This is a genomic window from Cellulomonas sp. SLBN-39, from assembly GCF_006715865.1.
Taxonomy (GTDB): Bacteria; Actinomycetota; Actinomycetes; order Actinomycetales; family Cellulomonadaceae; genus Cellulomonas.
In genome coordinates, this window is sequence record NZ_VFOA01000001.1 from 3,661,336 (window position 1) to 4,122,708 (window position 461,373).

401 protein-coding genes, 4 tRNA genes, 3 rRNA genes, 2 pseudogenes and 1 riboswitch (2 of these 411 cut by a window edge) are annotated in these 461,373 nt (G+C 75.4%); of the genes and pseudogenes, 131 read left to right on the forward strand and 279 right to left on the reverse strand.

The window, feature by feature from the left end; genetic code table 11:
* The 12 genes from pdxT to FBY24_RS16740 all read right to left on the reverse strand — a co-directional run.
* Window positions 1-508 carry the 5' portion of a pyridoxal 5'-phosphate synthase glutaminase subunit PdxT gene (gene pdxT / locus FBY24_RS16685; RefSeq protein WP_142162297.1) on the reverse strand. 98 nt of this gene lie to the left of the window's left edge, so 508 of the gene's 606 nt are visible here — the first part of the coding sequence; it begins with the start codon at window positions 506-508; the stop codon falls past the left edge of the window.
* Window positions 509-551: 43 nt separating this feature from the next.
* Window positions 552-1,751, reverse strand: coding sequence for a pyridoxal phosphate-dependent aminotransferase (locus FBY24_RS16690; RefSeq protein WP_142162299.1), 1,200 nt, complete (start codon window positions 1,749-1,751; stop codon window positions 552-554).
* Window positions 1,752-1,841: 90 nt separating this feature from the next.
* Complete coding sequence (locus FBY24_RS16695; protein WP_255432453.1) at window positions 1,842-2,423, reverse strand: NUDIX hydrolase; 582 nt, start codon at window positions 2,421-2,423, stop codon at window positions 1,842-1,844.
* Window positions 2,424-2,443: 20 nt separating this feature from the next.
* The gene (gene pdxS, locus FBY24_RS16700) at window positions 2,444-3,355 is read right to left on the reverse strand and encodes a pyridoxal 5'-phosphate synthase lyase subunit PdxS (RefSeq protein WP_142162303.1); all 912 of its coding nucleotides are present in this window, start codon (window positions 3,353-3,355) and stop codon (window positions 2,444-2,446) included.
* A 148-nt stretch (window positions 3,356-3,503) separates the two neighbouring features.
* Window positions 3,504-4,184, reverse strand: coding sequence for a hypothetical protein (locus FBY24_RS16705; protein ID WP_142162305.1), 681 nt, complete (start codon window positions 4,182-4,184; stop codon window positions 3,504-3,506).
* Window positions 4,181-5,392: a glycosyltransferase family 4 protein gene (locus FBY24_RS16710; RefSeq protein ID WP_142163673.1), complete on the reverse strand. Its 1,212-nt coding sequence runs from the start codon at window positions 5,390-5,392 to the stop codon at window positions 4,181-4,183. The genes FBY24_RS16705 and FBY24_RS16710 overlap by 4 nt, the downstream gene beginning before the upstream one ends.
* Before the next feature lie 11 nt (window positions 5,393-5,403).
* The gene (locus FBY24_RS16715) at window positions 5,404-6,399 is read right to left on the reverse strand and encodes a phosphatidylinositol mannoside acyltransferase (RefSeq protein WP_142162307.1); all 996 of its coding nucleotides are present in this window, start codon (window positions 6,397-6,399) and stop codon (window positions 5,404-5,406) included.
* Complete coding sequence (gene pgsA / locus FBY24_RS16720; protein ID WP_142162309.1) at window positions 6,396-7,004, reverse strand: phosphatidylinositol phosphate synthase; 609 nt, start codon at window positions 7,002-7,004, stop codon at window positions 6,396-6,398. Before pgsA (FBY24_RS16720) ends, FBY24_RS16715 begins: the two co-directional genes overlap by 4 nt.
* On the reverse strand, window positions 6,998-7,582 hold the full coding sequence (locus FBY24_RS16725) for an HIT domain-containing protein (protein ID WP_370511006.1): 585 nt from the start codon (window positions 7,580-7,582) through the stop codon (window positions 6,998-7,000). The genes pgsA (FBY24_RS16720) and FBY24_RS16725 overlap by 7 nt, the downstream gene beginning before the upstream one ends.
* 5 nt (window positions 7,583-7,587) lie before the next feature.
* Entirely contained in the window at window positions 7,588-9,600 is a 2,013-nt protein-coding gene (gene thrS, locus FBY24_RS16730) for a threonine--tRNA ligase (protein ID WP_142162311.1), read from the reverse strand.
* Between the two features lie 161 nt (window positions 9,601-9,761).
* Window positions 9,762-11,810 (reverse strand): NAD(+) synthase, encoded by a 2,049-nt coding sequence (locus FBY24_RS16735; RefSeq protein ID WP_160158531.1) that lies wholly within the window; start codon window positions 11,808-11,810, stop codon window positions 9,762-9,764.
* 104 nt (window positions 11,811-11,914) lie between these two features.
* Window positions 11,915-11,986 (reverse strand) — tRNA-Val (locus FBY24_RS16740).
* 363 nt (window positions 11,987-12,349) lie between these two features.
* On the opposite strand from FBY24_RS16740, the gene FBY24_RS16745 reads away from it, so the two are divergent.
* Complete coding sequence (locus tag FBY24_RS16745; RefSeq protein ID WP_140459034.1) at window positions 12,350-12,778, forward strand: SsgA family sporulation/cell division regulator; 429 nt, start codon at window positions 12,350-12,352, stop codon at window positions 12,776-12,778.
* 101 nt (window positions 12,779-12,879) lie between these two features.
* On the opposite strand, the gene FBY24_RS16750 is transcribed toward FBY24_RS16745, so the two are convergent.
* The gene (locus FBY24_RS16750; protein WP_142162315.1) at window positions 12,880-13,743 is read right to left on the reverse strand and encodes an aminotransferase class IV; all 864 of its coding nucleotides are present in this window, start codon (window positions 13,741-13,743) and stop codon (window positions 12,880-12,882) included.
* A 4-nt stretch (window positions 13,744-13,747) separates the two neighbouring features.
* On the reverse strand, window positions 13,748-14,875 hold the full coding sequence (locus FBY24_RS16755) for a chorismate-binding protein (RefSeq protein WP_142162317.1): 1,128 nt from the start codon (window positions 14,873-14,875) through the stop codon (window positions 13,748-13,750).
* 250 nt (window positions 14,876-15,125) lie between these two features.
* On the opposite strand from FBY24_RS16755, the gene FBY24_RS16760 reads away from it, so the two are divergent.
* The 3 genes from FBY24_RS16760 to FBY24_RS16770 all read left to right on the forward strand — a co-directional run bounded on the left by FBY24_RS16760 (window position 15,126) and on the right by FBY24_RS16770 (window position 15,411).
* Window positions 15,126-15,197: transfer RNA gene (locus tag FBY24_RS16760), tRNA-Gly, on the forward strand.
* Window positions 15,198-15,247: 50 nt separating this feature from the next.
* Window positions 15,248-15,318 (forward strand) — tRNA-Cys (locus tag FBY24_RS16765).
* Between the two features lie 18 nt (window positions 15,319-15,336).
* Window positions 15,337-15,411 (forward strand) — tRNA-Val (locus FBY24_RS16770).
* A 213-nt stretch (window positions 15,412-15,624) separates the two neighbouring features.
* Here FBY24_RS16770 and FBY24_RS16775 read toward each other — a convergent pair.
* The gene (locus FBY24_RS16775) at window positions 15,625-16,662 is read right to left on the reverse strand and encodes a family 43 glycosylhydrolase (protein WP_142162319.1); all 1,038 of its coding nucleotides are present in this window, start codon (window positions 16,660-16,662) and stop codon (window positions 15,625-15,627) included.
* 94 nt (window positions 16,663-16,756) lie between these two features.
* A complete protein-coding gene (locus FBY24_RS16780; protein ID WP_142163677.1) occupies window positions 16,757-17,650 on the reverse strand; it encodes a LysR substrate-binding domain-containing protein in 894 nt (297 codons plus the stop codon).
* 133 nt (window positions 17,651-17,783) lie between these two features.
* Here FBY24_RS16780 and FBY24_RS16785 point away from each other — a divergent pair, with 133 nt between their 5' ends.
* Together FBY24_RS16785 and FBY24_RS16790 are read left to right on the forward strand one after the other, a co-directional pair.
* Window positions 17,784-21,263: a bifunctional proline dehydrogenase/L-glutamate gamma-semialdehyde dehydrogenase gene (locus FBY24_RS16785; protein WP_142162321.1), complete on the forward strand. Its 3,480-nt coding sequence runs from the start codon at window positions 17,784-17,786 to the stop codon at window positions 21,261-21,263.
* Window positions 21,264-21,436: 173 nt separating this feature from the next.
* A complete protein-coding gene (locus tag FBY24_RS16790) occupies window positions 21,437-22,183 on the forward strand; it encodes a PAS and ANTAR domain-containing protein (RefSeq protein ID WP_142162323.1) in 747 nt (248 codons plus the stop codon).
* A 37-nt stretch (window positions 22,184-22,220) separates the two neighbouring features.
* Here the strand turns inward: FBY24_RS16790 and FBY24_RS16795 are convergent, their stop codons facing one another.
* From FBY24_RS16795 to nirB, 7 genes are all read right to left on the reverse strand, one after another.
* A complete protein-coding gene (locus FBY24_RS16795; RefSeq protein WP_142162325.1) occupies window positions 22,221-22,955 on the reverse strand; it encodes a GAF and ANTAR domain-containing protein in 735 nt (244 codons plus the stop codon).
* A gap of 105 nt (window positions 22,956-23,060) precedes the next feature.
* Window positions 23,061-24,233 carry an SLC13 family permease gene (locus FBY24_RS16800; RefSeq protein WP_142162327.1) on the reverse strand — a complete coding sequence of 391 codons (1,173 nt, stop codon included), beginning with the start codon at window positions 24,231-24,233 and terminating at the stop codon, window positions 23,061-23,063.
* A 158-nt stretch (window positions 24,234-24,391) separates the two neighbouring features.
* Window positions 24,392-25,144 (reverse strand): sirohydrochlorin chelatase, encoded by a 753-nt coding sequence (locus FBY24_RS16805; RefSeq protein WP_255432456.1) that lies wholly within the window; start codon window positions 25,142-25,144, stop codon window positions 24,392-24,394.
* Window positions 25,141-26,250 carry a uroporphyrinogen-III synthase gene (locus FBY24_RS16810; protein ID WP_142163681.1) on the reverse strand — a complete coding sequence of 370 codons (1,110 nt, stop codon included), beginning with the start codon at window positions 26,248-26,250 and terminating at the stop codon, window positions 25,141-25,143. The genes FBY24_RS16805 and FBY24_RS16810 overlap by 4 nt, the downstream gene beginning before the upstream one ends.
* A gap of 8 nt (window positions 26,251-26,258) precedes the next feature.
* Complete coding sequence (gene cobA, locus FBY24_RS16815) at window positions 26,259-27,506, reverse strand: uroporphyrinogen-III C-methyltransferase (RefSeq protein WP_142162329.1); 1,248 nt, start codon at window positions 27,504-27,506, stop codon at window positions 26,259-26,261.
* Window positions 27,503-27,976, reverse strand: coding sequence for a nitrite reductase small subunit NirD (nirD, locus tag FBY24_RS16820; RefSeq protein ID WP_142162331.1), 474 nt, complete (start codon window positions 27,974-27,976; stop codon window positions 27,503-27,505). The genes cobA (FBY24_RS16815) and nirD overlap by 4 nt, the downstream gene beginning before the upstream one ends.
* A complete protein-coding gene (gene nirB, locus FBY24_RS16825; protein ID WP_142162332.1) occupies window positions 27,973-30,564 on the reverse strand; it encodes a nitrite reductase large subunit NirB in 2,592 nt (863 codons plus the stop codon). The genes nirD and nirB overlap by 4 nt, the downstream gene beginning before the upstream one ends.
* A gap of 234 nt (window positions 30,565-30,798) precedes the next feature.
* Here nirB and FBY24_RS16830 point away from each other — a divergent pair, with 234 nt between their 5' ends.
* Window positions 30,799-32,406, forward strand: coding sequence for a molybdopterin-dependent oxidoreductase (locus tag FBY24_RS16830; RefSeq protein WP_142162334.1), 1,608 nt, complete (start codon window positions 30,799-30,801; stop codon window positions 32,404-32,406).
* A 10-nt stretch (window positions 32,407-32,416) separates the two neighbouring features.
* Here FBY24_RS16830 and FBY24_RS16835 read toward each other — a convergent pair whose 3' ends face one another.
* The 4 genes from FBY24_RS16835 to FBY24_RS16850 all read right to left on the reverse strand — a co-directional run bounded on the left by FBY24_RS16835 (window position 32,417) and on the right by FBY24_RS16850 (window position 42,213).
* On the reverse strand, window positions 32,417-36,610 hold the full coding sequence (locus tag FBY24_RS16835; protein ID WP_142162336.1) for a bifunctional nitrate reductase/sulfite reductase flavoprotein subunit alpha: 4,194 nt from the start codon (window positions 36,608-36,610) through the stop codon (window positions 32,417-32,419).
* A gap of 61 nt (window positions 36,611-36,671) precedes the next feature.
* Window positions 36,672-38,078 (reverse strand): MFS transporter, encoded by a 1,407-nt coding sequence (locus tag FBY24_RS16840; protein WP_142162338.1) that lies wholly within the window; start codon window positions 38,076-38,078, stop codon window positions 36,672-36,674.
* 227 nt (window positions 38,079-38,305) lie between these two features.
* Complete coding sequence (locus FBY24_RS16845) at window positions 38,306-41,023, reverse strand: multicopper oxidase domain-containing protein (RefSeq protein WP_142162340.1); 2,718 nt, start codon at window positions 41,021-41,023, stop codon at window positions 38,306-38,308.
* On the reverse strand, window positions 41,020-42,213 hold the full coding sequence (locus FBY24_RS16850; RefSeq protein ID WP_255432457.1) for a hypothetical protein: 1,194 nt from the start codon (window positions 42,211-42,213) through the stop codon (window positions 41,020-41,022). The genes FBY24_RS16845 and FBY24_RS16850 overlap by 4 nt, the downstream gene beginning before the upstream one ends.
* A gap of 72 nt (window positions 42,214-42,285) precedes the next feature.
* Here FBY24_RS16850 and FBY24_RS16855 point away from each other — a divergent pair, with 72 nt between their 5' ends.
* The 9 genes from FBY24_RS16855 (at window position 42,286) to FBY24_RS16895 (ending at window position 53,370) form a co-directional block, all read left to right on the forward strand.
* Window positions 42,286-43,116 (forward strand): metalloregulator ArsR/SmtB family transcription factor, encoded by an 831-nt coding sequence (locus FBY24_RS16855; RefSeq protein WP_255432458.1) that lies wholly within the window; start codon window positions 42,286-42,288, stop codon window positions 43,114-43,116.
* Window positions 43,113-43,418: a DUF2249 domain-containing protein gene (locus FBY24_RS16860; RefSeq protein WP_142162342.1), complete on the forward strand. Its 306-nt coding sequence runs from the start codon at window positions 43,113-43,115 to the stop codon at window positions 43,416-43,418. The genes FBY24_RS16855 and FBY24_RS16860 overlap by 4 nt, the downstream gene beginning before the upstream one ends.
* Before the next feature lie 137 nt (window positions 43,419-43,555).
* Entirely contained in the window at window positions 43,556-44,860 is a 1,305-nt protein-coding gene (locus tag FBY24_RS16865) for an MFS transporter (RefSeq protein WP_142162344.1), read from the forward strand.
* A 62-nt stretch (window positions 44,861-44,922) separates the two neighbouring features.
* On the forward strand, window positions 44,923-48,645 hold the full coding sequence (locus tag FBY24_RS16870; RefSeq protein ID WP_142162346.1) for a nitrate reductase subunit alpha: 3,723 nt from the start codon (window positions 44,923-44,925) through the stop codon (window positions 48,643-48,645).
* Between the two features lie 64 nt (window positions 48,646-48,709).
* Complete coding sequence (gene narH, locus FBY24_RS16875; protein ID WP_142162348.1) at window positions 48,710-50,392, forward strand: nitrate reductase subunit beta; 1,683 nt, start codon at window positions 48,710-48,712, stop codon at window positions 50,390-50,392.
* A complete protein-coding gene (gene narJ / locus FBY24_RS16880; protein ID WP_142162350.1) occupies window positions 50,389-51,069 on the forward strand; it encodes a nitrate reductase molybdenum cofactor assembly chaperone in 681 nt (226 codons plus the stop codon). The genes narH and narJ overlap by 4 nt, the downstream gene beginning before the upstream one ends.
* A complete protein-coding gene (narI, locus tag FBY24_RS16885; RefSeq protein WP_142162352.1) occupies window positions 51,066-51,821 on the forward strand; it encodes a respiratory nitrate reductase subunit gamma in 756 nt (251 codons plus the stop codon). The genes narJ and narI overlap by 4 nt, the downstream gene beginning before the upstream one ends.
* 38 nt (window positions 51,822-51,859) lie before the next feature.
* Window positions 51,860-52,201: a cupin gene (locus FBY24_RS16890; RefSeq protein ID WP_142162354.1), complete on the forward strand. Its 342-nt coding sequence runs from the start codon at window positions 51,860-51,862 to the stop codon at window positions 52,199-52,201.
* Window positions 52,198-53,370, forward strand: coding sequence for a ThiF family adenylyltransferase (locus FBY24_RS16895; RefSeq protein ID WP_142162355.1), 1,173 nt, complete (start codon window positions 52,198-52,200; stop codon window positions 53,368-53,370). Before FBY24_RS16890 ends, FBY24_RS16895 begins: the two co-directional genes overlap by 4 nt.
* A gap of 49 nt (window positions 53,371-53,419) precedes the next feature.
* Here the strand turns inward: FBY24_RS16895 and FBY24_RS16900 are convergent, their stop codons facing one another.
* From FBY24_RS16900 to glp, 3 genes are read right to left on the reverse strand one after another with little or no spacing between them, the layout of a single operon-like run.
* Window positions 53,420-53,947 (reverse strand): molybdenum cofactor biosynthesis protein B, encoded by a 528-nt coding sequence (locus FBY24_RS16900; RefSeq protein WP_255432459.1) that lies wholly within the window; start codon window positions 53,945-53,947, stop codon window positions 53,420-53,422.
* A complete protein-coding gene (gene moaC / locus FBY24_RS16905; protein ID WP_140459056.1) occupies window positions 53,940-54,422 on the reverse strand; it encodes a cyclic pyranopterin monophosphate synthase MoaC in 483 nt (160 codons plus the stop codon). The genes FBY24_RS16900 and moaC overlap by 8 nt, the downstream gene beginning before the upstream one ends.
* Complete coding sequence (gene glp, locus FBY24_RS16910; RefSeq protein ID WP_142162357.1) at window positions 54,419-55,666, reverse strand: gephyrin-like molybdotransferase Glp; 1,248 nt, start codon at window positions 55,664-55,666, stop codon at window positions 54,419-54,421. Before glp ends, moaC begins: the two co-directional genes overlap by 4 nt.
* 81 nt (window positions 55,667-55,747) lie before the next feature.
* Between glp and moaA the strand changes: the two genes are divergently transcribed.
* Both moaA and FBY24_RS16920 read left to right on the forward strand, forming a co-directional pair.
* Window positions 55,748-56,845 carry a GTP 3',8-cyclase MoaA gene (gene moaA, locus FBY24_RS16915; protein ID WP_142162359.1) on the forward strand — a complete coding sequence of 366 codons (1,098 nt, stop codon included), beginning with the start codon at window positions 55,748-55,750 and terminating at the stop codon, window positions 56,843-56,845.
* A gap of 1 nt (window position 56,846) precedes the next feature.
* On the forward strand, window positions 56,847-57,113 hold the full coding sequence (locus FBY24_RS16920) for a MoaD/ThiS family protein (RefSeq protein WP_142162361.1): 267 nt from the start codon (window positions 56,847-56,849) through the stop codon (window positions 57,111-57,113).
* Window positions 57,114-57,146: 33 nt separating this feature from the next.
* Here the strand turns inward: FBY24_RS16920 and FBY24_RS16925 are convergent, their stop codons facing one another.
* Window positions 57,147-57,611, reverse strand: a complete 465-nt coding sequence (locus FBY24_RS16925; protein WP_255432460.1) for a molybdenum cofactor biosynthesis protein MoaE — start codon at window positions 57,609-57,611, stop codon at window positions 57,147-57,149.
* A gap of 49 nt (window positions 57,612-57,660) precedes the next feature.
* On the opposite strand from FBY24_RS16925, the gene FBY24_RS16930 reads away from it, so the two are divergent.
* Both FBY24_RS16930 and FBY24_RS16935 read left to right on the forward strand, forming a co-directional pair.
* A complete protein-coding gene (locus FBY24_RS16930) occupies window positions 57,661-58,050 on the forward strand; it encodes a molybdopterin-binding protein (protein WP_142162364.1) in 390 nt (129 codons plus the stop codon).
* Window positions 58,047-58,661: a molybdenum cofactor guanylyltransferase gene (locus FBY24_RS16935; RefSeq protein WP_142162366.1), complete on the forward strand. Its 615-nt coding sequence runs from the start codon at window positions 58,047-58,049 to the stop codon at window positions 58,659-58,661. The genes FBY24_RS16930 and FBY24_RS16935 overlap by 4 nt, the downstream gene beginning before the upstream one ends.
* 16 nt (window positions 58,662-58,677) lie before the next feature.
* Here the strand turns inward: FBY24_RS16935 and FBY24_RS16940 are convergent, their stop codons facing one another.
* The 3 genes from FBY24_RS16940 to FBY24_RS16950 form a co-directional block, all read right to left on the reverse strand.
* The gene (locus tag FBY24_RS16940; RefSeq protein ID WP_142162368.1) at window positions 58,678-58,986 is read right to left on the reverse strand and encodes a DUF6457 domain-containing protein; all 309 of its coding nucleotides are present in this window, start codon (window positions 58,984-58,986) and stop codon (window positions 58,678-58,680) included.
* Window positions 58,983-59,504, reverse strand: coding sequence for a hypothetical protein (locus FBY24_RS16945; RefSeq protein ID WP_142162371.1), 522 nt, complete (start codon window positions 59,502-59,504; stop codon window positions 58,983-58,985). Before FBY24_RS16945 ends, FBY24_RS16940 begins: the two co-directional genes overlap by 4 nt.
* Window positions 59,505-59,570: 66 nt before the next feature.
* The gene (locus FBY24_RS16950) at window positions 59,571-60,782 is read right to left on the reverse strand and encodes a glycosyltransferase family 2 protein (RefSeq protein WP_142162373.1); all 1,212 of its coding nucleotides are present in this window, start codon (window positions 60,780-60,782) and stop codon (window positions 59,571-59,573) included.
* A 182-nt stretch (window positions 60,783-60,964) separates the two neighbouring features.
* Between FBY24_RS16950 and FBY24_RS16955 the strand changes: the two genes are divergently transcribed.
* The 4 genes from FBY24_RS16955 (at window position 60,965) to treZ (ending at window position 68,365) form a co-directional block, all read left to right on the forward strand.
* Window positions 60,965-61,756: a transglutaminase family protein gene (locus tag FBY24_RS16955; RefSeq protein ID WP_142162375.1), complete on the forward strand. Its 792-nt coding sequence runs from the start codon at window positions 60,965-60,967 to the stop codon at window positions 61,754-61,756.
* A 113-nt stretch (window positions 61,757-61,869) separates the two neighbouring features.
* On the forward strand, window positions 61,870-64,065 hold the full coding sequence (gene glgX, locus FBY24_RS16960) for a glycogen debranching protein GlgX (protein ID WP_142162376.1): 2,196 nt from the start codon (window positions 61,870-61,872) through the stop codon (window positions 64,063-64,065).
* Window positions 64,062-66,572 (forward strand): malto-oligosyltrehalose synthase, encoded by a 2,511-nt coding sequence (gene treY / locus FBY24_RS16965; RefSeq protein ID WP_142162378.1) that lies wholly within the window; start codon window positions 64,062-64,064, stop codon window positions 66,570-66,572. Before glgX ends, treY begins: the two co-directional genes overlap by 4 nt.
* Window positions 66,569-68,365 (forward strand): malto-oligosyltrehalose trehalohydrolase, encoded by a 1,797-nt coding sequence (gene treZ / locus FBY24_RS16970; RefSeq protein ID WP_370511007.1) that lies wholly within the window; start codon window positions 66,569-66,571, stop codon window positions 68,363-68,365. Before treY ends, treZ begins: the two co-directional genes overlap by 4 nt.
* 48 nt (window positions 68,366-68,413) lie before the next feature.
* Here the strand turns inward: treZ and zapE are convergent, their stop codons facing one another.
* A complete protein-coding gene (zapE, locus tag FBY24_RS16975) occupies window positions 68,414-69,526 on the reverse strand; it encodes a cell division protein ZapE (RefSeq protein WP_142162382.1) in 1,113 nt (370 codons plus the stop codon).
* A 309-nt stretch (window positions 69,527-69,835) separates the two neighbouring features.
* Here zapE and FBY24_RS16980 point away from each other — a divergent pair, with 309 nt between their 5' ends.
* The 6 genes from FBY24_RS16980 to cobA (FBY24_RS17000) are packed head-to-tail and all read left to right on the forward strand — an operon-like array spanning window position 69,836 to window position 75,956.
* A complete protein-coding gene (locus tag FBY24_RS16980; RefSeq protein WP_142162384.1) occupies window positions 69,836-71,497 on the forward strand; it encodes a nitrite/sulfite reductase in 1,662 nt (553 codons plus the stop codon).
* Window positions 71,494-71,652: a hypothetical protein gene (locus FBY24_RS19145; protein ID WP_170209000.1), complete on the forward strand. Its 159-nt coding sequence runs from the start codon at window positions 71,494-71,496 to the stop codon at window positions 71,650-71,652. Before FBY24_RS16980 ends, FBY24_RS19145 begins: the two co-directional genes overlap by 4 nt.
* Entirely contained in the window at window positions 71,649-72,356 is a 708-nt protein-coding gene (locus FBY24_RS16985; RefSeq protein WP_142162386.1) for a phosphoadenylyl-sulfate reductase, read from the forward strand. Before FBY24_RS19145 ends, FBY24_RS16985 begins: the two co-directional genes overlap by 4 nt.
* Window positions 72,353-73,303: a sulfate adenylyltransferase subunit CysD gene (gene cysD, locus FBY24_RS16990; protein WP_142162388.1), complete on the forward strand. Its 951-nt coding sequence runs from the start codon at window positions 72,353-72,355 to the stop codon at window positions 73,301-73,303. Before FBY24_RS16985 ends, cysD begins: the two co-directional genes overlap by 4 nt.
* On the forward strand, window positions 73,303-74,727 hold the full coding sequence (locus FBY24_RS16995) for a sulfate adenylyltransferase subunit 1 (protein ID WP_142162390.1): 1,425 nt from the start codon (window positions 73,303-73,305) through the stop codon (window positions 74,725-74,727). The genes cysD and FBY24_RS16995 overlap by 1 nt, the downstream gene beginning before the upstream one ends.
* Window positions 74,724-75,956 carry a uroporphyrinogen-III C-methyltransferase gene (gene cobA / locus FBY24_RS17000; protein WP_142162392.1) on the forward strand — a complete coding sequence of 411 codons (1,233 nt, stop codon included), beginning with the start codon at window positions 74,724-74,726 and terminating at the stop codon, window positions 75,954-75,956. Before FBY24_RS16995 ends, cobA (FBY24_RS17000) begins: the two co-directional genes overlap by 4 nt.
* Here cobA (FBY24_RS17000) and FBY24_RS17005 read toward each other — a convergent pair.
* On the reverse strand, window positions 75,946-76,245 hold the full coding sequence (locus tag FBY24_RS17005) for a hypothetical protein (RefSeq protein WP_142162394.1): 300 nt from the start codon (window positions 76,243-76,245) through the stop codon (window positions 75,946-75,948). The genes cobA (FBY24_RS17000) and FBY24_RS17005 overlap by 11 nt on opposite strands.
* A 357-nt stretch (window positions 76,246-76,602) precedes the next feature.
* Here FBY24_RS17005 and FBY24_RS17010 point away from each other — a divergent pair, with 357 nt between their 5' ends.
* From FBY24_RS17010 to FBY24_RS17020, 3 genes are read left to right on the forward strand one after another with little or no spacing between them, the layout of a single operon-like run.
* Complete coding sequence (locus FBY24_RS17010; RefSeq protein ID WP_255432461.1) at window positions 76,603-77,274, forward strand: manganese efflux pump MntP family protein; 672 nt, start codon at window positions 76,603-76,605, stop codon at window positions 77,272-77,274.
* Window positions 77,275-77,297: 23 nt separating this feature from the next.
* The gene (locus FBY24_RS17015; RefSeq protein ID WP_174243509.1) at window positions 77,298-78,095 is read left to right on the forward strand and encodes a dihydrofolate reductase family protein; all 798 of its coding nucleotides are present in this window, start codon (window positions 77,298-77,300) and stop codon (window positions 78,093-78,095) included.
* Between the two features lie 38 nt (window positions 78,096-78,133).
* Complete coding sequence (locus FBY24_RS17020) at window positions 78,134-78,619, forward strand: hypothetical protein (RefSeq protein WP_142162396.1); 486 nt, start codon at window positions 78,134-78,136, stop codon at window positions 78,617-78,619.
* Between the two features lie 107 nt (window positions 78,620-78,726).
* On the opposite strand, the gene FBY24_RS17025 is transcribed toward FBY24_RS17020, so the two are convergent.
* From FBY24_RS17025 to gndA, 3 genes are read right to left on the reverse strand one after another with little or no spacing between them, the layout of a single operon-like run.
* Window positions 78,727-79,434 (reverse strand): aspartate/glutamate racemase family protein, encoded by a 708-nt coding sequence (locus tag FBY24_RS17025; protein WP_174243510.1) that lies wholly within the window; start codon window positions 79,432-79,434, stop codon window positions 78,727-78,729.
* The gene (locus FBY24_RS17030) at window positions 79,431-80,705 is read right to left on the reverse strand and encodes a carboxylate--amine ligase (protein ID WP_142162398.1); all 1,275 of its coding nucleotides are present in this window, start codon (window positions 80,703-80,705) and stop codon (window positions 79,431-79,433) included. Before FBY24_RS17030 ends, FBY24_RS17025 begins: the two co-directional genes overlap by 4 nt.
* A complete protein-coding gene (gene gndA, locus FBY24_RS17035; protein ID WP_142162399.1) occupies window positions 80,702-82,156 on the reverse strand; it encodes an NADP-dependent phosphogluconate dehydrogenase in 1,455 nt (484 codons plus the stop codon). Before gndA ends, FBY24_RS17030 begins: the two co-directional genes overlap by 4 nt.
* A 155-nt stretch (window positions 82,157-82,311) precedes the next feature.
* Between gndA and FBY24_RS17040 the strand changes: the two genes are divergently transcribed.
* The 6 genes from FBY24_RS17040 (at window position 82,312) to FBY24_RS17065 (ending at window position 90,957) form a co-directional block, all read left to right on the forward strand.
* Entirely contained in the window at window positions 82,312-82,893 is a 582-nt protein-coding gene (locus FBY24_RS17040) for a DUF3000 domain-containing protein (RefSeq protein ID WP_140459080.1), read from the forward strand.
* Between the two features lie 157 nt (window positions 82,894-83,050).
* Window positions 83,051-83,509 (forward strand): helix-turn-helix transcriptional regulator, encoded by a 459-nt coding sequence (locus FBY24_RS17045; RefSeq protein ID WP_255432462.1) that lies wholly within the window; start codon window positions 83,051-83,053, stop codon window positions 83,507-83,509.
* A 110-nt stretch (window positions 83,510-83,619) separates the two neighbouring features.
* Window positions 83,620-84,885, forward strand: coding sequence for an HRDC domain-containing protein (locus FBY24_RS17050; protein ID WP_370511008.1), 1,266 nt, complete (start codon window positions 83,620-83,622; stop codon window positions 84,883-84,885).
* A 157-nt stretch (window positions 84,886-85,042) separates the two neighbouring features.
* Window positions 85,043-86,302 (forward strand): thiolase family protein, encoded by a 1,260-nt coding sequence (locus FBY24_RS17055; RefSeq protein ID WP_142162401.1) that lies wholly within the window; start codon window positions 85,043-85,045, stop codon window positions 86,300-86,302.
* The gene (locus FBY24_RS17060; protein ID WP_142162403.1) at window positions 86,299-88,434 is read left to right on the forward strand and encodes a 3-hydroxyacyl-CoA dehydrogenase NAD-binding domain-containing protein; all 2,136 of its coding nucleotides are present in this window, start codon (window positions 86,299-86,301) and stop codon (window positions 88,432-88,434) included. Before FBY24_RS17055 ends, FBY24_RS17060 begins: the two co-directional genes overlap by 4 nt.
* Before the next feature lie 123 nt (window positions 88,435-88,557).
* The gene (locus tag FBY24_RS17065; protein ID WP_142162405.1) at window positions 88,558-90,957 is read left to right on the forward strand and encodes a S8 family serine peptidase; all 2,400 of its coding nucleotides are present in this window, start codon (window positions 88,558-88,560) and stop codon (window positions 90,955-90,957) included.
* 41 nt (window positions 90,958-90,998) lie between these two features.
* Here the strand turns inward: FBY24_RS17065 and pflA are convergent, their stop codons facing one another.
* The 4 genes from pflA to FBY24_RS17085 form a co-directional block, all read right to left on the reverse strand.
* Window positions 90,999-91,883 carry a pyruvate formate-lyase-activating protein gene (gene pflA / locus FBY24_RS17070; protein WP_370511009.1) on the reverse strand — a complete coding sequence of 295 codons (885 nt, stop codon included), beginning with the start codon at window positions 91,881-91,883 and terminating at the stop codon, window positions 90,999-91,001.
* A gap of 119 nt (window positions 91,884-92,002) precedes the next feature.
* Window positions 92,003-94,270 carry a formate C-acetyltransferase gene (gene pflB, locus FBY24_RS17075; protein WP_142162409.1) on the reverse strand — a complete coding sequence of 756 codons (2,268 nt, stop codon included), beginning with the start codon at window positions 94,268-94,270 and terminating at the stop codon, window positions 92,003-92,005.
* A 196-nt stretch (window positions 94,271-94,466) separates the two neighbouring features.
* Window positions 94,467-96,350: a 1-deoxy-D-xylulose-5-phosphate synthase gene (gene dxs, locus FBY24_RS17080; RefSeq protein ID WP_142162411.1), complete on the reverse strand. Its 1,884-nt coding sequence runs from the start codon at window positions 96,348-96,350 to the stop codon at window positions 94,467-94,469.
* A 155-nt stretch (window positions 96,351-96,505) separates the two neighbouring features.
* A complete protein-coding gene (locus FBY24_RS17085) occupies window positions 96,506-97,108 on the reverse strand; it encodes a DUF4126 domain-containing protein (protein WP_142162413.1) in 603 nt (200 codons plus the stop codon).
* 52 nt (window positions 97,109-97,160) lie between these two features.
* Here FBY24_RS17085 and FBY24_RS17090 point away from each other — a divergent pair, with 52 nt between their 5' ends.
* Genes FBY24_RS17090 through FBY24_RS17105 form a run of 4 tightly spaced genes read left to right on the forward strand, consistent with a single transcriptional unit; the run spans window position 97,161 to window position 100,901 of the window.
* Window positions 97,161-98,615 carry a GuaB1 family IMP dehydrogenase-related protein gene (locus tag FBY24_RS17090; protein WP_142162415.1) on the forward strand — a complete coding sequence of 485 codons (1,455 nt, stop codon included), beginning with the start codon at window positions 97,161-97,163 and terminating at the stop codon, window positions 98,613-98,615.
* Window positions 98,612-99,325 carry a type 1 glutamine amidotransferase gene (locus tag FBY24_RS17095; protein WP_142162417.1) on the forward strand — a complete coding sequence of 238 codons (714 nt, stop codon included), beginning with the start codon at window positions 98,612-98,614 and terminating at the stop codon, window positions 99,323-99,325. Before FBY24_RS17090 ends, FBY24_RS17095 begins: the two co-directional genes overlap by 4 nt.
* The gene (locus FBY24_RS17100) at window positions 99,322-100,002 is read left to right on the forward strand and encodes a CoA pyrophosphatase (protein WP_142162419.1); all 681 of its coding nucleotides are present in this window, start codon (window positions 99,322-99,324) and stop codon (window positions 100,000-100,002) included. Before FBY24_RS17095 ends, FBY24_RS17100 begins: the two co-directional genes overlap by 4 nt.
* Window positions 99,999-100,901 carry an aminoglycoside phosphotransferase family protein gene (locus FBY24_RS17105; RefSeq protein ID WP_142162421.1) on the forward strand — a complete coding sequence of 301 codons (903 nt, stop codon included), beginning with the start codon at window positions 99,999-100,001 and terminating at the stop codon, window positions 100,899-100,901. Before FBY24_RS17100 ends, FBY24_RS17105 begins: the two co-directional genes overlap by 4 nt.
* A 61-nt stretch (window positions 100,902-100,962) precedes the next feature.
* On the opposite strand, the gene FBY24_RS17110 is transcribed toward FBY24_RS17105, so the two are convergent.
* From FBY24_RS17110 to FBY24_RS17135, 6 genes are all read right to left on the reverse strand, one after another.
* Complete coding sequence (locus tag FBY24_RS17110; RefSeq protein WP_142162423.1) at window positions 100,963-101,388, reverse strand: DUF1801 domain-containing protein; 426 nt, start codon at window positions 101,386-101,388, stop codon at window positions 100,963-100,965.
* A 38-nt stretch (window positions 101,389-101,426) separates the two neighbouring features.
* A complete protein-coding gene (locus FBY24_RS17115) occupies window positions 101,427-102,701 on the reverse strand; it encodes a serpin family protein (protein WP_222117261.1) in 1,275 nt (424 codons plus the stop codon).
* A 155-nt stretch (window positions 102,702-102,856) separates the two neighbouring features.
* Window positions 102,857-105,616, reverse strand: a complete 2,760-nt coding sequence (gene acnA, locus FBY24_RS17120; RefSeq protein ID WP_142162425.1) for an aconitate hydratase AcnA — start codon at window positions 105,614-105,616, stop codon at window positions 102,857-102,859.
* A gap of 265 nt (window positions 105,617-105,881) precedes the next feature.
* Entirely contained in the window at window positions 105,882-106,100 is a 219-nt protein-coding gene (locus FBY24_RS17125; RefSeq protein ID WP_255432463.1) for a translation initiation factor 2, read from the reverse strand.
* A gap of 60 nt (window positions 106,101-106,160) precedes the next feature.
* A complete protein-coding gene (locus FBY24_RS17130; RefSeq protein WP_142162427.1) occupies window positions 106,161-107,414 on the reverse strand; it encodes a class I SAM-dependent RNA methyltransferase in 1,254 nt (417 codons plus the stop codon).
* Entirely contained in the window at window positions 107,404-109,410 is a 2,007-nt protein-coding gene (locus tag FBY24_RS17135; protein WP_142162429.1) for an APC family permease, read from the reverse strand. Before FBY24_RS17135 ends, FBY24_RS17130 begins: the two co-directional genes overlap by 11 nt.
* Before the next feature lie 190 nt (window positions 109,411-109,600).
* Between FBY24_RS17135 and FBY24_RS17140 the strand changes: the two genes are divergently transcribed.
* Window positions 109,601-110,254 (forward strand): TrkA family potassium uptake protein, encoded by a 654-nt coding sequence (locus tag FBY24_RS17140; protein WP_142163699.1) that lies wholly within the window; start codon window positions 109,601-109,603, stop codon window positions 110,252-110,254.
* Complete coding sequence (locus FBY24_RS17145) at window positions 110,251-110,925, forward strand: TrkA family potassium uptake protein (protein ID WP_142162431.1); 675 nt, start codon at window positions 110,251-110,253, stop codon at window positions 110,923-110,925. Before FBY24_RS17140 ends, FBY24_RS17145 begins: the two co-directional genes overlap by 4 nt.
* Here FBY24_RS17145 and FBY24_RS17150 read toward each other — a convergent pair.
* The 4 genes from FBY24_RS17150 to dut form a co-directional block, all read right to left on the reverse strand.
* Window positions 110,858-111,577, reverse strand: coding sequence for a DUF3159 domain-containing protein (locus tag FBY24_RS17150; protein WP_370511010.1), 720 nt, complete (start codon window positions 111,575-111,577; stop codon window positions 110,858-110,860). The genes FBY24_RS17145 and FBY24_RS17150 overlap by 68 nt on opposite strands.
* A 2-nt stretch (window positions 111,578-111,579) precedes the next feature.
* Complete coding sequence (locus FBY24_RS17155) at window positions 111,580-111,948, reverse strand: OB-fold nucleic acid binding domain-containing protein (RefSeq protein ID WP_140459097.1); 369 nt, start codon at window positions 111,946-111,948, stop codon at window positions 111,580-111,582.
* Complete coding sequence (locus FBY24_RS17160) at window positions 111,945-112,676, reverse strand: DUF3710 domain-containing protein (RefSeq protein ID WP_142162433.1); 732 nt, start codon at window positions 112,674-112,676, stop codon at window positions 111,945-111,947. The genes FBY24_RS17155 and FBY24_RS17160 overlap by 4 nt, the downstream gene beginning before the upstream one ends.
* Before the next feature lie 93 nt (window positions 112,677-112,769).
* Window positions 112,770-113,252, reverse strand: a complete 483-nt coding sequence (dut, locus tag FBY24_RS17165) for a dUTP diphosphatase (RefSeq protein ID WP_142163702.1) — start codon at window positions 113,250-113,252, stop codon at window positions 112,770-112,772.
* A 125-nt stretch (window positions 113,253-113,377) separates the two neighbouring features.
* On the opposite strand from dut, the gene FBY24_RS17170 reads away from it, so the two are divergent.
* On the forward strand, window positions 113,378-113,872 hold the full coding sequence (locus tag FBY24_RS17170; RefSeq protein ID WP_142162435.1) for a DUF3093 domain-containing protein: 495 nt from the start codon (window positions 113,378-113,380) through the stop codon (window positions 113,870-113,872).
* Window positions 113,873-113,939: 67 nt separating this feature from the next.
* Here the strand turns inward: FBY24_RS17170 and FBY24_RS17175 are convergent, their stop codons facing one another.
* The 3 genes from FBY24_RS17175 to FBY24_RS17185 form a co-directional block, all read right to left on the reverse strand.
* Window positions 113,940-114,239, reverse strand: coding sequence for a DUF4193 domain-containing protein (locus tag FBY24_RS17175; RefSeq protein ID WP_135973448.1), 300 nt, complete (start codon window positions 114,237-114,239; stop codon window positions 113,940-113,942).
* Window positions 114,240-114,429: 190 nt separating this feature from the next.
* Window positions 114,430-115,326, reverse strand: a complete 897-nt coding sequence (locus FBY24_RS17180) for an inositol monophosphatase family protein (protein ID WP_142162437.1) — start codon at window positions 115,324-115,326, stop codon at window positions 114,430-114,432.
* A 54-nt stretch (window positions 115,327-115,380) separates the two neighbouring features.
* On the reverse strand, window positions 115,381-116,019 hold the full coding sequence (locus FBY24_RS17185) for a trimeric intracellular cation channel family protein (RefSeq protein ID WP_140459102.1): 639 nt from the start codon (window positions 116,017-116,019) through the stop codon (window positions 115,381-115,383).
* 134 nt (window positions 116,020-116,153) lie between these two features.
* Between FBY24_RS17185 and sepH the strand changes: the two genes are divergently transcribed.
* Entirely contained in the window at window positions 116,154-117,287 is a 1,134-nt protein-coding gene (gene sepH, locus FBY24_RS17190; protein ID WP_142162439.1) for a septation protein SepH, read from the forward strand.
* Window positions 117,288-117,330: 43 nt separating this feature from the next.
* On the opposite strand, the gene FBY24_RS17195 is transcribed toward sepH, so the two are convergent.
* From FBY24_RS17195 to FBY24_RS17210, 4 genes are all read right to left on the reverse strand, one after another.
* Window positions 117,331-117,984: a thymidine kinase gene (locus FBY24_RS17195; RefSeq protein ID WP_142162441.1), complete on the reverse strand. Its 654-nt coding sequence runs from the start codon at window positions 117,982-117,984 to the stop codon at window positions 117,331-117,333.
* Between the two features lie 17 nt (window positions 117,985-118,001).
* On the reverse strand, window positions 118,002-119,174 hold the full coding sequence (locus FBY24_RS17200) for an alkaline phosphatase family protein (RefSeq protein WP_142162442.1): 1,173 nt from the start codon (window positions 119,172-119,174) through the stop codon (window positions 118,002-118,004).
* A complete protein-coding gene (locus FBY24_RS17205; protein WP_140459106.1) occupies window positions 119,171-119,743 on the reverse strand; it encodes a DUF5998 family protein in 573 nt (190 codons plus the stop codon). The genes FBY24_RS17200 and FBY24_RS17205 overlap by 4 nt, the downstream gene beginning before the upstream one ends.
* Before the next feature lie 113 nt (window positions 119,744-119,856).
* Entirely contained in the window at window positions 119,857-122,631 is a 2,775-nt protein-coding gene (locus FBY24_RS17210; RefSeq protein ID WP_142162444.1) for a GNAT family N-acetyltransferase, read from the reverse strand.
* 136 nt (window positions 122,632-122,767) lie between these two features.
* Between FBY24_RS17210 and FBY24_RS17215 the strand changes: the two genes are divergently transcribed.
* Both FBY24_RS17215 and FBY24_RS17220 read left to right on the forward strand, forming a co-directional pair.
* Window positions 122,768-125,257 (forward strand): DNA topoisomerase (ATP-hydrolyzing) subunit A, encoded by a 2,490-nt coding sequence (locus tag FBY24_RS17215; protein WP_142162446.1) that lies wholly within the window; start codon window positions 122,768-122,770, stop codon window positions 125,255-125,257.
* Between the two features lie 28 nt (window positions 125,258-125,285).
* Complete coding sequence (locus tag FBY24_RS17220) at window positions 125,286-126,044, forward strand: hypothetical protein (RefSeq protein WP_142162449.1); 759 nt, start codon at window positions 125,286-125,288, stop codon at window positions 126,042-126,044.
* A 21-nt stretch (window positions 126,045-126,065) separates the two neighbouring features.
* Here the strand turns inward: FBY24_RS17220 and glgA are convergent, their stop codons facing one another.
* The gene (gene glgA, locus FBY24_RS17225) at window positions 126,066-127,295 is read right to left on the reverse strand and encodes a glycogen synthase (RefSeq protein ID WP_142162455.1); all 1,230 of its coding nucleotides are present in this window, start codon (window positions 127,293-127,295) and stop codon (window positions 126,066-126,068) included.
* A gap of 105 nt (window positions 127,296-127,400) precedes the next feature.
* Here glgA and glgC point away from each other — a divergent pair, with 105 nt between their 5' ends.
* Together glgC and serB are read left to right on the forward strand one after the other, a co-directional pair.
* Window positions 127,401-128,642, forward strand: a complete 1,242-nt coding sequence (gene glgC, locus FBY24_RS17230; RefSeq protein WP_142162457.1) for a glucose-1-phosphate adenylyltransferase — start codon at window positions 127,401-127,403, stop codon at window positions 128,640-128,642.
* Between the two features lie 117 nt (window positions 128,643-128,759).
* On the forward strand, window positions 128,760-129,446 hold the full coding sequence (gene serB / locus FBY24_RS17235; protein ID WP_255432464.1) for a phosphoserine phosphatase SerB: 687 nt from the start codon (window positions 128,760-128,762) through the stop codon (window positions 129,444-129,446).
* Between the two features lie 33 nt (window positions 129,447-129,479).
* Here the strand turns inward: serB and FBY24_RS17240 are convergent, their stop codons facing one another.
* The 3 genes from FBY24_RS17240 to fabG form a co-directional block, all read right to left on the reverse strand.
* On the reverse strand, window positions 129,480-130,001 hold the full coding sequence (locus FBY24_RS17240) for a histidine phosphatase family protein (RefSeq protein WP_142162459.1): 522 nt from the start codon (window positions 129,999-130,001) through the stop codon (window positions 129,480-129,482).
* Window positions 130,002-130,124: 123 nt separating this feature from the next.
* Window positions 130,125-130,892 (reverse strand): enoyl-ACP reductase FabI, encoded by a 768-nt coding sequence (gene fabI, locus FBY24_RS17245; protein WP_142162460.1) that lies wholly within the window; start codon window positions 130,890-130,892, stop codon window positions 130,125-130,127.
* A 74-nt stretch (window positions 130,893-130,966) separates the two neighbouring features.
* Window positions 130,967-131,713: a 3-oxoacyl-ACP reductase FabG gene (gene fabG / locus FBY24_RS17250; protein ID WP_142162462.1), complete on the reverse strand. Its 747-nt coding sequence runs from the start codon at window positions 131,711-131,713 to the stop codon at window positions 130,967-130,969.
* Window positions 131,714-131,824: 111 nt separating this feature from the next.
* Between fabG and FBY24_RS17255 the strand changes: the two genes are divergently transcribed.
* Genes FBY24_RS17255 through FBY24_RS17265 form a run of 3 tightly spaced genes read left to right on the forward strand, consistent with a single transcriptional unit; the run spans window position 131,825 to window position 133,360 of the window.
* Window positions 131,825-132,160, forward strand: a complete 336-nt coding sequence (locus tag FBY24_RS17255; protein WP_239072765.1) for a DUF3099 domain-containing protein — start codon at window positions 131,825-131,827, stop codon at window positions 132,158-132,160.
* Window positions 132,157-132,390, forward strand: a complete 234-nt coding sequence (locus FBY24_RS17260; RefSeq protein ID WP_174243512.1) for a hypothetical protein — start codon at window positions 132,157-132,159, stop codon at window positions 132,388-132,390. Before FBY24_RS17255 ends, FBY24_RS17260 begins: the two co-directional genes overlap by 4 nt.
* A gap of 49 nt (window positions 132,391-132,439) precedes the next feature.
* The gene (locus FBY24_RS17265; protein WP_142162464.1) at window positions 132,440-133,360 is read left to right on the forward strand and encodes an SURF1 family protein; all 921 of its coding nucleotides are present in this window, start codon (window positions 132,440-132,442) and stop codon (window positions 133,358-133,360) included.
* On the opposite strand, the gene FBY24_RS17270 is transcribed toward FBY24_RS17265, so the two are convergent.
* Window positions 133,344-134,942: an ABC-F family ATP-binding cassette domain-containing protein gene (locus FBY24_RS17270; RefSeq protein WP_142162467.1), complete on the reverse strand. Its 1,599-nt coding sequence runs from the start codon at window positions 134,940-134,942 to the stop codon at window positions 133,344-133,346. The two genes, FBY24_RS17265 and FBY24_RS17270, sit on opposite strands and share 17 nt — an antisense overlap.
* A gap of 163 nt (window positions 134,943-135,105) precedes the next feature.
* On the opposite strand from FBY24_RS17270, the gene FBY24_RS17275 reads away from it, so the two are divergent.
* The 4 genes from FBY24_RS17275 (at window position 135,106) to FBY24_RS17290 (ending at window position 138,229) form a co-directional block, all read left to right on the forward strand.
* The gene (locus tag FBY24_RS17275; RefSeq protein WP_142162470.1) at window positions 135,106-135,783 is read left to right on the forward strand and encodes a biotin transporter BioY; all 678 of its coding nucleotides are present in this window, start codon (window positions 135,106-135,108) and stop codon (window positions 135,781-135,783) included.
* A gap of 9 nt (window positions 135,784-135,792) precedes the next feature.
* Entirely contained in the window at window positions 135,793-136,518 is a 726-nt protein-coding gene (locus FBY24_RS17280) for an energy-coupling factor ABC transporter ATP-binding protein (RefSeq protein WP_142162472.1), read from the forward strand.
* An 89-nt stretch (window positions 136,519-136,607) separates the two neighbouring features.
* Complete coding sequence (locus tag FBY24_RS17285) at window positions 136,608-137,186, forward strand: energy-coupling factor transporter transmembrane protein EcfT (protein ID WP_255432465.1); 579 nt, start codon at window positions 136,608-136,610, stop codon at window positions 137,184-137,186.
* 170 nt (window positions 137,187-137,356) lie between these two features.
* Entirely contained in the window at window positions 137,357-138,229 is an 873-nt protein-coding gene (locus FBY24_RS17290) for a neutral zinc metallopeptidase (protein ID WP_142162476.1), read from the forward strand.
* Window positions 138,230-138,333: 104 nt separating this feature from the next.
* On the opposite strand, the gene FBY24_RS17295 is transcribed toward FBY24_RS17290, so the two are convergent.
* From FBY24_RS17295 to FBY24_RS17335, 9 genes are all read right to left on the reverse strand, one after another.
* Window positions 138,334-138,675, reverse strand: coding sequence for a metal-sulfur cluster assembly factor (locus FBY24_RS17295; RefSeq protein WP_140459120.1), 342 nt, complete (start codon window positions 138,673-138,675; stop codon window positions 138,334-138,336).
* Complete coding sequence (gene sufU / locus FBY24_RS17300; RefSeq protein WP_255432466.1) at window positions 138,672-139,190, reverse strand: Fe-S cluster assembly sulfur transfer protein SufU; 519 nt, start codon at window positions 139,188-139,190, stop codon at window positions 138,672-138,674. Before sufU ends, FBY24_RS17295 begins: the two co-directional genes overlap by 4 nt.
* Window positions 139,187-140,530, reverse strand: coding sequence for a SufS family cysteine desulfurase (locus tag FBY24_RS17305; RefSeq protein ID WP_142162477.1), 1,344 nt, complete (start codon window positions 140,528-140,530; stop codon window positions 139,187-139,189). The genes sufU and FBY24_RS17305 overlap by 4 nt, the downstream gene beginning before the upstream one ends.
* Before the next feature lie 100 nt (window positions 140,531-140,630).
* Window positions 140,631-141,395 (reverse strand): Fe-S cluster assembly ATPase SufC, encoded by a 765-nt coding sequence (gene sufC, locus FBY24_RS17310; protein WP_142162479.1) that lies wholly within the window; start codon window positions 141,393-141,395, stop codon window positions 140,631-140,633.
* Between the two features lie 19 nt (window positions 141,396-141,414).
* Window positions 141,415-141,747: a non-heme iron oxygenase ferredoxin subunit gene (locus FBY24_RS17315; protein ID WP_142162481.1), complete on the reverse strand. Its 333-nt coding sequence runs from the start codon at window positions 141,745-141,747 to the stop codon at window positions 141,415-141,417.
* Window positions 141,744-143,048, reverse strand: coding sequence for a Fe-S cluster assembly protein SufD (gene sufD / locus FBY24_RS17320; RefSeq protein WP_142162483.1), 1,305 nt, complete (start codon window positions 143,046-143,048; stop codon window positions 141,744-141,746). Before sufD ends, FBY24_RS17315 begins: the two co-directional genes overlap by 4 nt.
* Window positions 143,048-144,505: a Fe-S cluster assembly protein SufB gene (sufB, locus tag FBY24_RS17325; protein WP_140459125.1), complete on the reverse strand. Its 1,458-nt coding sequence runs from the start codon at window positions 144,503-144,505 to the stop codon at window positions 143,048-143,050. The genes sufD and sufB overlap by 1 nt, the downstream gene beginning before the upstream one ends.
* A gap of 68 nt (window positions 144,506-144,573) precedes the next feature.
* Window positions 144,574-145,299 carry a metalloregulator ArsR/SmtB family transcription factor gene (locus tag FBY24_RS17330; protein ID WP_142162485.1) on the reverse strand — a complete coding sequence of 242 codons (726 nt, stop codon included), beginning with the start codon at window positions 145,297-145,299 and terminating at the stop codon, window positions 144,574-144,576.
* Window positions 145,300-145,435: 136 nt separating this feature from the next.
* Window positions 145,436-146,095, reverse strand: a complete 660-nt coding sequence (locus FBY24_RS17335) for a tetratricopeptide repeat protein (RefSeq protein ID WP_142162487.1) — start codon at window positions 146,093-146,095, stop codon at window positions 145,436-145,438.
* Between the two features lie 113 nt (window positions 146,096-146,208).
* Here FBY24_RS17335 and FBY24_RS17340 point away from each other — a divergent pair, with 113 nt between their 5' ends.
* From FBY24_RS17340 to FBY24_RS17350, 3 genes are all read left to right on the forward strand, one after another.
* A complete protein-coding gene (locus tag FBY24_RS17340; RefSeq protein ID WP_142162489.1) occupies window positions 146,209-147,171 on the forward strand; it encodes an ABC transporter ATP-binding protein in 963 nt (320 codons plus the stop codon).
* Window positions 147,168-147,968 (forward strand): ABC transporter permease, encoded by an 801-nt coding sequence (locus tag FBY24_RS17345; protein ID WP_142162492.1) that lies wholly within the window; start codon window positions 147,168-147,170, stop codon window positions 147,966-147,968. Before FBY24_RS17340 ends, FBY24_RS17345 begins: the two co-directional genes overlap by 4 nt.
* A gap of 86 nt (window positions 147,969-148,054) precedes the next feature.
* On the forward strand, window positions 148,055-149,044 hold the full coding sequence (locus FBY24_RS17350) for a heme A synthase (RefSeq protein WP_142162493.1): 990 nt from the start codon (window positions 148,055-148,057) through the stop codon (window positions 149,042-149,044).
* A 36-nt stretch (window positions 149,045-149,080) separates the two neighbouring features.
* Here FBY24_RS17350 and FBY24_RS17355 read toward each other — a convergent pair whose 3' ends face one another.
* From FBY24_RS17355 to argC, 26 genes are all read right to left on the reverse strand, one after another.
* Window positions 149,081-149,704, reverse strand: coding sequence for an NUDIX domain-containing protein (locus FBY24_RS17355; protein WP_142162495.1), 624 nt, complete (start codon window positions 149,702-149,704; stop codon window positions 149,081-149,083).
* Window positions 149,701-151,368 (reverse strand): CTP synthase, encoded by a 1,668-nt coding sequence (locus FBY24_RS17360; protein WP_142162497.1) that lies wholly within the window; start codon window positions 151,366-151,368, stop codon window positions 149,701-149,703. Before FBY24_RS17360 ends, FBY24_RS17355 begins: the two co-directional genes overlap by 4 nt.
* Before the next feature lie 83 nt (window positions 151,369-151,451).
* Window positions 151,452-153,098 (reverse strand): murein biosynthesis integral membrane protein MurJ, encoded by a 1,647-nt coding sequence (murJ, locus tag FBY24_RS17365; protein ID WP_142162501.1) that lies wholly within the window; start codon window positions 153,096-153,098, stop codon window positions 151,452-151,454.
* Complete coding sequence (locus FBY24_RS17370) at window positions 153,095-154,018, reverse strand: hypothetical protein (protein WP_142162503.1); 924 nt, start codon at window positions 154,016-154,018, stop codon at window positions 153,095-153,097. The genes murJ and FBY24_RS17370 overlap by 4 nt, the downstream gene beginning before the upstream one ends.
* On the reverse strand, window positions 154,015-155,040 hold the full coding sequence (locus FBY24_RS17375; protein WP_142162506.1) for a copper transporter: 1,026 nt from the start codon (window positions 155,038-155,040) through the stop codon (window positions 154,015-154,017). The genes FBY24_RS17370 and FBY24_RS17375 overlap by 4 nt, the downstream gene beginning before the upstream one ends.
* A gap of 85 nt (window positions 155,041-155,125) precedes the next feature.
* Window positions 155,126-156,313: a putative cytokinetic ring protein SteA gene (steA, locus tag FBY24_RS17380; protein ID WP_142162508.1), complete on the reverse strand. Its 1,188-nt coding sequence runs from the start codon at window positions 156,311-156,313 to the stop codon at window positions 155,126-155,128.
* A 6-nt stretch (window positions 156,314-156,319) separates the two neighbouring features.
* Window positions 156,320-158,047: a DNA repair protein RecN gene (gene recN, locus FBY24_RS17385; protein WP_142162510.1), complete on the reverse strand. Its 1,728-nt coding sequence runs from the start codon at window positions 158,045-158,047 to the stop codon at window positions 156,320-156,322.
* Window positions 158,044-159,039: an NAD kinase gene (locus tag FBY24_RS17390; protein ID WP_142162512.1), complete on the reverse strand. Its 996-nt coding sequence runs from the start codon at window positions 159,037-159,039 to the stop codon at window positions 158,044-158,046. Before FBY24_RS17390 ends, recN begins: the two co-directional genes overlap by 4 nt.
* Window positions 159,036-160,073 carry a TlyA family RNA methyltransferase gene (locus FBY24_RS17395; RefSeq protein WP_174243513.1) on the reverse strand — a complete coding sequence of 346 codons (1,038 nt, stop codon included), beginning with the start codon at window positions 160,071-160,073 and terminating at the stop codon, window positions 159,036-159,038. Before FBY24_RS17395 ends, FBY24_RS17390 begins: the two co-directional genes overlap by 4 nt.
* A 58-nt stretch (window positions 160,074-160,131) precedes the next feature.
* On the reverse strand, window positions 160,132-160,338 hold the full coding sequence (locus FBY24_RS17400) for a hypothetical protein (protein ID WP_142162514.1): 207 nt from the start codon (window positions 160,336-160,338) through the stop codon (window positions 160,132-160,134).
* Window positions 160,339-160,472: 134 nt separating this feature from the next.
* A complete protein-coding gene (locus FBY24_RS17405) occupies window positions 160,473-161,489 on the reverse strand; it encodes an HAD-IIA family hydrolase (RefSeq protein ID WP_142162516.1) in 1,017 nt (338 codons plus the stop codon).
* Window positions 161,486-162,583: a hypothetical protein gene (locus FBY24_RS17410; RefSeq protein WP_255432467.1), complete on the reverse strand. Its 1,098-nt coding sequence runs from the start codon at window positions 162,581-162,583 to the stop codon at window positions 161,486-161,488. Before FBY24_RS17410 ends, FBY24_RS17405 begins: the two co-directional genes overlap by 4 nt.
* A 1,355-nt stretch (window positions 162,584-163,938) precedes the next feature.
* Window positions 163,939-164,055 (reverse strand): 5S ribosomal RNA (gene rrf / locus FBY24_RS17415).
* Window positions 164,056-164,135: 80 nt separating this feature from the next.
* Window positions 164,136-167,242 (reverse strand): 23S ribosomal RNA (locus FBY24_RS17420).
* 399 nt (window positions 167,243-167,641) lie between these two features.
* Window positions 167,642-169,162, reverse strand: a 16S ribosomal RNA gene (locus tag FBY24_RS17425).
* The 16S, 23S and 5S rRNA genes sit together here, the layout of an rRNA operon.
* A gap of 752 nt (window positions 169,163-169,914) precedes the next feature.
* Window positions 169,915-171,207 (reverse strand): tyrosine--tRNA ligase, encoded by a 1,293-nt coding sequence (gene tyrS, locus FBY24_RS17430; RefSeq protein WP_142162518.1) that lies wholly within the window; start codon window positions 171,205-171,207, stop codon window positions 169,915-169,917.
* 101 nt (window positions 171,208-171,308) lie between these two features.
* Window positions 171,309-172,034 carry a DNA-3-methyladenine glycosylase gene (locus FBY24_RS17435; RefSeq protein ID WP_255432468.1) on the reverse strand — a complete coding sequence of 242 codons (726 nt, stop codon included), beginning with the start codon at window positions 172,032-172,034 and terminating at the stop codon, window positions 171,309-171,311.
* On the reverse strand, window positions 172,031-172,660 hold the full coding sequence (locus FBY24_RS17440) for a uridine kinase (RefSeq protein ID WP_142162520.1): 630 nt from the start codon (window positions 172,658-172,660) through the stop codon (window positions 172,031-172,033). The genes FBY24_RS17435 and FBY24_RS17440 overlap by 4 nt, the downstream gene beginning before the upstream one ends.
* 28 nt (window positions 172,661-172,688) lie before the next feature.
* Window positions 172,689-174,125, reverse strand: coding sequence for an argininosuccinate lyase (gene argH, locus FBY24_RS17445; RefSeq protein WP_142162522.1), 1,437 nt, complete (start codon window positions 174,123-174,125; stop codon window positions 172,689-172,691).
* Between the two features lie 25 nt (window positions 174,126-174,150).
* A complete protein-coding gene (locus FBY24_RS17450; RefSeq protein ID WP_140460562.1) occupies window positions 174,151-175,392 on the reverse strand; it encodes an argininosuccinate synthase in 1,242 nt (413 codons plus the stop codon).
* A 70-nt stretch (window positions 175,393-175,462) separates the two neighbouring features.
* Window positions 175,463-175,975 (reverse strand): arginine repressor, encoded by a 513-nt coding sequence (locus FBY24_RS17455; RefSeq protein ID WP_140460561.1) that lies wholly within the window; start codon window positions 175,973-175,975, stop codon window positions 175,463-175,465.
* Window positions 175,972-176,904: an ornithine carbamoyltransferase gene (gene argF / locus FBY24_RS17460; RefSeq protein ID WP_142162524.1), complete on the reverse strand. Its 933-nt coding sequence runs from the start codon at window positions 176,902-176,904 to the stop codon at window positions 175,972-175,974. Before argF ends, FBY24_RS17455 begins: the two co-directional genes overlap by 4 nt.
* Window positions 176,901-178,277, reverse strand: a complete 1,377-nt coding sequence (locus FBY24_RS17465) for an acetylornithine transaminase (protein WP_142162526.1) — start codon at window positions 178,275-178,277, stop codon at window positions 176,901-176,903. The genes argF and FBY24_RS17465 overlap by 4 nt, the downstream gene beginning before the upstream one ends.
* 1 nt (window position 178,278) lies before the next feature.
* Window positions 178,279-179,286, reverse strand: a complete 1,008-nt coding sequence (argB, locus tag FBY24_RS17470; RefSeq protein WP_142162528.1) for an acetylglutamate kinase — start codon at window positions 179,284-179,286, stop codon at window positions 178,279-178,281.
* Complete coding sequence (argJ, locus tag FBY24_RS17475) at window positions 179,283-180,509, reverse strand: bifunctional glutamate N-acetyltransferase/amino-acid acetyltransferase ArgJ (RefSeq protein WP_142162530.1); 1,227 nt, start codon at window positions 180,507-180,509, stop codon at window positions 179,283-179,285. Before argJ ends, argB begins: the two co-directional genes overlap by 4 nt.
* Entirely contained in the window at window positions 180,506-181,564 is a 1,059-nt protein-coding gene (argC, locus tag FBY24_RS17480; protein WP_222117313.1) for an N-acetyl-gamma-glutamyl-phosphate reductase, read from the reverse strand. The genes argJ and argC overlap by 4 nt, the downstream gene beginning before the upstream one ends.
* An 82-nt stretch (window positions 181,565-181,646) precedes the next feature.
* Between argC and FBY24_RS17485 the strand changes: the two genes are divergently transcribed.
* Complete coding sequence (locus FBY24_RS17485; RefSeq protein ID WP_142162532.1) at window positions 181,647-182,630, forward strand: quinone oxidoreductase; 984 nt, start codon at window positions 181,647-181,649, stop codon at window positions 182,628-182,630.
* Window positions 182,627-183,382 (forward strand): DsbA family oxidoreductase, encoded by a 756-nt coding sequence (locus tag FBY24_RS17490; RefSeq protein WP_142162534.1) that lies wholly within the window; start codon window positions 182,627-182,629, stop codon window positions 183,380-183,382. The genes FBY24_RS17485 and FBY24_RS17490 overlap by 4 nt, the downstream gene beginning before the upstream one ends.
* A gap of 21 nt (window positions 183,383-183,403) precedes the next feature.
* Here the strand turns inward: FBY24_RS17490 and FBY24_RS17495 are convergent, their stop codons facing one another.
* The 12 genes from FBY24_RS17495 to infC form a co-directional block, all read right to left on the reverse strand.
* Complete coding sequence (locus tag FBY24_RS17495; RefSeq protein ID WP_239072976.1) at window positions 183,404-183,910, reverse strand: helix-turn-helix domain-containing protein; 507 nt, start codon at window positions 183,908-183,910, stop codon at window positions 183,404-183,406.
* Between the two features lie 66 nt (window positions 183,911-183,976).
* Window positions 183,977-185,482, reverse strand: coding sequence for a bifunctional hydroxymethylpyrimidine kinase/phosphomethylpyrimidine kinase (gene thiD / locus FBY24_RS17500; protein WP_142162535.1), 1,506 nt, complete (start codon window positions 185,480-185,482; stop codon window positions 183,977-183,979).
* Window positions 185,479-186,192, reverse strand: coding sequence for a thiamine phosphate synthase (locus FBY24_RS17505; RefSeq protein WP_142162537.1), 714 nt, complete (start codon window positions 186,190-186,192; stop codon window positions 185,479-185,481). Before FBY24_RS17505 ends, thiD begins: the two co-directional genes overlap by 4 nt.
* On the reverse strand, window positions 186,189-187,025 hold the full coding sequence (thiM, locus tag FBY24_RS17510) for a hydroxyethylthiazole kinase (RefSeq protein ID WP_142162539.1): 837 nt from the start codon (window positions 187,023-187,025) through the stop codon (window positions 186,189-186,191). Before thiM ends, FBY24_RS17505 begins: the two co-directional genes overlap by 4 nt.
* A riboswitch (TPP riboswitch) is annotated at window positions 187,017-187,114 on the reverse strand. (Overlaps the previous gene by 9 nt.)
* A gap of 168 nt (window positions 187,115-187,282) precedes the next feature.
* Window positions 187,283-192,268 (reverse strand): ExeM/NucH family extracellular endonuclease, encoded by a 4,986-nt coding sequence (locus FBY24_RS17515; RefSeq protein WP_142162541.1) that lies wholly within the window; start codon window positions 192,266-192,268, stop codon window positions 187,283-187,285.
* 276 nt (window positions 192,269-192,544) lie between these two features.
* Window positions 192,545-195,112 carry a phenylalanine--tRNA ligase subunit beta gene (pheT, locus tag FBY24_RS17520; protein ID WP_142162543.1) on the reverse strand — a complete coding sequence of 856 codons (2,568 nt, stop codon included), beginning with the start codon at window positions 195,110-195,112 and terminating at the stop codon, window positions 192,545-192,547.
* A gap of 1 nt (window position 195,113) precedes the next feature.
* A complete protein-coding gene (gene pheS / locus FBY24_RS17525; protein ID WP_142162545.1) occupies window positions 195,114-196,184 on the reverse strand; it encodes a phenylalanine--tRNA ligase subunit alpha in 1,071 nt (356 codons plus the stop codon).
* 106 nt (window positions 196,185-196,290) lie between these two features.
* Window positions 196,291-196,947 (reverse strand): RNA 2',3'-cyclic phosphodiesterase, encoded by a 657-nt coding sequence (gene thpR, locus FBY24_RS17530; RefSeq protein ID WP_142162547.1) that lies wholly within the window; start codon window positions 196,945-196,947, stop codon window positions 196,291-196,293.
* Between the two features lie 34 nt (window positions 196,948-196,981).
* Window positions 196,982-197,839 (reverse strand): RNA methyltransferase, encoded by an 858-nt coding sequence (locus tag FBY24_RS17535; protein WP_255432469.1) that lies wholly within the window; start codon window positions 197,837-197,839, stop codon window positions 196,982-196,984.
* 98 nt (window positions 197,840-197,937) lie between these two features.
* On the reverse strand, window positions 197,938-198,321 hold the full coding sequence (gene rplT / locus FBY24_RS17540; protein WP_140460546.1) for a 50S ribosomal protein L20: 384 nt from the start codon (window positions 198,319-198,321) through the stop codon (window positions 197,938-197,940).
* Window positions 198,322-198,385: 64 nt separating this feature from the next.
* Window positions 198,386-198,580, reverse strand: coding sequence for a 50S ribosomal protein L35 (gene rpmI, locus FBY24_RS17545; protein WP_046528208.1), 195 nt, complete (start codon window positions 198,578-198,580; stop codon window positions 198,386-198,388).
* A gap of 86 nt (window positions 198,581-198,666) precedes the next feature.
* The gene (gene infC, locus FBY24_RS17550) at window positions 198,667-199,794 is read right to left on the reverse strand and encodes a translation initiation factor IF-3 (protein WP_370511011.1); all 1,128 of its coding nucleotides are present in this window, start codon (window positions 199,792-199,794) and stop codon (window positions 198,667-198,669) included.
* Between the two features lie 344 nt (window positions 199,795-200,138).
* Between infC and FBY24_RS17555 the strand changes: the two genes are divergently transcribed.
* The 3 genes from FBY24_RS17555 (at window position 200,139) to FBY24_RS19305 (ending at window position 202,630) form a co-directional block, all read left to right on the forward strand.
* On the forward strand, window positions 200,139-200,552 hold the full coding sequence (locus tag FBY24_RS17555; RefSeq protein WP_142162549.1) for a Fur family transcriptional regulator: 414 nt from the start codon (window positions 200,139-200,141) through the stop codon (window positions 200,550-200,552).
* 83 nt (window positions 200,553-200,635) lie between these two features.
* Window positions 200,636-202,141 carry a catalase gene (locus FBY24_RS17560; protein WP_142162551.1) on the forward strand — a complete coding sequence of 502 codons (1,506 nt, stop codon included), beginning with the start codon at window positions 200,636-200,638 and terminating at the stop codon, window positions 202,139-202,141.
* A 111-nt stretch (window positions 202,142-202,252) separates the two neighbouring features.
* Entirely contained in the window at window positions 202,253-202,630 is a 378-nt protein-coding gene (locus FBY24_RS19305) for a DUF1844 domain-containing protein (protein ID WP_140460543.1), read from the forward strand.
* A gap of 27 nt (window positions 202,631-202,657) precedes the next feature.
* Here the strand turns inward: FBY24_RS19305 and FBY24_RS17575 are convergent.
* Window positions 202,658-204,013, reverse strand: a pseudogene (locus tag FBY24_RS17575) (MFS transporter); the annotation flags it as partial.
* On the opposite strand from FBY24_RS17575, the gene FBY24_RS17580 reads away from it, so the two are divergent.
* The 3 genes from FBY24_RS17580 to FBY24_RS17590 are packed head-to-tail and all read left to right on the forward strand — an operon-like array spanning window position 204,008 to window position 205,888.
* On the forward strand, window positions 204,008-204,694 hold the full coding sequence (locus FBY24_RS17580; protein ID WP_255432470.1) for a hypothetical protein: 687 nt from the start codon (window positions 204,008-204,010) through the stop codon (window positions 204,692-204,694). The pseudogene FBY24_RS17575 and the gene FBY24_RS17580 sit on opposite strands and share 6 nt — an antisense overlap.
* Window positions 204,691-205,449: a S1C family serine protease gene (locus FBY24_RS17585; protein WP_142162553.1), complete on the forward strand. Its 759-nt coding sequence runs from the start codon at window positions 204,691-204,693 to the stop codon at window positions 205,447-205,449. Before FBY24_RS17580 ends, FBY24_RS17585 begins: the two co-directional genes overlap by 4 nt.
* 52 nt (window positions 205,450-205,501) lie before the next feature.
* Window positions 205,502-205,888 (forward strand): spore germination protein GerW family protein, encoded by a 387-nt coding sequence (locus tag FBY24_RS17590; protein WP_140460540.1) that lies wholly within the window; start codon window positions 205,502-205,504, stop codon window positions 205,886-205,888.
* 36 nt (window positions 205,889-205,924) lie between these two features.
* Here FBY24_RS17590 and FBY24_RS17595 read toward each other — a convergent pair whose 3' ends face one another.
* The 6 genes from FBY24_RS17595 to FBY24_RS17620 all read right to left on the reverse strand — a co-directional run bounded on the left by FBY24_RS17595 (window position 205,925) and on the right by FBY24_RS17620 (window position 210,460).
* Window positions 205,925-206,656, reverse strand: a complete 732-nt coding sequence (locus FBY24_RS17595; RefSeq protein WP_142162555.1) for an SseB family protein — start codon at window positions 206,654-206,656, stop codon at window positions 205,925-205,927.
* Window positions 206,653-207,414 carry a bifunctional 1-(5-phosphoribosyl)-5-((5-phosphoribosylamino)methylideneamino)imidazole-4-carboxamide isomerase/phosphoribosylanthranilate isomerase PriA gene (gene priA, locus FBY24_RS17600; RefSeq protein ID WP_142162557.1) on the reverse strand — a complete coding sequence of 254 codons (762 nt, stop codon included), beginning with the start codon at window positions 207,412-207,414 and terminating at the stop codon, window positions 206,653-206,655. Before priA ends, FBY24_RS17595 begins: the two co-directional genes overlap by 4 nt.
* A gap of 52 nt (window positions 207,415-207,466) precedes the next feature.
* Window positions 207,467-208,117, reverse strand: coding sequence for an imidazole glycerol phosphate synthase subunit HisH (gene hisH, locus FBY24_RS17605; protein ID WP_140460537.1), 651 nt, complete (start codon window positions 208,115-208,117; stop codon window positions 207,467-207,469).
* Between the two features lie 77 nt (window positions 208,118-208,194).
* Entirely contained in the window at window positions 208,195-208,713 is a 519-nt protein-coding gene (locus FBY24_RS17610; RefSeq protein ID WP_142162559.1) for a DUF2058 domain-containing protein, read from the reverse strand.
* Entirely contained in the window at window positions 208,710-209,342 is a 633-nt protein-coding gene (gene hisB / locus FBY24_RS17615; RefSeq protein WP_142162561.1) for an imidazoleglycerol-phosphate dehydratase HisB, read from the reverse strand. Before hisB ends, FBY24_RS17610 begins: the two co-directional genes overlap by 4 nt.
* Window positions 209,339-210,460: a histidinol-phosphate transaminase gene (locus FBY24_RS17620; RefSeq protein ID WP_142162563.1), complete on the reverse strand. Its 1,122-nt coding sequence runs from the start codon at window positions 210,458-210,460 to the stop codon at window positions 209,339-209,341. The genes hisB and FBY24_RS17620 overlap by 4 nt, the downstream gene beginning before the upstream one ends.
* 68 nt (window positions 210,461-210,528) lie before the next feature.
* On the opposite strand from FBY24_RS17620, the gene FBY24_RS17625 reads away from it, so the two are divergent.
* Window positions 210,529-212,667: a RecQ family ATP-dependent DNA helicase gene (locus FBY24_RS17625; protein WP_142162565.1), complete on the forward strand. Its 2,139-nt coding sequence runs from the start codon at window positions 210,529-210,531 to the stop codon at window positions 212,665-212,667.
* Window positions 212,668-212,712: 45 nt separating this feature from the next.
* Here the strand turns inward: FBY24_RS17625 and hisD are convergent, their stop codons facing one another.
* Window positions 212,713-214,035: a histidinol dehydrogenase gene (gene hisD, locus FBY24_RS17630; protein WP_142162568.1), complete on the reverse strand. Its 1,323-nt coding sequence runs from the start codon at window positions 214,033-214,035 to the stop codon at window positions 212,713-212,715.
* 98 nt (window positions 214,036-214,133) lie between these two features.
* Here hisD and FBY24_RS17635 point away from each other — a divergent pair, with 98 nt between their 5' ends.
* Window positions 214,134-214,358 carry an RNA-binding S4 domain-containing protein gene (locus FBY24_RS17635; RefSeq protein ID WP_142162570.1) on the forward strand — a complete coding sequence of 75 codons (225 nt, stop codon included), beginning with the start codon at window positions 214,134-214,136 and terminating at the stop codon, window positions 214,356-214,358.
* Here the strand turns inward: FBY24_RS17635 and FBY24_RS17640 are convergent, their stop codons facing one another.
* The 22 genes from FBY24_RS17640 to mraZ all read right to left on the reverse strand — a co-directional run bounded on the left by FBY24_RS17640 (window position 214,359) and on the right by mraZ (window position 240,221).
* A complete protein-coding gene (locus FBY24_RS17640; protein ID WP_142162572.1) occupies window positions 214,359-214,901 on the reverse strand; it encodes an SRPBCC family protein in 543 nt (180 codons plus the stop codon).
* Window positions 214,898-215,272, reverse strand: coding sequence for a helix-turn-helix transcriptional regulator (locus tag FBY24_RS17645; RefSeq protein ID WP_255432541.1), 375 nt, complete (start codon window positions 215,270-215,272; stop codon window positions 214,898-214,900). Before FBY24_RS17645 ends, FBY24_RS17640 begins: the two co-directional genes overlap by 4 nt.
* A 47-nt stretch (window positions 215,273-215,319) precedes the next feature.
* Window positions 215,320-218,859 carry a DNA polymerase III subunit alpha gene (dnaE, locus tag FBY24_RS17650; RefSeq protein ID WP_255432471.1) on the reverse strand — a complete coding sequence of 1,180 codons (3,540 nt, stop codon included), beginning with the start codon at window positions 218,857-218,859 and terminating at the stop codon, window positions 215,320-215,322.
* Window positions 218,860-219,022: 163 nt separating this feature from the next.
* Window positions 219,023-219,955: an RluA family pseudouridine synthase gene (locus FBY24_RS17655; protein WP_142162576.1), complete on the reverse strand. Its 933-nt coding sequence runs from the start codon at window positions 219,953-219,955 to the stop codon at window positions 219,023-219,025.
* On the reverse strand, window positions 219,952-220,590 hold the full coding sequence (locus tag FBY24_RS17660) for a signal peptidase II (RefSeq protein WP_370511012.1): 639 nt from the start codon (window positions 220,588-220,590) through the stop codon (window positions 219,952-219,954). The genes FBY24_RS17655 and FBY24_RS17660 overlap by 4 nt, the downstream gene beginning before the upstream one ends.
* 40 nt (window positions 220,591-220,630) lie before the next feature.
* Window positions 220,631-221,038, reverse strand: a complete 408-nt coding sequence (locus FBY24_RS17665; protein WP_255432472.1) for a TraR/DksA family transcriptional regulator — start codon at window positions 221,036-221,038, stop codon at window positions 220,631-220,633.
* A 242-nt stretch (window positions 221,039-221,280) separates the two neighbouring features.
* Entirely contained in the window at window positions 221,281-221,958 is a 678-nt protein-coding gene (locus FBY24_RS17670) for a DivIVA domain-containing protein (RefSeq protein ID WP_140460527.1), read from the reverse strand.
* 174 nt (window positions 221,959-222,132) lie between these two features.
* Window positions 222,133-222,423, reverse strand: a complete 291-nt coding sequence (locus FBY24_RS17675; protein WP_142162578.1) for a YggT family protein — start codon at window positions 222,421-222,423, stop codon at window positions 222,133-222,135.
* Window positions 222,424-222,428: 5 nt separating this feature from the next.
* Window positions 222,429-222,911 carry a cell division protein SepF gene (locus tag FBY24_RS17680; RefSeq protein ID WP_142162580.1) on the reverse strand — a complete coding sequence of 161 codons (483 nt, stop codon included), beginning with the start codon at window positions 222,909-222,911 and terminating at the stop codon, window positions 222,429-222,431.
* Window positions 222,912-223,091: 180 nt separating this feature from the next.
* Window positions 223,092-223,871: a peptidoglycan editing factor PgeF gene (pgeF, locus tag FBY24_RS17685; RefSeq protein WP_142162582.1), complete on the reverse strand. Its 780-nt coding sequence runs from the start codon at window positions 223,869-223,871 to the stop codon at window positions 223,092-223,094.
* A gap of 43 nt (window positions 223,872-223,914) precedes the next feature.
* Window positions 223,915-225,180: a cell division protein FtsZ gene (ftsZ, locus tag FBY24_RS17690; RefSeq protein WP_140460524.1), complete on the reverse strand. Its 1,266-nt coding sequence runs from the start codon at window positions 225,178-225,180 to the stop codon at window positions 223,915-223,917.
* A gap of 198 nt (window positions 225,181-225,378) precedes the next feature.
* The gene (locus FBY24_RS17695; protein ID WP_255432473.1) at window positions 225,379-226,206 is read right to left on the reverse strand and encodes a cell division protein FtsQ/DivIB; all 828 of its coding nucleotides are present in this window, start codon (window positions 226,204-226,206) and stop codon (window positions 225,379-225,381) included.
* A gap of 290 nt (window positions 226,207-226,496) precedes the next feature.
* On the reverse strand, window positions 226,497-229,268 hold the full coding sequence (gene murC / locus FBY24_RS19825; protein ID WP_370511013.1) for a UDP-N-acetylmuramate--L-alanine ligase: 2,772 nt from the start codon (window positions 229,266-229,268) through the stop codon (window positions 226,497-226,499).
* A complete protein-coding gene (gene ftsW, locus FBY24_RS17705) occupies window positions 229,261-230,511 on the reverse strand; it encodes a putative lipid II flippase FtsW (RefSeq protein WP_370511014.1) in 1,251 nt (416 codons plus the stop codon). Before ftsW ends, murC begins: the two co-directional genes overlap by 8 nt.
* The gene (gene murD / locus FBY24_RS17710; protein WP_142162584.1) at window positions 230,508-231,971 is read right to left on the reverse strand and encodes a UDP-N-acetylmuramoyl-L-alanine--D-glutamate ligase; all 1,464 of its coding nucleotides are present in this window, start codon (window positions 231,969-231,971) and stop codon (window positions 230,508-230,510) included. Before murD ends, ftsW begins: the two co-directional genes overlap by 4 nt.
* Window positions 231,971-233,020: a phospho-N-acetylmuramoyl-pentapeptide-transferase gene (gene mraY, locus FBY24_RS17715; protein WP_370511034.1), complete on the reverse strand. Its 1,050-nt coding sequence runs from the start codon at window positions 233,018-233,020 to the stop codon at window positions 231,971-231,973. The genes murD and mraY overlap by 1 nt, the downstream gene beginning before the upstream one ends.
* A 29-nt stretch (window positions 233,021-233,049) precedes the next feature.
* Window positions 233,050-234,495: a UDP-N-acetylmuramoyl-tripeptide--D-alanyl-D-alanine ligase gene (gene murF, locus FBY24_RS17720; protein ID WP_142162588.1), complete on the reverse strand. Its 1,446-nt coding sequence runs from the start codon at window positions 234,493-234,495 to the stop codon at window positions 233,050-233,052.
* A complete protein-coding gene (locus tag FBY24_RS17725; RefSeq protein ID WP_142162590.1) occupies window positions 234,492-236,072 on the reverse strand; it encodes a UDP-N-acetylmuramoyl-L-alanyl-D-glutamate--2,6-diaminopimelate ligase in 1,581 nt (526 codons plus the stop codon). The genes murF and FBY24_RS17725 overlap by 4 nt, the downstream gene beginning before the upstream one ends.
* Window positions 236,073-236,095: 23 nt before the next feature.
* Complete coding sequence (locus FBY24_RS17730) at window positions 236,096-237,799, reverse strand: penicillin-binding protein 2 (protein WP_255432474.1); 1,704 nt, start codon at window positions 237,797-237,799, stop codon at window positions 236,096-236,098.
* A 359-nt stretch (window positions 237,800-238,158) separates the two neighbouring features.
* Window positions 238,159-238,581, reverse strand: a complete 423-nt coding sequence (locus tag FBY24_RS17735) for a hypothetical protein (RefSeq protein ID WP_140460517.1) — start codon at window positions 238,579-238,581, stop codon at window positions 238,159-238,161.
* Window positions 238,578-239,576, reverse strand: coding sequence for a 16S rRNA (cytosine(1402)-N(4))-methyltransferase RsmH (rsmH, locus tag FBY24_RS17740; RefSeq protein ID WP_142162594.1), 999 nt, complete (start codon window positions 239,574-239,576; stop codon window positions 238,578-238,580). Before rsmH ends, FBY24_RS17735 begins: the two co-directional genes overlap by 4 nt.
* Window positions 239,577-239,747: 171 nt before the next feature.
* Window positions 239,748-240,221 carry a division/cell wall cluster transcriptional repressor MraZ gene (mraZ, locus tag FBY24_RS17745; protein WP_140460516.1) on the reverse strand — a complete coding sequence of 158 codons (474 nt, stop codon included), beginning with the start codon at window positions 240,219-240,221 and terminating at the stop codon, window positions 239,748-239,750.
* Between the two features lie 489 nt (window positions 240,222-240,710).
* Between mraZ and FBY24_RS17750 the strand changes: the two genes are divergently transcribed.
* The 3 genes from FBY24_RS17750 to FBY24_RS17760 are packed head-to-tail and all read left to right on the forward strand — an operon-like array spanning window position 240,711 to window position 245,346.
* A complete protein-coding gene (locus tag FBY24_RS17750) occupies window positions 240,711-241,706 on the forward strand; it encodes a MoxR family ATPase (RefSeq protein WP_142162596.1) in 996 nt (331 codons plus the stop codon).
* Window positions 241,706-242,971 carry a DUF58 domain-containing protein gene (locus FBY24_RS17755; RefSeq protein WP_142162598.1) on the forward strand — a complete coding sequence of 422 codons (1,266 nt, stop codon included), beginning with the start codon at window positions 241,706-241,708 and terminating at the stop codon, window positions 242,969-242,971. Before FBY24_RS17750 ends, FBY24_RS17755 begins: the two co-directional genes overlap by 1 nt.
* Complete coding sequence (locus FBY24_RS17760) at window positions 242,968-245,346, forward strand: DUF3488 and transglutaminase-like domain-containing protein (protein ID WP_142162600.1); 2,379 nt, start codon at window positions 242,968-242,970, stop codon at window positions 245,344-245,346. Before FBY24_RS17755 ends, FBY24_RS17760 begins: the two co-directional genes overlap by 4 nt.
* On the opposite strand, the gene FBY24_RS17765 is transcribed toward FBY24_RS17760, so the two are convergent.
* Genes FBY24_RS17765 through FBY24_RS17775 form a run of 3 tightly spaced genes read right to left on the reverse strand, consistent with a single transcriptional unit; the run spans window position 245,291 to window position 246,956 of the window.
* Entirely contained in the window at window positions 245,291-245,692 is a 402-nt protein-coding gene (locus tag FBY24_RS17765) for a DUF3040 domain-containing protein (protein ID WP_142162602.1), read from the reverse strand. The two genes, FBY24_RS17760 and FBY24_RS17765, sit on opposite strands and share 56 nt — an antisense overlap.
* A 35-nt stretch (window positions 245,693-245,727) precedes the next feature.
* Window positions 245,728-246,513, reverse strand: coding sequence for a hypothetical protein (locus tag FBY24_RS17770; RefSeq protein WP_142162605.1), 786 nt, complete (start codon window positions 246,511-246,513; stop codon window positions 245,728-245,730).
* The gene (locus tag FBY24_RS17775) at window positions 246,510-246,956 is read right to left on the reverse strand and encodes an SAV_6107 family HEPN domain-containing protein (RefSeq protein WP_142162607.1); all 447 of its coding nucleotides are present in this window, start codon (window positions 246,954-246,956) and stop codon (window positions 246,510-246,512) included. The genes FBY24_RS17770 and FBY24_RS17775 overlap by 4 nt, the downstream gene beginning before the upstream one ends.
* Before the next feature lie 187 nt (window positions 246,957-247,143).
* Between FBY24_RS17775 and FBY24_RS17780 the strand changes: the two genes are divergently transcribed.
* Window positions 247,144-247,977, forward strand: coding sequence for a spermidine synthase (locus tag FBY24_RS17780; RefSeq protein WP_222117262.1), 834 nt, complete (start codon window positions 247,144-247,146; stop codon window positions 247,975-247,977).
* A gap of 39 nt (window positions 247,978-248,016) precedes the next feature.
* On the opposite strand, the gene FBY24_RS17785 is transcribed toward FBY24_RS17780, so the two are convergent.
* From FBY24_RS17785 to FBY24_RS17805, 5 genes are all read right to left on the reverse strand, one after another.
* On the reverse strand, window positions 248,017-248,220 hold the full coding sequence (locus FBY24_RS17785) for a cold-shock protein (RefSeq protein WP_140460508.1): 204 nt from the start codon (window positions 248,218-248,220) through the stop codon (window positions 248,017-248,019).
* A gap of 236 nt (window positions 248,221-248,456) precedes the next feature.
* Window positions 248,457-249,401, reverse strand: a complete 945-nt coding sequence (locus FBY24_RS17790) for a proteasome assembly chaperone family protein (RefSeq protein ID WP_142162610.1) — start codon at window positions 249,399-249,401, stop codon at window positions 248,457-248,459.
* A gap of 97 nt (window positions 249,402-249,498) precedes the next feature.
* Complete coding sequence (locus tag FBY24_RS17795; protein ID WP_370511035.1) at window positions 249,499-249,876, reverse strand: response regulator; 378 nt, start codon at window positions 249,874-249,876, stop codon at window positions 249,499-249,501.
* Between the two features lie 59 nt (window positions 249,877-249,935).
* Window positions 249,936-251,522, reverse strand: coding sequence for an ATP-binding protein (locus FBY24_RS17800; RefSeq protein ID WP_255432475.1), 1,587 nt, complete (start codon window positions 251,520-251,522; stop codon window positions 249,936-249,938).
* Entirely contained in the window at window positions 251,519-252,736 is a 1,218-nt protein-coding gene (locus tag FBY24_RS17805) for a PP2C family protein-serine/threonine phosphatase (RefSeq protein ID WP_142162616.1), read from the reverse strand. The genes FBY24_RS17800 and FBY24_RS17805 overlap by 4 nt, the downstream gene beginning before the upstream one ends.
* A gap of 220 nt (window positions 252,737-252,956) precedes the next feature.
* Here FBY24_RS17805 and FBY24_RS17810 point away from each other — a divergent pair, with 220 nt between their 5' ends.
* Both FBY24_RS17810 and serA read left to right on the forward strand, forming a co-directional pair.
* Entirely contained in the window at window positions 252,957-255,206 is a 2,250-nt protein-coding gene (locus FBY24_RS17810) for an AAA family ATPase (protein ID WP_142162618.1), read from the forward strand.
* A 65-nt stretch (window positions 255,207-255,271) separates the two neighbouring features.
* The gene (gene serA / locus FBY24_RS17815; protein WP_142162620.1) at window positions 255,272-256,471 is read left to right on the forward strand and encodes a phosphoglycerate dehydrogenase; all 1,200 of its coding nucleotides are present in this window, start codon (window positions 255,272-255,274) and stop codon (window positions 256,469-256,471) included.
* A gap of 21 nt (window positions 256,472-256,492) precedes the next feature.
* Here the strand turns inward: serA and FBY24_RS17820 are convergent, their stop codons facing one another.
* The 3 genes from FBY24_RS17820 to FBY24_RS17830 all read right to left on the reverse strand — a co-directional run bounded on the left by FBY24_RS17820 (window position 256,493) and on the right by FBY24_RS17830 (window position 258,070).
* A complete protein-coding gene (locus FBY24_RS17820; RefSeq protein ID WP_142162621.1) occupies window positions 256,493-256,678 on the reverse strand; it encodes a DUF5302 domain-containing protein in 186 nt (61 codons plus the stop codon).
* A 109-nt stretch (window positions 256,679-256,787) separates the two neighbouring features.
* Window positions 256,788-257,279 carry a transcriptional regulator NrdR gene (gene nrdR, locus FBY24_RS17825; protein ID WP_142162623.1) on the reverse strand — a complete coding sequence of 164 codons (492 nt, stop codon included), beginning with the start codon at window positions 257,277-257,279 and terminating at the stop codon, window positions 256,788-256,790.
* A 308-nt stretch (window positions 257,280-257,587) separates the two neighbouring features.
* Entirely contained in the window at window positions 257,588-258,070 is a 483-nt protein-coding gene (locus FBY24_RS17830; RefSeq protein ID WP_142162625.1) for a LysM peptidoglycan-binding domain-containing protein, read from the reverse strand.
* Between the two features lie 276 nt (window positions 258,071-258,346).
* Here FBY24_RS17830 and lexA point away from each other — a divergent pair, with 276 nt between their 5' ends.
* Entirely contained in the window at window positions 258,347-259,087 is a 741-nt protein-coding gene (gene lexA, locus FBY24_RS17835) for a transcriptional repressor LexA (protein WP_255432545.1), read from the forward strand.
* A gap of 97 nt (window positions 259,088-259,184) precedes the next feature.
* Here the strand turns inward: lexA and FBY24_RS17840 are convergent, their stop codons facing one another.
* The 4 genes from FBY24_RS17840 to hflX all read right to left on the reverse strand — a co-directional run bounded on the left by FBY24_RS17840 (window position 259,185) and on the right by hflX (window position 266,110).
* Window positions 259,185-260,186: an L-lactate dehydrogenase gene (locus FBY24_RS17840; protein ID WP_142162629.1), complete on the reverse strand. Its 1,002-nt coding sequence runs from the start codon at window positions 260,184-260,186 to the stop codon at window positions 259,185-259,187.
* A gap of 76 nt (window positions 260,187-260,262) precedes the next feature.
* Window positions 260,263-262,407 carry an ATP-dependent DNA helicase gene (locus FBY24_RS17845; RefSeq protein WP_142162631.1) on the reverse strand — a complete coding sequence of 715 codons (2,145 nt, stop codon included), beginning with the start codon at window positions 262,405-262,407 and terminating at the stop codon, window positions 260,263-260,265.
* 51 nt (window positions 262,408-262,458) lie between these two features.
* Entirely contained in the window at window positions 262,459-264,510 is a 2,052-nt protein-coding gene (locus tag FBY24_RS17850) for a S9 family peptidase (protein WP_142162633.1), read from the reverse strand.
* A gap of 88 nt (window positions 264,511-264,598) precedes the next feature.
* Window positions 264,599-266,110, reverse strand: a complete 1,512-nt coding sequence (gene hflX, locus FBY24_RS17855) for a GTPase HflX (protein ID WP_142162635.1) — start codon at window positions 266,108-266,110, stop codon at window positions 264,599-264,601.
* Between the two features lie 110 nt (window positions 266,111-266,220).
* Between hflX and FBY24_RS17860 the strand changes: the two genes are divergently transcribed.
* A complete protein-coding gene (locus tag FBY24_RS17860) occupies window positions 266,221-266,838 on the forward strand; it encodes a class I SAM-dependent methyltransferase (protein ID WP_142162637.1) in 618 nt (205 codons plus the stop codon).
* Window positions 266,835-268,367, forward strand: coding sequence for an MFS transporter (locus FBY24_RS17865; protein WP_255432476.1), 1,533 nt, complete (start codon window positions 266,835-266,837; stop codon window positions 268,365-268,367). Before FBY24_RS17860 ends, FBY24_RS17865 begins: the two co-directional genes overlap by 4 nt.
* Window positions 268,368-268,650: 283 nt before the next feature.
* Here FBY24_RS17865 and dapF read toward each other — a convergent pair whose 3' ends face one another.
* The 3 genes from dapF to FBY24_RS19615 are packed head-to-tail and all read right to left on the reverse strand — an operon-like array spanning window position 268,651 to window position 271,348.
* On the reverse strand, window positions 268,651-269,610 hold the full coding sequence (gene dapF, locus FBY24_RS17875) for a diaminopimelate epimerase (RefSeq protein ID WP_142162639.1): 960 nt from the start codon (window positions 269,608-269,610) through the stop codon (window positions 268,651-268,653).
* Window positions 269,607-270,563, reverse strand: coding sequence for a tRNA (adenosine(37)-N6)-dimethylallyltransferase MiaA (gene miaA, locus FBY24_RS19610; RefSeq protein ID WP_142162641.1), 957 nt, complete (start codon window positions 270,561-270,563; stop codon window positions 269,607-269,609). The genes dapF and miaA overlap by 4 nt, the downstream gene beginning before the upstream one ends.
* A complete protein-coding gene (locus FBY24_RS19615; RefSeq protein WP_142162643.1) occupies window positions 270,560-271,348 on the reverse strand; it encodes a hypothetical protein in 789 nt (262 codons plus the stop codon). Before FBY24_RS19615 ends, miaA begins: the two co-directional genes overlap by 4 nt.
* 59 nt (window positions 271,349-271,407) lie before the next feature.
* Between FBY24_RS19615 and FBY24_RS17890 the strand changes: the two genes are divergently transcribed.
* Window positions 271,408-272,001: a YbjN domain-containing protein gene (locus FBY24_RS17890; RefSeq protein ID WP_142162645.1), complete on the forward strand. Its 594-nt coding sequence runs from the start codon at window positions 271,408-271,410 to the stop codon at window positions 271,999-272,001.
* Entirely contained in the window at window positions 271,998-272,516 is a 519-nt protein-coding gene (locus FBY24_RS17895; protein WP_142162647.1) for a YbjN domain-containing protein, read from the forward strand. The genes FBY24_RS17890 and FBY24_RS17895 overlap by 4 nt, the downstream gene beginning before the upstream one ends.
* Window positions 272,517-272,523: 7 nt before the next feature.
* Here FBY24_RS17895 and FBY24_RS17900 read toward each other — a convergent pair whose 3' ends face one another.
* The gene (locus FBY24_RS17900; RefSeq protein ID WP_142162649.1) at window positions 272,524-274,113 is read right to left on the reverse strand and encodes an aspartate:alanine exchanger family transporter; all 1,590 of its coding nucleotides are present in this window, start codon (window positions 274,111-274,113) and stop codon (window positions 272,524-272,526) included.
* 166 nt (window positions 274,114-274,279) lie between these two features.
* Window positions 274,280-275,875 carry a tRNA (N6-isopentenyl adenosine(37)-C2)-methylthiotransferase MiaB gene (miaB, locus tag FBY24_RS17905; protein WP_142162651.1) on the reverse strand — a complete coding sequence of 532 codons (1,596 nt, stop codon included), beginning with the start codon at window positions 275,873-275,875 and terminating at the stop codon, window positions 274,280-274,282.
* Window positions 275,876-276,131: 256 nt separating this feature from the next.
* On the opposite strand from miaB, the gene FBY24_RS17910 reads away from it, so the two are divergent.
* The 4 genes from FBY24_RS17910 to FBY24_RS17925 all read left to right on the forward strand — a co-directional run bounded on the left by FBY24_RS17910 (window position 276,132) and on the right by FBY24_RS17925 (window position 279,419).
* Window positions 276,132-276,860 (forward strand): amino acid ABC transporter ATP-binding protein, encoded by a 729-nt coding sequence (locus FBY24_RS17910; RefSeq protein WP_203793555.1) that lies wholly within the window; start codon window positions 276,132-276,134, stop codon window positions 276,858-276,860.
* 80 nt (window positions 276,861-276,940) lie between these two features.
* Entirely contained in the window at window positions 276,941-277,780 is an 840-nt protein-coding gene (locus tag FBY24_RS17915) for a glutamate ABC transporter substrate-binding protein (RefSeq protein ID WP_142162655.1), read from the forward strand.
* Between the two features lie 83 nt (window positions 277,781-277,863).
* Window positions 277,864-278,553: an amino acid ABC transporter permease gene (locus FBY24_RS17920; RefSeq protein WP_140460484.1), complete on the forward strand. Its 690-nt coding sequence runs from the start codon at window positions 277,864-277,866 to the stop codon at window positions 278,551-278,553.
* A complete protein-coding gene (locus FBY24_RS17925; RefSeq protein WP_142162657.1) occupies window positions 278,550-279,419 on the forward strand; it encodes an amino acid ABC transporter permease in 870 nt (289 codons plus the stop codon). Before FBY24_RS17920 ends, FBY24_RS17925 begins: the two co-directional genes overlap by 4 nt.
* A 24-nt stretch (window positions 279,420-279,443) precedes the next feature.
* Here FBY24_RS17925 and rny read toward each other — a convergent pair whose 3' ends face one another.
* From rny to FBY24_RS17960, 7 genes are all read right to left on the reverse strand, one after another.
* Window positions 279,444-280,976, reverse strand: a complete 1,533-nt coding sequence (rny, locus tag FBY24_RS17930; RefSeq protein ID WP_142162659.1) for a ribonuclease Y — start codon at window positions 280,974-280,976, stop codon at window positions 279,444-279,446.
* Window positions 280,977-281,137: 161 nt separating this feature from the next.
* Window positions 281,138-283,384 (reverse strand): DEAD/DEAH box helicase, encoded by a 2,247-nt coding sequence (locus tag FBY24_RS17935; protein WP_142162661.1) that lies wholly within the window; start codon window positions 283,382-283,384, stop codon window positions 281,138-281,140.
* Window positions 283,385-283,417: 33 nt separating this feature from the next.
* Entirely contained in the window at window positions 283,418-284,008 is a 591-nt protein-coding gene (locus tag FBY24_RS17940; protein WP_142162663.1) for a regulatory protein RecX, read from the reverse strand.
* A 151-nt stretch (window positions 284,009-284,159) separates the two neighbouring features.
* Window positions 284,160-285,197 carry a recombinase RecA gene (gene recA, locus FBY24_RS17945; RefSeq protein ID WP_142162665.1) on the reverse strand — a complete coding sequence of 346 codons (1,038 nt, stop codon included), beginning with the start codon at window positions 285,195-285,197 and terminating at the stop codon, window positions 284,160-284,162.
* 205 nt (window positions 285,198-285,402) lie between these two features.
* On the reverse strand, window positions 285,403-286,170 hold the full coding sequence (locus FBY24_RS17950; protein WP_142162666.1) for an MBL fold metallo-hydrolase: 768 nt from the start codon (window positions 286,168-286,170) through the stop codon (window positions 285,403-285,405).
* Entirely contained in the window at window positions 286,167-288,317 is a 2,151-nt protein-coding gene (locus FBY24_RS17955) for an alkaline phosphatase family protein (RefSeq protein WP_142162668.1), read from the reverse strand. The genes FBY24_RS17950 and FBY24_RS17955 overlap by 4 nt, the downstream gene beginning before the upstream one ends.
* A 10-nt stretch (window positions 288,318-288,327) precedes the next feature.
* Window positions 288,328-288,570: a DUF3046 domain-containing protein gene (locus tag FBY24_RS17960; RefSeq protein WP_140460478.1), complete on the reverse strand. Its 243-nt coding sequence runs from the start codon at window positions 288,568-288,570 to the stop codon at window positions 288,328-288,330.
* A gap of 99 nt (window positions 288,571-288,669) precedes the next feature.
* On the opposite strand from FBY24_RS17960, the gene FBY24_RS17965 reads away from it, so the two are divergent.
* Together FBY24_RS17965 and FBY24_RS17970 are read left to right on the forward strand one after the other, a co-directional pair.
* Window positions 288,670-293,721, forward strand: a complete 5,052-nt coding sequence (locus FBY24_RS17965; RefSeq protein ID WP_142162670.1) for a DEAD/DEAH box helicase — start codon at window positions 288,670-288,672, stop codon at window positions 293,719-293,721.
* A gap of 18 nt (window positions 293,722-293,739) precedes the next feature.
* Window positions 293,740-294,570 carry a DNA-formamidopyrimidine glycosylase family protein gene (locus FBY24_RS17970; protein ID WP_142162672.1) on the forward strand — a complete coding sequence of 277 codons (831 nt, stop codon included), beginning with the start codon at window positions 293,740-293,742 and terminating at the stop codon, window positions 294,568-294,570.
* Between the two features lie 83 nt (window positions 294,571-294,653).
* Here FBY24_RS17970 and FBY24_RS17975 read toward each other — a convergent pair whose 3' ends face one another.
* From FBY24_RS17975 to FBY24_RS18015, 9 genes are all read right to left on the reverse strand, one after another.
* Window positions 294,654-294,995 (reverse strand): helix-turn-helix domain-containing protein, encoded by a 342-nt coding sequence (locus tag FBY24_RS17975; protein WP_142163735.1) that lies wholly within the window; start codon window positions 294,993-294,995, stop codon window positions 294,654-294,656.
* A 222-nt stretch (window positions 294,996-295,217) separates the two neighbouring features.
* A complete protein-coding gene (locus FBY24_RS17980) occupies window positions 295,218-295,715 on the reverse strand; it encodes a CinA family protein (RefSeq protein WP_142162674.1) in 498 nt (165 codons plus the stop codon).
* On the reverse strand, window positions 295,712-296,320 hold the full coding sequence (pgsA, locus tag FBY24_RS17985; protein WP_140460474.1) for a CDP-diacylglycerol--glycerol-3-phosphate 3-phosphatidyltransferase: 609 nt from the start codon (window positions 296,318-296,320) through the stop codon (window positions 295,712-295,714). Before pgsA (FBY24_RS17985) ends, FBY24_RS17980 begins: the two co-directional genes overlap by 4 nt.
* 104 nt (window positions 296,321-296,424) lie before the next feature.
* Window positions 296,425-298,611: a bifunctional diguanylate cyclase/phosphodiesterase gene (locus tag FBY24_RS17990; protein WP_142162676.1), complete on the reverse strand. Its 2,187-nt coding sequence runs from the start codon at window positions 298,609-298,611 to the stop codon at window positions 296,425-296,427.
* A gap of 1 nt (window position 298,612) precedes the next feature.
* On the reverse strand, window positions 298,613-301,240 hold the full coding sequence (locus FBY24_RS17995) for a DNA translocase FtsK (protein ID WP_142162677.1): 2,628 nt from the start codon (window positions 301,238-301,240) through the stop codon (window positions 298,613-298,615).
* Window positions 301,241-301,307: 67 nt separating this feature from the next.
* Window positions 301,308-302,993 (reverse strand): ribonuclease J, encoded by a 1,686-nt coding sequence (locus tag FBY24_RS18000; RefSeq protein ID WP_142162679.1) that lies wholly within the window; start codon window positions 302,991-302,993, stop codon window positions 301,308-301,310.
* Window positions 302,994-303,031: 38 nt separating this feature from the next.
* A complete protein-coding gene (gene dapA / locus FBY24_RS18005; protein WP_142162681.1) occupies window positions 303,032-303,949 on the reverse strand; it encodes a 4-hydroxy-tetrahydrodipicolinate synthase in 918 nt (305 codons plus the stop codon).
* A 25-nt stretch (window positions 303,950-303,974) separates the two neighbouring features.
* Entirely contained in the window at window positions 303,975-304,457 is a 483-nt protein-coding gene (locus FBY24_RS18010; protein WP_142162683.1) for a dihydrofolate reductase, read from the reverse strand.
* A gap of 4 nt (window positions 304,458-304,461) precedes the next feature.
* A complete protein-coding gene (locus FBY24_RS18015) occupies window positions 304,462-305,298 on the reverse strand; it encodes a thymidylate synthase (RefSeq protein WP_142162685.1) in 837 nt (278 codons plus the stop codon).
* A 63-nt stretch (window positions 305,299-305,361) separates the two neighbouring features.
* Here FBY24_RS18015 and FBY24_RS18020 point away from each other — a divergent pair, with 63 nt between their 5' ends.
* The 4 genes from FBY24_RS18020 to FBY24_RS18035 all read left to right on the forward strand — a co-directional run bounded on the left by FBY24_RS18020 (window position 305,362) and on the right by FBY24_RS18035 (window position 308,551).
* Entirely contained in the window at window positions 305,362-306,831 is a 1,470-nt protein-coding gene (locus FBY24_RS18020) for an NAD-dependent succinate-semialdehyde dehydrogenase (RefSeq protein ID WP_142162687.1), read from the forward strand.
* An 82-nt stretch (window positions 306,832-306,913) separates the two neighbouring features.
* Complete coding sequence (locus FBY24_RS18025; protein ID WP_142162689.1) at window positions 306,914-307,603, forward strand: AzlC family ABC transporter permease; 690 nt, start codon at window positions 306,914-306,916, stop codon at window positions 307,601-307,603.
* On the forward strand, window positions 307,600-307,929 hold the full coding sequence (locus FBY24_RS18030) for an AzlD domain-containing protein (RefSeq protein ID WP_142162691.1): 330 nt from the start codon (window positions 307,600-307,602) through the stop codon (window positions 307,927-307,929). The genes FBY24_RS18025 and FBY24_RS18030 overlap by 4 nt, the downstream gene beginning before the upstream one ends.
* A gap of 70 nt (window positions 307,930-307,999) precedes the next feature.
* Window positions 308,000-308,551, forward strand: a complete 552-nt coding sequence (locus tag FBY24_RS18035) for a GNAT family N-acetyltransferase (protein WP_142162693.1) — start codon at window positions 308,000-308,002, stop codon at window positions 308,549-308,551.
* 48 nt (window positions 308,552-308,599) lie between these two features.
* Here FBY24_RS18035 and FBY24_RS18040 read toward each other — a convergent pair whose 3' ends face one another.
* From FBY24_RS18040 to rimP, 14 genes are all read right to left on the reverse strand, one after another.
* On the reverse strand, window positions 308,600-309,079 hold the full coding sequence (locus FBY24_RS18040; protein WP_142162695.1) for a hypothetical protein: 480 nt from the start codon (window positions 309,077-309,079) through the stop codon (window positions 308,600-308,602).
* Window positions 309,076-309,834, reverse strand: coding sequence for a 4-hydroxy-tetrahydrodipicolinate reductase (dapB, locus tag FBY24_RS18045; protein WP_142162697.1), 759 nt, complete (start codon window positions 309,832-309,834; stop codon window positions 309,076-309,078). The genes FBY24_RS18040 and dapB overlap by 4 nt, the downstream gene beginning before the upstream one ends.
* 59 nt (window positions 309,835-309,893) lie before the next feature.
* On the reverse strand, window positions 309,894-310,727 hold the full coding sequence (locus FBY24_RS18050; protein ID WP_142162700.1) for a hypothetical protein: 834 nt from the start codon (window positions 310,725-310,727) through the stop codon (window positions 309,894-309,896).
* Window positions 310,728-310,833: 106 nt separating this feature from the next.
* The gene (locus tag FBY24_RS18055; protein WP_142162702.1) at window positions 310,834-312,165 is read right to left on the reverse strand and encodes a pitrilysin family protein; all 1,332 of its coding nucleotides are present in this window, start codon (window positions 312,163-312,165) and stop codon (window positions 310,834-310,836) included.
* 1 nt (window position 312,166) lies between these two features.
* Complete coding sequence (locus tag FBY24_RS18060; RefSeq protein WP_142162704.1) at window positions 312,167-314,401, reverse strand: polyribonucleotide nucleotidyltransferase; 2,235 nt, start codon at window positions 314,399-314,401, stop codon at window positions 312,167-312,169.
* Between the two features lie 243 nt (window positions 314,402-314,644).
* Window positions 314,645-314,914 (reverse strand): 30S ribosomal protein S15, encoded by a 270-nt coding sequence (gene rpsO, locus FBY24_RS18065; RefSeq protein WP_140460459.1) that lies wholly within the window; start codon window positions 314,912-314,914, stop codon window positions 314,645-314,647.
* 124 nt (window positions 314,915-315,038) lie between these two features.
* Window positions 315,039-316,043 (reverse strand): bifunctional riboflavin kinase/FAD synthetase, encoded by a 1,005-nt coding sequence (locus FBY24_RS18070; RefSeq protein ID WP_142162706.1) that lies wholly within the window; start codon window positions 316,041-316,043, stop codon window positions 315,039-315,041.
* A gap of 140 nt (window positions 316,044-316,183) precedes the next feature.
* On the reverse strand, window positions 316,184-319,483 hold the full coding sequence (locus tag FBY24_RS18075; RefSeq protein ID WP_142162708.1) for a glycoside hydrolase family 9 protein: 3,300 nt from the start codon (window positions 319,481-319,483) through the stop codon (window positions 316,184-316,186).
* Window positions 319,484-319,629: 146 nt separating this feature from the next.
* Entirely contained in the window at window positions 319,630-320,526 is an 897-nt protein-coding gene (gene truB, locus FBY24_RS18080) for a tRNA pseudouridine(55) synthase TruB (protein WP_255432548.1), read from the reverse strand.
* Window positions 320,527-320,636: 110 nt separating this feature from the next.
* Window positions 320,637-321,077: a 30S ribosome-binding factor RbfA gene (gene rbfA, locus FBY24_RS18085; protein ID WP_142162712.1), complete on the reverse strand. Its 441-nt coding sequence runs from the start codon at window positions 321,075-321,077 to the stop codon at window positions 320,637-320,639.
* 182 nt (window positions 321,078-321,259) lie between these two features.
* Window positions 321,260-324,187 (reverse strand): translation initiation factor IF-2, encoded by a 2,928-nt coding sequence (gene infB, locus FBY24_RS18090; RefSeq protein ID WP_142162714.1) that lies wholly within the window; start codon window positions 324,185-324,187, stop codon window positions 321,260-321,262.
* A gap of 160 nt (window positions 324,188-324,347) precedes the next feature.
* Window positions 324,348-324,725 carry a YlxR family protein gene (locus FBY24_RS18095; protein ID WP_142162716.1) on the reverse strand — a complete coding sequence of 126 codons (378 nt, stop codon included), beginning with the start codon at window positions 324,723-324,725 and terminating at the stop codon, window positions 324,348-324,350.
* Window positions 324,722-325,798: a transcription termination factor NusA gene (gene nusA, locus FBY24_RS18100; protein WP_142162718.1), complete on the reverse strand. Its 1,077-nt coding sequence runs from the start codon at window positions 325,796-325,798 to the stop codon at window positions 324,722-324,724. The genes FBY24_RS18095 and nusA overlap by 4 nt, the downstream gene beginning before the upstream one ends.
* A 1-nt stretch (window position 325,799) precedes the next feature.
* Window positions 325,800-326,342: a ribosome maturation factor RimP gene (gene rimP, locus FBY24_RS18105; RefSeq protein ID WP_142162720.1), complete on the reverse strand. Its 543-nt coding sequence runs from the start codon at window positions 326,340-326,342 to the stop codon at window positions 325,800-325,802.
* Between the two features lie 172 nt (window positions 326,343-326,514).
* Between rimP and FBY24_RS18110 the strand changes: the two genes are divergently transcribed.
* Entirely contained in the window at window positions 326,515-327,708 is a 1,194-nt protein-coding gene (locus tag FBY24_RS18110; RefSeq protein ID WP_142162722.1) for a DUF4439 domain-containing protein, read from the forward strand.
* Window positions 327,709-327,761: 53 nt separating this feature from the next.
* Here FBY24_RS18110 and FBY24_RS18115 read toward each other — a convergent pair whose 3' ends face one another.
* Complete coding sequence (locus tag FBY24_RS18115; protein WP_142162724.1) at window positions 327,762-329,558, reverse strand: proline--tRNA ligase; 1,797 nt, start codon at window positions 329,556-329,558, stop codon at window positions 327,762-327,764.
* Between the two features lie 88 nt (window positions 329,559-329,646).
* Here FBY24_RS18115 and FBY24_RS18120 point away from each other — a divergent pair, with 88 nt between their 5' ends.
* From FBY24_RS18120 to FBY24_RS18130, 3 genes are read left to right on the forward strand one after another with little or no spacing between them, the layout of a single operon-like run.
* Entirely contained in the window at window positions 329,647-330,537 is an 891-nt protein-coding gene (locus FBY24_RS18120; RefSeq protein ID WP_142162726.1) for an Fpg/Nei family DNA glycosylase, read from the forward strand.
* Window positions 330,538-330,595: 58 nt separating this feature from the next.
* Complete coding sequence (locus FBY24_RS18125; RefSeq protein ID WP_142162728.1) at window positions 330,596-331,039, forward strand: hypothetical protein; 444 nt, start codon at window positions 330,596-330,598, stop codon at window positions 331,037-331,039.
* Window positions 331,036-331,386, forward strand: coding sequence for a transcriptional regulator (locus FBY24_RS18130; RefSeq protein WP_142162730.1), 351 nt, complete (start codon window positions 331,036-331,038; stop codon window positions 331,384-331,386). The genes FBY24_RS18125 and FBY24_RS18130 overlap by 4 nt, the downstream gene beginning before the upstream one ends.
* A gap of 5 nt (window positions 331,387-331,391) precedes the next feature.
* On the opposite strand, the gene FBY24_RS18135 is transcribed toward FBY24_RS18130, so the two are convergent.
* The 8 genes from FBY24_RS18135 to FBY24_RS18170 all read right to left on the reverse strand — a co-directional run bounded on the left by FBY24_RS18135 (window position 331,392) and on the right by FBY24_RS18170 (window position 340,810).
* On the reverse strand, window positions 331,392-332,282 hold the full coding sequence (locus FBY24_RS18135) for a GNAT family N-acetyltransferase (protein WP_142162732.1): 891 nt from the start codon (window positions 332,280-332,282) through the stop codon (window positions 331,392-331,394).
* A gap of 86 nt (window positions 332,283-332,368) precedes the next feature.
* Complete coding sequence (gene ispG / locus FBY24_RS18140) at window positions 332,369-333,505, reverse strand: flavodoxin-dependent (E)-4-hydroxy-3-methylbut-2-enyl-diphosphate synthase (RefSeq protein ID WP_174243574.1); 1,137 nt, start codon at window positions 333,503-333,505, stop codon at window positions 332,369-332,371.
* 132 nt (window positions 333,506-333,637) lie between these two features.
* Entirely contained in the window at window positions 333,638-334,960 is a 1,323-nt protein-coding gene (locus tag FBY24_RS18145) for an RIP metalloprotease (protein ID WP_142162737.1), read from the reverse strand.
* Window positions 334,961-335,119: 159 nt separating this feature from the next.
* Window positions 335,120-335,914 carry an ABC transporter permease gene (locus FBY24_RS18150; RefSeq protein ID WP_142163737.1) on the reverse strand — a complete coding sequence of 265 codons (795 nt, stop codon included), beginning with the start codon at window positions 335,912-335,914 and terminating at the stop codon, window positions 335,120-335,122.
* Between the two features lie 5 nt (window positions 335,915-335,919).
* On the reverse strand, window positions 335,920-336,837 hold the full coding sequence (locus tag FBY24_RS18155) for an ABC transporter permease (RefSeq protein ID WP_142162738.1): 918 nt from the start codon (window positions 336,835-336,837) through the stop codon (window positions 335,920-335,922).
* Window positions 336,834-338,009 carry an ABC transporter ATP-binding protein gene (locus FBY24_RS18160; RefSeq protein WP_255432478.1) on the reverse strand — a complete coding sequence of 392 codons (1,176 nt, stop codon included), beginning with the start codon at window positions 338,007-338,009 and terminating at the stop codon, window positions 336,834-336,836. Before FBY24_RS18160 ends, FBY24_RS18155 begins: the two co-directional genes overlap by 4 nt.
* A 1-nt stretch (window position 338,010) precedes the next feature.
* Window positions 338,011-339,222 (reverse strand): spermidine/putrescine ABC transporter substrate-binding protein, encoded by a 1,212-nt coding sequence (locus tag FBY24_RS18165; protein ID WP_174243515.1) that lies wholly within the window; start codon window positions 339,220-339,222, stop codon window positions 338,011-338,013.
* Between the two features lie 151 nt (window positions 339,223-339,373).
* On the reverse strand, window positions 339,374-340,810 hold the full coding sequence (locus tag FBY24_RS18170; protein ID WP_142162740.1) for a gamma-aminobutyraldehyde dehydrogenase: 1,437 nt from the start codon (window positions 340,808-340,810) through the stop codon (window positions 339,374-339,376).
* Window positions 340,811-341,014: 204 nt separating this feature from the next.
* On the opposite strand from FBY24_RS18170, the gene FBY24_RS18175 reads away from it, so the two are divergent.
* The 3 genes from FBY24_RS18175 to FBY24_RS18185 are packed head-to-tail and all read left to right on the forward strand — an operon-like array spanning window position 341,015 to window position 344,261.
* Complete coding sequence (locus FBY24_RS18175; protein WP_142162742.1) at window positions 341,015-341,485, forward strand: Lrp/AsnC family transcriptional regulator; 471 nt, start codon at window positions 341,015-341,017, stop codon at window positions 341,483-341,485.
* Complete coding sequence (locus FBY24_RS18180) at window positions 341,482-342,858, forward strand: aspartate aminotransferase family protein (RefSeq protein WP_142162744.1); 1,377 nt, start codon at window positions 341,482-341,484, stop codon at window positions 342,856-342,858. Before FBY24_RS18175 ends, FBY24_RS18180 begins: the two co-directional genes overlap by 4 nt.
* Window positions 342,855-344,261, forward strand: a complete 1,407-nt coding sequence (locus tag FBY24_RS18185) for an FAD-binding oxidoreductase (RefSeq protein WP_174243516.1) — start codon at window positions 342,855-342,857, stop codon at window positions 344,259-344,261. The genes FBY24_RS18180 and FBY24_RS18185 overlap by 4 nt, the downstream gene beginning before the upstream one ends.
* 96 nt (window positions 344,262-344,357) lie before the next feature.
* Here FBY24_RS18185 and dxr read toward each other — a convergent pair whose 3' ends face one another.
* From dxr to rpsB, 8 genes are all read right to left on the reverse strand, one after another.
* Window positions 344,358-345,512, reverse strand: coding sequence for a 1-deoxy-D-xylulose-5-phosphate reductoisomerase (gene dxr, locus FBY24_RS18190; RefSeq protein ID WP_142162746.1), 1,155 nt, complete (start codon window positions 345,510-345,512; stop codon window positions 344,358-344,360).
* Between the two features lie 129 nt (window positions 345,513-345,641).
* On the reverse strand, window positions 345,642-346,196 hold the full coding sequence (locus FBY24_RS18195) for a DivIVA domain-containing protein (protein WP_140460439.1): 555 nt from the start codon (window positions 346,194-346,196) through the stop codon (window positions 345,642-345,644).
* The gene (gene rlmN / locus FBY24_RS18200; protein WP_142162748.1) at window positions 346,193-347,320 is read right to left on the reverse strand and encodes a 23S rRNA (adenine(2503)-C(2))-methyltransferase RlmN; all 1,128 of its coding nucleotides are present in this window, start codon (window positions 347,318-347,320) and stop codon (window positions 346,193-346,195) included. Before rlmN ends, FBY24_RS18195 begins: the two co-directional genes overlap by 4 nt.
* 101 nt (window positions 347,321-347,421) lie before the next feature.
* Complete coding sequence (locus FBY24_RS18205; protein WP_142162750.1) at window positions 347,422-348,264, reverse strand: phosphatidate cytidylyltransferase; 843 nt, start codon at window positions 348,262-348,264, stop codon at window positions 347,422-347,424.
* Window positions 348,264-348,821 (reverse strand): ribosome recycling factor, encoded by a 558-nt coding sequence (frr, locus tag FBY24_RS18210; RefSeq protein ID WP_142162752.1) that lies wholly within the window; start codon window positions 348,819-348,821, stop codon window positions 348,264-348,266. The genes FBY24_RS18205 and frr overlap by 1 nt, the downstream gene beginning before the upstream one ends.
* Before the next feature lie 49 nt (window positions 348,822-348,870).
* Window positions 348,871-349,638 carry a UMP kinase gene (gene pyrH / locus FBY24_RS18215; RefSeq protein WP_370511015.1) on the reverse strand — a complete coding sequence of 256 codons (768 nt, stop codon included), beginning with the start codon at window positions 349,636-349,638 and terminating at the stop codon, window positions 348,871-348,873.
* A 138-nt stretch (window positions 349,639-349,776) separates the two neighbouring features.
* Window positions 349,777-350,622, reverse strand: coding sequence for a translation elongation factor Ts (tsf, locus tag FBY24_RS18220; protein WP_140460435.1), 846 nt, complete (start codon window positions 350,620-350,622; stop codon window positions 349,777-349,779).
* A 97-nt stretch (window positions 350,623-350,719) separates the two neighbouring features.
* The gene (gene rpsB / locus FBY24_RS18225; RefSeq protein WP_142162754.1) at window positions 350,720-351,658 is read right to left on the reverse strand and encodes a 30S ribosomal protein S2; all 939 of its coding nucleotides are present in this window, start codon (window positions 351,656-351,658) and stop codon (window positions 350,720-350,722) included.
* Between the two features lie 396 nt (window positions 351,659-352,054).
* Between rpsB and FBY24_RS18230 the strand changes: the two genes are divergently transcribed.
* Window positions 352,055-352,717, forward strand: coding sequence for a peptidoglycan DD-metalloendopeptidase family protein (locus FBY24_RS18230; RefSeq protein WP_142162756.1), 663 nt, complete (start codon window positions 352,055-352,057; stop codon window positions 352,715-352,717).
* A 38-nt stretch (window positions 352,718-352,755) separates the two neighbouring features.
* Here FBY24_RS18230 and FBY24_RS18235 read toward each other — a convergent pair whose 3' ends face one another.
* From FBY24_RS18235 to dhaK, 28 genes are all read right to left on the reverse strand, one after another.
* Window positions 352,756-353,718, reverse strand: coding sequence for a FliA/WhiG family RNA polymerase sigma factor (locus FBY24_RS18235; protein WP_142163746.1), 963 nt, complete (start codon window positions 353,716-353,718; stop codon window positions 352,756-352,758).
* 113 nt (window positions 353,719-353,831) lie between these two features.
* Window positions 353,832-354,755, reverse strand: a complete 924-nt coding sequence (locus FBY24_RS18240) for a tyrosine recombinase XerC (protein ID WP_142162758.1) — start codon at window positions 354,753-354,755, stop codon at window positions 353,832-353,834.
* Between the two features lie 133 nt (window positions 354,756-354,888).
* Window positions 354,889-356,160: a DNA-processing protein DprA gene (dprA, locus tag FBY24_RS18245; RefSeq protein WP_142162760.1), complete on the reverse strand. Its 1,272-nt coding sequence runs from the start codon at window positions 356,158-356,160 to the stop codon at window positions 354,889-354,891.
* Complete coding sequence (locus tag FBY24_RS18250) at window positions 356,157-357,677, reverse strand: YifB family Mg chelatase-like AAA ATPase (protein ID WP_142162763.1); 1,521 nt, start codon at window positions 357,675-357,677, stop codon at window positions 356,157-356,159. Before FBY24_RS18250 ends, dprA begins: the two co-directional genes overlap by 4 nt.
* Window positions 357,678-358,034 (reverse strand): YraN family protein, encoded by a 357-nt coding sequence (locus FBY24_RS18255; protein ID WP_142162765.1) that lies wholly within the window; start codon window positions 358,032-358,034, stop codon window positions 357,678-357,680.
* Between the two features lie 159 nt (window positions 358,035-358,193).
* Complete coding sequence (locus FBY24_RS18260) at window positions 358,194-358,517, reverse strand: DUF2469 domain-containing protein (protein ID WP_140460429.1); 324 nt, start codon at window positions 358,515-358,517, stop codon at window positions 358,194-358,196.
* A gap of 54 nt (window positions 358,518-358,571) precedes the next feature.
* Complete coding sequence (locus FBY24_RS18265; protein ID WP_142162767.1) at window positions 358,572-359,387, reverse strand: ribonuclease HII; 816 nt, start codon at window positions 359,385-359,387, stop codon at window positions 358,572-358,574.
* Entirely contained in the window at window positions 359,384-360,277 is an 894-nt protein-coding gene (lepB, locus tag FBY24_RS18270) for a signal peptidase I (RefSeq protein WP_370511016.1), read from the reverse strand. The genes FBY24_RS18265 and lepB overlap by 4 nt, the downstream gene beginning before the upstream one ends.
* 177 nt (window positions 360,278-360,454) lie before the next feature.
* A complete protein-coding gene (rplS, locus tag FBY24_RS18275) occupies window positions 360,455-360,820 on the reverse strand; it encodes a 50S ribosomal protein L19 (protein WP_140460427.1) in 366 nt (121 codons plus the stop codon).
* Between the two features lie 229 nt (window positions 360,821-361,049).
* Window positions 361,050-361,859 carry a tRNA (guanosine(37)-N1)-methyltransferase TrmD gene (gene trmD / locus FBY24_RS18280; RefSeq protein WP_142162769.1) on the reverse strand — a complete coding sequence of 270 codons (810 nt, stop codon included), beginning with the start codon at window positions 361,857-361,859 and terminating at the stop codon, window positions 361,050-361,052.
* Window positions 361,860-361,863: 4 nt separating this feature from the next.
* Window positions 361,864-362,403: a ribosome maturation factor RimM gene (gene rimM / locus FBY24_RS18285; protein ID WP_142162771.1), complete on the reverse strand. Its 540-nt coding sequence runs from the start codon at window positions 362,401-362,403 to the stop codon at window positions 361,864-361,866.
* Window positions 362,404-362,510: 107 nt separating this feature from the next.
* A complete protein-coding gene (locus tag FBY24_RS18290; protein ID WP_140460424.1) occupies window positions 362,511-362,750 on the reverse strand; it encodes an RNA-binding protein in 240 nt (79 codons plus the stop codon).
* Window positions 362,750-363,175 carry a 30S ribosomal protein S16 gene (gene rpsP, locus FBY24_RS18295; RefSeq protein WP_140460423.1) on the reverse strand — a complete coding sequence of 142 codons (426 nt, stop codon included), beginning with the start codon at window positions 363,173-363,175 and terminating at the stop codon, window positions 362,750-362,752. The genes FBY24_RS18290 and rpsP overlap by 1 nt, the downstream gene beginning before the upstream one ends.
* A 190-nt stretch (window positions 363,176-363,365) precedes the next feature.
* Window positions 363,366-364,457: an amidohydrolase family protein gene (locus tag FBY24_RS18300; protein ID WP_142162773.1), complete on the reverse strand. Its 1,092-nt coding sequence runs from the start codon at window positions 364,455-364,457 to the stop codon at window positions 363,366-363,368.
* Between the two features lie 5 nt (window positions 364,458-364,462).
* Window positions 364,463-366,076: a signal recognition particle protein gene (gene ffh / locus FBY24_RS18305; protein WP_142162775.1), complete on the reverse strand. Its 1,614-nt coding sequence runs from the start codon at window positions 366,074-366,076 to the stop codon at window positions 364,463-364,465.
* A 27-nt stretch (window positions 366,077-366,103) separates the two neighbouring features.
* On the reverse strand, window positions 366,104-367,897 hold the full coding sequence (locus FBY24_RS18310; protein ID WP_142162777.1) for a [protein-PII] uridylyltransferase: 1,794 nt from the start codon (window positions 367,895-367,897) through the stop codon (window positions 366,104-366,106).
* A gap of 22 nt (window positions 367,898-367,919) precedes the next feature.
* On the reverse strand, window positions 367,920-368,261 hold the full coding sequence (locus FBY24_RS18315) for a P-II family nitrogen regulator (RefSeq protein ID WP_140460419.1): 342 nt from the start codon (window positions 368,259-368,261) through the stop codon (window positions 367,920-367,922).
* The gene (locus FBY24_RS18320; RefSeq protein WP_142162779.1) at window positions 368,261-369,568 is read right to left on the reverse strand and encodes an ammonium transporter; all 1,308 of its coding nucleotides are present in this window, start codon (window positions 369,566-369,568) and stop codon (window positions 368,261-368,263) included. Before FBY24_RS18320 ends, FBY24_RS18315 begins: the two co-directional genes overlap by 1 nt.
* A gap of 181 nt (window positions 369,569-369,749) precedes the next feature.
* Complete coding sequence (gene ftsY, locus FBY24_RS18325) at window positions 369,750-370,964, reverse strand: signal recognition particle-docking protein FtsY (RefSeq protein ID WP_142162781.1); 1,215 nt, start codon at window positions 370,962-370,964, stop codon at window positions 369,750-369,752.
* 74 nt (window positions 370,965-371,038) lie between these two features.
* Window positions 371,039-371,368: a hypothetical protein gene (locus FBY24_RS18330; protein ID WP_142162783.1), complete on the reverse strand. Its 330-nt coding sequence runs from the start codon at window positions 371,366-371,368 to the stop codon at window positions 371,039-371,041.
* A 107-nt stretch (window positions 371,369-371,475) separates the two neighbouring features.
* Complete coding sequence (gene smc / locus FBY24_RS18335) at window positions 371,476-375,027, reverse strand: chromosome segregation protein SMC (protein WP_142162785.1); 3,552 nt, start codon at window positions 375,025-375,027, stop codon at window positions 371,476-371,478.
* 124 nt (window positions 375,028-375,151) lie between these two features.
* Window positions 375,152-375,586, reverse strand: coding sequence for a nucleoside-diphosphate kinase (gene ndk, locus FBY24_RS18340; protein WP_140460414.1), 435 nt, complete (start codon window positions 375,584-375,586; stop codon window positions 375,152-375,154).
* Window positions 375,587-375,661: 75 nt separating this feature from the next.
* Window positions 375,662-376,054: a DUF4233 domain-containing protein gene (locus FBY24_RS18345; RefSeq protein ID WP_255432552.1), complete on the reverse strand. Its 393-nt coding sequence runs from the start codon at window positions 376,052-376,054 to the stop codon at window positions 375,662-375,664.
* Between the two features lie 15 nt (window positions 376,055-376,069).
* Entirely contained in the window at window positions 376,070-377,779 is a 1,710-nt protein-coding gene (locus FBY24_RS18350; RefSeq protein WP_142162789.1) for an MDR family MFS transporter, read from the reverse strand.
* A gap of 101 nt (window positions 377,780-377,880) precedes the next feature.
* Window positions 377,881-378,501: a TetR/AcrR family transcriptional regulator gene (locus FBY24_RS18355; protein ID WP_142162791.1), complete on the reverse strand. Its 621-nt coding sequence runs from the start codon at window positions 378,499-378,501 to the stop codon at window positions 377,881-377,883.
* 59 nt (window positions 378,502-378,560) lie between these two features.
* The gene (gene dhaM, locus FBY24_RS18360; RefSeq protein WP_142162793.1) at window positions 378,561-379,283 is read right to left on the reverse strand and encodes a dihydroxyacetone kinase phosphoryl donor subunit DhaM; all 723 of its coding nucleotides are present in this window, start codon (window positions 379,281-379,283) and stop codon (window positions 378,561-378,563) included.
* A gap of 28 nt (window positions 379,284-379,311) precedes the next feature.
* Window positions 379,312-379,953, reverse strand: a complete 642-nt coding sequence (dhaL, locus tag FBY24_RS18365) for a dihydroxyacetone kinase subunit DhaL (RefSeq protein WP_142162795.1) — start codon at window positions 379,951-379,953, stop codon at window positions 379,312-379,314.
* Between the two features lie 45 nt (window positions 379,954-379,998).
* Complete coding sequence (dhaK, locus tag FBY24_RS18370; RefSeq protein WP_142162797.1) at window positions 379,999-380,994, reverse strand: dihydroxyacetone kinase subunit DhaK; 996 nt, start codon at window positions 380,992-380,994, stop codon at window positions 379,999-380,001.
* Window positions 380,995-381,371: 377 nt separating this feature from the next.
* Between dhaK and FBY24_RS18375 the strand changes: the two genes are divergently transcribed.
* Genes FBY24_RS18375 through FBY24_RS18385 form a run of 4 tightly spaced genes read left to right on the forward strand, consistent with a single transcriptional unit; the run spans window position 381,372 to window position 387,889 of the window.
* The gene (locus FBY24_RS18375) at window positions 381,372-382,733 is read left to right on the forward strand and encodes a polyketide synthase (protein ID WP_160158532.1); all 1,362 of its coding nucleotides are present in this window, start codon (window positions 381,372-381,374) and stop codon (window positions 382,731-382,733) included.
* Window positions 382,726-386,151 (forward strand): aminotransferase class I/II-fold pyridoxal phosphate-dependent enzyme, encoded by a 3,426-nt coding sequence (locus FBY24_RS18380; protein WP_142162801.1) that lies wholly within the window; start codon window positions 382,726-382,728, stop codon window positions 386,149-386,151. Before FBY24_RS18375 ends, FBY24_RS18380 begins: the two co-directional genes overlap by 8 nt.
* Complete coding sequence (locus FBY24_RS19070) at window positions 386,148-386,876, forward strand: hypothetical protein (RefSeq protein ID WP_160158533.1); 729 nt, start codon at window positions 386,148-386,150, stop codon at window positions 386,874-386,876. Before FBY24_RS18380 ends, FBY24_RS19070 begins: the two co-directional genes overlap by 4 nt.
* Entirely contained in the window at window positions 386,873-387,889 is a 1,017-nt protein-coding gene (locus FBY24_RS18385; protein ID WP_160158534.1) for an NAD-dependent epimerase/dehydratase family protein, read from the forward strand. Before FBY24_RS19070 ends, FBY24_RS18385 begins: the two co-directional genes overlap by 4 nt.
* A 55-nt stretch (window positions 387,890-387,944) precedes the next feature.
* Here FBY24_RS18385 and FBY24_RS18390 read toward each other — a convergent pair whose 3' ends face one another.
* The 3 genes from FBY24_RS18390 to ileS are packed head-to-tail and all read right to left on the reverse strand — an operon-like array spanning window position 387,945 to window position 393,206.
* Window positions 387,945-388,604 carry a helix-turn-helix domain-containing protein gene (locus tag FBY24_RS18390; RefSeq protein WP_142162805.1) on the reverse strand — a complete coding sequence of 220 codons (660 nt, stop codon included), beginning with the start codon at window positions 388,602-388,604 and terminating at the stop codon, window positions 387,945-387,947.
* Window positions 388,597-389,976, reverse strand: coding sequence for a folylpolyglutamate synthase/dihydrofolate synthase family protein (locus FBY24_RS18395; protein ID WP_142162806.1), 1,380 nt, complete (start codon window positions 389,974-389,976; stop codon window positions 388,597-388,599). The genes FBY24_RS18390 and FBY24_RS18395 overlap by 8 nt, the downstream gene beginning before the upstream one ends.
* Window positions 389,973-393,206 carry an isoleucine--tRNA ligase gene (gene ileS, locus FBY24_RS18400; protein WP_142162808.1) on the reverse strand — a complete coding sequence of 1,078 codons (3,234 nt, stop codon included), beginning with the start codon at window positions 393,204-393,206 and terminating at the stop codon, window positions 389,973-389,975. The genes FBY24_RS18395 and ileS overlap by 4 nt, the downstream gene beginning before the upstream one ends.
* A gap of 323 nt (window positions 393,207-393,529) precedes the next feature.
* Between ileS and FBY24_RS18405 the strand changes: the two genes are divergently transcribed.
* Genes FBY24_RS18405 through FBY24_RS18415 form a run of 3 tightly spaced genes read left to right on the forward strand, consistent with a single transcriptional unit; the run spans window position 393,530 to window position 395,793 of the window.
* Entirely contained in the window at window positions 393,530-394,210 is a 681-nt protein-coding gene (locus tag FBY24_RS18405) for an HAD hydrolase-like protein (protein ID WP_142162809.1), read from the forward strand.
* Window positions 394,207-394,884 carry an HAD hydrolase-like protein gene (locus tag FBY24_RS18410; protein WP_142162811.1) on the forward strand — a complete coding sequence of 226 codons (678 nt, stop codon included), beginning with the start codon at window positions 394,207-394,209 and terminating at the stop codon, window positions 394,882-394,884. The genes FBY24_RS18405 and FBY24_RS18410 overlap by 4 nt, the downstream gene beginning before the upstream one ends.
* A gap of 42 nt (window positions 394,885-394,926) precedes the next feature.
* Window positions 394,927-395,793 carry a formate/nitrite transporter family protein gene (locus tag FBY24_RS18415; protein WP_142162813.1) on the forward strand — a complete coding sequence of 289 codons (867 nt, stop codon included), beginning with the start codon at window positions 394,927-394,929 and terminating at the stop codon, window positions 395,791-395,793.
* Window positions 395,794-395,803: 10 nt separating this feature from the next.
* Here FBY24_RS18415 and FBY24_RS18420 read toward each other — a convergent pair whose 3' ends face one another.
* Window positions 395,804-396,319, reverse strand: coding sequence for a phosphoribosyltransferase (locus FBY24_RS18420; protein ID WP_142162815.1), 516 nt, complete (start codon window positions 396,317-396,319; stop codon window positions 395,804-395,806).
* A 72-nt stretch (window positions 396,320-396,391) separates the two neighbouring features.
* On the opposite strand from FBY24_RS18420, the gene FBY24_RS19620 reads away from it, so the two are divergent.
* Window positions 396,392-396,943, forward strand: a complete 552-nt coding sequence (locus FBY24_RS19620; protein ID WP_255432553.1) for a hypothetical protein — start codon at window positions 396,392-396,394, stop codon at window positions 396,941-396,943.
* A gap of 55 nt (window positions 396,944-396,998) precedes the next feature.
* Here the strand turns inward: FBY24_RS19620 and FBY24_RS19625 are convergent.
* From FBY24_RS19625 to FBY24_RS18475, 11 genes and pseudogenes are all read right to left on the reverse strand, one after another.
* Window positions 396,999-397,115, reverse strand: a pseudogene (locus FBY24_RS19625) (DNA polymerase III subunit beta); the annotation flags it as partial.
* Entirely contained in the window at window positions 397,116-398,654 is a 1,539-nt protein-coding gene (locus tag FBY24_RS18430; RefSeq protein WP_142162818.1) for an AMP-binding protein, read from the reverse strand.
* A complete protein-coding gene (locus tag FBY24_RS18435) occupies window positions 398,641-399,318 on the reverse strand; it encodes a hypothetical protein (RefSeq protein WP_142162821.1) in 678 nt (225 codons plus the stop codon). The genes FBY24_RS18430 and FBY24_RS18435 overlap by 14 nt, the downstream gene beginning before the upstream one ends.
* Window positions 399,315-401,057, reverse strand: coding sequence for a hypothetical protein (locus FBY24_RS18440; RefSeq protein ID WP_142162823.1), 1,743 nt, complete (start codon window positions 401,055-401,057; stop codon window positions 399,315-399,317). Before FBY24_RS18440 ends, FBY24_RS18435 begins: the two co-directional genes overlap by 4 nt.
* The gene (locus FBY24_RS18445) at window positions 401,054-402,169 is read right to left on the reverse strand and encodes a hypothetical protein (protein WP_142162825.1); all 1,116 of its coding nucleotides are present in this window, start codon (window positions 402,167-402,169) and stop codon (window positions 401,054-401,056) included. Before FBY24_RS18445 ends, FBY24_RS18440 begins: the two co-directional genes overlap by 4 nt.
* On the reverse strand, window positions 402,166-403,761 hold the full coding sequence (locus tag FBY24_RS18450; RefSeq protein ID WP_255432479.1) for an AAA family ATPase: 1,596 nt from the start codon (window positions 403,759-403,761) through the stop codon (window positions 402,166-402,168). Before FBY24_RS18450 ends, FBY24_RS18445 begins: the two co-directional genes overlap by 4 nt.
* Before the next feature lie 504 nt (window positions 403,762-404,265).
* The gene (locus FBY24_RS18455) at window positions 404,266-404,676 is read right to left on the reverse strand and encodes a hypothetical protein (protein ID WP_142162827.1); all 411 of its coding nucleotides are present in this window, start codon (window positions 404,674-404,676) and stop codon (window positions 404,266-404,268) included.
* Between the two features lie 455 nt (window positions 404,677-405,131).
* Window positions 405,132-405,617 carry a hypothetical protein gene (locus FBY24_RS18460; RefSeq protein WP_142162829.1) on the reverse strand — a complete coding sequence of 162 codons (486 nt, stop codon included), beginning with the start codon at window positions 405,615-405,617 and terminating at the stop codon, window positions 405,132-405,134.
* A gap of 115 nt (window positions 405,618-405,732) precedes the next feature.
* The gene (locus FBY24_RS18465) at window positions 405,733-406,149 is read right to left on the reverse strand and encodes a hypothetical protein (RefSeq protein ID WP_142162831.1); all 417 of its coding nucleotides are present in this window, start codon (window positions 406,147-406,149) and stop codon (window positions 405,733-405,735) included.
* Window positions 406,150-406,329: 180 nt separating this feature from the next.
* Complete coding sequence (locus FBY24_RS18470; protein WP_142162833.1) at window positions 406,330-407,052, reverse strand: hypothetical protein; 723 nt, start codon at window positions 407,050-407,052, stop codon at window positions 406,330-406,332.
* Window positions 407,053-407,266: 214 nt separating this feature from the next.
* Window positions 407,267-407,626 (reverse strand): hypothetical protein, encoded by a 360-nt coding sequence (locus FBY24_RS18475; RefSeq protein ID WP_142162835.1) that lies wholly within the window; start codon window positions 407,624-407,626, stop codon window positions 407,267-407,269.
* Between the two features lie 38 nt (window positions 407,627-407,664).
* Between FBY24_RS18475 and FBY24_RS18480 the strand changes: the two genes are divergently transcribed.
* Window positions 407,665-408,042: a hypothetical protein gene (locus FBY24_RS18480; protein WP_142162837.1), complete on the forward strand. Its 378-nt coding sequence runs from the start codon at window positions 407,665-407,667 to the stop codon at window positions 408,040-408,042.
* Between the two features lie 27 nt (window positions 408,043-408,069).
* On the opposite strand, the gene FBY24_RS18485 is transcribed toward FBY24_RS18480, so the two are convergent.
* Both FBY24_RS18485 and FBY24_RS18490 read right to left on the reverse strand, forming a co-directional pair.
* A complete protein-coding gene (locus FBY24_RS18485; RefSeq protein WP_142162839.1) occupies window positions 408,070-408,255 on the reverse strand; it encodes a hypothetical protein in 186 nt (61 codons plus the stop codon).
* A gap of 123 nt (window positions 408,256-408,378) precedes the next feature.
* The gene (locus tag FBY24_RS18490; RefSeq protein ID WP_142162841.1) at window positions 408,379-408,885 is read right to left on the reverse strand and encodes a hypothetical protein; all 507 of its coding nucleotides are present in this window, start codon (window positions 408,883-408,885) and stop codon (window positions 408,379-408,381) included.
* Between the two features lie 278 nt (window positions 408,886-409,163).
* Here FBY24_RS18490 and FBY24_RS18495 point away from each other — a divergent pair, with 278 nt between their 5' ends.
* Both FBY24_RS18495 and FBY24_RS18500 read left to right on the forward strand, forming a co-directional pair.
* Window positions 409,164-409,922, forward strand: coding sequence for a MerR family transcriptional regulator (locus FBY24_RS18495; RefSeq protein ID WP_142162843.1), 759 nt, complete (start codon window positions 409,164-409,166; stop codon window positions 409,920-409,922).
* 210 nt (window positions 409,923-410,132) lie between these two features.
* The gene (locus tag FBY24_RS18500; RefSeq protein ID WP_142162845.1) at window positions 410,133-410,723 is read left to right on the forward strand and encodes a DUF4291 domain-containing protein; all 591 of its coding nucleotides are present in this window, start codon (window positions 410,133-410,135) and stop codon (window positions 410,721-410,723) included.
* 37 nt (window positions 410,724-410,760) lie between these two features.
* On the opposite strand, the gene FBY24_RS18505 is transcribed toward FBY24_RS18500, so the two are convergent.
* The 3 genes from FBY24_RS18505 to FBY24_RS18515 form a co-directional block, all read right to left on the reverse strand.
* Window positions 410,761-411,324: a suppressor of fused domain protein gene (locus tag FBY24_RS18505; RefSeq protein ID WP_142162847.1), complete on the reverse strand. Its 564-nt coding sequence runs from the start codon at window positions 411,322-411,324 to the stop codon at window positions 410,761-410,763.
* A 117-nt stretch (window positions 411,325-411,441) separates the two neighbouring features.
* Window positions 411,442-413,061, reverse strand: coding sequence for a gluconokinase (locus tag FBY24_RS18510; protein WP_142162849.1), 1,620 nt, complete (start codon window positions 413,059-413,061; stop codon window positions 411,442-411,444).
* A 44-nt stretch (window positions 413,062-413,105) separates the two neighbouring features.
* A complete protein-coding gene (locus FBY24_RS18515) occupies window positions 413,106-414,494 on the reverse strand; it encodes a GntP family permease (RefSeq protein ID WP_142162851.1) in 1,389 nt (462 codons plus the stop codon).
* Between the two features lie 175 nt (window positions 414,495-414,669).
* Here FBY24_RS18515 and FBY24_RS18520 point away from each other — a divergent pair, with 175 nt between their 5' ends.
* Window positions 414,670-415,389, forward strand: coding sequence for a FadR/GntR family transcriptional regulator (locus FBY24_RS18520; protein ID WP_142162853.1), 720 nt, complete (start codon window positions 414,670-414,672; stop codon window positions 415,387-415,389).
* A 51-nt stretch (window positions 415,390-415,440) separates the two neighbouring features.
* On the opposite strand, the gene FBY24_RS18525 is transcribed toward FBY24_RS18520, so the two are convergent.
* The 11 genes from FBY24_RS18525 to FBY24_RS18575 all read right to left on the reverse strand — a co-directional run bounded on the left by FBY24_RS18525 (window position 415,441) and on the right by FBY24_RS18575 (window position 428,845).
* Window positions 415,441-417,258, reverse strand: coding sequence for an ABC transporter ATP-binding protein (locus FBY24_RS18525; RefSeq protein WP_142162855.1), 1,818 nt, complete (start codon window positions 417,256-417,258; stop codon window positions 415,441-415,443).
* Window positions 417,255-419,099, reverse strand: a complete 1,845-nt coding sequence (locus FBY24_RS18530) for an ABC transporter ATP-binding protein (protein ID WP_142163752.1) — start codon at window positions 419,097-419,099, stop codon at window positions 417,255-417,257. The genes FBY24_RS18525 and FBY24_RS18530 overlap by 4 nt, the downstream gene beginning before the upstream one ends.
* Before the next feature lie 123 nt (window positions 419,100-419,222).
* Window positions 419,223-419,987, reverse strand: a complete 765-nt coding sequence (locus FBY24_RS18535) for an SDR family oxidoreductase (RefSeq protein WP_142162857.1) — start codon at window positions 419,985-419,987, stop codon at window positions 419,223-419,225.
* Between the two features lie 120 nt (window positions 419,988-420,107).
* Window positions 420,108-421,448 (reverse strand): aspartate aminotransferase family protein, encoded by a 1,341-nt coding sequence (locus FBY24_RS18540; RefSeq protein WP_142162859.1) that lies wholly within the window; start codon window positions 421,446-421,448, stop codon window positions 420,108-420,110.
* Window positions 421,449-421,563: 115 nt separating this feature from the next.
* On the reverse strand, window positions 421,564-422,706 hold the full coding sequence (locus FBY24_RS18545; RefSeq protein WP_142162861.1) for an ABC transporter substrate-binding protein: 1,143 nt from the start codon (window positions 422,704-422,706) through the stop codon (window positions 421,564-421,566).
* A gap of 105 nt (window positions 422,707-422,811) precedes the next feature.
* Window positions 422,812-423,591, reverse strand: coding sequence for an ABC transporter permease (locus FBY24_RS18550; protein WP_142162863.1), 780 nt, complete (start codon window positions 423,589-423,591; stop codon window positions 422,812-422,814).
* Window positions 423,588-424,430, reverse strand: coding sequence for an ABC transporter ATP-binding protein (locus FBY24_RS18555; RefSeq protein WP_142163754.1), 843 nt, complete (start codon window positions 424,428-424,430; stop codon window positions 423,588-423,590). Before FBY24_RS18555 ends, FBY24_RS18550 begins: the two co-directional genes overlap by 4 nt.
* A gap of 107 nt (window positions 424,431-424,537) precedes the next feature.
* Window positions 424,538-425,509 (reverse strand): ABC transporter permease, encoded by a 972-nt coding sequence (locus tag FBY24_RS18560; RefSeq protein ID WP_142162865.1) that lies wholly within the window; start codon window positions 425,507-425,509, stop codon window positions 424,538-424,540.
* The gene (locus tag FBY24_RS18565; RefSeq protein WP_142162867.1) at window positions 425,506-426,537 is read right to left on the reverse strand and encodes a TIGR03842 family LLM class F420-dependent oxidoreductase; all 1,032 of its coding nucleotides are present in this window, start codon (window positions 426,535-426,537) and stop codon (window positions 425,506-425,508) included. The genes FBY24_RS18560 and FBY24_RS18565 overlap by 4 nt, the downstream gene beginning before the upstream one ends.
* A 12-nt stretch (window positions 426,538-426,549) precedes the next feature.
* Window positions 426,550-427,971 carry a dihydropyrimidinase gene (gene hydA, locus FBY24_RS18570; protein ID WP_142162869.1) on the reverse strand — a complete coding sequence of 474 codons (1,422 nt, stop codon included), beginning with the start codon at window positions 427,969-427,971 and terminating at the stop codon, window positions 426,550-426,552.
* A gap of 25 nt (window positions 427,972-427,996) precedes the next feature.
* On the reverse strand, window positions 427,997-428,845 hold the full coding sequence (locus FBY24_RS18575; protein WP_140460365.1) for a nitrilase-related carbon-nitrogen hydrolase: 849 nt from the start codon (window positions 428,843-428,845) through the stop codon (window positions 427,997-427,999).
* Between the two features lie 277 nt (window positions 428,846-429,122).
* Between FBY24_RS18575 and FBY24_RS18580 the strand changes: the two genes are divergently transcribed.
* The 8 genes from FBY24_RS18580 to cofC all read left to right on the forward strand — a co-directional run bounded on the left by FBY24_RS18580 (window position 429,123) and on the right by cofC (window position 437,445).
* Window positions 429,123-430,463 (forward strand): aminotransferase class I/II-fold pyridoxal phosphate-dependent enzyme, encoded by a 1,341-nt coding sequence (locus tag FBY24_RS18580; protein WP_142162871.1) that lies wholly within the window; start codon window positions 429,123-429,125, stop codon window positions 430,461-430,463.
* A 108-nt stretch (window positions 430,464-430,571) separates the two neighbouring features.
* Complete coding sequence (locus tag FBY24_RS18585; RefSeq protein ID WP_140460363.1) at window positions 430,572-430,835, forward strand: metal-sensitive transcriptional regulator; 264 nt, start codon at window positions 430,572-430,574, stop codon at window positions 430,833-430,835.
* Between the two features lie 156 nt (window positions 430,836-430,991).
* On the forward strand, window positions 430,992-432,671 hold the full coding sequence (locus FBY24_RS18590) for an FAD-dependent oxidoreductase (protein WP_142162873.1): 1,680 nt from the start codon (window positions 430,992-430,994) through the stop codon (window positions 432,669-432,671).
* Window positions 432,672-432,847: 176 nt separating this feature from the next.
* On the forward strand, window positions 432,848-433,867 hold the full coding sequence (locus FBY24_RS18595; protein ID WP_142162875.1) for a putative F420-0 ABC transporter substrate-binding protein: 1,020 nt from the start codon (window positions 432,848-432,850) through the stop codon (window positions 433,865-433,867).
* Window positions 433,868-433,917: 50 nt separating this feature from the next.
* On the forward strand, window positions 433,918-434,967 hold the full coding sequence (locus FBY24_RS18600; RefSeq protein ID WP_255432480.1) for a putative F420-0 ABC transporter permease subunit: 1,050 nt from the start codon (window positions 433,918-433,920) through the stop codon (window positions 434,965-434,967).
* On the forward strand, window positions 434,958-435,857 hold the full coding sequence (locus tag FBY24_RS18605) for a putative F420-0 ABC transporter ATP-binding protein (RefSeq protein ID WP_142162877.1): 900 nt from the start codon (window positions 434,958-434,960) through the stop codon (window positions 435,855-435,857). The genes FBY24_RS18600 and FBY24_RS18605 overlap by 10 nt, the downstream gene beginning before the upstream one ends.
* A complete protein-coding gene (cofD, locus tag FBY24_RS18610) occupies window positions 435,854-436,837 on the forward strand; it encodes a 2-phospho-L-lactate transferase (protein ID WP_142162879.1) in 984 nt (327 codons plus the stop codon). Before FBY24_RS18605 ends, cofD begins: the two co-directional genes overlap by 4 nt.
* Complete coding sequence (gene cofC, locus FBY24_RS18615) at window positions 436,834-437,445, forward strand: 2-phospho-L-lactate guanylyltransferase (protein ID WP_142162881.1); 612 nt, start codon at window positions 436,834-436,836, stop codon at window positions 437,443-437,445. The genes cofD and cofC overlap by 4 nt, the downstream gene beginning before the upstream one ends.
* A gap of 70 nt (window positions 437,446-437,515) precedes the next feature.
* Here the strand turns inward: cofC and FBY24_RS18620 are convergent, their stop codons facing one another.
* The 6 genes from FBY24_RS18620 to FBY24_RS18645 form a co-directional block, all read right to left on the reverse strand.
* Window positions 437,516-438,271: a hypothetical protein gene (locus FBY24_RS18620; protein WP_142162883.1), complete on the reverse strand. Its 756-nt coding sequence runs from the start codon at window positions 438,269-438,271 to the stop codon at window positions 437,516-437,518.
* Entirely contained in the window at window positions 438,268-439,047 is a 780-nt protein-coding gene (locus tag FBY24_RS18625; RefSeq protein ID WP_142162885.1) for a hypothetical protein, read from the reverse strand. Before FBY24_RS18625 ends, FBY24_RS18620 begins: the two co-directional genes overlap by 4 nt.
* Window positions 439,044-440,435: a hypothetical protein gene (locus FBY24_RS18630; protein WP_142162887.1), complete on the reverse strand. Its 1,392-nt coding sequence runs from the start codon at window positions 440,433-440,435 to the stop codon at window positions 439,044-439,046. The genes FBY24_RS18625 and FBY24_RS18630 overlap by 4 nt, the downstream gene beginning before the upstream one ends.
* On the reverse strand, window positions 440,432-440,752 hold the full coding sequence (locus FBY24_RS18635) for a hypothetical protein (protein ID WP_142162889.1): 321 nt from the start codon (window positions 440,750-440,752) through the stop codon (window positions 440,432-440,434). The genes FBY24_RS18630 and FBY24_RS18635 overlap by 4 nt, the downstream gene beginning before the upstream one ends.
* A 3-nt stretch (window positions 440,753-440,755) precedes the next feature.
* Window positions 440,756-441,049 (reverse strand): WXG100 family type VII secretion target, encoded by a 294-nt coding sequence (locus FBY24_RS18640; RefSeq protein ID WP_140460353.1) that lies wholly within the window; start codon window positions 441,047-441,049, stop codon window positions 440,756-440,758.
* Between the two features lie 181 nt (window positions 441,050-441,230).
* On the reverse strand, window positions 441,231-445,628 hold the full coding sequence (locus tag FBY24_RS18645) for an FtsK/SpoIIIE domain-containing protein (protein WP_160158535.1): 4,398 nt from the start codon (window positions 445,626-445,628) through the stop codon (window positions 441,231-441,233).
* 132 nt (window positions 445,629-445,760) lie between these two features.
* On the opposite strand from FBY24_RS18645, the gene FBY24_RS18650 reads away from it, so the two are divergent.
* Window positions 445,761-446,333: an HhH-GPD-type base excision DNA repair protein gene (locus FBY24_RS18650; protein WP_142162893.1), complete on the forward strand. Its 573-nt coding sequence runs from the start codon at window positions 445,761-445,763 to the stop codon at window positions 446,331-446,333.
* 112 nt (window positions 446,334-446,445) lie between these two features.
* Complete coding sequence (locus tag FBY24_RS18655) at window positions 446,446-447,660, forward strand: DUF418 domain-containing protein (protein WP_142162895.1); 1,215 nt, start codon at window positions 446,446-446,448, stop codon at window positions 447,658-447,660.
* A 54-nt stretch (window positions 447,661-447,714) separates the two neighbouring features.
* Here the strand turns inward: FBY24_RS18655 and FBY24_RS18660 are convergent, their stop codons facing one another.
* On the reverse strand, window positions 447,715-448,638 hold the full coding sequence (locus FBY24_RS18660) for an alpha/beta hydrolase (RefSeq protein WP_142162896.1): 924 nt from the start codon (window positions 448,636-448,638) through the stop codon (window positions 447,715-447,717).
* Between the two features lie 123 nt (window positions 448,639-448,761).
* On the opposite strand from FBY24_RS18660, the gene FBY24_RS18665 reads away from it, so the two are divergent.
* Window positions 448,762-449,151 carry a YbjQ family protein gene (locus FBY24_RS18665; protein WP_140460348.1) on the forward strand — a complete coding sequence of 130 codons (390 nt, stop codon included), beginning with the start codon at window positions 448,762-448,764 and terminating at the stop codon, window positions 449,149-449,151.
* A 24-nt stretch (window positions 449,152-449,175) separates the two neighbouring features.
* On the opposite strand, the gene arfB is transcribed toward FBY24_RS18665, so the two are convergent.
* The 4 genes from arfB to FBY24_RS18685 form a co-directional block, all read right to left on the reverse strand.
* Complete coding sequence (arfB, locus tag FBY24_RS18670; RefSeq protein ID WP_140460347.1) at window positions 449,176-449,604, reverse strand: alternative ribosome rescue aminoacyl-tRNA hydrolase ArfB; 429 nt, start codon at window positions 449,602-449,604, stop codon at window positions 449,176-449,178.
* The gene (locus FBY24_RS18675; protein WP_142162898.1) at window positions 449,601-450,419 is read right to left on the reverse strand and encodes a coenzyme F420-0:L-glutamate ligase; all 819 of its coding nucleotides are present in this window, start codon (window positions 450,417-450,419) and stop codon (window positions 449,601-449,603) included. Before FBY24_RS18675 ends, arfB begins: the two co-directional genes overlap by 4 nt.
* Entirely contained in the window at window positions 450,416-451,387 is a 972-nt protein-coding gene (locus tag FBY24_RS18680) for a TIGR03557 family F420-dependent LLM class oxidoreductase (protein WP_140460572.1), read from the reverse strand. The genes FBY24_RS18675 and FBY24_RS18680 overlap by 4 nt, the downstream gene beginning before the upstream one ends.
* A 72-nt stretch (window positions 451,388-451,459) precedes the next feature.
* A complete protein-coding gene (locus FBY24_RS18685; protein ID WP_255432482.1) occupies window positions 451,460-452,482 on the reverse strand; it encodes a DMT family transporter in 1,023 nt (340 codons plus the stop codon).
* A gap of 137 nt (window positions 452,483-452,619) precedes the next feature.
* Here FBY24_RS18685 and FBY24_RS18690 point away from each other — a divergent pair, with 137 nt between their 5' ends.
* From FBY24_RS18690 to FBY24_RS18725, 8 genes are all read left to right on the forward strand, one after another.
* Window positions 452,620-453,183: a CGNR zinc finger domain-containing protein gene (locus FBY24_RS18690; protein WP_142162902.1), complete on the forward strand. Its 564-nt coding sequence runs from the start codon at window positions 452,620-452,622 to the stop codon at window positions 453,181-453,183.
* Between the two features lie 121 nt (window positions 453,184-453,304).
* Window positions 453,305-453,955 carry a DUF3105 domain-containing protein gene (locus FBY24_RS18695; protein WP_142162903.1) on the forward strand — a complete coding sequence of 217 codons (651 nt, stop codon included), beginning with the start codon at window positions 453,305-453,307 and terminating at the stop codon, window positions 453,953-453,955.
* Entirely contained in the window at window positions 453,952-454,677 is a 726-nt protein-coding gene (locus FBY24_RS18700; RefSeq protein WP_255432483.1) for a DUF305 domain-containing protein, read from the forward strand. The genes FBY24_RS18695 and FBY24_RS18700 overlap by 4 nt, the downstream gene beginning before the upstream one ends.
* A gap of 68 nt (window positions 454,678-454,745) precedes the next feature.
* Window positions 454,746-457,409, forward strand: a complete 2,664-nt coding sequence (gene valS, locus FBY24_RS18705) for a valine--tRNA ligase (protein ID WP_142162905.1) — start codon at window positions 454,746-454,748, stop codon at window positions 457,407-457,409.
* Between the two features lie 172 nt (window positions 457,410-457,581).
* The gene (locus tag FBY24_RS18710; protein WP_142162907.1) at window positions 457,582-458,379 is read left to right on the forward strand and encodes a transporter substrate-binding domain-containing protein; all 798 of its coding nucleotides are present in this window, start codon (window positions 457,582-457,584) and stop codon (window positions 458,377-458,379) included.
* Window positions 458,380-458,382: 3 nt separating this feature from the next.
* Window positions 458,383-459,222: an amino acid ABC transporter permease gene (locus tag FBY24_RS18715; RefSeq protein ID WP_174243517.1), complete on the forward strand. Its 840-nt coding sequence runs from the start codon at window positions 458,383-458,385 to the stop codon at window positions 459,220-459,222.
* Window positions 459,219-459,992, forward strand: coding sequence for an amino acid ABC transporter ATP-binding protein (locus tag FBY24_RS18720; protein ID WP_142162909.1), 774 nt, complete (start codon window positions 459,219-459,221; stop codon window positions 459,990-459,992). Before FBY24_RS18715 ends, FBY24_RS18720 begins: the two co-directional genes overlap by 4 nt.
* A 124-nt stretch (window positions 459,993-460,116) precedes the next feature.
* Window positions 460,117-461,373, forward strand: the 5' portion of a protein-coding gene (locus FBY24_RS18725) for a long-chain fatty acid--CoA ligase (RefSeq protein WP_142162911.1). 555 nt of this gene lie beyond the right edge of the window; 1,257 of the gene's 1,812 nt are visible here — the first part of the coding sequence; it begins with the start codon at window positions 460,117-460,119; the stop codon falls past the right edge of the window.

Sequence of the window (461,373 nt, forward strand, 5' to 3'; positions counted from 1 at the left end):
GCACCGCGACGATCCTACCGGCGGCGGGCCCGTCCGCGACGCGCCCGACGACCTGGGCCGCCGGACCGACCTCCTCGACCCACGGTGCGCGGATGAAGACCGCGTGCACCGGGTCGGGCCCGTCGACCCCGTCGATGCGCAGGTCGGTCTCGAACGAGTCGACCTGGCGGCCGAAGGCGTTGCGGCGCACGGTGATGTCGACGCCACCGAGGGTCTGCTGGCCCTCGATGCCGCCGATGATGCGGTCGGCCAGCAGGATCATGCCCGCGCACGAGCCGTAGGCGGGCATGCCTGCGCGCAGCCGGGCCTGCAGCGGCCCGAACAGGTCGAACGCACGCAGGAGCTTGTCGATGGTCGTCGACTCCCCGCCGGGGAGCACGAGCGCGTCGACGGCGTCGAGCTCGCTCGTGCGCCGCACGCCGACGGCGCGCACACCCGCGGCGGTGAGCGCGGCGAGGTGCTCGCGCACGTCGCCCTGCAGGGCCAGGACTCCGATGGTGGGTGTCACGGGCGTCGATCCTAGGCGCGTGCCGCGGGCGCGGGCGTCGCGGTCACCGGGCCGCCGCCAGGCCCGCCCCGCTGCCGGCCGCGGCGCCGGCCCGGCGGGCGAGGACCTCGTCGGCGAGCCGGTCGAGGCCCTCGAGGAGGTCGGCCCGGGGTGCGGCCAGCGAGACACGGACCATGCCGGCGGCGGCGTCGCCGAACGTCGAGCCCGGCGCCACGGCGACGTGCCGGTGCTCGAGCAGGCGCAGCGCGAACGCGTCGGTGTCGGGCTCGCCGACGTCGACCATGAGGTAGAACGCGCCGGCCGGGCGCACGTGGGACACGCCGCGCCGCTCGAGCAGGGCGAGCGCGGCGTCGCGCCGGTCGCGGTAGGAGGCGACCGCGGCGTCGACCACGTCCTGGGGCCCGGTGATCGCGGCGAGGGCGCCGACCTGGCCGGTCGTGGACGGGCACGCGACGGTGGCCTCGGCGAGGTGCCCCATCATCTCGACGACCTCGGGGTCGGGCACGACGGCCCAGCCGGCGCGCCACCCGGTCATCGCGTACGACTTCGACAGGGAGTAGAACGCCACGACCCGACCGTCGGTGTCGTACGCCGTGGGCGAGACGTGCGGGGCGTCGAAGGTGATCGACTCGTAGCACTCGTCGGACAGCACCCACAGGTCGTGGCGGCGGGCCACCTCGACGAGCGCCTCGAGCACGTGCGGCGGGTACACGGCCCCGGTGGGGTTGTTCGGGGAGCAGATGATCATCGCGCGGGTGCGCGGCGTGATGCGGGCCTCGACCTCCGCCGGGTCGGGCACGAAGCCGTCCCGGGCGTGCGTGGCGTAGCGGCGGGGAACCACGCCGGCGGCGACGGCGGCCATCTCCCAGTTGGGGAACGCCGGGTCGGGCACGAGCAGCTCGTCGCCCGGGGCGAGCATGGTGGCCATCGCCATGGCGAGCCCGTGCATCGCCCCGTGGGTGACGACGATCTCGTCGGCCGACGTGGGGCGCCCGTACCGCTGCGCGACGCGGTCGGCGGCGGCCGCGCGCAGCTCGGTCAGGCCCAGGCTCGAGGTGTACCCCGTCCGGCCGGCGCGCGCGGCGGCGGCCGTGGCGTCCACCACGTGGGCCGGCGGCGCGAGGTCGGGCTCGCCGATCTCGAGGTGGATCGCCTCGGGGTCGTGCAGCGCGAGCTCCATGAGCGTGCGGATGCCGCTGCGCGGGATCCGGGCGGCGGGGGACGTGGTGGCGACGCGGGGCATGCCCCGACCGTAGCGCCGTCAGGTCACGCGAAGGTTACCGACCAGTACGTCCGGCGGGTGACGTCGGTCGCCCCGCGCGCGCACCGACCCTCACTCGCGCGCGAGCCCGAGGTGCCGCACCTGGCCGTCCCACACGAGCACGTCGCGCACGAGGTCGGCCAGCCCGGCCGGGAAGACCTCGATCTCGACGGCCGCGAGCGCGTCGAGGTCCCACCAGGCCATCTCGTCGATGACGTCGTGCTCGACGCTCGTCCACCCGTCGCGGCTGAGGTCCGCGACCTCGTCGCGCCGGACCCGGGCCACGAACAGCTCCTCGTCCTGGCGGCACGTGCGGGAGACGAAGTCGAACTCGGCCGAGCGGGTGTACACCGGGCCGACGAGCGCGTCCAGGCCGATCACGATGCCGGTCTCCTCGCGGACCTCGCGGACCGCGGCCTGCCGCGAGTCCTCCCCCGCGTCGAGGCCGCCGCCGACCGTGAACCACCACGACCGCTCGGGCTGGTCGGCGTCGTGCCCGCGCACGAGCAGCACCCGGTCGTCCTCGTCGAGCAGGATCACGCGGGCGGCGCGGCGGAACAGCACCCCGTCCTCGCCGGGCTGCCACTCGGGCCCGAACGCGTGGACGGGCCCACCCCCGTCGGCGCTGGAGCGCGCGACGGGGGTGGCGGGCACGTCCGTGGACCCGGGTACGGTCACCAGCCGCGCTCGGCCAGGCGGTGCGGCACGGGGACGTCGTCGACGTTGATGCCCACCATGGCCTCGCCCAGACCGCGCGAGGCCGTGGCGATGACGTCCGGGTCGTCGAAGAACGTCGTGGCCTTGACGATCGCGGCCGCGCGCTCCGCGGGGTTGCCGGACTTGAAGATGCCCGAGCCGACGAACACGCCCTCGGCGCCGAGCTGCATCATCATCGCGGCGTCGGCGGGCGTCGCGATCCCGCCGGCGGTGAAGAGGACCACGGGCAGCTTGCCGGCCGTGGCGACCTCCTTGACCAGCTCGTACGGGGCCTGCAGCTCCTTGGCCGCGAGGTAGAGCTCGTCCTCGGGCAGCGACGTCAGCCGCCGGATCTCGTCCCGCAGCGTGCGCATGTGCGTCGTGGCGTTCGACACGTCGCCCGTGCCGGCCTCGCCCTTGGAGCGGATCATGGCCGCGCCCTCGGTGATGCGGCGCAGGGCCTCGCCCAGGTTGGTCGCCCCGCAGACGAACGGCACGGTGAAGACCCACTTGTCGATGTGGTGGGCGTAGTCCGCGGGCGTGAGCACCTCGGACTCGTCGATGTAGTCGACGCCGAGGCTCTGCAGCACCTGCGCCTCGACGAAGTGCCCGATGCGGGCCTTCGCCATGACGGGGATCGACACGGCCTCGATGATCCCGTCGACGAGGTCCGGGTCCGACATGCGGGCGACGCCGCCCTGCGCACGGATGTCCGCGGGCACGCGCTCGAGCGCCATGACGGCCACCGCGCCGGCGTCCTCGGCGATCTTCGCCTGCTCGGGCGTGACGACGTCCATGATGACGCCGCCCTTGAGCATCTCGGCCATGCCGCGCTTGACACGCGCGGTGCCCACCTCGCCGGCGGCGGGGGTCTGGGTGTTCTCGGTCACTGCGGGCCTCTTCGGATCCGGGGTTCGGGACGTCCGTCCCGCCCGGCCGCCGCCCGGCGCGAGCCGTCGACGACCGCCGTGGTCCGGACCGGGCTCATCCTAGTTCGTCGCCACCGTGGCACCGGTGCGGCGTCCACGCGGTGCGACGTCAGCGGGCCGGGCGCCCCACGGCGGGCTGCTCGCCGGGTCGCGGCAGCGCGGCGGGCCAGGCGTCGTCCATCTCGAGGGTCTCGGGCTCGGCCGCGTGCCCGGCGAGCCGGAGCAGCCGCACGACCGCCCCGTGGCGCACCCGCTGGGTCTGCGCGACGGCCTCGTTGTGGAACCGGCGCGCGAGCTGCACGCGGTACCAGGCGGCCCCCAGCGCGGCGAGGAGCGCGTCGCCGGCGGGCTCGGCGGCCAGCGCGTCCACCTCGTCGGCGTCGTCGAGCACCTCGCGCAGGGCAGCGGACAGCTCGCTCTCGACGGCACCGCGACGGCCCGGCACGGCGGCGCCGGGCACCACGTCGGGGATGCCGTCGCCGTCGCCGTCGAGCAGGGCCAGGAGCCCGTCGGGCAGCGGGCCGCGGGGCACGTCCCGGCCGGTGCCGGACGCCGCGAGCGCCGCCCAGGCCGCCTCGCCGACGACGACCGAGCTCACGGGGTCGAGCAGACCGCTGGTGGCGAGCTCGGCCGCGACGGTCGCGCGCCGGACCAGCTGGGTCTCCACGACGGCCCGCGACGCGCCGACCTTGCGGTGCAGGCGGTCCAGGCGCGAGGCCCGGACCCACACCAGCCACAGCAGGAGACCGACGACGAGCACCACGACGACGGCCAGCTCGGACCACGTCATGCGTTCACAGCCCCGCTCACGCCGCTGCGGGCCCGGCGCAGCTCCAGCAGGCGGGCCCCGCGCAGCGACGACGGGTCCTCCCCCACGGGTGCGTCGCGGCCGGCCACGGCCATCTCGTACACGGCCAGCACCTGGTCGGTGACGGCGGACCAGTCGTAGCGGCCGACGACGCGCCGGGCCCGGGTGCGCACCCGCTCGCGGACCTGCGGGTCGCCCAGCACGCGCACGAGCGTCGCGCCCAGGTCGTCGCCGTCGCCGGTGCGGAACAGCACGCCCGCCTCGCCGTCGTCGAGGACGCGGGTGAAGGCACCCAGGTCGCTCGCGACGACCGCCGCACCCGCGGCCATGGCCTCGACGAGGACGATCCCGAAGCTCTCCCCCCCGGTCTGGGGGGCGCAGTAGACGTCGACGGACGACAGCAGCCGGGCCTTGTCCTCCTCGCTGACCCCGCCGAGGAACTCGACCGAGGACGCGCGGTCGCCGAGGATCTCGCGGGCCTGCTCCTGGCCCGTCTCCCCCCGGCCGGCCACGAGGAAGCGGGCGCCGGGCAGGGCGTCGAGCACGTGGCCGACGGCCCGCAGCAGCACCGGCAGGCCCTTGCGGCCCTCGTCGTAGCGGCCGAGGAACGCGACGGTCGGCGCCTGCGGCGTGCCCGTCCAGCGGGGGTCCGGCTCGGCGCGGTCGAACGTGTCGACCCACACGCCGTTCGGGATGACGACGGCGTCGCCGCCGAGGTGCTCGACGAGCGTGCGCCGGGCGTCCTCGGAGACCGCGACCCGCAGGGAGATCTTCTCCAGCGACTGGCGCACCAGCGGGTACGCGACCTGGAGCGAGCGCGAGCGCAGCAGCGAGGTGTGGAAGGTCGCCACGACGGGGCCGTCGGCGATCCACAGCGCGAGCATGCTCAGGCTCGGCGTGACGGGCTCGTGCAGGTGCAGGACGTCGAACTCGCCCTGCGCGAGCCAGCGGCGCACGCGCCGGGCGGTGACGGGGCCGAACGTCAGGCGCGCGACGGACCCGTTGTAGTGGACGGGCACGGCCCGTCCGGCGGGCACGAGGTAGTCCGGGACGGGTGTCTCGTCGGCGGCCGGGGCGAGCACCGAGACGGTGTGGCCGCGGTCGATGAGCGCCTCGGCGAGGTCACGGACGTGGAACTGCACGCCACCGGGCACGTCGAACGAGTACGGGCAGACCAGCCCGACGCGCAGCGGCCGGCCGCTCACGCCGGACCTCCGACCGGGACGTCGGCGCCGGGGCCCCCGGCGTCCGGCGCGGACCGCACGGTGGCGTCGCGGGCGGGGTCGAGGTCCTCGACGAAGACGCGCTGGAGCATGTGCCAGTCCTGCGGCGCGGCGTGCACCTGCGCGGCGACCACGTCGACCCAGGCCTGGGTGACCGCGACGAGCCGCTCCGCGCGCGGCAGGTCGTCGGGCACGGGGACGACCGGGGAGAAGGTCAGCACGATGCCCCAGGGGCCGCCGGCGGCGCGGCGGCGCGGGCCGCGCAGGCGCTCGTACCGGATCCCCGTGGCGACGAGCGGCGCACCGACGCCGATGGCCAGCGCCGCGGGCCCGGCGGCGACCCGGGCGCGCCGGCCGAACAGGTCGACCTCGACCCCCTTGGCCGTCAGGTCGCGGTCGGCCAGCAGCGGCAGCAGGCCGGGCCCGGTGCGCGCGACCCGCACGAGCTGGCGGTAGACGTCGCCGCCGCCGGTGAGCGGGATGATCGTCAGGCCGAGGCTCTCGCGGAACGCGACGAACTCCTGGAAGAGCTCCTCGGGGCGCAGCCGCTCGGCCACGGTCGTCACCGGCGCGAGGGCACGCGTGGCCCACGCCCCGGCGAGGTCCCAGTTGCCCGTGTGGCCGAGGACCATCAGGACCTGCCGGCCCGCGTCGAGGTGCGGCTGGACGTGCTCGCGGCCCTCGACCCGCACCCGGGCGTCGACCTGGTCGCGGCTGAGCCGGCGCAGGGTGAACGTCTCGCCGAAGTAGCGCAGGTACGACCGCATGCCGGCGCGGGAGAGGCGGCGCAGGGCGCGGGCGTCGAGCTCGGGGCGCACCCGGGCGAGGTTCGCCTCGAGGCGGCGGACCCCGGACGTGCGGCGCGCCCACGTCACGTCGGCCGCGACGGTCGTCAGGGCACGGACGACGGGGCCGGGCACGCGGTGACCGACCTTCCAGGCCAGGTGGTAGAGGCGGGCGACGTCCACGCTCATGCGTTCTCCTGCACCTGACGGCGGACCGTGGCCATGCGCTGGACGACGGTCACGGCGGACGCCACCGCGAGCAGCGCGAGCACGACGGACATGACGACCGTGGGGGCCCCGGCGCCGACCACCGCGGTCGCGACGAGCACGACGAGGAGCCGGTCGGCGCGCTCGGCGATCCCGCCGCTGGCGGTCATGCCGAGCCCTTCGGCCCGCGCCCGGGCGTAGGGCACGACCGAGCCGAGCACGAGGCAGGCGAGCGCGAGCAGCGCGGCGGTGCGGTCGTCCCCGCCGCCGACGTACCAGACGACCAGCCCCGAGAAGATCGCGGCGTCGCCGAACCGGTCGAGGGTCGAGTCGAGGAACGCCCCCCACGGCCCGGTGCGGCCCGAGCGGCGCGCCATCACCCCGTCGAGGGAGTCGGTGAGCGTGAAGACGCCGATGAGGACCGCGCCGAGCAGCAGGTGCCCGGTCGGGAACGCCCACAGGGCCGTGACGACCACGACGAGCGTGCCGACGACGGTCACGACGTCCGGGGAGACGCCGGCACGCAGCAGGGCGTCGGCCAGGGGCGCCCAGACCTTCTGCGCGAGCCCGCGGAAGCGGTTCAGCACGTCGTCCCCCCGTCGGCGGGCCACGCCGCGGCCAGGCGCGCACGGGTGTCGCCGAGGACCTCCGGCAGGGCACGGGTGCTCGCGACGATCGGCAGGAAGTTCGCGTCCCCGCCCCACCGCGGCACGACGTGCTGGTGCAGGTGCGCCTGGATGCCCGCGCCGGCGACCTGCCCCTGGTTCATGCCGAGGTTGAACCCCTGCGGCGCGTGCACGGCCCGCAGGGTGCGCATGGCGGTGCGGGTCAGGGCGGCGACCTCGACGACCTCCTCGGGGGTGAGGTCCGTGTAGTCCGCGACGTGCCGGTAGGGGCAGACCATCAGGTGCCCGGCGTTGTACGGGTACAGGTTGAGCACGACGAACGCGACGGCTCCGCGCGCGACGACGAGCCCCTCGTCGTCCGGCAGGCCCGGGACGCGGCAGAAGGGGCAGCCGTCGCCGGGGGCGTCGTCGGCCGGCTTGTCCTGCCCGCCGATGTACGCCATGCGGTGCGGCGTCCACAGCCGCTCGTAGCCGTCGGGGTCCCCGGCGAGGCCGTGCGTGCGGGGCACGGCGTCGCCGGGGTCGGCGTGGTCGACCACGGGGGTCAGACCTGCACGCGGTCGCGCACCGCGGCGACGATCCGCTCGACCGCCTCGTCGACGGGCACGCCGTTGTCCTGGCGGCCGTCGCGGTACCGGAACGAGACGGCTCCCGCCTCGGCGTCCTCGCCGCCCGCGATGAGCACGAACGGGATCTTCTGCGTGCTGGCGTTGCGGATCTTCTTGCCGAACCGGTCGTCGGACCGGTCGACCTCGGCGCGGATCCCCAGGGCGCGCAGGCGCTGCACGACGTCGTCGAGGTACGGCTCGAACGGCTCGGCGACGGGCACGGCCAGCACCTGCACGGGCGCGAGCCAGGCGGGGAACGCCCCGGCGTAGTGCTCGGTCAGCACCGCGAAGAACCGCTCGATCGAGCCGAACAGCGCCCGGTGGATCATGACCGGCCGCTGCCGGCTGCCGTCGGGGGCCGTGTACTCGAGCTCGAACCGCTCGGGCAGGTTGAAGTCGAGCTGGATCGTCGACATCTGCCAGGTCCGCCCGATCGCGTCCTTCGCCTGGACGGAGATCTTCGGGCCGTAGAACGCGGCGCCGCCCGGGTCGGGCACGAGGTCGAGGCCCGAGGCCTCGGCGACCTCGCGCAGCGTGTCGGTGGCCTCCTGCCACACCTCGTCCGAGCCGACGGACTTCTCGGGGTTCTTCGTCGACAGCTCGAGGTAGAAGTCGTCGAGGCCGTAGTCCTTGAGCAGGTCGAGGACGAAGGTGAGCAGGCTGGTCAGCTCGTCCTTCATCTGCTCGCGGGTGCAGTAGATGTGCGCGTCGTCCTGGGTGAAGCCGCGGGCGCGGGTCATGCCGTGCACGACGCCCGACTTCTCGTACCGGTAGACCGTGCCGAACTCGAAGAGCCGCAGCGGCAGCTCGCGGTACGAGCGGCCGCGCGCGGCGAAGATCAGGTTGTGCATCGGGCAGTTCATGGGCTTGAGGTAGTAGTTCTGCCCGGCCCGGCGCACGTGGCCCTCGGCGTCGCGCTCCTCGTCGAGCTGCATGGGCGGGTACATGCCGTCGGCGTACCAGTCCAGGTGCCCGGAGATCTGGAAGAGCTGCTCCTTGGTGATGTGCGGGCTGTTGACGAACGAGTAGCCCGCCTGCACGTGCCGGCGGCGCGAGTACTCCTCCATCTCCATGCGGATGATCCCGCCCTTGGGGTGGAACACCGCCAGGCCCGACCCGATCTCCTCGGGGAACGAGAACAGGTCGAGCTCGTTGCCCAGCTTGCGGTGGTCGCGCCGCTCCGCCTCGGCGATCCGGTCGAGGTACGCCTTGAGCTCGTCCTTGGTCGGCCACGCGGTGCCGTAGACGCGCTGCAGCTGCGGGTTCTTCTCCGAGCCGCGCCAGTACGCCGCGGCGGACCGGGTCAGCTGGAAGCCGTTGCCGATGAGGCGGGTGCTGGGCAGGTGCGGGCCGCGGCACAGGTCCTGCCACACGACGGCCTCGGACTCGCGTCCGGCGCCGCGCACGTTCTGGTAGATCGACAGCCCGCCGAGGCCGACCTCGACGGACGCGCCGTCGGTGCTGCCGGCGTCGCCCTTCAGGCCGATCAGCTCGAGCTTGTAGGGCTCGGCGGCGAGCTCCTCGCGCGCCTGGGCCTCGGTGACCTCCCACCGCCGGAAGGTCTGCCCCTCCTTGACGATGCGCCCCATGACCTTCTCGACGGCCTTGAGGTCCTCGGGGGTGAACGGGGTCTCGACGTCGAAGTCGTAGTAGAAGCCGTCGGTGATCGGCGGGCCGATGCCCAGGCGCGCCGACGGGTTGACCTCCTGCACGGCCTGCGCCAGGACGTGGGCGGCGGAGTGCCGCAGCACGGCGAGCCCGTCGGGCGAGCCGATCGTGACGGCCTCCACGACGGACCCGGCGGGCAGCTCCACCGCGAGGTCCTTCAGCTCCCCGTCGACGCGGACGACGACGACGTCACGGCGGTCGGCGAACAGCGTCGTCCCCGTGGTGCCCGCCTCCACCTGGGTCGCGACTCCGTCGACGGTCAGGGCGATGCTCTCGGGCACGTGCGTGGCTCCTCGTGGTGCGCCCGCGCCGCACAGGTCGCGGCGGTGTCGGCGGTCGCCGAGCCGGGCGTGGTCGATGCTACCGACCCGGCCGTCCCCGTCCGCACGGATCGCCGCGCCGGTGGCACGGCGCGACGGCGGCGGCGGCGCACCGCACCGCGTCAGCGGGGCCCGTCGGGGACGTGCGCGACGTCGGCGAGCCAGGCGGCCGCGCTCGCGTCGGAGGGCATCCGCCAGTCCCCGCGCGGCGACATCGTGCCGCCCGCGCTGACCTTCGGCCCGTTCGGCAGCGCCGACCGCTTGAACTGGCTGGCGAAGAACCGGCGCACGAACACCTCGAGCCACCGCCGGACCGTCGGCAGGTCGTAGGCGGCGCGGGCGTCCACGGGGAAGCCGGGCGGCCACGCGCCGGCCTGCGCGTCTCGCCACGCGTGCCAGGCCAGGAACGCGACCTTGCGCGGACGCGTGCCGTGCCGCAGCACCTGGTAGAGCGTGAAGTCCTGCAGCGCGTACGGCCCGACCACGTCCTCCGTGCGCTGCAGCGGCTCGCCCTCGCGGGCCGGCACGAGCTCGGGCGAGATCTCCTGGTCCAGCACCCGGCCCAGCACCTCGTTCGTCTCGGCGCCGAAGTGGTCCTCGGCGATCACCCAGCGGATGAGGTGCTGGATGAGCGTCTTGGGCACGCCCGCGTTGACCGCGTAGTGCGACATCTGGTCGCCGACGCCGTACGTGCACCAGCCCAGCGCGAGCTCGGAGAGGTCGCCGGTGCCCAGCACGATCCCGCCGCGCTGGTTCGCGGCCCGGAACAGGTAGTCGGTCCGCAGCCCGGCCTGCACGTTCTCGAAGGTGACGTCGTAGACCTCGGCACCGGTGCCCGCGGGGTGCCCGAGGTCCGCGAGCACCTGACGCGCCGCCGGACGGATGTCGATCTCCTCGGCGGTCGTGCCGAGCGCCCGCATGAGGGCCCAGGCGCTGCTGCGGGTCGTCTCGCTCGTGGCGAAGCCGGGCATCGTGAACGCGAGCACGTCGCTGCGCGGGCGCCCGAGCCGGTCCATCGCCCGCGCCGCGACGATCAGCGCGTGCGTGGAGTCCAGCCCGCCCGAGACGCCGATGACGACCTTGGCGTCGCCGACGGCCCGCAGCCGCTGCTCGAGCCCCGAGACCTGGATGTTGTAGGCCTCGTAGCAGTCGAGCGCGAGACGCTGCGGGTCGTCGGGCACGAAGGGGAACCGGTCGACGGTGCGCCGCAGCCCGACGTCCCCCGCGGGCGGGGCGAGCGCGAAGGTCACCCGCCGCAGGTCCGTGCCCGCGGGCGCGAGGCCGCTCGCCCGCCGGTTGTCGTCGAACGTGCCCGTGCGCATGCGCTCGGACCGCAGCCGGTCCAGGTCGACGTCCGCGACCGCGGTGCGCGGCCCGTCGGGGAACCGCTCCGTCTCGGCCAGCAGGTCGCCGAGCTCGTAGACCATGGTCTGCCCGTCCCAGGACAGGTCGGTCGTCGACTCCCCCTGCCCGGCCGCCGCGTACACGTAGGCGGCCTGGCACCGGGCCGACGCCGACCGCACGAGCAGCCGGCGGTCCTCGGCGCGGGCCACCGTCACCGGGCTGCTCGAGAGGTTCACCAGGACCGTCGCGCCGGCGAGCGCGGCCGTGGCGCTCGGCGGCACGGGCACCCACATGTCCTCGCACACCTCGACGTGCAGCACGAGGCCCGGCACGTCCTCGGCCTCGAAGAGCAGGTCGGGGCCGACGGGGACCCGCTGCCCCGCGACGGTGGTCGTGCCGCGCACCTCGTCGCCGGGGGCGAACCAGCGCCGCTCGTAGAACTCCCGGTAGGTGGGGAGGTGGGACTTGGGCGCGACGCCGAGCACGCGACCCCGGTGGACCACGACGGCGGCGTTGAGCAGGCGGCTGCCGTGCCGCAGGGGTGCGCCGACCACGAGCACGGGCATCAGGTCCACGGACGCGTCCACCAGGGTGCGCAGGGCGTCCTCGACGGCGTCGAGCAGCACGTCCTGCAGGAAGAGGTCGTCGAGGGCGTACCCGGACAGGCACAGCTCGGGGAAGACCGCGACGGCCACGGCGTCGTCGTGGCAGGCCCGCGCCGCGTCGAGCACGGCGGCGACGTTGGCCGCGGGGTCCGCGACGGTGACCGGGACGGTGCACGCGGCGACGCGCGCGAACCCGTGGGCGTAGGCCGAGAAGAAGTCCACGTCAGGAGTCTTCCACGGGCCAGGCAGGGGCAGCGGGCGAGCACGGAACGAGGGGGAACGCACGACAGCCCCGGCGGGGCCGGGGCTGTCGTGTCCTGCGACGGTGGGCGATACTGGGTTCGAACCAGTGACCTCCTCGGTGTGAACGAGGCGCTCTACCACTGAGCCAATCGCCCGTCGCGCACCACCCGTGGGCGGCGTGCGCAGACGATGCTAGCCCAAGTCGGGACGACTTCCGAACCGGGCGCCGGACGGCGCGCCGACGGGCCGACGGGTGGCCGGCGGGCCGTCGGTCGGGGGCGGCGCCACCCGTCCGGACGACACGCCGGGCGCGGGACAGCCGAACGGCTCTTGCACACGTCCGGGTGAAGCGCAAGGCTCGCACCAGCACGGACACCGTCGTCGCAAACGTTTCAGTCCCCGGGCCCTTGCGTCCGGGCGGGTGAACTCCACCTGCTGGCAGGTCCTAACCGGCCGCTGGCCTGCCATGATGGTCCGGCACGAGCAGCCGCGCTCGCAGCACATGACAGGAGGACCCGATGACAGACTCGTCGTACGACGTCGTCGAGGTCGTCGCCATGCAGCTCATCGGGTCCGACGCGAGCGTCATCCCCGTCTCCGCCGAGCTGTCCTTCCGGACGAGCGACCCGTACACGGTCCGTGCCGTCTTCACCGGTGCCCACACGATGTCGACCTGGCTGCTCGGGCGCGAGCTCCTCGCGCAGGGCGTGCACGCCACGGCCGACGCCCCCGCCGGCACCGGCGACGTGCAGGTCTGGCGAGACGACGACCCCGACTACACGCTCGTGTCGCTGAGCGGCGTGGAGGGCAGCGCCCTCCTGGCCGCCCCGACCGAGCCGTTCGTGCGGTTCCTGACGGCGACCGAGTCGCTCGTGCCCGTGGGGGCCGAGTCCGACCGCATGGAGGGCGAGATCTCCGCCCTCATCGCGGCGCTGCTCACCGCCTGACGCCACCGCACCACGACCCCGGCCGGCCCGCACCTCGTGCGTGGCCGGCTGTCGTGCGTCCCGGCGCCGTCCGCGGACGGCGCCGGGCCCGCCGCGAGGCGTCAGGGGTCGAGGTCGTCCGCCATCCGCGCCTCGACCAGCGCGCGGACCTGCTGCGACAGCTCCCCCGCCGCGACGGGCGTGCCGTCGAGCTCGACCACGGGCGTGACGTTGCGGATGGACCCGGTCAGGGCGAGCCCGGCGCGCCCCGCGACGACCTCGTCGAGGACCGACCAGGGCAGCTCGGTCGGCGCCGCCTCGCGCACGGGCAGGCCCTCCTGCGCGGACCACTCGAGCACGAGGGCCCGCGTGATGCCCGCGAGGCAGCCCGTCTCGAGCGACGGCGTGAGGAGCTCTCCCCCCGTCTCGACGAAGACGTTGGACCCGGTGCCCTCGCTCAGGCGCCCCCGGGTGTCGGCGAGGAGCGCCTCGTCGGCGCCCGCGGCCGTCGCCCGGCCGAGCGCGACGACGTTCTCGCCGTAGGACGTGGTCTTGAGCCCGGCCAGGGGCGACCGCTCGTTGCGGACCCACGGCACGCGGACGGCGCGCGACGTGCGCAGCCCGGACGCCGGGGCGGCCACGACCACGACGGTGGGGCGCTGCTCGGCGGGGGCGAACCGGCCCGAGCCCATCGGCCCGGGGCCGCCGGTCACGGTGATCCGCAGGCGTCCCGCGTCGGACCCGGCCGCCGCTAGCACCGCGTCGACGCCCTCGCGGACCTCGTCGAGCGGCAGCGGCGGCAGGCCCAGACCGCGCGCGGACGCCTGCAGCCGGGCGAGGTGCCGGGTCAGGGCGAACGCACGACCGCCGACGACGGCGCAGGTCTCGAAGACCCCGTCGCCGACGGTGAGCCCGTGGTCGACCGCCGTCAGGACGGGCTCGTCAGGTCCTCGCAGCCGGCCGCCGGCCCAGATCGTCGTCACCACGCGGTCATCCTGCCACCCCGGGCGGGGGTGCCCCGGTCGAGGCCAGGGCGACGAGACGGGAGGCCTTGAGCTCGGTCTCGTCCCACTCCTGCTCGGCGTCGCTGCCCCAGGTGATCCCGGCACCCGTGCCGAACCGGAGCACGCCGTCGGACCACCAGAACGTGCGGATGGCCACGGCGAGCTCGGCGCGCAGGGTGCCGTCCTCGTCGACGCGGGCCCAGCCGACGAGGCCGCAGTAGGGGCCGCGCGGCACGGGCTCGAGCGCGGTCAGCAGCCGCAGGGCCGAGCTCTTGGGCGCGCCGGAGACCGACCCGGGCGGGTACGTCGCGTCCAGCAGGTCGGCCAGCAGGGTCCCGGCCGGGCGACGCGGGTCGAGGAGGTCGCCCGCCACGGTCGAGACGAGGTGCACCAGGCCGGGGTGCTGCTCGACGGCGAGCAGGTGCTCGACGCGCACGGTCCCGGGACGGCACACCTGCTGCAGGTCGTTGCGGACGAGGTCGGTGATCATGACGTTCTCGGCGCGGTCCTTGGCGCTGAGCCCGGCGGGCGTGCGGGCGGTGCCCTTGATCGGCGCCGACGTGACCACGCCGTCCTGGACGCGCAGGAACAGCTCGGGCGACGCCGTGACGACCCAGCAGGCCGGCACGGGCCCGCCGGCCGGCACGTGCACGCCCCCGCCGTAGGGCGCGGGGTTGCCGTCGGCGAGCCGGGCACCGAGGGCCCGCGCGTCCGGGTCCCCCGGCAGCGGCGCGGCCAGCACACGGCAGAGGTTGGCCTGGTAGACGTCGCCGGCGCGGATGCGCGCACGGACCGCGTGGACCGCGTCGACGTAGGCGGGCCCGTCCAGGGACGTGGCCCACGACTCCGGCGCGGGCCCGCGCCACTCCCCCGCCGCCGACGCGCCGGGGAGGTCGGGAGCGCTCCGCACGTCGGCGAACCGCCATGCGTCCACCTGCCCCTCGAACGTGCCCACGAGGGCCCACCAGCCGGGCCCCAGCCGATCGGGGTCCGCCCGCACCTCCACGTGCTCGACGACGCCGCGCGCGTGCACGCCCGCGAACCAGGCCTCCCCCGGGGCGACGGCACCGTCCCCGCCCGGACGGGGACGGAAGGCGGAAGCAGGCTCGGGCACGGCCCCAACCTACCGAGCCGCTCGGGTGCGCCTCCCGCGCCGTCCCGCGGCAGCGGCGCGACGCGACCGTCGCCGCAGACGCCGGAGGCGACCCGCTGACCTGGGCAGAGACCATCAGCAGGGCTCCGCGAGGTACCGCGCAGCGCCCGCGTCACCCCTCTGCCGGGGTCCGGTTGGACTCTTCCCGAGATCGTGGTCTAGAGTCTTCGACGCACCACGGAACGCCGGTGAAACGGCAGGAAGTGGCAGTGCGGACGTGGCTCAGTGGTAGAGCATCACCTTGCCAAGGTGAGGGTCGCGGGTTCGAATCCCGTCGTCCGCTCGGAGGATTTCCTGGTCGGCTCCTGAGCCGTTGAGGACTCCGGTCTCACCGGTGGAGTGGCCGAGTGGCTAGGCAGCGGCCTGCAAAGCCGTCCACACGGGTTCGAATCCCGTCTCCACCTCGGCTTTCACCACCGCATGGGCGATTGGCGCAGCGGTAGCGCGCTTCCCTGACACGGAAGAGGTCACTGGTTCGATCCCAGTATCGCCCACCAGCTCGAATGCATGACAGAGCCCGTTCCGGAGTATTCCGGGACGGGCTTTCTGCTGCCCGCCCGCCGAGGCACGCGGCCCGCGCGACCCCTCGCCGATCACCACGGTGCGGCGCCGGGCTCCCGCCGGGGCTCCGGCGGCCGGGACCCGGTGACAGCCGGCACTCCGCAGCGCGTCACGGGCCGGGTGCAGCACTCCCCGGCCCGTGACGTCGGTCACGCCGGCAGGGGTGCGGCGGCGGGGCTGCCGTCGGGGGCGAGCACCTGCGTCGAGGTCGGGGTGGGGCGGGTGTCGGGCACGGGTGGGCCCCAGACGGGGTTGCCGTCGGCGTCGAAGGGCAGGACCTGGGCGCGGGCGTGCCGGTTGGGGTCGCGCAGGGGGTCGCCGACGATCTCGGTGTAGGTGCGTGCGTGGTAGACGAGCACGACCCGACCGTCGGGGGTCTGCGTGAACGAGTTGTGGCCGGGGCCGTACTGGCCGTTCTCGGGCGAGGACACCACGACCGGGTCGGGGTGCTTGGTCCAGGACGCGGGGTCGAGCAGGTCGGCGTCGGCGGAGGCCGTGAGCAGGCCCATCGCGTAGTCCACGCCCGTCGCGGCCCCGGAGTACGTGAGGAAGACCCGGCCGTCGCGCACGAGCACCGCGGGGCCCTCGTTGACCCAGAAGCCCTTGACCTCCCAGTCGTGCTCGGGGCGGCTGAGCAGGACCGCGGGCCCGGCGAGGGTCCAGGGGTTCGCCATGGGGGCGATGTAGAGGTTGGAGTGCCCGCGGATCGTCACGTCCTGCTGGGCCCACACGAGGTACTGGCGGCCGTCGAGGACGACGCTCGTGGCGTCGAGGGCGAAGGACTCCCAGCCGGTGTCGACCTGCCCGCGCTCGACCCAGGTGCCCGTCAGGGGGTCGGGCGAGGCGTTCTCCAGGACGAAGACACGGTGGTTGAACGTGGGCGCGGCCCCGGGCGCGTCGGCGCGGCCCTCCTCGTCGGGCGCGGCGGCGAAGTAGACGTACCAGCGGCCGTCGACGCGGTGCAGCTCCGGCGCCCAGACCAGGCGGGAGGTCGGGCCGGCGGCCGGCGGCTGCCAGATGGTCGTCTCCGGCGCGGCCTGGAGGTCCTCGAGCCGGTCGGCGACGCGCAGGACGATGCGGTCGTAGTCCGGGTGGGACGCGGTGAACCAGTACCGGCCCTCGTGCCGGAGCACCCAGGGGTCGGCGCGCTGCAGCACGATCGGGTTGACGTCCACGGGATCGCTCACTCTCTCTTCAACGTTGTAGGTGCAACGTTGTAGAACATCCCGCGCCGTGCGGCCGGGTGTCAACCCCGACCGCCGCCACCTGTGGACCCGCAGGTCAGCACCCGGCGACCTGCTCCAGGATCTCGCGCAGCGCGCGCGCCGCCGGCGACCCGAGGCCCGACGTGCGCTGGGCGGTGAACACCGTCCGGCACGGTCTGCCCGGCAGGTCGACGAGCCGGCACGTCGTGGTGCGGCCCCGCCAGACCAGGTCCGGCAGCAGCGCGACCGCGTTGCCCGACTCGACCAGGCGGATCTGCGTCTGCAGGTCCGCGCTCTCGTGACGCACGTCGGGCTCGAACCCCGCCGTCCGGCACAGCTGCTCGGCGAAGTGCCGCGACGCCGTGCCGCGCGGCTCCATCACCCAGGGCACCTGCGCGGCGCCCGCCAGGTCCCGCACGCGCCAGGGCGCCACGCCGACCGGCGGCAGGGTCAGCCGGATCACGTCCGACGTCAGGTCGCGCCGGTCCAGGCCCGGCCACCACGGCGCGGCGTGCGCGGGGTACTGCTCCGCGACCACCATGTCGAAGTCCCGCGCCCACGTCTCGTGCAGGGCCTGCTCGGGCTCGCGCTGGACCATCTCGACGCGGACCTGGGGGTGCGTCTCGGCCATCAGGCGCAGGGCCGCGGGCATCAGCGCGAGCGCCACCGACTGGAACACCGCGACCCGGACCGTCCCGCGGACCTCCGTGAGGGACGCGGCCAGCTCGGCCTCGGCCCGCTCGATCGTCGCGAGCAGCTCGTCGGTCGCCGCGACCAGCACCTCCGCCTGCGGCGTCAGCTGCACGCCCCGGCCCGCCTTGCGCAGCAGCACCATGCCCGTCTCGCGCTCGAGCTGGCTCAGCTGCTGCGAGACGGCCGACGGGCTGTAGCTCAGCGCCTGGGCGACGGCCGCCAGGGTGCCGCGCACCGCGAGCTCGCGCAGGATGACCAGACGACGCACGTCGAGCACGGCGGACCTCCGACTCATCAGCTCAGGTGACGAACACTATGCGCAAACAGTCGCTGTTCCTGACGGCTCGACCCGCCGCAGAATGGCCGCACGCGGCACCGGGCCGCGTCCGCCCAGGTCAGAGCGAGGCACCATGACGTCCCCCAGCACCCTGCACACCCCCGCCGGCGCCGACGCCACCGACCCCGCGCTCGCGCAGGAGGCCGTCGCCCTCGTGCGGCGCTGGCTGCACGAGGCCGCCGCCCACCCCGTCGACCCCTCGGCCGCCCAGCTCGCCGCCGCGCTCAAGGACCCCGAGGGGCTCCCCTTCGTCGTCGGGTTCGTCGACGGCGTCGTGCGCCCCGAGGACCGACGCGTCGCCGCCCGCACCCTGCGCGAGCTGTCCCGCCGCTCCCCCGCGTTCCTGCCCGCCCCCCTGCGGGCCGCGCTGCGCGTCGGCGGTGCCGTGGCACCCGCCCTGCCCGACGTCGTCGTGCCCGTCGCCCGGCGCGTGCTGCGCGAGATGGTCGGCCACCTCGTCGTCGACGCGAGCGACCGCGCCCTGGGCCGGGCGATCGCCCGCGTGCGGCGCGACGGCGTGCGCCTCAACGTCAACCTGCTCGGCGAGGCCGTGCTGGGCCGGCGGGAGGCCGACCGGCGTCTGGCCGGGACGCGGCGCCTGCTGGCCCGCGACGACGTCGACTACGTGTCGATCAAGGTCTCCGCGACCGACGCCCCGCACAGCGCGTGGTCGTTCGACGAGACCGTCGCCGAGGTCGTGGAGCACCTCGCCCCCCTCTTCGCGCTCGCCGCGTCCTCCCCCACCCCGAAGTTCGTCAACCTCGACATGGAGGAGTACAAGGACCTCGACCTCACGGTCGCGGTGTTCACGCGGCTGCTCGACCGCCCCGAGCTCGAGCGGCTCGAGGCCGGGATCGTCCTGCAGGCGTACCTGCCGGACGCGCTCGCCGCGATGCAGCACCTGCAGTCCTGGGCGGCGGAGCGCCGGGCCCGCGGCGGGGCCGGCATCAAGGTCCGCCTCGTCAAGGGCGCGAACCTGCCCATGGAGCAGGTCGAGGCCGAGCTGCACGGGTGGCCGCTGGCCACCTGGGGCACCAAGCAGGACACCGACACGAGCTACAAGCGCGTGCTGGACTGGGCGCTGCACCCCGAGCGCGTGGCCAACGTGCGCCTGGGCGTGGCCGGGCACAACCTCTTCGACGTCGCGTACGCGTGGCTGCTGGCCGGCCGGCGGGGCGTGCGGCACGCCGTGGAGATGGAGATGCTGCTGGGCATGGCCCAGGGGCAGGCCGAGGCCGTGCTGCGCGAGGTCGGCGGGCTGCTGCTCTACACGCCCGTCGTGCACCCCCGCGAGTTCGACGTCGCGATCGCCTACCTCATCCGCCGGCTCGAGGAGGGCGCGTCCTCGGCGAACTTCATGTCCGCGGTGTTCGACCTCGACCGCGACGAGGCGCTGTTCGCCCGCGAGCGCGACCGGTTCCTGGCCTCGCTCGCCGCCCTGGACGGTGCCGTGCCCGGGCCGCACCGGGTCGCGGACCGGTACGCGGCGACCCCGCCGGCGGCGCCCGGGGCGTTCGAGAACACCCCGGACACGGACCCGTCGGTGCCGGCGAACCGCGCGTGGGTGCGGGACGTGCTGGCGCGGGTGCCCGGGTCGACGCTCGGGCAGGCGACGATCGAGCGGGCGCGCGTGGACGACGCCGGGACCCTGGACGACGTGCTGCGGTCCGCGCAGGCCGCGGGCCGGGCGTGGGGTGCCCGTCCGGCGTCGGAGCGGGCCGCCGTGCTCGACCGCGCGGGACGGGCGCTCGAGAAGCACCGGGGGCGGCTGCTGGAGGTCATGGCGGCCGAGGCGGGCAAGACCGTCGACCAGGGCGACCCCGAGGTGTCCGAGGCGGTCGACTTCGCGCACTGGTACGCCGAGCTCGCCCGGGGCCTGGCCGACGTCGACGGTGCACGGTTCGTGCCCGCGGCGCTGACGCTGGTGACACCGCCGTGGAACTTCCCCGTCGCGATCCCGGCGGGGTCGACGCTGGCGGCGCTGGCCGCGGGCTCCGCGGTCGTGCTCAAGCCCGCGGGGCCGGCGCAGCGGTGCGGCGCGGTGCTCGCGGAGGTGCTGTGGGAGGCCGGGGTGCCGCGCGACGTGCTGCGTCTCGTCCAGGTCGACGAGCAGGGCCTCGGCCGGGAGCTGGTCGCCCACCCGGCCGTGGACCGGGTGGTGCTCACCGGGGCGTACGAGACGGCCGAGCTGTTCCGCTCGTTCCGGCCCGACCTGCCGCTGCTGGCGGAGACGTCGGGCAAGAACGCGATCGTCGTGACCCCGTCGGCGGACCTCGACCTGGCGGTGCGTGACGTCGTGCAGTCGGCGTTCGGGCACGCGGGCCAGAAGTGCTCGGCGGCGTCCCTGGTGATCCTGGTCGGCTCGGTCGCGCGGTCGCGGCGGTTCCGCGACCAGCTGCTCGACGCGACCGCGTCCCTCGTGGTGGGCCCCGCGCACGACCCGCGCACGCAGATGGGGCCGTTGGTCGAGCCCGCCGCGGGCAAGCTCCTCGACGGGCTGACCCGGCTGGACGCCGGCGAGCGGTGGGCCCTCGCCCCGCGGCGGCTGGACGAGGAGGGGCGGCTGTGGACGCCGGGGATCCGGACCGGGGTGGCCCGGGGGTCGCGCACCCACCTGACGGAGTACTTCGGGCCCGTGCTCGGGGTCATGACGGCCGCCAGCCTGCAGGAGGCGGTCGCGCTGCAGAACGACGTCGCGTACGGGCTCACGGCGGGGCTGCACTCGCTCGACCGGGCCGAGATCGCGACCTGGCTGGGCACCGTCGAGGCGGGCAACCTGTACGTGAACCGCGGCACGACCGGCGCGATCGTGCGCCGGCAGCCGTTCGGCGGGTGGAAGCGGTCGGCGGTGGGTCCCGGGTCCAAGGCGGGCGGGCCGAGCTACCTGATGGGCCTGGGCTCCTGGGAGCCCGGCACCGCGACGCAGGGGGCGCCGGTGGAGCACCCGGACGTGCGCGCGCTCCTCGACGCCGCCGCGGCCGTGCTCGACGCCGCCGACCTGGCGTCCCTGGGGCGGGCGGCCGCGAGCGACGCCCTCGCGTGGGTGGGCCCGCTGGCCCCGCAGGACCCCAGCGGGCTGCGGTGCGAGCGGGACGTGCTGCGGCACCTGCCGCTGCCGGTCCCCGTGCTGGTCCGCGCCGCCGGGGGTGCGCGGACCGTCGACGTGGTGCGCGCGCTCGCCGCCGCGGCCCTCGTGGGGACGCCCGTCGTGGTCTCCGCCGACGCGCCCCTGCCGGTCGCGGTGCCGGGGACGGCCGACGTGCACGTCGAGGACGCCGACGCGTTCGCCGTGCGCGTGGCGGGAGCGGCCGACGCGCACGGCGGGGCGCGCGTGCGGGTCGTCGGGGGCGACGGGGACGCCGCGCCCGCCCTCGCGCATGCCACGGGCGGGCGGCCCGACGTGGCCGTGTGGCACCACCCGGTGACCGAGGCGGGCCGTGTGGAGATCCTGCCGTTCGTCCGCGAGCAGGCCGTGAGCGTGACCGCCCACCGGTTCGGGACGCCCCACGACCTGGTCGACGGCCTGCTGGGCGCCCCGGCGCCGCAGCGCTGAACCACCACGCCCCGCGCACCGGTGACCGTCGGTGCGCGGGGCGTCGTCGCGCCCGGACCCGTGGTGCTCCGGTGCTGGTGAGGGCCCTGTTTGCGTCGGCCGGGGCGCTCGCCTAAGTTGTCGACCCGGGTCAGGACACGGCCCCGCTCGTCCGCACCGACTGGAGCCCTGCCGTGTCCACGACCACTCGCGCCCCCCGCCCGACCCCGCGCCGCGTCCCGTCCCCCGGGTCCGCGCGCGCGTCCTCCACCGCCGCCGCCCCGCCCGCCGGGGACGCCCCCGCGCGGGGCACCGGTGGGGCGGCGGCCGGGGCCGGCACCGCACCGGCGCCCCGCCTGACGGGAAGCCCCGCGCAGGGGACGTGGTGGTGGTCCGACGGCTGCTACGCGCTGCACGGGTTCACGCCCGGGGACGTCGTGCCCACGACCGAGCTGATGCGCGCGCACGTCCACGCCGAGGACCGGCAGCGGTGGTGGGACGCGCTGACCGACGAGGACACGACACCGCGGCAGACCCGCTTCCGCCTGCGGGACGCCGGCGGGCGCGAGCGCACGGTCGTCGGCGTGTGCCGCGGGCTCGGCGACGGCCGCGTGGAGGCCGTGCTCGTGGACCTCACCTCGGCGGTCGCGGCCGAGGGCGCCCGGCTCGCCACGGAGCAGATCGCGGCGTCGGCGGCGTCGCGGGCGACCATCGAGCAGGCCAAGGGTGTGGTCGCGGCCGCCTACGGGGTCAGCGTGGAGGCGGCGTTCGCCGTGCTGCGCGAGGCGTCCATGCGCAGCAACGTGGGGCTGCGGGCGGTCGCGGCCCGGCTCGTGGCGCACGTGGAGGGGCGGGGCACGCGGGCCGAGGCGCTCGCGGCGGACGTCGCGCCGTTCCTCGTGGAGGTCGCTCCCGCCCGCCCCGGGCAGGACCCGTCCTGAGCCCGGACGGTCGACCCCGAGCGGCGCGGGTCGCCGGTCAGCCCGACCGGGCGACGAACGTCGGGGCGCGCCCCTCGCCACCGACCTGGGCGACGATCTCGCGCGCGAGGTCGCGCAGCTTGACGTTGCGGGTCTGGGACGCGCGGCGCAGCAGGTCGAGCGCGTCGTCGGCGCCGCAGCGGTTCTGCGCCATGACGACGCCGACGGCCTGGTCGATGACGCCGCGGGACTCCAGGGCGGCCTGCAGGTCCGCGGTGCGGCGCGACAGCTCCGTCAGGCGCAGCGAGTAGCCGACGACGCGGCCCAGGTCGGCCGTGAGCCGCTCGATGCGCTCCACGTCGTCCGCGTCCCAGCGGGGCGTCTCGCTGTAGACGTTGATCGCGACGGAGACGTCCGCGTCGACGGGCACGGGGAAGGCCCCCGCGCAGACGAAGCCCGCGTCGACGGCCGCGTCGCGCCACGCCGGCCACCGGTGCTCGGCGGCCAGGTCGGGGATGAGCACGGTCGCGCCCGTGTCCGCCGCCGTCAGGCACGGCCCGGCGTCGGCGGCGTACTCGACCTCGTCGCAGCGGCGCGCGCGGTCGCCGGTCGCCGCGACCGTCGTGGCGTTCCGGCCGCGGCGCAGCGTCACGCTCGTCTCGTTGACCGCGCGCAGCACCGTGGCCGAGGCGTCCGCGAGCGCCTGCACCACGTGCTGCACCTCGGTCGCCCGCACCAGCTCGGCGTGCAGCCGGGCCGTGGTGACCTCGACGGACTCGTCCGTCCCGTCCATCGCCGTCCCTCCCGTGCGCCCGGCGCTGACGCCGGGGTCCTCGGCCCAGACGGTAGCGGAGCGCACGGCCGTCCGCCGCACGGGGGCTGCGCCTCCGGTGGTGCGTCAGGCCGTCAGGACGAGCGCGGTGACGGCGGCGAGCACCACGGGCGCGCACAGCAGCAGGCCCTGCCGGACGACGACGCCGACCGGCACGTGCAGGAGCACCTGCCGGCACCGCTGCCACCACAGGACCGTCGCGAGCGACCCCCAGGGCGTCAGGAGGGGGCCGGCGCCGGTGGCGACGAGCAGCGTCGCGACGCGCAGGGGGTCGCCGCCGGCGACGGGCTCCAGCGCGAGGTAGGCGGGCAGGTTGTTGACGGCGTTCGCGGCGACGACGCCGACGGCCGCGAGCCGCAGCAGCGCGCCGGCGTCGGAGCCGTCGCCGGCCGCGGCGTGCAGCAGGGCGGCCGAGCCCTGCGCGTGCAGGGTCGCCACGACGACGAACAGGCCCGCGACGACGAGGAGGGTGCGCCAGGGCACGAGCTGGGCGGGCGGCACCGGCCAGGGCCGCCGCCGCAGCCGGGTCGCGACCACGAGGACGACCGCCGCGACCCCCGCCGCGAGGAACGGCTCGACGCCCGCGACGAACGCGGCCGCCATCGCCGCGGTGACGACCGCCGCGAGGACCAGCAGCGCACGGTCGGCGGGGACGGGGCCGGGGGCCAGGTCGAACCGTCCCGCGATCGCCGCGCGGTCGCGCAGGCCCACGATCAGCACCGTGACGAGGACCGCGACGAGCGCGGGCACGGCCATCAGGGCGAGGAAGTCCACCCCCTGGCGGCGCAGGGTGCGGTCGGCGAGCAGGTTCGTCAGGTTCGAGACGGGCAGCAGCAGCGAGGCGGTGTTCGCCAGGGCCAGGACGACGAGGGCGAACGGCAGGGGTCGCGAGCCGGTGCGGCGGGCCAGCGCGACGACGACGGGCGTGACCAGCACCGCGGTGGTGTCGAGCGAGAGCACCGCCGTCGAGGCCGTCGCGACGAGGACGACCAGCAGCCACAGCACGGGACGCCGGCCCCGCGCAGCCCGGGCCGCGAGTCCCGCGGCGGCGTCGAACAGGCCGGCGCCGGCGCACATCTCCGCGACGACGGTCAGCGCCGCGAGGAACGCCAGCACGGGCAGGGTGCGCTCCGCGAGGTCCCGGGCGTCGGCGCCGGGCAGCGCACCGGTGACCACGAGCACGGACGAGACGAGGAGGGCGACGAGCCACCACGGGACACGACGCAGGGCGGCGCTCACAGGGCGTGACGGTACGTGCCGCGGCAGACCGCCGCGCGTCGACACCCCCGGTCGGGCACCGTCGGCGGCGCCCGACCGGGACCGGCGACGTCGGGACCGCGCCGTCGGGACCGCGCCGTCGGGACCGGGTCCGCGGACCGGGTCCGCGGACCGGGACGTCAGGTCGTCGCCGCGACCTCGTCCCGGGTCCAGGTCGCGGCGGCTCGGGCGGCGTGCGCGTCGTACCGGTCCAGCACGATCTGGGCGAGCCGCGGGTCGGGCGCGAGGGCGTCCGTCACGACGTCGGCCCCCGCCTCGAGCACCCGGTCGAGGAAGAACCCGGGCGCGAGCAGGTACGACGCGACCACGACGCGCCCGCCGGGCACCACGCCGGCACGGGCCTGCTCGACCGCGGCGGGCACGCGCGGGTGCGCGCCGGCGCCGAAGCCGACGACGACGTCGCGTCCCAGCCGGGCGGCGAGCCCGTCGGCGACGACCCGCACCGCGTCGGCCGCGGCGGGGTCGCTGGATCCCGCAGCCGCGAGGACGACCGCGTCGTCGGCGGCGATCCCCGCCGCGGCCAGCCGGTCGGCGAGGATCTCCACGAGGCGGGGGTCGGGCCCGAGCGGCCCGGAGGCGGCCGCCCCGGGGCGGTCGACCGCGGCCGCGACGTCGACCTTGGTGTGGAACCCGACGGACAGCAGCAGCGGCACCACGACGGCGGGCGCGGCGGTCAGCGCGTCCGTGACGACGTCGCCGACCTCGGGCTGCTGCACGTCGACGAACGCCTCGCGCACGTCCAGGTCGGGGCGGGCGTGGGCCACGTCGACGAGGATCGACGCGATCGCCGCGCGGCCCGCCCGGCTGTCGGTGCCGTGCGAGCAGCCGACCAGCACGGGCGCGGGGGCGTCGGGGCGGGGGGTGCCGGTCACGTCTGCTCCTGGAGCTCGAGGCGGTAGCCGCGCTTGACGACGGTCTTGACGAGGGCGCGCGAGCCCGTGGCCTCGCGCAGGCGGGCGATCGCGACCTCCGCGGCGTGGGGGTCGGCGGAGTCGCCGGGCAGCGCCGCGAGGACCCGCTCGCGGGGCACGACGGATCCGCGTGCCGAGGCGAGCACCCGCAGCACCTCCAGGCCGGTGCGCGACAGCGGCAGGACGTGGCCGTCGAGGACCGCGGCGGCCCGGTGCACCCGGAGGGGCCCGGCGACGGTGTCGAGGGCCTCCAGACCGCCGTAGTGCGTGACGACGGCGCGCACGAGCGAGCCCAGACGGCCACGGTCCGGCAGGAGCGGGTCGATCCCCTCGTCCTGCAGGGGGCGTGCCGTCACCGGGCCGACCGCGGCGAACACCACGGCGCCCGCGCGGTGCCGGCGGACGATCTGCGCCAGCGTCCCGGCGTCCCGCGCGGCGGCGACCCACGCCGCCGCACCCGGCGCCGAGGTGAACACCACGGTGTCGACGTCGCCGTCGGCGACCGCCCGGGTCGAGGCGGCCACCAGCTCGGGGTCCGGCGGCGGCCCCCACCGGTACACGACCAGGTTGCGCACGCGCGCGCCGGCGACGCGGAACGCCTCGTCCAGCCCGTCCGCGCCGGCGCCGTGGTGCTGGATGACGACGTCGCGGCCGGCGACGCCCTCGTCGAGCAGGACCTCGGCGATCTCCGCGGACGTCTCGGACTCCGCGACCCAGTCGGCGCTCAGGCCCGCGGCCTGGATCGCGCCCCGGGCCTTGGGGCCGCGGGCGATGATCCGGGTGCCCTGGAGGGTCTCGACGAGCCGGTCCGCCAGGCCCGCCGCGTCCGCGGCCTCGATCCAGCCGCGGAAGCCGATGCCCGTGGTCACGACGACGATCTCGGGCGGCTGCGCGAGCACGGTGCGGGTCTGGGCGATCAGCTCGACGTCGTCGGTGTGCGGGATCATGCCCAGCGACGGGGCGTGCCGGATCGTGGCGCCGCGCCGCTGCAGGGCGGCGCTCAGCTCGCCCGCACGCCGGTCGGCGGTCACGAGCACGACGCAGCCGGCGAGCGTCTGGTCGATCATCTCGGCGCTCACCCCGCCATTGTGACGGCCGGCACCGGCTCCGCGTCCAGCAGGCCCGGTGCGGCGACGGCACCGAGCACGATCACGGCCGGTGCGCGGACCCCGCGCTCGGCCGCGGCACGCACGACGTCGTCCAGCGGCGCGCGCGTGACGCGCTGCGCGTCGCACGTGGCCTGCTCGACCAGCGCGACGGGCGTCGAGCCCGGCACCCCGGCCGCGAGCGCGTCCGCGGCGAGCCCGGGCAGCGCACCCACGCCCATGAGCACGACCACGGTGCACGAGGCGTCGCGCAGCCCGGTCAGGGCCGCCGACGACCACCCGTCGGTGCCGTTCATCACGTGCACGGCACCGACCACGCCGCGGTGGGTGAGCGGGATGCCCGCCGCGAGCGGCGCGGCGAACGCGCTGGACACCCCGGGCAGCACGCTGACCGGCACCCCGGCCTCGCGGCACGCGAGGACCTCCTCGCCGCCGCGCCCGTACACGAACGGGTCGCCGCCCTTGAGGCGCACCACGACCCGACCGCGCTGGGCCTGCTCGACGAGGATCCGGTTGATCTCGTGCTGCGGCACCGGGTGGTGCCCGGGGCTCTTGCCGACGTCGACGACCTCGACGTCGGCGGGGAGCTGGTCGAGGACCGGCGTGGGGCCGAGGCGGTCGGCGACGACGACGTCCGCCTCGGCGAGGGCCCGGCGGCCGGCGACGGTCAGCAGGTCGACGTCGCCGGGGCCGCCGCCCACGAGGACGACGCGGCCGGAGCCGGGCACGGGCGGGCGGCGGCGACGCAGGTCGGCGCCGCCGCCGCGGAGCCAGTCGGCGACCGCGTCACGGACCTGCCGCGAGCGGTTCGGGTCCGCCGCGCCGGTCGAGACGACGCCGAGCACGACGTCGCCGGCGCGGGTCTGGGCGGGCGTGCGGGCGGACCCGCGGGCGGCCCGGCGCGGCCCGCCTGCGTCGACGCAGAACACGCGGCGCTCGTGCGCCCAGGCGAGGACGGACTCGTCGGTGGCGCGGTCCCCCGTCGCGGTGTGCACGAGCCACGCCCCGTCGAGGTCGCCGGCCTGGACCTCCGCCTCCCGCCAGTGCACCGCACCGACGGCGACGAGGTCGGCGATCTGCTCGCACACGGCCGGTGCGACGACGAGGACGTCGGCGCCCTCGGCGAGCATCGCCTCGACGCGGCGCGCGGCGACCGGCCCTCCCCCGGCGACGACGACGCGCCGGCCGGCGAGCTCGACGCCCAGCAGCGCGGTCACGGGCGCACCTCGCCGTCGCCCGGGACGCCCGCACGCATCGACCCCGCGCCGTGCGCGTCCACGCCGGTCGGCACCGTCCCGATCTCGACCGTCCCGTCGACGACCCGCACCGGCCACGTGCGCAGGTCGGCCGACGCGCCCGGCACGGGCTGCTTGCCGGCGACGTCGAGGCACACGCCGGTGCGCAGGTCGAACACCTGCTTGTACATGGGCGAGGCCACCGTGGGGACCTCGACGCCGTCGACGTCGCGCGAGCCGACGATCCCGCGGGACAGCACGTGCGCGTCGCTGAACGGGTCGTGCTGCTGCACCGCCAGGACGCGGCCGTCCACGAGGCGGAAGACCGCGACCTGCACGAGCGCGGGCCCGTCGGGCACGAGGGCGGCCGCGCCGCGCTCGGTGGCGAGCACGTCGAGGGGGCACACGGCCACCCAGGTCAGGGTGCGCTGCGGGGCGTCGAGGGTCGTCATGACCGCACCTCCAGGGTCGAGCCGGCGACGAGGACGGGTTCGCCGCGCTCGGCGGCGGCGCGCTCGGCGGCGGTCGCTGGGCGGACCTGCCCCCGTTCGGCGACGTACGCGAGCGACGGGTCGGGCGTGTCGGGGGCGTTGACGAAGGACGCGAACCGGCGCAGCTTCTCCGGGTCGTCGAGGGTGGCGCGCCACTCGTCCTCGTAGTCCTCGACGTGCCGGGCCATCTGCGCGTCGAGGTCCGCGGCGATGCCGAGGGAGTCGTCCATGACGACGGCGCGCACGCCGTCCAGGCCGCCCTCGACCTCCTCGATCCACGGCGCGGTGCGCTGCAGCCGGTCGGCGGTGCGCACGTAGTAGAGGAGGAAGCGGTCGATGGTGCGCACGAGGGTCGGCGTGTCGAGGTCCTCCGCGAGGAGCTTCGCGTGCCGGGGCGTGAACCCGCCGTTGCCGCCGACGTAGACGTTCCAGCCCTTGTCGGTGGCGATGACGCCGACGTCCTTGCCGCGGGCCTCGGCGCACTCGCGCGCGCAGCCCGACACCCCGAGCTTGATCTTGTGCGGCGAGCGCAGGCCCCGGTACCGCAGCTCGAGCATCACGGCCAGCGCGACGGAGTCCTGCACCCCGAACCGGCACCACGTCGACCCGACGCAGGACTTCACGGTGCGCAGCGACTTGCCGTAGGCGTGGCCCGACTCGAACCCGGCGTCGACCAGGCGCCGCCAGATCAGCGGCAGCTGGTCGATGCGGGCGCCGAACATGTCGACCCGCTGCCCGCCGGTGATCTTCGTGTACAGCCCGAAGTCGCGGGCGACCTCGCCGATCGCGATGAGCCCGGCCGGGGTGACCTCGCCGCCGGCCATGCGGGGTACCACCGAGTACGAGCCGTCCTTCTGGAGGTTCGCCATGACGTGGTCGTTGGTGTCCTGCATCGCGGCCCGCTCGCCGTCCAGCACGTGCGCGGGCGCCGTGGTCGCCAGGATCGAGGCGACGGCCGGCTTGCAGATGTCGCAGCCGCGCCCCCCGGCCCGGGTCCCGAACCGCTCGACGACCTCGGTGAACGTGCGGACCCCCGCGACGCGCACGGCGTCGTAGAGCTGGGCCCGCGAGAGCGCGAAGTGCTCGCACAGGGCGGTCGACACCGTGACGCCGAGCTTCTCCAGCTCGGTCGCCATGAGCTTCTTGACCAGCGGCAGGCACGAGCCGCAGCTGGTCCCGGCGCGCGTGCAGGCCTTCACGGCACCGAGGTCGTGGCAGCCCTCGTCGGTCACCGCGTGCCGGATCTGCCCGGCCGAGACGTTGTTGCACGAGCAGACCCCGGCGTCGTCGGGCAGCTCGAGGTCGGGGGCGCCGCCGGTGCCCTCGGGCAGCAGGAACGCCGACGGGTCGCCGGGCAGCTCGCGGCCGAGCATGGGGCGCAGGCTCGCGTACGCGCTCGCGTCGCCGACGAGGACACCGCCGAGGAGGGTGCGCGCGTCGTCGGACAGCACGAGCTTCTTGTAGACCCCCGCGACCGGGTCGGCCCAGACGATCTCCAGCGCGCCGGGCGTGCGGGCGAACGCGTCGCCGAAGCTCGCCACGTCGACGCCCGCGAGCTTGAGCTTGGTCGCCGTGTCGGCGCCGGGGAACGCCGAGACACCCCCGAGCAGCCGGTCGACCGTGATCTCCGCCATCGTGTAGCCGGGGGCGACCAGGCCGATGCAGGCGCCCTGGATGCACGCGACCTCCCCGACCGCGGACACGTCCGGGTCGTCGGTCAGGCACGTGTCGTCCACGACGACACCGCCGCGCGGGCCGATCGTCAGGCCGGCGTCGCGCGCCAGCTCGTCGCGGGGCCGCACGCCCGCGGCCACGACGACGACCTCGGCGTCCATCCGCGTGCCGTCCGCGAGCTCGACCCGGCCGACCCCGCCGCGCCGGTGCTCGTGCACGCGAGTCGTCATCGCCTGCGTGCGCACGCCGATCCCGATGCGGTTGATCAGGCGGCGCAGCGCCTCGCCGCCGCCGAGGTCCACCTGCGCGGACATCAGGTGCGTGTCGACCTGCAGCACCGTGGGGAGCGCCCCGAGCGCGTCGAGCGCGCCGGCGGCCTCCAGGCCCAGCAGGCCGCCGCCGAGGACCACGCCGCGCACCGGGCCGGACCGCTCCGCCTGCAGGTCGTGCACGTACCCGCGCAGCGCCGCGACGTCGTCGAGCGTGCGGTACACGAACACGCCCGGCAGGTCCGCACCCTCCATGGGCGGCACCCACGCGTACGAGCCCGTCGCCAGGACGAGGTGGTCGTAGCCGAACGTGCGGCCGGACGCGGTCGTCACGGACCGGGCGGCCCGGTCGACCGCCACAGCCTTGTCGCCGCGGACCAGCGTGACGAGCGGGTCGTCCCACAGCGCCGGGTCGCCGAGCGCGAGCTCCTCGGGCGAGCGGCCCGAGAAGAAGCTGGTGAGCGCGACCCGGTCGTACGGGCGGCGCGGCTCCTCGGCGAGCACGGTGACGCGCCACGCGCCGGCCGTGTCGCGGTCGCGCAGGGCCTCGACGAGCCGTTGGGCGACCATGCCGCCGCCGACGACGAGCAGGTGACGTGCGTGCATGGGGGGCTCCCTCGTGGGGGTCGGACGGGGGAAGGGCGTCGTCGTCGACGGTAGGGAGAGCGTGTTTCGTCCGGGGGTACGCGGCCGTTACCCCGCCGGAACGCTTTGCGCACACCGCGGCGGGCACGGCTGTGAGGTCGCGGGACCTCGGTCCCCCGACCGCACCGCCACCAGGCCTCGCCCACGGGCGACAGCCACCGCGTCCTGCACGCGGCGCCGGGCTAGCGTGGGCCCGTGAGCACCCCCGGCACCCCCCGACGGCCCGGCCCGCTCGCCCCCGGCGCGGGGGCCGCCGCGGCCGCGGGCGTGGCCGCCGGTGCCGTGACCACCGGCACCGGCGCCCTCGTCGCCCTGGTCACCGGGGCCTCGACCGACCCGCTCGTCGCGGTGGGCGCCGCGTTCGTCGACGCCACTCCCCCGTGGCTCAAGGACTGGGCGGTCGCCACGTTCGGCACCGCCGACAAGGCCGTGCTCACGGCCGGGTCGGTGCTGGTGCTCGCGCTGCTCGCGGCGCTCGCCGGGGTGCTGGCGTGGTGGCGGTGGCCCGCCGGCGCCGTCCTCGTGGTCGTGCTCGGCGCCGTCGCCGGGCTCGCCGCGGTGGGCCGGCCCGACGCGGGCGTGCTCGCCGCGCTGCCGAGCGTGGCCGGGGCCCTGGCCGGGCTGCTGGTGCTGCGCGCGCTGCTGGCCCGTCTGCCGTCCACCGACGACGCCGGCGGGACGGGCAGCGCGGGCGGGACCGACGGCGCCACCGCCCCGGACGGCGTGCCGCCGCGTGCCGGCGCGTCGCGCCGCGGGTTCCTGCAGGCCACGGCGCTGGCTGCGGGCGGCGGCGTCCTCGCGGTCGCGCTGGGACGCGTCGGCAGCACCCTCGTCCGCGGCACGGCGGCGCTGCGCGAGGCGGTCCGGCTGCCCGCGCCCGCACGGACCGCTCCCCCGCTCGGCGACGTCGACCTCGCGGTCCCCGGCGCGGAGCCCTGGGCCACGCCCGTCACGGACTTCTACCGCATCGACACCGCCCTCGTCGTGCCCCGCGTCGACCCCGCGACGTGGACGCTGCGCGTGCACGGCCTCGTCGAGGAGGAGGTCGTGCTGACCTGGGACGAGCTGCTCGGGTCCGACCTCGTCGAGGCGTGGGTCACGCTCGCGTGCGTGTCCAACCCCGTCGGCGGCGACCTCGTGGGCAACCAGCGCTGGCTCGGCCTGCCGGTCCGCGAGGTGCTCGCCCGGGCCCGCCCCACGGGCGACGCGGACATGGTGCTGTCCCGGTCCGTCGACGGGTTCACCGCGTCCACGCCGCTGGAGGTGCTCACCGACGACCGCGACGCCCTGCTGGCCGTCGCGATGGACGGGCAGCCGCTGCCCGCCGAGCACGGGTTCCCCGTGCGGATGGTCGTGCCCGGGCTCTACGGGTACGTGTCCGCGACCAAGTGGGTCACCGAGCTGGAGGTCACGCGCTTCGACGCGGTGGAGGCGTACTGGACGCAGCGGGGCTGGTCGGCGCGCGGACCGGTGAAGACCCAGTCGCGCATCGACGTGCCGCGCGCCCTCGCCGAGGTCCCTGCCGGCGACGTGGTCGTCGCCGGCACGGCCTGGGCCCAGCACCGCGGCGTGACCGGTGTGCAGGTGCGCGTCGACGACGGGCCGTGGGTCGACGCCGAGCTGGCCGCGGACGGCGGCGTCGACACGTGGCGGCAGTGGCGCCTGGTCTGGGCTGCCGAGCCGGGCGAGCACACGCTGCGCGTGCGGGCCCTGGACCCGGACGGCCCGCAGACGGGTGTGCCCGCCGAGGTCGTGCCCGACGGTGCCACCGGGTACCACGCGGTGGACGTCACCGTCGTGTGACGCGGGGCCGTCAGTACACGTCACGGGCGTAGCGCTGGTCGGCGGACATCGCCTTGACGTACGCCGCCGCGTCGTCCGCGCTCATCGCCCCGTGCACCTGCACGACCTCGCGCAGCGCCGCGTCCACGTCGACCGCCATGCGGGTCGCGTCGCCGCACACGTACAGGTGCGCGCCGCGCTCCAGCCACGCCCACAGGGCCGGGCCGTGCTCGCGCATGCGGTCCTGCACGTACACCTTGGCCCGCTGGTCGCGCGAGAACGCCGTGTCCAGGCGGGTGAGCAGCCCGTCCGCGTGCCACGCCGCGAGCTCGTCCCGGTACCAGTGGTCGGTGGCGGCGTGCTGCTCGCCGAACAGCAGCCAGTTGTCGCCGGTGTGCCCGCGGGCGCGGCGCTCGGCGAGGAACCCGAGGAACGGCGCCACGCCGGTGCCGGGCCCGACCATGACGACCGGCGCCGACGGGTCCTGCGGCGGGCGGAAGTGCGCGTTCGGCTGCACGTGCACCGCGACCTGCGCGTCGGGCGCGCTGTCCGCGAGGAACGCCGAGCACACGCCCGTCCGGTCCGCGCCCGACGGGCTGGTCCACCGCACCACCGACACCGTCAGGTGCACGCGGTGCGGGTCCACGAGCGGGCTCGACGAGATCGAGTACTGGCGCGGCTGGAGGCGGCGCAGCACGTCCACCCACTCCTGCGCCGACGCCCGCGCGCCGACCTCGGCGACCACGTCGACGGCCTGCCGGCCCCACAGCCAGCGGGCGAGGTCGTTGCGGTTGTCCGGGCGCAGCAGGCGGCGCAGGTCGCCGTGGTCGGCGCGCTCGGCGACGAACCGCAGCAGGTCGGTCGTGGGCCGCGCGGCCTCGAGGTCGGTGCGCAGGGCCGCGGCCAGCGTCCGCTCCCCCAGGCCGTCGACGACGACCGGCGTGCCGCCGTCGAGCCCGGTGGCGTCCAACCACGCGGCCACCAGCGCGTCGGCGTTGACCGGTCGCACCGCGAGCGCGTCGCCGGCCGCGTACGTCACGGGCAGCGCGCTCGCGGAGGTGTCGAGGACGAGCTCGCGGACCTCCTTGGCCGAGCCCGGGCCGCCGAGCCGGCGGTTGCCGACGAGGACGGCGGTGCCGGGGTGGGCCCGGGTCGCGTGCGTCGGCGCGGGACGGGGCGGCGCCTCGGCCCCGACGGGCTGCGTGCGCGCGGGCGCCACGGTCGGCGCGACGTCGGGTGCGAGCGCGGCGACCAGGCCGTCGAGCCAGCGCTCGACGGCGTCGTCGTCGCCGGGCTCGCGCTCGAGCCGCTCGACGAGGCGGTGCGCGCCGAGCTCGGCCAGGCGACCGTCGAGGCGCCGCCCGTGCCCGCAGAACCGGTCGTACGCGGGGTCGCCGAGCGCGAGGACGGCGTAGCGGGCACCCTCGAACGTCGGTGCCTGCGGGTCGGCCAGCAGCTCCCACAGCGCGGTGCCGTTGTCGGGCGCGTCGCCGTCGCCGAACGTGCTGGTGACCAGGACGACGTCGGCGCGGCGCGGGAGCGCGTCGAGGGCGTCGTCCATGGCGACGACCTGGGGGGTGCGCCCCGTGGCCGCGAGCCGTGCGGCGACACGGCCGGCGACGTCCTCGGCCGTGCCGGTCTGGGAGGCCCACAGCACGACGAGCGCGCGCGTCGGTGCCGCGGCTGCCGGTGCGGCGTCAGGGCGTCGCGGGGCGCGCGAGAACATGCCCGCGAGGACGCCGTCGACCCACAGGGCCTGGTCGCCGGTCAGCGGTGCCGTCGCGGGCAGCACGGGGGTGCCGGGGGCGCCGCGGCCCAGGCCCGCGAGGAACCCGGCGAGGTAGCGGCGCTCCGCGTCGCCCAGGGGCGGGGCGGTGACCTGGTCGAGGCCGAGGGCCGCGCCCAGCGCGCGCATCGTCGCGGCACCCTCGGCCGAGGCGTCGTCCGCAGCCGCTCCGTCGACGACGGGCACGGCACCGTGGCGCCCGGCGGAGCCGGCGACGGGTCGCTCGGCGTCCGGGTCGACCGGCACGGGGGTGAGGGTCACGGCGCACGCCTTGAGCTCGGGCTGGAACGACAGCGGGTCGACGGCGTCGTTGGTCACCGCGTTGACCGACAGGTACTCCCCGAACAGGTCGTTCCAGTGGAACGGGGCGAAGCAGGTGCCCGGGAGCAGGCGGTCGGTGACGACGACGGGCAGGACCGCGCGCCCGCGCCGGGACGCGACCTCGACGCGGGCGCCGTCGACCAGCCCCAGGCGCCGGGCGTCGTCGGGGGCGACCTCGACGAACGGTCCGGGGTTGAGCCGGTTGAGGGCCGGCACGCGGCCCGTCTTGGTGAGGGTGTGCCACTGGTGCTGCACGCGGCCGGTGGTCAGCACGAACGGGTAGTCCTCGTCGGGCGCCTCGGCGGGCTCGACGTGCGGGCGGGGGTGGAAGACCGCGCGCCCGTCGGCCGTGGGGAACACGAGGCGGGGCCGGGTGCCGTCGGGGCGCACGTGCAGGGGCTGGTGCACGCCGTCGTTGAGGTAGCGCACGGGGTTGCGGGCGGGGGCGTCCTCGCCGGCGCAGGGCCACTGCACGGGGCCGCCGCGCAGCCGGGCGTGGCTGACGCCGCGCAGGTCGTACCCGGTGCCGGGGTTCGTGGTGCGGCGGACCTCCTCGAAGACCTCCTGCGCGCTGGTGTGCGCGAAGCCCTCGAAGCCCATGGCGGTGGCGACCTGGGCGACGAGCTGCCAGTCCGCGCGGGCCTGGCCCGGGGGGTCGAGCACCCGCCGCGCCAGGGTCATGGTGCGCTCGCTGGAGACCATGACGCCGTCGGCCTCGGACCACAGCGCGGCGGGCAGCACGACGTCGGCGTAGGCGTTGGTCTCGGTCTCGGCGAAGACGTCCTGGGTGATCACGAGCTCGGCCCGCTCGAGGCCCTCGATGACGGTCCGCCGGTTGCCGACCGACGCGACGGGGTTGGTGCAGATGATCCAGCAGGCCTTGATCTGCCCGTCGGCCATGCGCCGGAACATGTCGACGGTGCCGCGGCCGACGCCGTCGGGCCGCAGGGTGCCGGCGGGCAGCTGCCACAGGTCCTCGACGAAGGCGCGGTCCTGCGGGTCCAGGACGGTGCGCTGGCCGGGCAGGCCGGGGCCCATGTAGCCCATCTCGCGTCCGCCCATGGCGTTGGGCTGCCCGGTCAGGGAGAACGGGCCGCTGCCGCGCCGGCAGATCGAGCCCGTCGCGAGGTGCAGGTTGACCAGGGCGTTGGTGCTCCAGGTGCCGTGCGTGGACTGGTTCAGGCCCATCGTCCAGCACGACACCCAGCGCCCCGCGGCCCCGGCGATGAGGGCGGCGGCGGCCCGCAGGTCGTCGGCCCGCACGCCCGTGAGCGCCTCGACGACGTCGGGCGGGTAGTCCGCGACGAAGCCGGGCATCTGCTCCCAGCCCCGCGTGTGCTCGGCGACGAACTCCTCGTCGACGGCGCCGGCCTCGACGAGCAGGTGCAGCAGCCCGTTGAGCAGGGCCAGGTCCGACCCGGGCCGGACCTGGAGGAACAGGTCGGCCTTGTCGGCGGTCGCGGTGCGGCGCGGGTCGACGACGACGAGCTTCGCACCGGCCTTGACGCGGTCCAGCAGCCGCAGCCACAGGATCGGGTGGCAGTCGGCCATGTTCGCGCCGATGACGAGGAACACGTCGGCGTGGTCGAGGTCCTCGTAGGAGCCGGGCGGCCCGTCCGCGCCGAGCGAGAGCTTGTACCCGGTGCCGGCGCTGGCCATGCACAGGCGGGAGTTCGACTCGATCTGGTTGGTCCGCAGGTACCCCTTGGCGAGCTTGTTGGCCAGGTACTGGGCCTCGATGCTCATCTGCCCGGACACGTACAGCGCGACGGCGTCGGGGCCGTGCTCGTCGACGATCGCGCGCAGCCGGCGGGCGACGGTGGCGACCGCGTCGTCGACGGGCGTCGCGACGGGCTCGGCCCCGCGCTCAGGACGGACCAGAGCGGTGCTGAGCCGGCCGGAGGCGGTGATGACGTCGACGCTGGTCGCGCCCTTGGTGCACAGCCGGCCGGCGTTCGAGGGGTGGGAGCGGTCGCCGCTGGCCCGGCGCACCCGCGGACCCGCGTCGCCCGTCTCGACGTCGAGGACGATGCCGCACCCCACGCCGCAGTACGAGCACACGGTGGCGACCTGGGTCGTCCCCGTGCGCTCGTCCTGGGCGGCCGTGACGGCGCTCACTGTGCCTCCGTGGTCGGGTCGTGCCGCACGTGGGGTGCCGTGGTCACGCGGGCCACCGGGCTCAGATGACCGTCGTCCCGAAGGACGACCCGCGGCGGCCGTACACGGCCCACGTGGTGGTCGCCATGACCGCGTAGAGGGCCACGATCACCCAGAGCGCGGACTCGATGGTGCCGGTCGCGGTCGTGGAGACGGCGAACCCGCGCGGGATGAGGAAGCCGCCGACCGCGCCGACGGCACCGGCGATGCCGATGCACCCGGCCGCGGCCTTGGCGCGGCGCCCGCGGTCCGCGTCGTCGGTGGCACCGAACCGGAACACCGCGGGGATCATGCGGTAGACCGAGCCGTTGCCGGCGCCCGTCGCCATGAAGAGCACGAGGAACGAGCCGAAGAAGAGCCCGAACGCGCCGGACCGGAGCGCGAAGATCGCCGAGACCGTGCCGGCGGCCATGACCGCGAACGAGGCGACGGTGACGCGCGCACCGCCGAACCGGTCGGCCAGGGCGCCGCCGGCCGGTCGGGCGACGGACCCGACGAGGGCGCCGAGGAACGCGATCGACAGCGTGACCTCGGGGAACTGGTTCTTCAGCAGCGTCGGGAAGGCCCCGGAGAAGCCGATGAACGAGCCGAACGTGCCGATGTAGACGAACGAGATGATCCACGTGTGCCGTGCCCGTGCCGCGGCGCCGTAGGAGCGGGGGTCGGCCTTCGCGTTCGACAGGTTGTCCATGAACCGCCACGCGAGCACGGCGGCGACGAGGGCCAGCGGCACGAACATCAGCCCCGCGCGCTCGAGCTGCAGGCCGGCCCCCGCGACGATGACGAGCGGCACGGCGAGCTGCACGGCGGCGGTGCCGATGTTGCCGCCCGCGGCGTTCAGGCCCAGGGCCCGGCCCTTCTCCCGCTCGGGGTAGAAGAACGAGATGTTCGCCATCGACGACGCGAAGTTGCCGCCGCCGACGCCGGCGAGCGCCGCGATCGCGACCAGCACGCCGAACGACAGGTCGGGGCGCTGCACGGCCCAGGCCAGGGCACCGGCGGGCGCCAGCAGCAGCAGCGCGGAGATCACGGTCCAGTTGCGGCCGCCGAACACGGGCACCGCGAACGTGTAGGGGATGCGCAGCGTGGCGCCGACGAGGCTGGGCACGGCGATGAGCCAGAACATCTGGTCGGCGGTGAGGTCGAACCCGGCGGCGGGCAGTTGCGGCACGACGATGCTCCACAGCGCCCACACGGCGAACCCGAGGAACTCCGCGAAGATCGACATCACGAGGTTGCGCCGGGCGGTCGCACGGCCCGCGGACTCCCACTGCGCGGCGTTCTCCGGGTCCCACCCGTCGATCCACCGGCCGCGGCGGACGGTCAGCCCGTTCGTGGCGCTCGTGGTGTCTGTGGCGTTCGCGATGCTGGTGTCCGTGGTGGTGCTGGGGGGCGGTGCGTCTGCCGAGGTCGAGGTCGTCTGCGTCACGGGAGCCTCCGGGCGTCGTGCGTCCCGGGCGCGGTCGCGCACGGGTGGGGCGTCCGGCCGTGGGCCGTGGGCCCGGGCCTGCTGGGGCGTCGCCGCGTGGTGCCGGCGTGCCACCGACGCTAGGGAGCCCGTGTTTCGCCCGGTGACGACCGTGCGTAACCCCCCGCGAACGTTTCCCGCACACCCGCCGCGGACGCGCTGTGAGGTCCGCGGCGGGTGGGCGCCGCTCAGGGGTCGGTGACGAGGAACCGGCCCAGGGCCCCGCGCTCGGCGTCGCCCATGACGTGCGTGACGAACGGGTACGTGCCGGCCTCGGGGAACGTCAGCTCGACGAAGCCGCCCTCGGCCGCGCCCAGCGCGAGCACCTGCGCGCCGCCGGTGCCCGTGGACCCGCCGTCGCGCAGGGTCCAGTCGCCCTCGCGGTAGACCGTGTCGAACTGGGCGCCGACGACGTGGAACGACGAGGACCGGTTCGGCCCGGCGTCGAGCACCCAGACCCGGACCCGGTCGCCGGTGGACACCTCGACCGGGCGGTCGCGGTACTGGTTCGCGTACCCGTTGAACGCGACGAGCGTCGGCTCGCCCGACGCGAGCGCGGCCTCGTCCGCGAGGCCGCCCTGGGCGCCCAGGTACAGCTCGTGCTGGACCAGGACGAGCTCGTGGTCGACCGGCGGCAGGCCCGGCGGGTCGACGACCACGGCGCCGAGCATGCCGTTCGCGATGTGCAGGCTCATCGGCATGGTCGAGCAGTGGTACATCCAGATGCCGCTGCGGGTCGCCGTGAACGTGTACGTCAGGCGTTCGCCCGGGGCGATGGTGCGCATGACGTCGTCGGGGGCGAGGGCGCCGGCGTGGAGGTCGACCGAGTGACCGATCGTGCCGTCGTTGACGAGGGTGACGACGAACGTGTCGCCGACGCGCCCGTGCAGGACGGGTCCCGGTGCCGTGCCGCCGAACGTCCAGGCGGTGCGCGTGACCCCGGGGGCGACCTCCTGGACCGTCTCGGTGACGCGGAGCGTGACGCGGTGCGTGGTCGAGCCGTCCACCGGCGGCAGCGCCGGGTCGCGGGCGACGAACCCGGCACCGGGTGCGGCCATGAGGTCGAGCAGGTCGGCGGCGGGCACGCCGTCGCCGGTGCCGCCGTGCCCGTCGTGCCCGGCCTGCTCGTCGCGCCCGTCGTGCCCGGCCTGCTCCTCGTGCCCGTCGTGCCCGGCCTGCTCGTCGTCCTCGTCGTCGGCGGCCGCCGGTGCCGCGGGCGCGCCGACGGCGACGACGTCGAGGGTCATCCCCATGAGCTGGTGCCCGGCCACCGAGCACCAGCCGGCCAGGTCCGCGCCCACGACGCCGACGTCGACCGTGGCGACCTGCCCGGGGGCCAGCCGGCCGGAGGTGGCGCCGCTGTCGAGGACGAGGTCGTGCACGCCCGCGTCGACGTTCGTCACGCGCAGCACGAGGCGGTCGCCGGCGGGGACCTCGACGCGGTCGGGCACGAAGCGCATCTCGTGCGCCTCGACCTCGACCGTCGTGGTGCGCCCCGTCGCGGCCACGCCGGCGGCGTCCGCGGACCGCGCCGTGGCGGCCGTCACCTGCGTGAGACCCGCCGCGACGGGGTCCCCGGCCGCGGCCACGGCGACCGTGACGAGCAGCACGCCGGCGGCCAGGCTCGCGGCCCCGCGCCGCCGGGCCCGCTGCACGGCGCGGACGACCGGGCCCGGTGCGGCGCCGCGCGGGGGCGTCGGCGGCACGGCCGGGGCGGGGACGGCCCGGCGCGCCACGAGGACCGCGCGGACCACGAGGACGAGGAACCACCCGCCCGTGACCAGGGCGAGCACGGACGCGGCCACGCGCACGAGGCTGGGAGCGGGCAGCACGAAGACGGCGAGCGCACCGTTGAGCAGGACGACGCGGACGACGGCCGCACGGTCGAGCTCCGCCGCGACGGCCCGTGCGACGGCCGGCCCGCCGCCGAGGACCACGGGCAGCAGGTACGCCAGCGCACCGCCGAGCACCTGGGCGGCGAACCCGGCCACCGTGGCCGGGGCGAGCGCGGTCAGCCGCGGGACCAGGGCCTGCCAGGTGGGGCCGGACGCGACGACGACGCCGAGCGCGAGCACCGAGGCGCCCCACCAGACGACGGCCGCCCCGACGCTGCCCGCGGCGAAGGTCACCGGGGGCGCGGTGCGCGCCTGCCGCACGAGGACCCGCCCGACGAGCCCGACCCCGACGAGCACGACGCCGAGGCCGGCCCAGGTCACGGCCCGCACGCCGAGCGCCGGGCCGGCCGCGGCGACCAGCACGCCGACGACGAGGACCCGCAGGGACAGCACGGCGGTGCGCTCGGCGACGTCGTCGATGCGGGCGTGCAGGATCGTGGGCCACAGCACGACGAGCGTGCCGGCGACCGTGACACCCACCCAGCCGAGCAGCGTGAGCACCACGTGGGCGACGTACCACCGGGCGTACGCCTCGGGGCCCGGGCCGGCGGCAGCCATCGCGACGCCGCACGCGACGCCCGGCACGAGCAGCGCGCCCGCGGCGACGTAGGCGCGCACGAGGTGCCCGAACCGGGACGGCAGGGCACCGCGTCGCTGCCGGCGGATCCCGACGACCTGGGCCGCGGCGGCGGCGGCCACCGCGAGCGCACCCGCCACGAGCACGGCGGGCCGGCCGGTGAGGTGGCCGACGACGACCGCGAGCGCACCGGCGGTGTGCAGCGCGAGGCGCACGGCGAGCGCGCGGGGCGGCGCGGGGTGGCGCAGCAGCGTGTCGGCGAAGTGCTGGCTCCACACGAGGACGGCGGTGCTGACCGCGCCGAGCAGCGGCAGGTGCACGAGCAGCCAGCCCGGCTCGGGGAGCGCGCGGTGCACGAGGGTGGCGGCGGCCGCGGCGACGAGCCAGGCCAGGACGAGGGCGTTGGCGCGCAGGTGGCGCGAGGCCCGGTTCATCGCGGCCCGCCCGGGGTGAGGGCGACGGCGGTCGTGGCGGCGGCCGCTGGTGCCGCGGACGGTGCGCGGCCCGGTGTCCGGCCTGGCACGCGGCCCGGTGGCGGGGGGGCGGAGGGCCCGCGCAGGACGCTGCCGGCCGCGAGCACGACGAACGCGAGCACGGCGACGACGTTGCCGACGCCGCCGACCTGCACGACGACGTCGAGGCCCCGGGCGTCCCCCACCAGCACCCGCAGCGCGAGGGTCAGGTGCAGCAGCGCGAGGGGCACGTGCAGGACGGGCCGGTACGGCAGGGGGCGGCGCAGCACGGCGGGCAGGATCACCGGCGCGTGGGCCATGACCATGGACATCACGAACCCGAGGAAGACGGCGTGCAGGGTGGCGTCGTAGGCGGGGCCGGCCAGGACGGGCCCGGCCACCAGCCACAGCGCGCCGGCCACCGCGAGCCAGCCGTATCCGGTGAGCATGGCCAGGGCCATGAACCGCGGCAGCCCGGTGCCGCGGACGGTGCGCCGGGCCACGTCGTGCCGCACGAGCACGGCGACGAGCGCCAGCACGACCGCGCCCAGGGCGGTCCACCCGACGGTGGGCGCGGCGAGGGCGAGGGCGGCGGCGAGGGTCCAGCCGAGGCCGAGCGCCCAGACGGCGTCCTCGACGCGCTCCCCGGGGGCGGCGACGCGCAGCAGCTCGAGGCGCTCGCCGGCGACGGTGAGCACCAGGAACCCGGTGAGGCAGGGCACGAGGTGCGGCACGGCGGAGCCCGCGAGCCACAGCAGGGCGGCGGCGAGCCCGTGCACGGCACCGAGCGCCTGCACCGCGAGCGCGGCGGAGCCCTGGCGCCGCCAGACGACGCCGTAGACGGCGACGAGCCCGGCCGCACCCGCGACGAGGGCCCCCTGACCGACCGCGAGCGGGAGGGGCATGAGCAGCGCGAGTCCGCCGAGCCCGAGGAGCGCGGGCGCGGCGAGGGCCGTCCGGCGGCGCACGGCGACGGCACGCTCGAGCGCGACGAGGGTGCCGACGAAGCCGAGCACCATGAGCGGCCCGTGCACGTCGGCCCAGCGGTCGACCCGGACGGGTGCGGGCAGCCCGAGCAGCAGGAGGGCGGCGTCCAGCCCGGCGAGCAGCGCGAGCGCGGCGGGGGCGAGGAGCACGACGTGCCGCGGGACCCTGGTCCCAGTCTTTTCCACGGCACGACGGTATTTAATGACGGGGATGCCACGCGCGGGACCTGGGTCCCGGACGCACCACGGGAGGCTGCCTTGCCCGACGACCTCGGGCCCGACCGGGCCCTGCCCGACCGCGTCGTGCCCGGCCACGACGCGCCGGACGACCTCGACGCCGGGACGGTGGGCCCGGACCGCGTGCGTCGCACCCCTGCCGCCCGGGTGCTCGCCGCACCCAGCCGGGTGGAGCTGCTGCACGTCCTCCAGGACGAGGGGCCGAGCACGACCGCGGCGCTCGCGGCCCGCACCGGCCTGCACGAGAACACGGTGCGCGAGCACCTCCAGCGCCTCGTCGACGCGCGGTTCGTCGTCCGCGAGACCGAGCACCGCACGACCCGCGGCCGCCCCCGCAGCGTCTACCGCGCCACCACCCGCGACGACGTGCGCACCGACCCCGGTGCCGCGCGGCACCTGGCCGAGTCCGTGGCGCGCGCCCGGCTCACCAGCGTCCTGCTCGACGGCTACGGCACCGGCGTCGGCGACGTCGCGTCCGCGGCCCGGCGCGCGGGCCGGGCGATGGTCGACGACCTGCCCGAGCTGCCCGCGGGTGAGGCCGACCAGGTGCTCGCGCTCGAGGCGCACCTGGACCGGCTGGGCTTCGACCCCGTCCTCGACGCCGACCGCACCGCGTTCGACCTGTGGCGCTGCCCCTTCCTCGACCTGGCGCGCGCCCGGCCCGAGGTGGTGTGCAGCGTGCACCTCGGGCTCGCGCAGGGCGTCCTGGAGCAGGTCGGCGGTCCCGTCCGCGCCGACCGGCTCGTGCCGTTCGTCGGCCCCCGCCGCTGCACGCTCCACCTGTCCGGCGCGTCCCGCCGGCCCACCGCCCCGCACGCCGCCCGGCGCGCACCCACCGAGGGAGAGCCATGAACCAGCCCGTCGAGATCCTGCCCGCCGCCCCCGCCCCTGCCGGCCACACCTGCGGCTGCGGCGGCCACGACGAGGCCGACCCCGTCCTCGACGTCCGCACCATCCCGCACGCGATCCGGCACGCGACGGTCTTCGGCGCGTTCGACGCGATCGCCCCGGGCGGGTCGCTCGTGATCGTGGCGCCGCACGCGCCGCTGCCGCTGCTCGCCCAGCTCGCCGAGCGCGCGCCCGTCGACGTCGAGTACCTCACCGAGGGACCGGAGGCCTGGCACGTGCGCCTCACGCGCCGCACCGACGCCTGACCGCGACGGCCGGTCCCGACCCCGGGACCGGCCGTCGATTTTGCACGGTCGTCCGAGTCGCACCGCCTCGGGCGCCCCGGCACAGTGACGAGCAGGAGGCCGCCGGACGGCCGCGCACGACCACGAAGGAGTGTTCGATGACGAGCACCACCCTGGCCCCGGACCTGTCGAACTGGGACCCTGAGAACCCGCAGACGTGGGACAAGCGCCTGGCGTGGCGCACGCTGTGGGTCACCACGTACAACCTGACCCTCGCGTTCGCGGTCTGGTACCTGGTGAGCGCGATCGCCCCGCGGCTCACCGCCGTCGGCTTCGACCTGACCACCGCGCAGCTGTACTGGCTCGTGGCGCTGCCCGGGCTCGCGGGCGGCATCATGCGGCTGGTCTTCATGTTCCTGCCGCCCGTCGTCGGCACGAAGACGCTCGTCGGCGGCTCCGCCACGCTGCTGCTGCTGCCGATGGTCGGGTGGACGCTCGCCGTGCGGGACACCACGACGACGTACCCGGTGCTGCTGCTGCTCGCGCTGGCGTGCGGGATCGGCGGCGGGGCGTTCGCCGGGTTCATGCCGTCGACCAGCTACTTCTTCCCCCGGGCGATGTCGGGGACGGCCCTGGGCCTGCAGGCCGGCATCGGCAACTTCGGGGTCAGCCTCATCCAGTTCCTCGTGCCGTGGGTCGTGGGCTTCGGGCTGCTCGGCACCGCGGCGCTCACCCCGCAGCAGACCGTCGAGGGCGGCGACCTGTGGCTGCACAACGCGGGGCTGGTGCTCATCCCGTGGGTGGTGCTGGGCATCGTGCTGGCGGCGGTCCTGCTGCGCCGCGTGCCGGTCACCGCGAACCTGCGCCAGCAGCTCGACATCTTCCGCGAGCGCCACACCTGGTACATGACCGCGATCTACACGATGACGTTCGGGGCGTTCTCCGGGTTCGCCGCCCAGCTCGGGCTGCTCGTCAACCAGGTGTACGGCGGGTTCGCCGACGCGCCCGACCCGCTGCGGTACGCGTTCCTCGGCCCGCTCCTCGGCTCGATCACCCGGGCCGCCTGGGGTCCGCTGTGCGACCGGTTCGGCGGTGCGGTGTGGACGTTCGTCGCCGGGGTCGGCATGACCGTGTCGACCGTCGTCGCGGCGCTGTTCCTCACCCCGTCGGACGTCGGGGAGTTCACGTGGTTCCTCGTCGCGATGCTCGCGCTGTTCACGTTCGCGGGCATCGGCAACGCCGGCACCTTCAAGCAGATGCCCATGATCTTCCCGCGTCGCCAGGCCGGCGGCGTCATCGGGTTCACGTCCGCGATCGCCGCGTTCGGGCCCTTCCTGGTCGGCATGGCCCTGTCGGTGTGGACGCCCGTGGCGTTCTTCGTCGGCGCGGCCGCGTACTTCGCCGGCTGCACCGTCCTGGCCTGGGCCCAGTACGCCCGCCCCGGCGCCCCGCGCCCCAGCTGAGCCCGCACCCCGGCGCCCGGCCACCGACCGGGTCGTCCCGCACCCGCCCCACGGGAGGTCCGATGACCACCACCAGCCCCCGGCCCGGCACGTCCGACGCCGACGCCCTCGTCCGGCTGGGCTCGCGCCTGCGCCGCGGCGAGGTGTCCCCCGACCTGCGCAGCCTGTTCCTCGAGGGCGGGCGCGAGGGCGACGCGTTCTACCGCGACCGGTGGAGCCACGACAAGGTGGTGCGCTCCACCCACGGCGTCAACTGCACCGGCTCGTGCTCGTGGAAGGTGTACGTCAAGGACGGCATCATCACCTGGGAGACGCAGCAGACCGACTACCCGTCGGTCGGCCCCGACTCCCCGGAGTACGAGCCGCGGGGCTGCCCGCGCGGCGCGGCGTTCTCCTGGTACACGTACTCCCCCACCCGCATCCGCTACCCCTACGTGCGGGGCGCGCTGCTGCGCGCGTACCGCGAGGCGAAGGCCCGCACGGGCGACCCCGTCGAGGCGTGGAAGGCCGTCACCGCCGACCCCGACCCCGCGTACAAGCGCGCCCGCGGCAAGGGTGGCCTGGTGCGCGCGTCGTGGGACGAGGCCGCGGAGATCGTCGCGGCGGCGCACGTGCACACCATCGAGGAGTACGGACCAGACCGGGTCGCGGGGTTCTCGCCCATCCCGGCGATGTCGATGGTCTCCCACGGTGCGGGGGCGCGGTTCGTCTCCATGCTCGGCGGCACGATGCTGTCGTTCTACGACTGGTACGCCGACCTGCCCGTGGCCTCCCCGCAGGTGTTCGGCGACCAGACCGACGTCCCGGAGTCCGCCGACTGGTGGAACGCGGCGTACCTGGTCATGTGGGGCTCGAACGTGCCCGTGACCCGCACGCCGGACGCGCACTTCATGGCCGAGGCGCGGTACCGGGGTCAGAAGGTCGTCACGGTCAGCCCCGACTACGCCGACAACACCAAGTTCGCCGACGAGTGGCTCGCCCCGCACCCCGGCACGGACGGCGCGCTGGCCATGGCGATGGGGCACGTCGTGCTGCGCGAGTTCCTCGTCGAGCGGCGCACGCCCCGCTTCGTGGACTACCTGCGCCGCTTCACCGACGCCCCGCACCTGGTCCGGCTCGTGCCCCGCGGTGACGCGTACGTCCCCGACAAGTTCCTCACGGGCGACCGGCTGCCCGCGCCGTCGGCCGACCGCGACGCGGCCTTCCAGACCGTGGTCCTCGACGCGGACGGCACTCCCGTGGTCCCGCCCGGCACCCTGGGGCACCGGTTCGACCCGGCGAAGGCCGGCACGTGGAACCTGCTGCTCGGCGACGTCGAGCCGCAGCTGTCGGTCGCGGACCTCGGCGCGTGGGACGGCGAGGCCGTGGCGGTCGACCTGCCCCGCTTCGACGTGGCGCCCGACGCCGGGCACGAGCACGAGGGCGGCGCCGGCGTGGTGCGCCGCGGCGTGCCCGTGCACCGCGTCGGCGAGCACCTCGTCACCACGGTGTTCGACCTGCTCCTGGCCCAGTACGGGGTCGGGCGCGACGGCCTGCCGGGCACGTGGCCCACCGGGTACGACGACGCGTCGACCCCCGGGACGCCCGCGTGGCAGGAGGAGATCACCTCGGTGCCCGCGTCCACGGCGGCCCGGATCGGGCGCGAGTTCGCGCAGAACGCCGAGGACTCCGGCGGGCGGTCGATGATCCTCATGGGGGCCGGCACCAACCACTGGTTCCACTCCGACACGATCTACCGCACGTTCCTCGCGCTCGTGCACATGACGGGCTGCCAGGGCGTCAACGGCGGCGGCTGGGCGCACTACGTCGGGCAGGAGAAGTGCCGGCCCGTCACCGGGTGGGCGCAGTACGCGTTCGGCCTGGACTGGGCCCGGCCCCCGCGGCAGATGATCGGCACCGCGTTCTGGTACCTGGCCACCGACCAGTGGCGCTACGACGGCCTGCCCGCCGACGCGCTCGCCTCGCCCCTCGCCCGGGGCACCTTCGCCGACCGCACGACCGCCGACTGCCTCGTGGAGTCCGCGCAGCGCGGCTGGATGCCCTCGTACCCCACCTTCGACCGCAACCCCCTCGACCTGGCCGACGAGGCCGCCGCGGCAGGCGTCGAACCGGCCGCGCACGTCGTCGCCGAGCTCGAGGCGGGGCGGCTGGGCTGGGCGTGCCAGGACCCCGACGACCCCCGCAACTTCCCGCGCGTGCTCAACGTGTGGCGCGCCAACATCCTCGGGTCCTCGGGCAAGGGCAACGAGTACTTCCTGCGGCACCTGCTCGGCACCGACAGCGCGGTCCGCGCGACCGAGGCCGCACCCGACCGCCGGCCCCGCACCATGACGTGGCGGGACGAGGCCCCCCGGGGCAAGCTCGACCTGCTGGTCACCAGCGACTTCCGCATGACCTCGACGACCCTGTTCTCCGACGTGGTGCTGCCCGCGGCCACCTGGTACGAGAAGCACGACCTGTCGACGACGGACATGCACCCGTTCGTGCACTCGTTCAACCCGGCGATCGCCCCGCCGTGGCAGACCCGGACCGACTTCGACGTGTTCGCGACCCTCGCCCGCGAGGTCCAGCGCGTCGGCGGGCAGCGCCTGGGCGTGCGCCGCGACCTCGTCGCCGTCCCGCTCATGCACGACACCCCGGACGAGCTCGCGACCCCGCACGGCAGCGTCCCGGCGGCCGACCACCGGCCCGGGGTGACGATGCCCCGCCTCGTCGTCGTCGAGCGCGACTACACGAGCATCGGCGACCGGTGGGCCGCGCTCGGGCCGCTGACCGCGAGCGCCGGCATGGTCACCAAGGGCGTCGCGTTCTCCCCCGACCAGGAGGTCACGGCCCTGGCCCGGACCAACGGCACCGTGGCCGCGGGCCCGGCGGCGGGACGCCCCCGGCTGGACGAGGCCCGGCAGGTGTGCGAGACGATCCTCGCGCTGTCGGGCACGACGAACGGCCGCCTCGCCGTGCAGGGGTTCGAGCACGTGGAGGCCCGCACGGGCACGTCGCTGGCGGAGCTGGCGCGCGACCACGAGGGCGAGCGGATCCGGTTCGCGGACGTGCAGGCCCGGCCGGTGGCGGTGATCACGTCGCCGGAGTGGTCGGGGTCCGAGCACGGGGGCCGGCGGTACTCGGCGTTCACGATCAACGTCGAGCACCACAAGCCGTGGCACACCCTGACCGGCCGCCAGCACTTCTACCTCGACCACGACTGGATGACCGAGCTGGGCGAGGCGCTGCCGGTGTACCGGCCCCCGCTGGACCTGCACCGGCTGTTCGGCGACGCCCGGCCGGGGTCGACCGACCCGACGGGCGCCCCGGGGTCGCAGGGCCACGCGGAGGTCGCGGTGCGGTACCTGACGCCGCACTCGAAGTGGTCGATCCACTCCGAGTACCAGGACAACCTGTTCATGCTGTCGCTGTCGCGCGGCGGCCCGACGATCTGGATGTCCCCGCAGGACGCCGGGCGGATCGCGGTGCGCGACAACGACTGGGTCGAGGCGTACAACCGCAACGGCGTCGTCGTGGCCCGGGCGATCGTCTCGCACCGCATGCCCGCCGGGACCGTGTACATGTACCACGCCAAGGACCGGACGGTGGACGTGCCGCGGTCGGAGACGTCGGGGCTGCGCGGCGGCATCCACAACTCCCTGACGCGGGTGCTGCTCAAGCCCAGCCACCTCGTCGGCGGGTACGCCCAGCTGTCCTTCGCGTTCAACTACCTCGGGCCGACGGGCAACCAGCGCGACGAGGTCACCACGATCCGCCGCCGCTCGCAGGACGTGGAGTACTGATGGCGGGCGCACCGAGCACGACGACCGGACGACGAGCCGCACGACCGACCGCTGGGGGTGCCCGATGAGGGTCATGGCGCAGATGGCGATGGTGATGAACCTCGACAAGTGCATCGGGTGCCACACGTGCTCGGTGACCTGCAAGCAGGCGTGGACGAACCGCACGGGCGTGGAGTACGTGTGGTTCAACAACGTCGAGACCCGGCCCGGCGTGGGGTACCCGCGCACCTACCAGGACCAGGACCGGTGGCTGGGCGGGTGGGAGCGCACACGGCGCGGTCGGCTGCGCCTGCGGGCCGGGGGGCGCCTGCGCAAGCTCACGCACATCTTCTCCAACCCGACGCTGCCGAGCATCGACGACTACTACGAGCCGTGGACGTACGACTACGACGTGCTGCTGTCCTCGCCGCAGGGCGAGCACACGCCGGTCGCGCGCCCGAAGTCGCTGATCACCGGCGAGGACATGCAGATCCGGTGGTCGGCCAACTGGGACGACAACCTCGGCGGCTCGGGCGAGACGATGGCCGACGACCCCGTGCTGGCGACGATGAGCACGCAGGTCAAGGCCGAGCTCGAGCAGGCGTTCATGTTCTACCTGCCGCGCATCTGCGAGCACTGCCTCAACCCGTCGTGCGTGGCGTCGTGCCCCTCGGGGGCGATGTACAAGCGCGTCGAGGACGGCATCGTCCTCGTCGACCAGGACCGCTGCCGCGGCTGGCGCATGTGCGTGACGGGCTGCCCGTACAAGAAGGTCTACTTCAACCACAAGACCGGCAAGGCCGAGAAGTGCACGCTGTGCTACCCGCGCCTGGAGGTCGGCCTGCCGACGGTCTGCTCCGAGACGTGCGTGGGGCGGCTGCGCTACCTCGGCCTCGTCCTGTACGACGAGGAGCGGGTGCTGGCGGCCGCGTCGGTCGAGGACCCGACCGACCTGCTCGACGCGCAGCGGTCGGTGCTGCTGGACCCCCACGACCCGGAGGTCGTCGCGGCGGCACGCGCCGCCGGCATCCCCGACGACTGGGTCGAGGCCGCCCAGCGCTCGCCGGTGTGGCGCCTGATCAGCGAGCTCGAGGTCGCGCTCCCCCTGCACCCGGAGTACCGCACCATGCCGATGGTCTGGTACATCCCGCCGCTGTCGCCGGTCGTGGACGTCGTGCAGGGCACGGGCGCCGACGCGGAGGACGCCCCGACGCTGTTCGCGGCGATCGACCGCCTGCGCATCCCCGTGGAGTACCTCGCGGGCCTGTTCACCGCGGGCGACGTCCGGCCCGTGCAGGACGTCCTGCAACGGCTGGCGGCGATGCGTGCGCACATGCGCAACGTCAACCTCGGCACCGAGCAGGACCCGCGGATCGCCGCGTCCGTCGGCATGACCGGCGAGGAGATCGAGGCGATGTACCGCCTGCTGGCGATCGCGAAGTACGAGGACCGGTACGTCATCCCCAGCGCGCACGCGGAGGTCGCGCGCGACCTGGAGGAGATCGCGTCGGGCTGCTCGCTCGACGGCGACGGCGGGCCCGGCATGGGGGGCGCCGGACCGTTCGGCTCCTCGAGCGGGCGCCCCGTGCGGGCGACCGTCGAGACGTTCCACGCGCTCGCGGACCGGCAGCGGGCCGACCGCCCGGCCGGCGGGGCGCCCGGGCGGGTCAACCTGCTCAACTGGGACGGCAACGGCACGGCGCCCGGGGTGTTCCCGCCCGCGCCGGGCGAACCGGGCTACGGCGAGGGCCCGGAGGTCGGGCGGTGAGCCGCCGGGCCCCCGCGCTGCCGTTCCTCGACCCGGTGCCCGTGGACGCGGAGCAGCGGGCGACGACGCACATGGCCGCCGCCCTGCTGCTCGCCTACCCCGACGAGGGGCACGCGGACGTGCTGGCCGGCGTGCGCGACGCCCTGCCGACCCTGCCGGCGGCGGTCCGCGACGCGCTGGACCGTCACGTCGGCACCGTCGACGGGTGGGACCTGGCGCAGCGGCAGACCCACTACGTCGAGACGTTCGACCTGCGCCGGCGCTGCGCCCTGCACCTGTCGTACTACTCCGCGGGCGACACCCGCCGGCGCGGCATGGCGCTGGTGACGTTCGTCGAGGCGTTCCGTGCCTGCGGGTGGCAGCCGCCCGACGACGAGCTGCCCGACCACCTGCCCGCCGTGCTCGAGCTGTCCGCGCGCGACCGCGGCGAGGTCCCCGCGCTGCTGCTCGGCGCGCACCGGGAGGGCGTGGAGGTGCTGCGCTCGGCGCTGCACGCCCTGACCAGCCCGTACGCGCACGTCCTGGACGCGGTGTGCCGCACGCTGCCGCCCGTGGACGCCCGCGCGGCGGCCCGGTTCGCCGACCTCGTCGCCGCCGGCCCGCCGCAGGAGACCGTCGGGCTCGCGTCCCCCCTGCTCCCCTTCCCGACCGTGCGACCCTCGGAGGTGCCGGCATGACCAGCACGGACGTCCTGCTGTGGGTCGCGGTCCCCTACGTCGCCGCCGCCGTGTTCGTCGTCGGGCACCTGTGGAGGTACCGCTACGACCAGTTCGGGTGGACGACCCGCTCGTCGCAGGTCTACGAGAACCGGCTGCTGCGCTGGGGGTCGCCGATGTTCCACGTCGGTGTCCTCATGGTCGCCGGCGGGCACGTCGTGGGCCTGCTCGTGCCGCGCACGTGGCTGGAGGCCGTCGGCGTCACCGAGCACGCCTACCACCTGGGGGCGACCTGGCTGGGCACGGTCGCCGCGGTGCTGACCCTCGCGGGCCTGGCGATCCTCGTGTACCGGCGCCGCACGGTGGGGCCGGTGTTCCTCGCGACGACGCGCAGCGACAAGCTCATGTACGTCGTGCTGGGCGCGACCCTGGCGCTCGGCACGGCCGCGACGGTGATGTTCCAGGTGCTCGGGGACGCGTACGACTACCGGGGGTCGATCGCGCCGTGGGTGCGCGGCCTGCTCACGTTCCGCCCCGACGCCGGCCTCATGGCCGACGTGCCGCTGATGTTCCAGCTGCACGTGCTCAGCGCCCAGGTGCTCGTCGCGATCTGGCCGTTCACGCGGCTCGTGCACGTGTTCTCCGCGCCCGTGGGCTACCTGGTGCGGCCGTACGTGGTGTACCGCTCGCGCGACGACCGGCGCACCGGCTCACGGGCCGTGCGCCCTGGCTGGGAGCGTGTCGAACGGCCCGGGGCCGCCCGCCGCCGCTGACCGGCCGTCCACGCCGCCCCGCCTGAGAGGATCGACCCATGCCCGACCTGGAGGCCCTGTCCGCCACGCACCTCGAGCTCGCCCGGCACGACCCGCACGGGCGCAGCGCACGGCTGGTCGTGCACGACGGCGAGCTGCGGCAGACCGTGCTGGCCCTCGTCGCCGGTGCACGGCTCGGGGAGCACGCGTCGCCGCCGGCGGCGAGCCTGCAGGCGCTGCGGGGGCGGGTGCGCGTCGAGGCCGCGGGCGCGCTGCAGCAGGAGGTCGCGGCCGGCGAGCTCGCGCTGCTCACGCACGAGCGGCACGCCGTGGTCGCGCTGGAGGACAGCGTGCTGCTGCTGACCACCGTCACCGGCGTCGCGGGCGGGTCGCACGGATGAGCACCCGGCCCCCGGCCCGGCCCGGCCCTCTCGTCGCCCCCGGCCCGGCGCTGACCGCCGCGCAGGTCGAGCGGTACGCCCGGCACCTCGCGCTCGACGAGGTCGGCGAGACGGGGCAGCGGCGGCTCCTGGCCGCCCGCGTGCTGGTCGTGGGGGCCGGCGGGCTCGGCTCCCCCGTGCTGCTGTACCTCGCCGCCGCGGGCGTGGGCACCCTGGGCGTGGTCGACGACGACGTGGTCGACGTGTCGAACCTCCAGCGGCAGGTGCTGCACGGCACCGCCGACGTGGGCCGGCGCAAGGTCGACTCCGCCGCCGACGCCGTCCGCGCCCTGGACCCCGCCCTCGACGTGCGCGTCCACCCCGTGCGGCTGGACGCCTCGACGGCGCGCGACGTGCTGGCCGGGTACGACCTGGTGGTCGACGGCTCGGACAACTTCGCCACCCGCTACCTGCTGAACGACGTCTGCGCCGAGCTCGGTCTGCCGTGGGTGTGGGGGTCGCTGCAGCGCGGGCACGCGCAGGTGGCGACGTTCTGGACGCGGCCGCCGGTGGGCGAGGGCGTGGACCTGCGGGACGTGTTCGGCCAGGCGCCGCCCGACGGCGCCGTGCCGTCGTGCGCGCAGGACGGCGTGCTGGGCGTCGTGTGCGCCGCGGCGGGTGCCGCGATGGCGATGGAGGTCGTCCGCCTCGTGTGCGGCACGGGCCGGTCCCTGCTCGGCCGGGTCGCGGTCCACGACGCGTTCGACGGCACGTGGCGGGACGTGCCCGTGCGCCGCGACCCGGCGCGCGAGGTGCCCGCCCGCCCGCCCGTGACCGGCCCGGTCGCCGCGTCGACGCGCCCCGCCCGCGCGATCGGGGCCGACGAGCTGGCCGCCATGCTCGCCGCCCGCGACGCCGGCACCCTGGCCCTCGACGTGGTCGACGTGCGGGACCGCACGGAGTTCGTGCACGGCTCCGTGCCCGGTGCGCGGCACGTCCCGCTGGAGGCGTTCGTGGACGGCTCCGCGCTGCTGGACGTGCCCGACGACCGGACCCTCGTCGTGGTCTGCCGGCTCGGCTCCCGGTCCGCCCACGCCGCGGCCCTGGCGCGCGCCGCCGGCGTGCGCGACGTGCACCACCTGCGCGGCGGGCTGGCCGCGTGGCGGGCCGGGCGCACGGTCCGCGCGTGACCGCGCCGCGGGCCGCCCCCGTGCCACCGGCCCACCGCGCGTCGCCGGCTCAGCCCGGGTGGTCGCCGCCGCCCAGCTGGCCCAGCGCGTGGGGCAGCACCCGGGTGAGCACGCGCAGCGCGTCCCGGCACGCACCGGGCGACCCCGCGACGTTCACCAGCAGCGTCCGCCCCGCCACGCCCGCGACGCCGCGCGAGAGCATCCCCGCGGCCACGCCCCGGGCCACGGCGTCCGCCCGCAGCGCCTCCGCGACGCCCGGCACCGACCGCTCGACGACCCGGGCCGTCACCTCGGGCGTCAGGTCCCGCGGGCCCAGACCGGTACCACCCGTCGTCAGCACCAGCGCGACCCCCGCGGCCACGGCCGCCCGCAGCACCTCCTCGACGGGCGCGCCGTCCGGGACGACCACGGGGTCGTCGACCCCCAGGCCGAGCGCCCGCAGGCCCTCGACCAGGACCGGCCCCGAGCGGTCCTCGTACACCCCGGCGGAGGCACGGTCCGAGACCGTCACGACGAGGGCCCGCAGACCTGCACCGTCCGGCCCCACGGGCGCGGCGCCCGGCAGGGCGTCAGGCACGGCGCCACTCGCCGGAGCGGCCGCCGTCCTTGTGCTCCACCCGCAGGTCGGTCAGGTGCGCGCCCCGGTCGACGGCCTTGACCATGTCGACCAGCGTCAGCCCGGCCGCGGCGACGCACGTGAGGGCCTCCATCTCGACGCCGGTGCGGTCGGCGGTGCGCACGTGCGCGTCGATGTGCACGCCGTCGTCGACCACCTCGAGCTCGACCCGCACGCCGTGGATCGCCACGGGGTGGCACAGCGGCACCAGGTCGGGCGTGCGCTTGGCGGCCTGGATGCCCGCGATCCGCGCGACCGCGAGCGCGTCGCCCTTGGGCACGCCCTCGCCGCGCAGGAGCGCCACGACCTGCGGCGTCGTCACCAGCCGGCCGGTGGCGCGGGCCGTGCGGACCGTGACCTCCTTGTCGGCCACGTCGACCATGTGCGCGGCACCGCGCGCGTCGACGTGCGTGAGGCGGGCGTCGGGGTCGGTCATGCGTCGTGCTCCCTCAGGTCGATCACGGTCACGGTCTGCCCGGGCGTCACGTGCGTCACGGGCTCGGGCAGGTCGATCAGCGCGTCGGCGGTGGCCAGCGCGCCCAGCAGGTGCGAGCCGGGCCCGCCGACGGCGGCGACGCGGGGCTCGGGGCCGGACAGGTCGAGCGCCCCGCGCAGCAGCTGGCGGCGCCCCTGCGGGGAGCGCACCTCCCCCACGAGCCGGGCGCGCAGCGTGCGCCGCCGGGTCCGCGACGCGCCGAGCATGTGCCGGACCAGCGGGCGCACGAAGACCTCGAACGAGACGAACGCGCTGACGGGGTTGCCGGGCAGCGCCACGACGGGCGTCCCGTCGGCGAGCCGCCCGGTGGCCTGCGGCCTGCCGGGCTGGACCCGCACGTGCACGAGCTCGGCGGCGCCGACGGCCGTCAGGGCGTCCCGCACCACGTCGTACGCGCCGACGGACACCCCGCCGGTCGTCACGACGAGGTCGGCCCGGGCCGCGAGCGCGGCGAGCGCGTCCTGGACGGCCCGCACGTCGTCGGGCACGACCACGACGTCGACGACCTCGGCGCCCGCGGCGCGTGCGGCGGCCGCGAGCTGGACGCCGTTGGACTCGTGGATCTGCCCGTGCGCGAGCGGCTGCCCGGCGGCGACGAGCTCGGAGCCGGTCGACAGGACCGCGACGCGGGGGCGGCGGTGGACGTCGACGCGCCCGTGCCCGGTGGCGGCGAGCAGGCCGAGCGCCCCGGCGCCCAGCACATCCCCCGCGTGCAGCAGCACCTGGCCGGCGCGCACGTCCTCCCCGCGCCGGCGCACGTGCGCCCCGGCGGCCACGACGTCGTCGACGCGGACCCTCCCGGTCCCGCCGTCGGTGCGCTCGACGGGCAGCACCGTGTCGGCGCCGGCGGGCAGGGGGGCGCCCGTCATGATCCGCACGGCCGCGCCGGCGGGCACGTGCACGGACCGGGTGTCCCCGGCCGGGACGTCGTCGGCGACGTCGAGCACGGCGCCCGCGACGAGGTCGGTGGCCCGCAGCGCGTACCCGTCCATGGCCGAGTTGTCCCACGGCGGCAGGTCCACGGTGCTCGCGACGTCCGTGGCGAGCGCGAGGCCGAGTGCGTCGGCCAGCGGGACCGCCTGCACGGGCGTCGGCCCGGCCAGCGCGAGCACGGCGGCGGCGTGCTCGTCGAGCGTGCGGACCGGGCGCGGCGGCACGGCGGCGTGCGGGGCGGCGTCGGGCATGGGCCCAACCTACTGCCGGGCCGGGGCCCGCCCCGCGGACGTCCGGACGCCGCCGCACGGGGCCGTCCGTATCATCGCCGGATGCCACCCGTGAGCGCCGCCGGACCGAGCGCCGCCGGCGCCCCGCAGGCGACCGCGGGCACCGACGGGACGGCCGGCGTGCCGGGCGACGGCGGCCTCCACGACCGGTGGGGGCGCGTGGCGACGGACCTGCGGGTCTCGCTGACGGACCGCTGCAACCTGCGCTGCACGTACTGCATGCCGGCCGAGGGCCTGCCGTGGGCGCCGGACGAGACGGTGCTGACCGACGCCGAGGTGGTCCGGCTGGTGCGCGTCGCCGTCGAGCGCCTCGGCGTGCGGGAGGTCCGCTTCACCGGCGGCGAGCCGCTGCTGCGCCGCGGGCTGGAGGGCATCGTCGCGGCGACCTCCGCGCTGCGCACCCCGGACGGTGCGCCCGTCGGCACGGCCCTGACCACCAACGGCCTGGGCCTGGACAAGCGGGCCGCTGCCCTGGCCGCGGCGGGCCTGGACCGCGTCAACGTGTCGCTGGACTCCCTCGACGCCGCCCGGTTCGCCGCCATCACCCGCCGCGACCGCCTGCCCGACGTCCTCGCAGGGCTGCGCGCGGCCGAGGCGGCCGGGCTCGGCCCGGTGAAGGTCAACGCCGTGCTGGTCCGCGGCGTCAACGAGGACGAGGCCGTCCCGCTGCTGACGTGGGCGCTCGAGCACGGCTACCACCTGCGGTTCATCGAGCAGATGCCGCTGGGCCCGCACGGCTCGTGGAGCCGCGAGGATCTCGTCTCGGCGCGCGAGATCCTCGACGCGCTCACCGCGACGTTCGACCTCGTCGACGCGCCTGCGGGCGAGCGCGGCGCCGCCCCGGCGGAGACGTGGACGGTGCGCGGTCACCCGGGGGCGACGGTCGGGGTCATCGGGTCGGTGACCCGGCCGTTCTGCGGCGCGTGCGACCGCACCCGGCTGACCGCCGACGGGCAGGTCCGCAGCTGCCTGTTCGCCCGCGAGGAGCACGACCTGCGCGCCCTGCTGCGCGGCGGCGCCGACGACGAGGCGCTCGCGCAGGCCTGGCGCGCGGCGATGCTGGGCAAGAAGCCCGGGCACGGCATCGACGACGTCGGCTTCCTGCAGCCGGCCCGGACCATGAGCGCGATCGGAGGATGACGTGACGACGACGACGGCACCGGTGACGGTGCGGTACTTCGCGGCGGCCCACGAGGCCGCGGGCGTCGCCGAGGAGGTCGTCCCGCTCGCCGGCGGCGCGACGGTCGGCGACCTGCTCGACACGCTGGCGCACCGGCACGGGCCCGGCCTGCGCGACGTGCTGGCCCTGTGCGCCGTCCTCGTCGACGGGACGCTGCACCGCGACCGCGACCGCCCGCTCGGCACCCCGACGACCGTCGACGTCCTGCCGCCCTTCGCCGGCGGCTGAGCCCGCGGCGACCACGGTCCCCGCAGCAGCGGGTCAGGCGCAGTTGACCCACTCGTGCGTGCCGTCGGCGAAGACCTGCCGCTTCCACACCGGCAGCCGCGCCTTGACCTCGTCGACCAGCACCGCCGCGGCCTCGAACGCCTCCTGCCGGTGCGCGGCGCTCACCGCGACGCCCAGCGCGCACGCGCCGACGCCCAGCGGGCCCACCCGGTGCACGCACGCGACGGCGTCCACGGGCAGCCGCGCCGCGACGTCAGCGACCACCTGGGCCAGCACCGCCCCGGCATCGGGGTGCGCGACGTACTCGATCGACGTCACCGCACGCCCGTGGTCGTGGTCGCGCACGACCCCGGCGAACGTGACGACCGCACCCGCCGCGGGTGCGTCGACGGCACCGGCGAGCGCGGCGACGTCGACGACGGCGTCGGTGACCTCGGCGACGACGACCCGCCGTGCCGGCTCGGTCAGGCGCGAGGAGTCACGGGTGGTCTCGGGCACGGGACCACCCTAGGCCGCGGCCGTCGTGCCGGCGGCTACGCTGACCGGCGTGCGCTACCGGGTGAGCGAGGCCGCGACCCTCCTGGGCGTCAGCGACGACACGGTGCGCCGGTGGGTCGAGGCCGGCCGGCTCACGGCCGTGCGCGGCGCCTCGGGCCGCCAGGAGGTCGAGGGCACCGACCTGGCCCGGCTCGCCACGGAGCTCGCCGACGAGCCGGTGCCCGGGCGCACCTCGGCCCGCAACCGCATGCCCGGCATCGTCACCCGCGTGGTCCGGGACACCGTGATGGCGCAGGTCGACGTGCAGGCGGGGCCGTTCCGGCTGGTGTCGCTCATCAGCCGGGAGGCGGCCGACGAGCTCGCCCTCGAGCCCGGTGTGCGCGTCGTGGCCGCGGTCAAGGCGACCGTCGTCACCGTCGAGCGCCCCGAGCCGGTGTGAGCGGGACCGCCGCGCACCGCGTGGCACCGGGCGACGTCGTCGTGGTCGTCCCCGCGGGCGGCACGTCCCGACGCATGGGCGGCACCGACAAGACGGCCCTCGACCTGGCCGGTCGCACCGTGCTCGAGCACCTGCTGGACGGGCTGACGGGCTGGCCGGTCGTCGTGGTCGCACCACCGCGCGGCCGGGTCGGCGGCCCCGCGGTCCGCTGGGTGCGGGAGGACCCGCCCGGCGCCGGTCCCCTCGCCGCGCTCGCGGCCGGGCTGCGGGCCGCCCCCGACGCCGCCGTGCTGGTCGCGGTCGCCGGCGACCAGCCGTTCGCCGGCCCCGTGGTCCCGCTCCTGCTGCAGGCGCTCGCCGACGCCCCCGACGCGGACGTCGCGGCGGCGGCCGGCTCCGACGGCCGCGCCCAGCCGCTGCTGTCGGCGTACCGCACGCGTGCCGTCGGGGCGCTCCTGCGCCAGGACGTCGCCTCGCGGCCGGTCCGGCTGCTCGCCGAGGGTCTGCGCCGCACGGTCGTGCGGGTCGACGACGACGCCGTGCTCGACGTGGACGACCCCGCGGACGCCGCGCGCGCCCTCGCCGTGGCGCACCGGCGCGCGGGGGCATGACCTGCTGTCCGACCTGCTAGGCCGCGGAGCCGGGGCTGTCGTGGCGCGGCGGCGAGCCGTCCGCACGTGCGGCGACCTGGGCGTCGACCACCGCGAGGAGCTCGCGGACCCGGTCCGCCTGCTCCTGCGCGTCACCGCCGGCCCTGCCCGCGGCCAGGCCGACGAGGAACGCGGTCGTGGGGCCCGCGGGGCGCGCGACGCCGTGGGCCACGTCGCGCACCATGTCGAGCACCGGGCCGCACGTGGCGAGGGCGACCTCGGGCGCGACCCCGAGCTCGCGGGCGACCTGCACCAGCCACCCGTCGAGGGTGCTCGGGTCGCTCACGACCGGTCCCGCCGGGGCTGCACCGAGGTCGGGTCGAAGGCGCCGCCACGGACGTGGGCCGCCATGGCCTCGACCCGCACCGCCTGGTCCCGGCTGCGCTCGACGAGCCCGTCGATGCGCGGGCCGTCCAGCCCGAGGTCGTCGGCGTGCGCGCGCAGCGTGAGCCAGCCGAGCCGCTTGCCCTCGATCCCGGAGCGGACGATCTCCAGCTCGAGGAGCGGTGTCAGCGGCGAGGGTGTGCGCAGGCGACGGTTCGGCTTGAGCCGGGCGGCACGCTCGGCGACGGCCGCGAGGACGCGCTTGCTGCGCGAGGGTGCGAGGCCGAGGTCGCGGGCCGTCGCCAGGTGCAGCGCACGCTCCTCGACGAGCTCGGCGCGCAGACGGGCGAGGTCGTCGGCCACACCGACCAGGCCCGGCGCGCCCTGCATCCGACCGAGGCGTTCGATGATGCCGGTCGCACCCGTCACGTGGTCCTCCACGTACGTCTCGACCAGCCCGAGGTCCACCGTCGTCGCCATCGCTGCTCCTCGCGTCGTCGTGCCCCGATGCTGCACCCCACCGCGGGACCGCGCTCCCCGAGGGGGTCAGACCTCCTCGGAGGCCCGGGCCGGGCTCTGCTCGACGGCGGCCGGGGCCGTGTCCGCGTCGGGGACCGTCAGGTGCGGACGGCTGCGGCTGGCCTGCGGGCGGTAGACGATCCGCGAGTGGAACACGAACCGGGCGAGGAAGGCCACGACGAGCGTGATCGCGGTGGCCAGCACGGCCGCCACGTGCACGGTCTCGACGAGGATCCCGACCACCGGCAGGCGCAGCACAGTCTCGACGTTGTTGAACGTGAACGACTGGACGAACCGCGACCAGACGCCCTTGCCCTCGTGGCGCAGGTCGCGGAACACGAACCGCTCCTGCAGCAGGAAGTTGCCGATGATCGTCGCCTCGGCCGCGATGACCGCCGCCGGCAGCCACGCCATGCCGAGCGTGGTCAGCAGCGCCACGATCGCGACGTTCGCGACGGCGCCGATGCCGCCGATGATCGCGAAGCGGGACATGCGACCGAAGCGCAGGCCGGCGAGCTGCCAGAGGAAGTGCAGGCCCTGCGCGAGGTTCGCCTTGGACTCCCCGGCGAACCGCTCGCCGAAGACGAACGGCACCTCGGCGACCCGGAGCCGGTGGCGCGCGAGGATCTCGAGGAGGATCTTGAAGCCTCGCGGGCGCAGCGCCTGCATGTCGAGGGCGTCGCGGCGGACCGCGAAGAACCCGGTCATCGGGTCCGAGCAGTCGCGCAGGCGGACGGGGAACATGCCACGCGTCAGCGCCGTGGAGGTGGAGGACACGGCGCGGCGGACCGCGCCCGACAGGCCCTCGCTCGACCCGTCCTCGATGTAGCGGGACGCGACGACGACGTCGACGCCCGGCTCGGCCGCACGCTCGAGCATGGTGGGGATGAGCTCGGGCGGGTGCTGCAGGTCCCCGTCCATCACGAGGCACCACTGCGCGTCCGAGGCCGCGAACCCCGCGACGACCGCACCGCCCAGACCTCCGACGGGGTCGTCGCGGTGGATCACCCGGACGGGGTAGCCCGCGGTCGGCGCCAGGGCCCGGACGACCTCGGCCGTCTCGTCCCGCGAGTCGTCCACCACCAGGAGCTCGGCATCGATGCCCCGGACCGCGAGTCCCACGCGGCGCACGAGCTCGGGCATGTTCGGCGCCTCGTTGAACGTCGGCACCACGACGGTGACCGAGGGTCGTGCGGGGTCGGCGCCGACCCCGCTCCCCGTGTGCTCTGCTCCGTGCATGGTGCCCCGCTCGGTCGACCGTCTGCGGCTCGTCACCGCTGCCAGGACACGACACGGTAACGAACGACCCTGTGCCCGGTGAATCTCACCGGGCACGCTAAGCGTTTCACACCCGCCCCGCAGGTGCGGGCGACGAGCCTCCCCGAGGGACGGTGCACGCCGCGACGGTGCAGGATGACCGCGTGCAACGTGACGTGTTCGCCCACATGTCCCTCCGGGTCACCGAACCGGCGACCCTCGTCCTGGCGGTGGCCGTCGACGCCGGCCACCGTGCCGACGAGCAGCTCGACGTGCGCGCCGACGACGGGCCCGTCGACGTCCGCGAGCTCGTCGACGCGCACGGCACCCGCCTGCACGTGGTCCGGGCCCCGCGCGGCGAGGTCCGCGTGGCGTACCGGGCGCGCGTCGAGGGCCGCCTGCCCGCGCCGGCGGTCGACGAGGCGGAGCTGCTGTGGCACCTGCGCCCGAGCCGCTACTGCGAGTCCGACCAGCTCGCGCCGACGGCCCGGGCCGAGTTCGCCGGCCTGGACGGTGCCGACCTGCTGGCGGCCGTGAGCTCGTGGGTCGGCACCCGGCTCGCCTACGTTCCCGGGGCCAGCCTGCCGACGGACGGCGCGGTCCGCACCCTGCTCGCACGGCAGGGTGTGTGCCGGGACTACGCCCACCTGGTGGTCGCGCTGCTGCGGGCGCTCGACGTCCCGGCGCGCCTCGTCGCGGTGTACGCCCCCGGGCTGGACCCGATGGACTTCCACGCGGTCGCCGAGGCCTACGTGGACGGCGGGTGGCACGTGGTCGACGCGACGACGCTGGCCCCGCGCAGCACGCTCGTGCGCGTCGCCACGGGGCGGGACGCGTCGGACACCGCGTTCCTCACGGTCCACGACGGTCTGGCGAGCCTGGGCACGCTCGAGGTCGGAGCGGTCGCCGACACGTTGCCGGACGACGACGTGCGCGAGCTCGTGGCGCTCGGCTGAGGACGCGCCCGACGCCGTCCTCCCCCGGGCCCGACGGTGCGGCACGCCGCTCACCTGGACGGTCGTCGTGCGTACGCCGCGCCGACGTGGGCGTTCGCTGGCACGCTGTGCCCATGCGCATCTGGCCCGGACGCCCTTACCCCCTCGGCGCGACCTACGACGGGAGCGGCACCAACTTCGCCCTCTTCTCCGCGGTCGCGGAGCGTGTCGAGCTCTGCCTGATCGAGGCGGACGGCACCGAGACCCGCGTCGACCTCCCGGAGGTGGACGCGTTCGTCTGGCACGGCTTCCTCCCGACGATCGCCCCCGGGCAGCGCTACGGGTTCCGCGTGCACGGCCCGTACGACCCCGACCAGGGCCACCGCTGCGACCCGTCGAAGCTGCTGCTCGACCCGTACGCGAAGGCGATCGACGGTCAGGTCGACGGGGACGCGTCGCTGTACTCGTACCGCTTCGACGCCCCCGACGAGCGCAACACCGACGACTCGGCGGGGCACACGATGACGTCGGTCGTCGTCAACCCGTTCTTCGACTGGGGCCACGACCGCCCGCCGCAGCACGGCTACCACGAGAGCGTGCTGTACGAGACGCACGTCAAGGGCCTGACCCGCCTGCACCCGGCCGTGCCCGAGGAGCTGCGCGGGACGTACGCCGGGATGGCGCACCCCGCGGTCATCGAGCACCTGACCTCGCTCGGCGTCACGGCGGTCGAGCTCATGCCGGTGCACCAGTTCGTCAACGACCCGTCGCTGCAGGAGCGCGGGCTGTCGAACTACTGGGGCTACAACACGATCGGCTTCTTCGCCCCGCACAACGCGTACGCCGCCACGGCGGACTCCGGCCAGCAGGTCCAGGAGTTCAAGTCGATGGTCAAGGCGCTGCACGAGGCGGACATCGAGGTCATCCTCGACGTGGTCTACAACCACACCGCCGAGGGCAACCACATGGGCCCGACGCTGAGCTTCCGCGGCATCGACAACGCCAGCTACTACCGGCTCGTCGACGAGGACCAGGCGCACTACTTCGACACCACCGGCACGGGCAACTCCCTGCTCATGCGCTCCCCGCACGTGCTCCAGCTCATCATGGACTCGCTGCGGTACTGGGTGACCGAGATGCACGTCGACGGGTTCCGCTTCGACCTGGCCGCGACGCTCGCCCGGCAGTTCCACGAGGTCGACCGCCTGTCGGCGTTCTTCGACCTCGTGCAGCAGGACCCGGTCATCTCGCAGGTCAAGCTCATCGCGGAGCCGTGGGACCTCGGCGACGGGGGCTACCAGGTCGGCGGGTTCCCCCCGCTGTGGACGGAGTGGAACGGGCGCTACCGCGACACGGTCCGCGACTTCTGGCGGGGCGAGCCGTCGACGCTCGGCGAGTTCGCCAGCCGCCTGTCGGGCTCGTCGGACCTCTACGAGCACAGCGGACGGCGGCCGATCGCGAGCATCAACTTCGTGACGGCGCACGACGGCTTCACGCTGCACGACCTCGTGTCGTACAACGACAAGCACAACGACGCCAACGGCGAGGGCGGCCGCGACGGCGAGAGCCACAACCGGTCGTGGAACTGCGGCGTCGAGGGCCCGACGGACGACCCGCAGATCAGCGAGCTGCGCGCGCGTCAGCGCCGCAACTTCCTCGCGACGATGCTGCTCTCGCAGGGCGTGCCGATGCTCGCGCACGGCGACGAGCTGGGCCGCACCCAGGGCGGCAACAACAACGGCTACTGCCAGGACAACGAGGTCACCTGGGTCGACTGGGACCTCGACGAGGAGCGGCTCGCGCTGCTGGAGTTCACGCGGCGCGTCGTGCACCTGCGCCGGGACCACCCCGTGTTCCGGCAGCGCCGGTTCTTCGCCGGGGCGCCCGAGCACGGCGGGGAGTCCGAGCTGCGCGACATCGCCTGGCTGACCCCGTCGGGGCAGCACATGCAGGCCGAGGCGTGGAACTCCGACCACGCGTTCGCGGTCATGGTGTTCCTCAACGGCGACGCCATCGACGAGCCGGACATGCGCGGCGAGGAGATCGTCGACGACAGCTTCCTGCTGCTGTTCAACAGCCACTGGGAGAAGCAGTCGTTCAAGCTGCCCGGCGCGGACTACGGCCAGGCGTGGACGGCGGTGCTCGACACCGACGGGCAGGTCAAGGCCGGTCGCACGGTCAAGGCCGGGGGCCGCGTGACGCTCGCGCCGCGGTCGATGGTGCTCTTCACGCGTCCGCCGGTGAGCGAGCCGCCGTCGGCCTCGGGCAGCGGGGCGGCGGCGTCCGCGTCGCGCGAGGCGAGCCGGGCGACCCGCGAGGCGGGCGCGTGAGCGAGGGGCGCAGCACCGCGGAACGGCGCCTCGTCCGCCCGGGCCACCGGGTGCCGGTGTCGACGTACCGCCTGCAGCTGGGCGCCGACCTGACGTTCGCCGACGTCGCGGCGCGCGTGCCGTACTACGTCGCGCTCGGCGTCACGGACCTGTACCTGTCCCCCGTGCTCACCGCCGCCCCGGGCAGCACCCACGGGTACGACGTCGTCGACCACGACGAGGTCTCCCCCGTCCTCGGGGGGATCGACGGCCTGCGCGCGCTGTCCGCGACGGCGCACGCCGCCGGCCTGGGCGTCGTGCTCGACGTCGTGCCGAACCACATGGCGGTACCGACGCCGGTCTGGCACAACCGTGCGCTGTGGTCGGTGCTCGAGCAGGGCCCGGAGTCGGCGTACGCCGCGTGGTTCGACGTCGACTGGTCCGCCGGGGACGGGGCGGTCCTCATGCCGGTCCTCGGGGACCGGATCGGCGCCGTGCTCGCCCGCGACGAGCTCCGGCTCGCCGAGGAGGACGTGCCCGGCGTGGGCGTGCGGCAGGTGCTGCGGTACCACGACCACGTCTTCCCGGTGCGCGAGGGCACGGCCGCGCTGCCGCTGGCCGAGCTCGTGGAGCGGCAGCACTACCGGCTCGCGTACTGGCGCGTCGCCGACGAGGAGCTCAACTACCGGCGGTTCTTCGACGTCGGCACCCTCGTGGCGCTGCGCGTGGAGGACCCCGGCGTCTTCGACGCGACGCACGCGACGATCCTGCGCCTGCTGAGCGAGGGCGTCGTCGACGGGCTGCGTATCGACCACCCCGACGGCCTGGCCGACCCGGCGGGCTACCTGGCGCGGCTGCGCGAGGCCACCGACGGCGCGTGGGTCGTCGTGGAGAAGATCCTCGCCGGCCAGGAGGAGCTGCCCGACGACTGGGACACCGCCGGCACCACCGGGTACGAGTGGCTGTGGCGCGTGCAGCAGACGTTCGTCGACCCGGGCGGCGCGGCCGCGCTCGGCTCGGTCATGCACCGGATCGCCGGGGACGGGTCCGACGCCTTCGACGCCATGGTGGAGCAGGCCAAGCGCGAGGTCGTCGACGGGCCCCTGTACGCCGAGGTGCACCGCCTGACGACGCTCGCGTCGGGGATCTGCCACGACGACCTGCGCCTGCGCGACCACACGTGGCGTGCGCTGCACGAGTGCCTCGTCGAGCTGCTCGTCGCCTTCGACCGGTACCGCGCGTACGTCGTGCCGGGGCAGGTCCCCACGACGGACGCGACGGCGGCGTTCGCGGCCGCGGCCGACCTGGCCACGTCCCGGCTGGGACCGGGCCGCGAGTCGACCATGGAGGTCCTGGTCGACCTGCTGCAGGGGCGCGAGGCCGGCTCGGCGGGTCGCACGCGCGACCCGCGGCGCGACGAGCTGGTCGTGCGCTTCCAGCAGACCTGCGGGGCCGTCATGGCCAAGGGCGTCGAGGACACCGCCTTCTACCGCTGGACGCACCTCGTGGCACTGTGCGAGGTCGGCGGCGAGCCGACGCACTTCGCGACGACGCCCACGGACCTGGCCGCGTTCGCGTCGTCGGCGCAGAGCGCCGCGCCGCTGGGCATGACGACGCTGTCGACGCACGACACCAAGCGCGGCGAGGACACCCGGTCGCGCATCGGCGTGCTGTCCGAGCTGCCGCACGAGTGGGGCGCCCTCGTCGACGAGCTGCACCGCGTCAGCGCGCCCTACCGGGGCAGCCTGGTCGACGGGCGCACCGAGCACGTGCTGTGGCAGACGCTGGTCGGCACGTGGTCCGCCGACGGGCCGGTCGGCGCGGACCGCCTGGAGGCGTACCTGACCAAGGCGGTGCGCGAGGCCAAGGCCCGCACGTCGTGGACGGCGCCGGACGAGGCGTACGAGGACGCCGTGCTGCACCTGGCGCGCCGGGCGCTGGGCGACCCGCGGGTGTACGAGCTGCTGGACGGCTGGGACGTGCGCACGCGCGAGGCGGTGCGGGCGGCGACGCTCGGCACCAAGCTCGTCCAGCTCACGCTGCCCGGCGTCGCGGACGTCTACCAGGGCACGGAGGTGACGGCGCTGACGCTGGTCGACCCGGACAACCGGCGCCCGGTGGACGTGACCGCGCTCGGCGAGCGCCTCGAGCGCCTCGACGCCGGTGCGGGCCCGCGGGGGCTCGACGACGAGAAGCTGCTGGTCACGTCGCGCGCGCTGCGCGTGCGACGCGACATGCCGGAGGCGTTCGTCGGCCCGGAGGCGGGGTTCGTCCCGCTGCCGCACTCGTCGGGGCACACGCTGACGTACGCGCGCACCGCGTCGGGGCAGCCCCGCGTCGTGGTCGTGGCGACGCGGCTCGCGGCGGCCGTCGAGCGGCTCGGCGGCTGGTCGGACCACACGATCGCGCTGCCCGAGGGCACGTGGCACGACGTGCTCGCCGACCGCCCGGTGCCGGGCGGCGTGCAGCGGGTCGCGGACGTGCTCGACCGGTCGCCGGTGGCGCTGCTCGTCCACGAGGGGGTGTGAGCGTGCGACCGTCCGTCTGGGCACCCGCGGCGGCGCGCGTCGACCTCGAGCTGCCCGCCGACGGCACGCGCCTGCCGATGCGCCGCGGCGAGGACGGCTGGTGGTCCGCCGACGCGGACCTGCCGCACGGCACGGACTACGGGTTCGCCGTCGACGGCGGCCCGCCCCGCCCGGACCCGCGCTCGGCGTGGCAGCCCGAGGGCGTGCACGGGCCGTCGCGCGTGTTCGACGCGTCGACGTTCGCGTGGTCGGACGCCGGCTGGTCGGGCCTGGACGTGCGCGGCGCCGTGACGTACGAGCTGCACGTGGGCACCTTCACGCCGGAGGGCACGCTCGCGGCGGCCGCGCAGCGCCTCGACCACCTCGTGCGCCTCGGCGTCGACGTCGTCGAGCTCCTGCCGGTCGCGGCGTTCAACGGGCGGCACGGGTGGGGGTACGACGGCGTCGCCCTGTGGGCCGTGCACGAGCCGTACGGCGGGCCCGCGGCGCTGCAGGCGTTCGTGGACGCGGCGCACGGGCACGGCCTGGCGGTGTGCCTGGACGTCGTGCACAACCACCTCGGCCCGTCGGGCAACTACCTGGCGGAGTTCGGCCCGTACCTCACGGACGCGCACCAGACGCCGTGGGGCTCGGCGGTGAACCTCGACCAGGACGGGGCCGAGCACGTGCGCCGGTGGATCTGCGACTCGGTGCTGCGCTGGGCCCGCGACTTCCACGTCGACGCGTTCCGCCTCGACGCGGTGCACGCGCTGGTCGACGAGTCGGAGCAGCACCTGCTCGCCCAGCTGTCCGACGAGGTGGCGGCCCTGTCCGCGTCGCTGGGCCGACCGCTGGGCCTCGTCGCGGAGTCCGACCTGAACGACGTGCGGTCGGTGACGGCGACGCGCGACGGCGGCTGGGGCATGGACGCGCAGTGGGCCGACGACGTGCACCACGCGGTGCACGCCCTGCTCACGGGCGAGCGGCACGGCTACTACGTCGACTTCGGCGACCCGCAGGTGCTCGCGACGGCCCTGACGCAGGGCTTCGTGCACACCGGCGACCTCTCGACGTTCCGGGGCCGCCCGTGGGGCCGGCCGGTGCCGGACGACGTCGACGGCCACCGCTTCGTGGTGTTCTCGGCCAACCACGACCAGGTCGGCAACCGGGCCCTGGGCGACCGGCCGTCGGCGCACCTGCCCCCGGGGCGTCTGGCGGCGCAGGCGGCGCTGGTGCTGCTCTCCCCGTTCACCCCGCTGCTGCTCATGGGCGAGGAGTGGGGCGCCCGCACCCCGTGGCAGTTCTTCACCGACCACCCCGAGCCCGACCTGGCCGCGGCGGTCCGCGACGGGCGGCGGCGCGAGTTCGGCGGTCACGGGTGGGAGGAGCTGTACGGCGGGCCCGTGACGGTCCCCGACCCGCAGGACCCGGCGACGTTCGCGGCGAGCGTCCTGGACTGGTCGGAGCTCGAGGTCGGCGAGCACGCGCGGCTGCTGGAGTGGCACCGCACGCTGATCGCCCTGCGGCGGGTCGTGCCGGACCTGGCCTCGGGCGACCGGTCGCGCACCCGCGTGACCGTGCTGCCGGCGCAGGACGCGCCCGCCGCCGGACCTTGGCAGGGCGTGCTCGTGGTGCACCGGGGCGCGACGAGCGTCGTCCTCAACCTCACGGACGCGCCCGCGCGGGTCGACGTGGGTGGGTCGGCGCCGCGGGTGCTGGCATCGTGGGCGACGGGCGCGGTCGTGCCGCCGGCCGGGGACGACGACGCGTGGGCGGTCGAGCTGCCCGGGCCGGGCGTCGTCGTCGTCGGCTAGCGCTGCTGCCGTCGCCCGGGCCCCCCGGTGCGGCCCTGCGTGCCGGGCTCAGGGTGCCGCGGCGGCGACCGCGGCACCCTCGGCCGCCAGCGCCCCGAGGCGGGACAGGGCCCGGTAGTACTTCTTGCGGTACCCGCCGCGCAGCATCTCGGGGCTGAACAGGTCGAGGCCGTCGGTCAGGTCGTCGCCGGCCAGGAGCACGGGCACGTCCCGGTCGTAGAGCCGGTCGACGAGCACGACGAGGCGCAGCGCGACGTCCTGGCGGGTGACGGGGCCGACGCCGGTGAGCCCGACGAGGCCGACGCCGTCCAGCAGCGCGCCGTACCGGCTGGGGTGCACGGCGGGCAGGTGGCCGAGGAGGGACGCGAAGTCGTCCACGGTGGCGTCGGACCGCGCGCCGACCACCGCGGCGACCCGCTCGGCGGCCACGACCGGGGCGTGCGTCGTCACGACGCGGTGCCGGTGGTCCTCGCCGTCGATGCGCACGACCTCGAACCGGGCGGCCAGGGCCTGGATCTCGCGGAGGAAGTCCTCGGCGGCGAACCGGCCCTCGCCCAGCGACTCGGGCAGCGTGTTCGAGGTGGCCGCGAGCGCGACGCCGTGGTCGGCGAGCTCGCGCAGCAGGCGGGACATGAGCACCGTGTCGCCGGGGTCGTCGAGCTCGAACTCGTCGATGCAGACGAGCCGGCGCTGCGCGAGGGCGTCGACCGTGGGCCGGAAGCCGAGTGCGCCCACGAGGTTGGTGTACTCGACGAAGGTCCCGAAGGCGGCGTGCTGCGTGCCGACGGCGTGCGCGAGCGAGGCGAGCAGGTGGGTCTTGCCGACGCCGAAGCCGCCGTCGAGGTAGACCGCGGGGGCGGCGGTGCGGGGGCGACGGAACCAGCCTTTGGCGGGCGGGGCCGTCAGCCGGTCGGCGACGGCGCGCACGTGGGCGAGCGCGCGGGCCTGCGACGGGTGGTCCGGGTCGGGCACGTAGGTGTCGAAGGACTCGCGGGCGAAGTGCCGCGGGGGCACGAGCTCGCCGAGCAGCCGGTCGGCCGGGACGCGGGGGTCGCGCGCGGCGAGGCTGCGCGGGCCGGCGGGGACCGGCTCGGCGGCAGGGGTGCGGGCGGGGCCCGTCGGCTCGCCGGTGGCGGTCGCGGCCTGATCGGACGGGGTCACGGTGCCCGAGGATACGTGGGAGGACCACGGCCCGCCCTCCTGGACGCACGTCCACCCTGTGAGAAAGGGTCTCGCGATACGGACAGGTGCTGACGGGCTGTCATCGCGCGTGCGACCCTCGTCACGTGATCCACGGGAGCCTGCTCATGTGTCGGTGCTGTCGCACCGCCGCGGCCCCGTGCTGTCCGGCGCAGAGCTGACCCCGCCCGTCCCCCTGTCACGGGCGCGTGGTCCGCGTCCGTCACACCCCCACCCCTCGCACGGGTGGCGCGGACGCGAGCACGCGCCGAGATCCCCCGAGGAGCGCCGATGGCGCACACGTCCGCCACCGCACCGCCCGCCGCCCGTCCCGAGGGCCAGTGGGCCTTCGGGCAGCGCGAGCCGCTGAACCCGAACGAACGCTTCAAGGCCGCCGACGACGGTCTCAACGTCCGGCAGCGCATCGAGACCGTCTACTCCCGCGAGGGCTTCGCGTCGATCCCGCCCGAGGACCTGCACGGGCGCATGCGCTGGTGGGGCCTGTACACCCAGCGCCGCCCCGGGATCGACGGCGGCAAGACCGCCACGCTCGAGCCCCACGAGCTCGACGACGAGTACTTCATGCTGCGGGTGCGCTGCGACGGTGGCGCCCTGAGCGCCGCCCAGCTGCGCACGATCGCCGAGGTCTCGGTGGAGTTCGGCCGCGGCACGGCCGACATCACCGACCGGCAGAACATCCAGCTGCACTGGGTGCGCGTGGAGGACGTTCCGGAGATCTGGCGGCGCCTGGAGGCCGTCGGGCTGGGCACCCAGGAGGCGTGCGGCGACACCCCGCGCGTCGTGCTCGGCTCCCCCGTGGCCGGCGTCGCGGCCGACGAGATCGTCGACGGCACGCCGGCGATCGACGAGATCACCCGCCGGTACGTCGGCGACCCGGCGTACTCCAACCTGCCGCGCAAGTTCAAGACCGCCGTGTCCGGGTCCCCGCACCAGGACGTCGCGCACGAGATCAACGACGTGTCGTTCGTCGGCGTCGTGCACCCCGAGCTCGGGCCCGGCTTCGACGTGTGGGTCGGTGGCGGCCTGTCGACGAACCCCCGCCTGGCCGTGCGGCTCGGCGCGTTCGCGACCCTCGAGCAGGTGCCCGCCGTGTGGGCGGGCGTCATCGGGATCTTCCGCGACTACGGCTACCGGCGGCTGCGCACCCGCGCCCGGCTGAAGTTCCTCGTCGCCGACTGGGGCCCCCAGGTGTTCCGCGACGTCCTCGAGGGCGAGTACCTCGGCTTCACGCTCGCCGACGGGCCCGCCCCTCCCCCGCCGCCGACGGGACGGCACGACCACGTGGGCGTGCACCCGCAGGTCGATGGCCGGTTCTACGTCGGCGCCGCACCCACCGTCGGCCGGGTCTCGGGCGAGCTGCTCGGCGCGGTCGCGGACCTCGTCGAGGCCGCCGGCTCGGACCGTGTGCGGCTGACCGTCGAGCAGAAGCTCGTGGTGCTGGACGTCCCGGCCGAGCGGGTCGACGACCTCGTCGAGGGCCTGGAGGACCTCGGCCTGGCGGTGCGCAGCGCGTCGACGTTCCGGCGCGGCACCATGGCGTGCACGGGCATCGAGTTCTGCAAGCTGGCGATCGTCGAGACCAAGGCCCGTGCGACCGCGCTGGTCGCCGAGCTCGAGGACCGGCTGCCGACGTTCGACGAGCCGCTGACCATCAACGTCAACGGCTGCCCGAACTCGTGCGCCCGCATCCAGGTCGCCGACATCGGGCTCAAGGGCGCGCTGGCGGGCGGCGAGGACGGCTTCCAGGTGCACCTCGGCGGCGGGCTCGGCCTGACCAGCGGCCTGGGCAAGACCCTGCGGGGGCTGCGGGTGCCGGCCGACGAGCTGCCGGACTACGTCGAGCGGGTGACCCGCCGGTTCGACGAGCAGCGCACCGAGGGCGAGCTGTTCGCCGCCTGGGTGCAGCGCGCCGACGAGGAGGACCTGCGGTGAGCGGCGCCGAGCCCGGGTCGCGTGCCGTGCCGTACCACTGCCCGTTCTGCGCGAGCGAGGATCTCGTGCCGGCCGAGCAGCACGGGCAGTGGGAGTGCCGGACGTGCGCACGGGCGTTCGTGGTGAAGTTCGTCGGGCTGGTGGTCGGACGATGACCGCGGCCACCGGGCTGACCCCCGAGGCGCTGCGGGCGCTCGCCGAGCAGGCGGGCCGCGACCTGGAGGGCGCCGACGCCGCCGACGTGCTGCGGTGGGCCGGCGCGACCTTCGGCCGCGACCTCGTCCTGGCCTCGTCGATGGGCGACGAGGTGCTCGTGCACCTGGCCGCGGCGACCGTGCCCGGCATCGACGTGATCTTCCTCGACACGGGGTACCACTTCGCCGAGACGCTGGGCACCCGCGACTACTACGCCCAGTTCACGGACGTGCGGCTGCGCACCGTGCTGCCGCTGCGCACGGTCGCCGAGCAGGACGCCGAGCACGGGCCGCGCCTGCACGAGCGCGACCCGAACCTGTGCTGCGCGCTGCGCAAGGTCGAGCCCCTCGAGCGGGGCCTCGCCCCGTACGCCGCATGGGTCACCGGGATGCGCCGCGAGGACGCCCCGACCCGCGCCGACATCCCGCTCGTGGGCTGGGACGCCAGGCGGGGCAAGGTCAAGCTCAACCCCCTCGCGGCGTGGACGCAGGCCGACGTCGACGCCTACGTCGACGCGCACCACGTCGTGCTCAACCCGCTGCGCCAGGCGGGCTACGCGTCGATCGGCTGCGAGCCGTGCACGCGCCCCGTCGCGGCCGGCGAGGACGCACGGGCCGGACGCTGGTCAGGGACCTCCAAGACGGAATGCGGGCTGCACACATGACGACCACCACCACCGCCACCACGGCCCCCGCGCCGGCGGCCCCGACGGGCCCGTCGCACCTGACCCAGCTCGACGCGCTGGAGTCCGAGGCCGTCCACGTGATGCGCGAGGTCGCCGGCGAGCTCGAGCGGCCCGTGCTGCTGTTCTCGGGCGGCAAGGACTCGATCGTCATGCTGCACCTGGCCCGCAAGGCGTTCTGGCCCGCACCCGTGCCGTTCCCCGTCATGCACGTCGACACCGGGCACAACTTCGACGAGGTCATCGCCTACCGCGACGCGACCGTCGCCCGGTACGGCTTGCGGCTGGTCGTCGCGAGCGTGCAGGACGCCATCGACGACGGCCGGGTCGTCGAGCGGCCCGGCCAGTCGCGCAACCCCCTGCAGACCGTGCCGCTGCTCGACGCGATCACCGCGCACCGCTTCGACGCGGTGTTCGGCGGCGGTCGGCGCGACGAGGAGAAGGCCCGCGCGAAGGAGCGGGTGTTCTCGCTGCGCGACGAGTTCGGGCAGTGGGACCCCCGCCGCCAGCGGCCCGAGCTGTGGGACCTGTACAACGGCCGGCACCGGCCGGGCGAGCACGTGCGCGTGTTCCCCCTGTCCAACTGGACCGAGCTGGACGTGTGGCGGTACATCGAGCGCGAGGGCATCGAGCTGCCGGAGATCTACTACGCGCACGAGCGGGAGGTCTTCGCCCGGGACGGCATGTGGTTGACGGCCGGCACGTGGGGCGGCCCGACGCCGGACGAGCCCGTCGAGCGGCGCACCGTGCGCTACCGCACGGTCGGCGACATGAGCTGCACGGGAGCCGTCGACTCGCACGCCCGGACCGTCGCCGACGTGATCGCCGAGGTGGCCGTGAGCCGGCTGACCGAGCGCGGGGCCACCCGCGCGGACGACCGGGCCTCCGAGGCCGCCATGGAGGACCGCAAGCGCGAGGGGTACTTCTGATGAGCACGACCACGGACCGCAGCGCGGCCCCGACGACCGCGGACCACGCGCAGCGGGACCTGCTGCGCCTGGCCACGGCCGGCTCCGTCGACGACGGCAAGAGCACCCTCATCGGTCGGCTCCTGTACGACACGAAGTCGGTGCTGGCCGACCAGCTCGCGGCCGTCGAGCGCGCGACGCTGGCGCGCGGCGGCGACCAGGTCGACCTCGCGCTGCTGACGGACGGCCTGCGGGCCGAGCGCGAGCAGGGCATCACCATCGACGTCGCGTACCGGTACTTCTCGACGGCGCGGCGCGCGTTCGTGCTGGCCGACACGCCCGGGCACGTGCAGTACACGCGCAACATGGTCACGGGCGCCTCGACGGCGGAGCTGGCGATCGTGCTCGTCGACGCCCGCAAGGGCGTCCTGGAGCAGACCCGTCGGCACGCGGCCCTCACGGCGCTGCTCGGCGTGCCGCACGTGGTGCTCGCGGTCAACAAGATGGACCTCGTCGGGTTCGACGCCGCGACGTTCCGCACCATCGCGGCCGAGTTCGCCGACTACGCGCGCGTCGTGGGCCTGCCCGACGTCGCGGCGGTGCCCGTGAGCGCGCTCGACGGCGACAACGTCGTCGACAGGTCCGCGCGCACGCCCTGGTACGACGGACCGACGCTGCTCGAGCTGCTCGAGCAGGTGCCGGTGCGCCGCGACGCGACGACGGAACCCCTGCGGCTGCCCGTGCAGTACGTCATCCGGCCCCGCACGCCCGAGCACCCGGACTACCGCGGGTACGCCGGCAAGGTCGCGTCGGGCGTCGTGCGCGTCGGCGACGACGTGCGGGTGCTGCCGTCGGGCCGCACCAGCCGGGTCGTCGGCATCGACACGTTCGACGGGCCGCTCGACGTCGCGGACGCACCGCGCTCGGTGACCGTGCGCCTCGCCGACGACGTCGACGTGGCCCGCGGCGACGTGCTGGTGCCCGCCGACGAGGAGGTGCGCGTCGGCCAGGACCTCGTCGGCACGGTCTGCTGGCTCACCGAACGCCGCTCGGTGCTCGGCCAGCGGGTGCTCGTGCGCGTGGGCACCCGCACCGTGCGGGGCCTGCTGCGCGAGGTCGACGCCCGCCTCGACGTCGACACCCTCACGGTCGAGGTGTGGGACCCCGTCGACACGGTCCGCACGCTCGACGCCGTCGACACCGACGACGCCGCACCGCGCGCGCTGGGCCTCAACGCGATCGGCCGCGTGCACGTGCGCCTCGCCGAGCCGGTCCCGCTCGACGACTACGCCACCCACCGGCGCACGGGCGGGTTCCTGCTCGTCGACCCGTCCGACGGCAGCACCCTCGCCGCCGGGATGACGGGACCGACACTGCTCGACCGGCTCGCCCCCGTGCCCGCGGACGGCCGGGACGACGACTGGCTCGCGGGGGCGGGGATATGACCGCCCGCCACGCGCTGCTCCTGGACCTCACGGGCCGCCGGGTCGTCGTCGTCGGCGGCGGCCCCGTCGCCGCCCGGCGCGTCGCCCGTCTGCTCGAGGACGGTGCCGACGTGCACGTCGTCGCCCCGGCCCTGTGCGAGGACCTCGCCGATCTCGCCGCCGCGGGCGCCCTGACCTGGGTGCCGCGCGACCACCGCACCGGGGACCTCGCCGGCGCGTGGCTCGTGCACACCGCGACCGGCGACCGACGCACCGACGACGCCGTCGCCGCCGAGGCCGAGGCCACCCGCACGTGGTGCGTGCGCGCCGACGACGCCCAGGCGTCCACCGCGTGGACCCCCGCGGTGGCCCGGGCCGGCGACGTGACCGTGGCCGTCGGCGCCGGCGGCGACCCCCGCCGGGCGGCAGCCCTGCGCTCGGCCCTGCAGGTGCAGCTCGACAGCGGCGCCCTGCCCCTGCGCCGCCGGCGCCCGCACGCCGGCCACGTCACCCTCGTCGGCGGCGGCCCCGGCGACCCGGGCCTGATCACGACGCGCGGCCGCCGCGCGCTGGCCGAGGCCGACGTCGTCGTCGTCGACCGCCTGGCCCCCCGCGCCCTGCTCGACGAGCTGGAGCCGGACGTCGAGGTCGTCGAGGCCGGCAAGGCCCCCCACGCGCACACCCTCACGCAGACCGAGATCAACGCGCTGCTGGTGGACCGGGCCCGCGCAGGCCACCACGTCGTTCGCCTCAAGGGCGGCGACCCGTTCGTGCTCGGCCGCGGCGGCGAGGAGATCGCCGCGTGCCGCGAGGCCGGCGTCCCCGTGACCGTCGTCCCCGGCGTGACCAGCGCGATCGCCGTCCCCGGTGCCGCGGGCGTGCCCGTCACGCACCGCGACGTCGCCCGCCAGGTCACCGTCGTGTCCGCCCACGACGCCGAGACCGACTGGGAGACCCTCGCCCGCCTGCGCGGCACGCTCGTGCTGCTCATGGGCGTCGCCCGCCTCGGCGAGCACATGGCCCGCCTCGCCGGTCACGGCCTCGACCCCGCCACGCCCGTCGCCGTCGTCGAGGACGGCACCCTGCCCACCCAGCGGACCACCCTGGGCACCGTCGCCGACATCGCCGCCCGCGCCCACGAGGTCGGCGTCCGCAACCCCGCGGTCGTCGTCGTCGGCCACGTCGCCGCCCTCGCCCCCGTCCTCGGCGACACCGCCACCCGTCCGCCGGGGCCCGCGGTCACGACCTGACGGCACCGACGAGCATGATCGCCGCAGCCGCGACGAGCACGACCATCCAGGCGTAGAAGAGCCCCCGGGCGGCGGGCCAGCGCTTGAGGGCGGGGTCCAGCGCGGCCAGCGCGGCGGCGAGGACCACGTACTTCGCGAGGAACCAGAACCCGCCGAGGCGGTCCAGCGCGAAGGCGACGGGCAGCGCCGCCACGGCGAGGACCAGACCGGTCCCGGCGAGCACACCGGACCGGGCGCTCGCACGCTCCCGCGACGCCGTCGCGCTCTCGTCCACCTGGACCTGCTCCATCGGGTGCCCTCCCGGCCGCTCGTCAGAGACGTCGAGGCCGTACGGCGCCCCTGCGGCTGCGCGAGGTGGCGGGTCGGCCGTCGACGGGGGAGCAACCTACCGAAGCCCTGATCGTGACGGCCGCCGTTGACAGGTGCCCCCGCAGGCGCTCCGACGGGCGTGAGGTCCCGGTCGAAGTTCGGGAGCCCGGATCCGTGGAGCAGGGGCGTCCAGCCGGGCACGTTGCGGGCCCGGTGCGGAGTGGATTCGTCCCACGACGTCCGCAGGTCGCATCTGGTCGCACCCACCAGGGCGTTCGTACGGTCGACGGGCGGCACCGGGACCAGCCCGGCCGCGACGACGCTCGGAGGCCACGGCGTGACCCTGCTCGACCTGCTCGCGATCGCTCTCGGCGTCTCGATGGACGCGGTCGCCGTGGCGCTCGCCCAGGGCATGCGCATGCGACGGCCCCGGGTGCGCGACGCCCTGCTGGTCGCCGGGCTCTTCGGGACCTTCCAGGGGCTCATGCCGCTGCTCGGGTGGGCGCTGTCGGCACGGTTCGCGCAGGCCGCGAGCGCGTTCGCGCCGTGGGTCGCGTTCGGGCTCCTGCTGGCGGTGGGCGCGCACATGGTGCACGAGGCCCGCGAGCAGGCTGCGGACGGCACGGCGGACGACGTGCGCAGCGGTGCCGCGGACGGGCCCGACGGCGGTCCCGTCGACGGTCCCACGGGCGCCCACGCCGCGGGCGGCGGCCTGGCGCTCGCCGCAGCACCGGTCGCACCCGTGCGGCCCGCGGTCCGGACGCTGCTCGTGCTCGCGGTGGCGACCTCGATCGACGCGCTCGCCGTGGGTGTGGGGCTCGGGCTCATGGAGGCGCCGGTCGCCGCGGCGACGGGACTGATGGCCGGCGTGACGGCGGTCCTCTCCGCGGGCGCAGTGCTGGCCGGGGCACGGCTCGGGGCCCGGCTGGGCCGGTGGGCGACGCTCGCGGGCGGGCTGGTGCTCATCCTCATCGGGGCGCGCATCCTGCTGGTGCACCTGCTGGGATGAGCGGCCGTCGCTAGCCTGGGCCGGTGCCCGGACCTGCGCTCGACCAGCTGATCCCCGCCGGACGGACCGCGGCCCTGGCGCCCGCGCCGGACGAGCCGGACCTCGTGGCGCTGCTGCGGCGTCCCCGCGCGCGACTCGTGCGGGCGAACATGGTCGCCAGCGTCGACGGCGCCGCGCACGGCCCCGACGACCGCTCGGGCTCGCTGGGCAGCCCGGCGGACGCGCGGGTGTTCGCGGTGCTGCGGGCCCTGGCGGACGTCGTGCTCGTCGGTGCCGGGACGGTGCGGGCCGAGGGGTACCGGGAGCTGCCCGTGGCGGCAGGGCTGCGGGACGTGCGGCGCGGGCTCGGGCTCGCGCCCGGGATCGTGCTCGCGGTCGTGACGCGGTCGGGGCGGGTGCCCGAGGAGGTGCTGACGGGGCCGGCCGACGTGCTCGTCGTGACGGGTGACGGCGGGGTGCGCGAGGCGACGGCGACGGCCGGCGCCGACCGGGTCCTGCACGTGCCGTCGGGCGAGCACGACGGGCCCGACCTGGGCGGTGCGGTGGACGCGCTGGTCGCGCGCGGGCTGCCGCACGTGCTGGCGGAGGGCGGGCCGCGCCTGCTGGGCGACCTGCTGGGCGCCGGGCTCGTCGACGAGCTGTGCCTGACCACGAGCCCCGTCGTCGTGGGCGGGTCCGCGCCCCGGGTCGTCGCGGACGGTGCGTGGCTCGTGCCGGGCCCCGCCGCGCGCCTCGCGCACCTGCTGCACGCCCCCGACGGGACGCTGCTCGCGTGCTGGGACCTCGGCGGGCACCCGTCGGCCGGTCGCACGGCGGGCTGACCTGCGCAGCGGGGCGCGACCCGCCGTAGGCTCGTCGCGTGACCGACACCATCCTCGTCCTCACCGAGGACACCCTCGCGGGCAGCGACGTCCAGCACATCCTCGACCTGCACGCCGGCGAGGACCTCGCCTACCGCGTGCTCGTCCCGGCCGACACCGACCGCCCACTCGTCCCCTGGATCGTCGACGCGCTGAGCATGGGCGAGCTGCGCGAGGCGTGGGAGCGCGCGACCGGTGGCGAGCCGTCCCGCGCGCAGGCCCGTGCCACCGCCCAGGAGCAGATCGACTCCAGCGTCGCGGCCTTCACCGCCGCCGGGCGCCCGGCGACCGGCCAGATCACCGACGACGACCCGCTGCCCGCGCTGCGCACCGCGGTCGCGGCCGGCGACGTGCGCGAGGTCGTCGTGGTGACGTACCCGCACATGGTCGAGGACACGTTCCACACCGACTGGGCGTCGCGGGCCCGTGACCAGCTCCAGGTGCCGGTGCTGCACCTGTACAGCGGCACCAGCGAGCTCGGCTGACGCACCCCCGACGTTCCCGCCCGACGCGAGGCGGACGACGCGAGGCCGGACCCCGTCCGGGGTCCGGCCTCGTCGCGTACGGACCCGTCGCGCCGGGGTCCCGTCCGTCAGTCCCGCAGGGGACGCCCCGCCCGCACGACCGTGCGGCGGGCCAGCACGTCGAGGGAGTCGACGAGCGTGCGGTCCCCGAGCAGGTCGTGCGCGGCGGCGACCACCGAGAGCTCGGTGCAGCCCAGCACGACCGCGTCCGCGCCGCGGGCCCGGAGCCGGTCCGCGACCGCGAGCAGCGCGTCGACGTCCGCCGGCAGCCCCGCCTTGACCTGGTCGTAGATCACCCGCATGACGGTGCGCTGGTCGTCCTCGTCGGGCTGGACCGTGGTGAGCCCGCGCGCCGCGGCGGCGTGCTGGTACACCTGCGCGGCGAGGGTGCCGCTCGTCGCGAGCAGCCCGACCGTGCCGGTGCCGATCCGCCGCGCGACCTCGTCGACCGTCTCGTCGACGATCGACAGCACGGGGATCCGCACCGCCGCGGCGACCTCCTGCGTGAAGTGGTGCGCGGTGTTGCACGGCACCACGACGAACTGCACGCCGAGCCCCTCGAGCCGTCGGGCGTCGGCGGCCATCACCGGGCCCGGGTCGTCCGCGGACCGCCCGAGGATGTACGCGGTCCGGTCGGGGATGGCGGCGTGCTGGAGCACGACCATGTTCACGTGGTCCTGGTCGCGCCCCGCGGCGGTGTGCCGCACGACGAGGTCGAGGAAGCACACCGTCGCGGCCGGTCCGACCCCGCCGATGACCCCGACCTCGTCGCTCACGCGCCCGCCCCCCGCCGCGGCCAGGGGTAGTACCGGCGGAACTTGCGCACCTGGTTGGCCTGCGCGGCCAGCAGGTAGGCGATGCGCCGCGGGTGCGTCTCCGCGCGGTACCACAGCGGGTTGGTCACCCGGCGCTCGCGCTCCAGGCGGCGGACCGTGGCACGCATCTGCGGGTCGGTGACGTACCGGCGCAGCAGCGGGCGCGGCAGGACCGTGTACAGGTGCGGCTCGGCCAGGTGGTCGGGCACGCCGTCGGGCATCGCGTCCAGGCCCTGCAGGTGCTCGCGCACGTACAGCTCCACGGAGTTGCGCCCGCCGGCGGTGATGTAGAAGTTCGAGCGCCCCAGGCGGGGGTTGAGCTCGAAGAACACCGTGCGCCCGTCCCGCGGGTCGTACTTGAGGTCGAAGTTCGCGAACCCGCGCCAGCCGAGGTGCTCGAGCAGGCGGGTGGCCTGCTCGACGATGCGCTGGTCGTGCCGCGTGACGATGCCCGCGGGGTTGCCCAGCGCACCGGGCGTGTGCTCCTCGACGAGGACGTCGCCGAACGCCGAGAAGCGCACCTTGCCGTCCTGGTCGCAGTAGCACGTGAGGATCCGCATGCCCGAGTCGTCGCCGGGGATGAGGTCCTGGATGACGAACGCGCCCTGGAAGCCCGACGCCCGGACCCGCTCGAGGAGCTCGGCCAGGTCGGCCGGCGAGTCGACCGTGAAGACCTTCATCTTCCCGGGGAACTCCACGAGGTGGTACGCGGCGGTGTCCGCGGCCTTCGCGATCACGGGGAACCGCAGCCCGGACGTGTCCGGCACGCCGCCGCCCTGCACGTCGTGCACGACGGTCGCGGGGTGGTCGATGCCCAGGCGCAGGCACAGCTCGCCGAACAGGACCTTGTCGGTGACCTTGTCGAACGTCGTCAGGTCGACGTACGGGATCGTGTACAGGTCCTCCAGGCGGGACCGGTTCTCCACGAGGGTGCGCACCAGCCAGTCGGCGCTGCCCAGGGCGATGAGCTGCTTGTCCGGGTACCAGGCCGCGATCGTGCGCAGCCGCTTGACCACGGTCGGGGCGTCGTCGATGCCGGGCTCGACGACGTTGCGCAGGATCCGCGAGTCCCGCACGAGTCCCGTCGCCACCGTCGAGACGACCACGGGGCGCACGCCGTACGCCTCGTGGAACGCCCGCGCGAGGGAGTAGGCACCGATGTCCCCGCCGAGGATGACGGGCTGCAGGTCCGGGGCGGGGACCTGGGCGGTGCCGTGGGTGCGCCGGCTCATGCCTCGTGCTCGGCGCGGTCGCCGGACCAGTCGGTGTGGAACGTGCCGTCGCGGTCCGTGCGGCGGTACGTGTGCGCGCCGAAGAAGTCGCGCTGCGCCTGGATGAGGTTGGCCGGCACGCGCTCGGCACGCACCCCGTCGTAGTACGCCAGCGACGAGGAGAACGCGGGCGTCGGGACGCCGTGCACCGCCGCGGCGGCCACGACCCGGCGCCACGCCGCGACACCGTCGGCCACGGCCGCGGTGAAGTACGGGTCGGCCAGCAGCAGGGGCAGCTGCGCGTCGCGCTCGTACGCCTGCGTGATCCGGTCGAGGAACTTGGCCCGGATGATGCAGCCGCCGCGCCAGATGCGCGCCATGGCGCCGCGGTCGATCGCCCAGCCGAACTCGGCCGACGCCGCCGCGATCTGGTCGAAGCCCTGGGAGTACGCCACGACCTTGGAGGCGTAGAGCGCCTTGCGGACGTCCTCGATGAACGCGCCCGGGTCGGGCACGTTCCACGCCTGGACCTCGGCCGGCAGGACGCCGCGGGCCGCCGCGCGCTGCGGCGCCGAGCCCGACAGCGCCCGGGCGAACGTCGCCTCCGCGATGCCGGTGATCGGCACGCCCAGGTCGAGGGCGTTCTGCACGGTCCAGCGGCCCGTGCCCTTCTGCTCGGCGGCGTCGGCGACGACGTCGACGAAGGCCCTGCCGGTCGCCGCGTCCACGTGCTGCAGCACGTCCGCGGTGATCTCGATGAGGAAGGACTCCAGGTCGCCGGAGTTCCACGCCGCGAAGACCTCGCCGATCTCGGCGGCCGACGCCCCGAGCCCGGCCTTGAGCAGGTCGTACGCCTCGGCGATGAGCTGCATGTCGGCGTACTCGATGCCGTTGTGCACCATCTTGACGAAGTGGCCGGCGCCGTCAGGGCCGACCCAGGTGCAGCAGGGCACGCCGTCGACCTTCGCGGAGATCGCCTCGAGGATCGGGCCCAGGCTCTCGTACGACTCGCGGGTGCCTCCGGGCATGATCGACGGGCCGTTGAGCGCGCCCTCCTCGCCGCCGGACACGCCGGTGCCCACGAAGTGCAGGCCCTTCTCGCGCAGCGCAGCCTCGCGGCGACGGGTGTCGGGGAAGTGCGCGTTGCCGGCGTCGACGACGATGTCGCCCGCCTCGAGCAGCGGGACGAGCTCGTCGATCACGGCGTCGGTGGCCGCACCGGCCTGGACCATGACGACGACCTTGCGGGGCCGCTCGAGCGCGGCCACGAAGTCGGCCATCGTCTCGGCGGGCACGAAGGTGCCCTCGTCGCCGTGGTCGGCCACGAGCGAGTGCATGCGCGCCGCCGTGCGGTTGTGCACCGCCACCGTGTAGCCGTGCCGCGCGAAGTTGCGCGCCAGGTTGCGGCCCATGACCGCCAGGCCGGTGACGCCGATCTGGGCGGTGCCCGTGGTGGTCGCGGGGACAGACATCGAGGACTCCTTGCGCCGAGGGACGGCGCGCGCGACCAGCAACGACGGACGCACGCGCGCCGGATGTGCAACGGCGACGAGACTAGTCGCCGCACCCGGGTGACGTGCGGCGTGCCGGACGTCGAGACGGCGCACGGCGTGCGTACGCTCACCGCGTGAGCCCCCCCGGACCGGAGGACGTCCCTGCCGAGTTCGTCCGCGCGCTGCGGTCGCTGCGCGGCGTGCCCGTACGACCCGAGGTCTCCTTGGAGGAGGTGACCGGACCTGCCCGGATCGCCCCGTACTCCGCGGCGCTGACCGCCGAGGTGCGCACGGCGCGACGCTCGGTGGCCGCCCAGGACCTCGCCTCGGGGCGGTTCGTCGTGCTCTACGACCCCGCCGGGCAGGAGGCCTGGGAGGGTTCCTTCCGCCTGGTCACGCTCGTACGGGCCACGCTGGAGGAGGAGGTCGGCGCGGACCCGCTGCTCGGCGAGGTCGCGTGGACGTGGTTCCTCGACGCCCTCGGCTCCGCCGGCGTCGACCCGCACGCGGCCGGCGGGACCGTGACACGCGTGCTCTCGCAGAGCTTCGGCGCCCTGGACCGCCGCGAGGAGCAGTCCGAGCTGGAGATCCGCGCGTCGTGGACCTCGTGGGACGAACGGCTGGCCCCGCACCTGACGGCGTGGACCACGCTGCTGTGCACGGCCGCGGGCCTGCCGCCGCTGCCCGAGGGCGTCGTCCCGCTCCCCCGCCGCTGACCACCACCCGCCCCTGACCTGCGAGAGGAGCCGGATGCCGGCCCCGTTCCTCAAGTCCGCGGCAGGTGGTGCCGATGGGGCAGGTGTGACCATCGAGCCTCTCCGCCGCAGCGACCCCCGCGCCCTCCCGGCTCGGCGTGCGTCGAGCGTCACGGACGTGCCGACGTCCCGTCGGGCGCCGGCCGCGCCCGTGCGCCACCCGATGTGCGTGGTCGTCACCCAGATCGCCCCCGGCGACGGCGAGGCGCTCGTCGCCACGCTGCGCCGGCGCGGTGCCGCGCGCGTCGTCGTGCTGGCCCGCCAGGCCGGCCGGGCCGAGCTGCGCGCCCTGCTCGGCGGCGGCCTGCGCGGCGGCGTGGCCAGCACCACGGAGGCGGTCGCCCCGACGCCCCCGCCCCCGCCCGCCCCGACGGTCCCGACCGCGGAGCTGTCCGCCCGCGAGCTCAGCGTGCTCACGTGCGTCGCCCAGGGCCGGACCAACAAGCTCATCGGCGAGGACCTCGGGCTGTCCGCGCTCACCGTCAAGAGCCACCTCGCCCGCATCTCCCGCAAGCTCGGCACGGGCGACCGCGCCGAGCTCGTGGCGATCGCGATCCGCACCGGCCTCATCGACTGACACCGGCCGGCACCCGCCTCTGCGCGCGCACCGGCGCGTCGGTGCACGTCACACGCGACGCGCGTGCCGGGCTGCACCGGCGCGCCCCGCACGTCGCCTACCGTTGACCCGTGGGAACCGAGGTGCCGACCGATGCGCCGGGCCCGGGCGTCGACGACCGCCCGGAGCCCGCACCCCCTGCTGTCGTCCCGCTGCTCGAGCCCGCCGACGGCGTGCCCCCCGTGGTCGACACCCCCGCGGCGCTCGCGGCGGTCGTCGAGGCCTTCGGGGCGGGCACCGGTCCCGTGGCCGTCGACGCCGAGCGCGCGTCCGGCTACCGGTACGGGCAGCGCACCTACCTCGTGCAGCTGCGCCGCGAGGACGCCGGCACCGCGCTGATCGACCCCGTCGCGCTGCCCGACCTGTCCGCGCTGTCCGACGCCCTCGTGGGCGTGGAGTGGGTGCTGCACGCCGCGTCGCAGGACCTGCCCGGGCTCGTCGAGCAGGGCATGCGGCCCAGCCGGGTGTTCGACACCGAGCTCGCCGCGCGGCTGCTGGGCATGGAGCGCGTCGGGCTCGCTGCGGTCGTCGCGGACACCCTCGGGCTGGGCCTGGCCAAGGAGCACTCCGCGGTCGACTGGTCGACCCGGCCCCTGCCGCAGGAGTGGCTGCGCTACGCGGCCCTCGACGTCGAGGTGCTCGTCGAGGTGCGCCAGGTGCTCGCCGAGCGGCTGGCCGAGCAGGGCAAGGCCGAGTGGGCGCGGCAGGAGTTCGAGGCCGTGCGCACAGCACCGGCGCCCGCGCCGCGCGTCGAGCCGTGGCGCCGGGTCTCGGGCCTGCACACGATCCGTGACCAGCGGCGCCTGGCCGTGGTGCGCGAGCTGTACGCGACGCGCGACCGCAACGCCCGCGAGCGGGACATCTCCCCGGGGCGGGTGCTGCCCGACACGGCGATCGTCGCCGCCGCGCAGGCGCTGCCGCGCACGGTGGGCCAGCTCGTGGCGCTCCCCCAGTTCGCGGGCAAGGGCACGCGTCGACGCGCCGCACTGTGGCAGCAGTCGATCGACCGGGCCGTGGCCCTGCCCGAGCAGGAGCTGCCGTCGGCACGCGGACCGGCGGGCGACGGTCCTCCCCCGCCGCGGGTGTGGGCCGACCGCGACCCGGCGGCCGCGCGGCGGCTCGCCGCGGCGCGCGAGGTCGTCACGGCGCTGTCGGTGGAGCACCACGTGCCGGTGGAGAACCTGCTGCAGCCGGACCTGCTGCGCCGGGTGTGCTGGTCGCCGCCACTGCCCGCGACCGAGGAGGCCGTGCGCGCCGCGCTCGTCGCGGGCGGGGCGCGCGCGTGGCAGGTCGAGCTGCTCGGGCACCGGGTCGCCGCGGCGTTCGTCGACGCCTGACCGCACACGTACGGCGGGTCCGGTCGCGGGGTCCTGACAAGCGGCCCGGAGCGTGGTTACTCTTGAGTAGCTTCGCGCCGCCAGGGACCTACGTCCCGTGGGCGGCGTGACCGCCGGGTGGCCCCGGCACCGGACAACGCCGTCCCAGGAGGACCCGATGACGACCTCTGCCCGCCCGCCCGCCGACGCCCGTGCGCCGGGGGCCGTCCGCCGTGTCGTGATGGTCGACGCGGTCCGCACCCCGTTCGGCCGGGCCCGCAAGGACGGCCTGTACGCCCACACGCGTGCGGACGACCTCGCCGTGAAGACCGTGCGCGAGCTGCTGCGCCGGCACCCGCAGCTGCCGCCGGAGCGTGTCGACGACGTCGCGCTCGCGGCGACCACCCAGCAGGGCGACCAGGGCCTGACGCTCGGCCGCACGGTCGCGATGCTGGCCGGGCTGCCCGCCACGGTCCCCGGGTTCGCGATCGACCGCATGTGCGCGGGCGCCATGACGGCCGTGACGACGACGGCCGCCGCGATCGGCGTGGGCGCGCAGGACGTGACGGTCGCGGGCGGCGTGGAGCACATGGGCCGGCACCCGATGGGGTTCGACGCCGAGCCGAACCCGCGGTTCCTGGCCGAGCGGCTGGTCGCGCCCGACGCGCTGAACATGGGCGTCACGGCCGAGAACCTGCACGACCGGTTCCCGGCGCTGACCCGGGCACGCGCCGACGCGTACGGGGTGCGCAGCCAGGAGCGGTACGCCCGCGCGCTGGCCGCGGGCGCGATCACCCCCGACCTCGTGCCGGTCGCGCTGCGCGACCCGGAGCGCGGCTGGGGGCTGGCCACCGCGGACGAGCCGCCGCGTCCGGGCACCACGCTGGACTCCGTCGCCGGCCTGCCCACGCCGTTCCGTCCCGGCGGGCGCGTGACGGCCGCGACCTCCGCGCCGCTGACCGACGGTGCCGCGGCGTGCGTGCTCGCCGCCGAGGACGTGGCCGCCGAGCTGGGCCTGCCGGTGCGCCTGCGGATGGTGTCGTTCGCGTACGCCGGCGTCGACCCGGACGTCATGGGCCTGGGCCCGGTGCCGGCGACGCACAAGGCGCTCGACCGGGCCGGTCTGACCATGGACGACATCGGTCTGATCGAGATCAACGAGGCGTTCGCGGTGCAGGTGCTGTCGTTCCTCGACGCGTTCGGCATCGACGACGAGGACCCGCGGGTCAACCCGTACGGCGGGGCGATCGCGGTGGGGCACCCGCTGGCGTCGTCGGGCGTCCGGCTGATGGCTCAGCTCGCCCGGCAGATGGCCGAGCGCCCCGACGTCCGCTACGGCCTGACGACGATGTGCGTGGGCCTCGGCCAGGGCGGCACCGTCGTCTGGGAGAACCCGCACTGGACCGGCACGACGACCCGCGAGGAGGACGCCCGATGAGCTCCACCGGAACGGCCCACGGGGCCGGCCCCCGCCCGGAGCGCGTGACGCACGCGCTCGTGCGCGACGTGCCCCTGCCCGACGGGCTGGGCACCCTCGCGCTCGTCACGCTCGACAACGGCCTGGACCACACCAAGCCGACGACGCTCGGCCCGCAGGGCATCGCCGGGCTCACGCACGTGCTCACGGCGCTGCAGGCACGCGCCCGGGCCGGCGAGATCGCCGCCGTCGCGGTCACCGGCAAGCCGTACTACCTCGCCGCGGGCGCCGACCTCACGCAGGTCGCGGGCGTCACCTCCCGGGAGCAGGCACTGGGGCTGGGGCGGGGCGGGCACGCCGCGTACCGGCTGCTCGGCGAGATGGGCGTGCCGACGTTCGCGTTCGTCAACGGCGTCGCGCTCGGCGGCGGCCTGGAGGTCGCGCTCAACTGCGACCACCGGACCGTCGCGGCCGACGTGCGGGCGCTGGCGCTGCCGGAGACCGGCCTGGGGCTGGTGCCCGGGTGGGGCGGGGCGTACCTCGTGCCGCGCCTGGTCGGGATCGAGCGTGCGGTGGACGTCGTCCTCGCGCGGCCGGCGGCGAACAAGCCGTTCAGCGCGCAGGAGGCCGCCGACCTTGGCCTGGTGGACGTCGTCCTGGACGCCGCGGACTTCCTCGAGGAGTCCGTGCGGTGGGCCGCCCGCGTGCTCGCGGGCGACGTGGTCGTGCCCCGCCGCCCCCTCGACGACGCGGCGACCTGGCGAGCCGTCACCGGTGCGGCCCGCGAGCGTCTCGACGCGACCCTGCACGGCTCCCGCCCGGCGCCCTACCGCGCGCTGGAGCTGATGGCCGCCGCGCGCGAGGCCGACCGGGACGCGGCGTTCGCGGCGGAGGACGAGGCGCTGGCCGACCTGATCATGAGCGACGAGATGCGCGCGAGCGTCTACGCGTTCGGGCTCGTGCAGGCCGGGCGTCGCCCCACCGGGGCCCCCGACCCCGCGCTCGCGCAGCCCGTGACGAAGGCCGGCGTGGTCGGTGCGGGGCTGATGGCCGCGCAGATCGCGGTGCTGCTGGCCCGGCGCCTGGCCGTGCCGGTCGTCATGCGCGACATCGACCCCGCCCGGGTCGAGCAGGGGCTGGCGGCCGTGCGTGCCGCGGTCGAGCGGCTGGTCACCGGTGGGCGGGTCACGTCGGACGCCGGGGCACGGCTGGTCGCGTCGATCACCGGTTCGACCGAGCTCGACGTCTTCACCGGCTGCGACCTCGTCGTCGAGGCCGTCACGGAGGTGCTCGAGCTGAAGAAGCGCGTCTTCGCCGAGCTCGAGCAGGTCGTGGCGCCCGATGCGGTGCTGGCCACGAACACCTCGGCCCTGTCGGTCACGGCGATGGCCGCCGACCTGGAGCACCCCGAGCGGGTCGTGGGCCTGCACTTCTTCAACCCCGTCGCGGCGATGCCGCTCGTCGAGGTCGTCCGCGCGACGACCACGTCGGACGCGGCCCTGGCCACGGCGTTCGCGGTCACCGACCGGCTCGGCAAGACGGCCGTGCTCGTCGCGGACCGGCCGGGCTTCGTGGTCAACCGGCTCCTCGTCCTCCTGCTCGGGGTGGTCGTCGACGCCGTCGAGCACGGCACCCCGGTCGAGGTCGCCGACCGCGCCCTGGACCCGCTGGGGCTGCCGATGCCGCCGTTCGCGCTGTTCGACCTCGTCGGCCCCGCGGTGGGGCTGCACGTGCTCACGTCGTTGCGCGCCGGGCTCGGCGAGCGGTTCCCGCGCTCGGCGGGCCTGGAGAAGCTCGTCGCCGAGGGCACGCCCGTGGTGCGCCCTGCCCCGGCCAAGGGGCTGCCGCAGCGTGTGGACCCCGCCGTGCAGACCGTGTTCGACGCGGCCCGCGACCGGTCCGCCGACGCGCCGCTCGACGAGGCGGGCGTGCTCGACGCGGTCCGCACCGCGCTGGCCGTGGAGATCGGGCACATGCTCGACGAGGGTGTCGTGACCACGCCGCAGCAGGTCGACCTGTGCATGGTCCTCGGTGCCGGCTGGGGGTTCCACCTCGGGGGCATCACGCCGTACCTCGACCGCACGGGCACGTCCGAGCGGGTGCTGGGACGCCGCCTGCTGCCCGTGGGGGTCGCGTCGGTCGCCCCGGACTGACCGGCGCGACGGCGGGCCACGTCACCCGAGATCTCGCCCGGGGCAACGCCTCAGTTTCGCGATCCTCCGGACGATGACCACGACGTGGACCGCCGTGCGCGCGGCCGCGGGAGGGCTGCACCGATGACCCGAGGACGAGCACGGTCCCGACTGCTCGGGACGGTCGGTGCAGGCACCGTCGTCGTCCTGCTGTGCCAGACCGCCGCAGCGAGCGCCTCCCCGGTCGGGGCGGCGGTGCCCGTCGGTGCCGAGACGTCCACGTACGTGGTCCAGGGCGAGGACCTCGAGAAGGTCACCGAGGTCCTCGCCGGGCTGGGCGTCACGCCGGAGGAGACCTTCGACGAGCTCGGGTCGCTGACCGTCGACCTCGCTCCCCAGCAGCTGGCGAGTCTCGAGGCCGCACCCGCGGTCGACGCGGTGTCGCCGGAGCACGTGTACTCCGTCGACGCCACGCAGACGTCGTCCACACCGTGGGGCCTCGACCGGCTCGACCAGGCCGGCCCCACGCTCGACGGGCGCTTCACCTACGACGACAAGGCCGGTCAGGGCGTGCGTGTGTACGTCGTCGACACCGGCGTCACGGGCGGCACGCAGCTCAGCGGCCGCCTGGCCGCCGGCACGAACACCACCGGCGACGCGAACGGCACCGCCGACTGCCACGGTCACGGCACCCACGTGGCCGGCATCGCCGCCGGCACGACCTTCGGCGTCGCCAAGAAGGCGACCGTCGTCCCCGTCCGGGTGCTCGGCTGCACCGGTGGCGGGACCACGTCGACGGTCATCGCGGGCCTCGACTGGATCGCGTCGACGCACCCGGCCGGGGTGCGCGGCGTCGTCAACCTGTCCCTCGGCGGCCCGCGGGACACCCCGCTCGACGCCGCTGTCGAGGCGCTGGAGGAGCAGGGGTTCGTGGTCGTGGCCGCCGCCGGCAACGAGACGGCCGATGCGTGCACGAAGTCGCCGGCCGGAGCGCCGTCGGTGCTGACGGTCGGCGCGTCCGACGAGCACGACGCCCGGGCGGACTTCTCGAACTACGGCCCCTGCCTCGACCTCTTCGCACCTGGCAACAGGATCGTGTCCACCTCGCTGGTCTACGAGTCCGGCGCCGAGCTGCGCTCCGGCACGTCCATGGCCGCGCCCCACGTCGCGGGCGTCGCCGCGCTCGCCCTGTCCCGGCACCCGTCGGCCACGCCCGCGCAGGTGGCGCAGACGCTCACCTCGTCGGCGCGGCAGGTGGTCACGGGGGCGTCGTCGACGACCCGCGGCCTGCTGTCCGCCGACGTGTCGACCCTGACGACGAGCACCCTGCCCAGCCCGACGCCCACCCCGGGGGCCGGCGCACCGGCTGCACCGGGCGGCCTCACGTTGTCCGGCGCCACCCTGACGGGGCTGACGGCCTCGTGGACGGCGAGCGCGGGCGCCACCTCCTACCGGCTGCAGAGGTCGACGAACGGCAGCACGTGGTCCGACGTCACCCTCGGCAACCCCGCGGCGACCTCGCACACGGTGGGGTCGCTCTCGTCCGGGACCGCGTACTGGTTCCGGGTCTCGGCGTCGAGCGGCGGCGGGACGAGCTCCTGGTCGTCGGCCATGAAGGGCACGACCCTCGCCAAGCCGTCCGCCCCGCAGTCCGTCCGCATCTCGTGGAAGACCCCGACGCGGACGATCGTCTCCTGGGCGCCGCCCGCGACGTCACCGGACCTCGTCACGCACTACGCCGTGCAGGTCTCGAAGGACGGGAAGTCCTGGACGACGGTCGGCATCGTGGGATCGACGACCCGCAGCCGCGACCTGACCGGCCTGGCCGCCGGCACGAAGAACTGGGTGCGCGTGGCCAGCCGCATCGGCAGCACGACCGCGACATGGTCGAGCTCCACCACGTTCACGGCCGCGCGCACCTCGACCCGCAACGAGCGGTGGTTCGAGCGCGCGCACCGTCATCTGCTCGGCAGGTCCCCCGACACCACGAACGTGACGACCTGGGGCCGGAAGGCGACGACCGCAGCGGCGCGCACCAGCATCGCGCAGATGCTCACCGCGAACGCCTCGGCCCGCGACCTCGCCGTCACCGGCTACGTCACGACCTACCTGGACCGCCGACCGACGAGCACCGAGCTGGCCGCCTGGAGGAGCAAGATCGCCGCCGGCACCTCCCTGACGGCGGTGGAGGCCCAGGTCCTCGGTTCGGCAGAGCACTACCGGCTGGCCGGCGGAACACCCGCTGCGTGGGTCGACCGTGCCTACCGTGACGCGCTGGGTCGACCGTCCACGGCCTCGGAGCGGTCCACGTGGGTGCCGGTCGCCGCGACGCCCGCCGGTCGTCAGCGCCTGGCATCAGCGCTCGCGGTCTCGAGCGAGCACCTCGGCCCGTACATCGACGGACGCTTCCGCCTCCTCCTGGGGCGACCCGCCAACGCCACCGAGCGGCAGACGTGGATCACCGACCTCAAGCGTGGGGTGCCCCGCGAGCGGCTGGACGCCCAGGTCGTGGGCGGCGGGACCTACTGGGCCAAGACGTCCTGACCGCTCCCCGGGGCGGCGCGGGGAGCGCCGACCCGGGGCGGTCAGTGCGTGGTCAGACCGCGGGCCCGGAAGACGTCACGGACTGCCTCGGTGGCCTCAGGCGTCGGGGGCTCGGTGTCCTCGAGCTCGTAGCGCAGCCCCAGCTCGGCCCACTTGTCGCGGCCCATCTGGTGGAACGGCAGGACCTCGACGCGCTCGACCGCGGGGCCGAGGGAGGCCACGTGGTCAGCCACTGCCGCGACGTTCGCCGGGTCGTCGGTCAGGCCCGGGACGAGCACGAACCGGATCCACAGGCGCGTCCCGCGGGCGGCCAGGCGGCGGGAGAACTCCAGCGTGGGGGCGAGCTCGCGCCCGGTGACGCGCCGGTAGGTCTCCGGGTCGCCGGACTTCACGTCGAGCAGCACCAGGGAGACGTCGTCGAGCGTCGCGTCGTCGAGCTGCGCGCCGAGGTAGCCGGAGGTGTCGATCGCCACCGGGACGTCCATGGTCGCGGCGCCGCGCACGAGCCGGCGCACGAACGCGGGCTGCATCAGGGGCTCGCCGCCGGAGATGGTCAGGCCACCACCGGTCGCGGTGAAGACGCCGCGGTAGCGGGCGACGCGCGCGAGGATCTCGTCGGCGGTGACGTCCGTCCCGCGGCGCATCTGCATGGTGTCGGGGTTGTGGCAGTACAGGCAGCGCAGGGGGCAGCCCGACAGGAAGACGGTGAGACGGGTGCCGGGGCCGTCGACGGCCGTCACGAGCTCCCAGGAGTGCACGGACCCCACGCGGCCCTCACGGACGGCGGCGAGGCGCTCGGAGCGTTCGGCCTCCGTGGTCTCCAGACCGGCGGTGCCGTGGCCGGCGGTGCGGGTGTGCGAGCCGCCGACCAGCGGCAGCCCCAGGGGCACGACCGGGGCTCCGGGGCGTTCGTCCGTGGCGGTCAACGTCGTCACCTGGCTCTGCGGTCGTCCTGCGCGGGTGGTGCCGGTGGTGGGGGGTCGGGGCGGGCCCGACGGTGGTGCGACCCCGGCCCGCGTGGGGCGGGCCGGGGTCGCACGGCGGGTCAGACCGCGCCGTGGAACGTGCGGGACAGCACGTCGAGCTGCTGCTCGCGGGTCAGCCGGACGAAGTTCACCGCGTAGCCGGACACGCGGATCGTCAGCTGCGGGTAGTTCTCCGGGTGCTCCATGGCGTCCAGGAGCGTCTCGCGGTTGAGCACGTTGACGTTCATGTGGAACCCGGCCGACAGCACGTAGGCGTCCAGCAGGCCGACCAGGTTGGTCACCTGCTCGTCCTTCGTGCGGCCGAGCCCGGAGGGCACGATCGACGAGGTCAGCGAGATGCCGTCCTGCGCCTCGGAGTACGGGAGCTTGGCCACGGACAGCGCCGAGGCGAGCATGCCGTGGGTGTCGCGGCCGTTCATCGGGTTGGCGCCGGGGGCGAACGGCTCGCCGGCCTTGCGACCGTCGGGGGTCGACCCGGTGGCCTTGCCGTACACGACGTTGGACGTGATGGTCAGCACCGACTGCGTGTGCAGCGCACCGCGGTAGGTGGGCAGCGCACGGATCTTCTCCATGAAGCGCCGGACGATCCACACCGCGATGTCGTCGGCCCGGTCGTCGTCGTTGCCGTACGTCGGGAAGTCGCCCTCGACGGCGTACTCGGTGACCAGCCCGTCGGCCGTGCGCAGGGCGCGGACCTTGGCGTGCTTGATCGCCGACAGCGAGTCGGTCACGACGGACAGGCCCGCGATGCCGCACGCGAGGGTGCGCAGCACGGTCCGGTCGTGCAGGGCCATCTCGATGCGCTCGTACGCGTACTTGTCGTGCATGTAGTGCACGCAGTTCAGCGCGTCCACGTACGTCTCGGCGAGCCAGTCCATCGTCTTGTCGAACTTGGCCATGACGTCGTCGTAGTCGAGCACCTCGCCGTCGACGGGCGCCATGACCGGGGCGATCTGCTTGCCGGAGATCTCGTCCCGGCCGCCGTTGATCGCGTAGAGCAGCGCCTTGCCCAGGTTGACGCGGGCGCCGAAGAACTGCATCTGCTTGCCCACGCGCATCGGCGAGACGCAGCACGCGATGGCCGCGTCGTCGCCCCACGAGGAGCGGATGAGCTCGTCGGACTCGTACTGCACGGCGGACGTGTCGATCGAGACCTGCGCGCAGAACTTCTTGAAGCCCTCGGGCAGCCGCTCGCTCCAGAACACGGTCATGTTCGGCTCGGGCGCCGGGCCCAGGTTGTACAGGGTCTGCAGGTACCGGAACGAGGTCTTGGTGACGAGCGGGCGCCCGTCCTCGCCGAGGCCGCCGATGGACTCGGTGACCCACGTCGGGTCGCCGGAGAAGAGCTGGTCGTACTCCGGGGTGCGCAGGAAGCGCACGATCCGCAGCTTGATGACGAAGTCGTCGACGATCTCCTGCGCCTGCTCCTCGGTGAGGACACCGGCGGCGAGGTCGCGCTGCAGGTACACGTCGACGAACGTCGAGGTGCGGCCCAGCGACATCGCCGCGCCGTTCTGCTCCTTCACCGCGGCCAGGTACGCGAAGTACAGCCACTGCACGGCCTCGCGGGCCGTGGTCGCCGGCCCGGAGATGTCGTAGCCGTAGGACGCGGCCATCGTCTTGAGCTCGCCGAGCGCGCGGATCTGCTCGGAGAGCTCCTCGCGGTCACGGATGACGTCCTCGACGGAGCGCTCCATGTCGAGGGACGCCTTCTCGAGCTTCTTCGCCGCGACCAGCGCGTCGACCCCGTACAGGGCGACGCGGCGGTAGTCGCCGATGATCCGGCCGCGGCCGTAGGCGTCGGGCAGGCCCGTGATGATGTGCGAGCTGCGCGCGGCGCGCACGTTCGGCGGGTACACGTCGAAGACCCCGGCGTTGTGGGTCTTGCGGTACTTGGTGAACGTGTCGATGACGTGCTGCGGGGCCTCGTAGCCGTAGGTCTCGAGCGACGTCTGCACCATGCGCCACCCGCCGTTGGGCATGATCGCGCGCTTGAGGGGGGCGTCGGTCTGCAGGCCGACGATGAGCTCGTCGTCCTTCGAGATGTAGCCGGGGCCGTGGGACGTGATCGTCGAGGGCGTGGTCGGGTCGACGTCGTAGACGCCCTTCTCACGCTCGGCGGGGAACATCGCGCTGAGGCGGTCCCAGATGCCCGTGGTGCGGGCGGTGGGGCCGGCGAGGAAGCTCGCGTCGCCGGTGTACGGCGTGTAGTTGCGCTGGATGAAGTCGCGGACGTCGACGTGGTCGGTCCACGGCCCGGTGGCGAAGCCCTCCCAGGCTGCCGGGACGGCGGTGTCGCGGTCGCTGGGTACGGCGGTGATGGACATCTGACGCTCCTGGGGTCCGGGGTCGATGAGAACCACGCTAGGAGGCCAGTGATGGGATGTCTTGGGACCTGGGTCCCGCCCCGCCACGAGCGTGCGTGACGCACGGCACAGCCCACATCACCCACCCGGCCCGGCCCGTCAGGACCGGGCCGGTCAGGACCAGGCTGTCAGGACCGGGCCGGTCAGGACCGGGTGGTCAGGACGGGGCGCCGAGGGCCCGCAGCACGTCGGCGGCCACGTCGTGCGCGCCCAGGCGCAGCTCGTCGACGATCTCGTCGCGGGTGGCGTGGTCGAGGAACGCGGCGGGCACGCCGAAGGACTGCACGGGTGTCAGGCAGGCCGCCTCACGGGCCCGCTGGCCCGTCAGTGCGCCGATGCCGCCGTCGACGAGGCCGTCCTCGACCGTCACGACGTGGTCGTGCTCCCCGACGAGCTTGACGAGCGCCGCGGGCACGGGCAGCACCCACCGCGGGTCGACGACCGTGACGGACAGGTCGTGGCCGGCCAGCAGCTCGCCGACGCGCAGCGCGGTCGGGACCATCGAGCCCACGCCCACGACGAGCACCTTCCGGGCGCCGGCGCCGCCGTCGTGGCGGGCCAGCACGTCGACGCCGTCGACGTCCTCGAGCGCGGGGAGCGCCTCCCCCATCGCGCCCTTGGGGTAGCGCACCACCGTGGGGGCGTCGTCGACGTCGACCGCCGCGCGCAGCGCCGCCCGCAGCGTCTCCTCGTCGCGGGGCGCCGCCAGGCGCAGCCCGGGGACGATCGAGAGCATCGCCAGGTCCCACATGCCGTTGTGGCTGGCGCCGTCGTCGCCCGTGATGCCGGCACGGTCGAGCACGAACGTCACCCCGGCACGGTGCAGCGCCACGTCCATGAGGACCTGGTCGAACGCCCGGTTGAGGAACGTCGCGTACACGGCCACCACGGGGTGCAGGCCGGTGAACGCCAGGCCCGCGGCGGACGTCGCGGCGTGCTGCTCGGCGATGCCGACGTCGAAGACGCGCTCGGGGAACTCCGCCTCGAAGGGGGCCAGCCCGACCGGCTGCAGCATCGCGGCGGTGATCGCCACGACGTCGGGCCGACGCCGCCCGATCCGCACGATCTCGTCGGCGAACACGCTGGTCCAGCCGAAGCGCGACGGCGCGAGGGGCAGCCCGGTCTCGGGGTGGATGCGACCGACCGCGTGGAACCGGTCGGCGACGTCCTGCTCGGCCGGGGAGTACCCGCGGCCCTTCTCGGTGATGACGTGCACGATGACGGGGCCGCCGAACGCCTTGGCACGGTGCAGCGCGCGCTCGACCGCGCCCTCGTCGTGGCCGTCGACGGGGCCGACGTACTTCAGGCCGAGGTCCTCGAACATGCCCTGCGGCGCGACGACGTCCTTGATGCCCTTCTTCAGCCCGTGCAGCGCCCCGTAGGCGAACCGGCCGGGCGCGCCCGAGCGGCGCAGCGTCGTCTTGCCCCACGTGAGCACGGACTCGTAGCCCTGGGTGGTGCGCAGAGTGTCGAGGTGGTGGGCGAGCCCGCCGATCGTCGGCGCGTACGAGCGCCCGTTGTCGTTGACGACGACCACGAGCCGGCGGTCCGAGCCGGACGCGATGTTGTTCAGCGCCTCCCAGGCCATGCCGCCCGTCAGGGCACCGTCACCGATGACGGCGACGGTGTAGCGGTCGTGCTCGCCCGCGAGCTGACGGCCCTTGGCGATGCCGTCCGCCCAGGACAGCGCGGTCGACGCGTGGGAGTTCTCCACCACGTCGTGCTCGGACTCCGCCCGGCTCGGGTAGCCCGACAGACCGCCGCGGCGGCGCAGGTCGGAGAAGTCGCGCCGGCCGGTGAGCAGCTTGTGCACGTACGCCTGGTGGCCCGTGTCGAAGACCATCGTGTCCCGCGGCGACTCGAACACCCGGTGCAGGGCGATGGTCAGCTCGACGACGCCGAGGTTCGGGCCGAGGTGCCCCCCGGTGCGCGACACCCGGTCGACGAGGAACGCACGGATCTCGTCCGCGAGGTCGCCCAGGCGGCGGGCGGGCAGCGCGCGGACGTCCGCGGGGGACGTGATGCGGTCGAGCAGGGCCACGGGTCTCCTCCCAGGTGCGGCGACGCTGCCGCACGGACGGCCAGCCCCCACACTCTAGGCGCCCGTGCAGGAGGCGGCCCGCGCACGATGTGTCCGTCCTGTGCACGTGCCCAGGACGGGCCGTGCGCCGTGCGGGCCGGGCCCCCCGAACCCGGTCAGGCCGGTGCCGGGCCGGGCGGACGCCGTCGCCGGGCGCGGCGGCGCACCAGGACGGCGGCGACGACCACGGCGACGAGCAGCACCGCCACCAGCACGGGCACGAAGACCGCGGCCACGCTCAGCCCCACCGCGGCCCCGTCCTCGATCGTCGAGACGACCGGCGCACCGAGCCCGCCCGTGGCCGCGTTGACGACCGGGCGCGTCGTCGCCTTGACCGCGTGCACCGCGAGGGCCACCGCTCCCCCGGCGACGAAGGGCACCCACGGGTGCTCCGCGACGAGGCCGGTGACCTGCGTGGAGCCCTCGACGCGCTCGGCCGCGGACGTCGCGGCGAACACCACGCCCCCGGTCGCGGGCCGCAGGAGGGTCTGCACGGCGTCGTTGACCGAGTCGACCGCGGGGACCTTGTCGAGCACCACGTCCGTCACGAGCAGCACCGTGCCCACGCCGATCGCCCACCAGCTCTCCATCCAGACCAGCGGGTCGGGCAGCACGACGACGTCGGTGAGCCGCGCGAGGAGCGCGACGAGCAGGAACGGGACGTAGGCGTTGAGGCCGGCGGCGGCCGACAGGCCCACCCCGGTGAGCGCCACGAGCATGCGGGTGACCCTACCGGGGCGCCGGTAGCATGAGGCGGAAAGGGGAACACCCATGCGCTTCTTGCCCGGCCACGCGCCGACCTCCGACCTGACCTACGGGGACGTCTTCCTCGTCCCGTCCCGCTCGGAGGTGATCTCCCGGTTCGACGTCGACCTGACCAGCGTCGACGGCACCGGGACGACCCTGCCGATCGTGGTCGCCAACATGACGGCCGTCGCCGGCCGCCGGATGGCCGAGACGGTCGCCCGCCGCGGCGGCCTCGCCGTGCTCCCGCAGGACACCCCGACCGACGTCGTCGCCGGCGTCGTCGCGAGCGTCAAGCAGCGGCATCCCGTCGTGGAGACCGCGACCGTGGTCCAGCCGCACGACACCGTGCACACGGCGCTGACGCTGATCGCCAAGCGGTCGCACGGAGCCGCGGTCGTCGTGGACGACGGGCGGCCCGTCGGGGTCGTGACCGAGGCGGACTGCCGCGGCGTCGACCTGTTCACCCAGGTCGACCAGGTGATGACGCCCGAGCCCACCACCGTGGACCTCGCGGTCGTCGAGGGCGCGGGCCCCGCCGGGCTGGAGGAGGCGTTCGAGCAGCTGCACCGCTCGCGGCGGCGCTTCTCCCCCGTCGTGCGCGACGGCCGCCTCGTGGGCGTCCTGACCCGTGTCGGCGCGCTGCGCTCGTCGATCTACGCCCCCGCGCTCGACGCGCAGGGCCGGCTGCGGATCGCCGCGGCCGTCGGCATCAACGGCGACGTGCGGTCCAAGGCCGCGGACCTGCTCGCCGCGGGCGTCGACGTGCTCGTCGTCGACACCGCGCACGGCCACCAGCGCAAGATGGTCGACGCCCTGGCCGCGGTGCGCTCGCTCGACCCGCAGGTGCCGGTCGTCGCGGGCAACGTGGTCACCGCCGAGGGTGTGCGCGACCTCGTCGAGGCCGGTGCGGACATCGTCAAGGTCGGCGTCGGGCCCGGGGCGATGTGCACGACGCGGATGATGACGGCGGTCGGTCGCCCGCAGTTCTCCGCGGTGCTCGAGTGCGCCGCCGAGGCCCGCCGCCTCGGCCGGCACGTGTGGGCCGACGGCGGCGTCCGGCACCCCCGCGACGTCGCGCTCGCGCTGGCCGCCGGCGCGTCGCAGGTCATGGTCGGCTCCTGGTTCGCCGGCACGCACGAGTCGCCCGGCGACCTGCACCACGACGCCGACGGCCGCGCGTACAAGGAGAGCTTCGGGATGGCCTCGGCGCGCGCCGTCGCGGCCCGCACGCGGGGCGGCACCGCCTTCGAGCGGGCCCGCAAGGCGCTCTACGAGGAGGGCATCTCGACGTCGCGGATGTACCTGGACCCCCGCCGACCCGGCGTCGAGGACCTGCTCGACCACATCAGCGCGGGCGTGCGGTCGGCGGCCACGTACGTGGGTGCGACGTCCCTGGAGGAGCTGCACGAGCGCGCGGTCGTCGGCATCCAGTCCGAGGCCGGGTACGCCGAGGGCCGGCCGCTGCCCGACGGCTGGTGACCGACGTGCGTCCCGTGCTCGTGCTGCAGCACGCACCGCACGAGGGCCTGGGTCGGATCTCCGCCGCGCTGGGCGACGTCCCGTACCGGGTCCGCACGGTGCTCGACGACCCGCAGCCGCGGCTGCCGGCGGTCGACGCGCTGTCCGGCGTCGTGGTCATGGGGGGTCCGATGGACGCCGACGACGTCGCGGGGCACCCGGGCCTGGCCGCCGAGCGGGCGCTGCTCGCGGCCGCCGTCGACGCGGACGTGCCGGTGCTCGGCATCTGCCTGGGCCACCAGCTCCTCGCGCTGGCGCTCGGCTCCCGCCTGCACCGGCGCGCCGGGGTCGAGGTCGGCTTCGCCCCGGTCAGGATCGTCGCCGACGACCCCGTCGTCTCGCCCCTGGGCACGGGCTCGGGCGGCGCGACGGTGCTGCACTGGCACTCCGACACCGTGGACCTGCCCGCGGGCGCGACGCTGCTGGCGTCGTCGGACGTGACACCGGTGCAGGCGTTCCGCGCCGGCAGCGCCGTGGGCGTGCAGTTCCACCCCGAGCTCGACGCGGCGCTGCTCGACCTGTGGCTGCGCACGCCCGACATGGTGGCCGGGCTCGACGAGCACGAGGTCGACGCGATCCGCGCCGACGGCGCCCGGCACCTGCCCGCGCTCGCGGGGCCCGCCGCGGCGGCGTTCGGGGCGTTCGCGGGCACGGTCCGGGCCCGCGGATGACGACGCCGGGCACCGACGCGCGCGCCGAGCTCGTGCGCCTGGTGGCCCGCGGCGTGGACTGGCGGGTGGACCCGGCACGGGCGCTGCGCGACCCCGCCCGGGCCCGCCGGGCCGCGGTGCTCGTGCTGTTCGGCGTCCTCGACTCCCACCCGGCGGGCGCCGGCGGCGTCGGGCACGTGCCCGCGGACCTCGACGTGCTGCTGCAGCGCCGGTCCGCCACGCTCGGCCACCACCCGGGCCAGGTCGCGTTCCCCGGCGGCGGCATCGACCCCGAGGACGACGGCCCCGTGGGGGCGGCGCTGCGCGAGGCCGTCGAGGAGACGGGCCTCGACCCGGCCGGCGTGGAGCCGCTGGGGACGCTCGCGGACGTGCCGCTGCCGGTCAGCGACAACCTCGTCACCCCCGTGCTGGCGTGGTGGTCGCGACCGTCGGCCGTGGCCGCGGTCGACCACCGCGAGACCGTCGACGTGTTCCGCGCGCCCGTCGCCGACCTCCTCGACCCCGCCCGGCGCGGCTCCGTGGAGCACAGCACCGGCCACGGCCGCGTCCGGACGCCCGCGTTCGTGCTCGACGACGGGGTGGTCGTGTGGGGGTTCACCGCGATCGTGCTGCACGGTGTCCTCGACGCCCTCGGGTGGACGGTGCCGTGGGACGTGCGCCGCACCGTCGTCCCGTGAGCACGGCGCCCGGCCCGCCGCGGCACCCGAAGATCGAGGTCGACGTCGACGCCGCCCTGGCGCACGCGCTGCTCGCCGACCAGCACCCCGACCTGGCCGGCCTACCCGTGCACGGGCGCGTGCACGGATGGGACAACCTCACGTGGCGGCTCGGTGACGCCCTGGCGCTGCGGTTCCCCGTGCGTGGGGCGGCCGCCCCGCTCGTCGAGCACGAGCAGCGCTGGCTCCCCCGGCTCGCCGAGACGCTGCCGGTGGCGGTGCCCGCCCCCGTGCGGGTGGGCCGCGCCGGCGCCGGGTACCCGTGGCCGTGGAGCGTCGTGCCGTGGCTGCCGGGCGACGTGGTGGCGGCGAGACCGGTCGCCGGTCGGACCGTCTGGGCCCCCGCGCTGGCCGAGGCGCTGGCCGCCCTGCACACCCCCGCCCCGCCGCACGCGTCGCACAACCCGTTCCGGGGGGTGCCCCTCGCGGACCGGGACGCCGTGGTCGGGGCCCGGCTGGCGGGGACGACGCTGCCGCACCGGGACGCGCTGCTGCGCGCGTGGCACGACGGGCTGGCCGCCCCCGCGTGGGACGGTCCGCCCATGTGGGTGCACGGCGACCCGCACCCGGGCAACCTCCTGGCGGACGCACGCACCCTGACGGCGATGATCGACTTTGGCGACCTGTGCGCCGGGGACCCCGCGAGCGACCTCGCGACCGCGTGGATGACCTTCGACGACGCCGGGCGAGCCGCTTTCGTGGCCCGGACCCAGGAGCTGCGCGGCTGGGACGGGGCCACCTGGGTCCGCGCCCGGGCGTGGGCCGCGAGCTACGTCCCGGTGCTGCTCGCCCACCCGGACGAGTACCCGCTGATGGCAGCGGTCGGCCGGGCCACCGCCGACCACCTCGCCGCGGGCTGACGGGCGCACCGGCGGCGGCCGTCACCAGCGGCACCCGCAGCCGGCCCGCACCGTGGCGGCGTCACTCCCACCGGTGCGCGACCGCACGCGCGTACGACGTGCGCACCAGCTCCTCGAGCACGCCCAGGTCGACGGCGTCCAGACGTCGGACGTGCAGGCACGACACGGTCGTCGTGTGCGGTCCGAGGCGCGCGAGCAGGTCGCCGAGGTCGTCGAACCCCAGCGGGACGTACAGCGTGGTGGCGGCGCGCCGCGGGGAGAACCCCGCGGCCGCGGCGTCCCCCTCCCGCCCGGACGCGTACCGGTAGTGGTACCGGCCGAACCCCACGATCGAGGTGCCCCACAGGCGCGGCGGCTCCCCCGTCGCGCGCTCCATCAGCGGCAGCAGCGTCCAGGCGTCGGCCCGGCGGCGCGCGTCGGGGACGGCGTCGAGGAACGCCCCGACGTCGCCGTCGTTCTCCGTCGTGGGGTTCTCCTCGCGCGCCACGACCCGAGCATGGCACCCGGGGGCTGGCGTGACGAGCCTCAGCCGCGGGGGTCGCGCACCGACGCGAGCAGGACGGGCCACCCCGTGCCGGTGTGGCTCACCACCAGGAGGAACGGCCGGTCGAGGACCACGGCGACCGGATCGGGTGGCGGGGCGCCGCCCGCCATCCCCATCTCGGTGGCCGCGGCGGCCCGGGTGCCGGCCTCGTCGACCAGCAGGACCGCCTGCTGCCGGGCCTGGCCGAGGGTCGCCGGCACGTCGTCCGCGAGCAGGCCGGTGACGGTCAGCGGGGCGAGCCCGAGGTCGGCGAGCACCGGTCCCAGGTCCACCTCGCTGCGCATCTCCACCTGCGGGAGCGCGAGGTCGACGGGCACGTCCGCCGCGTCGTCGAGGGCGGCCCCGAGCGCGCGGACCTGCGCGAGGTCGGCGCCGGCGGGGTCGGCGGCGACGGGCGAGCCGGCGGGCGGCAGCAGCAGGTCGGCGTGCAGCACACCGGCGTACCCGTACCGCATCCGCACGGCCTGCCACCCGTCGAGCTCGACAAAGGGCGTGGTGACCGCGCCGTGCATGGTGGGCACCTCGACGGCCGCCGCCCCGGGGACGTGGAACAGGTCCGCCGTGGTCGCCTCCGCGGTGAACGGCTGCTCCCAGGCGGCAGCCACCACGACCGCGTCCTGCAGCACCGCCACGAGCGACGCGTCCGGCACCACCGCGGAGTCCTCGACGAGGCCGCCGGTGTGCTCGCGCACCCACGCCCCGAGGGCGTCGGTGCCCGCGTCCGTGCCGAGGTCCGTGCGCAGCACCCCGGCGTCGAACGCGGACGTGAGCCGGTCGAGGTACACCGGGTCGATCGCAGCCCCGTCGTCGACCACGACACGCTGGGCCGTGTGCACGACGGGCACCTCGGGCAGCTCGCCGGCCCGCACGGCGGCCGGGTCGCCGTCGAGGCGGCGCAGCGCGGCCACCAGGGCGCCGACGGCGTCGGTCCGTTCCTGGCCGGTTGCGCCCAGCGCAGCGTCGAGGGACTGCCCCGCGGGTCCCTCGCCGGCCTCGGCGAGCATGGCCAGGGCGGTCGTCAGGCTGGACGGCGACACCACCGCGCCCGCGTCGCCGTCGGCGCCGGCCAGCGCCGCGAGCCCCAGCCCCCACGTCGCGTCGACCACGTCGAGGACCGCCGGGGCGTCGCCGAGGCGGACCGCGACGTAGGCCGCGTCCCCCCGCAGCTCCGGCGGCGGATCGGCCGCCGCGCACCCGGCCACCACCGCCGTCGCCACCAGCACCGCCGTGACCCGCGCCCCCCGCACCGTCCGCACGTCGCGATCGTGGCACGCGACGACGGCGTCCCGCTCCGGACCTCGGTCACGATCGCGTCACGCGGGGCGCAGCGCACCCGCACGCACCGCACCCGCACGCACCGAGGGGCGCCCCGCGGACGGGACGCCCCTCGGGCGGTGCGGGTCGGTAGGGGTCAGGCGACGCCGGCGACCTGGCGCAGCACGTACTGCAGGATCCCGCCGTTGCGGTAGTAGTCCGCCTCGCCGGGGGTGTCGATCCGCACGACGGCGTCGAACGCGACGACCGTGCCGTCGGCCCGCGTGGCGGTGACGCGCACCGTGCGGGGTGTCGTGCCCGCGTTGAGGGCCGTCACGCCGGCGATGTCGAACGTCTCGGTGCCGTCCAGGCCGAGGGAGTCCGCGGACTCGCCCTCGGGGAACTGCAGAGGCAGCACGCCCATCCCGATGAGGTTCGAGCGGTGGATGCGCTCGAACGACTCGGTGATGACCGCGCGGACCCCCAGCAGGCGCGTGCCCTTGGCCGCCCAGTCGCGCGACGACCCCGAGCCGTACTCCTTGCCGCCCAGCACGACCAGGGGCACACCGGCCGCCTGGTACGCGGTCGACGCGTCGTAGATCGTGGTCTGCTCGCCGGTGAGGTGGTTGACCGTGAAGCCGCCCTCGACGCCCGGCACGAGCTGGTTGCGCAGCCGGATGTTGGCGAAGGTGCCGCGGATCATGACCTCGTGGTTCCCGCGGCGCGAGCCGTAGGAGTTGAAGTCACGCCGGTCCACGCCGTGCTCCGCCAGGTACAGGCCCGCGGGGCTGTCGGCCTTGATGGACCCCGCCGGGCTGATGTGGTCCGTCGTCACCGAGTCGCCGAGCTTCGCGAGCACCCGCGCCCCGGTGATGTCCGTGACCGGCTCGGGCGTCGCGCCCATGCCCTCGAAGTACGGGGGCTTGCGCACGTAGGTCGAGCGCGGGTCCCACTCGAAGGTGCTGCCCTCGGGCGTGGGCAGCGCGCGCCACCGCTCGTCGCCGGAGAACACGTCGGCGTAGTCCTTGGTGAACATCGCCCGGTCGATCGAGGAGTCGATCGTCGCCTGCACCTCGTCGGGCGTCGGCCAGATGTCCCGCAGGAAGATCGGGTGCCCGGCCTCGTCGCGGCCCAGCGGGTCGGACTCGAAGTCGAAGTCCATCGTCCCGGCCAGCGCGTACGCGATGACCAGCGGCGGGGACGCGAGGTAGTTCATCTTCACGTCGGGGTTGATGCGCCCCTCGAAGTTGCGGTTGCCCGACAGCACGGCGGCGACCGCGAGGTCGTGCTCCTGCACGGCCGCGGACACGTGCTCGTCGAGCGGTCCGGAGTTGCCGATGCACGTGGCGCAGCCGTAGCCGACCAGGTGGAAGCCGAGCTTCTCCAGGTACGGCCACATGCCGGCCTTCTCGTAGTAGTTCGTCACCACCTGCGAGCCCGGCGCCATCGACGTCTTGACCCACGGCTTGGCGGTCAGCCCGCGCTCGACGGCCTTCTTGGCGACCAGCGCGGCCGCCATCATCACCGACGGGTTCGACGTGTTCGTGCACGACGTGATCGACGCGATCGCGACCGCCCCGTGGAACAGGTCGAACGTCCGCCCGTCCGCGTCCGTCACCGGGTACGTGCGCGTCGCGGTCGACGTGATCGCCGGGGAGTCCGACGCCGGGAACGACTCGCGCTCGGCCTCGTCGACGCCGTTGGTCACCTCGGGCGCGTAGGTGGGCAGGTCGCGCTGGAACTGCTCCTTGGCCCGCGAGAGCTCGATGCGGTCCTGCGGACGCTTCGGCCCGGCGATCGACGGCACGACCGTCGACAGGTCCAGCTCGAGGTACTCGGAGAACACCGGCTCGGCGTAGCCGGGCGCGCTCGGGTCGTGCCACAGGCCCTGCTCCTTGGCGTACGCCTCGACGAGCGCGAGCTGGGCGTCGGACCGCCCCGTCAGCCGCAGGTAGTCGATCGTCACCGGGTCGATCGGGAACATCGCAGCCGTCGAGCCGAACTCCGGGCTCATGTTGCCGATCGTGGCCCGGTTGGCCAGCGGCACCGACGCGACGCCGTCGCCGTAGAACTCGACGAACTTGCCGACGACGCCGTGCTGGCGCAGCTTCTGCGTGATGGTCAGCACCACGTCCGTGGCGGTGACGCCCGGCGTGATCGTGCCCGTCAGCTTGAAACCCACCACGCGCGGGATGAGCATCGACACCGGCTGGCCGAGCATGGCCGCCTCGGCCTCGATGCCGCCCACGCCCCAGCCCAGCACGCCGAGCCCGTTGACCATCGTGGTGTGCGAGTCGGTGCCGACGCACGTGTCGGGGTACGCGCGCAGCACACCGCCGACCTCGCGGGTCATCACGGTCCGCGCCAGGTACTCGATGTTCACCTGGTGCACGATGCCGGTGCCCGGGGGGACGACCTTGAAGTCGTCGAACGCGGTCTGGCCCCAGCGCAGGAACTGGTACCGCTCGCGGTTGCGCTCGTACTCGAGCTCGACGTTGCGCTCGAAGGCGTCGCGGCGGCCCGCGACGTCGATCTGGACCGAGTGGTCGATGACGAGCTCGGCGGGGGCGAGCGGGTTGATCCGCGACGCGTCGCCGCCGAGCTCCTCGACGGCCTCGCGCATGGTCGCGAGGTCCACGACGCACGGGACGCCCGTGAAGTCCTGCATGATCACGCGGGCCGGCGTGAACTGGATCTCGGTGTCGGGCTGCGCGTCGGGGTCCCACCCCGCGAGCGCACGCACGTGGTCGGCGGTGATGTTCGCGCCGTCCTCGGTGCGCAGCAGGTTCTCGGCGAGGATCTTCAGGCTGTACGGGAGTCGCTCGACGCCCGGCACGGCGGCCAGGCGGTAGATCTCGTACGAGGTGTCACCGACCTCGAGCGTTCCCTTGGACCCGAAGCTGTCGACGCTGCTCACGTGGGGCTCCTTCGCTTGGCGAGTTCCCGGGCGAGTCGGGGGGCCCGGGGACGTCCTCGAACCCCCGGCCGGGGACCGGGCCGCCGACGTGACGGTCGGGGCGCGGGACCCGGGGCGGGGCGGACGCAGATATCTTGATGTCGAGATACATGCTACTCCCTCGACCGGGCCGCGCGCACGGACCTCCCGCCCGCCGTCGCCGCCCGCCCGTCGGCACCACGACGGCCGGGCGGGTGGGCCCCGCCCGGCCGTGTGCGCGCACCGGTCAGGCCGTGCCCTCGCGCTGGGCCCGGACCGCCTCGGCCGCCTTGCGCTCGGCCTCGACCGCACGCTCGTGGGCGCGGGGGTCGTAGTCCGGCGTGCCCTGCTTGTGCAGCTCCTGCGTCGCGACCCGGCTGGCGTGGGCGAGCCGGCTCTCGGCGTCGTGCGACTCGGACATGGTCCGCTCCTCCTCGTCGTCGAGGGCCCGCGTGGGCGGGCTCACGACCCACGCTAGGACGGTGCCGACGTGGCCGCGAGACGAGCGGTGCGGACGGCGCGGGCGTCAGCGCGTGAGGACCGCGACCGCCTCGAGGTGGTGGGTCATCGGGAACAGGTCGTGACCGACGACCTCGACGCCCGTCCAGCCGTGGGCACCGAGCAGCGCGACGTCACGGGCCAGCGCCGCGGGGTCGCACGCGACGTACACCACGCGCTCGGGGCGCAGCGCGGCGACGGCGTCGACGACCTTGCGCCCCGCGCCGGTGCGCGGCGGGTCGAGCACGACGACGTCGACGGGCGGGGCGCCCTCGACGAGTCCGGCCAGCGTGCGTGCGACGTCGCCGGCGTGCAGGTCGACCTGCGGGCGGTCGTGCAGGTTGCGGCGCGCGTCGCGCACGGCCCGTGCGTCGCCCTCGACGGACACCACGTGGCCCGCCTCGCCGACGGCGTCGGCCAGCGGCAGCGTGAACAGCCCCGCCCCCGCGTACAGGTCGAGGACGGTCCCGCCGGCGACGTCGCCCGCCCCCTGCAGCACCGCGTCGACCAGCAGCGCGGGCGCCTCGCGGTGGACCTGCCAGAACCCGGCGGCTGCGACGCGGTACGTGCGGGTGCCGCCGTCCGCGGCGGTCACGACCTCGCGGACCGCGGCGCGGGCGTTCGGCCGGGGGTCGGGGCGGCCGCGCTGCAGGTCGAACGGGACGTCGTCGACGAGCACGAGCGGCGGCGAGCCGTCCGCGGGCGCCACGGCCTCGATCCGGGCGCCGGGGATCCACCGGCGCCCGAGCAGGTCGAGGGCGGCCACGTGCTCGGTCGCCAGCGGCATCGCGTCGAGCGCGACCACGTCGTGCGAGCGGAAGCCCCGCATGCCCGCGCGGCCGTCCGCATCGGCCACGAGGTCGATCCGGGTGCGCCAGGCCAGGCCGCCCCGCGCGTCGTCGCCGGGTGCCGCGTGCACGGTCGGCGTCACGTCGAGCCGCGCCAGGTGCCGCAGCTGCTCGGCGAGCACCGCCTCCTTCCAGGCGCGCTGCGCGGGCAGCGCGACGTGGGCCAGCTCGCCGCCGCCGACGCCGCCGGGTCCCGCCTCGGGCCACACGGACGGCACCCGGTCGGGCGACGCCTCGAGCACCTCGACGGCGTCGGCCCGCCAGAACCGGGCGTCGGGACCGTCGTCGGTCAGCCGCGCGCGCACGCGCTCGCCCGGCAGCGTGTGCCGGACGAAGACCACGCGGCCATCGTGCCGCGCCACGCAGTGGCCGCCGTGGGCGACGGGTCCGACCTCGAGCTCGACGAGCACGCCGGTCCCTTCCTCAGAAGCCACGGGACACCGGTCCCCGGACGGCGTCCTCGAGGCCCGTCTGGCCCTCGCTGGACTGGAGCTGCCACGGCACCGACGCCACGACGACCCCGGGCGTGAACAGCAGCCTGCTCTTGAGCCGCAGCGCGCTCTGGTTGTGCAGCAGCTGCTCCCACCAGTGCCCCACCACGTACTCGGGGATGTACACGACGACGAGGTCGCGCGGGCTCTCGCGCCGGATCGACCGGACGTAGGCGATGACGGGACGCGTGATCTCGCGGAACGGCGAGTCGAGCACCTTGAGCGGGACGGGCAGGTCGGCCGCCTCCCACCGCGCGCGCAGGTCGGCCACGTCGGCGGAGTCGACGCCGACCGTGACGGCCTCGAGCACGTTGGGCCGCGACGCCCGCGCGTACGCCAGCGCGCGCATCGTGGGACGGTGCAGGTGCGAGACGAGCACGACCGCGTGCACCCGGCTGGGCAGGGCGCGGGCGGCCTGCGCGGACTCCTCGTCGAGCGCGAGCTCGGCCCGCACGCGGCGGTAGTGCGCGTGCACGCCCTGCATGACGACGTACACCCCGACCATGGCGATGATCGCGATCCAGGCCCCGTGGGTGAACTTCGTGACGAGCACGACGACGAGGACGGACCCGGTCATGGCCAGGCCGATGCCGTTGATGACGCGCGAGCGGCGCATCCGGGCCCGGGCGCGCGGCTCCGGCTCGGTGCGCAGCTCCCGCGTCCAGTGCCGCACCATGCCGAGCTGGGACAGCGTGAAGGAGACGAACACCCCGACGATGTACAGCTGGATGAGGCGCGTGACCTGGGCGTCGAAGGCGACGATGAGCGCGATCGCCGCGGCGGCCAGGGTGATGATGCCGTTGGAGAACGCGAGCCGGTCGCCGCGGGTGTGCAGCTGGCGCGGCAGGTAGCCGTCGCGGGCGAGGATCGACCCGAGGACGGGGAACCCGTTGAACGCCGTGTTCGCGGCGAGCACGAGGATCAGCCCGGTGACGACGGAGATGAGGACGAACAGCACGTCGACGCCCTCGAAGACGGACGCCGCGAGCTGGCTGATGACGGGGTGCTGCTCGTAGCCCTCGCCCACCGGGACGCCGTCGCGCAGGAGCTGGGTGGCGGGGTCGTCGACGTAGTGCACGCCCGTGGCCTGCGCGAGCATGAGGATCGACATGATCATGGTGATCGAGATGCCGCCGAGCAGCGCGAGCGTGGTGGCCGCGTTGCGGGACTTGGGCGTGCGGAACGCCGGGACGCCGTTGCTGATGGCCTCGACCCCGGTGAGGGCGGCGCACCCCGAGGCGAACGCGCGCAGCACGAGGAACCCGCCGGCGATGCCCATGAGGCCCTGCTCGAACGCGGGGTCGGCGGCCACGGTCAGGTCGGCGCTCTCCGCGACGGGCAGCGTCCCGGTGAAGTACCGGAAGGCGCCGACCAGCGCGAGCGAGCCCATGGCGGCCATGAACAGGTACACCGGGACGGCGAAGGCGCTCCCGGACTCCTTGACCCCGCGCAGGTTCGCGACCATGAGGAGCAGCACCACGATCACGGCGAACGCCGTCTCGTGGCCCCGCAGGAACGGGATCGCGGTCGCCGCGTACTGGGCGCCCGACGAGATCGACACCGCGACCGTGAGGACGTAGTCGACGAGCAGGGCGCTCGCGACCGTGACGCCGGCCTTGGGCCCCAGGTTGACCGACGCGACCTCGTAGTCGCCGCCGCCCGAGGGGTAGGCGTGCACGTTCTGCCGGTACGACGCCACGACCGTGAGCAGCACGAGCGCGACCGCGACGCCCACCCACGGCGAGACCGTCAGCGCGGTCAGACCCGCGAGCGAGAGGGTCAGCAGGATCTCGTCGGGCGCGTACGCCACGGACGAGAGCGCGTCGGAGGCGAACACGGGCAGCGCGACGCGCTTGGGCAGGAGCGTGTGACCGAGACGGTCGCTGCGCACCGGCCGCCCCAGGACGAGCCGCTTGGCGGCATCTGCGAGGTCCGACACGAGGAGCGATCGTATGCCCGCGAGCGGGCCGTGGCACGCACCGAGGTCCCGGGCACCGCGGCGTGTGACGACGACCACGACGGCGCCGGTCGCCGGGACCGTGGCGGGGACGCGCGCACCCGTCGCCGACGACGGGGTCGGCGGACGGGTGCCGAGGGGTATACCGTGACCGGTCGTGCACTTCGTGATCATGGGATGCGGCCGTGTGGGAGCCACGCTCGCGCAGTCCCTGGAGGGGCGCGGCCACTCGGTCGCCGTCATCGACCAGTTCCCCGACGCCTTCCGCCGGCTCGACGCGGAGTTCGAGGGCAGCAAGGTCACCGGCCTCGGCTTCGACCGCGACACGCTGCGCCAGGCCGGCATCGACGACGCGTACGCGTTCGCCGCCGTGTCGGACGGCGACAACTCGAACATCCTCGCGGCCCGCGTGGTGCGCGAGACGTTCGGCGTGGAGAACGTGGTGGCGCGGATCTACGACCCGCACCGCGCCGAGATCTACCAGCGCCTGGGCATCCCGACCGTCGCGACGGTCCGCTGGACCGCGGACCAGGTGCTGCGGCGCATGCTGCCCGTGGGGACCAGCGACGAGTTCCGCGACGCGTCGGGGCAGATCCAGCTCGCCGAGGTCGACGTGCACACCGGGTGGGTCGGGCGGCCGCTGCGCGCGCTCGAGGAGGCCACCGGTGCGCGCGTCGCGTACCTGACCCGCTACGGCGACGGCGTCCTGCCGACCGCCACCACCGTCCTGCAGGAGAACGACACCGTGCACATGCTCATGCGCGTCGACGACGCCCCCGCGGTCGAACGCGTCCTCACGGCGACGCCGCCGGCGGTGACGGCATGAGGGTCGTCATCGCCGGGGCCGGGTCGGTGGGCCGGTCGATCGCGCGCGAGCTGCTCGTCAACGACCACGAGGTCACCCTCGTGGACCGTCAGCCGTCCGCCATGCGCGTGGCGCAGGTCGCGGACGCGGACTGGCTGCTCGCGGACGCGTGCGAGCTGCCCACGCTGCGCGAGGTGCGCGCCGACGAGTGCGACGTCATGGTCGCCGCGACCGGGGACGACAAGGCGAACCTGGTCATCTCCCTGCTCGCGAAGACCGAGTTCGGCGTGCCCCGCACGGTCGCGCGCGTGAACAACCCGAAGAACGAGTGGATGTTCGACGAGGCGTGGGGCGTGGACGTCGCGGTGTCGACGCCGCGCATCATGACCGCCATGGTCGAGGAGGCCGTGGCGGTCGGCGACCTGGTGCGCATCTTCACGTTCCACCAGTCGAAGGCCGACATCCTCGAGCTCACGCTCCCGCAGGACTCCCCGCTCGCGGGTCTGCGCGTGGGTCAGGTGGCGTGGCCGGACGACACCGTCCTGGCCTGCATCGTGCGCGACGCGCGCCCGATCGCACCCAGCCCGGACGACACCCTCGAGGGCCGCGACGAGCTGCTGTTCGTCACGGGCCGTGAGGCGGACGAGGCGGCTCTGCAGCACGTGCTGACCCACGGACCAGCGACCAGCTGAGCCACAGCACGAGCGCGGTCAGCGGCAGGCCCATGAGGAGCTTGGCGGTGCCGAGCCACGCGACCTCGCCGCCGTAGTACAGGGGCAGCTGGACGGCGAGGCGCAGCCCGAACATGGCCACCCACGGCCAGGTCGCGAGGGCGTACCGGCGCCGCAGCACGGGGTCGGTACGCCACGCGACGACCGTCGACCACGGGCCGCCGGTCAGCGGACCGTCGGGGCGGAACATGCCGACCACGAGGCCGACGAGGGGCCAGCCGAGCACGATCGTGAGGAACGTACCGATCAGGTACGCGACGTTGACGAGCAGCCCGTAGGCGAAGAAGTCGGTCGCGTCCCCCGTGCGCCAGGCCCACAGCACGCCGATGCCGACACCCAGGACGCCCGACAGCGCCTGCGTCAGCGGTGTGCGCTGGACGAGCCGGGCCACGACGGCGAGCAGGGCGGCCGCGCCGGCCGACACGAGCGCGGGGACGAGCTGCTGGCCGGTCGCGACGAACACGACGACGAAGAGCAGGCCGGGGGCGACGGTCTCGACGGCTCCCCGCACGCCCCCGACGGCGTCGAGGGCGGAGAACTCGTCGGCCGTGATGGCCCGCATCCCGCGGGCCGGGGCGGCCTCGTCGTCGCGCACGGGGTCGGTCGCGTCCACGTTCACTCCCCCGGCCGGGCGCGCAGCTCGTACCGCGGGTTGAACACGGTGCGCCGGCCGGCGACGTAGCAGACCAGACCCTCGACCTTCAGGCGCCGGCCGGGCTCGATCCCGCAGATCTGCCGGCGACCCAGCCACACGAGGTCGAGGCTGCCCGACCCGTCGTACAGCTCGGCCTCCAGCGCCGGGACGCCCTCGCGCGGGCGCAGCGTGACCGAGCGCAGCACTCCGGACACGCTGGCGCGCTGCCGGTCGGGAAGCGTGCCCACGTGCCGGCAGCCGGGGACGGTGAGGGCGTCGGCCTTCTCCTCGTCGGCCTCGATCTCGGCCTGCGAGGCCAGGACGCGGCGGACGGCCTGCTTGAGGCTCATCGGGTCTCCGTGATCTCGGGGCCGCGCTGGGGCGGGGCGAACCGGGGCGTCGCCGGTGCCGCGGCCGGGGCCGACGGGCTGGCGCCGCCCGGAAGGTGCAGGGCGAGCAGGTCACGCGGGGCACGGGGGTCCTGCCCCCGCACCACGACGATCGTGCCGAACACGCGCTCGAGGGGGACGGCGGCCTGCGGGTCCACCGCGGCCGCGCCGGTGATGACGCCGCGCAGGAACCAGCGCGGGCCGTCGGTGCCGATGAAGCGCGCCGGCCGGTGGCCGGTGCGACCCTCGGGGGTGCGCACGGGCAGGCGGGCGAGCAGCTCACGGCCGAACGGCCCGGGCAGGTCGTCGACGGTCCCGCCCTGCTGCGTGATGGACGCGGCGATCTCCTCACGGATCTCGTCCCAGATCCCGTCGGTGCGCGGCGCGGCGAAGGCCTGCACCTGCAGGGACGACGCCACGCCGCCCTCGCCGGGTGCCTTGAGGGTCAGCGCGGCGGCCGACACGACCTCGGTGGCCTTGTCGACCTCCATCCGCAGCTCCATGCCCTGGACCGCGGGCAGCCGGATCGCCCCCAGGTCGACCCGGGGGCCCTGGGGGTGCGGCTCGTCGGCGTCCCACGGGCCGCCGCCGGGCGTGCCCCGGCCGGCGGGTGCGCCGTCCCGGGCCTCGACCTCGGTCTCGACCTCGTCGGCGGCACCCTTGCGGGGCCCTCGGCTGAACAGACCCACGACCTCAACTCCTCGCCCGGCGCTGCGCGCCCTCGTCTGGTGCAACGTCGTCCCCGACGACGTTAGTTCCGTGCTGCCCCGTGCGTCCGGCGGTCAGCCGGGCGTGCCGCCCGGGGCGGCTGCCCAGCCGCCGCTGGACCCGAAGCCGCCCGCACCGCGCACGGAGCCGGGCAGCGCGTCGACCTCGACGAACACGGCGTGCTCGACGCGCTGCACGACGAGCTGGGCGATGCGGTCGCCGCGGGCGAGCTCGATCGGGTGCTCCGTGTCGGTGTTGAGCAGCGTGACCGCGATCTCGCCGCGGTACCCCGCGTCGACCGTCCCCGGCGCGTTGACGACCGTCAGGCCGTGCCGGGCCGCGAGCCCCGAGCGGGGGTGCACGAACGCGGCGTACCCCTCGGGCAGCGCGATCGACACCCCGGTGGGGACCGTGACGCGCGCCTGCGGTGCGATCACGACGTCGGTGCGGGTGCGCAGGTCGGCTCCCGCGTCGCCGGGGTGGGCGTACGCGGGGGGCGGCAGGTCGGGGTCGAGCAGGTGCAGCTGCACCTCGACCGCGCCGGTCGGTGCGGGCACCGGTGCTGCGGTCGGGGTCGCCCCGGGAGCCGTCTGCGGTGCGGCGGGCTCGGTCACGACCGCCGACCCTACCGCGCCCGCCGGGCACGTCCACCCGCACCGGGCCCGGATGACATCCTGGGAGCATGCACGCGACGCAGCCCGACGACGCCCAGCCCCTGCCCGGTGATGTGAGCCCCGGGCCGGCCCGCGGCTTCCGCGAGCGCCTGTGGCCCGGCCCGCTCGGCTGGGCCACGGTCGTCGGCTTCGCCGGGGTGCTCGGTGCCGCGCTCGTGCCGGTCGACACCCTGCTCGCGCTGGTCGTGGCGGTGCTCGCGCTGCTCGGGGGCCTGGCGGTCGCGGTGCTGACCACGCCGCGCGTCGAGGTCGAGCAGGGCCACCTGCGGGCCGGTGCGGCGCGGATCCCGGTGCGGCTGCTGGCCGAGCCGGTGGCCCTGGGCCGCGAGGAGCTGCGGGTGCAGATGGGCCCGGGGCTCGACGCCCGGGCGTACGTGTGCCTGCGGGCGTGGATCGGCACGGCCGTGCGGGTGCAGGTGCGCGACCCGCAGGACCCGACGCCCTACTGGGTCGTCTCGACGCGCCGCCCGGACGACCTCGTCACGGCCCTGCGGGCGCGCTGACCCGCAGGACGCGTGACGGCCGGTCCCCCGGGCGGGGGACCGGCCGTCACGGTCGGGCGGTCAGCGGTCAGGCAGCGCACTCGGAGCAGACGGGCTGGCCGTCACGCTCGTACGCGAGCTGGCTGCGGTGGTGCACCAGGAAGCACTTGGAGCACGTGAACTCGTCGGCCTGGCGGGGAAGGACGCGGACGGAGAGCTCCTCGCCGGACAGGTCGGCGCCGGGGAGCTCGAAGCCCTCGGCAGCCTCCGTCTCGTCCTCGTCCACCACGCCCGAGTTCTTGTCGGAGCGCCGGGCCTGGAGCTCCTGCAGCGAGTCCTCGCTGAGGTCCTCCTCGGTCTTGCGCGGGGCGTCGTAGTCGGTTGCCATGGTTGGCGTCACACTCCGTCGTCGTCGTCAGCGGTCGTCGCGGGATGAAAGGCATCGCGGCCGCGTTCTGTTCCCCCCGCGCGGGGGGATTGTGCACCACCGCGGGGTCGGATGCGAACCGGACAGGTCCGGGCGCGCCCCGGCGTGTCGCTCGGGCGCGGCGACGGGTGGGCGAGCCCCCCGGCGTGTCTCACCCCGGCGCGCCGGTCACCTGGGACGCAGCACCCGGCACGGCCTCCGGCTCGGGGCCGTCGGCGTCCAGGTGCTCGAGCAGCGCGACGAGCTCGGCGACCCGGGCGGCGGGTCCGGCCACGGTCATCGCCGCCCCGGCAGGACGCCCGCGCAGGCCCGTGACGGTGCCGCCGGCCTCCTGCACGACGAGCGACGCGGCAGCCATGTCCCACGGCTGCAGCCCGCGCTCGTAGTACAGGTCGAGCCGGCCCTGCGCGACGCCGCACAGGTCGAGCGCGGCCGAGCCGATGCGCCGGATGTCGCGCACCCGCGGCAGCAGGTCGGCCAGCACCCGGGCCTGCGCGCGCCGCCGGGCGGCGACGTAGCCGAACCCGGTGCCGACCAGGCACCGGTCCAGGGGTGCGGAGGGCGGCAGCACGAGCCGCCGCTCCCCCAGGTGCGCGCCGGCGCCGGCGCCGGCGGTGAACGTGCGCCCGTCGGCGGGGCTGTGCACGCACCCGGCGAGGACGCGCCACGTGGCGGGGTCGGGGGCGCGCCCCGCCGCGGCGGCCGCCTCGTCGACGACGGCGGCGACGCTGACCGCCCACGCGTCGATGCCGTACAGGTAGTTCACGGTGCCGTCGATGGGGTCGACGACCCACGTGACGCCGGACGTGCCGGGCCGGTGGCCGCCCTCCTCGCCGAGGACGCCGTCGGCGGGGCGCAGCTCGGCCAGGCGGGCCTGCACGAGCTCCTCGCTGGCCAGGTCCATGGCCGTGACGACGTCGACGGCGCTGGTCTTGGTCGCGGCGACCTCGGGCCGGTCGGGCCGGCCGTCGTGCACGAGGGCGCCGGCCTCACGGGCGACGGTGCGGGCGACGTCGACGAGCTCGGCGACGGGTGCGGTGGAGGTCATGGCCCCATCCTGCCGGGCGGGACGGGCCCTGCGGGCGGGGGTCAGCGGGAGGGGTCAGCGGGGAGCGCGCCACGGCCCCGGTGCCGCGAGGTGGAAGCGCAGGGCGAGCAGGCGCAGCGCGAACACGCCCACGGCGACGGCGGTGAGCGCGACGGCCCCGGTCGTCCCGAGGGCCCAGAGCGCCGCGGTGACGGCCGCGCCCGCCATCGCGGGGATCGCGTAGAGCTGGCGCTGGTGCAGCACGACCGGGACCTCGCCGGTGAGCAGGTCGCGCAGCACGCCGCCGCCGACGGCCGTGACGACGCCGACGACGACCGACGCGAGGGGTGTGGCACCGTGCTCGAGCCCGGTGACCGTGCCGACCACGCTGAAGAGCGCGAGCGCGCCGGCGTCGAGCACGACGATGAACCGGCGGGCCCGTTCGAGCCGCGGGTGGCCGAAGTACATGACGAGCCCGCCGACGACCGCGGCCAGCATGAGCCGCGGCTCGCTGATGCCGACCGGCGGGACGGCGCCGAGCAGGACGTCGCGCAGCACGCCCCCGCCCAGGCCGGTCGCCCAGGCGAGCACGAGGATCCCGAAGACGTCGAACTGCTTGCGCACGGCCGCGAGGGCGCCCGACATGGCGGCGACGACGACGCCGAGCACCTCCAGCACCGGCAGCACGGGCACCTGGGCGAGGTCGACGTCCACGGCGCGATCCTGGCACGCCGCGCGCGGGCTGCGGCGTACCGGCCGGGACGGTGCGGGGGCGCGGCGCACCGGGCGGGGTGCGCGCCGGACCGGCGGATCGGTGGCAGGCTCGTCCCCGGATGCCGGGAGGTCTGATGGGTGAGCTGGAGCTGGTCGGTCTGCACGAGGACGGCGAGCACCTGGTGCTGGTCGCGCCCGAGGGGCAGCGGTTCCGGCTGCGGATCGACGAGCCGCTGCGCGCGGCGGTCCGCCGCGACCGGCCGCAGCTCGAGCAGCTGCGGGCCGAGCAGGCGGGGTCGTTGTCGCCGCGGGAGATCCAGGCGCGGATCCGCGCCGGTGCGACCGCGCAGGAGGTGGCCGAGCAGGCCGACGTCCCCGTGGAGTCCGTGCGCCGCTACGAGGGCCCGGTGCTCGCGGAGCGCGACTGGGTGGCGGAGCAGGCACGCGGCACCCGGGTGGGCAAGGAGCCGGACGCGCCGCTGCTGGGCGACCTGGTGACGGACCGGCTCGCGGCGCGCGGCGTCGACGTGTCGTCCCTCGCGTGGGACGCGTCCCGGCGGGGCAACGGCCCGTGGACGGTCGTCGCGCGGTTCGTCGTCGCGGACGAGCCGTCCCAGGCGCGGTGGACGTACGACCCGGTCGGTCGGGCGGTCGTCGCCGACGAGGACGAGGCGCGCTGGCTGTCGGAGACGGAGATCGAGGAGCCGTCGTCGCGCCGGCACCTGGCCGCGGTGCGCGACGTGGTGTTCGACATCGACTCGGTGGCCGGCGACGAGCCGGCCGAGGAGCCGACGCACGCGCTGCTCGACGAGCTGCGCACGCGCCGCGGCGTGCGCCAGCCGCTCGAGCTGGACGACGACGACGAGGCGTTCGAGGGCTTCGGCCCCCCGCACGCGTTCGACCTGGGCGGACCGACCGGCGACGCGGGGCTCCCGCCCGGTGGGTCCCGCGGGTTCGACCCGGACCAGCCGCCGGGGGCGCACCCCCACGACGCGGACCCGCACCGCGAGGCCGTCGTGCTGACACCCGCGCGGGGCGCCCGGCTCGTCCCGGCGCACGACGACGGCACGGTCGGCGGGGCAGGGTTCGGCGGCGCGGGGCTCGCGGCGGACGCCGGCGACCTCGTCGACGAGGACGGCACGGGCGACGACCGTCACGAGCCGTCGGCGCACGAGCGCGCCCAGCAGCCCGGGGAGCGGCGGGGCCGGCGCACCCGCGCCAAGGTGCCGAGCTGGGACGAGATCGTCTTCGGCGCCAAGCCCGAGTAGGGGCACCCCGCCCCGGGCCAGGACGCCGACCGGGCAGGGCGCCTCAGGCGTCCTGCTCGAACAGCACCGCGTCGGCGTGCGCGTGCACGGCGCGCGCCGTGGCCGCGGTCATCCGGCGCACGTGGTGCCGGCGGCACAGCACCTCGTAGCCGACCTGCGACCCGGACGCGCCGACGTCCCCGACGACGACCTGCGCCCCCTCGACGACCATGACGCCCCCGACCGTGCGGGCGTTGTGGGTGGCGCGGGCCCCGCACCAGCACAGGGCCCGCACCTGGAGCACCTCGACGCGGTCGGCGAGCTCGACGAGGCGCGCCGACCCGGGGAACAGCCGGGCGCGGAAGTCCGTGGTGATCCCGAACGCGAACACGTCGGCGTCGAGCTCGTCGACGACGCGGGCGAGCTGTTCGACCTGCTCGGCGGTGTAGAACTGCGCCTCGTCGGCCACGAGGTAGTCCACGGGCCGACCCTGCGTGCGACGGGTGACGACCTCGGCCCAGAAGTCGGTGGTGTCGCCGACCTCGCACGCGTGGCGGGTCAGGCCGAGCCGGGACGAGATCGTCGCGGTGCCGGCCCGGTCCTGGCGGGTGAACAGCACGCCGTCGCGTCCGCGCGCGGCGTGGTTGTGGTGCATCTGCAGGGCCAGGGTGGACTTGCCGCAGTCCATCGTCCCGGAGAAGAACACGAGCTCGGCCACGGGTCAGACCTCCTGCGTCATGCGTGCACCAGCAGCGGGACGAGCACCTCGCGCGCGGTGACGGAGCCGTGCACGCCCAGCAGGGCGACGGACTGGGCGGTCTGCGTGCGGGAGTCCACGACGGTGGCGGCGCCCGTCATCGCGACGACGACGTCCCCGACGACGGGGCGCACGTGCGCGTCGACGGCGCCGAACCAGCCGGCGTCGACGGCCTGCGCCCGGGTGAGGACCACGGCCGTCTCCCCCAGCTCGGTGCGCCAGCGGTCCGCGACGACCTCGGGGTGGGCGCCGTCCGCGACGTGCAGCTGCAGGGCCCGCGGCTCGCCGGCCACGACGAGCACGTCCTGCCGCAGGGCGGCGTCGGCCGCCACGTCCCGGCGCAGCGCCGGGTCGACGTCGACCATGCCGTGGTCCGCGGTGACGACGAGCAGCGTCCCCGCCGGCAGCGACCGCGCCAGGCGGGCGAGCTCGGCGTCGACCTCCGTGAGGGCGTCGCCCCACTGCCACGACCCCCAGCCGTGGTGGTGGCCGGCCTTGTCGACGTCGCCCCAGTACAGGTACGCCAGGCCCGGGCGGCGCAGCGTCGCCACGGTCGCGTCGACACGCTCGGCGAGCCGCTCGGCCCGCCGGTACGCGGCCCCGCGCAGCGCCGCCGACGTCAGGCCCGACCCCTCGAACCGCGCGGGCCCGACGCTCGTCACCGGGACGCCCGCCGCGGCGGTGCGCTCGAACACCGTGGTGCACGGCTGCCACACCTGCGCGGACGGCAGGTCCGTCCAGGACACGAGGTTGCCGAGCCGGCCCGTCGCCGGGTCGCGCACCGTGTAGCCCAGCATCGCGGTCCGGCCCGGCGGCTCCCCCGTGCCGAAGGTGCCCATGGCCGTCGCCGTCGTCGAGGGGAACGGGCTGGCCAGCGCCCGGGCACCCGGCAGCAGCGAGCGCAGGAACGGTGCGTGCCCGCCCCGCTCGGCGAGGTTGAGGTGGCCGAGGCCGTCGACGAGCACCACGCACACGCGCTCGGCGGTCGGCAGGCCGAGCAGACGGCGGGCCTCCTCGCCACCCGGCACGTCGGCGCCGGCGACGCTCGCGGCCGCGGGCAGCACCAGGCCCAGCCCTGGCAGGTCGTGCGTCCCCGGCAGCAGCAGCGCGTCGGCGTCGGGCAGCGTCGCCGACCCGGTCGCGCCCGTCATCGCCGCGCCGACGCCGCGGACAGCCGGCGGCCGAACTCCGTCGCGGCGCGCACCGCGTCGGCCCCCTCCGCGGCGGCGGACACGCGGACCACGACGTCGTCCGGGCTGAGCGTGCCCGTCAGGCCGTGGTCGGCCTCGCAGGCCGGGTCGCCGCACGTCGCGGGCTCCAGGTCCACGCGCTGCACGGCACCCCACCCCACGGCGAGCGTCAGCTCCGCCGGCCCGTCGCCGCGACGGTGCTCCTGCGGGTCGGGCACCACGTGCGTGAGCGCGACCGACCGCAGCTCGCCCAGCGGCACCGCCTCCGTGGTCGCCGACGCGCTCGCCGACGGGTGCTCGGAGTCGGCCGGGTGGTCGTCGACGTGCGCGACCACCAGCCGCGTCGGGGTGAGCACGAGGACGGTCACGTGGCGGCGCACCTCGGCCGCGTCGAACGTCGTCTCGGGGTGCACGAGGTGCGCGAGGACGTCCTCCCCCGCGAGCGCGACGTCGACGACGTCGCCGACGAGCTCGGGGTAGTAGCCGGCGCGGTGCAGGTCCTGGTGCAGCGAGGTCGAGGGAGCGGGCACCGGCCCATCCTCCCACCGCGCGCGCGTGCCCCGGCGCGCGAGCAGGTGGCGGCGGGAGCGTCGGGGCGCGGCGGGGTCGCCGGGACGGCCCTCGTGGCGTCCCTCCGGCGGGCTCACGGGCGGGCCAGCCGGCGGGTCCCGTCGGCGCGGTCGGCGCGAGCGACGGTCGCGTACGCACCGAGCACCGCGACGCCCTCCTGCGCGACGACCACGGGGTTGAGCTCGAGCGACCGCAGCTCCGGCAGCCCGTCGGCCAGCACGGACACCCGGGCCAGCACGTCCTCGAGGGCGTCGACGTCCAGGGCCGGCAGCCCCCGGTACCCGAACAGGCGCGGCGCGGCGCGCGGTGAGCGCACCATCTCGGCGACGTCGACGTCCGTCAGGGGCGGCACCCCGTACGCGACGTCACCCAGCAGGTCGGCCGCGTCGCCCGCGAGCCCGAAGCTGATGACCGGGCCGAACAGGGGGTCCTCGGTGGTGCGGACCACGCACGCCGACCCGTGCGGGGCCATGGCCTGCACCTCGACGGGCGGGACCGCCGGGTCCGGGTGGTGGTCGGCCGCGAGCGCGAGGATCGCCGCGACGTCGCCGCGGAGCTCGTCGGCGTCGGCGACGTCCAGGCGCACCCCGCCCAGGTCGGCACGGTGCCGCAGCGCCGGCACCGTGGTCTTCACCGCGACCGGCCACCCGAGCCGGTCCGCGGCCGCGACGGCCTCGTCGGCGTCGTGCACCCGCACCGACGGGTGCACGTCGACCCCGACGCACGCCAGCAGCTGCGCCGTCTGCTCGGGCGTGAGCGCAACGGCCGCGCCCTCGGCGGCCCCCGCCGCGGCCGCGACGGCCAGGTGCGCGTCGACGAGGCGGCGCGCCGCCCGCGTGTCGACGCCCTCGGGGTGCACCGTGCGACCGCGGTCGGCCGTGCGCCACGCCGAGTACCGGGCCGCGTGCCCGAGGGCCAGCACGGCGTCCTCGGGGGCGGCGTACGCCGGCACGGTCCGCAGCCGGCCCGTCGGGTCCGCCGCCGTGAGCTCGGCCGTCACCCCGTGCAGGTCGTACATGCACGCCACGGTCGTGCGGCCCGTCCGTGCCGCCGCCCGGGCCACCTCGCGCGGGACGACCGGGTCCGGCACGCCCAGCGACGGGATCCGCACGGCCACCACGACGTCGACCTCGGGGTCGGAGTAGAGGCGCTCGACGGTGTCCCGCACCTCGTCGGCGCGCGCGTCCTCGGGCAGGAGCTCGGCGACGCCCGTGACGACCAGCCCGCCCGCGGCGGCCGCCTCCGCCACCAGCGCCGCGACCGAGGCCGAGCTCGCCAGGATCCCCAGCCGCCGCCCCGGCGGGAGCGGCTGGTGGGCCAGCAGCTGCACGACGTCGAGCAGCTGGTGCACGTTGTCGACCCGCACCACGCCCGACTGGCGCATCACCTCCTCCAGGGTGCGCCGGGGCGCCCGCGTGGGGCGCACCGCGTGCCCCGGCGGCACGACCTGCCCCGACCGGCCCGCCGTCACGACGACGACGGGCTTGTGGGCGGCGAGCCGTCGCGCGACCCGGGAGAACTTGCGCGGGTTGCCGATGGACTCCAGGTACAGCCCGATGACGTCCGTGCCGTCGTCCTCGCCCCAGAACTGCATGACGTCGTTGCCCGAGACGTCGGCCCGGTGCCCGGCCGAGACGAACTGCGCCAGCCCGAGCCGGCGGCGCTCGACGGCCGCGAGCAGCGTGACCGCCAGCGGCGCCGACTGGCAGAACAGCCCGATCCGCCCCGGGCGGGGCGCCTGCACCGCCAGCGACGCGTCGAGCGTGACGCCCTCGTGGGTCGACAGGATCCCGAACGACGCCGGACCGACGAGCCGCATCCCCGACCCGTGCACGATCCGCAGGAGCGCCCGCTGCCGCTCCAGCCCCTCGGGGCCGGCCTCGGCGAAGCCCGACGACAGCAGCACCACGCCACGCACCCCCAGCGCGCCGAGCCGGCGCGCCACGTCGATGACCTGGTCGGGCTCCTGCGAGACCACCGCGAGCTCGACCGGTGCGGGCACGTCCTCCAGCCGCGCGTGGTGGTGCACCCCCGCGGGCAGGTCGTCCTGCCGGGCCACGCCGACCGCGTGCACCGTGACCCGACCCTGCCCGTTCTCGACGAGCCCGCGCACGACCCGCTCGACGAGCCGGGCCCGCAGCGGCCGCAGCGGCTCGGGGCCCGGGCCGACGACGAGCACCGTGCGCGCCGTCAGCAGCGCCCGCATCGACCGCGCCTCGGCCCGGTGCTCGCGGTCCGCCATCACGGCCAGCGACCGGTCCGTGGGGTCCAGGTCGAACGTGACGGTCACGACCCCGTCCTCGGTCCGCTGCCGCACCGCGTACCCGGCCTCGGTGAAGACCCCGAGCATCCGCCCGTTCTGCGGCAGCACCTCGGCCACGAACCGGCGCACGCCGCGCTCGCGGGCGGCGGCGGCCAGGTGCTCGAGCAGCACCGACGCCAGGCCGCGGCCCTGGTGGGCGTCGGCGATGTTGAAGGCCACCTCGGCGGCGTCGGGGTCGACACGGTCGTAGCGGGCGACGCCGATGATGTGCTCGGCGAGGGCGGGCGGCTCCTCGGCACCGGTCGCGCCGGCGGGCGGGGGGCCGTCGACCACGGCGACGAGCGCCACCCGGTCGGTGTGGTCGACGTGGACCAGGCGGTGCAGGTCCCGGTCCGACAGCCGCTGCAGCGGCGCGAAGAAGCGCATGTACGTCGACCGTTCGGACTGCCCGACGTGGAAGGCCTGCAGCGCGTCGGCGTCGTCGGGCATGATCGGCCGCAGCCGGGTCGTCGACCCGTCGAGGAGCACGACGTCGGCCTCCCACGCCGCGGGGTACGGCGCAGGGGCACCGGCGACGTCGACCATGCCCGTCAGGCTAGCCGCCCCGGTGCTGCCCCGTCCGGTGCGCGCCGGGGGCACGTCCCCGGACGCGCGACAATGTCACCCGCCCGTCCCGCCCGCCGGCGCACCGCCGGCACCGACCCGAGGAGCTGTCCCCCGCATGGCGCGTCGTCCCGCGACACCCGACCTGCCGCCCGAGGACCTGGTCGAGAAGATCGTCGACATCGACGTCGCCGCCGAGATGGAGGGGTCGTTCCTCGAGTACGCGTACTCGGTCATCTACTCCCGGGCGCTGCCCGACGCGCGCGACGGCCTCAAGCCGGTGCAGCGGCGGATCCTCTACCAGATGGCCGAGATGGGCCTGCGTCCCGAGCGCCCGTACGTGAAGTCCGCGCGCGTCGTGGGCGAGGTCATGGGCAAGCTGCACCCGCACGGCGACGCGGCGATCTACGACGCGATGGTGCGCCTGGCGCAGGCGTTCTCGCTGCGGCTGCCGCTGGTGGACGGGCACGGCAACTTCGGCTCCCTCGACGACGGGCCGGCGGCCTCCCGGTACACGGAGGCGCGCATGGCGCCCGCGGCGCTGGCGATGACGCTGGGCCTGGACGAGGACGTCGTCGACTTCGTCCCGAACTACGACAACAAGCTCGTGCAGCCGGGCGTGCTGCCGTCGGCGATCCCGAACCTGCTGGTCAACGGCGCGTCGGGGATCGCGGTGGGCATGGCCACGAACATGGCGCCGCACAACCTGGTCGAGGTCGTCGCCGCGGCCCGGCACCTGGTGCTGCACCCGGACGCGACGCTCGAGGACCTCATGCGGTTCGTGCCGGGCCCGGACCTGCCGACGGGCGGCAAGATCGTCGGCCTCGACGGCGTGCGCGACGCGTACCGCACGGGGCGCGGGCAGTTCCGCACCCGGGCCACCGCGCGCGTGGAGAACGTCACGCCGCGACGCAAGGGCATCGTCATCACCGAGCTGCCGTACTCGGTGGGCCCGGAGAAGGTCATCGAGAAGATCAAGGAGGGCGTGCAGTCCAAGAAGCTCTCCGGGATCGCCGACGCGGTCGACCTCACGGACCGCCAGCACGGCCTGCGGCTGGTCGTGGAGGTCCGCACGGGCTTCCACCCGGAGGCCGTGCTCGAGCAGCTCTACCGGTACACCCCGCTCGAGGACTCGTTCTCGATCAACAACGTCGCGCTCGTCGACGGCCAGCCCCGCACCCTGGGCCTGCGCGAGCTGCTGCAGGTGTGGGTCGGGCACCGGGTCGACGTGGTGCGCCGGCGCACCGGGCACCGGCTGCGCAAGCGGCGCGAGCGGCTGCACCTGGTCGAGGGCCTGCTCGTGGCGATCGTCGACATCGACGAGGTCATCCAGGTCATCCGCACGTCGGACGACGCGGAGACCGCGCGGGGACGCCTGCGGTCGGTGTTCGACCTGTCGCACGAGCAGGCGGAGTACATCCTCGAGCTGCGCCTGCGCCGGCTGACCCGGTTCTCGCGCCTCGACCTCGAGCGCGAGCAGGCCGAGCTGACCGCGGAGATCGCCGCGCTGGAGGCCCTGCTGGCCGACGAGCGCCTGCTGCGCACGCTGGTCTCGGACGAGATGGCGGAGGTCGCCGCCACGTACGGCACGCCGCGCCGGACGATCCTGCTGGAGCACGCGGGCGGGGCGAGCGTCGCCGGAGCGGCGGGCGCCCCCGCGTCGCGGCGGGGCACGGCGCCCGCCGCCCCCCTGGAGATCGAGGACACCCCGTGCTGGGCGCTCCTGTCGGCGACCGGGCTGCTGGCCCGGACCGGTGACGAGGCGGAGCCGTCGCGCGGCGACGGCACGGCCCGCAGCCGCCACGACGTGGTCACGTCGACCGTGCGCACGACGGCCCGCGCCCGGCTGGGCGCCCTCACCTCCGCCGGTCGTGTGCTGGCGGTGGAGGTGCTCGAGCTGCCGTCGCTGCCGCCGACCGACGGACCCCCGACGCTGTCGGGCGGTCTGCCCGTGGGCGAGGTCGTCGCGCTCGCGGACGGGGAGCGTGTCGTCGCGCTCGTGCCCCTGGCCGAGGACGCGCCCCCGATCGCGCTGGGCACCGCGCAGGGCGTCGTCAAGCGCGTCGCCGCGGGCGACCTGCCGTCGAACAAGGACGCGTGGGAGGTCGTGACCCTCAAGGACGGCGACCAGGTCGTCGGGGCCGCGCCCGCGCGCGACGAGGACGAGCTGGTGCTGCTCGCGTCGGACGCGTCGCTGCTGCACTTCACCGCCGACCAGGTCCGCCCGCAGGGCCGCGCGGCGGGCGGCATGGCCGGCATCCGGCTGGCCCCCGGCGCCCGGGTCGTCGGCTTCGCGGTCGTGCGCCCCGAGGACCCCGAGCCCGTGGTCGTGACCGTCGCCGGCTCGTCGTCCGCCCTGCCCGGCACGCAGGCCGGCAGCGCCAAGGTCACGCCGTTCTCGGCGTACCCCGCCAAGGGCCGGGCCACGGGCGGGGTCCGCGCGCACCGGTTCCTCAAGGGCGAGGACACGCTGATCCTCGCGGCCGTCACGGCGACGCCCGCCCGCGGGACGGGTGCGGGCGGGCAGCCCGTGCCGCTGCCCGAGGTGGACCAGCGGCGCGACGGCTCGGGCGTGGCCCTGGGCGCACCGCTGCACGCGGTCGGCTGAGGGCGGCCACGGCGCCTACCGTGGTGCCGTGGCTGCCCTGCTCGACGTCCCCCGCTCCGTTCTCCTGGCCCTGTGGCTGTCCGCCGGCGCCGACCCCGTCCGCGCCGGCGCAGCCGTGCAGGGCGACGACGAGCCGCACACGGTGCAGCCGGACGGCCGCACCGGGGCGGCCCTGACCACGTGGCTGCGCGCCCTGCCGCCCGTCGAGGCGGTCAGCGCGGTCCTGCCCGTCCCGGGCGACCCCGTGGTGGTGGGGCCGACCGCGGCCGCGGACGCGCTGGAGGCCGGGGAGTGCGTGCTCCTGGCCACCGGTGACGGCACGGTCGCGGCCGTCCCGCACGTGGAGCGGTTCGGCTCGGCCCTCGAGCCCGGGCACCTCGTTCGGTGGCGGACCGTCGAGGTCCCCGACTGGCGCACGGCCGTGCTGGGGCGGGTCGGCTCCCTCGCGGACGCCGAGCGGGACCTGCGCGAGAGCCTGCGGGTGGCCACCGAGGCGCTGGTCGACCTGGACGTGGCCCGGTGGCGGCCGGAGGCGGCCGAGGAGATCGCCGACCTGCGCACGGCGGCCCTGGCCCCCACGCGCGTGCCCCCGCACCTGGACGGGCAGCGTCTGCGGGTGCTGGCGAGCGCGGCCCGTCTGCGCGGCGTGGTGCGGCTGGCGACGCAGGACCACGGCGGCGCGGTCAACGCCTGGCAGGTCGACCAGCGGTCCACGGCGCTGCGCGAGGTCGACCGGGTCGCGCGCCGGGCCATGGCCGCCGCGGCGACCAGCCTCGACCCGCGCTGACCGGTGCCGGCCGCGCCGCGCTCAGGCCCCGAGCACCTGCCGGTACACCTCGAGCGTCCGCAGGCCGATCGCCTCCCACGAGAAGTGGTCCTCGACGCGGCGGCGCGCGGCCAGCCCGAAGCGGGCGGCCCGGTCGGTGTCGGCCACGGCGTCGACGAGCGCGGCCCCGAGGTCGGCGACGAACGCGTCCGGGTCCACGGGCGTGCCCGTCCCGTCCTGCACCTGGTCGATCGGCACGAGCCAGCCGGTGGTGCCGTCGTCGACGACCTCCGGGATCCCGCCGGTCGCGGTGCCGACCACCGGCACGCCCACGGCCATCGCCTCGAGGTTGACGATCCCGAGGGGCTCGTACACCGACGGGCAGACGAACACCGTGCCGTGCGCGAGGACGGCCACGAGCTCGGCGCGCGGCAGCATCTGCTCGATCCACACCACGCCCTGGCGGTGCTCCCGCAGCTCCTCGACGAGCCCGGTGACCTCGGCGAGGATCTCCGGGGTGTCGGGCGCTCCCGCGCACAGCACCAGCTGGACGTCCGCCGGCAGGGCCCGCACGGCCCGCAGCAGGTACGGCAGGCCCTTCTGCCGGGTGATGCGCCCCACGAACACCACCGCGGGACGGTCGGGGTCGATGCCGAGCCGCTCGACGACCGCGCGGGCGTGCGCGGCCGCCTCGTCCCCGGCGGGCCGGCGCCACCCGTCCAGGTCGATGCCGTTGTGGACCACGCGCACGCGCGCCGGGTCCACCGCGGGGTAGGCGCGCAGGATGTCCTCGCGCATGCCGGCGCTCACCGCGATCACCGCGGCGGCCGCCTCGTACGCGGTGCGCTCGACCCACGACGACAGCCGGTACCCGCCGCCGAGCTGCTCGGCCTTCCACGGCCGCAGCGGCTCGAGCGAGTGCGCCGTCAGCACGTGCGGCACGTCGTGCAGCAGCGCGGCCAGGTGCCCGGCCATGTTCGCGTACCAGGTGTGGGAGTGGACCAGGTCGGTCGGGGCACCGCCCGCGTCGACCCGGCCGATCCCCTCCACGACGCCCAGGTCGACGCCCAGGGTGGCCAGGGCGGCGTTCGCGCCGGCGAGCTCGGCGGGGACCGCGTACCCGTAGGTGCCCGGCTCGTCGCGCGGGGTGTCGAACGCGTGCACCCGCACGTCGACGTGCTCGCGCAGCACCGCGGTGAGCCCCGCGACGTGCACCCCCGCACCCCCGTAGACGTGCGGCGGGTACTCGCGGGTCACCAGGTCGACGCGCACGGCAGGGCCTCCTCGCGACCGGCAGGCGCCGGTCCTCGGGCGACACGCTAGCGCGCACACGCCACCGGTCTCGCTGCACGGGCCCCGCGGCCCTAGGTTGAGCACATGCCAGCGCCGCGTGTCCTCGCCATCGTCCTCGCCGGAGGGGAGGGGAAGCGGCTCATGCCGCTCACCGCGCACCGCGCGAAGCCCGCCGTCCCCTTCGGCGGCCTCTACCGCCTCGTCGACTTCGCCCTGTCGAACGTCATCAACTCGCGGTACCTGCACGTCATCGTGCTGACCCAGTACAAGTCGCACAGCCTCGACCGGCACGTGTCGCGCACGTGGCGCATGTCGCCGCTGCTCGGCAACTACGTGGCGGCCGTGCCGGCGCAGCAGCGCGTGGGCAAGCACTGGTACCTGGGCAGCGCCGACGCGATCTACCAGTGCCTGAACATCATCGACGACGAGCGCCCCGACATCGTCGTCGTGGTCGGCGCCGACCACGTCTACCGCATGGACTTCTCCCAGATGGTCGACGCGCACATCGAGTCCGGTGCGGAGTTCACGGTCGCGGGCATCCGGCAGCCGATCTCCCAGGCCGACCAGTTCGGCGTCATCGAGACCGACCCGGCCGACCCGACGCGCATCGCCCGGTTCCGCGAGAAGCCCGCCGACCCGGCACCGGTCCCCGGCTCGCCCCACGAGATCCTCGCGTCGATGGGCAACTACGTCGCGAACGCGGACGCCCTCGTCCACGCCGTGACGGTCGACGCGGAGAACGTCAACTCCCGGCACGACATGGGCGGCGACATCGTCCCGTGGTTCGTCGAGCGCGGCACCGCCGGCGTGTACGACTTCATCCGCAACGACGTGCCCGGGTCCACGGACCGCGACCGGGACTACTGGCGCGACGTCGGGACGATCGACTCGTACTTCGAGGCCAACCACGACCTCATCTCCGTGGAGCCGGTGTTCAACCTCTACAACGAGGAGTGGCCCCTGTACACCGGGTACACCGGTCTGCCGCCGGCGAAGTTCGTGCACGCGGGCGCCGGTCGCCTCGGGCACGCCGCCGACTCGATCGTCTCCCCCGGGGTCCTCGTGTCGGGGGCGACGGTGTCCGGCTCGGTCCTGTCCCCCGGCGTGCGCCTGCACTCGTGGGCGCAGGTCACGGACTCGGTGCTCATGGACGGCGTGCAGATCATGCGGTACGCGCAGGTGCACCGCGCGATCCTCGACAAGAACGTCGTCGTCCCCGAGCGGGCCCGCGTCGGCCTCGACCACGCGCACGACCGCGCCCGCGGGTTCACGGTCACCGACTCCGGCATCACCGTCGTGCCGAAGGGCACCATCATCAGCGACTGACCCACGCGCGCCGGCGGCGACGCCCGCCACCCGTCGTCGTGCCCCGCACCGCCTGCGGGGCACGACGACCCGTGGACGCCCGGGCGAGCACCGCGCGGCGGCACTAGCGTGCCCGACGTGGACACCACCTCCGCCGGCACCTCCCCCGCTCCCGCGTCCCCCGGCCCGCGCCGGCTCGTCGTCATGGACGTCGACTCGACCCTCATCACCGGGGAGGTCGTGGAGATGCTCGCCGCGCACGCCGGCCCGCGCGCCCTGGCCGAGGTCGCGGCGGTCACCGAGGCCGCGATGCGCGGCGAGCTGGACTTCGCCGCGTCCCTGCACGCCCGGGTCGCGACCCTCGCCGGTCTGCCCGTCACGGTCCTGGCCGACGTCCTGGCGGAGGTCGAGCTGACGCCGGGCGCCGCCGAGCTCGTCGCGGCGCTCCACGCGCGCGGGTGGCCCGTCGGGCTGGTCTCGGGCGGGTTCTGCGAGGTCGTCGAGCCCCTGGCCGAGCGCCTGGGCATCACGAGGGTGCGGGCCAACCGCCTGGAGGTCGTCGACGGGCACCTCACCGGCCGGGTGCAGGGCGACGTCGTCGACCGCGCGGCGAAGGCGCGGGCGCTCGCGGAGTACGCGGCGGCGGCCGGGGTGCCGATGGACCGGACGGTCGCGATCGGCGACGGCGCGAACGACCTCGACATGGTGGCCGCGGCGGGTGTCGGCATCGCGTTCAACGCCAAGCCGGTGCTCGCGCGGGCCGCCGACGCCGTGGTGCGCGGGCGGCTCGACGCGGTGCTGGACCTGCCGCAGCTCGCCGGCTGACCCCCTGGCGGGCGACCCGCGGTCGGGGACGCGTCAGTCGGGGACGTGCAGGCCCGTCAGGCGCGCCCCGCCGGGCGCGGTCTGCTGCCAGGGTCCGTCGATCTCGAGGACCGACCAGGCGGCCGTGGGCACCCCCACGCGCACGCGAGCCGTGACGGCCTCGTCGGACCCGGGACCGGCCAGCGCGGCGGCGACGTGCGAGACAGTCGGCTCGTGGCCGACCACCAGCAGGGTGCGCACGTCCTCAGGCACGGACCGCACGAGGTCGAGGAGGTCGCCGGTGCCGGCGTCGTAGAGGTCGTCGCTGACGTCGGCCGGGGCCTCGGGCGCCCCGGCGGCGGTCAGGGCGAGGCGGACGAGGTCCCACGTCTGCCGGGTCCGCAGCGCGGACGAGCACAGCACGTGGTCGGGGGCGTGGCCGGACGCGGCGAGGGCGCCGCCGACGGCGGTGGCCTGCCGTCGGCCGGGGATCGCCAGGGGCCGGGCGTGGTCGACCACGGCGTCGGTGTGCTCGGCCTTGGCGTGCCGCAGGAGGACCAGTCGGTGGGACGTCACCCCTCCAGGGTGACACCTCCGGGCGCGTGCCCGGCGACGCCGTGCCGCCGCTCCCGCACGGGGAGCGGCGGCACGGGCGCGCGGGTGACGATGGTCACCCGTGGGCGGGGCGCTGCGGGCCGGTCACTGCCCCATCGCGTGGACGCCGCCGTCGACGTGCACGATCTCGCCGGTCGTGGCGGGGAACCAGTCGGACAGCAGCGCGGCGACCGCACGGGCGGCGGGCTCGGGGTCGGAGACGTCCCAGCCGAGCGGCGCCCGCTCGGGCCAGCGGCCCTCCATCGTGGCGAAGCCGGGGATCGACTTGGCCGCGGTGGTGCGGATCGGGCCGGCCGAGACGAGGTTGACCCGCACGCCGTGCGGGCCGAGGTCGCGGGCCAGGTACCGGGCGGTGGACTCGAACGCGGCCTTGGCCACACCCATCCAGTCGTACACGGGCCACGCGAACTGCGCGTCGAAGGTGAGCCCGACGAGCCCGGACCCCGGCGTGAGCAGCGGCAGCGACGCGGTCGCCAGCGACTTCAGCGAGTACGCGGACACGTGCAGCGCGGTCGCCACGTCGGGCCACTCGCCGGCGAGGAAGTTGCCGCCCATGACGGACTGCGGCGCGAACCCGATGGAGTGCACGACGCCGTCGAGGTGGTCGGCGTGCTCGCGCACGCGCTCGGGCAGCGCGGCCAGGTGCTCGTCGTCCGTGACGTCGAGCTCGACCACGGGGGCGGTCGTCGGCAGGCGGCGCGCGATGGCCTGGGTCAGGCGCAGCTGGCGGCCGAAGGAGGTGAGCACGACCTGCGCGCCCTGCTCCTGGGCGAGCCGCGCGACGTGGAACGCGATCGAGCCGTCCGTGAGGACGCCGGTGACCAGGAGCGTCTTGCCCTCGAGGAGTGCCATGGGTGCCTTCCGTTCGTGGTGGTGCGGGGCGCGGGACCGCGGGGGCGGCCCGGCACGCGGGGTGGACGTGCGGGTCAGTGCCCCATGCCGAGGCCGCCGTCGACCGGCACGACGGCGCCGGAGACGTACGCGGCCGCGTCGGAGGCGAGGAACTCGACGACGCCGGCGACCTCGTCGGCCAGGCCGAAGCGGCCGGCGGGGATCGAGGCGCGGTAGGCGTCCTGCCGCTCGGCGGGCAGGTCGCGGGTCATGTCGGTGTCGATGAAGCCCGGCGCGACGACGTTGGCGGTGATGCCACGGGCGCCGAGCTCGCGGGTGATCGACCGGGCCATGCCCACCAGCGCCGACTTCGAGGCGGCGTAGTTCACCTGGCCCGGCGAGCCGTACATGCCGACGACCGAGGAGATGAGGACGATGCGGCCGCGGCGCAGGCGGATCATGCCCTTGCTCGCGCGGCGCACGACCCGGAACGAGCCGGTGAGGTTGACGTCGAGGACGTCGGTGAACTCCTCGTCGGTCATCCGCAGGAGGAGCTGGTCGCGGGTCACGCCGGCGTTGGCGACGAGCACCTCCACGGGGCCGTGCGCGGCCTCGACCTGGGTGAACGCGGCGTCGACGGCCGCGGTGTCGCGGACGTCGGCGCGGACCTCGAGCACGCCGTCGGGCGCACCGCCGGAGCGCACGATCGTGGCGACCTTGTCACCCCGGGCGAGGAACCGCTCGGCGATGGCGCGGCCGATGCCGCGGTTGGCGCCGGTGACGAGGACGCTGCGGGGGGCGACGTCGGTGCTGGTCGTGGCGGTGGGATCGGTGTCGGGCACGGGTCACGACGCTAGCCGACGCCCGCGGCGGGCCGGGGGTGCGGTCCTCGACGAGTTGCACGGCCGACGTTGTGGCAAGCCCACAACCGCGCACGCGCCTACGATCTGTCGGTGAGCACCCGCCGACGCACGGGCCCCGGCGAGGAGGTGCACCGCATCACCTCCGCCCCGGAGCCGCTGACCGACGACCTCGCGCGCCGCCAGCGCCGCTACCTGTGGCAGATGGGGCTGCGCGTCGTCTGCTTCCTCGCCGCCGGGCTGATGTGGTCGCACGTGCCCGTCGTCATCCCGATCGTGCTGCTGGTCGTCGCGTCGGTGCTGCCCTACGTGGCGGTGCTGCTGGCCAACGCCGGCCGCGAGCGCCGGGTCGAGGGTGACGTGCAGATGACGCCGCGCGAGCTGGGTGCCGGCGGCGGGACGAGCGAGCTGGGAGGTGGGCCGCGGTGAGCGAGCCGGTGCCGGACACGGTCGACGAGCTGGTGTGCAGCGCGCGCGGGTGCCGCGCGGGTGCGACGTGGGGCGTGCTGTGGAACAACCCGAAGCTGCACGCGCCTGCGCGGCGCAAGGTGTGGCTGGCGTGCGACGACCACCGCGAGCACCTGTCCCAGTACCTGCAGGTGCGGGACTTCCTCAAGGACGTCGTGCCCGTGGGCGACCTCGAGCAGGTCGGCGCGTGAGGTCCGCCACGGTCCGCCGGCGCGGGCGTCGGCCCGGTCCGGCCCGGACGTGAGGCCGGCGACCCGGCGCGCCCTCGGCCTGGTGGCCGTCGGGCTCGTCGTGGCGGTCGTCTGCACGGCGCTGGGCCGGTGGCAGTGGAACCGGCACGTCGCGCGCGACGCCGCGATCGCCGTGGTGGAGGCCAACTGGGCGGCGGCACCCGTCGACCTCGCGCAGGTCGTGGCCGATCCCGACGCGCCCCTGCCCGACGCCGACGCGTGGCGCACCGTCACCGTCACCGGGCGCTGGCTGACCGACGCGTCGGTGCTGCTGCGCAACCGCCCCGTCGACAGCACGCCCGCGTACCACGTGCTCGTGCCCCTGCTGGTGACGGACCCGGGCGGGCGGCCCGACGCGGCCGGGGACCGGGTGCTCGTGGTCGACCGCGGCTGGGTGCCCACGGGGGCGGACGGCTCGGTGGACGTCGACGTGCCCCCTCCCCCGGCGGGCGAGGTGCGCGTCACGGTGCGGCTGCGACCCGGTGAGCGCCCGGCGACGCGGGAGGCCCCCGCGGGCCAGGTGCACGCGATCGACCCCGCGCAGGTCGTCGCCGCCGGCGGGGACGCGGTCCCGGCGGGCACGCTCCCCTACGCCGCGTACGGCTCGTTCGTCGCGGAGACCCCCCCGGCCGCCGTCGCGCTGGGCGCGCTGGACCCGCCGTCGACGGACCCGGGATCGCACCTGTCGTACGCGTTCCAGTGGTGGGTGTTCGCGCTCGGCGGGCTGGTGGCGTTCGTCGTCGCGGCGCGCCGCGAGCTGACCGCCCCGGACGTGCCCGCCCCGGGCGCCCCCGGGCCCACGGGTGCGCCCGCACCCGTGCCGCCGGCGCGCCGGGCCCGTCGGCGCGGACGCGACGAGATCGACGAGGACGCCCTGGTGGACGCCCAGCTCGCCGACGGTCCGGGCGCGCCGGTCACGCCAGGGCGATGAGGTCCAGGTAGTCCGGCCCGTACAGGTCCTCGTCGCCGTCGGGCAGCAGCAGCACCCGCTCGGGCTCGAGGGCGGCGACCGCCCCCTCGTCGTGGCTGACGAGGACGACGGCGCCCTGGTACCCGCGCAGCGCGGCGAGGATCTCCTCGCGGCTGGCCGGGTCGAGGTTGTTCGTCGGCTCGTCGAGCAGCAGCACGTTCGCGCTGGACACCACGAGGGCGGCGAGCGCCAGGCGCGTCTTCTCCCCGCCGGACAGCACGCGCGCGGGCTTGTCCGCGTCGTCGCCGGAGAAGAGGAACGAGCCGAGCACCGAGCGGACCTGCGTGTCGGTCAGGTCGGGGGCGGCCGTGCGCAGGTTCTCCACGACCGTGCGCGACAGGTCGAGCGTCTCGTGCTCCTGGGCGTAGTAGCCGAGCTTGAGGCCGTGCCCAGGCAGCACCTCGCCCGTGTCGGGCTTCTCCAGGCCCCCGAGCATGCGCAGCAGCGTCGTCTTGCCGGCGCCGTTGAGCCCGAGGACCACGACCTTGGAGCCCCGGTCGATGGCGAGCGAGACGTCGGTGAAGACCTCCTGCGAGCCGTACGACTTCGACAGCCCCTCGGCGGTCAGCGGCGTGCGCCCGCACGGCGCCGGGTCGGGGAACCGCAGCTTGGCGACCTTGTCCGAGACGCGGGCCTCCTCCAGCCCCGAGAGCATGCGCTCGGCACGGCGGGCCATGTTCTGCGCTGCGACGGCCTTGGTGGCCTTGGCGCGCATCTTGTCGGCCTGCGCGAGCAGCGTCGCGGCCTTCTTCTCGGCGTTCGCCCGCTCGCGGCGACGGCGCTTCTCGTCGGTCTCGCGCTGGAGGAGGTACGCGTCCCAGCCGAGGTTGTACTGGTCGAGCTGGGCGCGGTTGGCGTCGAGGTGGAAGACCTTGTTGACGGTGGCGCGCAGCAGGTCGACGTCGTGGCTGATGACGAGGAAGCCGCCCGGGTAGGTCTTGAGGTAGTCACGCAGCCACACGATGGAGTCGGCGTCGAGGTGGTTGGTCGGCTCGTCGAGCAGCAGCGTGTCGGCGCCGGAGAAGAGGATCCGGGCGAGCTCGACGCGGCGGCGCTGGCCGCCGGAGAGGGTACCGAGCTCCTGGCCGAGCACCCGGTCGTCGAGCCCGAGGGCCGCGGTGATGCGGTGCGCCTCCGACTCGGCCGCGTACCCGCCGCCCGCCGTGAAGCGGGCCTCGAGCTTCCCGTACCGCTCCATGGCGGACTCGCGCGTCTCGTCGTCCGCCGACGCCATGGCCCCCTCGGTCTCGCGCATCGCGGCCAGGACGACGTCGAGGCCGCGCGCCGAGAGCACGCGGTCCATGGCGAGCTGCGTGAGGTCGCCGGCGCTGGGGTCCTGCGGCAGGTAGCCGACCTCGCCGTTGTTCGACACCGTGCCCCCGGTGGGCTGGGTGTCGCCCGCAAGGGTCTTGGTCAGGGTGGTCTTGCCCGCACCGTTGCGGCCGACGAGGCCGATGCGGTCGCCGGCGGCGATGCGGAACGTGGTGGGGACGAGCAGGACGCGGGCGCCGACGCGCAGCTCCACGGCCGAGGCGGTGATCACTGGTGGTTTCCTCCGAGATCGCCGGGAGGGATCTGGAGCCCGGCACAAACGCCCCGCAGTCTACCGAGCCGCTAGCGTGGCGAGCGGCCCGGGACCGCCGGGACCGCGCACGCCGCGCCCGTCAGGGCCCGCGACGACCTCCCGACCCCGGTGAGAGGCCCCCATGCCGAGCACGCCCGACGCCCCCGCCACCACGGCGCCCGCGCGCCCCGTGGCGCGCCGCCACCGCGGCACCGACGTCGCCCTCGTGGCGTCGTTCGCCGCGTTCGTCGCCGCCTGCGCCCTCGTGCCGCCGATCCCCACGGCGTCGGGCGTGCCGATCACCCTGCAGACGTTCGGCGTGCTGCTCGCCGGCCTGGTGCTGGGGCCGTGGCGCGGCTTCCTCGCCGTGACCCTGTACCTCGTCGTCGGGCTGGCCGGCGTGCCGGTGTTCGCGGAGATGACGGGGGGCCTGGGCGTCCTGGGCAAGCCGTCGGTCGGCTACCTGCTGGCGTTCCCGCTGGGTGCGGCGCTCGCCGGCGTCCTCGGCGGGCTCGCGCTGCGCCTGCCCGCCCGTCGCCCGCCCGCCGGTCCGGGCGCCCCGGTCGCGCGCCGGCTCCTGGTGCGCGCCACGCCCGCCCTCCGGTTCGTGGCTCTCGTCGGCGCCGGCCTGGCCGCGTCGTTCCTCACCATCCACCCCGCCGGCGTCGCGGGCCTGATGTGGCGGCTGGGGGTCGACCTGCCCGCGGCGGTCGCCATCGATGTCGTCTACTGGCCGGGCGACGTGGTGAAGAACGTCCTCGCCGCGATCGTCACGCTCGCCGTGCTGCGCGCGTTCCCGGACCTGCGCGACCGGGCCTGACGGCACCGCGTGATCGAGCTCGACGGCGCCGAGGTCACCGCCTGGTCCCCCGACCCCGCGGGCGGTCCCGACCGTGTGGTCCGCCTGCTGGGGCCGGTGGACCTGCGCCTGGCCGAGCGCCGCGTCGCCGTCGTCGGTGCCAACGGGTCCGGCAAGTCGACGCTGGCCCGGCTGCTCAACGGGCTGGTCCTGCCGTCCGCCGGGCACGTGCGGGTGGACGGCCTCGACACCGCCGCCGACGGACCGGCCGTCCGCCGCCGCGTCGGGTTCGTGTTCACCGACCCGGACGCCCAGATCGTCATGCCGACCCCGCTGGAGGACGTCGCGCTGTCGCTGCGCCGCACCGTCCCCGACGCCCGCGAGCGCGAGGCCCGCGCCGCCGCCACGCTGGCCCGGTTCGGGCTCGCCGACCGCGCGCACGTGCCGGTCCACGCGCTGTCCGGCGGGCAGCGCCAGCTCCTGGCGCTCGCGGCGGTGCTGGCCACCGACCCGCAGGTGCTCGTGTGCGACGAGCCGACGACCCTGCTGGACCTGCGCTGGCGCACCCGGGTGGACGACCTGCTCGCGACGCTCCCCCAGCAGGTGGTGGTGGTGACGCACGACCTGGAGGCCGCCGCCCGCGCCGAGCGGGTCCTCGTCGTCGACGAGGGGGTGGTCGTCGCGGACGACGCGCCCGGGCCGGCGATCGCCCGCTACCGGTCGCTGATGACGGGTGCGCGGGCGGCGCACCCGTGACCGACCGACGGCGCGGCGGACGCCGCGGCGGTCCGTTGCGGGCGCCGTGGGCCGGTCCGCTCGGCCTGCACCACCCGGGCAGGAGCCTGGTGCACCGGGCACCCGCGGGCGCCAAGCTGGTGGCGCTCGCGGCGTTCACGGTGGCCGTGGTGGCACTGAAGGGACCGGTCCCCGCCGCCGGGCTCCTGGGCCTCGCGCTGGCCGCGTCGGTGGTCGCGCGCCTGCCGTGGGGGCGGCACCTGCGTGCCCTCACCCCCGTCCTGGTCACCGCTGCCGTCCTCGGGGTGTACCAGGTGTGGCAGCGCGGCCCGGCGGCCGCGGCCGAGGTCGTCCTCGACCTGCTCGCGGTGGTGCTCGCGGGCACGGTCGTGACCGCGACCACCCGGTCCGACGCCCTGCTGGCGACGGTGGCCGGTGCGACGCACCGCCTGCGGGCGCCGCTGGGCCGCGTCGGGCTGCACCCAGAGACGATCGCGCTGGCGGTGAGCCTGTTCCTGCGCACCGTGCCGGTCCTGGTGCAGGTGGCGGCCGAGTCGCGGGACGCAGCCCGGGCGCGGGGTCTCGAGCGCAGCCCGCGGGCGGTCGTGGTGCCGGCGGCGGTGCGCATGGTCGGGCACGCCCGGGCCACGGGCGACGCGCTGGCGGCGCGCGGCCTCGGCGAGGACTGACGGGGCGCCTCCTCGGCCGCGCCGAGACCGACCGGTGCCCCCGCCCGGTCGTGCGCCCCTGTCCGGGCGTGGTCCTCCCGCCGGGCGACCTTCGTCCGACGCGCGACGCCTGTTTCCGTTATCGAGCGCGACGTCGGGCGACGCGGGACGGCAGGCCCTACCGTGTGCGCGTGACCTTCAGCGACGGCGGGAACTTCGAGGGTGGGCGCGTCAGCAGGCGCTCGGGCGGGCGCACGGCAGCGGTCGGAGGCGGGGCGATCGGTCTGGTCGTCCTCGCGGTCTACCTGTTCACCGGCACCGACCTCTCCCCCCTGCTCGGCGGCGGGGAGGCCGGCGCGCCCGCCGCCCAGGAGACCGTCGGCGCCTGCAGCGCGGAGCAGGCCAACAGCGACCCCACGTGCCGGTTCTCCGCCACGGTCCAGTCGCTCGACGCCTACTGGGAGCCGACACTCGCGGGCACGGGCACACCCCTGACGCTCCCCGAGGGCGCGGTCTTCGAGCAGGCCACGAGCACCGGCTGCGGCGACGCGTCGGCCTCGACCGGCCCGTTCTACTGCCCCGTCGACACCACGATCTACCTGGACCTCGGGTTCTTCACGCTGCTGCAGGAGCAGTTCGGCACGCAGGGCGGGCCGCTCGCGGAGATGTACGTGTACGCCCACGAGTACGGCCACCACGTCCAGCACCTGACGGGCGCGCTCGAGAGCGCCGACCGCACGGGCACCGGCGCGGACTCCGACTCGGTCCGCATCGAGCTCCAGGCCGACTGCTACGCCGGCATGTGGGCCGGGGACGCGGCCACCCGGGAAGACCCCGACACCGGCGTGACGTTCCTCGAGCCGATCACCGCCGAGCAGCTGGCGCAGGCGATCGACACGGCCGAGGCCATCGGCGACGACCACATCCAGGCGGGCGGCGGCGGGACCGTCGACCCGGACACGTGGACCCACGGGTCGAGCGAGCAGCGCCGCCGCTGGTTCACGATCGGGTACGAGCAGGGGTCGATGCAGGCCTGCGACACCTTCGCCGCGGCCGATCTCTGACCGGGCGCCGCGCCCGGCACCCGGCCGACGCACCGCTGCACGGCCCTGCGCACGACGACGGCCCGGTCCCCACGGGACCGGGCCGTCGTCGATCCGGCGCACCGTCAGATGTTGAAGCCCAGGGCCCGCATCTGCTCACGGCCGTCGTCGGTGATCTTCTCCGGGCCCCACGGCGGCATCCACACCCAGTTGATGCGGAAGCCGTCGACGACCCCGTCGAGGGCCTGCGCGGACTGGTCCTCGATGACGTCCGTCAGCGGGCACGCCGCCGACGTGAGCGTCATGTCGATGACCGCGGTGTTCGTCTGGTCGATCGCGACGCCGTAGACGAGGCCGAGGTCGACGACGTTGATGCCGAGCTCGGGGTCGATGACGTCGCGCATCGCCTCCTCGACGTCGGCCACGTTGGCCGCGCCGGGAGCCGTGCCCGTGCTGTCGGTGGTCATGCGTCCTCCTGGGTGCGTGCGCCGGACGTGATGAGGGCGTCGGTCAGGGCGGCCCAGCCGAGCAGGGCGCACTTGACGCGGGCCGCGTACCGCGAGACGCCCGTGAAGGCCGCGGCGTCGCCGAGCAGCTCCTCGGCGTCGTCGTCGAGACCGGCGCCCTTGGACTGCATGAGCGCGCGGAACGTGGTGTGGACGTGGTCGACCGCCGCGAGGTCCTGGCCGACGACGAGGTCGTGCAGCACGGAGATCGAGGCCTGCGAGATCGAGCAGCCCTGCCCCTCCCAGGCCACGTCCCGCACCACCGGCACCGGACCGGTCGTGTCGACGTCCACGCGCATCGTGACCTCGTCGCCGCAGGTCGGGTTGACCTGGTGCGAGGTCGCGGCGCACGTGCCGTGCTCGACGACGGCGACGCCCACCGTGCCTGCGCCCTCGGGCAGGCCGCGACCGTGCGGGAACTTCGCGTGGTCGAGGATCACCTGCTGGTACAGCTGCTCCATCGAGCTCGACGTCATGCGGACCTCTCCTCCGACGCACCGGAGGGCGCGTCCTGCAGACCGAAGAACGCCCGCACCCCCGCCAGCGCTTCCCGGAACACGGCCACGTCCTCGTCGGTCGTGTACACCCCGGCGCTGGCCCGCGTCGTGGACGCGACGCCGAACCGCCGGTGCAGCGGCTGCGCGCAGTGGTGGCCGACACGCACGGCGACCCCGGCGTCGTCGAGCACCTGGCCCACGTCGTGGGCGTGCACGCCGTCGACGACGAACGAGACGTTCGCCAGGCGGTCCTGCACGTCCGTGGGTCCGACGACCCGCACGCCGGGCACGGAGGCCACGGCGTCGAGCAGCAGCCCCGCGAGGTGCCGCTCGTGGGCCGCGACGCCGGCCATGCCGAGCTCGTCGAGGTACTGCGCGGCGGCGCCGAGGCCGACGGCCTGGGAGACCATCTGGGTGCCGGCCTCGAACCGCTGCGGCGGCGGCGCGTACGTCGTCGCCTCCATGGTGACGACCTCGACCATCGAGCCCCCGGTGGTGACGGGCGGCATCGCCTCGAGCAGCTCGCGCCGCCCGTAGAGCGCGCCGACGCCTGTCGGGCCGTACATCTTGTGCCCGGAGAACGCCGCGAGGTCCACGCCGAGCGCGCGCAGGTCGACGGGCAGGTGCGGCACGGACTGGCACGCGTCGAGCACCGTGAGCGCACCGACCTCGCGGGCCCGGGCCACGAACCGCTCGACGGGCGTGATCGCGCCGGTCACGTTCGAGGCGTGCGTGAACGCCAGCACCCGGGTGCGGTCGGTCACGACCGTGTCGAGCTCCTCGGTGCGCAACCGACCGTCGTCGTCGACGCCGATCCACCGCAGCGTCGCGCCCGTGCGCGCGGCGAGCTCCTGCCAGGGCACGAGGTTCGCGTGGTGCTCGGCCTGCGTGACGACGATCTCGTCGCCGGGGGCCAGAGCGAACCGGCGGGCGGCCGCACCGCCGCGGCCGGCGGTCGCGTTGGACAGGGCGTACGCCACGAGGTTGAGGGCGGCCGTCGCGTTCGACGTCCAGACGAGCTCCTCGGGGGCCGCGCCGACGAAGGCCGCGACCCGCGCACGGGCGTCCTCGAACGCCTCCGTCGCCTCCTCCGCGAGCTGGTGCGCGCCCCGGTGCACGGCCGCGTTGCGCTGCACGGCGAAGTCCTGCTCCGCGTCGAGCACGACGTCGGGCCGCTGGGACGTCGCGCCGGAGTCGAGGTAGACGAGCCGCCGGCCGCCGCGCAGCGTGCGCCGGAGCAGGGGGAAGTCGGCGCGCACCGCGGCGAGCTCGGCGGGCGACAGGGTCGCGCCGGGCGCCGGCTCGAGCGTGCTGGTCATGAGGTGCCCTCCGCGGGGTGGTGGGGTGCGGGCGACGGGAAGCCGCCGGGTGCCGGGGCCCGGGCGCGCGGTGCGCGTCCCGGGGCCCCGGAGCGGACGGTCAGGCCTGGGCGCCGGTCGGCAGGAACCGGTCGTAGCCCTCGTTCTCGAGACGCGTCGCGAGCTCGGGGCCGCCCTGCTCGGCGATCTTGCCGTCGACGAAGACATGCACGAAGTCCGGCGTGATGTACCGCAGGATGCGCGTGTAGTGCGTGATGAGCAGCACGCCGACGTCGGAGCCCTCGCGGACGCGGTTCACGCCCTCGGAGACGATCCGCAGCGCGTCGACGTCCAGGCCCGAGTCGGTCTCGTCGAGGATCGCGATGCGGGGCTTGAGGAGCTCCATCTGCAGGATCTCGTGGCGCTTCTTCTCGCCGCCGGAGAAGCCCTCGTTGACCGAGCGCTCGGCGAACGAGGAGTCCATGCGCAGGTTCTCCATGGCGCCGCGCACGTCCTTGACCCACGTGCGCAGGGGCGGGGCCTCGCCGCTGATGGCCGTCTTGGCGGTGCGCAGGAAGTTCGACACCGACACGCCCGGCACCTCGACGGGGTACTGCATGGCGAGGAACATGCCCGCGCGGGCACGCTCGTCGATGCTCATCGCGAGGACGTCCTCGCCGTCGAGCAGGACGCTGCCCGACGTCACGGTGTACTTGGGGTGGCCGGCCAGCGAGTACGCCAGCGTCGACTTGCCGGACCCGTTCGGGCCCATGATCGCGTGGGTCTCGCCGCTGTTCACGGTCAGGTCGACGCCGCGCAGGATGGCCTTGGGGCCCTCCTTCGTCTCGACGCTGACGTGCAGGTCGCGGATCTCCAGGGTGGACATCTCGGGGTACTCCTCGGGGTCAGAGCGGGGCGTCGACGTCGACGAGCACTCGCTCGCCGTCGACGGTCACGGGGTAGACGGGGACGGGGCGCACGGCGGGGGGCGACAGGGGCCTGCCGCTGCGCAGGTCGAACCGCGACCCGTGCAGCCAGCACTCCACCGAGCAGCCCTCGACCTCGCCCTCGGACAGGGAGACGGCGCCGTGCGAGCAGACGTCGCTGATCGCGTGCCACTCGCCGGTCTCGTCGCGCACGACGGCGACCTCGACGGGGCCGCCCTCGCCCTCGAGCTCGACGCGCAGCGTGCCGGCGACGGGCACGTCACCGGTCAGGCAGGCCAGCTGCGCGCTCATGCGGTGGTCGCGGCGGCCTCGCCGCCCTCGACCGTGGCCGGGGCGCCGGTGAGCTCGCTCATCGACTTCTCCAGCTCGGCCTCGATGGACGCCAGGAGCCGCTCCTCGACCTCGGGCACGCCGATCTCGGCGACCAGCTCGGCGAAGAACCCGCGGACCACGAGGCGACGGGCGTCGGCCTCGGGGATGCCGCGCGCACGCAGGTAGAACAGCTGCTCGTCGTCGAAGCGGCCGGTCGCGCTCGCGTGGCCCGCCCCCTCGATGACACCGGTCTCGATCTCGAGGTTCGGGACCGAGTCGGCACGGGCGCCGTCGGTCAGCACGAGGTTGCGGTTCAGCTCGTACGTGTCCGTGCCCTCGGCCGCGGCGCGGATCAGCACGTCGCCGACCCACACCGTGTGCGCGCCCTGACCCTGCAGCGCGCCCTTGTACGTGACGCGGGAGACGCAGCTGGGCACCGCGTGGTCGACGAAGAGCCGGTGCTCCTGGTGCTGGTCCGCGTCGGCGAAGTACAGCCCGAGCGCGGTGACCGAGGCGCCCTCTCCGACGAACTCGGTGTCGGGCGTGACGCGCACGGCGTCGCCGCCGAGCGTGACGACGATGTGCTTGACGGTCGCGTCGCGGCCGATGCGCAGGCGGTGGCTTGCGGCGTGCACCGAGCCCGGCGCCCAGTCGTGCACCGAGACGACGGTCAGGTGCGCACCGTCCTCGGCGACGATCTCGACGGTCTCGGACAGCACCGCGTGCCCGACGTGGTCGATCACGACCGTGCCCTGCGAGAGCGGCTCGGCGTGGACCAGCAGGTGCGAGGCCGTCGGGTCGAGCGGCGCCTCGGCGGTGCCCGCGCCCTCGACGCCCTCGACGACCACGGACGTGACCTTGGACGAGACGGACTCGCGCGGCAGCGTCACGACCGTGGAGCGCTCGAACGACGCCCACGAGGTGACGGCGGTGCGGTCGCCCGGACGGCCGGCGGTGCCCAGGCGCGGGTCGTCGCGGTCGACGATCTCGACGCGCACCTCGGGCGACTCCACGACGGTGGTGAGCACGCCGTGGCCGGTCAGCACACCGTCGGTCGCGGCCGCGAACAGCGGTGCGTACCGGTCGACCGGCGCGAACCGCCACTCCTCCTCGCGCCCCGTGGGGACGGGCAGGTCGGCGGGGTCGAAGCTCGTGCGGCGCGCCGCACGCGAGGCCTCGGGCACGGCGCCGACGCCGTGGGTGTGCGCACCGTCCGCGACGGCGCGCGAGTGGTCCGTCGAGAGCCCCGTCGTGGCGCCCTCGTTCGTGGTGGTCGTCATCAGCCGACGGCCCCTTCCATCTGCAGCTCGATGAGGCGGTTCAGCTCGAGGGCGTACTCCATGGGCAGCTCGCGCGCGATGGGCTCGACGAACCCGCGCACGATCATGGCCATGGCCTCGGTCTCGGCCATCCCGCGGGACATGAGGTAGAACAGCTGGTCCTCGCTCACGCGCGAGACCGTGGCCTCGTGCCCCATCGACACGTCGTCCTCGCGGACGTCGACGTACGGGTAGGTGTCGGAGCGGGAGATCTGGTCGACGAGCAGCGCGTCGCACAGGACGTTCGAGGCGGAGTGCGCGGCGCCCTCGAGGATCTGCACGAGCCCCCGGTACGACGTGCGCCCGCCGCCGCGCGCCACGGACTTCGAGACGATCGAGCTCGACGTGTGCGGCGCCGCGTGCACCATCTTCGAGCCGGCGTCCTGGTGCTGGCCCTCGCCGGCGAACGCGATCGACAGCGTCTCGCCGCGCGCGTGCTCGCCCATGAGGTAGATCGCCGGGTACTTCATCGTGACCTTGGAGCCGATGTTGCCGTCGACCCACTCCATGGTGCCGCCCTCGGCGACCGTGGCGCGCTTGGTCACCAGGTTGTAGACGTTGTTCGACCAGTTCTGGATGGTCGTGTACCGCACGCGGGCGTTCTTCTTGACGATGATCTCGACGACCGCGGAGTGCAGCGAGTCCGACTGGTAGATCGGGGCGGTGCAGCCCTCGACGTAGTGCACCGAGGAGCCCTCGTCGGCGATGATCAGCGTCCGCTCGAACTGGCCCATGTTCTCGGTGTTGATCCGGAAGTAGGCCTGCAGCGGGATCTCGACGTGGACGCCCGGCGGCACGTAGACGAACGAGCCGCCCGACCACACCGCGGTGTTGAGCGAGGCGAACTTGTTGTCCCCCGGGGGGATGACGGAGCCGAAGTACTGCTCGAAGATCTCCGGGTGCTCGCGCAGACCCGTGTCGGTGTCGAGGAAGACGACGCCCTGCTCCTCCAGCGACTCCTGGATCTGGTGGTAGACGACCTCGGACTCGTACTGGGCGGCGACGCCCGCGACGAGACGCTGCTTCTCCGCCTCGGGGATGCCGAGCCGGTCGTACGTGTTCTTGATGTCCTCGGGCAGGTCCTCCCAGCTGGTGGCCTGCTTCTCCGTGGACCGCACGAAGTACTTGATGTTGTCGAAGTCGATGCCCGACAGGTCGGCGCCCCACCACGGCATGGGCTTCTTGTCGAACAGGCGCAGCGACTTCAGGCGCGTGCGCAGCATCCACTCGGGCTCGTTCTTCAGCCGCGAGATGTCGCGGACGACGTCCTCGGACAGGCCGCGGCGGGCCACGGAGCCGGCGACGTCGGGGTCGTGCCAGCCGTAGGTGTAGTTGCCGATCGAGGCGATGGCCTCGTCCTGGCTCATCGGCTCGGCCGCGGCCGGCCGGGTGGCCGTCTCGTCCGTGGGTGCGCTCATGGCTCCGGTTCCTTCCGTCGAGTGCACGGGGGGCGTGGTGCTGGTCGGGGGGCGTACGGCGTGCTGGTTCAGGGGTCGGACGGGCGGCGCGCGGCCTCGGGTGCCGGTGCCGTCGGCACGCTGGTGGTGCACACGTGCCCGCCGCCGGTGAGGGTCGCCAGGCGCTGGACGTGCACGCCCAGCAGCCGGCTGAAGGCGCGGGTCTCGGCCTCGCAGAGCTGCGGGAACTGCGCCGCGACCTCCTGCACCGGGCAGTGGCCCTGGCACAGCTGGACGGCCGAGGCGCCGGGCACGGGGCGGGCAGAGGCGGCGTAGCCCTCGTCCGCGAGCGCGCGGGCCAGGGCCTGCGCACGGGCGCCGACGTCGTCGCCGGCGGCGGCCACCGTCGCGGCGTGGCGCGTCTCGAGGTCGGCGACGCGCTGCTCGGCGAACCGCTCGACGGCCTCGGGACCGGCGGCGACCGCGAGGAAGCGCAGCGCGTCCGACGCGATCTCGGCGTACCGCTGCGAGAGGGCCGCCTGGCCCAGGGCCGTGACGACGAACCGCCGCGCGGGGCGTCCTCGGCCGCGCTGCCCGGCGGCGGCCTCGTGCGGGGCGATCTGGCCGGCGTGCTCGAGCGCGGCCAGGTGGCGACGCACCCCCGCGGCGCTGAGCTCGAGGGTCGCGGCGAGCTCGGCGGCGCTGACCGGCCCGTCGGCCGTCACGATCTGCAGGACCCGGCGACGGGTCCCGGCGTCGTGCTCGTCCCGGGCGTCGTCCACAGGCGGGACGACCACGGGTGCGGACCCGCTCATGCCACCTCCGCCGGTCGGGGGACGACGACCGGTACCGGCCGTCTCGATATCGGCAACATCCTTGTTGCCGAAATCCATCCCCGCAAGCAAGGCGTGCCTCAGTGACGGACGTCTCCGCGTCCGCCCCGCCCCTGCGTCACCGGCCCGCGGGTGCCGTCCGCCGCACGCCGAACCCCGCGCCCGCCGGTGCCGGGCCCCCCACCTCCAGGGCGTGGGTCGCCGCCGCCAGCGCGAGGCGGCTCGACTCGACCTGGTCCTCGGGGGCACCGTCGCGCAGCCGCCGGTCCAGGGCCGCGCGGAACAGGGACACCGCCTCGGACGGGCGGCCGGCGTCGAAGAGCACCTTGCCCTGCCCCTGGTCGGCGAACGCCAGGACCGCCGAGCACTCGCGCACGAGCCGCTCGTCCGCGCCCGGGGCGTGCAGGTGCGTGACCGTCGCGGTCCGGACCTGCTCCAGCACCCGCTCCGCGTCCACGTGCCGGCCGGCGTGGTGCAGCACCTGGGCCAGGCGCAGCAGCGGGCGCAGCGCCGCGATCGGCACCCCGCCCGGGCCGGACGACAGGAGGGCCACCATGCCGCCCGGGCCGCCGTGCCGCACGACGTCGTCCCACGCGAGGTCCTCCGCCGCGCGCAGCGCCCCCAGGATCCGCAGCCAGGCCACGCGCTCGCCGTCACCGCGCTCGCCGAGCTCCTCCAGCTCCTCGACGCGCGCCCACGAGGCACCCACGTCGTCGGGCCGCTCGCGCAGGCTCGTCGGGTCGATCGTGTACGTGGCCACCGCGTCCCCCGTCGTCACCGGTGCACCCGCACGTGCACCGGGACGATCCTGGCAGATCAGGGCGCCGCGGACGAACCCCCTCGCGCCCGTGACCGGCGTCGACGCGCCCGGACGACCTAGACTCGCCGATCGTGCCGCACTCCCCCGCCGTCGAGGTCGCCGGGCTCGTCAAGAGGTACGACGGGCGCACGGTCGTCGACGGCCTGGACCTGACCGCCGAGGCCGGCGCCGTGACGGCCGTGCTCGGCCCCAACGGCGCGGGCAAGACCACCACCGTGGAGTGCTGCGAGGGTCTGCGACGGCCGGACGGGGGCACGGTCCGCGTCCTCGGCCTCGACCCCGTCGCGGACGCCGACGTGCTGCGGCCCCGCGTCGGCGTGATGCTCCAGGACGGCGGTCTGCCCAGCGGCGCCCGGGCGCACGAGGTCCTCGCCCACGTCGCCCGGATGTACGCCTCCCCCGCGCCGCTGGCGCCGCTGGTCGAGCGGCTCGGCCTCGACGCCTTCGCCCGGACGACCGTGCGGCGCCTGTCCGGCGGGCAGCGTCAGCGCCTGGCGCTCGCCGTCGCGGTCGTCGGCCGCCCCCGCGTGCTGTTCCTCGACGAGCCGAGCGCGGGCATGGACCCCCACGCCCGCCGGGCCGTGTGGGAGCTCGTGCGCGAGCACCGCGACGCCGGGGTCGCGGTGGTGCTCACGACGCACCTCATGGAGGAGGCCGAGGGGCTCGCCGACCGCGTCGTCGTGGTCGACCACGGCCGCGTCGTCGCCCAGGGCACCGTCCCCGAGCTGCTGGCCGCCGGGCAGCCGGGGACCCCCCGGGCCGCCGCCGAGGGCGCGGCCGCTGCGGGCCGGCTGCGCCTGCGCACCGCGACGCCCGTGCTCGTCGCCGACCTGGCCGACGCGCTCGGCGGCTCCCACGCCGTCGAGGAGCGGGCCACGGGCTCGTACGAGGTGGTCGGACCCGTCACCCCCGAGACCGTCGCGCGGGTCGCCGCGTGGCTCGCCGGGCGCGGTGTCCAGCTCACGCAGCTGGACCTCGGGCGGCGCACCCTCGAGGACGTCTTCCTCGAGCTGACCGGACGGAGCCTGCGATGAGCACCGCACCCACCCCCGCGGGCCCGGCCGCGGCAGCGCACGACGACGGTCCGCGGGCCGCGCCGGCACGGTCCCGCGTGCTCGCCCAGGCGCGGTTCGAGACGCGGGCCATCCTGCGCAACGGCGAGCAGGTCCTCGTCACCGTCGTCATCCCGGTGCTGGCCCTCGTCGGTCTGACGCTCGGCACGTTCGTCGAGATCGGGACCGCCGGGCACCGCCGCGTCGACGCCCTGCTGCCCGGCGTCCTGGCGCTGGCCGTGATGACCGCCTCGTTCACGTCGCAGGCCATCGCGACGGCGTTCGACCGCCGCAACGGCGTCCTGCGGCTGCTCGCCACGACCCCGCTCGGTCCCCGCGGGCTGCTCGCCGGCAAGGTCCTCGGCGTGCTCGGCGTCGAGGTCGTGCAGGTGCTGCTGCTGTGCGCGGCGGCGGCCGTGCTCGGGTGGCGCGCCCCCGCCGCGGGCGTGCTGCCCGCCGCCGTGGCGGTCGTGCTCGGCACCGCGGCGTTCACGGCGCTGGCCCTGCTCGTGGCCGGGACGCTGCGCGCCGAGGCGGTGCTGGCGCTGGCCAACCTGCTGCTCCTGGTGCTGGCGCTGGGCGGCGGGGTGCTGGTGCCGGCCGACGCCCTGCCCGGTCCGCTCGGTGCGGTCGCCCCCTGGCTGCCCTCGGGCGCCCTGGGCGACCTGCTGCGCGCCGCGCTGCTCGACGGGACGTTCGCGACCGTCCCGGCCCTCGTCGCGCTGGGGTGGACCGTGGTGCTCGGTGCGCTGGCCGCCCGGGCCTTCCGCTGGCAGTAGCCGGAGCGCACGACCACGACGCCCCGCGGACGGTGCGACCCCCGTGGCGGTGCGGGCGACCGGCCGTCGCGGCCTAGGCTGGGGCGGTGAGCACGACGACCGCCCCGCCCCCCGCCGCCCCGGTCCGCCGCCGTACCCGTTGGGCGCTGCGTGCGGTCGTCGCGAACCTCGTCGCGCAGGTCGTCATCGTCGTCACCGGCGGCCTCGTGCGCCTGACCGGGTCCGGCCTCGGCTGCTCGACGTGGCCGGAGTGCGAGCCCGGCGAGTTCGCGCCGGCGTTCCACGCGGAGATGTCGATCCACTCGGCGGTCGAGTTCGGCAACCGCACGCTCACGGGCGTGCTCGTCGTCGTCGCGGCGGCGACGCTGCTGCTCGCGGGCCTGGACCGCAGCCGGGCGGTGCGCTACCGCGCCCTGGCCTTCGCCCCGCTCGTGGGCGTCGTCGTCCAGGCCGTCGTCGGCGGTATCACCGTCCTCGTCGAGCTGCACCCGGCCGTCGTCGGCTCCCACTTCCTCCTCTCGATGGTCCTCGTGGCGGTGTCGGCGTGGCTGCTCGTGCGCACCCGGGAGGGCGACGGGGAGCCCGTCCCGGTGGTCGACCGCGGCACGCGGGCGATGCTCGCGCCCCTCGGTGCGCTCACGGCCGTCGTCCTCGTCCTGGGCGTGATCGTCACCGGCGCCGGGCCGCACTCCGGGGACGACGAGGTCGGGTACCGGTTCGCGGTGGACCCCGTCGCGATGTCGCGCGCGCACGCGCTGGCCGTGTGGGCGTTCGTCGCGCTGCTCGTCGTCGTCCTCGTCCGCGTGGTCCTGGCCGCGCGGGCGGACGCCCCGGGCGCCGGACGTGCGGCACGTGCCGGCGGCTGGCTGCTCGTCCTTACGCTCGCGCAGGGCGGGATCGGCTACGTCCAGTACTTCACGGGGCTGCCGATCGCCCTGGTGAACCTGCACATGCTGGGCGCGGCCGCACTGACCGCGGGCGTCGTGCTCTTCGTCGGGACGCTGCGCGTGCGCGGTCCCCTGGGGGCGGGCTCGTCCCGGCCCGGGACGGCGCCGGCCGGGTCCGCGACCGCCTGACGTCGGCGACCGTCCGACCCGGCCGGGAAGCCGCCCTCAGGGGTGCGCCGGCTCTCCGAGCGTCGCCCAGCCCCGGGCGCGGGCGGCGGCCGCCGCGAGCACGCCGACGACCGCCGACGGCGACCGGAGCCGGCCGCCGAGCACCGCCTCGACGGCCTCGTCGAGCGGCACCCAGCGGGGCACCAGGCCCGCCTCCTCCTCGGTCCGCGCGTGCCGGTGCGCCTCGGGCACCGGGCGCAGGTCCCGGGCGAGGAAGACCACCACGCGCTCGTCCGTCGCACCCGGCGAGCTGTAGAACTCCGTGAGCGTCCACCAGCGGGCGGCCTCGAGGTCCGCCTCCTCGGCGAGCTCGCGCGCGGCCGCGACGACGAGGTCCTCGTCGGGCACGTCCCGCAGCCCGGCCGGGACCTCCCACAGCTCGTGCCGCACGGGGTGCCGGTACTGCCGGAGCAGCAGCACCCGGTCCTGGGCGTCCAGCGCCACGACCGCCACGGCCCCGGGGTGCGCGACGTACTCGCGCACCACGTCCCCGTCGTCCAGGCGGACCGTGTCCTGCACGAGGTCGAAGATCCTCCCCGCGTGCAGGACCCGGTGCTCGACGACCTCCCGCGAGCGCGGGGAGTCGCCGAGCGCCGGGTCGCCGCCGACGGTCGTGCTCACGCGCCGGCCCGGCGGGCCAGCGCGGCGCCCACGAGCCCGGCGAACAGGGGGTGCGCGCGCGTGGGCCGGGACTTGAACTCCGGGTGCGCCTGCGTGGCCACGTAGTACGGGTGCACCTCGCGCGGCAGCTCGACGAACTCCACGAGCGAGGTGTCCGGGGACACGCCGGAGATGACCAGGCCCGCGTCCTCGAGCTTGTCGCGGTATGCGTTGTTGACCTCGTAGCGGTGCCGGTGCCGCTCGGAGACCCGCTCGGTGCCGTAGACCTCGGCCACGACCGAGCCGGGCGCCAGACGGGCGTCGTACGCGCCCAGGCGCATGGTCCCGCCGAGGTCGCCGCTGCCGTCGACGAACGCGAGCTGCTCGTCCATGGTCGCGATGACCGCGTCGCCCGTGCCCGGGTCGAACTCCGACGACGACGCACCCTCGAGACCGAGGACGTTGCGGGCGTACTCGATGACCATGCACTGCAGGCCGAGGCACAGCCCGAGCGTGGGGACCTGCTGCTCGCGGGCCCAGCGCAGCGCCCCGAGCTTGCCCTCGATGCCACGCACCCCGAACCCGCCGGGCACGAGCACCGCGTCGACGCCGCCGAGGGCCTCCTGGGCGCCCTGCGGCGTCGAGCAGTCGTCCGAGCGCACCCAGCGGATCGTGACCTTCGCGTCGTGGTGGAAGCCGCCGGCCCGCAGCGCCTCCGTCACGGACAGGTACGCGTCGGGCAGGTCGATGTACTTGCCGACGAGCGCGATCTCGAGCTGGTGCGCGGGCTCGTGCACGCGCCGCAGCAGGTCCTCCCAGCCGCTCCAGTCGACGTCCCGGAACGGCAGCCCGAGACGCTGGACGACGTACGCGTCGAGGCCCTCGGCGTGCAGGACGCGCGGGATGTCGTAGATGCTCGGGGCGTCCTTCGCGGTGACGACGCCCTGCTGGTCGACGTCGCACATGAGCGCGATCTTGCGCTTGGTGGACTCGGGCACGTCGCGGTCGGCGCGCAGCACGATGGCGTCGGGCTGGATGCCGATGCTGCGCAGCGCGGCCACGGAGTGCTGGGTCGGCTTGGTCTTGAGCTCCCCGGACGGGCCGATGTAGGGCACCAGGGACACGTGCAGGAAGAACACGTTGTCGCGGCCGAGGTCGTGGCGGACCTGGCGGGCCGCCTCGAGGAACGGCTGGGACTCGATGTCGCCGACGGTGCCGCCGATCTCGGTGATGACGACGTCGACGTCGTCCCCGGCCTGCGAGCGCATGCGGGCCTTGATCTCGTCCGTGATGTGCGGGATCACCTGGACCGTGTCGCCGAGGTACTCCCCGCGCCGCTCCTTGGCGATCACGTGCGAGTAGACCTGGCCGGTCGTGACGTTCGCCGAGCCGACGAGGTCGACGTCGAGGAACCGTTCGTAGTGGCCGACGTCGAGGTCCGTCTCGGCGCCGTCCTCGGTGACGAAGACCTCACCGTGCTGGAACGGGTTCATCGTGCCCGGGTCGACGTTGAGGTACGGGTCGAGCTTCTGCATCGTGACCCGCAGGCCGCGGGACCGCAGGAGCCGGCCGAGGCTGCTGGCCGTCAGGCCCTTGCCGAGAGAGGAGGCGACGCCCCCCGTGACGAAGATGTGCCGGGTCAGGGAGTCCGACCGCCCGGAGAGTCGGTACGCGCGCTCTGTCACGGGCTTCCACCCTACCCGACGCACGACCGGGACCCGGGACGTGACGTCCCGCGCCGCGGGGCACGTGGGGCCCGGCGCCCGGGTCAGCGCCCGGAGGGCCCCGCAGGCCGCGCCGCCGGCGCACCGGCCGCCGACCCGCCGGCGGCGACGGCCTGCAGCGTGGACCGGTCGGCCAGCACGACGACGACGGCGACCGTCGCGGCGGCCACGACCGCGCCTCCGGCGGCCGCCCCGGTGGCGGAGAGGGCGCCGTGCCCGGTGAGGTCGAGGACGGTCCCGGCGACCCACCGTCCGAGGGGCGCGCCGAGCGCCGCTCCCGCGACGCTCACCACGACCGTGCGGGGCAGCCCGGCGAGCGCCGCGCCGCCCACGGCACGCCGCAGCGCCAGGACGGCGGCGACGGCGCCGGCCGTCATGCCGATCGTGGTGGCCTGGCCGAGCGCGGCCAGGACGCCGTCGGCGTCCGCCCGCGCGACGAGGGTGACGGCCGTGAGCGCCACGACGAGCCACCCGCACGCGTTGACCGCCACAGCCGACCGCGAGCGCTCGAGGGCGTAGAGCGTGCGGGAGACGTGGAAGAGCACGGCGAGCCCGACGACGCCGGGCGCCATCCAGTCGAGCGTCGAGCTCATGGCGCCGACGACTCCCGGCTGCTCGGCGAAGGCCGCGAAGACCGTGGCGACGGCCGGCCCGCCGGCGAGGACCGCCGCGGCACCGAGCACGGCTGCGGCGAGCACCACGCGGGTGGTCACGGCCGACAGCGCGGCGAGGCGGGTGCGGTCCGCGGCCGCGACGTGGGCGGCGATCCGCGGGAACGTCGAGGTCGCCAGGGGGACGACGAGCACCGCGTACGGGAGCAGGTACACCTGCTGGGCGTACAGGAACGCGGTGTAGCCCTGCCCCTCGCCGGGCAGCCGGGAGTTCGCGAGCGCCCAGACGACAGCGACGGACAGCTGCTGGGCGGCGACGGCCCCCACCCCGGCGAGCGCCAGGGCACGGAACCGCGGACCGGTGCCGGCAGGGAACCGCCAGGTCGGACGCAGCCGCACCCCGAGCCGCCGCACGGGAACGAGCATCGGCAGGCACATGGCCGCGACCCCCGCCGTGGTGCCCCACGCGAGCACGTCGACGGCTCCCGCGGGCAGGCCGGTGGGGTCGCGGACCTCACCGTCGGCCATGACCCCGTACACCGTGTAGGCGGTGATGACGACGAGCGAGTTCAGCACGGGGGCGAACGCGGGCCAGAAGAACCGGTGGTGCGCCTGCAGGACGCCGTAGAGCAGCACCGCCACGCCGTAGAGCGGCACCTGGACGGAGAACACCAGGACGAGGTACCGGACCATCGCGGCGGTCGCGGGGTCGTCGGTCGCGACGTCGGCGACGACGCCGGACGCGAGCGCGAGCAGCACACCGACGGGCACGAGCACGGTCAGGGTCCAGCCGAGCGCCGCCGACGTGATCCGCGACACCTGCTCGCGGTCGGCGCCGGCCACCGGCCCCGCCAGCAGAGGGACCACCGCGCCGGCGAGCGCCCCGCCGGCGGCGGCCTCGAAGAGGATGTTCGGCAGCACGTTCGCCGCGTTGTAGGCGTCCGCGATCCCGTCGGCGCCGACGGTCCCCGACTGCACCAGGAGCCGCACGAGCCCCAGGACGCGGCTGACGACGGTGACCACGGCGATGAGGGCCGCCGCGCCGAGCAGTCCCTGGACGGCCCGCCCGGGGCGTCTCATGCCGGGTCGTGCGCGCCGGCGGGCACCTCGCCGACGGCGTCGGACGGGGCGGTCCCGGGCACGTGGACGGGACGACGCCCCCACGCGTCGAGCTCGCGCAGCCCCGGGGTGCGGGCGATGACCTGCGTGAAGCTGATCCGCTCGCTCGCGAGCGTGAGGGCGACCACGGCCGCGAGCGCGGCGAGCCGCACGCGCCGGGGGGCGCCGAGCACCAGGGCGGTGCCGACCGCGGCGCCGAGGGCGTTGGCACCGCCGTCGCCGAGCATGTCGGTCTCGTCGAGGTCCTGCTCGATCGCGCCGGTGCCCGCGCCGAGGACGGCGGCCGCGACGCCGCCGCCGCGTGTCGCGACGAGCGGCGCCACCAGCAGGGCGGACGCCTTGAGGGCCCGGCCCGGTCGCAGGTCCAGCAGGTTGAGCAGGTTCGCGGCGCCGGCCACGAGCGCACCGGAGGTGAGGACGTCGGCGGCGCGCAGCGTCCGCGGCGCTCGCGCGGAGCCGGTGCGGTCGCGGTCGGGGGCGACCGCCGCGGCCAGCAGGGCGGTCGCGCCGATGCCGAGGACCTTGAGCGCGCCGGTCGTCAGCCGGCCCTCCCGGAGCGCGCCGAGGTGCCCGCGCAGGCCCTTGGCCCGCGTGCTCGTGTCCTCGCCGAGGTCGTCGACGAGCCCGAACGCGGCGGCACCGGTCACGGCGACGCCCGTCGCCGCGGCGGCCCGCCACGACCCCGCACCCACGAGGGACCCGGCCAGCAGCCCCGCGGCGACCGCCGGGCCCTCGAGCATGCTCACGGGCTCCCCGCGGTGGTTCGTCCGGACCCACGCGTGGGCGCCGCCGGGCGGCTGGGCGTCGAGCGCCCCGCGCGTGACACCGGTCGCGACGGCGGCGGCGACCCCCGCGAGGAGCCGACGGGTCGGCCCGCTCACTGCTCGCCCTGCGTCGCCTCGTCCTGCCCGGTGCCGGCACCCTCGACGCTGCGGTCCACGGGTGCCAGCTCGACGGCGGGCGGCAGCACGGTCAGGTCGTCGCCGTAGCCGTGGTGCCCGGTCTCGCCGGCGATGTCGGCGGCGAGCGCCAGGGGGACGACGACCTGCCCGACGACCTGGTCGACGCGCTGGACCGTCGTCACCGTGCCGGCGAGGTCCCCGCCGATCACGGCGGTCGTGAGGCTGTCCGCGGTCCGCGGCCCGTCGGCGAGCACGACGCCCTCGGTGAGGCGCGCCGCCGCGTCGAGGACGGCGAGCTGGGCCGAGACGCCCTCCGTGGCGGTCTCCGCAGCCGGCGACTCCTCGTCCGGCACCACGGGGTCGGCGGCGAGCACGACGAGCGCGTCGGCGGGCGCGCCCGCGTCGCCCTGCACCGTGAGGAGGGGCTCGTCGCCGGTCGAGAGCAGGTCGAGCAGCGCCGCGGCGTCCGCCGAGGGGGCGTCGGGGTCGGCGGGGTCCGCCACCGACAGCGCCTCGACCAGGGCGTCGGCGAGCACGGACTCCGTCCCCGCGTCCTCGGCCGGCGTCTGCGCGAGCAGGTCGACGAGCGGGCTGGCGAGCGCGTCGCGGAACGTCTGCGCGGCAGGGTCGGTCCAGGCCGGGGCGAGCGTCACCACGGTCGTCACGTCGGCGCCCGCCTGCGCGAGGCGGTCGTCGATCGCGGTCAGCCGCTCCTCGGGCACCTCGCCCAGGACGACGACGGCGACCCGCCGCTCGGGCAGAGCGCCGACCAGCAGCCGCTCGCCGGAGGCGTCGGCGAACGCGTTGGACGCCGCCAGGTCGTTCTCGGTCGCGTCGAGGGCGGCGCGCAGCTCGTCCTTCTCGACGCGCAGCACCTCGACCTGGCCGGTGAGGGTCTCCCCGATCGTCTCCTCCAGCGGACCGGCGCCGAGGGCGATGCCGACCGCGAGCGCGAGGAACACGGAGATGAGGGAGACGAGGTGGTACCGGAAGTCGATCACAGGGGGCGCTCTCGGTCGGACGCGCCCCGGGGGGCGCACGGGCAGGCGGACGTGAGGGCCGGCGTGGCCGGCCCGGGGCGGAGGGTCATGGCGTGCCGCTCAGCAGCGAGCGCACCCACGAGACCATGTCGTCGATGCGTGCACCGGTCAGCCCGAGCAGCGTCTGCCCGGCGGCGGTCGAGGCCAGCGCCACGCCGAGGGCGAGGAGCCCGGCGAGGACGAGCAGCGTGAGCTGGAGGTTGGAGATCCGGTGCTGGTACAGCCGGGAGACGCCCTTGGCGTCGATGAGCTTGCCGCCGACGCGCAGCCGGGTGAGGAACGTGCTCGCCATGCCGGCGCGCCCCTTGTCGAGGAACTCGACGAGGGTGGCGTGCGTGCCGACCGCGACGATGAGCTCGGCGCCCTTGTCGTCGGCGAGCAGCATCGCGACGTCCTCGCTCGTGCCGGTCGCGGGGAACACCACGTGAGGGACGCCGAGCTGTTCGACGCGCGCCAGGCCGGGGGCGCGGCCGTCCCGGTACGCGTGCACGACGATCTCCGCCCCGCACCGCAGCGAGCGGTCCGAGACGGAGTCCATGTCGCCGACGATCATGTCGGGCCGCCACCCGGCGTCGAGGATGGCGTCAGCTCCCCCGTCGACGCCGATCAGCACCGGGCGGTACTCGCGGATGTACGACCGCAGCGTGACCAGGTCCTCCTTGTAGTGGTACCCCCGCACCACGATGAGCACCTGCCGGCCGTCGATGACGGTGTCGATGTCGGGGACACCGACGCCGTCGAGGAGCAGGTCCCGCTCCCGGCGCAGGTAGTCCATCGTGTTGGCCGCGAAGGACTCGAGCTGGACCGACAGGCCGGCGCGCGCCTCCTCCATCGTCGCGGCGACGGACTCGGGCGTCTGCAGGACACCCTCGGCGACGAGCGTCTCGCCGTCGTAGACCGCACCGTCGACGACCCGCAGCACGTGTCCCTCGGGCACCGTCATCACGTCGGGCCCCAGGTCGTCGACGAGGGGCACGCCCGCGCTGACGAGGATCTCGGGCCCGAGGTTCGGGTACCGGCCGGACGTCGACCGGGCGGCGTTCAGCACCGCGGCGGGCTGGCACGCGACCAGCGCCTCCGCGGACACCCGGTCGAGGTCGAGGTGGTCGACGACCGCGACGTCACCGGGACGCAGGCGCTTGGTGAGCGCCTTGGTCCGGGGGTCGACGCGGGCGGTGCCGGCGAGCCCGGCACCGGTGGGGACGGACGCGCGTCTGCGCAGGGAGACTCTCATCGTGGGTCATCGTCCCACGGACTGGGCCAGCAGCTCCGCCGCGTGCGCCCGCGCGGTCGCCGAGCCGTCCTGGCCCGACAGCATCCGGGCCAGCTCGCGCACCCGGTCCTCGCCGGTGACGGCCCGCACGTCGGACTCGGTGACGACGTCGACGCCGTCCGCGACCGACTTCGTCACCACGAGGTGCTGGTCCGCGAACGCCGCGACCTGCGCCAGGTGCGTCACCACGACGACCTGCGCGGTCCGGGCCAGCCGGGACAGCCGCCGCCCGACCTCGGTCGCCGCGCGCCCGCCGACACCCGCGTCGACCTCGTCGAAGACGAACGTCCCCGGTGCGTGCGACCCCTCGGCCGTGGCCAGCGCCACCTCCAGCGCGAGCATGACCCGGGACAGCTCGCCGCCGGACGCGCCCCGGCCGAGCGGGCGCGCCGGTGCCCCCGCGTGCGGGACGAGCAGCATCTCCACGGCGTCGGCGCCGGACGGGCCGGGCTCGTCGGCGGGGCGCACGTCCACCGTGAGGCTCGCCCCGGCCATCGCCAGCCCCGCGAGCTCGTCGGTGACGGCACGCGCCAGCTCGCCCGCGGCCCGGCTGCGGGCGCCGGTGATCGTCGCCGCGAGGTCCTCGACCCGGGCGTCGAGCGCGACGAGGCGCTCGCGCAGCGCCGCGATCCGCTCGTCGCCCCCCTCGAGCTCGAGCAGCCGCTCGGCGGCGGACGCCCCCCACGCGAGCACCGCGTCGACGTCCGCGCCGTACGTCCGGGTGAGCGTGCCCAGCTCCGCACGGCGCCGCTGGACGGCGTCGAGGCGGGCGGGGTCGGCCTGCAGGTCCTGCACGTACGCCGACAGCTCCGTGGCCACGTCCGCGAGCAGGTAGCCCGCCTCGGCCGCACGGACCGCGAGCGCCGCGAGCGCCGGGTCGTGCGCACCCCCGTGCTCGAGCTGGCGGCGTGCCTCGTCGACGAGCGCCGCGGCGGACACGGTGTCGGTGGCGTCCTCGTCGCCGACCAGCGCCGTGTGCGCGCCCGCCGCTGCCGCCCGCAGGTCCTCGGCGTGCCCGAGCCGGTCGGCCTCCTCCGCGAGCGCGACGTCCTCGCCGGGCTGGGGTGCGACCCGGTCGACCTCCGCGAGCCCGAGCCGGAGGAGCTCTGCCTCGCGGGCGCGGTCCTGCGCCCGGGCGACGAGCTCGTCGAGCTCGTCGCGCACCTGCGCCCGCTCGGCCCACGCGGCCCGGTGCTCGGCGAGGGTCGCGGCGTGGTCGGCGCCGGCGAACGCGTCGAGCGCGGCCCGCTGCCGGGACGGCGACCGCAGCCGCATCTGCTCGGCCTGGCCGTGGACCGTCACGAGCTCGTCCGCGATCTCGGCCAGCACGCCCTGGGGTACGGACCGGCCCCCGAGGAAGGCCCGCGAGCGGCCGGACTGCTCCGGCGTGCTGGCGGTGACGGTCCGCAGGACCACGAGGGTCCCGTCGTCGTCGACGTCCGCGCCCGCCTCCCGGGCCCGGCCGAGCGCAGGGGCGTCGTCGGGCACCGCCAGGCGTCCCTCGACCGCGGCCGACGGCGCGCCGGTGCGGACCGTGGCGGGGTCCGCCCGCCCGCCCAGCAGCAGCGACAGGGCCGTGAGCACCATGGTCTTGCCGGCGCCCGTCTCGCCCGTGAGCACCGTCAGCCCGGGCGACAGGCGCACGTGGGCGCGTCCGATGACGCCGAGGTCGTCGATCCGGATCTCCTCGATCACCGATCCCCACCGTCCTCTCGTCGGTCGTGCGTCCGCGGGCCGGGGTGGGACCCGCGGTGGTGCGTCGTGCCGTCGTGCGTCTCGTCGTCGCGCCGCGCGCCGTCGCGCGGGTCGGCCCGAGGCGGGTCGGACCTGGGCGGGTCGTCCGTGCTTCCGCGCCACCCCACGACGGGCAGGTCGAACTTGTGCACGAGGCGGGTCACGAAGGGCGCCGGGTTGAGCCGGGCGAAGCGCACGGGGGTCGTGCTGACCTGGACCTCCACCCGGGCGCCGCGCGGCACGGGCAGCTGGCGACGGCCGTCGCAGGTGAGGACCGACGCGGACGGCGAACGGTCGACCACCTCGACGGCGAGCGTGCTCGCGCGTCCGAGCACGAGCGGCCGCGCGAAGAGTGCGTGCGCCGCGAGCGGGACGAGGATCATCGCGTCCACGTCGGGCCACACGACCGGCCCGCCGGCGGAGAACGCGTGCGCGGTCGAGCCCGTCGAGGACGCCGCGACGACGCCGTCGCAGCCGAACGCCGACAGCGGTCGCCCGTCGACCTCGAGGACCACCTCGATCATCCGCGCCGGGTCAGTCTTCTCCAGCGCCGCCTCGTTGAGCGCCCACCCGGTGCGGACCGTGCCGTCGGGGGCGATGACGCGCACGTCCAGCGTCGCGCGCTCCTCGACGACGTAGTCTCCGGCGGCCAGGCGCTGCACGGCGGTCCCGACGTCGGCGGGCTCGATCTCGGCGAGGAAGCCGACGTGGCCGAGGTTGACCCCGAGCAGGGGCACGTCGGTCCCGCGCGTCAGCTCGGCGGCACGCAGGAGCGTCCCGTCACCTCCGAGCACGATCGCGAGCTCGAAGTCGGGCAGCGGCTCGCGAGGCCCCTCCGGCGACGCCACGACGACCTCGACACCGGCGGCACGCAGCGCGTCGACCACGGTCTCGTAGGCGTCCTGCGCCTCGGGGCGCCCGGTGTGGCGCACCACGAGGGCACGGCGCGTCACGACCGGCCCGCCCGGGTCGCCGTCGTACGCGCCCGGCGGGGCCGACCGTGCGCACCGTCGTCCTCGCGCGCCGCGGCTGTCGCGACCGCCGCGTCGACCATGGCGCGCACGGGCGCCACGAGCGCGGCACCGGGACCGGCGACCCCGGGGCGAACGACGTCGCGAGCCGGCACGGACGGCGCGGCGCGACCCACGGTCGCGCGGTGCGTCACGCCGTCGCTGGTCGACGGGCCGTCGTCGTCGCCGCGCCCCGCGACGGCCGCGCCAGCACCGGGCGCGCCGTGCGGGTCCGGTGCGCGCAGCAGCAGCACGAACTCGACGTTGCCGTGCATGCCGGGCAGGGCGCTGACCTGCACGTCGCGCACGGTCGCGCCACGGGCGGCCGCGTCGGCGCAGACGTCGGCCACCGCACGGCGCCACAGCGCGGGGTCGCGGACGACGCCCTGCGGCCCGAGCCGCTCGCGACCGACCTCGAACTGCGGCTTGACCAGCAGCACGAGGTCCGCCCCGGGCGCGCAGACGTCGAGCACGGCACCGAGGACCAGACGCAACGAGATGAACGACAGGTCACCCACGACGAGGTCGGGCGCGGGATCCACGTCGCCGGCACGCAGCGACCGGGCGTTGACGCCCTCGCGGACCTCGACGCGGGGGTCCGCCCGCAGGCGCGGAACCATCTGGTCGTGCCCGACGTCGACGGCCACGACGTGCGCGGCCCCGCGTCGCAGCAGCACGTCGGTGAACCCGCCCGTGCTGGCGCCGACGTCCAGGCACCGCCGACCCGCCGGGGACAGCCCGTGCACCGCGAACGTCTCGAGGGCGACGTCGAGCTTGTGCGCCGCGCGCGAGGCGTAGCCGGGGTCCTCCGTGTCGGCGACGACCTCCAGGAGCTCCTCCGGGCCGATCGCTGCGGACGGACGACGGGCCGGGGCCGCGGCGACGCGGACCCGCCCCTCGGCGACCAGGCGGGCGGCGTGCGCCCGTGAGCGGGCCAGACCACGGCGGACCAGCTCGACGTCCAGGCGGGCGCTCACGCGGACCCGGCCGGCGCAGGCGTGCACGTCGGCGGGCGCTGCGCCGACGGCGCGGGCGTCATCCCTCGGCGTCCGCGAGGCGGTCCTGGAGCGCGCCGTGCACGGCCTCGAAGACGCTGAGCTGCTCGCGCAGCGGCAGCTGGTCGACGTCGACGACCGCCAGCAGGGCCTCGTCGACGGCGCTGTCACCCGTGCCCGGCCCGGCCGGTCCCGCCGTGGGGTACGGCCCGGTCGACCCTGCCGTGCTCGTGGGGGCCTCGCTCACGCGCTCCTCCGTCCGTCGTTCGCCTGGGCACGGTCGTCGCCGACCGGCCGGTGTGCCGCGACCACGCTACCTGCCCGTCCGGACGTGGGCGGCGCGCCACCCACAGCGCGCCGCCCGGTCACGACGCGGGCAGGTCAGGACGCGGGCAGGTCAGGGACCGTCGCGGGATCGACCGGGGATCCGGCGTCCGCCGCGGCCCAGGCGGCCGCGCAGGCGGCACGCACGAGGTCCACCGGGTCCTCACCGCCGGCACGGAGCTCGAGACCGCCGTCTGCGACGCGCGCCGCCGCTCCGCGGCACACCCACCATCCCGCGTCGGGCACGGGTGCCGGGTGCGGCACGAGCAGCGCGAGGAGGTCGGCGCCGACGAGGTGCGGGCGTTCGCCCGGCGCCGCCAGCACGTCGTCGCGCGCGCTCGAGACACCGGTCAGCACGTGCAGCCCGACCATGTCCCCGGATCGGGCGCCCGCGAGGTCCGTGTCGAGCCGGTCGCCGACCACGAGCGGACGCTGCGCGCCGGCCCGCTCGACGGCGAGCCGGTACATCGTCGGCGCGGGCTTGCCGGCCGAGGCCGGCTGCACGCCGGTGGCCGCGACCACCGCTCCGACCAGCGACCCGTTGCCCGGGGCGTACCCGCGGGCCGTGGGCAGGCTCAGGTCCAGGTTCGAGGCCACGTGCCACGCGCCCCGCTGCACCGCGTAGGCGGCCTCGGCGAGCTGGGCCCAGCCCAGCTCGGGGGCGAACCCCTGCACCACGGCCACGGGCTCGTCGTCCGCGGAGGCCACGATCTCGTACCCCTTGGCACGCACCGCGGTCGACAGGCCGGCGCCTCCGACCACGAGCACGCGCTCCCCCGGGGCGACCCGGGTGGCGAGGAGCTCGGCAGCTGCCTGCGCGGCGGTCATCACCTCGTCGCGGGACGTAGGGATCTGCAGTCCCGTGAGCTGCTCGGCCACGGCCTCGGGCTCGCGGGAGGCGTTGTTGGTGACGAACACCAGCCTCATCCCGCGGGCCCGGGCCCCCGCCAGCCCTTCCGCCGCCCCCTCGATGGGCTCGTGCCCCCGGTAGGCGACGCCGTCGAGGTCGACGAGCGCGAGGTCGAACTCCTCCGCGGGCGCCAGCGTGGTCCCGATCAGCCCTGCACCGCTCACGCGTCCCCGTCCTTCGTCTGCTCGTCGACCGTCGTCACCCGGTCCGCCACACCGTTCGCGTGGCCCCCGTCGAGGGCGTCCACGTCCTCGGGCACGTCGAGGGCCGACTCGTCCGCGTCGCCCGCACCGTCCACCTCCTCGGTGTCCTCGGTGAGGTCGTACACGACGACCTCGTCCTCCTCCTCCGGCAGGACCCCGGCGGCCTCGTCGAGCTGCGCCTCGGTGTAGCGCGCGAGCTCGGCGGCGGCCTCCTCACCACGACCCGCTGCCTCCAGGGCGGCCGACCGCGCCTGCGCGACCCGCACCGCGAGCACGCCGCGCGCCGCGCGGACCTCGGGGGTCGACAGGACGGCCACGGCCGCCTCGGGCTCGGCGAGGTCGAGGCGGGCGCCGCTGACGACGATCGCCAGCTCGACGCGGGCCTCGGCGTCGAGGGTGGCGGCCTCCGGCTCCTGGGCGAGCGCCAGCGCACGCTCGGGCCGGCCCAGCCCACGCTCGGCGTCGGCCATCACGGCCAGGTGCTCGGAGGACCCGTTGAGACGGCGGACGGTGCGCAGCTCGCGGAGCGCCTCCGCCCAGCGCCCGGTGCGGTACGCCGCGAGACCGGCGGCCTCGCGCACGACGTCGACACGGCCCGCTCGGCGGACGGCGGCCTGCGCGTGCTCGTAGGCACGCTCCGGGTCGAGGTCGAGGAGCCGGCCGACCATGACGAGGTGACGGCCGACCTGCTCCGCGTTGGACTTGCTCAGGGTGCGCAGCGGCCCCCGGGCGGCCCGGTCGAGGTCGGAGAACGTGACCTCCTCGGGGATCTCCGGCTCGGCAGCGCGCGGACCGTCGTCGTTCGTGGCTCTCGGGCGGTGCGCGCCGGGTTCACGGTCGCTGCGCGCCCCGCCTCGGCCACCGCCGTCGCGAGCGCCGTAGCCCCCGTCGCGGCGGTCCGTCGCCCCACGCTCACCGGCCGCAGGGCGCGCGGCTCCCCACCGGCCGGACCCGCGCTCGGCGGCGCCGGAACCGGAAGGGCGCTCGCCACGGACGTCCCGGGCAGGGGTCGGCGTCCCGCTGCGGCGCTCGGCGCCGGCGGCACGCCCACCCACGTCGGAGGGCCCCTCCGTGGCCCAGGACCGCCGGTCGCCGCCGGACTGCCGGCCGTCCGCGCCGGCCGGCCTGCGGTCCGTCGTGGCCGGTCGGTCGCGCCACGCCGCCGGCCGCTCGCGTTCGGGACGCCGGACGTCGGAACGCTCCTGCGCCGACCAGCGGGTCTCGCCTCCGGTCGACGGACGCGTCGCGCGTTCCTGCCCCCGGCCCGGGGTCGACCGGTCCCAGGCACCGGACCGTCCACGCGCGTCGTCACGGCCACCGGCCACCGGGCGCGTCCCCGGACGATCGTCGCCGCCCCTCCGGTCCACCCCGTCACGTGACCATGCCGCACGAGGCCCCGCGGTAGCGCCACCACCGCGCGAGCGATCCGTCCTGGCTGCATCAGCCCCGGATCGGTGTGCGCCGCCACGGGTGCCGTCGGCAGGACGGGACGCCCCGCGGCCCGCGGGAGGACGCCGCTCGCCACGGTCGCCGCCGCGCACGGCAGGCCCGTCGGGCGTCAGCGCGCCGCGCGCACGCGCGTCCCCGCCCCGGTCCTCCCAGGGGCGCGACGACGTCGGGCGCCGCTCGCCGGCTGCAGACGCCCGCGGCGCACGCGGCGACTGCCCCGCAGTGCCCCGTCGCGCATCACCGGCACCGGTCCAGCCGCCGCGCTCGGGGCGCGACGGCGACCAACCCTTCTGCGGTGCACGCGCGCCGCCACCGTCCCGGCTGCGTCGATCGTCCGACCAGGCTCCGCCCTGCGACCCGGTCGCACGCGACTCGCCGCGCCTGTCAGGCCGCTCGGCTCCGCGCCCCGCGCGATCCGCTCCGCCGTCTGCGCGCTGCCACCCGCCCGACCCGGATCCGCGCTCGGTCCCGCGGACCGGGCCGCGACCCGCGACGCCACGACCGGCACCAGGCACCGAGCTGGAACCGCGCGACGACCCGCCAGAGCCCGGGCGACGCTCCTGCCCGCCACGGTCGCTCCACGACGGCGCGGCACCACGCTCGGCTGGTGCGCCACGACCGCGGGTGCCGCCACTCGAACGATCGTTGCCGCGCGAACCACTCGAGGACCGCCCCGCGCCGGCGCTCCCCGACGCGCGGGTGCCCCACCGGTCTGCCTGGCGTCCCCCGCCCCCAGCCCCGCCCGTGCCGCGTGAGCTCTGCGGGCGGTTCCCGCGGTTGTCGTCGCTGTTCATGTGTGCTCCTCGTCCTGCGTCTGCAGCCATGCTCTCATCCGCGCGACCATGAGGCGCACAAGCACGAACCGGATCTCCCCACCACGAACCAGGACACACCCCCACACGCATCCCCAACCCAACACAGAAAGGCCCACCCGCGAACGGGTGGGCCTTCCTGAAAAATTGTCCGGCGGCGTCCTACTCTCCCACACCCTGGCGGGTGCAGTACCATCGGCGCTGAAGGGCTTAGCTTCCGGGTTCGGAATGGGACCGGGCGTTTCCCCTTCGCTATGACCGCCGTAACACTGTCGAGCTCAACCACAGGCAATGAAGCCGTTGGTGACCCGGGAACCGCACAGTGGACGCGTCGCAAAGAATGATGATAGTCAAGTCATCGGCTTATTAGTACCGGTCAGCTACGGCAGTCGTTAGTCCCGCCTTCCACGTCCGGCCTATCAACCCAGTGTTCTGCTGGGAGCCTCTCACCCACAAGGGGCATGGAAACCTCATCTTGAAGCAGGCTTCCCGCTTAGATGCTTTCAGCGGTTATCCCTCCCGAACGTAGCCAACCAGCCGTGCTCCTGGCGGAACAACTGGCACACCAGAGGTTCGTCCGTCCCGGTCCTCTCGTACTAGGGACAGCCCTTCTCAAGTTTCCTGCGCGCGCAGCGGATAGGGACCGAACTGTCTCACGACGTTCTAAACCCAGCTCGCGTACCGCTTTAATGGGCGAACAGCCCAACCCTTGGGACCTACTCCAGCCCCAGGATGCGACGAGCCGACATCGAGGTGCCAAACCATGCCGTCGATATGGACTCTTGGGCAAGATCAGCCTGTTATCCCCGGGGTACCTTTTATCCGTTGAGCGACGGCGCTTCCACAAGCCACCGCCGGATCACTAGTTCCGACTTTCGTCCCTGCTCGACCTGTCAGTCTCACAGTCAAGCTCCCTTGTGCACTTGCACTCGCCACCTGATTGCCAACCAGGCTGAGGGAACCTTTGAGCGCCTCCGTTACATTTTAGGAGGCAACCGCCCCAGTTAAACTACCCACCAGGCACTGTCCCTGATCCGGATCACGGACCGAGGTTAGATATCCAGAGCGACCAGAGTGGTATTTCAACGATGACTCCACCGACACTGGCGTGCCGACTTCACAGTCTCCCACCTATCCTACACAAGCCGCACCGAACACCAATACCAAGCTATAGTAAAGGTCCCGGGGTCTTTCCGTCCTGCTGCGCGTAACGAGCATCTTTACTCGTAGTGCAATTTCGCCGAGTTCGCGGTTGAGACAGCGGAGAAGTCGTTACGCCATTCGTGCAGGTCGGAACTTACCCGACAAGGAATTTCGCTACCTTAGGATGGTTATAGTTACCACCGCCGTTTACTGGGGCTTAAATTCTGAGCTTCGCCTTGCGGCTAACCCGTCCTCTTAACCTTCCAGCACCGGGCAGGCGTCAGTCCGTATACATCGTCTTGCGACTTCGCACGGACCTGTGTTTTTAGTAAACAGTCGCTTCTCCCTGGTCTCTGCGGCCATCCACGCTGCCCCGGGCAAGCCGGTTCACGCTTCAGGCCCCCCTTCTCCCGAAGTTACGGGGGCATTTTGCCGAGTTCCTTAACCACGATTCTCTCGATCGCCTTGGTATTCTCTACCTGACCACCTGAGTCGGTTTGGGGTACGGGCGGCTAGAACCTCGCGTCGAGGCTTTTCTTGGCAGCATAGGATCACCCATTTCCCGCATACGCGGTACCCGTCAGTTCTCAGGCATACAAGGTGCGGATTTGCCTACACCTCGCCCTACAACCTTGGACGTGGACTACCATCGCCACGCTGGGCTACCTTCCTGCGTCACCCCTGTTAATACGCTTACCTACTACCGGATCGGGTCCCGTGCTCCCTGGCTCGGTGTCCCCGAAGGAACGATGAACCAGCTCGGACGGTTAGCATCACCGGGCTCGGTATGGGCGGTTCTTCGCCGGTACGGGAATATCAACCCGTTGTCCATCGACTACGCCTGTCGGCCTCGCCTTAGGTCCCGACTTACCCAGGGCGGATTAGCCTGGCCCTGGAACCCTTGGTCATTCGGCGGACGGGTTTCTCACCCGTCATTCGCTACTCATGCCTGCATTCTCACTCGTGTAGGCTCCACCACTGGGTCACCCCGCAGCTTCACTGCCCACACGACGCTCCCCTACCCATCCACACGACTGAACCACGAAGGCTTGTCACGAGTGTGAATGCCACAGCTTCGGCGGTGTGCTTGAGCCCCGCTACATTGTCGGCGCGGAATCACTTGACCAGTGAGCTATTACGCACTCTTTCAAGGGTGGCTGCTTCTAAGCCAACCTCCTGGTTGTCTGTGCAACTCCACATCCTTTCCCACTTAGCACACGCTTAGGGGCCTTAGCTGGTGGTCTGGGCTGTTTCCCTCTCGACTACGGAGCTTATCCCCCGCAGTCTCACTGCCACGCTCTGGCTTACCGGCATTCGGAGTTTGGCTAACGTCAGTAACCTGGTGGGGCCCATCGGCTATCCAGTAGCTCTACCTCCGGCAAGAAACGCGTGACGCTGCACCTAAATGCATTTCGGGGAGAACCAGCTATCACGAAGTTTGATTGGCCTTTCACCCCTAACCACAGGTCATCCCCCAGGTTTTCAACCCTGGTGGGTTCGGGCCTCCACGCGGTCTTACCCGCGCTTCACCCTGCCCATGGCTAGATCACTTCGCTTCGGGTCTAGAGCACGCGACTACAAACGCCCTATTCGGACTCGCTTTCGCTACGGCTTCCCCACACGGGTTAACCTTGCCACGTACCACTAACTCGCAGGCTCATTCTTCAAAAGGCACGCCGTCACCCCTGCTAGGGAGGCTCCGACGGATTGTAGGCACACGGTTTCAGGTACTATTTCACTCCCCTCCCGGGGTACTTTTCACCTTTCCCTCACGGTACTTGTCCGCTATCGGTCACCAGGTAGTATTTAGGCTTACACAGTGGTCTGTGCAGATTCACTCCGGGTTTCTCGGGCCCGGAGCTACTTGGGATCCCCTTCAGGAGACCACGCCATTTCGTCTACGGGGGTACCACCCTCTATGCCGGGCCTTTCAATGCCCTTCGACTATGACGCGATTTTCTGACTCCTCGCCAGCTCGGCAGAGCTGACCGAAAGGTCCCACAACCCCGTACGCGCAACGCCTGCCGGCTATCACACACGCACGGTTTGGCCTGATCCGCTTTCGCTCGCCACTACTCACGGAATATCTCTTCCTGCCGGTACTGAGATGTTTCACTTCCCGGCGTTCCCTCCACTCACCCTATATATTCAGGTGAGGGTCACCGCACATGACTGCGGCGGGGTTTCCCCATTCGGACATCCTCGGATCACGGTTCGTTTGCCAACTCCCCGAGGCTTATCGCAGGCTACTACGTCCTTCTTCGGCTCCTGGTGCCAAGGCATCCACCCTGTGCCCTTATAAACTTGACCACAAAGATCATTCAAAGATGCTCGCGTCCACTGTGCAGTTCTCAAGCAACCACCGGTCACCACCCAGACCCCGGCGCCTACCCACCCCCCGAAGGAGACAAGCGGTTCATCCGGACCAGACAGTCCCGACCTGAAAGACACAACCACAACGGCTGCTCCCTCAGGACCCAACAGCGTGCCAGGCCGACCCCACCAGCAGAACCTCACCTTTCCCTCCCCACCACCCGCACCCCGAAGGACACGAACAGCAGGCGTACTCAGCAGCCCCACCAGCACAAAGCCGGCCGTAGTCGATGTTCCACCCGTGAGCACCACCCCTGACACGAACGGCCAGGGCATGGGCCTGGACAACCACCCGCACCCCACGACAGGGCACGCCAGCTGCCAGATGCTCCTTAGAAAGGAGGTGATCCAGCCGCACCTTCCGGTACGGCTACCTTGTTACGACTTAGTCCTAATCGCCAGTCCCACCTTCGACGGCTCCCCCCACAAGGGTTGGGCCACCGGCTTCGGGTGTTACCGACTTTCATGACTTGACGGGCGGTGTGTACAAGGCCCGGGAACGTATTCACCGCAGCGTTGCTGATCTGCGATTACTAGCGACTCCGACTTCATGGGGTCGAGTTGCAGACCCCAATCCGAACTGAGACCGGCTTTTTGGGATTCGCTCCACCTCGCGGTATCGCAGCCCTTTGTACCGGCCATTGTAGCATGCGTGAAGCCCAAGACATAAGGGGCATGATGATTTGACGTCATCCCCACCTTCCTCCGAGTTGACCCCGGCAGTCTCCCATGAGTCCCCGGCATAACCCGCTGGCAACATGGGACGAGGGTTGCGCTCGTTGCGGGACTTAACCCAACATCTCACGACACGAGCTGACGACAACCATGCACCACCTGTACACCGACCTTGCGGGGCACCCATCTCTGAGTGTTACCGGTGCATGTCAAGCCTTGGTAAGGTTCTTCGCGTTGCATCGAATTAATCCGCATGCTCCGCCGCTTGTGCGGGCCCCCGTCAATTTCTTTGAGTTTTAGCCTTGCGGCCGTACTCCCCAGGCGGGGCACTTAATGCGTTTGCTGCGGCACGGAACTCGTGGAATGAGCCCCACACCTAGTGCCCAACGTTTACGGCATGGACTACCAGGGTATCTAATCCTGTTCGCTCCCCATGCTTTCGCTCCTCAGCGTCAGTTGCGGCCCAGTGACCTGCCTTCGCCATCGGTGTTCCTCCTGATATCTGCGCATTCCACCGCTACACCAGGAATTCCAGTCACCCCTACCGCACTCTAGTCTGCCCGTACCCACTGCAAGCCCCAGGTTGAGCCTGAGGATTTCACAGCAGACGCGACAAACCGCCTACGAGCTCTTTACGCCCAATAATTCCGGACAACGCTTGCGCCCTACGTATTACCGCGGCTGCTGGCACGTAGTTAGCCGGCGCTTCTTCTGCAGGTACCGTCACTTGCGCTTCTTCCCTGCTGAAAGAGGTTTACAACCCGAAGGCCGTCATCCCTCACGCGGCGTCGCTGCATCAGGCTTGCGCCCATTGTGCAATATTCCCCACTGCTGCCTCCCGTAGGAGTCTGGGCCGTGTCTCAGTCCCAGTGTGGCCGGTCGCCCTCTCAGGCCGGCTACCCGTCGTCGCCTTGGTAGGCCATCACCCCACCAACAAGCTGATAGGCCGCGAGCCCATCCCTCACCGATAAATCTTTCCAGACACTACCGATGCCGGTGCGTCTCATATCCGGTATTAGACCTCGTTTCCAAGGCTTATCCCAGAGTGAAGGGCAGGTTGCTCACGTGTTACTCACCCGTTCGCCACTGATCAGACCAGCAAGCTGGTCGTCACCGTTCGACTTGCATGTGTTAAGCACGCCGCCAGCGTTCGTCCTGAGCCAGAATCAAACTCTCCGTTAATGTCAAACAGCCACCCACCAGGCAAACCCAGCGAGCAACAGACACCACAAAGAAGCCCCAGCCATACAGCCAGGGCCAGAAACTGGCACCTACCTGAGCCACTCACACGGGGGTGCGAGCTGACCCAGATTCGATACCACAATCATGGCATCGACTACTTGGCACACTGTTGAGTTCTCAAGGAACAGACGCGCATCCACTCAAACCTTGCGGCTCTCACTGGAGGCTTCTCTTCGTTCGTGCTCCACCCTACCAGACCGACTCGCATTCCCGAACCAGGCATTCACCCGATCCAGAACCACTCATCCGCCCTTCCGGCGTCGTTCTCAACCCTACACCATTCATTTCCCCGCCCCAGCCTCACAGCCGAACCAGAAAAACAACCAGCGAGAATCTCGAACAAAAACTACCCCACAACCCGGAACCCACCGAACCACCGAAGCGACCCGACAACCACCGAACTGCGGCCCCGCACACTACACCCCGACGCACACAGCGCCAAGATGACCAACACACGGGATGGCCCTGCTCCGCGGGACCGACCACCGAAGATCACCTCGGTGTCCGTTCCTCCCTGCCGGGCGGGCTCAGAGAACATTACAGGTGTGTTGCGTGGCGTGCAAACGACGACCGGGTGATCGCGGTCACCGAGGGGCCGTCGATCGACCGCTCAGCCTCTGACCTGCGTGATCGCCGCCGGCGGCGGGTGCGGCGCGCCCCGGCCGGGCCGCACCGCACCCGTCGCGCGACGATCAGGCGTCCGCGGGGACGGCCGCGTCGGCGTCCACGTGCGTGTCGACGACGGCCAGCGTGCGCTTGCCGCGACGCAGCAGCGCCCACCGGCCGTGCAGGAGGTCGGCGGTGCCGAGCCTCGCGTCCTCGCCACTCACCCGCACGTTGTTCAGCGACGCACCGCCCTCCGCCACGGCCCGTCGCGCAGCGCCCTTGCTCGCCACCACCCCGGACGCGGCGAGCAGGTCCACGACGAGGTCGCCCGGACGGCCCGACGCCGTCGGGAGCTCGGCCACCGCCGCCGCGAACGTCGACCGGTCCAGGTCGGCCAACGACCCGCGGCCGAACAGGGCCTGGCTCGCCGCCACCACCGCGTCGGCGGCAGCGGTGCCGTGCACGAGCGAGGTGACGTCGTGCGCCAGCGCGCGCTGGGCCTCGCGTGCCGCCGGACGGGCGTCGACCGCAGCCTCCAGCTCGGCGATCTCCTCGCGGGAGCGGAACGTGAACACCTTGAGGTAGCGCACGACGTCCGCGTCGTCCGCGTTGAGCCAGAACTGGAAGAACGCGTAGGGCGTCGTCAGTTCCGGGTCGAGCCAGACCGTGCCCGTCTCGGTCTTGCCGAACTTGGTGCCGTCGGCCTTCGTGATCAGCGGCGTGGTCAGCGCGTGCACCGCACGGCCCTCGACCTTGCGGACCAGCTCCACGCCCGAGAGCAGGTTGCCCCACTGGTCGTTGCCGCCCGTCTGGAGGCGCACGCCGTACCGGCGGTGCAGCTCGAGGAAGTCCATGCCCTGCAGGATCTGGTAGCTGAACTCGGTGAAGCTGATCCCCTGCTCGCTGTGCAGCCGCCGCGCGACGGTGTCCTTCGCGAGCATCGTGCCCAGGCGGTAGTGCTTGCCGACGTCGCGGAGGAAGTCGATCGCCGACAGGCCCGCCGTCCAGTCGAGGTTGTTCACCATCGTCGCGGCGTTCGGGCCGTCGAAGCGCAGCAGCGGGGCGATCTGCGCGCGGATGCGCTCGACCCAGCCCGCCACCACGTCCGGCGCGTTGAGGGTCCGCTCCCCCGCCATCTTGGGGTCGCCGATGAGACCGGTCGCGCCGCCGACGAGGGCGAACGGACGGTGGCCCGCGTCCTGGAGCCGACGCACCGTGAGGATCTGGACGAGGTTGCCGATGTGCAGGCTCGGCGCCGTGGGGTCGAAGCCGCAGTACAGCGGCACGGGGCCGGCGGCCAGGTCCGCGCGCAGCGCGTCGAGGTCGGTGTGCTGGGACAGCAGGCCGCGCCAGGCCAGCTCGTCGAGGACGTCGGTCACGTGGGTGCTCCCGGGGGGACGTGCGCGGCCGTGCGGCCGGCGCGAGGGACTGGGCGGCATCGCGACGCCGCTCGGGCAGGGTGGACGGGTGCGTGCACCCGTCAGGCCGACGTCGTCGCCCCGCGCGGGGCGTCTGCCGACGTCGGCGAGCGATAGCCGGGGCGGAACGCGGACACCGTGCGGTCACCGCTGAACCACAGGCGCCACGGGTGGGCCGCCACGTCGCCGCCGGCACCCGAGACACCCACGCGGGCGCCGCTCACCACGGGCGGCAGCACCGAGTCGGTCTCGCGCAGGTGCACGACCACCGCACCGCCCGGCTCGGTCACGTCCTGGCCGTTCGCGGCGACGTCGAGGCCGAGGCACACCGCCAGCCGGGCCGGGCCCCGGGCCAGCTGCCGCTCGTTGTCCACCGTGCCGGCACGGGCCCGGCGGTCCCAGGCCAGGTCCTTCCCCTCGACGACCTCGCCCGCCCGCAGCAGCACGGCCGACGCCGAACCGGCAGGCTGGGTCACGACGTTCACGCAGTGGTGCAGACCGAGGTGGCGGTAGACGTACAGGCGCCCCGGCTCGGCGAACATCGCCGCGTTGCGCGCGTTGCGACCCCGGAACGCGTGGGAGGCCGGGTCGTCGTCGCCGCCGTAGGCCTCGACCTCGGTCAGGCGCACGGTCACCGTGCCGTCCGGGCCGTGGGCGGACACGAACGCACCGAGCAGGTCCCGAGCCACCGTCAGCACGTCCCTGGCGAACCAGGTGCGTGCAGGGACGCGCCCGACGCCGGGGGCCGCGGCGTCGTCGCCTGCGGGCTCGGGCTGCACGGCGTTCACCCGGCCATCATGCCAAACGCGTCCAGCACGACGTCGCAGCGCCCGCGCGTGCCCTGCGCCGCGAAGTGCGCCTGCTCGTCGCGCATCCACGTGCGCCAGTGCGGCTCGGCCGCCGCACCGTCGCGCGCGAGGCCGCGGGCCAGCCGCACCGACGGCGCCGCCTCGACCCACAGCCGCAGCGACGTCAGCCCGTCGACCGCGCGGGGGCAGGAGCCGCAGCCCTCGAGCACGAGCACGTCGACGGGCGGGACGTCGACCCACCCGTCGAACCGGCCGAGCACCCAGTCGTACCGCTCGAAGCGCCCCGCCGAGCCGCGGCGCAACGGCTCGAGGACCTGGGTGCGGACCCGCGGCCACAGGGTCGGCTCGAACCCGTCCCACCCCGCGTACAGGTCGTCCATGTGCACGACCGCGGCGGAGCGGCCCGCCCCGACGACCGCGGCGACCAGGCGGGCCGCCGTCGTCGTCTTGCCCGACCCGGCCGGGCCGTCGACGGTCACGAGGCGCACGCGACCGAGCCGGGCCGGGCCCTGCAGGAGCCCGGCCACCAGCTGCCCGGCGACCGCCGACGCCGCCCCGTCGCCGGGGTCCGCACCGGCGGCCGCCGGCTCGTGGTCGGAGGTCATCGCGCGGTCCGCACCCCGGGCATCGCGGTCAGGCCGAGCGGGTCGCGCGCAGGTGCGCGGCCCGCGCCCGGGCACGCGCCAGCTGCTCGGCCACGCGCACCGGCGCGGTACCGCCGTGCGCGGACCGGGAGGCCAACGAGCCCTCGACCGTCAGCACGCTCCGGACCGCAGGAGTCAGGTGGGGCGAGATCGCGGCGAGCTGCTCGTCGGTCAGGTCCCACAGCTCCAGGGGCGGGTCGTGCTCCTCGCACGTGCGCACGCACGCGCCGGCCACCTCGTGGGCGACGCGGAACGGCACGCCCTCGCGCACCAGCCACTCCGCGACGTCCGTCGCCAGGGAGAACCCCTGCGGCGCCAGGGCCGCCATGCGGTCGGTGTCGAACGTCAGGGTCGCGACCATCCCGGCGAAGGCGGGCAGCAGCACCGTGAGCTGGTCGACCTGGTCGAAGACCGGCTCCTTGTCCTCCTGCAGGTCGCGGTTGTACGCGAGCGGCAGGCCCTTGAGCGTGGTCAGCAGACCCGTCAGGTCGCCGACGAGGCGCCCGGCCTTGCCGCGCGCGAGCTCGGCGACGTCGGGGTTCTTCTTCTGCGGCATGATGCTCGACCCCGTGGAGTACGCGTCGTGCAGCCGCACGAAGCCGAACTCCTTGGTCGCCCAGAGCACGACCTCCTCGGCCAGCCGCGACAGGTCGACCCCGACCATCGCCGCGACGAACGCGAACTCCGCGACCACGTCACGGGCGGCCGTGCCGTCGATCGAGTTCTCGACCGGGCCGTCGAAGCCGAGCTCGGCGGCCACCGCCGCCGGGTCCAGGCCCAGGGACGAACCGGCCAGCGCGCCCGAGCCGTACGGCGACACCGCGGCCCTGCGGTCCCAGTCGGCCCAGCGCTCGACGTCGCGCAGCAGGGGCCACGCGTGCGCGAGCAGGTGGTGCGCGAGCAGGACCGGCTGGGCGTGCTGCAGGTGGGTGCGCCCCGGGAGCGGGGCGTCGCCGGCCGCCTCGGCCTGCGCCACCAGGGCGTCGACGACGTCGAGCACCATCGCCGACAGCAGGCGCGACTGCCGCCGCAGGTACATGCGCACCAGCGTGGCGATCTGGTCGTTGCGCGAGCGCCCCGCGCGCAGCTTGCCGCCCAGGTCGACGCCCGCACGCTCGAGCAGCCCGCGCTCGAGCGCGGTGTGCACGTCCTCGTCGTCCGGCGAGGGGCCGAACGCGCCCGACGCGACGTCCGCCCGCAGCCGCTCGAGCGCGTCGACCATGCGCGTGACCTCGTCGTCGGTCAGCAGCCCGGCCGCGTGCAGCACGTGCGCGTGCGCGACCGAGCCGCTGACGTCGTCGTCGGCCAGCCGCCAGTCGAAGTGCGTCGAGCGGGACAGGTCCGCCAGGGCCGCGGCGGGGCCGGACGCGAAGCGCCCGCCCCACAGGGCCAGCGGGCCTCCCGTCGCACCGTCCGCGCCAGGCACGCCCTGCTCCCCCGCCGCCGCCACGTCAGGCCCCCGTCAGGCCGCCGGCCGGGCCCAGGTCGGGGGCGTTGCCGAACGTCACGTCGCGGGCGGCCGCCAGCTTCGAGCTCAGGCCGTAGATCTCGATGAAGCCGCGGGCCGCCGACTGGTCGAACGTGTCGCCGGTGTCGTAGGTCGCGAGGTTGAAGTCGTAGAGGCTGGCGTCCGAACGACGGCCCGTGACCGTGGCCCGCCCGCCGTGGAGCACGAGGCGGACGTCGCCGGAGACGTAGCGCTGGGTGTCCTCGACGAACACGTCGAGCGAACGCTTGAGCGGGCTGAACCACTGGCCGTCGTAGACCAGCTCGGTCCAGCGCTGCTCGACCTGGCGCTTGAACCGGGCCTGCTCGCGCTCGACCGTGACGTTCTCGAGCTCCTGGTGCGCCGCGATCAGGGCGATCGCGCCGGGTGCCTCGTAGACCTCACGGGACTTGATGCCGACGAGACGGTCCTCGACGATGTCGATGCGGCCGACGCCCTGGGCCCCGGCGCGCCGGTTCATCTCCTGGATCGCCTGCAGGGGCGTCACGGCCACGCCGTCGAGCGCCACGGGCACGCCCTGCTCGAACGTGACGACGACCTCGTCGGCGACCGGCGGGAACGTCGGGTCGTCCGTGTACGTGTAGACGTCCTTGGTCGGGCCGTTCCAGATGTCCTCGAGGAAGCCGGTCTCGACCGCGCGGCCCCACACGTTCTGGTCGATCGAGAACGGGTTGTGCTTCGTCGTGGCGATGGGCAGCCGGTGCTTCTCGGCGTACTCGATGGCCTTGTCGCGGGTCAGCGCCAGGTCGCGGACGGGGGCCAGGCACTTCAGGTCGGGCGCGAGGGAGGTGATGCCGACCTCGAACCGGACCTGGTCGTTGCCCTTGCCGGTGCAGCCGTGGGCCACGGTCGTCGCGCCGAACTGCCGCGCGGCGCGCACGAGGTGCTTGACGATGACGGGACGCGAGAGCGCCGAGACCAGCGGGTACCGGTCGAGGTACAGCCCGTTGGCCTTGAGGGCGGGCATGCAGTACTCGGTCGCGAACTCGTCGCGCGCGTCCGCCACGTAGGCCTCGACGGCGCCGCAGTCGAGCGCGCGGCGGCGGATGACCTCGAGGTCCTCCCCGCCCTGGCCGACGTCGACCGCCACGGCGATCACCTCGGCACCGGTGGCCTCGGCGATCCAGCCGATGGCCACCGAGGTGTCCAGACCGCCGGAGTAGGCGAGGACGACGCGTTCGGTCATGTCAGGGTGCTCCTTCTCGAGATCCGCATGCATGAACATACATCCTCATGCGGAGATATGCACAACCGGCTCAGCCCTCGCCCGCGAGCGCGAGGAAGCGGTCCGCGACCGCGTCGCCGCCGTCCGGGGCGCGGCAGATCACGAGGACCGTGTCGTCGCCGGCGATCGTGCCGAGGACCTGCGGGAGGATCGAGTGGTCGATGGCCGACGCGAGGAACTGCGCCGCCCCCGGCGGCGTGCGCAGCACGACGAGGTTGCCCGACGCCTCGGCCGTCACCAGCAGCTCGGCGCACAGGCGCGCGAGGCGGGCCGCGAGCTGCTCGGGGTCGGACGTGGTGGGGGTGCGGTCGCCGCCCTCCCCGGGCACGGCGTACGCGAGGGCGCCCGCCGGGGTGCGGATCTTCACCGCGCGCAGCTCCACGAGGTCGCGGCTGAGCGTGGCCTGCGTGACGTTGACACCCTCCTCCGCGAGGAGGTCCGCGAGCTCGCCCTGGGAGTGCACGGCGCCGCGGTGCAGCAGCGCACGGATCAGCGCGTGGCGGGCCGCCTTGGTCGACGGGACCGCACCCGTCCCGGTGGTCATCGTCGCTCCAGCAGGAACGACAGCAGGGCCTTCTGGGCGTGCAGGCGGTTCTCCGCCTCGTCCCAGACGACCGACTGCGGGCCGTCGAGGACGTCGGCGGTGATCTCCTTGCCGCGGTACGCCGGCAGGCAGTGCAGGACCAGGGCGTCGGGGGCGGCCAGCGCCAGGGCCGCCGCGTCGAGACGGAACGGGACGAGCTGCGCCTGGCGCTCGGGGCCGACGTCCTCCTGGCCCATGGAGACCCACGTGTCCGTCGCCACGACGTCCGCGCCGGCGACGGCCTCGGCCAGGTCGTGCACGACGCGGACCGAGCCCCCGGTCGTCGCCGCGACCTCGGCCGCGCGTGCCACGACCGCAGGGTCGGGTGCCGCGCCGGCCGGGCAGCCCACGCGCACGTGCAGGCCCGCCGTGGCGCCGCCGAGCAGGTAGGAGTGCGCCATGTTGTTGGCGCCGTCGCCGACGAAGGCCAGGGTGGTGCCCGCGAGCGCGGCGACGCCCCCGCGGTGCTGGGCGACCGTGGTGAGGTCGGCGAGGACCTGGCACGGGTGGAAGTCGTCGGTCAGGGCGTTGACGACGGGGACGCCCGCGTGGGCGGCCATCTCCTCGATGCGCGCCTGCGCGTGCGTGCGCCACACCACGGCCGCCGCCTGGCGGCCGAGGACGCGGGCGGTGTCGGCGACGGACTCGCGCACGCCGATGCGGGCCAGGGTGCCGTCCACCGTGAGCGGGAACCCGCCGAGCTCGGCGATGCCCGTCGCGAAGCTCACCTGGGTGCGCAGGGTCGGCTTGTCGAAGATGACAGCGACGGCGCGCGGCCCGGCCAGGGGTGTGCGGATGAAGCGGTCGTCGCGGAACGCCAGGGCGAGCTCGAGGACCTCCCGCTGCTCGGCGGGGGTCAGGTCGTCGTCGCGCAGGAAGTGGCGGGTCATCGGGTCTCCTCGGGCACGGCGAGGTCCGCGGGCAGGGCCGCGACCAGGTCGACGAACGGCTGGACCTGCTCGTCGGTGAGGACGTAGGGCGGGGCCAGGCGCAGCGTGGTCGGGGTGCAGGGGTTGACGATCGTGCCGGCGTCCAGGGCGCGGGCCGCGACGACGGCTGCGACCGGGGCGGTCAGCTCGACGGCCACGAGCAGGCCCTCGCCGCGCACCTCGCGGACCAGGGGGTTGCCGGTGCCGCGCAGGCGCTCCCGCAGGCGCTCGCCGAGGTCGCGCACGTTGGCGAGCAGCCCGTCACGCTCGACCACGCCGATCGTCGCGAGCGCGGCCGCGGCGGCGACGGGGTTGCCGCCGAACGTGGTGCCGTGCTGGCCGCGGCCCAGCAGGCCCGCGACCTGCGGGCCGAAGGCGATGAGGGCGCCGACGGGGAAGCCGCCGCCGAGGCCCTTGGCGACGGTGACGGCGTCGGGCACGACCCCGCCGCCCAGGTGCGGGTGGTGGTGGGCGAACCAGCGGCCGGTGCGCCCCATGCCCGTCTGGACCTCGTCCAGGACCAGCAGGGCGCCGTGCTCGGTGGTGAGCTCGCGGGCCAGGGCGAGCCACCCCGGGGGCAGCGGGCGCACGCCGGCCTCGCCCTGGATGGGCTCGACCACCAGCGCCGCCACCTGGTCGCCGTCGGTGGCGAACGCCGCCCGCAGCGCGTCGGCGTCGCCGAAGGGCAGGAACTCGACCCCGGCGGGCAGCGGCTCGAACGGCTCCCGGTACGCGGCCTTGTGCGTCAGGGCGAGCGCACCCATCGTGCGGCCGTGGAACGATCCCTCCAGCGCCAGGACCCGGGGCCGGGTGCCGGCGGAGTGGCGGCGGGCGAGCTTGAACGCGGCCTCGTTGGCCTCGGTGCCCGAGTTGGTGAAGAACACCCGCGAGCCCGTGGGCGCCTGGGCGAGCTCGACGAGGCGCTCGGCCAGCGTGATCTGCGTCGGGCTGGCGAAGAAGTTCGACACGTGGCCCAGCGTCCCGAGCTGGGCGCTGACCGCCGCGGTCAGCGTCGGGTGCGCGTGACCGAGGGAGTTGACCGCGATCCCGCCGAGCAGGTCGAGGTAGCGGCGGCCGTCGGCGTCCCAGACGTACGGGCCCTCGCCGCGCACGAGGACACGCTGCGGCGGGCCGAAGGTGTCCATGACCGCGTGGGTGTACCGGTCGGTCCACTGCGCGACGGAACCGTCCGCGGGCGGCAGCGGGAGGGCCTCCTCCGGGCCGCGGTGCCGGGCCAGGTGGCCGCCCGCCTGCGCCGGGAGCTGCCCGCCGGGGGGCGGGTCGGTCGGCGTCGTGGCCTCGTGCGGGGCGCCGGGCGTTCCCGTCGTCGTCATCTCAGGCTCCCGGGGCGGTCCGCGGGGCGACCGCGGGGACGGGTGTGGTGAAGGGGGCGTCGGCGGGCTCGACGTCGGGCAGGACCATCGTGCCGATGCCGTCAGAGGTGAAGACCTCGACGAGGACCGAGTGGGGAGCCCGGCCGTCGATGACGTGGGCGCGGGGAACGCCGCCCTCGACGGCGCGCCAGCAGGCCTCCATCTTCGGGCGCATCCCGGCGTCCAGGCGCGGGAGCAGCTCGGCGAGCGTCGACGCGCGGATGCGACGCACCAGCGACGACCGGTCGGGCCAGTCGGTGTACAGGCCCTCCACGTCCGTGAGGACGATGAGCTTGCGCGCGCCGAGCGCGACCGCGAGCGCGGCGGCGGCGGTGTCCGCGTTGACGTTGAGCACCTGGGTGGGGTCGTCGACGTCGGGGGCGACCGTGGAGACGACGGGGATGCGCCGGGAGTCGAGCAGGTCGAGGACCGCGCCGGGGTTGACGTGCACGACGTCGCCGACGAGGCCGACGTCGACCTCCTGGCCGTCGACCACCGCGCTGCGCCGGCGCGCCTGGAACAGGCCGCCGTCCTCCCCCGACAGGCCCACCGCGTGCGGGCCGTGCGCGTTGAGCAGGCCCACCAGCTCGCGCGAGACCTGCCCGGTCAGCACCATGCGGACGACGTCCATCGCCTCGGGCGTCGTCACGCGCAGCCCGCCGCGGAACTCGCTGGCGATGTCGAGGCGGTCGAGCATCGCGTTGATCTGCGGGCCGCCGCCGTGCACGACGACCGGGCGCAGGCCGACCTGGCGCAGGAACACCATGTCCTCGGCGAAGGCCCGCTTGAGGTCGTCGTCGATCATGGCGTTGCCGCCGTACTTGACGACGACGAGCGCGCCGGAGAACTTCTGCAGCCAGGGCAGCGCCTCGACGAGCACCTCGGCCTTCTGGTCGGGGCGCAGGTCGGTGCGGGTGTCGAAGACGAAGTCGTCGCGCACCGGGGCGGTCGTCGGGCCGTTCTCGCTCATGTGGAGTACGCGCTGTTCTCGTGGACGTAGTCGTGCGTGAGGTCGTTGGTCCAGACGGTGGCCGCGGCGTCGCCGGCGTGCAGGTCGACGACGACGTGCACCTCGCGGGCCGCGGCCAGGTCGAGCTGGGCCGGGTCCTCGTGCGCGCCGCCCGCGCGGCAGATCTGCAGGCCGTTGATCGTGACGTCGAGCGCGGCGGGGTCGTAGGGCGCGACGTGCTCCGGGACGGTGCCGACCTGGGCGATGATCCGGCCCCAGTTGGGGTCGTTGCCGAACATCGCGGCCTTGAACAGGTTGGACCGGGTCACCGCACGGGCGACCGCGACGGCCGCGTCCTGCGTGGTCGCACCCTGCACGTGCACCGCGATGTCGTGCGACGCGCCCTCGGCGTCGGCGACGAGCTGGCGGGCGAGCGACGCGCAGACGCGCAGGACCGCGTCGGCGAAGACGTCCGCGGCAGGCGCGACGCCGCTCGCGCCGGACGCCAGGAGGGTCACCGTGTCGGACGTCGACATGCAGCCGTCGGAGTCGACGCGGTCGAAGGTGACGGCCGTGGCGGCCCGCAGCGCGGCGTCCGCGGTGGCGGCATCGACGTCGGCGTCGGTCGTGAGGACGCTGAGCATCGTGGCCATCGCCGGGGCGAGCATGCCCGCACCCTTGGCCATGCCGCCCACGACGAACGCCCCGTCAGGGGTCTCGACGCGCACGTGCGCGGTCTTCGGCACGCTGTCGGTGGTCATGATGGCCGTGGCGGCGTCGGGGCCGGCACCGTCGGCGAGCGCCTCGACCGCGGGGCCGATGCCGGCGAAGAGCCGCTCGCTGGCCAGGGGCACCCCGATCAGACCCGTGGAGCACACGACGACGTCACCGGCCGAGACGCCGAGCCCGGCCGCGACCTTCTCGGCCGTGGCGTGGGCGTCCTGGAAGCCGCGCGGGCCGGTGGCCACGTTCGCGCCGCCGGAGTTGAGGACGACCGCGGCCACGACCCCGTCGCGCACGACCTGCCGGGACCAGGTGACCGGTGCACCGACCACGCGGTTGGTGGTGAACACCGCGGCGCCGACCTGGCGGGGGCCGTCGTTGACGACGAGCGCGAGGTCGGGCGAGCCCGACGCCTTCAGGCCGGCGGTGACGCCGGACGCACGGAAGCCCGCGGCGGCCGTCACCCCCGGCGACGTGCCGGGGGACGTGCCCTGCAGGGCGGGTCCGAGGTGGTCGGTCACGGGGCGACTCCGTTCCGGGGGAGGCCGAGGGTCTCCGGCAGGCCGAGGGCGAGGTTGAGGGACTGCACCGCACCGCCGGCGGTGCCCTTCACGAGGTTGTCGATCGCGGTGACGGTGACCACGCGCCGGGCACGGGCGTCGTACGCGACCTGGACGAGCGCGGTGTTGGCCCCCGTGGTGGACGCCGTCGTCGGCCAGGTGCCCTCGGGCAGGACGTGCACGAACGGCTCGTCGGCGTACGCGGCGGTCCACGTCTCGCGCAGCACCGCGGGGTCGACGTCCGGGGCGAGCCGTGCGGTGGCGGTCGCGAGGATGCCGCGGGCGAGCGGGACGAGGACGGGCGTGAACGACGTGCGGACCTCGGCCGCACCCGCGGAGCGCAGGTTCTGGGCGATCTCCGGCACGTGCCGGTGGGTGCCGCCGACCGCGTACGGGACCGCCGCGCCGAGCGCCTCGGACGCGAGCAGGTGCGGCTTGAGCGCCTTGCCCGCCCCGGAGTACCCGACCGCCAGGACGGCCACGAGGTCGGTCGTGTCGAGCAGGCACGCGGCCACGCCGGGCTGCAGGCCGAGCGTCACGGCGGTCACGTTGCACCCGGGGACCGCGATCCGCCGGGCGCCGACGAGCCGCTCGCGCTGACGGGCGCCGCCCGCACCGACGACGAGCTCGGGCAGCCCGTACGTCCAGGTGCCGGCGTGGGGGCTGCCGTAGTACGCCTCCCAGTCCGCGGCGTCGACGAGCCGGTGGTCGGCCCCCAGGTCGAGGACGACGGGGTCCTCGCCGAGGGCCTCGAGCTCGGCCGCGAGCCGGCCGCTCGCACCGTGCGGCAGCGCCAGGACGACGACGTCGTGCCCCGCGAGCGCCTGGGCGGTCGTCGGCTCCAGGACCCGGTCGGCCAGGTCGAGCAGGTGGGGGTGGTGGGCACCGAGCGGCGTGCCCGCGCTCGCGTGCGCGGTGAGGGTGCCGATGCGGGCCTGCGGGTGCTCGAGCAGGAGGCGCAGGACCTCCCCGCCGGCGTACCCGCTGGCCCCGGCGACCGCCACGCTGAACGTCATGTGCATGAACATACAGTCGAGTGCAGACAAATACCAACGGGTCGGCGGGAACAGGCTCCCGTCGTCGACGGTTGCGGCCACCGTGCGAGCCGTCACCGCAGCCCGCCCCGGCGGGCCCGAGGTCCTCCGGGTCGTCGACGTGCCCGATCCCGAGCCCGCACCCGGGCAGGTCGTCGTGCGCGTCGCCGCGGCGGGGGTCAACTTCATCGACACCTACCGGCGCAGCGGCACCTACCGTATGCCGTTCCCCCACGTCGTGGGCTCGGAGGGCGCCGGCCGCGTCGTCGCCCTCGGGGCCGGCGTCACGACGGCCACCGTCGGGGACCGCGTCGCGTGGGCGTCCGCACCGGGCTCGTGCGCCGAGCTCGTCGCCGTCGCCGCGGACGACCTCATCGCCGTGCCCGACGCCGTCGACGACCGGACCGCCGCCGCCCTGCCCCTGCAGGGCCTGACCGCGCACTACCTCACGACCTCCACGTTCCCCCTCGGGCCGGGGCACGACGTGCTGCTGCACGCCGCGGCCGGGGGCGTGGGGCTGCTGCTCACGCAGCTGGCAGCCGCCCGAGGCGCGCGCGTCGTCGCCACCGTCGGGTCCGCCGCCAAGGAGGAGCTCGCGCGCGCGGCCGGGGCCGCCGAGGTCGTGCGGTACCGCGAGCTCGACGACCTCACCACGCAGCTGCCCGAGCGCGTGCGCGCGCTCACCGGCGGACGCGGCGTCGACGTCGTGTACGACGGCGTCGGCAGGGACACCTTCGACGCCTCGCTCGCCGCGCTCGCCCGCCGCGGCACGCTCGTGCTGTTCGGCGCGTCCTCCGGCCCCGTCCCGCCGGTGGACCTGCAGCGCCTGAACGCGGGCGGCTCGCTGTTCGTGACCCGACCCACCCTCGCCGACCACACCGCCACGCGGGCCGAGCTGGACCAGCGGGCCGGCGAGTTGCTCGACGCCGTCGCCTCCGGGGCGCTGCACGTGCGCGTCGGCGCGACGTACCCCCTGGCCGACGCGGCCGCCGCCCACCGCGCGCTCGAGGCGCGCAGCACCACCGGAAAGGTCCTCCTCCTGCCGTGACCACGCTCACCTCCCCCACGTTCGCCGCCCCGCCGCGCACCGTCACCGTCGAGATCTGGTCCGACGTCGCGTGCCCCTGGTGCTTCATCGGCAAGCGACGCTTCGCCACCGCCCTGGCCGGGTTCGAGCACCGCGCCCACGTCGAGGTGGTCTGGCGCTCCTACCAGCTCTCCCCCGACACCCCCGCCGGGCCGGGGCGCCCCGAGATCGACGCGCTCGTCGAGATGAAGGGCATGCCGCGGGAGCAGGTCGAGCAGATGTTCGCCCACGTGACCGACGTCGCCGCCGGCGACGGGCTGCGGTACGACTTCGCCCGCACGCTCGCGTTCAACACCTTCGACGCGCACCGCCTGCTGCACCTGGCGGCACGCGTCGGCGGTGCCGAGCTGACCGAGCGGACCACGGAGGCGCTGTTCTCCGCCCACTTCGAGCAGGGCGTCGACCTGGGCGCGCCCGGGGCTCTCGTCACGATCGCCGCCGGTGCCGGGTTCGGGGCGCACGGCTGGGACGACGCGCGGGTCGCCGAGGCGCTCGCGTCCGACGCCGAGGCCGACGCCGTGCGCGCCGACCTGCGCACCGCGCGCGAGCTCGGTATCACCGGCGTGCCGTTCTTCGTCGTCGACCGGCGCTACGCCGTCTCGGGCGCGCAGCCGGCCGAGGTGCTCGCCCAGCTCCTCGACGCCGGCTGGCGCGAGGCCAACCCCCTCGTCCCGGCCACGGCGGCCGACGCCTGCACCGACGACGGCTGCTGACCGCGCCGGACGCCCGGGGGCTCAGCGCGCCGCGCGCAGGACCGCCTCGCGCTCGCCGTCGCTGAGCACCCCGGCGAACGGGGCGTGGCCGCGCATCTCGCGGGCGCGCTGCGTCGGGGACGTCAGGAGCGTCAGCACGGCGTCGAGCGGACCGTCGAGAGCCTTCTCCCACCCGGCGAGCACCCGGGCCGCCTGCCCGCGCGGGTGCCGCTCCTGCAGCGCGCGCAGGTTGTCGCGCGCCAGCTCGAGCGTCGGGCCCGGGTAGACCGCGAGCTTGCCCGCGACCGCGACCGCGAGGAGCCAGGTGCGGCGCTGCTCGGCGGACATGCGGGCCGAGCCCCACCGCACCCGCTCGACCTCCGCGCGGCGGATCCGCCGGTGCGAGCCCGTCGTGACGTACTCCAGGTCACCCCGGTCGCACAGGTCGACGACGTGCTGGCGGGAGACGCCCAGGAGCTTCGCCACCTCGCCGGTGGTGAGGAGGGTGTCCTCCTCGGTCATCAGCTCGTCCGAGACACCCGTGCGCACCCCTGCACCGTACTCGACACCAGCACCACCACCCGCCAGGCGCTCCTGGTGTCTGTGGCGTCTGCGTCACCCTCCCGCGGCGGCCACGGCGGGCCGCCGCGCCCGGGCCGGGCCGACGTCGACCTGGTCGAAGAACGCGACCTCGTGCTCGCACGACGTCACGAACGCCGCCAGCATCCGCGCCCGCTCCCCCGCACCGACCTCCCGCGCCGCCTCGTCCGTCAGCCGACGGGCCTCGTCCGCGAGCGCCGCGAAGCCCGGGTCGCCGTACGTGCCCACCCAGTCGCCGAACGGGTGGGCGGCCAGGTCGCCCGCACGCGCCAGGATGCGCGCGCCGACGTCCGCGTACAGCCAGTAGCACGGCAGGACCGCGGCCAGCACCTGCGCGTAGGAGCCGTGCGCGCCGACGCCCGCGAGGTGGTCGACGTACGCGCGCGTCACCGCCGACGCCCCGGACCGGTGCACGCGGTCCGACCGGCCCAGCCGGTCGCGGTGCAGCTGCGCCTCGACGTCGAGGCACCCGGCGGCCCCCCGCGCGAAGAACGCCTGCCCGACCGGGTCGGGGGCCAGCTCGCTCGCCCGCGCCAGCACCCGGGCGTAGACGCCCAGGTACAGCGCGTCCTGGTGCAGGTAGGCCTCGAACGCGTCCGTCGGGAGGGTCCCGTCCGCGAGCGCCCGCACGAACGGCAGGGCGTCGCACGCCGCCCGCAGGTCCGCCACCGCGTCCCACGCCTCCACGCTGAACGCCGGCGCCCCGAGGGTCGGCACGTGGTGCAGGTGGTCGACCGGCCCGCGCCCCGAGCCGACCCGCAGCGCCTCCCCCGCCGCGATCGCCCCCGTGAGCCACTCCTTGGCGTCGCGGGCCGCGCTGACCCAGTCCGGGCGCCGGGGACGCAGCGCCGCCACCGCCGCCGACAGCGAGCACCCCGTCCCGTGCGTGCTGGTCGTCGCGACCCGGGCTGCCTCGAGCTCGACGACGGTGCGCGCGTCGACCACGGCGTCCGGGCTGACGTCGTCGTCGAGGTGACCGCCCTTGAGCAGCACCGTCACGTCCGCGGACCGGGCGAGCCGGCGCGCCTGGTCCACGGCCGCGCCCCACGACGGGGCTCGTGGCTCGTCGAGCAGCACGCCGAGCTCGGGCAGGTTGGGCGTGACCAGGTCCGCCTGCGCGACGAGCGCGCGCACCGCCTGCTCGGCCCCCGCGTCCAGGAGCCGGTCGCCGCTGGTCGCGACCATCACCGGGTCCAGGACCACGACCGGCGGGCGCGTGCGGCGCAGCCACGAGGCGACCTCCTCGACGACGTCACGCGTGCCGAGCATGCCGAGCTTGACGGCGTCGACCGTGACGTCGTCACCCACGGCGTCGAGCTGCGCCCGCAGGAACGCCACGTCCGGCACGTGCACCGCCCGCACGCCGTGCGTGTTCTGCGCGACGAGGGCGGTGACGACGGCCATGCCGTACGCACCGTGCGCGGCGAACGACTTCAGGTCCGCCTGGACGCCCGCGCCGCCGGTCGGGTCGGTCCCGGCGACGGACAGCGCGCGCACCCGGCTGGGCCGGCGGGCGCTCATCGGGCCACCGCCGCACGCCCGGTGGACGACCGGTCGGCGCCGTCCGCACCCGGCGGCGGCGCCGCGGCGGACCAGGCGGCCACCAGCGCCTGCGCGGCGGCACCCGGGTCCGGCGCACCGCACACCGCGCCGACCACGGCCATGGAGCGTGCACCCGTCGCCCGGACGGCGGGCGCGTCGTCGGCCGCGAGGCCGCCGATCGCGACCACCGGCAGCGACGAGGCCGCCACGGCCGCGGCCAGGCCGTCCAGGCCGAGCGCCGGGCCGGCGTCGGGCTTCGTCGCCGTCAGGCGGACAGGTCCGCTGCCGACGTAGTCCGCCGCGCCCGGCACGGCACGCACGTCCTGCGGCCGCGCCGCGGAGACGCCCACGACCGCGTCGGCGCCCAGGAGCGCCCGCACGTCGTCGACCGCCAGGTCGCCCTGCCCCACGTGCACGCCGTGGACGAGGGCGCCGCGCGCCCGGGCGGCCAGGGCCACGTCGACCCGGTCGTCGACGACCAGCAGCGCCGGCCCGGCCAGGCGCAGCGCGTCGGCGACCGCGACCGTCACGGCGACCTGCTCGCGCACCGGCGCACGCTTGGCCCGCACCTGCACGGCCCCGACGCCCGCCACGACCGCGGCCCGTGCGACGTCGGCGGGGTGGTGGCCGGCCGACGCGCACACGTCGAGGTCGAGCACGAGGTAGATCCCCTCCGGCCCGCGGCTCACGCGGGCACCCCCACCGCGAGCTCGGCGCCCACGCGCGACGCGACGTCGTCGGCGCTCAGCAGGGACAGCTCGTCGAGCAGCGCCACGACGAACGACCCCGGACCCCGCGCGACCACCGCGGCCCGCTCGGCCGCGACCCCCAGCGCCGTCGACGCCCCGACCGCCGCCGCCACGGGGTCCGTCACCGCGGCGAACGCCGCCGTGAGCCCGCCCAGCGCGCACCCCGCACCCGTGACGCGGGCGAGGAGAGGGTCACCGACCGCGAGCCGGAGCGCCACCGACCCGTCCGTGACGAGGTCGACGGGCCCCGACACGGCCACCGCACCGCCCGTGGCACCGGCCAGCGCCCGGGCCGCCGACGCCGCCGCCTCGACGCGGTCGCGGGCGTCGACGCCGCGCCCGGACGACACCTCGCCCGCCAGCGCACGGACCTCGCTCGCGTTCCCCCGCACGACCGTCGGACGCTCCGCGAGGAGCCGGGCCGCGAGCCGCGTCCGGACCGACAGGACGCCGACCGCGACGGGGTCGAGCACCCACGGCACGCCCGCGCCGACCGCGGCCGCGACGGTCGCCTCGACGCACGCCCGCTGGTCGGGGCCCGGCGTGCCGAGGTTCACCAGGACCGCACCGGCGGACCCCGCGAGCTCCTCGGCCTCGCCCGGCACGGACGCCATCGCGGGCGAGGCGCCGATCGCGAGGACCGCGTTGGCGACCAGGTTCGACGTCACCTCGTTGGTGACGCACTGCACGAGCGGGGTGCGGGCCCGCAGCGCGGTCAGCGCCGCGCCGGCGCGGGCGGCCAGGTCGTGGGAGGGCAGGACGGCAGACGTCATGGAGGACATCCCTTCGCTCGTGCTAACGAGATCAGGTTCGACGGGTGTGATCTCAGCCCCCTCCGATGGGGGCACCCCGTGTCGCGGACCAACCTAGCGGCCCCGTGGCCCGTCCCGCGGCCGGTCCGGGGACGGTCTCACCGGTCGGACGCGGCGTCCACGTCCCGCCCCGTGCACGGCAGGAGGGACGGGCCGCCCGGCCCGTCCCTCCTGGTGGTGCTCCGTCCGTCACCCGCCGCAGCGGGCACCGGGTCGGGTCAGCGCACGCTCACCCGCACCGTGCGGCTCGTGCTGCCCTCGACGTTCGCCGCGTCGTCCGGCACGAACACCGCGGTCAGGCTGTGCGTGCCGCGGCCCAGGTCACGCGGGAGCGCGCCGATCGCGACCCCGAGCCGCACGTCGGCACGGGCCACGACCCGGGTGCCGTCGCGGAGCTCGACGGTGCCGTCGGGCAGGCGACCGGTGTCCAGGCGGACCGTCGACACCCACAGCGAGGGCAGCCAGGACACCGGCGAGCCGGCGACGCTCAGCGTCGTGGCGGACCCGACCTTCTCGACCGTGACCGTCACCGGCGCGGACTGCGAGCCCGCGACCGTCGAGCTGCCCGCGTACCGCGCGACCACCTCGTAGGTGCCCGCCGGCGTGCTCGCGGGCAGCGTCAGACGAGCCTGACCGCGGCGCAGCGTCGCCGTCCCCAGCACCTCGTCGCCGGCGACGAACTCCACCGACCCCGCGGCCGGGACGTCGGCGACGACCCGCGCCGTGAGCTCGACGCGGCGGCCGAACGCCCCGTGGACCTGGCTGTCGGGCCGGGCCGTCAGGGTGGTCGTCGACGACGGCAGCCCCGCCTCCACGGTCAGCGGCAGACGGACCGTCGTGCCGCTCGGCTGCGCGACCAGCACGAGGGTGCGGGACCCGGCCGCCGTGCCCGCCGGGATCGTCACGTCGACGGTCCCCGACGCGTCGACGCCCGAACGGGTCAGGGTGACCTCCCCGAGGACCTCCTCGTCGAGCAGCACCTCGAGCGAGGTGTTCTCCGGTGCGCCCAGGCTCGTGAGGTTCAGGCCCGAGACCCCGAACGTGAGGTCCTGCCCGGCCTCGACCGACGCCGGCAGCTCGGGCACGCCGACGGCGCGCTCCGTGAAGTCCGGCGCGAGGTCGGGGTGGGCCTCGAGGTACGCGAACCACGCCTCCCGGTCGATCAGCCCCGAGTCGGCCGTCGCGTCGCCCTCGGTCAGGATGCGGAAGTTGTCGCCGCCCTGCGCGAGGAACGAGTACGTCGCGATCCGGTACCCGGCAGCCGGGTCGACCGGCTCCCCGTCGACCGTGACCGACGTGATGCGGTCGCCCAGCGGCCGCGACGCGTCGAACGTGTACGAGACGTTGTCCGACAGGCCGAGCTGCAGGTACGGCCGGCTCGGGATCGTGCCGTCCGCGTTGGTCTGCCACTGCTGCTCCAGCAGCGTGACGACCTGCTCACCCGTCAGCGTCGTCGTCCAGACGTTGTTGACGAACGGCTGGACGGCGTTCGCCTCTGCGAGGGTCACCACGCCGTCCGGGGCGTAGAACAGCTCCCCCCGCAGACCGCCGGGGTTCGCGACGCCGATCTGGGCGCCGCCGCGCTCGGCCGACGACGTGGCGTCGAGGAGCGCCTGGGCGACCGTGTTGCCCAGCGCCGACTCGCGGCTGCGGTCGTCGCGGCCGGTCGTGGGCAGCGGGCCGGAGCCGGTGTACACGCCGTCGACGTACGACCCGCCCGCGTACGCGGTCGTGACGTCCGCCTGCACCGAGCCGACCGGCTGCGACCCGACCTGGGCGGCGAACGCCAGGGCCGCGTCGACGATCTGCTTGACCTCGGCGACCCGCGGGTACGCCGCGACCAGGTCCGCGTCGGCCGTGCCCGTGCGGGCGACGTTCTCCGCGGTCGAGGCCGTCACCTCGTCCGACTCGGGGTCGTACGTGAGGACGACCTTGCCGACGAACTCGCCGTACGAGCCCGTCTGCAGGACCGGGCGCGTGCGCCCCTCCTCGCCGGGCACGGGTGCCGACCACGCGTACTGCTTGTGGGTGTGGCCGGTGAAGATCGCGTCGACCTCGGCCGACGTGCCCGTGACGATGTCCGCGAACGCACCGCCCGCCGCGACCTCCTCCTCCAGGGTGGAGCCGTCGGGCGTCCCCGCCCCGGCCCCCTCGTGGTACTCCGCGACGATGACGTCGGCCTCGCCGTTGGCGGGGTCACCGTCCGTGAGCTGCGCCGCGACGCGGTTGACGGCCTCGACCGGGTCGCCGAAGTCCAGGTCCGCCACGCCGGCGGGCGTCACCAGCGACGGCGTCTCCTCGGTGACGGCGCCGATCACGGCGACCGTCACGCCCGCCATGTCCAGCAGCGCGTACTCGTCGAGCGCCGGCGTGGTCGTGCCCTTGGCGTAGACGTTGGCGCCCAGGTACGGGAACTGCGCGTTCTCGCCGCCGTCGACCACACGGTCCACGAGGTCGTCGAACCCACGGTCGAACTCGTGGTTGCCGACGGCCGACGCCGCCAGGTCCAGGGCGTTGAGGACGTCGATCGTCGGCTGGTCGTCCTGGACCGACGACGCGAAGACCGACGCGCCGATGTTGTCGCCGGCCGACAGGAACGCCGCCGCACCGCCGGCCGCCTCGGCGGCCGCGCGCTGCTGCTCGACCGTGCCCGCGACCTTGACGGTGTTCGCGTCGATCCGGCCGTGGAAGTCGTTGATGTTCAGCAGCGTCAGGTCGACCGGGCCGTCCTGCTCGCCCGCGGCCAGGCCCACCACGACGGGGTCGTGGTCGGACGAGCGGTACGGGTCGGGCGCGTGGAACGACGTGCCGTGGTAGCCGAAACGGCTGTACTCCAGCGCGACCGACTCCCCGGAGTTGATCTCCCAGACGTCGGCACCCGTGGCCCGGGCCGCCGCCGCCTCGTTGAGCAGCACGTGGTCGAGCGACCCCGACAGCCCGCTGAACGAGTAGCTGTACTGCCCCGGCGCGAGCGTCTCGGCCGCGTCGACGTACCCGGCGTCGTAGAGCAGCTGCAGCGGGTCCTCGAACGTGTAGGAGTTGAAGTCGCCCACGAGCGCGACCGCCTCGGCGTCGCCCTGCACGGTCGGCACCCAGTCGCGCAGCGCCGTCGCCTGCCGGACCCGGGACTCGTTCGACGAGCCCTGGCCGTCACCGGCGTCCGCGTCGCCCGGCCACGGACCGGCCGAGCCCTTGGACTTGAAGTGGTTGACCACGACGAGGAACGGCTCGCCGCCGCCCACCGGCGTGAAGACCTGGCCGATCGGCTCGCGCGCGTTGCCGAACGCCTCGTCGTCCCCGCTCTGGTCGCCCAGCGCACGGGACGCCCCGGTGCGCTCCACGGCGGCGGTGCGGTAGATGATCGCGTTGGTGATGACGTCGAGCTCCGCAGCGGGCGGCAGCTCGTCCGACGACGGCACGAACGCCCACACGTCGGCGCCCGCGGCGTCGTTCAGCGCGTCCACGAGGGTGCCGAGGGCCTCGTCCGGCGTGCCGTCGACACGCGCCGACCCCTCGATCTCCATGAGGCCCACGACGTCCGCGTCGAGCGCGGAGATCGCCGCGACGAGCTTGTCCTGCTGGCGCTCCAGGTCCTGGGCGTCCCAGGCGCCGCGCTGGTCGCAGCCGTCACGCACCGTGACGGGCTCGCCGCCGGGCGCCGTGTAGGCGACGCAGGACGCGTCCTGGTCACCCAGGGTCGTGAAGTAGTTGAGGACGTTGAACGACGCGACCGACAGGTCGCCCCCGACGGCCTCGGGGGCCTCGGTGCGGTCGTTCTCGAACGTGGCCGGCAGCGGTCCGCCCGCCACGACGGGCGCCGTCGGGTTGAGCTTCCACGTGCCGTTGCGCCAGTCGACGACGACCGGCGCGGTGACCTGCGCCGCCGCACCGACACGCACCGGGTTCTCGAGCGAGACGTACGGCGGCGTGAGACCACCGTTCGCGGCGTTGACGAAGTTCGTCGTCGCGCCGTCGTCGAGCACGACGCCGCGCGCGGCGTTGTCCGCCGCCACGGCCAGCGCCTGGGGCGACCCGGGACGGGCCACGTCCGTCGGCTGCAGCAGGGGCGTCGTCCCGACCGCCAGGCCCACCTCGCCGTACTGGTTCGTGCTGTACGTGTTGGTGACCGTCAGGTCGCCCGTCGGGAGCAGGAGCATCGACTCCAGCGCCTCGCGGGCCTCCGTCGTCGCCGGCCAGACGCCCTCCACGGGCGCCGGTGCCGCCGCGTCGGGCAGCTCCTCGACGTCGGCGGCCGCAGCGACCGTGACCTGGGTCAGGCCGTTGAACTCCGCGACCGCACCGGTCACGCGCAGGTGCTGGCCGACCTCGGCGGCACCGGCGGTGGTGGGCGAGTAGACGAAGACCGCGTCCGAGCCCGTGCGGCCGGTGCCGTCGCCGCCGCCCGTGCCCGGGGTCTGCAGCACGTAGCCGTTGAGCCCGCCCGTGGGGTACGCGGCGGTGACGACGCCGGACGTCGTGACCGTCTGCCCCACCAGCGGCGAGCTCGACCCGGTGCCCTGGACCTGGGCGATCGTGACCTCGGTCGGGTCCTCGGGGTCCTCCGGGTCCTCGGGGTCCGTGCCCGAGGGCGTCGGCGTCGGGGTGCCGACGGTGAAGTCCGCGGCGTTGTCCGCCGTGTTGGTGCCCTCGGCGTCCCGCGACGCCGACGTCGCGTTCGCCGTGGCCGGCGCGGGCGCGGAGCCCGCGAACGACGAGGCCGCGCCGTAGCCGACGAGGTCGACGACCGGGTCGAGGGACGCGCAGCCGGTCGAGCACGTCAGCGCCGACGCGGACGACGTCAGGGCCACCTTGCCCTGCGTGCCGCTCATCGCCGCCGTGCCCGTCACGTCCGCGGCGATGTCGACGGTGCCGCCCGCCCCGCGCGCCTGACCCACGAGCAGGTGCCCGCCGGCGGCGATCGTGCGTCCGGTCAGCGGCGTGACGTTCCAGCTGCTGCCCGTCGCGGACGCGTACTGCACCGCCCAGCCGGACACGTCGACGGGCTCCTCGCCCGGGTTGTACAGCTCGACGAAGTCCTGGGTGAGCGTCGCACCCGCGTTGCCCCCGCCCCCGTAGACCTCGGAGATCACGACCGCGGCGTCGGGCGAGACCGCCGCCGACGCGGGGGCCGCCACCGCCCCACCGGTGATCAGCAGGGTGAGCGCCGTGAGCGCTCCGGTGGTCGTTCGTCGTCGAGCGTGCACGCGAAGGGTCCCTCCCTCGGGCCGGCGGCCCGACCGCCGTTGGTCGGGGTGCCGTGCGCAGCGGAACGGCCGCCTGCGGCGGCCGGGGTCCACACTGCGCGTTCACCCGATCTGCCGCAACTACCCGGAAGTAACCTTTCGGTGAACTCGTCCGACCTCTGGTGTTTCGTCCACGACGTCCGTCCAGATCGGCGCCCCGCGACGGCACGGCCGCGCAGGCCAGGAGCACGACGAGGGCGGCACCGGTGACCCGGTGCCGCCCTCGTCCGACCGGCCTCAGCCCCGCAGGACCGCGCCGACCCGTGCGTGCGCCTGCGCGACCACGGCGTCCCGGACCGCCGCCGTCTCCGCGGCCGTCAGCGTGCGGTCGGCCGCCCGCAGCCGCAGCGCGAACGCGAGCGACCGCTTGCCCGGTCCCACCTGGTCACCGGCGTAGACGTCGAACAGCCGGACGTCCTCGAGCACGTCGCCGGCTCCCGCCCGGACCGCGGCGAGGACCTCGCCCGCCGGCACGTCCGCGTCGACGACGAGCGCCACGTCCTCCTTGGCGACGGGGAACGTCGACACGGGGACCGCCTCGACCGGGTCGGCGGACGCGTCGGCGAGGACCGCGGACAGGTCGAGCTCGAACGCCACCGCACGCGGGGGCAGCCCCAGGGCCGCGAGCACGTTGGGGTGCAGCTCGCCCGCGTGGCCGAGCACCCGGCCCGAGGGCGCGACCAGCTCGGCGCACCGGCCCGGGTGGAACGGGGCGCGCACCGTGGAGCGCGCCGTGGCCGCGACCCCCGCGAGCGCCGTGACGCGCTCGACGAGCGCCAGCACGTCCGTCACCTGGGCGGGGCGGCCCGGACCCCACCAGCCGCCACGCTCCACCTCGCCGGCCAGCACCGCCGCGAGGTGCAGCGGCTGGGCGGGCAGGGCGGCGTCGAGGGCCGCGAGCGTCGCGTCGTCGGGCCGCACCCCTCCCGGCAGCCGGGGCGCGACGCCGGTGCCCTGCCCGGGCAGGGTCACGAGGCCGGCCTCGAAGACCGCGAGGTCGCCCGTGCCCCGGGCGACGTTGCGGCGCACCGTGTCGAGGAGCGTGACCAGCAGGTCCGTGCGCATCAGCGGCTGCGCGTCGGAGATCGGGTTCACCAGCCGCACCGCGCGACGCCGGGCGTCATCGGCGTCCAGCCCGAGGGCGTCGAGCTGGTCCGGGCCGACGAACGGGTAGCTGAGGACCTCGACGAGGCCCGCCGCGGCGAGAGCGTCCGCGACCGCGCGCCGGACCCGCTGGTCGCGCGTCAGCCCGCGGCCGGTCGGGGCGGGCGGCACGACCGAGGGGATGGCGTCGTACCCGCGCAGGCGGGCGACCTCCTCGACCAGGTCGACGCCGGCGACCAGGTCGGGGCGCCAGGTCGGCACGTGGACGGTCCAGGTGCTCGCGTCGTCCGCGCCCTCGACCGTGCAGCCGACCTGCGTGAGGGTGCTGCGCACCTCGGCGGCCGTGTACGGCACGCCGACGAGGCGGGCCGGCAGCGTCGGGTCGAACGTCACGGGCGCCGGCGGGGCGGGCGTACCGACGTCCGTGAGCGCGTCGTCGGGCGTGCCGCCGCCGTGCTCCACGAGGAGCGCGACCGCCCGGGCGAGGGCGACGCGCGGCAGCTGCGGGTCCACGCCGCGCTCGAAGCGCTTGGACGCCTCGGACGCGAGCCGGTGCCGGCGCGCCGACCGCGCGACCGTGACGGGGTCGAAGTGCGCGGCCTCCAGCAGCAGGTCGGTGGTCGCGTCACCGACCTCGCTGTCGGCGCCCCCCATGACGCCGGCGATGCCGAGCACACGGGCTCCGTGCCCGCCCGTGGAGTCCGTGACGAGCAGGTCGTGCTCGTCCAGGGCGCGGTCGACGCCGTCGAGCGTGGTCAGCCGCTCGCCGGCCGCGGCCCGCCGCACCACGACGGGCGCGGTGAGGGTGGCCAGGTCGTAGGCGTGCATCGGCTGCCCGAGGTCGAGCATCACGTAGTTGGTCACGTCGACCGCGAGCGAGACGGGACGCATGCCGGCCTGCGTGAGCCGGGTCTGCATCCACGCCGGTGACGGGGCCGACGCCCGCACCCCGCGCACGACCTGGGCGACGAACCGGTCTGCGCCCGGCACGCCGTGCACGGGGCGCTCGTCGTCGATCTCGACGGCGACTCCGGCGGGGCGGGCGTCGAGCACGCCGGGGGCCGGCAGCCCGGGGTCGGTGAACACGGCCCCCGTGGCGTGGGCGTACTCGCGGGCGACGCCGCGCATCGAGAAGCAGTAGCCGCGGTCGGGGGTGACGTTGATCTCGAGGACCTCGTCGGCCAGGCCGAGCAGCACGCGCGCGTCGGTGCCGGGCGCGGTGACGTCAGGCCCGAAGCCGAGCCGCTCGAGCACGATGATCCCGGCGTGGTCGTCCCCGAGGCCGAGCTCGCGCTGCGAGCAGATCATGCCGTCGGACACGTGCCCGTACGTCTTGCGGGCGGCGATGGGGAACGGCCCGGGCAGCACGGCGCCGGGCAGCGCGACGACGACGCGGTCGCCGACGCCGAAGTTCTGCGCGCCGCACACGATGCCGCGGGCCACGGTGGGGTTCCCGTCGGCGTCGGGCGCGTTGTGCGCGCCGACGTCGACCTGGCACCAGTGGATCGTCTTGCCGTTCTTCTGCGGCTCGGGCGTCAGGGCCAGGACCTCGCCCACGACGAGCGGTCCGGTGACGCCGGAGGAGTGCACGGCCTCCTCCTCGAGGCCGACGCGCACGAGGTCGGCGGCGAGCCGCTCGGCCGTCAGGTCCGCGGGGAGCTCGACGTGCTCGCCGAGCCAGGTCAGGGGGATGCGAGGCATGTCAGACCACCGTCCGGAACTGCTCGGAGAAACGGACGTCGCCCTCGACCATGTCACGCATGTCCGCGATCGCGTGACGGAGCATCAGGGTGCGCTCGATGCCCATGCCGAACGCGAACCCCGAGTACTCCTCGGGGTCCACGCCGCACGCGCGGAGCACGTTCGGGTTGACCATGCCGCAGCCGCCCCACTCGATCCAGCCGGGGCCGCCCTTCTTCTGCGGGAACCACAGGTCCATCTCGGCGGACGGCTCGGTGAACGGGAAGAACGACGGCCGCAGCCGGGTGCGCGCGTCGGGGCCGAACATCGCGCGCGCGAAGTGGTCGAGGGTGCCCTTGAGGTGCGCCATGGTCAGGCCCTTGTCGACGGCGAGCCCCTCGACCTGGTGGAAGACCGGCGTGTGCGTGGCGTCCAGCGCGTCGGTGCGGAACACCTTGCCCGGGCAGGCGATGTACACGGGCACCCCGCGGCCGAGCAGCGAGCGCGCCTGCACGGGCGAGGTGTGGGTGCGCAGGACCATGCCGGAGCCGTCCTCGGGCGCGTCCTCGTCCTGGGCCGCCACGAAGAACGTGTCCTGCATCTGGCGCGCGGGGTGGTCGACGCCGAAGTTCAGCGCGTCGAAGTTGAACCACTCCGCCTCGAGCTCCGGGCCCTCGGCGATCTCCCAGCCCATCGCGACGAACACGTCCGCGACCCGCTCGGACAGCGTCGAGAGGGGGTGGCGCGCGCCGGCGGGACGACGGTCGCCGGGCAGCGTGACGTCGAGGGTCTCCTCGACGAGCACGCGGGCGTCCCGCTCGGCCTCGAGCTCGGCCGTGCGCGCCGCGACGGCGGCGTTCACGCGGCCGCGCGCCTGGCCGACGAGGCGACCCGCCGCAGCCTTGTCGGGGCCGGGCAGGCGGCCGATCTCGCGGTTCGCGAGCGCCAGCGGGCTCGCGTCGCCGGTGTGGGCCAGGCGGGCGGTCTTCAGCGCGTCGAGGTCGCCGGCGGCCGCGACGGCCACGAGCGCGGCGTCGACCGCCGCCTGGACGCCGTCGGCGTCGAGCGGGGACAAGGGTGTGTCGGGAGACATCCGGACCTTCCAGGGCGGTTCCAGGCGGTCGTCGCGCCCGTCGGGCGGCTGACCGGCGACCGTCGCGCGTGCGCGCGTCGGACGGCTGGCGAGTCTATCGGCGGCGTCAGTCCGCCCCGAGCGGATACCGCGTGACGGGCGTGTACAACGGCCCCCCGCCCCGTCCGGCGCCGGGCCGGGACTCGACGAGGACCACGGCGTCGACCCACCACGCCGGCCCCTCGTACACCGCGAGCGCCTGCACGAGCGCGTCGGCGGGGTCCAGGGCGTCACCCCGGCCGCGGTCGGACCCGGCGCGCCCCGCCGGCCCGCGGGCACCACGCGGCCCGGCGCTGCGCCGGGCGGGTCGCCCGCCGGGACGGACCCGGCCGACGGTCAGGTGGGGGCGGTTGCGCACCCGCGGGTCCTCGCCCGCACCGTGGTCGGCCCCGACGTCGCGGGCCGCGTGGGCGAGCGAGGACATCGCCGCCGTGTCGCCGCCGATGCCCACCCACAGCGTGCGGTGGGCGAACAGCCCGGCGCCGCGCAGGGCGAGCGAGAACGGCGCCGTCCGGGCGGCCAGCTCCGCGAGGTCCGCACCCAGCGGGTCGAGGGAGGCGTCGGCGAGGTCGCCGTAGAACGCGGCGGTCAGGTGCCACGTCTCCCGTGCGGACCAGCGCACCGTCTCGTCGGTGCCGGCCGCGCGCCGGCGCACCCCCGCGAGGGCGAGGTCGAGGTGGTCGAGGACGTCGTCCGGCGGCCAGACCGCCGCGAACAGTCGCATGCGCCCAGCCTGCCAGGTCCCGGGGCCGCGGCGCTCACGCGGGGCCGGTCCGGGGGCGGTGCGCCCGGGCGGACGCGAACAGGCACACGGCCGCGGCGGTCGCGAGGTTCAGCGACTCGGCGCGCCCCCGGATCGGCACCCGCACGACCGCGTCGGCCAGCGCCCGGTCCTCCGCGCGCAGCCCCCACGCCTCGTTGCCGAACAGCCAGGCGGTCGGTCGCGCGAGGTCGGGGGTGCCGGCCGGCGCGTGCCCGGCGACGTCGAGCAGGTCGTCCAGGTCGAGGTCGCCGGCGCCGTCCGCGGCGAGGACCGTCAGGCCCGCGGCGCGCAGCGCCTGCACGGCGGGTCCCGCCTCCAGGCCGGTGACCACCGGGACGTGGAACAGCGACCCGGCGGTCGAGCGCACCGCCTTGGGGTTGTGCACGTCGACGCTGCTCCGGGTGAGGAGCACGGCGTCGGCCCCGGCGGCGTCGGCGGCACGCAGCACGGTGCCCGCGTTGCCCGGGTCGCGCACGTGCGCGAGCACCGCGACGAGCGTCGGTCCGGCGGCCAGGACCTCTCCCAGCCCCGTGGGGACCAGGGCGGCGACCGCGACCAGCCCTTGCGCGTCGGGGCTCATCGCCGCGAGCACGTCCTCGTCGCCCAGGCGGACGCGTGCGCCACGGGCCCGGGCTGCGGCCAGCACGTCGTCGTACCGTCGGGCGGCCTCGGGCGTGGCGTACACGTCGTGCACCGGCGGCCCGCCGGGTGCCACCGCCTCGCGCACCCCTTGCGGGCCCTCGACGAGGAAGGTGCCGGTGCGGCGTCGGGCCGACAGGGTGGTCAGCGCGTGCACGGCGCGGACGCGGTCGGCGCGCGGGTTGGTCATCAGGTCGTCCGGCACGTCGTCCATCATCCCTGGCGCGGGAGGTCGGCGGCACCGCCGCCCCGGCGGGGACGACGCAGCCCCCGTCGTCCCGGGGGACGGCGGGGGCTGCGGGGTGCGACGGCTCAGGCGGCCGAGGGTGCGTTGACGTCCTCGGGCAGCGCGGCCTTGGCGACCTGGACGAGCGCGGCGAACGCCGCGGCGTCGTTGACCGCCATGTCGGCGAGGACGCGACGGTCGACCTCGACACCCGCGGCCTTGAGGCCCTGGATGAAGCGGTTGTACGTCAGGCCCTGCTCGCGGGACGCCGCGTTGATGCGCTGGATCCACAGCTTGCGGAAGTCGCCCTTGCGCGCCTTGCGGTCGCGGTAGGCGTAGACCAGGGAGTGGGTGACCTGCTCCTTGGCCTTGCGGTACAGGCGCGAGCGCTGCCCGCGGTAGCCGCTTGCCCGCTCGAGGGTCGAGCGACGCTTCTTCTGGGCGTTGACCGCCCGCTTCACGCGTGCCACGTGATGCTCCTTGGGGTGTCAGGGGCTCGTCGGCCCTGCCGGCGCCGGGTGGGCGCCGCGCGGGTCAGCGGCCGAGCAGCTTCTTGATCTTGGGGGTGTCGGCGGGCGAGACGACGACGTCACCGGCGATGCGGCGGGTGCGGCGGCTCGACTTGTGCTCCAGCAGGTGCCGGCCACCGGCCTGCTCGCGCATGACCTTGCCGGTACCGGTGACCCGGAACCGCTTCTTGGCACCGGAGTGCGTCTTGTTCTTCGGCATGGCTGCCGTCTCTCCTTGTCGTTCACGCCGCACGGTCGTGCGGCGGTGTGTCGTGCGGGCGCGGGGGCACCCGTCCGTCGTGCAGGTCAGCCGGCGTCCTCGGTGCCCGCCGCGGCGCCCTGGGGGGCTGCCGGGCCGGGCCGGGGGGTCGGCTTCGGTGCGGACGCGCCGGCGGCGCTCCGGGGTCCGGGGCGTGCAGGTGCGGCGGCGGGACGAGGTGCGGCGGGCCGGGGCACCGCTGCGGGCCGCGGGGCCTGCGGGCGCGCCTGGGGCGCGGGCCGCGGGGCCGCAGCGGGAGACGCTGCCGGGCGGGCGGGCTGCTCGGAGCGCGCGGGTCCGCCGGGCCGCGAGGGACCGGACGAGCGCGACGGGCCGCCGGACCGCGCCGGGGCGCCGGAACGGGCGGGTGCGGACGTCGCCGGGCGGGCGGGCGCCGCCGGGGCGGGCTGCTGCTCGACGACGGGCGCCGGTGCGGGCGCGGCGGGCTGCTCGGCGATGCGCTCACGAGCCTCCTCCGCGGCCGGGAACGGCACGCGGGGCTTCTCGGTGACCTCGGCCTCGGGCTCGCCGGACTCGCGGGCCTGGGCGGCCGCGGCACGGCGCTGCTCGTTGCGCTGGTCGGCCTTCTTCTTGGCCGGGCCCAGCACCATGATCATGTTGCGCCCGTCCTGGCGCGGCGAGCTCTCGACGAAGCCGAACTCCGCGACGTCGTCGGCGAGGCGCTGCAGCAGACGGATGCCCATCTCCGGGCGCGACTGCTCGCGGCCGCGGAACATGATCATGACCTTGACCTTGTCGCCGGCCTTGAGGAACCGCTCGACGTGGCCCTTCTTGGTGGCGTAGTCGTGGGGGTCGATCTTCAGGCGGAAGCGGATCTCCTTGAGGATCGTGTTGGCCTGGTTGCGCCGGGCCTCACGCGCCTTCATGTCCGCCTCGTACTTGAACTTCCCGAAGTCCATGATCTTCGCCACGGGCGGTCGGGCGGTCGGCGCGACCTCGACCAGGTCGAGGTCGGCGTCCTGGGCCAGGCGCAGGGCGTCCTCGAGGCGCACGATGCCGACCTGTTCACCGTTGGGTCCGACGAGCCGGACCTCGGAGACACGGATCCGGTCGTTGATGCGGGGCTCGCTGATGTGGATGCTCCTCGGTCGTGGTGGTGGACACCAGGGACGAGGAAGGCCCCCGCCCTGAGCACAGGTCGGAGGCCTCGACAATCCGGGCGGACGCCTGCACGGCGGACGCCGGACCGGCGTCCGCGACGACGGTCCTGGACTGCGACCCGGCCCCTGCTGCCGGCGCGAGCCGGGCGGTCGGGGCCCAGGTGGGAGAGGTCTCCACTTGTGCGACCGCTCCGCCGCTCCCCCGCGTGCCGCCGGGCGAGGACCCGGTCCGGGCCCGCTCGACGACCCGTGGACGCACGACGGCGCGGATCAGTCGGAGGCGACACTACCAGAGCCACCCCGCGCTCGGGCACCCGGCACCCGGGCGCCGGCCGGGATGGCGACACGGTGTCAGCAATTGTCTTGAACGATTCCAGAAAACGTGGTTGGCTCGTGCCGTGCCGCACACCGACGAGCTCCGAGCCCACGGCCTGCGGGTCACCGGCCCGCGGCTCGCGGTGCTGGCGGCCCTGCACGACCACCCCCACCTCGACGCCGACGAGGTGCTGCGCCGCGTGCGCACCACCCTGCCGACCGTCTCGGTGCAGGCCGTCTACGACGTCCTGCACGCGCTGACCGACGCCGGCATGGTCCGACGCATCGAGCCCGCCGGCCACCCGGCGCGGTACGAGCGCCGCGTCGGCGACAACCACCACCACGTCGTGTGCCGGGGCTGCGGCGCCGTCGACGACGTCGACTGCGTCGTGGGCCACGCCCCCTGCCTCGTGCCCGCATCCACGTCGGGCTTCGACGTCGAGACGGCCGAGGTGACCTTCTGGGGCCTGTGCCCCGCCTGCCGCGCGGCCGGCTGAGGCCCGCACCCGCCGACCCCCCGCCCGCACCGCCGCCCCGGCGGTGCACCACGCCCCACCGGGGCCGACCGAGAGGACACCACGTGACCCACGTGCCGCCCACCACGAACAACGCCGGGGCGCCCGTCGCCTCCGACGCCCACTCCCTCGCCGTCGGCGCAGACGGACCGATCGTCCTGCACGACCACTACCTCGTCGAGAAGCTCGCGCAGTTCAACCGCGAGCGCGTGCCCGAGCGGGTCGTGCACGCGAAGGGCGGCGGCGCGTTCGGCACGTTCACGGTGACGCACGACGTGTCGGCCTACACCCGGGCGGCCCTGTTCCAGCCCGGCACGACGACCGACATGCTGGCGCGCTTCTCGTCGGTCGCCGGCGAGCACGGGTCGCCCGACACGTGGCGGGACCCCCGCGGCTTCGCGCTGAAGTTCTACACGACCGAGGGCAACTACGACCTCGTCGGCAACAACACCCCCGTGTTCTTCCTGCGCGACGGCATCAAGTTCCCCGACTTCATCCGCTCGCAGAAGCGGCTGCCGGGCTCGAACCTGCGCGACAACGACATGCAGTGGGACTTCTGGTCGCTGTCGCCGGAGTCCGCGCACCAGGTGACGTGGCTGATGGGCGACCGCGGCCTGCCGCGCTCGTGGCGGACCATGGACGGCTTCGGCTCGCACACCTACCAGTGGGTCAACGCCGCCGGCGAGCGGTTCTGGGTCAAGTACCACTTCCAGACCCAGCAGGGCATCGACAACCTCACCGCCGACGAGGCCGCGCAGCTGGCGGGCTCCGACGCCGACCACCACATCCGCGACCTGCACGAGCACATCGCGGACGGGCAGTTCCCGCGGTGGACGCTGCGCGTGCAGGTCATGCCCTACGAGGACGCGAAGAGCTACCGCTTCAACCCGTTCGACCTGACCAAGGTGTGGCCGCACGCGGACTACCCGCTGATCGAGGTCGGCGTCATGGAGCTCAACCGCAACCCCGAGAACTACTTCGCCCAGATCGAGCAGGCCACGTTCGCGCCGAGCAGCTTCGTGCCGGGCATCGGCCCGAGCCCGGACAAGATGCTGCTCGCGCGGATCTTCTCCTACGCCGACGCCCACCGGTACCGCGTCGGCACGAACCACGCGCAGCTGCCCGTCAACGCCCCGCAGGCGCCGGTGCACTCGTACTCCAAGGACGGTGCCGCGCGGTACGACTTCGCCCCCGCGGACCGGCCCGTCTACGCGCCGAACTCGCTCGGCGGCCCCGCGGCCGACCCGGCGCGCGCCGGCGAGTCCGGCGGCTGGGAGTCCGACGGCGAGATGGTCCGCGCGGCGGCGACCCTGCACCCCGAGGACGACGACTGGGGCCAGGCGGGCACCCTGTACCGCGAGGTCTTCGACGACGCGGCGCGCGCCCGCTTCCTGGAGACGATCACCGGCCACGTCGGCGGGGTGAAGAGCGACGTCATCCGTGCCCGCGCCGTGCAGTACTGGACCAACGTCGACGCGGGTCTCGGCGCGGCCCTGACGGCCGCCCTGTCCGCCGCCGGCGCACCCGTCGAGGCCGGCGAGCCCGGCACCGCGAGCGTCCCGGTCGCCTGACCGCGGCACCAGCCACGACGGCCCCGCACCGCTCCCCCGGCGGTGCGGGGCCGTCGCCGTGCGGACCGTGCGCGTGCGGGGCGCCCGCGCACGGGTGAGAGGATCGGCGCCATGCACGAGGAGCACGCGCCGGGCGCGCACGAGGACGTCACCGCCCAGGCGGTCCGCGAGATCGAGGACGTCGCGGCCGTCGAGATCATCACCACCGCCGCGGTGCACCTGATGAGCGCCGCCGCGGTCAAGTGCGGGCTCGCGCCCGACGGGCCGGACGGGCCGGGGTCAGCGCACCGGGACCTCGACGAGGCCCGCAAGCTCATCACCGCCCTCGCCGCCCTGGTCACCGCCTCGGCGCCCGACCTCGGCAACCAGCACGCCCGCGCCCTGCGCGACGGGCTGCGGTCGGTCCAGCTCGCGTTCCGCGAGGCCAGCCCCTTCCCCGACGCCCCCGGCGACGGGCCGGGCGAGGCCTTCACCGGCCCCGTCTCCTGACCTCGGCGCGGCGGTCCGGTCCGACGGCCGGGCGGCGCGCCGACGACGCACCACGGCCACGACGGCCAGGCCCCCGCCGGCGACGAGCAGGCCCGTGCCCGCAGCCGTGAGGAAGCCCGCCCCGGCACCCGCCCGGTCGATCGCCCAGCCGCACAGCGGCGCACCGAGCGCGTTGCCGACCGTCTGCATCGTGCCGCTCCAGCCCATCACCTCGCCGCGCCGGTGCTCGGGCACCAGGCGCACGAGCGTCGCGTTGATCGACGACAGCGCCGGCGCGCACGGCAGACCGGCCAGCACGACCGCCAGGGCGAGGGCCACCTGGCCCTGCACGAGGGCCGCGGGCACCGTCGCCAGCGCGAGGACCGCCACGAGCAGCAGCGGCGACGGCTGGCGGGCGGACGCGCCGTGCACGAGGCCGCCGACCACGGAGCCGCCGGCCCACAGCGCGATCATCCAGCCCACGTCCTGCGCCCGTCCGGCGTCGTTCAGCGCGGCGACGAGGGAGACGTCGGTGCCGACCAGGACGAAGGCGGCGCCCACGCCCGCGAGGAGCACGACCAGCAGCGGCGCCGTCAGGAGGCGCCCGGACGGGACGTCCACCGGTGCGTCGTGCGTGGCGGACGGCGTGCTGCGCGTCGGCGGGTCGGCCCACAGCAGCAGGACGCCGGCGCCGACGGTCGCGACGCCGACGACCGTCAGGCCGAGGACGCTCGACCCCTGCGTCACCAGCAGGACGCCCGCGACCGGCGCGAGCATGAACGTCAGCTCGGTGCCGACCGAGTCGAGCGCGTACGCGGCCTTCTGCTGCGCGGGCGGCACCAGCACGGCGAGCGACTGGCGCACCACGGAGAACACCGGGACGAGGAAGACGCCGCCGACGAACGCGGCGCCGACGAGCGGCCAGTAGCCCAGGTGCGGCGCGACGAGCCACACGAGGCTCTCCACGACGACCGACGGCACCAGCGCACGACGCAGACCGAGGCGGTCCACGAGCCGCCCCCGCCACGGCGCACCGATCGCGACGCCGACGGTCATGGCCGCGGCGACGACGCCCGCGCGCGCGTACCCCTCGTCGAGCCGCCCCACGACGTGCAGGGTGAGCACCACGCCGGTCATCGCGTGCGGGAGGCGGGCGACGAGGGCGATCAGGGTCAGGCGCAGCACGCCCGGCAGGCGCAGCACGTCGGCGTAGGCGGTTCTCACAGGTGTCGATGATGGACCCTGCGGGCGCCCGCCCGGTCCGCCGACGGTCCCGGACGGGCGTCGCGTGACGGACGTCTCCCCCGCCCTGCGGTGCACCGCCGGCGGGCCGCGACCGACCACCGACGGGTCGCCGACCGGCCCTCGCACGGACGCCCGCGCGCCTATCCTGGGCCGATGCACGGACCTCCCCCGTCCTTCCCCCCGACACCCCCCGGGCAGCCGGCCGGGGGCACGCCCGGCGCACCGACGGGCGGCCCCGCGCCGACGGTCCCGCCCGGGGGCGGACCCGTGCCGGTCGCGCTGCACGACGTGGAGGCCCGCGTCCCCGGTCCGCGCCGGTCCGGGCGGCCGCGCAGCCGTGCGGCCGTCGTGCTCGCGGTCGTGCTCGTCGCCGTGCTGGTCGGTGCCGGGGTGCTCGGCACGCACCTGTGGCGCACCACCCAGGCGTGGGGCGAGGCCGCGGCCGACTGGGAGCGCCTGGCCCGCGAGCACGGCGAGGAGCTCGCGCAGTCGCGCGCGGACCTCGACGCGACCTCCGCCGAGCTGGCCGGTGTGCAGGCCCAGCTCGCGAACGCCCAGTCCCGGATCACGTCGCTCGCCGACGAGAAGGCCCAGCTCGGCGACACGTCGGCCGCCACGCAGCAGCTCGCGGACTACCAGGCCCGCGTGTCGCAGGCCGCCGGCCAGGTCGCGACCGCGCTGGCGAGCTGCATCGAGGGCCAGGAGCAGCTCATCGGGTACCTGCGCGAGCAGGAGCAGTACGACGCGCAGGAGCTCGCCGGCTTCGAGGCCGACGTCGACGAGGTCTGCGGCGCCGCGACCGAGGCGAACGACTCCCTGCAGGCCGAGCTGACCCGATGAGGCCCGCCCCCGCACCCGCGCCGGGCCGCACCACCCGCGCCCTGGCGGTCGCGCTCGTGGCGGCCGCCGTCCTCGGCGGCTGCGCCCTCCTGCCCGACCCGCCGCCGCCCGTGCCCACGGGTGTCGTCCCCAGCAGCGCCCCCGAGCCGTCCGCGTCGGTCGGTGAGTCCCGGCTGTCCCCCGACGGGTTCGACGCCGCGCAGCGGATGGCCGTGCGGATCCGCAACGTCGGCTGCGGCACCCTCTCGACGGGCTCGGGGTTCGCGATCGACGAGCACACGCTGGTCACGAACCGGCACGTCGTGGCCGACTCCGCCGCGCTGGAGCTGAGCACCTACGACGGCCGCGACGTCGGCGCCGAGGCCGCCAGCACCGCCGACCTCGCCGACCTCGCGATCGTCCGCACCGTCGACGCCCTGCCGTCGGCCCCCGTCCTGGCCGACGCCGACCCCGTCGTGGGCGACGCCGTGACCGTGGTGGGGTACCCGCTGGGCCGCCAGCTCACCGTCACCGACGGGCAGGTCGTGGGCCAGGTCACCGACCCGCTCAACGCGAACCTCGGCCAGGTGCTCGTGACCGACGCCCCCGTGGAGCCGGGCAGCTCGGGGTCGGCCGCGCTCGACGCGGAGGGCCGCGTCATCGGGGTCGTCTACGCCAAGAACGCGGACGACCTCAGCTTTCTCGTGCCCGTGAGCACCCTGAGGTCCATGCTGGAGGACGGGACGGCGTTCGGCCCTGCGCCCACCTGCGGCTGAGCAGGCGACGCACCGGTCCCGACGCGCACCCGTCGACGAGGGGAACCCTGAGATGACCGAGCACAGCTTCGACGTCGCCGCCCTGACCCGGGCCGCGCAGGACACCCTGACGGTGCGCCGCGTGTTCGGCGAGGCGTACGAGCGCGACGGCACCCTCGTCGTGCCGGTGGCCCGCGTCACCGGTGCGCTGGGCGCCGGGGCAGGCGCGGGCGACGGGGCCGTCGGCGGCGGCGGACCCTCGCCCCAGGGCAGCGGGGACGCCGGCGGGGGCGGCTGGGGCACGCAGGTCAAGCCCCTGGGGGTCTTCGTCGTCGACGCCGACGGGGCGCACTGGCGGCCCGCGCTCGACCTGAACCGCGTGATCCTGGGCGGGCAGCTCGTCGGCGCCGTGGCGGCGACCGCCTGGGCGCTGGCGTGGGCCCTGCGCCGCCGACGCTGACGACCCCGCGGTCCGGCACACCGTCCGCGCGGGCGGTCAGCCGGCGGCGCGCAGGCGCAGCTCGAGGGAGTCGACCCGCTCCGCCACGGTCGGGTCACCCGCGAGCGCCGCGTTGACCTGCGCCAGCACCCGGTCCAGGCCGGTGCGGTCCAGGCCGGGCACGAGCGAGAGCTCGACGGCGACCTCCGCGCGGGTGCCCGGGACGGCGTCGGCGCGCACCACGAGACGCACGGGCGCCAGCGCGGCCCGCACGGCGGCGCGCACGTCCTCGTCGACGGCGTCGTCGCGCACGGCCGGGGCCCAGGCACGCCCCTGCGCGAGCGCGTAGACGGCCGTGCGGGGCAGCACCACGGTCACCGGTCCGGCGGGGTCGACGACGACGACCTCCCAGCCCTCGCCGACGGCCGAGAGCGCGGCGCGCGGCACGTCGCTGGGCACCGGCCGGGCGTCGGGGCGCCAGCGGCGCATCGCGTCGACGCCCGTGAACACCGGCAGCGCGGTGCGCCCGTCCGGGGTCCGCAGCGCGACGACGCCCGCGGACGCCTCCTTGTCGACCGTGTGCTCGTGGCCGTCGTGCACGACCGTGCCCGCCTGCTCGAGCTCGGCGAGGACCGGGACGAGCACGCGCGTGGGGACCAGCGCCGCGACGACGTCGGCCAGGCCCGCCCGGCCGAGCGCGTGCTCGGCCAGGACCTCGGCCAGCCGCGGGTCCGCCGAGCCGTCGTCGCCGGCGAACGGCGACGACGGAGGCAGCGCGCGCCCGCTCACGCGGACGGCCGCCCGGCGACGTCGAGCGCCTGCGGCAGCGTGAACGCCCCCGCGTAGAGCGCCTTGCCGACGATGGCGCCCTCGACGCCGACGGGGACGAGAGCGCGCAGCGCCTCGAGGTCGGCGAGGCTGGACACGCCGCCCGACGCGACCACCGGGGCGTCGGTCCGGGCGCAGACCTCGCGCAGCAGCTCGACGTTCGGGCCGCGCAGCGTGCCGTCCTTCGTCACGTCGGTCACGACGTAGCGCGCGCAGCCGGCGTCCTCCAGGCGGGCGAGCACGTCCCACAGGTCGCCGCCGTCCTGGGTCCAGCCGCGCGCCGCGAGGGTCGTGCCGCGCACGTCGAGCCCGACGGCGATCTGCTCGCCGTGGGACGCGATCACCCGGGCAGTCCACTCCGGGTCCTCGAGGGCTGCCGTGCCGAGGTTGACGCGCGTGGCCCCGGTGGCCAGCGCGCGCTCGAGGGACGCGTCGTCGCGCACGCCGCCGGAGATCTCGACGCGCACGCCGCGGCGGTCCAGCTCGCCCGCGACGTCCGCGAGGAGCGCCGCGTTGGAGCCGCGGCCGAACGCGGCGTCGAGGTCGACGAGGTGGATCCACTCCGCGCCCCCCTCGGCCCAGTCGAGGGCGGCGGCGAGCGGGTCGCCGTAGCCGGTCTCCGAGCCGGCCGCGCCCTGGACGAGCCGCACGGCCTGGCCGTCGGCGACGTCGACGGCGGGCAGGAGCTCCAGGCGCGGGGCGGGGGGCGTGGTCGTCATGGGTGTTCTCCGGGTGGTGGGGAGGCGGGCTGCGGGAGGGGCGTGCGTCGGCTCAGCGCAGCAGGCCGAGCCAGCGCCGCAGGAGCTCGGCCCCCGCGTCGCCCGACTTCTCGGGGTGGAACTGGGTCGCGGCCAGCGGGCCGTTCTCGACGGCGGCGACGAAGCGGTCGCCGTGCTCGGCCCACGTGACCAGCGGGGCGGGCAGCGGGTGCTCGCCCGCGGGGACCTCGTCGTGCAGGGGGAAGGACCGCGCCGCGTAGGAGTGCACGAAGTAGAACCGCTCGTCGGCGAGCCCGTCGAAGAGCACCGACCCGGGCGGCGGCTCGACCGTGGCCCAGCCCATGTGCGGCACGACGTCGGCCTCGAGGCGGTCGACGACGCCAGGCCACTCGCCCAGCCCGTCGGTCCGCACCCCGTGCTCGACGCCCTCGGCGAACATCACCTGCATACCGACGCAGATGCCGAGCACGGGCCGGCCGCCGGCGAGGCGCCGGTCGACGACCTGGTCGCCGCCGACGGCGCGCAGCCCGGCCATCACGGCGGCGAACGCGCCGACGCCCGGCACGACGAGACCGTCGGCCTCCTGCGCGGCGCGCTTGTCGGCGGTCAGCTCGACCTCGGCGCCGACGCGCTCGAGGGCGCGGACCGCCGAGCGCACGTTGCCGAAGCCGTAGTCGAGGACGACGACGCGGGGTGTGGGCACGGCGCCAGGTTACCGGCGCCGCGGACCGCGCCGTGCCCGCGTCCGGTCCGCCGGCGCCCGGCGCGAGAGGCCGGGGATCAGCCCCGGGGGCGGTTCCCGGCGATCATCCGCATCGCCTTCCAGCGCGAGAGGCCCACGCTCGTGACGGTCCCGTCGACCGTCGCGGGGTCGAGGTCGCCGAGCAGGAGGTCCTCGAGCACCTCGGGCGCCCCGGACAGCACCAGCCCCGGGGGCAGCTCCTTGGTCTGCGCCCCGGCGACCCACTGCGTCGCCGAGACCTGCTCGGCGCGCCGCTCGAGCAGCACCACCGGCGCCTGGCGCAGCAGCTGGGAGATCGCGGCCGTCGCGGTCGCGCCCGCCGCCGGGTCCCGCAGCACCGCGATCGCCCCGACCGGGGACGGCACGGCGTCGACGTCGACCTGCGCGAGCGAGCACGCGGCCGCGAGCGCACCGGCGACGGCGACCTGGGTCACGACGACGGCGACGGTCGGCTCGTCGGTCGCGTCGAGCCCGGACAGGTCGTCGGGGATCTGCAGGTCGGCGAACGGGTCGTCGTCGGCGCCCGGGGTCGCGCCGGGCGTCGGGTCGGTGCTCACAGGGCCCCCTTGGTGGACGGCACGCCGTCGACGCGGGGGTCGAGGGCGAGGGCGGCCCGCAGGGCGCGGGCCAGCGCCTTGAACTGGGCCTCGACGATGTGGTGCGGGTCGCGGCCGGCCAGCACGCGCACGTGGATGGTGAACGCCGCGTGGTGGGCGATCGACTCCAGCACGTGGGCCGTCAGCGAGCCGGTGAAGTGCCCGCCGATGAGGTGGTACTGCTGCCCCTCGGGCTCCCCGGAGTGCACGAGGTACGGCCGGCCCGAGACGTCGACGACAGCGTGGGCGAGCGCCTCGTCCAGCGGGACCGTGGCGTCGCCGTAGCGGGTGATGCCGCGCTTGTCGCCGAGCGCCTGCCGCAGGGCCTGGCCGAGCACGATCGCGACGTCCTCGACCGTGTGGTGCGCGTCGATGTGCGTGTCGCCGCTCGCCCGGACCGTGAGGTCGACGAGCGAGTGCTTGCCGAGCGCGGTGAGCATGTGGTCGTAGAACGGCACGCCCGTGTCGACGTCGGTGCGCCCCGTGCCGTCGAGGTCGACCTCGACGAGGACGGTCGACTCGCTCGTGGCGCGCTCGACGCGCGCGGTCCGCCGGGCGGTGCCCGCGGTCGTTCCCTGCGGACCGGTCATCGACCCGTCACCTCCACCAGTGCGTCCTTGAAGCGGGTGGTCTCGGCGGGGGTGCCCACCGAGACGCGCAGCCAGCCGTCGGGCCCGACGACGCGCACGAGCACGCCGCGGTCGAGCAGACCCTGCCAGACGGCACGCCGGTCGTCGAACCGGCCGAAGAGCACGAAGTTCGCGTCGGAGTCGGCGACGTCGAACCCGCGCGCGCGCAGCCACAGCACGAGGGCGTCGCGCTCGTCACGCAACGACCCGACCTGCGCCATGAGCTCGGGGGCGTGGGCGAGCGCCGCGCGCGCGACGGCCTGCGTGACGGCCGACAGGTGGTACGGCAGGCGCACGACCCGCAGCGCGTCGACGAGCGCCGGCGCCGCGGCGAGGTAGCCGACCCGGGCGCCGGCGAGCCCGAAGGCCTTGGACATGGTCCGGCTGACCGCCAGGTGCGGGTGGTCGGGCAGCAGCTCGAGGGCAGACGGCGTGCCCGCGCGGCGGAACTCGCCGTACGCCTCGTCGACCACGACGACGCACCCGCCGGGCACCTGCGCGGCGGCGTCGAGCACGGCGACGACGGTGGCGGCGGGCAGCGCGGTGCCGGTGGGGTTGTTGGGGCTGGCGAGCAGCACCACGCTCGGGGCGTGCTCGGCGACCGCGGCCCGGGCCGCGTCGGGGTCGAGCGAGAAGTCCTCCGCGCGGCGGCCCGCGACCCACGCGGTGGAGGTGTCGCGGGCGTACTCGGGGTACATCGAGTACGTCGGCGCGAACGACAGCGCCGTGCGGCCCGGCCCGCCGAAGGCCTGCAGCAGGTGCAGCATGACCTCGTTCGAGCCGTTCGCTGCCCACAGCTGCGCGGGGTCCAGCACCACGCCCGACTCGGCACGCAGGTACGCGGCGAGGTCCTCGCGCAGGGCGAGGAAGTCCCGGTCGGGGTAGCGGTTGAGCGTGCGCGTCGCGTGCGCGACAGCTGCGGCGACGTCGGCGACGACCGCCTCGGACGGCGCGTACGGGTTCTCGTTGACGTTGAGCAGCACCGGGACGTCGAGCTGCGGCGCGCCGTACGGCTCGAGGCCGACGAGCTCAGGACGCAGGGGCAGGACGCCGGCGGTGCGGTCGGGGGCGGCGGTCACGGCACGAGTCTAGGGACGTGCACGGCACCGCCCGCGGCCGTGTCCGGGGTGCGACCTAGGCTGGCCGGGTGACCCCCGCTCCCCCCGCCGCACCGCCCGTCGACCGGACCGCGCTGCGCGAGCGTGCCGAGCAGGTGCTGCGCGCGCTCGTCGGCCGCGACGACGCCCGCCTGCACGACGACCAGTGGCAGGCCGTCGAGGCGCTGGTCGCCGACCGGCGCCGGGTGCTCGTGGTGCAGCGCACCGGCTGGGGCAAGTCCGCGGTGTACTTCGTCGCGACGGCGCTGCTGCGCGAGGGCGCCGCCGGCCCCCGGCGCGGCCCCACGGTCATCGTGTCCCCGCTGCTGGCGCTCATGCGCAACCAGGTCGACGCCGCACGCCGCGCGGGCATCGCGGCGCAGACGCTCAACTCCGCGAACGTGCAGGAGTGGGCGGACGTGCACGCCCGCATCGCGGCGGGCGAGGTCGACGTCCTGCTCGTCTCCCCCGAGCGGCTCAACAACCCCGGCTTCCGGGACGAGGTCCTGCCGTCGCTGGCCGCCGACGCCGGCCTCGTCGTGGTCGACGAGGCCCACTGCGTCTCGGACTGGGGCCACGACTTCCGCCCCGACTACCGGCGCATCCGCACGCTGCTGGGCGACCTGCCCGCGGGCGTGCCGGTGCTCGCCACCACCGCCACCGCGAACGCCCGGGTCACCGCCGACGTCGCCGAGCAGCTCGCCGACGAGCAGGACCCCACCCTCGTGCTGCGCGGCGGCCTGGACCGCCCGAGCCTGCACGTGCAGGTCACCGAGCTGCCCGACGTCGCGAGCCGGCTGGCGTGGCTCGCGGCGACCCTGCCGACGCTGACCGGGTCGGGCATCGTCTACTGCCTGACCATCGCCGCCGTCGAGCAGGTCACCGAGCACCTGCGCGCCGCAGGCCTGGACGTGCGCGCGTACACCGGGCAGACCGACCCGACCGAGCGGGAGGCGCTCGAGGGCGACCTGCTGGCCAACCGCGTCAAGGCGCTGGTCGCGACGTCGGCGCTCGGCATGGGGTACGACAAGCCCGACCTGGGCTTCGTCGTCCACGTGGGGGCACCGAGCTCGCCGATCGCGTACTACCAGCAGGTCGGTCGCGCCGGCCGTGCGACGTCCCGCGCGGACGTCGTGCTGCTGCCCGGCCAGGACGACCGCGCGATCTGGGAGTGGTTCGCCTCGACGGCGTTCCCGCCCGAGGACGACGTCCGCGCCGCGCTGGCGGCCCTCGCGGAGCACGGCACGCTGTCGACCGCGGCGCTGGAGACGTACGTCTCGCTGCGCCGCACGCGCCTGGAGGGGATGCTCAAGGTGCTCGACGTCGACGGCGCCGTCCGGCGCGTGCGCGGCGGGTGGGAGCCGACGGGCCGGCCCTGGTCGTACGACGCGGAGCGCTACGCGCGCGTCACGGCCGCGCGGCACGCCGAGCAGCGGACCATGCTCGACTACCAGGCCACGACCGGGTGCCGGATGGCGTTCCTGCGCGCGGCGCTCGACGACCCCGAGCTCGTCGACGGATGGGCCTGCGGGCGGTGCGACCGCTGCACGGGGCACCAGGTCGGTGCCGCGCCCACGGGTGCGGCCGTCGACGCGGCGCGCGCCCTGCTGGCGGTGCCCGGGGAGCCGGTCGCCGCGCGCCGGCAGTGGCCGTCGGGCCTGACCGCGCTCGGGCTGGACCTGCGGGGCCGGATCCCCGCGGAGGAGAACGTCACGGAGGGTCGCGCCGTCGGGCGGCTCGACGGCCTGGGGTGGGGCGGTCCGCTGCGCGAGGCGCTGCGCGAGCAGGTGCCGACCGAGCTGCCCGTCGGCCTGCGCACCCCCGTGCGGCAGGTGCTCGAGGCGTGGGCGCCCGAGGTCGACGTCGTCGTGGCCGTCGGCTCGGCCTCCCGGGGGCTGCTCGTCGAGCACCTCGCGGCGGGCACCGCGCGGCTGCTCGGCGTGCCGGACGCGGGCCGCCTGCTGCCGGTGGGCACGCCGCCGCGCCACGACGTCAACTCCGCGCAGCGCCTCGCCGACGTCGTGCACCACCTCGACCTGCCCGCCGACGTGGCCGGGCGGGTCGCCGGGCAGCGGGTGCTGCTCGTCGACGACCGCACCGACACCGGGTGGACGCTCACCGTCGCCGGACGCCTGCTGCGCCGTGCGGGGGCGACGGCCGTGCGCCCGTTCGTGCTCGGCGTCGGCTGAGCGAGCCGCCCCGGCGGCGTCCGCCGTCGGGCACGTTTGGGCCGCTCAGAGCCGGGCGCGGACCGCCTCGCCGTGCGCGGGCAGCCCCTCGGCGTCGGCGAGCGCCACCACCCGGTCCGCGACCTGCGCGAGCGCGTCACGGCCGTACTCCACGACCTGCACCGCCCGCAGGAACGAGTGCACGCCCAGCCCGGAGGCGAAGTGCGCGCAGCCGCCCGTGGGCAGCACGTGGTTGGAGCCGGCCATGTAGTCGCCCAGCGACACCGGGCTCCACGGCCCGACGAAGATGGCGCCCGCGCTGGTCACCCGGTCCGCCCACGCGCGCGCGTCGACGGTCTGGATCTCCAGGTGCTCCGCCCCGTAGCCGTTGACCACCGCCAGGCCGGCCTCGAGGTCGTCGACGAGGACGATCGCGGACTGGGTCCCGGCCAGCGCGGTGAGCACGCGATCACGGTTCGCGGTCGCGTCGACGCGGGCCACGAGGGCCGCCTCGACGGCGTCCGCCAGCTCGACCGACGGCGTGACCAGCACGGCCGCGGCGAGCGGGTCGTGCTCGGCCTGCGAGACGAGGTCGGCCGCGACGTGCGCCGCGTCCGCGGTGCCGTCGGCGAGGACGGCGATCTCGGTGGGTCCGGCCTCGGAGTCGATCCCGACGAACCCGCGCACGAGCCGCTTGGCGGCCGCGACGTACACGTTCCCGGGGCCGGTGATGACGTCGACGGGCTCGCAGAGCGTCGCGCCGTCCACGTCCTCGCTGCCGGCGGCCCCGTAGGCGAGCATCGCGACCGCCTGCGCGCCACCCACGGCGTAGACCTCGTCGACACCGAGCAGCGCGCAGGTGGCCAGCACCACCGGGTCGGGCAGGCCGCCGTTGTCCTTCTGCGGGGGCGAGACCACGGCGAGCGAGCCGACGCCCGCCTCCTGGGCCGCGACGACGTTCATGACCACCGACGACGGGTAGACGGCCAGGCCGCCGGGCACGTAGAGGCCGACCCGGCGCACGGGCAGCCACCGCTGGCGCACCTGGGCACCGGGCGCGACGTCGACCGTCAGGTCGGCGGGCACCTGCGCGGCGTGCACGCGTCGCACGCGGACGATCGTCTCGTCGAGGGCGGCACGCACGTCCGGGTCCAGGGACCCGACAGCCGCCGCGACGACCTCGGCGGGCACCCGCACGTGCACCGGCCGCACCCCGTCGAACCGCTCGGACAGGTCCCGCAGCGCCGCGGCCCCGTGCGCGCGCACCTGCTCGAGGATCGGGGCGACCGCCGCGGCGGCGTGCTCGACGTCGAGCTCGGCCCGGGGCAGCTCGTCGAGCAGCTCACGACGCGACAGGGTCCGACCGCGCAGGTCGATGCGGGAGATCACGCGCCCGAGTCTAGGACGGTTCGCGGCACCCGGACGTGCGCGGTGCGGCCGGCGCGCGGGCACCGCGGGCACACCGCACGGGCTGCCACACTGGTGCCGTGGCACCGCGCGACGAACCGATCCGGCTGGGCATGTTCCTCAAGCTCGTGGGGGTCGCCGAGAACGGCGGGCACGCCCGTGCGCTGCTCCTCGACGACGCGGTCACCGTGAACGGCGAGCCCGAGACGCGCCGCGGCCGCCAGCTGCAGGTCGGCGACGTCGTCCAGGTGGACCTGCCGGGCGGGCCCGTGCAGGCCGTGGTCGAGCTCGACGACGACGAGTAGCTAGGACGCCCGGGGCCCCGCGGCGGGGTAGAGGGCGAGCCGCGCGTCGAACAGGTCGTCCCAGGAGCGGACCTGACGGCCGGCGAGGTGGTCGTCGAGCTGGTCGGCCACCACGTGCCAGCCGCCGGCGTAGCCCCGGGCCGCACCGTCGGCGAGCCGTGCGTGGCGCAGGACGAGCTCGGTGCCCTGCGCGCCGCGCGGCACGAGCGCCACGTCGACCCGGGAGACCTCCTCCCCGGGGAACCGCCAGTCGAGCCGCAGGTGCTCCGGCGGCTCGCAGACCAGCACCGTGCACGTCGCCACGTCGTCGGCGCCCGGGACGTCGTCGCCCATGCGCAGCTGGACCGTGCCGCCGGGCTGCAGGTCCCCGTGCAGCGCGCCGAGCCAGCGCCGGACGCGCCCGGGGGCCGTCAGCGCGTCCCACAGGTCGTCCGCGGTGGTCGGGTAGCTGCGCCGCAGCTCGACCTCCGCATCGCGCTCGCCCAGCCGCAGCACGGCGAGGGGCTCCGGGGGCTGCCCCGGTCCGGTCGGTGTCGCACTCATGACGCCTCCTGGCGGTCGGCCGTCGTCGCGGGTGCGCCGACGTCGGTGCTGTGCGCGCGGTCCTCGCGGCGACCCCGGGCGACCTCGGTGGCGAGGGCGTCCAGGTGGGGCTGCCAGCGCCCGACGACGCGTGCGGCCCACGCCTCGACCTCGTCGAGCGCCTCGGTCCGGACGGCGTACAGCCGGCGCGTCCCGTCGCGCTCGACGTCGACGACGCCGGCCTCCCGCAGCACCCGCAGGTGGCGGGAGACCGCCGGCTGGCTCAGGCCCAGCTCCTCGGCGACGGCCGCGGCGAGCGCACCGGCGGACCGCCGCTGCGTGCCGAGGAGCTCGACGAGGCGGCGGCGGACGGGGTCGCCGAGGGCGTCCATCGCGTGCACGTCCTCATGTTTTCACTCTGCGTTATATAACGCAAGAGTTAAGGACCGGACGGACCCCCGAGGCAGCTCGGCCCCAGGAGGGCCTTGAGGTCGCCGTAGAGCGACGGCGAGCGCTGCACCCGCCAGGAGTCGTCCAGCCGCACGACCGTGGTCCGCCCCGGGTTGGTCAGGCGCAGGTGCACCTCGGTGACCCCGGGATGGGTGTGCAGGACCTCGCGCAGCCGGTCGACCACCGGGGGCGTGCAGCGCGACTCCGCGAGGGTCACCACCACCGGCGAGTCCGCGGTCTGCGACGTGTCCGGCAGCGTCACCTCCATCGCCTGGAGCTGCATCGTGTCGTCCCGGCGCCGCACCCGGCCCTTGAGCACGATGACCGCGTCCTCGGCGAGCACGGTGGAGTAGGCCAGGTACGTCTCGCCGAAGAACATCACCTCGACCGAGCCCTCGAGGTCCTCGAGCACGACCGCGGCCCACGGGTTGCCCTGCTTGGACATCTTGCGCTGCAACGACGTGACGAGCCCGGCGACGACGACCTGGGACCCGTCGGGCCGCGCCTCGTCGGCCATCAGGGTGGCGACCGAGACGTCGGCCGCCGCGGACAGGACGTGCTCGAGGCCCGAGAGCGGGTGGTCCGAGACGTACAGGCCCAGCATCTCCCGCTCGAACGCCAGGCGCTGCTTCTTGTCCCAGTCCGGCACCTCGGGCACGGCGACCGCGAAGCCGGCCTCCTCGTCCGCGCCGAAGACGTCGGCGAACAGGTCGAACTGCCCCTCGGCCTCCTTGCGCTTGACCCCGATGACCGCGTCGACGGCCTGCTCGTGGACGAGCAGCAGCGCCCGGCGCGGGTGCCCGAGGGAGTCGAACGCCCCGGCCTTGATGAGCGACTCGATGGTCCGCTTGTTGCAGACCACGGCCGGCACCTTGTCGAGGAAGTCGGTGAAGGAGGTGAACGCGCCCTTCTCCTCGCGCGCCCGCACGATGGCGTCCACGACGTTGGCCCCGACGTTGCGCACCGCGGTCAGCCCGAACCGGATGTCCGCGCCCACGGCCGTGAACAGCGCCGAGGAGTCGTTGACGTCCGGCGGCAGGACCGTGATGCCCATGCGGCGGCACTCGTTGAGGTACAGCGCCGACTTGTCCTTGTCGTCACGCACGCTCGTGAGCAGGCCGGCCATGTACTCGACCGGGTAGTTCGCCTTGAGGTACGCCGTCCAGTAGGACACGACGCCGTACGCCGCGGAGTGCGCCTTGTTGAAGGCGTAGCCCGCGAACGGCACCAGGACGTCCCACACCGCCTGGATCGCGGCGTCGGAGTAGCCCCGCTCGCGGCAGCCGGCCTGGAACGGCACGAACTCCTTGTCGAGGATCTCCTTCTTCTTCTTGCCCATCGCGCGGCGCAGCAGGTCTGCCTGGCCGAGCGTGTAGCCGGCGAGGATCTGCGCGGCCTTCTGGACCTGCTCCTGGTAGACGATCAGGCCGTGCGTGACGCCGACGACCTCCTCGAGCGGGCCCTCCAGCTCGGGGTGGATCGGCTCGATCTGCTGCAGGCCGTTCTTGCGCAGCGCGTAGTTCGTGTGCGAGTTCACGCCCATCGGGCCGGGCCGGTACAGCGCGATGACGGCGGAGATGTCCTCGAAGTTGTCGGGGCGCATCTGGCGCAGCAGGGCCCGCATGGGCCCGCCGTCGAGCTGGAACACGCCGAGCGTGTCACCGCGCCCCAGCAGCTCGTACGTCTTCGGGTCGTCGAGGGGGACGTCCTCGATCTGCAGGGGCTCCTTGCCGTTCATCACGATGTTCTCGAGCGCGTCGTCGAGGATCGTGAGGTTGCGCAGGCCCAGGAAGTCCATCTTGATCAGCCCGAGCGCCTCGGCGCCCGGCTGGTCGAACTGCGTGATGATCGCGCCGTCCTGCGGGCGCTTCATGATCGGCAGGATGTCCAGCAGCGGCTCGCTGGACATGATGACGCCGGCGGCGTGCACGCCCCACTGGCGCTTGAGGTTCTCCAGGCCGCGCGCGGTCTCCACGACGCGGGCGACGTCCGGGTCGGTGGCCACGAGCTGGCGGAACTCCTCCGCCTCGGCGTACCGGTCGTGCTTCTCGTCGAAGATCCCGGCCAGCGGGATGTCCTTGCCCATCACGGCCGGCGGCATCGCCTTGGTGAGCTTCTCCCCCATCGCGAACGGGAAGCCCAGCACCCGCGAGGCGTCCTTGAGGGCCTGCTTGGCCTTGATGGAGCCGTACGTGACGATCTGCGCGACACGGTCGGCGCCGTACTTGTCCGTGACGTAGCGGATGACCTCGCCGCGCCGGCGCTCGTCGAAGTCGACGTCGACGTCGGGCCACGACACGCGCTCGGGGTTGAGGAACCGCTCGAAGATCAGGCCGTGCTGCAACGGGTCGAGCTCGGTGATGCCCATGGCGTACGACGCCATCGACCCGGCCGCGGACCCTCGGCCGGGCCCGACGCGGATGTTCTGCGCCTTCGCCCAGTTGATGAAGTCGGCGACGACGAGGAAGTACCCCGAGAACCCGAGGCTCGTGATGACCTCGGTCTCGTACTCGGCCTGCTTGCGCACGTCGTCCGGGACCGCACCCTTGTACCGGCGCTGCAGGCCGACCTCGACCTCCTTGACGAACCAGGAGTCCTCGTTCTCGCCGGCGGGCACGGGGAAGCGCGGCATGTAGTTCGCGTTCGTGTCGAACTCGATCTCGCACTGCTCGGCGATCCGCAGGGTGTTGTCGCACGCCTCGGGCAGCTCCGCCCAGACCTGGCGCATCTCCTCGGCGGGGCGCAGGTAGAAGTTGTCCGCGTCGAACTTGAAGCGGTCCGGGTCCGCGAGCGTCGACCCCGACTGCACGCACAGCAGCACGCCGTGCGCGTGCGAGTCCTCGTGGCGCGTGTAGTGCAGGTCGTTCGTCGCCACGAGCGGGGCGTCGATGGCCTGCGCGAGGCGGCGCAGGTCCTTGATGACCCGGCGCTCGATGTCGAGGCCGTGGTCCATGACCTCGACGTAGAAGCTGTCCTTACCGAACAGGTCCTGCATCTCGCCCGCGGCGCGCACGGCCTCGTCCCACTGCCCCAGCCGCAGGCGCGTCTGCACCTCGCCCGACGGGCAGCCCGTGGTCGCGATCAGGCCCGACGCGTAGGTGCTCAGCAGCTCGCGGTCCATGCGCGGCCACTTGCCCATCTGCCCCTCGAGCGAGGCCAGCGAGCCCAGCCGGAAGAGGTTGCGCATGCCCTCGTTGTTGCGCGCCCAGATCGTCATGTGGGTGTAGGCACCACGTGCCGAGACGTCGTCGGACGCCTGGTGCTGCTCGCCCCAGCGCACGCGCGTCTGGTCGAACCGGCTGGTGCCGGGCGTGACGTACGCCTCGACCCCGATGATGGGCTTGATGCCGTACGCCTTGGACTTCTTCCAGAAGTCGAAGGCGCCGAACAGGTAGCCGTGGTCGGTGATCGCCAGCGCCGTCTGCCCCAGGCGCTGCGCCTCGGCGAACAGGTCGTCGACGCGGGCCGCCCCGTCGAGCATCGAGAACTCGGTGTGGTTGTGCAGGTGGACGAACCCCTGCCCGCTCACCGGCGCACCTCCCGGACGTCGACGACGGGGCTGCTGGCGCGTCGGGGCAGGGGCATGACGGCCATCCTAGGCGCGTGCTCGGACGTCTCCGGCGACACGCGCGGCCCCGTGACCGACGGCACGGACGCCCCGTCGGCACGCCCGTCCGCCCGCCGGCCGGGGCTCAGCGCCAGCCGGCCGCGAGGGTCTCCAGCGCGTGCGCGAGGTCGTCCGGGTAGTCGCTCGCGACCTCGAACCAGGAGCCCGTCCCCGGGTGCTCGAACCCCAGCCGCATGGCGTGCAGCCACTGCCTGCTCAGGCCGACGCGCGCCGCGAGCGTGGGGTCCGCGCCGTAGGTGAGGTCGCCCACGAGCGGGTGGCGCAGGGCCGCCATGTGCACGCGGATCTGGTGGGTGCGACCCGTCTCGAGGTGGATCTCCAGCAGGGACGCCGCGGGCAGCATCTCCAGCAGCTCGTAGTGCGTGACCGAGGGCTTGCCGTCCGCCACCACCGCGAACTTCCAGTCCGAGGACGGGTGCCGCCCGATCGGCGCGTCGACCGTGCCGCTCGTCGGCTCGGGGTGGCCCTGCGCGAGCGCGTGGTACACCTTCTCGACCGTGCGCTCCTTGAACGCCCGCTTCAGGGCGGTGTACGCGTGCTCGCTCTTGGCGACGACCATGAGGCCGGACGTGCCGGCGTCGAGGCGGTGCACGATGCCCTGCCGCTCGGCGGGGCCCGACGTCGCCACCCGATAGCCCGCCGCGACCAGCGCGCCGACGACGGTCGGACCCGTCCAGCCCGGCGACGGGTGGGCCGCGACGCCCACCGGCTTGTCGATGACGACCAGGTCGTCGTCGTCGTGCACGATCCGCATGCCGGGCACCGGCTCGGGCTCGACCTCGACGGCCGGTGCCGGCTCGACGATCTCCACCTCGAGCCACGCGCCCGCCACGAGCCGGTCGGACTTGCCGACCTCGCGGCCGTCGACCCGGACGCCGCCGTCGGCGGCGATCTGCCCGGCACGCGTGCGGGAGAGCCCGAGGAGGCGGGCCAGACCCGCGTCGACGCGCTCGCCCGCGAGCCCGTCGGGGACGGGCAGCGCCCGTGTGCCGCTCACGCCCGGTCCTCGCGGGCGCCCTCGGCGTGCGGCTCCTCCGCAGGGTCGACGGCTCCGTCCGACGCGGGCGGGGCGTCCGCGTCGGAGTCGCGGGTCCCGTCCAGGTGGATGCCGCGCGCCGTGAGGAGCACGACGAGGACGGCCGCGGCGACGATCGCGATGTCGGCGACGTTGCCGATGAACAGGCGCCAGTAGGCGAGGAAGTCGATCACGTGGCCGCTGCCGACGCCCGGCTCGCGGACCAGCCGGTCGACGAGGTTGCCCAGCGCACCGCCCAGCAGCAGGCCCAGCGCGACCGCCCACCCGGTGGAGCCGATCCGGCGCGAGGCCCGCGCGACCACCACCACGACCACGACGGCGACCACGGTGAGCACCCAGGTCATGCCGGTCGCGATGCCCAGCGCCGCACCCGGGTTGCGGATCAGCTGCAGACCGAACAGCTCGCCCAGCAGCGGGATCCGCTCCCCCTCCTCGAGGGCGGCCACCGCCCACACCTTCGTCAGCTGGTCCACGAGCAGCACGCCCGCGGTCAGGCCGGTCAGCAGACGCAGCAGGTGGCGCCGCCGGGGCGGCGCCACCTGCTGGGGACCGGCGCTCACGTCGGCGGCCGGGTCGTTCTCGTCGTTCGTGGGCACCGCAGGAGTCTACGCAGCGCCCGACGCCCGTCCGTCGGCGTCAGCGACGCTCCTCGCGCTGCTTGCAGCGCACGCACAGCGTCGCGCGGGGGAACGCCTGCAGGCGCGCCTTGCCGATCGCCTCGCCGCACTGCTCGCACGCGCCGAACGTGCCGGCGGCGAGCCGGTCGAGCGCGTGCTCGGTCTGCTCGAGGAGCTGGCGCGTGTTGTTGACCAGCGTCAGCTCGTGCTCACGCTCCAGGGCCGACGAGCCGGAGTCGGCCTGGTCGTCCCCGGCGCCCTCGCCGGAGTTGCGCAGCAGGTCGGACAGCTCGGCGTCGGCGGCCGCCAGCTCGGCGGTCAGCCGCGCACGGTCGGACGCGAGCTCGGCCGCGACGGCCTCGACCTCGTCCTCCGCCCACGGGTCCTCGCCGGCGCGCACCGGCAGCGTGGCCGGGTCGACCGGCACCCCACGCTCGGACCTCGTCGTCGTTCTGACTGCATCGTTGATGGCCACGGACGTTCCCCCCGTCTCGAGTGCCGCGACTGTATGCGTGTCGCCGCCACCGCACAACACGAGTCCCGGCGCGCCGCGCGAGGTGTCACGACCCGGACGACCGCCCGGCACGCAGACGGACGCACCGGGCCCGGACGCACGTCACCGCCGGCACCACGAGGGCGCCGGCGGTGGGGTGACGTGCGTGCGGGACGTCAGATGGTCTGGTTCTCGGGCACCTGGCCCGCACGCGGCGGCAGCGCGTTGCCGCGGTTCTCCAGGTCGCCGAGCAGATTCTCCAGGTAGCTCTTCAGGCGCGTGCGGTAGTCGCGCTCGAAGACCCGCAGCTCGTCGATCTTGCGCTCGAGGAGCGACCGCTCCTGCTCGAGCTGGCCGAGCGTGCGCTGCGACGTCTCCTCGGCCTCGCGCACGATGCGGTTGGCACGGGACTTGGCCTCGTTGACGAGGCGGTCGGACTCCTCCTGGCCGCTGCGCACGTAGTCGTCGTGCAGCTTCTGCGCCAGCGCGAGCATGCCCGTCGCCGACTCGGGCTCGTTGCCGCGGCCGGGCCCACCGACCTGGACCGGGGCCTGCACGACGGGGGCGGGGGCCTGCATGGCCGGCACCGGCACCGGCTGCGGCTCGGGCACCGGGGCGGGCTCCGGCTTCGGCGCGGGCGCCTGCTGCTGGGCACCGGCCCGGCTGAGCTCGGCGATGCGCCGCTCCGCCGCAGCGAGCTTCGTCTTGAGGTCGTCGTTCTCGCCCTGCAGGTCGCGCAGGGTGTTGACGACCTCGTCCAGGAAGTCGTCGACCTCGTCCTGGTCGTACCCCTCGCGGAACTTGGTCGCCTGGAACTTCTTGTTCAGGACGTCGTCTGCGGTCAGCAGTGCCATCGTCGTCACCTCTGTCGGTCGTGCTGGCTCAGGCCGGTGGCAGTCCACCGACCGCCTCGGGCCACCGTAGCGGACATTGCGCGGGCCGCACTCGTCGCGACACACCGTGCGGACGGCGCGCCGGGATCGAGCCCACGAGGCCCCCGCAGGGGCGTGAGGGTCCTCGCGCGGCCGCTACCGGGCGAGCGTGGCGAGGACCGAGAGCAGGAGCGAGCACCCGAGCGCGAGGACCAGGAAGGCCAGGTCGAAGCGGATCGAGCCGATCCCGATGGGCGGCAGGACCCGACGCAGCGCCCGCAGCGGCGGGTCGGTCACCGTGTACGTGGCCTCGGCCACCACGAGGACCACGCCGCTGGGGCGCCAGTCGCGCGCGAACACCTGCACCCAGTCCAGCACGAGCCTGACCAGGAGGAGCAGGAAGAAGATCAGGACGAGCAGGTACAGCAGGGAGAAGACGAAGCCCACGCCGATCAGCTCTGGTTGTAGAAGCCGGAGCGGGTCGCGGGCTCGGGCGCCGGGCGGTCGCCGGCGACCTCGACGTGCGCGGGCGAGAGCAGGAACACCTTGCTCGTCACCCGCTCGATCGCCCCGTGCAGGCCGAAGATCAGCCCGGCGGAGAAGTCGACCAGACGCTTGGCGTCCGCGTCGTCCATGTCCGTGAGGTTCATGATGACGGGCGTGCCCTGGCGGAACGCCTCGCCGATCTTGCGCGCGTCGTTGTACGAGCGCGGGTGGATCGTCGTGATGCGCCGCAGGTCGCTCGCGTCACCGGTCGTGACCGGCGCCACGGCCGCCACGCGCGGCGTGCGGTGCAGCGGGGTCACCTGGGCCTCGTACGACTCCTCGGGCACGATCGCCTCCGTCTCCTCGTACTCGTCCAGGTACTCGTCGTGCTCGGCCCGGTCGTCGGCCAGACCGAGGTACAGCATCGTCTTGCGCAGCGCTCCGGCCATCGCGTCGTCTCCCGTCTCCCGGAACCACCTGGTCCCTGCAGCCGCCCCGTCCCCGCGGTCGGGCGGGGACGACGACGGCTGCGCCGGTCACGCTAGCAACGCGCGCTGTGCCGCACCTGCCGACACGCGGGGGCGGGGGCGCGCGACGCGCGGGTGAAACGCGTCGCCGGGGCCGTCCGCTCAGCGCGGGAGCAGCCGGACGACGCCCGCGAGGCGTCCCGTGCGGGCCCCGACCTCCGGGTCGGGCGTGGTCGTGGCGCGCCGGTGGGAGTAGAGGTCGGGATCGGTGAAGGTGTCCCGGTCGTCCTTGTGCAGGATCTGCACACCGCGTGAGCGCAGGACGGCCTCCGCACCGGCACGCAGGTCGACCGCCGGCGTCCCCCACGCCGTCGTCGACGCCGCGGCCGGGACCCGGCGTGCGGCGTCGGCCCGCATCTGCTCGGGCACCTCGTAGGACCGCCCCGCGATGCACGGGCCGAGCGCGGCCACGAGGTGGTCGGGCCGCGCACCGGCGGCGAAGGCCGCGTCGACGGCGGCCTCGACCACACCCGCGAGCAGCCCGGGCCGGCCCGCGTGCACGGCCGCGACGACCCCGGCACCGGCGTCCGCGAGCAGCACGGGGAGGCAGTCCGCGACGTAGACCCCCACCGCGACGCCGGGGGTCGTGGTCACGAGCGCGTCCGCCTCGCCGACGTCCGGGCCGCCGGGCAGGCCGTGCGGCCCGCCGGCGCCACCGACCGTGACGACCCGCGCCCCGTGCACCTGCGTGGCGAAGGTCACGACGGCCCCGACGCGCTCGGCCAGCAGCAGCCGGTTGCGGGCGACGTCGTCGGGGTCGTCGCCCACGGCCGTCCCGAGGTCGAGACCGGCCCACGGGCCGCGGCTGACGCCGCCGCGCCGGTCCGTGAAGCCCGCGAGCACCCCGGGGCCGAGGTCGACCGGCGCGAAGCCGATGCTCACGCCCGCGGCCCGGTGCCGGCTCCGACCCGACCGGCCGGTCGGGTCACTTGAGGAAGTCGGGCACGTCGAGCTCGTCGCGCTCGCGACGCACGGGCTCCTCGGAGAGGATCCGCGGCACCTCGAGAGCGCCGGTCGCGGGCGCCGGCTCGTGGTGGGAGGGCAGGAACGTGGGGACCTCGCGGACCGGCTCCGGCGCGACGGGGCGCAGCGTGCCGACCGGCACGAGGTCCTCGTCCGGCACCTGCACCGGGCGCGGCGACGGCACGGCCGCGATCGCGGGACCGGTCGGCACCGACGGCACCTGCCGCGGCGTGGAGCCGCTCACCTGCCCGAGCGCGCGGGCGTCGCGGCGCTGCACCGGCCCGCCGCCGTCGAAGCCCGCGGCGATCACCGTGACCCGGACCTCGTCGCCCAGGGCGTCGTCGATGACGGCGCCGAAGATGATGTTGGCCTCGGGGTGCGCGGCCTCCTGCACGAGGCGCGCGGCCTCGTTGATCTCGAACAGGCCGAGGTCGGAGCCGCCCTGGATGGACAGCAGCACGCCGTGGGCGCCGTCGATGCTGGCCTCGAGCAGCGGCGAGGAGATCGCCATCTCGGCGGCCTGCACCGCCCGGTCCTCGCCGCGGGCGAAGCCGATGCCCATGAGGGCCGACCCCGCGCCCTGCATCACGGACTTCACGTCGGCGAAGTCGAGGTTGATCAGGCCGGGTGTCGTGATGAGGTCGGTGATGCCCTGGACGCCGGACAGCAGCACCTGGTCGGCCGAGTGGAAGGCGTCCAGGACCGACACCGACCGGTCGGAGATCGACAGCAGGCGGTCGTTGGGGATGACGATGAGGGTGTCGACCTCGGCACGCAGGGCGTCGATGCCCGCGTCGGCCTGGACCGAGCGGCGGCGCCCCTCGAACGTGAACGGGCGCGTGACCACGCCGATCGTCAGCGCGCCGAGCGAGCGGGCCATGCGCGCGACGACGGGGGCCCCGCCGGTGCCGGTGCCGCCGCCCTCCCCCGCGGTGACGAAGACCATGTCGGCGCCGCGCAGGACGTCCTCGATCTCCTCGGCGTGGTCCTCGGCGGCCTTCTTGCCGACCTCGGGGTCGGCGCCGGCGCCGAGGCCGCGCGTGAGCTCGCGGCCGACGTCGAGCTTGACGTCGGCGTCCGACATCAGCAGCGCCTGCGCGTCGGTGTTGATGGCGATGAACTCGACACCCTTGAGGCCGACCTCGATCATGCGGTTGACGGCGTTGACGCCGCCTCCGCCGATGCCGACGACCTTGATGACCGCCAGATAGTTCTGCGGAGCTGCCACGGTGGGTGCCTCTCGTTCGCTCGCGGTGCGGCAACGGGGCCGCGGGGTTGCTCGTCCCGGTGCGCGGGACGTCCTGCGTTCAACCTTCACCCTCTACTTGAGGGTTAGAGTTATGTCAACTGCGTTCGGTGGTGACGCTAGGTGCCGCGTCCCGGTCGATCAACGACCACGCTCCGCGTGTCGCGCGCGCCACGCCGGTCAACGGGTGATCGGCATGCGCGGGGCCGACACGTCGAACACGGTCGCCGACGCCGCCTCCGCCGACGCGCGCAGCGCCTGCAGCACCGCGACCTTCAGGGCCGTCTCGTCCGCGCTCCCCCAGTCGACACGGTCGCCGTCGCGCAGCTGCATCGTGACCGTGTCCTGCGTCCGCGCCGACACGCCCGCCACCTGCGCGAGCAGGTCCTGCGGCAGACCCTCGAGCACCAGCAGCACCGCGTCGAGGGTGCGCTCGTCACCGACCGGCACGTCCACGGCGGGCAGGCCCTCCGGCGGCGCGTCCGCGCGACCGACCTGCACGCCCTCCTCGTCCAGCAGCGCCCACCCGTCGCCGCCGCCCGGCTCGGGCACCGCCGCCACCGGCTCGCGCGAGACCAGCTGGACGGCCAGACCGTGCGGCCACACCCGCATCACCCGCGCCTCGCGCACCCCCGGGACCTCCAGCAGCGCGTCCCGCAGGCCCACGGTGTCCAGGCGCGGCAGGGGCGTCCCGCCGGACGGCTCCACCACGGCGAGCACCTGGTCGACGGCCACCACGGTGCCCGCCCCGGTGACGACGACCTCGTCCGCGTCGAGCGCCAGCACCGGCGAGAGCAGCAGGAGCCACGCCAGCGCGGCGACCGCCACGACCCCGCCCACCACGCCCGCCACCTGACGACGTGCGAGGTTGCGCCGCGCACGGGCCCGTTCGGCGAACCGCTCCTGCGACGTCGTCGACACCACCGCCGGGCGCACCGGCCCGGAGAACCGCGACCCGACGGTGTACGTCGTCACCTGGCGCGTCGCGCCCGTCGTGGGACTCGTCACGTCCCGTCGCTGCGAGGGCACCGGCCCGCCCCGGGCCGACCGGACCCCGGAAGCCGTGGCCCGAGGGCCGGACCCGGGGACCACCGTCGGCGTCGCGCCCGACGGCGTGGCGCGTGCCTGCCGGGCACCCGGGTCCTCGGCGCCCGCCTTCGTGGCGCCGGTCGGTGTCGTACCCGTCGGCTTCGCGGTCGTCGGTGTCGCACCCGTCGACGTGGCGCCCGTCCGCGCGCCACCGGGCCGCGGCGCGGCGGGGCGCGCGGGGCGTCGGGGCGTCGGCGGACGGGCAGGGCTCACGCGCGGCCGACCCCCGCACGCTCCCGGAGCCGGGCCAGCACGACGGCGCCGAGCTCGGTGACGTCACCGGCCCCGACCGTGAGCAGGAGGTCCCCCGGTCGTGCCTGGTCGGCCAGGAGGCGCGCGGCCGCGACCTTGTCCGCGACGAACCGCGCCCGGTCGGGCGTCGGCACGTGCGCGACGACGAGCGCACCGGTCACGCCCGGCTCCGGGTCCTCGCGCGCGGCGTAGATGTCCGTCACCACGACGAGGTCCGCGAGGTCGAAGGCCCGCCCGAACTGCGACGCGAACGTGCGCGTCCGCGAGTACAGGTGCGGCTGGAACAGGGCGAGGACCCGACCGCCGCCGACGACCTGGCGCGCGGCGCGCAGCAGCGCCGCGACCTCCGTCGGGTGGTGCGCGTAGTCGTCGACCACGCGCACGCCCCCGACCGTGCCGCGGTCCTCGAACCGGCGGCCCGTGCCGACGAACCCGTCGAGGCCGCGCGCGGCCGTCTCGGGCGCGGCACCCAGCCGGCGCAGCGCGCACCAGGCGGCCGCGGCGTTGAGGGCGTTGTGCGCCCCGGGCACCCGCAGCCGCAGCCGCACAGGGCGCTCGCCGCGGGGCGTGACCTCGACCTCCCAGCGCTCGTCCTGCGTCGGGCGCGGCTCCGAGACCCGCACGTCCGCATCGGCCGACCGTCCGTACGTCACCACGACGACGTCGCGGGACGCGAGGTCGTCGTGCACCGCAGCGACGAGCCGGCGCGCACCGTCGTCGTCGGCGCAGGCCACGAGCATGCCGCCCGGCCGGATCCGGGCCGCGAACGCCACGAACGCGTCCTCGAACGCCTCGCGCGTGCCGTAGTGGTCCAGGTGGTCGGGCTCGACGTTCGTCACGACCGCCACCAGCGGCGCGTACGCCAGGAAGGATCCGTCGGACTCGTCGGCCTCCGCGACGAACGGACCCGCCCCGTGCCGGCTGCCGCCGAGCGTGCCGGACGCCGAGCGCACCACACCGCCGATCGCGAACGACGGGTCGGCACCGACCTCGACGAGCGCGGTGGCGATCATCGCCGACGTCGTCGTCTTACCGTGGGCGCCCGCGACCGCGACCGCGTCGCGGTCCGCCATGAGGGCCGCGAGCGCCTGCGACCGGTGCAGGACCCGCACGCCGCGCTCGCGCGCCCGGGCGAGCTCCGGGTTCGTCTCGCGCACGGCGGAGGACACGACGAGCGTGTCGACCCCGTCGACGAGCCCGGCCTCGTGCCCGACGTGCACCCGCACCCCGGCGGCGCGCAGCCCCGCGAGCGCGGGGCCGTCGTGCGCGTCGGACCCGCTGACCTGCAGCCCGCGGGCGGCGAGGAGCGGCGCGATCGCCGACATGCCGGCCCCGCCCACGCCGACGAGGTGCACGCGGCGTCCGAGGTCGGCCAGGGTCGTCGTGGGCTCCGGCACGAGGGGTGCCGCGGGTGCGGGCTCCGGCCCGTCGTCGGTCGGGTCGTCCGGCACGTCCTGCGTCCACCCTTCGTCGTCCCACGCGTCGTCGTCCGGCGGCGCGAGCATCGGCAGCGCGACCGTCGCGGGCGACAGCGCCGCCGGGCGGTGCGGCACGGCCGAGCCCGTGACGGAGCGGGCCGGGGCCGCGCCCGTGGGCAGCAGCGCCTCGACGAGCCGCACCACCCGGTCCGCGCCGTCGCGCACGCCGGCACCCGCGGCCGCCCGTGCCATCGCCGCGCGCACGTGGTGCGCGTCGGTGTGCCCGGCGCCGCCGAGCAGCGGCACCACGTGGCTGCGCACCCAGGCGGGTGTGAACTCCTCGTCGTCCACGAGCACCCCGCCGCCGGCGTCGACCACGGACGCCGCGTTGAGGCGCTGCTCGCCGTTGCCGATGGGCAGCGGCACGTACACCGCGGGGATGCCGAGGGCCGCGAGCTCGCAGACCGTCCCGGCGCCCGAGCGGGCGACCACGACGTCCGCGACCGCGAGGGCCTGCTCCATCGACGTGAGGTACTCGCGCACGTGGTAGCGGTCGGCGCCGGCGACACCGCGCAGCGCGGCGCGGACGTCGTCGGCCTTGCCGGTGCCGGTCAGGTGCAGCACCTGGACGCCGCTGCCCAGGAGCGCGGCGGCGGCGCCGACGACGGCCCGGTTGACGTTCACGGCGCCGAGCGACCCGCCGGTGACCAGGAGCGTCGTGGTCGACGGGTCGAGCCCGAGGGCGTGCGCGGCCCGGACGCGGGTGCCCCAGGGGTCGGCGGCGCGCTCCGCGGCCAGGCGCTCGATCGACGCGCGCAGCGGCATGCCCGTCACCTGCGCACCGGGCAGGGCGGTGCCGGGGAACGTCACGGCGACCGCGTCGGCCCAGCGTGCGCCGAGGCGGTTGGCGATGCCGGGCCGGGCGTTCTGCTCCTGCACGACGATGGGGATCCCGCGCCGGTGCGCGGCGAGGTAGGCGGGCGTCGAGACGTACCCGCCGAAGCCCACGACCACCTGCGCCCCGTGGCGGCTGATCGCGTCGGACGCCGCGTCGACGGCGTCCTTGAGCCGGCCCGGCAGCCGCAGCAGGTCGAGCGTGGGCCGTCGCGGCAGCGGGACGCGCGGGACGACCTCGAGCGTGTACCCGTGCTCGGGCACGAGCCGCGACTCGAGGCCCTCGGCGGTGCCGAGCACGGCGACGACGGCGTCGGGGTGCCGGGCGCGCAGGGCGTCGGCCACCGAGAGGAGGGGGTTGACGTGCCCGGCGGTGCCGCCGCCGGCGAGCAGCACGGACACGCGCGGCTCAGCCACGGGTCCGCCCGATCACGGCGAGGGAGCGGCGCACGACGCCGGCGCGGGCCGCGAGCGCCTCGGGTGCCCCGGGCTCGCTGCGGGCGAACGAGATCACCACGCCGAGCGCGGCCATCGTCATGATGAGCGCGGACCCGCCCGCGGACACCAGCGGCAGGGGCACGCCGATCACGGGGGCCAGGCCGATGACGACGGCGATGTTGATGAGGGCCTGCCCGATGATCCACGTGCAGATCGCGGCCGTGGTGATCTTGACGAACGGGTCCTCGTGCCGCCGGACGACGCGGATCATCGCCGCCGCCAGCAGCGCGAACAGCGCGAGCACCAGGAGGGTGCCCACCAGGCCGAGCTCCTCCCCGAGGATCGCGAAGATGAAGTCGTTGTGCGCCGCGGGCAGGTACGACCACTTCTCGCGGCTCTCGCCGAGGCCGAGGCCGCCGAACCCGCCGGTGGCCAGCCCCCAGCCGCCGTGCAGCGTCTGGTAGCACTCGTTGGTGACGTCGCAGCTGCCGGACAGCCACGAGGAGATGCGCGTCATGCGGTTGTCGCTGCCGATCGTGAGGAACGCGACGCCGACCCCGGCGAGGACCGCCGCGGCGCCGAAGATGCGCAGGGGGACCCCCGCGACGAACATCGCGCCGGCCACGAGCAGGACCATGACCATGGCGGTCCCGAGGTCGTGGCCGAGCAGGACGGTGCCGATGGCCACGCCCGCGACCGGCACCGCGGGCACCACGGCGTGCTGCCACTCGTGCAGCAGCGGGAGCTTGCGGGCCAGGACGACGCCGAGCCACAGCGCGAGCGCGAGCTTGACGGCCTCGGACGGCTGCGCGGTGAACCCGCCGATGCGGACCCAGTTCATGTTCCCGCCCTCGCCCATGCCGAGGCCGGGGACGAACACGAGCATCTGGAACGCGACCGCGACGGCAAGGGCCGGCCAGGCGACGGCCTTGTACAGCCGCACCGGCAGCCGCGAGGCCACGAGCAGCACAGGCAGGCCGATGAGCGCGTACTGCGCCTGGTTGAGGAAGACGGCGTAGGGCGAGTCCCCCGCCGCGAGCGACTCCACGCTCGACGACGAGAGCACGAACACCAGCCCCACGACGACGAGCAGCGTCGTCGTGGAGGCCATCACGTAGTAGGACGTGACGACGGAGTTCCACGCGCCGAGCAGCCGCGAGCGCTCGGCCCAGCGGCCCCGGGGCCCGTCGGTGGCCGGGGTGCGCACGGCCGTGGCGGTCACGACGTCCCCTGCGCGGCACGCACGGCGGCCGCGAACGCGTCGCCGCGGTGGGCGTACGAGGTGAACTGGTCCATCGAGGCGCAGGCCGGGGCGAGCAGCACGGTGACGGGCGCACCGGTGGGCGCCGCGCCCTCGGGCACGCCGGCGGCGAGCCGGCGCGCCGCCTCCACCGCGCGGGTCATCACCGCCCCAGTGTCACCGCCGTCGACCTCGACGACGGTCACGTCGGGCGCGTGTCGGGCCAGGGCGTCGCGCAGCGGCGCCCTGTCGACGCCGATGAGCACGACGCCGCGCAGCCGGTCACGGCGGGTGCGGACCAGCTCGTCGAAGGTCGCGCCCTTGGCCAGGCCCCCGGCGACCCAGACGACCGAGCGCTCGCCGAACGCGGCGAGCGACGCGGCGGCCGCGTGGGCGTTCGTGGCCTTGGAGTCGTCGACGTACGCGACGTCGTCGACGCGGCCGACGGTGACGATGCGGTGCGCGCCGGGCGCGAACGCGCGCAGACCGTCGCGCACGTGCGCAGGCTCGACGCCGTGGGCCAGCGCGAGCGCGGCGGCGGCGAGCGCGTCCTGCACGACGTGCGGGGGCACCTGCCCGTCGGGGCCGGCGAGGCGGGCGAGGTCGTCGAGGGTGCCGAGCTCGGCGGCGTGGGTGTGCCGCAGGCGGGCGAAGCCACGGTCCACGAGCACGTCCTCGACGACGCCGACCTGCCCGACGCCGGGCGAGCCGAGCGTGAAGCCGACCGCGACGGCCCCGTCGACGACGTCGGCCTCGCGCACGAGCGCCTCGGTGCGCGGGTCGGCGGCGTTGTACACGCACGCCACCTGGGCGTGCTCGTAGATGCGCCCCTTGTCCGCCGCGTAGGCGTCGAGCGACCCGTGCCAGTCCAGGTGGTCGGCCGCGACGTTGAGCACGGCGGCGGCCTGGGCCGACATCGACGTCGTGTGGTGCAGCTGGAACGACGAGAGCTCGACGGCGAGCACGTCGAGCGACGGGTCGACCGCGGCCTGCACGACGGGCGTGCCGACGTTGCCGACGGCGAGCGTGTGCCGGCCCGCGGCCCGCAGGATCGACTCGAGCATGCCCACGGTCGTGGTCTTGCCGTTGGTGCCGGTCACGGCGAGCCAGGGGGCCGGGCCGGACCCGTCGGTGCGCGGCGCGCGCAGGCGCCACGCGAGCTCGACCTCGCTCCACACGGGCACGCCCCGGGCGCGCGCGGCGGCGAGCACCTCGTGGTGGGGCGGCAGCCCCGGTGAGGCGACGACGAGCTCGGCGCCCCGCAGGTCGGGGCCGAGGGCCGCGAGGTCGTGGGCGTGCGCGTCGTCGGCACGGTCGTCGAACGTCACGACCGCCGCTCCGCGGTCGGTGAGCGCCTGCGCGGCGGCGCGCCCGCTGATCCCCAGCCCGGCGACGAGGACCGCACGGCCCTCGAGCGCGACGGGCGACGTCGGCGCGCCCACTACTGCGCCACCCACTCGGCGTAGAAGATCCCGACGCCGAGCGCGACGAACAGCCCGGCGATGATCCAGAACCGGATGACGATCGTGACCTCGCCCCACCCCGAGAGCTCGAAGTGGTGGTGCAGCGGCGCCATCTTGAACACGCGCTTGCCGGTCATCTTGAAGAAGCCGATCTGGATGACGTCGGAGAGCACGATGAGCACGAACATCCCGCCGATGATCGCTGCGAGGATCTCGGTCCGCGTGAGGATCGACAGGCCCGCGAGGGCGCCGCCGAGCGCGAGGGAGCCTGTGTCGCCCATGAAGATCTTGGCCGGGCTGGCGTTCCACCACAGGAACCCGAACAGGGCCCCGGTGATGGCCGCCGCCACGACGGCCAGGTCCAACGGGTCACGGGTCTCGTAGCACCGCGGGCCGGCGGTGGTCACGGACTGGCACCACTGGTTGAACTGCCAGACGCCGACGATGACGTAGGCGCCGAAGACCACGAGCGAGACGCCCGTGGCCAGCCCGTCGAGGCCGTCGGTGAGGTTCACGCCGTTGGACCACGCCGTGATGAGGAAGTTCGCCCACACCACGAAGAGGATCAGCCCGACCGTCGCGCCCGCGAAGGCCAGGTCGAGGTCGGTGTCGCGGATGAACGAGATCCGTGTCGAGGCGGGCGTGCGGAACTGGTCGTTGGGGAACTGCAGCGCCAGCACGGAGAACGTGATGCCGACGAGCCCCTGCCCGACGATCTTGGCCCGGGCGCTGAGCCCGAGGCTGCGCTGCCGGGAGATCTTGATGAAGTCGTCGAGGAACCCGACGACACCCAGGCCGGTCATGAGGAACAGCGCGAGCACGGCCGACGCGCTCGGCGGGGTCCGGGTGATGAGCAGCGCGGCGGCCCAGCCCAGCAGGGTCGCGCCGATGATGACGACGCCGCCCATGGTGGGGGTGCCACGCTTGGTGAAGTGCGCGGTCGGCCCGTCCTGCCGGATGAACTGCCCGTACTGGCGGTGCACGAGGAACCGGATGAACAGCGGCGTGCCGAGGAGCGCGACGATCATGGACGCGCCGCCGGCGAGCAGGACGGCGATCACGCGTCGCCCTCCACGAGGACGTCGCCGAGGCGCCACAGTCCCGCGCCGTACGAGGACTTGACCAGGACGACGTCGCCCGGGCGCAGCTCGTCGCGCAGGAACGCCTCGGCCGCCGCGACGTCGTCGGCCAGCACGACCTCGTCGCCCCACGAGCCCTCGTGGTTCGCACCGTCGCGGATCGCACGCGCGCCCTCGCCGACGACGACCGTGAGGCCGACGTTGAGGCGGACGACGAGCCGGCCGATCGCGTCGTGCGCGGTGCGGGCGTCGTCGCCGAGCTCGAGCATCTCGCCGAGCACCGCGACGGATCGACGGTCGCGCCCGGCGAGCACGGCCAGCGCCTTCAGCGCGGCGCGCATCGAGTCGGGGTTCGCGTTGTACGAGTCGTCGATCACGGTGATGCCGTCGGGGCGGTCGACGACGTGCATGCGGTGCGGGCTGAGCGCGTCGGCGGCCGTGAGGCCCTCGGCGACCGTGCCCAGCGGCAGGCCCACGGCCAGCGCCGTCGCGGCCGCGGCGAGCGCGTTGTGCACGTGGTGCTCGCCGACGAGCCGCAGCGCCACCGGGACGTCCTGCACCGGGCCGTCGACGGGTGCGTGGCGCAGCGTGAAGGACGCGCGTCCGGCCCGGTCGAGCGTGACGTCGACGGCGCGCACGTGGGCGCCCTCCGACTGGCCGAAGAGCACGACCTCGCCCGGGGCGAGGGCGGCCATCGCCCGCACGCGCAGGTCGTCGGCGTTGAGCACGGCGACGCCGTCGGGCAGCAGGCCCTGGACGATCTCGGACTTCGCGCGGGCGACCGCCTCGATCCCGCCGAACCCGCCCAGGTGCGCCTGGCCCACGACCAGCACGGTCGAGACGTCCGGCGGGGCGATCCGGGTCAGGTACGTCAGGTGGCCGGGACCGCTCGCCCCCATCTCGAGGACCAGGAAGCGGGTCTGCTCGTCGGCGCGCAGCACCGTCAGGGGCAGCCCGATCTCGTTGTTGAAGGACCGCACCGGCGCGACCGTGGGGCCGACGGCGCCGCACACCTGCGCGAGCAGGTCCTTGGTCGTCGTCTTGCCGACCGAGCCGGTGACGCCCACGACGCGCAGACCGCTGCCGCCCGGGGCGGTCGCCGCCTCGCGCAGGCGCACGAGCACCGCGGCCGCCAGGTCGCCGAGCGCGACCTCGACGTCCGGCACGACGACCACGGGCAGGTCGGTGCCGTCGGCGCCCGTCAGGGGGCGCGCCGCGAGCACGAGGGCCGCACCGGCAGCCACCGCGACGGGCGCGAAGTCGTGCCCGTCGACGTGCTCGCCGGGCAGGGCCACGAACAGCCCGCCGGGCTCGACCTCGCGCGAGTCCGTGACGACCGCACCGGCCACGACCGTGCGGGGGTCGACCGCGGACAGGGCTCCGCCCGTCGCGGCCGCGATCTCGGCCGCCGTGAGCGCGATCACGCGTGCGGCCCCTGGCGCTCGGCGCGGGCGGCGAGGAGCACGTCGCGGTCGTTGTACCGGTGGAACACCCCGGCGATCTCCTGGGTGGGCTCGTGCCCCTTGCCGGTGATGATGATCGTGTCCTCGTCGGTGGTCAGGCGCAGGGCGTCGGCGATCGCCTGCGCGCGGCTGGTGGCCTCGTGCACGTCGGCCATGTCGGGCCGCACGGACCGTACCCCGTCGAGGATCGCCGCGCGGACGGTTGCGGGGTCCTCCGAACGGGGGTTCTCGTCGGTCACGACGAGCACGTCGGCCAGCCGGGCCGCGATCTCGCCCATCATCGGGCGCTTGCCGCGGTCGCGGTCGCCGTCGGAGCCGAACACGATCACCAGCCGGCCGGGCGTGATGGGGCGCACGGCCTCCAGCGCGAGCACGAGCGCGTCGGGGGTGTGCGCGTAGTCGACCAGGCACAGCGGGAAGCCGTCGCCGCGCTCGACGACGCGCTCCATACGTCCGGGGATCTGGTGCGCCCGCCCCACGGCGGCGGCCGCGGCGTCCAGCGGCACGCCCGCGGCGTGCGCGAGGACCACGGCCAGGGCCGCGTTGGACACGTTCACCAGGCCGGGCAGCGGGCTCGCGGCCTCGTGGCGTGCGCCGTCCGGGCCCCGCAGCACGAACCGGGAGCCGACGCCGTCGAGGCCGACGTCCGCCTCGACCACGGCCCAGTCCGCGTCCTGCGCCTCGGGCGACCCGGCGTGCGTCGCGACGGTCTCGACGGGGATCTGGGCCTCGCGCGCCAGCCGCCGGCCCCACTCGTCGTCCACGACGACGACGCCGCGCGCCGCCTGCCCGGGCGCGAACAGCCGCGCCTTGTCGCGGAAGTAGCCCTCCATGTCGCCGTGGAAGTCCAGGTGGTCGCGCTGGAGGTTGGTGAAGCCCACGACGTCGAACCGCAGGCCCCCGACGCGGCCCAGCGCGAGCGCGTGCGAGGACACCTCGGTGGTCAGCGCACCGGCGCCGCGCTCGACGGCCAGCGCCAGCAGCGACTGCAGGACGGGCGCCTCGACGGTCGTGCGGGGGCTCTCGACGGCGTCGTCGCCGATCCGCAGCTCGACGGTGCCGAGCACCGCGGTGCTCTCGTGGACGGCCCGCAGCGCCGCGTCGACGAAGTACGTCGTGGTCGTCTTGCCGTTGGTCCCGGTCACACCGACCGTGACGAGGTGGCGCGCCGGGTCGCCGTGCAGCCAGGCCGCGACCGGGCCGGCCAGGGCCCGCACGTCGTCGCCGACGAGCACCACGGCACCGGGGACGCCGGTGCGCACGAGGTCGGCGCCCTCGGCGTCCGTGAGCACCGCGACGGCGCCCCGCGCGAGCGCGTCCGCGGCGAACCGGGCGCCGTGCACCTTCAGCCCGGGGACCGCCACGAACAGGTCGCCCGGCGCGGTGTCCGCGCTGGCCATGCTCACGCCGGTCAGGACGAGGTCGGAGGTCAGCGGCTCGCCGCCCGCGGCCGGACGCACGTCCAGGTCACGGACGAGGTCGGCGACCCGTCGGGCCGGCAGGTGCTCGGGGCGCAGCCGGCCCAGGGGGGACGTCATGGGGACGAATCTACCCCGGTCGGTCACTCCCACGTCGTCGGGTAGAGGGTCGGGGTGCTGCCCGACGGGGCCACGCCGAGCTGCTGGAGCGCGTACCCGGTGACCGAGCTGAACACCGGCGCGGCGACCGTGCCGCCGAAGATCGAGGACGACGGGTCGTGCAGGACGACGGCCGTGACGACCTGCGGGTCGTCCACGGGGGCCACGCCGATGAAGGACGCGGTGAACCCCGACGGGTTGAACTTCTGGGCCGTGCCCGTCTTGCCGGCGACGCGGTACCCCGCGATCGCGGCCGCGGACCCGGTGCCCTCGTCGACGGCGCTCTCCATCATCGACAGGACGGTGGCGGCGGTCTCCTCCGAGACCACACGGGTCCGCTCCGCGTCGTCGGCGGGGGTGTAGGTCCCGTCCTCGTCGGTCCATCCCGCGATGAGGTGCGGCTGGACGCGCACGCCGCCGTTGGCGATCGTGGCGAACACGCTGGCGGCCTGGACCGCGTTGACCGAGACGGCCTGGCCGAACAGCACCGCGTACTCGTCGCGGCCCTGCCAGTCGTCCGCGTCGTGCAGGATGCCCGGCGACTCCCCCGGCATCTCGATGCCGGTGCGCTCGCCGAACCCGAACGCGGACAGGTAGTGGTGACGCTGGTCCTTGGTGAGCCGCTGGCCGATCAGGATCGTCCCGACGTTCGAGGACTCGGCGAAGATCCCGGTGGTCGTGAGCTGCTCGACCGGGTGGTCGTGGGAGTCCTTGATGGTCTCGCCCTGCGGCGTCGTCCAGCGGTCGGCCACGGAGAACGGGTCCGTGGGGCCGACCAGTCCCTCCTCGACGGCCGCGGCCATGGTGATGACCTTGCTCGTCGAGCCCGGTTCGAAGACCTCGGTGATGGCCTTGGAGATCGTGCCGGCGTTCTGGCTGCCCGGGTCGTTGGGGTCGATCGCGGTGGAGTCGGCGAGCGCGAGCACCGCGCCCGTCGCCGGGTCCATGACCACGATCGCACCGCCCGAGGCGCCGGTCGCGGCGACCTGCGCGCGCAGCTCCTCCTCGGCCTTCCACTGCAGGTCCGCGTCGATCGTCAGGCGCACGTCGTCGCCCTGGCGGGCCGGCGTGTCCTCGCTGTACCCGCCGGGGATCGCCTGGCCCAGCCGCCCGCTCTCGTAGCTCTCCGTGCCGGAGACGCCCTGCAGGCGCGAGTCGAGGGCGAACTCCAGGCCCTGCAGCCCGGTGCCGGTGGAGTTGACGAAGCCGAGCACGTTGCCCGCGACCGTGCCCTTGGGGTAGATCCGGTCGGCGGTCTTGTCGACCATCACGCCGTCGATCCGCAGGGCGCGGATCTCCCGGGCCACGGCCGGCAGGACGCTCTTCTTGACGTACACGAAGGTGCGGTCCCCGACGAGGTCGCCGCCCAGCTCGGCGGCGTTCATGTCGAGCAGGGGCGCCAGTCGTGCGGCGACGCCCGCGGCACCGTCCTCGCCGTCGCCGCCACGCGCCCGGTACTCGGCGATCGTCTTCTGGTTCACCGCGATGTCGTACCGCTCCACCGACGTGGCGAGCACCACGCCCTGGGCGTCCGTGATCTGGCCACGCGCACCCAGCACGCCGACCGTGAGCATGCGCTTCTCGCGGGCGGTCGCGGCGATCTCCGGTCCGTTGACCACCTGGACGTACACGAGGCGGCCGGCGAACGTGAGGAACGTCAGCGCCAGCACGACCACGAGGGCGACCACGCGGCCGCCGGCGGCGACGGTCGCGGGACGCCGGTCGGGCGGCCGACGACCGGCCGGAGGACGCCGCCCTCCGCCGGGCGGACGGCCGCCCGGGCCCGGGGCCCGGGTCCGGCCGGAGGGTGCCGGGGTGCGGGTGGGCGTGCGCGGGCCGCGCGGGGCGGCGCCTCGCGCGGTGGTGGGTCGCGCGGCGGTCGGTCCCGCCGTGGTCGACGAGGTCGGTGCGCGACGGGGCGCCTGCGGGGCGGGTCGGGGCGCACGCCCGGTCGCGGCCGTCCGCGTGCGCTCCTCCACCCGGCCCACGGTGCCACCCCGGCGGGCCTGGCCGGCGGCGGCGCGCGGGCGCGGCGACGCCGGGCCGGTCATCCGCCCGCCGGCGCGGGCGAGCCCTGCACGCTCCCGTCGGCGAGCCGCAGCCACCCGGTGCCGTTGGCCTCGACCATCCCGAGCTCGCGCGCGGCCGCGGCGAGGCGGTCCGGCGACGAGCGCTGGTCGAGCTCGGCGACGAGGTCCTTGCGGTCCTGCTCGAGGCGGCCCATGTCGTTGGACAGCTCGTACCGCTCGAACGCGATCGACGCCATCGACGTGTTGAGCAGGAGCGCGCTGAGCAGCGCCCCGCCGAGGATCGCGATGCAGGTGAGCACGAACGGCACCCGCGAGCGGGCGAGCCCGGGGGCGCGCACCACCTTCAGGCGCGGGCGCGGTGCCCGCGCCGGTGCGGCCGGGGCCGGGTAGGCGCGCGCGGTGCTCGCGCGCACGTCGTCGGTCTGGCGCAGCGCGCTCATGCGGCCCTCCGGGTCGTTCGCAGGTGGTCGGGCGTGGGTCGGGTGCGCTCGGCGGCCCGCAGGCGCACGGACTGCGAGCGGGGGTTGCGCGCGAGCTCGGCCTCGTCGGCCTCCTCGGCACCCCGCGTCAGCAGGCGCAGGTACGGGGTGTGGGTCTCGGGCTCCACGGGCAGGTCGGGCGGTGCGCTCGAGGTCGCGCCGGCGGCCAGGGCGCGCTTGACCAGGCGGTCCTCGAGCGACTGGTACGCCTCGACGACGATCCGTCCGCCGACGGCGAGCGCCTCGACCGACGCGGGCAGCGCCCGCTCGAGCGCGGCCAGCTCGCCGTTGACCTCGATCCGCAGCGCCTGGAAGGTGCGCTTGGCGGGGTGCCCGCCGGTCTTGCGGGTCGCCGCCGGGATGCACGCGCGGACGAGGTCGACGAGCTCGCCCGTGCGCCGCCACGGGTCGGCGGCCCGACGGCGCACGACCTCGCGGGCGATGCGCGGGGCGAACCGCTCCTCGCCGTAGACCCGTAGCACGCGGGCGATGTCGCGCTCGTCGTAGGTGTTGAGCACGTCGGCGGCGGTCGGGCCGCGCGTGGGGTCCATCCGCATGTCGAGCGGGGCGTCCTGGGCGTAGGCGAACCCGCGCTCCGCCTCGTCGAGCTGCAGGGAGGAGACGCCGAGGTCCATCAGCACGCCCTGCACCGACGCGATGCCGAGGTCGTCGAGGACGTCCCGGATCTCGTCGTACACCGCGTGCACACCAGTGAAGCGGTCGCCGAAGACGGCCAGGCGCCGGCTCGCGAGCGCGAGGGCCTGCGGGTCACGGTCGATCCCGACGACGCGCACGTCCTCGAACGCGCGCAGCACGCCCTCGGTGTGGCCGCCCATGCCGAGCGTGGAGTCCACCATCACGGCACCGGGCGCGGCGAGCGCGGGGGCGAGCAGGTCGAGGCAGCGCTGGAGCAGGACGGGCGTGTGGCGGCCTGCCGCGTCGTCGTGCTGCTCCACCTGCGCCCCTCCCTCCTGCGTCGTGCGCCGGTCCGGCGCCTGCTGGTCCTCGTCGTGCTCGTCGTGCTCGTCGTGCGTCCCGGCCGTCCGGCCTGATCCCCCACCGACCCTCTGGCACCGGGGAAGTGCGCCAGAACGGACGGGGGGAGGTCGGGGCGGACGGGCGGGTGGTCAGAACGGGCCGTCGGGGAAGATCTCCTCGGTCGTGCCGGCGTAGCCGGCCTCCTGCTCGGCCAGGTAGGACTCCCAGGCGGGCAGGTCCCAGATCTCGACGCGGGTGCCGGTGCCGATGACGGCCACGTCCCGGTCGAGGCCGGCGTAGCGCCGCAGCAGCGGGGGGACCGTGATGCGCCCCTGCTTGTCCGGCACCTCGTCGCTCGCGCCCGAGAGGAACACCCGCAGGTAGTCCCGCGCCTGCTTGCTCGTCACGGGTGCGGTGCGCAGCCGGTCGTGCATGCGTCCGAACTCGTCCATCGGCAGCAGGAACAGGCAGCGCTCCTGGCCGCGCGTCATGACCAGCCCCGGTGCGAGCTGCGGGCGGAACTTGGCCGGGAGGATGAGCCGGCCCTTGTCGTCCAGGCGCGGTGTGTACGTCCCGAGGAACGGCGCGGACGAGCCGAAGGCGCCGGACTGCTCATGGCTCACCCCGCTCCTTCCTCGGGCCCCCTGACGGACCCCGTGCGCACGCGCCCCGGACCCGCGGGAGGGAGCTGAGGACCCCTCCGTCGCGCCCTGGCGGGCCCGTCCGGCGGAGCTCGCGGAGCGGCCCTCTCGACGGCCCGCTCCCACGCCCTTCCACGTGCCTCCACGGTACTCCACTTCCCTCCACATCCGCCGATCGGGAAACCGAAGTTCACCCGTTCTTGCAGCGTCGGTCCAGGTCAGAGCGGTGGAGTGAAGTGGAGGGGCCTTCGCGTCACAGCGCGTCACACCCCCGTGTCAGGAGGGGGCATAACAGGCCGTACGGGGGTGCGCCGGGAGGAACCGGGCACGCCTGCAGGAGGTTCGGTGAGGACGTCGTGAGCACTTCTCACCCGCCCCGCCCGGCGGTGGGGCGAAGTGGAGGAGCGGAGATCGCCGTGGCGGGGCGCGTCCTTGCGTACGCTCAGGGACAGTCGTCGGAGGAGTCGCACCATGCAGGCACTGCCGTCCCCCGACGAGCTCGACGAGCTCGTCTCCACCACCGTGCGCCTGCGCACCTCGATCGAGCAGGTGATCACCGGACGCCCCGCGCTGGTCCGCGTCGCGCTCGCCGTGCTGCTCGCCGAGGGCCACCTGCTGCTGGAGGACGTGCCCGGCGTCGGCAAGACGACCCTCGCCAAGGCGATCGCCCGCAGCATCGACGCCCCCGTGGGCAGGATCCAGTTCACGCCGGACCTGCTGCCGAGCGACCTGACGGGGGTGAACATCTTCCGCGCGCAGACGCACGAGTTCGAGTTCCGCCCCGGGCCCGTCTTCGCGCACGTCGTCATCGGCGACGAGATCAACCGGGCCTCGCCCAAGACGCAGTCGGCGCTGCTGGAGTGCATGCAGGAGGCGCAGGCCACCGTCGACGGCCGCACCTACCCCCTGCCGCGCCCCTTCCTCGTCGTCGCGACCCAGAACCCCGTCGAGATGGAGGGCACGTACCCGCTGCCCGAGGCGCAGCGGGACCGCTTCATGGCGCGCCTGACCGTCGGCTACCCGAGCGTCGAGTCCGAGCTGGAGATGCTCGAGCAGCAGGAGAGCTCCGACCCGCTCGACCGCGTGCGCCCCGTCACCGACGCCCCGCACGTCGCGCGCCTCATCGCGACGACCCGGCGCCTGTACGCCGCGCCCACCGTCAAGCGGTACGTGGTCGACCTCGTCGGCGCGACGCGCGAGGACCCCGGGCTGCGCCTGGGCGCCTCGCCCCGCGCGGCCATCCAGCTGCTGCGCGCCGCCAAGGCCCTCGCCGCCATGGACGGCCGCGACCACGTGCTGCCCGACGACGTGCAGGAGCTCGCCGTCGCCGTCCTCGCGCACCGCCTGCTGCCCAGCACCGAGACCCGCCTGTCGGGGCGCACCACGCAGGACGTCGTCACCGACGTCGTCGCCCGGGTGCCCCTCCCCCGCGCCGAGCAGCCCCGCCCCCGGCGGGCGCTCGGCTGATGAGCCTGCGCCCGACGCCGCGCGGCTGGGCCCTGCTGGCCGGCGCGGTCGTCACGTTCCAGCTCGGCGTGTGGCTCGGGTCGATCGACCTGGTCCGCATCGGCCTGCTGCTCACGGCCCTCGTGGTCACCGCCCTCCTCGTGGCGCTGCTGCGCGACCCCGCGCGCGGGCGGCGGCGCCTCGACGTCGTCCGCTCCGTCGCGCCGAACCCCGTGCACGCCGGCGAGGAGACGCAGGTCCGTGTGGAGGTGGTCGCGTCCGACGGCGCCGGTCGGGCCCGTCTCGCCGGGCTCCGGCTCGCCGAGCAGGCCGCGGTCGAGCTGTCCGGGGGGCGCCCGCTGCGCGCCCGCGTCGCGCGCACCCCCGACCGGGTGACGGTCCGCTACCCCGTGCGGGCCGCGCAGCGCGGACGGTGGCCGCTCGGGCCGCTCGTCGTCACGCGCACGGACGTCTTCGGCGTCGTGCGCGCACGTTCCACGCTCGGCGGCGAGTCCGAGGTCGCCGTCTGGCCCGCCGTCAGCGCGCTGCCCGCGCCGGCTGACGTGCTCGTCGGCGAGCCGGACCGGGTCGCGCTCGGCGCGCGCACCCCCTCGACCGACGACGCCAACCTGCGGGACTACCGGGAGGGCGACGACCTGCGCCGTGTGCACTGGCGCAGCTCCGCCCGACGCGGCGCCCTGCTGGTGCGGTCCGACGAGCGGGCCGGCCTGCGGCCGGTGTCCGTGCTCGTCGACCTGCCCGTGCGCAGCAGCGCCGCCGAGTGGACCGTCTCGATGGCCGCGTCGATGGCGCTGGCGATGCTCGACGGCGGGCACCGCGTCCGGCTCGTCGGGTCCGCCGTCGGCGCCCGCCCCCAGGACGGCCTCCGGGGCGGCGCGACACCGTTCCTGCACGCGACCGCCGGCACGGGGGCCCGCGCCGGGCTGCTCGACCTCACCGTCGACCTCGAGGCGCCCCGCACCCAGCAGGAGGCCGACGCCCGGCTGCTGGACGCCGCGCACCTGCTCGACACCAGCGACGCCGCCGGGCAGATCGTGCTCGCCGTCCTGGGCCCGGCGTCGCACGCGGCCCGTGGCGCGCTGGCCCACATCGGTGACGCCACGCAGGGCTGGGCCCTCGTGCGCGGCGACGCACGCGGGCTCGACGCGAACGAGGCGCACCACACCGCGCAGGCCCTGCGCCGCGCCGGGTGGCGGGTCGCCGCCGCCGAGGCGGGCGAGGACCCGGTCGCCTGCTGGCTGCGCCTGCTCGGGGCGGGGCGATGAACGCCGCCGCCGGCCCCGAGCGCGGGCTGCGCGCCGTCGCGGGCACCGTGCTGTGCGTCGCGGCCACCTGGGCGAGCCTGCTCGCCCTGGGCGGGCTCGTCGAGGGCAGCCGCTGGTACACGGTCGCGTGCACCGCGGTGCTCGTCGTCGCGACGTCCACCGCTCTCGCGCGAGCCGTGTCCCGCACGTGGTGGCTGCCCACGCTGGTGGGCGGCCTGGTCGCCGCTGTCGGCCTCGTGCTGCGCTACGGCTCCCCGCCCGGACGCCCGCAGTTCGTGCCCGACCTCGACGCGGTCGCCCGCGCGTGGGACGTCGCCCGCGAGGGGGTGCGGGTCGTCAACGACTCGTACGTGCCGATGCCCGACGTGCGGCCGGGCGAGATGCTCCTCGTCCTCGGCGCGGTCGGCGTGGTGCTGCTCGTCGACGCGGCCGTGCTGGCCGTGCGCGTCCCGGCGCTGGCCGGCGTCGCGCTGCTCGCGCTGTGGGTGCCGGCGGTCCTGCTCGGGTTCCCCGCGGGCGCGCTGCCCCTGGCGCTGACCGGCCTGGCGTACCTCGCCCTCCTCGCGTTCGGCGCGGCGCCGCAGCACGCCCGGGCCGGTCGCACCCGCCGCGCCGGGGCGGCCGCCGGCGCCGGTGCCGCGCTCGTCGCCCTCGCCCTCGTCGCCGGCCCGCCCCTGATGAGCGTGCCGGGCTGGGCGTCGATGGCCCTGCCGCGGTTCGGCGAGGGGCCCGTGGGCCCCCTCGAGCTGAGCAGCGAGCTCGACCTGCGCGACAGCCTCGGCCAGCGCTCGTCGCAGGTCGTGCTGCGCTACACCGTCACCGCGTCCGAGGACGAGGCCGCCGGCACCGCGGACGAGGGCTCCGTCAGCCTCAGCACCCCCGCCTCGGGGGACCCCGTCGCGAACGCGCGCCTCGTAGGCCCCCTGCGGGCGTTCACGCTCACGACCTTCGACGGCCGGACCTGGGAGCGGACCGAGACGGACGACCTCGCCGGCTGGGACCCCGCCGGCCTCCTCGCCTCCGACCCCGCCCTGCGGGGCCTGCCGCCCGACCCCGCCGCGGGGACGCTCGCCACCGTCGAGGTGCAGGTCGGCGCGCTGAGCGAGCAGCGGCTGCCCGTGACGACCTTCCCGCGCACGCTCGACGCCGCCGAGGACTGGCAGTACGACGCCGTGCGCGACGAGGTCGTGTCCGACGACCCCACCCGTGACGGCGAGCGCTACTCGATGGTCGTGCAGGTGCCCGACCTGACGGCCGACCAGCTGCGGGCCGCGGTGCCGGGCTCCCCGCCGCAGGCCGAGCTCTACACGGCCGTTCCTGCCACGACGAACGCCGACGACGTCGCCCGCACCGCGCGCGAGGTCACCGCCGAGGCGACGACGCCGTACGAGCAGGCGCTCGCGCTGCAGACCTGGTTCCGCTCGGCGACCAACTTCGTGTACGACACCCGGGTCCCGCCGGCCCGTTCGCAGGACGCCGTGTGGGACTTCCTGCAGACCCGGCGCGGGTACTGCGTGCAGTTCTCGACGGCGATGACGATGATGGCCCGGAGCCTGGACATCCCGGCCCGGGTCGCCGTGGGCTTCCTGCCCGGCGAAGCCGACGACGAGGGTGGCTACGTCGTCACCGGCCGTCTCGCGCACGCCTGGCCCGAGCTGTACTTCGACGGCCTCGGATGGGTGCGGTTCGAGCCGACCCCCGCGTCGCAGACCGGCCCGCCGCCCGTGTGGGCGAACCCGTTCACGGGGGCGACCGCCCCGGCGAGCGTGCCCGACGAGGTGGACCGTGACCAGGCGGCCCCGGTGCCGAGCGCGTCGAGCACGGCACCGGTGGCCGGCGGCCCGTCGGGCTCCGGTGAGGACGTGTCCTGGCTGGTGGTCGCGCTCGGGACGGGAGTCGGGCTGGTGCTGCTGGCCGCCGCGGCCGGCACCGGCGTGCTGATCGCGCGGCGGGCACGCGTGCAGTCCTACCTCACGCCGGAGCGGGCGTGGGCGACGCTGCGTCGGCGGCTCGCCCGACGCGGGATCACCTGGTCGGACGCGACCACCGCCCGCACGGCGGCCCTGCGGCTGGAGGACGAGATCGGGCGGCGCGCGTCGGACGTCACCGCCGCCGACGCCGCACGGGCGGCGTTGGCGTCGCTGCTCGCCGCGGTGGAGTCGCAGCGCTACGCGCCGCACGGCCCTGCGCGCGGGGCCCACGGCGTCGCGAGCCCCGGGACAGGTCAGCGGTCCGCCACCCGCGAGACGAGCCAGGCCGGGGGTACCGACGAGCTCGCCGGCTGGGTCGAGACGATCCGCCTGGCGTGCAGCCGACCGGTCAGCGACCGCCCTCGTGCCGACGCCGGTCCCAGCGCTCCTCCAGCCGGGCCATGAACCCGGGGCGGCGAGCGGCGGACGGGCGAGCCGTCCGGACCGACCCGTCGGGCTGCACCGTCCCCGTGGGCCCAGAGCGACCGGCGGAGCGTGGCGCGGCGAACGCGTAGGCGACCGCGGCGAACATCACGACGAAGCCGATGGCTCCCAGCCACGGCCTCGTGGTCGCCGCGCCGACGACCAGCAGCAGCAGGCCGACGGCGACACCGGCGCCGGCCACGACGAACCGCGTCACGGGGCGGCGACCGCCCCGATGGGTGAGCGTGTTCGCGAGCCGAGGGTCGTCGGAGGCCAGCTGGCGCTCCATCTGCTCCAGCACGCGCTGCTCGTACTCGGAGAGTGGCATCCCGACCCCCGTCAACTCCTGTGGACTGTTGGCGTTCAGGATAGATCGGCGCACGGGATGGTGGTAGTCGAGCGTCCTTCTCGTCCCGCCGCGGAGCGGGTGGAACTGCGGCGGGCCACGTCCCGGCCGCCGTCGGGCCCCGCCGGCTCCCCGTGGGGTGCCGGCGGCGACGCCGGGCGCACCGGGCGGGGGTCGCGGCCCAGCGCGAGGTCGTGCAGCCGGCGCCCCCCGGGCGCCCCCAGCCGACGCTGCAGGTCCGCCAGCGGCGCGTCGGCGACGTCCCCCACCGTGAGGTACCCGGCGGCCGCCAGCGGGCCGAGCACGCGCGCCGGCACGCCCGGCAGGTCCGCGAGCAGCCGGGGGCGCAGGAAGTCGGCCCCCGCGGACCGCGGCACGAGCACCACGCCGTCGGGAGCCGCCTCGACCGACGCGAGCTCGGCGACGCACTTGGACGCCGCGACACCGATCCCGCAGGTGAGCCCGGCGCGCAGCCGCAACCGCTCGCGGACCACCCCCGCGATCCACGTGGGCCGACCCAGGCGGTGCCGGGCGCCCGAGACGTCGAGGAACGCACCGCCGTCCCCGGTCGGCTCGACGAGGGCCGTGACGTCGAGCAGCACCCGCCGCACGACGTCCGCGACGTCAGCCCCACTGCCGTCACCCACCCGCACCGTCCGCACGTGCAGGACGTGGCAGCCGTTCTCGTCCCGCGGGCCGAGGCCGCGAGAACGCCCGCCGGACCAGGACGCGAGGCGGGTGGTCGCGGTGGGGGTGGTGGTCGCCGCGGCGGACGGCGCCCGGCGCGTGACGAGGGCGGTCATCCCGCCGCCCTCCGGCCGGCACCGACGGCGGGGCCGACGCCGGGCGCGCACCCCAGCGCGGCACGCACCGCGTCGACGAAGTCCTCCGCGGCGCACAGGGTCCGCTCCGCACGCTCGGCCGACACCGCGTCGAACCGGCCCGCGTCGACCGCCGACCGCAGGCCCGCCGACGCGGCGAAGTACGCCGTCTGCGAGGCGAGCTCGGGCGCGACGACGTCGAGCATGCCCCACACGGTGCGCGGCGCACCACGGCGCGACGGCCGGCCGCGCTCCGCGACGAGCGCCGCACCCGCGCGCAGGGCCGCCAGGTGCGCGTGCCCGAACGTCTCCCACGGCTCGCCCGAGAACTGGGCGGCCAGCAGCTCGGCGTCGGCACGTGCCAGCTGCTCCGCGGTCCGGGGCCCGAGCCCTCGCTCCCGCAGCACGACCGCCTCGACCACCATCACGCCACCTCCACCCTCCGTACCGCCCGGACCACCATGGTCGAACACCTGTTCGAACCCGTCAACCCCGGGCCCGCACCACGAGGCCCCGCAGGTTCCGTACCGTGTGCCGGTGCCCTCCCGCCGACGCGCCCCATCGTCACGCCGACCACCCACACCCGCGGCGCCGCCGTGGCCGCAGGGGCCGGTGGAGGTCGCGACCGGCACGGCGGAGGTCGTCGTCGACCCCGCGCGGCCCCGGTCGGCGACGCTGCTGGTCAACGGCGTGCCGAGCTCCTACGTCGACCTCGACGACCCGGGGCGGCTCGACTTCGAGTACATGCAGCAGATGGCGGCGGTGGTCGACGCGCTCGTCGACCAGGACGACGCCGGCGCGACGGCGGCACCGGGCCCGGACGTGGTGCACCTCGGCGCGGGTGCGTGCGCGCTCGCGCGCGCCGTCGGGCACCGGCACCCCGCGGCCCGGCAGGTGGCGGTCGAGCTCGACGGGCGCCTGGCCGAGCTGGTGCGGGCCTGGTTCGCGCTCCCCCGCGCGCCCCGGCTGCGGATCCGCGAGGGCGACGCCCGCACCGTGCTGGCGGGCATGCGGACCGCGAGCGCCGACGTCGTGGTGCGGGACGTGTTCGCCGGCGACCGCACGCCGGAGCACGTCACGACGGCGGGCTTCGTGGCGGACGTGGCCCGGGTGCTGCGTCCGGGCGGGGTGTACCTGGCCAACTGCGCCGACCGCCCCCCGCTGGCGCTGGCACGCGCGGAGGCCGCGACAGTCGCCACCGCGTTTGCGCACGTCGCGCTCGTGGCCGAGCCGGCGCAGCTGCGCGGGCGCCGCTACGGCAACATCGTGCTCGTCGGCACCGACGACCCCGGGCTCCTCGACGACGCGGGCCTGGCCCGGACGCTGCGCACGCTGCCCGTGCCCGCACGGATGCTGACGGGCGCCGAGCTCGCGGCCTTCGTCGCGGACGCCCCCGTGCGCGAGGACCCCGCCGACCCGCCGACGGCCGGGGCGTCAGAGACCTGACGTCCCGGCCGACGGCCGGCGCCGCTCAGGACGCGCCGCTCAGAGCGGACGCACCTGCTCCGCCTGGGGACCCTTCGGGCCCTGACCCACCTCGAACTCGACGCGCTGCCCCTCGTCGAGGCTGCGGTAGCCCTGCGCGTCGATCGCCGAGTAGTGCACGAAGACGTCGGGACCGCCGCCGTCCTGCGCGATGAAGCCGAAGCCCTTCTCGGCGTTGAACCACTTGACCGAGCCCTGTGCCATGTCCGTCCCTCGCTCGCCGCGACCGGGCACCTCGCCCGGCCGTCGTCGCTGCGCCGAGGCACGCCGGGGATGCGGGTCTGCCCCGCCCACCGCCCACGACGCGCGTGCCGACGGCACGCGCCGCGCCGCTGCGACGCCCGGAATCCTCGCACGGGAACGTGATCTGCGCCACGGCTGGTGGACCGGTGTCCCGGACCGGCGTCCGGGACACCGGTCCCGCGGCGGCGCGGACCGCGTCAGGAGCCGGGCGCCCCGCCGTCGTCGTCGGCCTGCTCGGCGAGGAAGCGCTCGAGCTCGGCGCCGATCTCGTCGGCCGTGGGCAGGTCCGTCGCACTGGCCAGGAGGCTGGTGCGACCGGCGCTGCGGGTGAACGCGTCGTACTGCTCCTCGAGCGCCTGGACCACGGCCGCGACCTCGCTCGACCCCGTCACCTGCCGCTCCACCTCCAGCAGCGTCTCCTGCGCGGCCGGCTCGAGCGCCGCCAGCCGCAGGTCCAGGCCCGTCGCGCGCTCGACCTGCCGCAGGCCCTCCAGGCCGGCCGCGGGGTACTGCGACTGCGCGAGGTAGTGCGGCACGTGCACCGCGAAGCCGATCGCGTCGTGCCCCTCCTCGCCGAGCCGCAGCTCGAGCAGGGCGGCCGCGCTCGCCGGGACCTGCACGGTGCCGAAGAACGACGTGTGGTCGGCCACGAGCTCGGCCCGCGTGGCGTGCGCGGTGACCGACGTCGGCCGCGTGTGCGGCACACCCATGGGCACCCCGTGCAGCCCGACGACGAGCGGCACGTCGAAGCGCTCGACGAGCTGGCGCACCGCCGCGACCCAGCGCTCCCACTGCACGTCCGGCTCGGCGCCGTGCAGCAGCAGGAACGGCGTGCCGTCGCCGTCCTCGAGCAGGTCGACGGCCAGCTCCGGCGCCTCGTAGTCCGTCCACCGCGTCGAGTCGAACGTGATGGTCGGGCGCCGGGAGCGGTAGTCCACCAGCTGGTCGACGTCGAACGTCGCCAGGCGCTGCGACGGGGACGTGCCCACCAGGTGCTCGACCGCCACCTGCCCGGCACCGCCCGCGTCGACGAACCCGCGCACGGCGTGCACGAGCACAGGTCCGGGACCGCCGGCGGCCCGCGCGCTCACGCGCTCGGCCACACCTGCGTCCACGTCGTAGAGGCTGCGAGGATCCAGCATGTCGCTCCGTTCGCCGTCGTCGTGCTCGCTGCAACGCGGCGGAGGGCCCCCGTCTTCCCGGGCGGGGCGTGCGGGACGTCACCCCGCACGCCCGGCGTCAGCGCGACGGGAGCCGGACGACCTCGACGAAGAACTCGTCGATCTGGCGGACCACGTCGATGAACCGGTCGAAGTCCACGGGCTTGGTGACGTACGCGTTCGCGTGCAGGGAGTAGCTGCGGACCACGTCCTCCTCCGCCTCCGACGTCGTCAGCACGACGACGGGGATGGCCCGCAGCCGCTCGTCGGACTTCATGGCCTCGAGGACCTCGCGCCCGTCCATGCGGGGCAGGTTGAGGTCGAGGAGGACCAGGTCCGGGGTCGGGGCGTCGGCGTGCTCGCCCTGCTTGCGCAGGAACTCCAGCGCAGCGACGCCGTCCTGCACGACCGACAGACGGTTGCGGACCTTGTTGTGCTCGAACGCCTCGCGGGTCATGAGCACGTCGCCCGGGTCGTCCTCCACGAGGAGGACGTCGATGATCTTCTGGCCGTCCACTACTGCTCCGTCCCACCGGCGTCGGGCCGGTCGTCGTCCGGGACCGGCAGCAGCAGGCGCACGGTCGTGCCCTCGCCGTCGGTCTCGGGGATCCAGATGCGACCGCCGTGGAACTCGACGATCTTCTTGCACAGCGCCAGGCCGATCCCGGTGCCCTCGTACAGGTCCTTGGGGTGCAGGCGCTGGAAGATGACGAAGACCCGCTCGGCGTACTGCGGGTCGATGCCGATGCCGTTGTCGCGGCAGTCGACCTCCCAGCCCTCGTCGACCCGCCGGGCGCCGACGTGCACGTGCGGTGCACGGTCCGGGTGGCGGAACTTCACGGCGTTGCCGACGAGGTTCTGGAAGAGCTGGACGAGCAGGGCCTCCTCGCCCCGCACGGTCGGGAGCGGGTCGTGGGTGACCACCGCGCCGGTCTCCTCGATGCGCGCGCCGAGCTGGTCGACCGCGCGGTCGAGGGCCGCGCCGAGGTCGACGTCGACGACCTCGCCGCCGACGCGCCCCACCCGCGAGAAGCCCAGCAGGTCCTGGATGAGCCGCTGCATGCGCTTGGCACCGTCGACGGCGAAGTCGATGTACTGGTCGGCGCGCTCGTCGAGCTGGCCGCCGTACCGCTTCTGCAGCAGCTGGGTGAACGAGGCGACCTTGCGCAGCGGCTCCTGCAGGTCGTGCGACGCGACGTACGCGAACTGCTCGAGGTCCCGGTTGGAGCGCCGCAGCTCCTCGGCCTGCTCCGCGAGCCGGTCGTGCGCCGCCTCGACCTGCGCGCGGGAGACCCGCAGCGCGTCGAGCTGGTCGACCAGGGTGCGGCGCATGTGCTCCACGTCGCCCGCGAGGGCACGCAGCTCCCCCGGCCCGTCGACGTCCACGACGTGGCTGAGGTCGCCGCGCGCCACGGCGCGGCTGGCGCCGCCGAGCTCCGCGACCGGGGCCAGCACCCACCGGCGCAGCGCGAGCCAGAGGGTGATGCCCGCCGCGGCGGCCGCGACGACCAGCAGCGCCACGATCGTCGCCGACAGGGCCGTCCACCTCTGGAGCTCCTCCATCGCGGCGAGCCGGTCTGCCCGGAGCTGGGCGAGGTAGGACTCGATCGGTGCGCGGGCCTCGTCGAAGAGCACACGGCCGGCCTCGATGTCTTCCGGAGCCACCGACGTGGTGCCGTCGGCCCGGACCTGGGCGACGAGAGGGTCGGCGAACTGCGCGCGCCAGGTGGTCGCCGCGTCGGCCGCCGCCCGGGCGTACGAGACGAGGTCCGCGTCGGCGTCGGCGGCCTCCAGCCGCTCGGCCAGGACCTGGAAGTCCTGCTCGGACGTCGTCGCCCGCTCGTACGGCTCCAGCGTGACCTCGTCGCCGGTGAGCGCGAAGCCGCGGACCGCGGTCTCGGCGTCGACGAGCTGGACGTAGGCGGTGTCGGCATCGGAGATCGCGTCGAAGTACACCTCGGTGACGACCCGCTGCAGCTCGACCTGCCGGGCGAACACGAGACCGGCCACGACGACGACCACGCCGAGCACCGCCGACGCGGCCGCGAGCAGCAGGGTCAGCCGACGACGCAGCGTGGACCGCGGGCGCGGTGCAGCGCTCACGGGGCCCACCCCAGGAGCACGACGGCCGTGTCGTCGACGAGGTCGCCGCCGTGCCGCTGCCGGACCTCGGCCAGGAGCCGCCCCAGGAGCGGGTCGTCGCCGTCGGGCGCCGCGTCGTCGAGGGTCACGGGCGGCGTCAGGGTGGCGTCGGACACGGCGCGCAGGCCGTCCTTGCCGAGCCGCGCGCCGCCGTCGCCGACCGTCGCCTCGAGGACCCCGTCGGTGTACAGCAGGACCCGCCACCGGGCGCCGAGCTCGAGGCGGGCCGGCGGCCACCCACCGCCCACGGGGATGCCGAGGGCCCGCCCGCGCGCGCCGGCGGGCAGCAGCGTCGCGGGCGGCCCCACGAGCAGGGGAACGGGGTGCCCCGCGAGGTACAGGTCCGCGGTGCGCCGGTCGGGCGCGACGGCCAGCATCGAGACCGTGGTGAAGACCTCGGGCCGGGCGCGCTCGGCCACGAGGACGCGTTCGAGCAGGCCGAGGACCTCGTCGGTGGGGACGTCGGCGAGCACGAGGGTCCGCCAGGCGGTGCGGAGGGTGGCCCCCAGCGCCGCCTCGTCGGGCCCGTGGCCGCAGACGTCGCCGACCATCGCCAGGACGGTGCCGTCGGGTCGTTCGACGACGTCGTAGAAGTCGCCGCCGAGCAGGCCCTCGCGGCCCGCGCGGTAGGCGACCCGCACCTCGAGCCCGGTGTCGTTGAGCACGGGGCGGGGCAGCAGGGCGCGCTCCAGCCGGTTCGTCTCGGCGGCGCGGACCAGGCTGCGGTACAGCGCGCGGTCGGTGTCCTCGAGCCGGCGGCGCTGCACGGCGTAGCGCACCGAGCGGGCGATCGCCTCGCCGTCGACGTCACCCTTGACGAGGTAGTCCTGCGCCCCCGCGGCGACGGCGTCGAGCCCGGCGCCGGCGTCCGTCAGGCCGGTGAGGACGACGACCGGAGGGCTGCCCGCCGTCAGGAGCCGCTCGAGGGCGCCGAGGCCGGTGGCGTCGGGCAGGCCGAGGTCGAGCAGCACGCAGTCGGCGTCGAGCTGCGTCACGGCCTCGTCGAGCGAGCGCACCCGCACGAGGGCGCCGTCGAGCCCGACGTCGCGCAGGTGCTCCGCCACGAGCAGCGCGTCGCCGTCGTCGTCCTCGACGAGCAGGACGCGCAGCGCTGGTCCGGTGCCGGGGTGCACGGGTCCGCGCACGGGGTCCGACGTGGCCGCCGAGGTGTCCACGACCGTCCTTCCGCTCGGGGGTGGCACGACTCTAGGGCCTGCGTCGGGGTGCCGCGGTCCCTGGTCGCGCGCCTGCGGGCCGCGCGTGCACCCGTGCGGCGGCGCCGTCGTCGCCGGGGGGACGCGGCGGGGCGGATAATGGACGGCCGCCGCGCGGGCGCACCCCGAGGGGTCCGGCCCGGCGGCGTTCGAGCGACGGTCGTGGACGGGAGACGTGCCGGTGACGGGCAGTGACGACGGTCTGGCCGACGAGCAGAAGGTCGTGGACCGGTTGTACGGGCGCCTCGACGCGCTGCGGGCGCACACCCGGGGCCGGCTGACGGCGGTCCGCCGGGAGGGTCCGTCCGGCTCGCCGCAGAACCGGTCCGAGCGGGACGCGTTCGCCACCCTCTACGAGGACCGGCTCGCCCAGCTCGAGGCGGTCGAGGAGCGGCTGACGTTCGGCCGCCTGGACCTCACGGACGGGGAGCGGCGCTACGTCGGGCGCATCGGGCTGACCGACGAGGACCAGTCGCCGCTGCTGACGGACTGGCGTGCGCCTGCCGCGCAGGCGTTCTACCGGGCCACCGCCGCGCGGCCCGACGGCGTCGTGCGCCGCCGCCACCTGGTGACGAGCGGCCGGTCGGTGACCGGCGTGGAGGACGAGGTCCTCGACCTCGACGCGCTGGCCGCCCAGGGCGTCGACCCCGCGGACCTGTCCGGCCTGTCGGGCGAGGGCGCCCTGCTGGCGGCGCTGGCGGCGGGGCGCACGGGGCGCATGGGCGACATCGTCGCGACCATCCAGGCCGAGCAGGACGCCATCATCCGGTCCGAGCTCGCGGGCACCCTCGTGGTGCAGGGCGGGCCGGGCACGGGCAAGACGGCCGTCGCCCTCCACCGGGCCGCCTACCTGCTGTACGCGCACCGGCGCCTGCTCGAGCGCTCCGGTGTGCTGCTCGTCGGCCCGTCGCGCACGTTCCTGCGGTACATCGACCAGGTCCTGCCCTCGCTGGGCGAGACGGGCGTGGTCACCGCCACCGTCGCCGACCTCGTGCCGGGCGTGGAGGCGCGCGGGTCCGAGGCGGACGCGGTCGCCGAGATCAAGGGTCGGGCGCTGATGGCCAAGGTCGTGGCCCGCGCGGTCCGCCAGCGCCAGCGCGTGCCCGCGGCTCCGGTCGAGGTGCGGGTCGACGGCATCACCGTGGTCGTGCGCCCGCAGGACGTGGCGTCGGCGATCGCGCGCACCCGCCGGCACCACAAGCCGCACAACGAGGCCCGGGTCTCGTTCGTGCGCGACATGCTCGGTCGCCTCGCGCAGCAGTACGTCGAGCAGCTCAGCTGGGACGTCGCCCCCGAGGACCGCGCGGAGGTGCTGGAGGACCTGCGCACGACCCGCGAGGTGCGGGTCGCGCTGAACCTCGCGTGGATGCCGATCACCCCGCAGAAGCTCGTCGCGGACCTGTGGGCCAAGCCGCACCGTCTCGAGGCCGCGGCGCCGGAGCTCACCCCCGCCGAACGCCGGCTGCTGGCCCGCCCGGCCGACGCCCCGTGGACGCCCGCCGACGTCCCCCTCCTCGACGAGGCCGCCGAGCTGCTCGGCGAGGACGACCAGGCCGCCCGTGCGCAGGCCCGGGCCGACGCCGAGCGCCGCTCGCAGGAGCTGGCCTACGCCCGGGACGTGCTGCGATCGACGGGTGCCGGCGACATGGTCTCGGCCGAGGTGCTCGCCGACCGGTTCTCCGGCGGGGGTTCGGGGCTGACGACCGCCGAGCGCGCCGCCGCGGACCGGTCGTGGACGTACGGCCACGTGGTGGTCGACGAGGCGCAGGAGCTCTCGGCGATGGCCTGGCGCGCGCTGCTGCGCCGGGTGCCGACCCGCTCCATGACGGTCGTCGGCGACGTCGCGCAGACGTCGACGCGGGCCGGCGCGCACGACTGGGGCAGCATGCTCGACCCGGTGCTGCGCACCGACTGGCGGCTGGCCGAGCTCACGGTGAACTACCGGACGCCGGCGGCGGTCGCCGACGCGGCCCGTGCGGTCGCGGTCGCGGCGGGCCTGCCCGTCAGCCGGCTGACGTCCGCGCGCGACGTGCCCGACGCGCTCGTGGTCGACCACGTCCCGGACCCGGCCGGGCTCGTGGAGGCCGCCGCGGCCGCCGCGGACGACCTCGCCGCACGGGTGCGCGACGCCCGCGGCGGGGGGCGTGCCGCGCTGGTCGCCTCCGCCGCCCGGGTTCCGGCCCTGCGGGACGCGCTGGCCCGCCGCGGCCGTCAGGTGCCCGGCCGGGGCGCCCTCACCGACCTCGAGGTGCCGCTCGTGGTGCTCACGCCGCTGCAGGCCAAGGGGCTGGAGTTCGACGCGGTCGTGCTCGTCGAGCCGGCCGAGGTGCTCGAGGGCTCCGCCGGCGACCTGTTCGTGGCGATGACCCGACCGACGGGGGTGCTGCACGTCGTGCACAGCCGGGCCCTGCCCGACGGGATGCCCGGCTGAGCACGGGCCGTCCGCGGACCGGGACGGCTTTGGTCCACCCGCCGGACGCGGAGCACGATGGGCCCGTGCCCACCGCGCTGCTGCTCGAGAACCTCCACCCGCAGGCCCGAACGATCCTCGAGGCCGCCGGGTTCGACGTGATCACCCGCACGGGTGCCCTCGACGAGCCCGAGCTGGTCGAGGCGCTGTCCGGGGTGCAGGTGCTGGGCATCCGGTCCAAGACGCAGGTGACGGCGGCCGCGCTCGCCGCGGCCCCAGACCTGGAGGTCGTCGGCGCGTTCTGCATCGGCACCAACCAGGTCGACCTGCAGGCCGCCGCCGAGCGGGGCATCGCGGTCTTCAACGCACCGTTCTCGAACACCCGCTCGGTCGTGGAGATCGCGATCGCGGACATCATCGCCCTGACCCGACGCCTGACGGTGCTGGACAAGGAGATGCACGACGGCGTGTGGAACAAGTCCGCGACGGGCGCGCACGAGGTCCGGGGCCGCACGCTCGGCATCGTCGGGTACGGCAACATCGGCACGCAGCTGTCGGTGCTCGCCGAGAACCTCGGCATGTCGGTCGTGTTCTACGACACCGCCGAGAAGCTCGCGCTCGGCAACGCGCGGCGCATGGAGACCCTCGACGAGCTCCTCGAGACCGCGGACGTCGTCACGCTGCACGTCGACGGGCGCTCCGGCAACGCCGGGATGTTCGGCGCCAAGCAGCTCGCGCGCATGCGCCCCGGGGCGATCTTCCTCAACCTCTCGCGCGGCTTCGTCGTGGACTACGCGGCCCTGCGCGACGCCGTCGTCTCGGGCCACGTGGCCGGCGCGGCCGTCGACGTGTTCCCCGACGAGCCCAAGCGCAAGGGCGACCCGTTCGAGTCCGAGCTGCGCGGCCTGCCCAACGTGATCCTGTCCCCGCACACGGGCGGCTCGACCGAGGAGGCGCAGGAGGCGATCGGCCGGTTCGTGGCCAACAAGATCCGCGACCACCTCGCGACCGGCTCGACGAACCTGTCGGTGAACCTGCCGAACCTGGCTCTCGACCAGCGGCCCGAGTGGCACCGGCTGGCCTACCTGCACCGCAACGTGCCGGGCGTGCTGGCGAAGATCAACGCCACGCTCGCCGAGCACGGCGTCAACATCGAGGGCCAGCTCCTGGCCACGCGTGGCGAGCTCGGCTACGTCGTCACGGACGTCGGCTCGGCCGTGGCCCCGGCCGTCGTGGACGCCCTCGCCGCGCAGCCCGAGTCGCTGCGCCTGCGCCTGCTGTCCTGACGGCCGGGCCGCACGGCCCGGTCAGGCGGAGCCGGACTTGCGCTGGAACCGTCGCTGCACCGGTCCCGCGGTCTCCGACCCGTGGACCCCGCCCGTCTTGCGCGACCCGTCCGCCGTCGGGTGACCGACGGCCTTCTTGCGCTCCAGGGCCTCCCGGAAGCGCGCCTTCGCGTCCTCGCTGACCGCTTCCGGCTTGTCGTCTGCCATGGGTTCCTCCGCTCCGTTCGGCGCCGGACGGCGCCTGTCCAGCGTGGACGACCCTACGTCGACGCGCCACACCATTGCGTGCGGGTCGACCGACGCCTGCCGGGGCCGGTCAGCCGCGGCCGGGCTCCTGCGACGACGGTGCACGCTCGGCGTCCTCGCGCTCGGCGCGCAGGACCGCGATCGCGGACTCGAAGTCGTCGAGGGAGTCGAACGCCTGGTAGACGCTCGCGAACCGCAGGTAGGCGACCTCGTCGAGGTCGCGCAGGGGTCCGAGGATCGCCAGGCCGATCTCGTAGGCGTCGATCTCGGCCGACCCGGCGGACCGCAGCGTCTCCTCGACCTTCTGCGCCAGCAGCGCCAGGTCGTCCTCGCTGACCGGGCGCCCCTGGCACGCCTTGCGCACCCCGGTGGCGATCTTCTCCCGGCTGAACGGCTCCGTGGCGCCGGACCGCTTGACGACCGACAGGCTCGCCGTCTCGACGGTGGTGAAACGCCGGTTGCAGCTCGGGCACTGGCGGCGGCGCCGGATGGACGCGCCGTCGTCGGAGGTGCGGGAGTCCACGACGCGCGAGTCCGGGTGCCGGCAGAACGGGCAGTGCACGGCGGTCCCCTCCCGGGTCGTGGCGTCCGACGACGCCGGCGGACCGGGCGTCGGAGGTGACGCTAGGCCGCGCCGCACCCGCGGTGCAACACGGGTGCCGGCGTCCGGGCGGCGGGAGCACCGAGGGCGGCCGTCCGTGACGGCCGCCCTCGTCGGGACGCCCCCGTCCCGTGCGGCGTCAACTCGCCTCGACGCCGCTGATGCTGCGGGCCGCGCCGGGCGCGGGCCGCTCGTCCGGCCGACCCCCCAGCCTGCCGAATGAGGTAAGCCTAACCTATTCGTGCTCGGTTGCCCAGCCGCTCACGCCGTCACCGGGCCGGGACCACGATCGTCTGCCCGGCGAGCAGGTCGCCCGACGGGAGGTCGTTGAGGCGCATCAGCTCGAGCACGACGTCGCGCACGTCCTCACCCTCCGCCGCGGCACGGTCGGCGATCGCCCAGAGCGTCTCCCCCGGCTCGACCACATGACGGACGACCACCACCCCGCCCGCCGTGCCGTCGGCCTGCGCCGACCACGCAGCGCCGCCGACGCCGGCCACGAGGAGCAGCCCGAGGGCCCAGACCACCACGCGCCCGCGGCGCGTCAGCCGCAGCCCGCGGATCCCGGCCTCCTCGACCGCGCGAGGCGCGGGACGCGCCGGACGGGCGGCCCCGCCGGCGCGGGCCGGCGCGACCCTCCCCGGCGCCGGCTTGTCGGCCGCGCCCCCCTGGACCACCCGCAGCACCGGGCGCCGCACCCCGTCGACCTGCCCTGCCGCACCCGTTCGCGGTGCCGTCGTCGTGCCTGCCATGACCCTGCCTCCGTCCCGAACCGCCCGCCCCGCACCCGCCGACCCTTGCCGCCGGGCACCTCGCCCGAATCGAACACGCGTTCGTCGAACGTCTGTACGAGTTCTACCAGACGGCGCCGACGACCGTCGAGACACGCTCGAACAGATGTTTGATGTCGCAGGTCGCGGGCCCGTAAGGTGTTCCCGACGGGAAGTGCACCACCGCCCACCGACACGCACGCGTGCCGCGCGGCGGACCGCGGCCGGCGGCCGCACGACTCAGGAGGCGTTGTGGACGTGCAGCAGGGGAACCCACCGGCCGGGGCGCAGGCGCCGGCGGTCGACGTGACGGCGGGTGGGCTCACGCCGCGGCAGCGCCTCGTCCTCGACACCGTCCGCGCCAGCGTCGAGCGGCGCGGGTACCCGCCGAGCATGCGCGAGATCGGCGAGGCGGTCGGCCTGACCAGCCCGTCCAGCGTCAAGCACCAGCTCAACGCGCTGGAGCGCAAGGGCTACCTGCGGCGCGACCCGCACCGCCCCCGGGCCATCGAGGTCGTCCAGCCGGACGGCGCGGCGCCCGTCGCGGACGGCGACCGCACGCACGGGACAGGGACGCGCCCGGCACGGACGGGGTTCGCGGCGCTGTCGACGGTGCCCGCAGCGGCGTCGGCGGACGTGCCCGTCGTCGGACGCATCGCCGCCGGCGGGCCCATCCTCGCCGAGCAGGTCGTCGAGGACGTGTTCTCCCTCCCCCGCCAGCTCGTCGGCGAGGGCGACCTCTTCCTGCTGCGCGTCGTCGGTGACTCGATGCTCGACGCGGCGATCTGCGACGGCGACTGGGTCGTCGTGCGACGGCAGCCGGTGGCCGAGAACGGCGAGATCGTGGCCGCGATGATCGACGGCGAGGCCACGGTCAAGGTGCTGCGCCGCGCGGACGGCCACGTGTGGCTCATGCCGCGCAACGCGGCCTACGAGCCGATCGCCGGCGACGAGGCGACGGTCCTCGGTCGCGTCGTCAGCGTGCTCCGGAGCCTGTGACCCGCCCCGGGGCCCGTCACCACGCAGCAGCGCCCGTCGTCGGCACCAGCGGTGCGGACGACGGGCGCTGCTGCGTGCGGGAGCTGCTGCGCGCGGTCTAGAAGCCGAACCGGCGGGCGACCGAGCGGACGGCCTCCGCCGACCGGCGCAGCCCCGTGAGCTCGTCCGACGACATCGGGACGGCGAGCCGCTCGGCCACCCCGCGCGCACCGACGATCGTCGGCACCGACAGGCACACGTCGGAGATGCCGAGGTAGTCGGTCAGCAGCGAGGAGACCGGCAGGATGCGCTTCTCGTCCTTGAGCACGGCCTCGATGATGCGCGACCCGGCCAGGGCGATCGCGTAGTTGGTCGCCCCCTTGCCCTCGATGATGCGGTACGCGGACTCGACGACCTCGCGGGCCATCGCGTCGCGCACCTCGCGCGTGAGGGGCCCGTTCTCCCCGATCCCGTCCCACTCGAGCAGCGGCACGGAGCCGATCGACGCCGAGCTCCACAGCGGCAGCTCGGAGTCCCCGTGCTCGCCGGCCACGTACGCGTGCACGTTCTGCACGGCCACCCCGGTGTGCCGGGCGATGAGGTAGCGCAGGCGCGAGGAGTCCAGGACGGTGCCCGAGCCGAAGAGCTGCTGCGGCGGCAGGCCGGAGATCTGCAGCGCGGCGTACGTGACGACGTCCACGGGGTTGGTCACCATGACGTACGTCGCGTTCGGCGCGACCTCGACGATGCCCGGCAGCACGTTGCGCACGAGGGCGATCGTCGCCTCGGCCAGGTCGAGCCGGGACTGCCCCGGACGCTGCTTCGCGCCGGCCGTGAACACCACGATGTCGCAGTCCGCGAGGACGGACACGTCGTCGGAGCCGACGACCTCGGCCATCGACATGAACTGGATGCCGTGGGACAGGTCGAGGACCTCGGCCTCGACCTTCTGCTTGTTGACGTCGAGCAGCGCGACCGTCCGCGCCGCGCCGCGCATCAGCGCCGCGTAGGCCATCGTCGAGCCGACGGCGCCCGCGCCGACGATGCCGAGCTTGGACGTGCGGCGCTGCGGTGGGACGACCGAGCCCAGGTCGAGCTCGTCGTCGATGGCGTCGGCCATGGCATGTCCCCTCGTCGCGGGCGTCGGTGCAGGTCGTCGCGGGGGCGCCCGCCCGGTCGGCGCCCCTGGTGGAAGGCTAGTCGGCTCCGCGCAGGCGGCGCAGCGCGGCCACCACGACGTCGCGGTCGTCGGTGCGCCAGAAGTCCGGCATCGACCGCAGCAGGAACTCCCCGTAGCGGGCCGTCGACAGCCGCGGGTCGAGCACGGCCACGACGCCGCGGTCCTGCGACGAGCGCACCAGCCGCCCCGCGCCCTGGGCGAGCAGGAGCGCCGCGTGGGTCGCGGACACCGACATGAACCCGTTGCCGCCCGCGGCCGCCACGGCGTCCGTGCGCGCGGAGCGCACGGGGTCGTCGGGGCGCGGGAACGGGATGCGGTCGATGACGACGAGGCGGCACGCCGGCCCGGGGACGTCGACGCCCTGCCACAGCGACAGCGTCCCGAACAGGCAGGTCGCCTCGTCGGCGGCGAACCGCGCCACCAGCGTCGGCAGCTGGTCGTCACCCTGCAGGAGGACGGGGACGTCGAGACGCTCGCGCATGGCCTCGGCGGCGACGGTCGCGGCCCGCCGGGACGTGAACAGCCCCAGCGTGCGCCCGCCCGCCGCCTCGACCAGGGTCGCGATCTCGTCGAGCTGGGCGTCGGTGGCGGGCTCGCGGCCCGGCGGCGGCAGCCGGCGCGCGACGTAGCAGATCGCCTGCCGGGGGTAGTCGAACGGGCTGCCGACGTCGAGGCCGCGCCACGGCTCCGGCGCCGCGGCCTCCTCGCCCGTGCCGGGCGCGACCCCGGCCGGGCCCTCGGGCGCGGCGTCGGGCCGGCGCTCGAGCCCGACGGAGCGGGCCACGGGCTCGAACGTCCCGCCGAGCGCGAGGGTCGCCGACGTGAGGACCGCCGTGCGGCCCGCGAGCAGGTGCGTGCGGATCAAACCGTTCACGGCCAGCGGTGCGGCGTGCAGCCGGGTCGTCGTCTGCCCGCGGCGGTCCTCGCCCCGCGCGCACCACAGCACGGTGTGCGCGTTCTCCTGCGGGTCGGCGGCCATCCGCTCGGTGACCTCGAAGAGCGCGAGCATCGCGGCCGCGGCCATCTTCACCCCGCCCTCGGCGCCGTCGCGGCCCTTGGTGGACGCGTCGGGCTTGAGCACCGAGAGCAGCGTGCGCGCCGCGTCGCGGACCATCGCCACGGCGGTGCGGGTGCCCTCGGGCAGCCCGTCGGGGAACCGCCCCTCGGGCAGCGGGACGAGGACGCTCGCCAGGTGCTGGCCGGCGGCGTCCAGGTCGGTCGTCGGGACGCCCCCGTGCCGCCGGGCCAGGCGCGCCGCGTGCTCCACCACGGGCAGCGACAGCTCGGCGGTCGCCTGGGCCGTCACCCGGTCGGTGAGCTCGTGGGCCTCGTCGACGACCAGGACGTCGTGCTCGGGCAGGACGTTGGGCGCACCGGTCGCGGCGATGCCGAGCATCGCGTGGTTCGTCACGACGACGTCGGCCTCGCGCGCGAGGGCGCGCGCACGGTCCGGGAAGCACTCCTCACGCATCGGGCAGGACGTGCCCAGGCACTCCATCGCGGTGACGGCGACCTGCCGCCAGGCACGGTCCGCGACGCCCGGGACGAGGTCGTCGCGGTCGCCGGTCGTCGTCTCCTCGGCCCACTCGCGCAGCCGGACGACCTGCGCCCCGAGTCCCTCGCGCCCGGTCGGCCCGTCGTCCGCGGTCGCCGGGTGGTCGGCCGCGCCGGGCCGCTCGGGCACGTCGAACAGCGCCCCCTGGTCGTCCTCCGGGTAGCCGCCGGCGACCTTGTGGGCGCACAGGTAGTTGTGCCAGCCCTTGAGGAGCGCGATCTGGGCCGGCCGGGGCAGGCGGTCCGCGAGCGCCTGCGTGACCAGGGGCAGGTCGCGGGTGATGACCTGGCGCTGCAGGGCGAGGGTCGCGGTGGAGACCACGACGCGCTCGCTCTCGAGGACCGCGTGCCGCACGGCCGGCACGAGGTACCCGAGGGACTTGCCGGTGCCGGTCCCCGCCTGCACGAGCAGGTGCTCGTGCTCGTCGAGGGCCTGGGCCACGGCCGCCGCCATCTGCTGCTGGCCGGGGCGGGGCGTGCCGCCGAGCGCGCCCACGGCGAGGTCGAGGAGCTCACCGACGCCCGGCCCGTCCGTGCCGGTCCCGGGCCCGGCGCCCGTGCCCTCGTCGTCGGGGGCGGCCGGGCGGGCACGGGTCGGTCGAGGCACCGCGACAGCGTAGTCGTCGGCACCCACGCCGCCCGTGGCGCCCGGCCGGGCTCAGCCCGCCGCCGGCGGCGGCCCGTCGACCGGCAGGTGCCGGGCCCACCACGCCAGCAGGTGCTCGAACCGGGCCGCCCGGTGCCGCGGCCGGCCCGAGCGCGTCAGCTCGTGGCCCTCGCCGGGGAACAGCAGCAGCTCGGCCTCGACGCCGCGTCGGCGCAGCTCGACGAACCAGCGCTGGCCCTGCTCGACGGGGCAGCGCCAGTCCTGCTCGGAGTGCACGACGAGCGTGGGCGTACGGACCTCGCCGACGTGGGCCATGGGCGACTGCGCGGCGACGTGGTCCGGCTCGGTCGCGGGGTCGCCCAGGTACTCCAGCCCGAACCACCACCCGATGTCCGACGACCCGACGAAGCTCACGGGGTCGAGGAAGCCGCGCTCGACGACCGCGGCGGCGAACCGGTGCGTGCGCGTGGTCAGCCACGCGGCCATGTAGCCGCCGTAGGAGCCGCCCAGGACGCCGACGCGGTCGGGGTCCAGGACGGACGCGTCCTCGGCGAGCGCCGCGTCGAGCAGCGCGAGCACGTCGTCGGCGTCGACCGTGCCGAAGGCCCGACGGATCGCCCGCCCGTGGGCGCGGCCGTACCCCGCCGACCCGCGCGGGTTGCCCAGGACGACCGCGTACCCCGCACCGGCGAGCACCTGCGCCTCGTCGAAGAGCGCGTGCGTGTACTGGGCGAAGGGGCCGCCGTGCACCATGAGCAGGGTGGGGTGCGGCCCGGGGTGCCGCCCCGGGTCCGGCAGCACGACCCAGCCGTGCACGGGGTACCCGTCGGGCGAGGCGGCGGTGATCTCGCGCGCGGCGTGCACGCGGCCCGTCGCGCGCAGGGTCGCCGACCAGTCCGCGTGGACGGCGACCGGGTCCACCGTGAGCAGGGCGCCCGACGTCGTCGGCCCCGCCGCGGTGACGACGACCCGCCCGTCGGGCGCGGCCCCGGCGCCGAGGACGACGTGCGGCGCGGGCAGCAGCGTGCGCAGCGTGCCGTCGTCGAGGACCTCCCGCAGCTCGACGGCGCCGCGGTGCTCGACGGCCACGACCGCACCGCCCGCGCGCGGCACGAGCACGTCCGGCGCGAGGTCGACCTCGTCGGCGTCGGTCAGCCGCACCGGCGGGCCGGACGACCGCAGGGCGGGACCGGTGCCCGTGGTCGGCAGGCGGTGCAGACCGGTCAGCGCGGCGACGGTGTCGTCCGCCGTCGGGCCCAGGTCGCGGGCGAGCAGCCACAGCCCCGCACCACCGGCCGCGGGCCGCACGGCCACGACCTGCAGCGGGCTGCCCGTGTCCGCGTCGGTGAGCGGCACCGGCGCGGAGCCGGCCTGCGGGTCGGCGTCGACGAGGACCGCGTCACGCCGGGTGTCGCGCTCACGGGCCGCGTGCCGGGTGCTCGTCGCGACGAGGGCGGTGCCGTCCGGGAGCCAGGCCGGGCCGGCGACCTCGACCTCGCCGGACGTGAGCGCGTGCACCGCCGGCAGCGTGCGGGACGCTCCCGGGTCGTCCGGGAGCGTGAGGACGTGCACGTGCAGCGGGCGGTCGTGGACGAAGCCGAGGGCGTCGGACCGGTACCGGAAGGTCGTCACGTGCCGCGGTGCCTCGGCCGCCGGGTCGCCGCCGGGCACGTAGCGCCCCTCCTGCGGGACCCGCGCGACGTACGCGACCCGGGTGGCGTCGGGGCTGACGACCGGGCCCGCCACGCCGAGCGGGGCGTCGGTGAGGCGGACGGGCTCGCCGCCACCCAGCCCGAGGACGTGCAGCTGCGCGGGTCCCCCGGTCAGCGGCGCCCGGCAGAAGACGACCCACCGGCCGTCGGGGGTGACCTGGGGCGCGGTGTCACGGTGCCCGTGGGTCAGGCGCCTGGCCGCGCCCGTGCCCGCCCGGGCGTCGGTGCCGTCGTCGCCGCCGGCGCCGTCGAGCGGGACGAGCCACAGCTCGCCCCGGTTCGCGTCGGCGTCGAGGTCGGGCCCGCCGACCGCCACGACGGCGGCGGAGCCGTCGGGCAGGGGCGCCGGGGCGCCGGGCGTGCGCAGGAGGTCCAGGTCGGAGGGGATCACCGGACGACTCTAGGCACGCGCACCGACCCGGGCGTCACGCCGGGACCACCCGTTCGGCCCATCAGCCCCCGGCCCGCACGGGGCGGCGTCAGACCGCCGCGGCCCGCAGCTCGGACGCGAGCGACTCGTCGACCCGGGCCCGCAGGCGGGTGCCCTCCGCGACGTGCTCCTCCTGCTGGAGGTCGCCGTGCTCGTGGACCCGGCTGACCAGGTCGCCGCGCGAGTACGGCACGACGAGGTCGACCGTGACGCCGGGCCGCGGGAGCTGGTCGGCCACCAGGGCCTGCAGCTCGTCGATGCCCGCACCGGTGTGCGCGGAGACCGCGACCGCGTGCACCTCGCGCGAGCGCAGGCGCGCCAGCACCTCGGGCGAGGCCAGGTCGGCCTTGTTGAGCACGACGATCTCGGGGACGTCCATCGCGCCGGGGATGTCGGCGAACACGTGCCGCACGGCGGCGAGCTGCCCCTCCGGGTCCGGGTGCGAGGCGTCCACGACGTGCAGCAGCAGGTCGGCGTCCGCGACCTCCTCCAGGGTCGAGCGGAACGCCTCGACGAGCTGGTGCGGCAGCGCGCGGACGAACCCGACCGTGTCGGCGAGGGTGTAGACGCGCCCGTCTCCGGTCTCGGCCCGCCGGACCGTGGGGTCGAGCGTCGCGAACAGGGCGTTCTCGACGAGCACACCGGCGTTGGTCAGCCGGTTGAGCAGCGAGGACTTGCCGGCGTTCGTATACCCGGCGATCGCGACCGACGGGATCGCGTTGCGCTTGCGGGACGCCCGCTTGGTCACGCGGGCGGGCTCCATCGCGGCGATCTCGCGGCGCAGCTTCGCCATGCGGTTGCGGATGCGCCGACGGTCGAGCTCGATCTTCGTCTCGCCGGGACCGCGCGAGCCCATGCCCGCACCGGCGCCGCCGACCTGGCCGCCCGCCTGGCGGCTCATCGACTCGCCCCACCCGCGCAGGCGCGGGAGCAGGTACTCCAGCTGCGCGAGCTCGACCTGCGCCTTGCCCTCCCGGGACTTCGCGTGCTGGGCGAAGATGTCGAGGATCAGCGCGGTCCGGTCGACGACCTTGACCCGCACGACGTCCTCCAGGGCCCGCCGCTGGGAGGGCGCGAGCTCGCCGTCGACGACCACGGTGTCGGCCCCGACGGCGGCGACCACCGCGGCCAGCTCGGCCGCCTTGCCGGAGCCGAGGTACGTGCCGGGGTCCGGGGTGCGCCGGCGCTGGAGCAGACCGTCGAGCACCTGCGAGCCCGCCGTCTCGGCGAGCGCGGCGAGCTCGCGGAGCGAGATCTCGGCGTCCTGCGCCGTGCCCGCGCCCCAGAGGCCCACGAGCACGACCTTCTCGAGCCGCAGCTGGCGGTACTCGACCTCCGTGACGTCCTCGAGCTCGGTCGACAGGTTCGCCACGCGGCGCAGCGACGTGCGCTCCTCGAGGTCGAGCTGGTCGCCGTCGAACGTGCTGTGGTGCGTGCCGCCGGCCTGCAGTGCGGTCCCGGCCCGGGCGAGCACCCGTGCGACGACGTCGTCGGCCACCTCCTGCGCGCTGCGCGCCGACGCCTGCGGCGTCACGTCGGTGGTGTGCTCTCGGTCGTCCACGCGGGGCCTCTCGTCGGGGATCGGGGTGTGTCCAGGATCGCACGCACGTGCGACGCCGGCGACGGGATTTCGCTGCCGGCACAGCGTCGTCCGACGGCTAGCCTCGGCGGGTGACCGGCACCGACGACCCGCAGGGCGAGCACTACTTCACGGCACGTCCGGCCTCGGCGGCGCAGCGCAGGACCGTGCGCGTGCGCCTGGCCGGGCAGGACCTCGAGGTCGAGACCGCCGGCGGCGTGTTCTCCCCCGACCACGTCGACCTCGGGACGCAGGTGCTGCTGCGGACCGTCCCGCAGCCACCCGCGACCGGCGACCTGCTGGACCTCGGGTGCGGCTGGGGCCCGGTCGCGCTGACGCTCGCGCTCGCGTCCCCCGACGCGCGCGTGTGGGCGGTCGACGTCAACGAGCGCGCGCTCGACCTCGTGCGGCGCAACGCCGCGCGCCTCGGCCTGGCCAACGTCGTCGCCGCGGCCCCCGACGACGTGCCGGACGACGTGCGGTTCGCGACCTGCTGGTCGAACCCGCCGGTGCGGATCGGCAAGCCCGCGCTGCACGACCTGCTGCGCCGCTGGCTGCCCCGCGTCGCGCCGGGCGGGGACGCGTGGCTCGTCGTCGGCAAGAACCTCGGCGCGGACCCGCTGCAGCGCTGGCTGACCGACGAGGCGGACCTGCCCACGACGCGCGAGGCGAGCGCCAAGGGCTTCCGCGTCCTGCGCGTCGCCCCGTGAGCGCCGGGACCACCGAGACCCCCGGGGCGACGTCGCCCGACGCGCTGTGGCGCGCGCGGCGCACGACGTCGTTGGCGATGTTCGCGCTCGTGGTGCTCGTGGCGTTCGAGTCGTTCGCCGTCACCACCGTGATGCCCGAGGTCGCCGGCGTGCTGGACGGGCGCTCGCTGTACGCGTTCGCGTTCGCGGGTCCGCTCGCGACCGGCGTGGTCGGCATGGTGCTGGCGGGCGCGTGGGCCGACCGCCGGGGACCGGCCGCACCGTTCACGGCCGGGACCGTCGTCTTCGTCCTGGGCCTCGTCGTGGCAGGCGTGGCGACGAGCATGCCGGTGCTCGTCGCAGGAAGGCTCGCGCAGGGCCTGGGGGGCGGCGTGGTCAACGTGACGCTGCTCGTGGCCGTGGCACGCGCGTACCCCGCGGTGCTGCACCCCCGCGTCTTCGCATGGTTCTCGACCGCGTGGGTGCTGCCGTCGGTCGTCGGTCCCGCGGTGGCGGGGTTCCTCGCCGAGCTCGCGGGGTGGCGCTGGGTGTTCCTCGGCGTCGCGCTGCTGGTCGTGCCCGCGACCGTGCCGCTGCTGGGTGCGGTCCGCGGCCTGGGGCCCGTGCGGCACGACGACGCCCCGGGCGCCGAGGGCGGGCCGGCGGGGCGGGACGACGCGGGCCGGCGCCTGCTCTGGGCCGTGCTCGTCGCCGCCGCCGTGCTCGCGCTCAACGTCGCCGCCCAGCTGCCACGACCCTGGTCGGCGCCGGTCGCGGTGGTCGCCGCCGTCGCGGCCGTGGCCGCAGCACGGCCGCTGCTGCCGCGCGGCACGCTGCGGGCACGGCCCGGCCTGCCGTCGGTGATCACGACCCGCGTGCTCGTGTCCGGCGCGTTCTTCGGCGCGCAGGTGTACGTGCCGTACCTGCTCGTGGACCGCGACGGCTGGTCGACCTCGGCGAGCGGCCTGGGGCTGTCGACCGCCGCCCTGGCGTGGTCGGCGTCCTCGGTCGTGCAGGGCCGCCTCGGGCACCGCCTGCCCAGCCGGGCCGCGGTCCGGATCGGCACGGGACTCGTGGCCGTGGCCGTCGTCGGCACGACCGTCGCGACGGCGCTCGGCCTGCCGGCGTGGGCGGTCGTGACCGTGTGGACGGCCGCCGGAGCCGGCATGGGCATGGCGTCGTCGCGCCTCAACGTGCTGGTCCTGGGCTGGTCGGCCCCGCACGACCAGGGCCGCAACTCCGCCGCGCACACCATCGGCGACTCGGTCGGCGCCTCCCTCGCGCTCGCCCTGACCGGGGTCCTCGTCGTGCTCGCGGGCGGCGGCGACGGCTACACGGGACCGGGGCCGTTCGTCGCCGCGTTCGCCCTCACGGCGGTGCTCGCGCTCGGCGCCGCCGCAGCAGCCCCGCGCGTCGGCGTCCCGCCCACCGAGCGGGCGCCGGCAGCGGGCGCCGCGGTGCCGTCGACCGGGACGCCGGCGCCGGACGCCGGGACGTCGTCGCCGCTCGCCGCCGACGGCACCGCCCCGACCAGCGCGTCCAGCACCTGACGCGGCGTCGGCACGCCCTCGGCGCGCGTCACGACCGCGCCGGACGTGTCCAGGACGACGACGGTCGGCGTGCTGACGACGCGCAGCGCACCGGCGAGCTCCGGCGCGTCCGCGACGTCGACCTCGACGTGCCGGACGCCCGGGACGACGTCGGCGACCCGGGCGAGCACGCGTCGTGCCGCGCGGCACGGCGCGCAGAACGCGGTGGAGACCTGCAGGAGCGTGGCGCGCTCCCCCAGCGGGACGCCGAGGTCGGCCGCCGTGAACGCCAGGGCGGGCTCGCTCACGCAGGGAGCGCGTCGAGGGCCACGTCGACGTCGGCGACGAGCACGGCGGGCCCGGCCAGCACGACGTGCCCGTCGGGGCGGGCCGTGACCTCGACGGTGCCGCCGGGCACGTCGACGAGCCAGACGGCGGGGGCGTCGGGGCCGGCCCACGCGCGCACCGCTGCTGCCGCGGCGCACGCGCCCGTGCCGCAGGACTGCGTCTCGCCGACCCCGCGCTCGTGCACACGCATCCGCAGGCGTCCGACGAGCGTGCCGTCGGCGCGCCGGGACTCCCCCGCGGGCACGACCAGCTCGACGTTGGTCCCCTCGGCGGGCACCGGCAGCACCCGGGGCGCGTGGGTCAGGTCGGCGCGGTCGAGGTCGTCGTCCTGGGCCAGCACGACGACGGTGTGGGGGTTGCCGACGTCGACCGACAGGCCCGGTCGCGTCACGGTGAGCCCGTCGACGTCGACCGTCGCGTCCCCGCCGTCCGCGAGCGCGTCCGGCCCCCCGACCACCGTCGCCGGGCCCATGTCGACGGCGAACCAGGTGGCGTCCCCGACCTCGGGCGCGGCCTGGACGGCCCGCACGGTCCGCAGCCCGGCGCGGGTGCCCACGGGCAGGTCGCCGTCGGCGGGCGACCACAGGCCGAGGTGCTGGAGGTAGCGGGCGAACACGCGCACGCCGTTGCCGCACATCTGGGCGAGCGAGCCGTCGGCGTTGCGGTAGTCCATGAACCACTCGGCCCCGGCGGGGGCCTGCGGCACGTGCGCGGCACGGACGACGCGGATCAGCCCGTCCCCGCCGACCCCGCCGCGCCGGTCGCACAGCAGCCGCACGAGCGCGGGGGTCACGTCGAGCACGCCGTCGCGGTCGTCGAGCAGGACGAAGTCGTTGCGGGTGCCGTGGCCCTTGACCACCGCGAGGCGCGCCTGCGGGGCGTCGACGGCGGCGGGTGCGGGGGCGGTCGCGGTCATGAGCCCAGGGTACGGCGGGGCGCGGGGTCGTCGGTGGCGGGGCCGAGCGTGCCGGCGTCGGCACGGGCGACGAGGTCCAGCGCGCGGTCCAGGAGGTCCGGGTCGCGCGCGTCGAGCCAGTGCACGCGCGGGTCGCGGCCGAACCAGCCCATCTGCTTGCGCGCCAGGCGGCGCGTGCCGGCGGCCGTGGAGGCGCGCGCCTCCTGCTCGTCGAGCTCGCCGCGCAGCTGGGCGAACGCCTGGGCGTACCCCACGGCCCGGGCCGCGGTCCGTCCCACGCCGTGCTCGGCGAGCGCCGCGGCCTCGTCGAGGAGCCCGTCGGCCCACATCGCGTCGACCCGGCGCCCGATGCGCTCGTCGAGGGCGTCGCGCGCGCAGTCGAGGCCGATCTGCACGGCCGGCACCTCGTAGACGTGCTGCGGCAGGCTCGCCGAGTAGGGCCGACCGGTCAGGGCGATCACCTCGAGCGCGCGCACGACGCGGCGGGCGTTGCGCGGGCCGATCCCCTCGGCCGCGACCGGGTCGAGCCGGGCCAGCTCCGCGTGCAGCGCCCGCGCCCCCTCGGCCTCGACGCGCTCCTCCAGCCGGGCACGGACGCCCGCGTCGGTGCCCGGGAAGTCCAGGTGGTCCAGCAGCGCGCGCACGTACAGCCCGGACCCGCCGACGGCCACCGCCCGCACCCCGCGGGCGGCGAGGTCGGCGAGCACGCCCCGCGCGTCGCGCTGGTAGTCGGCGACGGACGCCTCGTCGCGGGGGTCGAGCACGTCCAGCAGGTGGTGGGGCACGCCCCGGCGCCGCTCGACCGGCAGGGTCGCGGTGCCGATGTCCATGCCGCGGTACAGCTGGAGGGCGTCGGCGTTGACGACGTGCGCGCCGAGCGCCTGCGCCAGGCCGAGGGCCAGGTCGGACTTCCCGGTGGCGGTCGGACCGACGACGGCGACGACGACGCTCACACGCCCACCGTCCGCCACGCGCCCGCCGCGTGCGGGGCGCCCGCGAGGAGGACCACGGCGTCGAGCCGGGCGGCGAGCGGGACGCCCGCGGACGCGCCGACGAGGACCTGCCACGGCGCCCAGCCGCTGACCGCCAGGCGCGTGCACGTGCCGCGGTCGAGGGCCGCGAGCGCGTCCCGCGCGCCGGGGCCCGCGAGCGCGGCGTGCAGGGCGTCGTCCCACGCGGGGGCGTCGGGGTCGTCGGCGAGCGGGGCGTCGGGGCCGTGCCGGGCCGAGCCGGAGCCGACCACGACGAGCGCGGTCGGGGCGTCGCCGACGCACGCGGCGCCGAGCGCGCGCAGCTGCGCGGCACGGGCCGGCGCCGCGTCGTCGCGGGCCACCTCGACGACGGCGACGTCGGCCGGCGGGTCGGCGGGCGACGCGGCGGCCGCCACCAGGTGCAGGGCGACCGCGGCGGGCACGCCGACCGACGGGCCCGCGACGGGCAGGGAGGCGCCCGCAGGCGGGGCCACGACGGGCAGGTCGGGCACGGGCCACCCGAGCAGCGCGTCGGGCACGCCAGCCGGGCCGAGCCCCGCGCGCACCCGTCCAGCGGCCGCGCGGTCGCCGGTGCCGGCGCGGGGTGCGACGACGACGAGGCGTCCGCCGCGCGCGGCCTCGACGCCCTCGGCGACGGCCGCGAGAGCGGCCGCCCGGAGGTCGGCGAGGCCCGCGGGCTCGTGGCGGCCGGCGACGCCGGGGACGAGGAGGGCCGTGTCGGGGACGAGGGCGGCGTGGACGAGCACGCCCCGACCGTAGCGGGTGCGTCCGCGGGTGCGCTCCGGGCGGCGGGTAGGGTCGGGGCATGGGCTGGTTCGGCGAGCAGGCGCGACGCTGGTGGCCGGGGCGGCGGGCGGCCGTGCCCCCTCCCCCGGGCGGCGGGGCGGACCTGGACGACGACGCGCTGCACGCCCGGGTCGCTGACCTGCTGGCACGTGAGCTCGGTGCGGCGGAGTCCTCGGGCAGCCGTCCGCTGCCGGTGACGCCCGCGCGCATCGCCGCGTGGATGGCGGAGAACGAGTTCTCCTACTTCGTCGACAACGACGGCGACCTGGGCGGGCTGTGGCGGGGCCGGCTGTTCTACTTCTTCCTCTTCGGTGAGGACTCGGAGATCCTGCAGGTGCGGGGCCAGTGGCACCGCGAGCTCGCGATCGAGCGGCTCGAGGAGGTCCTCGACCTGTGCAACGAGTGGAACGCGGACCGGATCTGGCCCAAGGCGTACACGCGGGTGCGTGACAACGGGCGGGTGCACGTCGTCTCGGAGGTCGCCACGGACCTGGAGCACGGCGTCACGGACGACCAGCTGAGCCAGTTCCTGTTCTGCGGCCTGTCGACGGGCAGCATGCTGTTCGACGCGCTCGACGAGCAGTACCCGGACCCGGCGGGGGTGGCGCCGTGAGCGCGCCGGGGTGGCTGCTGCGCGTGCTGGGCGGGCTGCCGAAGCCCGCCAAGGACCCCCACCCGGACGACGAGCCGCCGCGACCGCTGACGCGCGACCGGGTCGGGGAGTACCTGCTGGCGCGCGGGTACCGGTTCGTGGTCGACGAGGACGGCGACCTGACCGGCACCTGGGACGGCAGCCGGTTCTGGTTCCTGCTGCTGGGCGACCAGCACGAGATCCTGCAGGTGCGCGGCCGGTGGCACCGGACGGTGCCGCTCGCCCAGCGCGCCGCGCTGGCGCTGGCCGTCAACGACTGGAACCGCGAGCGCATCTGGCCCAAGGCGTACCTGCGCGAGGAGGAGGGCACGCTCGCCCTCTACTCGGAGGTCTCGGCCGACCTCGAGCCCGGGGTGACCGACGTGCAGCTGGCCCAGCTCCTCGCGTGCGGGCTCGGCACGGGCGTGCAGCTGTTCGCCGCCCTGGAGCAGATCCTGCCCGCGGACGGGCCGCCGCCGCCGGTGCCGGACAACTGAGGCCCCGTCACAGGCCGCCGAGCACCTGCCCCAGCAGGATCTTGGTGATCATCGCCGCCGGGTACACCAGCGCGTAGCCCAGCGCGACACGGGAGTCGTACCCGGTGCGCCCGTTGGCGAACGCCAGCACCGCGGGCTGGGTCTGGGCGCCGGCCATGATGCCGGCCAGCCGGGTGCCGCCGGTGCGGAACAGGCGCCGCATCACCAGGTAGAGGCCGGCGGCGACCGTCGTGGTGACGACGAGCCCGAGCAGGACGATCCGCACCCACTCCCCCGAGGCGAACGCGGCGCCGATCTGCGCGCCGGCGCGCGAGCCCGCCTGGGCGAGGAACACGAGCAGCCCGAGCTCGGCGATCGCCTGCGCGGCCGTGTAGGGCATGGCTGTGACGAGGGGGCCGACGCGGCCGAGCCGGCCGAGCACGAGGCCGACGACGAGCGTCCCGGCGGCGGACCCGATGGAGAAGACGCGCCCGGGCACGGGGAACGCGACGGCGCCGAGCAGGATCCCGAGGGTCATGCCCAGGCCGAGGACGATCGGCGTGATGTCGGACAGCCCGCGCGCGGAGTCCCCGAACCACCGGGAGACCTCGCCCATGCGGTCGCGCGGGGCGATGACGCGGACCCGGTCGCCGAGCTGGAGCAGGAAGTCGTCGGTGGCGACGACGTCGACGTCGCCACGGCGCACGCGCGAGATGGTGGCGCCGAACCGGTGCGGCAGGTCGAGCTCGGCGATGGTGTGCCCGGCGGCGCGGGAGTCGGAGACGGTGATGCGCCGCATGTCGAGGTACCAGCGGTCGACCTCGAGGTGGTGCGAGGACGTGTGCCCGAGCTCGCGGGTGACGGCGTCGACGTCGGCGGCGGGCCCGACGACGGTGACGAGGTCGTCGACGAGCAGCAGGTCGCCGTCGTCCGCGGTGCGGATCGGCTCGGTCTCGCCGCGGCGGACCCGGGAGAACTTGATGCGGTCCCCGTACCGCTCCTCCAGGTCCTGGATGCGTGGGCTGCTGCCGGCCTCGACACGGACGGTGCGGTTGACCAGCGCGGGCGGGGCGTCGGTGTCCTCGCGGCGGTGGCGCAGCGCGGCCGTGACGGCGACGAGCATGCCGACCACGCCGAACAGGTAGGTGACCGCGTACCCGACGGTCGGGCCGGTGGCGTCCCCGGCGGCCTCGCGGGCGGCCGCGAGCGCGGGGGTGTTGGTCACGGCACCGGCCCACGCGCCCGCGGTGACGGCGGGGTCGAGGTGCAGGGCGGCGCCCAGCGCGACGGCGACGACGGCACCGGTGACCAGGACCCCCACCATCGCGAGGATCTGCCCGAGGCTGCGGCGCAGGGACGAGAAGAACGTCGCACCGGACACGATGCCGACGCTGAACGTGAACAGGGTCAGGCCGAGCGTGCCGAGCTCCTCGGGGATCTCGAGGTCGACGCCCAGACCGGCCGCCCACGCGGACGCGCCGATCGCGAGGAACAGCACGGCCGCGGCCCCGAGGCCCACGCCGCGCACGCGCACGTGCCCGAGGAGCGACCCGGTGCCGATGAGCACGAAGAGCAGCAGGATGGGCTGCTCGGCCAGGAAGACGAACACGTCCGACATCGGTGTCTCCGTGTGAGGGGTGCGACGCTGCGACCCTCATTGAAGACCCGCCCCCGGCGGCCCGTCTGGGCCGGAGGGCCCGGGTGCCCGCACGCGGACGGGCTGTCGGCGGGCGAGCAGCCACCGGACCGGCGGTCGGCGGACCAGCAGTCCCGCGGGCGGGTGGTCAGCGGGTCGGCGCGCCGAGCCCCGGCAGGCCCAGCACCACGGGCCCGGCCGGCGCGGGGGCGCCCGTCCCGCACGACGACGCCCCCGCGTGGGCGTGCTCCTCGCTCCCCGCGGTGCGCGCCTGCCAGGCGTCGCCGGCGCGGGTGCGCCGCACCGCGAACGTGCCGCCGGGCGTGAGGGCGGAGTCGGCGACGAGGTGGTGGGGCGCGCTGCGGGTGACCTCGACCGTGACGAGGTCGCCGGGACGGGGCGCCTGCGCCGCGTCGAGGCCGGGCGGCAGCGCGAGGTGCACGAGGCGGTTGTCGGCCGCGCGGCCCGAGATGCGCGCGGTGTCGGCGTCCTTGCGCCCCTCGCCCTGGGCGACGAGCACGTCGACGCGGCGGCCCACCTGCGCGGCGTTCTCCTCGGCGGAGATCCGCTCCTGCAGGGCCTGGAGGCGCTCGTACCGCTCCTGGACGACGGCCTTGGGCAGCTGGTCGGGAAGGTCCGCGGCGGGCGTGCCGGGCCGCGGGGAGTACTGGAAGGTGAACGCCGAGGCGAACCGGGACGCCTCGACCACGCGCAGGGTGTCGGCGAAGTCCTCCTCGGTCTCGCCGGGGAACCCCACGATGAGGTCGGTCGTGATCGCCGCGTCCGGTACCGCGGCGCGCACGCGGTCGAGGATGGCCAGGAAGCGCTCGGCCCGGTACGAGCGGCGCATGGCGCGCAGGACCCGGTCCGAGCCGGACTGCAGGGGCATGTGCAGCTGCGGCATGACCGTCGGCGTGGCCGCCATCGCCTCGATCACGTCGTCGGTGAAGGCCGCCGGGTGCGGGGACGTGAAGCGGACGCGCTCGAGCCCGGGAACCGCGCCGACCGACCGCAGCAGCTTGGCGAACGCGTGCCGGTCGCCGAACCCGACGCCGTAGGAGTTGACGTTCTGCCCCAGCAGGGTGACCTCGATCGCCCCCTGGGCGACGAGCGCCTCGACCTCGGCCAGGACGTCGCCCGGACGACGGTCCCGCTCCTTGCCGCGCAGGTGCGGGACGATGCAGAAGGTGCAGGTGTTGTTGCAGCCCACGCTGATGGACACCCAGCCGGCGTAGACGGACTCCCGCCGCGTGGGCAGCGTCGAGGGGAACACCTGCAGCGACTCGGCGATCTCGACCTCCGCCTGCGCGTTGTGGCGGGCGCGCTCGAGCAGCGAGGGCAGAACGTCGATGTTGTGCGTGCCGAACACCACGTCCACCCACGGGGCGCGCTCGACGATGCCGGCGCGGTCCTTCTGCGCGAGGCAGCCGCCCACGGCGATCTGCATGCCGCCGGTGCGGGCACGCTTGGTGCCCGCCAGCCGCCCGAGGTTGCCGTAGAGCCGGTCGGCGGCGTTCTCGCGGACCGCGCACGTGTTGATGACGAGGACGTCGACGTCCTCCGCGGCGGCGTCGTCCGCGGGCGCCGGCACGTAGCCGGCCTCCTCGAGCAGCCCGGCCATGTGCTCGGAGTCGTGCACGTTCATCTGGCAGCCGAGGGTCTTGACCAGGTACGTGCGCGCACGCGCCGCCGGGGCGTGCGCGACGGCGGGGGCGGGGGCGGGGGCGGGCAGGGTCGTGGACATCGCCCCCCAGGGTACGTCGGTGCGACGCCCGCCCCGGTGCGGGGCCGGTCCGACGGCCGCACGACGCCGGACCGGGCACACCCGGACGCACCCGGGCGGACCCGGCTGTGCAGACCGGGATGACTGGGACGTTACGGGACCGTGACGTCTTCTCGTGGCGCCCGCAACATCTCCCCCGTAGGTTCGGCAGATGCCCGACAGCCCGAGCGACCTCACGACAGCCGTCGCCGCCCCGGCCCGCCCCACCGGCGACCCGCTGATCGTCCTGTCCGGGGTCAACAAGCACTTCGGCCCCCTGCACGTCCTGCAGGACATCGACCTGACGATCCACCGCGGCGAGGTCGTCGTGGTCATCGGACCGTCCGGGAGCGGCAAGTCCACGCTGTGCCGCACGATCAACCGCCTGGAGACCATCGACTCCGGCACCATCACGATCGACGGCCAGCCGCTGCCCGAGGAGGGCCGCGCGCTGGCCCGGCTGCGCGCCGACGTCGGCATGGTGTTCCAGTCCTTCAACCTCTTCGCGCACAAGACCGTCCTGGAGAATGTCACGCTCGGGCAGGTCAAGGCCAAGGGCGTGCGCCCCGCGCAGGCGAAGGCCACCGCGATGGAGCTGCTCGAGCGGGTCGGCGTCGCCAACCAGGCCGACAAGCGGCCCGCCCAGCTCTCGGGCGGCCAGCAGCAGCGCGTCGCCATCGCCCGCGCCCTGGCCATGAAGCCCAAGGCCATGCTCTTCGACGAGCCGACGTCGGCCCTCGACCCCGAGATGATCAACGAGGTCCTCGACGTCATGGTCAGCCTCGCCCGCGAGGGCATGACGATGGTCGTCGTCACGCACGAGATGGGGTTCGCCCGTCGCGCCGCGCACCGCGTGGTCTTCATGGACGCCGGGCAGGTCGTCGAGCAGGCCGAGCCCGAGGAGTTCTTCACCGCCGCGCGCAGCGAGCGCGCCCGCGACTTCCTGTCCAAGATCCTCACCCACTGACCCGGGCGCGCACGGCGGGCCCGGCACCACCGACCAGACCGCAGCACGACACGACGCACGACGACACGAAGGGGACACCCATGCGCGCACGACTGGCGATCGCGCTCACCGCGGCGGCCGCGCTCACGCTCACCGCCTGCTCCGGCGGCGACACCGACTCCGAGGGCACCGAGGGATCGGGCGAGGGCGAGAGCATCCGGATCGGCATCAAGTTCGACCAGCCCGGCCTCGGCTTCCAGGACGGCTCCGACTACACCGGCTTCGACGTCGGCGTCGCGACGTACGTCGCGGAGCAGCTCGGCTACTCCGCCGACCAGATCGAGTGGGTCGAGTCCCCGTCCGCGCAGCGCGAGACGATGCTGCAGACCGGCCAGGTCGACATGATCTTCGCGACGTACTCCATCACCGACGAGCGCAAGGAGGTCGTGTCCTTCGCCGGTCCGTACTTCGTCGCCGGCCAGGACCTGCTCGTCGCCGCCGACGACGACTCCATCACCGGGCCCGAGGACCTCGAGGGCAAGAACCTGTGCTCCGTCACGGGCTCGACGTCCGCGCAGCGCATCAAGGACGAGTACGCGGCCGGCACGAACCTGCTGGAGCAGCCCGGGTACGCCGAGTGCGTCACCGCGCTCGTCGCAGGGTCCGTCGACGCGGTGACCACCGACGACATCATCCTCGCCGGCCTCGCCGCGATCCCCGCCAACGAGGGCCAGGTCAAGGTCGTCGGGAACCCGTTCTCCGAGGAGAACTACGGCATCGGCCTGCCGCAGGACAACGAGATCTGCGAGGACGTGAACGCAGCCGTCGAGCAGATGTTCGAGGACGGCACGTGGGAGCAGCTGCTGGAGGACAACGTCGGCGCGTCGGGCTACGTCCCGAACGCCGACCTCAACCCGCCGGCCGTCGAGCCCTGCGCCTGACCCGCTGACCCCGCGGGTGCCGGCCACCGGCACCCGCGGGTCCGCACGCCGTCCCCCTGCCGCACGCCCCTGGAGGTCCTGCCGTGGACGAGGGCTACCTCGCCCAGTTCCTGTCGTTGTTCGAGCAGTTCGACGTGCTCGCCGCGTTCTGGGTCAACATCCAGCTCACCGCGTACGCCGCCGTCCTCGCGCTCGTCCTCGGCACGGTGCTGGCCGTCATGCGGATCTCGCCCGTGCCGAGCCTGCGCTGGGCCGGGGCGACGTACGTGACTTTGCTGCGCAACACGCCCCTGACGATCATCATCGTCTTCTGCGTGCTGGGCCTGTGGGGGCAGCTCGGCATCACGCTCTCGGCGGACTTCCAGACCAACTTCTTCCGCCTGGCCGCCATCGGCCTGGGCGTCTACCACGCGGCGTTCGTCTGCGAGGCGCTGCGCTCGGGCGTCAACACCGTGCCCGTCGGCCAGGCCGAGGCGGCCCGCGCGATCGGCCTGGGCTTCTGGCCCGCCGCGCGCCTGGTGATCCTGCCGCAGGCGTTCCGCGGCGCCGTCGCCCCGCTCGGCAACGTGCTCATCGCCCTCATCAAGAACTCCACGGTCGCCGCCGCCGGGTCCGTCGCCGAGGCCTCGGGCCTGATGCGCACCATGATCGAGTTCCGCCCCGACGTGATCCTCGCCGTGTTCTTCGTGTTCGCACTCGGCTTCGTCGTCCTCGTCGTCCCGGTGGGCCTGCTCACCACGTCCCTGTCCCGACGCCTGGCGGTGGCCCGATGAGCGCGCACGTCCTGTTCGACGCCCCCGGGCCCCGCGCCCGCCGGCGCATGGTGGTCGTCAACGTCCTCGCCGCGCTCGTGGTGGTCGCGATCGCCGCCGTGGCGCTGGTCGTGCTCGACCGCAAGGGGCAGCTCGACGCCCGTCTGTGGACGCCGTTCCTCGAGGCGCGCACCTGGACCGGTTACCTGCTCCCCGGCCTGCTCGACACGCTGCGCGCCGCCGCGCTCGCCATCGTCGCGTCGGGCGTCTTCGGGCTGGTGTTCGGGCTGGGCCGGCTCGCGTCGTCGCGCGTCGTGCGCGTCGTCGCCGGAGGCGTCGTCGAGTTCTTCCGCGCCGTCCCGGTGCTGCTCATGATGATCTTCTTCTACATGGGGATCTCCCAGCTGGGGCTGCTCGACCCGGGCGACGTGCCGCTCGTGGCCGTGGTGCTCGGCCTGACCCTCTACAACGGGTCCGTGTTCGCCGAGCTCGTGCGGTCGGGCGTCCACGGGCTGCCGAAGGGCCAGCGCGAGGCGGCGCTCGTCGTCGGGCTCACCCGCGGGCAGTCGCTGCGGCTCGTCGAGGTGCCGCAGGCGCTGATCGCCATGCTGCCCGCGATCGCGTCGCAGCTCGTCGTCATCCTGAAGGACACCGCACTCGGCGCGATCATCACCTACCCCGAGCTGCTGGCCGCCGCACGCCGGCTCGGGTCCGGCGAGGGCAACATCCTCCAGGCGCTGCTCGTCGCCGCGATCATCTTCATCGTCATCAACTACGCCCTCACCCGGGCCGCCGACCGGCTCGCGACCCGCGTCGACCGTCGCACGTCCGGCACCGCGACGGCCCAGGCGCCGAGCCTGGCCGTGCGTGCCGGGGGCGACGACTGACCGGCCCGGCGCCGGCCGCGGTCGTCAGCCGGCCGTGGCGCTGGCGCGCAGCTCGCGCACCACGGTGACCTTGATCTCGCCGGGGTACGTCAGGTCGGCCTCGATGTGCCGGGCGATCGACACCGCGAGCTGCGGCAGGGCGTAGTCGTCGACCTCGGCCGGCTCGACCACGACCCGCACCTCCCGGCCCGCGGACATCGCCAGCGCCCGGCGCACGCCTTGGTGCGCCACGACGAGCGCCTCGAGCTTGTCCATGCGCTCGAGGTACTGGTCGACCTCCTCGCGGCGCGCACCCGGCCGGGCCGCGGAGATCGCGTCGGCGGCCTGCACGAGGACGGCCTCGACCGTCGTCGCCGGCACCTCGTCGTGGTGCGCGGCGATCGCGTTGACCACCGCGTCGGACTCCCCGCAGCGCCGCGCCAGGTCCGCGCCCACCGCCGCGTGCGTACCGCCGACCTGCGCGGTCAGGGCCTTGCCGACGTCGTGCAGGAACGCCCCGCGGCGCGCCACGTCCACGTCCGCACCCAGCTCGGCGGCCATCGTCGCCGCGACCTGCGACGTCTCGACCAGGTGCTCCAGGACGCTCTGCCCGTACGACGAGCGCAGCCGCAGCTGACCCATGGTCCGCACGAGCTCCGGGTGCAGCCCGTCGACACCGGCCCGCTCGGCCGCGTCGTGACCCGCCGCGTCGTGCCGCTCGTCAGCGCCGGCGAGCGCGTCGGCGTAGGCGGCCTCGATGCGCTGCGGGTGGATGCGGCCGTCGCTCATGAGGGCCTCGAGCGCGACCTGCGCGACCTCGCGGCGCGCGGCGTCGAAGCACGAGAGGACCACGGTGTCCGGGGTCTCGTCGATGAGCACGTTCACCCCGGTCAGGGCCTCGAAGTGCCGGATGTTGCGGCCCTCCTTGCCGATGATCCTGCCCTTCATCTCGTCCGACGGCAGCGGCAGCATGGTCAGCACGCCCTGCGAGCTGGTCGGCACCGCGAGCCGCTGCACCGCGGCGGTGACGATGCGTCGCGCACGGGCGTCGGCGGTGCGGCGGGCCTGCGCCTCGGCCCGGCGCACCTGCCCGGCGGCGTCGTTGGTGGCCTGCTCGACCTGGCGGCGCGTGAGCTCGGCCCGCGCCTCCTCCTCGGTGAGGCCGCCGACCGCCTCGAGCTGGGCGCGGGCCTCGTCGCGGGCCGCAGCCAGGCGCTCGCGCGCCGTGCGCTCGGCGTCGGCCAGCGTGCGTGCCGCCGCGCGCTCGGCCTTGTCGAGCGCACGGGCCGCGGCCCGCTCCGACTCGACGAGCGCGTCGGCCTGGGCGCGCGTGCGCCGCTCGAGCTCGGCCAGCGCGGTGCGCTCGGCCGCGAGGTCCTGCTCGCGGTCGACGACCCGGCGCTCACGCCGCTCGGCGTCGGCGAGCAGGGCCCGCGCGTCGTCGCGGATGCGCGCGACGTCCTCGGTGGCGCGGCGACGCTGGGCGTCCGCGTCGCGCCGGGCGAGCAGGATGAGCAGCAGGGCGACCAGGCACGCGCCCAGCAGGCCGACGACGGTGACGACAGCACCCGGATCCACGACACTCCCCCTCGTCCGCGCCGGCTCGTGCGCCGCGCGCGGCCATTCTCCCCCGCTGCCGGGCGCCGTCCGGCCAGGTCACCCGTCCAGCGCGCCGCGCACGGCGCACCGGTCGACCAGATCGCGCGCCGGCGCGCCCGGCCGGAAGCCCGGCGGTGCGGTCAGCCGGGCCGGGCCGTCAGGTCGTCCCAGACCGGTCCGTGCCCCAGGCGCGCCTGCTCCCAGGCGACGACCTCGCGCGCGAGCGCGGCGTCGGTCACGTCGACCGCACGGACCGAGCTCTGCGCGAGGACCGAGTCGCGCACGTACGCGTCGACCTCGCGCGCACGCTCCGCCAGGACCGCGCGCAGCCGTTCGTCGACGGTGCCCTCGGCGAGCAGGCGGTGCGCGCGCACGGCCCGGAGCTGGCCCATCCGGTGCAGGCGCGCGAACGCCTGCGCCTCGACCGCCGGCGAGAGCTGGGGCTCGCAGAGCACCGCGACCGAGGCGCACTGCAGGTTGAGGCCCACACCACCAGCCTCGACCTGCGCGACGAGCACCGCACCGTCGTGCGGGTCGGCCGCCGCCAGACGGTCGACCATGGCCTGCCGCTCCCCGGGCGGGACGTCACCGGTGAGCGGGCCGCCGACGTGCGCGACGCCGTGCGCCCGCAGCACGGGCGTGACCACGTCGAGCACCCCGCGGAAGTACGACAGCACGACGACGCGGCGACCGTTCTCGCGGGCGTCGTCGACGATCTCGAGGAGGCGCCCGACCTTCCCCGACGAGGGCAGGCCGTCGACGACGGTCGTCGCTCGGCGCATCCGCACCAGGTGCCCCTCGGCCACGGCAGCCGCGTAGGCGCGGGCACCGCTCGCCGTGAGCTCCTCCCACTCGTCGACGACCTCGAGCGCGGGCAGCTCGAGCAGCACGTCACGCTGGTTGCGCCGCAGGTAGACGGGAGCGACGGCGCGGCGGAACGCGTCCGCCCCGGCGAGCCCGAGGTGCCGGGGCAGGCCGGGCACGAGGTCGGGAGCCACGAGGTCCACGAGCGCGACGAAGTCGTCCACGTGCCGCTGCAGCGGCGTGCCGGTGAGCAGCGCCACCCGCGGCGTGGCCCGCGCCCAGCGGGCGACGGCCCGCGACCGGCGCGCCCGTGGGTTGCGCACGAGGTGCGCCTCGTCGACCACGAGCATCGCCAGGCCCGGGCGGGGCAGCACCTGCGGGTCGGGCAGGTGGTGCATCGACCCGAACGTCGTGACGGCGACGCCGCCGTCAGCGACCCAGCGGGCCGCGGCCGCCGTCGCCGCGTCCCCGTGCACCCGGTGGACCGGCAGGGCGCTGTGGGTGGTGACCTCGCGGGCCCAGGACACGAGCACGCTGGCCGGGCAGACCACGAGCAGGTGCCGCTCGCCACCGGCCGCGAGGTGCGCCATCGCGGCCACGGCCTGGACGGTCTTGCCGAGCCCCATCTCGTCGCCCAGCACAGCCCGCCCCTGGCACAGCAGGAACCGGGCGCCGAACTCCTGGTAGCCGCGCAGCGTGCTGCGCAGCAGGCGCGTGTCGAGGGGGTGGGCGACGACCTGGTCGGCGAGCTCGCCGGCGAGCAGGCCGCGCTCGACGGCGAGGTCGAGGGCCCCGGGCACGAGGCGGTGCAGCGCGGTCGTGTACGTCGCCGGGCGGCGTTCGACGTCCGACCAGGCGGCGTCGAAGCCGGCGTCGTCGTGGACGCCGGCGAGGTCGTCGAGGAGGCTCGACAGCGCCGTGGCCTCACCGGACGTCGTCCAGCCGGCGAGCGCACCGACCGCGCGGCGGGCACGCCCGCGCACCCGCGGCAGGCTCAGCGCGTACCGGACGCGGGACGTCGCGGGGGCGGCGGCACGGCTGTGCGTGCCGACCGCCCGCACGTACCCGGCCAGCCGATCGTGGTGCGGGTCGACCTGGGGCCACCACCGCAGCAGGGCGTGCAGCGCGGTCACGACGCGCGTGCTGGCCTCGGTGTCGGGGCGGTCGTCGGTGTCGAGCCGGAGCCGCACGGGCATAGCGGCCCGCACCGCGTCGGCGAGCTGCAGCACGGCAGCGCTCACCGCACGGGCGGTGCCGGGCCCGACACCGGGCACCCGCGCGAGCGTGGTGGCGTCGACACCGACGAGGTCGGCCGCCGTCCGGTACCCGGCCGCGGCGAGCGCCCCGAGGCGCAGCGGCCGGTCGGTCGTGCCCGCCAGGGCGCCGACCTCGACGCAGGCGAGCTCGGCACGCACGCGCGCCTCACGGTCCTGCGTGACGGTGCCCGTCACGGCGTCCTCCAGCGCTGCGACGCGGTCGAGCACCGCCTGGGCGCGCGCCGCGAGCGCCAGGTGACAGTCGACCTCGGCCCGGGCCGCGCGGCCGGGCACCACGCCGGGCGTCACCAGGTCCCCCGCCGTCACCGGGTCGCGTCCGAGGCCGGGGCTCCCACGGGCTCAGCCACCCGGGAGGAGGTCGCCGTCCTCCTCCGCGTCGATGCCCTCGGCAGCCAGCTCCTCGCGCAGCACGCGGCCGACGAGCGCCGGCGGGTAGCCCTTGCGGGCCAGCGCGGCGTACGTGCGGCGGGTCCGCACCTGGGGGTCGAGGCCCGTCGTGGTCCGCAGCTTCTTGCGGACGAGCGCGCGCGCCGCCTGCTCCTCGTCCTCGTCGTCGACCTGCTCGAGCGCGACCGCGGCGGTCTCGTCGTCGATGCCGCGCCGGCGCAGCTCGGTGCCCAGGGCCCGGCGGGACAGTCCGCGCTCCGCGTGCCGGGTGCGCACGACCATGCCGGCGTACTCGGCGTCGTCGACGAGCCCGACGTCGGTGAACCGGTCGAGCACGCGCTCGGCGACCGCCTCCGGCACGTCCCGTCGGGCCATGGCCTCCGCGAGCTGCGCGCGGCTGCGTGGCGCGGCGGTGAGCATGCGCAGCGCGATCGCACGCGCCACCTGCTCGGGGTCGGCGTCCGCCTCCTGCGCGGCGTCACCCGTGGCCGGCGGCTCCTCGGACCGCGCCCCGCGGCGGCGCCCGCCACCGAACGTGCTCATGCGTGCTCCTCCCCGGTGCCGGACGATCCGCCGGCACCGGTCCGCACCGGCGTCGTCGTCGCAGCGGTCGTCGCGGCCTCCGCGGACACGCACCGCCCGCCGCTGCCGGCAGCGGCAGGGCGGGCGGTGCGCACCGTCGACAGACCGTCGGTCAGAAGTCGACCGCCGCGGGCTCGGCAGGTGCGTCGACGCGCGCGCCGATGCCGAGCTTCTCCTTGATCTTCTTGTCGATCTCGTCGGCGAGGTCGGGGTTGTCGCGCAGGAAGCCGCGCGCGTTCTCCTTGCCCTGGCCGAGCTGGTCGCCCTCGTACGTGTACCAGGCGCCCGACTTGCGGATGAACCCGTGCTCGACCCCCATGTCGATGAGGCTGCCCTCGCGGGAGATGCCGTGCCCGTAGAGGATGTCGAACTCCGCCTGCTTGAACGGCGGGGCCATCTTGTTCTTCACGACCTTGACGCGCGTGCGGTTGCCGATCGGCTCCGAGCCCTCCTTGAGGGTCTCGATGCGGCGGATGTCCATGCGGACCGACGCGTAGAACTTCAGCGCCTTGCCACCCGTCGTCGTCTCCGGGCTGCCGAAGAACACACCGATCTTCTCGCGCAGCTGGTTGATGAAGATCGCCGTGGTGCCCGAGGAGTTCAGGGCACCGGTGATCTTGCGCAGCGCCTGCGACATCAGGCGCGCCTGCAGGCCGACGTGCGAGTCGCCCATCTCGCCCTCGATCTCCGCCTTCGGCACGAGGGCCGCGACCGAGTCGATGACGACGATGTCGATCGCGCCGGAACGGATCAGCGTGTCCATGATCTCGAGCGCCTGCTCGCCGTTGTCCGGCTGGGCGACCAGGAGCGCGTCGGTGTCGACGCCGAGCTTCTTGGCGTACTCGGGGTCCAGCGCGTGCTCGGCGTCGATGAACGCCGCGATGCCGCCGGCACGCTGCGCGTTGGCGACGGCGTGCAGCGCGACGGTCGTCTTGCCCGAGGACTCCGGGCCGTAGATCTCGATGACGCGGCCGCGCGGGAGACCGCCGATGCCGAGCGCGACGTCGAGCGTCACGGACCCGGTGGGGATGACCTCGACCGGGGCGCGGGTGTCCTCCCCGAGCCGCATGACCGACCCCTTGCCGAACTGGCGGTCAATCTGGCCGAGCGCGGCCTCGAGAGCCTTCTGTCTGTCCTGCGGAGCGGGCATGGTCACCTCGTCGTCTCGTGCAGCGTGCGCTGCGCCTGCGGGGCTGGTCTGACTCTCGGGTGACCGTATGCCCGACCACCGACATCCGGTCCCGGCCCACCACCGCCCCACCCACGGACGCGTCCGCGGCGGGCTGTGGACGGCTCGACCGTGCCACCCGCGGACCACAGTAGCCGAACACGTGTTCGACGCCAGCGACACGCCGTCAGCCGATCGTCACGGCCTGCCCGGGCTCCAGGACGTGGACCTCGCACCCGGGCGCGAGCCGGTGGGCGGCCGCGGCGAACGCGCGCCCCGCCCGGTCCATCCACCCCGGCGGCAGCCGCCGCGACACCGGGAGGTGCAGCGTCCCCCAGTGCACCGGCACCGCGTGCCGCGCCCCCACGAGGGCGCAGACCCGCGCGGCCTGCACCGGGTCCATGTGCCCGCCCGACAGCCGCGGCCCCCACCCGCCCACCGGCACCAGCGCCACGTCGACGGCGCCGCCGGCCGCCGCGGGGATCTCGGCCATCGCCGGGTACGGCTCGGTGTCGCCCGCGAACCACAGCGTCAGGGACGGGGCCCGCACCACGAAGCCGCTCGCCGCGTTCGGCCGGTGCGGCATCGGCCGGTGCCCGTGCACCGCGTGCACCGTGCGCACCTGGACGCCCTCGCCGCCGGGCACGTCCCACCACCGGCCCTCCGCGAGCGGGACGCCGTGCACGCCGTGCTCGGCCAGCCAGTGGGCGCTGCTCGGCGCCGCCAGCACCGGAACGTCGCCCAGCAGGCGCAGCGACGGCAGCTCGGCGTGGTCGTGGTGCAGGTGGGACACCAGCGCGGCCCGCGCCCCGGCCCAGTCCTGCACCCGCGGCGCCTGCCCGCGGCGGCGCAGCAGCCCGGCGTGCCGGCGCAGCAGCGGGTCGGTCACCAGCCGGACGCCGTCGACGTCCAGCACCGTCGAGGCGTGGCCCAGCCACCGCACGTCGACGCTCACGGCACCTGCCCGACCCGCTGCGGGACGTCGACCCGCAGCCCGGCGGCCTCCAGCCACGCGACGAGCTGGCGGTGCACGGCGTCGGCACCCACCAGCAGGCGCGCCCCGGCGACGTCCTCGCGCAGCGCGTCGTCGACCTCCAGGCCCACGGGGTGCAGCAGGAACGCGTCGTTCTGGTGACCCCCGAGCCCGCCGTGCGAGCCGACCTGCCCCTCGAACGCGTGCACCCGTCCACCGGCGCCGACGGCCGACACGAGGAGCAGGTCGCCGGTGTGCGGCAGGCGCGCCGCCCGCGCCAGGTCGGCGCGCGCCCGGGGACCGTAGGGCGTCAACGGGTCCTCGCCCTGGACCGCGTCGCCCGACGCCCCCGGCTCCAGGACCCGCAGGCCGCGCGGGCCCACCGCGACCAGGCCGTGCGCGCGCGAGTCCACGACCACCACGCCGACCGCCGTCCGCGCGACCAGCCCCGGCACGAGCCGCGGCCAGCGCTCGGACACCTCCTCGAGCGTCAGCCGGCCCGGCGCGTCGGCGAACCAGACCAGGCCGAGGTTCCCGGAGCCGACGACCACCACGTCGGGCGCCTCGCCCGCACCCGGTGCTCCGCCGCGCCCGTGCTCCCGCACCCGCTGCCGCGCGTCCGGGCCCCGGCGCCGGCGGTCGTGCACGGCCCCGGGGCCGAGCAGCGCGCGCTCGCCGCCGCGGTCCAGCAGCGACGCCAGCAGCGCGTTCACCGGGCCCCAGGCCTCGTCGTCGGCGCCCTGCACCCCGTCGACCGCCGCGACGCCGCCCGGTGCGCACGGAGGCCCCATGAGGTCGCGGACCGTCTCGAGCAGCGTGCGACCCTCGACCTGCTCGTACGTCGCACCGAGCGCCTGACCGTGGTCCGAGAGGACGACGACGTCGTAGGCGCGCGGTGCGGCCGCCACGACGCGCTCGAGGACCCGCACCACCTGGTCGAGCCCCTCGAGCGCCCGCAGCGACTCCGGCCGGGTCGGGCCAGCGTGGTGGGCGATCTCGTCGTAGTCCACGAAGTCGACGTACACCACGGGGTCACCGCGCACGAGCGCGTCGGCGACCAGCGACGTCGCCAGGTCGCGCAGCAGCACGTTCGTCACGCCCCGCAGGAGCACGTACCAGCCGGCGCGGGAGATCCGCGGGCGGACGTCGTAGACCCGCTGGCGGCGCGCCTGGTACAGCTCCTTGACGACCTCGCCGACGGTGGCCGTGACCGCGCGGGCCAGCACGAACGGGCGGGCGAAGAACCGCACGTACCCCGGCCCGGGCCCCAGCCCGTCCCGGCGGCCTCGGCTCATGACCAGGTAGGACGCCGCCGCGTCGCCGGAGAACATCGTCGCGACCGCCGTCCCGCCGCCGGCGAGCAGACCCCGCCCGTCGCTGAGGGAGGCCTCGACCCGGGCGGCGTCGTCGGGGTGGTTGGCGACGACCAGACGGCCCAGCTCCCGGTCCCACCAGCGGAACGCCGGGATCGCGTCGGCCGCGCCGTGCAGGACGCCGGCGTGCGCGGCGGGGGTCGTCGCGGGCACCGACGCCCACCACGGCTCGACGCGGTGCGACCCGTCCTCGAGCCAGCGGGCCAGCGTGGGGGCGAGCCCGGCCTCGACGGCCTGCGCGAGCACGGGGGCGCTGACGCCGTCGAGCTGCACGACGAGCAGACCCGGTGGCCGGCTCGCACCCGCGGGCCGTGCGCCGGTGCGCCGGGCGTGCCGGCGGGCGTGCAGGAGCACGTCGGCGACGACGTACTCGTTGTCGCTCGACCCCCACAGCCACCGGGACGCACCCAGCACGACCGCGGCGACCGTCAGCACCCCGACGACCGACCACGCCGACGCGACGACGATGCCCGGGACGACCGCCAGCGCCGCCCACGCGACCGCGACCTGCGCCAGCAGCCCGGCCACCAGCGCGCCGGCCGCGCCCGCGACGTGCGCGAGGCGGCGCAGCGGCACGCGCAGCAGCACGTCGCCGGCCGTCACGGCCGCCGCCACGGCCAGCACGGCCCACGGGGCGGACGCCCCCACGCCGTCGACCACGGCGATCGCGAGGCCGAGCCCGGCCGCGGTGGTCAGCAGGACGACGCCCGCCTCGAGCGCGTCGACCAGCAGGCCCCACCGCGGCGCGGCGCTCATGCCGCGTCCCTCAGCGCTGCCCGGGGCGCGGCGGCGCCTGCCGGTGCGGGTCGCTCCCCCAGCGCCGGGCGTCCGGCAGGCCCAGCGCGTCGCACAGCGCGTGCCAGACCTCGCGCGGCTCGGTGCCGTCGGCGAGCGCGGCGCCGGCGGTCCGCCCGCCGAGCGCGTCGAGCACGAGCTCGTCGACGAGCAGGCGGCCCTGGGCCCGCCCGAGCACGTCGTCGACCAGGTCGGTGAACTCGCGGTACCTCACACCCCCAGCCTGCCACCGGCCGGTGCTGCGGCGCGCCGCGGACGCGCCGCGCCGCAGGCCCGGACGGCACGTGTGGGTGCCCGCCCCCACAATGGCCCGGTGGTGCTGGACCGGTTCTCCCCTGCGACGCGTGCCTGGTTCACGGGCGCGTTCGAGGCGCCCACCGCGGCCCAGGCCGGTGCGTGGGAGGCCGTCGCCGGCGGCGGGCACGCGCTGGTGGTCGCACCGACGGGGTCGGGCAAGACCCTCGCCGCGTTCCTCTGGGCGCTCGACGGCCTGCTCACCGGCCCGGTGCCGCCGGACCCGGCGCAGCGCTGCCGCGTGCTGTACGTCTCCCCGCTCAAGGCGCTCGCGACCGACGTCGAGCGCAACCTGCGGTCCCCGCTCGTGGGCGTGCGGCAGGCCGCCACGCGGCAGGGCCTGGAGCTGCCGGAGGTGCGCGTCGGGATCCGCACGGGCGACACCCCGCCGAACGAGCGGCGGGCGTTCGCCACGAGCCCGCCGGACGTGCTCATCACCACCCCCGAGTCGCTGTACCTCGTGCTGACGTCGGCGGCACGCCGGGGCCTGGCGGGCGTGCGGACCGTGATCGTCGACGAGGTGCACGCGGTGGCGGGCACCAAGCGCGGCTCCCACCTGGCCCTGAGCCTGGAGCGGCTCGACGCGCTGCTCGAGCGCGAGGACGGCCCGGGACCGGCCCAGCGGGTCGGCCTGTCCGCGACCGTCCGCCCGGTCGACGCCGTCGCGGCCTACCTCGGCGGCTCCCGGCCCCTCGCGGCGGGCGGGCGGCCGGTGGTGGTCGTGCAGCCGCCGTCGCAGAAGGTCGTCGAGGTCGAGGTCGTCGTCCCCGTCCCGGACCTGACGGCACCGGGCGGGGCGCCAGGACCCGCGGGCGCGCCGCCCCCGGCACCCGGGTCGGGCGCGTGGGCCGGCGACGACGAGGCCGGCGGGGGCGCCGGCGACGCGACGACCCGTGCGTCGGTCTGGCCGCACGTCGAGGAGCGCGTGGTCGACCTCGTGGCCGCGCACCGCTCGACGCTGGTGTTCACCAACTCCCGGCGCGGCGCCGAGCGCCTGACGGCCCGCATCAACGAGGTCTGGGCCGAGCGGCAGGGGCAGGACCTGCCCGACCCGGGTGCGCTCGCACCGGCGCAGGTGCCGTCGGCGTCCGGCACGGCCGTGGGCGTCGACACCCGCGACGCCGCCCAGGTGGTGGCGCGCGCCCACCACGGGTCGATGAGCCGCGCCGAGCGCACCCGCACGGAGTCCGAGCTCAAGGCGGGTCGGCTCCCGGCCGTGGTCGCGACGAGCTCGCTCGAGCTGGGCATCGACATGGGGGCGCTGGACCTCGTCGTGCAGGTCGGGTCGCCGCCGTCCGTGGCGTCCGGGCTGCAGCGCGTGGGCCGCGCGGGCCACCAGGTCGGGGCGGTCTCGCGCGGCGTGGTGTTCCCGACGTTCCGCGGCGAGCTCGTGCCCGCCGCCGTGACCGCCCTGCGCATGCGCAGCGGCGAGCTGGAGGCGCTCCAGGTGCCGGCGAACCCGCTGGACGTGCTCGCCCAGCAGGTCGTCGCGATGGTCGCGGTCGAGGACTGGACGGTCGACGACCTCGCGCGGGTGGTGCGCCGAGCGGCGCCCTACGCGACCCTGGGCGACGCGACGCTGCGAGCGGTGCTGGACATGCTCGCCGGCCGCTACCCCTCCGAGGAGTTCGCCGAGCTGCGGCCGCGGGTCGTGTGGGACCGGGTGGGCGACGTGCTCTCCGCGCGGCCCGGTGCGCTGCGCCTCGCCGTCACGAGCGGCGGCACGATCCCCGACCGCGGCCTGTACGGGGTCTTCCTCGCCACCGGTGCGCCCACGGGCGACGTGCCCGTCGACGCCGAGACGTCGGCCGGACGGGTCCGCGGCGGGCGCCGGGTCGGGGAGCTGGACGAGGAGATGGTCTACGAGTCGCGCGTCGGCGACACGTTCACCCTCGGGTCCAGCACGTGGCGGATCGAGGAGATCACCCCGGACCGCGTGCTCGTGACCCCCGCACCCGGGGTGCCGGGCCGCCTGCCGTTCTGGAAGGGCGACTCCCCCGGCCGGCCGGCCGAGCTCGGGCGCGCGATGGGCGCCTGGGTGCGCGAGGTGCTCGCGCTGCCGGAGGCCGGCGCCCGGGCACGCGTCGAGGGCGCCGGCCTCGACCCGTGGGCCGCCGACAACCTCCTGACGTACCTGACCGAGCAGCAGGCGTCGACCGGGCAGGTCCCGTCGGACACCGTCGTCGTCGTCGAGCGGTTCCGTGACGAGCTCGGCGACTGGCGCGTCGTCGTGCACTCGCCGTACGGCGCGCGGGTGCACGCGCCGTGGGCGCTCGTCGTGGCGGCACGGCTGCGCGAGCGGTACGGCGTCGACGTGGCCGCGATGCACGCCGACGACGGGATCGTGCTGCGCCTGCCGGACGTGCTCGACGCGGGGCCCGACGGCGGCTGGGGCCCGGACGGCGAGCCCGCCGGCGGCCGGACCCCCGACGACGGTCCGGGGCTGCGGGTCGAGGACCTCCTGGTCGACCCGGACGACGTGCTCGACGCCGTCCGGGACGAGCTGGCGCAGTCGGCGATGTTCGGGGCGCGGTTCCGCGAGGCCGCCGGGCGGGCGCTGCTGCTGCCCCGCCGCCGCCCGGACCGGCGCCAGCCGCTGTGGCAGCAGCGCCAGCGGGCCGCACAGCTGCTGCAGGTCGCGTCGCGGCACGCGGACTTCCCGATCCTGCTCGAGGCCGTGCGCGAGTGCCTGCAGGACGACTTCGACACCGCGGCGCTCACGGAGCTCATGCGCGACGTCGCGTCCGGGCGGGTCAAGGTCGTCGAGGTCACGACCCCCCAGCCGTCCCCGTTCGCCCGGTCGCTGCTGTTCGGGTACACCGCGCAGTTCCTCTACGAGGGCGACGCGCCGCTGGCCGAGCGCCGGGCGGCGGCCCTGACGCTGGACCCCACGCTGCTGGCCGAGCTGCTCGGGCAGGGCGGCCAGTCCCAGCTCGCGGACCTGCTCGACCCCGCCGCGGTCGAGCGCACCGAGGCCGAGATCGGCGGGACGGCCCCCGACCGCCGGGCGGGCACCCTCGAGCAGGTCGCCGACGTCCTGCGCCGGCACGGCCCGCTCACGGTCGACGACGTCGCCGCGCGGACCGCGGAGCCCGTCCGCGAGCAGGTCCCCGCGTGGCTCGACGCGCTCGCGCGGTCCCGGCGCGCGATCCGGGTGCGGATCGGCGGCCTGCCGACCGACCGGGCCGAGCAGTGGGCGGCCGTCGAGGACGCGGGCCGGCTGCGTGACGCCCTCGGCGTCGCGCTCCCCGTCGGGGTGCCCGAGGTGTTCACCGAGGTGCTGCCCGACCCGCTGGGCGACCTGCTGCGCCGGCACGCGCGCACGCACGGCCCGTTCCCCGCGTCGGCCGCCGCCACCCGGTTCGGGCTCGGCGTGGCCGTGGTCACCGAGACGCTGCGCCGGCTCGAGGCGGCCGGCGTGCTCGTGCAGGGCAGGCTGCGGCCCGACGTGCTCGGCGGCACCGGCGACGAGTACTGCGACGCCGACGTGCTGCGGACCCTGCGGCGCCGGTCCCTGGCGGCGCTGCGCGCGCAGGTCGAACCGGTCGACCCGCAGGTGCTCGGCGTGTTCCTGCCCCGCTGGCAGGGCGTGCACCCGGTGGGGCGGCGCGCGGACGGCGGCTCGGGGCTGCGCGGCGTGGACGCCGTCGCCCGGGCCGTCGAGCAGCTGGCCGGGGTCCCGCTGCCGGCCTCGGCCCTGGAGACCCACGTGCTGCCCGCGCGCGTCCCGGGGTACCAGCCGGCGATGCTCGACGAGCTGACCGCGGCGGGCGAGGTCCTGTGGGCCGGGCACGCCGCGCTCGCCGGGCACGACGGCCTGGTGTCCCTGCACCCCGTCGCCGTGGCCGACCTGACGCTCGCGCACCCTGCCGCGGCGCCGGCCGTCCCGCACGGACCGGTGCACGCGGCCGTCCTCGCCGCGCTGGCCGGGGGTGGCGCGTGGTTCCTGCAGGCCCTGGTCGACAGGGTGCACGCCGCCTGGTCCGGCGACGACGAGCAGTCCGAGCCTGCCCCGGGGTCGACGGCGGTGCTCGGCGCGCTGTGGGACCTCGTCTGGTCCGGGCACGTGACGAACGACGCCCTCACGCCGCTGCGCGCCTGGCTCGGCACGGGCACCACGGCGCACCGCACCCAGCCCGCGCCGGCGCGCGGCCGTGCGCTGCGCCCCCGCCTCGGCCTGCGTGCCCTTCCCGCGGTCGGCACCCCCCGTGCGGACGCCCGCACGGGGGCGACCGGGTCGGGCCGGTGGTCGCTGCTGCCGGCGCGCGAGCCGGACCCGACGTTGCGCGCGCACGCGCTGGCGGCCCAGCTCCTCGACCGCCACGGTGTCCTGACCCGTGCGGTCGCCCCTGCCGAGGGGATCGGGGCGCGGTTCGGCGACGTGTACAAGGTCCTCTCGACGCTCGAGCAGGCGGGGCAGGTGCGCCGCGGGTACTTCGTCGAGCGCCTCGGGGGCTCGCAGTTCGCGCTGCCCGGTGCTGTGGACCGCCTGCGCGCCGACGGCGACGTCGTCGACCGCGCTCGCGAGCGGGCCACCCTGCGGCGCGAGGACGGAGCCGCGGCCGGCCCGCAGCTGCCGTGGCAGGAGGTGCCTCCCGTGCCGTGGTCGGCACCGGCCGGACCGCTGCCCTGGTCTCCGGGCCAGCAGGAGCCCGCACCCGTCACCTCCGGCAGCCCGTGGGTCGTGGTGCTCGCCGCCACCGACCCGGCCAACCCGTACGGGGCCGCGCTCGCCTGGCCGGACCCGCCGCACGCCGGCGAGGGTCCGCGCCACCGGCCCGGCCGCAAGGCGGGTGCGCTCGTCGTGCTCGTCGACGGCGCGCTGGTGCTGCACCTCGAGCGCGGCGGGCGCACCCTGCTGACGTTCAGCGACGACCCGGAGGTGCTGCGTGCCGCGGCGGCCGGGCTCGTGGACGCCGTCCGCACGCGGCACGCCGGCCGGCTCACGGTGAGCCGGGCCGACGGGGCCCCGGTGCTGACGGCGGCGGCCCTGCAGTCGCCGGTCGCGCTCGCCCTGACGGGCGCGGGGTTCGTGACCACGCCGCGCGGGCTGCGGCTGCACGCGCCGTGACGACCGGGAGGAGGGCCCGTGCCCGAGGGTGACGTGCTGCGTCGCACGGCGGCACGGCTCGACGCGGCGCTCGCCGGGCAGGTGCTGGTGCGCTCCGACCTGCGCTGGCCCAGCGCGGCGACGACGGACCTGACGGGCCGCACCGTCCTCGGCACCCGCCCCTACGGCAAGCACCTGCTCACACGCCTGGACGACGGCCGCACCCTGCACACGCACCTGCGGATGGACGGCACGTGGCGGGTGGTGCCGACCGACGACGCACGGGCGGCCGCGCGGCACCCCCGGGTGCGGGCGGTCCTCGGCACGGCGCGGTGGACGGCCGTGGGGTCGCTGCTCGGGATGCTCGACGTGCTGCGCACCCGGGACGAGCACGAGGTCGTGGGGCACCTGGGACCCGACGTGCTCGACGAGGACTTCGACGACGAGACGCCGGGGGTGCCGTGGCCCGGCCCACCCGTGGTCGACCACCCCGCGCCCGGCCTGCCGGAGGCCGTGCGCCGGTGGGCGGCACAGGGGTCGCGCCCGGTCGGGGAGCTGCTGCTCGACCAGCGGGTCGCCGCCGGGATCGGCACGATCTTCATGGCGGAGTCGCTCTTCGCGCTGCGCTGGTGGCCGTGGGCCCCCGCGGACCGGGTGGACGACCCGGCCGCGGTGCTGCGCACGGCCCGCGCCCTCATGCGCGCGTCGGTGCTCTCCGGACGGCCCGACCCGAAGGTCCACACGCGCGCCGGGCGCCCGTGCGTGCGGTGCGGCACCCGCCTGCGCCGTGACGAGGTCGGCACGGCACCGCAGCAGCGTCCGGTGTTCTGGTGCCCGCGCTGCCAGGTGCGCGGCGCACCGCCCCGCTGACACCGGCGGGCGGCCGAACCCGTGGCAGACGGCGACGGCGGCCCGCGCGACCCCGTCGGGTGCGCGAGCCGCCGCGTGCGCGGTCAGCCGACCGGGGCGAGCTCCGCCCGCGTCTGCATCCAGCTGCGTCCGGTGTCGCCGTCGACCGCGGCCGCCAGGTCGGCCGGGACGGTGTCGGGCACGAGCAGGCCCTCGGCGACCGCGATCCGGTCGCTGACCTCGCGCAGCACGAGGGACATGGGCACGTCGAGCGCGTCGCAGATGCTGCTCAGCAGCTCCGACGACGCCTCCTTCTGCCCGCGCTCGACCTCGCTGAGGTAGCCGAGGGAGACACGGGCCGCCGAGGACACCTCACGCAGGGTGCGGCCCTGGCGCTGGCGCGCGTCCCGCAGGACGTCGCCGATCTCACGTCGCAGCACGACCATCCGGGCTCCCCCCCTCACGTCTTGTCCCTCGTCGAGCGGGCCGCGCCCCAGGGGGCGACCCGTCCCCGACAGGTGGGCCGTCGGGAGACGTCCACCGTACCGCGCACCGCCCGGGTGCGCGTCCGAGCCTCGCTGGGGCGGTCGGGTGCTCATCACGCCTGCTCCAACGCGGTGCCCCGCGCCCCTGTTCCCCGGGCCCGGGAAGTCACCCCCGCGGCCGTGTCACCCGTGCAGGGCCTCGCGGGCCAGGGCGAGGACCGCGTCGACGGTCGCCCGCCGGACGGCGTCGCGACCGCCGGGCAGCGTGAGCGACCGACCCCGCGCGACGCCCGTGGCGTGGACCGCGACGTGCACCGTGCCCGCGGGGTGGCCGTCCTGCGGGTCGGGACCCGCGACGCCGGTGGTGGCCAGGCCCACGTCGGCACCCAGCCGGTCGCGCACGCCCGCGGCCATCGCCGCCGCGACCTGCGCGTCGACGGCCCCGCGCCGTGCCAGCAGGTCGGCGTCGACACCGAGGAGCACGTGCTTGAGGTCGGTCGCGTAGGCGACGACACCCCCGCGGAGCACGCGCGACGCCCCGGGGACGTCGACCAGCGTGGCCGTCACGAGACCGCCGGTGAGCGACTCCGCGACCGCGAGGGTCAGCCCGCGGGCGGCGAGCAGGTCGAGCAGGTCCCGCGCCGACGCCGCGCTCGGTGCGGGCCCGACGCCGCCGCTCACGACCGGCCGGTCGCTGCCCCGCGCGGGGCGGCCGCCCGGGCCTCGCGCCGGATCCGCAGCGCGGTGCGCACGTAGTCCAGCCCGGTGACGACCGTGACGACGACGGCCGCGACCATCGCGACCCACGCGACGACGGTCACGAAGGCGGGCAGACGGTCGAGCGGGAGCAGGAACAGCGGGATCGCGACCGACTGCAGCACGGTCTTGAGCTTGCCGCCGCGCGACGCCGGCAGCACCACGTAGCGCAGGAGGAAGAACCGCATGACGGTGATCCCGAGCTCGCGGACCAGCACCACGGCGGGCACCCACCACGGCAGGTCGCCCAGCCAGGACAGCAGCACGAGCGCGGTGCCGATGAGGAGCTTGTCGGCGATCGGGTCGAGCATCTTGCCCAGGTCGGTGACCTGGTTCGAGCGTCGGGCGAGCCACCCGTCGACGCGGTCCGTCGCCGCGGCGAGCACGAAGAGCCCGGTGGCCAGGACCCGGCCCGAGGTCGTGTGACCGCCGTCGGCGAGCAGCACGACCGCGAACACCGGGACGACGGCGATCCGCAGGACGGTCACGACGTTGGCCAGGTTCCAGGCGGAGGGCACGGCGTCGGACACCGGTACACCCTACGTCCGGGCCGCGCCCCCGCGGGCCCGGAACCGGGGCTGATCTTCGCCGGCACCCCCTCGGCCAGGGCTGCGACCTGCGCAGACGTCGTCCGTCAGCGCTCGGACGGGACCTCCTGGGCGGCGCCGAAGAGCCAGCCCTGGCCGTAGCGCCAGCCGTTGTGGCGCAGGAACTCCGCCTGCTCCTCGTGCTCGATGCCCTCGGCGATGGTCACCATCGCGAGCTCGCGGGCCAGGGCACCGAGGGCGCGCACGACCCGGCCCGCGGTGGGGTCGTGCGGGATGCCCGAGGTGAACGACATGTCGAGCTTGACGCCCGCCACGGGCAGGTCCCGCAGGTACTGCAGCGGCGAGACGCCCGTGCCGAAGTCGTCGAGGAGGATCGGCACGCCCGCCGCGGACAGCTGGGTGAGCTCGTGCCGGATGCGCGTGCCCGACGCCACCAGCGACGACTCGGTGAGCTCGACGACCAGGCGCCCCGCGGTGACGCGGTGCCGGGACAGCTCCTGCAGCAGGCGGGTGGCGAACTCGCCGTCGCCGAGCTGGTCGGCCGACACGTTGACCGAGACCCACCGACCGGTGTCCTCGGTGCGGGCGAGGAACTCCACGACCTGCATCACCACGAGCTGGCCGAGCGCGACGGCGACCCCCGCCTCCTGGAGGTGCGGCAGGAACGCACCGGGCAGCAGGAGCCCCCGCTGCGGGTGCTGCCAGCGCACGAGCGCCTCGTACCCGACCACGTGCACGTCGGACAGGTCGACGATCGGCTGGTAGTGCACGACGAGCTCGCCCTGCGCGACCGCCTGCTGGAGCTCGCGCTGCAGGGTCGTCGCGGTCGCGAGCTCCATCGACGCGTCGTAGACCTCCGTGCGCCCCCGCCCGGCGGCCTTGGCCCGGTACAGCGCGGCGTCCGCGGCCGCCAGCAGGGTCGGGGCCCCGGCCTCGACGAGGTGCGCCTCGGCGAGCGCGATCCCGACGCTCGCGCCGACGCCCATGCGCCGGCGGCCGACGCGCAGCGGCTCGCGCAGGCCCGTGTGGATCTCCGAGGCGACCTCGAACACCGCCTTGACGGCGTCGGCGTCCTGCACCACGACGACGAACTCGTCGCCCCCGAGCCGGGCGACGGTGCCGGCGCCGCCGGTGGCGGCGCGCAGCACGCCGGCGACGTGCACGAGGACCTCGTCGCCGGCCGGGTGCCCGTACCGGTCGTTGACCTCCTTGAACCCGTCGAGGTCGCACGCGAGCACCGCGATCCGGTCCTGCGCCCCGGGCTGCTCCAGCGCCGACTGCAGGACCTCCTGCAGCAGGGTCCGGTTGGCCAGGCCCGTCAGCGGGTCGTGCATGGCCCGGTGCGTGAGCATCTCGGCCTGCAGCCGTGACTCGGTGGCGTCGCGCACCTGGACGACGAAGTGGTCCGGGCGTCCCTCCGGCCCGCGGACGAGCGCGGCGTCGAGCACCACCCAGACGAGGTGCCCGTCGGCCCGGCGGCAGCGCATCTCCAGGGAGAACCGGTGCTGCCCGCCACCGAGCAGCCGGTCCATCTCCATGCGCTGCTGGGCGCGGTCCTCGGGGGCGGCGAGCTCGTCGAGGCGGAACCCCCGCAGCCCCGCGACGTGCGTGCCGAGCAGGTCCGCGAGCGCCGCGTTGGCCTCGGTGATCTGCCAGTCCAGGTCGACCAGGGCCATCCCGATGGGGGCGTTCTCCATCGCCACCCGGAACTGCGTCTCGCTGCGGGACAGCGCGACCTCCGCCTCGTGCCGGACGGTGACGTCGACCAGGGTGGTGAGGACCGCGGGCCGGGTGCCGTCCGCCGCGGGCACGGGCCGGGCGGCGACCTGGACGACCCGCGGGCGGGTGCCGGGCACGGGGGCGAGCACGCCGACGACGAGGGGCTCGCCGCCCGGGCGTGCGCCGCGCTGCGCACCGAGAACCGCGGCCGGGTGCATCGCCAGGCCGTGCTCGTCGACGAACGGCACCGCCAGGTCGGCGACGCGCCGGCCCACGGCGTCCCCGGCGTCGACGCCGAGGATGGCGGCGGCCCGCGCGGAGATGTCGAGGACCAGCCCGTCCTCCGACTGCACGAGGACGCCCTCGCGGGTCACGGCCTGCAGCGCGTCGTACCGCTGCCGCAGCTCGAGGGCGTGCCGCAGCAGGTCGACGTTGCGGCGTGCCTGCCGCCGGGCCCGGTCCAGCAGCACGAGGACGGTGACGAGGGCGACCACGGCGACGGCGGCGATGACCGCGCTGACCGCTCCGACCGGTGCGACGAGGTCGGCGCTCACCTCACGCCTGCGGGTCGGACCAGGGCGGTGCCTCGTCCTCGCCGGCGCCCGGCTCGTCGTCCTCGGCGCCGGGCTCGCCGCGCAGCATCGCGAGCGTGCCGGGCAGGTCGTCGGGGGTGATGAGGACCTCGCGGGCCTTCGACCCCTCGGACGGGCCGACGATCTCACGGGACTCGAGCAGGTCCATGAGCCGGCCGGCCTTGGCGAACCCGACGCGCAGCTTGCGCTGCAGCATCGACGTCGAGCCGAACTGGGTGGTGACCACGAGCTCGGCGGCCTGCAGGAGCAGGTCGAGGTCGTCGCCGATGTCCTCGTCGACCTGCTTCTTGGGTGCCGCTGCCGCGACGTCCTCGCGGTAGACGGGCTTGAGCTGGCCCTTGACGTGCTCGACGACGGCGTGGATCTCGGACTCCGAGACCCACGCGCCCTGGGTGCGCATGGGCTTGGCCGCGCCCATCGGCAGGAACAGCGCGTCGCCCTGGCCGATGAGCTTCTCGGCGCCCGGCTGGTCGAGGACGACGCGGGAGTCCGTCAGCGAGCTCGTCGCGAACGCGAGCCGCGACGGCACGTTCGCCTTGATCAGGCCCGTCACGACGTCGACCGACGGGCGCTGGGTGGCGAGCACGAGGTGGATGCCGGCGGCGCGGGCGAGCTGGGTGATCCGCTGGATCGACGCCTCGACGTCCCGCGGGGCGACCATCATGAGGTCGGCGAGCTCGTCGACGATGACCAGCAGGTACGGGTAGGTGGCGATCTTGCGCTCGGAGCCCGGCAGGGGCTTGACCTTGCCGGCCCGCACGGCGGCGTTGAAGTCGTCGATGTGCTTGTACCCGAACATCGCCAGGTCGTCGTACCGCGCCTCCATCTCCTTGACCACCCACTCGAGGGCCTCCGCGGCCTTCTTGGGGTTGGTGATGATGGGCGTGATCAGGTGCGGGATGCCCTCGTACAGGGTGAGCTCGACGCGCTTGGGGTCGACGAGGATCATCCGGACCTCGTCGGGCGTGGAGCGCATGAGGATCGAGACGATCATCGAGTTGACGAACGAGGACTTGCCCGCGCCGGTGGCGCCGGCGACCAGCAGGTGCGGCATCTTCGCCAGGTTCGCCACGACGTACCCGCCCTCGACGTCCTTGCCGACGCCGATGACCATGGGGTGCTCGGTGCGCTTGGAGGCCGACGAGCGCAGCACGTCGCCGAGCGCGACCGTCTCGCGGTCGCTGTTGGGGATCTCGATGCCGATCGCGGACTTGCCGGGGATCGGCGAGAGGATCCGCACGTCCGCGCTGGCCACGGCGTACGCGATGTTCTTGGACAGGGCGGTCACGCGCTCGACCTTGGTGCCCAGGCCCAGCTCGACCTCGTACCGGGTGACCGTGGGGCCGCGCGTGAAGCCGGTGACCTTGGCGTCGATGTCGAACTGCTCGAGCACGGACGTCAGGGAGTCGACGACGCGGTCGTTGGCGGCCGACCGGACCTTGTGGGGTGCGCCCTTGGCGAGCGCGTCCTCGCCGGGCAGCACGTAGACGACGTCGCCCTCGAGCATCGGCTGCTCGCCGCGGGGCACCGCGGTCGTGGGCGGCGCGCTGAGGTTCGCGGCCCGGCTGACGACCTTCTCGGTGGGGGCCGTGCGGGGCGCCGCGGGCATCCGCTCGGTGGGGTCCTCGACGGTCTCGTCGACGCCCGGCTCGCCCGGGTGCTCGTGGTGCACGAGGGCGGCCCGCTCGAAGGCCTCGTCGCCCTCGTACCCGTCGAGCAGCGGGTCGGGCTCGTCGCCCGTCGTGTCCCTCTTCGGGCGCCGACCCAGCCGGCGGGGTCGGCGCGGCTTCGGCTCGTCCTGCGGCCGGGCGCTGTGCAGGGCCTCGATGACCAGGGGGGCGTCGTCGTCCTGCGCGGCGTCCTCGGCCGGGTGCTGCCCCGTCAGCCGGCGGTACAGCCCGGCCAGGCGCGGACCGATCAGGTGCACGGGCGTCGCGGTGACCACGAGCACGCCGAAGAAGGCCAGCAGGCCCAGCAGCAGGCCCGCGACGACGGGGGTGAGCAGCGTCGCCAGCGGCGTCCCGACCGCGTAGCCGACGATCCCCCCGGCCTCGCGCTGGGCCGCCATGTCGTCCGTCCCGGGCCGCCCCGACGTCAGGTGGACGATCGAGCACACGGCCACGGCGATCGCGCTCAGGCCGATCGTGATCCGGGAGTTGGCCTGGGTGCGCTCGGGGTGGCGCATGAGCCGCACGGCCAGGCCGAGCAGCACCACGGGCACGCCGACGCCGACGACGCCGAACGTCCCCGCCACGACGTTGTGGATCACGTCGCCGGCGGTGCCGGACAGGTCCCACCACTCGCGGGCCGCGACGACGACCGCCAGCGCGAGCAGGGTGAACGCCACGCCGTCGCGGCGGTGCGCGGGGTCGAGGTCGCGGGCCCCGTGGCCGAGCCGGCGGGCGGTGCCCCCGACCAGGTGGGCCCCGCCCATCCAGATGCCGCGCACCACGCGCAGCGGCAGGGCCGGCTGGCGCGGCGGCGGGGCCGACCGGCCCGAGGGACGCGACGACCCGCCGCGTGCCGCACCCTTCGCCGGGGCGCCGGCGCGCGCCGGACGCGTCGAGCTCGAGGTCGTGCGGGTCGCCATGGTCCTCACGGTAGCCCGCCCGCCGCCGCGACGGCGGGCGCTGCGACGCGTGTCGGACCGCGCGCGGCTACGCCTCGACGACGACGGGGATGATCATCGGGCGCCGCCGCAGCCGCCCCGACACCCAGCGGCCCACGACGCGGCGCATCACCTGCTGGAGCTGGTGGGTGTCGGTCGCACCGCCGCGCACGGCCTCCTCCAGCGCCTGCGTCAGCTGCGGCAGCACGGCGTCGAAGACGTCGTCGGGCTCGGCGACGCCGCGCGCGTGGATCTGCGGGCCCGCGAGCACGGTGCCGTCCTGCGACGAGACCACCGCGAAGATCGACACGAAACCCTCGTCGCCGAGGATCCGGCGGTCCTTGAGCTCGACCTCCGTGATCGCGCCCACGCTCGACCCGTCGACGTACACGTACCCGCAGGGCACGGCGCCGACGACGCTGGCCCGCCCGTCGACGAGGTCGACGACGACACCGTCCTCCGCGAGGACGACCCGGTCCGCGGGCACGCCGGTCCTCACCGCGAGCGCGGCGTTGGCGACCAGGTGCCGGACCTCGCCGTGGACCGGCATGACGTTGCGCGGGCGCAGGACGTTGTAGCAGTACAGGAGCTCGCCGGCGCTGGCGTGACCCGAGACGTGGACCTTGGCGTTCCCCGAGTGCACGACGCGCGCCCCCAGGCGCATCAGCCCGTTGATGACGCGGAACACGGCGTTCTCGTTGCCCGGGATGAGGCTCGACGCGAGCACCACGGTGTCGCCGGCGCCGACGGAGACCTTGTGGTCCTTGTTCGCCATCCGCGACAGCGCCGCCATCGGCTCGCCCTGGGAGCCGGTGCACATGAGCACGACGCGGTCGTCGGGCAGGTGCTCGACCTGCTTGATGTCGACGAGCGCCCCGTCGGGGACCTTGAGGTACCCCAGCTCGGCGGCGATGCCCATGTTGCGGACCATGGAGCGCCCGACGAGCGCGACCTTGCGGTCGTTGGCGACGGCGGCGTCGACGACCTGCTGGACGCGGTGCACGTGCGAGGCGAACGACGCGACGACGACGCGCCCGGTGGACTCGGCGAAGACCTGGTCGAGCACGGGGCCGATCTCGCGCTCGGGGGCGACGAAGCCGGGGACCTCCGCGTTGGTGGAGTCGACCATGAACAGGTCGACGCCCCGCTCGCCGAGGCGCGCGAACGCCCGCAGGTCGGTGATGCGACCGTCGAGCGGGAGCTGGTCCATCTTGAAGTCGCCGGTGTGCAGCACCGTGCCGGCGGCGGTGGTGACGGCCACCGCGAGCGCGTCGGGGATCGAGTGGTTCACGGCGACGAACTCGCACTCGAAGACGCCGAGCTGCTCGACCTGGCCCTCGCGCACGGCGAGCGTCAGGGGCGCGATGCGGTGCTCCTTGAGCTTGGCCTCGAGGAACGCGAGCGTCAGCTGCGAGCCGACGAGCGGGATGTCCGCGCGCAGCCGCAGGAGGTACGGCACCGCGCCGATGTGGTCCTCGTGGCCGTGCGTGAGCACGATCGCCTCGATGTCGTCGAGGCGGTCCTTGATGTAGTCGAAGTCCGGCAGGATCAGGTCGACGCCGGGCTGGTTGTCCTCGGGGAACAGCACGCCGCAGTCGATGACGAGCAGCCGGCCCTCGTGCTCGAGGACGGCCATGTTCCGCCCGACCTCGCCGAGCCCGCCGAGCGGGACGACCCGCAGGCCGCCCGCGGGCAGCGGCGGGGGCAGGGTCAGGTCGGGGTGGGGGTGGCTCATGGGTCTCCTGGTGAGGTGAGCGGCCCGCCGTCGTGGGGTCAGGCCGGGACGACGCCGAGCAGGCCCGCGGCCCGCAGGCCGTCGCGCACGCGGGCGGCCTCGTCGTCGGTGTACGGGACGAGGGGCAGCCGGGTGGCCCGGCTGGTCAGGGCTCCGACCTCCACGAGCGCCGCCTTCGCCGCCGCCGCCTGGAAGCCGTCGCCGTTGATGGCGGTGATCGCGGGGAGCATCCCGCGGAAGACCTCGAGCGCGGTGGCGGTCTCGCCCGCGTCCCAGGCGGCGACGAGCCGCGCGAACGCGTCCCCGAGCACCTGGGACGCGACGCCGACGTGCCCGACGGCGCCGTGCGCGAGGAACGCGGGCAGCAGGCCGTCGTCGCCGCAGTACCAGGCCAGGCCGGTGCGGGCGATCTTCGCGGTCGCGGCGGCGACGTCGCCGGTGGCGTCCTTGAGCGCGACGACGCGGGGGTGCTCGGCGAGGCGGTCGATCGTCGCCTCGGCGAGGCGGACGCCGGCGCGGCCGGGGATGTCGTAGAGCATCACGGGCAGGTCCGTCGAGCCCGCCACGTGCGTGACGTGGGCGACGATCCCCTCCTGGGAGGGTCGGGAGTAGTACGGGGAGACGACGAGGAGGCCGTGCGCGCCGGCCTCGGCGGCCTGCACGGCCATGCGCACGGCGTGCGCGGTGTCGTTCGAGCCGGCGCCGGCCACGACCCACGCCCGGTCGCCGACGGCGTCGACGACCGCGGCGACGAGGTCGGCCTTCTCGGGGGCGTGCGTCGTCGGCGCCTCGCCGGTCGTGCCGTTGAGCACGAGCCCGTCGTGACCGTGGTCGACGAGGTGCTCCGCGAGCCGCACCGCCGCGGCCAGGTCGACCGCGCCGTCGGGCGTCATGGGGGTGACCATCGCGGACAGCACGGCGCCGAAGGGGCGACCGGCGGGCGTCACGGGGGGCATGGGCACACCGTACCGCCCGGGCACCTCACGCCGGTGTGCGCTCCCACGTCTCGAACCGGTAGCGGGTGCCGGTGCGCGACGTCGCCCACGCACCGTCCGCGACCCGCGCCCAGCCGTCGCCGACCCGGGGCGCGAGGGTGTCGCCGGGCACGTCGACGTCGACGACCGTGACCTCCAGGCGGTCCGCGCGCGCGAGGGTCGCCGCGTAGACCTCCCCTCCCCCGACGACCCACACGTCCGGCGCCGACGCGAGCGCCGCGTCCAGGTCGTGCACGACCGTCGCACCCGGGGCGTCGAAGGCACGGTCCCGGGTGAGGACGAGGTTGCGGCGCCCGGGCAGCGGGCGGTACCGCGGCGGCAGCGACTGCCACGTCGCCCGCCCCATGAGCACGGTCGCGCCGTCGGTGACCTCGCGGAAGTGCGCGAGGTCCTCCGGCACGTGCCACGGCATCGCGCCGTCCGCCCCGATCACCCCCGCGGGCGTCTGGGCCCAGACCAGGCCGATCATCGCGTCAGACCGCCACGGGCGCGGCGATGGTCGGGTGGTGGCGGTACTCCTCGACCACGACGTCGTCCCAGGTGTACTCGAACAGGGACGGCGCGCGGCGCAGGTGCAGCGTCGGGTACGGGTACGGGTCGCGCGCGAGCTGCTCGGCGACCTGCTCGACGTGGTTGTCGTACACGTGGCAGTCCCCGCCGGTCCACACCAGGTCCCCGACCTCGAGGTCGACCTGCTGGGCGATCATGTGCGTGAGCAGCGCGTACGAGGCGATGTTGAACGGCACGCCGAGGAACAGGTCCGCCGAGCGCTGGTACACCTGGCACGACAGGCGCCCGTCGGCGACGTACAGCTGGAAGAACGCGTGGCAGGGCACCAGCGCCATGGCGTCGAGCTCGGCGACGTTCCACGCGGAGACGACGTGCCGGCGCGAGTCGGGGTTGGTGCGCAGGTCGCCCAGCACCCGCGCGAGCTGGTCGACGTGACCGCCGTCGGGCGTGGGCCACGAGCGCCACTGCACCCCGTAGACGGGGCCGAGCTCGCCGCGCTCGTCGGCCCACTCGTCCCAGATGTGCACGCCGCGCTCGACGAGGGACGCGATGTTCGACTCCCCGCGCAGGAACCAGAACAGCTCCTCGGCGACCCCGCGGAAGAACACCCGCTTGGTCGTCACCAGCGGGAAGCCCGCGCGCAGGTCGTAGCGCAGCTGGTGGCCGAAGACGCTGCGCGTGCCCGTGCCCGTGCGGTCCGCCTTGGGCGTGCCCGTCGCCATCACGTGCCGCAGGAGGTCCTCGTACGGGGTGGGGACGGCGGTCGGACGGGCGGGAGGCGCCACGACGAGATCAGCCATGGGCCCACACGCTACCCGCGGCCAGACGTGGCGGCGGGGACGTCCACGCCCGACGATGGGCCCATGACCTCGTCGCTGCCGCCGTCCGTCGCCGCGCACGTCCCCACCGGCATGCTCGTCGGCGGGCGCTGGCGCCCGGCACGCGACGGGGCGACGTTCCCCGTGGCCGACCCCGGCACCGGCGAGACGCTGTTCGACGTCGCCGACGCCTCCGAGCAGGACGCGCTCGACGCGCTCACCGCGGCCGACGAGGCGTTCGCACCGTGGCGGGCCACCGCGCCCCGCGTGCGCGCCGACCTGCTGCGCGCGGTGTTCGACGCGATGACCGCCCACGCGCAGGACATCGCGGCGCTCGTCACGGCCGAGGGCGGCAAGCCCCTGGCCGAGGCCCGCGCCGAGGTCGCGTACGCCGCGGACTACGTGCGCTGGTACGCCGAGCAGGCCGTGCGCGTCGAGGGCCTGGCCCGCCGCGCCCCGGCCGGTACGCACCACCAGCTGGTGCTGCGCCGGCCGGTGGGCCCCGCGCTGCTGGTCGCGCCGTGGAACTTCCCCGTCGCCATGATCGCCCGCAAGCTCGCCCCCGCCCTGGCCGCCGGGTGCACGTGCGTCGTCAAGCCGGCCCAGCTCACGCCCCTGACCACCGCGTACGTCGCCGAGATCGTCCGGGCCGAGCTCGACGCCCGCGACCTGCCGGCCGGCGTCCTCAACGTGGTCCCGACGTCGTCGGCGCGCCGGGTGTCCGAGCCCCTGCTGGCCGACCCCCGCCTGCGCAAGCTGTCGTTCACCGGGTCGACCGAGGTGGGGCGGACCCTGCAGGCGGCGGCCGCGCAGCACCTGCTGCGCACGTCGCTCGAGCTCGGCGGCAACGCACCCTTCCTCGTCTTCGCCGACGCGGACCTCGACGCCGCCGTCGAGGGCGCCGTGCAGGCGAAGATGCGCAACGCCGGCCAGACGTGCGTGGCGGCCAACCGGTTCCTCGTGCACGAGTCCGTCGCCGCCGACTTCGCCGAGCGCCTCACGCACGCGTTCGCACGCCTCGTCGTCGGGCACGGCGCCGACGCCGGCACCACCGTCGGACCGCTCATCGAGGCCGCCGCGGTCGAGCGCGTCGAGGAGGTCGTCACGCAGGCCGTCGACGCCGGTGCCCGCGTGCGCACCGGCGGGCGCGCACCACGGCGTGCCGGGTACTTCTACGAGCCGACCGTCCTGACGTCGGTCGCCCCCGACCTGCGCGTCGTCACCGAGGAGACCTTCGGGCCCGTCGCCCCCGTCGTGACGTTCGGCGACGAGGACGAGGGCGTCCGGCTGGCCAACGCGACCCCCTACGGGCTCGTGGCCTACGCCTACACGCGCGACGTCGGGCGCGTCATGCGCCTGGCCGAGGACCTCGAGACGGGGATGCTCGGCGTCAACCGCGGCGCGGTCTCCGACGCCAGCGCCCCTTTCGGCGGGGTCAAGCAGTCGGGCCTGGGGCGCGAGGGCGGCGAGGCCGGGCTCGAGGAGTACCTCGACCCGGTGTACGTCGCGCTCTGACCGGCCGGGGCGCCGTCCGGAGGCGTGCGCGCAGGCCGGGCGGGAACCGCGCCGTCCGCGACGGGTGTGCGAGAGTGCCCGCGTGCCCACCGACCCGCTGCGCGCCGTGCGACGGCAGGCGCTGTCGGTGTCCGTCGCCACCGGTCTCTACGGCATCTCCTTCGGCGCCTTGTCCGTGGCCGCCGGTCTCGACGTCGCCCAGACCATGGCGCTGAGCCTGCTGATGTTCTCCGGCGGGTCCCAGTTCGCCTTCATCGGGGTCGTCGGCGCGGGCGGGGCCGCCGGGGCCGCGGTCGCGTCGGCCGCCCTGCTCGGCGCGCGCAACGGGCTGTACGGCGCGCAGCTCACCCCCCTGCTCGACCTGCCCCGGCGCCTGCGGCCGGCCGCGGCGCACCTGACCATCGACGAGTCGACCGCCGTCGCGACCGCGCAGCCGACCCGCACCGCCGCACGCGTCGGGTTCTGGTGGACCGGCCTCGGGGTCTTCACGCTGTGGAACGCCTTCACGCTGCTCGGTGCGCTCGCGGGCGACCGCCTCGGCGACCCGCGGGCGTACGGCCTGGACGCCGCGGCGGCTGCCGCGTTCCTCGCTCTCGTCTGGCCGCGGCTGGCCGGCCGGGTCGCGCAGGGTGTCGCGGCGGCCGCCGTGGTCGTCGCCCTCGTCACGACGCCGCTGCTGCCCGCGGGCGTGCCGGTGCTGCTGGCGGCCCTCGTGGCCGTCGGCGTCGGGGTGCTCGCCCCGCCGGCGCCGCAGCGCGAGGACGCGCCATGACGCCGCTGACCGAGGGCGCGCTGTGGGCGGCCGTGGCGCTCGCCGGTCTGGCCTGCCTGGGCATCAAGCTCGCCGGGCACGTGCTGCCCGAGCACTGGCTCGCCCACCCGCGCGTCGCCCGCGTCGCCGCGCTCGTCACCGTGGCGCTGCTCGCCGCCCTCGTCGCCGTGCAGACCGCCACCGACGGCGACCACCTGGTCGTCGACGCGCGGCTGCCCGCGCTCGCCGTCGCGGCCGTGGCCCTCGTGCTGCGGGCGCCCTTCGTGGTCGTCGTGGTGCTCGCCGCCGCGACCGCCGCCGGCCTGCGCCTGCTCGGGATGCCCTGACCCGTCCCCGACCGTCGGAGCGCCCGCCCGACGCCCGGCCCGACGGCCCCGCCCGGGTTACGCTCGACGGGTGCTGCCCACCGCCGACGTGTCGGTCCGCCCCGCCGTCCCCGGGGACGAGTCACGCATCGCCCGGATCCAGCTCGCCGCCTGGCGCGTCGCGCACGCGGACGTGCTCGGCGACGTGGTGCTCGACTCGCTCGACGAGCAGGCGTTCGTCGACCGCTGGCGGCTCGCGGTGTCCGCACCCCCGGGCCCCGGCCACCACGTGCTCGTGGCGTGCGACGGCCCGCGCGTGGTCGGCATCGCCTCCGTCGCACCCGTCGCCGCCCCCGACCCGTCGCAGGCGCCCGGCGGGGTCGTCCTCGCGCTCGAGGTCGACCCGCCCGACCAGCGCCGCGGCCACGGCTCGCGGCTGCTGGCCGCCGCCGTCGACCTGCTTCGCGCCGACGGCGCCGACCAGGTGCAGACCTGGGTCGTCGACGGCGACGCCGCGCGCGAGGCGTTCCTGCGCAGCGCCGGGCTCGGCCCCGACGGGCGGGCACGCCGCCTCGCCACGGGCCCGGGCCCCGACGCCGAGGCGCACGTCGTCTCCGAGCACCGCTGGTACGCCGGGATCTGACACCCTCCGCCCCTGGCGCCGGCCGCGCCTTCCCGGGCGGGACCGAGGTCAGGGCAGGTCGGTGCCGGCCGGGCGGCCGCGGTGCAGGCTGCTCGCCGTGCGCAGGGCCGCACGCGCTCGCCGCCGGTCGCCCGCCGCGTCGTACGCGAACGCCAGGTGGTACCAGCCGCGCCAGTCCGCCGGGTCGGCCTCGACCCGCTCGCGGTACGGCCCGAACGCGGCGCGCGCGGCCGCACGGTCGACGCGGCCGCCCGGTGAGCGCGGCAGGTCGTCGACGGGCAGCTGGCCGTCGGCAGCGAGCACGTCGGCCATGCGCTGCACGTCGGTCGCGAGCATCCACTCGCGGGCGATCAGGGCGACCACGATCAGCGGGCCCACCAGGAGCGCGATCCCGAGCACCACCCCGACGGGCTCGCCGGTGGCCACGAGCTGGACCGCCCGCACCGCCACGAGCACCACGTAGACGGCGAGCAGCGCCGTCAGCGCCAGGGCGGCCCAGAGGCCGAGCCGCCGCCGCGGGGCGCTCACGCGCCGAGGTCCAGGAGAGGCTCCAGGCCGACGGTCAGCCCCGGCCGGTGCCGCACCTGCCGCACGGCGAGGAGCACGCCGGGCATGAAGCTCACCCGGTCGAACGAGTCGTGCCGGATCGTCAGCATCTCCCCCGGGTTGCCCAGGAGGACCTCCTCGTGGGCCACCAGGCCCCGCAGCCGCACCGCGTGCACCCGCACACCGTCCACGTCGGCTCCCCGGGCGCCGTCGGCCGCCTGCGTGGTCGCGTCGGGCATCGGCCCCAGCCCGGCGGCGGCGCGCGCCTGCGCGATGCCCTGCGCGGTGTGCCGCGCGGTGCCCGACGGGGCGTCGACCTTGTCGGGGTGGTGCAGCTCGACGACCTCCGCCGAGTCGAACCACCGGGCGGCCTGGCGCGCGAACGCCATCGCCAGCACGGCACCGAGCGCGAAGTTCGGCGCGACCACGACGCCGACGCCGGGCGCGGCCGCCAGCCGGTCGCGCACCCGGTCCAGCGAGCTGTCGGTCCAGCCGGTCGTGCCGACGACCGCGTGCACACCGGCCTCGACGAGCGCGTGCACGTTGCCCTCCGTGACGGCGGGGACCGTGAAGTCCACCGCCACCTGCGCGCCGGCGTCCGTCACGGCCCGCAGGTCGCCGCCCGCGTCGACCTGGGCGACGAGCTCGAGGTCGGGCGCGGCCTGCACGGCCCGCACGACGGTGGACCCCATGCGTCCGGCCGCACCCAGCACGGCCACGCGGATCGGTTCGCTCACGGCACGCACCCTAGCCGCCTCCCCGGGCGGCGGTGACGCGGCAGCCGCGTCCCGGCGGCTCAGAGGGCCGCGGCGGGCAGACCGAGCCGGTGGGCCAGGCGCTCCGCGAGCCGCCGGAGCTCGGCCGAGGGCATGCCGGTCGTCCGCTCCACCTCGCGCGGCGGGTAGCCGGTGCCGACGAACCACTCCACGGCCGCCACGACGTCCGCCGCGTCGACCGGCCCGGACCCCACCGCCTCGCGGACGAAACCCGTGAAGCGCACCGCGGCCAGGTGCTGCGCCGGCGTCGTGCCCAGCAGGGTCACGCACCAGCGGTGCAGCTCGCCCAGGCTCGTGCCGGCCTCGCGGGCGACGTCGGCGGCACGGACCAGGCCCCGGTGCGTGTCGACGAAGGCCAGCGCCTCGTCGAGCCGGTCGAGGTCAGGCGTGTCGTGCCGCGGCGCCGCGGCGATCGCGTCGACGCACGCGGCGACGGCCTGCGCGTCGTGGTGCGCGTCGAGCAGCGCGCAGACGCGGTCGACCACGGCGCCGGGCAGCACGTCGGTCAGCGGCAGCCACGTGTCGGCCGCGGGACGCCCGCCGCGCAGCCGCGCCGCACCGAGGGGGTGCAGCTGGACGCCCAGCCGGACCACCGGTCCGGTCTGCTCCGCCAGCTCGGTGCGCGTCCACGGCCCGCGCACGCCGTCGAGGTCGGGCACCTGCGCGCCGGTGAGCGGGTCGAGCCGGGTGCCGGCGGTGCCGCGCACCACCTGCAGCAGCCCGCGCCCGTCCGGCAGCAGCACCTCGTGGTGCGTGCGCCCGCCCCCGTGCCGTGCGACCCACACGTGCTCGACGACGCCGTCGAGGTGCGACGGGGCGGGGGTGCGGGCGTAGGAGTCGACGGCGACGGGCATGGCTCCATCATGGACCGGCGCGGCCCGCGACCGGCAGGGCCGGACGCCCCGGGTGCTCCCCGGGACGTCCGGCCCGTGACCGGTGGTCGGTCGCCCGACCAGGTGCTCAGTCGCCGAAGGGACCGACGCGCACGACCGAGCGCGGGACGCCCGCGAGCTCAGCCGCGAGGGCCTGGACCTCCTGCGCCGTGACGGCACGGATCCGTTCCAGCGTCTCGTCGACGCTCATGAGCTCGCCGTGCACCAGCTCGGACTTGCCGAGGCGGCTCATGCGTGACCCGGTGTCCTCCATGCCGAGCACGAGCCCGCCGGAGAGCTGGCCGACCGAGCGTGCGAGCTCGGCGGCACCCATGGGCGCCTGCGCCATCTTCTCCAGCTCGGCCACGAGCAGGTCCGTGACCTGGTCGACCTTGGCGGGCGTGCAGCCCGCGTACAGGCCGAACAGGCCGGTGTCGGCGTGCCCGCTCGCGAACGAGTACGTCGAGTACGCCAGGCCCCGCTTCTCACGGATCTCCTGGAACAGCCGCGACGACATGCCGCCGCCGAGCGCCGCGTTGAGCACCGAGAGCGTGAACCGGCGCTGGTCGGTCGCCGTCAGGCACAGCCCGCCGACGACGACGTTCGCCTGCTCCGTGGGCCGGCGGACCGTGAGCTCGACGGGGCCGGGCCCCCCGCCGGGTGCGCCGGCCGTCGCGGCCCGCCGGGCGGCCGGGACGGCCTGCGGGTCCAGGTCCCACCCTCCGGCGGCCAGTGCGTCGGAGACGAGCCGGCACAGCGCGTCGTGGTCGACCCCGCCCGCCGCGGTCACGACGAGCGTGGGCGCCCGGTAGTGCTCGCGGTAGTGCTCCCAGACGGCGTCGCGCGGGACGTCACGGATGGTCTGCGGCGTCCCGCCGATCGGCCGCCCGAGCGGGGTGTCGCCGAAGACCGCGGTGGCGAACTGCTCGTGCGCGACGTCGCTCGGGTCGTCGTCGTTCATGGCGAGCTCTTCGAGGATCACGCCGCGCTCGGTCTCGAGCTCGTCCGGGTCGAGGCGCGCCGACGTCACCATGTCCGCGATGACGTCGACCGCCATCGGCAGGTCCGAGTCGAGCACGCGGGCGTAGTAGCAGGTGTGCTCCTTGCCCGTGGCCGCGTTCGCCTCGCCGCCGACCGCGTCGAACGCCTCGGCGATGTCCATCGCCGAGCGCCGCGTCGTGCCCTTGAAGAGCAGGTGCTCGAGGAAGTGCGTCGAGCCGAAGTGGCCCGACGTCTCGTCGCGCGAGCCGACCCCGACCCACGCGCCGACGGTGGCCGAGCGCAGTCCGGGCATGTGCTCGGACAGCACCCGGACCCCGCCGGGCAGGACGGTGCGACGCACCTGGGCGTCACCGTCCTGCCCGACGGTCAGGTCCGAGCCGGCCGCCCCGGGGGCGACCAGAGGGAGGTGCTGGGGCACGTCAGGCGTCGTCGCCGGCCGGCTCGGCCGCCTTCTCGCCCTCGGCAGCCGGCTCCTCGTCGACCACGGCGTGCAGCGACAGCTTGCCGCGCGGGTCGATCTCGCCGATCTCGACCTGGACCTTCTGGCCGATCTGGACGACGTCCTCGACGTTCTCGACACGCTTGCCACCGACGAGCTTGCGGATCTGCGAGATGTGCAGCAGCCCGTCCTTGCCCGGCGAGAGCGACACGAACGCACCGAACGTCGTGGTCTTGACGACCGTCCCGACGAAGCGCTCGCCGATCTCCGGCATGTGCGGGTTCGCGATCGCGTTGACCGCGGCCCGTGCCGCCTCGGCCGACGGGCCGTCGGTCGCGCCGATGTAGACCGTGCCGTCGTCCTCGATGGAGATGTCGGCGCCGGTCTCCTCCTGGATCTGGTTGATCATCTTGCCCTTGGGGCCGATGACCTCGCCGATCTTGTCGACCGGCACCTTCACCGTGATGACGCGCGGCGCGAACGGGCTCATCTCGTCCGGGACGTCGATGGCCTCGCCGATGACGTCGAGGATCGCCAGGCGCGCGTCCTTGGCCTGCGTCAGCGCGCCGGCCAGCACCGAGGCGGGGATGCCGTCGAGCTTGGTGTCGAGCTGGATCGCGGTGACGAACTCCCGCGTGCCGGCGACCTTGAAGTCCATGTCGCCGAACGCGTCCTCGGCGCCCAGGATGTCGGTGAGCGCCGCGTAGCGGGTCTCACCGTCGACCGTGTCGGACACCAGGCCCATCGCGATGCCCGCGACCGGCGCGCGCAGCGGCACACCGGCGTTGAGCAGCGAGAGCGTCGCGGCGCAGACCGAGCCCATGGACGTCGAGCCGTTGGAGCCCAGCGCCTCGGAGACCTGGCGGATCGCGTAGGGGAACTCCTCGCGCGACGGCAGCACCGGCACGATCGCGCGCTCGGCGAGCGCGCCGTGGCCGATCTCGCGACGCTTCGGGGAGCCGACGCGGCCCGTCTCGCCCGTGGAGTAGGGCGGGAAGTTGTAGTGGTGCATGTACCGCTTGCGCGTCTCGGGCGACAGCGAGTCGATCTGCTGCTCCATGCGGAGCATGTTCAGCGTGGTGACACCCATGATCTGGGTCTCGCCGCGCTCGAAGATCGCCGAGCCGTGCGCCCGCGGGAGCACCTCGACCTCGGCCGACAGCGTGCGGATGTCCCGCAGGCCGCGGCCGTCGATGCGGAAGCCGTCGGTGAGGATGCGCTGGCGGATGAGCTGCTTCTGCAGCGAGCGGTACGCCGCCGAGAGCTCCTTCTCGCGCCCCTCGAACTGCGCCGCGAGCTGGGCGACGACGTCGGCCTTGATCTCGTCCAGGCGACCCTCGCGGTCCTGCTTGTCCGCGATCGACAGCGCCTCGCCGAGCGGGCCCGTGGCGACCTGCTCGACGGCGGTGAACGCGTCGGGCTGGTAGTCGGGGAACGTCGGGAAGACCTGGGTCTCCTTGGCGGCCTGCTGCGCGAGGGACTGCTGGGCCTCGACGAGCGCCTTGATGAACGGCTTCGCGGCCTCCAGGCCCTGCGCGACGACCTCCTCGGTCGGCACGGTCCCGCCGCCGCCGTGGATGAGCGCCCACGAGCCCTCGGGCGCGTCGGCCTCGATCATCGCGATCGCGACGTCGTCGCCGACGACGCGGCCGGCGACGACCATGTCGAACGTCGAGCGCTCGCGCTCGGAGTACCGCGGGAACGCGACCCACTGGCCGTCGACGAGCGCGAGGCGCGTCGCGGCGACGGGGCCGGAGAACGGCAGGCCGGACAGCTGCGTCGACATCGACGCGGCGTTGATCGCCAGCACGTCGTACGAGTCGTCGGGGTTGATCGACAGGACCGTCACGACGACCTGGACCTCGTTGCGCAGGCCCTTGACGAACAGGGGGCGCAGCGGGCGGTCGATGAGCCGGCAGGCCAGGATCGCCTCGGTCGAGGGCCGGCCCTCGCGGCGGAAGAACGAGCCGGGGATCTTGCCGGCCGCGTACTGGCGCTCCTCGACGTCCACCGTGAGGGGGAAGAAGTCGAAGTGGTCCTTGGGGTGCTTGCCGGCCGTCGTGGCCGACAGCAGCATCGTCTCCTCGTCGAGGTACGCGACGGCGGAGCCGGCGGCCTGCTTGGCCAGGCGGCCCGTCTCGAACCGGACGGTGCGGGTGCCGAAGCGACCGTTGTCGATCGTGGCCTCGGCGAACTGGATCTCGGGACCCTCCACGGGTGCCCTCCTCTTCCTCGAAGGCGCCGCCCAGCCCCGCGGCGGTCTTCGACCGTGGTCCCCGGACCCTGCGGGTCACGGGAGCCACTACCGAGGACCGGACGAGCGGGTCGGCGCGGTGTGTGGCACTACGGGTGGTGCGGGTGCCCCGCGTCCGCGGGGCCGCACCCGGGACCCGCCCGGCACGGACGGGGCCCGACGCAGCACCAGCCCGGACCGTCACGGTCCGGGCTGGTGCGGTGGTCAGCGACGCAGACCGAGGCGCTCGATGAGGCTGCGGTAGCGGTTGATGTCGATCTTCTGCAGGTAGGCCTGCAGACGACGACGACGACCCACGAGGAGCAGCAGCCCGCGACGGCTGTGGTGGTCGTGCTTGTGCGTCTTGAGGTGCTCGTTCAGGTCGTTGATGCGGCGCGTGAGCACCGCGATCTGCACCTCGGGCGAGCCGGTGTCACCCTCGTGCGTTGCATACTCGGCCATGATGGCCTGCTTCGTGGCGTTGTCGAGCGACACGGTGCTCCTCAGGTTTCTCGTTGCGCGGTGCACCGGGGCATGTCCACCCGGGCTCTCTCGGTCCGCGGCCGGTCGTACGGCACGTTCACTCTAGCAGGGCGGCGGCACCCCGCCGGTCGGCCCGTCAGGCGTCGAGCACGCGCCGCACGTCCTCGACGTCGCGGGCCATCTGCACGCACAGGTCCTCGACCGAGTCGAAGCGCAGCGTCGGGCGCATCCGCTCGACCAGCTCCACGACGACCTCCTGGTCGTACAGGTCCAGGTCGTCGCGGTCGAGCACGTAGGCCTCGACGCGGCGCTGCGTGCCGTCGAAGGTCGGGTTGGTGCCGACCGAGACCGCCGCGGGCAGCACCCGGTCCGGGGCGCCCTCGGGTACCGGGACGCCGGCCGCGTCGCGCACGCGGCGCAGGCGTCCCGCGTAGACGCCGTCGGCCGGGACCATGCCCGTCGCGTCCTGCGACAGGTTGGCCGTGGGGTAGCCCAGGTCGCGACCGCGCGCGTCGCCGTGGACGACCCGTCCCCGCACCCGGTGCGGCCGGCCGAGCACGTGCGCGGCGCCCGCGACGTCGCCCTCCTCGAGCAGCTCCCGGACCCAGGTCGACGACCAGCGGCGCCGGGCCGGGACGTCGGCGTCCGCCGGGCCTGCGCCGGCGGACGGCGTCACGTCGTCGATCACCTCGACGTCGAACCCGAACCGCTCGCCCAGCGCCCGCATCGTCGACAGGTCGCCGGAGTTGTTCCAGCCGAACCGCACGTCCCGCCCGACGACGACGGTGCGGGCGGCGAGGTGCTCCACGAGCCACCGGGACACGAACTCCTCGGGCGTCTGGCGCGCGAAGCCGAGCGTGTACGTCACCAGCAGGACGGCGTCCAGGCCCGTCGCCGCCAGGAGCTCGAGACGGTCCTCGTCGCCGCACAGCAGCGGCGGGGCCTCGTCGGGGCGGTGCACCTGGGCCGGGTGCGGCGTGAACGTCACGGCGACGGCCCGGACGCCGGCGCGACGGGCGTCGGCGACCATCTGCGTCAGCACCGCCACGTGCCCGCGGTGCACACCGTCGAAGTTGCCGAGGGTGACCACCGACGGCCCGAAGTCCGCCGGCACCTGCGCCAGCTCGGTCCAGACCAGCACGCGCGCTCCCGTCGCCACCACCGGCCACGCCCGTCGCGAGGCCCGACGGACAAGCCTGCCACGCCGCACGGGCCCCGGACGACGCGGACCCGTGCGGCGGACCGTCGGCAGGCCCGCCGCACGTGCCGCCCGCGCGGCCGTCAGCTGCGCCGGGGCAGGAGCGTCAGGGCGGCGGCGTCGCTGGCGGCCGTGCCCTCGGCGTTGCGGAACACCGCGCGGTAGGACGTGCCCGCGGCGAGCGCGCTCACCCGCACCCGCAGCGTCGTGCTGCACGCACCCGGCACGTCCACCCACCGGCCGCCGCCACGACGCACCTGCCACCGCACCGCCGGCTCGGGGTACCCCGACGCGGACGCGGTGAACGTCGCCCACGTGCCGACCCGGGCCGTCACCGGCTCCGGGTGCTCGAGCACCTGCGGCGCGGCGCGCTCGACGCGCAGCCGGACGGTCCCGGTGGTCGCCGAGCCCGACGCGTTGGTGAACACCGCCCGGTACCGCGCCCCGTCGACGGCACGCGAGGCCACGACCTCGAGGGTCGTCGACGTCGCGCCCGCCACGTCCTTCCACCCGCGGTGGCCGCGCACCTGCCACTGCACGGACGGCACGGGCACGCCGGACGCGGCCGCGGTGAACGTGGCGGTCCCGCCCCGGGGTGCGACGGCGTCCGTCGGCTGCGTCGTCACCGTCGGCGCGACCGCGAGCACCGAGCCGTCGCCCTGGTCGGCGACGAACGACGCGACCCACGAGAGCGCGGAGTTCCAGTTGACGGTGATCTCGTTGGACGCCCACGAGCTGATCTCGTCGAGGTAGCACGTGGCGGGGGCGCAGCCCTCGGTGAACGCGGCCTGCATCGTCGGGTCCCACGTCCCGCTCAGCGAGTTCGGGCCGCCCGCGAGCGAGCCCGGCGGCGGGTGCGGCAGCGACGGGTCGAGCTGGGCGGCGAACCACCGCGAGTGCTGGTTCTCGGAGGCGACGGTGCCCCAGCCGGTGACGTACGACCGGTTGAGCGCGTTGCGCCCGAACAGGTAGTCCAGGCCCTCGAGCACGCCCCGCAGGTACTGCGCGTCGCCGGTCAGGTCGTACGCCGTGGCGACCACCACGAGGATGTTGGCCACCGACGAGTTGGATCCCCAGTCGTACGCGCCGGTCGTCGGCGAGTACACCGAGCCCCACGGCTGGTCGCCCTGCGCGGCGAGGTACGCGTCCGCGGCCTCGACCACCGACGTCCGGACGGCACCACGGTCGGGCAGGTCGTTGGGCACCGTCGCGAGGCTGAGGCGGCCGAGGGCGCCCGTGCTGCCCCAGGAGAACCCGCCGCCGTCGAAGACGACGCCGGTGTGGGTCGGGTTCGCGGTGAGGTCGTCGGCGAACCGCTGCTCCCCCGTCGTGACGTACAGCTCGGCCGCCGCCCAGTAGAACTCGTCGGTCACGTTCGCGTCGTCGTAGGGGCCGCCGCCGTCGGCGCCCGCCGCGGCCGGGGCGTACACCTCGGGGTGCGCCAGCGCCGCCTCGTACGTCGAGCGGGCCGTGGCGAGCAGCGTCGCGGCGAACTCCTCGTCGTAGGCCTCGAACAGGCGCGCGCCCTGCGCCGCGACCGCGGACAGGTTGAGCGTCGCGGCCGTCGACGGGCGGTGCAGCGAACGCGCCTGCGGGTCGTCGGCGGGCAGCAGGGGCAGCCCCGTCCAGCCCTCGTCGTGGATCTTGTGGTGCACCATCCCGGCGTACTCGCCGGACGGCACGACCATCTTGAGCATCCACTCCAGCTCCCAGCGCGCCTCGTCCAGCACGTCCGGCACGCCGTCGCCGTGCTCGGGCACGTCCAGCGTGCCGTCGTCGAGCGCGCCCGCCCGCGCGGTGGGCGCGGTGAGGGTGCGCTCGTAGGTCGACATCAGCTGGGCCACCGCGATGCCGCCGTTGACGACGTACTTGCCGTGGTCGCCCGCGTCGTACCAGCCGCCGGTCACGTCGAGCGTGTAGTCGCAGGTCCAGCCGTCGTAGTAGTCGCGCGGCCCGATGCACGGCACGTCCGTGTCGCCACGGTTCGGGGCGACACCCACGTGACCGGCCTCCCGGGCGTACGCCTCCCCCACGACCGACGCCTCGATGTCGGTGCCGGAGCGCGCGAGGTAGAAGTAGTTCAGCGCGTCGTAGCGCAGCTGGGCGTACAGGTCCGCGTCGATCGCGAACGGGTGGCTCGTCTCGCCGTCGGCCACGAGCGTGAAGCCCGTGCCGGTGGCGTGGACGTCGGTCAGGTCCAGCACGTGCACGTCCTGCCCGGACGAGGCGTCGGCGCCGACCGGCTGGGACGTGCCGGTCGCGACCTCGGTCCCGTCGGAGTCGAGCAGCTGCCAGGCCACGGGCTCGGTGGCGTCGGTGACGAGGGTCGCGCGCTTGGGGCCCTGCGGCAGGTAGCCGACCTGGTTGACGCGCACGCGGGGCCCGGTGTCGGGCTCGTAGGGCGGCGGCGGGGTCGCCGACGTGGTCAAGGAGATCTCCTGGACGCAGAAGGTGTACGGCGCCTGCTTGCCCAGGTGGACGGCCACCTGACCGGGCGCGGTGCCGTCGGACGGGAACGACAGGGCGGCGGTGAACGGGTACTCGAGCGTCGTGGTCGACGTGCCGAGGGTCGCCGCCCCCTGGTCGAGGACCGTGCGGTACGCGCCGCCGCCCTCGCCGACCAGGACCCGGACCGGCGTGGAGGGCTCGGTCCGGCCGGTCACGCTCAGCACGTAGTTCTGGCCCTCCTCGACCGGCAGACCGGTGAACGAGAGCCCGGCGTCCCAGGGGTTGGCGTTCCCGCCGGGGACCGCGACGCACATCTCGCCGTCCGCGAAGGTCGGCTCGGCCGTGCCGTACAGCCCCCACGGCCCGAGCCCGTCGGCGAACGACGTCTGCGGGAGCAGCTCGCTGTCGCTCGTCAGGGAGACGTCGTCGAGGCAGAACGTCCACGCGTCGGGCGTGAACCCGCCGAGCTGGAAGGCGATCTGCCCCTCCGGCTGCTCGTCCGTCGGGGCCGCGGGGTACGTCGCCGCGGCCGTGAACGTCTCCTCGACGGGCGTCGGCTCCGACGTCAGCGCGGGGCTCGTGTCGAGGACCGTGCCGTACGGGGCGCCGTTCTGCCCGACGAGCGCACGGATCGTGACGTCGGTCGACGCCGTGGCCGTGTACGCGAGGGTGTACGTCGTGCCCTCGTCGACGGCCACGCCGTTGAGCACGACGCCCACCGCGTACTGCGCGGAGCCGGCGGGGACGTCGACGCAGAACGCGCCGCTGCTCGTGTCGGCCTCGCCCGCGGTGCCGTACGCCACCCAGCCGCCGGGGCCGTCGTCGAACCCGTCGTCCACGGCGGCGGCGGGCACGAGGCCTGCCAGCACCATCGCCGCGGCGCCCACCACGGCTCCTGCGGCCGCCCGGGCGTGCGGCCCCCTGTGTCGCGTCATCTCGTCCCCCTCGCGGGCGCCGCACGACGGTGTGCGACGACGTCGGTCAGGCTAGGGGCGCGTCCGGGACCGCGGAAGCCCGGCGGCGGGACGTAAACGTTTAGGCACCCTCTGCCAGCGGACCCGGGCCGAGCGGGGGCTGCGCGTCAGGCCGGGGCGAAGACGACGAGCGGCCGGACCCCGGTGCCGCGCAGCGCGACCACCGCGACGAGCGAGCCGTCGGGTCCGATCGCGGCCGTCGGCCCCTCGTCGCCGGGACCGGCGCCGATCGCCTGCCCGTAGGACAGGGCGCGCGCCTCGGGCTCGCTCAGCTCGCGCACCGGCAGCGCGGCGCGCGCGGCGTCGGCCAGCGGCAGGACGGTGACGGGCTCGTCCACGGGAGCGGCGGCGAGGTCGTCGAGCGTCCGCGCCGCACCGAGCGCGTAGCCGCCGACGCGGGTGCGCCGCAGGGCGGTCAGGTGACCGCCGACGCCGAGGGCGTCCCCGAGGTCGCGGGCGATCGCGCGCACGTAGGTGCCCGACGAGCAGGTGACGCGCACGTCGACGTCGAGCACGGCGACCGTGCTGCCGTCGGGTGCCTCGACCTGCGCCGTCCGGACGTCCACGACGTCGAGGCGGGCGACCGTGACGGGCCGTGCGGCGAGCTCGACGGTCTCGCCCGCCCGGACGCGGGCGTAGGCCCGCTGCCCGTCGACCTTGAGCGCGGAGACCGCGCTCGGCACCTGGAGGACGTCGCCCGTGAGCGGCAGCGCGGCGGCCTCGACCTGGGCCCGGTCGACCCCGGAGGCGTCCCGGACCGTCAGGACGTCGCCCTCGGCGTCCTCGGTCGTGGTGGTCACGCCCAGGCGCACGGTGGCGTCGTAGTCCTTGTCGGCGCCGGAGACGTAGGTGAGCAGCCGGGTGGCCCGCCCGACACCGACGACGAGCACACCGGTGGCCATGGGGTCGAGGGTGCCGCCGTGCCCGACCTTGCGCGTGCCGGCGATGCCGCGCATGCGCGCGACGACGTCGTGGCTGGTCCAGCCCTGGGGCTTGTCGACCACGACGACCCCGTCGGCGGCGGTGGGCCGCCGCGGGGGGCGGGGTGCGTCGGGGTCACGGACCTGCCGCGGCCGGTCGCGGTCGCGCGGTTCCCGGCGTGCGCCGGGTGCGCTCACCCGGCGTCCTCGTCGTCCTCGTCGCGGTGCCGGTAGGGGTCGGCGTCGCCCGCGGGCCTGGCCTGCGCGGCGAGCGCGGCCACCTGGGCGTCACGGCGCGCCGCCTCGGAGAGCGCGGCCTCGAGGTGCGCGGCGGTCTCGGGGACGGCGTCGAGGTGGAACGCGAGCGTCGGCGTGAGCCGGATGCCCGTCTGCTTGCCGACCTCGGAGCGGATCAGCCCCTTGGCGCTCTCGAGCGCGGCCGCGGAGCCGGCCCGGGCCTCCTCGTCGCCGAGGACGGTGTAGTAGATGTCCGCGTGCTGCAGGTCACCGGTGACGCGCACGTCGGTGACCGTGACGAACCCGAGCCGCGGGTCCTTCACGCGGGTGTCGATCATGCGGGCGACGACCTGCTGCACCCGCTCGGCGAGCTTGCGCGCCCGTGCTGTGTCTGCCATGTGTGATCTCGTCTCTTCTGACCCTCTGCCCGCCGGCGGCGGGACGACGAACGAGGCCGACCGCAGGGAGGGGGCGGCGGGCCGTGGTGGGCCTGGCACGGGCCGCCAGGCCCGCGGTAGGCCCGCCGCTCCCTCCCGGAGGTCGGCCGGGGGTGGGTGTCGCCACCCACCCCCGTCGGACGTCAGCTGCGGGGCTTCTCCCGCATCTCGAACGTCTGGATGACGTCCTCGACGCGCAGGTCGTTGTACGACCCGAGGCCGATGCCGCACTCGTAGCCCTCGCGGACCTCGGTGGCGTCGTCCTTGAACCGCTTGAGCGACTCGATCGTGAGGTTGTCGGCGATGACCTTGCCGCCCCGCAGCACGCGTGCCTTGGAGTTGCGGCGGATCTCCCCGGAGCGCACGAGCGCACCGGCGATGTTGCCGAGCTTGGAGGAGCGGAAGATCTCGCGGATCTCGGCGGTGCCGAGCTGCGCCTCCTCGTACTCCGGCTTGAGCATGCCCTTGAGGGCCGCCTCGACGTCGTCGATCGCCTGGTAGATGACCGAGTAGAAGCGCACGTCGACGCCCTCGCGGTCGGCGAGCTCCTCGACGCGCTCCGCGTACTTGACGTTGAACCCGATGATGATCGCGTTGTCGACCGTCGCCAGGTTGACGTCGTTCTGCGTGATGGCACCGACGCCGCGGTGGATGACGCGCAGGGCGACCTCCTCGCCGACGTCGATCTTCATCAGCGCGTCCTCGAGCGCCTCGACGGCACCCGACACGTCGCCCTTGAGGACGAGGTTGAGCGTCTCGACCTTGCCCAGCTGGAGCGCCTGCGTGAAGTCCTCGAGGCTGATGCGCTTGCGACGCTTGGCCAGGAGGGCGGCACGCTCGGCCGCCTCGCGCTTCTCCGCGATCTGCCGCGCGGTCCGCTCGTCCGGCGCCACGAGGAACGTGTCGCCGGCGCTCGGGACCGAGGCCAGGCCGAGGACCTGCACCGGACGGGCCGGGCCGGCCTCGGCGACGGTCTCGCCGTGCTCGTCGAACATCGCACGGACGCGGCCGTGGGCCGTGCCCGCGACGATCGCGTCGCCGACGTGCAGCGTGCCGGACTGGACCAGCACGGTGGCGACCGCGCCGCGACCCTTGTCGAGGTTGGCCTCGACGGCCACGCCGCGGGCGTCCTTGTCGGGGTTGGCCCGCAGGTCCAGCGACGCGTCGGCGGTCAGCAGGACGGCCTCGAGGAGGTCGTCGATGCCGGTGCGCTTCAGCGCCGAGATGTTGACGAACATCGTGTCGCCGCCGTACTCCTCGGCCACGAGGTTGTACTCGGTGAGCTGCTGGCGGATCTTGTCGGGGTTGGCCCCCTCCTTGTCCACCTTGTTGACCGCGACGACGATCGGCACGTTGGCCGACTGCGCGTGGTTGAGCGCCTCGATCGTCTGGGGCATCACGCCGTCGTCCGCCGCGACCACCAGGATCGCGATGTCGGTGACCTGCGCACCACGGGCACGCATGGCGGTGAACGCCTCGTGGCCCGGGGTGTCGATGAAGGTCAGGGCACGGTCGGTGCCCTCGTGCGTGGTGTGCACCTGGTACGCACCGATGTGCTGCGTGATGCCGCCGGCCTCGCCCGCGACGACGTCCGTGGACCGGATCGCGTCGAGCAGCTTGGTCTTGCCGTGGTCGACGTGACCCATGACGGTGACCACCGGCGGGCGCGCGACGAGGTCCTCGTCGCCCTCGCCCTCGAGCTCGGCGTCCAGGTCGATGTCGAAGGACCCGAGCAGCTCGCGGTCCTCCTCCTCGGCCGAGACCATCTCGATCACGTAGCCGAGCTCGGTCGCGAGCGCGCCGAACGTGTCCTCGTCGAGGGACTGCGTGGCCGTGGCCATCTCGCCGAGGTGGAAGAGCACGGTCACGAGCGAGGCCGGGTTGGCGTCGATCTTGTCCGCGAAGTCGTTGAGCGAGGACCCGTGCCGGAGCCGGACGACGGTCGTGCCGTTGCCGCGCGGGACGGACACGCCGCCCAGCGACGGCGCCTGCATCTGCTCGAACTCCTGGCGCTTGGCCCGCTTCGACTTGCGCCCGCGGACGGGACGCCCGCCGGCACGGCCGAACGCACCCTGCGTGCTGCCGCGACCGGCGCCGCCGGGACGACCGCCGCCACCGGGACGACCGGCGAAGCCGCCGCCACCCGCGCCGGGGGCACCGCCACCGCCGCCGGGACGACCGCCGAAGCCGCCACGACCGCCGCCGCCACCCGGGCCGCCGCGACCGGCACCGGCCGGACGCTCGCCGGGACGACCGACGCCGCTCGAGGTGCGGCCGGGCATCATGCCGGGGTTGGGACGCGGGCCGCCGGGGCGCGGGGCCGCCGGACGGGGGCCGCCCGGGCGGTCGCCCGACGCGGCCGCGGGTGCGCCCTCGGCCTGACGCCGGTCACCGGGGCGGGGCATGCCCTGGGACGGCGCGAACGGGTTGTTGCCCGGACGGGGGCCGCCGGGACGCGGACCGCCCGGACGGGGGCCCCCGGGACGGTCGCCGCCGCCCGTGCGCTCGCCGCCGGGACGCTCACGGTCGCCGCCCTGACGGGGCATGCCCTGGGACGGCGCGAACGGGTTGTTGCCCGGGCGCGCGGCGGGCGTGCGCGGACCGGGTCGGGCGCCGGGGGTGCTCGTCCCGGCGGCGCGGGGCGTCGCCGGGCGCGGCGCGGGGGCCGCGGGGCGGGCGGCCGGCGCCTGCGGGGCGGGCGCCTCGGCCGCCGGGGCGGCCGGTGCGGGCTGCGGGGCCGCGGGAGCGGCCGGCGCGGGTGCTGCTGCCGCTGCCGGTGCTGCCGGAGCGGGCGCCGACGGAGCCGCCGCGGCGGCGGGCGCCGGAGCGGCGGGACGTGCTGCGGGCGCGGGCGCCGGCGCCGCGGGGCGCGCGGGAGCCGGCTTCGGCGCGGACGAGCCGTTGCCGGAGCCACCCACGGGGTAGGTGTCGCGCAGCTTGCGCACGACGGGCGGCTCGATCGTCGAGGACGCCGAGCGGACGAACTCCCCGAGCTCGTTCAGCTTGGTCATGATGGTCTTGCTGTCGACCCCGAGCTCCTTGGCGAGCTCGTAGACGCGGACCTTGGCCACATCTCTCCTGTCTCGGTCCGCCCGGACAGGTCGGACCGTCGTTAGTGCTGGGTACTCATCGCTGGGTACTCATCGGTGCGTGCTCATCGGGTAGCCATCGGCTTCCAGACCCGCTTTCCCTGTCGGCGGTCGACGTCGGACCTCGTCCGGCGTCGTTCGTTCACTGCTGGTCGTGACCTGCGTGCCGTGCCACGGCAGCGGCGAGCACCTCCCCCCCGAGGGGCCCCGCGTGGCGCAGGGCCCGCGGGAAGGCCCGCCGGCGGACGGCGAGCTCGAGGCAGTGCAGGTCGGGGTGGAGCCAGGCTCCCCTCCCCGGCATCCGGCGGCGCTCGTCCACGACGAGCACGGGATCTCCCGCGTCGTCGTGACCCAGCACCACCCTCAGCAGGGACGACCGGTGGGCGGTCGCACGACACCCCACGCACGTGCGGGCAGGACCCTGGTCGGGCACGGGAGGTGCGGGATCTGGGGTCCGCCTGCGCGGCACGGGGAGCCGGTCGTCCGGCCCAGCCTCGGAGAGTCTACCGCGCCGGGTCACCGTGCGTGACCGGAGCGCCCGTCCTGCCCGCTGCTCGCGGCTTGGTCCGCCCGGCCGGCGGGCCGATCGTCGGGCGCGGCACCGGCGTCGCCGTCCTGGTCCTGCGCGTCGGACCTGATGTCGATGCGCCAGCCGGTGAGCTTGGCGGCGAGGCGCGCGTTCTGGCCCTCCTTGCCGATCGCGAGCGACAGCTGGTAGTCGGGCACGACGACGCGCGCGGCCCGCGCGACCGGGTCGACGACCGTGACCTGCAGCACGCGGGCCGGCGACAGCGCGTGCGCGACCATCTGCGCCGGGTCGTCGGAGTGGTCGACGATGTCGATCTTCTCGCCGTGCAGCTCGGCCATGACGGCGCGCACGCGGCCACCCATCGGGCCGATGCACGCGCCCTTGGCGTTCACCCCCGCGACGTTCGCCCGGACCGACATCTTGGTGCGGTGACCGGCCTCGCGGGCCATCGCCATGATCTCGACCGTGCCGTCGGCGATCTCGGGGACCTCGAGCTCGAAGAGCCGCCGCACGAGGTTCGGGTGCGTGCGCGACAGCGTGATCTGCGGCCCGCGGGGGCCGCGGGCCACGTCGAGCACGTACGCCCGCAGACGCTCGCCGTGCACGTACTTCTCGCCCGGGACCTGCTCGTGCGCCGGCAGCACGGCCTCGACTCCGCCGACGTCGACCATGACCGTGCGCGGGTCGCGACCCTGCTGGATGACGCCGCCGAGCACCTCGCCCGCACGGCCGCGGAAGGCCCCCAGCACCTGGTCGTCCTCGGCGTCGCGCAGCCGCTGCACGATGACCTGCCGCGCGGTCGCGGTCGCGATGCGCCCGAAGCCCGCGGGGGTGTCGTCGAACTCGGGCGTCGCCGCCTCGGGGTCCTCGGGGTCGGGCTGCTCGCGCGCCCACACGGTCACGTGCCCGCTGCGCCGGTCCACCTCGACGCGGGCGCGCTGCTGCGCACCGGGCGTGTGGTGGTAGGCCGAGAGCAGCGCCTGCTCGATCGCCTCGACGAGCACGCCGAGGTCGATCTCCCGCTCGCGCTCGATGAGGCGCAGCGCCGCCATGTCGATGTCCACGTCAGCCTTCTCCAGGTCCGTCGTCGTCCGCGGGCCCCAGCCCGCTCATGTCCACCTCGACGCGCCCGGCGCGCACGTCGGCCCACACCACCTCGACCGGGGCGCCCTCCCGCACGGGGCGCCCCTTGGCGGGGACCCCGAGGGGCACGACGACCAGGGTCGGCGCGTCGCCGGCGCCGACGTCGCGCAGACGTCCGCGCACCGAGGTGCCGTCCGTCCGCTCGAGCACGACGAGCCGGCCCGTCGCGCGCCGCCAGTGCCGCGGCTGCGTCAGCGGCCGGTCCACGCCCGGGCTGCTCACCTCGAGCGTGTAGTGCCCGGCCACGGCGTCGGCCGCGTCGAGCGCGTCGGAGACGGCCCGTGTGACCTCGCCGACCCGGTCGAGGTCCAGCTCGGCGTCGGCGTCGTCGACGTCCACCACGACCCGGACGACCGAGCGGGCGCCGGCCCGGACGACCTCCAGGTCCTCGAGCAGCAGCCCGGCACCGCGCACGGCGGGGTCCACGACCTCACGCACCCGTGCGGCGGACGATGGCGCGACCATGACGCGGCCTCCTGTCGGCTCCCTCGCGGGCCCTCACGCGCGGAGGACGACCCTTGTGACGTTGTGTGTGCGACCAGCCTAACGACTTCCGCGGGCCCGGTCCGCCACGCGGGCGCGCGCACCACGCGTCGTCACCCCGACGGGTGGTCCGCGCGTGGGAGGATCACGCCCGATGGACGCCGCCCCGCCCCGCCCCCGCACCCGCCCGTGGTCCCGTTCGACGCGCACCACCCCGGACCCGTCGCCCGCGGGGGCTGCGCGGACCGCGGCGGCGCGCCGTGCGGTCACCGCGTCGGCCCTGGTCGTCGCGGTCGCGCTCGTGCTGGGCGCCTGCGGGCTGCGCGCGGAGACGCCCGCACCGGCCGAACCCTCCCCCGACGCGCTGGAGCAGGTCCGCGCCCGGACCGTGGACGACGCCCTCGAGCTGGTCGGCGCCGCGGACGCGCTGGCCGGCACGGACCCGGCCGAGGAGGTCCGGACAGTCCTCGCCGACGTGGGCACCTGGTCGGCCGCGCACGCCGACGCCCTGGGCGGGGTCTACGACTCGGGCCTGCCCGAGCCCACCGCCGCGACCACCGGCCCGGCACCGTCGCCGACGGCCGTGCCGGGCCCGGACGACGTGCTGGCCGACCTCGTCGACGCCGGGGCGACCGCGGCAGCGGACGCCGACGCGACGGCGGACGGCACCCTGGGCCGCCTCGTCGGCTCGGTCGCCGTGGCGCGCCGCACCCTGGCGTCGCGGCTCGCCGACGCGCTCGGCGTCCCGGTCCCGGAGCCCACGTCCGGGGCCGCGGACGGCGCGACGGGCGACGGGCCGACCGCCGCCGCGTCGGACGGGCCGTCGTCCGACGCCTCCGCGTCGCAGGCGTCACCCAGCGGGTCCGCGACCGGCACGGGCACCGACCCCGACGCGCTGGTGGCGCTGGTGCTCGCGCACGACGAGGCCGGGTTCGGGTTCGAGGTGCTGGCGGCACGGCTCGACGGTGCGGACCGCGAGGCCGCGCTGGCCGCGGCCTCGCGCCACCGCGCCGCGGCGACCGACCACGCCGAGGCCGCGGGGGTCGTCGGCACGTCGCGCGACCCGCGGCGGGCGTCGTACGCGCTGCCCGGCGGGCTGCAGGACGCGGCGGTGCTCACGGACCTCGCGCGACGTCTGGAGACGGCGGTCGCGGACGCGGCCTCGGCGGCGCTCGCCACGACGGCGACCGGGGCCCGTGCACCGCTGCTGGCCGAGCTGGCGACGGCCACGACGGCGGCGGCGCGCTGGGGCGCGGCCCCGGTGCCCTTCCCCGGCATGCCCGAGCTCGCGGCGTCCGGCACCGCGACGGACGAGGCCACCGACGCCGCGCCGGGCACCGACGGCTGAGGCCGGTCCGACCGGGGCGTCCTCGGCGGACGTCCCGGTCGGACCGACGTGGCTCAGCCCGCGAGCAGCGCGTCGACGAGCTCGGCGACCCTGTCGGCGGCCGTGTCCACGGGCACGTGCTCGGGCTGCCCGCCCACCCGGGGGCGGACCTCCACGAGACCGTCGGCCAGGCCGCGGCCGACGATGACGACGAGCGGCACGCCGAGCAGCTCGGCGTCGGCGAACTTCACACCGGGCGAGACCTTGGCCGGCCGGTCGTCGTAGAGCACCTCGATGCCGCGCGCGGACAGCGTCGTGGCGAGCGCCTCGGCGGCCTCGAGCACGGCGGGGTCCTTGCCGGTGGCGATCACGTGCACGTGCGCCGGTGCCACGTGCGCGGGCCAGGCGAGCCCGGCGTCGTCGTGGTTCGCCTCGGCGAGCGCCGCCAGCACGCGCGTGACCCCGATGCCGTAGGACCCCATGGTCACGACGACCTGCTTGCCGTTGCGGTCGAGCACGGTCAGGCCGAGCGCCTGGGCGTACTTGCGGCCGAGCTGGAAGATGTGGCCGATCTCGATGCCGCGGGCGAGCTCGAGCGGCCCGGACCCGTCGGGCGCGGGGTCGCCGGCGCGGACCTCGGCGGCCTCGACGGTGCCGTCCGCGGTGAAGTCGCGGCCCGCCACGAGGTCGAAGACGTGCTTGCCGGGTGCGTCTGCGCCCGTGATCCACCGGGTGCCGGGGACCACGCGCGGGTCGAGCAGGTAGCGCACGGCCGTGCGCTCGCCGTCAGCGCCCAGGGGGGCGTTGGGGCCGAGGGCGCGGGGCCCGATGTACCCCTTGACCAGCTCGGGGTGCGCGGCGAAGTCCGCCTCGCCGGCGGGCTCGACCTCGGCCGGGGCGACGGCGGCCTCGAGGCGCTTGAGGTCGACCTCGCGGTCGCCGGGCAGGCCGACGACGACGAGCTCGCGCTCCCCGCCGGGGTGCACGAGGGCCAGGACGACGTTCTTCAGCGTGTCCGCCGCGGTCCAGGGCCGGTCCGCGCGGGGCTGCCGCTCGTTGGCGACGGCGACGAGCGTCTCGATCGTCGGGGTGTCCGGGGTGTCCTCGACGTGTGCCGCGGGCGCGTCGGACCAGTCGACGGGGTCGGGCACGACCGTGGTGACGGCCTCGACGTTGGCCGCGTAGCCGCCGGGCGAGCGCACGAACGTGTCCTCGCCGATCGCGGTGGGCGTGAGGAACTCCTCCGAGCGCGAGCCGCCCATCGCCCCGGACGTCGCCGCGACGATGACGTGCTCGAGCCCGAGCCGGTCGAAGATGCGCTGGTAGGCGCCCCGCTGGGCCTCGTACGCGCGGTCGAGCCCCTCGTCGTCGACGTCGAACGTGTAGGCGTCCTTCATGACGAACTCGCGCCCGCGGATCAGGCCGGCGCGGGGCCGGGCCTCGTCGCGGTACTTGGTCTGGATCTGGTAGAGCGCCAGCGGCAGGTCCTTGTACGAGGAGTACAGGTCCTTGACCAGGAGCGTGAACATCTCCTCGTGCGTGGGAGCGAGGAGGTAGTCGCCGTCGCGCCGGTCCTTGAGGCGGAAGATGTTCGGGCCGTACTCGGTCCACCGGCCGGTCGCCTCGTAGGGCTCCTTCGGCAGCAGCGCCGGGAAGTGCACCTCCTGGGCGCCGATCGCGGCCATCTCCTCCCGGACGACGGCCTCGACCTTGGCCAGCACGCGCAGGCCGAGCGGGAGCCAGGTGTAGATGCCGGGGGCGGCGCGGCGGATGTACCCCGCACGCACGAGCAGCCGGTGGCTGGCGACCTCGGCGTCGGCGGGGTCCTCGCGCAGGGTGCGGACGAACAGCGTGGACATGCGCAGGAGCATGGGGGCGAGCCTAGTGCGCGCCGGGCCCGGTCCCCGCACGTGCACCGCGCCTGCTGCGCGGTGCACGGGCGTGCGCCAGGATGGCCGGGTGCCCGAGCTGCCGGAGGTGGAGGCGCTCGCGCAGTTCCTGCGCGGGCGGACCGTGGGGCGCACGCTGACCCGCGTCGAGGTCGCGGCGATCAGCGCGCTCAAGACGTTCCGACCGCCGCCGACAGCGCTGCGCGGCGCGGTCGTCACGGACGTGCGGCGGCACGGCAAGTGGCTGGACCTCGTGGTCGACGCCCCCGACGAGGGGCCGTTGCACGTGGTGTGGCACCTCTCGCGGGCCGGCTGGGTGCGCTGGTACGAGACGCTGCCGGAGCGTCCGGCCCGCCCGGGACGGTCCCCGCTGGCGCTGCGCGTCGGGCTGGACGACGGCAGCGGCTTCGACCTCACCGAGGCGGGCACCCGCAAGCGGCTGGCCGTGCACGTGGTGGCGGACCCGGCGCAGGTGCCGCAGATCGCCACGCTGGGGGTCGAGCCCCTCTCCGACGCGTTCACCCCCGCCGTGCTGGGCGAGCTGCTGGGGCGGCGCAACCAGCAGATCAAGGGCCTGCTGCGGGACCAGTCGACCATCGCAGGCATCGGCAACGCCTACTCCGACGAGATCCTGCTGGTCGCGCGGACGAGCCCGTTCGCCCCGACGCGCTCGTACGACGCGCCGCGCACGGCTGCCCTGCACGCCGCGGTCCGGGAGGTGCTCGCCGAGGCGGTCGCGACGGCGTCGGGGCGCCCGGCGGCCGAGCTCAAGGACGCCAAGCGCCGCGGCATGCGGGTGCACGGGCGCACAGGTGAGTCCTGCCCCGGCTGGGACGGCACGCCGTGCGGCGACACCGTGCACGAGGTGTCGTTCGCCGACTCCTCGCTGCAGTACTGCCCGACGTGCCAGACGGGTGGCCGCCCGCTCGCCGACCGGCGCATGTCCCGCCTCCTGCGCTGAGGAGCGCCTCGGCCACGAGCGACTTGCCGCAACGGAAAGTCCCTGGTTCGATCGGGCCATGGACGACATCGGCGACGCCGCCGCGACGCTCGCGTCCCTGGACGCCGACCGCGCCCACCTGCGCGCCCGGGTGACGCCGAGGCTCAGTCGCGTGTACGCCGTGGCCTACGCGTGCGTGGTGGCCCTCCTCCCGACCGCCCTGGCGTTCCTCGGGGCCGGCTGGGGCGTCGCCTACGCCGCGACCCTGCTGGTCTACGTCGCCGCGCTCGCGGCCCTGGTGAGCACCACGCGCCGCCGGCTGGGCTTCTGGCCGACACAGACCACACGGAACGCCACCGCCGTGGTCGGCGCCACCGTGGTCTACCTCGGCGGGACGGGCGCCGCCTTCCTCGCCACGCGCGAGCTGGGCTCGTGGTGGGCCGCGGGTGCGGCGGTGCTCACCGTCGCCGTCGTCGGCGGAACCCTGAGCCGGCACCTCGACCGCCGCTGGGCGACGTCGTGACGGAGCCCGGAACGGGCGGGCCGGCGGACCCTCTCGGCGCTCCCAGCGACGCCGCCGCGGAGGACGAGGCGTTCGACGAGCTCGTGCACGCGCCGCTGCGGCTGCGCACGTGCGCGCTGCTGGACCAGGCGCACGACGTCCGGTTCGCCGTGCTGCAGGAGGTGCTGGGCGTCTCGGCGTCCGTGCTGAGCAAGCACGTCTCCGCCCTGGGACGCGCCGGGTACGTGACGGTCGGCAAGCACTGGGCCGACCAGCGGACACGCACCACGGTGCGGCTCACACCCGCCGGGCGGCGCGCGTACCGGGCCCACGTCGCCGCGCTGCGCGCCATCGTCGGCGAGGGGTAGCACCCTCAGAACAGGACGGTCGCGTACTCCCCCACCTGCCGGAAGCCGACGGCCTCGTAGGCGCGGACGGCGCGGGTGTTGTAGCCGTTGACGTACAGCGAGACCGTCGGCGCGATCTCGCGCCGTGCGGCCTCGACGACGGCGGCCATGCCGCCCTCGGACAGCCGCTCGCCGCGGCGCTCGGGCTCGACCCAGACGCCCTGCACCTGGGCGACGCCGAGCGCGACGGCCGGCACCTCGGCCTTGAAGACCACACGGGGCCGGCGCCAGCCCGTCCCGGCCCGGTCGACGAGCACGAACGAGCGGCCCTGCTCGACGAGGGTGCGCACGCGCGCCTCGTAGGGCCCGCCGGGGCCGGAGGCGGGCGAGTACCCGACCTCCTCGGTGAACATGCGGATGCACGCCGGCAGCACGAGGTCGTACTCGTCGGGCGTCGAGCGGCGCACGCGCGGGTCCGCCGCGACGGACGGCGCGGTGTCGATGACCATGGACGGCTGGTGCGCGCGGACCTCGCGCTCGACGGGCCAGGCGCCCCGCAGCAGCGCCCACAGGTCGAGCACGGGCCGGGCGGCGCCGACGACGGACGAGCTGCGCCGCCCCCGGTCGCGGGCCAGGTCGGCGAACGCCTCGACGGCGCGCCGGAGCAGGGCGGGGTCGTCCTCCGGCACCACCGGGACGAGGTTGGCGCCCGCCCAGCACACGGCGAGGAGCACACCGTCCTCGGCGTACCCCCAGACCTCGCCGCCGGCGCGGCGCAGACCGGCCACGAGGGCGTGCTCCAGCCGGTGCGACGCCAGGACGGCGGCGACGGGGTCCTGCGCGCACACCGCGAGCGCGGCGGGCACGTCCTCGTCGGTGAGGACCCGCGCCCGCGCGGTGGTCGTTCGCGGTGCCATGCGCTGATTGTGCCCCACGTCACAGGGGCGCGCCGGGTACGGCACGCCCCTGCGCGCGTCGGGGGCGCCGGCGCGCACGTCGGAGGTCAGCCGACCGAGACGGTCGGGGCGCCCTGCCCCGCCTCGACCGGGTCCATGGACTCGGCCAGGCGCATGGCCTCCTCGATGAGGGTCTCGACGATCATCGACTCGGGCACGGTCTTGATGACCTCGCCCTTGACGAAGATCTGCCCCTTGCCGTTGCCGGAGGCGACGCCGAGGTCGGCCTCCCGGGCCTCGCCGGGGCCGTTGACGACGCAGCCCATGACGGCGACACGCAGCGGTACCTCCATGCCCTCGAGGCCGGCGGTGACGCGCTCGGCGAGCGTGTAGACGTCGACCTGGGCGCGCCCGCAGGAGGGGCAGGAGACGATCTCGAGCTTGCGGGGCCGCAGGTTCAGCGACTGGAGGATCTGGTTGCCGACCTTGACCTCCTCGACCGGCGGCGCGGACAGCGAGACGCGGATCGTGTCACCGATGCCCTTGCTGAGCAGCGCGCCGAACGCGGTCGCGGACTTGATCGTGCCCTGGAACGCGGGGCCGGCCTCGGTGACGCCGAGGTGCAGCGGCCAGTCGCCCCGCTCGGAGAGCAGCTCGTAGGCACGCACCATGACCACGGGGTCGTTGTGCTTGACGGAGATCTTGAAGTCGTGGAAGTCGTGCTCCTCGAAGAGCGACGCCTCCCACACCGCGGACTCCACGAGCGCCTCGGCGGTCGCCTTGCCGTACTTGGCCAGCAGCCGCGGGTCGAGGGACCCGGCGTTGACGCCGATGCGGATCGAGACGCCCGCGTCGGACGCCGCCCGCGCGATCTCCTTGACCTGGTCGTCGAACTTGCGGATGTTGCCCGGGTTGACGCGGACGGCGGCGCAGCCGGCGTCGATCGCGGCATACACGTACTTCGGCTGGAAGTGGATGTCCGCGATCACCGGGATCTGCGACTTGCGCGCGATCGCGGGCAGCGCCTCGGCGTCGTCCTGCGAGGGGACGGCCACGCGCACGATGTCGCAGCCCGAGGCGGTCAGCTCGGCGATCTGCTGCAGCGTGGCGTTGATGTCGGTGGTCGGCGTCGTCGTCATCGACTGCACCGAGATCGGGGCGTCGCCGCCGACCTCGACCTTGCCGACACGGATCTTGCGCGTCTTGCGGCGGGGCGCGAGGACGGGAACCGGCGCCTGCGGCATGCCCAGGTTGATCGGGGTGGTCACCCGTCCATCATCCCACCTGCCGCGGGGTGCCCCGCAGCGCACGGGCGGGTGCTCACCGAGCCGTCACCCGACGTGCACACGCCGGCCGGGTGCACGCCGGTCGTGCGGTCAGCCGAACACCCGCACGGGGTTGAACACGTCGGCCCACGCCAGCAGCAGCCCCACGCCCGCGAGCAGCACGAACACGCTGTACGCGACGGGCACGAGCCGCGCGGTGTCGAAGGGCCCGGGCCGCGGCAGGCCCCGCAGGCGTGCCACCTGGCGTCGCGCGCCCTCCCAGAGCGCCGCGGCCACGTGCCCGCCGTCGAGGGGCGGCAGCGGGACGAGGTTGAACACGAAGAGCGCCACGTTGAGCATCGCGAGCATCTCGAGCATCCCCGCGAGCCGGGTCGCGGTCGTGATGCCCTCCCCCTCGACCGATGCGATCTCGCCGGCGAACCGGCCGACGCCGACGATCCCGACGACCGAGGTGGCGTCGCGCTCGGCACCCGTCACGGTGGTGGTGACGATCTCGCCGATGCGGCTGGGCAGGGTCGCGACGACCTCGACGGTGCGCCAGGTGCGCTCGAGGGTGAGGACGCCGACCTCGGCGACGGACTGCCGCTGCAGCTCGTCCGCGGGGCGGATCCCGAGGAACCCGACCTCGGCGGTGCGGACCTCCCCCGACGCGTCGGTCTCGACGAGGCCGTCGTCGTCGACCACGGGGCGCTCGGCCACGACCGGCGTCACGGTGAGGTCGACCTCGGCGCCGTCGCGCTCGACGACCATCGTCACGGTCTGGTCGCCGGTGGCCCGGATGAGCTCGGTGAGCTGCGTCCAGTCCTCGACGTCCGTGCCGTCGTAGGCCACGACCGTGTCTCCGGGCAGCAGCCCGGCGGCGAGCGCGGGGGTCGGCGGGTCGGCGTCGGTGCACTCGCGGTCGGCGGGGGCGTCGGCGGGCACCACGCACTCGGGCACCGCGGCGACCGTGGTGGAGGCCCCCGGCACGCCGATGCCGACGTGCACGACGGCGAGCAGCACGAACGCGATGACCAGGTTCATCGTGGGCCCGCCGAGCATGACGACGAGCTTCTTGGGGGTGGAGAGGCGGTAGAACGCGCGGTGGTCCTCGCCGGGACGGATCTCCTCGGCGCTGACGTCGCGCGCGTCGGCGGCGACGCGCTGCCACCACGAGCGGGGCTCGCGGGCACCGACGGCCTCGGACGTGGGGTACATGCCGACGAGGCGCACGTACCCGCCGAGCGGGATCGCCTTGACGCCGTACTCCGTCTCGCCGCGCGTGCGCGACCACAGCGTCGGGCCGAAGCCGACCATGTACTGGCTGACGCGCACGCCGAACCGCTTGGCGGGCACCATGTGCCCGACCTCGTGCAGCGCGATCGACGCGAGCAGCACGAGGACGAACACGAGCACGCCGATGACGTAGGCCACACGTCCTCCTTGAGGGTCCGGGCGCGCGGGTCCGCCGGGTGCCGGCAGGACGGGTCCGCGCGTTCGGCAGGATACGCCGGACGGTCCGGCGCGAGGCCCACCCTCGCCCGCGCACCTGGGAGCCGCCTGGGCGCGCCGGCCCCGGCCCCGGCGCGCCCGTCAGCGGGTCGCGCGGCGGCGGGCCGCCTGCGTGACCTGGGTGCCGACGACCAGGAGCAGCGCGATCGCGAACATCGCCGAGCTGATGACGTTGGCCTGGGGCGGGATCCCCCGCGTGGCGGACACGTAGACGAACTTCGGGAAGGTGACGAACCCTCCGGAGGTGAAGTTCGTGACGATGAAGTCGTCGAAGCTGAGGGAGAACGCCAGCAGCGCCGCGGCGCCGATCCCCGGCAGCAGCAGCGGGAAGGTCACCTTCCAGAAGGCCTGCCACGGCGAGGCGTACAGGTCGGCGGCGGCCTCCTCCAGCGCGGGGTCGAGGCTCGCGACCCGGGCCTTGACGGCGACCACGACGAAGCTGATGCAGAACAGCACGTGCGCGGCCACGACGGTGCCGAACCCCAGCGGCACCCGCAGCGACAGCAGCTGGGCGACCAGCGCGGCGCCGAGCACGACCTCGGGCGTCGCCATCGGCAGGAACACCAGGAGGTTGACGGCGCTACGCCCCCGGAACCGGGCCCGGACCAGGGCGATCGCGAGCATCGTGCCGAGCGTCGTGGCGAGGAGGGTGGCCAGCAGGCCGACCCGCAGCGAGTTGCCCAGGGCCTCGCACACCTGCGGCGCCCCGCACGGGTTGCGCCACGCGTCGAGGGTGAACCCGCGCCACACGAGGTTGGTCTTGCCCGCGTCGTTGAACGAGAAGAGCACGGTGTACGCGACGGGCACGAGGAGGAAGACGAACCCCAGACCGGCGAACACCGGCACCACGAGCGCCCCGGGCCGGGCCGTGCGCAGCCCGCTCACACGAGGTCCTCGGTGCCGGTGCGCCGCACGTACGCCGTGACGAGCAGCAGGATCGAGACCATCAGCACGACCGACAGCGCCGCGGCGGTCGGGTAGTCGAGCACGCGGAAGAACCTCCCGTCGATGACCTGGCCGATCATCGTGGTGTCGGTGTTGTTGCCCAGCAGCGAGGAGTTCACGTAGTCCCCGGTCGCGGGGATGAACGTCAGCAGCGTCCCGGCGACGACGCCGGGCATCGACAGCGGCAGCGTGACCGTCCGGAACGTGGTGACCGGCGAGGCGTACAGGTCGGCGCCGGCCTCGAGCATCCGCGGGTCGAGCCGTTCGAGGGCGGCGTACAGCGGCAGCACCATGAACGGCAGGAAGGCGTAGGTCAGGCCGATGACGACGGCCGCGGGGGTGGCCGCCAGGCGCCCGTCGGGCGGCAGCACGTGCAGCCAGCGCAGCGCGGTCACGACCGCGGCGTCGTCGGCGAGGATCTGCTTCCAGGCGACGGTCCGCAGGATGAAGCTGGTGAAGAAGGGCGCCACGACGAGCACCAGCAGCACGCCCTGCAGCGTCGGCCGTCCGCGGGCGCGCACGGCGATCAGGTACGCCATCGGGTACCCGATCACCAGGGTGGCCAGCGTCGCGACGAGCGCGAAGCCGAACGAGCGCAGCAGCTGCGGCCAGAACTGCGCGAGCGCCTCGGTGTAGTTCTGCCACCGCAGCGCCGGCACGTACTCGCCCAGCTCGCCGCCCGGGACGGACGTGTACAGCGACGTCGCGAGCAGCGCGCCGACAGGGACGACGAAGAACGCCACGAGGTACAGCACGCCGGGCACGACCAGGCCGCGGTAGCCCGGGCGCCGGCCGCCGCCCGGGGCCGGGGCGGGCGCCGCCCCGCGCTGGCCGAGCGCCGCAGTGAGGCTCACGGCTCGCCGTCCAGGTCGACCGTGCCCGCGGCGGGCGCGTCGTGCCCGTCGAGCGCGAACGTGTGCCCGTGCTGCCACGCGAGGCGGACCCGGTCCCCCGGGGCCCGCGTGCCGCCCCCGAGGTTCTGGGCGAAGACGCCGAACGTGCCGAGGCCGCCGTCGAGCGCCACCTGGTACTGCGTGGAGACGCCGGTGAACGCGACGTCGACGACCGTGCCGGGACCCAGCACGTCCTCGTCCGGCCCGGGCCCGTCCGTCCCGGCGTCCGCGTCGAGGAGGCGGACCTTCTCCGGGCGGACACCGACGAGCACGTCACCGGTCGTGCGCACCGCGCGGTCGGCCCGCACGAGCAGCCGCTGCCCGGCCACGTCCACGCCGAGCACGTCGCCGCCGGTCTCCACCACGGTGCCCGGCACGAGGTTCGACTGCCCGAGGAAGTTCGCGACGAACGCCGTGCGCGGCAGCTCGTACAGGTCCGCCGGTGCGCCCATCTGCTCGATCCGCCCGCCGTTCATCACGGCCACGGTGTCGGCCATCGACATGGCCTCCTCCTGGTCGTGGGTCACGTGCACGAACGTCAGGCCGACCTCGGACTGGATGCGCTTGAGCTCGAGCTGCATCTGCCGGCGCAGCTTGAGGTCGAGCGCCCCGAGCGGCTCGTCCAGCAGCAGCAGCGCCGGCCGGTTGACGATCGCCCGGGCCAGGGCGACCCGCTGCTGCTGACCGCCCGACAGCTGGCCCGGGCGGCGGTCGGCCAGGTGCGCCAGCTCGACGAGCTCCAGCCCCTCGCGGACCCGGCGCGCGACCTCCGCGGCGCGGGTCCGGCGCAGCCCGAACGCCACGTTCTCCCCCACGCTCAGGTGCGGGAACAGCGCATAGCTCTGGAAGACGGTGTTGACCGGGCGCCGGTGCGGCGGCGCGTCCGTCACGTCGCGACCGGCCAGGCTGATCGTCCCCGCGGTGGGCCGCTCGAGCCCGGCGACCATCCGCAGCGTCGTGGTCTTGCCGCACCCCGACGGGCCGAGCAGCGCGAAGAAGCTGCCCGACGGGACCGTCAGGGTGAGGTCGTCGACCGCGACGAACGCCCCGAAGCGCTTGGTGACGCCCGCGATCTCGAGCGCGGCACCGTGCTGCGTGCGCACCGGTGCCACGGCCTCCTCGACAGCGGCCACGTCAGGCGCCGATCACGTCGAGGAAGCGCCCGTTGTACAGCTCCTCCTCGTCCGGGGTCAGGCTGCCGAAGACGTGGACGGTCTCGAGCACGAGGTCGTCGGGGAAGATCATCGGGTCCTCGGCGAGCGCGGGGTCGATCTCGAGCATCGCCTCCTGCGCCCCATGCACCGGCGTGACGTAGTTGACCCAGGCGGCGACCTGCGCCGCGACCTGCGGGTCGTAGTAGTAGTCGAACAGCTGCTCGGCGGCCGCCTTGCGCGGCGACGGGGTCGGGACCATGAGGTTGTCGCTCCACAGCATCCCGCCCGCGTCGGGCACCGCGAACCCGAACCGGCCGTCGAACTCGTAGTTCAGCGACGTGATGTCCCCGGACCACGCGATGCACGCCACCGCGTCGCCCGACGCCAGGTCCTGCGTGTAGGAGTTGCCCCGCACCTGCCGGATCTGCCCCGAGGCGAGCTGCGCCTCGAGCACCTCGAGGGCCGCCGTCCAGTCCGTGTCCGTCCAGGGCCCGGCGGGCGAGACGCCCTGGTCGAGCATCAGCAGGCCGATGGTGTCGCGCATCTCCGAGAGCACCTCGACCCGGCCCGCGTACTGCGGGTCCCACAGCTGCGACACCGACCGCAGCCCGCCGGGGATCTTCTCCTTGTCCCACGCGATGCCGGTCATGCCCGACTGCCACGTGAGCGAGTGGTTGCGCCCGGGGTCGAACGCGACGTCCTGGAGGGTGGTGAGGATGTTCGCCGCGTTCGGGATGTTCTCCCGGTCCAGCAGCGCGGCGTAGTCCTGGCGGATCCAGCGCGCGGCCATCCAGTCCGTCAGGGTGACCACGTCGTACCCGATGTCCTGGCCGTTGGCCAGCTGCCCGGACACCTTGCCGTAGAACGTGTCGTTGTCCTCGATGTCCTCGGCGTAGGCGACCTCGACGCCCGACTGCTCCGTGAACGCCTCGAGCGTCGGGAAGCTCGTCCCGCTCTCGTCCTGGTCGAGGTACTGGGTCCAGTTCGCCCACCGCACGGCCCCGCCCGCGGACGCGCCGGAACCGCCGGCCGAGGTCGGGGCGCCGCCGGTGCCGCAGGCCGCGAGCAGGGCACCCGTGCCCAGCGCCCCGGCGGCACCGGCCAGGAGCCGTCGGCGGGAGACGGACGCCCGGGCCAGGCGCACGAGGTCGCGCACCACGGGGTCGGTCACGGGCGGGCGGCGGTCGCTCACGTCGTCTCCTCTCGACGAGCCGGCACGGGGCGCCGGGCTGACCGGATCGTGGCGTAGCGACCGCGCCCGACACAAGGAATTCGTGGTGATCTGCTCTCGCGGCAACGAAAAGTTTGCATCCCCGGAACATTCGGCCGCGCAGACGGTGGCCTCAGGCCTCGAACGCCGACATCACGTGCTTGATCCGCGTGTACTCCTCGAACCCGTACATGGACAGGTCCTTGCCGTGCCCCGAGTGCTTGAAGCCGCCGTGCGGCATCTCCGCCACGAACGGGATGTGCGTGTTGATCCACACGACGCCGAAGTCCAGGGCCCGCGACGCCCGCATCGCCCGGCCGTGGTCGGCGGTCCACACCGACGACGACAGCCCGTACCGCACGTCGTTGGCCAGCCGCAGCGCCTCGTCCTCGTCGGCGAACGTCTGCACCGTCACGACCGGCCCGAAGATCTCCTCCTGGACGGCCTCGTCGCCCTGGCGCAGCCCGTCGACGACCGTCGCCTCCAGGAACCAGCCCGGACCGTCGGGCCGCTCGCCGCCGGCCACGACGCGGGCGTGCGCCGGCAGCCGGTCGAGGAACCCGGTGACCCGGTCGAGCTGGGCGGCGTTGTTGACCGGGCCGAACGCGACGTCCGGGTCCGCCGGCACCCCCGTGCGGCGCTCGCGGGCGGCCTGCGCGAGCGCCGCGACGAAGTCGTCGTGCACCTTCTCGTGCACGAGCACGCGCGTGGCCGCGGTGCAGTCCTGCCCCGCGTTGTAGTAGCCGGCGTCCGCGATCCCCGCGGCCGCCACGGCCAGGTCGGCGTCGTCGAAGACCAGCACCGGCGCCTTGCCCCCGAGCTCGAGGTGCACGCGCTTGAGCCCGTCGGCGGCGGCCCGCGCCACCTCCGCCCCGGCGCGGACGGAGCCGGTGATCGCAACCATGTCCGGGCGCGGGTGGGAGACGACGGCACGGCCGGTGTCCCGGTCGCCGCACACCACGTTGAGCACGCCCTTCGGGAGCACCTGCGCGGCGAGCTCGGCCAGGCGCAGCGTCGTCACGGGCGTGGTGTCCGACGGCTTGAGGACGATCGTGTTGCCCGCCGCGAGCGCGGGGGCGATCTTCCACACCGCCATCATCAGGGGGTAGTTCCAGGGCGTGACCTGCCCGACGACGCCGACGGGCTCGCGCCGCACCCACGACGTGTGCCCGGCCGTGTACTCCCCCGCGGACAGCCCGGTGAGCACGCGCGCGGCACCGGCGAAGAAGCGCAGCTGGTCGACGCACGGCGGGATCTCGTCCGCGGCCGTCAGGTGCAGGGGCTTGCCGGTGTTGCGCGACTCCGCCGCGACGAGCTCGTCGGCGTGCGCCTCCACGAGGTCCGCGAGCGCGAGCAGGGCGAGCTGCCGCTCGGCGGGCGTGGTGCGGCCCCAGCCGACGGCGGCGCGGTCGGCCGCGGCGTAGGCGTCGGCGACGTCGGCGGCGCCGCTGCGGGGGGCGCGGGCGTACTCCTGCCCGGTGCTGGGGTCGACGACGGGGGTGGTGGCGCCGTCACGGGCGGGGCGGGGCTCGCCGTCGACGAGGTTGGTCAGCTCGAGGGTCGTGGTCACGCCGGCTCCTGCGGGTGGTCCGGGAGGTCGGCCCGGCGGGGCGGGTCGGCCCGGCGGGGCGTGGCACGCCCGCCACGGTGGAGTCTTGCGACGTCGGTATCCGGATGTCGAGAGTGTTTCGGGGCGCGAAATCAGAAGTTCACATGGCGATCTGGCACGGAATCCCTTGCGCGGAGGCCTCGGCAGGCAGCACGATCGGGCGTCATGACCACCCGACCCGCCGCCCCGGTGGTGCTCGACGACGTCGCCAAGGCGATCATCGAGCAGCTCCAGGAGGACGGCCGCCGCCCGTACGCGACGATCGGCAAGGCCGTCGGGCTGTCCGAGGCGGCGGTCCGCCAGCGGGTGCAGCGCCTGCAGGACGCCGGCGTCATCCAGGTCGTGGCCGTGACCGACCCGATGCAGGTGGGCTTCCGCCGGCAGGCGATGATCGGGGTGCGCGCCGACGGCGACCTGACCACGCTGGCGGAGTCCCTCGCGGCGGTCCCCGAGGTCGACTACGTGGTCGTGACCGCCGGGTCCTTCGACGTCCTCGTCGAGGTGGTGTGCGAGGACGACGAGCACCTGCTGCGGGTCCTCAACGAGTCCGTGCGCACCCTGCCCGGGGTGCGCGAGTCCGAGACGTTCGTCTACCTGCGCCTGCACAAGCAGCTCTACAACTGGGGGACCAGATGAGCACCACGCCCCGCGGCACCGACCGCGCCACCGCCGCCCGCGACCACCTGTGGGGCCACTTCACGCGGCAGAGCGCGTGGGAGCACGACGTGCCGATCATGGTGCGCGGCGAGGGCCACCACGTGTGGGACTCCCGCGGGCACCGGCTCATCGACGGGCTGTCGGGGCTGTTCGTCGTCCAGCTCGGGCACGGGCGCACCGAGCTCGCGCAGGCGGCGGCCGACCAGGCCAGAGAGCTGGCGTTCTTCCCGCTGTGGTCGTACGCCCACCCCCACGCGATCGACCTCGCGGAGCGGCTGGCCGCGCACGCCCCGGGCGACCTCAACCGGGTGTTCTTCACGACCGGCGGCGGTGAGGCCGTCGAGACGGCGTGGAAGCTGGCCAAGCAGTACTGGAAGCTCATGGGCCGCCCGGGCAAGCACAAGGTGATCTCCCGGGCGATCGCGTACCACGGCACCACCCAGGGCGCGCTGTCGATCACCGGGCTGCCCGAGCTGAAGCAGGCGTTCGAGCCGCTGGTCCCCGGCGGGCACAAGGTGCCCAACACCAACCAGTACCGCGCCCCGGAGCACCTGCGCGACGACCCGAAGGCGTTCGGCCGGTGGGCCGCGGACCGGATCGCGGAGGCCATCGAGTTCGAGGGCCCCGAGACGGTCGCCGCGGTGTTCCTCGAGCCCGTGCAGAACGCCGGCGGGTGCTTCCCGCCGCCGCCCGGGTACTTCGAGCGGGTGCGGGAGATCTGCGACGAGCACGACGTGCTGCTCGTCTCCGACGAGGTGATCTGCGCGTTCGGGCGGATCGGGTCGATCTTCGCCTGCGAGGACCTCGGCTACCAGCCCGACATGATCACCTGCGCCAAGGGCATGACGTCCGGGTACTCCCCCATCGGCGCGTGCATCGCCTCGGACCGGCTGTTCGAGCCGTTCGCGACCGGGTCGACGAGCTTCGCGCACGGGTACACCTTCGGCGGGCACCCGGTCTCGGCCGCCGTCGCCATGGCCAACCTCGACCTGTTCGAGGCCGAGCACGTCGTGGACCACGTGCACGAGCAGGCACCCGTGCTGCGCCGGACGCTCGAACGGCTGCTGGACCTGCCGATCGTCGGCGACGTGCGCGGCGAGGGCTTCTTCTACGGGATCGAGCTCGTCAAGGACAAGGTCACGCGCGAGACGTTCGACGACGACGAGTCCGAGCGGCTGCTGCGCGGGTTCCTCACCCCTGCCCTGTACGAGGCCGGGCTGTACTGCCGGGCCGACGACCGCGGGGACCCGGTGATCCAGCTCGCGCCGCCCCTGACCTGCGGGCCGGCGCAGTTCGACGAGATCCAGCAGATCCTGCGCGGCGTGCTCGGCGAGGCGTGGGCCCGGCTGTGAGCGCCGCGACCCGGGTCGACGACGCGACGCACCTGCGCGGGCTGTCCCTGTGGTGGGACCAGGTCGTGGCCGAGGACCCCGGCGCCGCGGCACCCCGGCCGCCCCTGGACGGGGACACCACCGCCGACGTCGTCGTGGTCGGGGGCGGGTACACCGGGCTGTGGACGGCGTACTACCTGCTGGAGGCCGACCCGTCGCTCGACGTCCTCGTCGTCGAGCAGGACGTCGCCGGCTCGGGCGCCAGCGGACGCAACGGCGGCTGGTGCTCGGCCCTCTTCCCCACCTCCCCCGACGCCCTCGCCCGCCGCCACGGCGCCGACGCGGCACGCGAGATGCGCGCCGCCATGCGCGACACCGTCGTCGAGGTGGGCGGCGTCGCGGCCGCCGAGCAGATCGACTGCGACTTCGCCTACGGCGGGACCGTGACGCTCGCCCGCACGGCCCCGCAGGTCGACCGCGTGACCCGGGAGGCCGCCGAGGGTGCCCGCTGGGGCGACGAGGTCCAGCTCCTCGACGCCGAGGGCGTGGCCGAGCACGTGCGCGCCGAGGGCGTGCTGGCCGGCACCTGGACGCCCGACTGCGCGCGCGTGCAGCCGGCCCGGCTGGCGCACGGGCTCGCGCAGGTGCTCGTCGCCCGTGGCGCCAGGATCGCGGAGCGCACCCGCGCCCTGCGGCTGTCGCCGCGGGCCGTCGTCACCGACCAGGGCACGGTGCGCTGCCGCTGGGTCGTGCGCGCGACCGAAGCGTGGACGCCGCGCCTGCCCGGGTCCGCCCGGGACGTCGTGCCCGTCTACTCCCTCATGGTCGCGACCGAGCCCCTGCCCGCGTCCGTGTGGGCCACGATCGGCCTCGACCGCGGGCAGACGTTCACCGACGCCCGCCACCTGGTGGTCTACGGGCAGCGCACCGCGGACGACCGCCTGGCGTTCGGCGGCCGCGGCGCGCCGTACCACCCCGGATCGGCCGTCGACGCCCGGTACGACCAGGTGCCCCGCGTGCACGCGCACCTGCACCGCACGCTCGTCGACCTCTTCCCGGCCGTCGCCGACCACGCCGTCACGCACACGTGGGGAGGCGCGCTCGGCGTGCCCCGCGACTGGCACGCGTCCGTGGGGCTCGACCCGGCGACGGGCATCGGCTGGGCCGGCGGGTACGTCGGTGACGGCGTCGGCACCGCGAACCTCGCGGGGCGCACGCTGGCCGACCTCATCACCGGCGCCGACACCCCGTTGACCCGGCTGCCGTGGGTCGGGCACCGCTCACCGGCGTGGGAGCCCGAGCCCGTGCGCTGGGCCGAGATCACCGCCGCCCGCTGGGCCGCGACCTGGGCCGACGCCGCCGAGCGCCGCACCGGTCGCCCCAGCCTCGTCGCCCGCGCGCTGTCCCCGTTCCTCGGGCACTGATCCGGCACGCACGGCACGGCCGCGTCTGCTGGGGCGGGCGAGCGGTAGACCCGTCCCGCCGACGGACCCGTGCGTTCCGCGTCCGCCGGCGGCGGGTCAGACCGCCAGGAGCTCGTTCGCGCGCGCCCGGGCCCAGCGCTCGACCTCGAGGACCACGTCGAGCGTCGTGGCGTCCGCGGCGGTGCCCTCGTGCTCGGCGAGCACCTTCTCCACCGTCGTCACCACGTCCCCGAACGTGATCCGCCCCGCGAGGAACGCCGCGACGCCCTCCTCGTTGGCCGCGTTGTACACCGCGGGGTGCGTCGCCGAGGCCGCCACCGCCTCGCGCGCCAGCCGCACCGCCGGGAACACGACCTCGTCGAGCGGCTCGAACGTCCACGACGTCGCCGTCGACCAGTCGCACGGGCTCGCCGCACCCGCCACGCGCTCCGGCCACGCCAGCCCCAGCGCGATCGGCAGCCGCATGTCCGGCGGGGACGCCTGCGCGATCGTCGACCCGTCGACGAACTCCACCATCGAGTGCACCACCGACTGCGGGTGGACGACCACGGCGACGTCGTCGACCGGCACGTCGAAGAGCAGGTGCGCCTCGATGAGCTCCAGGCCCTTGTTCATCAGGCTCGCCGAGTTCACGGTGACGACCGGACCCATGCTCCACGTCGGGTGCGCGAGCGCCTGCTCCGGCGTGGCCCGCGCCACGGCGTCGGCCGACCAGCCGCGGAACGGCCCGCCGGACGCCGTCAGCACCAGGCGGCGCACCTCGGAGTGCGCGCCCGACCGCAGGGCCTGGGCGATCGCGGAGTGCTCGGAGTCGACCGGGACGATCTGGTCGGGCCGCACGGTCGCCGCGCGCACGAGCGCGCCACCGACGACCAGCGACTCCTTGTTGGCCAGGGCCAGGGTGCTGCCCCCGCGCAGCGCGGCGAGCGTCGGGAGCAGCCCGACCGAACCCGTGATGGCGTTGAGCACGACGTCCGCGCCGCGGCCGGCGAGGTCGGCGGCCGCGTCGGGGCCGGACAGGACCTCGACGCCGGGCAGCAGGTCGCGCACCACGGCCGCGGCGACGACGTCGGCGACGGCCACGACCGGCACCCGGTGCGCGCGCGCCTGCTCGACGAGCAGCTCGACGTTCCCCCCGCCCGCGGACAGCCCGACGAGCGCGAACCGCGACGGGTCGCGGGCGAGGATCTCCAACGCCTGCGTGCCGACGGAGCCGGTGGAGCCGAGAACGGTGACGGTGCGCCTGCTCATGGCGTCGATGATCCCAGACGCCGGGCACCGCCCGAGCCACCGCGCGATCACCGTGACGCCGTGGCACCAGGGACGCCGCCCCGGCGGGAACGACTCCCTGATCGGGCACGACGTCTCGGCGGCGAGAGGTCACTCCACGCCGAGCAGCACGTCCACGGCCCGGGCGAAGAACGCGTCGACGGGACCCTCCGCGTAGCCGTTGCGGCCGTTGCGGCGCCGGAAGGTCGCCGAGCGGACCTCCGCGGCGGTCAGCGGCGCACCCTTGTCGAAGTACGCGACCAGGCGGTGGCACAGCGCGTCGACGTCCGCGGGCTCATAGCCGGGCTCACGGCCCTGCGGCGGGGCGAACCGGTCCCCGTCGGGGCGTCCGAGCCGGCCGTACAGCGTCCGCGCCTGCGCCCCGAGCTCCGCCATCCACGCGTCCTGGCCGCGCTCGGCCACGTGCTGCGCGCGCTGCCGCGCGACGAACGCGTGCTCCAGCCGGTCCAGCGCCGCGTCGACCGCCGAGGTCACGTACCCCCCGCGGACCATGTCGAACGCGACCTTGCGCACCTGCGCGCCCGTGAGCTCGCTCGCCGGCCCCGTCTCGTACAGGGTGCGCGCATGCTCGAAGAACTCGTCGACCTCGTCCGGGTCGTACCCGCGCTTGAGCCCGGAGACGGTGCGGAACATGCCGTCGCTCACTGGTCCTCCTCCGCGGCGAGCTGCCCGCAGGCGCCGTCGATGTCGCTGCCGCGCGTGTCCCGGATGGTCGTGGGGATGCCGTGCGCGCGCAAGCGTGCCACGAACTCCCGCTCCACGGCCGGATCACTCGCGGTCCAGCGCGAACCCGGCGTCGGGTTCAGCGGGATCGGGTTGCAGTGCACCCAGCCGGTCCCCCGCGCCGCGAGCTTCTCGCCGAGCAGGTCCGCACGCCACGCGTGGTCGTTGACGTCGCGGATCAGCGCGTACTCGATCGACACCCGCCGGCCCGTCGCGTCGAAGTACCGGCGCGCGGAGTCCAGCGCGTCGTCGACGTCCCAGCGCGTGTTCACCGGCACGAGCTCGCTGCGCAGCTCGTCGTCGGGGGCGTGCAGCGACAGCGCGAGCGTCACCGGGATGCCCTCGCCGGCGAGCTTGTCCATCGCCGGCACCATGCCCACCGTCGAGACCGTGACGTTGCGGGCCGACATGCCCAGACCGTCGGGGGCGGGCGCGACGAGGCGCCGCACCGTGCCCATCACGGCCTTGTAGTTGGCCAGCGGCTCGCCCATGCCCATGAAGACGACGTTGGTCAGGCGGGTCGCGCCCCCGGGCACCTCGCCGGCCGCCAGGGCCCGCGCCGCCTCGCGCACCTGCTCGACGATCTCCGCCGTCGACAGGTTGCGCGTCAGGCCGAGCTGCCCCGTCGCGCAGAACGAGCACGCCAGGCCGCAGCCCGCCTGGCTCGACACGCACAGCGTGGTGCGGTTCGCGTACCGCATGAGCACCGACTCGACCTTGGCGTCGTCGAACAGGTGGTACAGCGTCTTGACGGTCGTGCCGCCGTCGGCCGTCAACGTCCGTGTCGCCGTCAGCAGCTGCGGGAACAGGTCACCGGTGAGGACGTCCCGCGAGGCCTTCGGCAGGTCCGTCATCTTCTCGGGGTCGTTCGTCAGGTGCGTGAAGTAGTGCGTCGCCAGCTGCTTGGCCCGGAACGGCTTCTCGCCGAGCGCCGTCACGGCCTCGACGCGCTCCTGCGGGGTCAGGTCGACGAAGTGGCGCGGGGGCTTGCCGCGCGCACCGCGGGTGGTGGCGCTCAGCTGCAGCCGGACGGGGGTGGCGCTCATGGTCGCGGCTCCTCTCGCGTGGGGTCGTCGCCGACGGGCGGCGTGGTCGTGGTAGTCGGACGGTGGTGCGGCGCCGGGGCGCCGGCCAGGGCGCGTGCGGTTCAGCCGCCCGAGGGCAGCAGCACCGTGAGCAGCACCCACACCGTGGGCGCGGTCAGCAGCATCGAGTCGATGCGGTCGAGCACACCGCCGTGGCCCGGCAGCAGCCGGCCCATGTCCTTGAGCTCGAGGTCGCGCTTGAGCATGGACTCGGCGAGGTCGCCCAGGGTGGCGGAGACGACGACGCCCAGGGCGACGACGACGCCCACGAGCGGCTCCCCGCCGAACGCGAGCTGCACGCCCACGACGCCGACGACGCTCGCGAGCACGATCGACCCGAGCAGCCCCTCCCAGGACTTCTTCGGGCTGACCGAGGGCGCCAGGGGGTGCCGGCCGAGCAGCGTGCCGACGACGTACCCGCCGGTGTCGCACGCGACGGCGAGCAGGATGAACACCAGCACCCGCAGCGCCCCGTCGGGCTCGGCGAGCATGAGCATGACGAACCCGCCGAGGAACGGCAGGTAGGCGGCCGCGAACGCCGCCGCCGTCGCGTCCCGCAGCGCAGGCTCGCCGTTGCCGTCGAGGACGCGCCACACGACGGCCCCGCCGACCGTCAGCAGGAACGAGACGAAGAGCGCCTCGGTCCCGGCGGCGTACGCCGAGACCAGGATGCCCGCGGTGCCGACCAGCAGCGGCAGCAGCGGCAGGTGGATCGAGCGCCGCGAGAACGCGTGCGCGAGCTCCCAGACGGCCGCACCCACCGCGACGACCGCGACGACCGCGAACGCCTCCTTGCGGACGAACAGCGAGGCCGCCACCACGCCCAGGAGGACGAGGCCGACGACCACCGCGGCCGGCAGGTCCCGGCCGGGGCTGGTGTTGCGAGGGGCGGCGAGCTGCGTCATCAGACCTCGAGCAGCTCGCTCTCCTTGGACGCGAGGAGGTGGTCGATCAGCTCGACGTGCTTCTTGGTGAGCGCCTCGAGCTCCTTCTCGGCGCGCACGACCTCGTCCTCGCCCGCCTCGCCGTCCTTGACGATCTTGTCGAGCGTCTCCTTGGCGCGGCGGCGCACGGAACGCACGGAGATGCGCGCGTCCTCGGCCTTGCTCTTGGCGAGCTTGACGAAGTCCTTGCGCCGCTCGGCGGTCAGCGCGGGCAGCACGACGCGGATGACCGCACCGTCGTTGGTCGGGTTGACGCCGAGGTCCGAGTCGCGCAGGGCACGCTCGATCGCCGTCATCGACGACTTGTCGAACGGCGACACCAGGATCGTCCGCGCCTCGACCACGTTGAACGACGCCAGCTGCTGCAGGGGGGTCAGGGCGCCGTAGTAGTCGACGAAGACCTTCGCGAACATCGCCGCGTTGGCCCGGCCGGTGCGGATCGCCGCGAAGTCCTCCTTCGCGACCTCCACGGCCTTGTCCATCTTCTCCTCGGCCTCGAGGAGTGTGTCGTCGATCACCGGTGCTCCTTACGTCTGGTGGTGCAGGTCGCCTGGCGCGGCGGGTCGGTCAGCTCGCGGTGACGAGCGTGCCGATCTTCTCACCCTCGAGCGCACGCGTGACGTTGCCGTGCTCCTCGAGGCCGAAGACCCGCATCGGCACGTCGTTGTCGCGGCACAGGCTCAGCGCGGAGGTGTCCATCACGCCGAGCTCGCCCACGATCGCCTCGGTGTAGGTCAGGTGGTCGAGCTTGCGGGCCTCGGGGTCGTGCCGCGGGTCCGCGGAGTAGACCCCGTCGACGCCGTTCTTGCCCATGAGGACCTCCTGGCAGTGCGTCTCGAGCGCGCGCTGGACCGCCACGGTGTCCGTCGAGAAGTACGGCATGCCGGCGCCGGCGCCGAAGATCACGACGCGGCCCTTCTCGAGGTGCCGGATCGCACGGAGCGGGATGTACGGCTCGGCGACCTGGCCCATCGTGATGGCGGTCTGCACCCGGGTGCTCACCCCGGCCTGCTCGAGGAAGTCCTGGAGCGCGAGGCAGTTCATCACCGTGCCGAGCATGCCCATGTAGTCGGCACGGGCGCGGTCCATGCCGGACTGCGAGAGCTCGGCGCCGCGGAAGAAGTTGCCGCCGCCCACGACGATGGCGACCTGGACGCCGGCACGCACGGCCACGGCGATCTCGCCGGCGATGCGGCGCACGACGGGGACGGCCAGGCCGACGTCGCCGCCGCCGAAGCTCTCGCCGGAGAGCTTGAGCAGCACGCGCCGGGCCGGGGCGGCACCGGTCGTCGTGCCGGTCGTCGGTCCGGTTCCGGCGGACGGGTCCTGGGTCACGTGTCCTCCACGTCGCTCGGGCGCCGGTCCGGCGCGCTCGCCCGCTGGGGTCCCGGGCCGCGCCCGGCGGGCCGCGGGCGCCCGGTGCGGCGGTGGCCCCGGACCTGTCGGACCGGGGCCACCGCCGTCGTCAGAAGATCAGGCTCCCACGCGGTAGCGCACGAAGCCCGTGAGGGTGCCGCCGGCCTCGGCGAGCACCTGGCCCACGGTCTTCTTCGGGTCCTTGGCGAAGGCCTGGTCGACGAGGACGCTCTCCTTGAAGTACCCGTTGAGGCGACCCTCGACGATCTTCGGCAGAGCGGCCTCCGGCTTGCCCTCGTTGCGGGCCGTCTCCTCGGCGATGCGCCGCTCGTTCTCGACGACGTCCGCGGGGACCTCGTCGCGCGAGAGGTAGGTCGGGGAGTACGCCGCGACGTGCGTGGCGATGTCACGGGCGACGGCCGCACCGGCCGCGTCCGTGGCGACGAGGACGCCGACCTGGGGCGGCAGGTCCTTGTTGACCTTGTGCAGGTAGACCTCGACGTGCTCGCCGGAGAGGCGGGCGACGCGGCGCACGACGACCTTCTCGCCGAGCGTCGCAGCCGTCTCGGTGACGACGTCCTGGACGGTCGCGCCGTCGGTGTCCGCCGCGAGGAGCGCGTCGGCGTCCGCCGCGCCGGAGGCGACGGCGGCCGCGAGCACGCGGTCCGCGAGCGAGATGAACGTCTGGTTCTTGGCGACGAAGTCCGTCTCCGAGTTGATCTCGACCAGGACGCCCACGTGGCCGGCGCCGTCGGCGGTGGGGCCGACGTGCGCGGCGACGAGACCGTCGGACGCGGCGCGGCTCTCGCGCTTGCCGACGCCCTTGAGCCCCTTGACCCGGATGATCTCGAGGGCCTTGTCGGTGTCGCCCTCGGCCTCCTCGAGCGCCTTCTTCACGTCCATCATGCCCGCGCCGGTCCGCTCGCGCAGGGCCTTGATGTCGGCCAGCGAGTAGTTCGCCATCAGTTCCGTCCGTCCTTCGGTTCTGTCCCGCACCGGCGACGACCGGTGCGGCGGGCGGGTCGCGTCAGGCGACCCGCCCGCGGGGCTGTCGGGTGCGTCAGGCCTGCTCGGCCGGGGCGTCGTCCGAGGCGGGGGCCTCGGCGGCCGGGGCCTCGTCGGCGACGACGGGGGCCTCGCCCGAGGCAGCGGGCACCTCGTCCGCAGCGGCCTCGGCGGGGGCCGCCTCGGCAGCGGCAGCCTCGGCCGGAGCGGCCTCGGCGGACGCGCCGGCGAGCAGCTCGCGCTCCCACTCGGCGAGCGGCTCGGCCTCGGCCGGGGCGCCCTGGGCGGCGGACGAGCCACCGGAGTGACGCTTGAGCGTGCCGTCGGCGACCGCGTCGGCGATCACGCGGGTCAGCAGCTGCACGGCACGGATCGCGTCGTCGTTGCCCGGGATCGGGTAGTCGACGACGTCGGGGTCGCAGTTGGTGTCGAGGATCGCGACGACCGGGATGCCGAGCTTGCGCGCCTCGTCGACCGCGAGGTGCTCCTTGTTCGTGTCGACGATCCAGACGGCCGAGGGGACCTTGGCCATGTCGCGGATGCCGCCGAGCGTCTTGGTGAGCTTGTCCTTCTCACGACGCAGGACGAGGAGCTCCTTCTTCGTCAGGGACGAGCCCGCGACGTCGTCGAAGTCGATCTGCTCGAGCTCCTTGAGGCGCTGGAGGCGCTTGTGGACGGTCGAGAAGTTGGTGAGCATGCCACCGAGCCAGCGCTGGTTGACGTAGGGCATGCCCACGCGCGCGGCCTGCTCGGCGACGGGCTCCTGGGCCTGCTTCTTCGTGCCGACGAACAGGATCGAGCCACCGTGCGCGACGGTCTGGCTGACGAACTCGTAGGCGCGGTCGATGTACGTCAGCGACTGCTGCAGGTCGACGATGTAGATGCCGTTGCGCTCGGTGAAGATGAAGCGCTTCATCTTGGGGTTCCAGCGGCGCGTCTGGTGCCCGAAGTGGACACCGCTCTCGAGCAGCTGGCGCATGGTCACGACGGCCATGGCACGTCCTCCCGGCGCGCACCGACGGGTGCGCGCGTCGTCGAGCGGGCCGCGAGGGCCCGCGTCATCGGTTGTCGGTCCGCCCGGCGGGCGGTCCCCTGGTGCCATGCACCACCCGCACCGGGTCGAGGACCCGGACCGCTGCAGGCGACGCCCCGGTCCACGCCACGGGGTCGTCCCCCGCGTCATGATCGAGCCATGGCACGCGAATTCGACCGGCACGTGCCGGTCGTGGGGGAAGTCTAGCGGACCACGACCCGCGTCCCGTCCACCGGGCCGCGCCACCCCGGCCGCACGGACCCACGAGCCGCCCACAGCCCGGCGTCGCGACCCTGCGGCCCTCAGACCCCGCCCGCCCCACGACCGCGCGCCGCCGGTACCGCCCAGCCTGGCCAAATGACCCCGGCACCCCACGACCGCCCGACCCGCCCCCGCCCGACCCGCCCCGTCGGCACCGCGCCGCGGCCGGCCCCGTCCCGGCAGGGCTCTGCCCCGGCGCAGCGGGCGCACCGGAGGGCACGACGGGGCGCGTCCGCGGTCCTCGTCTGCGCCGCGCTCGCCGTGACCGGGGCGGCGGCGGGCAGCGCCGCTGGCCCGCAGGCCGGCAGCACGGCGGCCACCACGTCCGCCGAGGACGGGGCGGTGCTCTACCGCGCACCGGTGCTGCGCACCCTCGACGTGCAGCGCCCGTTCGAGGCACCGCCGCAGCCCTGGGCTGCCGGCCACCGCGGCGTCGACCTGGCGGCCCGGGACGGCGAGGCCGTCGTCGCGCCCGCCGCGGGGGTCGTCACGTTCGCCGGCACCGTGGTCGACCGCGGCGTGCTGACCATCACCCACCCCGACGGACGTCGCAGCAGCGTCGAGCCCGTCCGGCCCGTGGCCGCCGTCGGCACCGCGGTCGCCGCCGGCGACGTCGTCGCGGTCGTCACCGGGCCCGCCCACTGCCCGCCCCTCACCTGCCTGCACTGGGGCGTGCGCGAGGGCAAGACCTACGTCGACCCGCTGACGCTCCTGCCGGGCGCGGGGCCCGTCGTGCTGCTGCCCGCGCGAGACCGGTGACCGGCCGCACGCCCAGGCTCAGGACCGCGTGGCGGGGGTCAGCCCCGCTCGGCCTCGACGAGACGCGTCCGCAGCCGGATCATCGCCGCCGTGTGGATCTGCGAGATCCGCGACTCCGTCACGCCCAGCACCCGGCCGATCTCCGCGAGCGTCATGCTCTCGTAGTAGTACAGGACCACGACCAGGCGCTCCCGCTCACCGAGGCACTCGATGGCGCGCGCCAGCAGGAACTTCGTCTCCGCGGCGTCGGCGGCACCGGCGGGGTCCTGCGTGCGGCTGTCGGCGAGCGTGTCGGCGAGCGTGGCCGCACCGGGGCGGTCGTCCGACCCGGACAGCAGCTCGTCGAGCGCGATCATGTTGACCGACGCGAGCTGGGAGTACACGGCGCGCAGGTCACGGACCGGCACCTGCATGCGACGGGCCAGCTCCTGCTCGGTCGGGGCCCGGTGCAGCTCGCCCTCGAGCTCGGCGTAGGCGCGGTCGACCGCACGCGCCTTGGTCCGCACCGAGCGCGGCACCCAGTCCATCGCCCGCAGCTCGTCGATGATCGCGCCGCGGATCCGCGACGACGCGTACGCCTCGAACCGCACCGCACGGTCCGTGCGGTACTTCTCGATCGCGTCGATCAGGCCGAAGACCCCGTACGAGACGAGGTCGGCGTGCTCGACGGTCGACGGCAGGCGCATGCCGATGCGCCCGGCGACGGCCGTCACGAGCGGCACGTAGTGCAGGATGAGGCGCTCCCGGGTCTGCGGCGACCGGGTCTGGACGAACTCCTCCCACAGGGCGTCGACCTCGTCCGCGACGCGCAGCCCAGCACCGCGCACGACCTGCGGGTCGTCGACCGCGTCGTCGACCAGCGCGGCGGGCTCGTCCGCCGTGGGGGTGCCGCCGGCGGCGTCGACTGCCTCGTCCGCCGGGCGCTGCTGCGGGATCACACCGCTCGGTGCCGTCCCTGCGTGCTGCTGGAGTCCCCGGGGGACCACGTGCAGGGTCGTCATCGGCTGCTCTTCCTCTGGGACTGCCCGGGCGGTGCGCGCGGCCTGCGGGTCGTACGGGGGCACGAGCTGCAGCGTCGCGCTGCGCCCGGTCGGGGTGCGTGGGTCCACCGGCCTCACGCCCGCGGGTGTGCGAGTCGGTACGCCGAACGGAGCCGTTCGGCGGAGACGTGGGTGTAGCGCTGCGTCGTCGCCAGGCTGGAGTGCCCGAGCATCTCCTGCACGGAGCGCAGGTCCGACCCGCCCTCCAGCAGGTGCGTCGCCGCCGTGTGGCGCAGCGCGTGCGGAGCGACGTCGTCCACGCCCGCCACCGCGGCGAGCGCGTGCACCACCGCACGCACGGTGCGCTGGTCCACGCGACCGCCCCGCCGACCCAGCAGGAGGGCCGCACCGGTGGCGGGTCCGACGAGCTGCGGGCGAGCCACGTCGAGCCAGGTCCGCAGCGCGTCACGCGCAGGCAGCCCGAACGGCACGACGCGCTCCTTGTCCCCCTTGCCGACGACCCGCAGCAGGCGGTCGTCGAGATCGACGTCGTGGACGTCGGCCCCGCACAGCTCGCCGACGCGGACGCCCGTGGCGTAGAGGACCTCGACCGCCACCCAGTCCCGCACGTGCACCGGGTCGCCGTCGGAGGCGCGCCCACGGGCGACGTCCAGCAGCCGGGCGACCGGCTCCTGGGCAAGGACCACGGGCAGCGTGCCGCCGGTGCGCGCAGCCGCGAGCCGCTGCGTGGGGTCCGTGGCGAGGCGGGCCGTGTGCGTCGCCCACCCGAAGAACGTGCGCGCGGCCGCCGAGCGGCGTGCCAGCGTGGCCCGGGCGTTGCGCTCGGCCTGGGCGGCGAGCCAGGCGCGCAGCACCGGCAGGTCGACCTGGTCCAGGCGGGACCGGCCCTGGCGGACCGCGAAGTCGAGCAGCTGCCGCACGTCGCCGACGTAGGCGCGCACCGTGTGCTCGGACAGGCCCCGCTGGGCCCGCAGGTGCAGGGCGAAGTCGGCGAGCAGGCGCTCGCGTGCGGGCGCCCCCGCCGTGACCTCTGCCATGAACATGTCCCCTAAGGTGACGGTCGACCGTCCAGTCGACAAGGCGCAAGAATCGTTCGAGGGACCCGGTCGGTCCGGTTGCGGCGACGATGTCCGGTTACCGGGTCCCGATTCCCACGAACGCCGTATTTTTTCATCCTCGGCCCCGCTCACCCCGCGGACGCGCCGCCCATCCGGCCCCCACCCTGCGGACCAGCCCCTCCAGCTCGAGGGTGCCGAGCGCAGCGCGCACCTCCGCCAGGCTCGACCCGGCCCGCGCGGCGAGCTCGCCGGGCTCGAGCGCACCGCGGCGCGGGACGTGCTCCAGCACGCGGGCCGCGACGGGGTCCAGGCCGTCCCCCGGCGCCCGGGTCGGCTCCTCGCCGGGCCCACCGTCGAGGGGTCCGACGAGCTCGAGCACCTCGGCCACGTCGGTGACCAGCACGGCCACGCCGTCGCGCACGAGCCGGTGGCACCCCGCCGACGCCGCCGACGTCACCGGGCCCGGGACCGCGCCGACCGGGCGCAGCAGCCGCGCGGCGTGGTGCGCGGTGCTCGCCGCACCCGAGCGCCAGGCGGCCTCGACGACGACCGTCGCGTCGGCGAGCGCCGCGATGAGGCGGTTGCGCTGCAGGAACCGGCTGCGGGTCGGTGCCGCACCGGGCGGGACCTCGGAGACCACGGCACCTCCGGTGCGCACCACCTCCTCGAGGAGCCGGGCGTTGCCCGCCGGGTAGGCGCGGTCCACGCCGCCTGCCAGGACCACGACGGTGCGGCCGTCGCCGGCGAGCGCACCGCGGTGGGCGGCCGCGTCGATCCCGTACGCGCCGCCGGACACCACACCGAGGCCCGCCGCGACGAGGCCCACCGCGAGGTCGACGGCGACACGCTCGCCGTAGGAGGTGCTGGCACGCGCCCCGACGAGGGCGACACCCGGGGTGGGGACGGCGCGGGGTTCGCCGCGGACCCACAGGGCGAACGGAGCGGCGGGGCCCAGGTCGTCGAGCCGTGCCGGCCAGTGCGGGTCGCCGGGCACGACGAGGTGGGCACCGGCCCGGGCACCGGCGCGGGCCAGGGCCGGGGTGTCGACGCGGGGGCGTCGCGCCGCCCAGCGGTCGAGCGCGCGGGTCAGGCGGGCACGCGCCGGGGGCGCGAGGTCGGAGCCGGCCCCGAGGAGGTCCCAGTCGGCGCTCCCGGTGAGCGACCTGTCGACCCAGTCCAGCGCGGCTGCCGCGCCGCACGCGGCGACGAGCGCCCCCGCGACCTCGTCGCCGGGCTCGACGAGCGCCGACCACACGGCCCGCGCGGCGCGGTCGCCGTGCGCGGGTGCCGGCGCCGCAGGCGAGGTCCGACCTGCTCGTGCGTGACCCGTCGGCGTCAGGTCGGGCTGCGTCAGGTCGGGCTGCGTCGCGCGAGGCGCCCTCATGCCCCGTGCCCCCGGGTCCGCAGCAGGAGCGCCTCGCGCACCTGGGCGCGGGACGGTGCGGTGCGACCGTCGAGATCGGCCAGCGTCCACGCCACGCGCACGACCCGGTCCATGCCGCGCAGCGACAGCGTGCCGCGGTCCACGGCGCGGTCCAGGTCGGCCACGAGCGCACGGTCGGGCCCCAGCCTCTCGCGCAGGCGCGCCCCGGGGACCTCCGCATTCGTGCGCCACCCGTGCGCGCGCCAGCGCTCCCCCTGCGCGGCCCTGGCCCGCGCCACCCGTGCGGCGACGGCCGCGGTCGGCTCGCCGGGAGCGTCGGTGGCGCGGGCGGGCGGCATCTCCAGCTGCAGGTCGACCCGGTCCAGCAGGGGGCCGGCGAGCCGGCCGAAGTAGCGGCGGCGCTGCTCGCTGCGGCACGTGCAGCCCAGCCCCTTGCCGCTGCCCCGCCCGCACGGGCAGGGGTTGGCCGCGAGCACCAGCTGGAAGCGGGCGGGGTACCGGGCCGTGCCGGCCGCGCGGTGCAGCACGAGCTCGCCCTGCTCGAGCGGCTGACGCAGGGTCTGGAGCACGGCCGGGCGGAACTCGGGCGCCTCGTCGAGGAAGAGCACACCGCGGTGGGCCCGGGAGGCGGCACCCGGGCGTGGCACCCCGGACCCGCCTCCGACGACGCTCGCGGCGGTGGCGGTGTGGTGCGGGTCCTCGAAGGGCGGCCGGCGCAGCAGACCCCGGGTGGGGTCGAAGGTGCCGGCGACGGAGTGCACGGCCGTGACCTCGACGGCGTCGGGCTCCTCGAGGTCCGGCAGCAGGCCGGGCAGTCGCGCGGCGAGCATGGTCTTCCCCGCCCCCGGCGGCCCGACCATCAGCAGGTGGTGGCCGCCGGCCGCGGCGACCTCGACACCGTGCCGGGCCTCCTCCTGGCCGAGGACGTCCGCGAGGTCGGGAGCCTGCCCGCCCGACGGCACCGCGGCCGTGACGTCGGCGACGGGCGTGACGTCCGGGACGACGACATCGGCCCCGTGCACGGCGCACACGTGGGCGAGGCTCGTCGCGCCCACGACGTGCGCACCCGGGACGAGGGCCGCCTCGGCGGCGTTCGCGGCGGGCACGACGACGCGCGGCAGCCCGGCCGCGACGGCTGCCGCGACCGCCGGCAGGACGCCGCGCACGGGCCGCAGACGCCCGTCGAGCCCGAGCTCGCCGACGTGCACCCACCCGGACACGGCGGCGGCGTCGACGGCCCCCGCGGCGGCGAGCGTCGCGACGGCGACCGCGAGGTCGAAGCCCGACCCGGCCTTCGGGAGGCTGGCGGGCGAGAGGTTCACCGTGATCCGTCGGTTCGGCCACGCCAGGCCGGACGACGTGACGGCGGCCCGGACCCGGTCGCGGGACTCCGCGAGCGACGCGTCGGGCAGACCGACCAGGGTGAACGCCGGCAGCGACGGGGCCAGGTGGGCCTCGACCTCGACGACGTGCCCCTCGAGGCCCAGCAGCGCGACGGCGTGCGTGCGTCCCAGCACTCAGACCACCCCCGCGAGGTGCTCGACCTGGGCACGCCCGGCGCGGGGCAGCACGATCGCGAGGACGTCGACCCGCACGGACGCCGGCCGCACGTCGTGCTCGCGCAGCCAGCGCGCCGTCAGCCGCCGCACGCGGGCGAGCTTGCGTGCCGTGACCGCCTCCGCGGGCGAGCCGAACGTCGCCGACCGCCGCGTCTTGACCTCGACGGCGACGAGCTCGTCACCGTCGAGGGCGACCAGGTCGAGCTCACCGTCCGCGCACCGCCAGTTGCGGTCGAGGACCTGCCACCCCGCGCGCTGCACCCATGCCGTCGCGACGTCCTCGCCGTACCGACCCACCGCGTCCTTCGCCTGCACCGGACCACCTCCGCCGCACACCCTGCGGTGCGGCGGGGGCCCGGCGTCGGGCGCAGGTCGCAGGCCGGGCGACGGCCACCGGCACGCACGGCTGTGGGCGGCTCGGTCGCGGCACCGCCGCGACCACCACGGGCCCGTCGGGGCACCCCCGGCATCAGGTCAGCGTGCGAAGCCCGTGCCGGAACCGAGGTCGAGCTCGGCCTTCGCCAGCTCCTCGACGTTGACGTCCTTGAACGTCACCACGCGCACGGACTTCACGAACCTCGCCGAGCGGTACACGTCCCACACCCAGGCGTCCACGAGCGCGAGCTCGAAGTACACCTCCCCGGCGGCGGACCGCACCTGCAGGTCGACGTGGTTGGCCAGGTAGAAGCGGCGCTCGGTCTCCACCACGTAGGAGAAGAGCCCCACGACGTCCCGGTACTCGCGGTAGAGCGCGAGCTCCATGTCGGTCTCGTAGTTCTCCAGGTCCTCGGCGCTCACCGGACCATCATCCCCCATCCCCCGCGGCCCGCCGACGTGCGCGGCCGCGGCGCGTCACACGTCCAGCGTGCCCGCCGCCCACGCCCCGCCCGTCGGCGCTGCGGCCTGCGGGGGCCCCGGGACGGCCTCGGGCAGGCGCCAGGACCGGCGGTGCAGCTGGCTGGGTCCGTGCTCGCGCAGCGCCGCGAGGTGGTCGGGTGCCGCGTAGCCCTTGTTCTCGTCCCACCGGTACGACGGGTGCACGCGCGCGTGCTCCACCATCAGCGCGTCCCGCTCGCACTTGGCCAGGACGCTCGCCGCCGCGACGCTCGCGCACGTGCGGTCCGCCTTGACGCGCAGGTGCACGCGCGGCGTCGGGACCGCGGTGACGAACAGGTCGTCCTGCACGCCGAACAGGTCCGGGTCCGGCGGGGTCAGCCAGTCGTGCGACCCGTCGAGGATCACGGCGTCGACGGGCCCGACCACCGCGCTCACCCCGGTCAGCGCGCGCGTCGCGGCCAGCCGCAGAGCCGCCACGATGCCCCGCTCGTCGATCTCCTGGGCCGAGGCGTGCCCCACCGCGCGGGCGACGCCCCACCGGCCCAGCGCGGGCAGCAGCGCGGTCCGCGCCGCGGGCGTCAGCAGCTTGGAGTCGGCCACGCCGCGGGGCGCCGAGCGCGTGGACGCGTCCACGACGACGACACCCACGCTCACGGGACCCGCGAGCGAGCCGCGCCCCACCTCGTCCATGCCGGCGACGTACGTGCTGCCGGTGCGCAGCAGGGCCCGCTCGTGCCGCAGGTGCGGGGCGGGCCGGGTCGGGCGCCGCGCGGCACGGGCGAGCGCCGGCGCGCCCTGCGGCCCGGCGGCCGGTCCTGCGGTCGTCGTCATGCGGCGTCGGGCACGTTCGCGAAGGTCTCGGTCGGGTTGCGCAGCACCGTCGTGCGGTCCAGCGGCCAGACCGTCACGAAGGCCATGCCGACCACGTTGTCGACCGGCACCGACCCGCCGCCCGGACGACCCTGGTTGTAGCGGGAGTCCGACGAGTGCTGACGGTTGTCGCCCATGACCCACAGGCTGTTCTCGGGCACGACCACGTCGAAGGCGCGCTCGCTGGGCACCGATCCCGGCGCCAGGTACGCGGTCTCGTCGAGCGCCACGCCGTTGACCGTCACCGGCTCGCCGGGGCCGGCGCACGCCACGTGGTCGCCGGGCAGCCCGATGATGCGCTTGACGAGGTGCTCGCCGGCGTCCTGCGGGAGCAGGCCGATGAACGTGCCGACCTCGGTGAGCGTGTCGACGACGGGCCCGCGGTCCACGACCGGCTCGGGCTGCAGCCAGCCCCCGGGGTCCTTGAACACGACGATGTCGCCGCGCCGCAGGTCGAACGGGCCGGGCGTGAGCTTGCTGACGAGGATGCGGTCGTTCTCCACGAGCGTCTCGTGCATCGACTGCGACGGGATGAAGAACGCCTGCACGAGGAAGCTCTTGACGACGAGCGACAGCACGAGCGCGCTGACGAGGATGATGGCGGTCTCGCGCACCCAGCTCCACGCGGACCAGCGGCGCCGGTGCACGGAGGCGCGCTCGCGGCGGCGCGGCACCTGCGGCACCGGCACCCGACGGGCGCCGGCCGGGCCGTCGGTGCCCGGGGCCGGCGCGGACGCGGTCGCGCCGAACCGCGGCTCCTGCGCGGTGGTCGGCTGCCAGGGCGTCGCCCGGGTCTCGTGCTGCCACGCCGCCGGCGTCGTCCTCAGGTCATCGGGGCGTCGCTCGCTCACCGACTAACTGTCGCACGAGCGACGCGCACGCGTGCCGCCTCGTGCGGCGCCGGGGAGCGTGTCGCCCGCGCACGGGTGCGCGCCGTCCACGGGCCGGGCGCCGGACGACGCGGGCAGGAACGCCGACGGGCGGCCACCGGTGAACCGGTGACCGCCCGTCGTCGGGTGCGCGTGCGCTCAGCCCTTCTTGGCCGGGACGCTGTCGCGCTTCTCCTTGATCTTCGCCTTCTTGCCGCGCAGGGCACGCAGGTAGTACAGCTTCGCGCGACGGACGTCACCGCGCGTCACGACCTCGACCGTGTCCAGCGTCGGGGAGTTGACGGGGAACGTGCGCTCCACGCCCACGCCGAAGCTGATCTTGCGGATCGTGAAGGTCTCGCGGACACCGGCACCCTGACGGGCGATGACGACGCCCTGGAACGCCTGGACACGAGAGCGGTTGCCCTCGACGACCTTGACGTTGACCTTGAGGGTGTCGCCGGCACGGAACTCCGGGATGTCGCTGCGCAGCGATGCTGCGTCGAGCGCGTCGAGCGTCTGCATGTCGTGTCGCTTCCCCGCCCTGCCGCAGGTCAGGTACGTGATCGACGGGCCGGCGCGCTGCGGGGCAGGGCGACGACCCGAGGGTTCGTGGTCCGGTGGTCCGGGCCGGGACGTCCCGGGAGGGCGTCCGGCCCGTGCGTCGTGGTCGCTCCCCCCTGCGGCAGGGAGGCGGTCGACGCACACCGACCGACCAGTCTGCCACAGCAGAGCCGGGGTGCCGAATCGCCCGTCAGAGCGCCGCGGGCTCCTCGCCGGCGGGCCCGCCGGTCGGCGACGGCACCAGCACGCCGTCCTCGACCACCCAGCCGGCCGCCGCGAGGACCGCGAGGTCGGTGCGGTCGAGCCCGGTGACGTCGAGGGCCGCCAGCAGGTCCGGGCGTCGGCGGGCGGTCCGCTCCAGGGCCTGGTCGCGGCGCCACCGCGCGACGCGACCGTGGTGCCCGGACAGCAGCACCTCGGGCACGTCGCGCCCCCGCCACGAGGGCGGCTTGGTGTAGACGGGGTACTCCAGCAGCCCCGCCGCGCCGTGCGACTCCTCGACGAGCGACTCGGGGTTGCCGACGACGCCGGGCAGGAGGCGCGCGACGGCCTCGACCACGACCAGCGCCGCGACCTCGCCCCCGTTGAGCACGTAGTCCCCGAGCGAGATCTCGGTGACCCGCCCGCGGGCGGCCCGGTCCTCGACCACGCGGGCGTCGATGCCCTCGTAGCGGCCGCACGCCACGACGATCTGCTCCTCGCCGGCGAGCGCCTCGGCGGTCCGCTGCGTGAACCGCTCCCCCGCGGGCGACGGCACGAGCAGGTGGCCGGCCGGCGTGAGCACGTCGTCGAGCGCGCGCCCCCACACGTCGGGGCGCATGACCATGCCGGCACCGCCGCCGAACGGGGTGTCGTCGACGGTGCGGTGCCGGTCGTCGGTCCAGTCGCGCAGGTCGTGCACGCGCAGGTCGAGCAGCCCGCCGCGGCGGGCCTTGCCGACGAGCGACAGCTCCAGCGGCGCCAGGTACTCCGGGAAGATCGAGACGACGTCGACGCGCACGCGCTCAGGCCTCGTCGTCGACGACGAGGGACGCCGCGTCGGCGGCCAGGAGCCCGCCCGGCGGGTCCAGCACGACGCGGCCGCCGGGGACGTCGACGACCGGGACGATCGCCCGGACGAACGGCACCCGGGTGCGCTCCCCCGCCGGTTCGCGGACCACGAGGACGTCGTGCGCGGGCAGGTGCTCGAGCCCGACGACCTCGCCGAGCAGGCGCCCGTCGGCGACGTGCTCGGCGCGCAGGCCGACGAGCTGGTGCGGGTACCAGGCGTCCTCGTCGTCGTCGTCCGCGTCGGTGTCGACGACGAGCTCGACGCCGCGCAGCGCCTCGACGGCGGTGCGGTCGGACGCCCGGTCGAGCGTCACGTACCAGCGGTCCTGCGCCCGCCGCACCGACGTGAGCGTCAGCGGCCCCGCCGAGACGGGCTGCGTCGCGAAGCGGGCGCCGACGACGAGCCGCTCCTCGGGCGCGTCGGTCCGCACGTCGAGCAGCACCTCGCCGCGCAGTCCGTGCGGTCGGCCGATGCGGGCCACGGTCAGCTCCACGAGCTCCTCCGGGGTGGTGGGGTGGGGACGACGACGGCCCGGCCCCGTACGGGGTCCGGGCCGTCGTGCGGCACGTGCTGGGGTCGGCCTGCTGAGCGCCGGTCGGCTCAGCGCCGGTCGACGTCGACGACGTCGACCCGGACGGGCCCGTCCGCCGACAGGGCGCCGACGACGGTGCGCAGCGCCTTCGCGGTGCGCCCGCCGCGGCCGATGACACGGCCGAGGTCCTCGGGGTGCACGCGCACCTCGAGCATCTCGCCGCGCCGCAGGGACGACGTGCGCACGTGCACGTCGTCCGGGTGGTCGACGATGCCGCGCACCAGGTGCTCCAGCGCGTCGGCGAGCATCAGGCCTGCTCGTCCTCGGCGGGCGCCGGGGCGTCCGCGGCCGCCGCGGCGGCCTTCTTCTCGGACGCCTTGGCCTTGGCCTTCTCGGCGTCGGCGGCGACCGCGTCGACCGCGGCCTTCGCGTCGGCCTTGGCCGCCTTGACGCGCAGCGTGCCCTCGGCACCGGGCAGGCCCTTGAACTTCTGCCAGTCGCCGGTGACCTTGAGGAGCGCGAGGACCTGCTCGGTCGGCTGCGCGCCGACGCCGAGCCAGTACTGCGCGCGCTCGGAGGCGACCTCGATGAGCGAGGGCTCCTCGGTGGGGTGGTACTTGCCGATCTCCTCGATCACGCGACCGTCACGCTTGGTGCGCGAGTCGGCGACGACGATGCGGTAGTACGGTGCGCGGATCTTGCCCATGCGCTTGAGGCGGATCTTCGTGGCCACGGTGTGGTCTTCTCCTGATGTCTGTTCCAGGGACCTCGCGGCGCTTCCCGTGGGGTAGGGCGCGCCGGTCCGGCCGGGGACACGGCGGGCACAGGTAGAGGGGCTGTGCGAGCCGAGTACAGCCGACCATTGTGCCAGACGGTGGAGGGTGCTGCCCGCACGTCCGTCGGGGGCCGGTCGGACGGCCCTGTCAGCGCACGCGCGTCCCGCGCAGGACGACCGCCGTCGGCGCCGCCAGCGCCGTGACGTCGGCACGGGGGTCGCGGTCGTAGACGACGACGTCGGCGCTCGTGCCCTCGTCGATGCCGTCGACGCCCAGCCAGGCCCGGGTGCGCCAGCTCGCGGCGGCGACGACGTCCCGCACGGGCACGCCCGCCGCCACCATCGCCGCGGCCTCGTCCGCCACCCGGCCGTGCCCGATGGTGCCGCCGGCGTCCGTGCCGACCAGCAGGCGCACGCCCGCGTCGTGCAGGTCGCGCACGTGCTGCTCCCGCCGGGCGTGCATGGCCCGCATCCGCGCCGCGAACCGGGGGAACCGGGCCTCGCCCTGCGCGGCGATCGCGTCGAACCGCTCGACCTGCAGGAGCGTCGGCGTCACGGGGACGCCCGCCGCCGCGATGCGCTCGACCTGCGCGGGCGTCGCGCCCGTCGCGTGCTCGAGGCAGTCGACGCCCGCGTCGAGCAGCGGGTCGAGGGCCTCGGTCGCGAACGTGTGCGCCGTGACCCGCGCGCCGGCCGTGTGGGCGGCGGCGACCGCCTCGACCAGCACGTCGGCGGGCCACAGGGGGCGCAGGTCGCCCTCGGGCCCCAGGTCGCGGTCGATCCAGTCCGCGACGACCTTGACCCAGCCGTCGCCGCGCGCGGCCTCGTCGCGGACGGCTCGGGGCAGGTCCGTGACGGCCTCGAGCTCGCGGCCGTAGTGCCGCAGGTAGCGGCGCGGCCGGGCCAGGTGCCGGCCCGCGCGCAGCAGCCGCGGCAGGTCCGCACGCGCGTGCACCCACCCGGTGTCGGCGGGCGAGCCGGCGTCGCGCACGAGCAGGACCCCGGAGTCGCGGTCGGCCAGCGCCTGCCGCTCCGCGGCGGCCGCGTCGACGGGCCCGTCCGCGTCGAGCCCGATGTGGCAGTGCACGTCGACCAGCCCCGGCAGCACCCACCCGTGCAGCGTGGCGTCGGGCACGCCCGCCGGCCGCTCCAGCGTGAGGCGGTCGCCGACGACCCACGCGTCGCCGACCTCGCGCTCGTCGTCGAGGACGACCGTGCCCCGCAGGTGCAGGACGCCCATGGCCGTCAGCGACCGCCGAGGAGCTTGTCGAACCCGGCGGGCAGCTGCAGCTCCGTCGGCGCGGCGGGCGCCTGCGGCGCGGGGGCCCCCAGGCCGAACGCCGAGCCCGCGGGGGCGGCCGGGCCCTCGCCCGATCCCCGCGCCGCCGCGGCGCGCTCCTGCTCGGCGCGCTTGGCCGGGTTGCCCGAGCGGGCGCCGCGCGCCTTCTTGGCGGGGGCCTGGCGTCCACGGGACTTCTTGCCGCCCATGCCCGGCAGGTTGCCCATCCCGGGCACGCCGCCCGGCATGCCGCCGCCCTTGGCCATCTGGCGCATCATCTTCTTCGCGCCGTCGAAGCGCTCGAGGAGCTGGTTGATCTCGCTCGTCGTGGTGCCCGACCCGCGCGCGATGCGGGCGCGGCGCGACCCGTTGATGATCTTGGGGTTCTGCCGCTCCCCCGGGGTCATCGACCGGATGATCGCCTCGATGCGGTCGACCTCGCGCTCGTCGAAGTTCTCCAGCGCCTCGCGCATCTGGCCCATGCCCGGCAGCATGCCGAACATCTTCTTGATCGAGCCCATGTTCTTCAGCTGCTGCATCTGCACGAGGAAGTCCTCGAGCGTGAAGTCCTCGCCCGAGACGAGCTTGCCGGCCATCTTCTCGGCCTGCTCGGCGTCGAACGCCTTCTCGGCCTGCTCGATGAGGGTGAGCACGTCACCCATGTCGAGGATGCGCGAGGCCATGCGGTCGGGGTGGAACACCTCGAAGTCGGTGAGCTTCTCACCGGTCGAGGCGAACATGATGGGCCGGCCGGTGACGCTGGCGATCGACAGCGCCGCACCGCCGCGGGCGTCGCCGTCGAGCTTGGACAGCACGACACCGGTGAACCCGACGCCGTCGGCGAAGGCCTGCGCGGTGGTCACCGCGTCCTGGCCGATCATCGCGTCGACGACGAAGAGGATCTCGTCCGGCTGGACCGCGTCGCGGATGTCCGCGGCCTGGGTCATCAGCTCGGCGTCGACTCCGAGACGGCCGGCGGTGTCGACGACCAGCACGTCGTGCTGACGGGTCCTCGCGTGCTCCAGGCCCGCCCGGGCGACGGCCACGGGGTCGGCGCCGGCGGGCAGCACGTCGTCGGCGCCCTGGTTGCCGGGGTGCGGGGCGAACACCGGCACGCCCGCACGCTCGGCGACGACCTGGAGCTGCGTCACCGCGTTGGGGCGCTGCAGGTCCGCGGCGACGAGGAGCGGCGTGTGCCCCTGCTCCTTGAGCCAGCGCGTGAGCTTGCCGGCCAGGGTCGTCTTGCCCGCACCCTGCAGGCCGGCGAGCATGATGACGGTCGGCGGCTGCTTGGCGAACGCCAGCGTGCGCGTCTGCCCGCCGAGGATCGCCACGAGCTCGTCGTTGACGATCTTGACGACCTGCTGCGCCGGGTTCAGCGCGCCGGAGACCTCGGCGGACAGCGCGCGCTCGCGCACGGCGCCGGTGAACTGGCGGACGACCGGGACCGCGACGTCGGCGTCGAGCAGCGCGCGCCGGATCTCCCGGATCGTGGCGTCGATGTCGGCCTCGGAGAGCCGACCCTTCGTCCGCAGGTTCTTGAACGTCGACGTCAGACGGTCGGACAGGGTGGCGAACAACCGGACCTCGCTGAGGGAGACGGACTTCTACGGACGTCCCAGGGTACCGTCCAGCGCCCGCGCCGCCCGTGCCGTGAGGTCGTCGACGAGCGCCTGCCGCCACGTGGTCCACGCGGCGGGGCCGGCGGCCGACGCGTCGGCCTCCGTCAGGGCGCGCAGCATGACCAGCATGTCGGCCCGGTGGTCGACCGCCTCGAGCAGCCGCTGCACCGTCGTCGGGTCCTCGGGGTCGGCCGTGGTGGCCAGCTCGGACAGCGTCAGGTGCTCGCGCACGAGGCGCACCACGTCGGCGCCGACCTCGGGCCCGAAGCCCATCCGCGCCACGATCGGGCCGGCCAGGCGGGCCCCCTCCACCGAGTGGTCGCCGGCACCCGCGCGCTTGCCGATGTCGTGCAGCAGCGCCGCGAGCAGGAGCGTGTCGGGGTGGGCGACGTCGCGCCGGTCCCGGCCCGCGCGGGCCACGGTCTCGACGAGGTGGCGGTCGACCGTGTGCCGGTGGATCGCCGAGCGCTGCGGCCGGTTGCGCACCCCCGCCCACTCCGGCACCCACGTCGTCACGACGCCGGCCAGGTCGAGCGCCTCCCACACGGGCACCTGCGCCGGGCCGGAGCCCAGCAGGTGCAGCAGCTGCTGCCGGGCGGCGCGCGGCCACGGGGTCGGCAGCGGCGGCGTCTGCTCCAGGCTGGCGACGGTCACCGGCGAGAGCACCAGGCCCGTGCGGGCCGCGGTGGCCGCCGCGCGCAGCGAGAGCACGGGGTCCTCGGCGGGCCGGGCGTCGACCGCGAGCACCAGCTCGCCGTCGTGCTCCACGAGCCCCTCGGCGATGGTCCGCAGGCGCGGCGGGGTCCGCCGTCCGCGCACCAGCCGGGGCGTGCGCGCCGGGCGCTGCAGGGCCTGGCGGGCGTTGCGGGCCGTGGTGTCCAGGGCGTACGAGATGACGCGGCCGGCCTCGGCGATCGACGCGAGCAGGTCGTCACGGTCGTCGAACCCGACGAGCGAGGCCACCTCGTCCTGGTCGGCCTGGAGCAGGCGGTTGGTGTGCCGGCGCGTGCTGACCTGCACGGCGTCGCGCACGTCGAGCAGGTGCGTGTACGCGTGGTCGACGGCACCGTGCGGGCGGTCCGTCAGCCAGGTCGCGGCGAGCGCGGACAGCACGACCGCGTCACGGATGCCGCCGCGCGCCTCCTTGAGGTCCGGCTCGATGAGGTAGGCGAGCTCGCCGTGCCGGTCCGCGCGCTGCTTGGTCGAGGCCAGCAGCTCGGGCAGACGGCGCCGGGCGGCGGACCGCCAGTCCGCGAGCAGCGCGGAGGTCGCCCGGGCCACGACGAGACCGTCGCCGGCGACGTGCTGGAGCTCGAGCAGGCCGACCGCGGCGGGCAGGTCGCGCGAGGCGACCTGGCGGCACTGCGCGAGCGAGCGGACGGAGTGGTCGAGGTCGAGCCCGGCGTCCCAGATGGGGTACCAGAGCCGCTCGGCCAGCTCGGCCAGCTCGGCGGGCGAGTGCCCGCGGCCCTCGTGGACGAGGAGCAGGTCGAGGTCGCTGACGGGGCTGGCGTCGCCGCGCCCGACGCTGCCGACGACGCCGAGCGCGACGCCGGTGACGTCACGGCCCTCCGTGGCCTGCGTCCACAGGTCGGCGAGGGCGTGCACGACGAGGTCGGCGATCGCGCGCCGACGGGCGACGCCGTCGGTCCCGGGGCCGGTCATCCGGGCGGCGAGGTCGAGCCGAGCGGCACGCAGGTCCCGCACCCCGGCGGGGTGCGGGACCTGCGACGAGCCGTTCTCGGCCGCGCCCCCTGCGGGCGGCCGTGGTGCATTCATGCGGGTGCGGGCGCCGTCCTGGTCAGAGGGCGTCGTCGCCGTGCTCGCCGGTGCGGACGCGGGCCACGTCCTCGACCGGCACGACCCAGACCTTGCCGTCACCGATCTTGCCGGTCTGCGCCGCCTGGACGATGACCTCGGTGACCCCCGCCGCGTCCTCGTCCGCGACGAGGACGTCGATCTTCACCTTCGGCACCAGGTCGACCGTGTACTCGGCGCCCCGGTACACCTCGGTGTGGCCGCGCTGGCGGCCGTAGCCGCTGGCCTCGCTCACCGTCAGACCGCGGACGCCCGCGGCCTCGAGGGCCGACTTGACGTCGTCCAGCCGGTGCGGCTGGATGACCGCCGTCACGAGCTTCGTCATCACTTCACCTCCGTCACGACGCGGGCGCCGGAGCCCTGCGTCTCGTACGCGGTCTCGCCGTGGACGGCGAGGTCGATGCCCTGGACCTCCTGGTCCTCGGGGACACGCAGGCCGATCGTCGCCTTGAGGATCAGGGCGATCACGAGCGTCGCGAGGCCGCTGAACACGATCGCGGCGAGCGCCACGATGATCTGGGTCACCAGCTGGCCGACGCCCCCACCGTAGAACAGACCGTTCGACGCACCGTCGATGTACCAGGTGGCGTTGGCGTCCGTCGAGAAGAAGCCGATGAGGACCGTGCCGACGAGACCGCCGACGAGGTGCACGCCGACGACGTCGAGCGAGTCGTCGTAGCCGAACTTGTACTTCAGGCCGACCGCCAGGGCGCAGAGCACGCCGGCGACGAGGCCGATGGCGATGGCGCCCCACGTGTCGACGGCCGCGGCCGCCGGGGTGATGGCGACGAGGCCCGCGACGACGCCCGACGCGGCACCCAGCGACGTGGCGTGCCCGTCGCGCAGCTTCTCCGTGCCGATCCAGGCGAGCAGCGCGACGGCCGTGGCGACCGTGGTGTTGATCCAGGCGCGTCCCGCCGTGCCGTCCGCCGCGAACTCGGAGCCGGCGTTGAAGCCGAACCAGCCGAACCACAGGAGCGCGGCACCGAGCATGACGAAGGGCAGGTTGTGCGGGCGCATCGCCTCGGTGCCGAAGCCCTTGCGCTTGCCGGCGACGACCGCCAGCACGAGACCGGCGATGCCGGCGTTGATGTGGACCACGGTGCCGCCGGCGAAGTCGATCGGGATCGGGAGCGAGTCCGCGAGGAGGTATCCGGTACCGAGGACGCCACCGCCCCAGACCATGTGGGCCATCGGGATGTACACCACCGTGACCCACACGGCGGCGAAGACCAGCCACGTGCCGTACTTCAGACGGTCGGCCACCGCGCCGGAGATCAGCGCCACCGTGATCACGGCGAACGTGAGCTGGAAGCCCGCCGCCACGAGGAACGGGACACCGGTCGCCGCCATGAGGCTCTGGTCGTCCGTCGCGCCCTGCAGGCCGAGGAAGTCGAGCGGGTTCCCGATGAACCCGCCGATGTCCGTGCCGAAGGTCGCCGAGTAGCCGTACACGACCCAGATGACGGAGACGATGCCGAGGGCACCGAAGCTCATCATCATCATGTTCAGGACGCTCTTGCCGCGCACCATGCCGCCGTAGAAGAACGCCAGCGCCGGCGTCATCAGCAGCACGAGGGACGCGGCGAAGATGATGAACGCCGTGTTCCCGCTGTCGAGTTCGAATGCCATGGAGTTCGCCTCTCCCCTCGCCAGCCTGGGGGTGGCTGGTCGCGGACCACGGTGGTGGAGGCGGGTTTCGGTGGCGCGCTCGTCCGGTTACCGCGACGTGACAAGCACCGGGCCGGTGTAAACGTTCTGTTTCGACCAGGGCGGATGTCCGAGTCCTGGGACACCCGCCCCGGCGCGTGCCTCAGTCGCCGAGCAGGCCGTCGACGAACGCCTCGGGGTCGAAGGGCGCCAGGTCGTCCGGCCCCTCGCCGAGGCCGACGAGCTTGACGGGCACCCCGAGCTCGCGCTGCACGGCCACGACGATGCCGCCCTTGGCGGTGCCGTCGAGCTTCGTCAGGACGATGCCCGTGACGCCCGCGACCTCGCCGAACACGCGCGCCTGCTGCAGCCCGTTCTGGCCGGTCGTCGCGTCGAGGACGAGCAGGACCTCCGACAGCGGGGCCTCGCGGGTGATGACGCGCGTGATCTTGCCGAGCTCGTCCATGAGGCCGGTCTTGTTCTGCAGGCGGCCGGCGGTGTCGACGAGCACGACGTCCGCCCCGTCGGCCCGCCCGGCCTTCACGGCGTCGAACGCGACGGCCGCGGGGTCGGCGCCGTCGCGGTCCGAGCGGACCGTGCGCACGCCCACGCGCGAGCCCCACGTCTGCAGCTGGTCGGCCGCGGCCGCGCGGAACGTGTCCGCGGCACCCAGCACCACGGTGCTGCCGTCCGCCACCAGCACGCGCGCGAGCTTGCCGACCGTCGTGGTCTTGCCGGTGCCGTTCACGCCGACGACCATGACGACGGCAGGCACCCGGGACCCGTCCTCCGCCGTGCCGGGCGCGGTGCGCAGGCCCCGGTCCAGCGCGGGGTCGACGAGGGCGAGCAGCTGCTCGCGCAGCACGGCGCGGGCCTGCGTGCCGTCCTGGATCCCGTCGACGCGCACGCGGGTGCGCAGCGCCGCCATGAGCTCGTCGGTCGGGCCCGCACCGATGTCGGCGAGCAGCAGGGTCTCCTCCAGCTCGTCCCAGTCGTCCTCGCCGAGGTGGTCGCGCGAGAGGACCGTGAGGAGGCGGGCGCCGAGCGGGGAGCCGGAGCGGGCCAGCCGCTCGCGCAGCCGACGCAACCGCCCGGCCGTGGGGGCGGGGGTGTCGAGCGGCGGGGCCGTGACCGCGTCCGCGGCGACGGGCGACGGGATCGTCTCGGCCGCGGCGGCGGTCGGCTCGACGGCGACGTCGGGCGGGACGACCGTGGCGGTGGCGTCCGGTGCGGCGGTGCCCGCGGTGGTCGTGCCGGTGGACCCGTCGGCCGGGGGCCGGGTCGCGGCGCCCCGGCGTCGGACGACGACGGCGGCCACGGCGCCGGCGACGACCACGGGGGCGCCGATGAGGACGGGGAGGAGGTCGGTGAGATCCACGGCGTCAGTCTGTCAGGACGTCGGGGGGCGGGCCTCGGCGACGCGGCGGCACGCTCCCCGCAGGGCCGCCGTCGTCAGGCGGAGCGGCGGGCGCGCAGCGGGCGGACCGCGCGGTCGCGGGCGCGCTGCAGGTCGTCGGCGAGCTCGTCGACGTTGAGGTACGCGTCGCCCACCTCGGCGGTCTCGCGCAGGAACTGCGCGAGGGACAGGTCCACGGGCTCGACGGCCGCGGCCCGGGCGGCGTCGAGCTGGTCGGCGTCGGGGTGGCGGCGCGAGCGCCAGCCCCGCCGGAACGACTCCCACGCGGAGCCGTCGCCGCCGGGCGTCGCCGCGGTGCTGGCGAGCAGGACGACGCCGGCGGCGGCGAGGAGGGCGAGCACGATGACGACGAGGACGACGACCACGGGTCCAGTGTCATCCCACGACCGGGTGGACGCCGCTGCCGACGCGCGGTCCACGGGCCGCGACCACGACACCTTCACAGAACGTCGCCCGGGCGGCCCAGCGACCGTCAGACGGCGGCGTCCTCCCGCAGACGCTGGCTGATGACCGTGGTCACACCGTCGCCGCGCATGGTGACGCCGTAGAGCGCGTCGGCGATCTCCATGGTGCGCTTCTGGTGCGTGACGACGATGAGCTGGGAGTCGTCCTGGAGCTCGCGGAAGATCTCCAGCAGACGCCCGAGGTTCGCGTCGTCGAGGGCCGCCTCGACCTCGTCCATGACGTAGAAGGGGCTGGGGCGGGCCTTGAAGATGGCGACGAGCAGCGCCACGGCCGTCAGCGACCGCTCGCCGCCGGAGAGCAGCGACAGCCGCTTGACCTTCTTGCCGGCCGGGCGCGCCTCCACCTCGATGCCCGTGGTCAGCATGTCGTCGGGGTCGGTGAGCACGAGGCGCCCCTCCCCGCCGGGGAACAGCCGCGGGAACACCACGTCGAACGCGGCGGCGGTGTCGCGGTACGCCTCGCTGAACACCTGCTCGACGCGCTCGTCGATGTCCTTGACGATCTGCAGCAGGTCGGTGCGGGACTTCTTCAGGTCCGCGAGCTGGTCGACGAGGAAGCGGTGCCGCTCCTCCAGCGCCGCGAACTCCTCCAGGGCCAGGGGGTTGACGCGGCCGAGCTGCGACAGGGCCCGCTCCGCGGCCTTCAGGCGCTTCTCCTGCTCCGCACGCACGTACGGGACGGCCCGGGGCGCGTCCTCGTCGGCCGGCGGCGGCACCAGCGGCACCGGGCGGTCGGGGCCGTACTCCTCGAGCAGCACGGCGGGGTCGATGCCGAGGTCCTCGACCGACCGCTGCTCGAGCTGCTCGATGCGCAGCCGCTGCTGCGTGCGGGCCATCTCGTCGCGGTGCGCGACGTCCGTGAGCTCGGCCAGGTCGCGGGCGAGCGCGTCGACCTGCCCGCGGACCGTCGTCAGGTCCCGGTCGCGCTCGGCGCGCGCGGCCTCGGCGGCGTCGCGCTCGTCCGCGGCGTGCCGCAGCGCCACGTCGAGCAGCGCGACCACGTGCACGGCCGCGGCGTGCACGGCCCCCGCGACGGACGCCTGCCGGGCCCGGGCCCGCTCGCGGGCCGCGGCCCGCTCGCGCGCGGCGCGCTCGGCCGCTGCCGCCCGCTCCAGGCTCTCGGCGCGGCCCGACAGCGCCCGGGCCCGCTCCTCGGCCGTGCGCAGCGTCAGGCGGGCCTCGGTCTCACGGGCGCGGGCCGTGGTCGCCCCGGTCGCCGCCTCGTCCCGACCGGCCGTGGCCTGCGCGATCGCCGCCTCGGAGTCCTCCGGCTGCTCCTGCACCGCCGCCAGCCGCGCCGTCAGCTCCGCCAGGGCGGCGTGGTCCTCGGCGAGCGCGCGGCCCGCCGTCTCGAGCGAGCGCTCGACCCGCTCGGCCTCCGCACCCGCGGCCCGTGCGGCCGAGCCCAGCTGCCCGAGCTGCTCGGCGACCGCGGCGAGCGCCGCGTCGGACTCGTGCAGGCGGTCCAGGGCGGCCTCGACACGGGCCACGGCTGCGGCGCGGGCCTCCTGCGCGGCGGCCAGCGCGAACCGCAGGCGCTCCGCCTCCGCGCCCGCACGCGCACCGGTCTCCCGTGCCGTCTCCAGGGCGGCCTGCAGGTGCAGGGCGCTCGGTGCCGTCGCGGACCCGCCCGACGCCCGCACCTGCGACAGCACGTCCCCCGTGCGGGTGGCCACCACGAGCCGCGGGTGCGCCGCCACCAACGGGCGGGCCGCGGCCAGGTCGTCGACCACCACGACGTCGGCGAGCAGCGCGTGCACCGCGTCGCGCACCGACGGCGGCGCCTGCACGAGGTCCACGGCCCGGTCGACGCCGGGCGGCAGCGGCACGTCCGACGCGCCCGCCCCGCTCGCGACGAGCATCGTCGCCCGGCCCGCGTCCTCCGTGCGCAGGTACCGGATCGCGTCCACCGCGGCGTCGACGGACTCCACCGCCACGGCGTCGGCGAGCGCCCCGAGCGCCGCCACCACCGCGTCCTCGTCCCGTGTGTCGACCTGCAGGAGCGCCGCGACGGACCCGACCGTGCCGGGCAGCCCGTCGGCCGCGAGCAGCGCGCCCGCGCCGTCCTTGCGGGTCAGCGACAGCTCGAGGGTCTCGACGCGAGACGCCTGCTGGTCGCGCTCGCGCTCGGCCGCGCGCAGCCGGTCCTGCAGGTCCTGCACGGACGCGGTCGCGGCGTCGAGCTGCTCGGCGGCCGCCTCGTGCTCCGCGTCGAGGCCCTCCTCCCCCTCCTCCACACCGGCCACCTGGGACTCCAGGGCCGCGAACCGGCTCGTCGCGTCCTGCGCGCGCTCCTGCGCGGCCGCCAGCTGCTCCCGCAGGCGACCGATCTCGCCCTCGGTGGCCTCGACGCGGCTGCGACGCGCGGCGACCTGCCCGGCCAGACGGGCGACACCCTCCCGACGGTCGGCGGCGGTGCGCTGCAGGTCGGCCAGGGCCCGCTCGGCCCCCTGGGCGGCCGTCTCGGCGTCCTGGCGGGCGGTCGTCGCGGCGGCCACCGCGGCGCGCGCGACCTCGACCTCGGCCGCCAGCTCGGCCTCCGCCCTGCGCACCCGCTCCGCCTGCGCCTCGAGGTCGCGCGGTTCCTGCCCGGACGTGCGCTCGGCCACCGCCGAGCCGAGCAGCCGCACCCGGTCCGCCGCCAGGGACGCCGTGCCGCGCAGCCGCTCACGCAGCGCCGACAGCTGGTACCAGACGTCCGACGCCTCGCTCACGGCCGGCGCGGCCTCCGCCGCCGCCTGCTCCAGGCCCGCGAGCCGCGCCCGGGCGGCGGCGAGGTCGGCCTCGACCTGCTCGCGGCGCACCCGCAGCGCGGACTCGTCGGCGATCTCCTGCTCCAGCGCGGCCATGAGCTGGGCCAGGTCGTCGGCGAGCAGCCGCGCCCGGGCGTCCCGCAGGTCGGTCTGCACCACCGCCGCCTTGCGCGCGACCTCGGCCTGCCGGCCCAGCGGTCCGAGCTGGCGGCGGATCTCCGTGGTCAGGTCGGCCAGGCGCGTGAGGTTGCCCTGCATCGCGTCGAGCTTGCGCAGGGCCTTCTCCTTGCGCTTGCGGTGCTTGAGGACGCCCGCGGCCTCCTCGACGAAGCCGCGCCGCTCCTCCGGCGTCGCGCGCAGCACCGCGTCGAGCTGCCCCTGCCCGACGATCACGTGCATCTCGCGGCCCAGGCCGGAGTCCGACAGCAGGTCCTGGATGTCGAGCAGCCGGCAGCCCTGGCCGTTGATCGCGTACTCCGACCCGCCGTTGCGGAACAGCGTGCGCGAGATCGTCACCTCGGAGTACTCGATCGGCAGCGCCCCGTCGGTGTTGTCGATCGTCAACGACACCTCGGCGCGGCCCAGCGGCGGGCGGCCGGACGTGCCGGCGAAGATGACGTCCTCCATCTTGCCGCCGCGCAGCGACTTCGCGCCCTGCTCCCCCATCACCCACGCCAGCGCGTCGACCACGTTGGACTTGCCCGAGCCGTTCGGGCCGACGACGCAGGTGATGCCGGGCTCGAAGCTCAGCGTCGTCGCCGACGCGAACGACTTGAACCCGCGCAGCGTGAGCGTCTTGAGGTGCACGGGGGCAGCCTAGGCAACGCGAGGGCCCGCACCGCGCACGCCCCGCGGTGCGAGGACGGCGCCGTGCGGGCCCGTCGGCGCACGTGCGCCGTCGGCCGGGTGGTCCGGCCGGTCGTGCGGACGGTCAGAGCGCGGGGAACCAGAGCCCGATCTCGCGGGCCGCGGACTCCTCCCCGTCCGAGCCGTGGACGATGTTCTCGATGAGCTTGGTGCCCCAGTCGCGGGCCAGGTCGCCGCGGATGGTGCCGGGGGCGGCGACGGTCGGGTCGGTGGCGCCGGCCAGCGAGCGGAAGCCCTCGATGACGCGGTGGCCCTCGACGACGGCCGCCAGGACCGGGCCGGAGCGCATGAAGTCGACGAGGGCGCCGACGAACGGCTTGCCCGCGTGCTCGGCGTAGTGCTCGGTGAGCAGCTCGGTGCTCGCGTGGCGCAGCTCGACGGCCACGAGCGTGTAGCCCTTGGCCTCGATGCGGCGCAGGACCTCGCCGACGTGACCGCGACGGACCCCGTCGGGCTTGACGAGGACGAGGGTGCGCTGCGGAAGGGGTGCGTCTGCCATGGGCGTCACCCTAGCGAAGGCGCCGCGGACCCCGGGCTGGACGGACGTCCGGCCCGGGGGCCGGCCGGGGCCCGGTCAGGCGGTCGGCGGGACCTCGCCGGGGTGCGCCGCGTCGTAGGCCGCGCGCTCGCGGTCGATGCGCGCGCCCAGCCGCAGCGAGACGACCCACAGGACGACGAACAGGCCGCCGATGACGTACATCATCGGCACGAGCACACCGAACGCGAGCACCGCGAGCTGGGCGACCGACCCGGCGACGTAGCCGCCGGGCCGGCCGACGTAGCCGGAGAGCAGGAGCAGCACGAGCATCGTCACGCCGCCGATCGTCCACACCGTGGCCGGCGGGGCGACCCGCAGCCCGAAGGCCACGAGGGTGGCGAAGAAGACGAGGACGGCCTCCAGGACCAGCGTCATCTGCGTGAACTGCGGCAGGGCCGGTCGCTTCGCACCGCCGCGGGCGCCGTGCATGCTCATCGGCCCAGGCTAGCCGCGCGTGGCGCCGACCTCGTCGCCCCGCCCGTCGGTGCCCGGCTGCGCGAGGTCGTCCGGACCGGCCGGGGAGGCGACCGGCGGCGCGTCCGTCGCGGCGACCCGGCCGGTGCCCGCGACGGCCTCGCCGCGGGCGACCATCCCGGCGACGTCGGACAGCGCGACCTCGCGCAGGAACAGCGCGAGCACCAGGCCCAGCGCGACCAGGGGGACGAGGTACCAGAACGCGGGGGCGAGCGCGTCGGCGTAGGCGTCGACGACGCCGTCGCGCAGCGCGTCGGGCAGCTGCTGGACGAGCGCGGGCGTCAGGCCCGACGCCTCCCCGCCGCCCGTGGCGCCGCTGCCCGCGGGGAACACGTCGGCGAGGCCGTCGGCGAGGCGCGAGGTGAAGATCGTCGAGAACAGGGCAGTGCCGACCGCCGCGCCGATCTCGCGGAAGAAGTTGTTGGCGCTGGTCGCGGTGCCGATCTCGTGCGGGTCGACGGCGTTCTGCACGGCCAGGACGACGGTCTGCATGACCAGGCCCATCCCGGCGCCGAGGACGAAGATCATGGCGCCGAACAGCACCATCGAGATGTCGCCCGTCAGGCGGGTGAGCCACATGAGGCCGAGGGTCGTCACGGCCAGCCCGACGACCGGGAAGACCTTGTACCGGCCGGTGCGGGTGATCGCGATGCCGGAGCCGATGGCGGTGAGCATGACGCCGGCCATCATCGGCAGCATGAGGAAGCCGGACTCGGTGACACCGGCGCCGGTGGCCATCTGCAGGAACGTCGGCAGGAACGCCAGGGCGGAGAACATGCCCATGCCGAGGATGAGGCCGATGCTCGTGGCGATGGTGAAGGTGCGGTTGCGGAAGAGGCGCAGCGGCAGGATCGGGTCGGCGGCGCGGGTCTCGACCAGCACGAACAGGCCGATGGAGACCAGCGTGCCGACGACGAGCGCGAGCAGACCCGTGTCGGACCAGTCGTAGCCGCGCTGGCCGCTCCAGGACTCCCAGCTCGTGGCGAGCACGAGGCCGGAGGTGCCGAGCACGAGGAAGAGGATGCCGAGCGCGTCGACCGGCTGCTGCGAGCGGCGGCTGGGGAGCTTGAGGGCGAACCACGCGACCGTGAACGCGCCGATGCCGATGGGGATGTTGATCCAGAACGCCCAGCGCCAGTCGGCGTGGTCGGTGAACAGGCCGCCGAGCAGCGGGCCGATCACGGCGGCGATGCCGAACAGGGCACCCATGGGTCCCATGTACTTGCCGCGCTCCTTGGCGGGCACGATGTCGGCGATGATCGCCTGCGACAGGATCATCAGGCCGCCGCCGCCGAGGCCCTGCACGGCGCGCCAGGCGACGAGCTCGCCGAACGACTGCGCGAACCCGGCGCCCGCCGACGCGACCGTGAACAGCCCGATCGCCACGAGGAACGGCCAGCGCCGCCCGAACAGGTCGCCGAACTTGCCGTAGAGCGGCATGACGATCGCGATCGCCAGGATGTAGGCGGTGACGACCCAGCCCTGGTGCTCGACGCCGTCGAGCTCGCCGACGATGGTGGGCATCGCGGTGCCGACGATCGACTGGTCGAGCGAGGACAGGAACATCGACGCCATGAGGGCGCCGAAGATGACCCAGACGGTCCGGGGGGTCAGCACGACGAGCGGTGCGTCGGCTCCCCCTCCGGTGGCGCGCGGGGGTGCGGTGGTGGTGCCGGCCATGGTGTGCGGTCCTCTCGTGGTGGTGCGGCCGGCGACGCTGCCGGGGCGGGTGGGCGTACGGGTGGTGCAGGTCCGCGTGGGGCGGATCGGCGTGGTGCGGGTCAGCCTGGTCCGGGGCCGTCGCGCAGCACGGCGCGCAGGGCGTCGGCGACGTCGGCCACGTGCTGGGCGGGGTCGCCGCCGGTGGTGTCCGAGCGCATGACGGACACGTGCAGGAGCATCACGAGCAGCCCGGCGACGACGTCGGCCGGGTGCGCGGGGTCGGTGCCGAGGCGGCGGGCGACCAGCGCGCCGACCTCGCCCTTGTGCCGCTCCATGAGCGCCATCTGGCGCACGAGCAGCCGCGGCTCACGGCGGGCGAGCTCCAGGCCGCGCTCGAACCGGGCCCGCTCGGCGGCGGGCACGTCGAGCCAGGAGCGCACGAGGACCTCGGCGTCGGCCAGCAGATGCCTGGTCGGCCCGCCCGCGGCGAACGCCTCGGCGGCCGGGCCGTCGACCGCGAACGGCGCGAAGCCGAGCGCCGCGTCGTCCTTGGTCTCGAAGTAGTTGAAGAACGTGCGGGTGGAGACGCCGGCCTGGGCGCAGACGGCCTCCACGGTGACGCCGTCGAGGCCGTGCTCGGCGACGAGACGGTGCGTGACGTCGATGAGCAGCTCACGCCGCTCGCGCTTCTTCCGCGCCCGCAGCCCGTCGGCCGCGGGCAGGTCCATGGTCCCGGTCACCCGGGAAAGTTACATCCGCTGCATCTTTGCAGTCAATGCAAGATTCGGGTGAGGTCCGCTCAGACCTCGCCGAAGCCCGCCTCGACCTCGCCGACGACCAGCGCCACCGCGTCACCGGCCGCCGCACCACGGGCCACGACCTCGACCGCGTCCCCCGTGACCAGACCGAGCTTCATGAGCTCGAGCACGCTCGCGCCGTTGACCCCGTTGATCGTGACCCGGGCGTCCATGGCCGCCAGCCGCCGCGCCAGCACGGCCGCGGGGCGCGCGTGCAGGCCCAGCGGGTTGCGCAGCACCGCGCGACCGCGCACGGCCCCGTCGAGGTCGGGCTCACCCGCCGCCGGCTCCGGGTCGACCGGGGCCGGGCCCTGGCCCGAGCCGGCGAACACGGCACCGGCCTGCTGCGCCGACGCGAGCACGCCCGCGAGGTCGCCGCCGCCGTGCGCCGTCACGGCCGCGGCGACGGCCCCCTCGACGAACGGTGCGTCCGCGACCCGCACCCGTGCCGCCAGATCCTCGTCCGTCATCTCGAGCACCGCCTCCGTCGTCAGCACCGCCGAGCCCAGGTCCGCGAGCACCACCACGGACCGCCCGCCGTCGGCAGCGCGACCCAGCGCCTCCTCCACGCGGTCGAAGCTGGTGCCCAGCCCGTCCTCCGTGCCGCCCGCGGGGACCACCAGGACGCCCGGCGCCATCTGCTCGGCCACGTGCGCCGCCCCCTGCGCGAGCTCGCGCGAGTGCGAGACCAGCACGAGCGCGACGTCCGCCACCTCGCGCGTCATCGCCGACCAGCCGTCGGCCGGAGCTCGGTCACAGCTGCGCACCCGCGGCCAGCGCCGCCGCAGCAAGGAGCAGGTCCGAGGACCGGGCACCCGGGTCCAGGTGGCCGGCCGAACGTTCGCCGAGGTAGCTGGCGCGCCCCTTGGTCGCGACCAGCGGGATCGTGGCCTGGGCCCCGTCGTGGGCGGCGCGGGCGGCGGACCCGAGGACCTCCGACGCCGGCGCGCCCTCCTCGGCGGCCTGCACCGCGGCGGCGACGGCCGGCGCCCAGGCGTCGACCATCGTCTTCTCGCCGGGGACGGCCTTGCCGCGGGCCACGATGCCCTCGAGCCCGGCCTCGAGCAGCGCGACGACCCCGTCGGGCCCGAGCGCGGGCAGACCGGTGACCTTGGCGGCCCGGAGGAACGCCGTGCCGTACAGCGGCCCGGAGGCCCCGCCGACGGTCGACATCAGGGTCGTGGCGACGAGGCGCAGCACGTCGCCGACCAGGGCCGGGGGCTCGGGCAGCGCGTCGAGCTTGGCGACCACCGCCGTGAAGCCGCGCGTGAGGTTCTCCCCGTGGTCGCCGTCACCGATCTGACGGTCGAGCTCGACGAGCTCCTCACGGTGCTCGACGACCGCTGCCGCGGCGCGCCGCACCCAGTCGATCGCCCACGCGACGTCCAGCGTCATGCGTCTCCTCCGGCACTCGTCCCCACCCGTGCGCGATGCCCGCTGCTACCAGCGCAGCGCCGCGGTGTGCACGGGAGCGTCCCACAACGCGGTGGTCTCGTCGTCCAGCCGCAGGACCGTGACCGACGCGCCCTGCATCTCGAGCGACGTCACGTAGCTGCCCACGAGCGAGCGCGTCACCTCGACGCCCCGCTCGCCGAGCAGCGCGCGTGCCCGACCATAGACGACGTAGAGCTCGGACAGCGGCGTGCCGCCCATCCCGTTGACGAGCAGCAGCACCTTCTCGCCGCTGGTCAGCCCGAGGTCGTCGGCGACCGGCGTCAGCAGGTGCTCGGTGATCGCGTCGGCGCCCTCCAGGCCGACCCGGTGCCGGCCGGGCTCGCCGTGGATGCCGATGCCGATCTCGACCTCGTCGTCGCCCAGGTCGAAGCTGGGCCGGCCCACGTGCGGCACGGTGCACGCGGTGAGCGCGACGCCCATGGTGCGGACGTTGGCGATCACCCGCTCCGCGACCGCGGCGACCGCGTCGAGGTCGTCGCCGCGCTCGGCGGCGGCACCGGCGATCTTCTCGACCGCCAGGGTCCCGGCGACGCCGCGCCGGCCGGCGGTGTAGAGCGAGTCCTCGACGGCGACGTCGTCGTTGACGAGCACCTGGCGGACGGTGGTGCCCTCGGCCTCGGCGAGCTCGGCGGCGGTCTCGAAGTTGAGCACGTCGCCCGTGTAGTTCTTGACGATCGTCAGGACGCCGGCGCCGCCGTCGACCGCGGCGACGGCGGGGGCGATCTGGTCGGGCGTCGGAGAGGTGAACACCGCGCCGGGGACGGCGGCGTCGAGCATGCCGAGCCCGACGAAGCCCGCGTGCAGGGGCTCGTGGCCGCTGCCGCCCCCGCTGACGAGGCCCACCTTGCCCTCGACGGGCCCGGACGCCCGGGTGACGAAGGTCGGGTCGGCGTGCAGCCGGACGAGGTCGGCGTGGACGAGGGCGAACCCCTCGAGGGACTCCGCGACGACGTCCTGCGGGTCGTTGATGAGCTTCTTCACTCTCGTGCCTCCCTCGGTCGGCGGCACGGGGCGCCGCACCGGTGCCGTGCCCGCGACGTGCCCGGACGTCGTCGTCCGTGCACGACCACCTCACTCCCCTGCTGGACGGTCGTCAACCGTACGCGCACCCCGCCCGGTGCACGTCCGTGCAGCGCCGCGGTCGGGGGACGGGGACCTTCGTCACTGTCACAAACAACAACCCCACCCTATTCTCCGCTTTTGACTTTCTCGGTGTCGACATTCTTGAGATCGATCGGAACAGGCTTCGCATGGCCGCAGAGCAACGCTCTGATGAATTGTTGCGCGACCCATGACAATGCGCATCTTCTGCTGCTAGCGTCCGATGCACGGTGTATCGATGCAGTTCAGGGGGCATGATGTCGAACCACACACTGATCGCGGTCACGTCCGCGGCCGCGCGGTGCGCAGGCGCGGACGACCTCGACGAGTTCTGGAACCTGGTGCAGTGCGCACAGCCGCAGTTCTGCGCCGTCCCGGCCGACCGCTGGCCACCTCCGCCCGATTCCGGGTCACGTGACGGGGCCCGTCGCGCCGGTGCGCACGTCATGGCGCCGCTCGCCGACCCGTACGCGTTCGACGCCCGCGCGCACGGCGTCCCGGCCGCCCGAGCCCGCCGGATGGACCCGCAGCAGCGCCTCGTGCTCGGGCTCGCGGCCGAGCTGTTCGCCCGGGCCCGCACCGACGTCCGCCGACCCGGCGCCCGCGTCGCCACCGTCGTCGGCGTCAGCTCCACCGACTACCGGGCCGTCAGCACCGCGCCCCTGCTCGCCGCCATGACCGTCGACGGCGCGCTCGGCACGGGCACGGCGGACGAGCGGGCCGCCGTGCGCACCGCGGGTGCGCGGGCCGTGCGCCCGCTGACGGGGCACACCATGCCGGGTGTGCTGCCCAACATGGTCCCGGCGGCCGTGCAGCACGCGTTCGACCTGCGCGGCCCGGCGTTCGCCGTGGACTCCGCGTGCGCGTCCAGCCTCACCGCGCTCGACGTCGCCCGCGCCATGCTCGCCACCGGCGCGGTCGACGCGTGCGTCGTCGGCGGGGTCTACACGGCGCTGACTCCCGAGGCGCACGCCGGCTTCTCGGCGATCGGCGCGCTGTCCCCGTCGGGCGCGTGCCGCCCGTACACGCGGGCCGCCGACGGGTTCGTCATCGGCGAGGGCGGCGCCCTGCTGCTGCTGCGCCGGCTCGAGGACGCCGAGCGCGACGGCGACGACGTCCTGGCCGTGGTCGAGGCCTGCGGCAGCGCCAACGACGGGCGCGCGCCCGGGGTCATGACGCCGACGGTGGCCGGGCAGGTCGCCGCCGTCCGGGCCGCCCGTGCCGACGGTCCGCCGGTCGACGCCGTGGAGGGTCACGGCACCGGCACGGTCGTCGGCGACCGCACCGAGCTGGAGACGCTGCGTGCGGTCGTGCCCGACGCGACGCCCGGCTCCGTGCCGCTCGGCTCGGTCAAGGCCGTCGTCGGGCACACCATGGCCGCGTCGGCCGCGCTCGCGCTGGTCAAGGTGCTGCTCGCGCTGCGGCACGGGCGGTGGACGCCGCAGCCCGCCGACGACGCCGGCTGGCACCCGCTGCTGGACGGGTCGCCCTTCGCGGTGCCGACACCCGGCGACCCGCCTGCACGCGTCCGGCGCGTCGCGGTCAACGCCTTCGGGTTCGGCGGCACCAACGCCCACGCCGTCCTCGCGCACCCGGAGGCGGTGGTCGGCCGTGGCTGACGTCGTCCCCGTGCCCGTCCCCATGCCCGTCCCGGTGGTCCTGTCCGGCGACGACGACGCCGAGGTCCGCGCCCGCGCGGGCCGGCTGCTCGACGCCGTGACCCGCCCCGACCCCGCCCTTCCCGGCCACCCCGGCGCCTCCCCGGCGTGGGACGTCGCCGACGTCGCCGCCCGCTGCGGCCTCGTCCCCCTGCGTGCGCACCGGGCGGTCGTGCTCGCCGCCGACCCTGCGTCGCTCGCCGCCGGGCTGGCCGCCGTGCGCGACGGCACCGTCCCCGCCGGGGCGACCCTCGCCGCACGCGGCGTCGCGACGCACCACGCCGACCGGCCCGCCCGGGTCCTGCTGCTCTACCCCGGGCAGGGCTCCCAGCGCACCGGCGAGCACGCCGGGCTCGCCCGGCTCCTGCCGTCGTACGCCGCGCACGTGCGCCGCCTGGAGGGCCTGCTCGCCGACCGGCCCGGCACGCCGCCGCTGCGCCGGTACCTGTCCGACGCCTGGACGGGCCGGGCCGCCGACCCGACCGGCGTCGACGACACGGCCGTCGCCCAGCCGCTGCTGACCGTGACGGCCCTGGCCACGACGGCGGCGCTCGCCGAGCTCGGGGTGCTCCCGGCCGTGACGCTCGGCCACTCCGTGGGCGAGCTCGGGGCCCTGCACGCCGCCGGGATCCTCGACGAGGCCACCGTGCTGGAGATCGTGCGGCACCGCGTCGCGCGCATGCGCACCGGCGCCCCCGACACCGGGATGCTCGCCGTGCGCGCCGGCGCCGCGGACGTCGCCGCGCTCGTGGCCGCCCACCCCGGCGTGCACGTGGCCTGCGACAACGGCCCGCGTCAGGTCGTGCTCGGCGGTCCGCTCGCGACGCTCGTCGCGCTCGCCGCCGACCTCGAGGCCGCCGGCACCGCGTCGACGCCGCTGGCGACCGCCGGGGCGTTCCACACCCCGCACTACGCCGCCGCGGACGCCGCCATGCGCACCCTGCTCGCCGCCATCGCCCGCCCGTCGGCGGCGGCCCGCGGCGACGTCACGTGCGTGTCGTCGGTGTCCGGGGACGTCGTCGACGACGTCGAGGACGCCCTCGCGCTGCTCGGCCGGCAGATTGCCGGCCCGGTGCGCTTCCGGGAGGCGGCGGCGACCGCGGCCGCCCTCGCCCCCGACGTGGTCGTCCAGGTCAGCGGGGGCACCTCGCTGCTGCGGACGTTCACCGAGACCCACCACGCCACCCACCCGGGGCAGACGGTCCGCACCGTCGGCCTCGGGGGTCCGGACGACTCGACGGGCGGCACGCTCGCCGCCCTCGCCGAGCTCGTCCTCACCGTCCCCGACGCGCGCCCGCACCTCGTGCTCGGCCGCCTCGGGACCGCCAGCAGGTTCCCACTGACCGAAGGACGGGAGACCGTCGTGCTGCACGGAACGCCCACCAGCCCCACCACGAACCCCACGACCACCACGACCGCGGACGCACCGACGGGCGCACCCCCGGCCGGGGTGCCCGGCACCACCGAGCTGCTCGCGCTGTTCGGCGCGCAGGTCGCCGTGCTGGCGCAGGCCCTCGCCCGCCCCTCGGGCGACGCCACGACGAGCGGTCCGTCGGCCGGTCCGGACGCCCTCGCGCCGGCCGCGGGAGCCCCGCCCGTCGCCCAGGCCGCTCCGGTCGTGCCCACCGCGCGGCGGACGACCGCCACCGGACCCGTGACCGCCCCGGCGGGCGACCCGGCCCCCGCCCGCGCCGCCGTCGCGGCGGCCGTGCGCGCGAGCATCGCGCAGGTCGGCGGGTACGCCGCCGACGACCTGCCCGGCGGCGCGCTCCTCGGACCCGACCTCGGGCTGGACTCCCTGATGATGACGAACGTCGCGGCGACGCTGACCCGGCGGTTCCCGGCCTGGCGGCCCGCCGCCGACGACATGCGCACGCTGCGCACCGTCGACGACGTCGTCGCCGCGGTCGTCGCGGCGACCCGCACCGGCCCCGGGGCGTCCGCCGCACCGGCGCCCGCCGCCGCGGCGGCACCGAGCCCCGCCGTGCCGAGCCCCGCCGTTCCGAGCCCTGCGGCGCCGGTGGACGACCTCCCGGTCACGGCGTCCCCCTCCCCCGAGCCCGCGCGCCTCGCCGACCTCGACGAGGTGCGGGCCACGGTCGCCCGGCTCGACGACGCCGCCCGCGGACCGGGGCTGCCCTACTACCTGCCGCACGACGGCCGGGTGGCGGCGACCACGAGCGTCGGCGGGCAGGAGCTGCTCTCGTTCAGCTCGTACAACTACCTGGGGCTGGCCGGGCACCCGCGGGTGGTCGCCGCCGCGCAGGAGGCCGTGGAGCGGTACGGCACCTCGGTGTCGGCGGCGCGGATCCTGTCCGGCAACCGGCCCGTGCACACCGCGCTGGAGGAGGCGATCGCCGCGCTGCTCGGCACGCAGGACGCCGTCGTGCTCGTCGGCGGCCACGCCACGAACGCCGGGATCGTGCCGCACCTGTACGGGCCCGACGACCTCGTGGTCCACGACGCGCTCGTGCACGACTCCCTGCAGCAGGGCATCGCGGCGTCCGGGGCCACCCGGCACGCCGTCCCGCACGGGCGGGCCGACCTCGTCGAGGAGGCCCTGCGGGCCCGGCGCCACCGGTTCCGGCGCGTGCTCGTCGTCACCGAGGGCGTGTTCAGCATGGACGGCGACCTGCCCGACCTGCCCGCGCTCGTCACGTCCGCGCGCCGGCACGGCGCGCACCTCATGGTCGACGAGGCCCACAGCGTCGGCGTGCTCGGCGCGCACGGCGGCGGCATCTGCGAGGAGCTGGGCGTCGACCCCGGGGACGTCGACCTGCTCATGGGCACGCTGTCCAAGAGCCTGTCCTCCTGCGGCGGGTACCTCGCCGGGCACCGGTCCCTCGTGCAGCACCTGCGGTACACGCTGTCGGCGCTGGTGTTCAGCGCCGGGCTGACCCCGGCGAACACCGCGGCCTCGCTCGCCGCGATCCAGGTGATGCGCGACGAGCCCGAGCGCCTGGCCCGGCTGCGCGGCAACGCCGAGCACTTCCTCGCCGGGGCGCGCGCCCGCGGCATGGACGTCGGCCCCGCCGTGGGCGTGCCCGTGGTGCCCGTGATCGTCGGGGAGTCGCAGGCCGCCGTCGCGGTGGCCCGGGGGCTGGCCGAGCACGGCGTCAGCGCCAACCCCATCGTGTTCCCCGCGGTGCCGGACGACCAGTCCCGGCTGCGGTTCTTCCTCACCAGCGAGCACACGCACGACCAGCTCGACCGGGCGCTCGACGTGACCGCCCGGTGCCTGCAGGAGGCCGGCGTGCCGCTCGCGGCGCCGGTGCCGTCGCCGGCCACGGCGGCGGTCGTCGAGACGACGCCGGTCGAGACGACGCCGGTCGAGACGGTGCCGGTCGAGACTGTGCTGACCGCCGGGGTGCCGGCGTGAGCGCCGGCGCGGCCCCGGTCGGCGTGCCGGGCACGGACGTGCAGGTGGTCGTGCTCCCCGAGGGCACGCCGTGGCGGGCCGACCCGCAGGTCCGCGCCGCCGTCGCCGCAGCCGTCCGCGCCGTCCGCGACGACGGCGCGGCGGACGGCGTGGTCCACGCGGACGCACCCGGGGGGGCGCGCGTCGAGGCGCTCGTCGGGACGCTCCTGGCACCCGGGCGGCACGTGGTGCCGGTCGGAGAAGGACGCGTCGGGGTCTCGGCGTCCCACGAGGCGGGCCGCACGTACGTCGCGGTCGCCCCCGACGCCGTGGTGGTCGACGCGTGCGCGCTGGACCGGTGGGCGCAGGTCGACGCCGTGCTCGACGACGCCTTCACGGCCGCCGAGCGGGAGGCGCTGCGCACGCCGTGGGACCGGGTCCGGGCGTGGACGGCGCTGGAGTGCGCGGTCAAGGCCGGCCGCGCCGACCTGCTGCGCCCGCACGAGCGCGAGCCCCTCGTCGCCCTCGGCACGGACGGGCGGCCCGTGGTGCCGGGCGACGGCGTCGGGCTGCACCTGGTGCGGCACGGCGGCCGGCTGCGCGCCGTCTGCGTGCGGGTGGCGCTGGTCGCGCCCGTCGACGCACGGGCCGACGTCCGCGGCGACCAGGCGCCGCCCGTCGCGCTCACCGCCGACGCCCCGCCCACCGCCGCTGCCGGGCGGGCCCTCGTGGGGGCACGCCCGTGAGCGTGCACCCCGTGCGCGTCGTGCCCGGCGCGCCGACCGCGGTGGTCGGCGCGTCGGGGCAGGTCGGGTCGCTCGTGCTGGACGAGCTGACCCGAGCCGGGCTCCCCGCGGTCGCCGTGGGGCGCTCGGCACCCCCGGCCGCGCCGCCCGGCATCACGGTGCGTACCCTCCCCCGGTACGACCGGGTCGCGCTGCGCACCGCGCTCACCGGATGCGGCGCCGTCGTCGCCACCCTCGGCCTGCCGTACGCGGCGCGCACGTGGGAGGCGGGGTGGGTCCCGCTCGTCGACGCGGTCGCCGGTGCGTGCGCCGACCTCGGACTGCCGCTGACGTTCCTCGACAACGTCTACGTGTACGGCGCCGCCGACGGCGTGCTCACGGAGCAGGCACCGCTCGCCCCGTGCAGCCGCAAGGGTGCCGCCCGGCTGGCCGGGTGGCGGGTGCTCGAGCGGCACGCCGGGGCGGGACTCGACGTGGTGGTGTGCCGGGCCGCGGACTTCCTCGGCCCGGGCGCCGCCACGACCGTCCTGCCGTGGGACGCCGTGGTGGCGGCCACGCGGGCCGCCCGGCCGACTCTGCCGTGGCTGGGCTCCCCCGACGCGGTGCACACGTTCGCCGCGACGCCCGAGGTCGCCGCAGCCCTCGTCCGGGTCGCGCACGAGCCGGCCCTGCGGGCGGGACGGGTGCTGCACCTGCCGGTGGTCGAGCCCGTCACCGGGCGGACGCTGGCCGCCGCCCTGGGTCGGGCCCGCGGGGACGGGCGCACCGTGCGGCTGCGGGCCCTGCGGGCCCCGGTCGTGCGGGCGGCGGCGCTGGTGAGCCGGCCCGCGCGGGAGCAGGTCGAGATGATGTACCAGGTCGAGCGCGACCAGGTCGTCGGCGACGCGCTGATCCGCTCCCTGGGCTGGACGGCTCCCCCGCTGACGGCCGACGACGTGGCGGCGCTCGCCGCCGGCGCGGTACCCGGCCCGGGCACGGCGGTGCCGCGGCACGCGGCGGACCGCCGCACGTGAGCCGGCCGGGCACGGGCGCACCGACGCCCGGTGCGCGGGAGGTCGACGCCCGGCGTCAGCGGGCGACGGCGCGCAGCACGGCCTCGAACGTGTCGGTGGCCTGCGCCACAGCCGCCGCGGTGGCGTCGTCGTCGGGGTCCCCGACGGCGAACGCCCGCTCGTAGAGCCCCACGCCCACGGCCACGACGTCGCGCACCGGCAGGTCCAGCGTCGAGCCGGTGCGGTGCAGCACCTCCTCGACGAGCGCGACGAGGCCCGCGTACAGGTCCTCCTGCGCGTCGAGCAGCACCGCCCGCGCGGCGTCGTCCCGCACGGCGACGCCGCGCAGCTCGGTGACGATGCCGAACCACCGGGCCTCCGCGCCGACGCGCCCGGAGAGCTCGCGCAACGCCGCGGGCACGACCGTGGCGGCGGTCGCCCCGGCCGGGGCCCGGTCGAGCGCACCCAGCACGGCCCGGCGGATCCGCGCGACCTGGTGGGCGTTCGCGCTGGCGTACAGCGCGGCGACCAGCTCCTCCTTGGAGCGGAAGCTGGAGTAGAACGCCCCGCGCGTGTACCCGGCACGCGTGCACACCGCGGCGATCGTGGTGCGCAGGTACCCGGCCTCGAGGAACTCCGCGTACGCGGCCTCGAGCAGCTCGCGGCGGGTGGCGGCCCGCCCCCGGGGGTCGTGCGCCCCGGGGGCCGGGCCGGCCGCGGTGGTCGTCTCAGCCACGGCCGAGCAGCACGCGGGCCTCGGCGACCAGGAGGACCGACCCCGTCACCAGCACGGCGGCGCCGCGCTCGACCTCGCTCTCGGCCAGCGAGACCGCGGTCTCGACGGCGTCGTCGAGGCGGTGCACGACGTGCACGCGGTCCTCGCCGAACACGTCGACCGCGATCGCCGCGAGGTCGTCGACGTCCAGGGCCCGGTCGGTGCCGGCCTGGGTGACGACGATCTCCGCGAGCTCGGGCTCGAGCACCGCGAGGATGCCCTCGGGGTCCTTGTCCGCCATGACGCCGACCACGCCGACGACCCGCTGGAACTGGAACGCCTCGTCGAGGGCCTCGACGAGCGCCTGGGCGCCCGCGGGGTTGTGCGCGGCGTCGACCACGACGGTCGGCGAGGACCGCACGACCTCCAGCCGCCCGGGCGACGTGACGTCCGCGAGCGCGGCCCCGACGACGTCGCCGTCGAGCGCGGCCCCGCCCGTGAGCAGCGCCTCGACGGCGACGAGCGCGAGCAGCGCGTTGTGCGCCTGGTGCGCGCCGTGCAGCGGCAGGTACACGTCGGCGTAGACGCCGCCGAGGCCGCGCAGCACGAGCATCTGCCCGCCGACCGCGACCTGCCGCTCGACGACGTGCACGTCGACGCCCTCGCGGACCACGCGCGCGCCCCGCTCGGCGGCAGCGGCGAGCACGACGCCCTCGGCCTCGTCGGTCTGCTCGGCCAGCACGAGCGTCGCGCCGTCCTTGACGATGCCGGCCTTCTCCGACGCGATCTCCACGAGGGTGTGCCCGAGCCAGCGCTCGTGGTCCATGGCCACGGGGGCGATCACGGCGACGTCGGCGTCGATGACGTTGGTGGCGTCCCAGCGCCCGCCGAGCCCGACCTCGATCACGGCGACGTCGACGGGGGCGTCGGCGAACGCGGCGAACGCCATGACGGTGAACACCTCGAAGAACGACAGCGTCGGCTGCCCGCGCTCGGCCCACCGCTGGTCGACGATGTGCACGTAGGGCGCGACGTCCTGCCAGAGCTCGACGAACTGCTCGTCGCCGATGGGCTCGCCGTCGATCTGGATCCGCTCGGTGACGCGGCTCAGGTGCGGGCTGGTGAACAGCCCGGTGCGCAGGCCGTGCTCGCGCACGAGCCGCTCGACGACCCGGGCGGTGGACGTCTTGCCGTTGGTGCCGGTGACGTGCACGGTCCGGTAGGCGCGCTGGGGGTCGCCCAGCAGCTCGAGCACCTCGCGCACGCGGTCGAGCGTGGGGTCGATGTCGTGCTCGGGCGCCCGGGCGACGATCGCCCGGTACACCTCGTCGGCGGCGACGCGGGCCTCGCGGGCGCCCTCGTCGCGCCGGTGGTCGGCGCCGCGGGCGCTCACGCGCCGCTCCGCTCGACGTGCACGGCCAGCTCGGCGGCGTCGGACGCCGTCACCGTGACCGTCGCGGCCAGCGTCTCCGCGGCGACCACGTCGGTGTACGCCTCGACGGCGGGCACGTGCGCGTGCGGCACGGTCAGCGTGAGGTCGATCCGGTCGGAGACGTGCAGGCCGGCGGCCTTGCGCGCGTCCTGCACGGCGCGCACGACGTCGCGGGCGTAGCCCTCGGCGAGCAGCGCGTCGTCGAGAGTGAGGTCGAGGACGACGAACGCCCCGCCCGGCAGCACGGTCGCGGCCAGGGACGCGTCGGACTCGTCGCCGCCGACGACGGTGGTGAGCTCGTACTCGGCCGGCTCGAGCGGCACGTCGCCGTCGTCCGTCGTCACGACGACCGTCTCGCCGTCGAGGCGCCACGCCCCGGCCTTGGCGGCCCGGATGACGGGCTGGACGCCGCGGCCGAGCCGCGGGCCGGCGGCGCGGGCGTTGACGGCCAGGCGCTGGGTGATGCCGAAGCGCTCGGCCGTGGCGGCGTCGGCCTCGACCACGTCGACGGCCTTGACGTTGAGCTCGGCCGCGAGCAGGTCGGCCCACGGGGCGAGCGCGCCCGGCTCGGCGGCGGCGACGGTGAGCCGGTGCAGCGGCTGGCGCACGCGCACCTGGTGGGCCTTGCGCAGGCCGAGGGCGGCGGACACCACGGCCCGGACCTCGTCCATCGCCGTGACCAGGGCGTCGTCGTCGACGAGGGGATGCGTCGGCCAGTCCGTGAGGTGCACCGACCGGCCGCCGGTCAGGCCCCGCCAGACCTCCTCGGTGACGAGCGGCGCGAGCGGCGCGGCGACCTGCGTGAGGGTCTCCAGGGCCGTCCACAGCGTGTCGAACGCGTCGGCGTCCTCCGACCAGAACCGGTCGCGCTGGGTACGCACGTACCAGTTGGTCAGCACGTCGAGGTGCTCGCGCACGGACTCGCACGCCGCCGAGATGTCGTACGCGTCGAGCTGTGCCGCGACGGTCTCGACGAGCCGCCCGGTGCGGGCCAGCAGGTACCGGTCCATCGCCGGCAGGCCCGCCGCCCGCTCGGGCGTGACGCGCTGCGCGGCGTACCCGCGGCCCTCGTCCGCGGCCCCGGCGTACAGCGTGAAGAAGTAGTACGTGCTCCACAGCGGCAGCAGCACCTGGCGCACGCCGTCGCGGATGCCCTCCTCGTGGACGACGAGGTTGCCGCCGCGCAGGATCGGCGACGACATGAGCGACCAGCGCACCGCGTCGGAGCCGTACCGGTCCCACATGAGCTGCGGGTCGGGGAAGTTGCGCAGCGACTTGCTGGCCTTGCGGCCGTCGTCGCCCAGCACGATGCCGTGGCACATGACGTTGCGGAACGCGGGCCGGTCGAACAGGGCGGTGGCCAGCACGTGCAGCGTGTAGAACCAGCCGCGGGTCTGCCCGATGTACTCGACGATGAAGTCGCCCGGGTAGTGGTGCTCGAACCAGTCGCGGTTCTCGAACGGGTAGTGCACCTGCGCGAACGGCATGGACCCCGAGTCGAACCACACGTCCAGCACGTCGGGGATGCGGCGCATCGTGGACCGGCCCGTGGGGTCGTCCGGGTTCGGGCGCGTGAGGTCGTCGATGAACGGGCGGTGCAGGTCGGGCTCGCCGGCCTCGTTGGTGGGCACGCGGCCGAAGTCGGCCTCGAGCTCGGCGAACGAGCCGTACACGTCGACGCGCGGGTACGCGGGGTCGTCCGACACCCACACGGGGATGGGCGTGCCCCAGTACCGGTTGCGGCTGATCGACCAGTCGCGGGCGTTCTCCAGCCACTTGCCGAACTGACCGTCGCGGATGTGCCCGGGGATCCACTCGATGCCCTGGTTGAGCTCGACCATGCGGTCCTTGAACGCGGTGACGCGCACGAACCACGACGACACGGCCTTGTAGATCAGCGGGTTCCGGCACCGCCAGCAGTGCGGGTAGGAGTGCTCGTACGTCTCGTGCCGCACGACCACGGACCGGCGGGCCTCGTCGACGCGCGCGAGCGGGCCGGTGCCGGCCTTGAGGTCGGCGATGACGGCCTTGTTCGCCTCGAAGACCTGCTGGCCCTCGTAGTCGGCGACCTGCGCGGTGAACCGGCCCTTGGAGTCGACGGGGACGACGGGCGTGATGCCCGCCGCGTCGCACGCGTGCATGTCGTCCTCGCCGAACGCGGGCGCCAGGTGGACCACGCCCGTGCCGTCGTCGGTGGTGACGAAGTCCGCCGCGAGCACCACGTGGGCGTTGTCGTGCCCGGCGAAGTAGTCGAACGGCGGCGTGTACGCCCGGCCCACGAGGTCCGCACCGGTGAGCGACGCCACGACCGTCGCCTCGCCCAGCTCGCGCGCGTACGCCCCGACCCGGCCCGCGGCCAGCACGACCCGCTCGCCGGGGTGCGCCTGCGCGAACGGCGAGTCCGCGGCCGGCTCGACGACCGCGTACTCGATCTGCGGACCCACGGCCACGGCCAGGTTCGACGGCAGGGTCCACGGCGTCGTCGTCCAGACCAGCAGCAGCTCGCCCGTCGCCAGGCGCAGCCCCACCGTCAGCGCGGGGTCCTGGCGCGAGGCGTAGACGTCGTCGTCCATGCGCAGCTCGTGGTTCGACAGCGGCGTCTCGTCGCGCCAGCAGTACGGCAGCACCCGGTAGCCCTCGTAGGCCAGGCCCTTGTCGTACAGCTGCTTGAACGCCCAGACCACCGACTCCATGAACGTCGGGTCGAGCGTCTTGTAGTCGTTCTCGAAGTCGACCCAGCGGGCCTGGCGGGTGACGTACTCCTCCCAGTCCTGGGTGTACGTCAGCACCGACTCCCGGCACGCGGCGTTGAACGCGGCGATGCCCATCTCGTCGATCTGGGCCTTGTCGGTGATGCCCAGCACGCGCTCGGCCTCGAGCTCGGCCGGCAGGCCGTGGGTGTCCCAGCCGAAGCGGCGCTCGACCCGGCGCCCGCGCATCGTCTGGTACCGCGGCACGACGTCCTTGATGTACCCGGTCAGCAGGTGCCCGTAGTGCGGCAGGCCGTTGGCGAACGGCGGGCCGTCGTAGAACACGTACTCGTTCGCGCCGTCCTCGCCCGCGGGGCGCTGCTCGACGGACGCGGCGAACGTGCCGTCGGCCGCCCAGTGGGCCAGCACGTCGGCCTCGAGCGCGGGCAGCTCCGGGGACGCGGGGACGGTCTGCCCGGGACGGTGCAGCGGGTACGCCACGGTGGGTGCTCCTGGTCTCTCGCGCAGCTGCGCGGGTGATTCACCTGACCACGAGGACGACGACGCCCGGACCGGCCGGACGGCACCGCGGTACCACCTCGCTTGCCGGGCGCACGGTGCGCCCGACCTCTCGCCTGCGGCTGTGACGGGCCTGCCCCGTCCGGTTCTACTGAGGCCGCCCGAGGGAGGCCCGTTCTTCCGGAGGCTCACCGGTGATGGCCGGGTCGACGCCTGTGCGGCCAGTGTAACGACGACACGGGTGACGGCGTCGACCGGCGGGCGCGGGTTCGTCGGACGGCGGCCGCGGCGGGCAGGATCGTCCCATGCCTTCCCCCGCCGCCCGTCCCCTCGCGCTGCTCGACCTCGACGGCACGCTCATGAACTCCGCCCCCGGCGTCGTGCACTCCGTGCGCGTCGCGTACGAGCACGTCGGGGTGCCCGTGCCCGACGAGGCCGCGATGCTGTCGTTCATCGGCCCGCCCATCGGGCACTCGTTCCCCGCGCACGGCGTGCCCGCCGCGCTCGTGCCGGACGCGGTGGCCGCGTACCAGGAGCACTTCGGCCGGGTCGGCGTGTGGGACACCACCGTCTTCGACGGCATCCCCGCGGCGCTGACCGCGCTGCGGGAGGCCGGGGTCCTCCTCGTCGTCGCCACCGCCAAGCCCATCGCCTTCGCCGAGCCGATCTGCGCCGAGGTCGGCCTGACACCGCTGCTCGACGCGATCGTCGGCGCCCCGCTGGACGAGTCCGAGTCCAAGGGCCAGATCATCGCCCGTGCCCTCGTCGTGGCGCGCGAGCTCACCGGCGCCCCCGTCGACCCGGCGCGCGCCGTGATGCTCGGCGACCGCGAGCACGACGTGCACGGTGCCGCCGAGCACGGCATCGCGTGCCTCGGCGCGTCGTGGGGCTACGGCGCACCCGGCGAGCTCGTCGCCGCGGGCGTCGCGCAGGTGCTGGGCGGCACCGACGAGGTCGCGCCCGCCGTGCTGGCCCGCGTCGCGTGAGCTGGCCTGCCGGGCGGCCCGCACCGGTGGTGCTGCTCGACCTCGACGGCACGCTCACCGACTCCTACCCGGGCATCGCCGCGTCGGCCCGCGCCGCGTACACCGCGCTCGGGCTGCCCGTGCCGGACGACGCGACCCTGCGCACCTTCGTCGGCCCGCCCATCACCGGGTCGTTCGCCGCGCACGGCGTGCCCGCCGACCGACTGACCGAGGCCGTCGCGGCGTACCGGGTGCACTTCCGCGCCGGCGGCATGTGGGACAACCGCGTCTACGACGGCATCGACGACCAGCTGCGCACCCTGCGCGCCGCCGGGGCCCGGCTGGCGGTGGCGACCAGCAAGCCCGAGGTGTTCGCGCAGCCCATCTGCGAGCGCTTCGGCCTGGCCGCGCACCTGGAGGGTGTGTTCGGCGCGCCCCTGGACCACGTCCCGTCGACGAAGGCCGACGTCATCGCCCGGGCGCTCGACGCGCTCGGTGCCACGGCCCCCGTGGGCCGCGTCGTCATGGTCGGCGACCGCGAGCACGACGTGCACGGCGCCACCGCCCACGGGATCGCGTGCGTCGGCGTCGGGTGGGGGTACGCGTCCGACGGCGAGCTCGTCGCCGCGGGCGCCGTCGAGGTCGTCGCCGACGTCGCGGACCTGGCCGCCCGGGTGCTCGCGCACCTCGGGTGAGCCTCCCCGGCGCAGGGCCCGCGGGTGTGGGATCTTGAGCGCGTGAGCGCCACGTCCCCCGACCCGCAGGCCCTGTTCCCGGGCAAGCACTTCATCAGCACGGTGCTCGAGGCGCTCGAGACCAAGACGGCGATGTCGGGCACCCTCGCCCGCCGGTACCTGCAGCGCGCCGCCATGGCGGGCGTCATCATCGGCCTGCTGTACGCCACCTACTACGCGGTCGTCGCCGCGTTCGCGTCGGTGCCCGTGGGCACCACGACCCTCCAGCCGCTGGGGCGGATGGTCGGCGGGTTCGTGTTCGGCTGGGCGCTGGTGTTCATCTACTACTCGCGCTCCGAGCTGCTGACGTCGAACATGATGATCGTCTCGATCGGCGCGTACCACCGCCGCACCACGTGGGGGCGGGCGCTGCGGCTGCTGGGCCTGTGCTACCTCGGCAACGTCATCGGCGGCCTGTTCGTCGCCGTGCTGCTGCGGTTCTCCACCCTGGCCGAGGGGGCCGCCGAGGAGCAGATGCTGCTGTCGGTCGAGCACAAGCTCGACTTCGTCAGCTCCGGCGCCACCGGCTGGGTGGACCTGCTGATCCGCGCGGTGCTGTGCAACTTCTGCATCAACCTGGCCATGCTGCTGGTCTACAACGGCCTCATCAAGGACGACCTGACCAAGTCCCTCGTGATGATCGTCGCGGTGTTCATCTTCGCGTTCCTCGGCCTGGAGCACTCCGTGGCCAACACGGTCCTGTTCTCCATCGTGGGCCTGCGTGAGGGCATCGACCTGGGTCTCGCGGCCGGCAACGTCGCCCTCGCGCTCGTCGGCAACTTCATCGGCGGCGGTCTGCTCATCGGCCTGTACTACGCGTACGTCAACGACGACAGCCGGTGGCTGCGCCAGCAGCAGCCACCGGCCTGACGTCCCCGGCTCAGGGCTGCGTGGCCTGCACCGGCGGCAGCGCCGACCAGGGGAACGTGATCCACCGGTCCGTGCGCTTCCACACGTAGTCGGGGTCGATGATCGAGCGCGGCTTGGCGTACAGCACCGCGGTCCGGGCCTCCGCGCAGTGCCGCGAGACCAGCTTCTGCACCAGCGCCAGCGTCTCCCCGGTGTCCGCGACGTCGTCGACGACCAGTGCCCGCAGCCCGCTCAGCGCGTCCGTGTCGAGCAGCGGCGGCAGCAGCGCCGGCTCCTCCAGCCGCTCGTCGACGCCCGTGTAGAACTCCACGTTGAGCGTCCCGACGGACTTGGTGCCCAGCGCGTACGCGATCGCCCCGCCCGGCGGCAGCCCGCCCCGCGCCACCGCGACGACGACGTCCGGGACGAACCCCGAGTCGACCACCGCCTGCGCGATCTCCCGCGCCGCCGACCCGAAGGTCTCCCACTCCAGCACCTCGCGGTCAGCCGGGAGCTCCTGCCCCGGTGCCGCCTCCGTCGTCGTCATGCGCTGATCCTCCCCCACCCCGCCCAGGACCTTCCACGCCGGCACCGCGCTCCACCTGATGGGATGGTGCCCGTGACCGACCGGCAGACCGTGCAGTGGGACGTGCTGAACCGCTACCTCGCGGTCGTCCTCGGAAGCCACCGCCGGGGCGCCTGGTCGATGGGCCGCCAGCGGGGGGCAGCATCGACCGGGACCTGGGACGCGCTCGCCGCCGCGCTCGTCGGCGGTGACCTGGTGACCGTCACCGACTCGAACATGCACACCTCGTGCGTCTACGAGGTCCGCGACGAGCGAGCGGTCCTGCACGTGTCGACGGTCCTCCCCTGCGTGATCGTCTGGTCGGAGGTCGAACGCCGCTTCCTGGACACGTGCCCCGACTGGGCCACGCCGCTGACCGACGCCGGGTTCTCGTACCTCGGCAGTGCGTGCTCGCGCACGTGGAGCCCGTACCGCGACGACGAGGCCGAACGCCGGATCACATACTTCGAGCTGCTGTTCGCATGGATCGAGGGCTCCGACGGACCACCCGCCCACGAGGTCGTCGACCCCTGGCGCCCACCCCTGGGCGCAGGCCCGCGAGGTACGCACGACCCCGCACGTCCCCGATCAGATCAGAACGGGTAGAGCACTGACGCCTCTGCCCCGACCCGGGTACGAGGTCGTGCGGCACGTCCACGTCGGAGTCCGGCCCGAACTCGCCTGGCGCGACGGAGCCGAACACGTCGAGCCGCGCGATCCCGTACCGCGCGCACAAGGCCCCGAGCGCGGCGCGCTGGGCCTCGTGGAGGGGGATCACCTATGACGTCGCCGGGGCGACGTCGCTGGAGAAGCGGCGGGGCTTGCCGGGGCCGAGGGCGGCGGGGTCCGGCTCGACGGTGAGGGCGACCGGGTGGCCCAGCCAGGCCTCGACCTCGCGGGCAGCGCGGGTGGCCGACGCGGCGGGGCCGACAGCCCGGAGGGTGAGGCGGGCGTCGGCGTGCTGGTGCAGGGACCAGGCGCGCAGGCCGGCGGCCTGGAGGATCTGCGTGGCGTCGATCGAGGGACGCCACCGGCCGGCGGCGTCGAGGAGCTGGACGGGGGTGCGGCCCTCCAGGCCGACCAGCACCGTGCCGCGGGCGTCGCGGCGCAGGGACGCGTGGTCGCCCGTGCGGTAGCGCAGCAGGGGCAGGTAGGGGTTCTCGTCGACGGTCACGACGACCTCCCCGCGCGTCCCGTCGGGCACCGGGCGGCCGGCGGCGTCGAGGATCTCGACGTGCACCCGGCGGTCGACGACGACGTGCCCCTCGCCGTCGAGGTCGGCGGCGACGGGACCGGTCTCGCGCAGCCCGTACAGGTCGACGAGCGGCACGCCCCACGCCGCGCGGACGTCGGCGCGCACCGCCGGGGTCACGTGGGTGGCGCCGTTGACGACCGCGACCGGGTGCAGGTCCAGCCCGTCGGCGGCCAGGCGCAGCAGGTGCATCAGCGGGTGGGTGCTGGTGGAGACGACCTGGGGGTCGTGGGCGGCGAGCCAGCGCTCGCGGTCGCCGGGGCGGCGCCAGGCGTCGGCGTGCAGGTTGGCGCGGGCCATCAGCGGGACGGGCGTGCCGGGCGGGCGCGGGAACGCGGACATCGCCGAGACGTACGTGAATGCCGTGCGCTGGTCCAGGAGATTGAGCAGCCCGAGCCGCTCCGGGTCCGGGTCCCAGGTGGCGCCGGCGGCGGTGACGAGGGCGTGCAGCAGGAGAAGGTCGGCGGCGACGGCGCGCGGGTGCAGGGGCACGACCATCGCGGCGCCGGTGCTGCCCGAGCTGGAGCCCTCCAGCACCCGGTCGAGCGGCACGTCGACCGGCACGTGCGCGGCGGCGTCGGCGACGAGATCGGCGCGGGTCACGGTCGGCAGGTCCGCCAGCGGGGTGCGCGGGCCGCTGGTGCGGGACCGGGCCGCCGCGCGGTACCGCGGGACGGTGCGGTGCACGCGCTCGACCAGGTCCGCGACCCACCCGGGGACCTCGTCCGCGGCGGCCGGCGGGGTCGGGGTGCGGGCCGCGAGCGCGGCGAGGTCGTCGGCGTCGAGGCGGTCGCCGGTGGCGTGCGCCCACGGCGGCGCGGCGGGGTGCGTGCGGGCGGCCTCGACGCGGGCCAGGTCGGCCGGCCCGAGGGACGGCCAGCGCTCGGCGTCGGTGAGCACGGCCGCGCCCATGGGGGCGTACTCGGCGAGCAGGCCGCCGGGCCGGGTGAGCCCGGCCGTCGGATCGGCGGCGGGCGGGTCGGCGGGCGACGGGTCGGCGGGCCTCGCGGCGGCCGGCGTCGTGCTCGGGGCCGGGGTGCCGGTGGGGTCGTCAGTAGTTGGCATACTGCGCCGCCGCCTCCTTCGCGCGCTGCTCGGCCAGGCGTCGGGCCAGCTCCTCGGCGCGGCGGCGCTCCTCGGCCATCTGCGCGACGACCTCGCGGCGGTGCCGGGTGCTCACGGCGGACCACGCGTCGGCGGCCGCGGCGGCGTCCTGCCCGCCGGGCAGCAGCCCGCACACGGCGAGGAACGCCCGGGCGATCTCCTCGCGGGCGGGCTCGTCCGCGACCCAGGCGCGGGGCTCGCGCAGCCCGTCGAGCAGTCCGACGACCGCGGGCACGACCGTGACCAGCAGCATCGCCGGCCCGCCGACCTGCTGGGCCTGCGCGGCAAGCGGCGGGGTGCGGTGCAGGCCGAGGAGCAGCCAGGCGGCGAGCAGGCCCGGGGCCGCGCGGGTGGTCGGCGTCGGGTGCGCGGTGGCGGCCGGGACGCCCAGCACACCGTCGAGGTAGGCCGTCCATGCGGCGTCGAGGACGGTGCCGTCGAGGGAGACCGCGAGGTCCGCGAGCGCCGCGGCGGGGTGCACGCGCGCGTCGAGGAGCGCGGGCGGTGCGGCGGCGAGCCGGTGGGTCAGGGCGCTCAACGGCAGCCCGGGGCGCCGCTCCCCCGGCACCACCGAGCGGGGCAGGCCGTCGGGGGCGAGGGCCGTGGGGTCGGGGGCGGTGGTCATCGGGTGGTCTCCTGCGTCGTGGCCCAGGTGCGGCGGGCGAACGTGCGGGCGAAGTCGACGAGCGCGGCGTCGCCGTCGACCCAGTAGGTGTCGTACCCCTCGGGCACCACGACGCCCGCGCGCCGGTCGGGCGGCACGTCGAGCAGCAGCGACCCTCCGCCGCCCGCGGCGGCGAGCGCACGGGCGGCGGTCTGCTCGGGGTCGGGCTGCGGGGGCCAGCCCTGCCCGCACATCGTCGCCACCCCGTCGTCGGAGACCACGGCGACGTGCGTGGGGCGCGTCGTCGTCGGCGGACGCCCGGCGTGGCCGAGGAACGTGCGGGCGAGGACGGGCAGGGGGAAGGCCGTGCCGCCGCCGAAGTGCGCGACGATCGCGCGCAGCACCGCGTCGGGGTCGCGCGTGAACCCGTCGGTGCCCGCGACCTGCCCGGGGCCGCTCCACGTGGTGGCCTGCACGCGCGCACCCACCCGCAGCGCTGAGAGCGCGAGCACGGCCCCGGCCAGCGCGACCCACGAGAACTGCTTCGGGTCGGGCATCGACCCGGACGAGTCGAGGTACAGGTCGAGGTCCACGGGCGCGTCGTCGCGGACCACCGGCTCGTCGTCGTGGAACGCCCGCCGCAGGGTCGTCATGCCGGGAACGACGACGGGCGACGCGGTGACGGTGCCGGTCCAGTCGACGTCGGCGAGGTCGTCGCCGACCTCCCACGGGTCGAGGCCGCCGAGCAGCGGGTCGACGGGCCGGGCGGTGCGGCGCTGCGGGAACGGCACGAGGTGGCGGGCGGCGCGCTCGCGGTACCAGGCGACCGCGACGTCCTCCGGGGTGCTGGTGCCGCCGAGGGCGTGGACGACGGCGTGCAGGTCGGCGGGCAGGAGCATGTTGCCCGTGTGCCCGGTGGCGCTGCCGGGCGCGTCGGGGGTCAGGGTGGTGGGGGTGGGTGCCTCCGGGGCGGGGGCGACGTCGCCGACGACCGCGGCGTCCAGCGACGGGTGCACCACGGGCGCGACGAGCGAGCCGTCGCCGGCGAGCCCGTGCGGCAGCGCGCCGGACGCGTCGGGGCACGCGACGGCACGCACGGACGTGGCGAGCGCGTCGGTGAGCGCGGACTCGGGCAGGGAGGTGCGGATCAGCGCGGCGAACCCGCCCGCACCGCCGACGGGGTCGCGGGCGTAGGCGCGCACGAGCCGGGCGCACAGCCAGGCGGCGCCCTCGTCGACGGGGTGGGCGGTGCCGCACAGGGTGGTGCGCGGCAGCTCCCAGAGCAGCTCGCACGCGCGCAGCACCAGCGCCATCAGCGGGTCCTTCGCCGGGCCGAGCGCGCGCCACACGGCCACGAGGTCGGCGCGGCCGGTGCGCTGGAGCCGGTCGTTGATGAGCAGGTCCTGCCAGAGGTTCGCGACGGGGCCGACGAGGTCGTCCTGGTCGACGAGCCCGGCGCGCACGCGGGCGGCGACGCGCAGCGCGGTGCGGCGGTGCGCGGGCGCGAGCACGTGGTGCCCGATCTCGTGCGCGAGCACGGCCACGGCGTGGTCGTCGAGGCCGCGGCGGTGCACGTCGGCGAGGTCGACGTGCACCTCGACGGTGCCGGAGTCGTACCAGGCGAACGAGCCGACGTCGGCGACGGGGTCGGTGTGCAGCACGGGCGGGTGCACGCGGGTGGTGCTGCCCCACGCGGCCTGCGCGGCGGGCCACGCGTCCTGCCACCGCTGCACGAGCGCGTCGGGCACGGCGCCGCTCATGCCGGCCCCCCGGCCACGCGCACGACGTCGAGGGCGTAGGAGTGCGCGCGGCTGACGAGGACGACGTCGTCGCCGGTGGCGGGTCCGCCGGGCACGACGCCGGTCGTCGCGTCCTGCCACGGCACGGGCAGCGCCGGCTCGGGGGCCGCCGCGCGTCCGGCGAGGAGCCGCCCCACGGCGCCACGGGGACGGGGCGGGGCCTCGACGGCGGCGGACAGGTCGAGGTCGTCCAGCGGTACGACGCCCGCCCCGTGCACGTCCGCGACGACGGCCCACGTCTGCCCGTCGGCGACAACGGCCCAGCCCGTCGGCCCACCCGGCACGGCGACCGGCAGCCCGACCCACGGCCCGCCCCACGCGGCGAACCCGCCGACCCGGCGCAGCACGCCCGGCCCGTCCGGCGCCTGCGGCCACCACCACCGGTCGGCGCGGTGGCGCGTCAGCACGTCCGCGACGTCGTCGGGCGCGACGCCGAGCAGCGGGCCCGCGAGCGCGGCGGGCAGGGCCGCGGCGGCGTCGAGGGCCGCGTCCCGGTACCGCACCAGGCCGGTGCGCCAGGCGGCGACGAGCAGCGCGGGCCGCACGTGCGCCGCGTCGGCGGGTGCGGGCGCGGCGGCCAGCCGGGCCGACCAGGCGTCGAGCAGGCCCGTACGGGCGACGACGTCGGCGGCGGCGACCACGGCGGGCACGACGTGCGTGGGGTGCGCGCGCACCCAGGGCGCGAGCGCGGGCAGCACCTGCACGACGGCGGTCCGCTGCGCGCGGCCGGTGTGCCAGCGTCCGCGGGCGACGAGGTCGAGGGTCGTGCGGACCACCGCGAGCACGGCGTCCGCCCCGGGTACGTCCGGTGCGGGACCGTCGGGCGTGGGCGCGGCGTCGGTCGGCGTGTCGTCGGCGGGTGCGGGGTGGGTGGCGGTGAGGGCGTCGGCGACGGGGACGACGTCGGCCAGCGCGGCGCGCACCGACGCGGGCTCGGCGCCGAGCCCCTGCGCGGCGCGCAGCCACGGGTCGACCGTCGCGGCGTGGGCCCGCAGCACCTGCCCGAGCGTGCTGCCCGGGTCGAGCACCGGCGCGCCGGGCCGTGCAGGGGCGTCGCCGCCCGGGGTCGTCACGCGCCGCTCCACCGCAACCACGACAGGTACGCGGAGTACCGCTGGTGGGCGTACTTCAGCGCGAGCGCGTCGTCGTAGACGTCGCCGTGCAGCTTGGTGGCCTGCTCCCACCGGGCCAGCAGCCCTTCGATGCGGGCGAGGCGGGTGCGGACGGTCGCCTCGTCGACGCCGTCGAGGCCCTGGCCGAGCTCGGCGAGGACGTCGCCGACGGGGTCGTCGCGGTCGAGGTCGGCGGCGTCGTGCTGGCGGCACGCGGTGTCGAACAGGTCGCGGATCCACGAGACCCGGTCGGTGCGCAGCGGCTCGCGCTCGGGGTCGTCGAACGCCGGGGCCGCGAGGTCGGGCTGGAGCTTGTCGTGCAGGACGAACGGCAGCACCGCCCGCAGGTCCGCGAGCGTGACCTCGGCGTTGCCGCGGAAGTACGCCATGGCCTTGGCGTACAGCACGAGGGACTGCAGCGCGCGCACGGACAGCCCGTTGAGGGTCTGGGCGCCGACGTCCTCGACCCGGTCGCGCCCGTCGTCGGCGAGGGCCAGCAGGTGCGGGTCCACGCCGGCCAGGCGCGCGGTGTCCTTGGTGCGGTACTCCAGCTGCCACGCCGCGCGCTCCAGCAGCTCGAGCTGGGACGCGAAGTGCTCGAGCCGCCGCCGCACCGGCGCCGGGAACGGCACCGCGAGCACCTCCCGGTGCAGGCGGTCGTGCTCGTCGGCGTCGAACACCACCCCCGGCGGCACGTTCTCCTCCGGCCGCAGCCCCCGCTCCGCGCGCGCCACGAGGTCGCCGAGGAACCGGGAGTTGAACGCCAGGGCCTTGACGACCACGTCGATGCGGTCGCGCAGCGCGTCGACGACCTGGAACGTGCCGCCGCCGGCGTCGTCGTTCGCCGTCAGGTACCACGCGGACGCCCCGGTCTCGTAGACCTGGTCGAACACCTCCACGTACCCGTCGGCGAGCACCGTCAGCAGCGCCGACTGCGTGCGCGTCGGGATGCGGTTGTACTCGTCGACGATCTTCACGCGCATGCCCAGCCACGACCGCCACGCCACGTCGATGTCCGCCAGGCTCTCGGCGTTGACCAGGTCCCGCGGCAGCGGCGTGCCGAACATGTCCTGCACCGTCAGCTGCGGGTGCCCGTGCTGCATGGCCCGCCGCACCTCCCGCACCGGGTACCCCGCGATGACGCCCATGAGGATCGCCGACGCCGTCTTGCCCCGCCCCGGCCCACCGACCAGCAGGCACCTGCCCCGCACCGCGAACGTCAGCAGCGGCAGCAGCACGAACGACGAGTACGACTGGTCCGTCGGCAGGTCGACCGCCGCCCGCGAGTCCCCGAGGTGGAACGTCGTCGCCGGCCGCGCCGGGTCCGAGAACTCCACGTCGTAGTGCGGGCTGATGATCGCGTGGTTGACCATCCAGAAGTACGCCTGCCGCAGCTTCTCGTCCAACGGCACCCCACCAGCAGCCGGCTCAGCCGCGGCCTCGTCGGCGAACAGGTGCGCCACGTCCAGCGCCAGGCCCCGCGGCACCGACCGGGCCCCCGCCCGGGTCGGCGCGGCAGACACCTGCGTGAGATCGGCATCGGGAGCGTTCACGAGCCCGATCCTCACATGCTCAACCTCCTGACCCGCGTCGGGCGCGGTCGTGAGCTGGTGCGTCCCGGATTTCGTGGAGCCGGGATACACCACTACCTCCATGGAAGCCGGGGCGGTTCAGGATGCACCTTCAATGCCCAGGGCGCGCCGCCCTGCGGGCGTCAGCCTCCACCCGGGCCCAGTGCCACCTTGAATCGACAATGAGTCGACTAAACCTTGCCGCTCCAGATCACGGAGCACATGCAGGATGTTCGGCTCCAACAGGACCTGCGATCGCGCGTAGTACTCAAAGTCAAGTTGGCGAGTGTCCAAGCGACCATCGCTCGCGGCCACAACCTCGAGAACAATCCGCTCATTGTCCTCCACGCCTGTCACCCCCCTCCGAGCACGGACGGGTGGTACAGGAGTCAGGTGCGATATTCCTTGAGAATCCGTAGTCGTTCAGCGCCTGAGTATGCAGGGCGTACTCACGCGCCTGGCCCACGGCTCGACGACGACGTCGAACTAGCCATAGAGCGTGACCGCAGAGCGCCAGTCGGCAACCCCCTCGCACGGAAGGAATGTGACCTCCTCCGGATTCGCGGACCCGAGCCTCTCCACATCCACCCACAACGATCGCTGACGGCCGTTGATCGTGACGGCGTACTCGAACTCGCCCACACCCGCCCACTCGATGTCACCGGAGAAGTGCTCCAGATCACCGGACTCACAGTCCTCGGAGCCGTCGCCGAGCGGGAGGTCGACCACCGTCCCCGTGCCGTCGGGACGCAGCACGATGCTGACGCCTGTGAGCTCGTCGCCCCACTCGCGCGGCAGCTCGACCTCCGGAGACGTCGGGGCGCACGAGGCGACGAGACATGCGACGGGCAGCGCAAGGAGCCCGAGACCGGTGCGACGCTTCACCAGCCGATCCACCTCTCCATCACGACCCGCATCAGGCCTGAGAACGTCAACGACACACCCTGCGGAACGGTGGCGGCCTCGACCACGGGGGTCGTCGTGCAGGACGGCGCAACCCTTCCACATGCGGGGCGTCGACAGACAAGGAACCGATGCACCGAGCAGGCGCGAGAGACGAGGACCCGTGGTGCACGAGCACCGGGGGCCTCAACCTCCGAAGGACCGCTCACCCAGCAGGCCGACAAGGAAGTCGTCGTGGTCGACAGCCGAGCCCGTGAAGCGAGAGCGCGGGAGCAGGACCCTCGCGATGCTGGACGAGCCGCCCCCGGCCTCCCTCCGTCCGAGGCGAACGCCCTCACGCCGACGTGATCGTCCGGGGTCCGCGTCACACGGCGACGGCGTGCCGGCACCCTCGCACGACGACCCGTCTGACGGCCGGGTGACCCCCGCGCCGCCCACCGCGTCGGACGTCAGGTACCGGCCACCCACCGCCGGGTGAACGCGCTGCGCTCGGCGACCGAGGGTGAGATGTCGTGCAGCGCCCTCGCCACGTCCGCGACGAGGGCGTCGAGCATGGTGAGCAGCTCACGCCGGTCGATCCTCTCGACGTCCGGCAACGGCTGCCATGTCACCCGTGAGCTGCAGCGGATCACCACGTCGTCGGCGTCTGCCGAGAAGAAGAACGTCGCCTCGACGCCGGGAGGGTAAAGGTCCAGCTCGACGTCCTGCCCCGACCTGATTCCGGCGACGACGTCGGGCAGCTCTTCCAGGAACGCGGACATGTCGTAGCCCACGTCGACCCGCCACGGATCGCGCCCGAACCCGACCAGCACGAACCGGCCCGCCGCCACGTCGTCGAGGAGCGCGCACGCCGCGATCACGTCTGTGAAGTAGTCCCCGTGCACCTCGAACGGGCCAGGGTGCGGCTGTACGTCGGCCGCCGCCTCGAACGCCACGCGGAACACCATCAGCGGCTACGCCCCCCTACTTCCCGGACGTCGCGTGCCGGGGAGACGGGCTTCGAGTGCCACGAGCAGGGCACGTCGCCATCGCCACGCGGTCCGGCCCGCGTCACAAGCCAGCCCGCTCCCGCACGGCGGTGATCGTGGCGACCCAGCCGGCCGCGACCTGAGCCCGATCATCGATCGCGACATCGATGCCGGCGCTGCCCCCTACGGCGAACACCTGATCGGCGACGTCCACCGTCAGGATGTGGTTGAAGCTGAAGGACCCCTCGAAAGCGAACCACGCAAACTCGGCGCCGGCGTCGAGAGCAGCCGCGAGCCAGGCTGACACGAGACCTTCCGCGTCCGATGGCACCGCGTCGAAGGCCAGGTCCCACTCATAGCACTGACGGCCGCCGAGGCGTCGATCGACATCGTCGAGGCGGTATCGCCGCACGTCCCGGGGCTGAACCTGGCCGCCGACGCGCTCGAGCGACGCGATGGAGGCGTCGGCAGGGAAGACAGCGAAGAGGATGAGCGTCACGCCCCGCCCAGACCATGACACCGCATCCGTGAACCGACTCACGGCAACGCCCCCTGAGCCATCGGCGCTGCGTCCGGGACGACTGCGGAGGGCACGCAGTCCTGGCACGGCCCCACCTTCATGACGACGTCGCCTGCCTGTCTGCCGCCGGCCTCACCGGCGAAAGCTCGCGTCACTGCCTCACCGGTCCTCCCGTCGAGGGCTCGCGTCGGCACCCGGGGCCGCTCCCTCACGCACGAGCCGGGGAACCCTCGCGAACGGGCCTGCGAAGTACCCGCTGACGGTAAACCCGTGGTGCGTGAGCGCGGCCCTGAGCTCGCGTGCCTGCACCGTCGCACGGGCGACCAGATGGATGCTGGCGGGATCCCGCCCTCGACCGTTGAGGCCGTACGACGACACGGCAACGAAGTCGTCGCTAGACCACCACTGCGACAGCTCGCCCGACGCGTCGCCGTCCAGGCTCAGGTCTCCCACGGCCTGCACCACCTCGGCGACCTCGGCACCGGTGACGATCGCGGAGTGCGACCACCCGTGGAGGGCAGCCCATGCTGCCGCTTGCTCGAGCACGAGCTCGACCGAGTCGAGCATGACGTTGAACTCGTCGCGCCACGCGGTACCGAAGCGGCCGTCCATGTCGAGCAGGAGCGTGCACTGCGCCGTCGGGTGCCGGGCCCCGCGGTACACGAGCCGCCCGTCCGACGTGCGCCACACCGGGTCGACCCCATGAAGCCCGAGCCGGATCTCACCCTCGAGCGGGCCCCCGACCACAGGGACCGTGAGACCCCCGTACGTCCGCTCGAACTCGACAACCGTCGTCAGTAGTGCGGCGAAAGCCGGGTCCATGGCCGCGACGAGGTGCGGGTCACGCCGGAGCGTCGGGAACATGAGGCCCAGATCACCCATACCGAAACTGGCACGCACAGCACCGGTCCCGTGCTCGTGGATGAACTGCCTCGCCCGCTCGGACAACCCGGTACTCACGTCGGATCTCCGCCGAGGTAGCGGACAAGCCTCACGCAGGACGGGCTCCCTGGACGGCCGTTCGGACGCCTGGGGCCAGATCCTCGGCCGTGCGCGCAACGCTCGTCCCGCCGTGGCGTCGACCCGCAGGTGCACGTCACCCAGCCGCTCCCATGACGACGAGGGCGGCAGCTGCTGCCGCAACGACGTCCGGCCACCGCGGATCCGTGATGTAGACATCGTCGGACGCGTCCTGCAGATCGTCGATCATCGGGTCGAGTGCCGCGTGGAGCGCCGTGAATGCCGGCACCTCGTGCTCGAAGAGGACCGCCCCGACGGCGGTCGACGGTTCCGGAACCACCTGACAGTCGTCGTACAGCACGTGCACGTTCAGGGTGAGGTCGTCGTAGTAGCGCACGCCCTCCTCGTAGCGCCCCCACACCACCCGCTGATGGTCGACGTCAGCGAGCGACCGAAGGGCATCGATCACATAGTCACGCATCTGGGGGAATCTCACCGACGCCTTCACACGCTGCTCCCGACTACGTTCGAGCCATGCCTGACGATGCCACCGCACATGATCCATGGAACGACGCACTGAGCCGGTACCGGGAGATTGCAGTCGATGCTGCGCGGTACAACGTCGCCCTGCTGGAGACTCTGCGGTCGGCCTGGCAGCCGCTCGTGCGACCCGACACCTCGATGTTCAGAGTCCTGTTCACGCGCTACGGCCAGACGGGCTACGAGTACCACGAGCGGATCGAAGTCGAGTACGAGTCGACCGACCGCGTCCGCATCGCCCTCGCCCGGCAGGTGCCTCGGCGAGGAGACGACCGACGCGTCGGACCGGTCATCGTGGCTGGCGACTTCGCGCGGCCCGAGAACTCGGTACCCGTCGTAGAGAGCTTCCTGATGCAGCTGGCCGGAGCCTGACGAGGGCCGCGCACGAGGCGTGGTCCCCTACTCGTACACCAGCCCTGCCTCGATCGCCATCGCCATCAGCTGCCACGTCGCCTCGACGGGCGGCTCGGCGCCCTGGTTCGCGAAGTAGCCGTCCATGTCGGCGACCCATGCCGCCACGGCCTCGAGGAAGTCCTCGACACTCGAATTCGCGGCCTCCCGCCGATGGGCACTGATCTCTTCCACCAGACCGCGAAGGTGTCGGACAAGATCATCTCGGGAATGAACACCGGAATCGTCGACCACGTACAGAAGCACCCCCTCCCACGCGATCGAGAGAACCGCATCGGACACCGCTCGAGCGCGGCGTCATCCCCTCCGCCTGAAGAAGCCCGGTCGCGCAGGCCAGCGCTTCTCGTGCTTGATAGCCATCTCCCACCCGCCCAGAATCATGTCCGTGTCGAGCCGCATCTCGACGAGTCGCGCCCGTACAGCGGAGATGAAGCTGCGAGCGGCGCGGACGAACTCCTCCTCCGAGACGAGGGAAGCGCCATGCTCCGGAGCGAGGGTCGATCCCACCAGAAGCCCGTCGTGCTCGCGCCACGCATAGAGCGCCCCGACCTCCTCGACCGACATCGAGTCGAACGCGAAATCGTCGCCTCCGGCCGCGTCCAGCCACAGGGTGAGGCATCTCGCGAGCTCAGCGATCGGGAAGAGGTCGTCCTGATAGATCACCGCCCCGTCCACGGTCAGCACGAAGTTTCCCTCGAGCGCGACGAGGTGGTCGGCGAGGGTGTCACCGCCCGCGGGCTGCAGGTCGAGCTCGGTGAACTCGATGCCCAGCCTCGTGGCTTCACCTCCGGCCGGTCCGGCCATCTGCGCTCTCCCGGAGGTCGTCCACCACACCGCACGTGAAGCCGTGCCCAATCGCCGCGTGCGGCGGTGGGGCCCTCGATCGAGGAGGGGTGGGAGTCGTTCTACCAGGTGCCCAGCACGAGGGCATGCACATTCGAGGTCCGCGCCCGCTCCCCCTGACCGCGAGGGGACCGTTCTGGGACCGCCGTCGCATCGGGAGGACCATGACGGTTGACATTGACGCTGCGTCAGCTCCTACCGTCGTCCAGGCACGCACGACACGACAGGGAGCGACGACGATGCAGGCCTCGATCCAGGAGATCGCCCGGCTCACGGGGGTCACCAGCAGGACCTTGCGCCACTACGACGCCGTCGGCCTCCTGCCGCCCACACGGACGGGCTCCAACGGGCTGCGCTGGTACGACCAGGACGCCCTGGTGCGGCTCCAGCGGATCCTGCTGCTGCGCGACCTCGGACTGGGGCTGCCCCAGATCCGCGACGTGCTCGACCGCCAGACCGACGAGACCACGGCCCTGCGCCACCACCTCGACTGGCTCGACGCCGAGCAGCAGCGCCTGGCCCGCCAGGCGGCGTCCGTCCGCGCCACCCTGACCGCACGCACGCACGGGGAGACCCTCATGACCGAGCAGATGTTCGACGGCTTCGACCACACGCAGCACAAGGACGAGGTGACGGCCCGTTGGGGCGCCGACGCCTACGCGACGTCCGACGCGTGGTGGCGCGGCATGTCCGACGCCGAGCGCACCACCTGGAAGGACGCCGCCGCGACGCTCACGCAGGACTGGATCGCCGCGGCCACCGCCGGCGCCGACCCCGCCTCGCCGCAGGCGCAGGCGTTGGCCGCGCGTCACCTCGACTGGCTGGCGTCGATCCCGGGCACGCCCCGCACGTCGGCGGGCGCCCCCGACCCGGAGTACGTCCGTGGCCTCGGGGACATGTACGTCGACGACCCGCGGTTCGCCGCCACCTACGGCGGGCCCACCAGCGCGGCGTTCGTCCGCGACGCCCTGCACCGCGCCACGGACACGACGCCCTGACAGCGGGCCGCCGTGCGTCGGGCGCGCTGGGAGTCCTGCAAGGTCCCCGCGCGCCCGACGGGTCGCGGGTCACGACACCGACGGGCGACGCACCTCAACCAGCGTTCCCAGCCAGCCGTCGCGCAGTGCCGCTGACAGAATCTGCGTGCGCGGCGACCGGGCGTCCGCCAGGATGCGGGACGCCGGAGGTCGGACGACAGGAGGTGCGCGGTGCCCGTGCCGCTGCGGCAGGTCCGCGCCGTGTTCGACGACACGACGATCACCGTCTACCAGGCGTACTCGCCGCACATCGCCGAGCCCGCGGCGGCCGCCGGGTCGTTCGCCGGCACACCGTTCAAGCTCGAGCGGATGACGTGGGTGAAGCCGTCGTTCCTGTGGATGATGTACCGGTCGGGCTGGGCGTCGAAGCCGGGCCAGGAGCGCGTGCTGGCCGTCCGCATGACGCGCACGGGCTTCGAGGAGGCGCTCGCACAGGCGTGCCTGAGCCACCCCGACCCCGCGGTCGACACCGACCACGACGCGTGGCGACGCCGCTTGGAGACCAGCCCCGTCCGGGTCCAGTGGGACCCGGAGCGCGACGTGCGGCTTCAGCCGCTGCCGTGGCGGTCGATCCAGGTCGGCCTGACCGGCCCCGCGGCCCACGACTACGTCCACCGGTGGACGGTCGGCATCACGGACATCACCGCTGACGTGCACGCGCTGCGGCAGGGCACGGGTGCCGCTCACCTTCCCGCGGAGCGCCCCTACCCGCTGCCCGCCGACGTGGCGGCCGCCGTCGGGGCGAGCCGACCGGTCGCCTGACGCAGCGCCCTGCGGGCCGTCGCTCCGCCGCTCGGCGTCAGACGGCCGACGGGCGGTAGAGGTCGACGAGGTCCGGGTCCTCGTGGAGGAGCAGGGCTTCGAACGCCTCCCAGCCGTACGTCGTCACGTACTGCTGCTCGGCGGCGGTGACGGGCACGACCCAGGCGATGACGACGGGCTGGCCGTCCTGGTGGGCGACGGCGAACCGGTCGTCGAAGAAGACGGGCAGGGTGACGTAGAGGAACGGCTTGCCGGCGGCGAGCAGCGGCTCGGCGCGGGTGGGGACGACCTGGCCGCGCAGGAAAGGCCCGTCGCGCAGCACCGCGAACCCCGCGTCGGCGAGGGCGTCGAACGCGGCGCGGTCGGCGTCGGCCAGGTCGTCGGGCAGCAGGAGCATGAGCTCCTGGCTGATGGGGTGCCCGTCGAGGGACCGCCCGCCGAGGTACCGGTTGACGCCGACGGTCACGTACGCGGCCGACTGCGGGACCGCGTGGCCGCCGTGGCGGAACACCTGGAACGCGAGGCCGCCGAACTGCGGGTCGTCGACCCGCCAGCCACCGACCATCTGACCGAGCCAGCGCTCGAGGTGCTCGACGAGCACGTGCCCACCTCCGACGTCGTGACGCGAGGTGCCGGAGAGGTCCGACCACCTGCGCCGATCACCGTAGCGGGCTCGACCCGTGCCGCGGACCCCTCGACCGGGTGGTCGGGGCCGTTCTCAGGGCTGGGCGGAGGCAGCAGGTCGGGCTGCGGGCGCCGTGCCGGGCGCGGCGGCGTCGAGCGGGAGCGACGGGGCGAGGCGGCGCAGGGCGCGGTAGGTGGGGACGAGGGCGTCGTACAGCTCGGAGAAGACGGGCAGCAGCGAGCGGTAGACCTCGGCGGCGGCGGGGCGCGGGTGCACGGTGCGGGTGATCTCGACCATGTCCTCGACGACGTCGATGCTGGGGACCAGGCCGACGGCCTCCATGCCGAGCAGGGCGGCGCCGAACCCGGAGCCCTCCTGGCCCTGCGCGAGCCGGACGTCCATGTCGAACGCGTCGGCGAGCACCTGCTGCCACAGCTCGGAGCGCATGACGCCGCCCGTGGCGCGGACCTCGGAGATGTCGAGGCCAGCGGCGCGCATGGCGCGCAGCACCGTCGCGAGCTGCAGGCAGACGCCCTCGACGGCGGCGCGCAGCAGGTGCTCGCGGCGGTGGGCGCGGGTGAGGCCGACGTAGGCGCCGCGGGGCAGGGCGCTCCAGTGCGGGGCCCGCTCGGACAGCAGGTACGGGAGCATGAGCAGCCCGCCGGAGCCGACGGGGGCGCGGGCGGCGATCTCGAGGAGCTCGGCCTCGTCACCGGTGTCGGGCGCGAGGGTGTCCTGCGCCCAGCCCAGGACGACGCCGCCGTTGTTGATGGCGCCGCCGACGACCCACCGGGTGGGGGTCAGGGCGTAGCAGAACACGCCGCCGAGAGGGTCGACGGCGGGGCGGTCGACGACGACGCGCAGGGCGCCGGACGTGCCGAGGGAGCAGGCGGCGACGCCGGGCCGGACGGCACCGACGCCGAGGTTGGCCAGGGGGCCGTCGGCGGCGCCGACGACGACGCGGGTGCCGGCGGGCAGCCCGGTCGCGGTGGCGACGTCCTCGCCGAGGGGCAGCACGTGGGTGGTGGGGACGAGCTCGGGCAGCTGCTCGGCGGTGATGCCCGCGAGCGCGAGCGCCTCGCCGTCCCACGCCAGGTCGGCCATGGAGAGCAAGCCGGTGGCCGAGGCGGTGGAGTGGTCGACGACGAGGGCGCCGCACAGCCGCCACAGCACGTAGTCCTTGATGCCGACCCAGAACCCGACGCCCTCGCAGAGCTTGGGCTCCTGCTCGTGGAACCAGACGAGCTTGGGCAGCGGGGACATGGGGTGCAGGGGGGTTCCGGTGCGCTGGTGGAGGGCGAGGCCGCCGGTGGCGGCGCGCAGGCGTTCGGCCTGGGCGGCGGCGCGGGTGTCGCCCCAGGTGACGGACGGGGTGAGGGGGTCGAGCGTCGGGGACAGGCCGAGCAGGGAGTGCATGGCGCTGCTGAACGAGAGGGCGGCGACGCGGTCCGCGCCGAGCTGGGTGACGACGTCGCGGACGCAGGTGCGGACGGCGTCGACGATGGCGTCGGGGTCCTGGACGGCGTGGCCGGCGTGGGGCTCGTCGAGGTCGATGCCGCGGGACGCGGTCGCGAGCTGGCGCCCGCGGGTGTCGAACGCGACGACCTTGGTGCTCGTGGTGCCGAGGTCGACGCCGAGGACGACGTCGGCGCGCGTGCCGGCGGTCGTGCCCGCGTTCTCGCTCGCGGTGGCGGTGCTGGTCGGGTGCGGCACGGCGGGCCTTCCGGGTCGGGCGTCGCGGGCGGGTGCGGGGCGGGTCAGACGGCGGACGCGACGCCGTAGACGACAAGCACCACGGCGAACGCGACGACGGACTGCAGGGCCTGCTGCACGGTCCACGTCTTGAGGGTCGTCTTGACGTCCATGCCCATGAGGCGGCCGACGAGCCAGAACCCGGAGTCGTTGACGTGGGAGGCGAACACGGACCCGGCGGCGGTGGCCAGGGTGATGCACGCGACCTGGAGGGCGCTGAAGTCGCCGGCGGCGACGGCGGGTGCGGCCAGCCCGGCGGCGGTGACGAGCGCGACGGTGGCCGAGCCCTGGGCGACGCGCAGCAGCAGGGCGATGAGGTAGGCGGCCACGATGACGGGCAGGCCGACGGACTCCAGGGCGGAGGCGAGGGCGTCGCCGATTCCGGAGGCGCGCAGCACGCCGCCGAACATGCCGCCCGCGCCGGTGATGAGGATGACGGAGCAGACGGGGCCGAGGGAGGAGTCGAGGACCTTCTCCAGGGCGGTCTTGTCGACGCCGCGGCGGGCGCCGAGCACGACGGAGGCGACGAGCACGGAGAGCAGCAGCGCGACGCCCGAGGAGCCGAGCACGGTCAGGGCCTGCACCCAGGCGGCCTCGGGGTCGACGACCCCGGCGGTGCCGAGGGCGTCGAGGCCGGTGTTGAGGAAGATCAGCACGAGCGGCAGCAGCAGCACGCCGACGACGGTGGCGACGCGGGGCGGGTCGGTGGGCTGGTCGTCGTCGACGTCGCCGAAGAGCGCCGGCACGGGCAGGACGATGCGCCGCCCGACGAACAGGCCCCACAGGTAGCCGGCGACGTACCAGGTAGGGACGGCGAGCAGCAGGCCGACGAGCAGGACGATGCCGAGGTTGGCACCGTAGAGCTCGGTGGCGGCGACGGGCCCGGGGTGCGGGGGCACGAAGACGTGCATGACGGAGAACGCCGCGGCGGCGGGGATGCCGTAGAGCAGCACGTTGTCGCCGCCGAGGCGCCGGGCCACGGCGAAGATGATCGGCAGCATGACGATGAGGCCGGCGTCGAAGAAGATCGGGAACCCGAGCGCCAGGGACGCCAGGCCCAGGGCCAGCACGGCGCGCTTCTCGCCGAAGACCCCGACGAGGGCGTCGGCCAGGACGCGGGCGCCGCCGGAGTGCTCGACGAGCTTGCCGAGCATGGCACCGAGGCCGATGAGCAGCGCGACGCTGGCGAGGGTGCCGCCGAACCCGTCGAGCAGCACGTCGACGAGCGACCCGGTGGGGATGCCGGTGGCGACCGCCGTGAGCAGCGAGACCACCACGAGGGTGAGGAACGCGTGCACCCGGAACCGGATGACGAGCACGAGGATCAGCGCGATCGCGCCGGCGGCGATGCCCAGGAGGGGGCCTGCGCCGAGGGTCTGCGTCCAGTCGTCCATGTCGGATCTCCGTCGATCGAGGTGGGCCGGGCGTGGGCGTCCGTCCCATCGTGGGGTCGGACGACGCCGCCCGCCCACGCTGCCATAAAGTATGACTATTGCCAACCGCGCTGGTCCCGGCCCCGTCGCAGGCCCGGTCCGTAGACTGCGGCCACCGACGGGCGGAGGACGGGCGATGGGCAAGGGGCTGCACGGCGGCGTGCTCGACCGCCTCGGCCGCCGCATCGCCGCGGGCGACCTGCCCGCCGGGACGGTGCTCACGCTCGCCGGACTCGAGGCCGAGCTGGGTGTGTCCCGCACAGTCGTGCGCGAGGCGGTGCGCGTGCTCGAGGCGGTCGGCATGGTCACCAGCCGCCAGCGCGTCGGCATCACCGTGCAGCCCGAGGACGCCTGGCACGCCCTCGACCCCCAGGTGATCCAGTGGCGCCTGGCCGGCCCGGGCCGCTACCGCCAGCTCGTCGAGCTCACCGAGCTGCGCCTGGCCGTCGAGCCCACCGCCGCCCGCCTCGCCGCCCGGTACGCCGACGCGCCCACCCGCGCCCGGCTCGTCGAGCTCGCGGACCGCCTGCACGCCCTGGGCGCCGACGAGCAGGCGGCCTCCGCCGCGTACCTCGACGCCGACGTCGCGTTCCACACCGTGCTGCTGCGCGCCGGCGGCAACCCGCTGCTCGGCATGCTCGGCGGCGCCGTCACCGAGGTGCTCGCCGGGCGGGCCGCGCTCGGGCTCATGCCCGAGGTCCCCGCCGAGCAGTCCCTCGACGGGCACCGGGCCGTGGCGCTCGCGGTCGCGCAGGGCGAGGAGGACGAGGCCGAGCGGCAGACCCGCGCGGTGGTCGAGGAGGTGTGGCGTGCCGTCGTGGCCGCCGCCCGCCGCGACGGCCGCCCGACCCGCTGACCCGGCCCCCGACCGCGGAGCCCCGCGGCCCGGCGGACGTGCCCGTGCTGCTCAGGGGGTGCGCAGCGAGTCCTGCCACTGGGCGTGCAGGGCCGCGAACCGCCCGCCGGCCGCCACCAGCTCCTCGGGGCTGCCGTCCTCCGCCACGCGCCCGTCCGCGACGACGAGCACCCGGTCGGCGTGCATGACCGTCGACAGCCGGTGCGCGATGACCACGGCCGTGCGGCCCACGAGCAGGCGCCGCAGCCCGTCCTGCACGAGCTGCTCGCCGGGCACGTCGAGCGAGCTCGTCGCCTCGTCGAGCACCAGCACCGCCGGGTCGGCGAGGAACGCCCGCGCGAACGACACGAGCTGGCGCTGCCCGGCCGAGAGCCGGACCCCGCGGGTGTCGACACCCGTGGCGTACCCGTCCGGCAGCGACATCACCAGGTCGTGCACGCCGACGGCGCGCGCGGCGGCCTCGACCTCCGCGTCGGAGGCGTCGGGGCGGCCCAGTGCGATGTTCGCGCGCACCGACCCGGAGAACAGGTACGCCTCCTGCGTCACCATGACCACGGCACGGCGCAGGTCGGTGGGGTCGACGTCGCGCAGGTCCACCCCGTCCAGGCGCACCGCACCGGCCCGGGGGTCGTAGAAGCGCGCCAGCAGCTTGGCGACCGTCGACTTGCCCGCCCCCGTCTCCCCCACCAGTGCCAGGGTCTGCCCCGCGGGCACGTGCAGGTCCAGGTGCGGCAGCACCGACGGGCCCGCGCCGTACCCGAACTCCACGTCGTCGAACCGCACGTCGCCCGCCGGGCGGACCACCCGCACGGGTCGCACCGGGTCGGGGACCGTCGGCTCCTCCGCGAGCAGCGCCGAGAGCTTCTCCAGCGCCGCCGTCGCCGACTGGAACGAGTTGTAGAACATGCCCACCTGAGCGAGCGGCGCGAAGAACCGCCGCGCGTACAGCACCGCCGCGACGAGCACCCCCACCTCCAGGCCGCCGTCGAGCACGCGCAGCCCGCCGACCAGCAGCACCGCGGCCAGCGTGACGTTGCCGATGAGCACCAGCCCGGTGTCGAAGACGCCGTTGACGCGGATCGCCTCGGCGTTCGCCGCGCGGTACTCCTCGGCGAGCCCGTCGTACACGCCCGCGACCTCGCGCTCGCGGCGGAACGCCTGCACCGCGCGCACCCCCGTCATGGTCTCGACGAACCGCACGATGACCCGCGCCGCAGCCGTGCGCGAGCGCCGGTACTGCGCCTGCGACCGCCGCTGGAACCAGCGGGTGAGCACCAGGCCGGGCACCACCGCGACGAGCAGCACCAGGCCCGAGCGCCAGTCCAGCAGCACCAGGCTGGTGGCGGTGAACACCATGGCCAGCCCGCTGGCCGCCAGGGTCGTCACGCCGCCGTCGAGGAGCTCGCGCAGGGCCTCCAGGTCGGAGGTCTGCCGCGAGATGATCCGGCCCGAGGTGTACCGCTCGTGGAACTCCAGGCTCAGGCGCTGGGTGTGCCGGAACACCCGGCCCCGCAGGTCCAGCAGCACGGCCTGGCTGACGCGGGCGGCCAGCCGCACGGTGGCGGCGGTGAGCACGCCCGCGGCCAGCGCGGCGGCCGCGTAGACGCCCGCCACCAGCAGCAGCGGACCGGGATCGCCGGCGCGCAGGGCGGGCAGGCCGCGGTCGATGCCCGCCGCCACGAGCGCGGGCCCGGCGACGAGCGCGAGCTGGGCGCCGACCACCACGAGCGCGGTGGCCCAGGCGCGCCGGGCGACGGGCCGCAGCAAGGACCCGAGCAGGGCGAGCGAGCGCGCGCGGACCTCGTGCGCGGGCAGGACCGGGCCGTCGTCGTCGGTGGCGCCCGGTGCGGGTGCGGTCGTGGCGATCATCGGCCCTCCCCCGGGCGCGCGCCGACGCGGGCGCCGTCGCCCGGCGTCCCGTCGGACGCCCGGTCCCGCACCTCGTCGGGGCGGTCGTCGTGCGCCTCCTGCTCGGCGGTGAGCACGTACCGGTAGTGCGGGTGCGTTGCCAGCAGCTCGGCATGGGGGCCGACGCCGGTGATCCGCCCGTCCTCGAGCACGGCGACCCGGTCGGCGAGCGCGACGGTCGACGTGCGGTGCGCGACGACGAGCGTGGTGGTGGTCGCCAGCGTGCGGCGCAGCCCGGCGGTGACCTCGGCCTCGGTGGCGACGTCGAGCGCGGACAACGGGTCGTCGAGCACGAGCACGCGGGGGCTGCCGGCGATGGCGCGGGCCAGGGCGACGCGCTGCCGCTGCCCGCCGGACAGGCTCAGCCCCTCCTCGCCGATGACCGTGTCGAGGCCGCGCGGCAGGGTGCGGGCGAACCCGGCGCGGGCGACGTCGACGGCGCGGTCCACGAGCGCGTCCGCCGCAGCGGGGTCGAGCGTGGCCAGGTGCTCGGCGGGCACCCCCATGAGCACGTTCTCGCGCACGGAGGCGGAGAACAGGATCGGGTCCTCGAACGCCACGGCCACGGCGGCGCGCAGGTCGGCGCGGGTCAGGTCGCGCACGTCGACGCCGTCGAGCAGGACCGCACCGCCCGTGACGTCGTACAGCCGCGGCACGAGCTGGAGCAGCGTCGTCTTGCCGCTGCCGGTGAGGCCGACGAGCGCGAGGGTCTCCCCCGGCTCCAGCACCAGGTCGACGCCGCGCAGCACCTCGCGCTGCGCGGAGCCGTGCGCGAACCGCACGTCCCGCAGCTCGACGCGCGACCCGGCGGCCGGCGCCGGGGGCAGCGCGACCGGCCGCTCGGGGTCGGCGACGGCCGGGGCGGTGTCCATGACCTCTAGGTACCGGTCGGTGCCGGCCCGCGCGTCCAGGGTCATCGCCAGGAGCTGGCCGAGCGCCTCGACCGGACGGCTCATCACCACGGCGGTGGCGAAGAACGCGACGAGGGCCCCGACGCTGACCCGGTCGTCGGACGCGAGCCACACCCCGACCGCGAGCGCCACGGCCAGCGTCGTCTCGGGGATCCAGGCGAGCGCGAACGTCATGCGCGACTGCGAGCGGGCCTTGTCGAGCTCGGTGCCGCGCAGCTCGTCGGCCTGCCGCACGAAGTCCTCGAGGGCGTCGTCGCCGCGGCCGAAGGCCTTGAGCACGCGGATGCCGTGCACGGACTCCTCGACGGACGTCGCGAGGTCGCCGGCCTGGTCGCGGGCGCGGCGGGCGACGACCTTGTAGTCGAGGCGGAACCGGAACCCCAGCGCGACCACCGGCACGGCGCCGGCGAGGTACACCAGGCCGAGCAGCGGGCTGGTGGCGATCATCAGCCCGGCGCCGACGACGACGGTGGTCGCGGCGACGACGAGCTGGATGAGCCCGAACACCATCCACCGGCGCACGAGGTGAAGGTCGCCCATGGACCGCTGCAGCAGCTGGCCCCCCGACCAGCGGTCGTGGAACGCGACGGGCAGGTCGAGCAGGTGGCGGAACAGGTCGGTGCGCATGGCCCGCTCGACGCCCGTGCCGGGGGTGGCGATCAGGGCCCGGCGGCACCAGACGAGGAAGGCCTCGAGGACGCCGAGCAGCAGCACGAGCCCGGCGGCCTGGACCACGGCGGTGCGGGTGCCGCCGGCGACGAGGTGGCCGTTGACGACCTGCCCGAGGACCTGCGGCACGGCGAGGGCGAGGAGGCTGGCGACGAGGGTGGCGACGCCGCCGGCGACGACGCGCGGCACCGCGGGGCGGGCCCAGCGCAGCAGCCGCAGCATCGCGCGGGTCGTCGAGGCGTCCGGCGACGCGGGGGCGGGTGGCACCCGGTCAGCCTAGGCAGGCCCGCCGACGCCCGCCCGGCGCGCACCTGCGGGCGGGGCCGGGCGGGCGTCGTGACGCGGTCAGACGCCGGTGCGGGCGATCGTCGTGTTGTTCGCCTGGGCCCGGGGCCGCACGACCAGCAGGTCGACGTTGACGTGGGCGGGGCGGCTCAGCGACCAGGCGATGACGTCGGCGACGTCATCGGCGACGAGCGGCTGGTAGCCCTCGTAGACCTTCGCGGCGCGCTCGGCGTCGCCGTCGAACCGCACGAGGGAGAACTCCTCGGTGGCGACGTTGCCGGGTGCGATCTCGATGACGCGGATCGGCTCGCCGACGATCTCCCAGCGCAGCGTCGTGGCGAGCATGCGCTCGGCGTGCTTGACGCCGGTGTACCCGGCGCCGCCGGGGTACGCGGCCTGGCCCGCGGTCGAGGTGACGACGAGGACGTCGCCCGCGCCGCGCTCGCGCAGCAGGGGCAGCACGCCCTTGGTCACGCGCAGCGTGCCGAGCACGTTGAGCTCGTACATGGTGCGCCAGCCGTCGAGGTCGGCGTCCTCGACGGTGTCCAGGCCGAGCGCGCCGCCGGCGTTGTTGACCACGGCGTCCAGGCCGCCGGTGTCCCGCACGTGCGCGACCAGGGCGTCGACGTCGGCGTCGGAGGTGACGTCGGCGACGAACGTGTCGGCGCCGGTCTCGGCGGCGAGGGCGGCGAGCCGGTCGGCGCGGCGGGCGGTGGCGACGACGTCCCAGCCCTCGGCGCGCAGGCGGCGCACGGTGGCGGCGCCGATGCCGGAGGACGCGCCGGTGACGAGCGCGCGGCGGGGACGGTCGGTGGTCGAGGTCATGCGGGGCTCCTTGCGGCAGGGCGGACGGTCGAGCATGGCACGCGGCGGCCGGCCCGGTCGGCCGGTCGGACCGGACGGGGGCGGGACCGGGCCGGGCGGGTGCGGGTCTGGCGGGGCGGGTCAGGCGGGGGCGACCTCGGCGAGGGCCTCGGCGAGCAGCGCCACCCCCTCCTCGGCCTGCGCGGGCGTGACGACGCACGGCGGGACCACGTGCACGCGGTTCTCGGCGAGGAACGGCAGCAGCCCGCGGCGCAGGCACGCGGCCTTGAGCGCGCCCATGACCTCGGGGCCGACGGGCGTGCGGGCGTCGCGGTCGGCGACGAGCTCGAGCGCCCAGAACACCCCGGTCCCCCGCACCTCGCCGACCAGCGGCTGGGACTCGGCGAGCGCCGTCAGGGCGGGGCCGAGCACGTCGGTGCCGATCGCGGCGGCGTTCTCGACGACGCCCTCGTCCTCCATCGCCGCGACGGACGCGACGACCGCGGCCATGGCCAGGGGGTGCCCGGAGTAGGTGAGCCCGCCGGGGAAGACGCGCTCGTCGAAGGTCGCGAGGATCTCCTCGCTGACGAGCACGCCGCCGGCGGGCACGTACCCGGAGTTCACGCCCTTGGCGAAGGTCACCAGGTCGGGCACGACGTCGTGCTGGTCGAACGCGAACCACGAGCCGGTGCGGCCGAACCCGGCCATGACCTCGTCGAGGATCAGCACGATGCCGTACCGGTCGGCGATCGCGCGCACGCCGGCCAGGTACCCGGGGGGCGGCACGAGGACGCCGGCGGTGCCGGGCACGGACTCCAGCAGGATCGCCGCGACGGAGGACGGCCCCTCGCACTGGATCACGCGCTCGAGGTGCGTGAGCGCCCGCTCGCACTCCTCCTCCGGCGTCGTCGCCCAGAACTCCGAGCGGTACAGGTACGGGCCGAACACGTGCACGTGGCCGCGCGCGTACTCGTTGGGCACGCGCCGCCAGTCGCCGGTGGCCACCACGGCCGCGCCGGTGTTGCCGTGGTACGAGCGGTAGTGGGAGACGACCTTGTCGCGCCCGGTGTGCAGGCGGGCCATGCGGATGGCGTTCTCGTTGGCGTCGGCGCCGCCGTTGGTGAAGAAGACCTTGGCGAACCGGTCGGGCGCGTGGCCGAGCACGGCGCGCGCGGCGCGGCCGCGGGCGAGGTTCGCGGTGGCCGGTGCCACGGTCGTCAGCTCGGCGGCCTGCGCACGGATCGCCTCGACGACCCGGGGGTGCTGGTGGCCGATGTTGGTGTTGACGAGCTGGCTGGAGAAGTCGAGGTACCGGCGCCCGGCGTGGTCCCACACGGTCGACCCGGACCCGCCGGCGACGACGAACGGCGCGACGGCGCCCTGCGCGGACCACGAGTGGAAGACGTGCGCACGGTCGAGCGCGACGGCCTCGTCGTCGAGCGCGGCACCGGCGGGCGCGGGTGCGTGGGTCGTGCCTGCCATCAGGGCCTCCTCGGGCGGACGCGACGCGTCCTGGTGCGGGTGGTGCAGCGGTGCGGGTGGTGCGGCGGGTGGCCGGTGCGGTGCGCGTGCTGGTGCGCACCGCACCGGCCGGGGGTCAGTTCCCGCCCTCGGCGAGCTCGACGTCCAGCGGCTCGAAGTCCTCGCCGACGACGTCCTCGCCGGCCTCCTCGAGCTCGGCGAGCGCCTGCTCGACGTACTCGGTGGTGTACGCGGACTCCGGCGGCTCGGTCGTGATGATCGTCGCGCCGGTCTCGTTGCTCGTCTCCAGGGCCAGGGCGACGGTGCGGTCCCAGACCTCCTCGTCGACCAGGCCGATGCCGCCGGTCGTGGACGGCCAGATGAGGTTGTTGACCTCGTTGGTCATCCACAGCTGGTGCGACGTGCCGAGCGTGGACCCGGCGGCGGTGACGATCTCCGCGGCCTCCTCCGGGTTGTCCCGGGCGTAGATCCAGCCGCGGATCGTGGCCTTGAGGAACTTGACGGTGGTGTCCTGGTACGCCTCGTCGGACTCCAGGCGCTCGGTGTCGGCCCAGACAGCGTCCTGGAGCATGGCGACGCCCTCGTCGTTCCAGTCGATGACGGTGAAGTCCTCGGGCTGGTAGAGCTCGCCGGTGTCGGGGTCGACCGTCTCCAGCAGCTGGGCGTACTCGTTGTAGGTCATGGCCTGCGCGGCGTCGATGTCGCCGTTGAGCAGGCCGAGCATGTCGAACGCCTGCGTCACGAGCTCGAAGTCCTCGACCCCGGCCTGGTTCAGCCCGGCGAAGAGCTCCCACTCGTTGCCGTAGCCCCAGGAGCCGACCTTCTTGCCCTCGAGGTCCGCGACGGACTCGATGCCGGAGTCCGCGAACGCGACCTGCAGGGTCGCGGACCGCTCGAAGATCTGCGCGACGTTGGTGATCGCGGCGCCCTGCTCGATGGAGCCGAGCACCTTGGGCACCCACGCGACCGCGTAGTCGACCTCGCCGGCCGCGAGCGCGTCCTGCGGGACGATGTCGCCGCCCGACGGCAGGATCTCGACCGCCAGGCCCTCCTCCTCGTAGTAGCCCTGGTCGACCGCCGCGTAGTACCCGGCGAACTGGGCCTGCGTGAGCCACTGCAGCTGCAGCGTGACGGGCGTGAGCCCGTCGGTGGACGCCCCGCCTGCGGCGCCGTCGTCCGAGCTCGAGCACGCCGTGAGCAGCAGACCTGCTGCTGCCACGGACGCGACGGCCGCCCCCCAACGCGTCGTGGTCCTCATGTCATCTCCCCTCGGTGGTCGCGTGCCCGGGCGGGCACGTGGGTGCTGCGGGTCGACCGTCCTGGCGGCGTCGGCAGGCGGGCGTGCGAGGGACGGGTGCGGCGCTCACGCGCCGGCCCGTCGGGTGACGAGGTGCTCCGCGGTGGCGGTCACCCCGTAGAACAGGAGGCCGACGACGATGCCGCCGAGCACGTAGGCCCACGCCTGGGCGTAGTTGGAGCCCGAGGCCGCCGTGGTGATGAACGACCCGATGCCGGAGCGGGGGCCGCCGAAGTACTCGGCGACGATCGCGGAGATCACCGCCAGGGACGACGCCATGCGCAGCCCGGTGAACACGAACGGCACCGCCGTGGGGATGGTGACCGTGCGCGCGACCTGCACCGACGACGCGGCCAGCGCCCGCATGAGGTCGCGGTGCACGGGGCGGACCTGCCGCAGCCCGCGCAGCGCGTTGACGTAGACGGGCACGAACACCGCGAGCGCGGCGACGATGACGCGGGCCTGCTCCGAGCTGGCGCCGTACATCGAGTACAGCACGGGTGCGAGGGCGACGACGGGGACGACGGCCAGGGCCGCGACGACGGGCTCGGCGAGCACGTCGACGACCCGGACCATGGCGGCGACGACCGCGAGGAGCACGCCGAGGGCGGCGCCGACGAGCAGGCCGAGCAGGGCGTTGCGGCCCGTGACCAGGGCGGCGGACGTGATGGGTCCGGCGTAGGTGGTGGCCTGGTCGGCGATGGCGGCCGGGCCGGGCAGCACGAACGGCGGCAGCTGCGCGAGCACGACGAGCGCCTGCCAGGCGGCGAGCATCGCGGCGAGCAGGAGCACGGGCGGCAGCACCTGGCGCAGCACGCCCCAGGTGGCGTCCAGGCCGCGGGTCATCGCACGTCCACGCCGCGGGCGGCGGGCTGGGCGGCGGGCGCCGCACCCGGCTGGCCGGCGTGCAGGGCGTCGCGGACGCGGGCGACCGCGGCGAAGAACGCGGCGTCGTTGCGCAGGTCGTCGCCGGTGTCGTCGTGCGGGCCCGTCCCGCCGAGCGCGGCGGCGTGCCGGTCGAGGCCGACGTCGACGATCTCGCGGATCTGCCCGGGGCGCGGCGACATGACCACGACGCGGTCGGACAGGAACACGGCCTCGGGGATGGAGTGGGTGACGAACACGACGGCCGCCCGGGTCTCGGCGCAGATCCGCAGGAGCTGGGCCTGCAGGTGCTCGCGGGTCATCTCGTCGAGGGCCCCGAAGGGCTCGTCCATGAGCAGCAGCGACGGCTCGTCGGCCAGGGCGCGGGCGATCGCGACGCGCTGCTGCATGCCGCCGGACAGCTGGTCGGGGTGGTGGTCGGCGAAGTCGGTGAGCCCGACGAGGGCGAGGAGCTCCTCGGCGCGGGCGCGGCGGCCGGCGCGGCCGGTGCCGGCCAGCTGCAGGGGCAGCTCGACGTTGGCCCGCACGGTCCGCCAGGGCAGCAGCCCGGCCTGCTGGAACGCGATGCCGTAGTCGCGGGCGAGGCGGGCCTCGCGGGCGCTGCGGCCGAAGACCTCGACCGTGCCGGAGGTGGGAGTGTCGAGGTCCGCGACGAGGCGCAGCAGGGTGGACTTGCCGCAGCCGGAGGGGCCGATGAGGGAGACGAACTCCCCCGCACCGACCGTCAGGTCGACGTCCTGCAGGGCCACGACCTGGCGGTCGCCGCGGCCGAAGGTGCGGGTGACGTGCTCGGCGCGCACGGCGACGGCCGCCGTGGTCGTGGTGGTGCGCGTGGTGTGCGTGGTGGTCGTGGTGCCGGGGTGGGGGCCGGTGTCAGGGCCGGTCGGGTCGGGCTGCTGCGTCGCGCTCACTGCGCCACCTCCACACGTCGGTACCGTCGAAGACCGTGGCCCAGCAGGGCCACGAGGCCGGCCGCGAGCAGGCCGAGCGCGACGGCGCCGAAGATCGGCGCCCACGGCTTGGGCGGGTCGCTGGCGGCGAAGTTGGCGAACTCGAGGATCATCCGGCCCAGGCCGCCGGGCATGCCCGTGGCGACCTCGGCGACGATCGTGCCGACCACCGCGTTCGCGGCGGCCAGGCGCAGCGCGGGCAGCAGGTGCGGCACCGACGCCGGCAGGCGCAGCCGCACGAGGGTCGTGCCCCAGCCCACGCCGTAGGCGCGCAGCAGCTCGACGTGGATCGTGTCGGGCGACTGCAGGCCGCGCAGCATCCCGACGGCCACGGGGAAGAACGCCAGGTAGCTGGCGATCACCGCGACCGACATCCACGGCTGCCACTCGAACGTCCCGAGCTCGAGCTGCGCGCCCCACGAGCGGACCAGGGGTGCCAGGGCGATGAGCGGGACGGTCTGGGAGAGGATCACCAGCGGCAGCACGGCCCGCTCGACGACCCCGAACCGCTGCATGACGACCGCGAGCAGCGCACCGACCAGCACGCCGATCCCCCACCCGGCGGCCGCGACGCCGAGCGACAGCCCGCCGGCGCGGAGCACGGCCAGCCACAGCGGCTCGGCGCCCGTCGCCCCCGAGACGGGCTCGGCGAGCCGGGCGACCATCTCCCACGTGTGCGGCATCGCCAGGTCCGTGGTGCGGGGCAGGAGGCGGGTCTCGCCGACCGACCAGCCGTCGTCGGGGCCGAGGAGCTTGTACGCCTCCCACAGCAGCGCGACGGCCAGGACGGACGCCACGGCCACCAGCGGGCGGACCCGCAGCAGGCGCGCGAGCACCGACGGACCCGCCCGGCCGGGCGCCGGGGCGACGGGGAGGGGCGCCCCGGTGGTGCCGGCCGGGACGGTGGTCGTGGCGTCCGTCGTGCTCATGCGGTGGCCACGACCTGCTCGGCCAGCGCGGGGATGATGCGCTCGCCGTACATGCGCATCGTCTCCTCCTTGTTGTCGTGCTGGAGGTAGAGGGCGAACTGGTCGCAGCCCAGCGCCTGCAGCTCGCGCAGCCGCTCGACGTGCTCGTGCGGGGAACCCAGCAGGCAGAACCGCTCGACGATCTCGTCGGGCACGAACCGCGTGTGGGAGTTCCCCGCCCGGCCGTGCTCGTTGTAGTCGTAGCCCTCGCGCTCCTTGATGTAGTCGGTCAGCGCCTTCGGGATCGCGGAGTCCGTGCCGTACCTCTTCACGATGTCGGCGACGTGGTTGCCGACCATCCCGCCGAACCAGCGGCACTGCTCGCGCATGTGCGCCCGCTCCGAGGGCGACGCCCCGTCGCCGACGTACCCGGGGGCGGCGACGCAGATCTTCACCGCGTCCGGGTCGCGCCCGGCGGCCTCGGCCGAGTCGCGCACGGCCTTGACCATCCACGCCGTGATGTCGGGGTCCGCGAGCTGCAGGATGAAGCCGTCGCCGACCTCGCCCGTCAGCTTCAGGGCCAGCGGCCCGTACGCGGCGACCCACACGTCCAGCTCCGAGCCCTTGGCCCAGGGGAACCGCACGGTGCGGTCCCCGACCTGCGCCGGGCGGTCGTTGGCGAGCTCGCGGATCACCTCGATCGAGTCGCGCAGCGTCGCCAGGTTCGACGGCCGCCCGTTGAGGGTGCGCACCGCGGAGTCCCCGCGGCCGATGCCGCAGATCGTCCGGTTGCCGTACATCTCGTTGAGCGTCGCGAACAACGAGGCCAGCACGGTCCAGTCCCGCGTCGCGGGGTTGGTGACCATCGGGCCCACGACGACCTTGCGGGTCGCGGCGAGGATCGCGGAGTAGATGACGAACGGCTCCTGCCACAGCAGGTGCGAGTCGAACGTCCACACGTGGCTGAAGCCGTGGGTCTCCGCCTGGCGGGCCAGCTCCACCGTCCGCGACGCGGGCGGGTGGGTCTGCAGGACGACACCGAAGTCCATGGGGGTCTCCTCTCAGACCAGGTACTGCGACAGGCCGCGCTTGACGTACCGCCCGTGCCCGGGGCGGCCGTGGTAGCCGGCGTCGTCGACGAGGACCTCGCCGCGGGACATGACGACGTCGACGTGACCGTCGACCTCGAAGCCCTCCCACGCGGAGTGGTCCATGTTCATGTGGTGCGTCTTGCCGACGCCGATGGACGTGTGGCCGGCCGGGTCGTAGACCACGACGTCGGCGTCCGCACCGGGGGCGATGACGCCCTTGGTGCCGTACAGCCCGAACATGCGCGCCGGCGTGGTCGACGTGAGCTCGACCCACCGCTCCAGCGTGATCTCGCCGGTGACGACGCCCTGGTACATCAGGTCCATGCGGTGCTCGACCGACCCGATGCCGTTGGGGATCGCCCGGAAGTCCCCGACGCCCAGCTCCTTCTGCCCCTTGAAGCAGAACGGGCAGTGGTCGGTGGAGACCATCTGGATGTCGTTGGTCCGCAGCGCCTGCCACATGTGGTCCTGGTGCCCCTCGGCCCGGGCCCGCAGCGGCGTCGAGCACACCCACTTCGACCCCTCGAACCCGGGGGCGCCGAGCTGCTCCTCCAGCGAGAGGTACAGGTACTGCGGGCACGTCTCGCCGAAGACGTTCTTGCCGTTGTCGCGGGCCCACGCGAGCTGGGCGACGGCCTGCTTGGCGGACACGTGCACCACGTACAGGGGCGCGTTCGTGACGTCGGCCAGCATGATCGCCCGGTGCGTGGCCTCCTCCTCCAGCTGCCAGGCGCGGGCCACGCCGTGGAAGTACGGGTCGGTCTTGCCCTGTGCGACGAGCTGCGCGGCCAGGACGTCGATCGCGGGCCCGTTCTCGGCGTGCATCATCGTCAGCAGGCCCAGCTCGGCGGCCTTCTGCATGGCCCGCAGGATCTGGGCGTCGTCGGCGTAGAACACCCCCGGGTACGCCATGAACAGCTTGTAGCTGGTGACGCCCTCGTCGACGAGGGACTCCATGGCCTTCAGGGAGTCCTCGTCGACGCCGCCGACGATCTGGTGGAACCCGTAGTCGACGGCACAGTTCCCGGCCGCCTTCTCGTGCCACGCGGCCAGACCGTCCTCGACGCGCTCGCCGGCGCGCTGCACGGCGAAGTCGATGATCGTCGTGGTGCCGCCCCACGCCGCGGCGCGGGTGCCGGTCTCGAAGGTGTCCGAGGCCGCGGTGCCGCCGAACGGCAGCTCCATGTGCGTGTGGGCGTCGATCCCGCCGGGCACGACGTACTTGCCCGTGGCGTCGAGGACCTGGTCGACCGACGCCGCGAGGTCGTGCCCGAGCAGCGTCGATCCGGGGGCCAGGACCGCGGCGATCGTCCCGCCGTCGACGAGCACGTCGGCGGCGGTGCGGCCGGTCGCCGAGACGACCGTGCCGCCGCGGATGAGGGTGGTGGCCATGGGTGTCCTTCCGTGCGACGAGGGGTCAGGGGGCGACGATCGGGCCGTACGCGTCGGGCCGGCGGTCGCGGAAGAACTGCCAGCGCTCGCGGACCTCGCGGATCTGGTCGAGGTCGAGGTCGCGGATCAGCAGCTGGTTCTCGCTGGTCGAGCCGACCTCGCCGACGTAGTTGCCGTCGGGGCCCACGGCGTAGGACGAGCCGTAGAAGTTGACCGCCTCGTCGCCGTACTCGTTGTCCTCGAGCCCGACGCGGTTGTTGGCGATGACGAACATGCCGTTGGCGACGGCGGCGGCGGGCTGCTCGATCTCCCAGAGCTTGTTGGAGATGCCGGGCGCGGTGGCGTTCGGGTTGAACACGATCTCGGCGCCGTTGAGGGCCAGGACCCGCCACCCCTCGGGGAAGTGCCGGTCGTAGCAGATGTTCACGCCGATCTTGCCCGCGGCGGTGTCGAACACCGGGTACCCGAGGTTGCCGGGCCGGAAGTAGAACTTCTCCCAGAACTTGGGCAGGTGCGGGATGTGGTGCTTGCGGTAGCTGCCGAGCACGGTGCCGTCGGCGTCGATGACCACCGCGGTGTTGTAGAGGACGCCGGGCTGGTCCTCCTCGTAGATGGGCAGGACGATGACGATGCCGAGCTCGGCGGCCAGCGCGGCGAACCGCTGCGTGGTGGGGCCGGGCACGGGCTCGGCGTAGTCGTAGTACTTGGTGTCCTGCGTGATGCCGAAGTAGGGGCCGTAGAAGAGCTCCTGGAACCCGATGACCTTGGCGCCGGCGGCGGCGGCCTCGCGCGTCCAGTCCTCGTGGAGCGCGATCATCGACTCCTTGTCGCCGGTCCAGGTGGCCTGGGTGAATGCGACGCGTACGACGGTCATGGGTCCTCCGGGCTCTCGTGCGGGGTGCGTGGGCGCGGTGCGGTCCGGGCGCCCGTCGGGGCGACGCGGTGCCGTGGCGCCGAGGAATGTGACTGTCCGGCTTGGACATTTCTGCGGCGTAACCCGGCGTTTGCGTCGCGGGAACTTCCGGGGCCGGTGTGTGAACTCTTGGACCGACGTCCGGGACGAGCGGGACGCCGGGACCCGGACGGGCGTCCACCACCGGTGCACGGCCCACGCACACGCGCCCGTAACACGGGCAGGGCAGCATGCGCCCATGCAGCCCCTGGAGCTGGCCGCGCTGGTGACGGACCGGTCGCCGCGCGGGATCGCGGGGACCATCGCCCGCATGGTGCACACGGGCGACCTGCTGCCCGGCGACCGCCTGCCCACCGTGCGGGCCCTGGCCACCGCGCTCGGGGTCAGCCCGGCCACGGTCGGCTCGGCGTGGCAGACGCTGGCCACGGCCGGCCTGGTGATCTCGCGCGGGCGGGCGGGCACCTCGGTGCTGCCCGGGCCCGCCGGGCGCCTGCCCCCGCGCTACCGCGACCTGGCCGACGTCCCGCCGGCCCGGATCGACCTGGCCGCCGGCACCCCCGACCCGGACCTGCTGCCCGACCTGGGCCCGGCGCTGGGCCGCGTCGCGGCGCGCGTGCGCGTGGCCCGGACCGCCGGGTACCTGGAGGACCCGGTCGTGCCCGAGCTGGAGCGGCTGCTGCGCACGTCGTGGCCGTTCCGCCCGCAGCGCCTGACCGTGGTCGACGGCGCCGTCGACGCCCTGTCGCGCGTGCTGGAGCAGATCACGGGCTTCGGCGACCGCGTGGCCGTCGAGGACCCCGGGTTCCCGCCGGTGCTGGACCTGCTCGACCACCTGGGCCTCGAGCGCGTCGCGGTCCCCCTGGACCGGCACGGGCTGCGCCCGGACGCGCTGGCCGACGCGCTCGCCGCGGGGGTCCGGGCGGTCGTGCTGCAGCCGCGCGCGCACAACCCGACGGGTGTGAGCCTGACGCCGACCCGCGCCCGGGAGCTCGCGGCCGTGCTGCGCGCGGGCGACGGGCACGCGTGGGTCGTCGAGGACGACCACTCCGGGGAGATCGCGTCCTCGCGCGACGTGAGCCTGGGCACCCTGGTGCCGGACCGGGTGGTGCACGTGCGCTCCTACTCCAAGTCCCACGGTCCGGACCTGCGGATCGCGGCGGTCGGCGGGCCGGCCACCGTGCTCGACGCGCTCGTGGCCCGGCGCATGATGGGCCCGGGGTGGACGTCGCGCCTGCTGCAGCACGTGCTGGCCGACCTGCTGACCGACGCGCAGGCCGTGGACGCGGTGCAGCACGCGCGGCGCGTGTACTACGGGCGGCAGCGGGCCCTGTGCGCGGCGCTCGCCGAGCACGGCGTGCACGTGCCGCCGGGCGACGGGATCAACCTGTGGCTGCCCGTGCACGACGAGCGCACGGCCCTGGTGCGCCTGGAGGCGGCGGGCGTGCGGGTGGCGCGCGGGCGGCCGTTCTTCTCCGTCCCGCCCCACCCGCACGGGTGGGTGCGCGTGACGGTGGGGCTGCTGCAGACTGCGGACGTCGCGCACGTGGCCCGGGCGCTGGCGCTGGCCGCCGCCCCCTGACGGGCGGTCGTTCGCCGAGGGCGGACGGTCCGGGACCTCCGTCCCGTGGACCCGGGATACCCCCCGGGGTATAGTCGGTGCATCGACCACCCGCCCCGGAGGCCCCGCATGCAGCTCGACCCGACCGAGATCGCCCCCGCCGTCACCCGCCTGCGCCGCGCGCAGGGCCAGCTCGCCGGCGTCCTGCGGATGCTCGACGAGGGCGCCGACTGCAAGTCCGTGGTGACCCAGCTCGCGGCCGTGTCCAAGGCGCTCGACCGGGCCGGCTTCGCGATCATCTCGACCGGCATGGCCCAGTGCCTGCGCGACCCCGACGGCGAGGGCACGCTCGACCGCGACGAGATGGAGAAGCTCTTCCTCTCGCTCGCCTGAGCCCACCCGGCCCGCGTCCCCCCGCCGGGCCCGCCGCAGGACCGGCACCGCCCGCCCGCACGCCCACCCACGGGCACAGGGCAGCGGCGGCGGTGCCCCCTGCCCACCGCACCACCCGCAGCCCGGGCGCCCCGGGCCCCACCCCAGGGAGCACCCGTGAAGATCGTCATCGTCGGAGGCGTCGCCGCCGGCATGTCCGCCGCCGCCCGCGCCCGCCGCCTCGCCGAGGACGCCCAGATCGTCGTCCTCGAGCGCGGCCCGCACGTCTCGTTCGCCGCCTGCGGCCTGCCGTACCACCTGTCCGGCGAGATCGCCGACGCCGACGACCTGCTGCTGCACACCCCCGCGTCGCTGCAGGCCGCGCTCGGCCTGGACGTGCGCACGCACAGCGAGGCCGTCGCGATCGACCGCACCGCCCGCACCGTGCGCGTCGCCGGCCCGCAGGGCGAGTACGACGAGCCGTACGACGCGCTGCTGCTGGCCCCCGGCGCCGTGGCCGTCGCCCCGCCGCTGCCGGGCCTCGACCTGCCCGCCGTGCGCACGCTGCGCACCGTCGCCGACGCCGTCGCCCTGCGCGAGCGCGTCGACGCCGGTGCCCGCCGCGCCGTCGTCCTCGGCGCCGGGTTCATCGGCCTGGAGGCCGTCGAGGCGCTGCGGCACCGCGGCGTCGACGTCGACCTCGTCGAGCGCGCCCCGCAGGTGCTGCCGCCGCTGGACCCCGAGCTCGCCGCCCTCGTCGCCGGCGAGCTGGCCGACCACGGCGTGCGCGTGCGCGCCGGGGTCTCCGCCACCGGCGTCGAGGAGGCGCCCGACGGCGGCGTGGTCGTCGTGCTCGACGACGGCACCCGCCTGCCCGCCGACCTCGTCGTGCTGTCCGTCGGCGTGCGCCCCGACTCCGCGCTGGCCGCCTCCGCCGGGCTCGACGTCGACGCGCGCGGTGCGATCGTCGTCGACGCCGCCCAGCGCACGTCCGACCCGCACGTGTGGGCCGCGGGCGACGCCACCGCCGTGGTGCACGCCGTCACCGGCGCCCGCGGTCCCGTGCCGCTCGCCGGGCCCGCCAACCGCGCCGGGCGCACCGCCGCGGACTCCATGCTCGGCGCCGAGGTCGCCTCCCCGCCCGTGCTCGGCACCGCCGTCGTGCGCGTCATGGGCCTGACCGCCGCCGTCACCGGCGCCAACGCCGCCATGCTCGCCGACGTCGAGCACCACACGCTGCACCTGCACGGCGGGCACCACGCCGGGTTCTACCCCGGGGCGCAGGCCGTGCACCTCGTCGTGCACGTGGGCACCGACGGGCGCCTGCTCGGCGCGCAGGCCGTCGGCCGCGAGGGCGTCGACAAGCGCATCGACGTCATCGCCACGGCCATCCGCGCCGGGCTGCGCGCCACCGACCTGGCCGACCTCGAGCTCGCGTACGCCCCGCCGTACGGCGCCGCCAAGGACCCGGTGAACATGGCCGGGTTCGTCGCGCAGAACGTCCTCGACGGCACCCTCGCGCTCTGGCACGCCCGCGACCTCGACGCCGTGCGGGCGTCCGCGCTCGTGCTCGACGTGCGCGGCGACGCCGAGTGGGCGTCGGGCCACCTGCCCGAGGCCCTCCACGTGCCGCACACCCAGCTGCGCGACCGGCTCGACGAGGTCGTCGCCGCGGCCGCCGGGCGGCCCGTGCGCGTGCACTGCGCCAGCGGGGTGCGCTCCTACCTCGCGCACCGGGTGCTCGTCGCGGCGGGGCTGGACTCCGCGTCGCTGTCGGGCGGCATGCAGACCCTGCGCGCCGTGCACCCCGACCTCGAGCTGGTCACCGAGGCGCAGCGGGTGCCGCAGCCGGTCTGAGCCGACGGCTTGCCCCCGGCGGGGTCCCGGAGCGTAGGGTGACGCCCCGGAACCCCGCCGGGCGAGTGGTGGGGTCGCACCGCCCCCGGCTGGGACGGTCCTCCGCGGCGTGACGTGCGCCGACCCCTCCACGAGCGCCCGACGACGTGCGCGCACGGCACCGACCCGGAGCACCCATGCCCTCCCTCACGTCCGCACCCCTGCGCACCGCACGCCGCACGACCGCCGCCCTCACGCTCGTGCTCGCGCTCGGCGCGTGCAGCACGGCCGGCACCGCCGCGCCCGTCACCGGCGCCACGGGTGCCGCGCCCGACCCCGCGTACCCCGTCACGCTCGACAACTGCGGCACCGAGGTCACCCTCGACGCCCCGCCCGAGCGCGTGGTCACCATCAAGTCCTCCACCACCGAGCTCGTCGCCGCGCTCGGCGCCGCCGACCGCCTCGTCGGCACCGCGTTCAGCGACGGCCCCGCCCCCGACGACCTCGCCGCCGCGCTGGCCGACGTCCCCGAGCTGTCCGAGCAGGTGCCCGGGCAGGAGGCGCTGCTCGAGGCCGCGCCCGACCTCGTGCTCGGCGGGTGGGAGTCGAACTTCTCCGCCGACGGCGCCGGCGAGCGCGACGCGCTTGCCGCGCTGGGCATCGCGACGTACGTGGCGCCGTCCGCGTGCAAGGAGGCCGGGTACCAGCCCGACCCGCTGACGTTCGACCTGGTGATGGCGCAGATCCGCGAGGCCGGCGCGCTCCTGGGTGTGCCCGACGCCGCCGAGCAGGTCGTCGCCGAGCAGCAGGCGGTGCTCGACGCGGTCGAGCCCGTCGACGGGGTCACGGCCCTGTGGTGGTCGTCCGGCGAGGACTCCCCCTACGTCGGCGCCGGCATCGGCGCACCGCAGATGATCCTGGGCGCCGCCGGGCTCGACAACGTGTTCGCCGACGTGCACGACACGTGGACCTCGGTCGGGTGGGAGCAGGTCGTGGACGCCGACCCGGATGTCCTCGTGCTCGTCGACGCCGCGTGGAACACCGCGGCCGACAAGAAGGCCGCGCTGGCCGCGAACCCCGCGACCGCGCAGCTCGAGGCCGTCCGCGAGGAGCGGTACGTGGTCGTCCCGTTCGCCGCGACCGAGGCGGGCGTGCGGAACGCCGACACCGTCGCCGACGTCGTCGACCAGGTCACCGCGCTCGGCCTCGACGGCTGAGCGGACCGGTGACGGGCAGGGCGACGGTGGGCGGCACCGCGGTGGGTCCGGTGACGGGGACGCGTGACGTCTCCGGGCGTGCCCCGCGGCGCCCGCCGCTGGTCGTCCTGCTCGGCGTCGGCGGGGTGCTGCTCGTCGCGAGCGTGCTGGTCACCGTGACGATCGGGCCAGCCGACCTGGCCGTCGGCGAGGTCGCCCGGTCCGTGGCCGGGCACCTCGGCCTCGACGTGGCGCCCGTGCCCGTGCTGCACGACGCGATCGTGTGGCAGCTGCGCCTGCCGCGGGTGCTGACGGCCGCCGCGGTGGGCGCCGGGCTCGCGGTGGCCGGGGCGGTCATGCAGTCGCTGACCCGCAACCCGCTGGCCGACCCGTACCTGCTCGGGCTCTCGTCCGGGGCCTCGCTGGGCGCGGTCGCGGTGCTGCTGCTCGGGGTCGGGGTCCTGCTTCCCGTCGCCGCGTTCGTCGGGGCGCTCGCCGCGCTCGTCGCGACCCTGGCACTGGCCCGCACGGGCGGCACCCTGACGCCGTCGCGGGCGGTGCTCGCCGGGCTCGCGGTGTCCCAGCTCGCGGCCGCGGCCACGTCGTTCGTCATCTTCTGGACCGCGACCGGCGACGCGTACCGCGAGATCCTGTCCTGGCTGATGGGCTCCCTCGCCGGGGCGACGTGGTCGTCCGTGGCGATCTCCGGCGGTGCGCTCGCCCTGGTCGGGGCCGTGCTGGGCGTCGCCGCGACCCGGCTGGACGCGTTCGCGTTCGGGGACACCGCCGCCGCGGCCCTCGGCGTCGACGTCGACCGCACGCGCTGGACGCTCATGACCCTCGTCGCGCTGCTCACCGGGGCGATGGTCGCGGTGTCCGGCGCCATCGGCTTCGTCGGGCTGGTGCTGCCGCACGCCGTCTCCGTGGTCACCGGCCCCGGGCACCGTCGGCTGCTGCCCGTCGCCGCCGTCACCGGGGCGGTCTTCCTCGTCTGGGCCGACACGCTGGCGCGCACCGTGTTCGACCCGCGCGAGCTGCCCGTGGGCATCGTCACCGCGCTCGTCGGGGTGCCCGTGTTCGCGGTGCTGCTGCGCCGGGGACGGGGGACGGCGTGGAGCTGAGGATCGCGGGGGCCGGTGTGCGCCTGGGCGGCCGGTGGGTCGTCGACGGGATCGACGCGACCCCGCCGCCGGGCGCGATCACGGGCGTGCTGGGCCCCAACGGCGCCGGCAAGTCCACCCTCCTGCGCCTCGTGGCCGGGCTGCTGCCGCCCGGTGCGGGCGCCGTGCTCGTCTCCGACCCGGACGCGCCCGCCCCGGCCGCGGGTGCCCCGACGACGCCCGTGCACCTGCTCCCCCGGCGCCGCCGCGCGCAGCACGTGGCCCTCCTCGAGCAGGAGTCCGCCGCCGCCGTGCCGCTGGGGGTGCGCGAGGTCGTCGCCCTCGGCCGCACGCCCTACCGGTCGCTGTGGGGCACGGACCCCGACGCCGGCGCCGTCGACCGCGCCCTGTCCGCCGCCCGCGCCGACCACCTGGCCGACCGGGCGTGGTCCACGCTGTCCGGCGGCGAGCGCCAGCGCGTCCACGTCGCCCGCGCGCTCGCGCAGGAGCCGTCGCTGCTGCTGCTCGACGAGCCGACGAACCACCTCGACGTGAGCGCCCAGCTCGCGCTGCTGCAGCTCGTGCACGACCTCGGTGTGACGACCGTCGCGGCGCTGCACGACCTCAACCTGGCCGCGGCCCACTGCGCGCACGTCCTCGTGCTCGACCGGGGCCGACTGGCCGCCGCGGGTCCGCCGGAGCAGGTGCTGACGCCGGCGCTGCTGCGCACCGTCTACGGGGTCGAGGCCGACGTGCTCACGCACCCGCGGACGGGCCGGCCGGTGATCGCGCTCAGCGGCCTGGCACCCGACGGACCTGACCGCCCCGACGGCCCGCCCCCGGACCCCGACGACGGCGCGACCGTCGGCACCCGCACCCCCGGCACCGGCCGGGACGAGGAGGACGCATGAGGATCACCGTCATCAGCGGGGGCGTCGGCGGCGCCCGCTTCACGCGCGGCCTGCTGGCCCTGCTCGCCGACCGCCTCCCCGACGGGCACGGCGGCACCACCGCGCAGGTCACGGTCGTGGCCAACACCGGCGACGACATGTGGCTGCACGGGGTGCGCGTGTGCCCCGACCTCGACACCCTCATGTACACGCTCGGCGGCGCCGTGCACGAGGGCCAGGGCTGGGGGCGGCGCGAGGAGTCCACGACCGTCGCGACCGACCTCGCCGCGTACGGCCTCGGGTGGGAGTGGTTCACGCTCGGCGACCTCGACCTGGCCACGCACCTGGCCCGCACCGAGCTGCTGCGCCGGGGGCTGCCCCTGCACCGGGTCGTCGAGCACCTGGCCGCCCGGTGGCGACCCGGCGTGCGGCTGCTGCCGATGAGCGACCAGGAGGTCGAGACCCACGTCGTCACCGACGACGGGACGATCCACTTCGAGGAGTGGTGGGTGCGCCACCGGGCAGCGGTGCCTGCCCGGGGGTTCGTGCAGGTCGGCGTCGAGGACGCCCGCCCCGCGCCAGGGGTGCTCGAGGCCCTCGCGGACGCCGACGTGGTGGTGGTGCCGCCGTCGAACCCGGTGGTCTCCGTCGGCACGGTGCTCGGCGTCCCCGGGGTCCGCGACGCGCTGCGGTCCACCGCCGCACCCGTCGTCGGGGTGAGCCCGGTGGTCGGCGGCGCGCCCGTGCGCGGCATGGCCGACGCGTGCCTGACCGCGATCGGCGTGGCCACGGACGCCGCCGCGGTCGCCCGGCACCACGGCCTGCGCGCGACGGGCGGCGTGCTGGACGCGTGGCTCGTCGACGAGGCCGACGCCGACGCCGTCGGGCCGCTGCGCGCCGAGGGGTGGCGGGTGCAGGCCGCGCCGACGCTCATGACGGACGTCCCCGCCACGGCGGCGCTCGCCGCCCGTACCCTGGCCCTCGTGGACCGGATGCCGTGAGCGCGACCTGGTGGGTCGTCGTGCCCGTGAAGGACGCCCGCCGCGGCAAGTCCCGCCTGGCCGGCGTCCTCGACGACGACTCCCGCGCCCGGCTGGTGCGGGCGATGGCGCTCGACACGCTCGCCGCCGCCCGGTCCGCCGCGCGGGTCCTCGGCGTCGTCCTCGTGACGCCCGACCCGGTGCTGGCCGCGGCCGCGCAGGCGGTCGGCGTCCACGTCGTCCCCGAGCCGGACCCGGTGCCCGGCGCCCCGGCGGGGCTCGACGCCGCCGTGCTGGCCGGCGCCGCGCACGTGCACGCCACCAGCCCGCGCGCGCACGTCGCGGCGCTGCTGGGTGACCTGCCGCGGCTCGACCCGCGCGACCTGGACGACGCGCTCGCGCTCGCCGGCCGGTCGACGCGCGCGCACGTCGCCGACGCGGAGGGCACCGGCACCACGCTGCTCACGGCCCGCTCGGGCACACCGCTGCGGCCCGCGTTCGGCACCGGGTCCTCGGCGCGGCACGCCGCCGCCGGGCACGTGCTGCTCGACGTGCCGCTCGGCTCGACCCTGCGGCACGACGTCGACCTGCCCGCGGACCTCGACACGCTGGCCGACCCGAGCACCTGACCGCGGGCAGGCGCTCACCGGCCGTCCGGCTCGCACGGCGTGCATCCCCGTGCTCCCGGGGGGGGTGCGATCACCCGCCGACGCCGGACGCCGCGGCCCGGACCTGCTCCAGGTGCCGCACGAGCGCCCGGGTGCGCGCCACCGGTGCGGGCAGGAACGAGCCGCCGACCCGGCGCGCCGGCACCAGGACCACCGCGTACCCCGCCGGCAGCACGAGCAGGACCGCGGGTCGGGCGCCGTTGCCGGCGATCACGCCGGAGCCCTCGAGTACGCGAGGGACGTCGGCCCAGGGCGCCGACCAGAGGACCGCGGGCGACCCGGCGCCCGCCCACAGCTCGACGCCGGTGGGTGCGACGACGAGCGTGAGGGCTGTGCCCTGCGCAGGTCGGAGCGGGGGTGCGGGGACACCCAGCTCGACGAGCACGTCACGCAGCCCGGCCGCTCCCCAGACCTCGACGACCTCCGCCCCCGGGCGCACGGCGCGCACCGCGCGGTGCCGCGCGCGGGTGCTCGCCGCCATGCGCACCATGACGACGGCGACGAGGACGCCGATCACGGCGGCGACGACACCGATGCTCCCGACCTCGCCGTCGGCGAGGACCCGCCAGCCGAGCACCGCCACGGCCGACGCCGGCAGCACGAGGACCGCCAGGCCCCACAGCCGGTTCCTGCGGTGCAGGGCGTCGAGCTCGGCGTCCGTGGGCACGTCGAGGGCCCACGGGTCGAACGGCTGCTGGTCGTCGGGCTGTGGCCGGGGCCCGTCCTGGGTGGGCGGCGTGGTCGTGGTGGCGTGCCCGGTCGGGGCGGGCCGGTCGGTGCGGGTCATCGTGGGTGCTCCTGCTCCCCCGCGGCTGCGGGATCGGTGTCGTAGGACGTGGCTGCGCCGTCGGGGACGGCGTCGACGGAGGTCGGTGCGGAGGTCGTGGGTGCGGTGTCGTCGGTCGTGGTGCCGTCGGGGTGGAGCGTCGCGGCGACGGCGTCGCACAGGTCCAGGCAGGCGTCGCGCAGCGCGAGCAGCGGCGTCGACGCGGTGAGCCGCACGAGGCCGTGCCCGTCGCCGGGGTCCGTCCAGTGCTCGACCAGGAGCAGCGGCACGGTGGCGCGGGGCGCGCCCGGCAGCGCCCCGGGGCGTTCGCGCACGGTCCGCAGCACGAGGCCGAAGGGGCCGCTGCCCGCCTCGAGCCGTCCGCCGCCGTCGGCGGGGCCGACCTGCGCGGCGAGCGCGGTCCGTGTCCGTGCCCGCCCCTGCTCGTCGGCCCACGAGCCGGGTGCGCGGGACGCCGTGAGCGTCAGCGGCAGCGGCACGCCACCCGCGCTGCCGAGCATGAAGGCCACGAGCCAGCCGCCGCGGGACGCCGCCCGGGCGGTCTGCACCGTCAGCGCCGTGCGCAGCTGGCGCCGCAGCGGCGCCGGCAGGTCGGTCCGCGACGTGACGAGGCGGTCCACCGCCCGACGCCGGGCCACCGGGTCGCCCAGCGGCACGAGCCACCAGTCGGCGGGCAGCACCAGCCCGACGCCGCGCACGGCACCGCGACCACCGACGGGGCCGGCCGCAGGTGCGGCGGCGGGAGCGGGGGCGACCTGCGCCACGGTCGCGCTCATCCGCGCACCCGCTGGACGACGTCGTTCGTGGTCTGGGCGATGCCCTCCACCTGGGGGACGGCGTTGACGAGCGCCCACGCGGTGCGCGGCTCGCCCTGCTGGGCGAGGAACGCCAGGTCGCGGGCGACGCCCTCGGCACCGACCGCGTGGAACACCCCGGCGACCCAGCTCGTCTGCCACGTGTCCTTGACCGGGTTGAAGGCCTCGCCGAAGGGCGTCCTGGCGGCCGGCCCCTGCGCGTGCGCACCTGTGGCGGTCGGGGGTCGCTGCACGGCGGTGCGCACGGTCTGCCAGCCGCCGCGCAGGTCCGTCACGCCGTCACGCAGCACGGCACCGGGCTTGAGGGTGGCCAGCGTGGTGCGGTTGAGCAGCGGCCTCGCACGGGCGGGCACCGCGCGCAGCGCCGCCGTGGCGCCGGCACCGAGCAGTCCCGAGGGGCCCACCACGCCGGACCGGGCCGAGCGCGTCCCCGCGCCCGCGGCACGCAGCCCGGCCGAGGCCCGGCTGGTGTCCGCGGCCAGACGCACCCCGCGGGCGGCGACCCGCCCGAGCCCGAAGGTCACGAGGCTGAGCGCCCCGAGCCCGACGTCGAGCCACGACCCCTGGCCGGTCACGAGCAGGGCCACGTCGCGCACGAGCACGACCACGCCGGCGATCGTCGCCGCGGCGGCCAGGGCCGCGTTGAGCCCGGGCACCCAGCACAGCGCGACCGCGGCCACGCCGAGCACCAGGGCGACGTCGTCGAGCTGCTGCCCGATCGCGTCGTCGACCTCCTTCACGCCGCCGACCACGTCCTGCCACGCCGTGTCTGCGAGGCCGTCGACCGCGACCACCGCGACGATCAGCCCGCGAGCCTCCTCGGCGGCCGCGTCACGGTGCGCCTGGGCCTCGGCGAGCAGGAGGCGGGCGTCGGCGAGACGGGACTCGGCGCGCGCGGCGCCGGCGTCGGCGGCGTCGGCCAGCGCGGTGTGCCGGGCGGCGAGCGCGGGCTCCACCGGGCCACGGGCGAGCTCGCGCTGGCGCCACGCCTCGTCCTGCCCGCACACGCGGGCCTGCTCCGCGTCGGTGGCCTGCTGCCACGCCTCGTACGACGTCGTCTGCGCCTCGGCGAGGCGGTCGGCGTAGGTGTCGAGGGCGAGGGCGGCGGTGACGTACCGGCCGTGGGCCGCCTCGATGCCGTCGGCGACACGGGCCGCCGTTCCCTCGAGCGCGTCGACCACCGACGCCCGCTGCCCGGAGCCCAGCGCGGTGCCGCGCAGCTCCTCGACGGCGGCGGCGATCTGGTCCGCGACCCGCTGGTGCTCCTCGGCGGCGGCGCGCACGGCCACCGGGTCGCCCGGGACGGGGTCGCCGAACGCCAGCGGGTACCAGGACGTCGGGCGGCTCATACGGCGCGCCCCGACCCGGCCGGTCCCGGGGTGGCCCGCGGCCCGCCCGCCCCGGCGAGCCGGGCGTCCACGTCCTCGAACGCCTCCCCCACGCGGGTGCACGCGTCGGCGAGCGCCTCGACGTCCGTGACCAGGAGGGCGCGGGCGTCGTCCCAGCCGAGGGCGAAGCCGCCGAGGGCGTCGGCCAGGCCGTCGTGCCCGAGCACGTCGCGCAGGTCCCGGGCCGTGACGTTCGCCCCGGCGAAGGCCCGCGCGACGTCCGCGAGCGCGGCCCCGGCGCGGCGCAGCGCGGCGGTGTCGAGGTCCAGGTCGCTCACGGGTCAGCGCAGGCCGGCGGCGAGCTGGGCGTCCGCGTCCTCGAGGGTGCTGGCCGCGGTGCGCAGGTACTCGCCGAGGCTGGTCAGGGCGGAGACCGCGTCGGTGGTGCCCTGCGTGAACTGGCGGTAGGACTCGCCGAACGCGACGGAGGCCTGGTCGGTGACGAACCCGCCGGAGACGAGCTGGTCGATGAAGCCCCGCAGCTCGGTCAGGCGGGTGGTGATCTCCTCCTGGCCCGAGGTCAGGCGCGTCGCCGCGTCGCGCAGCTCCTGGTAGGTGACGGTGAGGTTGGCCATGGGGTCCTCCGTGGGCTCGTGGCGCGTGGTGCGTGCCGCGGTCGTTCCCCGGTCGTCCGGGGCGTGGCCGACGCTAGGGGCGTCGGTCCGACGACCCGCGGGCTCCTCCACAGGGCCGGCGCTCGGCGACCGCCCACAGCCCCGGCTGGTCGGCTCACGGTCGGACCCGGCGGCCCCGACGTCACCCGGGCAGCGGCACCTGCACGCGGCGGGCGCGCCCCTGCTCCACCCACAGCCCGCGCCCGGGCGGCTGGTCGCCGCGCCGCAGCCGGCCGGCGGAGGTGCGGAACAGGGTCTCGACGTCGACGGTGTCGGGCTGCAGGACCAGGCCCCGGCGCCCGTTGCGGACCTCGGCGACCAGCGGCCACGACGACCCCCAGGCGGTGGTCTCGGCCTCGGCGAGCACGAGGTGCCCCTGCCGGCGGGCGGCGCGCACCGCCTCGGTGAGGACCTGCTCGGCGGGGCCGCCGAGCAGGTCGGCGATCTGCTCGACGACGAGCACGACGTGGCCCTCGTCGGAGGGGACGGCCAGGCGGGCCGCGAGCTCGACGGCCAGCCGCCGCGCGTCGTCCGGGCCGGTCGCGGCGTCGTCCCAGGGGACCGCCGCCGGCAGCGGGGACCGGCGCGGTGCGACGAGGGCCAGGTGCGCGTCCGGCAGGGCCCGGCGCAGGGCGGCGGACAGCGCGAGCATCGCCGTCGTGCGGCCCGACCCCGGCAGCCCGGCGACCAGGAAGGTGCCGTGCGGGTCGAGACCGACCGGCTCGAGCGTGTCGTCGGCGACCCCCAGCAGCGGCAGCCCGGCCACGGTGGCGGGCAGGTCGCCCGCACGGACCAGCGCGGGCAGGCGGCGCACGGGCGGGGTCCGGGGCACGCCGGCCGCGTCGAGGCGCGCGGCCAGGGCGGCCAGCGTCCCGGCCTGGTCGGCGACGACGGGCGACGCGGACGGCACGGCCACCTGCACCTCGTCGCCGGTGCGCGCGTCGACGCCGCGCCCGGGCGGGGCGTCGGTCCCGAGCACGTCGCCGCGCACGCCGAGCTGGGCGTACGCACCGGCGTCGGCCTGCCGCAGCACCAGGCGGCACCCTACGGCTGCGGCCAGCGCCGTCGGCACCGCACCGGGGCGCTCCGCCGTCAGCGCGACGTGCACGCCCAGGGGACGCCCCTCGGCGACCACGCGCTGCAGCAGCGCCCAGGCACCGGCACGCCCGCCCTCCCCCTCGTACGCGTCCCGCACCGCGCCGATCCCGTCGAGCAGCAGCAGGACCCGCGGCTCGTCGGGCCGCCCGGCACGGGCCCGGTACTCGGGCAGGCTCCCGGCCTGCACGGACGCCCACCGGCGCGCCCGGTCGTCGAGCAGGGCGGCCAGGTCGCGCAGCAGGCGCAGCACGCGCTCGGCGTCGGCCACGTCCAGCACGGAGCCGACCACCGGCAGCCCTTCGAGGCCGCCCAGCACCCCGGCGCCGGCGTCGACGGCGTGCACGTGCACCGGCCCGCCGCCCGCGAGGACGTCGCGCGCCGCCGCCGCCGCGACGGTCCGCAGCGCCGTCGACCGGCCCGTCCCGCCGGCGCCGACGACCGCGAGGGCACCGTCGACGTCGGGAACCCAGCACCACGGCTCCTGCTCCTGCGCCGCCGGGCGGTCCACCAGCCCCAGCGCGAGGGCCCCCGCGCCCGCGGGCAGGTCCTCCAGCTCGACGCACGCGCCCAGCTCGGGCAGCCACGGACGTCGCGGTGCCGGGACCCCCGCGAGGTCGGCGGCCGCGCGCACCGTCGCCACCAGGCGCGCCGCGTCGCTCGGCCCGTCGTCGTCGGCCACGGGCGACGGCGGGACGGGGACGTCCCACGGCTCCCCCGGACCCAGCTCGAGCGTCGCCACCCGCACCGCGGCACGGGTCGGGGCGCCGGTCGACCGGCCGCCGACGAACGCCGTCTGGAACAGCGCGAGCCGCCCGGGCCCCGTCCGCACCGCACCCCGGCCCGGCGTCGCGGGGTCGATGCCCGCCGCGAGGGCCGAGCCCAGCACGTCCGTGGAGTCGTGCTCGTCGGCCATCCGCAGCGCGATCCGCAGGTTCGTGTTGGCCCGCAGGTTGTCCTTGATGACGCCCGCCGGGCGCTGCGTCGCGAGCACCAGGTGCAGGCCGAGCGAGCGGCCGCGCTGCGCGACGTCGACGACCCCGTCGACGAACTCCGGCACGTCCGTCACGAGCGCGGCGAACTCGTCGACGACGATCACCAGCGCCGGCGGCGTCTCCGGGTCGCCGAGGCGTTCGAGGGCCAGCAGGTCGGGCACCTGCTTGCGCTGCAGCAGCCGCTCCCGCCGCCGCAGCTCGGCCCGCAACGACGCCAGCGCCCGCCGCACCAGGTGCGGCGTGAGGTCCGTGACCAGCCCCACGGTGTGCGGCAGGTCCACGCAGTCCGCGAACGCCGCCCCGCCCTTGTAGTCCACGAGCAGGAACGTCACCCGGTCCGGGCCGTGCGCCGCCGCCATGCCCAGCACCCAGGCCTGCAGGAGCTCGCTCTTGCCCGCGCCGGTCGTGCCGCCCACCAGCGCGTGCGGGCCCTGGGCGCGCAGGTCCAGCACGAACGGCCCCTGCGCACCCCGCCCCACGACGGCCCGCAGCGTGGCGTCCGTGCGCCGACGCACCGGCGGCCCCGACCGGTCCAGCACCGACCCCGTCGCGTACCACCGGTCGAGCACCGCCACCGGGTCGTCCAGGCCGTCCCCGCCGACCACGTCAGCGCCCGGCACCGACCGCGGCAGGTCGGACTCGTCGTGCACGGGCGCCCCCGCGTCGACGACCGGGCACAGCGACCGCGCGAGCGCCGTCGCCTCCGCGGCACCCAGCCCCTCGGTCGTCACGGCCCGCCACGTGCCGTCCGGCACGTCACCCAGGGCGCCCGCGTCGACGTCGAGGACCGCCCGGCACGCCGACGGCAACGCCGCCACCGACCGGGCGCACCACAGCACGTGCACGCCCACGGCCGGTCCGTCCTCCGCGAGACGCACGAGCCGCGCCCGGTCGGCGGGTGCGTCGTCGTCGACGACCACCACGACCGCGGGCACCACCGTCACCCGCCCGGCACGCCCCTGCCGGTCGGCCCGGGACGCGACCAGCTCCTCCAGCGCCGCCACCAGCCCGACCGCGGCGGCGGCGTCCGCGGCCGCGTGCACGCCGGGCAGCGGGCTGTGCGGCGACGCGACGTGCGGCAGCCACACCGTCCACCCCCAGCGCTCGCGGTGGCGCGCGGACGTGACGACCGCGAGCGCCACCTCCGACGGTGCGTGCAGGGTCACGAGCTGGGCGACCAGCGCCCGGGCGACGGTGTCGACAGCCGCGTCCTCGCCCGCGACGCCGAGGCCGCCGCTCACGCGCAGCGCCACGGCGAGCGGCACGTCGGGCACCTCGGCGAACCGGTCCGCGAGCGCGCGGACGCGGTCCCGGTGGGCGGGCTCGGCGTCGGGTGCCGCGGGGACGACGGGGCGGGTGCGTGCGGGTGCCGTGCCGGTCCCGGCGCGCAGCACGAGGAAGTCGGCCCCGTCGGCGCGCCGCGACCAGAGCAGGGGCGCCCGGGTCCGGGCGGCCGCGAGGGCCTCCTGCGTCGACGGGAGCGCCGCGAGCCGGGCCGTGCGCTCGGCGGTCCGGGCGGCGGTGAGCTCGACCTCCGCCGCGGTGAGCGCGTCCTCGAACCGGGCCGCCGCCTCGGCGGCGCGGCGGCGCTCGGTGACGCGGCGCTCGACCCAGGTGCCGACGGTGAGCAGGGGGCTGACGGCCACGAAGGCCAGCGACAGCGGGTTGCGCCACACGAGCAGCAGCACGAGGGCGAGCAGCACGGGCGCGGCGAGCGCGAGCAGGGGGAACGGGTCGCGGCGGGGCGGGCCGGGCGGCGCGGGCAGGTCGACGGTGGCGTCGGGGTGCCGGGGCACGACCCGGGGCGACCGGTTGAACGGGACGTCCGCGCCGCGCGTCCCCCGGCCCTGCGCGCCCGGTCCGGGGGACGCCCCGGCCACGACACCCCCGAGGCGGCGCACGCGCAGCACGCTCTCGCCGAGCACGACGAGGTCGCCGGGTCCGAGGACGGCGCGGTCGACGCGCCCGGCACCGACCACCACGCCGTCCGCCGCGCCGGCGTCGACGACCTCGACGTCGTCCCCGACGACGAGACGGGCGTGCGTGCGCGCGACGAGCCGGTCGGTGAGCCGGACCGTCGCCGCCGGGCCGCGCCCGACCGTGCTGGTGCCCGGCGGCAGGTCCACGGTCAGCCCCGCGTCGGGGCCGGCGACGACGTCGACGCGCGCGTGGGCGGGGCCGGGGGCGGAGGCGTCGTCCCCGGCCGGGGCGAGCGTGACCGTCGATCCGGCCGGCAGCCCGGCCTCGACGACGCCGGTCGTCCGCGGCAGCGCACGGGCGGGGCCACCGTCGGGTGCTTCGACGACGAGCGTCGCGGGGGCGCACGGGTCCGCGTCGGCCGCGCGGGCGAGGGCGTCCGCGACGTCGGCGACGGTGGCGCCGGCGTCGGTCGTCACCACGACGTCGTGGGTGCCGCCGTGGGGCCGGCGGATCGTCAGTCGTGTGCGCACGGCGGGTCTCCCTGGGTCGTCCGCCGGGCCCGGCCCGGCCGGCGCACCGTAGCCGGGGCCCGGGGCCGGCTGCCGGGGGGCCTGTGGACGACGGTCTCGCGGCGGGGCGGGCCCGTGGCGCACCATGGGGGCATGGCGCTGTGGATGACCGGGGACGAGGCCGCCGACCGGCTGCTCGACGAGGACGCGTTCGCGCTGCTCGTGGGCATGCTGCTGGACCAGCAGGTGGCGATGGAGACGGCGTTCGCCGGCCCGGCGAAGATCGCCGACCGCATGGGCGGGCTGGACGTGCGGCGCGTCGCGGACGCCGACCCGGAGCAGTTCGCGGCGCTGTGCGCGACGCCGCCGGCCGTGCACCGGTTCCCCGGGTCGATGGCGGCCCGCGTGCAGGCGGTGGCCCGTGCGGTCGTCGACGACTACGACGGGGACGTCACGCGCCTGTGGCGCGACGGCGACCCGGACGCGGCCACGGTGCTGCGCCGGCTCAAGGCGCTGCCCGGGTTCGGCGACCAGAAGGCGCGGATCTTCCTCGCCCTGCTCGGCAAGCAGCGCGGCGTGCAGCCGGCCGGGTGGCGGGAGGTCGCGGGTGCGTACGGCGAGGAGGGCTCGCGGCGCTCGATCGCCGACGTCACGGACGCGGACTCGCTCGTCGAGGTGCGCGCCACGAAGCGCGCCGCGAAGGCCGCCGCCCGCGCCGGCTCCTGACCCGGCGGCCCGCGCGCGGGGCACCCGTCCTCCGTCGCGCGACGGAGCGTACCCGCCGCAGACCGTCCTCGCGGCCGAGCCGTCGCGGCCCCGGGGCGGTCAGGATGGGGTCATGACGTCTCCGACGCCTCCCGCCCCCGCCCTCGCGGCGCCCCCGCCCGTGCCCGTCGTCGGACCTGTCGCCGTGCGCGACCGGGCCGTCGCGCCCGACGTCGCCCGCGGCCTGGCGCTGCTGGGCATCGCGATCGCGAACTCCGTCACGCACCTGTGGGGCCAGCCCGTCGGGGTGGGGTTGCGCCCGCTCGACGGCTCGACGCTCGACCGCGTGGTCGACGGGGTGGTGTCGCTCTTCGTCGACCGGCGCACGATGCCGATGTTCGCGCTGCTGTACGGGTACGGCATCGGCGTGGTCGTGCGACGCCGCGCGCAGGCGCTGGTGCCGTGGCCGGCGTGCCGCACCGACCTGCTGCGCCGCGCCGGCTGGCTGGTGGCGTTCGGCGTCGCGCACACGCTGCTGCTGTGGGAGGGCGACATCCTCGCGGTCTACGGGCTCACCGGGCTGGTGGCGGTGCTCCTGGTCCGCGCGTCGGGGCGGACTCTGCTGGTGGTCGGCGGCGTCACGCTGCTGCTGGGCGGCCTGGCGACCGGCGCCCTGGACGCCCTCACCGTGGCCGTGGGCGGCATGGACGGCGGCGACCAGCTCGCGGCCGCGGAGACCTCGCCGCTGCTGGCGGCGCTGCTGCGTGCGGCGACGCTGCCGATGCTGCCGGTCGGTGTGGTCATCGCGCTGCCGCTGGTGCTGGCGGGGCTCTGGGCGGCGCGCACGGGCGTGCTGGAGGACCCGGCGGCGCACCTGCCGCTGCTGCGGCGCTGGGCCGTGGGCGGGCTGTCCGTGAGCGTCGTGGGCGCGGTGCCCCTAGCCACCGCGGTGGCCGGCCTGTGGGAGCCGTCGGCGCTGGGCGTCGTCGTCCCGGCCGCGCTGCACATGGTCACCGGCGCGGTGGGCGGGATCGCGTTCGCCGCGCTGGTCGGGTGGGTCGTGGGGGCGCACGGGACGACGCTCGCCACGCTGGGCCCCGTCGGCCGGGCGCTGCGTGCCGTCGGCACCCGGTCGCTGACCTGCTACCTGCTGCAGACCGTGCTGTTCGTGCTGCCGCTGGCGGGCTGGGCCGGTGGCCTCGCCCGGGGGTTCGGGTCGGCGCAGGTCGTGGCGTGGGCCGTCGGGGTGTGGGTGGTGACGGTCGTCGTCGCGGTGCTGCTGGAGCGGGCGGACAAGCGCGGCCCGGCCGAGGCCCTCTACCGCCGCCTGGTCTACCGCACCGTCTGAGGCCCCCGGACGGCCCCGGGCCGGTCGCACGGGGCGGCCGGCCCGGGGCGCCGGTCAGAACGGGCAGGTGGAGCGCACGTCGGACCAGGTCGTGCCGACCGCGGGCGCGGGGCACACGAACGGGTCGTAGCGGGTGTCGTCGTCCACGAACCGCTTGAGCCAGGCGATGGAGCTGCGGGCGATCGGCGTGCTGGAGACGTTCGGTGCGAAGTGCGAGGCGCCGTTGAGCTCGAGGTACTGCTTGGGCGTGCTCGACGGGATCGACGTGTAGAACGGGCGCGCGTGGGTCGTCACGGACGCGACGCTGTCGTCCTCGGCGCCGATGATCAGCGTCGGCGTGGTGACCTCGGGCCAGGTCTTGTCGGCGTTCCACGGCGTCAGCGGGATCGCGGCCTGCAGCGACGGGTCGTCGACGACCGCCTCCAGGGTGCCGCCGCCGCCCATGGAGTGGCCCATGACGGCGAGGCGCGTGCCGTCGACGCGGTCACGGACCGAGCTGCGCGTGGTCAGCCAGTCGAGCGCGGCCGCGAGCTGGCGTCCGCGCGAGGCGGGCTGGTCGTAGACGCTCAGGGTGTCGATGGTCATCACGACGAACCCCTGCGAGGCCAGGCGCGGGCCGAGCCAGGCGATGCTCGACTGGCGCGCGGTGTACCCGGGCGAGATCACGACCCCGCCGAACGTGCCCTGCGACGTGTCGGTCGGGTAGTAGACGGTGCCGCCGCCGAACCCGGAGACGCCGAGCCGGGAGACGCTGGTCTGCGAGACGGCGAAGGCGCCGCGGGCGGCGGTGATGCTGGACTCGGTGGGTGCCGGGCCGCGCTCGTACGGGTTCGCGGCGGCGGCGGGTGCGGCCGGCACGAGGGCCAGCAGCAGGCCGACGACGAGCGCGAGCAGCCCGGCGGGCCGACGGGCGCCTGCGGACGGTCCGGGCGCGGGACGCGCCGACGGTGTGCGGGACGGGACGGTGGACGTGCTCATGACGAAACCCCCCTGTGACGTCGATGACTCTCGGATGATACTCACGTCACACCAACCAGTGACAAGACCTCGCCACCGAGGATCACCCGACCCGCCCCTCCGCGGCGTGGCACGATCGCGGCCATGATCGTCGTGACCACCGACTCCGTCCCCGGCTACCGCACGCAGGCCGTCCTCGGCGAGGTCATGGGCGTGACCGTGCGCGCGACCGACGCGGGCGCCAACCTCTCGGCCGGCTTCCGGGCGATCGGCGGCGGCGAGATCCCCGAGTACACGCGCGTCATGCACGAGTCGCGCCGCGAGGTGCTGGCCCGCATGGTCGCCGACGCCGAGCAGCGCGGCGCCAACGCCGTGGTCGCGCTGCGGTACGACTCGGCCGCGATCGGCGCGTTCTCCGAGTGCTGCGCCTACGGCACCGCGGTCGTCGTCGAGCCGCTCGCCGGGCACGAGCCGGGCGCCACCGTCCAGTCGGCGCAGCAGGCCGCGCTCCCCGCCGACGACGCGCGGGCCTGACCCGGCAGAACGGCGACGCCCCGCTCACTCCCCCGGCTTCGCCGACCGCAGGCGCTTGGTCGCCGACCGCTGCTTCTTGGCGGCCAGCCGCCGCTCGGCCGAGCCCCGCGTCGGCCGCGTGGGCCGCCGCGCGCGCGCCGGCGGGCTGATCCCCGCCGCGACGAGCGCGGCCAGGCGGAGCTCCGCCGCCGCGCGGTTGCGCAGCTGCTCGCGGTGCTCCGAGGCCGTCACCGTGAGCACCCCGCCGACGAGCCGCGCCCCGAGGCGCTCCACCAGCCGCTGCCGCTGCACGGCGGTGAGCACGGCCGACGCGGCGACGTCCCACCGCAGCTCGACCCGCGAGTCCGTCGTGTTGACGCCCTGGCCGCCGGGCCCGGAGGACCGGGAGAACCGCACCGTCAGCTCGGCGCGCGGGATCACGAGCGACGGGCCCACGACGACGTCGCCGGTCACGGCGCGGCGCGCCCGCCCGGACCGGCCGGCCCGGGCGCCCCGCCCGCGGCGAGCGCGTCCTTCCACCCCTCGGCGTACGCCTCGGCGGAGCCCAGGCGGAACATGTCGTCCGGCCCGGTCCGCACCAGCACGCGGGCCCCGAGGCCGTCCTCCTCCGTCACGAGGTGCCCGACCCCGCGCACCACGGCCACCGGCCGGCCGGTGGCCTTGCCCTTGACGAGCTCGGCCGCCGACGCGATCTCGTCCGCGACCGCCGCGACGGTCATGGTCAGCGGGCGGCCGTGCGTGTCGACCTGGCCGCGCATGTCCTCCAGCACCTGCACCCCCGCGGCACCGATCGCGAGGTCGGCGACGCCCTGGCGCCAGGGCCGCCCGGCGGTGTCGGTGAGCAGCACGCCCAGCCGCACGCCGAAGGCCTCCTGCAGCGCGCGCCGGAGCCCGCGGGCGGACGCGTCGGGGTCCACGGGCAGCAGGAGCACCGTGCCCTCGGGGGTGTTCGACGCGTCGACGCCGGCCGCGGCCATCACCAGCCCGAGCCGGTTCTCGACGATCCGCGTCACCCCGCCGGGGTGCTCGCGGGTCGCCACGACGCGCACGGTCTCGTCCGTGATGGCCTGCTCGCGGTCGTCGGCGGCGACCACCCGGCCCTCGGCCTTGGACACGACCTTGCTGGTCACGACGACGACGTCACCGTCCACGAGCCGGCGCCCGGGGTCCGGGTCGGCGCGCAGGGCCGCGACGAGCAGCGCCGCGAGGTCGTCGCCGGGGACGACCTCGGGCACGCCGTCGGCGGCCCAGACGCGCAGCCCGGTCACCGGCTCAGCTTCGGGAGCACCTCGCGCCCGAAGACCTCGATCCACTCGCGCTGGTTGCGCCCCACGTTGTGCAGGTAGATCCGGTCGAACCCGAGGTCGACGTACTTCTGGATCTCTGCGCGGTGGGCGTCGGGGTCCGCGGAGATGACCATGCGGCCGGCGAAGTCCTCGGGGCGCACGAGCTTGGCCATCTGCTCGAAGTCGAACGGCGAGCGGATGTCGGCCTTGGGGAACTTCATGCCCCCGTTGGGCCACTCGTGCATCGCGTTGGCGAGGGCCTGCTCGTCGGTCTCTGCCCACGACATGTGCAGCTGCAGCACCTTGGGCATCGCGTCGGGGTCCTTGCCGACCTCGCGGGCGCCCTCGGCGAACTTGCCGAACAGGCCGGTGATCTTCTCCAGCGGTGCGCCGACGGTGATGATGCCGTCGGCGTGCTTGCCGGTCCGCTTGGCGGTGACCGGGCCGGCGGTCGCGACGAGGATCTCGGGCGCCTCCTCCGGCATGGTCCACAGCCGGGTCGACTCGAGCTTGTAGAACTGCCCGGCGTGCTTGACGTCCTTGCCGGCGAGCGACGCGCTGAAGAGCTTCTTGATGAGGTCGATGGCCTCGAACATACGGTTGATGCGCTCGGGGGCCTCGGGCCAGTACCCGGCCACGACGTGCTCGTTGAGCGCCTCGCCCGACCCGAGCCCCAGCCAGTGCCGGCCGGGGTACATCGCGGCGAGCGTCGCCGACGCCTGCGCGACCATCGCCGGGTGCCAGCGGAACGTCGGCGCGGTCACCCCCGGGCCCAGGTCACCCGTGGTGCGCTCGCCCACGGCGGTCAGCACGTTCCACACGAACGACGACTGCCCCTGGGCGGGCACCCACGGCTGGAAGTGGTCCGCGGCCATGACGCCCGAGAACCCGTGCTGCTCGGCGTAGGCCGACAGCGCGACCGCCTCGGTGGGGTGGAACTGCTCCAGCATCGCCGCATAACCGACGGTCAGCCCTGCCACGTGTCGCGTCCTCCCGGTCGATCCCCTGCTCGTCCGGCGAGCCTAACCCCGCGCATGTGTCGGCCGCGTTGCGTGGACCGGCGCCCCGTCGGCCGGGGCGTCGCGCCCGTCGCCACCCGCGGCCCCGCCCGGGGCGGGAGCGGCACCGGTCAGCACGTCGCGGTCCGCACCGCGCCGCACGGCCGCGACCCCCGCGACGACGAGTCCGGCGCCGACCAGCTGCACGGGCAGCGGCGCCTCGCCGATCAGCACCCAGGCGAGCAGGACGGCGAAGAGCACCTCCGACAGCGCGAGGAACGACGCGACCCGCTCGCCGAGCAGGCGCACGGACACGGCCGAGACGCCGTAGGCGAACGCGGTGGGCACGGCGCCGACGACCAGCAGCGGGACGAGCCAGTGCACCTGCGCGCCGAGGAACGCCACGCGCACGTCGGGCGCCTCGACGGGCAGCACGCCGACCGCCGCGACGACGCCGACCGCCGCGGCCCCGACGACCATGCCCGCCCCGGCGAGCGTGACGGGCGGCAGCGCGGTGGGCCGTGCCGTGATCGCGAAGTAGGCGGCGTTGCCGACCGCGGCGCCGAGGGCGAAGAGCAGCCCCACGGGGTCGAGGTCGAGGCTGCCGGTCACGTCGAGCACGAGCACGAGCCCGCCCGTCGCCAGGGCCGCACCGACGAGCGTGGTGCGGGACGGGGCCCGCCGGGAGCGCGCCCAGCCGAGCGCGACGAGCAGCAGCGGCCCCGTGTACTCGACGAGCAGCGCCACGGCGACGGGAAGCCGCTCGACGGCCAGGAAGTACATGGTCGACGCTCCGGCCACGCCGAGGAGCCCGAAGCCGACGACGGTGCGCCACTCGTGCGCGAGCAGCGACCACCTCCCGCGCAGCGCGAGCAGCGCCGGCCCGGCCAGCAGCACGGCGCCGACGGTCAGGCGCACGCCGATCGCGGCGCCGGGGCTCCAGCCGGCGAGGAGCAGGGGCTTGACGACGGGGCCGCTCGTCGAGAAGGCGAGGGCGGCGACGAGGCCGGCGAGGACGCCGGCCCCCCGGGCACCGGTCTGCGGCACGTGCACGCTCCAGGGGGCGGGCCCGCGGGCGCGGGCGACGGGGTGGCACGGGGCCGACGCCGCCGGGATCACCGGTTGCCAGGAGTCACTCGCCCGTATGCTCATGACGGTACGACCGCCGTCGGACAGGAGTCAACGTGGTCTTCGCCCATGACACCGAGGCCAACCTGCGCGCCGCCGCCGACCTGGTGAACACTGCACGGCGCCGCGACGGCCGCGACGCGCTCACGACCGTGCCCGACCTGGACGGCTTCTTCACCGCCTGGGGGTACACCGGGCGGCACGACCGGGACGCCGCCGAGCTGGCGCAGGTGCGCGCCGCGCGCGACCGCGTGTCCGCGCTGTGGGACGTCGACCGCGACACGGGCGCGCAGGTGGTCAACGCGATCCTGCGAGAGGCCGACGCGGTGCCGTTCCTCGTGCGGCACGACCACATGGACTGGCACCTGCACGCGACCGTCGCGGACGCGGAGCTGGCCACCGTGGTCCTCGTCGAGACGGCCATGGCAGCGGCCGACCTCGTGCGCTCGGACGCGTGGGACCGCCTGCGCACCTGCGCGGCGGACGACTGCGCGGCCGTGCTGGTCGACCTCTCGCGCAACGGCTCGCGCCGGTTCTGCGACGTCAACGGCTGCGGCAACCGCGCGCACGTGGCCGCCTACCGCGCCCGCCGCGCCCGCGCGACCGCCGGGTCCGCATGACCGCCGGGTCCGCGTGACCGCCGGGGCCCGTGTGACGGGCACCGCACGCGGACGTTTGAAGGTTCACCTATCCTGACGGTCCGCGCGGCGCACGGGCCGCGCCCTGACGACGGGACGGCGCATGGCGGGCACGGGATCACGCAAGAGCCGCGAGGAGCGGGCCGCCCAGGTGGCGGCGCTGCGCGAGCAGCAGAAGCGCGCCGAGCGGCGCCGGACGATCGTCGCGGTGTCCGTCGTCGGTGCGCTCGTCGTGGGGCTCCTCGGCTGGGCCGGCGTGGTCATCGTGGGCCAGGCGCGGCAGACCGCGGCGGCCGAGGCGGAGGCGGAGGCGCCCATCGAGGGCGTGCAGGAGTACACCGACCTCTCGTTCGACCACGTCGAGGGCGTCGTGGACTACGAGCAGACCCCGCCGGTCGGCGGCCCGCACAACGCGGTCTGGCTCAACTGCGGCGTGTACGACACGGTCGTGCCCGACGAGAACGCGGTGCACGCGCTCGAGCACGGCGCGGTGTGGATCACCTACGACCCGGCGCTGCCCGCGGACCAGCTGGAGATCCTCACCGAGCTGGCGGCCGGCGAGTCGTACATGCTGCTGACGCCGTACGAGGGTCTCGGCTCCCCCGTCGTCGCGACCGCGTGGGGCTACCAGCTGCCGCTGGAGGACGCCGCGGACCCGCGCCTGGAGACGTTCGTGCGCAAGTACCTGCTCAACCCCGACCTGCCCGAGGCCGGCGCGCTGTGCAGCAACGGGACCGGCGAGCCGGTCGCGTGACGTCGGACCCCACCCCCGACGCTGCGGCCGACCCCGCGGCCGGCGCCGCCGAGACCCCGTCCGCGCTGGTGCGCACGTGGCGGGCCCTCGACGGCGCCGGTCGCACGGTCGTGGCGGCCGGGGTGGTGCTCGCGCTGCTGGTGGGCCTGGCGGCCGGCGGGCTGCTGGTCGGACGCCCCGGCCGGGCCGTGCCCACCGAGGGGTCGGTCGACGCGGGTTTCGCGCGCGACATGCAGGCCCACCACGGGCAGGCCGTCGAGCTCTCGGTCATGCTGCGCGACCGGTCGGACGACCCCGTCCTGCGGGCGATCGCCCTCGACATCCTCACCGCCCAGCAGCAGCAGGTCGGGCAGATGTTCGCCTGGCTGCGCGTGTGGGGGCTGCCGCAGTCCGGCGAGGCCGACCCGATGGCCTGGATGGCCGGCGAGCACGGCCACGCAGGTGCCGGCGGGGCGCTGGCCGACATGCCCGGCTGGGTGCAGCCCGCCGACCTGCGCCGCCTCGAGCAGGCCGACGGCGTCGAGGCCGAGCGCATCTTCCTGGCGCTGATGATCGACCACCACCTCGGCGGCGTGGAGATGGCCCGGTACGCGGTCGAGCACGCCCAGGACGCCCAGGTGGTGCGCCTGGCCGAAGGCATCGTGACCGCGCAGGAGCGCGAGGTCACCGTGCTGCGCGACCTGCTCGACGAGCGCGGGGGCCCGCTGCCCGCGGACGCCTGAGGGGACGCCCCGCGCGAGGCGCCGTGCGGGGTGCGGGGGCCCTGGCCGGATCTGGGAGGATGCTCCCCATGAGCGACCTGACCTCCCGTCCCGACACCCCGACGAGCGCCACCGCCGCCCGCCAGGTACCGGACAAGGTGACGGTGGACGGCCTCGAGGGACGCTGGTCGCAGGCCTGGGGCGAGGCGGGCACGTACACGTTCGACCGCACCAAGGACCGCGCGCAGGTCTACTCGATCGACACCCCGCCGCCCACGGTCTCGGGCTCCCTGCACGTCGGGCACGTGTTCTCGTACACCCACACCGACGTCGTGGCGCGGTTCCGGCGCATGCGCGGCCTCGAGGTCTTCTACCCGATGGGCTGGGACGACAACGGCCTGCCCACCGAGCGGCGCGTGCAGAACTACTACGGCGTGCGCTGCGACCCGTCGCTGCCGTACGTCGAGGGCTTCGAGCCGCCCCACCAGGGCACCGACGGCAAGGCCGTCAAGCCGGGCGACCAGGTGCCGGTCTCGCGCCGCAACTTCATCGAGCTGTGCGAGCGCCTCTCGGCCGAGGACGAGCAGCAGTTCGAGGCCCTGTGGCGCCGCCTGGGCCTGTCGGTCGACTGGTCGATGACCTACCAGACCATCGGGCGCACCGCCCGCGCCGTGTCGCAGCAGGCGTTCCTGCGCAACCTCGCCCGCGGCGAGGCGTACCAGGCCGAGGCACCGGGCCTGTGGGACGTGACGTTCCAGACGGCCGTGGCGCAGGCCGAGCTCGAGGCCCGCGACTACCCGGGCGCGTTCCACAAGGTCGCGTTCGCCCGGCCCGACGGCGAGCAGGTCGTCATCGAGACGACGCGCCCCGAGCTGCTGCCCGCGTGCGTGGCCCTGATCGCCCACCCGGACGACGAGCGCTACCAGCACCTGTTCGGCACCACCGTGACGAGCCCGCTGTTCGGCGTCGAGGTGCCCGTGCTGGCGCACCCGGCCGCCGAGCCCGACAAGGGTGCGGGCATCGCGATGTGCTGCACCTTCGGCGACCTGACCGACGTGCAGTGGTGGCGCGAGCTGCGCCTGCCCACCCGCTCGGTCGTGGGCCGCGACGGGCGCGTGCTGCGCGACACCCCGGACTGGATCACCACCGGCGCGGGCCGCGCGACGTACGAGCAGGTGGCCGGCAAGACCACCTTCTCCGCGCGCGAGGCCGTCGTGGCGGCCCTGCGGGAGTCCGGCGACCTGCTGGGCGAGCCGGTGCCCACCCAGCGCAAGGCGAACTTCTACGAGAAGGGCGACAAGCCCCTCGAGATCGTCACGAGCCGCCAGTGGTACCTGCGCAACGGCGGGCGCGACGAGGACCTGCGCGACGCGCTGCTCGCACGCGGCGGCGAGCTGGGCTTCCACCCGGAGTTCATGCGGGTCCGGTACGAGAACTGGGTCGGCGGCCTCAACGGCGACTGGCTCATCTCGCGGCAGCGGTTCTTCGGCGTGCCGTTCCCCGTCTGGTACCCCCTCGACGCGGACGGCCTGCCGCGGCACGAGGCGCCGATCGTCCCCGACGAGGCGTCGCTGCCGATCGACCCGACGAGCGACGTGCCCCCGGGCTACACCGAGGACCAGCGCGGCCAGGCGCACGGCTTCACGGCCGACCCCGACGTCATGGACACCTGGGCGACCAGCTCGCTGACCCCGCAGATCGTGTGCGGGTGGCTCGACGACGCGGACCTGTTCGCGCGGACGTTCCCCATGGACCTGCGCCCGCAGGGGCAGGACATCATCCGCACGTGGCTGTTCTCGTCGGTGGTGCGCGCGCACCTGGAGCACGGCTCGCTGCCGTGGTCGGACGCCGCGATCAGCGGCTGGATCCTCGACCCCGACCGCAAGAAGATGAGCAAGTCCAAGGGCAACGTGGTCACGCCCATGGGCCTGCTGGAGGAGCACGGGTCGGACGCCGTCCGCTACTGGGCCGCGTCGGCGCGCCTGGGCACGGACGCGGCCTTCGAGGTCGGGCAGATGAAGATCGGCCGCCGCCTGGCGATCAAGGTCCTCAACGCGAGCAAGTTCGTGCTGTCGTTCGGCGCGGCCGACGAGCCGGTGCTGCTCGACCCGGCGCTGGTGACGGACACGCTCGACCGGGCGATGCTCGCGGGGCTGGCCGAGGTCGTCGAGCAGGCGACCGCGGCGCTCGAGGCGTACGACCACACGCGGGCGCTGGAGCTGTCGGAGACGTTCTTCTGGACGTTCTGCGACGACTACCTCGAGCTGGTCAAGGACCGCGCGTACGGCGCGGGCGCCGCGGCCGACGAGGTCACGGCCGGCACCGCGTCGGCGCGTGCGGCCCTCGGGCTGGCGCTGGACACGCTGCTGCGGCTGTTCGCGCCGGTGCTGCCGTTCGCCACGGAGGAGGTCTGGTCGTGGTGGCGCGAGGGCTCGGTGCACCGCGCCCCGTGGCCGACGTCCGACGCGCTGCGCACCGCGGCCGGCGACGCCGACCCGGGCGTGGTCGCGGCGGCCGGTGCCGCCCTGGCCGCGCTGCGCAAGGTCAAGTCGGAGGCCAAGGTCTCGATGCGCACGCCCGTCGAGCACGCCGTCCTCGTGGTGCCCGCCGCGCTGCGGGCGGGCGTCGAGGTCGCGCTCGACGACGTGCGCGCCGCGGGCCGGGCCACCGGCACCCTCGAGGTCGTCGAGGGCGAGACCGACGCGGTGACGACGCGCGACGCCCGTCTCGGCGAGGCGGCGCCGCGCGGCTGACACGCACCTGATCTGCACGGCCACCCGCCGCGCGCGGTCCCGGGAGGGGCTGCGGGACCCCGGTCCCGCAGCCCCTTCTGCGTGCATACGTATGATGGTGGGCGGATAGTGATTCGCAGGCGCGGACGACCCCGTGCCGCACCCACCTGCCGCACCGCCCCGAGGAGCCCCCATGCGTCACCCGCTGCCCGCCGTCGCGCTGGCCGCCACCACCGCCCTGCTGCTGACCGCCTGCGCCGGCGGGGCCGGCGGCACCGACGACGCGACCGCGTCCGGCGGGGTCACGCTGGTGTCCCCCGGCACCCTGACCGTCTGCACGAACCCGCCGTACGAGCCGTTCGAGTTCGAGGGCGAGGACGGCCAGATCGAGGGCCTCGACATCGACATCGTGCGCGAGGTCGCCGAGGACCTGGGCGTCGAGCTGGCGACCAAGGTGACGCCGTTCGAGACGATCCAGTCCGGCACCGACCTCGAGACCGGCACGTGCGACGTCGTCGCCTCGGGCATCACGATCACCGAGGAGCGGGCGGCGAAGTTCGACTTCTCGCAGCCGTACTTCGACGCCGACCAGGGCATCCTCGTGCCGGCGGGCTCCGACGTCACCGGTCCCGACGACCTGGCGGACGCCCGGGTGGGCGTCCAGCAGGCCACCACGGGCGAGACCTGGGCGCAGGAGGAGGGCATCGCCGGGCTCGTGCAGTTCGAGGACCTCGGCCTGCAGGTCCAGGCGCTCGAGACCGGCCAGGTCGACGCGATCGTCAACGACATCGCCGTGCTCGGGCCCTTCGTCGAGGACGGCTACGAGGTCGCCGCGACCATCCCGACGGGCGAGCAGTACGGGCTCGGCGTCAAGAAGGGCAACGCTGCGCTGCTGGCGGCCGTCGACGCCACCCTGGAGCGGATCGTCGAGGACGGCACGTACGACGAGATCTACACGGCCCGCATCGGCACCGCGCCCGCCGGCGACTGAGCCGTGACGACCGCACCCGCACCCGCCGCCCTGCCGCCGGGGCGCGCGCGCCTGAGCCCGCGCCGCCGGGCGCAGGTCGCGCGCGCCGCCCAGTACGCGGTGCTCGTCCTCGTGGCCGTGGCCGTCGCGCTGACGGCGGACTGGTCGCGCGTCGGCGACCAGCTCTTCAACCCCACGGTCGCGGCGGACATCGCCGAGAAGCTGCCCGGCGGGCTGCTCAACACGCTGCAGTACACCGCGGGCGCGTTCGCCGTCGGCCTGCCGCTGGGCGCGCTGCTGGCGTTCATGAAGCTGTCGTCCGTGGCCCTCAACCGGTGGATCGCGACCGCGTACATCGAGTTCTTCCGCGGCATCCCCGCGCTGCTCGTCGTGCTGGCCGTGGGCTACGCGGTCCCCATCGCGTTCGGCGTCTCGATCCCCTCGGTGCTCGCCAAGGCGTCGATCGCGCTCGGCCTGGTCTCGGCCGCGTACATCGCCGAGACGCTGCGCGCCGGCATCGAGGCGGTGCCGCGCGGCCAGGTCGAGGCGGCCCGGTCCCTGGGCATGTCCCACTCCCGCACGATGCTCCAGGTCGTCCTGCCGCAGGCGTTCCGCATCGTGCTGCCGCCGCTGACCAACGAGATCATCCTGCTCACCAAGGACACCTCGCTGGTCTTCCTCGTCGGGCTCACCGTCGCCGAGTACGACCTGACGAAGATCGGCCGCGACGCCCTGAGCACCGCGGCCGGCGGCCTGACCGCGCTGTTCGTCGCCGGCGGCTGCTACCTGCTCATCACCCTGCCGCTCGGCGCGCTCACGCGCTGGCTCGAGCGGCGCACCGGCACGACGGGACGACGCGCATGACCACCCCCACGCCCGCCCCCGTCGTCCACGTCGAGGGGCTGCGCAAGTCCTTCGGCACGCACGAGGTGCTGCGCGGCATCGACCTGCGGATCGACGCCGGCGAGGTCGTGTGCCTCGTCGGCCCCTCCGGCTCCGGCAAGTCGACGCTGCTGCGGTGCGTGAACCTGCTCGAGCAGCCCACGGGCGGACGCGTCGAGGTGCTCGGCGTCGATGTCACCGACCCGGACGTCGACATCGACCGGGTGCGCACGCACGTCGGCATGGTCTTCCAGCAGTTCAACCTGTTCACGCACCGCACGGTGCTGGAGAACTGCACGATGGCCCAGCGCAGCGTGCTGCGACGCCCCCGCGCGCAGGCCGAGGAGGTCGCCCGGGCCAACCTCGCCCGCGTCGGGCTCGCCGACCGCGCGGACGCGATGCCGGGCCAGCTGTCCGGCGGCCAGCAGCAGCGCGTCGCCATCGCCCGGGCGCTGTCGATGGACCCGCAGCTCATGCTCTTCGACGAGCCGACGTCCGCGCTGGACCCCGAGCTCGTCGGCGACGTGCTGGGCGTCATGCGGGACCTCGCCGACGCGGGCATGACGATGCTCGTCGTCACGCACGAGATGGCCTTCGCCCGTGAGGTCGGCGACCGCGTCGTCTTCATGGACGGCGGCGTCGTCGTCGAGGAGGGCCCCGCCGACCAGGTCGTCGGCGCACCGCGCGAGGCCCGCACCCGGGAGTTCCTGCAGCGCGTGCTCGACCCGACCCACCGGCACCCGGACGCCTGACCCGAACGCCGGCGCCGCCCGGCCGGGCACCGGGAGCACCCGTCGTGCCCCGGTCCCGGCCGGCGGACCGCCCGCGCCCACTAGGGTCGTGGCCGATCCCGACCACCCCTGGAGCACACACCGCATGCGTGAGTTCACGTCCCCCGGCCCGACCGACCTCGACCCGGACGAGACGATCCCCGACCTGCTCGCCGCCCGGCTCGCCCGCGACCCGCAGGCGACGTTCGCCGAGCGGCCGACCACGCTGGGCGGTGCGTGGCAGCCGGTGACCGTCGCCACGTTCGCCGAGCAGGTCGCCGCCGTCGCGCGGGGCCTGGTCGCCTCGGGCGTCGAGGCGGGCGACCGTGTCGGGATCATGTCCCGCACCCGGTACGAGTGGACGCTGCTGGACTTCGCGATCTGGGCCGCGGGGGGTGTCGGCGTCCCCGTCTACGAGACGTCGTCCGCCGACCAGGTGCGCTGGATCGCCCAGGACACCGGCATGCGGCTGGTGGTCGTCGAGACCGCCCCGCACGCCGCCGTGCTGGCCCAGGTCCGCGACGACCTGCCGGAGCTGCGCGACGTGCTCGTGCTCGACGAGGGCGCCGTGACGACGCTGACGGAGCGCGGCGCGCAGGTCGACGCCGACGAGGTCGCCCGCCGGACCGCGGCCGTGCGCGGCGACGACCTCGCCACCGTCATCTACACCTCGGGCACCACCGGCCGCCCCAAGGGCGTCGAGATCACGCACCGCAACTTCGTGTCGCTCTCGCGCGCGGGCATCCACGGCCTCGCCGAGGTCTGCGCCGTGCCCGGCACGCGCACGCTGCTGTTCCTGCCGCTGGCCCACGTGTTCGCCCGGTTCATCCAGGTGCTGTGCGTGGCGTCGGGCACGGTCATCGGCCACACCCCTGACACGCGCAACCTGCTGCCCGACCTGGCGACGTTCCAGCCGACGTTCGTGCTCGTCGTGCCCCGCGTGTTCGAGAAGGTCTACAACTCCGCCGAGCAGAAGGCCGGCGCGGGCGCGAGGCTGCGGATCTTCCGGTGGGCGGCGAAGGTCGCGATCGCCTGGTCGCGCGCCCTCGACACCGAGACGGGTCCCTCCCCCGTGCTGCGGGTGCAGCACCAGCTCGCCGACCGCCTCGTGCACCGCAAGCTGCGGGCCGCGTTCGGCGGGCGCGCCCAGTGGGCGATCTCGGGCGGCGCCCCGCTCGGCGAGCGGCTCGGCCACTTCTACCGCGGCATCGGCCTGCGCGTCCTCGAGGGCTACGGCCTGACGGAGACCACCGCGCCCACCACGGTGAACATGCCGGGCCTGACGAAGGTCGGCACGGTCGGGCCCGCGTTCCCCGGCACGTCGGTGCGCGTCGACGACGACGGCCAGGTGTGGATCGCGGGG

Bases quoted from the DNA above. Each gene is read 5' to 3' on its own strand.
- FBY24_RS16690 (WP_142162299.1), bottom strand. From the start codon at position 1,751: ATGCCCCGCGTCGCCACCACGTCCCCCGCCGCCCGGATCCCGCGCAGC.
- FBY24_RS16705 (WP_142162305.1), bottom strand. From the start codon at position 4,184: ATGACGTGGTCCGAGCTGGCCGTCGTCGTGGTGCTCGTCGTCGGTCTC.
- FBY24_RS16715 (WP_142162307.1), bottom strand. From the start codon at position 6,399: ATGAGCGTGGACGTCGCCCGCCTCTACCACCTGGCCTGGAAGGTCGGT.
- FBY24_RS16745 (WP_140459034.1), top strand. From the start codon at position 12,350: ATGACAGACTCGTCGTACGACGTCGTCGAGGTCGTCGCCATGCAGCTC.
- FBY24_RS16785 (WP_142162321.1), top strand. From the start codon at position 17,784: ATGACGTCCCCCAGCACCCTGCACACCCCCGCCGGCGCCGACGCCACC.
- FBY24_RS16795 (WP_142162325.1), bottom strand. From the start codon at position 22,955: ATGGACGGGACGGACGAGTCCGTCGAGGTCACCACGGCCCGGCTGCAC.
- FBY24_RS16810 (WP_142163681.1), bottom strand. From the start codon at position 26,250: ATGATCGACCAGACGCTCGCCGGCTGCGTCGTGCTCGTGACCGCCGAC.
- nirD (WP_142162331.1), bottom strand. From the start codon at position 27,976: ATGACGACCCTCGACGCCCCGCAGCGCACCCTGACCTGGGTGGCCGTG.
- nirB (WP_142162332.1), bottom strand. From the start codon at position 30,564: ATGCACGCACGTCACCTGCTCGTCGTCGGCGGCGGCATGGTCGCCCAA.
- FBY24_RS16845 (WP_142162340.1), bottom strand. From the start codon at position 41,023: ATGAACCGGGCCTCGCGCCACCTGCGCGCCAACGCCCTCGTCCTGGCC.
- FBY24_RS16860 (WP_142162342.1), top strand. From the start codon at position 43,113: ATGAACCAGCCCGTCGAGATCCTGCCCGCCGCCCCCGCCCCTGCCGGC.
- FBY24_RS16865 (WP_142162344.1), top strand. From the start codon at position 43,556: ATGACGAGCACCACCCTGGCCCCGGACCTGTCGAACTGGGACCCTGAG.
- FBY24_RS16870 (WP_142162346.1), top strand. From the start codon at position 44,923: ATGACCACCACCAGCCCCCGGCCCGGCACGTCCGACGCCGACGCCCTC.
- narH (WP_142162348.1), top strand. From the start codon at position 48,710: ATGAGGGTCATGGCGCAGATGGCGATGGTGATGAACCTCGACAAGTGC.
- narI (WP_142162352.1), top strand. From the start codon at position 51,066: ATGACCAGCACGGACGTCCTGCTGTGGGTCGCGGTCCCCTACGTCGCC.
- FBY24_RS16890 (WP_142162354.1), top strand. From the start codon at position 51,860: ATGCCCGACCTGGAGGCCCTGTCCGCCACGCACCTCGAGCTCGCCCGG.
- FBY24_RS16895 (WP_142162355.1), top strand. From the start codon at position 52,198: ATGAGCACCCGGCCCCCGGCCCGGCCCGGCCCTCTCGTCGCCCCCGGC.
- moaC (WP_140459056.1), bottom strand. From the start codon at position 54,422: ATGACCGACCCCGACGCCCGCCTCACGCACGTCGACGCGCGCGGTGCC.
- glp (WP_142162357.1), bottom strand. From the start codon at position 55,666: ATGCCCGACGCCGCCCCGCACGCCGCCGTGCCGCCGCGCCCGGTCCGC.
- moaA (WP_142162359.1), top strand. From the start codon at position 55,748: ATGCCACCCGTGAGCGCCGCCGGACCGAGCGCCGCCGGCGCCCCGCAG.
- FBY24_RS16945 (WP_142162371.1), bottom strand. From the start codon at position 59,504: ATGGCGACGACGGTGGACCTCGGGCTGGTCGAGACGTACGTGGAGGAC.
- FBY24_RS16950 (WP_142162373.1), bottom strand. From the start codon at position 60,782: ATGCACGGAGCAGAGCACACGGGGAGCGGGGTCGGCGCCGACCCCGCA.
- glgX (WP_142162376.1), top strand. From the start codon at position 61,870: ATGCGCATCTGGCCCGGACGCCCTTACCCCCTCGGCGCGACCTACGAC.
- FBY24_RS16980 (WP_142162384.1), top strand. From the start codon at position 69,836: ATGGCGCACACGTCCGCCACCGCACCGCCCGCCGCCCGTCCCGAGGGC.
- FBY24_RS16985 (WP_142162386.1), top strand. From the start codon at position 71,649: ATGACCGCGGCCACCGGGCTGACCCCCGAGGCGCTGCGGGCGCTCGCC.
- cysD (WP_142162388.1), top strand. From the start codon at position 72,353: ATGACGACCACCACCACCGCCACCACGGCCCCCGCGCCGGCGGCCCCG.
- FBY24_RS16995 (WP_142162390.1), top strand. From the start codon at position 73,303: ATGAGCACGACCACGGACCGCAGCGCGGCCCCGACGACCGCGGACCAC.
- cobA (WP_142162392.1), top strand. From the start codon at position 74,724: ATGACCGCCCGCCACGCGCTGCTCCTGGACCTCACGGGCCGCCGGGTC.
- FBY24_RS17005 (WP_142162394.1), bottom strand. From the start codon at position 76,245: ATGGAGCAGGTCCAGGTGGACGAGAGCGCGACGGCGTCGCGGGAGCGT.
- FBY24_RS17030 (WP_142162398.1), bottom strand. From the start codon at position 80,705: ATGAGCCGGCGCACCCACGGCACCGCCCAGGTCCCCGCCCCGGACCTG.
- gndA (WP_142162399.1), bottom strand. From the start codon at position 82,156: ATGTCTGTCCCCGCGACCACCACGGGCACCGCCCAGATCGGCGTCACC.
- FBY24_RS17055 (WP_142162401.1), top strand. From the start codon at position 85,043: ATGACGACCTCTGCCCGCCCGCCCGCCGACGCCCGTGCGCCGGGGGCC.
- FBY24_RS17060 (WP_142162403.1), top strand. From the start codon at position 86,299: ATGAGCTCCACCGGAACGGCCCACGGGGCCGGCCCCCGCCCGGAGCGC.
- FBY24_RS17065 (WP_142162405.1), top strand. From the start codon at position 88,558: ATGACCCGAGGACGAGCACGGTCCCGACTGCTCGGGACGGTCGGTGCA.
- pflB (WP_142162409.1), bottom strand. From the start codon at position 94,270: ATGTCCATCACCGCCGTACCCAGCGACCGCGACACCGCCGTCCCGGCA.
- FBY24_RS17085 (WP_142162413.1), bottom strand. From the start codon at position 97,108: ATGCTCGTGGCGCTCACCGGGGTGGGCCTGTCGGCCGCCGCCGGCCTC.
- FBY24_RS17090 (WP_142162415.1), top strand. From the start codon at position 97,161: ATGCGCTTCTTGCCCGGCCACGCGCCGACCTCCGACCTGACCTACGGG.
- FBY24_RS17100 (WP_142162419.1), top strand. From the start codon at position 99,322: ATGACGACGCCGGGCACCGACGCGCGCGCCGAGCTCGTGCGCCTGGTG.
- FBY24_RS17140 (WP_142163699.1), top strand. From the start codon at position 109,601: ATGGGATGCGGCCGTGTGGGAGCCACGCTCGCGCAGTCCCTGGAGGGG.
- FBY24_RS17145 (WP_142162431.1), top strand. From the start codon at position 110,251: ATGAGGGTCGTCATCGCCGGGGCCGGGTCGGTGGGCCGGTCGATCGCG.
- FBY24_RS17155 (WP_140459097.1), bottom strand. From the start codon at position 111,948: ATGAGCCTCAAGCAGGCCGTCCGCCGCGTCCTGGCCTCGCAGGCCGAG.
- FBY24_RS17170 (WP_142162435.1), top strand. From the start codon at position 113,378: ATGCACGCGACGCAGCCCGACGACGCCCAGCCCCTGCCCGGTGATGTG.
- FBY24_RS17175 (WP_135973448.1), bottom strand. From the start codon at position 114,239: ATGGCAACCGACTACGACGCCCCGCGCAAGACCGAGGAGGACCTCAGC.
- FBY24_RS17180 (WP_142162437.1), bottom strand. From the start codon at position 115,326: ATGACCTCCACCGCACCCGTCGCCGAGCTCGTCGACGTCGCCCGCACC.
- sepH (WP_142162439.1), top strand. From the start codon at position 116,154: ATGGGTGAGCTGGAGCTGGTCGGTCTGCACGAGGACGGCGAGCACCTG.
- FBY24_RS17200 (WP_142162442.1), bottom strand. From the start codon at position 119,174: ATGACGGGCGCGACCGGGTCGGCGACGCTGCCCGACGCCGACGCGCTG.
- FBY24_RS17210 (WP_142162444.1), bottom strand. From the start codon at position 122,631: ATGGTCGACGTCGCCGGTGCCCCTGCGCCGTACCCCGCGGCGTGGGAG.
- FBY24_RS17215 (WP_142162446.1), top strand. From the start codon at position 122,768: ATGGCGCGTCGTCCCGCGACACCCGACCTGCCGCCCGAGGACCTGGTC.
- glgC (WP_142162457.1), top strand. From the start codon at position 127,401: ATGCCAGCGCCGCGTGTCCTCGCCATCGTCCTCGCCGGAGGGGAGGGG.
- fabI (WP_142162460.1), bottom strand. From the start codon at position 130,892: ATGGCACTCCTCGAGGGCAAGACGCTCCTGGTCACCGGCGTCCTCACG.
- FBY24_RS17275 (WP_142162470.1), top strand. From the start codon at position 135,106: ATGCCGAGCACGCCCGACGCCCCCGCCACCACGGCGCCCGCGCGCCCC.
- FBY24_RS17295 (WP_140459120.1), bottom strand. From the start codon at position 138,675: ATGACCACCGACAGCACGGGCACGGCTCCCGGCGCGGCCAACGTGGCC.
- sufU (WP_255432466.1), bottom strand. From the start codon at position 139,190: ATGACGTCGAGCTCGATGGAGCAGCTGTACCAGCAGGTGATCCTCGAC.
- FBY24_RS17305 (WP_142162477.1), bottom strand. From the start codon at position 140,530: ATGACCAGCACGCTCGAGCCGGCGCCCGGCGCGACCCTGTCGCCCGCC.
- sufC (WP_142162479.1), bottom strand. From the start codon at position 141,395: ATGTCCACCCTGGAGATCCGCGACCTGCACGTCAGCGTCGAGACGAAG.
- FBY24_RS17315 (WP_142162481.1), bottom strand. From the start codon at position 141,747: ATGAGCGCGCAGCTGGCCTGCCTGACCGGTGACGTGCCCGTCGCCGGC.
- sufD (WP_142162483.1), bottom strand. From the start codon at position 143,048: ATGACGACCACCACGAACGAGGGCGCCACGACGGGGCTCTCGACGGAC.
- sufB (WP_140459125.1), bottom strand. From the start codon at position 144,505: ATGAGCGCACCCACGGACGAGACGGCCACCCGGCCGGCCGCGGCCGAG.
- FBY24_RS17330 (WP_142162485.1), bottom strand. From the start codon at position 145,299: ATGAGCGGGTCCGCACCCGTGGTCGTCCCGCCTGTGGACGACGCCCGG.
- FBY24_RS17345 (WP_142162492.1), top strand. From the start codon at position 147,168: ATGAGCACCGCACCCACCCCCGCGGGCCCGGCCGCGGCAGCGCACGAC.
- murJ (WP_142162501.1), bottom strand. From the start codon at position 153,098: ATGAGACGCCCCGGGCGGGCCGTCCAGGGACTGCTCGGCGCGGCGGCC.
- steA (WP_142162508.1), bottom strand. From the start codon at position 156,313: ATGAGAGTCTCCCTGCGCAGACGCGCGTCCGTCCCCACCGGTGCCGGG.
- FBY24_RS17440 (WP_142162520.1), bottom strand. From the start codon at position 172,660: ATGACCTCCGACCACGAGCCGGCGGCCGCCGGTGCGGACCCCGGCGAC.
- FBY24_RS17450 (WP_140460562.1), bottom strand. From the start codon at position 175,392: ATGACCGAACGCGTCGTCCTCGCCTACTCCGGCGGTCTGGACACCTCG.
- FBY24_RS17455 (WP_140460561.1), bottom strand. From the start codon at position 175,975: ATGACCACCGGGACGGGTGCGGTCCCGTCGACCAAGGCGGCCCGCCAC.
- argF (WP_142162524.1), bottom strand. From the start codon at position 176,904: ATGACCCGCCACTTCCTGCGCGACGACGACCTGACCCCCGCCGAGCAG.
- FBY24_RS17465 (WP_142162526.1), bottom strand. From the start codon at position 178,277: ATGACGACGACGGGAACGCCCGGCGCCCCGCACGAGGCCACGACGCCG.
- argB (WP_142162528.1), bottom strand. From the start codon at position 179,286: ATGAGCGAGAACGGCCCGACGACCGCCCCGGTGCGCGACGACTTCGTC.
- argC (WP_222117313.1), bottom strand. From the start codon at position 181,564: ATGACGTTCAGCGTGGCGGTCGCCGGGGCCAGCGGGTACGCCGGCGGG.
- thiD (WP_142162535.1), bottom strand. From the start codon at position 185,482: ATGAGCGCCCGCCGGCCCAGCCGGGTGCGCGCGCTGTCCGTCGCCGGG.
- thiM (WP_142162539.1), bottom strand. From the start codon at position 187,025: ATGACGTCTGCCGTCCTGCCCTCCCACGACCTGGCCGCCCGCGCCGGC.
- pheT (WP_142162543.1), bottom strand. From the start codon at position 195,112: ATGCCTCGCATCCCCCTGACCTGGCTCGGCGAGCACGTCGAGCTCCCC.
- pheS (WP_142162545.1), bottom strand. From the start codon at position 196,184: ATGTCTCCCGACACACCCTTGTCCCCGCTCGACGCCGACGGCGTCCAG.
- thpR (WP_142162547.1), bottom strand. From the start codon at position 196,947: ATGCGACTGTTCGCGGCGGTCTGGCCGCCGGACGACGTCCTCGACCAC.
- FBY24_RS17535 (WP_255432469.1), bottom strand. From the start codon at position 197,839: ATGGACGACGTGCCGGACGACCTGATGACCAACCCGCGCGCCGACCGC.
- rpmI (WP_046528208.1), bottom strand. From the start codon at position 198,580: ATGCCGAAGAACAAGACGCACTCCGGTGCCAAGAAGCGGTTCCGGGTC.
- FBY24_RS19305 (WP_140460543.1), top strand. From the start codon at position 202,253: ATGCACGAGGAGCACGCGCCGGGCGCGCACGAGGACGTCACCGCCCAG.
- FBY24_RS17580 (WP_255432470.1), top strand. From the start codon at position 204,008: ATGCACGGACCTCCCCCGTCCTTCCCCCCGACACCCCCCGGGCAGCCG.
- FBY24_RS17585 (WP_142162553.1), top strand. From the start codon at position 204,691: ATGAGGCCCGCCCCCGCACCCGCGCCGGGCCGCACCACCCGCGCCCTG.
- FBY24_RS17590 (WP_140460540.1), top strand. From the start codon at position 205,502: ATGACCGAGCACAGCTTCGACGTCGCCGCCCTGACCCGGGCCGCGCAG.
- priA (WP_142162557.1), bottom strand. From the start codon at position 207,414: ATGACGACCACGCCCCCCGCCCCGCGCCTGGAGCTCCTGCCCGCCGTC.
- hisB (WP_142162561.1), bottom strand. From the start codon at position 209,342: ATGACCGGTCCGCAGGGAACGACCGCGGGCACCGCCCGGCGGACCGCG.
- FBY24_RS17640 (WP_142162572.1), bottom strand. From the start codon at position 214,901: ATGAGTGCGACACCGACCGGACCGGGGCAGCCCCCGGAGCCCCTCGCC.
- FBY24_RS17645 (WP_255432541.1), bottom strand. From the start codon at position 215,272: ATGGACGCCCTCGGCGACCCCGTCCGCCGCCGCCTCGTCGAGCTCCTC.
- FBY24_RS17670 (WP_140460527.1), bottom strand. From the start codon at position 221,958: ATGGCACTGCTGACCGCAGACGACGTCCTGAACAAGAAGTTCCAGGCG.
- FBY24_RS17680 (WP_142162580.1), bottom strand. From the start codon at position 222,911: ATGGCCGGAGCGCTGCGCAAGACGATGCTGTACCTCGGTCTGGCCGAC.
- mraY (WP_370511034.1), bottom strand. From the start codon at position 233,020: ATGATCGTCGCGCTCCTCGGCACGCCGCTGTTCATCCGGTTCCTCGTG.
- FBY24_RS17725 (WP_142162590.1), bottom strand. From the start codon at position 236,072: ATGACGTCCCCCCTGGGCCGGCTGCGCCCCGAGCACCTGCCGGCCCGA.
- FBY24_RS17735 (WP_140460517.1), bottom strand. From the start codon at position 238,581: ATGAGCGCGCTGCGCCAGACCGACGACGTGCGCGCGAGCACCGCGCGC.
- FBY24_RS17750 (WP_142162596.1), top strand. From the start codon at position 240,711: ATGCAGGCACTGCCGTCCCCCGACGAGCTCGACGAGCTCGTCTCCACC.
- FBY24_RS17755 (WP_142162598.1), top strand. From the start codon at position 241,706: ATGAGCCTGCGCCCGACGCCGCGCGGCTGGGCCCTGCTGGCCGGCGCG.
- FBY24_RS17760 (WP_142162600.1), top strand. From the start codon at position 242,968: ATGAACGCCGCCGCCGGCCCCGAGCGCGGGCTGCGCGCCGTCGCGGGC.
- FBY24_RS17765 (WP_142162602.1), bottom strand. From the start codon at position 245,692: ATGCCACTCTCCGAGTACGAGCAGCGCGTGCTGGAGCAGATGGAGCGC.
- FBY24_RS17770 (WP_142162605.1), bottom strand. From the start codon at position 246,513: ATGACCGCCCTCGTCACGCGCCGGGCGCCGTCCGCCGCGGCGACCACC.
- FBY24_RS17775 (WP_142162607.1), bottom strand. From the start codon at position 246,956: ATGGTGGTCGAGGCGGTCGTGCTGCGGGAGCGAGGGCTCGGGCCCCGG.
- FBY24_RS17785 (WP_140460508.1), bottom strand. From the start codon at position 248,220: ATGGCACAGGGCTCGGTCAAGTGGTTCAACGCCGAGAAGGGCTTCGGC.
- FBY24_RS17790 (WP_142162610.1), bottom strand. From the start codon at position 249,401: ATGCTGGATCCTCGCAGCCTCTACGACGTGGACGCAGGTGTGGCCGAG.
- FBY24_RS17795 (WP_370511035.1), bottom strand. From the start codon at position 249,876: ATGACCCGCGAGGCGTTCGAGCACAACAAGGTCCGCAACCGTCTGTCG.
- FBY24_RS17820 (WP_142162621.1), bottom strand. From the start codon at position 256,678: ATGGCAGACGACAAGCCGGAAGCGGTCAGCGAGGACGCGAAGGCGCGC.
- FBY24_RS17830 (WP_142162625.1), bottom strand. From the start codon at position 258,070: ATGGCAGGCACGACGACGGCACCGCGAACGGGTGCGGCAGGGCAGGTC.
- FBY24_RS17840 (WP_142162629.1), bottom strand. From the start codon at position 260,186: ATGGCCGACGCCATCGACGACGAGCTCGACCTGGGCTCGGTCGTCCCA.
- dapF (WP_142162639.1), bottom strand. From the start codon at position 269,610: ATGACCGCGACCGCCCCCGCACCCGCCGCCGTCGACGCCCCGCAGGCG.
- FBY24_RS17890 (WP_142162645.1), top strand. From the start codon at position 271,408: ATGGGCTGGTTCGGCGAGCAGGCGCGACGCTGGTGGCCGGGGCGGCGG.
- FBY24_RS17900 (WP_142162649.1), bottom strand. From the start codon at position 274,113: ATGTCGGACGTGTTCGTCTTCCTGGCCGAGCAGCCCATCCTGCTGCTC.
- miaB (WP_142162651.1), bottom strand. From the start codon at position 275,875: ATGTCCACGACCCTGCCCGCCCCCGCCCCCGCCCCCGCCGTCGCGCAC.
- FBY24_RS17915 (WP_142162655.1), top strand. From the start codon at position 276,941: ATGCGCGCACGACTGGCGATCGCGCTCACCGCGGCGGCCGCGCTCACG.
- FBY24_RS17925 (WP_142162657.1), top strand. From the start codon at position 278,550: ATGAGCGCGCACGTCCTGTTCGACGCCCCCGGGCCCCGCGCCCGCCGG.
- FBY24_RS17940 (WP_142162663.1), bottom strand. From the start codon at position 284,008: ATGAGCACGTTCGGTGGCGGGCGCCGCCGCGGGGCGCGGTCCGAGGAG.
- recA (WP_142162665.1), bottom strand. From the start codon at position 285,197: ATGCCCGCTCCGCAGGACAGACAGAAGGCTCTCGAGGCCGCGCTCGGC.
- FBY24_RS17955 (WP_142162668.1), bottom strand. From the start codon at position 288,317: ATGAGCGCCGCGCCGCGGTGGGGCCTGCTGGTCGACGCGCTCGAGGCG.
- FBY24_RS17975 (WP_142163735.1), bottom strand. From the start codon at position 294,995: ATGGTCGTGCTGCGACGTGAGATCGGCGACGTCCTGCGGGACGCGCGC.
- FBY24_RS17995 (WP_142162677.1), bottom strand. From the start codon at position 301,240: ATGGCGACCCGCACGACCTCGAGCTCGACGCGTCCGGCGCGCGCCGGC.
- FBY24_RS18000 (WP_142162679.1), bottom strand. From the start codon at position 302,993: ATGAGCCACCCCCACCCCGACCTGACCCTGCCCCCGCCGCTGCCCGCG.
- dapA (WP_142162681.1), bottom strand. From the start codon at position 303,949: ATGCCCCCCGTGACGCCCGCCGGTCGCCCCTTCGGCGCCGTGCTGTCC.
- FBY24_RS18010 (WP_142162683.1), bottom strand. From the start codon at position 304,457: ATGATCGGCCTGGTCTGGGCCCAGACGCCCGCGGGGGTGATCGGGGCG.
- FBY24_RS18015 (WP_142162685.1), bottom strand. From the start codon at position 305,298: ATGGCTGATCTCGTCGTGGCGCCTCCCGCCCGTCCGACCGCCGTCCCC.
- FBY24_RS18020 (WP_142162687.1), top strand. From the start codon at position 305,362: ATGACCTCGTCGCTGCCGCCGTCCGTCGCCGCGCACGTCCCCACCGGC.
- FBY24_RS18030 (WP_142162691.1), top strand. From the start codon at position 307,600: ATGACGCCGCTGACCGAGGGCGCGCTGTGGGCGGCCGTGGCGCTCGCC.
- FBY24_RS18050 (WP_142162700.1), bottom strand. From the start codon at position 310,727: ATGCCCGTCGCCGTCGACTCCTACGCCCGCACCCCCGCCCCGTCGCAC.
- FBY24_RS18075 (WP_142162708.1), bottom strand. From the start codon at position 319,483: ATGACGCGACACAGGGGGCCGCACGCCCGGGCGGCCGCAGGAGCCGTG.
- rbfA (WP_142162712.1), bottom strand. From the start codon at position 321,077: ATGGCAGACACAGCACGGGCGCGCAAGCTCGCCGAGCGGGTGCAGCAG.
- rimP (WP_142162720.1), bottom strand. From the start codon at position 326,342: ATGGTCGCGCCATCGTCCGCCGCACGGGTGCGTGAGGTCGTGGACCCC.
- FBY24_RS18110 (WP_142162722.1), top strand. From the start codon at position 326,515: ATGGACGCCGCCCCGCCCCGCCCCCGCACCCGCCCGTGGTCCCGTTCG.
- FBY24_RS18115 (WP_142162724.1), bottom strand. From the start codon at position 329,558: ATGCTCCTGCGCATGTCCACGCTGTTCGTCCGCACCCTGCGCGAGGAC.
- FBY24_RS18125 (WP_142162728.1), top strand. From the start codon at position 330,596: ATGGACGACATCGGCGACGCCGCCGCGACGCTCGCGTCCCTGGACGCC.
- FBY24_RS18135 (WP_142162732.1), bottom strand. From the start codon at position 332,282: ATGGCACCGCGAACGACCACCGCGCGGGCGCGGGTCCTCACCGACGAG.
- ispG (WP_174243574.1), bottom strand. From the start codon at position 333,505: ATGCCGCAGGCGCCGGTTCCCGTCCTCGCGCCCCGCCGCAAGACGCGC.
- FBY24_RS18175 (WP_142162742.1), top strand. From the start codon at position 341,015: ATGACCACCCGACCCGCCGCCCCGGTGGTGCTCGACGACGTCGCCAAG.
- FBY24_RS18180 (WP_142162744.1), top strand. From the start codon at position 341,482: ATGAGCACCACGCCCCGCGGCACCGACCGCGCCACCGCCGCCCGCGAC.
- dxr (WP_142162746.1), bottom strand. From the start codon at position 345,512: ATGAGCAGGCGCACCGTCACCGTTCTCGGCTCCACCGGCTCCGTCGGC.
- rlmN (WP_142162748.1), bottom strand. From the start codon at position 347,320: ATGAGCGCCACCCCCGTCCGGCTGCAGCTGAGCGCCACCACCCGCGGT.
- FBY24_RS18205 (WP_142162750.1), bottom strand. From the start codon at position 348,264: ATGACGCAGCTCGCCGCCCCTCGCAACACCAGCCCCGGCCGGGACCTG.
- tsf (WP_140460435.1), bottom strand. From the start codon at position 350,622: ATGGCGAACTACTCGCTGGCCGACATCAAGGCCCTGCGCGAGCGGACC.
- rpsB (WP_142162754.1), bottom strand. From the start codon at position 351,658: ATGGCCGTCGTGACCATGCGCCAGCTGCTCGAGAGCGGTGTCCACTTC.
- FBY24_RS18230 (WP_142162756.1), top strand. From the start codon at position 352,055: ATGACCCCGGCACCCCACGACCGCCCGACCCGCCCCCGCCCGACCCGC.
- FBY24_RS18235 (WP_142163746.1), bottom strand. From the start codon at position 353,718: ATGACGACCCTGCACGTGGTCCCCCGGGGACTCCAGCAGCACGCAGGG.
- FBY24_RS18240 (WP_142162758.1), bottom strand. From the start codon at position 354,755: ATGGCAGAGGTCACGGCGGGGGCGCCCGCACGCGAGCGCCTGCTCGCC.
- dprA (WP_142162760.1), bottom strand. From the start codon at position 356,160: ATGAGGGCGCCTCGCGCGACGCAGCCCGACCTGACGCAGCCCGACCTG.
- FBY24_RS18265 (WP_142162767.1), bottom strand. From the start codon at position 359,387: ATGACGACGACCGCAGGACCGGCCGCCGGGCCGCAGGGCGCGCCGGCG.
- rplS (WP_140460427.1), bottom strand. From the start codon at position 360,820: ATGCAGACGCTCGACGCGCTCGACGCAGCATCGCTGCGCAGCGACATC.
- FBY24_RS18290 (WP_140460424.1), bottom strand. From the start codon at position 362,750: ATGCTCGCCGACGCGCTGGAGCACCTGGTGCGCGGCATCGTCGACCAC.
- FBY24_RS18300 (WP_142162773.1), bottom strand. From the start codon at position 364,457: ATGGGCGTCCTGCACCTGCGGGGCACGGTCGTCCTCGACGACGAGCGC.
- FBY24_RS18310 (WP_142162777.1), bottom strand. From the start codon at position 367,897: ATGAATGCACCACGGCCGCCCGCAGGGGGCGCGGCCGAGAACGGCTCG.
- FBY24_RS18315 (WP_140460419.1), bottom strand. From the start codon at position 368,261: ATGACGAAGCTCGTGACGGCGGTCATCCAGCCGCACCGGCTGGACGAC.
- FBY24_RS18320 (WP_142162779.1), bottom strand. From the start codon at position 369,568: ATGGCATTCGAACTCGACAGCGGGAACACGGCGTTCATCATCTTCGCC.
- ndk (WP_140460414.1), bottom strand. From the start codon at position 375,586: ATGGCAGACGCACCCCTTCCGCAGCGCACCCTCGTCCTCGTCAAGCCC.
- FBY24_RS18345 (WP_255432552.1), bottom strand. From the start codon at position 376,054: ATGCACGGCGCCCGCGGCGGTGCGAAGCGACCGGCCCTGCCGCAGTTC.
- FBY24_RS18350 (WP_142162789.1), bottom strand. From the start codon at position 377,779: ATGGCCGGCACCACCACCGCACCCCCGCGCGCCACCGGAGGGGGAGCC.
- dhaM (WP_142162793.1), bottom strand. From the start codon at position 379,283: ATGACGCGCGAGGTGGCGGACGTCGCGCTCGTGCTGGTCTCGCACTCG.
- dhaL (WP_142162795.1), bottom strand. From the start codon at position 379,953: ATGACGCTGGACGTCGCGTGGGCGATCGACTGGGTGCGGCGCGCCGCG.
- FBY24_RS18375 (WP_160158532.1), top strand. From the start codon at position 381,372: ATGTCGAACCACACACTGATCGCGGTCACGTCCGCGGCCGCGCGGTGC.
- FBY24_RS18405 (WP_142162809.1), top strand. From the start codon at position 393,530: ATGCCTTCCCCCGCCGCCCGTCCCCTCGCGCTGCTCGACCTCGACGGC.
- FBY24_RS18420 (WP_142162815.1), bottom strand. From the start codon at position 396,319: ATGACGACGACGGAGGCGGCACCGGGGCAGGAGCTCCCGGCTGACCGC.
- FBY24_RS18430 (WP_142162818.1), bottom strand. From the start codon at position 398,654: ATGCCAACTACTGACGACCCCACCGGCACCCCGGCCCCGAGCACGACG.
- FBY24_RS18435 (WP_142162821.1), bottom strand. From the start codon at position 399,318: ATGACCACCGCCCCCGACCCCACGGCCCTCGCCCCCGACGGCCTGCCC.
- FBY24_RS18440 (WP_142162823.1), bottom strand. From the start codon at position 401,057: ATGAGCGGCGCCGTGCCCGACGCGCTCGTGCAGCGGTGGCAGGACGCG.
- FBY24_RS18470 (WP_142162833.1), bottom strand. From the start codon at position 407,052: ATGGGTGATCTGGGCCTCATGTTCCCGACGCTCCGGCGTGACCCGCAC.
- FBY24_RS18480 (WP_142162837.1), top strand. From the start codon at position 407,665: ATGCCTGACGATGCCACCGCACATGATCCATGGAACGACGCACTGAGC.
- FBY24_RS18490 (WP_142162841.1), bottom strand. From the start codon at position 408,885: ATGGCCGGACCGGCCGGAGGTGAAGCCACGAGGCTGGGCATCGAGTTC.
- FBY24_RS18495 (WP_142162843.1), top strand. From the start codon at position 409,164: ATGCAGGCCTCGATCCAGGAGATCGCCCGGCTCACGGGGGTCACCAGC.
- FBY24_RS18515 (WP_142162851.1), bottom strand. From the start codon at position 414,494: ATGGACGACTGGACGCAGACCCTCGGCGCAGGCCCCCTCCTGGGCATC.
- FBY24_RS18520 (WP_142162853.1), top strand. From the start codon at position 414,670: ATGGGCAAGGGGCTGCACGGCGGCGTGCTCGACCGCCTCGGCCGCCGC.
- FBY24_RS18525 (WP_142162855.1), bottom strand. From the start codon at position 417,258: ATGATCGCCACGACCGCACCCGCACCGGGCGCCACCGACGACGACGGC.
- FBY24_RS18530 (WP_142163752.1), bottom strand. From the start codon at position 419,099: ATGCTGCGGCTGCTGCGCTGGGCCCGCCCCGCGGTGCCGCGCGTCGTC.
- FBY24_RS18535 (WP_142162857.1), bottom strand. From the start codon at position 419,987: ATGACCTCGACCACCGACCGTCCCCGCCGCGCGCTCGTCACCGGCGCG.
- FBY24_RS18540 (WP_142162859.1), bottom strand. From the start codon at position 421,448: ATGGCAGGCACGACCCACGCACCCGCGCCCGCCGGTGCCGCGCTCGAC.
- FBY24_RS18545 (WP_142162861.1), bottom strand. From the start codon at position 422,706: ATGAGGACCACGACGCGTTGGGGGGCGGCCGTCGCGTCCGTGGCAGCA.
- FBY24_RS18550 (WP_142162863.1), bottom strand. From the start codon at position 423,591: ATGACCCGCGGCCTGGACGCCACCTGGGGCGTGCTGCGCCAGGTGCTG.
- FBY24_RS18560 (WP_142162865.1), bottom strand. From the start codon at position 425,509: ATGAGCACGACGGACGCCACGACCACCGTCCCGGCCGGCACCACCGGG.
- FBY24_RS18565 (WP_142162867.1), bottom strand. From the start codon at position 426,537: ATGGACTTCGGTGTCGTCCTGCAGACCCACCCGCCCGCGTCGCGGACG.
- hydA (WP_142162869.1), bottom strand. From the start codon at position 427,971: ATGGCCACCACCCTCATCCGCGGCGGCACGGTCGTCTCGGCGACCGGC.
- FBY24_RS18575 (WP_140460365.1), bottom strand. From the start codon at position 428,845: ATGACCGTCGTACGCGTCGCATTCACCCAGGCCACCTGGACCGGCGAC.
- FBY24_RS18580 (WP_142162871.1), top strand. From the start codon at position 429,123: ATGCAGCCCCTGGAGCTGGCCGCGCTGGTGACGGACCGGTCGCCGCGC.
- FBY24_RS18585 (WP_140460363.1), top strand. From the start codon at position 430,572: ATGCAGCTCGACCCGACCGAGATCGCCCCCGCCGTCACCCGCCTGCGC.
- FBY24_RS18595 (WP_142162875.1), top strand. From the start codon at position 432,848: ATGCCCTCCCTCACGTCCGCACCCCTGCGCACCGCACGCCGCACGACC.
- cofD (WP_142162879.1), top strand. From the start codon at position 435,854: ATGAGGATCACCGTCATCAGCGGGGGCGTCGGCGGCGCCCGCTTCACG.
- FBY24_RS18620 (WP_142162883.1), bottom strand. From the start codon at position 438,271: ATGACCCGCACCGACCGGCCCGCCCCGACCGGGCACGCCACCACGACC.
- FBY24_RS18625 (WP_142162885.1), bottom strand. From the start codon at position 439,047: ATGAGCGCGACCGTGGCGCAGGTCGCCCCCGCTCCCGCCGCCGCACCT.
- FBY24_RS18630 (WP_142162887.1), bottom strand. From the start codon at position 440,435: ATGAGCCGCCCGACGTCCTGGTACCCGCTGGCGTTCGGCGACCCCGTC.
- FBY24_RS18640 (WP_140460353.1), bottom strand. From the start codon at position 441,049: ATGGCCAACCTCACCGTCACCTACCAGGAGCTGCGCGACGCGGCGACG.
- FBY24_RS18650 (WP_142162893.1), top strand. From the start codon at position 445,761: ATGGCGCTGTGGATGACCGGGGACGAGGCCGCCGACCGGCTGCTCGAC.
- FBY24_RS18655 (WP_142162895.1), top strand. From the start codon at position 446,446: ATGACGTCTCCGACGCCTCCCGCCCCCGCCCTCGCGGCGCCCCCGCCC.
- FBY24_RS18660 (WP_142162896.1), bottom strand. From the start codon at position 448,638: ATGAGCACGTCCACCGTCCCGTCCCGCACACCGTCGGCGCGTCCCGCG.
- FBY24_RS18665 (WP_140460348.1), top strand. From the start codon at position 448,762: ATGATCGTCGTGACCACCGACTCCGTCCCCGGCTACCGCACGCAGGCC.
- FBY24_RS18680 (WP_140460572.1), bottom strand. From the start codon at position 451,387: ATGCTGGAGCAGTTCCACCCCACCGAGGCGGTCGCGCTGTCGGCCTAC.
- FBY24_RS18695 (WP_142162903.1), top strand. From the start codon at position 453,305: ATGGCGGGCACGGGATCACGCAAGAGCCGCGAGGAGCGGGCCGCCCAG.
- valS (WP_142162905.1), top strand. From the start codon at position 454,746: ATGAGCGACCTGACCTCCCGTCCCGACACCCCGACGAGCGCCACCGCC.
- FBY24_RS18710 (WP_142162907.1), top strand. From the start codon at position 457,582: ATGCGTCACCCGCTGCCCGCCGTCGCGCTGGCCGCCACCACCGCCCTG.
- FBY24_RS18720 (WP_142162909.1), top strand. From the start codon at position 459,219: ATGACCACCCCCACGCCCGCCCCCGTCGTCCACGTCGAGGGGCTGCGC.